The sequence below is a fragment of the Pseudoalteromonas shioyasakiensis genome, from assembly GCF_024518675.1.
GTDB classification, from domain to species: domain Bacteria; phylum Pseudomonadota; class Gammaproteobacteria; order Enterobacterales; family Alteromonadaceae; genus Pseudoalteromonas; species Pseudoalteromonas shioyasakiensis_B.
Window position 1 is genome coordinate 461,371 of record NZ_JANIGL010000001.1, and the last position, 461,373, is coordinate 922,743.

384 protein-coding genes, 3 tRNA genes, 1 other RNA gene and 1 pseudogene (2 of these 389 cut by a window edge) are annotated in these 461,373 nt (G+C 40.1%); 162 read left to right on the forward strand and 227 right to left on the reverse strand.

Going from position 1 to position 461,373, the window contains the following annotated elements:
* The 5 genes from rpsA to gyrA all read right to left on the reverse strand — a co-directional run.
* Positions 1-911, reverse strand: partial view of a 30S ribosomal protein S1 gene (gene rpsA / locus NQT69_RS02045; protein WP_256826045.1) — the 5' portion only. It extends 757 nt beyond the left edge of the window; only the first 911 of its 1,668 coding nucleotides appear in the window; the start codon lies at positions 909-911; its stop codon lies beyond the left edge, outside the window.
* 98 nt (positions 912-1,009) lie between these two features.
* Complete coding sequence (cmk, locus tag NQT69_RS02050; RefSeq protein WP_256826046.1) at positions 1,010-1,720, reverse strand: (d)CMP kinase; 711 nt, start codon at positions 1,718-1,720, stop codon at positions 1,010-1,012.
* A 106-nt stretch (positions 1,721-1,826) separates the two neighbouring features.
* Positions 1,827-3,104: a 3-phosphoshikimate 1-carboxyvinyltransferase gene (gene aroA, locus NQT69_RS02055; RefSeq protein ID WP_256826047.1), complete on the reverse strand. Its 1,278-nt coding sequence runs from the start codon at positions 3,102-3,104 to the stop codon at positions 1,827-1,829.
* Positions 3,104-4,186, reverse strand: coding sequence for a 3-phosphoserine/phosphohydroxythreonine transaminase (gene serC, locus NQT69_RS02060; protein ID WP_256826048.1), 1,083 nt, complete (start codon positions 4,184-4,186; stop codon positions 3,104-3,106). The genes aroA and serC overlap by 1 nt, the downstream gene beginning before the upstream one ends.
* A gap of 115 nt (positions 4,187-4,301) precedes the next feature.
* Positions 4,302-6,998, reverse strand: coding sequence for a DNA gyrase subunit A (gyrA, locus tag NQT69_RS02065; protein ID WP_256826049.1), 2,697 nt, complete (start codon positions 6,996-6,998; stop codon positions 4,302-4,304).
* Between the two features lie 188 nt (positions 6,999-7,186).
* On the opposite strand from gyrA, the gene ubiG reads away from it, so the two are divergent.
* The 5 genes from ubiG to yfaE all read left to right on the forward strand — a co-directional run bounded on the left by ubiG (position 7,187) and on the right by yfaE (position 12,713).
* The gene (gene ubiG / locus NQT69_RS02070) at positions 7,187-7,897 is read left to right on the forward strand and encodes a bifunctional 2-polyprenyl-6-hydroxyphenol methylase/3-demethylubiquinol 3-O-methyltransferase UbiG (protein ID WP_256826050.1); all 711 of its coding nucleotides are present in this window, start codon (positions 7,187-7,189) and stop codon (positions 7,895-7,897) included.
* Positions 7,897-8,577 (forward strand): HAD-IA family hydrolase, encoded by a 681-nt coding sequence (locus NQT69_RS02075; RefSeq protein WP_256826051.1) that lies wholly within the window; start codon positions 7,897-7,899, stop codon positions 8,575-8,577. The genes ubiG and NQT69_RS02075 overlap by 1 nt, the downstream gene beginning before the upstream one ends.
* Before the next feature lie 378 nt (positions 8,578-8,955).
* A complete protein-coding gene (gene nrdA, locus NQT69_RS02080; protein WP_256826052.1) occupies positions 8,956-11,241 on the forward strand; it encodes a class 1a ribonucleoside-diphosphate reductase subunit alpha in 2,286 nt (761 codons plus the stop codon).
* A gap of 69 nt (positions 11,242-11,310) precedes the next feature.
* Positions 11,311-12,441 carry a class Ia ribonucleoside-diphosphate reductase subunit beta gene (gene nrdB, locus NQT69_RS02085; RefSeq protein WP_256826053.1) on the forward strand — a complete coding sequence of 377 codons (1,131 nt, stop codon included), beginning with the start codon at positions 11,311-11,313 and terminating at the stop codon, positions 12,439-12,441.
* Positions 12,441-12,713: a class I ribonucleotide reductase maintenance protein YfaE gene (gene yfaE, locus NQT69_RS02090; RefSeq protein WP_256826054.1), complete on the forward strand. Its 273-nt coding sequence runs from the start codon at positions 12,441-12,443 to the stop codon at positions 12,711-12,713. The genes nrdB and yfaE overlap by 1 nt, the downstream gene beginning before the upstream one ends.
* A 30-nt stretch (positions 12,714-12,743) precedes the next feature.
* On the opposite strand, the gene NQT69_RS02095 is transcribed toward yfaE, so the two are convergent.
* Positions 12,744-13,766, reverse strand: a complete 1,023-nt coding sequence (locus NQT69_RS02095; RefSeq protein ID WP_256826055.1) for a GGDEF domain-containing protein — start codon at positions 13,764-13,766, stop codon at positions 12,744-12,746.
* A gap of 93 nt (positions 13,767-13,859) precedes the next feature.
* Complete coding sequence (locus tag NQT69_RS02100) at positions 13,860-14,381, reverse strand: YaeQ family protein (RefSeq protein ID WP_256826056.1); 522 nt, start codon at positions 14,379-14,381, stop codon at positions 13,860-13,862.
* A gap of 148 nt (positions 14,382-14,529) precedes the next feature.
* Here NQT69_RS02100 and NQT69_RS02105 point away from each other — a divergent pair, with 148 nt between their 5' ends.
* The gene (locus tag NQT69_RS02105) at positions 14,530-16,923 is read left to right on the forward strand and encodes a TonB-dependent receptor (protein WP_256826057.1); all 2,394 of its coding nucleotides are present in this window, start codon (positions 14,530-14,532) and stop codon (positions 16,921-16,923) included.
* 113 nt (positions 16,924-17,036) lie between these two features.
* On the opposite strand, the gene NQT69_RS02110 is transcribed toward NQT69_RS02105, so the two are convergent.
* From NQT69_RS02110 to NQT69_RS02135, 6 genes are all read right to left on the reverse strand, one after another.
* Positions 17,037-17,654 (reverse strand): FKBP-type peptidyl-prolyl cis-trans isomerase, encoded by a 618-nt coding sequence (locus NQT69_RS02110; RefSeq protein WP_256826058.1) that lies wholly within the window; start codon positions 17,652-17,654, stop codon positions 17,037-17,039.
* Positions 17,655-17,746: 92 nt separating this feature from the next.
* Entirely contained in the window at positions 17,747-18,133 is a 387-nt protein-coding gene (locus NQT69_RS02115; protein ID WP_256826059.1) for a hypothetical protein, read from the reverse strand.
* Positions 18,134-18,181: 48 nt separating this feature from the next.
* Positions 18,182-18,272: transfer RNA gene (locus NQT69_RS02120), tRNA-Ser, on the reverse strand.
* A 64-nt stretch (positions 18,273-18,336) separates the two neighbouring features.
* Positions 18,337-18,714, reverse strand: coding sequence for a hypothetical protein (locus NQT69_RS02125; RefSeq protein ID WP_256826060.1), 378 nt, complete (start codon positions 18,712-18,714; stop codon positions 18,337-18,339).
* A gap of 195 nt (positions 18,715-18,909) precedes the next feature.
* Positions 18,910-19,458 carry an NAD(P)H nitroreductase gene (locus NQT69_RS02130; protein WP_256826061.1) on the reverse strand — a complete coding sequence of 183 codons (549 nt, stop codon included), beginning with the start codon at positions 19,456-19,458 and terminating at the stop codon, positions 18,910-18,912.
* A 234-nt stretch (positions 19,459-19,692) separates the two neighbouring features.
* On the reverse strand, positions 19,693-21,654 hold the full coding sequence (locus NQT69_RS02135; protein ID WP_256826062.1) for an oxidoreductase: 1,962 nt from the start codon (positions 21,652-21,654) through the stop codon (positions 19,693-19,695).
* A gap of 218 nt (positions 21,655-21,872) precedes the next feature.
* Between NQT69_RS02135 and sppA the strand changes: the two genes are divergently transcribed.
* Entirely contained in the window at positions 21,873-23,738 is a 1,866-nt protein-coding gene (sppA, locus tag NQT69_RS02140) for a signal peptide peptidase SppA (RefSeq protein ID WP_256826063.1), read from the forward strand.
* A 73-nt stretch (positions 23,739-23,811) separates the two neighbouring features.
* Positions 23,812-24,822, forward strand: a complete 1,011-nt coding sequence (gene ansA, locus NQT69_RS02145; RefSeq protein WP_256826064.1) for an asparaginase — start codon at positions 23,812-23,814, stop codon at positions 24,820-24,822.
* A gap of 71 nt (positions 24,823-24,893) precedes the next feature.
* On the opposite strand, the gene NQT69_RS02150 is transcribed toward ansA, so the two are convergent.
* The 21 genes from NQT69_RS02150 to NQT69_RS02250 all read right to left on the reverse strand — a co-directional run bounded on the left by NQT69_RS02150 (position 24,894) and on the right by NQT69_RS02250 (position 53,851).
* Positions 24,894-26,633 (reverse strand): DUF3466 family protein, encoded by a 1,740-nt coding sequence (locus NQT69_RS02150; protein ID WP_256826065.1) that lies wholly within the window; start codon positions 26,631-26,633, stop codon positions 24,894-24,896.
* Between the two features lie 11 nt (positions 26,634-26,644).
* Positions 26,645-28,561, reverse strand: a complete 1,917-nt coding sequence (gene uup, locus NQT69_RS02155; RefSeq protein ID WP_256826066.1) for an ATP-binding cassette ATPase Uup — start codon at positions 28,559-28,561, stop codon at positions 26,645-26,647.
* A gap of 17 nt (positions 28,562-28,578) precedes the next feature.
* Positions 28,579-28,818 (reverse strand): glutaredoxin family protein, encoded by a 240-nt coding sequence (locus tag NQT69_RS02160; RefSeq protein WP_256826067.1) that lies wholly within the window; start codon positions 28,816-28,818, stop codon positions 28,579-28,581.
* Positions 28,811-30,928, reverse strand: coding sequence for a bifunctional 23S rRNA (guanine(2069)-N(7))-methyltransferase RlmK/23S rRNA (guanine(2445)-N(2))-methyltransferase RlmL (gene rlmKL / locus NQT69_RS02165; RefSeq protein ID WP_256826068.1), 2,118 nt, complete (start codon positions 30,926-30,928; stop codon positions 28,811-28,813). Before rlmKL ends, NQT69_RS02160 begins: the two co-directional genes overlap by 8 nt.
* A gap of 90 nt (positions 30,929-31,018) precedes the next feature.
* The gene (locus NQT69_RS02170; protein ID WP_256826069.1) at positions 31,019-31,549 is read right to left on the reverse strand and encodes a cell division protein ZapC domain-containing protein; all 531 of its coding nucleotides are present in this window, start codon (positions 31,547-31,549) and stop codon (positions 31,019-31,021) included.
* A gap of 119 nt (positions 31,550-31,668) precedes the next feature.
* Positions 31,669-32,679 (reverse strand): quinone-dependent dihydroorotate dehydrogenase, encoded by a 1,011-nt coding sequence (pyrD, locus tag NQT69_RS02175; RefSeq protein ID WP_256826070.1) that lies wholly within the window; start codon positions 32,677-32,679, stop codon positions 31,669-31,671.
* Positions 32,680-32,770: 91 nt separating this feature from the next.
* Entirely contained in the window at positions 32,771-37,612 is a 4,842-nt protein-coding gene (locus NQT69_RS02180) for an NAD-glutamate dehydrogenase (RefSeq protein WP_256826071.1), read from the reverse strand.
* A 214-nt stretch (positions 37,613-37,826) separates the two neighbouring features.
* A complete protein-coding gene (locus NQT69_RS02185) occupies positions 37,827-40,148 on the reverse strand; it encodes an efflux RND transporter permease subunit (protein ID WP_256826072.1) in 2,322 nt (773 codons plus the stop codon).
* Entirely contained in the window at positions 40,148-41,146 is a 999-nt protein-coding gene (locus tag NQT69_RS02190; RefSeq protein WP_256826073.1) for a WD40/YVTN/BNR-like repeat-containing protein, read from the reverse strand. Before NQT69_RS02190 ends, NQT69_RS02185 begins: the two co-directional genes overlap by 1 nt.
* Positions 41,147-41,274: 128 nt before the next feature.
* Positions 41,275-42,639, reverse strand: coding sequence for a DUF1329 domain-containing protein (locus NQT69_RS02195; RefSeq protein WP_256826074.1), 1,365 nt, complete (start codon positions 42,637-42,639; stop codon positions 41,275-41,277).
* A 10-nt stretch (positions 42,640-42,649) separates the two neighbouring features.
* Positions 42,650-44,746 carry a DUF1302 domain-containing protein gene (locus NQT69_RS02200; protein ID WP_256826075.1) on the reverse strand — a complete coding sequence of 699 codons (2,097 nt, stop codon included), beginning with the start codon at positions 44,744-44,746 and terminating at the stop codon, positions 42,650-42,652.
* A gap of 244 nt (positions 44,747-44,990) precedes the next feature.
* Positions 44,991-45,212, reverse strand: a complete 222-nt coding sequence (locus tag NQT69_RS02205) for a DUF2835 family protein (RefSeq protein ID WP_256826076.1) — start codon at positions 45,210-45,212, stop codon at positions 44,991-44,993.
* A gap of 2 nt (positions 45,213-45,214) precedes the next feature.
* Entirely contained in the window at positions 45,215-47,809 is a 2,595-nt protein-coding gene (gene pepN / locus NQT69_RS02210; protein WP_256826077.1) for an aminopeptidase N, read from the reverse strand.
* Positions 47,810-47,854: 45 nt separating this feature from the next.
* The gene (gene nhaC / locus NQT69_RS02215) at positions 47,855-49,315 is read right to left on the reverse strand and encodes a Na+/H+ antiporter NhaC (RefSeq protein ID WP_372822929.1); all 1,461 of its coding nucleotides are present in this window, start codon (positions 49,313-49,315) and stop codon (positions 47,855-47,857) included.
* A 176-nt stretch (positions 49,316-49,491) separates the two neighbouring features.
* Positions 49,492-51,525, reverse strand: a complete 2,034-nt coding sequence (gene prc / locus NQT69_RS02220; protein WP_256826079.1) for a carboxy terminal-processing peptidase — start codon at positions 51,523-51,525, stop codon at positions 49,492-49,494.
* Positions 51,526-51,552: 27 nt separating this feature from the next.
* Positions 51,553-52,203 carry an RNA chaperone ProQ gene (gene proQ, locus NQT69_RS02225; protein WP_256826080.1) on the reverse strand — a complete coding sequence of 217 codons (651 nt, stop codon included), beginning with the start codon at positions 52,201-52,203 and terminating at the stop codon, positions 51,553-51,555.
* Between the two features lie 14 nt (positions 52,204-52,217).
* Entirely contained in the window at positions 52,218-52,496 is a 279-nt protein-coding gene (locus tag NQT69_RS02230) for a hypothetical protein (protein ID WP_256826081.1), read from the reverse strand.
* Positions 52,493-52,954, reverse strand: coding sequence for a GAF domain-containing protein (locus NQT69_RS02235; protein ID WP_256826082.1), 462 nt, complete (start codon positions 52,952-52,954; stop codon positions 52,493-52,495). Before NQT69_RS02235 ends, NQT69_RS02230 begins: the two co-directional genes overlap by 4 nt.
* 134 nt (positions 52,955-53,088) lie before the next feature.
* Positions 53,089-53,475, reverse strand: a complete 387-nt coding sequence (locus NQT69_RS02240) for a hypothetical protein (RefSeq protein ID WP_256826083.1) — start codon at positions 53,473-53,475, stop codon at positions 53,089-53,091.
* Positions 53,476-53,616: 141 nt separating this feature from the next.
* Positions 53,617-53,707, reverse strand: a tRNA-Ser gene (locus tag NQT69_RS02245).
* 53 nt (positions 53,708-53,760) lie between these two features.
* Positions 53,761-53,851: transfer RNA gene (locus NQT69_RS02250), tRNA-Ser, on the reverse strand.
* A 252-nt stretch (positions 53,852-54,103) separates the two neighbouring features.
* On the opposite strand from NQT69_RS02250, the gene NQT69_RS02255 reads away from it, so the two are divergent.
* From NQT69_RS02255 to NQT69_RS02280, 6 genes are read left to right on the forward strand one after another with little or no spacing between them, the layout of a single operon-like run.
* On the forward strand, positions 54,104-54,769 hold the full coding sequence (locus NQT69_RS02255; RefSeq protein WP_256826084.1) for a Bax inhibitor-1/YccA family protein: 666 nt from the start codon (positions 54,104-54,106) through the stop codon (positions 54,767-54,769).
* A gap of 54 nt (positions 54,770-54,823) precedes the next feature.
* Positions 54,824-55,177, forward strand: a complete 354-nt coding sequence (tusD, locus tag NQT69_RS02260) for a sulfurtransferase complex subunit TusD (RefSeq protein WP_256826085.1) — start codon at positions 54,824-54,826, stop codon at positions 55,175-55,177.
* Positions 55,174-55,530: a sulfurtransferase complex subunit TusC gene (gene tusC, locus NQT69_RS02265; RefSeq protein ID WP_256826086.1), complete on the forward strand. Its 357-nt coding sequence runs from the start codon at positions 55,174-55,176 to the stop codon at positions 55,528-55,530. Before tusD ends, tusC begins: the two co-directional genes overlap by 4 nt.
* A complete protein-coding gene (locus NQT69_RS02270) occupies positions 55,527-55,793 on the forward strand; it encodes a DsrH/TusB family sulfur metabolism protein (RefSeq protein WP_256826087.1) in 267 nt (88 codons plus the stop codon). Before tusC ends, NQT69_RS02270 begins: the two co-directional genes overlap by 4 nt.
* A gap of 3 nt (positions 55,794-55,796) precedes the next feature.
* Complete coding sequence (locus NQT69_RS02275; protein WP_256826088.1) at positions 55,797-56,126, forward strand: TusE/DsrC/DsvC family sulfur relay protein; 330 nt, start codon at positions 55,797-55,799, stop codon at positions 56,124-56,126.
* Between the two features lie 2 nt (positions 56,127-56,128).
* Positions 56,129-56,800: a pseudouridine synthase gene (locus NQT69_RS02280; RefSeq protein WP_256826089.1), complete on the forward strand. Its 672-nt coding sequence runs from the start codon at positions 56,129-56,131 to the stop codon at positions 56,798-56,800.
* 13 nt (positions 56,801-56,813) lie between these two features.
* On the opposite strand, the gene NQT69_RS02285 is transcribed toward NQT69_RS02280, so the two are convergent.
* Positions 56,814-58,091 carry a diguanylate cyclase gene (locus NQT69_RS02285; protein WP_256826090.1) on the reverse strand — a complete coding sequence of 426 codons (1,278 nt, stop codon included), beginning with the start codon at positions 58,089-58,091 and terminating at the stop codon, positions 56,814-56,816.
* A gap of 621 nt (positions 58,092-58,712) precedes the next feature.
* On the opposite strand from NQT69_RS02285, the gene mnmA reads away from it, so the two are divergent.
* From mnmA to NQT69_RS02310, 5 genes are all read left to right on the forward strand, one after another.
* A complete protein-coding gene (mnmA, locus tag NQT69_RS02290) occupies positions 58,713-59,813 on the forward strand; it encodes a tRNA 2-thiouridine(34) synthase MnmA (RefSeq protein ID WP_256826091.1) in 1,101 nt (366 codons plus the stop codon).
* Positions 59,813-60,415: a high frequency lysogenization protein HflD gene (hflD, locus tag NQT69_RS02295; RefSeq protein ID WP_256826092.1), complete on the forward strand. Its 603-nt coding sequence runs from the start codon at positions 59,813-59,815 to the stop codon at positions 60,413-60,415. The genes mnmA and hflD overlap by 1 nt, the downstream gene beginning before the upstream one ends.
* 32 nt (positions 60,416-60,447) lie before the next feature.
* On the forward strand, positions 60,448-61,818 hold the full coding sequence (gene purB, locus NQT69_RS02300; RefSeq protein WP_256826093.1) for an adenylosuccinate lyase: 1,371 nt from the start codon (positions 60,448-60,450) through the stop codon (positions 61,816-61,818).
* A 75-nt stretch (positions 61,819-61,893) separates the two neighbouring features.
* On the forward strand, positions 61,894-63,039 hold the full coding sequence (locus tag NQT69_RS02305; RefSeq protein ID WP_256826094.1) for a cupin domain-containing protein: 1,146 nt from the start codon (positions 61,894-61,896) through the stop codon (positions 63,037-63,039).
* 12 nt (positions 63,040-63,051) lie between these two features.
* Positions 63,052-63,510 (forward strand): GNAT family N-acetyltransferase, encoded by a 459-nt coding sequence (locus tag NQT69_RS02310; RefSeq protein WP_256826095.1) that lies wholly within the window; start codon positions 63,052-63,054, stop codon positions 63,508-63,510.
* A 45-nt stretch (positions 63,511-63,555) separates the two neighbouring features.
* On the opposite strand, the gene NQT69_RS02315 is transcribed toward NQT69_RS02310, so the two are convergent.
* Positions 63,556-64,011, reverse strand: a complete 456-nt coding sequence (locus NQT69_RS02315; protein WP_256826096.1) for a DUF4826 family protein — start codon at positions 64,009-64,011, stop codon at positions 63,556-63,558.
* Between the two features lie 427 nt (positions 64,012-64,438).
* Here NQT69_RS02315 and NQT69_RS02320 point away from each other — a divergent pair, with 427 nt between their 5' ends.
* Positions 64,439-67,291, forward strand: a complete 2,853-nt coding sequence (locus NQT69_RS02320) for a TonB-dependent receptor (protein WP_372822930.1) — start codon at positions 64,439-64,441, stop codon at positions 67,289-67,291.
* A 112-nt stretch (positions 67,292-67,403) separates the two neighbouring features.
* Complete coding sequence (locus NQT69_RS02325; protein ID WP_256826097.1) at positions 67,404-68,225, forward strand: hypothetical protein; 822 nt, start codon at positions 67,404-67,406, stop codon at positions 68,223-68,225.
* Positions 68,226-68,251: 26 nt separating this feature from the next.
* Here NQT69_RS02325 and NQT69_RS02330 read toward each other — a convergent pair.
* The 4 genes and pseudogenes from NQT69_RS02330 to NQT69_RS02345 form a co-directional block, all read right to left on the reverse strand.
* Positions 68,252-69,040 (reverse strand): annotated as a pseudogene (locus NQT69_RS02330) (SDR family oxidoreductase); the annotation flags it as partial.
* 12 nt (positions 69,041-69,052) lie between these two features.
* A complete protein-coding gene (locus tag NQT69_RS02335; protein ID WP_256826098.1) occupies positions 69,053-69,556 on the reverse strand; it encodes an Mpo1 family 2-hydroxy fatty acid dioxygenase in 504 nt (167 codons plus the stop codon).
* 76 nt (positions 69,557-69,632) lie between these two features.
* On the reverse strand, positions 69,633-70,052 hold the full coding sequence (locus tag NQT69_RS02340) for a hypothetical protein (protein WP_256826099.1): 420 nt from the start codon (positions 70,050-70,052) through the stop codon (positions 69,633-69,635).
* A gap of 66 nt (positions 70,053-70,118) precedes the next feature.
* Positions 70,119-70,799, reverse strand: coding sequence for a Crp/Fnr family transcriptional regulator (locus tag NQT69_RS02345; RefSeq protein ID WP_256826100.1), 681 nt, complete (start codon positions 70,797-70,799; stop codon positions 70,119-70,121).
* Between the two features lie 48 nt (positions 70,800-70,847).
* Between NQT69_RS02345 and NQT69_RS02350 the strand changes: the two genes are divergently transcribed.
* The 3 genes from NQT69_RS02350 to NQT69_RS02360 all read left to right on the forward strand — a co-directional run bounded on the left by NQT69_RS02350 (position 70,848) and on the right by NQT69_RS02360 (position 75,072).
* Complete coding sequence (locus tag NQT69_RS02350) at positions 70,848-72,137, forward strand: amidohydrolase (protein ID WP_256826101.1); 1,290 nt, start codon at positions 70,848-70,850, stop codon at positions 72,135-72,137.
* A gap of 104 nt (positions 72,138-72,241) precedes the next feature.
* Entirely contained in the window at positions 72,242-72,868 is a 627-nt protein-coding gene (locus NQT69_RS02355; RefSeq protein WP_256826102.1) for a trimeric intracellular cation channel family protein, read from the forward strand.
* A 155-nt stretch (positions 72,869-73,023) separates the two neighbouring features.
* On the forward strand, positions 73,024-75,072 hold the full coding sequence (locus NQT69_RS02360) for a bifunctional 2',3'-cyclic-nucleotide 2'-phosphodiesterase/3'-nucleotidase (RefSeq protein WP_256826103.1): 2,049 nt from the start codon (positions 73,024-73,026) through the stop codon (positions 75,070-75,072).
* A 266-nt stretch (positions 75,073-75,338) separates the two neighbouring features.
* On the opposite strand, the gene recD is transcribed toward NQT69_RS02360, so the two are convergent.
* From recD to NQT69_RS02380, 4 genes are all read right to left on the reverse strand, one after another.
* Positions 75,339-77,324 carry an exodeoxyribonuclease V subunit alpha gene (gene recD / locus NQT69_RS02365; RefSeq protein WP_256826104.1) on the reverse strand — a complete coding sequence of 662 codons (1,986 nt, stop codon included), beginning with the start codon at positions 77,322-77,324 and terminating at the stop codon, positions 75,339-75,341.
* Positions 77,321-80,911 (reverse strand): exodeoxyribonuclease V subunit beta, encoded by a 3,591-nt coding sequence (gene recB / locus NQT69_RS02370; protein ID WP_256826105.1) that lies wholly within the window; start codon positions 80,909-80,911, stop codon positions 77,321-77,323. The genes recD and recB overlap by 4 nt, the downstream gene beginning before the upstream one ends.
* The gene (gene recC, locus NQT69_RS02375; protein ID WP_256826106.1) at positions 80,898-84,230 is read right to left on the reverse strand and encodes an exodeoxyribonuclease V subunit gamma; all 3,333 of its coding nucleotides are present in this window, start codon (positions 84,228-84,230) and stop codon (positions 80,898-80,900) included. The genes recB and recC overlap by 14 nt, the downstream gene beginning before the upstream one ends.
* A 172-nt stretch (positions 84,231-84,402) precedes the next feature.
* Positions 84,403-85,446: an alkene reductase gene (locus tag NQT69_RS02380; protein WP_256826107.1), complete on the reverse strand. Its 1,044-nt coding sequence runs from the start codon at positions 85,444-85,446 to the stop codon at positions 84,403-84,405.
* Between the two features lie 133 nt (positions 85,447-85,579).
* Between NQT69_RS02380 and NQT69_RS02385 the strand changes: the two genes are divergently transcribed.
* Entirely contained in the window at positions 85,580-86,161 is a 582-nt protein-coding gene (locus NQT69_RS02385; protein WP_256826108.1) for a TetR/AcrR family transcriptional regulator, read from the forward strand.
* Positions 86,162-86,240: 79 nt separating this feature from the next.
* On the forward strand, positions 86,241-86,636 hold the full coding sequence (locus NQT69_RS02390; RefSeq protein WP_256826109.1) for a DUF2750 domain-containing protein: 396 nt from the start codon (positions 86,241-86,243) through the stop codon (positions 86,634-86,636).
* Between the two features lie 192 nt (positions 86,637-86,828).
* On the opposite strand, the gene NQT69_RS02395 is transcribed toward NQT69_RS02390, so the two are convergent.
* The 15 genes from NQT69_RS02395 to NQT69_RS02465 form a co-directional block, all read right to left on the reverse strand.
* Positions 86,829-87,083 (reverse strand): MetJ regulator of methionine regulon, encoded by a 255-nt coding sequence (locus tag NQT69_RS02395; RefSeq protein ID WP_256826110.1) that lies wholly within the window; start codon positions 87,081-87,083, stop codon positions 86,829-86,831.
* Between the two features lie 4 nt (positions 87,084-87,087).
* Positions 87,088-87,498 carry a zinc-ribbon domain containing protein gene (locus NQT69_RS02400; RefSeq protein WP_256826111.1) on the reverse strand — a complete coding sequence of 137 codons (411 nt, stop codon included), beginning with the start codon at positions 87,496-87,498 and terminating at the stop codon, positions 87,088-87,090.
* 60 nt (positions 87,499-87,558) lie between these two features.
* Positions 87,559-87,834 (reverse strand): hypothetical protein, encoded by a 276-nt coding sequence (locus NQT69_RS02405; RefSeq protein ID WP_256826112.1) that lies wholly within the window; start codon positions 87,832-87,834, stop codon positions 87,559-87,561.
* 317 nt (positions 87,835-88,151) lie between these two features.
* Positions 88,152-88,313 carry a hypothetical protein gene (locus NQT69_RS02410; protein ID WP_256826113.1) on the reverse strand — a complete coding sequence of 54 codons (162 nt, stop codon included), beginning with the start codon at positions 88,311-88,313 and terminating at the stop codon, positions 88,152-88,154.
* Between the two features lie 179 nt (positions 88,314-88,492).
* The gene (locus tag NQT69_RS02415; protein ID WP_256826114.1) at positions 88,493-89,197 is read right to left on the reverse strand and encodes a polysaccharide deacetylase family protein; all 705 of its coding nucleotides are present in this window, start codon (positions 89,195-89,197) and stop codon (positions 88,493-88,495) included.
* A 96-nt stretch (positions 89,198-89,293) separates the two neighbouring features.
* A complete protein-coding gene (locus NQT69_RS02420) occupies positions 89,294-90,067 on the reverse strand; it encodes a hypothetical protein (RefSeq protein ID WP_256826115.1) in 774 nt (257 codons plus the stop codon).
* Positions 90,068-90,186: 119 nt separating this feature from the next.
* On the reverse strand, positions 90,187-90,708 hold the full coding sequence (locus NQT69_RS02425) for a uracil-DNA glycosylase family protein (protein ID WP_256826116.1): 522 nt from the start codon (positions 90,706-90,708) through the stop codon (positions 90,187-90,189).
* A 318-nt stretch (positions 90,709-91,026) separates the two neighbouring features.
* The gene (locus tag NQT69_RS02430; RefSeq protein WP_256826117.1) at positions 91,027-92,031 is read right to left on the reverse strand and encodes an alpha-amylase family glycosyl hydrolase; all 1,005 of its coding nucleotides are present in this window, start codon (positions 92,029-92,031) and stop codon (positions 91,027-91,029) included.
* 101 nt (positions 92,032-92,132) lie between these two features.
* Positions 92,133-93,143, reverse strand: a complete 1,011-nt coding sequence (locus NQT69_RS02435; protein WP_256826118.1) for an acyltransferase — start codon at positions 93,141-93,143, stop codon at positions 92,133-92,135.
* 321 nt (positions 93,144-93,464) lie between these two features.
* Positions 93,465-94,862, reverse strand: a complete 1,398-nt coding sequence (locus NQT69_RS02440; RefSeq protein ID WP_256826119.1) for a M28 family peptidase — start codon at positions 94,860-94,862, stop codon at positions 93,465-93,467.
* A gap of 171 nt (positions 94,863-95,033) precedes the next feature.
* A complete protein-coding gene (gene gdhA / locus NQT69_RS02445; RefSeq protein WP_256826120.1) occupies positions 95,034-96,386 on the reverse strand; it encodes an NADP-specific glutamate dehydrogenase in 1,353 nt (450 codons plus the stop codon).
* 683 nt (positions 96,387-97,069) lie between these two features.
* Positions 97,070-98,314 carry a lipoprotein-releasing ABC transporter permease subunit gene (locus NQT69_RS02450; protein ID WP_256826121.1) on the reverse strand — a complete coding sequence of 415 codons (1,245 nt, stop codon included), beginning with the start codon at positions 98,312-98,314 and terminating at the stop codon, positions 97,070-97,072.
* A complete protein-coding gene (lolD, locus tag NQT69_RS02455; RefSeq protein WP_256826122.1) occupies positions 98,304-99,002 on the reverse strand; it encodes a lipoprotein-releasing ABC transporter ATP-binding protein LolD in 699 nt (232 codons plus the stop codon). The genes NQT69_RS02450 and lolD overlap by 11 nt, the downstream gene beginning before the upstream one ends.
* The gene (locus tag NQT69_RS02460) at positions 98,995-100,209 is read right to left on the reverse strand and encodes a lipoprotein-releasing ABC transporter permease subunit (protein WP_256826123.1); all 1,215 of its coding nucleotides are present in this window, start codon (positions 100,207-100,209) and stop codon (positions 98,995-98,997) included. The genes lolD and NQT69_RS02460 overlap by 8 nt, the downstream gene beginning before the upstream one ends.
* 141 nt (positions 100,210-100,350) lie before the next feature.
* Positions 100,351-101,220, reverse strand: a complete 870-nt coding sequence (locus tag NQT69_RS02465) for a LysR family transcriptional regulator (protein ID WP_256826124.1) — start codon at positions 101,218-101,220, stop codon at positions 100,351-100,353.
* Positions 101,221-101,338: 118 nt separating this feature from the next.
* On the opposite strand from NQT69_RS02465, the gene NQT69_RS02470 reads away from it, so the two are divergent.
* Together NQT69_RS02470 and fghA are read left to right on the forward strand one after the other, a co-directional pair.
* Positions 101,339-102,460: an S-(hydroxymethyl)glutathione dehydrogenase/class III alcohol dehydrogenase gene (locus tag NQT69_RS02470; RefSeq protein WP_256826125.1), complete on the forward strand. Its 1,122-nt coding sequence runs from the start codon at positions 101,339-101,341 to the stop codon at positions 102,458-102,460.
* A gap of 56 nt (positions 102,461-102,516) precedes the next feature.
* Positions 102,517-103,359 (forward strand): S-formylglutathione hydrolase, encoded by an 843-nt coding sequence (gene fghA / locus NQT69_RS02475; RefSeq protein WP_256826126.1) that lies wholly within the window; start codon positions 102,517-102,519, stop codon positions 103,357-103,359.
* Here fghA and NQT69_RS02480 read toward each other — a convergent pair.
* Positions 103,356-103,691, reverse strand: coding sequence for a hypothetical protein (locus tag NQT69_RS02480; RefSeq protein WP_256826127.1), 336 nt, complete (start codon positions 103,689-103,691; stop codon positions 103,356-103,358). The genes fghA and NQT69_RS02480 overlap by 4 nt on opposite strands.
* 248 nt (positions 103,692-103,939) lie before the next feature.
* Here NQT69_RS02480 and NQT69_RS02485 point away from each other — a divergent pair, with 248 nt between their 5' ends.
* A complete protein-coding gene (locus tag NQT69_RS02485) occupies positions 103,940-104,368 on the forward strand; it encodes an MgtC/SapB family protein (protein ID WP_087533865.1) in 429 nt (142 codons plus the stop codon).
* A gap of 38 nt (positions 104,369-104,406) precedes the next feature.
* On the opposite strand, the gene NQT69_RS02490 is transcribed toward NQT69_RS02485, so the two are convergent.
* The 7 genes from NQT69_RS02490 to NQT69_RS02520 all read right to left on the reverse strand — a co-directional run bounded on the left by NQT69_RS02490 (position 104,407) and on the right by NQT69_RS02520 (position 113,603).
* On the reverse strand, positions 104,407-106,005 hold the full coding sequence (locus NQT69_RS02490; RefSeq protein ID WP_256826128.1) for an ABC-F family ATPase: 1,599 nt from the start codon (positions 106,003-106,005) through the stop codon (positions 104,407-104,409).
* 142 nt (positions 106,006-106,147) lie between these two features.
* A complete protein-coding gene (locus NQT69_RS02495) occupies positions 106,148-106,711 on the reverse strand; it encodes a DUF922 domain-containing protein (RefSeq protein WP_256826129.1) in 564 nt (187 codons plus the stop codon).
* Between the two features lie 121 nt (positions 106,712-106,832).
* Positions 106,833-108,389, reverse strand: a complete 1,557-nt coding sequence (locus NQT69_RS02500; RefSeq protein WP_256826130.1) for a SulP family inorganic anion transporter — start codon at positions 108,387-108,389, stop codon at positions 106,833-106,835.
* A gap of 154 nt (positions 108,390-108,543) precedes the next feature.
* Positions 108,544-109,002, reverse strand: coding sequence for an Lrp/AsnC family transcriptional regulator (locus tag NQT69_RS02505; RefSeq protein WP_058558840.1), 459 nt, complete (start codon positions 109,000-109,002; stop codon positions 108,544-108,546).
* An 89-nt stretch (positions 109,003-109,091) separates the two neighbouring features.
* Complete coding sequence (locus NQT69_RS02510) at positions 109,092-109,733, reverse strand: MBL fold metallo-hydrolase (RefSeq protein WP_256826131.1); 642 nt, start codon at positions 109,731-109,733, stop codon at positions 109,092-109,094.
* Between the two features lies 1 nt (position 109,734).
* Positions 109,735-111,537, reverse strand: coding sequence for a M14 family metallopeptidase (locus tag NQT69_RS02515; protein ID WP_256826132.1), 1,803 nt, complete (start codon positions 111,535-111,537; stop codon positions 109,735-109,737).
* A 167-nt stretch (positions 111,538-111,704) separates the two neighbouring features.
* On the reverse strand, positions 111,705-113,603 hold the full coding sequence (locus NQT69_RS02520) for a beta-ketoacyl synthase (RefSeq protein ID WP_256826133.1): 1,899 nt from the start codon (positions 113,601-113,603) through the stop codon (positions 111,705-111,707).
* A gap of 125 nt (positions 113,604-113,728) precedes the next feature.
* On the opposite strand from NQT69_RS02520, the gene NQT69_RS02525 reads away from it, so the two are divergent.
* Together NQT69_RS02525 and NQT69_RS02530 are read left to right on the forward strand one after the other, a co-directional pair.
* Positions 113,729-114,739, forward strand: a complete 1,011-nt coding sequence (locus NQT69_RS02525) for a GlxA family transcriptional regulator (protein WP_256826134.1) — start codon at positions 113,729-113,731, stop codon at positions 114,737-114,739.
* Positions 114,740-114,759: 20 nt separating this feature from the next.
* Positions 114,760-115,524: an alpha/beta fold hydrolase gene (locus NQT69_RS02530; RefSeq protein ID WP_256826135.1), complete on the forward strand. Its 765-nt coding sequence runs from the start codon at positions 114,760-114,762 to the stop codon at positions 115,522-115,524.
* Between the two features lie 3 nt (positions 115,525-115,527).
* Here NQT69_RS02530 and NQT69_RS02535 read toward each other — a convergent pair whose 3' ends face one another.
* From NQT69_RS02535 to NQT69_RS02560, 6 genes are all read right to left on the reverse strand, one after another.
* A complete protein-coding gene (locus NQT69_RS02535; RefSeq protein ID WP_256826136.1) occupies positions 115,528-116,043 on the reverse strand; it encodes an MgtC/SapB family protein in 516 nt (171 codons plus the stop codon).
* An 11-nt stretch (positions 116,044-116,054) separates the two neighbouring features.
* Positions 116,055-117,152, reverse strand: coding sequence for a GNAT family N-acetyltransferase/peptidase C39 family protein (locus NQT69_RS02540; RefSeq protein ID WP_256826137.1), 1,098 nt, complete (start codon positions 117,150-117,152; stop codon positions 116,055-116,057).
* Positions 117,152-118,546, reverse strand: coding sequence for a RimK family protein (locus NQT69_RS02545; protein ID WP_256826138.1), 1,395 nt, complete (start codon positions 118,544-118,546; stop codon positions 117,152-117,154). Before NQT69_RS02545 ends, NQT69_RS02540 begins: the two co-directional genes overlap by 1 nt.
* Before the next feature lie 188 nt (positions 118,547-118,734).
* Entirely contained in the window at positions 118,735-119,211 is a 477-nt protein-coding gene (locus NQT69_RS02550; protein WP_256826139.1) for a transcription elongation factor GreAB, read from the reverse strand.
* A gap of 145 nt (positions 119,212-119,356) precedes the next feature.
* Entirely contained in the window at positions 119,357-120,025 is a 669-nt protein-coding gene (locus NQT69_RS02555; RefSeq protein WP_256826140.1) for a DUF2987 domain-containing protein, read from the reverse strand.
* Entirely contained in the window at positions 120,018-120,818 is an 801-nt protein-coding gene (locus tag NQT69_RS02560; protein ID WP_256826141.1) for a glucosaminidase domain-containing protein, read from the reverse strand. Before NQT69_RS02560 ends, NQT69_RS02555 begins: the two co-directional genes overlap by 8 nt.
* Positions 120,819-121,017: 199 nt before the next feature.
* Here NQT69_RS02560 and NQT69_RS02565 point away from each other — a divergent pair, with 199 nt between their 5' ends.
* From NQT69_RS02565 to NQT69_RS02600, 8 genes are all read left to right on the forward strand, one after another.
* Positions 121,018-122,307: an anti-phage deoxyguanosine triphosphatase gene (locus NQT69_RS02565; protein ID WP_256826142.1), complete on the forward strand. Its 1,290-nt coding sequence runs from the start codon at positions 121,018-121,020 to the stop codon at positions 122,305-122,307.
* A gap of 56 nt (positions 122,308-122,363) precedes the next feature.
* Complete coding sequence (locus tag NQT69_RS02570; protein ID WP_256826143.1) at positions 122,364-123,458, forward strand: DUF481 domain-containing protein; 1,095 nt, start codon at positions 122,364-122,366, stop codon at positions 123,456-123,458.
* Positions 123,459-123,468: 10 nt separating this feature from the next.
* A complete protein-coding gene (locus NQT69_RS02575; RefSeq protein WP_256826144.1) occupies positions 123,469-124,866 on the forward strand; it encodes a DcaP family trimeric outer membrane transporter in 1,398 nt (465 codons plus the stop codon).
* 267 nt (positions 124,867-125,133) lie between these two features.
* The gene (locus NQT69_RS02580; protein ID WP_256826145.1) at positions 125,134-125,709 is read left to right on the forward strand and encodes a hypothetical protein; all 576 of its coding nucleotides are present in this window, start codon (positions 125,134-125,136) and stop codon (positions 125,707-125,709) included.
* Between the two features lie 59 nt (positions 125,710-125,768).
* On the forward strand, positions 125,769-126,683 hold the full coding sequence (locus NQT69_RS02585) for a M14 family metallopeptidase (RefSeq protein ID WP_256826719.1): 915 nt from the start codon (positions 125,769-125,771) through the stop codon (positions 126,681-126,683).
* A 209-nt stretch (positions 126,684-126,892) separates the two neighbouring features.
* Positions 126,893-127,303, forward strand: a complete 411-nt coding sequence (locus tag NQT69_RS02590) for a hypothetical protein (RefSeq protein WP_256826146.1) — start codon at positions 126,893-126,895, stop codon at positions 127,301-127,303.
* Positions 127,304-127,973: 670 nt separating this feature from the next.
* A complete protein-coding gene (locus tag NQT69_RS02595; RefSeq protein ID WP_256826147.1) occupies positions 127,974-128,909 on the forward strand; it encodes an ABC transporter ATP-binding protein in 936 nt (311 codons plus the stop codon).
* A complete protein-coding gene (locus tag NQT69_RS02600) occupies positions 128,906-130,105 on the forward strand; it encodes an ABC transporter permease (protein WP_256826148.1) in 1,200 nt (399 codons plus the stop codon). Before NQT69_RS02595 ends, NQT69_RS02600 begins: the two co-directional genes overlap by 4 nt.
* A 41-nt stretch (positions 130,106-130,146) precedes the next feature.
* Here the strand turns inward: NQT69_RS02600 and NQT69_RS02605 are convergent, their stop codons facing one another.
* Entirely contained in the window at positions 130,147-130,692 is a 546-nt protein-coding gene (locus NQT69_RS02605; RefSeq protein ID WP_256826149.1) for a TIGR00645 family protein, read from the reverse strand.
* Between the two features lie 281 nt (positions 130,693-130,973).
* On the opposite strand from NQT69_RS02605, the gene NQT69_RS02610 reads away from it, so the two are divergent.
* Entirely contained in the window at positions 130,974-131,216 is a 243-nt protein-coding gene (locus tag NQT69_RS02610; RefSeq protein WP_256826150.1) for a hypothetical protein, read from the forward strand.
* A gap of 105 nt (positions 131,217-131,321) precedes the next feature.
* On the opposite strand, the gene topA is transcribed toward NQT69_RS02610, so the two are convergent.
* Both topA and NQT69_RS02620 read right to left on the reverse strand, forming a co-directional pair.
* On the reverse strand, positions 131,322-134,015 hold the full coding sequence (topA, locus tag NQT69_RS02615) for a type I DNA topoisomerase (protein WP_256826151.1): 2,694 nt from the start codon (positions 134,013-134,015) through the stop codon (positions 131,322-131,324).
* A 259-nt stretch (positions 134,016-134,274) separates the two neighbouring features.
* A complete protein-coding gene (locus tag NQT69_RS02620; RefSeq protein WP_256826152.1) occupies positions 134,275-137,697 on the reverse strand; it encodes a hypothetical protein in 3,423 nt (1,140 codons plus the stop codon).
* A 204-nt stretch (positions 137,698-137,901) separates the two neighbouring features.
* On the opposite strand from NQT69_RS02620, the gene NQT69_RS02625 reads away from it, so the two are divergent.
* A complete protein-coding gene (locus NQT69_RS02625; RefSeq protein ID WP_256826153.1) occupies positions 137,902-139,233 on the forward strand; it encodes a dicarboxylate/amino acid:cation symporter in 1,332 nt (443 codons plus the stop codon).
* Between the two features lie 50 nt (positions 139,234-139,283).
* Here NQT69_RS02625 and NQT69_RS02630 read toward each other — a convergent pair whose 3' ends face one another.
* The 6 genes from NQT69_RS02630 to NQT69_RS02655 form a co-directional block, all read right to left on the reverse strand.
* On the reverse strand, positions 139,284-140,279 hold the full coding sequence (locus NQT69_RS02630; RefSeq protein WP_256826154.1) for a sterol desaturase family protein: 996 nt from the start codon (positions 140,277-140,279) through the stop codon (positions 139,284-139,286).
* Positions 140,280-140,291: 12 nt separating this feature from the next.
* Complete coding sequence (locus NQT69_RS02635; protein ID WP_256826155.1) at positions 140,292-142,496, reverse strand: TonB-dependent receptor family protein; 2,205 nt, start codon at positions 142,494-142,496, stop codon at positions 140,292-140,294.
* Positions 142,497-142,505: 9 nt separating this feature from the next.
* Positions 142,506-143,783, reverse strand: a complete 1,278-nt coding sequence (locus tag NQT69_RS02640) for an imelysin family protein (RefSeq protein WP_256826156.1) — start codon at positions 143,781-143,783, stop codon at positions 142,506-142,508.
* Between the two features lie 91 nt (positions 143,784-143,874).
* Complete coding sequence (locus NQT69_RS02645; RefSeq protein WP_256826157.1) at positions 143,875-145,635, reverse strand: DUF4856 domain-containing protein; 1,761 nt, start codon at positions 145,633-145,635, stop codon at positions 143,875-143,877.
* Between the two features lie 257 nt (positions 145,636-145,892).
* Complete coding sequence (gene sohB / locus NQT69_RS02650; protein ID WP_256826158.1) at positions 145,893-146,906, reverse strand: protease SohB; 1,014 nt, start codon at positions 146,904-146,906, stop codon at positions 145,893-145,895.
* 112 nt (positions 146,907-147,018) lie between these two features.
* Entirely contained in the window at positions 147,019-149,451 is a 2,433-nt protein-coding gene (locus NQT69_RS02655; protein ID WP_256826159.1) for a VolA/Pla-1 family phospholipase, read from the reverse strand.
* Between the two features lie 253 nt (positions 149,452-149,704).
* Between NQT69_RS02655 and NQT69_RS02660 the strand changes: the two genes are divergently transcribed.
* A complete protein-coding gene (locus NQT69_RS02660) occupies positions 149,705-150,457 on the forward strand; it encodes a YciK family oxidoreductase (RefSeq protein WP_256826160.1) in 753 nt (250 codons plus the stop codon).
* A 59-nt stretch (positions 150,458-150,516) separates the two neighbouring features.
* On the opposite strand, the gene rluB is transcribed toward NQT69_RS02660, so the two are convergent.
* The 4 genes from rluB to NQT69_RS02680 form a co-directional block, all read right to left on the reverse strand.
* Positions 150,517-151,386, reverse strand: a complete 870-nt coding sequence (gene rluB, locus NQT69_RS02665; protein ID WP_256826161.1) for a 23S rRNA pseudouridine(2605) synthase RluB — start codon at positions 151,384-151,386, stop codon at positions 150,517-150,519.
* A complete protein-coding gene (scpB, locus tag NQT69_RS02670) occupies positions 151,383-151,973 on the reverse strand; it encodes an SMC-Scp complex subunit ScpB (RefSeq protein ID WP_256826162.1) in 591 nt (196 codons plus the stop codon). Before scpB ends, rluB begins: the two co-directional genes overlap by 4 nt.
* Positions 151,974-152,123: 150 nt before the next feature.
* Positions 152,124-152,645 (reverse strand): EF-hand domain-containing protein, encoded by a 522-nt coding sequence (locus NQT69_RS02675; RefSeq protein WP_256826163.1) that lies wholly within the window; start codon positions 152,643-152,645, stop codon positions 152,124-152,126.
* A 203-nt stretch (positions 152,646-152,848) separates the two neighbouring features.
* The gene (locus NQT69_RS02680; protein WP_256826164.1) at positions 152,849-153,280 is read right to left on the reverse strand and encodes an exonuclease III; all 432 of its coding nucleotides are present in this window, start codon (positions 153,278-153,280) and stop codon (positions 152,849-152,851) included.
* A gap of 236 nt (positions 153,281-153,516) precedes the next feature.
* Here NQT69_RS02680 and xthA point away from each other — a divergent pair, with 236 nt between their 5' ends.
* The 3 genes from xthA to rlmA are packed head-to-tail and all read left to right on the forward strand — an operon-like array spanning position 153,517 to position 155,801.
* Positions 153,517-154,323 carry an exodeoxyribonuclease III gene (gene xthA, locus NQT69_RS02685; protein WP_256826165.1) on the forward strand — a complete coding sequence of 269 codons (807 nt, stop codon included), beginning with the start codon at positions 153,517-153,519 and terminating at the stop codon, positions 154,321-154,323.
* A gap of 6 nt (positions 154,324-154,329) precedes the next feature.
* Entirely contained in the window at positions 154,330-155,004 is a 675-nt protein-coding gene (locus tag NQT69_RS02690) for an energy-coupling factor ABC transporter permease (RefSeq protein ID WP_256826166.1), read from the forward strand.
* Positions 155,001-155,801: a 23S rRNA (guanine(745)-N(1))-methyltransferase gene (gene rlmA, locus NQT69_RS02695; RefSeq protein WP_256826167.1), complete on the forward strand. Its 801-nt coding sequence runs from the start codon at positions 155,001-155,003 to the stop codon at positions 155,799-155,801. Before NQT69_RS02690 ends, rlmA begins: the two co-directional genes overlap by 4 nt.
* Here the strand turns inward: rlmA and yfbV are convergent.
* Positions 155,798-156,244, reverse strand: a complete 447-nt coding sequence (gene yfbV / locus NQT69_RS02700; RefSeq protein WP_256826720.1) for a terminus macrodomain insulation protein YfbV — start codon at positions 156,242-156,244, stop codon at positions 155,798-155,800. The genes rlmA and yfbV overlap by 4 nt on opposite strands.
* A 300-nt stretch (positions 156,245-156,544) precedes the next feature.
* On the opposite strand from yfbV, the gene NQT69_RS02705 reads away from it, so the two are divergent.
* The 7 genes from NQT69_RS02705 to NQT69_RS02735 all read left to right on the forward strand — a co-directional run bounded on the left by NQT69_RS02705 (position 156,545) and on the right by NQT69_RS02735 (position 163,217).
* Positions 156,545-157,759, forward strand: coding sequence for an acetate kinase (locus NQT69_RS02705; RefSeq protein ID WP_256826168.1), 1,215 nt, complete (start codon positions 156,545-156,547; stop codon positions 157,757-157,759).
* Between the two features lies 1 nt (position 157,760).
* Positions 157,761-159,908 carry a phosphate acetyltransferase gene (pta, locus tag NQT69_RS02710; RefSeq protein WP_256826169.1) on the forward strand — a complete coding sequence of 716 codons (2,148 nt, stop codon included), beginning with the start codon at positions 157,761-157,763 and terminating at the stop codon, positions 159,906-159,908.
* 222 nt (positions 159,909-160,130) lie between these two features.
* Entirely contained in the window at positions 160,131-160,523 is a 393-nt protein-coding gene (locus NQT69_RS02715) for an ACT domain-containing protein (RefSeq protein WP_256826170.1), read from the forward strand.
* Positions 160,524-160,526: 3 nt separating this feature from the next.
* A complete protein-coding gene (locus tag NQT69_RS02720) occupies positions 160,527-161,021 on the forward strand; it encodes a PTS glucose transporter subunit IIA (protein WP_256826171.1) in 495 nt (164 codons plus the stop codon).
* A gap of 5 nt (positions 161,022-161,026) precedes the next feature.
* On the forward strand, positions 161,027-161,374 hold the full coding sequence (locus NQT69_RS02725; RefSeq protein ID WP_256826172.1) for an ArsC family reductase: 348 nt from the start codon (positions 161,027-161,029) through the stop codon (positions 161,372-161,374).
* The gene (dapE, locus tag NQT69_RS02730) at positions 161,371-162,501 is read left to right on the forward strand and encodes a succinyl-diaminopimelate desuccinylase (protein ID WP_256826173.1); all 1,131 of its coding nucleotides are present in this window, start codon (positions 161,371-161,373) and stop codon (positions 162,499-162,501) included. Before NQT69_RS02725 ends, dapE begins: the two co-directional genes overlap by 4 nt.
* On the forward strand, positions 162,498-163,217 hold the full coding sequence (locus NQT69_RS02735) for a M15 family metallopeptidase (protein ID WP_256826174.1): 720 nt from the start codon (positions 162,498-162,500) through the stop codon (positions 163,215-163,217). The genes dapE and NQT69_RS02735 overlap by 4 nt, the downstream gene beginning before the upstream one ends.
* A gap of 13 nt (positions 163,218-163,230) precedes the next feature.
* On the opposite strand, the gene NQT69_RS02740 is transcribed toward NQT69_RS02735, so the two are convergent.
* Positions 163,231-164,097, reverse strand: coding sequence for a DMT family transporter (locus NQT69_RS02740; RefSeq protein ID WP_256826175.1), 867 nt, complete (start codon positions 164,095-164,097; stop codon positions 163,231-163,233).
* 216 nt (positions 164,098-164,313) lie between these two features.
* On the opposite strand from NQT69_RS02740, the gene NQT69_RS02745 reads away from it, so the two are divergent.
* Genes NQT69_RS02745 through NQT69_RS02760 form a run of 4 tightly spaced genes read left to right on the forward strand, consistent with a single transcriptional unit; the run spans position 164,314 to position 167,245 of the window.
* Positions 164,314-165,687 (forward strand): COG3014 family protein, encoded by a 1,374-nt coding sequence (locus tag NQT69_RS02745; RefSeq protein ID WP_256826176.1) that lies wholly within the window; start codon positions 164,314-164,316, stop codon positions 165,685-165,687.
* An 8-nt stretch (positions 165,688-165,695) separates the two neighbouring features.
* Positions 165,696-166,121, forward strand: a complete 426-nt coding sequence (locus tag NQT69_RS02750) for a YcfL family protein (protein WP_256826177.1) — start codon at positions 165,696-165,698, stop codon at positions 166,119-166,121.
* Between the two features lie 19 nt (positions 166,122-166,140).
* Positions 166,141-166,761, forward strand: a complete 621-nt coding sequence (gene lpoB / locus NQT69_RS02755) for a penicillin-binding protein activator LpoB (protein WP_372822931.1) — start codon at positions 166,141-166,143, stop codon at positions 166,759-166,761.
* Positions 166,762-166,777: 16 nt separating this feature from the next.
* A complete protein-coding gene (locus NQT69_RS02760) occupies positions 166,778-167,245 on the forward strand; it encodes a glycine zipper 2TM domain-containing protein (RefSeq protein WP_256826179.1) in 468 nt (155 codons plus the stop codon).
* Between the two features lie 104 nt (positions 167,246-167,349).
* Here the strand turns inward: NQT69_RS02760 and NQT69_RS02765 are convergent, their stop codons facing one another.
* A complete protein-coding gene (locus tag NQT69_RS02765) occupies positions 167,350-168,567 on the reverse strand; it encodes a pyridoxal phosphate-dependent aminotransferase (protein WP_256826180.1) in 1,218 nt (405 codons plus the stop codon).
* A 111-nt stretch (positions 168,568-168,678) separates the two neighbouring features.
* A complete protein-coding gene (locus NQT69_RS02770; protein ID WP_256826181.1) occupies positions 168,679-169,023 on the reverse strand; it encodes an Hpt domain-containing protein in 345 nt (114 codons plus the stop codon).
* A 139-nt stretch (positions 169,024-169,162) separates the two neighbouring features.
* On the opposite strand from NQT69_RS02770, the gene NQT69_RS02775 reads away from it, so the two are divergent.
* Positions 169,163-169,765 carry a tRNA-uridine aminocarboxypropyltransferase gene (locus tag NQT69_RS02775; RefSeq protein WP_256826182.1) on the forward strand — a complete coding sequence of 201 codons (603 nt, stop codon included), beginning with the start codon at positions 169,163-169,165 and terminating at the stop codon, positions 169,763-169,765.
* On the forward strand, positions 169,762-170,538 hold the full coding sequence (locus NQT69_RS02780; RefSeq protein ID WP_256826721.1) for a CLCA_X family protein: 777 nt from the start codon (positions 169,762-169,764) through the stop codon (positions 170,536-170,538). The genes NQT69_RS02775 and NQT69_RS02780 overlap by 4 nt, the downstream gene beginning before the upstream one ends.
* A gap of 1 nt (position 170,539) precedes the next feature.
* Here the strand turns inward: NQT69_RS02780 and NQT69_RS02785 are convergent, their stop codons facing one another.
* The 3 genes from NQT69_RS02785 to apbC all read right to left on the reverse strand — a co-directional run bounded on the left by NQT69_RS02785 (position 170,540) and on the right by apbC (position 174,824).
* A complete protein-coding gene (locus tag NQT69_RS02785; RefSeq protein ID WP_256826183.1) occupies positions 170,540-173,014 on the reverse strand; it encodes a putative bifunctional diguanylate cyclase/phosphodiesterase in 2,475 nt (824 codons plus the stop codon).
* Between the two features lie 137 nt (positions 173,015-173,151).
* Positions 173,152-173,742 carry a dCTP deaminase gene (gene dcd / locus NQT69_RS02790; protein ID WP_256826184.1) on the reverse strand — a complete coding sequence of 197 codons (591 nt, stop codon included), beginning with the start codon at positions 173,740-173,742 and terminating at the stop codon, positions 173,152-173,154.
* Positions 173,743-173,744: 2 nt separating this feature from the next.
* Positions 173,745-174,824 (reverse strand): iron-sulfur cluster carrier protein ApbC, encoded by a 1,080-nt coding sequence (gene apbC, locus NQT69_RS02795; protein WP_256826185.1) that lies wholly within the window; start codon positions 174,822-174,824, stop codon positions 173,745-173,747.
* Between the two features lie 176 nt (positions 174,825-175,000).
* On the opposite strand from apbC, the gene metG reads away from it, so the two are divergent.
* Complete coding sequence (gene metG, locus NQT69_RS02800; RefSeq protein WP_256826186.1) at positions 175,001-177,025, forward strand: methionine--tRNA ligase; 2,025 nt, start codon at positions 175,001-175,003, stop codon at positions 177,023-177,025.
* Positions 177,026-177,124: 99 nt separating this feature from the next.
* On the opposite strand, the gene NQT69_RS02805 is transcribed toward metG, so the two are convergent.
* Positions 177,125-177,790 (reverse strand): hypothetical protein, encoded by a 666-nt coding sequence (locus NQT69_RS02805; RefSeq protein WP_256826187.1) that lies wholly within the window; start codon positions 177,788-177,790, stop codon positions 177,125-177,127.
* 561 nt (positions 177,791-178,351) lie between these two features.
* On the opposite strand from NQT69_RS02805, the gene NQT69_RS02810 reads away from it, so the two are divergent.
* Positions 178,352-179,107: an SDR family NAD(P)-dependent oxidoreductase gene (locus NQT69_RS02810; protein WP_256826188.1), complete on the forward strand. Its 756-nt coding sequence runs from the start codon at positions 178,352-178,354 to the stop codon at positions 179,105-179,107.
* Positions 179,108-179,240: 133 nt separating this feature from the next.
* Here NQT69_RS02810 and lepB read toward each other — a convergent pair whose 3' ends face one another.
* Positions 179,241-179,897 carry a signal peptidase I gene (gene lepB / locus NQT69_RS02815; RefSeq protein WP_256826189.1) on the reverse strand — a complete coding sequence of 219 codons (657 nt, stop codon included), beginning with the start codon at positions 179,895-179,897 and terminating at the stop codon, positions 179,241-179,243.
* Between the two features lie 187 nt (positions 179,898-180,084).
* Between lepB and NQT69_RS02820 the strand changes: the two genes are divergently transcribed.
* Positions 180,085-180,780 (forward strand): flagellar brake domain-containing protein, encoded by a 696-nt coding sequence (locus NQT69_RS02820; RefSeq protein WP_256826190.1) that lies wholly within the window; start codon positions 180,085-180,087, stop codon positions 180,778-180,780.
* A 110-nt stretch (positions 180,781-180,890) separates the two neighbouring features.
* Here the strand turns inward: NQT69_RS02820 and NQT69_RS02825 are convergent, their stop codons facing one another.
* The 4 genes from NQT69_RS02825 to aceK all read right to left on the reverse strand — a co-directional run bounded on the left by NQT69_RS02825 (position 180,891) and on the right by aceK (position 184,474).
* The gene (locus tag NQT69_RS02825; protein WP_256826191.1) at positions 180,891-181,145 is read right to left on the reverse strand and encodes a DUF2999 family protein; all 255 of its coding nucleotides are present in this window, start codon (positions 181,143-181,145) and stop codon (positions 180,891-180,893) included.
* Between the two features lie 82 nt (positions 181,146-181,227).
* A complete protein-coding gene (locus NQT69_RS02830; RefSeq protein WP_256826192.1) occupies positions 181,228-182,190 on the reverse strand; it encodes a zinc-binding dehydrogenase in 963 nt (320 codons plus the stop codon).
* A gap of 15 nt (positions 182,191-182,205) precedes the next feature.
* Positions 182,206-182,598, reverse strand: coding sequence for a hypothetical protein (locus tag NQT69_RS02835; protein ID WP_256826193.1), 393 nt, complete (start codon positions 182,596-182,598; stop codon positions 182,206-182,208).
* 67 nt (positions 182,599-182,665) lie between these two features.
* On the reverse strand, positions 182,666-184,474 hold the full coding sequence (gene aceK / locus NQT69_RS02840) for a bifunctional isocitrate dehydrogenase kinase/phosphatase (protein WP_256826194.1): 1,809 nt from the start codon (positions 184,472-184,474) through the stop codon (positions 182,666-182,668).
* A gap of 104 nt (positions 184,475-184,578) precedes the next feature.
* Between aceK and NQT69_RS02845 the strand changes: the two genes are divergently transcribed.
* Positions 184,579-185,526, forward strand: coding sequence for a LysR family transcriptional regulator (locus NQT69_RS02845; RefSeq protein WP_256826195.1), 948 nt, complete (start codon positions 184,579-184,581; stop codon positions 185,524-185,526).
* A 22-nt stretch (positions 185,527-185,548) separates the two neighbouring features.
* Here NQT69_RS02845 and NQT69_RS02850 read toward each other — a convergent pair whose 3' ends face one another.
* From NQT69_RS02850 to NQT69_RS02870, 5 genes are all read right to left on the reverse strand, one after another.
* Positions 185,549-186,688 (reverse strand): DUF819 family protein, encoded by a 1,140-nt coding sequence (locus NQT69_RS02850; RefSeq protein WP_256826196.1) that lies wholly within the window; start codon positions 186,686-186,688, stop codon positions 185,549-185,551.
* Between the two features lie 42 nt (positions 186,689-186,730).
* Positions 186,731-187,840, reverse strand: coding sequence for a mandelate racemase/muconate lactonizing enzyme family protein (locus NQT69_RS02855; RefSeq protein WP_256826197.1), 1,110 nt, complete (start codon positions 187,838-187,840; stop codon positions 186,731-186,733).
* A 77-nt stretch (positions 187,841-187,917) separates the two neighbouring features.
* Positions 187,918-190,161, reverse strand: a complete 2,244-nt coding sequence (locus NQT69_RS02860) for a TonB-dependent receptor (RefSeq protein WP_256826198.1) — start codon at positions 190,159-190,161, stop codon at positions 187,918-187,920.
* 282 nt (positions 190,162-190,443) lie between these two features.
* On the reverse strand, positions 190,444-191,118 hold the full coding sequence (locus NQT69_RS02865) for a GntR family transcriptional regulator (RefSeq protein ID WP_256826199.1): 675 nt from the start codon (positions 191,116-191,118) through the stop codon (positions 190,444-190,446).
* Positions 191,119-191,362: 244 nt separating this feature from the next.
* Entirely contained in the window at positions 191,363-193,273 is a 1,911-nt protein-coding gene (locus tag NQT69_RS02870) for a serine hydrolase domain-containing protein (RefSeq protein WP_256826200.1), read from the reverse strand.
* A gap of 464 nt (positions 193,274-193,737) precedes the next feature.
* On the opposite strand from NQT69_RS02870, the gene nirB reads away from it, so the two are divergent.
* The 3 genes from nirB to cobA are packed head-to-tail and all read left to right on the forward strand — an operon-like array spanning position 193,738 to position 197,535.
* Entirely contained in the window at positions 193,738-196,314 is a 2,577-nt protein-coding gene (gene nirB, locus NQT69_RS02875) for a nitrite reductase large subunit NirB (RefSeq protein WP_256826201.1), read from the forward strand.
* Positions 196,301-196,657 carry a nitrite reductase small subunit NirD gene (gene nirD, locus NQT69_RS02880; RefSeq protein ID WP_256826202.1) on the forward strand — a complete coding sequence of 119 codons (357 nt, stop codon included), beginning with the start codon at positions 196,301-196,303 and terminating at the stop codon, positions 196,655-196,657. Before nirB ends, nirD begins: the two co-directional genes overlap by 14 nt.
* A 14-nt stretch (positions 196,658-196,671) precedes the next feature.
* On the forward strand, positions 196,672-197,535 hold the full coding sequence (cobA, locus tag NQT69_RS02885; RefSeq protein ID WP_256826203.1) for a uroporphyrinogen-III C-methyltransferase: 864 nt from the start codon (positions 196,672-196,674) through the stop codon (positions 197,533-197,535).
* A 150-nt stretch (positions 197,536-197,685) separates the two neighbouring features.
* Here the strand turns inward: cobA and NQT69_RS02890 are convergent, their stop codons facing one another.
* Both NQT69_RS02890 and NQT69_RS02895 read right to left on the reverse strand, forming a co-directional pair.
* The gene (locus tag NQT69_RS02890; RefSeq protein ID WP_256826204.1) at positions 197,686-199,386 is read right to left on the reverse strand and encodes a bifunctional protein-serine/threonine kinase/phosphatase; all 1,701 of its coding nucleotides are present in this window, start codon (positions 199,384-199,386) and stop codon (positions 197,686-197,688) included.
* A 6-nt stretch (positions 199,387-199,392) separates the two neighbouring features.
* On the reverse strand, positions 199,393-200,241 hold the full coding sequence (locus NQT69_RS02895; protein WP_256826205.1) for a formate/nitrite transporter family protein: 849 nt from the start codon (positions 200,239-200,241) through the stop codon (positions 199,393-199,395).
* A gap of 489 nt (positions 200,242-200,730) precedes the next feature.
* On the opposite strand from NQT69_RS02895, the gene NQT69_RS02900 reads away from it, so the two are divergent.
* Entirely contained in the window at positions 200,731-201,180 is a 450-nt protein-coding gene (locus NQT69_RS02900) for a hypothetical protein (RefSeq protein ID WP_256826722.1), read from the forward strand.
* Between the two features lies 1 nt (position 201,181).
* Here NQT69_RS02900 and icd read toward each other — a convergent pair whose 3' ends face one another.
* From icd to NQT69_RS02920, 4 genes are all read right to left on the reverse strand, one after another.
* Positions 201,182-202,441, reverse strand: a complete 1,260-nt coding sequence (gene icd, locus NQT69_RS02905) for an NADP-dependent isocitrate dehydrogenase (protein ID WP_256826206.1) — start codon at positions 202,439-202,441, stop codon at positions 201,182-201,184.
* Positions 202,442-202,553: 112 nt separating this feature from the next.
* On the reverse strand, positions 202,554-205,244 hold the full coding sequence (locus NQT69_RS02910; RefSeq protein ID WP_256826207.1) for a 7TM diverse intracellular signaling domain-containing protein: 2,691 nt from the start codon (positions 205,242-205,244) through the stop codon (positions 202,554-202,556).
* A 29-nt stretch (positions 205,245-205,273) separates the two neighbouring features.
* On the reverse strand, positions 205,274-207,541 hold the full coding sequence (locus NQT69_RS02915; RefSeq protein ID WP_256826208.1) for a TonB-dependent receptor: 2,268 nt from the start codon (positions 207,539-207,541) through the stop codon (positions 205,274-205,276).
* 235 nt (positions 207,542-207,776) lie between these two features.
* Positions 207,777-208,319, reverse strand: a complete 543-nt coding sequence (locus NQT69_RS02920) for a dienelactone hydrolase family protein (protein WP_256826209.1) — start codon at positions 208,317-208,319, stop codon at positions 207,777-207,779.
* Positions 208,320-208,711: 392 nt separating this feature from the next.
* On the opposite strand from NQT69_RS02920, the gene NQT69_RS02925 reads away from it, so the two are divergent.
* Both NQT69_RS02925 and NQT69_RS02930 read left to right on the forward strand, forming a co-directional pair.
* Positions 208,712-208,879 (forward strand): hypothetical protein, encoded by a 168-nt coding sequence (locus NQT69_RS02925; protein WP_167850818.1) that lies wholly within the window; start codon positions 208,712-208,714, stop codon positions 208,877-208,879.
* 121 nt (positions 208,880-209,000) lie between these two features.
* Positions 209,001-209,852, forward strand: a complete 852-nt coding sequence (locus NQT69_RS02930) for a TIGR02285 family protein (RefSeq protein ID WP_256826210.1) — start codon at positions 209,001-209,003, stop codon at positions 209,850-209,852.
* Positions 209,853-209,884: 32 nt separating this feature from the next.
* On the opposite strand, the gene NQT69_RS02935 is transcribed toward NQT69_RS02930, so the two are convergent.
* The 6 genes from NQT69_RS02935 to rnm all read right to left on the reverse strand — a co-directional run bounded on the left by NQT69_RS02935 (position 209,885) and on the right by rnm (position 214,797).
* The gene (locus tag NQT69_RS02935; protein ID WP_256826211.1) at positions 209,885-210,463 is read right to left on the reverse strand and encodes a YceI family protein; all 579 of its coding nucleotides are present in this window, start codon (positions 210,461-210,463) and stop codon (positions 209,885-209,887) included.
* Between the two features lies 1 nt (position 210,464).
* Positions 210,465-211,019, reverse strand: coding sequence for a cytochrome b (locus NQT69_RS02940; protein WP_256826212.1), 555 nt, complete (start codon positions 211,017-211,019; stop codon positions 210,465-210,467).
* Between the two features lie 541 nt (positions 211,020-211,560).
* Entirely contained in the window at positions 211,561-212,133 is a 573-nt protein-coding gene (locus NQT69_RS02945) for a hypothetical protein (RefSeq protein ID WP_256826213.1), read from the reverse strand.
* Between the two features lie 347 nt (positions 212,134-212,480).
* The gene (locus NQT69_RS02950) at positions 212,481-213,305 is read right to left on the reverse strand and encodes a segregation and condensation protein A (RefSeq protein WP_256826723.1); all 825 of its coding nucleotides are present in this window, start codon (positions 213,303-213,305) and stop codon (positions 212,481-212,483) included.
* A gap of 21 nt (positions 213,306-213,326) precedes the next feature.
* Entirely contained in the window at positions 213,327-213,947 is a 621-nt protein-coding gene (locus tag NQT69_RS02955) for an L-threonylcarbamoyladenylate synthase (RefSeq protein WP_256826214.1), read from the reverse strand.
* Entirely contained in the window at positions 213,940-214,797 is an 858-nt protein-coding gene (gene rnm, locus NQT69_RS02960; RefSeq protein WP_256826215.1) for an RNase RNM, read from the reverse strand. The genes NQT69_RS02955 and rnm overlap by 8 nt, the downstream gene beginning before the upstream one ends.
* A 418-nt stretch (positions 214,798-215,215) precedes the next feature.
* On the opposite strand from rnm, the gene NQT69_RS02965 reads away from it, so the two are divergent.
* Genes NQT69_RS02965 through trpA form a run of 6 tightly spaced genes read left to right on the forward strand, consistent with a single transcriptional unit; the run spans position 215,216 to position 221,852 of the window.
* On the forward strand, positions 215,216-216,784 hold the full coding sequence (locus NQT69_RS02965; protein ID WP_256826216.1) for an anthranilate synthase component 1: 1,569 nt from the start codon (positions 215,216-215,218) through the stop codon (positions 216,782-216,784).
* A 1-nt stretch (position 216,785) separates the two neighbouring features.
* Positions 216,786-217,403, forward strand: coding sequence for an aminodeoxychorismate/anthranilate synthase component II (locus NQT69_RS02970; protein ID WP_256826217.1), 618 nt, complete (start codon positions 216,786-216,788; stop codon positions 217,401-217,403).
* Between the two features lie 8 nt (positions 217,404-217,411).
* Positions 217,412-218,479 (forward strand): anthranilate phosphoribosyltransferase, encoded by a 1,068-nt coding sequence (trpD, locus tag NQT69_RS02975; protein WP_256826218.1) that lies wholly within the window; start codon positions 217,412-217,414, stop codon positions 218,477-218,479.
* Complete coding sequence (gene trpCF, locus NQT69_RS02980) at positions 218,472-219,836, forward strand: bifunctional indole-3-glycerol-phosphate synthase TrpC/phosphoribosylanthranilate isomerase TrpF (RefSeq protein WP_256826219.1); 1,365 nt, start codon at positions 218,472-218,474, stop codon at positions 219,834-219,836. The genes trpD and trpCF overlap by 8 nt, the downstream gene beginning before the upstream one ends.
* Positions 219,837-219,843: 7 nt before the next feature.
* Positions 219,844-221,028: a tryptophan synthase subunit beta gene (trpB, locus tag NQT69_RS02985; RefSeq protein ID WP_256826220.1), complete on the forward strand. Its 1,185-nt coding sequence runs from the start codon at positions 219,844-219,846 to the stop codon at positions 221,026-221,028.
* A complete protein-coding gene (trpA, locus tag NQT69_RS02990; protein WP_256826221.1) occupies positions 221,025-221,852 on the forward strand; it encodes a tryptophan synthase subunit alpha in 828 nt (275 codons plus the stop codon). The genes trpB and trpA overlap by 4 nt, the downstream gene beginning before the upstream one ends.
* A 60-nt stretch (positions 221,853-221,912) precedes the next feature.
* On the opposite strand, the gene NQT69_RS02995 is transcribed toward trpA, so the two are convergent.
* A complete protein-coding gene (locus tag NQT69_RS02995) occupies positions 221,913-222,491 on the reverse strand; it encodes a type 1 glutamine amidotransferase domain-containing protein (protein ID WP_256826222.1) in 579 nt (192 codons plus the stop codon).
* 138 nt (positions 222,492-222,629) lie between these two features.
* Complete coding sequence (locus NQT69_RS03000) at positions 222,630-222,899, reverse strand: HU family DNA-binding protein (protein ID WP_256826223.1); 270 nt, start codon at positions 222,897-222,899, stop codon at positions 222,630-222,632.
* Between the two features lie 156 nt (positions 222,900-223,055).
* On the opposite strand from NQT69_RS03000, the gene NQT69_RS03005 reads away from it, so the two are divergent.
* Together NQT69_RS03005 and NQT69_RS03010 are read left to right on the forward strand one after the other, a co-directional pair.
* Positions 223,056-223,634 carry an inner membrane-spanning protein YciB gene (locus NQT69_RS03005; protein ID WP_256826224.1) on the forward strand — a complete coding sequence of 193 codons (579 nt, stop codon included), beginning with the start codon at positions 223,056-223,058 and terminating at the stop codon, positions 223,632-223,634.
* 78 nt (positions 223,635-223,712) lie between these two features.
* Entirely contained in the window at positions 223,713-224,351 is a 639-nt protein-coding gene (locus NQT69_RS03010) for a CPBP family intramembrane glutamic endopeptidase (protein ID WP_256826225.1), read from the forward strand.
* Positions 224,352-224,416: 65 nt separating this feature from the next.
* On the opposite strand, the gene NQT69_RS03015 is transcribed toward NQT69_RS03010, so the two are convergent.
* A complete protein-coding gene (locus NQT69_RS03015) occupies positions 224,417-225,841 on the reverse strand; it encodes a sodium-dependent transporter (protein WP_256826226.1) in 1,425 nt (474 codons plus the stop codon).
* 178 nt (positions 225,842-226,019) lie between these two features.
* Here NQT69_RS03015 and NQT69_RS03020 point away from each other — a divergent pair, with 178 nt between their 5' ends.
* The 5 genes from NQT69_RS03020 (at position 226,020) to NQT69_RS03040 (ending at position 229,147) form a co-directional block, all read left to right on the forward strand.
* Positions 226,020-226,322: a YciI family protein gene (locus NQT69_RS03020; protein WP_256826227.1), complete on the forward strand. Its 303-nt coding sequence runs from the start codon at positions 226,020-226,022 to the stop codon at positions 226,320-226,322.
* Positions 226,323-226,477: 155 nt separating this feature from the next.
* The gene (locus tag NQT69_RS03025) at positions 226,478-226,741 is read left to right on the forward strand and encodes a PepSY domain-containing protein (RefSeq protein WP_256826228.1); all 264 of its coding nucleotides are present in this window, start codon (positions 226,478-226,480) and stop codon (positions 226,739-226,741) included.
* 3 nt (positions 226,742-226,744) lie between these two features.
* Positions 226,745-227,419 (forward strand): response regulator transcription factor, encoded by a 675-nt coding sequence (locus NQT69_RS03030; protein WP_256826229.1) that lies wholly within the window; start codon positions 226,745-226,747, stop codon positions 227,417-227,419.
* Positions 227,413-228,750 carry an ATP-binding protein gene (locus tag NQT69_RS03035; protein ID WP_256826230.1) on the forward strand — a complete coding sequence of 446 codons (1,338 nt, stop codon included), beginning with the start codon at positions 227,413-227,415 and terminating at the stop codon, positions 228,748-228,750. Before NQT69_RS03030 ends, NQT69_RS03035 begins: the two co-directional genes overlap by 7 nt.
* Complete coding sequence (locus NQT69_RS03040; protein WP_256826231.1) at positions 228,737-229,147, forward strand: hypothetical protein; 411 nt, start codon at positions 228,737-228,739, stop codon at positions 229,145-229,147. Before NQT69_RS03035 ends, NQT69_RS03040 begins: the two co-directional genes overlap by 14 nt.
* A 59-nt stretch (positions 229,148-229,206) precedes the next feature.
* Here NQT69_RS03040 and NQT69_RS03045 read toward each other — a convergent pair whose 3' ends face one another.
* On the reverse strand, positions 229,207-230,247 hold the full coding sequence (locus NQT69_RS03045; protein WP_256826232.1) for an AI-2E family transporter: 1,041 nt from the start codon (positions 230,245-230,247) through the stop codon (positions 229,207-229,209).
* A 166-nt stretch (positions 230,248-230,413) separates the two neighbouring features.
* Here NQT69_RS03045 and NQT69_RS03050 point away from each other — a divergent pair, with 166 nt between their 5' ends.
* Entirely contained in the window at positions 230,414-231,310 is an 897-nt protein-coding gene (locus NQT69_RS03050) for a TIGR01777 family oxidoreductase (RefSeq protein WP_256826233.1), read from the forward strand.
* Positions 231,311-231,365: 55 nt separating this feature from the next.
* Here the strand turns inward: NQT69_RS03050 and NQT69_RS03055 are convergent, their stop codons facing one another.
* Entirely contained in the window at positions 231,366-232,175 is an 810-nt protein-coding gene (locus NQT69_RS03055) for a sulfite exporter TauE/SafE family protein (RefSeq protein WP_256826234.1), read from the reverse strand.
* 356 nt (positions 232,176-232,531) lie between these two features.
* Here NQT69_RS03055 and NQT69_RS03060 point away from each other — a divergent pair, with 356 nt between their 5' ends.
* Both NQT69_RS03060 and NQT69_RS03065 read left to right on the forward strand, forming a co-directional pair.
* Complete coding sequence (locus NQT69_RS03060) at positions 232,532-233,512, forward strand: DUF1852 domain-containing protein (RefSeq protein WP_256826235.1); 981 nt, start codon at positions 232,532-232,534, stop codon at positions 233,510-233,512.
* A gap of 45 nt (positions 233,513-233,557) precedes the next feature.
* The gene (locus NQT69_RS03065) at positions 233,558-234,628 is read left to right on the forward strand and encodes a methionine synthase (protein ID WP_256826236.1); all 1,071 of its coding nucleotides are present in this window, start codon (positions 233,558-233,560) and stop codon (positions 234,626-234,628) included.
* Positions 234,629-234,701: 73 nt separating this feature from the next.
* Here the strand turns inward: NQT69_RS03065 and NQT69_RS03070 are convergent, their stop codons facing one another.
* The 6 genes from NQT69_RS03070 to NQT69_RS03095 all read right to left on the reverse strand — a co-directional run bounded on the left by NQT69_RS03070 (position 234,702) and on the right by NQT69_RS03095 (position 243,604).
* Positions 234,702-235,712 carry an alpha/beta fold hydrolase gene (locus NQT69_RS03070; protein WP_256826237.1) on the reverse strand — a complete coding sequence of 337 codons (1,011 nt, stop codon included), beginning with the start codon at positions 235,710-235,712 and terminating at the stop codon, positions 234,702-234,704.
* A 287-nt stretch (positions 235,713-235,999) separates the two neighbouring features.
* Positions 236,000-237,181 (reverse strand): polysaccharide lyase family 7 protein, encoded by a 1,182-nt coding sequence (locus NQT69_RS03075; protein WP_256826238.1) that lies wholly within the window; start codon positions 237,179-237,181, stop codon positions 236,000-236,002.
* 749 nt (positions 237,182-237,930) lie between these two features.
* On the reverse strand, positions 237,931-240,930 hold the full coding sequence (locus tag NQT69_RS03080; protein WP_372822917.1) for a TonB-dependent receptor plug domain-containing protein: 3,000 nt from the start codon (positions 240,928-240,930) through the stop codon (positions 237,931-237,933).
* A 41-nt stretch (positions 240,931-240,971) separates the two neighbouring features.
* Positions 240,972-242,048, reverse strand: coding sequence for a FecR family protein (locus tag NQT69_RS03085; protein WP_256826240.1), 1,077 nt, complete (start codon positions 242,046-242,048; stop codon positions 240,972-240,974).
* A complete protein-coding gene (locus NQT69_RS03090; protein WP_256826241.1) occupies positions 242,045-242,599 on the reverse strand; it encodes an RNA polymerase sigma factor in 555 nt (184 codons plus the stop codon). Before NQT69_RS03090 ends, NQT69_RS03085 begins: the two co-directional genes overlap by 4 nt.
* Positions 242,600-242,698: 99 nt before the next feature.
* Positions 242,699-243,604, reverse strand: coding sequence for a LysR family transcriptional regulator (locus NQT69_RS03095; RefSeq protein WP_256826242.1), 906 nt, complete (start codon positions 243,602-243,604; stop codon positions 242,699-242,701).
* A gap of 172 nt (positions 243,605-243,776) precedes the next feature.
* Between NQT69_RS03095 and NQT69_RS03100 the strand changes: the two genes are divergently transcribed.
* On the forward strand, positions 243,777-244,541 hold the full coding sequence (locus NQT69_RS03100) for a haloacid dehalogenase type II (RefSeq protein ID WP_256826243.1): 765 nt from the start codon (positions 243,777-243,779) through the stop codon (positions 244,539-244,541).
* Between the two features lie 63 nt (positions 244,542-244,604).
* Here NQT69_RS03100 and NQT69_RS03105 read toward each other — a convergent pair whose 3' ends face one another.
* Complete coding sequence (locus NQT69_RS03105; protein WP_256826244.1) at positions 244,605-245,207, reverse strand: TetR/AcrR family transcriptional regulator; 603 nt, start codon at positions 245,205-245,207, stop codon at positions 244,605-244,607.
* 219 nt (positions 245,208-245,426) lie between these two features.
* Between NQT69_RS03105 and NQT69_RS03110 the strand changes: the two genes are divergently transcribed.
* The 8 genes from NQT69_RS03110 to NQT69_RS03145 all read left to right on the forward strand — a co-directional run bounded on the left by NQT69_RS03110 (position 245,427) and on the right by NQT69_RS03145 (position 257,165).
* The gene (locus NQT69_RS03110) at positions 245,427-246,623 is read left to right on the forward strand and encodes an efflux RND transporter periplasmic adaptor subunit (RefSeq protein WP_256826245.1); all 1,197 of its coding nucleotides are present in this window, start codon (positions 245,427-245,429) and stop codon (positions 246,621-246,623) included.
* Positions 246,624-246,637: 14 nt separating this feature from the next.
* Positions 246,638-249,811, forward strand: coding sequence for an efflux RND transporter permease subunit (locus NQT69_RS03115; protein ID WP_256826246.1), 3,174 nt, complete (start codon positions 246,638-246,640; stop codon positions 249,809-249,811).
* A 121-nt stretch (positions 249,812-249,932) separates the two neighbouring features.
* Entirely contained in the window at positions 249,933-250,541 is a 609-nt protein-coding gene (locus NQT69_RS03120; RefSeq protein ID WP_256826247.1) for a PilZ domain-containing protein, read from the forward strand.
* A 68-nt stretch (positions 250,542-250,609) separates the two neighbouring features.
* The gene (locus NQT69_RS03125) at positions 250,610-251,662 is read left to right on the forward strand and encodes an agmatine deiminase family protein (RefSeq protein ID WP_256826248.1); all 1,053 of its coding nucleotides are present in this window, start codon (positions 250,610-250,612) and stop codon (positions 251,660-251,662) included.
* The gene (locus NQT69_RS03130; protein ID WP_256826249.1) at positions 251,662-252,555 is read left to right on the forward strand and encodes a carbon-nitrogen hydrolase; all 894 of its coding nucleotides are present in this window, start codon (positions 251,662-251,664) and stop codon (positions 252,553-252,555) included. The genes NQT69_RS03125 and NQT69_RS03130 overlap by 1 nt, the downstream gene beginning before the upstream one ends.
* A 33-nt stretch (positions 252,556-252,588) precedes the next feature.
* Positions 252,589-256,062, forward strand: coding sequence for a transcription-repair coupling factor (gene mfd / locus NQT69_RS03135; protein ID WP_256826250.1), 3,474 nt, complete (start codon positions 252,589-252,591; stop codon positions 256,060-256,062).
* Positions 256,062-256,898: a peptidoglycan binding protein CsiV gene (locus tag NQT69_RS03140; RefSeq protein WP_256826251.1), complete on the forward strand. Its 837-nt coding sequence runs from the start codon at positions 256,062-256,064 to the stop codon at positions 256,896-256,898. The genes mfd and NQT69_RS03140 overlap by 1 nt, the downstream gene beginning before the upstream one ends.
* Positions 256,899-256,913: 15 nt before the next feature.
* On the forward strand, positions 256,914-257,165 hold the full coding sequence (locus NQT69_RS03145) for an outer membrane protein assembly factor BamE (RefSeq protein ID WP_256826252.1): 252 nt from the start codon (positions 256,914-256,916) through the stop codon (positions 257,163-257,165).
* A 51-nt stretch (positions 257,166-257,216) separates the two neighbouring features.
* On the opposite strand, the gene NQT69_RS03150 is transcribed toward NQT69_RS03145, so the two are convergent.
* The 4 genes from NQT69_RS03150 to NQT69_RS03165 form a co-directional block, all read right to left on the reverse strand.
* Positions 257,217-257,765, reverse strand: a complete 549-nt coding sequence (locus NQT69_RS03150; protein WP_256826253.1) for an HPP family protein — start codon at positions 257,763-257,765, stop codon at positions 257,217-257,219.
* Positions 257,766-257,832: 67 nt separating this feature from the next.
* Complete coding sequence (locus NQT69_RS03155; RefSeq protein WP_256826254.1) at positions 257,833-259,188, reverse strand: hypothetical protein; 1,356 nt, start codon at positions 259,186-259,188, stop codon at positions 257,833-257,835.
* Between the two features lie 112 nt (positions 259,189-259,300).
* A complete protein-coding gene (locus NQT69_RS03160; RefSeq protein ID WP_256826255.1) occupies positions 259,301-262,018 on the reverse strand; it encodes a TonB-dependent receptor in 2,718 nt (905 codons plus the stop codon).
* A 620-nt stretch (positions 262,019-262,638) separates the two neighbouring features.
* A complete protein-coding gene (locus tag NQT69_RS03165; RefSeq protein ID WP_256826256.1) occupies positions 262,639-263,061 on the reverse strand; it encodes a hypothetical protein in 423 nt (140 codons plus the stop codon).
* A gap of 343 nt (positions 263,062-263,404) precedes the next feature.
* On the opposite strand from NQT69_RS03165, the gene ccoN reads away from it, so the two are divergent.
* The 11 genes from ccoN to ttcA all read left to right on the forward strand — a co-directional run bounded on the left by ccoN (position 263,405) and on the right by ttcA (position 273,306).
* Positions 263,405-264,838 (forward strand): cytochrome-c oxidase, cbb3-type subunit I, encoded by a 1,434-nt coding sequence (gene ccoN / locus NQT69_RS03170; RefSeq protein ID WP_256826257.1) that lies wholly within the window; start codon positions 263,405-263,407, stop codon positions 264,836-264,838.
* 12 nt (positions 264,839-264,850) lie between these two features.
* Positions 264,851-265,525 carry a cytochrome-c oxidase, cbb3-type subunit II gene (ccoO, locus tag NQT69_RS03175; protein WP_256826724.1) on the forward strand — a complete coding sequence of 225 codons (675 nt, stop codon included), beginning with the start codon at positions 264,851-264,853 and terminating at the stop codon, positions 265,523-265,525.
* A 6-nt stretch (positions 265,526-265,531) separates the two neighbouring features.
* The gene (locus tag NQT69_RS03180) at positions 265,532-265,717 is read left to right on the forward strand and encodes a cbb3-type cytochrome oxidase subunit 3 (protein ID WP_087534511.1); all 186 of its coding nucleotides are present in this window, start codon (positions 265,532-265,534) and stop codon (positions 265,715-265,717) included.
* On the forward strand, positions 265,714-266,679 hold the full coding sequence (gene ccoP, locus NQT69_RS03185) for a cytochrome-c oxidase, cbb3-type subunit III (RefSeq protein ID WP_256826258.1): 966 nt from the start codon (positions 265,714-265,716) through the stop codon (positions 266,677-266,679). The genes NQT69_RS03180 and ccoP overlap by 4 nt, the downstream gene beginning before the upstream one ends.
* A gap of 148 nt (positions 266,680-266,827) precedes the next feature.
* Positions 266,828-267,319: a FixH family protein gene (locus NQT69_RS03190; RefSeq protein WP_256826259.1), complete on the forward strand. Its 492-nt coding sequence runs from the start codon at positions 266,828-266,830 to the stop codon at positions 267,317-267,319.
* A 10-nt stretch (positions 267,320-267,329) separates the two neighbouring features.
* The gene (locus NQT69_RS03195; protein ID WP_256826260.1) at positions 267,330-269,705 is read left to right on the forward strand and encodes a heavy metal translocating P-type ATPase; all 2,376 of its coding nucleotides are present in this window, start codon (positions 267,330-267,332) and stop codon (positions 269,703-269,705) included.
* Positions 269,702-269,869, forward strand: a complete 168-nt coding sequence (gene ccoS, locus NQT69_RS03200) for a cbb3-type cytochrome oxidase assembly protein CcoS (protein ID WP_058559001.1) — start codon at positions 269,702-269,704, stop codon at positions 269,867-269,869. Before NQT69_RS03195 ends, ccoS begins: the two co-directional genes overlap by 4 nt.
* Positions 269,862-270,533 carry a sulfite exporter TauE/SafE family protein gene (locus NQT69_RS03205; protein ID WP_256826261.1) on the forward strand — a complete coding sequence of 224 codons (672 nt, stop codon included), beginning with the start codon at positions 269,862-269,864 and terminating at the stop codon, positions 270,531-270,533. Before ccoS ends, NQT69_RS03205 begins: the two co-directional genes overlap by 8 nt.
* Before the next feature lie 36 nt (positions 270,534-270,569).
* On the forward strand, positions 270,570-271,304 hold the full coding sequence (locus NQT69_RS03210) for an FNR family transcription factor (RefSeq protein WP_256826262.1): 735 nt from the start codon (positions 270,570-270,572) through the stop codon (positions 271,302-271,304).
* Between the two features lie 91 nt (positions 271,305-271,395).
* Positions 271,396-272,322 (forward strand): universal stress protein UspE, encoded by a 927-nt coding sequence (uspE, locus tag NQT69_RS03215; RefSeq protein WP_256826263.1) that lies wholly within the window; start codon positions 271,396-271,398, stop codon positions 272,320-272,322.
* Between the two features lie 75 nt (positions 272,323-272,397).
* Positions 272,398-273,306 carry a tRNA 2-thiocytidine(32) synthetase TtcA gene (gene ttcA / locus NQT69_RS03220; protein ID WP_256826264.1) on the forward strand — a complete coding sequence of 303 codons (909 nt, stop codon included), beginning with the start codon at positions 272,398-272,400 and terminating at the stop codon, positions 273,304-273,306.
* Between the two features lie 51 nt (positions 273,307-273,357).
* Here the strand turns inward: ttcA and secF are convergent, their stop codons facing one another.
* The 3 genes from secF to NQT69_RS03235 all read right to left on the reverse strand — a co-directional run bounded on the left by secF (position 273,358) and on the right by NQT69_RS03235 (position 276,671).
* On the reverse strand, positions 273,358-274,275 hold the full coding sequence (secF, locus tag NQT69_RS03225) for a protein translocase subunit SecF (RefSeq protein ID WP_256826265.1): 918 nt from the start codon (positions 274,273-274,275) through the stop codon (positions 273,358-273,360).
* Positions 274,272-276,113 carry a protein translocase subunit SecD gene (gene secD / locus NQT69_RS03230; protein WP_256826266.1) on the reverse strand — a complete coding sequence of 614 codons (1,842 nt, stop codon included), beginning with the start codon at positions 276,111-276,113 and terminating at the stop codon, positions 274,272-274,274. Before secD ends, secF begins: the two co-directional genes overlap by 4 nt.
* Positions 276,114-276,203: 90 nt before the next feature.
* A complete protein-coding gene (locus tag NQT69_RS03235) occupies positions 276,204-276,671 on the reverse strand; it encodes a hypothetical protein (RefSeq protein ID WP_256826267.1) in 468 nt (155 codons plus the stop codon).
* Positions 276,672-277,001: 330 nt separating this feature from the next.
* On the opposite strand from NQT69_RS03235, the gene NQT69_RS03240 reads away from it, so the two are divergent.
* The 3 genes from NQT69_RS03240 (at position 277,002) to NQT69_RS03250 (ending at position 281,344) form a co-directional block, all read left to right on the forward strand.
* Entirely contained in the window at positions 277,002-279,086 is a 2,085-nt protein-coding gene (locus tag NQT69_RS03240; RefSeq protein WP_256826268.1) for a M13 family metallopeptidase, read from the forward strand.
* A gap of 194 nt (positions 279,087-279,280) precedes the next feature.
* Positions 279,281-279,994 carry a YebC/PmpR family DNA-binding transcriptional regulator gene (locus tag NQT69_RS03245; protein WP_256826269.1) on the forward strand — a complete coding sequence of 238 codons (714 nt, stop codon included), beginning with the start codon at positions 279,281-279,283 and terminating at the stop codon, positions 279,992-279,994.
* 75 nt (positions 279,995-280,069) lie between these two features.
* Positions 280,070-281,344 carry a leucine-rich repeat domain-containing protein gene (locus NQT69_RS03250; RefSeq protein WP_256826270.1) on the forward strand — a complete coding sequence of 425 codons (1,275 nt, stop codon included), beginning with the start codon at positions 280,070-280,072 and terminating at the stop codon, positions 281,342-281,344.
* 96 nt (positions 281,345-281,440) lie between these two features.
* On the opposite strand, the gene gap is transcribed toward NQT69_RS03250, so the two are convergent.
* From gap to glk, 5 genes are all read right to left on the reverse strand, one after another.
* Positions 281,441-282,445, reverse strand: a complete 1,005-nt coding sequence (gene gap, locus NQT69_RS03255; protein WP_256826271.1) for a type I glyceraldehyde-3-phosphate dehydrogenase — start codon at positions 282,443-282,445, stop codon at positions 281,441-281,443.
* A 19-nt stretch (positions 282,446-282,464) separates the two neighbouring features.
* On the reverse strand, positions 282,465-283,085 hold the full coding sequence (locus NQT69_RS03260; RefSeq protein WP_256826272.1) for a bifunctional 4-hydroxy-2-oxoglutarate aldolase/2-dehydro-3-deoxy-phosphogluconate aldolase: 621 nt from the start codon (positions 283,083-283,085) through the stop codon (positions 282,465-282,467).
* Between the two features lie 34 nt (positions 283,086-283,119).
* Positions 283,120-284,970, reverse strand: a complete 1,851-nt coding sequence (gene edd, locus NQT69_RS03265; protein ID WP_256826725.1) for a phosphogluconate dehydratase — start codon at positions 284,968-284,970, stop codon at positions 283,120-283,122.
* Positions 284,971-285,395: 425 nt separating this feature from the next.
* Positions 285,396-286,409, reverse strand: a complete 1,014-nt coding sequence (locus tag NQT69_RS03270) for a LacI family DNA-binding transcriptional regulator (RefSeq protein ID WP_256826273.1) — start codon at positions 286,407-286,409, stop codon at positions 285,396-285,398.
* Positions 286,410-286,445: 36 nt separating this feature from the next.
* Positions 286,446-287,447: a glucokinase gene (glk, locus tag NQT69_RS03275; protein WP_256826274.1), complete on the reverse strand. Its 1,002-nt coding sequence runs from the start codon at positions 287,445-287,447 to the stop codon at positions 286,446-286,448.
* A 324-nt stretch (positions 287,448-287,771) separates the two neighbouring features.
* On the opposite strand from glk, the gene NQT69_RS03280 reads away from it, so the two are divergent.
* A complete protein-coding gene (locus tag NQT69_RS03280; RefSeq protein WP_256826275.1) occupies positions 287,772-288,791 on the forward strand; it encodes a LacI family DNA-binding transcriptional regulator in 1,020 nt (339 codons plus the stop codon).
* On the opposite strand, the gene NQT69_RS03285 is transcribed toward NQT69_RS03280, so the two are convergent.
* Entirely contained in the window at positions 288,788-289,552 is a 765-nt protein-coding gene (locus tag NQT69_RS03285; RefSeq protein WP_256826276.1) for a hypothetical protein, read from the reverse strand. The genes NQT69_RS03280 and NQT69_RS03285 overlap by 4 nt on opposite strands.
* 259 nt (positions 289,553-289,811) lie before the next feature.
* Between NQT69_RS03285 and NQT69_RS03290 the strand changes: the two genes are divergently transcribed.
* Positions 289,812-291,401, forward strand: a complete 1,590-nt coding sequence (locus NQT69_RS03290; protein ID WP_256826277.1) for a BCCT family transporter — start codon at positions 289,812-289,814, stop codon at positions 291,399-291,401.
* A 39-nt stretch (positions 291,402-291,440) separates the two neighbouring features.
* Here NQT69_RS03290 and NQT69_RS03295 read toward each other — a convergent pair whose 3' ends face one another.
* The gene (locus NQT69_RS03295) at positions 291,441-291,884 is read right to left on the reverse strand and encodes a hypothetical protein (protein WP_256826278.1); all 444 of its coding nucleotides are present in this window, start codon (positions 291,882-291,884) and stop codon (positions 291,441-291,443) included.
* A 166-nt stretch (positions 291,885-292,050) separates the two neighbouring features.
* Here NQT69_RS03295 and NQT69_RS03300 point away from each other — a divergent pair, with 166 nt between their 5' ends.
* The 4 genes from NQT69_RS03300 (at position 292,051) to NQT69_RS03315 (ending at position 299,623) form a co-directional block, all read left to right on the forward strand.
* On the forward strand, positions 292,051-293,232 hold the full coding sequence (locus tag NQT69_RS03300; protein ID WP_256826279.1) for a GGDEF domain-containing protein: 1,182 nt from the start codon (positions 292,051-292,053) through the stop codon (positions 293,230-293,232).
* A 296-nt stretch (positions 293,233-293,528) separates the two neighbouring features.
* Positions 293,529-296,501, forward strand: a complete 2,973-nt coding sequence (locus NQT69_RS03305; RefSeq protein WP_256826280.1) for a TonB-dependent receptor — start codon at positions 293,529-293,531, stop codon at positions 296,499-296,501.
* 93 nt (positions 296,502-296,594) lie between these two features.
* On the forward strand, positions 296,595-298,136 hold the full coding sequence (locus tag NQT69_RS03310) for a tryptophan halogenase family protein (RefSeq protein ID WP_256826281.1): 1,542 nt from the start codon (positions 296,595-296,597) through the stop codon (positions 298,134-298,136).
* Positions 298,133-299,623, forward strand: coding sequence for a tryptophan halogenase family protein (locus NQT69_RS03315; protein ID WP_256826282.1), 1,491 nt, complete (start codon positions 298,133-298,135; stop codon positions 299,621-299,623). Before NQT69_RS03310 ends, NQT69_RS03315 begins: the two co-directional genes overlap by 4 nt.
* 96 nt (positions 299,624-299,719) lie before the next feature.
* On the opposite strand, the gene NQT69_RS03320 is transcribed toward NQT69_RS03315, so the two are convergent.
* Positions 299,720-302,299 carry a glycoside hydrolase family 3 protein gene (locus NQT69_RS03320; RefSeq protein WP_256826283.1) on the reverse strand — a complete coding sequence of 860 codons (2,580 nt, stop codon included), beginning with the start codon at positions 302,297-302,299 and terminating at the stop codon, positions 299,720-299,722.
* A 295-nt stretch (positions 302,300-302,594) separates the two neighbouring features.
* Between NQT69_RS03320 and NQT69_RS03325 the strand changes: the two genes are divergently transcribed.
* The 3 genes from NQT69_RS03325 to NQT69_RS03335 all read left to right on the forward strand — a co-directional run bounded on the left by NQT69_RS03325 (position 302,595) and on the right by NQT69_RS03335 (position 306,593).
* On the forward strand, positions 302,595-303,923 hold the full coding sequence (locus NQT69_RS03325) for a GH1 family beta-glucosidase (protein ID WP_256826284.1): 1,329 nt from the start codon (positions 302,595-302,597) through the stop codon (positions 303,921-303,923).
* A 72-nt stretch (positions 303,924-303,995) separates the two neighbouring features.
* Complete coding sequence (locus NQT69_RS03330; RefSeq protein ID WP_256826285.1) at positions 303,996-305,522, forward strand: MFS transporter; 1,527 nt, start codon at positions 303,996-303,998, stop codon at positions 305,520-305,522.
* A gap of 69 nt (positions 305,523-305,591) precedes the next feature.
* Positions 305,592-306,593 carry a LacI family DNA-binding transcriptional regulator gene (locus NQT69_RS03335; RefSeq protein ID WP_256826286.1) on the forward strand — a complete coding sequence of 334 codons (1,002 nt, stop codon included), beginning with the start codon at positions 305,592-305,594 and terminating at the stop codon, positions 306,591-306,593.
* Positions 306,594-306,721: 128 nt separating this feature from the next.
* Here NQT69_RS03335 and NQT69_RS03340 read toward each other — a convergent pair whose 3' ends face one another.
* The 3 genes from NQT69_RS03340 to NQT69_RS03350 all read right to left on the reverse strand — a co-directional run bounded on the left by NQT69_RS03340 (position 306,722) and on the right by NQT69_RS03350 (position 308,789).
* Positions 306,722-307,129 carry a hypothetical protein gene (locus NQT69_RS03340; protein WP_256826287.1) on the reverse strand — a complete coding sequence of 136 codons (408 nt, stop codon included), beginning with the start codon at positions 307,127-307,129 and terminating at the stop codon, positions 306,722-306,724.
* 312 nt (positions 307,130-307,441) lie between these two features.
* The gene (locus NQT69_RS03345; RefSeq protein WP_256826288.1) at positions 307,442-307,849 is read right to left on the reverse strand and encodes a hypothetical protein; all 408 of its coding nucleotides are present in this window, start codon (positions 307,847-307,849) and stop codon (positions 307,442-307,444) included.
* Between the two features lie 532 nt (positions 307,850-308,381).
* Positions 308,382-308,789, reverse strand: coding sequence for a hypothetical protein (locus tag NQT69_RS03350; RefSeq protein WP_256826289.1), 408 nt, complete (start codon positions 308,787-308,789; stop codon positions 308,382-308,384).
* 286 nt (positions 308,790-309,075) lie between these two features.
* Between NQT69_RS03350 and sbcB the strand changes: the two genes are divergently transcribed.
* The gene (gene sbcB, locus NQT69_RS03355; RefSeq protein ID WP_256826290.1) at positions 309,076-310,521 is read left to right on the forward strand and encodes an exodeoxyribonuclease I; all 1,446 of its coding nucleotides are present in this window, start codon (positions 309,076-309,078) and stop codon (positions 310,519-310,521) included.
* A gap of 126 nt (positions 310,522-310,647) precedes the next feature.
* Here sbcB and NQT69_RS03360 read toward each other — a convergent pair whose 3' ends face one another.
* Complete coding sequence (locus NQT69_RS03360; RefSeq protein ID WP_256826291.1) at positions 310,648-311,529, reverse strand: NAD(P)-dependent oxidoreductase; 882 nt, start codon at positions 311,527-311,529, stop codon at positions 310,648-310,650.
* Between the two features lie 122 nt (positions 311,530-311,651).
* Here NQT69_RS03360 and NQT69_RS03365 point away from each other — a divergent pair, with 122 nt between their 5' ends.
* Both NQT69_RS03365 and NQT69_RS03370 read left to right on the forward strand, forming a co-directional pair.
* A complete protein-coding gene (locus NQT69_RS03365; protein ID WP_256826292.1) occupies positions 311,652-312,173 on the forward strand; it encodes a glutathione peroxidase in 522 nt (173 codons plus the stop codon).
* Positions 312,139-313,122, forward strand: a complete 984-nt coding sequence (locus tag NQT69_RS03370; RefSeq protein WP_256826726.1) for a 2-hydroxyacid dehydrogenase — start codon at positions 312,139-312,141, stop codon at positions 313,120-313,122. The genes NQT69_RS03365 and NQT69_RS03370 overlap by 35 nt, the downstream gene beginning before the upstream one ends.
* Positions 313,123-313,134: 12 nt before the next feature.
* Here NQT69_RS03370 and NQT69_RS03375 read toward each other — a convergent pair whose 3' ends face one another.
* Entirely contained in the window at positions 313,135-313,566 is a 432-nt protein-coding gene (locus NQT69_RS03375; protein ID WP_256826293.1) for a DUF3592 domain-containing protein, read from the reverse strand.
* 421 nt (positions 313,567-313,987) lie between these two features.
* Between NQT69_RS03375 and NQT69_RS03380 the strand changes: the two genes are divergently transcribed.
* Complete coding sequence (locus tag NQT69_RS03380; RefSeq protein WP_256826294.1) at positions 313,988-314,923, forward strand: alpha/beta hydrolase; 936 nt, start codon at positions 313,988-313,990, stop codon at positions 314,921-314,923.
* 212 nt (positions 314,924-315,135) lie between these two features.
* Here the strand turns inward: NQT69_RS03380 and NQT69_RS03385 are convergent, their stop codons facing one another.
* The 5 genes from NQT69_RS03385 to NQT69_RS03405 form a co-directional block, all read right to left on the reverse strand.
* Positions 315,136-315,501, reverse strand: a complete 366-nt coding sequence (locus NQT69_RS03385) for a DUF4870 family protein (protein WP_256826295.1) — start codon at positions 315,499-315,501, stop codon at positions 315,136-315,138.
* Positions 315,502-315,609: 108 nt separating this feature from the next.
* Entirely contained in the window at positions 315,610-315,888 is a 279-nt protein-coding gene (locus tag NQT69_RS03390; RefSeq protein ID WP_256826296.1) for a hypothetical protein, read from the reverse strand.
* Between the two features lie 685 nt (positions 315,889-316,573).
* Positions 316,574-317,020, reverse strand: a complete 447-nt coding sequence (locus NQT69_RS03395) for a hypothetical protein (protein ID WP_256826297.1) — start codon at positions 317,018-317,020, stop codon at positions 316,574-316,576.
* A 78-nt stretch (positions 317,021-317,098) separates the two neighbouring features.
* Entirely contained in the window at positions 317,099-317,506 is a 408-nt protein-coding gene (locus NQT69_RS03400; RefSeq protein WP_256826298.1) for a hypothetical protein, read from the reverse strand.
* Positions 317,507-317,686: 180 nt separating this feature from the next.
* The gene (locus tag NQT69_RS03405; protein ID WP_256826299.1) at positions 317,687-317,950 is read right to left on the reverse strand and encodes a hypothetical protein; all 264 of its coding nucleotides are present in this window, start codon (positions 317,948-317,950) and stop codon (positions 317,687-317,689) included.
* A gap of 122 nt (positions 317,951-318,072) precedes the next feature.
* On the opposite strand from NQT69_RS03405, the gene NQT69_RS03410 reads away from it, so the two are divergent.
* The gene (locus NQT69_RS03410) at positions 318,073-318,624 is read left to right on the forward strand and encodes an NUDIX hydrolase (RefSeq protein ID WP_256826300.1); all 552 of its coding nucleotides are present in this window, start codon (positions 318,073-318,075) and stop codon (positions 318,622-318,624) included.
* Here the strand turns inward: NQT69_RS03410 and NQT69_RS03415 are convergent.
* From NQT69_RS03415 to NQT69_RS03470, 12 genes are all read right to left on the reverse strand, one after another.
* Positions 318,600-319,895 (reverse strand): hypothetical protein, encoded by a 1,296-nt coding sequence (locus NQT69_RS03415; RefSeq protein ID WP_256826301.1) that lies wholly within the window; start codon positions 319,893-319,895, stop codon positions 318,600-318,602. The two genes, NQT69_RS03410 and NQT69_RS03415, sit on opposite strands and share 25 nt — an antisense overlap.
* A gap of 133 nt (positions 319,896-320,028) precedes the next feature.
* Entirely contained in the window at positions 320,029-320,343 is a 315-nt protein-coding gene (locus NQT69_RS03420; protein ID WP_256826302.1) for a hypothetical protein, read from the reverse strand.
* Positions 320,344-320,420: 77 nt separating this feature from the next.
* Positions 320,421-321,527, reverse strand: coding sequence for a serine hydrolase domain-containing protein (locus NQT69_RS03425; protein ID WP_256826303.1), 1,107 nt, complete (start codon positions 321,525-321,527; stop codon positions 320,421-320,423).
* A 472-nt stretch (positions 321,528-321,999) separates the two neighbouring features.
* Positions 322,000-322,215, reverse strand: a complete 216-nt coding sequence (locus NQT69_RS03430) for a hypothetical protein (RefSeq protein ID WP_256826304.1) — start codon at positions 322,213-322,215, stop codon at positions 322,000-322,002.
* Positions 322,216-322,332: 117 nt separating this feature from the next.
* Positions 322,333-323,793: a hypothetical protein gene (locus NQT69_RS03435; protein WP_256826305.1), complete on the reverse strand. Its 1,461-nt coding sequence runs from the start codon at positions 323,791-323,793 to the stop codon at positions 322,333-322,335.
* Positions 323,794-324,627: 834 nt separating this feature from the next.
* Positions 324,628-325,077, reverse strand: a complete 450-nt coding sequence (locus tag NQT69_RS03440; protein ID WP_256826306.1) for a GNAT family N-acetyltransferase — start codon at positions 325,075-325,077, stop codon at positions 324,628-324,630.
* A 258-nt stretch (positions 325,078-325,335) separates the two neighbouring features.
* Positions 325,336-327,741: a glycoside hydrolase family 15 protein gene (locus tag NQT69_RS03445; RefSeq protein ID WP_256826307.1), complete on the reverse strand. Its 2,406-nt coding sequence runs from the start codon at positions 327,739-327,741 to the stop codon at positions 325,336-325,338.
* A 51-nt stretch (positions 327,742-327,792) separates the two neighbouring features.
* A complete protein-coding gene (locus tag NQT69_RS03450) occupies positions 327,793-329,280 on the reverse strand; it encodes an MFS transporter (protein WP_256826308.1) in 1,488 nt (495 codons plus the stop codon).
* Complete coding sequence (locus NQT69_RS03455; protein ID WP_256826309.1) at positions 329,270-331,162, reverse strand: alpha-amylase family protein; 1,893 nt, start codon at positions 331,160-331,162, stop codon at positions 329,270-329,272. Before NQT69_RS03455 ends, NQT69_RS03450 begins: the two co-directional genes overlap by 11 nt.
* A 115-nt stretch (positions 331,163-331,277) precedes the next feature.
* A complete protein-coding gene (locus NQT69_RS03460; RefSeq protein ID WP_256826310.1) occupies positions 331,278-333,134 on the reverse strand; it encodes a glycoside hydrolase family 13 protein in 1,857 nt (618 codons plus the stop codon).
* A 1-nt stretch (position 333,135) separates the two neighbouring features.
* Positions 333,136-334,632 (reverse strand): tryptophan halogenase family protein, encoded by a 1,497-nt coding sequence (locus NQT69_RS03465; protein ID WP_256826311.1) that lies wholly within the window; start codon positions 334,630-334,632, stop codon positions 333,136-333,138.
* Between the two features lie 92 nt (positions 334,633-334,724).
* Positions 334,725-337,511, reverse strand: coding sequence for a TonB-dependent receptor (locus NQT69_RS03470; RefSeq protein ID WP_256826312.1), 2,787 nt, complete (start codon positions 337,509-337,511; stop codon positions 334,725-334,727).
* A 702-nt stretch (positions 337,512-338,213) separates the two neighbouring features.
* Between NQT69_RS03470 and NQT69_RS03475 the strand changes: the two genes are divergently transcribed.
* Complete coding sequence (locus tag NQT69_RS03475; protein ID WP_256826313.1) at positions 338,214-339,839, forward strand: alpha-glucosidase family protein; 1,626 nt, start codon at positions 338,214-338,216, stop codon at positions 339,837-339,839.
* 68 nt (positions 339,840-339,907) lie between these two features.
* On the opposite strand, the gene NQT69_RS03480 is transcribed toward NQT69_RS03475, so the two are convergent.
* The 7 genes from NQT69_RS03480 to NQT69_RS03510 all read right to left on the reverse strand — a co-directional run bounded on the left by NQT69_RS03480 (position 339,908) and on the right by NQT69_RS03510 (position 348,575).
* On the reverse strand, positions 339,908-340,462 hold the full coding sequence (locus NQT69_RS03480) for a DUF1439 domain-containing protein (RefSeq protein ID WP_256826314.1): 555 nt from the start codon (positions 340,460-340,462) through the stop codon (positions 339,908-339,910).
* A 66-nt stretch (positions 340,463-340,528) separates the two neighbouring features.
* Positions 340,529-343,210 carry a DUF349 domain-containing protein gene (locus NQT69_RS03485; RefSeq protein ID WP_256826315.1) on the reverse strand — a complete coding sequence of 894 codons (2,682 nt, stop codon included), beginning with the start codon at positions 343,208-343,210 and terminating at the stop codon, positions 340,529-340,531.
* Positions 343,200-343,481, reverse strand: coding sequence for a YeaC family protein (locus NQT69_RS03490; RefSeq protein ID WP_256826316.1), 282 nt, complete (start codon positions 343,479-343,481; stop codon positions 343,200-343,202). The genes NQT69_RS03485 and NQT69_RS03490 overlap by 11 nt, the downstream gene beginning before the upstream one ends.
* A gap of 1 nt (position 343,482) precedes the next feature.
* Entirely contained in the window at positions 343,483-343,809 is a 327-nt protein-coding gene (locus NQT69_RS03495; protein ID WP_256826317.1) for a hypothetical protein, read from the reverse strand.
* Positions 343,810-343,958: 149 nt separating this feature from the next.
* Positions 343,959-345,473 carry an alanine/glycine:cation symporter family protein gene (locus tag NQT69_RS03500; RefSeq protein ID WP_256826318.1) on the reverse strand — a complete coding sequence of 505 codons (1,515 nt, stop codon included), beginning with the start codon at positions 345,471-345,473 and terminating at the stop codon, positions 343,959-343,961.
* 320 nt (positions 345,474-345,793) lie between these two features.
* A complete protein-coding gene (locus NQT69_RS03505; RefSeq protein WP_256826319.1) occupies positions 345,794-346,924 on the reverse strand; it encodes a M14 family metallopeptidase in 1,131 nt (376 codons plus the stop codon).
* 208 nt (positions 346,925-347,132) lie between these two features.
* Entirely contained in the window at positions 347,133-348,575 is a 1,443-nt protein-coding gene (locus tag NQT69_RS03510) for a glyceraldehyde-3-phosphate dehydrogenase (protein ID WP_256826320.1), read from the reverse strand.
* Positions 348,576-348,752: 177 nt separating this feature from the next.
* Between NQT69_RS03510 and NQT69_RS03515 the strand changes: the two genes are divergently transcribed.
* The gene (locus tag NQT69_RS03515; protein ID WP_256826321.1) at positions 348,753-349,553 is read left to right on the forward strand and encodes a DUF2989 domain-containing protein; all 801 of its coding nucleotides are present in this window, start codon (positions 348,753-348,755) and stop codon (positions 349,551-349,553) included.
* Between the two features lie 67 nt (positions 349,554-349,620).
* Here NQT69_RS03515 and ihfA read toward each other — a convergent pair whose 3' ends face one another.
* The 5 genes from ihfA to NQT69_RS03540 form a co-directional block, all read right to left on the reverse strand.
* A complete protein-coding gene (gene ihfA / locus NQT69_RS03520; RefSeq protein WP_256826322.1) occupies positions 349,621-349,920 on the reverse strand; it encodes an integration host factor subunit alpha in 300 nt (99 codons plus the stop codon).
* 2 nt (positions 349,921-349,922) lie between these two features.
* Complete coding sequence (gene pheT / locus NQT69_RS03525; RefSeq protein ID WP_256826323.1) at positions 349,923-352,310, reverse strand: phenylalanine--tRNA ligase subunit beta; 2,388 nt, start codon at positions 352,308-352,310, stop codon at positions 349,923-349,925.
* Positions 352,311-352,325: 15 nt separating this feature from the next.
* Positions 352,326-353,306: a phenylalanine--tRNA ligase subunit alpha gene (gene pheS, locus NQT69_RS03530; protein ID WP_256826324.1), complete on the reverse strand. Its 981-nt coding sequence runs from the start codon at positions 353,304-353,306 to the stop codon at positions 352,326-352,328.
* Positions 353,307-353,449: 143 nt separating this feature from the next.
* Positions 353,450-354,160 carry a DnaA inactivator Hda gene (hda, locus tag NQT69_RS03535; protein ID WP_256826325.1) on the reverse strand — a complete coding sequence of 237 codons (711 nt, stop codon included), beginning with the start codon at positions 354,158-354,160 and terminating at the stop codon, positions 353,450-353,452.
* Entirely contained in the window at positions 354,160-355,215 is a 1,056-nt protein-coding gene (locus tag NQT69_RS03540; protein ID WP_256826326.1) for a DUF2066 domain-containing protein, read from the reverse strand. Before NQT69_RS03540 ends, hda begins: the two co-directional genes overlap by 1 nt.
* A 214-nt stretch (positions 355,216-355,429) precedes the next feature.
* Here NQT69_RS03540 and NQT69_RS03545 point away from each other — a divergent pair, with 214 nt between their 5' ends.
* A complete protein-coding gene (locus NQT69_RS03545; protein WP_256826327.1) occupies positions 355,430-356,047 on the forward strand; it encodes a LysE family translocator in 618 nt (205 codons plus the stop codon).
* Positions 356,048-356,205: 158 nt separating this feature from the next.
* Here the strand turns inward: NQT69_RS03545 and NQT69_RS03550 are convergent, their stop codons facing one another.
* The 6 genes from NQT69_RS03550 to NQT69_RS03575 all read right to left on the reverse strand — a co-directional run bounded on the left by NQT69_RS03550 (position 356,206) and on the right by NQT69_RS03575 (position 369,134).
* Positions 356,206-358,164, reverse strand: a complete 1,959-nt coding sequence (locus NQT69_RS03550) for a S9 family peptidase (protein WP_256826328.1) — start codon at positions 358,162-358,164, stop codon at positions 356,206-356,208.
* A 60-nt stretch (positions 358,165-358,224) separates the two neighbouring features.
* A complete protein-coding gene (locus tag NQT69_RS03555) occupies positions 358,225-361,161 on the reverse strand; it encodes a TonB-dependent receptor domain-containing protein (protein ID WP_256826329.1) in 2,937 nt (978 codons plus the stop codon).
* 823 nt (positions 361,162-361,984) lie between these two features.
* A complete protein-coding gene (locus tag NQT69_RS03560; protein ID WP_256826330.1) occupies positions 361,985-362,872 on the reverse strand; it encodes a tetratricopeptide repeat protein in 888 nt (295 codons plus the stop codon).
* 56 nt (positions 362,873-362,928) lie between these two features.
* Positions 362,929-363,816, reverse strand: a complete 888-nt coding sequence (locus NQT69_RS03565; protein ID WP_256826331.1) for a class I SAM-dependent methyltransferase — start codon at positions 363,814-363,816, stop codon at positions 362,929-362,931.
* A 60-nt stretch (positions 363,817-363,876) separates the two neighbouring features.
* Complete coding sequence (locus NQT69_RS03570) at positions 363,877-366,492, reverse strand: TonB-dependent receptor (RefSeq protein ID WP_256826332.1); 2,616 nt, start codon at positions 366,490-366,492, stop codon at positions 363,877-363,879.
* A 284-nt stretch (positions 366,493-366,776) separates the two neighbouring features.
* Complete coding sequence (locus NQT69_RS03575) at positions 366,777-369,134, reverse strand: DNA polymerase II (protein WP_256826333.1); 2,358 nt, start codon at positions 369,132-369,134, stop codon at positions 366,777-366,779.
* 60 nt (positions 369,135-369,194) lie between these two features.
* Here NQT69_RS03575 and dinG point away from each other — a divergent pair, with 60 nt between their 5' ends.
* The 5 genes from dinG to NQT69_RS03600 all read left to right on the forward strand — a co-directional run bounded on the left by dinG (position 369,195) and on the right by NQT69_RS03600 (position 373,156).
* Positions 369,195-371,270, forward strand: coding sequence for an ATP-dependent DNA helicase DinG (gene dinG, locus NQT69_RS03580; RefSeq protein WP_256826334.1), 2,076 nt, complete (start codon positions 369,195-369,197; stop codon positions 371,268-371,270).
* Positions 371,270-372,046, forward strand: coding sequence for a TSUP family transporter (locus tag NQT69_RS03585; protein ID WP_256826335.1), 777 nt, complete (start codon positions 371,270-371,272; stop codon positions 372,044-372,046). Before dinG ends, NQT69_RS03585 begins: the two co-directional genes overlap by 1 nt.
* A gap of 1 nt (position 372,047) precedes the next feature.
* Entirely contained in the window at positions 372,048-372,656 is a 609-nt protein-coding gene (locus NQT69_RS03590) for a primosomal replication protein (RefSeq protein WP_256826336.1), read from the forward strand.
* 76 nt (positions 372,657-372,732) lie between these two features.
* Positions 372,733-373,005 (forward strand): late competence development ComFB family protein, encoded by a 273-nt coding sequence (locus NQT69_RS03595; RefSeq protein ID WP_256826337.1) that lies wholly within the window; start codon positions 372,733-372,735, stop codon positions 373,003-373,005.
* Positions 372,998-373,156, forward strand: a complete 159-nt coding sequence (locus NQT69_RS03600; protein WP_256826338.1) for a DUF2496 domain-containing protein — start codon at positions 372,998-373,000, stop codon at positions 373,154-373,156. Before NQT69_RS03595 ends, NQT69_RS03600 begins: the two co-directional genes overlap by 8 nt.
* A 20-nt stretch (positions 373,157-373,176) precedes the next feature.
* Here the strand turns inward: NQT69_RS03600 and NQT69_RS03605 are convergent, their stop codons facing one another.
* Entirely contained in the window at positions 373,177-374,211 is a 1,035-nt protein-coding gene (locus NQT69_RS03605) for an isoaspartyl peptidase/L-asparaginase family protein (RefSeq protein WP_256826339.1), read from the reverse strand.
* Positions 374,212-374,336: 125 nt separating this feature from the next.
* The gene (locus tag NQT69_RS03610; protein ID WP_256826340.1) at positions 374,337-375,041 is read right to left on the reverse strand and encodes a SapC family protein; all 705 of its coding nucleotides are present in this window, start codon (positions 375,039-375,041) and stop codon (positions 374,337-374,339) included.
* A gap of 186 nt (positions 375,042-375,227) precedes the next feature.
* Here NQT69_RS03610 and NQT69_RS03615 point away from each other — a divergent pair, with 186 nt between their 5' ends.
* Positions 375,228-375,935: a DUF6445 family protein gene (locus NQT69_RS03615; protein ID WP_256826341.1), complete on the forward strand. Its 708-nt coding sequence runs from the start codon at positions 375,228-375,230 to the stop codon at positions 375,933-375,935.
* A gap of 1 nt (position 375,936) precedes the next feature.
* Here NQT69_RS03615 and NQT69_RS03620 read toward each other — a convergent pair whose 3' ends face one another.
* The 5 genes from NQT69_RS03620 to pgi form a co-directional block, all read right to left on the reverse strand.
* The gene (locus NQT69_RS03620) at positions 375,937-377,448 is read right to left on the reverse strand and encodes a tryptophan halogenase family protein (RefSeq protein WP_256826727.1); all 1,512 of its coding nucleotides are present in this window, start codon (positions 377,446-377,448) and stop codon (positions 375,937-375,939) included.
* A gap of 64 nt (positions 377,449-377,512) precedes the next feature.
* The gene (locus NQT69_RS03625; protein WP_256826342.1) at positions 377,513-380,107 is read right to left on the reverse strand and encodes a TonB-dependent receptor; all 2,595 of its coding nucleotides are present in this window, start codon (positions 380,105-380,107) and stop codon (positions 377,513-377,515) included.
* An 860-nt stretch (positions 380,108-380,967) separates the two neighbouring features.
* The gene (gene pgl / locus NQT69_RS03630) at positions 380,968-381,678 is read right to left on the reverse strand and encodes a 6-phosphogluconolactonase (RefSeq protein ID WP_256826343.1); all 711 of its coding nucleotides are present in this window, start codon (positions 381,676-381,678) and stop codon (positions 380,968-380,970) included.
* 2 nt (positions 381,679-381,680) lie between these two features.
* Positions 381,681-383,153: a glucose-6-phosphate dehydrogenase gene (zwf, locus tag NQT69_RS03635; protein ID WP_256826344.1), complete on the reverse strand. Its 1,473-nt coding sequence runs from the start codon at positions 383,151-383,153 to the stop codon at positions 381,681-381,683.
* A gap of 258 nt (positions 383,154-383,411) precedes the next feature.
* The gene (pgi, locus tag NQT69_RS03640) at positions 383,412-385,055 is read right to left on the reverse strand and encodes a glucose-6-phosphate isomerase (RefSeq protein WP_256826345.1); all 1,644 of its coding nucleotides are present in this window, start codon (positions 385,053-385,055) and stop codon (positions 383,412-383,414) included.
* 350 nt (positions 385,056-385,405) lie between these two features.
* Between pgi and NQT69_RS03645 the strand changes: the two genes are divergently transcribed.
* On the forward strand, positions 385,406-386,434 hold the full coding sequence (locus tag NQT69_RS03645) for a LacI family DNA-binding transcriptional regulator (RefSeq protein ID WP_256826346.1): 1,029 nt from the start codon (positions 385,406-385,408) through the stop codon (positions 386,432-386,434).
* Positions 386,435-386,494: 60 nt separating this feature from the next.
* On the opposite strand, the gene NQT69_RS03650 is transcribed toward NQT69_RS03645, so the two are convergent.
* From NQT69_RS03650 to NQT69_RS03660, 3 genes are all read right to left on the reverse strand, one after another.
* Positions 386,495-388,750 carry an aminotransferase class V-fold PLP-dependent enzyme gene (locus NQT69_RS03650; RefSeq protein ID WP_256826347.1) on the reverse strand — a complete coding sequence of 752 codons (2,256 nt, stop codon included), beginning with the start codon at positions 388,748-388,750 and terminating at the stop codon, positions 386,495-386,497.
* Between the two features lie 117 nt (positions 388,751-388,867).
* Positions 388,868-389,941, reverse strand: coding sequence for an AI-2E family transporter (locus NQT69_RS03655; RefSeq protein WP_256826348.1), 1,074 nt, complete (start codon positions 389,939-389,941; stop codon positions 388,868-388,870).
* On the reverse strand, positions 389,934-390,152 hold the full coding sequence (locus tag NQT69_RS03660) for a sulfurtransferase TusA family protein (RefSeq protein WP_256826349.1): 219 nt from the start codon (positions 390,150-390,152) through the stop codon (positions 389,934-389,936). Before NQT69_RS03660 ends, NQT69_RS03655 begins: the two co-directional genes overlap by 8 nt.
* A gap of 135 nt (positions 390,153-390,287) precedes the next feature.
* Here NQT69_RS03660 and NQT69_RS03665 point away from each other — a divergent pair, with 135 nt between their 5' ends.
* From NQT69_RS03665 to NQT69_RS03685, 5 genes are read left to right on the forward strand one after another with little or no spacing between them, the layout of a single operon-like run.
* Positions 390,288-390,953 carry a hypothetical protein gene (locus NQT69_RS03665; protein WP_256826350.1) on the forward strand — a complete coding sequence of 222 codons (666 nt, stop codon included), beginning with the start codon at positions 390,288-390,290 and terminating at the stop codon, positions 390,951-390,953.
* A gap of 1 nt (position 390,954) precedes the next feature.
* Positions 390,955-392,415, forward strand: a complete 1,461-nt coding sequence (locus NQT69_RS03670) for a M48 family metalloprotease (RefSeq protein WP_256826351.1) — start codon at positions 390,955-390,957, stop codon at positions 392,413-392,415.
* A 52-nt stretch (positions 392,416-392,467) separates the two neighbouring features.
* A complete protein-coding gene (arsC, locus tag NQT69_RS03675) occupies positions 392,468-392,815 on the forward strand; it encodes an arsenate reductase (glutaredoxin) (RefSeq protein WP_256826352.1) in 348 nt (115 codons plus the stop codon).
* Positions 392,815-393,369 (forward strand): NAD(P)H:quinone oxidoreductase, encoded by a 555-nt coding sequence (gene wrbA, locus NQT69_RS03680; protein WP_256826353.1) that lies wholly within the window; start codon positions 392,815-392,817, stop codon positions 393,367-393,369. The genes arsC and wrbA overlap by 1 nt, the downstream gene beginning before the upstream one ends.
* The gene (locus tag NQT69_RS03685) at positions 393,366-393,818 is read left to right on the forward strand and encodes a DUF2069 domain-containing protein (RefSeq protein ID WP_256826354.1); all 453 of its coding nucleotides are present in this window, start codon (positions 393,366-393,368) and stop codon (positions 393,816-393,818) included. The genes wrbA and NQT69_RS03685 overlap by 4 nt, the downstream gene beginning before the upstream one ends.
* A gap of 57 nt (positions 393,819-393,875) precedes the next feature.
* Here the strand turns inward: NQT69_RS03685 and NQT69_RS03690 are convergent, their stop codons facing one another.
* Together NQT69_RS03690 and NQT69_RS03695 are read right to left on the reverse strand one after the other, a co-directional pair.
* Entirely contained in the window at positions 393,876-395,213 is a 1,338-nt protein-coding gene (locus tag NQT69_RS03690; RefSeq protein ID WP_256826355.1) for an ankyrin repeat domain-containing protein, read from the reverse strand.
* A gap of 251 nt (positions 395,214-395,464) precedes the next feature.
* Positions 395,465-396,061: an MlaC/ttg2D family ABC transporter substrate-binding protein gene (locus tag NQT69_RS03695; RefSeq protein ID WP_256826356.1), complete on the reverse strand. Its 597-nt coding sequence runs from the start codon at positions 396,059-396,061 to the stop codon at positions 395,465-395,467.
* Between the two features lie 234 nt (positions 396,062-396,295).
* On the opposite strand from NQT69_RS03695, the gene NQT69_RS03700 reads away from it, so the two are divergent.
* The 4 genes from NQT69_RS03700 to NQT69_RS03715 all read left to right on the forward strand — a co-directional run bounded on the left by NQT69_RS03700 (position 396,296) and on the right by NQT69_RS03715 (position 399,166).
* Entirely contained in the window at positions 396,296-396,829 is a 534-nt protein-coding gene (locus NQT69_RS03700) for an acyloxyacyl hydrolase (protein ID WP_256826357.1), read from the forward strand.
* 49 nt (positions 396,830-396,878) lie between these two features.
* Positions 396,879-397,016 (forward strand): DUF2897 family protein, encoded by a 138-nt coding sequence (locus tag NQT69_RS03705; protein ID WP_256826358.1) that lies wholly within the window; start codon positions 396,879-396,881, stop codon positions 397,014-397,016.
* Between the two features lie 444 nt (positions 397,017-397,460).
* Positions 397,461-398,348, forward strand: coding sequence for a LysR family transcriptional regulator (locus NQT69_RS03710; RefSeq protein WP_256826359.1), 888 nt, complete (start codon positions 397,461-397,463; stop codon positions 398,346-398,348).
* 53 nt (positions 398,349-398,401) lie between these two features.
* A complete protein-coding gene (locus tag NQT69_RS03715; protein WP_256826360.1) occupies positions 398,402-399,166 on the forward strand; it encodes a YdcF family protein in 765 nt (254 codons plus the stop codon).
* A gap of 13 nt (positions 399,167-399,179) precedes the next feature.
* Here NQT69_RS03715 and NQT69_RS03720 read toward each other — a convergent pair whose 3' ends face one another.
* Entirely contained in the window at positions 399,180-399,932 is a 753-nt protein-coding gene (locus tag NQT69_RS03720) for a Nif3-like dinuclear metal center hexameric protein (RefSeq protein ID WP_256826361.1), read from the reverse strand.
* A 150-nt stretch (positions 399,933-400,082) separates the two neighbouring features.
* Here NQT69_RS03720 and NQT69_RS03725 point away from each other — a divergent pair, with 150 nt between their 5' ends.
* Positions 400,083-400,454, forward strand: a complete 372-nt coding sequence (locus NQT69_RS03725; protein ID WP_256826362.1) for a hypothetical protein — start codon at positions 400,083-400,085, stop codon at positions 400,452-400,454.
* 134 nt (positions 400,455-400,588) lie between these two features.
* Here NQT69_RS03725 and NQT69_RS03730 read toward each other — a convergent pair whose 3' ends face one another.
* The 6 genes from NQT69_RS03730 to NQT69_RS03755 form a co-directional block, all read right to left on the reverse strand.
* Positions 400,589-403,774, reverse strand: a complete 3,186-nt coding sequence (locus NQT69_RS03730; RefSeq protein ID WP_256826363.1) for an amidohydrolase family protein — start codon at positions 403,772-403,774, stop codon at positions 400,589-400,591.
* A 96-nt stretch (positions 403,775-403,870) separates the two neighbouring features.
* The gene (locus NQT69_RS03735) at positions 403,871-404,695 is read right to left on the reverse strand and encodes a M90 family metallopeptidase (protein WP_256826364.1); all 825 of its coding nucleotides are present in this window, start codon (positions 404,693-404,695) and stop codon (positions 403,871-403,873) included.
* Positions 404,696-404,769: 74 nt separating this feature from the next.
* Positions 404,770-407,676 carry a ligand-binding sensor domain-containing diguanylate cyclase gene (locus tag NQT69_RS03740; RefSeq protein ID WP_256826365.1) on the reverse strand — a complete coding sequence of 969 codons (2,907 nt, stop codon included), beginning with the start codon at positions 407,674-407,676 and terminating at the stop codon, positions 404,770-404,772.
* A 162-nt stretch (positions 407,677-407,838) separates the two neighbouring features.
* Positions 407,839-408,477 carry a CatA-like O-acetyltransferase gene (locus tag NQT69_RS03745; RefSeq protein ID WP_256826728.1) on the reverse strand — a complete coding sequence of 213 codons (639 nt, stop codon included), beginning with the start codon at positions 408,475-408,477 and terminating at the stop codon, positions 407,839-407,841.
* Between the two features lie 118 nt (positions 408,478-408,595).
* Positions 408,596-409,636, reverse strand: coding sequence for a Leu/Phe/Val dehydrogenase (locus tag NQT69_RS03750; RefSeq protein ID WP_256826366.1), 1,041 nt, complete (start codon positions 409,634-409,636; stop codon positions 408,596-408,598).
* Positions 409,637-410,034: 398 nt separating this feature from the next.
* The gene (locus NQT69_RS03755) at positions 410,035-411,561 is read right to left on the reverse strand and encodes a fumarate hydratase (protein ID WP_256826367.1); all 1,527 of its coding nucleotides are present in this window, start codon (positions 411,559-411,561) and stop codon (positions 410,035-410,037) included.
* Positions 411,562-411,721: 160 nt separating this feature from the next.
* On the opposite strand from NQT69_RS03755, the gene pabB reads away from it, so the two are divergent.
* From pabB to NQT69_RS03770, 3 genes are all read left to right on the forward strand, one after another.
* Entirely contained in the window at positions 411,722-413,068 is a 1,347-nt protein-coding gene (gene pabB, locus NQT69_RS03760; RefSeq protein WP_256826368.1) for an aminodeoxychorismate synthase component I, read from the forward strand.
* A gap of 6 nt (positions 413,069-413,074) precedes the next feature.
* The gene (locus NQT69_RS03765; protein ID WP_256826369.1) at positions 413,075-413,656 is read left to right on the forward strand and encodes an NUDIX hydrolase; all 582 of its coding nucleotides are present in this window, start codon (positions 413,075-413,077) and stop codon (positions 413,654-413,656) included.
* Positions 413,657-413,754: 98 nt separating this feature from the next.
* On the forward strand, positions 413,755-415,131 hold the full coding sequence (locus NQT69_RS03770) for an L-serine ammonia-lyase (RefSeq protein WP_256826370.1): 1,377 nt from the start codon (positions 413,755-413,757) through the stop codon (positions 415,129-415,131).
* 55 nt (positions 415,132-415,186) lie between these two features.
* Here the strand turns inward: NQT69_RS03770 and cysB are convergent, their stop codons facing one another.
* The gene (gene cysB / locus NQT69_RS03775) at positions 415,187-416,164 is read right to left on the reverse strand and encodes an HTH-type transcriptional regulator CysB (protein ID WP_256826371.1); all 978 of its coding nucleotides are present in this window, start codon (positions 416,162-416,164) and stop codon (positions 415,187-415,189) included.
* A gap of 322 nt (positions 416,165-416,486) precedes the next feature.
* Between cysB and NQT69_RS03780 the strand changes: the two genes are divergently transcribed.
* Positions 416,487-417,245 (forward strand): hypothetical protein, encoded by a 759-nt coding sequence (locus NQT69_RS03780; RefSeq protein ID WP_256826372.1) that lies wholly within the window; start codon positions 416,487-416,489, stop codon positions 417,243-417,245.
* 32 nt (positions 417,246-417,277) lie between these two features.
* Here NQT69_RS03780 and NQT69_RS03785 read toward each other — a convergent pair whose 3' ends face one another.
* A complete protein-coding gene (locus NQT69_RS03785) occupies positions 417,278-418,570 on the reverse strand; it encodes an NCS2 family permease (RefSeq protein WP_256826373.1) in 1,293 nt (430 codons plus the stop codon).
* A 127-nt stretch (positions 418,571-418,697) separates the two neighbouring features.
* Between NQT69_RS03785 and NQT69_RS03790 the strand changes: the two genes are divergently transcribed.
* The 3 genes from NQT69_RS03790 to NQT69_RS03800 all read left to right on the forward strand — a co-directional run bounded on the left by NQT69_RS03790 (position 418,698) and on the right by NQT69_RS03800 (position 420,298).
* On the forward strand, positions 418,698-419,153 hold the full coding sequence (locus NQT69_RS03790; protein ID WP_256826374.1) for a tetratricopeptide repeat protein: 456 nt from the start codon (positions 418,698-418,700) through the stop codon (positions 419,151-419,153).
* 193 nt (positions 419,154-419,346) lie between these two features.
* On the forward strand, positions 419,347-419,781 hold the full coding sequence (locus NQT69_RS03795; RefSeq protein WP_256826375.1) for a SulA-like leucine-rich domain-containing protein: 435 nt from the start codon (positions 419,347-419,349) through the stop codon (positions 419,779-419,781).
* 37 nt (positions 419,782-419,818) lie between these two features.
* Positions 419,819-420,298, forward strand: coding sequence for a YchJ family protein (locus tag NQT69_RS03800; RefSeq protein ID WP_256826729.1), 480 nt, complete (start codon positions 419,819-419,821; stop codon positions 420,296-420,298).
* 222 nt (positions 420,299-420,520) lie between these two features.
* Here NQT69_RS03800 and NQT69_RS03805 read toward each other — a convergent pair whose 3' ends face one another.
* Entirely contained in the window at positions 420,521-421,555 is a 1,035-nt protein-coding gene (locus NQT69_RS03805; protein WP_256826376.1) for a GGDEF domain-containing protein, read from the reverse strand.
* Between the two features lie 365 nt (positions 421,556-421,920).
* On the opposite strand from NQT69_RS03805, the gene NQT69_RS03810 reads away from it, so the two are divergent.
* The 6 genes from NQT69_RS03810 to NQT69_RS03835 all read left to right on the forward strand — a co-directional run bounded on the left by NQT69_RS03810 (position 421,921) and on the right by NQT69_RS03835 (position 427,737).
* On the forward strand, positions 421,921-422,343 hold the full coding sequence (locus NQT69_RS03810; protein WP_256826377.1) for a hypothetical protein: 423 nt from the start codon (positions 421,921-421,923) through the stop codon (positions 422,341-422,343).
* A 58-nt stretch (positions 422,344-422,401) separates the two neighbouring features.
* A complete protein-coding gene (locus NQT69_RS03815) occupies positions 422,402-422,794 on the forward strand; it encodes a YkgJ family cysteine cluster protein (RefSeq protein ID WP_256826378.1) in 393 nt (130 codons plus the stop codon).
* Between the two features lie 487 nt (positions 422,795-423,281).
* A complete protein-coding gene (locus tag NQT69_RS03820; protein ID WP_372822932.1) occupies positions 423,282-424,613 on the forward strand; it encodes a CmpA/NrtA family ABC transporter substrate-binding protein in 1,332 nt (443 codons plus the stop codon).
* Between the two features lie 102 nt (positions 424,614-424,715).
* Complete coding sequence (locus NQT69_RS03825) at positions 424,716-425,672, forward strand: ABC transporter permease (RefSeq protein ID WP_256826380.1); 957 nt, start codon at positions 424,716-424,718, stop codon at positions 425,670-425,672.
* A 23-nt stretch (positions 425,673-425,695) separates the two neighbouring features.
* Positions 425,696-426,529 carry an ABC transporter ATP-binding protein gene (locus tag NQT69_RS03830; RefSeq protein ID WP_256826381.1) on the forward strand — a complete coding sequence of 278 codons (834 nt, stop codon included), beginning with the start codon at positions 425,696-425,698 and terminating at the stop codon, positions 426,527-426,529.
* A 29-nt stretch (positions 426,530-426,558) separates the two neighbouring features.
* Positions 426,559-427,737, forward strand: a complete 1,179-nt coding sequence (locus tag NQT69_RS03835) for an alginate export family protein (protein ID WP_256826382.1) — start codon at positions 426,559-426,561, stop codon at positions 427,735-427,737.
* Positions 427,738-427,842: 105 nt separating this feature from the next.
* Here NQT69_RS03835 and NQT69_RS03840 read toward each other — a convergent pair whose 3' ends face one another.
* The 3 genes from NQT69_RS03840 to NQT69_RS03850 form a co-directional block, all read right to left on the reverse strand.
* Positions 427,843-428,574, reverse strand: a complete 732-nt coding sequence (locus NQT69_RS03840) for a glutaredoxin (RefSeq protein ID WP_256826383.1) — start codon at positions 428,572-428,574, stop codon at positions 427,843-427,845.
* 659 nt (positions 428,575-429,233) lie between these two features.
* Positions 429,234-429,872 carry a hypothetical protein gene (locus NQT69_RS03845; RefSeq protein WP_256826384.1) on the reverse strand — a complete coding sequence of 213 codons (639 nt, stop codon included), beginning with the start codon at positions 429,870-429,872 and terminating at the stop codon, positions 429,234-429,236.
* 250 nt (positions 429,873-430,122) lie between these two features.
* A complete protein-coding gene (locus NQT69_RS03850; RefSeq protein ID WP_256826385.1) occupies positions 430,123-430,704 on the reverse strand; it encodes a TetR/AcrR family transcriptional regulator in 582 nt (193 codons plus the stop codon).
* A gap of 199 nt (positions 430,705-430,903) precedes the next feature.
* Between NQT69_RS03850 and NQT69_RS03855 the strand changes: the two genes are divergently transcribed.
* Entirely contained in the window at positions 430,904-431,314 is a 411-nt protein-coding gene (locus NQT69_RS03855; RefSeq protein ID WP_256826386.1) for a RidA family protein, read from the forward strand.
* Between the two features lie 78 nt (positions 431,315-431,392).
* Here NQT69_RS03855 and ffs read toward each other — a convergent pair.
* An RNA gene (gene ffs / locus NQT69_RS03860) (signal recognition particle sRNA small type) lies at positions 431,393-431,489 on the reverse strand.
* Positions 431,490-431,631: 142 nt separating this feature from the next.
* Positions 431,632-432,504, reverse strand: coding sequence for a DUF3014 domain-containing protein (locus NQT69_RS03865; protein WP_256826387.1), 873 nt, complete (start codon positions 432,502-432,504; stop codon positions 431,632-431,634).
* Between the two features lie 175 nt (positions 432,505-432,679).
* On the opposite strand from NQT69_RS03865, the gene NQT69_RS03870 reads away from it, so the two are divergent.
* Positions 432,680-433,825, forward strand: a complete 1,146-nt coding sequence (locus tag NQT69_RS03870) for a patatin-like phospholipase family protein (protein WP_256826388.1) — start codon at positions 432,680-432,682, stop codon at positions 433,823-433,825.
* 1 nt (position 433,826) lies between these two features.
* Here NQT69_RS03870 and NQT69_RS03875 read toward each other — a convergent pair whose 3' ends face one another.
* Complete coding sequence (locus tag NQT69_RS03875; RefSeq protein ID WP_256826389.1) at positions 433,827-435,803, reverse strand: cation:proton antiporter domain-containing protein; 1,977 nt, start codon at positions 435,801-435,803, stop codon at positions 433,827-433,829.
* A gap of 150 nt (positions 435,804-435,953) precedes the next feature.
* Between NQT69_RS03875 and NQT69_RS03880 the strand changes: the two genes are divergently transcribed.
* Positions 435,954-436,850 (forward strand): GGDEF domain-containing protein, encoded by an 897-nt coding sequence (locus NQT69_RS03880; RefSeq protein ID WP_256826390.1) that lies wholly within the window; start codon positions 435,954-435,956, stop codon positions 436,848-436,850.
* 31 nt (positions 436,851-436,881) lie between these two features.
* On the opposite strand, the gene NQT69_RS03885 is transcribed toward NQT69_RS03880, so the two are convergent.
* From NQT69_RS03885 to lpxB, 6 genes are all read right to left on the reverse strand, one after another.
* Positions 436,882-437,220, reverse strand: coding sequence for a hypothetical protein (locus NQT69_RS03885; protein ID WP_256826391.1), 339 nt, complete (start codon positions 437,218-437,220; stop codon positions 436,882-436,884).
* The gene (gene tilS / locus NQT69_RS03890; RefSeq protein WP_256826392.1) at positions 437,217-438,524 is read right to left on the reverse strand and encodes a tRNA lysidine(34) synthetase TilS; all 1,308 of its coding nucleotides are present in this window, start codon (positions 438,522-438,524) and stop codon (positions 437,217-437,219) included. The genes NQT69_RS03885 and tilS overlap by 4 nt, the downstream gene beginning before the upstream one ends.
* 158 nt (positions 438,525-438,682) lie before the next feature.
* Complete coding sequence (gene accA, locus NQT69_RS03895) at positions 438,683-439,639, reverse strand: acetyl-CoA carboxylase carboxyl transferase subunit alpha (RefSeq protein WP_256826393.1); 957 nt, start codon at positions 439,637-439,639, stop codon at positions 438,683-438,685.
* A gap of 16 nt (positions 439,640-439,655) precedes the next feature.
* On the reverse strand, positions 439,656-443,147 hold the full coding sequence (dnaE, locus tag NQT69_RS03900) for a DNA polymerase III subunit alpha (RefSeq protein WP_256826394.1): 3,492 nt from the start codon (positions 443,145-443,147) through the stop codon (positions 439,656-439,658).
* Positions 443,147-443,743 carry a ribonuclease HII gene (gene rnhB / locus NQT69_RS03905; protein ID WP_256826395.1) on the reverse strand — a complete coding sequence of 199 codons (597 nt, stop codon included), beginning with the start codon at positions 443,741-443,743 and terminating at the stop codon, positions 443,147-443,149. The genes dnaE and rnhB overlap by 1 nt, the downstream gene beginning before the upstream one ends.
* Positions 443,733-444,890 (reverse strand): lipid-A-disaccharide synthase, encoded by a 1,158-nt coding sequence (gene lpxB / locus NQT69_RS03910; protein ID WP_256826396.1) that lies wholly within the window; start codon positions 444,888-444,890, stop codon positions 443,733-443,735. Before lpxB ends, rnhB begins: the two co-directional genes overlap by 11 nt.
* Before the next feature lie 370 nt (positions 444,891-445,260).
* Between lpxB and NQT69_RS03915 the strand changes: the two genes are divergently transcribed.
* Genes NQT69_RS03915 through cydC form a run of 5 tightly spaced genes read left to right on the forward strand, consistent with a single transcriptional unit; the run spans position 445,261 to position 451,623 of the window.
* Complete coding sequence (locus NQT69_RS03915; protein ID WP_256826397.1) at positions 445,261-446,847, forward strand: cytochrome ubiquinol oxidase subunit I; 1,587 nt, start codon at positions 445,261-445,263, stop codon at positions 446,845-446,847.
* Complete coding sequence (cydB, locus tag NQT69_RS03920; RefSeq protein ID WP_306173948.1) at positions 446,844-447,983, forward strand: cytochrome d ubiquinol oxidase subunit II; 1,140 nt, start codon at positions 446,844-446,846, stop codon at positions 447,981-447,983. Before NQT69_RS03915 ends, cydB begins: the two co-directional genes overlap by 4 nt.
* 11 nt (positions 447,984-447,994) lie before the next feature.
* A complete protein-coding gene (gene cydX / locus NQT69_RS03925) occupies positions 447,995-448,147 on the forward strand; it encodes a cytochrome bd-I oxidase subunit CydX (protein WP_256826398.1) in 153 nt (50 codons plus the stop codon).
* Positions 448,137-449,897: a thiol reductant ABC exporter subunit CydD gene (gene cydD / locus NQT69_RS03930; RefSeq protein WP_256826399.1), complete on the forward strand. Its 1,761-nt coding sequence runs from the start codon at positions 448,137-448,139 to the stop codon at positions 449,895-449,897. The genes cydX and cydD overlap by 11 nt, the downstream gene beginning before the upstream one ends.
* Positions 449,890-451,623, forward strand: coding sequence for a thiol reductant ABC exporter subunit CydC (gene cydC / locus NQT69_RS03935; protein WP_256826400.1), 1,734 nt, complete (start codon positions 449,890-449,892; stop codon positions 451,621-451,623). The genes cydD and cydC overlap by 8 nt, the downstream gene beginning before the upstream one ends.
* Here cydC and NQT69_RS03940 read toward each other — a convergent pair.
* The 10 genes from NQT69_RS03940 to NQT69_RS03985 all read right to left on the reverse strand — a co-directional run.
* Positions 451,620-451,988 (reverse strand): septal ring lytic transglycosylase RlpA family protein, encoded by a 369-nt coding sequence (locus NQT69_RS03940; RefSeq protein WP_306173949.1) that lies wholly within the window; start codon positions 451,986-451,988, stop codon positions 451,620-451,622. The genes cydC and NQT69_RS03940 overlap by 4 nt on opposite strands.
* 132 nt (positions 451,989-452,120) lie before the next feature.
* Positions 452,121-452,891: an acyl-ACP--UDP-N-acetylglucosamine O-acyltransferase gene (lpxA, locus tag NQT69_RS03945; RefSeq protein WP_256826401.1), complete on the reverse strand. Its 771-nt coding sequence runs from the start codon at positions 452,889-452,891 to the stop codon at positions 452,121-452,123.
* A gap of 2 nt (positions 452,892-452,893) precedes the next feature.
* Positions 452,894-453,346 carry a 3-hydroxyacyl-ACP dehydratase FabZ gene (fabZ, locus tag NQT69_RS03950; protein ID WP_256826402.1) on the reverse strand — a complete coding sequence of 151 codons (453 nt, stop codon included), beginning with the start codon at positions 453,344-453,346 and terminating at the stop codon, positions 452,894-452,896.
* A gap of 13 nt (positions 453,347-453,359) precedes the next feature.
* Positions 453,360-454,397: a UDP-3-O-(3-hydroxymyristoyl)glucosamine N-acyltransferase gene (gene lpxD, locus NQT69_RS03955; protein WP_256826403.1), complete on the reverse strand. Its 1,038-nt coding sequence runs from the start codon at positions 454,395-454,397 to the stop codon at positions 453,360-453,362.
* Between the two features lie 10 nt (positions 454,398-454,407).
* Positions 454,408-454,926 (reverse strand): OmpH family outer membrane protein, encoded by a 519-nt coding sequence (locus NQT69_RS03960; RefSeq protein WP_256826404.1) that lies wholly within the window; start codon positions 454,924-454,926, stop codon positions 454,408-454,410.
* A 12-nt stretch (positions 454,927-454,938) separates the two neighbouring features.
* Positions 454,939-457,410 carry an outer membrane protein assembly factor BamA gene (gene bamA, locus NQT69_RS03965; protein WP_256826405.1) on the reverse strand — a complete coding sequence of 824 codons (2,472 nt, stop codon included), beginning with the start codon at positions 457,408-457,410 and terminating at the stop codon, positions 454,939-454,941.
* Between the two features lie 101 nt (positions 457,411-457,511).
* Positions 457,512-458,864 (reverse strand): sigma E protease regulator RseP, encoded by a 1,353-nt coding sequence (gene rseP, locus NQT69_RS03970; RefSeq protein ID WP_256826406.1) that lies wholly within the window; start codon positions 458,862-458,864, stop codon positions 457,512-457,514.
* A gap of 1 nt (position 458,865) precedes the next feature.
* Entirely contained in the window at positions 458,866-460,071 is a 1,206-nt protein-coding gene (gene ispC, locus NQT69_RS03975; RefSeq protein WP_256826407.1) for a 1-deoxy-D-xylulose-5-phosphate reductoisomerase, read from the reverse strand.
* Positions 460,068-460,934, reverse strand: a complete 867-nt coding sequence (locus NQT69_RS03980) for a phosphatidate cytidylyltransferase (RefSeq protein WP_256826408.1) — start codon at positions 460,932-460,934, stop codon at positions 460,068-460,070. Before NQT69_RS03980 ends, ispC begins: the two co-directional genes overlap by 4 nt.
* A gap of 16 nt (positions 460,935-460,950) precedes the next feature.
* Positions 460,951-461,373: the 3' portion of an isoprenyl transferase gene (locus tag NQT69_RS03985; RefSeq protein ID WP_256826409.1), read on the reverse strand. Its footprint extends 357 nt past the window's final position; the window shows 423 of its 780 coding nt (coding positions 358-780); its start codon lies off the right edge, out of view; its stop codon occupies positions 460,951-460,953.

Below are 461,373 nucleotides of genomic sequence, written 5' to 3' on the forward strand. Positions count from 1 at the left end.
ACTAGACCTTCAACGCCTTCTTCGATTTCTACGAAGCAACCGTAATCAGTAAGGTTAGTTACACGACCTGAAAGTTTAGAACCTTCTGGGTAACGACCAGCGATAGCTGCCCATGGATCTTCACCAAGCTGTTTAAGGCCTAGAGATACACGAGTTTTATCTTTGTCGAATTTAAGAACTTTAACTGCGATTTCGTCGCCAACATTAACGATTTCTGAAGGGTGCTTAACACGCTTCCACGCCATATCAGTGATGTGTAGTAGACCATCAACACCACCAAGGTCAACGAATGCACCGTAGTCAGTAAGGTTCTTAACGATACCTTTAACTTCTTGACCTTCAACAAGGTTAGCAAGAAGCTCTTCACGTTCTTGTGAGTTTTCAGATTCGATAACTGCACGACGTGAAACAACAACGTTGTTACGTTTTTGGTCAAGCTTGATTACTTTAAATTCAAGCTCTTTGCCTTCAAGGTGAGTTGTGTCACGTACTGGACGAACATCAACAAGTGAACCAGGTAGGAAAGCACGGATTGAATCAACTTCAACTGTGAAACCGCCTTTAACTTTACCGTTGATAACACCAGTAACAGTCTCTTGCTCTTCACATGCTTTCTCAAGACGGATCCACGCTTCGTGACGCTTCGCTTTCTCACGAGAAAGGATAGTTTCACCGAAACCGTCTTCGATTGCATCTAGTGCAACATCTACTTCGTCGCCAACTGCAACTTCTAGTTCACCAGCAGCATTTTTGAATTGCTCTGCAGGGATAGCACTTTCTGATTTAAGACCAGCATCTACAAGTACAATGTTGTTCTCGATTGAGATAACTGTACCTTTAACAATAGAGCCTTGCTCTGCTTCAAAACCCTTTAGGCTTTCTTCAAATAACTGCGCAAAATTTTCTGACATACGAATATACGTCTCATATATTAATTACCAATAAGCAACCATGCTGCATGGGGTTGTTAAAATAGCACTGGCATCCTGCTGGTGCATGTAAAATGTGTTTACTTTCTGTTAGGAAGCTTACCTTCAGAAATTGCTGCATCCAATAAAGTCATAACTTTATCAAATACTTGCTGTGCATTGAGCTCACTAGTATCAAGCTCAATGGCATCTTCTGCTGGTACAAGCGGCGCAACTTTACGATTCATATCGCGCTCGTCACGAGCTTGAATGTCTTCTAATAGACCACCTAGTGTAACATCAAGACCACGTTCGTTCAACTCAACAAAGCGTCTACGGGCACGTTCTTGCGCACTAGCGGTTAAATAAATCTTTAATGGCGCATCAGGGAACACCACAGTTCCCATATCTCTGCCATCCGCAATTAAGCCATTCTCAGTGCGAAATGCACGTTGACGACGAAGTAATGCTTCTCTAACTCGCGGCAGTGCAGCAACTTTAGATGCTGCAGCACCCACTTCTTCGTTACGAATGGTGGTTGATACATCTTCGCCTTCAAGAATGACTTTTCCGGCATTAGTTTGACTATCAACTAAAAACTGTACATCCAGATTGGCAGCTAAAGGCACCAAAGCCTCTTCGTTGTCCAATGCAATTTGATGATGAAGTGCAGCCAGTGATAACACACGATATATCGCGCCACTATCTAGTACATCCCATCCTAATTTATCGGCTAACAAGCGACAAACAGTTCCTTTACCTGAACCACTTGGGCCATCAACGGTGATTACGGGCATTAATAACGCCTGCATTTAAAACCTCCTGCAATGCACACCAAAATAAAACCGCGATATTATACGTCAGTTCTACAAATAGATCCGCTTTTTGTATGTAAGTTTTTATTTTTTCACTGTGTAACTATTTACTTACAGATGCCAATACATCGAAAAATGTTGGAAATGTTTTGTATGTACACTTAGGATCGTTGATCGTAATTGGCTTTCCACCCACTGCAACCATGGCAAAACACATCGCAATTCGGTGATCATCATAGGTATCAATGGCAACATCATTAAACTCAGTAGGCGGATTTATTTCTATAAAATCCTCCCCTTCAACCACCTCAGCGCCGACTTTTCGAAGCTCTGTAGCCATCGCGTACAGTCTGTCGGTTTCTTTCACTCGCCAATTATAAATGTTACGAATCGCAGTCGGGCCATCGGCAAATAATGCCACGGTTGCAAGGGTCATAGCCGCATCTGGTATGGCGTTGGCGTCAATATCAACCCCTTTTAACTGCCCTTTACGTACCACTAAGCGCTCGTCATACCAATCAATTTGAGCACCAACCTGCTCCATGACTTTAGCAAAACCAATATCCCCTTGAACGGATTTTGCACCAACACCCTTAATTTCAATTTCACCACCAGCTATTGCAGCGGCTGCTACAAAATATGAGGCAGAAGACGCATCTCCTTCCACCATTATACGCTCAACCGCTTGATACTGCTGCGAACCTTTCACTTTAAAGATTTGATAATTATCATGACTAACATCAATACCAAAGCGTGCCATGACATCTAATGTGATATCAATATAAGGTTTTGACACCAGTGTGCCTTTAATGCTGATTGTAGTGTCACCGTTAAACAAGGGTGCAGCCATCAATAATGCCGTAAGGAATTGGCTGGAAATGCTGCCATCAATTTCTACATTACCGCCATTAATTTGACCGCCGGTGATTTTAAGAGGCGGGTAATCTAAATGCTTTAAATAAGTAACTTCGCCGCCTAAGGCTTTTAATGCATCAACAAGGTGGCCGATTGGTCGCTCTTCCATGCGCGGTTCACCAATTAGCTCATATTCGCCAGTAACTGCCGCTAAAACAGCCGTTAATGGACGGTATGCGGTGCCCGCATTACCTAAAAATAATGGTTCGCTAGGAGTTAAGAACTTGCCCCCTACACCATGCACGGTTGCAACTGTTTTATCGTCATTAAGCTCAACATCAACACCTAATAATTTAAGTGCGCCGAGCATGTGACGAATATCATCACTATCGAGTAAGTTTTCAACAACGGTGGTACCTTGTGCAAGTGCGGCAAGTAACAACACACGGTTTGATAAACTTTTAGAACCTGGCAATGTCACACTGCCATTTACACAAGAGATGGGCTCGAGGCGTAACTGCTCCATTAGCTATTCTCCTGTGCAAATTTTGCCATAAAATCAACCAATACTTTAACACCAGCAAGGGGCATTGCGTTGTAGATACTGGCGCGCATACCACCGACAATTCTATGCCCTTCTAATGCAAGTAAACCCGCGGCTTTAGCTTGAGCTAAAAATTGCTCATTTAAGCTTTCGTCATTTAGCCAAAATGGCACATTCATGCGGGAGCGACAGTGCTTTGCTACTTTGTTGTTATAAAAACTTGATTCATCAATAAAATTATACAGAAGCTCAGCTTTAGCTATATTTTGCTGTTCCATGGCTTTTACCCCACCATTTTGCTCTAGCCACTCAAATACTTCAGCAGCTAAATACCAAGCAAACGTTGGCGGCGTGTTATACATGCTGCCTTGTTTAACTTCCAGGGCATAATCAAAAATCCCCGGTTTTGCTAGGCCTTGACGTTCAAGCAAACTTTTACGCACGATGACAATTGCCAGACCAGATGGGCCAATATTTTTTTGCGCACCGGCATAAATTAAATCAAACTGCTCGACATCAAATTCGCGAGACAAAATCGTCGATGACATATCAGCAACAATCGGGGCTGTTGGGTGGCTTGGTACATCGAAGACTTCAATACCATCAATGGTTTCATTTGGGCAATAATGAATATATGAAGGGTCTTTTGGAAATTCCCATTCACTTACTGGCTTAATTGAAAATTGCTCGTTTGTATCATTACGAACATCAAGTTCTTCAACTTGTGTAAACTTAACGGCCTCAGCAACTGCACCTTTTGACCACACACCATTTTCACAATAAACAGCGGTTTTATCATCTAAGTGTAAGTTTAAAGGCACAGCTGCAAATTGACCACGGCCACCACCGTGCATAAACAGTACTTCAAACTCATCGCTGATATTCATTAAACGACGTAGGCTAGCTTCACACTTTTCAGTTAATGCTAAAAATTCTTTACTACGGTGACTAATTTCCATCACCGATACACCTAAATTTTGCCAATCAACAAATTCTTTTTGTGCCTTTTCCATCACAGCTGGCGGCAGCATTGCGGGGCCTGCACAAAAATTATATATACTCATTACCTTTCCTCATTCCAGTAATTTAATTATCTGATACTAAGTTATTTTTACAAATTAGTCGTATTTGTTTATAACAAAAAAAAAGCGGCCAAAGCCGCTTTTTTATTTAGTAATGTTATTCCACCGGTGGATTATCACCTGCTTCTTCATTAACCGTTTCGGCTATTTCTTCGCTCTCGCCTTCGATAGCGTCAAGCTCATCGATTTCGATCTCTTCGATACGTTGTAAACCAACTACTTGCTCTTCGTCAATAGTTCTTATCAAAATAACACCTTGAGTATTACGCCCAACGGTAGAAACTTCGTTTACACGTGTACGAACAAGCGTACCACGATTAGAAATAATCATGATTTCGTCATTGTCGTCCACTTGCACAGCACCGACAACAGCTCCATTACGCTCACTCACTTTAATCGAGACAACCCCCTGTGTTGCACGACTCTTAGATGGGTAATCTTCAAGTGCAGTACGTTTACCATAACCGTTTTCAGTCACAGTTAAAATAGCACCATCCGTTTTAGGAACAATCAAGGATACAACACGCTGGTCATCGGCCATCTTGATACCACGGACACCCGTTGCGGTTCTACCCATTGGGCGCACACCTTTAAAGCGGATCTCAGGGTTACCATCTTCATCAAGCACTGGGTTATTGTTTTCATCAACAACCGCTGTCTCTTCGGCTTCTTTAAAGCGTACAACTTTACCAGCATCGGTGAAGAGCATGATCTCGTTGCTGCCATCGGTGATATCAACACCAATTAAGCTATCACCTTCATTAAGGTTTACCGCAATGATACCGCTAGCACGCTGGCGGCTGTATGCAGTTAGTGGTGTTTTCTTCACTGTACCAAATGCAGTTGCCATGAAGATGTATTTATCTTCTTCGTATTCACGTACCGGCAAGATAGCGGTAATACGTTCATCAGCTTCAAGTGGTAGCAAGTTAACGATTGGTTTACCACGTGCCGCACGACTTGCAAGCGGTAATTGATACACTTTAAGCCAGTACAAGCGCCCTGCTGTTGAGAAGCACAAAATAGTATCGTGGGTATTGGCAACCAATAAACGCTCAATGAAGTCTTCATCCTTCATCTTGGTTGCTGATTTACCTTTACCACCGCGACGCTGCGCTTCGTAATCAGATAATGGCTGATACTTCACGTAGCCTTCGTGAGACAAGGTAACAACAACATCTTCTTCATTGATCAAGTCTTCAAGACTAATATCGTGTGCAGCCGCATTGATTTCTGTACGGCGTTCATCACCATATTGGTCTTTAATTTCAACCAGCTCATCACGAATAACTTCCATTAGACGCTCAGGTGATGCCAAGATGTGTAACAACTCAGCAATTAAATCTAACAACGTTTGGTATTCGTTTAAGATTTTTTCATGTTCAAGACCTGTCAGCTTGTGTAAGCGTAGGTCAAGAATAGCCTGAGCTTGCTGCTCAGAAATATAATACTGGCCGTCACGAATACCTAAGTCATCCGCTAACCAATCAGGGCGTGCAACGTTTGCTTCACCCGCTTTTTCAAGCATCGACTTAACGTTACCTAACTCCCAAGGGCGTGCAGTTAATGCCGCTTTAGCTTCCGCTGGGGTAGGTGACTTACGGATTAATTCAATAATCGGATCGATATTCGCAAGTGCAATTGCTAAACCTTCAAGGGTATGAGCACGGTCACGGGCTTTACGTAAATCAAACACTGTACGACGTGTTACCACTTCGCGACGGTGAATAATAAACGCTTCAAGCATTTCTTTTAGGTTAAAGCATTTAGGCTGGTTATTGATCAAAGCAACCATGTTCATACCAAACACTGTTTGAAGCTGTGTTTGTGCATACAGGTTATTAAGAATAACTTCGCCTACATCGCCACGTTTGATCTCGATAACGATACGCATACCGTCTTTATCTGATTCATCACGTAGTGCGCTAATACCTTCGATTTTCTTATCTTTTACAAGCTCGGCGATTTTTTCAATCAAACGTGCTTTATTTACTTGATAAGGAATTTCGTGAACGATGATGGTCTCACGACCTGATTTTTCGTCCACTTCAATTTCAGCGCGGGCACGAATATATACTTTACCACGGCCAGTTAAATAGGCTTGTTCGATGCCTTTTTTACCGTTAATGATTGCCGCAGTTGGGAAATCTGGACCAGGAATGTATTCAATTAGCTCATGAATAGTTAGGTCTGGGTTTTGAATTAACGCCAAACAGCCATTAATAACTTCAGATAAATTATGTGGCGGTATATTTGTTGCCATGCCCACAGCTATACCTGACGAACCATTAACTAAAAGATTAGGCACTTTAGTTGGTAACACATCAGGGATTTGTTCAGTACCATCATAGTTAGGTACAAAATCAACGGTCTCTTTTTCAAGATCGGCTAATAGTTCATGGGACATTTTTGCCATACGTACTTCGGTATAACGCATTGCAGCGGCTGAGTCACCATCGACAGAACCAAAGTTACCTTGGCCGTCTACTAACATGTAACGTAAAGAGAATGGCTGGGCCATACGGACTATGGTGTCATAAACCGCACTATCGCCATGGGGGTGGTATTTACCAATTACGTCACCGACAACACGTGCCGATTTTTTATATGGTTTATTCCAATCATTACTAAGCTCGTTCATTGCAAACAAAACGCGACGGTGAACTGGCTTTAAACCATCACGCACGTCTGGTAATGCACGTCCAACAATTACGCTCATCGCATAATCTAAGTAGGACGTTTTTAACTCGTCTTCAATATTGACTGGCAGAATTTCATTGGCGAGATCAGTCATTTGATATCACATTCCTTCAGTATTAACTCAAAAGTACCGTTTTAAAGGCGTTATAGAGTATTTGTTGTTATTAAACGTATTCTAATAGACCATGCTACCACAATTAATTTAGATTTACAGGCGCTAAATCTTTGCGATTTATTAATTTAGCCCTATATAATGGCCTCAGATTGACGAGGAAGTATTTTATGACCGAACATCAAAATGTAGATAGTGCAGAAATTGCAAAGTTTGAAGCCATTGCCGAAAGGTGGTGGGACCGTGAAGGTGAATTTAAACCCCTTCATGAAATTAATCCATTACGATTAGATTTTATCTGTGATAAAACACAAGGGCTATTTGATAAGGAAGTACTTGATGTTGGCTGTGGTGGCGGAATTTTAACAGAAAGTATGGCCCGTATGGGCGCTAAAGCCACCGGTATTGACATGGGACAAGAGCCATTAACTGTAGCAAAACTACATAGCTTAGAAGTGGGTGTTGATGTTGATTACATCAAAGTCCCCGCTGAGCACTATGCGCAACAACACCCTGCCCGATTTGATGTTGTTACTTGTATGGAAATGCTCGAACATGTTCCTGATCCAGCTTCTATTATCCATGCTGTAGCTACATTAGCGAAACCTGGCGCAGATGTATTTTTTTCAACCCTAAATAAAACCCCGAAAGCGTATTTATTTGCCATTATTGGTGCTGAGAAGCTATTAAAAATGGTGCCTGAAGGTACTCACGATCACAAAAAGTTTATCAAGCCTGCTCAATTGATCGCTTGGGCTGAACAAGCAGGCTTAAAAGTACGTGCTAGTACGGGTTTAAATTACAACCCATTATCAAAGCAATACACATTAAATAACGATGTGAGCGTTAATTATATTCTACATTTTGAGAAACTTGCCTAATGGTAAGTTTTAATAAATCACACGACATTGATTATGAAGCCTTCATCTTTGATTTAGACGGCACCCTACTTGATACTGCAGATGATTTAGGGGCGGCGCTGAATGTTGTTCTTAATGCGCATAACATGCCTTTGATAAGTGAAGAAATCTATCGTCCTGTGGCATCAAATGGAGCTGTTGCATTGCTAGAAGCGGGTTTTGGTCGGTTGTGGCAAGCACGTCACGATCAAAGTGCGCTGCGTCAACAATTGCTTGATGCCTATAGTGCAAATATTGCTACCCATAGCCAATGCTTTAATGGCATAGCACAATTGTTACTGGCGCTAGAGCAGCAGCAAATAAAATGGGGGATCATGACAAATAAGCCAAGCTTTCTTACTCAACCTCTAGTTGCACAAATAGCAGAGCTTAAAGATGCGCAAGCAATCGTCAGTGGCGACACGCTCAATGTCGCGAAACCATCTCCTTTACCGTTACTGCACACTGCTGAACTTTTAAATGTGCCGCCTGAGCGGTGTCTGTATATAGGTGATGCACAACGAGACATAGAAGCAGCAAAAGCCGCTAATATGGACAGTGCCACGGCATTATGGGGTTACATACCAAGCGAAGCAGATGCATTGAGCTGGAATGCTGATTTTAATTGGCAAACCCCAATTGATGCTTTTAACCACATATAGTGTTATGGGCCACCAAAACCACTACATATTGTGATTAGTTTAAAATTAGTCCAATCTGTGTTGATAAAAAAAGCAGCCCAAAATTATTTTTAAAATGGCTAAATTTAATCGATCTTGAGTTGCTTTTTATAAATTTCATTTTAATCAAATGGTCAAAGGTTAATGGCTACTAACACAAGCGTGTTATCCCAACCTTATCCACAAAAGGTCACATTTATGCCCCTTGCAAATGATCGCATACCACACTATCTTGTGATCTAGAATTTGATGAGCACCAGATATTGTGGCTAAATGTTATTCAATTAAATTCGCTTTTTTACTTTATAACTAGAATAATAATTTCTAAGACTATATTTCCCAAGGAATACAGGCAAAACTATGAACCAACAGCTATCTGTAAGCAAACGTGACGGCCGTAAAGAGTCACTTGATCTAGATAAAATTCATCGCGTTATTGAGTGGGCCGCGGAAGGTTTAAATAATGTTTCTGTCTCGCAAGTTGAATTAAAATCTCATATTCAATTTTATGATGGTATTCGCACAGAAGATATCCATGAGACAATAATCAAAGCGGCTGCAGATCAAATTTCTAAAGACAGCCCAGATTACCAATACTTAGCGGCTCGTCTAGCTGTATTCCACTTACGTAAAAAAGCCTATGGCCAATTTGAGCCACCGCGCCTATATGATCACATTAGTAAATTAGTAGAAGACAAACGTTATGATGCTCACCTACTGGTTGATTACACTGAGCAAGAAATTGACGAGCTTGATCAATATCTTGATCATAGCCGCGATTTAAACTTCAGCTATGCCGCAGTAAAACAGCTTGAAGGTAAATATTTAGTACAAAACCGTGTTACCGGTGAAATATACGAAAGTGCACAGTTTTTATATATTCTTGTTGCCGCAAGCTTGTTTTCAGATTACCCAAAAGAAACTCGTTTAGATTACATAAAACGTTTTTATGATGCGGTCTCAATGTTTAAAATTTCACTACCAACGCCGATTATGGCGGGGGTACGTACACCAACACGCCAATTTAGCTCATGTGTGTTAATTGAATGTGGTGACAGTTTAGACTCTATCAACGCAACCTCGTCTGCCATTGTTAAATACGTATCGCAACGTGCAGGTATTGGTATTAATGCAGGTCGTATTCGTGCCCTAGGTAGCCCAATTCGCAACGGTGAAGCTTACCATACAGGCTGTATTCCATTTTATAAGCATTTTCAAACAGCTGTTAAAAGTTGTTCACAAGGTGGCGTGCGCGGTGGTGCAGCAACCTTGTTCTACCCGCTTTGGCATTTAGAAGTAGAAAACCTACTGGTACTAAAAAATAACCGCGGAGTTGATGATAACCGTGTTCGCCACCTAGATTACGGTGTGCAATTTAATAAGTTAATGTATGCGCGTCTAATTAAAGACGAGTACATCACGTTATTCAGCCCATCGGATGTACCAGGCTTATATGATGCTTTCTTTGAAGATCAAGATGAATTTGATCGTCTTTACGTACAATATGAGCAAGATGAGTCAATTCGTAAAAAGCGTATCAAAGCCATTGAACTGTTTTCAATGTTTGCCCAAGAACGTGCCAGCACAGGTCGTATTTATTTACAAAACGTGGATCACTGTAATACACATAGTCCATTTATTGCGAAAGTTGCGCCAATACGCCAATCTAACTTATGTTTAGAAATTGCGTTACCAACTAAACCGCTGAACAACGTAAACGATGAAGAAGGTGAAATTGCATTATGTACACTTTCAGCGTTTAACTTAGGTGCTATTGAATCACTTGATGAGCTAGAAGAGCTTGCTGAACTTGCCGTACGTGCACTTGATAACTTACTGGATTTCCAAGACTACCCTGTGCCTGCCGCAAAAAATGCAACGATGGGCCGTCGAACACTGGGTATAGGTGTTATTAACTATGCTTATTACCTTGCTAAAAATGGCAAGCGTTACTCAGATGGCAGTGCCAATGCACTTACCCACAAAACATTTGAAGCAATTCAATATTACCTAATGAAAGCGTCAAATGAGCTTGCAAAAGAACGCGGTGCATGTCCTAAGTTTAATGAAACAACGTACTCACAAGGTATAATGCCAACAGATACGTATAAATCAGACTTGGATAAGATCTGTGATGAACCACTGCATTTAGATTGGGATACGCTACGTGCTAGCATTAAAGAGCACGGCATGCGTAACTCTACGCTTTCAGCACTAATGCCGTCAGAGACTTCATCACAAATTTCAAATGCCACAAATGGCATTGAGCCACCTCGTGGCCATATTAGTGTAAAAGCCAGTAAAGATGGAATTTTAAAACAAGTTGTTCCTGAGTATGAACGTTTGAAAGATAACTATGAATTACTATGGGATATCCCTTCAAACCAAGGCTACTTACAACTTGTTGGTATTATGCAAAAATTTGTTGACCAAACTATTTCTGCTAACACCAATTATGATCCAAACAAGTTTGAAGGTGGTAAAGTACCTATGAAGGTATTACTGCAAGACTTACTCGCGGCTTATAAGCTTGGCGTGAAAACCTTGTATTACCACAACACCCGTGACGGTGCCTCTGATTCACAAGACGAACTTGCCCCGCAAGTGGAAGATGATGATTGCGCAGGCGGTGCGTGTAAAATATAACTATTAAGTTAAATAAAATAATAGCGGGCACTTTGCCCGCTTTGCCCTGTTAGTTTTTTGAGTGAACCTATGTCTTATACTACTTTTAGCCGAAACCATAATAACCAATTACAAGAACCGATGTTTTTCGGCCAAACAGTTAACGTATCTCGTTATGATCAACAAAAGTACCCTATTTTTGAAAAGTTAATCGAAAAACAATTATCTTTCTTTTGGCGTCCTGAAGAAGTAGATGTAAGTAAAGACCGGTTAGACTTTCAAGCTTTGCCTGAACATGAAAAACACATTTTTTTAAGTAACTTAAAATATCAAACGCTACTAGACAGTGTGCAAGGGCGTTCACCTAATGTTGCTTTATTACCCATTGTATCTATTCCAGAACTTGAAACGTGGATTGAAACATGGGCGTTTAGTGAAACCATTCATAGCCGCTCTTACACTCACATTATTCGTAACGTGACACAATCACCTGAACTCATTTTCGATGATATTGTTAGTAACGATAAAATTAGTGAACGCGCTGATGCGGTGACTAAATATTATGACGAATTGATCAACAAAGTAGCTATCTACAATTTGTACGGTGAAGGCAAACATGAGTTAAATGGTGAAACAGTCCACATCAGCTTATTTGAACTGAAGAAACTGTTATACCTTGCCATGATGTCGGTTAATATTTTGGAAGCTATCCGCTTTTACGTTAGCTTTGCCTGCTCTTTCGCATTTGCAGAGCGAGAGCTGATGGAAGGGAATGCCAAAATAATTAAGCTAATTGCCCGTGATGAAGCATTACATTTATCTGGTACTCAACATATTTTAAACATTATGCAAGATGGCAAAGACGATCCTGAAATGGCTATTGTTGCAGCCCAGTGTAAAGATGAAGCAATCAAAATGTTTGTTGATGCCGCAGAGCAAGAAAAAGAATGGGCAGAGTATTTATTCAAAGATGGCTCAATGATTGGCCTAAATAAAGATATTCTTTGTCAATACGTTGAATATATCACTAACGCCCGTATGAGTGCGGTAGGCTTACCAACCCAGTTTGCTAATAACAGTAACCCAATCCCATGGATAAACTCATGGCTTGTGTCAGACAACGTGCAAGTGGCACCGCAAGAAGCTGAGATCAGTTCATACCTTGTTGGCCAAATCGACTCACAAGTTGATGCCTCTGACTTTGGTGATTTTGATCTGTAATGCCTGATAGTAAAACTGTGAGGGTTACCCTTACAGATAGTGGCCAAGATCTAACCTTTGATTCTGGCTGCCCTTCTCTTTTAGCTTGCCTTGAACACAACAAACTAACGGTTTCATATCAATGCCGTGAAGGCTATTGTGGCGCATGTAGAGTCAAGTTAACCAAAGGCAGCATCATATATAATCAAGAGCCCCTTGCATTTGTACGAGAAGGTGAAGTACTGCTGTGTTGTTGTAAACCTGATGGTGATGTAACTATAACCTTAGACTAGTCACTTCATGGCAACAAAGTAACCTGCACGTTACACACTACATACTTTATTCTTGCCGCTGGTCTTTGCTAAATAGAGGCTTTCATCAGCCTGTTTTATTGCTGAATCAATGCTGTCACCCTGACTTATTTCAGTCACACCAACGCTAACAAATAAAGTAAAGCTTTGCTCATTAATACTGACAGGATGTGTTAATAAGTCTTGCTGAATTTGCTTTGCCAACACAATTGCATCATCAGCTTTTGTTTGCGGTAAGACACACAAAAACTCCTCTCCTCCCCAACGACAAAAAATGTCGTTCTCTGTAGCAAAGCGCCTGAATGTATCTGCTAAATGAATGAGCGCACAATCACCTACTTGGTGGCCAAATTGATCATTAATTTTTTTAAAATCGTCCACATCAAAAATCATAATAGACAGTGATGTATTTGATTTATCACTCAACGATTTTTCATCATATAACCGTTCAACTGTGTATCGTCTATTTGGTAAATTAGTTAATGGATCTGTTGTTGCCAATACTTCATTGTTCTTGGCTAGTTGAATTAATTTTTGGCTATAACTTTCACGAAAATATTCATAGAGACCACTTAACAATGCAACAATAATAAACGATAAAACAATGCGTAATAGTAATTGTTCAGAGTCATAGACATAGCCATCAAAACACCCCGCGAAAACAAAGGTAAAGATCACAGCTAGAATAAAAAGCGAAATATCGACAACGCCTTTGCGTAAACCACGAATAAAAAATGTAACAGGTGAAACAATATAAATCCAAATAGGCCCCGTGCCATGACTGCCTCCTGTAAACACCAAAAACAGCATTAATGAATAAAGTGTATATAAAACAATCCAAGCCCCAACATAATCGTGGCGCTTAATAAACCAAGGCGAAATAAACAACAATGAAGACATCAATAAGGCAAGAAATAACAGCGTGTCATTATCAGCAAAAGCAAAACAAGCCATAATAAGTGTGGTAATTGAGCCAATAAATGCGAAGGAGCGAACTATCAGCTTTCGTTCCTTTTTATCTGAATAATTTATCATTGATTAGTTTTGCTATCCTAAAAATCACGCATTGAAATTTTTAATAATACTTTTTATTTAAACTATAGACAATTAATTATCATCAATAACGATTTAATGCCAGTTAAATTGCTTGGTATGGTAATAGTTAGCCTGATCACTAATGCTAACACTATGGTGGTCAATAGTGATATCCCAGTCTAAGTTACGTGTTAAATGCTGTTTGATTTGCTCAATAAACTGGCCATCAATTTCAATCAAGTGATTATTTGGCAAGCGTGATAACTGGGGCCTTGCCTGATCTAACCACTGACTTTGTGCCTTAGTTAAAATAATAAACTCATCAACAAGTTTAGCCACCTTAAGCAGGCGTTTTAAATCAGGCTCATCCACGCTTAACCATTTAGTGTAGTGTTCGTCGAAGGCTTTAATAGATACATCAGGCAAATTTTTATCCGTGTTTAGTTGCGCTGAACTATCATATGACAAAAAACTGTAACCCAATAGCTTTAGAATAAAATGATCAAGCGTCTCGTTTTTTGTCAGTGATGTTGTAAACACTTCTCTGTGATTACGTTGCTGACGTAAATCAGCAATGGTAAAACGTGCTTTAAAAATTCGGCTTTTGTCAGTCATTTTCATGACTCCAGCAATAAACGAATCATAAGTATAGTTGAGAATAACAAAACTGGCATATCAAAGTTATGGTATAACATTATTGATAACCCCATACATTAATGTTACATTATATCACAACATATAAATCAACTGATGTAGTCACATTATGAACCGTTATTCTCTGCTTTCTGGCGCAATCATTACTGCACTAAGCTCTTATTCTGCACACGCTGCTATTGTAAATGGTCACGTTGTTGACCCTAATAATCAACCAATTGCAAACGCTGATGTTCATATTCATGGTAAAACTCAATCAATAAAAACCAATGAAAATGGCCAGTTCAGCATTAATATTGATGCTAATAGCCAATTACATATTAGTAAAACAAATTACATCGATGCGCGGTTAAATGTGAATGAAAGCAACCAAGCTGTCAATGTAACACTCACCCCGACTTCTGTTGAAACCGTTGTTGTTTATGCATCAGCATTACATAAAAATAGTTTAGAAATGATTTCACCAGTGAGCGTATTATCCGGTGATGAGCTTAAAAACAAATCAAAACCAACGCTTGGTGAGACTTTAAAAGGCATGCCTGGAGTTAATTCAAGCTACTTTGGTCCAGTGTCATCAAGCCCTATCATTCGAGGTTTAGACGGCCCTCGAGTCAAGATAACGCAAAATGGGCTAGATAGCAGTGATGCTTCACGTATTGGTCCTGATCATGCTACATCTAATGACACGCTTTCTGCGGAGCAAATTGAAGTGCTCCGAGGCCCTGCTACCCTATTGTACGGCTCTGGTGCAATTGGTGGTGTAGTCAATGTAGTTGATAACCGCATTCCTACCGACAACATCGAACAATTTACAGGTGCCGCTGAATACAGTCATGATACAGTATCAAATGCCAATACTTATGCAGCCAAGCTGGAAGCTGGTCATGACAACTTTAACTTTCACTTTGATGGTACTAAACGTACAGGCGATGATTACCAAACGCCAGAGTTCGAATTACCCGAAGATGAACACGACGAGCATGATGATCATGATGAGTCACATGAAACTGCAACATCCGTTGAAAATACCTTTATCGATAGTCAAACCGTTAATTTTGGTACCAGCTATGTAGGTGAACATTTTACATTAGGTGTGGCTTATGGACATATAGAAACCGACTATGGGATCCCTGCACACGAACATATTGGCCATGACCATGATGAAGAAGATCATCAAGATGAAGACGAGTATGAGGAACATGAAGAAGAGTCTGTTTATGCTAGTGTCGAGCAAGATCGCTGGCAAGGCTTAATGAGCTATGCGCTACATAACAATTGGATAGAAACGATTAACCTTCGTTTAGGCTACACAGATTATCAGCATAGTGAAATTGAAGACGGTGAAATTGGCACTACATTCAAAAATAAAACAACCGAAGCTCGCTTAAATATAGAGCATAAATTTGCCAACTGGCACGGTATGGCAGGTTATCATTATAGCGACTCTGATTACGATGCCGATGGAGAAGAAGCCTTCACCCCTCCAAGTAAAACCACCAGTCATGCTGTTTTTATCCTAGAGGAACGCCAATTTGGTGATGTCACTGTTGAGCTGGGTGCACGTTTAGAAGATTACAATATCGATAGTAATATCACAGCACACGATGATCATGAAGAAGAACATAATGAAGGTGAAGAAGAGCATGACGAAGTAACCGCCTACAGTAAGAGCTTTACTAACTTAAGTGCATCGGCTGGGGCCATTTGGCACTATACACCAGGCCAAAGTGTGGCAATAAGCGTATCGCACTCCGAACGTGCGCCTTTATCAGCTGAGCTGCTTTCTAATGGCTTACACATTGCTACAGGTACTTATGAACTGGGCCTGGGCTATGTTATAGAAGATGGTGAGGCACATTTTGAACCGGAAGATATCAAGCAAGAAACGTCGAACAATTTTGATTTAAGTTTTAGACGCTTCAGTGGTGACTTCGGTTACACAGTCAATTTCTTCTATAACGATATTGAAAACTTTTACTACCAGCAAAATACAGGGCTCATCTATGATGAAGAGCATGGCTTTGAGCAAAACAGTGAAGAACACGAAGAAAGCCTAGCTGTCTATCAATTTGTCAGTAAAGACGCTGAACTTTACGGAATCGAGTTTGACGCTCATTATCAAGTAAACAGTAATGCAATGGTTAAGGTGTTTGGTGATTCAACCACAGCAAAACTTAAAGATGATGAAAACCTTCCAAGGATCCCAGCTAATAAGCTTGGCTCTGAGCTGCAATATACACTCAGTGATTGGCAGTTTACGCTCACAGGCACTCATTATTTTGAGCAAAATGATATTACTGATTATGAAACGGCAACACAAAGCTATACCTTATTTGATGCACAAGCTAATTACCAATTGAGTGTAGGGCCTGTTGATTCAGAGTTTTATATTAATATTGATAACATTACTGATGAATTAGGCTTTGTACATAGTTCATTTATAAAAGAAAAGGCACCTCTACCGGGTCGTAATTTTAGAATTGGCGTACGCGGTTATTTCTGATCTAAGGTACTGGGCTATAACCATGTAGCTGAGTTTACGCCTTTTAACGATAAAAAAACCACGCTTAAAGCGTGGTTTTTTCATTAAGCTAATGTTTAGCTTTTTGTAAGCTATTACAGAATAGCGTGTAACTCAACATCAAAAACAAGTGTTGAGAAAGGTGCGATTGCAGCACCGGCACCACGTTCACCATAAGCAAGCTCATGAGGAACATAAATACGCCACTTAGTGCCAACAGGCATCATTTGTAATGCTTCAGTCCAACCTTTAATAACGCCACCAACTGGGAATTCAGCAGGTTGACCGCGCTCATAAGAGCTATCAAAAACAGTACCATTAATAAGTGTACCGTGGTAATCAACACGTACTGTAGATTCAGCTGTTGGCTTTTCGCCTTCACCTGTTGCAAGTACTTCGTATTGAAGACCTGACTCAGTTACTGTGATTTCTGGACGTTTAGCATTCTCTTCTAAAAATGCGATACCTTCAGCAGAAAGTACTTTAGCTTCTTCTTCGCGACGAGCTTGAATTTCAGTGTTGATTTTTTCAAATGCAGCTTGGATTTCAGGAATTTCAACTTGGAATTCACCGCCGGCATAAGCATCTTTCATGCCTTCAAATACTGAATTTAAGTTTAGACCTTCAAAAGGGTTCGCTTTAAGTTGCTCGCCCATTTGTAAACCAATACCGTAACTTGCTTTTTCAGCATCTGTAGTAAAATTATCTGACATAATGTGTTTCACGTTTGTTTGTACCAGCCAACCTGCACTGATACCAGTTAAAAGACGCGCCTATGCTATCATAAAAAAAAGCCCTTTTGGGCTTAGTTTTTATGGAGTTTTTGCTTAACCATAGCCATTATTAGGGTAAGTATTGGTAAGCTGATTAAAATACCCGCAAGTAACTCTCGACTTAATAATGCATGAGCTCCCACAAATATAATTGGCACTAAAATTAAACCCACGACGCCAATAACACATGCGCCAATCACTGGCCAAAATTTATCGTATTTAGTGATCAAGTGTGCACTCAACACATTAAAACCAAGACAATATAGTAATGAAGTGACAAGTACCGCATCTGGTTGCGCATCAATAGCCATTTTAACCAATAGATTTATAGCGCTATGGTAACAATAAGCAAAAACAACCCACAGTAAGCTGTGCATTAAGATACGTTGAAATATATTTATTTGACGAGGCTCAGACATATAAACTCCAGATAGCAAAAAGCCGCCCTGAAGGCGGCTTTTCAAATATGGTGGAGAGATAGGGATTTGAACCCTAGAGGGGCTACAAACCCCTGCCGGTTTTCAAGACCGGTGCATTCGACCACTCTGCCATCTCTCCGTACGGCGCGAATAATAGGTGTTACTAAGTTGATTGTAAAGCCCTATTGATGAAAAAGCGTAAATTAATAGTATTGCTTTGGACGTTTAGCAATCCATGAACAAAGCAAACAGACTAATAAACTTAGTGTGGCAAAACTCAAACATTGAAATATCAAATCAAACTTATTCAAATCATCACTGGGCATGATCACTAAGACAAAGGCAGGTAAGATACTCAACATGAGTACGTAAAAGCACACTTTAAATGCTCGGCCAAAATCAAAACGACGCGTTCGTTGCATCCACCAAGTTAATACCACTAAAACAGAAATCGAAGAGATTGCAACTAAATGAGGGGTTTGCGTACTAAAAGCCGTATAAAGTGTTACCACCGCTCCAACTAATCCCCAGAGCGACCACGTTAACCACTTTTCTTTTTCACGTAAAAATAAATTTCCCATTGTACTCGTCTTCTTTATTGTTATTGTTAAGACTTTCCATACAGTAACAAAAAATAACAGATTAAAAAACACACTGAGGAAGATTAACTAAAATTGCATCCAAGCACTTCTCACTGCCTATAACTCGTTCCAAGGTACCAGTTATTACCTTAATGGAATCTGACTATGAGAAATGCAAAAAGTTCAGTATGTCTATTAGAGATTTGTAAAAAACTGTTCTGGCTTGTGTTTAGCAGATTTTTTACAATCAATTTCTGGGGTACCTAAATATAAATAACCAACTATTTCATCTAATTGATCAAGGTTAAGCTCGGCTTTAACTTGTTCACTTTGAGCAAAATAACCTGTCCGCCATACTCCACCAAGTCCCTGTGCGAATGCAGCTTGCTGCATGGCTAATACTGCACAGCCAGCGCTTTGTACTTGCTCTATCCTTGGTACTTTAGGATGCGCCTGATATTTAGCTATTGCAATGATAATCATAGGTGCTCGTAGTGGAAGCTGTTTAGCACGGCTAATAACTTTATCATCTTGTTGCTCAGCGACGGCACTACGATAATATATATCGCCTAAACGGTCTCGAGCCTCACCTGTTACTACAATGAACTGCCAAGGGGCAATACAGCCATGATCAGGCACTCGCAGTGCAGCTTGTTTTATAATGGCTAGCTGTTCATCGTTCGGAGCAGGTTCAATTAGACGAGGATCTGATTGTCGGGTCAATAAAAGCTCAATTGCATCCATAAATATTCTCAAAAGCAAAAAACGTAGCTTATCATTTATGATTTAAAGATGTATAGACGTTAGCGAGTTAGTTCACAGTAACAGTAATACTTGGAACTGTCTAAAAGTAGAGCTGATGGCCTTGTATTGGGAGTAGACAAATTGTGCTGGGCGCATAATTTTAAACTCATCATAACAGTCACACTCTTTTTATTTATATAGAGCTAGAGCGCTATGATGAGCAGATGATTTTAGCTAAATTTTACGAGCAACTTGTAATGCTTCATAAATAGCACGCTTTGCATCTATGGCTGCAGCCAATTTTGCACCACCAATGACATGAACTTTCGGGTTTTCACTTAATGATGCCAATTCTTCATTGTTGGACACTTGACCAATGCAAGCAATCACCGTATCAACTGGGAGAACTTGCTGTTCTCCTGCAACCTCAATGGTTAATCCTTGTTTGTTAAACGATAAATATTGGCAATCAGCAATTTGCTTTACCTCGTGCTGTTTAGCAACGTGACGATGTATCCAACCTGTGGTTTTCCCTAAGTCACCGCCAAAACGCCCTGCACTTCGCTTGAGCATATATAATTGGCGACTGTCCTTATGAGGAGAAGGTGTACATTCTATACCCCATTGTGATTTAAATTCGTCAATAGATTGCTCACGTTTTTCAGTTAAAAAAGCCACCATATCAAAACCAATGCCACCAGCGCCTAAAATAGCAATGGATTCACCAAGTTCAACTTCACCTCTGATCACCTCATCATAGGCATAAACTCGTTTACCATCGTCACAGCTAAAAGACGCTTCTCTTGGTCTAACGCCCGTGGCAAAAACAACATCATCGTACGCTTGCAGCATATCTTGTGAAAATGCTTTACCAAGTTCTGTATTCACTTTTAGTCGCTCAAGCTCATTGATGAAATATGTAAGCGTATGATTGAAATCCTCTTTACCTGGGATCCGCATCGCTAAATTAAACTGCCCCCCCATATCCGTTTTTTTATCAATCAGGGTAACTTTATGGCCTTTTTGCGCTAAATAACAACTTGCGGAAAGCCCCGCAGGCCCAGCACCAACCACCAACACGTTTTTAGCTTTTTGCGTTTGTTCAAGCGGGTAATCCAATTCAAAACCCGCTTGCGGATTAACTAAACAGGTTGCTCTTTTGCCCTTAAAGACATGATCCAAACAGCCTTGGTTACAGCCTATACAAATGTTTATTTGCTTACTTTGTTGCTCTTTATACTTATTAAAGAACGCAGGATCTGCAAGTAAAGGCCGTGCCATTGATATCAAATCAGCTTCACCTGCATTTAGAATATCGTTAGCTATTTCAGGTGTATTAATTCGATTCACTGCTATAACGGGTAACTTCACAGCGTCTTTTAAACGTTTAGAGGCATCTTTAAATGCACCTGCAGGCACCATGCTTGCAATCGTAGGCACTCTTGCTTCGTGCCAACCAATACCTGTGTTTAATATATCAACACCAGCTTGTTCTAAGGCTTGTGCTTGAATAACCACTTCTTCAGGTGTTGAGCCATCGGGAATCAAATCCACCACTGACAGTCTAAATATAATTAAAAACCGATCACTGACTTGTTTACGTACAGCCCTAACTATTTCAAGGGCTAGGCGCATTCGATTTTCTAAACTACCGCCGTATTCATCAGTTCGTTTATTGGTATGCGGCGCCATGAACTCATTAATTAAATAGCCTTCAGAACCCATGATTTCAACACCATCATACCCAGCCTTCTCAGCAAGTTTTGCTGATTGGGCAAAATCTTTAATCGTTTTTTTAATACTGCCTAACGACATTGCTTTAGGTTTATAAGGATTGATAGGTGCCTTTATGGCACTTGGCGCTTGATTGAACGGGTGATAAGCATAGCGCCCAGCATGAAGCAGTTGTAAGCAAATTTTGCCGCCGTATTGGTGAACAACATCAGTGTAAGCTTTATGTTTAATGACATCATAAAGGCTATTAAATGAAGATGAAATTGGGGTTAGTTTACCTCTTAGGTTTGGGCTGTAACCACCGGTTATAATCATACCGGTTCCCCCTTTAGCCCGAGCTTCGTAAAATGCTTTCAAGCGCTTACGGTTATGCCAGCCTTCTTCTAAGCCGGTGTGCATTGAGCCCATAACTAAACGGTTACGTAATTGTGTGTGCTTTAATTGTAATTGTTGTTCTAACATCCTCTGCCCCAATCAACTGGTCTAACCTCTATACATTAGCGAATTCTGCTTGATTGGCAAGTAATAAGCAACAAATCGTGTAATAAATGTAAAATTTTTAATGAAAATAGCGGTGCTTTATTTTCGTAAATACTTAGTTACGATTTAACAGTTAAATTTATTTATATTCTAGGCTACTATAGTGAGAAGTATAAGCTGTACCATATTAAGGACTTATTTTGATAGCAAAGGTATTTAAAGGGCTTTGGGCGGGGTTAAACTTTTCTCGTCGCTTAGTACTCAATTTATTATTCGTATTACTCGTTATTTTATTTATTGTTGCCATTGCAGGTGACGAGGATGAAATTAAAGTGGCAGACACATCAGTCCTTCGTTTGAACCTGAATGGGCCGATCGTTGAAGAAAAAACGTATGTTGATCCTGTCGAAGCGGCCATAAACGATGCAACCATGGGCAGTGAAGCACCTGCTGAAATACTACTTGATGATATCATCGAAGTAATCGATCAGGCAGCAAAAGATGACCGTATTAGTGTAATGTTGCTTGATTTGCAAAAGATGCCGAATGCTCATCTCAATAAGCTAAAACAGATAACACAAGCAATTGAACGCTTTAAAGCAGAAAATAAACAGGTAATCGCAACAGGGTATTATTATACTCAAGCGCAATATTATATTGCAGCTCACGCTGACGAGATATCTATGCATCCTTATGGTGGTGTTGCCATTGAAGGCTATGGCATGTATCCGCTGTATTTTAAAGATGCATTGGAAAAACTTGCTGTAACCCAGCATATCTTCCGTGTTGGTACTTTTAAGTCAGCTGTTGAACCTTTCATGCGCAACGATATGTCAGAGGCAGCTAAAGAAGCTAACCGTGTGTGGTTAGGTGCTTTATGGCAGGAATATAAACGTGATGTTGCAGCCGTGCGCCCTTTTGATGAGTCAAACTTTGACGAAACAATGGATGATCTACTTACTAAAATGCAAGCCGTAAACGGTGATTCAGGTAAGTATTCTTTAGAAAATCAATGGGTTGATTCTTTAAAAACTAATCAGCAAATTCGTCAGCAGCTTATCGATATGGTTGGTACAGAAGAAACCGGTAAAACCTTTAATCAAGTATCATTCTATGAATATTTATCACTGGTTAAGCCTCCTGTTGAGTTTGACAACCCAATCACTGAAAAAGTAGCGGTTGTTGTTGCTAGAGGCACCATTTCAGATGGCGAGCGCAAAGCCGGAGAAATTGGTGGTGACTCTACAGCAGCTTTACTTCGCAAGGCACGCCTTAATGACAAAGTGAAAGCTGTGGTTCTACGTATCGACTCAGGCGGTGGTAGTATGTTTGCTTCTGAAGTGATACGTGCCGAAGTACTTGCACTTAAAGCTGCCGGTAAACCTGTTATTGCATCTATGAGCTCTGTAGCAGCATCTGGGGGCTACTGGATTGCATCAGCGGCTAATGAAATTTGGGCTGCACCAAGTACGATTACTGGCTCTATTGGTGTGTTTGGTAGTTTCATGACATTTGAAAATACCATGGCCAAACTTGGCGTATATTCAGACGGTGTCGCCACAACAGAGATGGCTGGTTTATCTATTACCCGCCCATTAAATGAAAAAATGGCTCAGGTCATTCAACTAAGTGTTGAAGATGCTTATAGACGCTTCTTAGATGTCGTTGCAGATGCGAGAAATATGACTCCAGAGCAAGTAGATAAAATAGCACAGGGGCGTGTCTGGATTGCATCACAAGCGCAGGAACTAGGTTTAATTGATAAGTTAGGAAATAAACAAGACGCAATTGAAGCGGCTGCTGCTTTAGCAAAATTAGACTTTTATGAAGTTAAAACAATTAAACAAAGCCTAACGCCGCAGGAACAGATGATGCAGGACATTTTTGGTAATGCATCGGTTAAAGCGCTTATTGGCAGCTCAACTACAACACAAAGTGTGTTAGCAAGCCAAGCTAATTTAAATTCAGTTGTGCAAAAGCTAAGTGCTGAAATTGACGATTTAAAAGACTACAACGATCCGCAGCATATTTATTCTCGTTGTTTAGTGTGTAACGTTATTCAGTAAATCAGTCGTTCTCGACTGTACTCTATACCTGCACAGGTTATACTAAGCCCAGTTTTTCTACTGGGCTTTTTTTATGAAACGTAAACGTATTTATATCGCATACACAGGCGGTACTATCGGGATGAAAAAATCAAGCCGTGGCTACATCCCGGCAGAGGGTTTTTTAACTGAAACCGTGGTCAATAACGCAGAGTTTAACCGCGATGAAATGCCGCTATTTGATATTCACGAGTATTCACCTCTAATTGACTCATCTGATATGTCACCTGAGCATTGGCAACTCATTGCCGATGATATCAAAAGTAAATACCACGATTATGATGGTTTTGTTGTTCTTCATGGTACTGATACCATGGCCTATACTGCATCAGCGCTATCTTTTATGTTTGAGAACCTAACGAAGCCAATTATAGTTACTGGCTCACAAATCCCTTTGTCTCAACTGCGCTCTGATGGACAAGTGAACTTACTTAATGCGATGTACTTAGCAGCTAATTACCCTATTGCAGAGGTGAGTTTATTTTTTAATAACCAGCTATTTCGTGGTAACCGTGCCACTAAAGCACATGCTGATGGATTTGATGCTTTCGCTTCACCAAATTTAGAGCCTTTGGCACTCTCAGGCATTAACATTCAACTGTTAAAAGGTCAGCTTAGCCCTTATGTTGAAAATGAGCTTCAAGTTACAAACATTACCCCACAACCTATTGGCGTTTTATACCTTTATCCAGGTATTAGTCACGCTGTGGTTAAAAGCTTAGTTAACGACAATATAAAAGCGTTGGTATTATTAAGTTTTGGTGTGGGGAATGCGCCACAAGATCCAGATTTTTTGGAAATTCTTTCGACTGCAAGTAAACGTGGCATGGTCATTATCAACTTAACTCAGTGCTTAAAGGGTCATGTTAATATGGGAGGCTATGCAACAGGAAACGCCCTATTAAATAGTGGCGTAATTAGCGGCTATGATATGACATTAGAAGCATGCTTAACAAAGCTCCATTATTTATTTAGCCAACAGCTAGAAATCGAAACGATTCGCCATTTAATGCAAGACAACTTGCGTGGTGAGCTTAGCCGGTAAGTCTGCTTAATTTCGCAACGAAAAAGGCACGCTTAATAGCGTGCCTTTATTATATAGAATTAACTTAACAACTAACGGAATACGCGACGTAAGCCAACTAGCGGCAATAGTAATAACGTATACCAAGGGAAGCTGGCAGATTGACGCTCATAGGTTTCTGTTTCAGGATCTGAACAACTCTCTACTTCACCATCAATCGGGGTTAATTTAACCGCTACAGCGACACTTTCGTATTCAATATCGCCGTTAATATCTGTAACTACACCACCTAAGGTATCTGTTTTTTCAACCGTTTTCGTTGCGACACCAAAGATCTCGTTGTTGTTATTAATAGACTTCGCCTCTGAAACAACGTATTTGTAACGTGTTTCACCGTCTTCTTCATAACAAGGTAATAAATCATTTAAGTTGGTGATAGTGTCTTCACCTATCTTATACAGGAAGCCTTCGCGACGGCGTGAACCAACATTGAAAACATCAGTTTCACCTTCACCAACAATATAACCATTATCATTTATGTCATTTGCAATTGAGGCAGAACTAGTAAAATAATCAGTAGGAAACACTGTACTACCAGAGGCTATATCATGATAGAAAAATTTAAAGCGTGAGGCGCCTTCAATGTATTTAGTCGCGTAGCCAACTATTACATCACTCTCATTGATGCTAACAGCTTTACCACCAAACCAATCATCTTCTTGATCGACTATTTCAGTCACATTACCATCTTTAAAATAAACGGGTAACGATAAAATGGTATCAGAGTTTTCTACATATCGAACTGAAGAATAGCCTACTGCTATACCATTTTTATTAATCCCTAATGCATTACTTATAAATGCAGAACCCTCATCTTCCTCCGGAGTCAAGCCAAGACCTAGCGTTTCGGTATCAATTATATTTAAACTAGAGTCTAATTTCCACTTGACAGCTCGCAAGTCAAACAATTGTGATGATGAACCTCTATGTATATTTTCTATACAAACACTGATTAATTCATCTTCTCCATCACAGTTATCATCAATATTTTCTTGTCTATCCTCAGGGATCCCAGTTGAAACCTGGCCTACCACTGTGTAACCACTATTTGTTTGTACAATATCACTAGCAGAGCTAATACCACCATATTCATCAAATTCTGGAACCAGTGGAAATGCTACACCTGAGTCAGAAACAACAACACCGCGAGAAATAAACTCTCGTTCAAAATGGGTTTCTTCATCATCTTCACCATCAGGCGTGAAAAGCACTTTGTCATAAGGTGCACTACCCCAACCAACAGACACACCATCATCGGCAATTGCATTATAGAAATTACTAACAGAACGAGTTAAACCATCAAAGTCTACCGAGCCTATATCAAATAATACTTGCTCTTGTGCTGGTGAACCATCTTCTGAAAATCTGATTGCAGCAAGGTTTGCGAGCTTTTGATATTCAGAGTTATTTGCTTGACCGGTAAGAAACGAAAGCATAAAGCTATGAGCATCAGGGTTCGTAGCCGCAGCGTTATTATTTTGAATATCGTCAAGTGTGAAACTGATCTCTTTATCAATTAACTCATAATAGGCTTCTTCTTGATCATACGCACTTTCAATTAAACTATCTGTGAAGTCAATGTAACTAATATCAATAGGTAAATTATATAACCCATTCACTAAGCCAATCATATGACCATTTTCACTTACATCAGTAACATATCTATGTTTTGCTTCATCAAATGAACCAATCTCGGTCAATTCGTAGGTCGCACTTAAAGCAGATGTGCTCATCGTCGCTAAAATACTGGCAGCGAGTAATTTGTATTTCATTTTAGTCCTTACTACTGATTCTTTAAATCTTCAAGTTCTTCCCAGCGCTCTAACGCGGTTTCAAGGTCAGACTCAAGTTGTGCTAAATGGTTCAATGCTTGAGACGTAATGCTCGCGTCTTGTTTAAAAAAGTCTGCATCATTAACAATTGCTTGCTGATCATCTATTGCTTGTTCAAGTTGCTCAAGCTTACTGGGTAATTGTTCTAATTCAAGTTTTAATTTGTAAGAGAGTTTATTACCCTTACTTTCGACGTTATTAACAGTTTTAGCCGCGGGCTTTTCTGTTTTTTTAACCGGTGCCGCCTCTTGCTTTTTTTGCTCTTGTGCAAGGTAGTTTACATAAGCTTCATAGTCACTGTAACCACCAACTATATCAGTGATTGTGCCTTTACCTTCAAACGCCCACACACTGGTACATGTGTTATCGATAAACTCACGGTCATGGCTGACAATAAGTACTGTACCTTGATACTGGTTAATAATATCTTCTAACAATTCAAGGGTTTCAATATCTAGATCATTGGTTGGCTCATCCAACACCAAAATATTTGATGGTTTTAAGAATAACTTAGCAAGCAACAAACGGTTTTTCTCACCACCTGACAATGCTTTAACGGGAGTACGCGCACGCGCAGGAGGGAATAAAAAGTCTTGTAAGTAACCTAAAACATGACGTGAGCGCCCGCCCATCATAACTTCTTGCTTACCTTCAGCAACATTATCTTGCACTGTGGCTTCTTCATCAAGCTTTTGACGGTATTGATCAAAATAGGCAAACTCTAGGTTTACGCCTTGTTTTATATCACCACTGTCTGCTGCTAAATCGCCAAACAATAATTTTAATAGCGTGGTTTTACCAATACCATTTGGACCAACTAGTCCAATTCTATCACCACGCATCACGAGGGTAGAAAAGTCATTTGCAATCACTTTATCTTTAAAGGCATGGTGAATATGTTTTGCTTCAAATACCAATTTGCCTGAACGGTCAGCCGTTTCAATATTAAAGTCTGTTTTGCCAACTTGCTCAACACGCTGTTTACGTTCAACACGTAATTGTTTTAGCTCACGTACGCGTCCTTCATTACGTGTTCGACGTGCTTTAACACCTTGTCGTATCCACGCTTCTTCCTCAGCTAAGCGCTTATCAAACAATGCGTTTTGAGTCTCCTCGACTTTAAGGTCATGGGCTTTTTGCTCAAGGTAAGTTGCATAATCACCAGGGTAAGAGATTAGTTTACCACGGTCTAAATCTAAAATACGTGTTGCAATAGCACGGATGAACGCACGATCATGCGAAATAAAGACAATACCGCCTTTAAACTCTTTTAAAAATTGCTCTAACCACATAACACTGTCCATGTCCAAGTGGTTCGTCGGTTCATCAAGTAATAATAAATCGGGTTCACTGACCAATGCACGGGCTAATGCGACTTTACGCAGCCAACCACCTGAGAGTGACTCTAGTTTAGCCTCAGGCGAAAGCTCTAAACGCGTAAGCACGAGTTGAATACGACTATCAAATCGCCAGCCATCAGCAGCTTCTAATTTATTAGATAGGCGCTCTAACTGATTGAGTAACTTGTCAGTGCAATCGGTTTGCAGTTGTGTACTAACATGATGATAATCTATCAGTAAGTTAGCAATATCTGGCATACCTTGAGCAACATAGTCAAATACTGTGCCACTGGCGCCTTTTGGTGGATCTTGCTCTAAACGCGAAATTTTAATACCGCCAAGCTGATTGATTTCACCATCATCGAGAATCACCTGACCATCGAGTACTTTAAGTAAAGTCGATTTACCTGCACCATTTCGACCGACAATACAGACTCGCTCACCGGTTTCGATCACCGCATCAGCATTATCTAATAATGGGTGTGTACCATAAGCTAACTGTGCTTTTGAAATTCTTATTAAATCCATGTTATCTCTGTACTCTTTTATGCTGTTTGCGAGAATAACTGACGCACTTGCTGCGCAGTAAACGGCCAAAACAAGGCTTGGCCATTATCGCTTTTTAATACGGGAATACTGGTTTGATAAGCACAAATGAGCTCATCATTACTCATTATATCAACTAATTGCATAGAGTCGCCTGCGTGTAAGATTGGCACGATTAACTCATGAGCTTGCTCACATAGGTGGCAGCCCTCAGTATGATATAGCGTCCAATTAGCCATGAGTAATTAACCAGCTGTTATGAATTTGCTTATTGCGCTTAAAATCTGGTGATAATGTTTTCTCTGAAATGTTTACCGCTTTAAGCCCCAAACCAATTAGGCCGACTTCATCCATCGCAAAACCACGTTTGTTATTTGAGAAAATCAACGTCCCAGAAGGACTTAAGATTTTTTTCACCCAGGTTAGTAACTTAATATGATCACGCTGCACATCAAACGCGCCTTTCATTCGCTTTGAGTTAGAAAACGTCGGTGGGTCTAAAAAGATCAAATCATACTGGCTGGTCGCATACTCTAACCATTTTAAACAGTCTGCTTGCTCAAAACGATAACGGGTATTACTGATGTTGTTAAGTTCGAAGTTATCTTGCCCCCACTTTAGGTAGGTTTTTGATAAATCAACGGTCGTGATCGCTTTTGCTCCACCGAGTGCAGCATGTACAGAAGCGCTACCAGTATAGGCAAATAAATTTAAGAAGCGCTTATCTTTCGCATTTTGCTGAATATAACGACGAGCTAAACGGTGATCCAAAAACAAGCCAGTATCTAAGTAATCAAATAGATTTACTTTAAACTTAGCGCCAAACTCTTCGATAACTTGGGTTCGATTTTGTTTCGCCATCGGGGTATATTGCTCTTCCCCTTTTTGCTTTTTACGGACCTTAACAGCAATATTTTCCGATGCGATATTAAGTTGTTGTGCCGTTAAAGTGATGACATCTTGCAAACGTTTATGCGCAGTTGCATCATCTATTTCTTTTGGTGCTGCATACTCGAAGATAACTGCTGAGTCACCATAAACATCAACTGCCACGTTATACTCTGGAATATCTGCGTCATACACTCGATACGCTTGCACATCATTTTGCTTAAGCCAGTTTTTCAACCCTTGTTTGTTTTTCTTAACACGATTGGCAAAAGACATTGAGCCTTCAAAATTAAGCGCAGGCTTATCCTCTGTGGTTTGGCTTACTTGCTTATCATCCAATTGATATAAATTTAATACCACATCAAGCGGGCCATTTTTAAATTTATAACGTTTTAGCTTAACCAGTTTTAACAACTTAAACAGGCTTTCATCCATGCCCAGAAGTGCCAACTTCCAATTATTAAAGTGCTTTTTAAATCCCGTGCCTAAACTACGGTGTAAATCGACTAACTCTGCCATAGAGCCAATTCGTTCACCATAAGGTAAGTTTGAAATCACAACACCCGGCAACTTAGCCACTGAAGTCAGCTTAGTCGCATCGCTTTGTTTAAATTTGATAATCTCGGCTAAACCGGCACGCTTGGCATTTTCCACGGCTTTACTTAACACTTGTCCGTCGTAATCATGACCAATTAACCATAATTTAGGATCTGTAATTTGAGCTATAAGCTCTTCTCTTAATGCGTTAAATTTAGCAACACGAAAGCTTGGCAGTCGTTCAAAGGCAAATCCTTCTCTAAATAAGCCTGGCGCTTCATTGCGAGCCATACCAGCGGCTTCAATTAAAATGGTGCCAGCACCACAACAGGGATCAAATAATGGCTGTTGCACGTTTTCAAGCCAGCCACTACGTTTAATTAGTGCTGCAGCCAAATGCTCTTTGATAGGTGCTTTACCTTGCCCTTCACGGTAGCCACGCTCTGACAAGCGCGGGCCAGAATAGTCAATATACATAGCAACACCTTGGCGAGATAAGCGAGCGACTACACGCACGTTAGCATCTTGCTTATCAACGTTAGGACGCTGTTCATATAAATCATTAAAATAATCAACAATCGCATCTTTGATCACCAAGCCAGAGAACTGGGTGTTTTTTAGCGCATCATTGGTGCCATTAAAATCAACAGCGAAAGTTTGAGTAGGACCAAACCATTCCTGCCACGGCTGCAAGCGGGCAAATTTATACAGACTTTCTTTGTCATTCACGCCTTCTTTTTCTTCAATCAACATCATAACGCGCGTTGCGAAACGGCTCATTAAACAGACTTTTTGAGCTAATGTTGTATCCGCGTCAAAACGCACAGAGCCTACTGTTTGTTTGGTGACTGTTGCCCCAATCTCAGTAAGTTCATCAACCAATAAATTTTCGATTCCGATAGAAGTAAGCGCGATAAATTGCAAAGTAAAAACCCTTAGTAGCTAATTACGCGGGATTATAACATAGGTTGGCTGACAAACACGTGCAAAAGGGATGAACAATAAAAATTTTGCTTAGGCAGTTTTACTGTTCTGGGCGTGGGTATAAATAGGATGAACGCGATTATTAAGCACGCGTATCACTTCAAATTGATTAAGACTGAGATTCTCATCTAATTGATAGTGCTCGGATAGGCAGATACATAAAGAAGCATCTTCACTATGGTCGATAATTAAAAATTCACCGCATTGAATTCGAGATTGCAACTTAATCACAGCTTCTACGCTAGGTTCAACACCGGTGTAAGGTTGAAAAAACCAACTTTTAGCAAGCACGGGTTTTAAATGAAATTTTGCCGCAGTAGCATTGAGGGCAATTTGACATAACTGAGCTGGTTGCCAGAGGTTAAAACCATCAAGATATTGATAAACTTGTTGATAAAAAGCAGCATCTTCAAGGCTAAAGCAAGGTTCAGCTAATACGTAATCTGTTAACTGTCGAAGTTTATAAGGCGTGCACAGTTGCATGTCTTGGTCTAAATCAACCAAAAGACGGTTTTGTGTAGGACAAGCTATCCATTTCCATTGTTTTGATGCTTGTAACATGTGCTTCCTCATCGCTCCTAGATATTCTGCATTAATGAGGATTATAGCGGCTTTTGACCATTTAATAAATATTTTGTTAGAACATTTATTGAACGATCAAAAGCTTAGATAACTGATCCTTATAAGCCTGAGAGGATCGTTTTTACCAATCGCGGACCTTTGTATATAAATCCTGTGTATACCTGTACCAAATCAGCACCGCTGGCAAACTTCTCTTTTGCACTGTCTGCATCATCAATTCCACCGACACCAATAATAGGTAGTTTACCTTGTGTAAGTCGCTTTAGCTCTTTAACCACGTGGGTTGAGCGCTCGCGTACAGGTTGCCCAGACAAGCCCCCTGCTTCATTTGCATATTGCTGGCCTTGTACTGCCGTACGCTCAAGAGTGGTGTTTGTTGCAATCACACCATCGATCTTATTATTGATCAACGACTCACTCACCTGAGCTATTTGCACTTCATCCAGATCCGGTGCAATTTTAACGAGCATTGGCACCTGTTTATTATGTTTTGCTATTAAATCAACTTGTTCGTTTTTCAGACTCTGTAATAAATCGTCAAGTGCCTCTCCATATTGTAAATCACGTAAGCCAGGCGTATTAGGAGAAGAAATATTTACCGTAATATAAGACGCATGCTCAAATACTTTACGCATACAGTGAATATAATCATCTTTACCTTGTTCATTTGGGGTATCTTTATTTTTGCCGATATTAATACCTAAAATGCCATCATATTTAGCTGCCTTAACGTTATTTACTAAATTATCAACGCCTTTATTATTAAAGCCCATACGATTAATTATTGCGTTTGACTCAGGTAAACGGAAAATACGTGGTTTGTCATTCCCCGCTTGTGGCCGTGGTGTAACTGTACCAACTTCAATAAAACCAAAGCCCATTTGCGCAAATGCATCAATACATGCAGCGTTTTTATCAAGTCCTGCGGCTAAGCCAACGGGATTTTTAAACTTTAAACCCAAGAAATCCACGGGATGATCAGCCACTGATTGCGACCAAGCTGCACTAAAGGGTGTATTAGTAAAGCGGCGTAAATTATGTAATGCAAACTCGTGGGCCCACTCCGCATCACGAGTGAACATAAAACGGCGAGCAAGATCATAAAACATTAAAAAATCCTCTAAATAAAAAAATACCCCAGACTAGGCTGGGGTATTGTAAGCTATTAGCTGATTATTTTCACGTTACAAAACAGGTAACTTACTTAGCCGGGGTATCGCAGTTATGGCTTAGTAGCATAAGTTCACGTAATGCCACTGAGAATTTTGCAAAATCATGACTTTGCGATGTTTTAAATTCAGCTAACATTTGTTGCCAACGTTTAAGCAATAAATCTTGGCTATCCATCCAATGATCGATTTGGCTATCAACATCTTTATCATCACCTTCAAAGCCATTAAGTACCACTTCTGCTAGTGTTCGTTGTTGCCAATCTAACTCTTCACGGTACGATGCACGGGCAAGCGCTTGCCAATGGTTAGCCACTGGTTGATTGGTAATTTGATCTAAGAACCAATGTAAGCCCATACGCGCACCTAACTTGAAGTAAGTGTTAGACACCATATCAATGCTACGACCAGAATTATTTGCCACTTCTGCTAAGTCCATCACAGAGAATAAGCTAGACAAGGCAACAATACGAGAAGCCAGATCTGTTGGTACGCTGCTATCAGTCAGTTTTTCAGCAGATTTAACTAAACGCTCGCTTTCTTTTTCTACCATGTAGCTATTCAAGTTCACGCTTAAGTCGCTAAATGTAGGTGTAAAGAATGCGATTGTTTGTTCAATATTTTGTGCTTTATTACGATGACGTAAGAACCAACGTGTAGCACGACGAACAGTACGACGCAGCTGGTATAACATTTCTGTTTGTACAGCCGCAGGTATCTTGTTATCAAGCGCGACAATGGCATCCCAAGTGTCACTCATCTGGAAAATTTCATTCGCCACTGAATAACACAATGCAATTTCAGCTTCGTTAGCCCCTGTTTCCTCTTGCATACGAACCATGAAATTCAAGCCCATATCATTAACGATATTATTGGCGAGTTTGGTTGCAATGATTTCTTTACGTAATGGGTGATTATCCATCGCATCATTAAACTTATCACGCAGTGGTACCGGGAATGAGTTTACTAATAATTGACGGTAATACGGGTTATCTGTGATTTCTTCTGTTACCAAAGACTCTTTTAGCACCATTTTAGAATATGACACTAACACCGACAGTTCAGGACGAGTTAAATCTTTACCCGCCGCAGCACGTTCAGCTAACTCTTCATCAGTTGGAATAAACTCAATTGCGCGATTAAGTTTACCTTCTTTTTCTAACGCATGAATAAAGCGTACTTTTTCTTTCAGCGTAGAAGAGCCTTTAGATTGGGTAATTGAAAGCGTATGTGTTTGACGGTAACAATCGTCTAATACTAATTCAGAGACCTCATCTGTCATTGAGTAAAGTAGTTCGTCACGTTGTTTTCTGGTTAAGTCACCCGCAGTCACTAAACCATTAAGTAAAATTTTGATATTTACTTCGTTATCAGAACATGCGACACCACCAACGTTATCGATGAAGTCTGTATTAACTCGACCACCTTTGGCTGCAAACTCAATACGACCTAATTGAGTCGCACCTAAGTTACCGCCCTCACCCAATACTTTTGCACCAAGTTCAGCACCATTAATACGTAGTGCATCATTAGCGCGATCGCCCACATCAGCATCGCTTTCTTTGCTGCTCTTAATATAAGTACCGATGCCGCCATTCCAAAGTAAATCAAATTCCATCATTAATGATGCTTTGATCAACTCATTAGGTGTCATGCTCGCCTTTTTAGTGCCAAGCATTTTTTTCATTTCTGGGCTTAAGCTAATTGACTTAGCCGCGCGCGAGAACACGCCACCACCGGCAGAGATTAAGTCTTTATTATAATCTTCCCATGATGAGCGTGGCAGCTTAAATAAACGTTCACGCTCTGGGTATGACGTTGCAGAATCTGGTGTCGGGTCAACAAAAATATGCATGTGGTTAAATGCAACTTGTAAACGAATATGCTTAGATAACAGCATACCATTACCAAATACATCCCCTGCCATATCCCCTACCGCAACAACGGTAAAATCTGTTGTTTGGCAATCAACGTCCATTTCGCGAAAATGACGCTTAACAGACTCCCATGCTCCTTTCGCTGTGATACCCATTTTCTTATGGTCATAACCTACAGAGCCACCAGAGGCAAAAGCATCACCAAGCCAGAAGTTATACTCATTAGCAATACCATTAGCGATATCAGAGAAAGTAGCGGTGCCTTTATCAGCCGCCACTACAAGATATGCATCATCTTCGTCATGACGAGTCACATCTTTCGGTGCAACAATTTCACCTTGCACAATATTATCAGTGATATCTAATAAGCCACGGATAAAGATTTTGTAACACTCTTGGCCTTCTTTGAAGAACGCATCACGGTCGCTTGGTAGCTGTTTACAGACAAAACCGCCTTTAGAGCCAACAGGCACAATCACCGTATTTTTAACTTGTTGCGCCTTAACCAAACCAAGTACTTCGGTACGGAAATCTTCACGACGGTCTGACCAACGTAAGCCACCACGCGCCACTTTACCACCACGTAAATGAACACCTTCCACACGTGGTGAGTATACAAAGATTTCAAATGCCGGTAATGGTAATGGCATATCTGGGATCAAGCTTGGTTGCACCTTAAACGAAACATACGATTTGAACTGACCAGTTTCGTCTTTTTGGAAATAGTTGGTGCGCAATGTCGCAATGATCATATCAACATATAAACGAATAATACGGTCGTCATCTAAATTCGCGACATTTTCAAGCTCAAGATAGATTTGAGCAACCAGCTTATCAAGAGTCTTTTCGCTCGCAGGGCTTTTAACTGAGAATTTTTTAGCAAATAAATTAACAATTTGTGCTGCAATATGCGGGTAATTAGCAAATGTACTTTCAATATAAGTTTGTGAAAAAGTAACACCAATTTGACGCATATATTTAGCGTAAGCGCGTAGAATAGACGCTTCGCGACCGGTTAAACCACCCATTAATACTAAACGGTTAAAGCCGTCATTCTCTAAACGATTACTCCACACATTAGTTAGCGCAGCACGAAAACGCGCCGACACCTTATCAAAATCAGCAACGCCTTGATTATCAAGCAGCATTGAGAAATCCATAATCCAGTTGATACGACCATCGCTGGTTTTAACTGAATAAGGTGTTTCACCAATTACCCGCAGGCCAAAGTTTTCAAGCATTGGCATGACATCAGATAAATGGATTGGCTCATCTTTATGAAACAAGCTTAAACGAACAATGTTGCTGTTTGCTTCTTCTTGAGGACGATAAAACAACATTTCTAATTTGTTTTCATCGTTTAATAATTCAAGCTTTTCAATATCAACAACCGCAGCACTGGGTAATACTTCATCTTTATAAGAACGGGCAAAGGCATTGCAATACTTACGATTTAGGTCGTTACCGCGGGCTTCACCTGCAGACTCTAGTAAGGCTGCTTGAAGTTTATCTTCCCAAGTGCGAGCCGCTTCAATTAAATTATTTTCGATGTCTTTCACTTTATATTCGATATTGTTATTAGTCACACGCACAATGTAATGAGTTCGCGCCAATGTAGACTCAGAGAAGAAAGTAGTAAATTCGACCTTATCGTCAGAATTAAATGCATTAGCTAAAATAGCTTGGGTTTCGCGGCGTAGCGCTGTGTTATAGCGCTCACGTGGTACATAGACCATACACGAGAAAAAGCGTCCGTAAGCATCTTTACGCACAAACAAACGACACATATCACGTTCTTGTACTTGTAATACGCCCATTGCTACTTCTAATAACTCATGCTCACGAGCTTGTACTAGTTCGTCACGAGGGTAAGTTTCTAAAATATTTAGCACGGCTTTATAAGCATGGGTACCTTTAGCAAAGTCACACATTTCCATAATGCGATTAATTTTACTTTTTAAAACGGGTACATCAACGGCGCTATTATTATAAAAACTAGAAGAAAATAAGCCGATAAAACGATCTTCACCAACGACATTATTTTTATTATCAAAGCGCTTCACACCCACATAATCAATATACGCCGGACGATGAACACGAGACAATGAGTTGGTCTTAGTTAAAATCAGCTGATTGCTACTTCTCGCTTCAAGGCGGGCTGCTTCTGGTAGTTCGGATAATAAACGGGCATGCTCATCCGTGGTGTTTTTCATTAAGCCCAGGCTAGTATCCATTTTGCCTTGCAGCTTGTAGTCACCTTGCACTGGTTCTAAGTCATATTGGCGATAACCCATCAGAGTAAAGTTATCTTTAACTAACCAATCTAAAAACTCGACGGTTTCTTCAACTTCAACTTTATTTTTAGCATTTTTACGTTTTGGTAGCTCTTTACTAACCGCAATGAGTTTATCGCGGATAGGCTGCCAATCTTCAACGGCAGTCGATACGTCAACTAAAACAGATTCAAGCTCTTGTTTAAATGAATCAATTACCGCTGAGTCTGTTTGGCGGTCAATTTCAATAAAGAAAACTGTTTTTGTAGAGGTCGATTCTTGATCTGCTTTTAAACTGGAAATCGCAGATATTTTGCCGTCTTTATCACGTTTTACTTTTAATGGAGAGTGTAAAAGTAGATGCGACGCGATATTAGCGCGATTCATGGCCATACGAACAGAATCAACTAAAAATGGCATATCTTTAGCGATGATTTCAACAATCGTATGCGATGACTGCCAGCCATCTTTTGCAACTTCTGGGTTGAAAACACGGATAACCGCATTATCAGAGGTATTTTTTTCTAGCGAGTTCCATAGGCTAAGTGCAGCGCCATATAAGTCACTATCGTTGCGATGAGCCAAATCTTCTCTAGACATATTGCTGTACAAGGACTTGGCAAATTTCTCAACGAGTAACACATTATCAGCGTGAACTTTTTTCTGGATTAGCTTGCAGACATTATCTAAGATAACCGAGGCTTGCCCTTCATTTTGTGTCATTACATGTTCCTTAAATCTATACCCTTCTAAAACAGAGGGGAAATTTGTACAGCAATTTATATTGTGTGGAGTCAGCTAAATTCTAACCCTTTTACAACGAATAAACAGCCCTTTCGATGAAAACATTTTAAGCATTTCAGCTATTTGGTCATCTATTCACAAATTATAGATATAAATGGCCATTACTGGCCATTTAGGAGCAAAACTATTCACATTATTTTTTCTGGTCAGTCCAGAGTAAGCTGCCAATTGCTGGCAATAACAACACTGCACCCAACATATTGACCAAAAACATAAAGGTCAGCAAGATGCCCATATCGACTTGGAACTTCAAATCAGAAAAAATCCAGGTACTCACACCAATAGCAAGCGTAATACCCGTGAACAATACGGCACTGCCTCGCTCAGCTAATGCATTACGATATGCAATTGGTAACGCCACACCTTGCTTTAACTGCCCCATCATTGATGACAAAATATAAATACCATAATCAACACCAATCCCCACACCGAGTGCAATAACAGGTAATGTAGACACGGTTAAGCCTATTTGCAGCTGCACCATTAAGGCTTGCGCGAGAGTTGATACAATATACAGAGGTAAAACAACAGCAATGGTTGCTTTGACGCTCTTAAAGCTGATCAAACATAAAACGATAACTGCACCATAAACATAGATCATCATAGGCAATTGCGCAGCAGAGACAGACTCATTCGTTGCCGCCATTACGCCAACAGGGCCAGACGCTAATCTAAACTTTAATGTATCGGTTTGCTCTTCTTTAGCGAACTGTTTAACACGCTCTATCACGTTATCAATGGTTTCTGCTTTGTGGTCATCTAAAAAGATAATCACCGGCATTACTGAGCAATCACCATTTAGTAATCCAGTACTGGTTTCAACCCGTGCACTGGCTTGCACTAAACTTGCTGTATTGCGCGGTAAGGTTTGCCACTTTAAATTACCTTCGTTATAGCCTGCATTAACCGATTGTGCTACCGAACTTAAACTCACTGCAGATTGAACACCACCTAAGTTTTCAACTTTATATTGAAAACGACTAATCCGCTGCATCACATCGTGATCTGTACACGCTGCTGGGTAAGCTTCCACCAATACTTTTAAAATATCTGATGAAATAGTGTATTTGTCCGATATTAAAAAGGTATCTTGATTATAGCGTGCGTCTTGGTGCAACGACGGCGCCCCTGCATGTAAATCACCTATGCGCATTTTATCCGCTTGCCAATAACCAACAGCAAACAGCACTAAGGTTAAAGCGATGATTATTTTTGCAACTTTAGGATCCGTCGCTTTGACTAACAACTCACGTAGCGTGTCAAACATATTTGGCTTTTCAGTATTGCCGGCTTTGATTTTAACTGTATTTTCAAAGCGCATATATGACGCCCATACAGGTAATAAAATCAAATTAGTAAATATAATAACAGCCACACCAAGACTCGCTGTAATCGCAAGTTCACGGATAATGCCAATATCTATAGTAAGTAGAGTTAAAAACCCTACCGTATCTGAAAGCAAAGCAATACCACCAGGTACCAATAACGCCCTAAAACTTGATTGGCAACAAATTCGTGTACTACGACCCTCAGCCACTTTCTTACCTATGGCATTTATCATCTGCACGCCATGGCTTACACCAATAGCAAAAACTAAAAATGGCACTAGGATTGACATAGGATCAAGGCCAAACCCTAAGCTAGAGAGCAAGCCTAATTGCCATACAACCGCTATAATAGAGCAAGCAATAGGTAACACGGTTAACTTTAAACTGCCACAGAATAACCAAACCATAATAAAGGTAAATGCAATGGCAATGGCAAAGAACAACACAACCCCTTTTGCGCCCTCTGCTATATCCCCCGCCATTTTTGCAAAGCCAATAATGTGGATGCTGACCTTGTCAGTACTTAATGGTTCACGTATTTGTGTTTCGAGCTTTTGTGCAAAGGCTAATGTATCGAGTTTTTCTTGGGTTTGTGGGTCTGTTTCTAGCAGTTGTGCACTTACCATGGCACATGAATAGTCAGAGGCAATCATGCGACCAACAACTTTAGCTTTCTCAATGTTTTCTTTTACAACAGCTAACCCCTGGTTATCTGCTTTGAAGTTAGCGGGAATAATTGGGCCACCGGCAAAACCATCTTCAACCACCTCAACAAACCGCGCACTTGGAGAAAATATCGAATTCACTAAAGGACGATTTACCCCAGGAATAAAATAAAGTTGATCATGTACAGCTTTTAGCTGAGTAAAAAACTCAGGGTTAAAAATATTGCCGCTATCATCACACACCGATATTAAAATACTATTAGCACCACCAAACTGCTTTTCATGTTTTAAATACACCTTCATGTAATCATGATTTAATGGAATATTTTTATTAAACGATGCATCAAGTTGGATTTGAGTAGCCTTAAATGCAAGCACACAGGTGATCAACACAAAAGCAATAATCATCACTAAACGATGACGGAACACGGCCTTTTCTAAAAAATCTAATAAACCTTGCATTATGGCGTCATCCCCTTCACTTTAATGCCATTTTCTGATGCCATAACGAGTTGTTTTTTAAAAACAACAGCATCTAAAATTGCTTTACCATCAGGTAACTGCTCTTGCGTCAGCGTGCCATTTTCATAATGAAAAATAACCCCACTGTTTGCTAATAATAACCAGCCATTATTGTTTGTTTCTAAAATACTATTTACAGTCGCTGTTTTATCATTGCTAAGGTGTTGCCAATCAGTTTGCTCGTTGCGAGTAAAAATATTACCCCTGAGACCTGCAACAAGTTCATCCCCTTGGCTATTATGTGCATAAGCAAAAAAAGAACCCGGGTAGATTTCTTCATCACGATGCCAAGTAACACCGTTATCGACACTGTGTGCCAATAATCCCATTTCACCCACAAGCATTAATTTATCACCCGCTTCGACGATGCGGTTAAAGTGCGGTAAAATTGAGGCTGTTTCTGCTTCATACCCTTGTGGATCGGTTTCTTTTAGATCATTTAAATAATCACGGTCTTCTGCAAATAGTAAGCTATCTAAAAAGCGCTTGCGCCAATTCGCGCCGCCATCGTTGGTCACATAAAACATACCATATGCACCAACGGCAAAACCGTGTTGTTGATCAGTAAATAGAATATCGAGGCAAGGCTTATCAAGAGACTCTTTGACATGCTGTAGCTGCCATTGTGAGCCACCATCTTGGGTGTTGATAATAGTTGCATCATGTCCACATGCCCAACCTTGCTGTGGATTAATAAAATTAACCGCGGTCAATAACACTTGTGTTGGCACCGCTGCTTGTTGCCACACTTTAGCATCGTCGCTGGTAATAACAGTACCGAACTTTCCAACCGCAACCAGTTTGTCGCCGTTATATTCAATATCTGTGAGCAGTGTTTTGTCAGCTTTTGGCGCACTAATGGCAGGCTGTGGCGCTGCTGATAATGCAAAAGTAAGACTTGCTAAGGCACTAAACCCCGCATAAAGCAAATACTTCATAAATTAAAATCGCCTTGAGGAGAATGTGTTTGTCGAAAAATCATGCAAATGGAATAACCAGAGCGTGTCAGAAAGACAAACGCGGCTTGATAAAAAAGGCACCTAACCATATTAGGTGCCAGTTAACTTTAACGGCCTGCGCGACGTAGCGCATTCGATGTGAATTCATTGTCGTTGAATGATTTTGAGAAATCATACATTTTTTCTTGGTTATCTAAACCAATTGCTAAATAACGGCGAGAATTCAAATCATGATATACGTCAAGCGTGCTCCAGTTTGTTAATGCATCATAATAATTTAAACCATGTGCCATTGCGACACGATACATTTGGTCACGATTATCATAAATATCAGTTACATGTATTTGCCAGCTGTCTTCATCAATATAGAAAACACGTTTTTTATAAATATGACGCGTATCTTCTTTTAAGTTAGCTTCCACAACCCAAACACGGTGCTTTTCATAACGCACATGCTCAGGATTGATATGCCCCGGCATTAAGATGTCATCGTATTCAAGTTTGTCACTGTGTAATTTATAGCTGTTATAAGGAATATAAAGCTCTTTTTTACCTTTCAATGTCCATGTATAGCGGTTTGGAGAACCGTTAAACATATCAAAGTCATCAGTCGTACGAAGGCTATCAGCCGCTGTACCTGGTGCATCATATGCTACATTGGGTGCACGACGTACACGGCGTTGGCCTGTATTGTAAGTCCAAGCTTGGCGAGGTGTTAATATTTGGTCCATAGTTTCATGAACTAACAGAGCAGTACCGGCAAGTCTTGCAGGCTGAGTCACCTTTTGTTTGAACTTAAATAAAATATTAGACTCTTGTAATTCAGCAGGTGTCGCTGCGGGGTCTGAATATTTAACAAGCAACTGCTCATCGAAGCCAACCATATTATAAGAACCTGATGCGGTTGGTGCAGCTTGACCACCAAAGCGCTCAATTGATAAGCCTCGATAGCGGAGTAAATGGTTCCAAATAGCTTCTAGGCCATCCTTTGGAATAGGAAAAGGAATACCTATGGCTGTATTTTTAATACCATTACCGCCTTCAATCAACTCAGCTGTTGGTGCATATTGCTTAGTTGCGTCGTACACAAATTGTGGGTTAGAGGCACTGCGATGCGTTTTATAGATATTCATCTTAAACGTATCTGGGTAAGCTTCAAATAATGCAACTTGGCCTGGGCTTAAGTTGTCTTTGTATTTAGCAACATTTGACTTATCAATGGTAAAAAGAACTTTGTCATCAGCAAATGGATCTGGGTGATGCATTCCCGGCGTATAGCCCGCAGGCGCTTTAGTGATCCCTCCTGTCCACTCGGGAATTGAGCCATCGGCATTGCCAGCCTTTTGTGCCCCTACTGGCGTTAAATCTTTGCCTAAACGGGCAACTTCTTCGGCAGACATTTTAGCAACCGCCGCATTTGTCGAAAGAAAACCGCAAACAGCTAATGCGATGAGGGTAGGTTTTTTAATCATAATGATACCCTTAAATTGAATATTTAATATTGAAAGAAACGTAATCACGGTCAGAGAAAGTATTTGTTTCGCCACCACCCCAGAAAGAGTTATAGCTGAAATCAAACGACCATGCATTTTGATAGTTGAAGTTAGCAGTAACACCTAAAGACTTACGATCTTCAATAAATAGAAACATAGGATCAGGTGTAATACCATTTACGTCATGTGAAAATACAAAGCGAGGTGAGAAGTTAACCCCTTTAAAGAAGTTATAATAATCACCTTTGGCGATTAAACGATAACCCCAAGCAGACGCAGTCGGGAATGGGTTAGTTTCTGGACCATTCGATAAGCCTAAATGCAAAGTAGAGTAATCATCAGTGCCCGGCCCCGTAATTACACCACTACGACCTGTGCCTGAAACGTTCAAACGCAATTCATCATACTCTGGCATGTCATTAATTCTAACACCGCCTACTTCACCCACCACAGCCCAGCTGTCAGCACCCAGTGATGGGCCAAACAAGTGTGTTGCGGTAAATTGAATTTGTGCTGTATTACGCTCAATATAGCCTTGTGCCGTTTCACCTGGCCCAACAACACTAATACTATCTCCTGGGCTCATTTGTGAAATACCGGCAAAATCAGGTCGTATACCTGCAACAGCAAGTTGCTCTGGCATACCTGCATACAGTAATTCTACGTCATCAATTTGTAATGGCTCATCTTCACGAAAGGCAAATTCACCGGCAAATGCGGTTTCACCTAATGACGTGTTAAAACTTAAACCATATAATTTAATGTCTTCTGGGTATTCAAGTTTACCTTGAGTAAATGCATTTAAATCAGTGACATTATCGTCTGTAATTTCTGTCGACATGATCATTGCTAAATCTTCAGCGATAGCAGCTGAGGTAAAGTTTGATACTTGTCCAGATATCAACGGACGGCGGCTATGGTAGTTAATATGATACAGTGCAACCTCAGTGTCGTTTAATTCAGGTAAAAACATACCTAAGCGTAAACCATACTGACCACCATTTTTAGGCTCAGTTTTACCGGCATCCCCTTTACCCTTCAAGGCAACTTTAGTTGGGTAAGCCATATACATATTAGCGAGTAACTCTTGTCCAGCTTGGCTTTGTGGATTTACACCGGTTGCTGCAGCTGTAGCTAACCATTGATCCTGCAAACCATTTAGCTGATTAGTTAAAAACTCTAAATCAATATCTGGGTTTGAGGTAAAACCTAATTGAATATTTTGCTGATAACCGTTTTCTGAAGCAAAGTCATTAGTTGAAAAATAACTTCCTGCCGCAGGTAAACGTGTTTCATGCCATTCATATTGGTAAAAAGCTTCAAGGTTTAAGTTTTCAGTAATACCTAGTGAGGCCCATAACATGCCGACAGGAATAAATGCTTCCTTGAGCTCTGCACCCGGAGCTTTCAAACGGTCAATATCAACTGGGTTAACATTAATACCATGAGAAATCAGGGTACTCTCCCCCCAGTTAACTACTTGTTGACCTAAACGAATTGATAACGGGTTATTACCATCATTTAAATCAAAGTTGGCCCATACATAAGCATCAAGTAAACGTAAATCGGCACATACCTGCTCTTTAGTATCGTCATCATCACATGGGTCAACTCCACCACCTGACACTGGATTAACATAGGCGCGATCACCGTCCATTAACTCAAAGTCATAAAAGTACATAAAGCGAGTAAATAAACCAAAATTGTCTTTGCTGATTGACAGGTCGTGCGTGCCTTTCAATAGTTTTGAAAATGACTCACCACTATCAAAATTCAAATCTCCTGCATCACCGTTATTCGAATAAGCACCAGGTTGTGCCCATACATCTTGCGATGAGTAAATAGGGTTAAGGGCTGGATCATAACCAGTCCAATCAAGTGCAGGGCTATTACTTTTACCGATAAGCGCAAAGTCACGATCTTCTACACGAATACTTTGTCCATACGAAAAGTTTGAATCGAACGTAACATCAAAGCCACCTACTTCGAAATTAGCGGCTTGAGTAGCGCCTGCAGTTAAGCCTAACGTAGCAGCAGCTAGACCTAAAACTATTTTATTTTTAACAAAAAGCGATCTTCTTATCATTGTGTGTTTCCCCCTGTCGCGGGTAATTTTGTGATCAAGTTGTTGTTTTTAGTGTAGTAGTAACGATAGAACCGAAACATAAAAATTACAAATAGAACGCGTTGAAACGACCATTAATTTACAATTTAATTGACGTTTACGTGATGGTAAGACGTCCTACCAGATAATTTATACACGGAAATTAACAATAGGACAAACTGAATTAACAAAAAGATAATATAAATATGTAATTATTTTAAATTTGTTAGCTGACTCTCTCAAGCCGAATAAATTGATTTTCTGATGTTAGTAATAGCCGAAACCGCCCTCTTACCCCCAAAGAAGAGATAAAAGGACGTAGGTGATGGGCGGCAAAACGAACTGTTTTTCCGCCATCTTCAGTAACTTGCACTGAAGTATATTTACCGTCGTAGTAATCCATACATTGTTTATAAGTGAGATTAAGTAAAAAGTAATACTCTTTCATGTTTATGCTAATGCTTTTTCGACTTTCTCAAATAAATCATCACTTAAATTATCAAGTTGCGATAAACGCACTAATTGAGCTTTCATTGCCACAGAACGAGTTTCGTCATAACGACGCCACGACATAAACGGGGTAAGCATACGTGAGGCATTTTGCGGATTAATTGCATTAAGCTTAATTAGCAAATCCCCTAATAAAGCATATCCAGCTCCATCAACTCGATGAAATTGAGCAATATTGAAATGACTAAAGCTTCCGATCAGTGCTCTAACGCGGTTAGGATTTGAAAAATCAAAACAAGGGTGTTCATATAAAGACTTAATATGCTCGATAGCACCTTGTTTAGTTTGCATAGCCTGTAAAGCAAACCATTTATCCATCACCAATACATCATGGCGCCATTGACCATCAAATTTATTTAACAGTTCATCTGTTAGTGGGTGTTGTGCTTTAACCACAGCACTGAGCGCGGCTAAAACATTGGTCATATTAGTCGATTGCGCCGCACCAGATAACAACTCGACGACTTGGTTGTCATCAGTTTTAGCTAAATAGTGCAGGCACTGGCCTTTTAGCGCTCTTACAGCAACCGCTTTAGCACTTAATGAACCGTCATCAGTTAACTGTTTATAACAGCTAATAAGTGCAGGTTTTAATGCCTGTGCAAGCTGTAACTCAAACTGCTCTGTCACATTTAAAATACTGTCGACCGGTATAACATCAAATTCTGCTGCTAAAGTATCAAAGCTCGGTAATTTCAATAGTTCTGCAGTCAGTGCTAAATCACCGTCTAAGTTAGCAAGTAAGGCGATAAACACTTCAATTACATGGTTACTTAATTTAACCTCTGTTGATGAATCTATTGCCTGTTTAACAGCCATAACAAACAGTTTTTGTTGGGCATCCCAACGAGAGAAATCACTGCGAGCAAAACGCATTATATGTAATAAACTGGCTTCATCGGTGGTTTGTTCAAGAATACAAGGCGCTGAGAAGTCTTCAAGCAATACGGCAACGGGCTGCTCTGTTATGCCATCGAAATTGAATTCTTGCGTGTGCTCAGTCACATTGAGTACTGAATCAATCTGTTCACCATTAAACGATAGCGGGATACTCTGACCCTGCACGTCTAATAACTCAATCGCAAACGGGATATGTAAAGGTGCATTATCTGGGTGATTAACAGGTGCGGTTTGCGTAATTGATAGCGTGAAGGTTGCAGTGTCTTTATCAAAGTACTGCTGAACACTTAACCTTGGCGTACCGGCTTGGTTATACCACCGCTTAAACTGTGTTAAATCAATACCTGATGCATCACTCATTGCTGAAACAAAATCATCACAGGTAACAGCCTGCCCATCGTGGCGTTTAAAATAAAGCGCCATACCCTGTTGAAACTTTTCTTCACCTAATAAGGTATGCATCATGCGAATGACTTCTGCGCCTTTATCATACACTGTAACCGTATAAAAGTTATTCATTTCAATAACTTTTTCTGGTCTAATAGGGTGAGACATCGGGCCTGCGTCTTCACTAAATTGATGGGTACGCATAACTTTAACCGCATCAATTCTATTGAGTGCTCGTGACCCCAGATCACTACTAAATTCTTGGTCACGAAAAACCGTTAGCCCTTCTTTTAACGATAACTGGAACCAATCTCGGCAAGTAACACGATTACCTGTCCAGTTATGAAAATACTCATGGCCTACTATGGATTCAATCGTGTGATAATCTTTATCTGTAGCGGTTTCTTGATTGGCTAAAACGCATTTAGAGTTAAAAATATTTAGCCCTTTATTTTCCATAGCGCCCATATTGAAAAAATCAACGGCAACAATCATATAAATATCAAGATCATATTCAAGGTTAAAACGCTCTTCATCCCATTGCATCGATTTTTTTAATGACGCCATAGCATGGGGCGTTTTAGCTAAATTACCCTTATCTACAAATAAAGCGAGCTCTACATTTCGGCCATTTTTAGTTACGTATTTATCGCTTAAAACATCAAAGCTACCCGCCACTAACGCAAATAAATAACTTGGCTTTTTAAAGGGGTCTTGCCATTTTGCAAAATGGCGTCCATCTGCAAGCAGACCCTCATCAATTTTATTTCCGTTTGATAATAGGTGCTCAAACTTCTGCTCTGCGATTATTGTCACATCAAAGCTGGCAAGTACATCCGGACGGTCTAAATAATAGGTTATTTTTCTAAACCCTTGTGCTTCACACTGCGTACAGTATGCCCCACCCGATAAATACAGCCCTTCTAATGAGGTATTTGTTTCCGGAGACGTACAAGTAACAATACGCAATTGGCAATGAGCAGGCAGACTCTTTATCACTAACTGTTCAGATTGTTCACTATAGTCACTGTAATCTTGGCCATCAACTTGCACTGAAATAAGTTGCAAGTCGATACCATCAAGTATTAAATCAGCATCGTTATCTGTTGTTCTTTGCAGCGTCAATACGGATATAACTTCAGTTTTCAATGGACTTAAATGAAATGTGAGATCAACATGTTCAATATTAAAGTCAGGGGCTTGATAATCTTTAAGGTATTGCGCTTGAGGTTTATTACTTACAGCCATGAGTAAACTCCAATGGGCTCCCCATACTGAGGAGCACGTATTAATTTAAGCCTGTTGTTTAGGTTTTATTCGTAAAATTTTAATACCTAAATATGCGTAGACAACGGCTAAGAAAGGATTTATTAAGTTAAAGAAGGCATAGAATAGATAATCAAATGGATTTACATGTAAAACACTTTGCATGTATGCACCACACGTATTCCAAGGAATTAACGGACTGGTAATAGTACCGCCATCTTCTAATGTCCGTGATAGGTTTACCGGTTTCAAACCACGCTTTTCATATTCATCTTTATACATACGCCCAGGCACAACAATCGCGATATACTGATCGGCGGCAATTACATTGGTACCGATACACGTAGCGATTGTAGCAGTGATAAGTGAGCCCGTACTTTTCGCAATTTTAAGAATACTTTTAACAAAAATGTCCAGTAAGCCGGTCTTTTCCATAATGGCACCAAACATTAAGGCCGTCATAATTAACCACGTGGTTGTTAACATACCAGCCATACCACCACCGCTGAGCAATGAATCCATTTTATCGTCACCAGTGACAACGGTGAAACCGTCAAAAAATGTAGCCCAAATCAGTTTGAAATAACCAATGAGTTGCCCTTGAGATACATCAATCTGAGTGGCAATTAAGTCTGACTGAAATAACATAGCCCAAATAGCACCAATTACTGCGCCAATAGAAATAGCAGGAAACGCTGGCATTTTTCTAATTGCCAGTACCAATAAAACAATTAAAGGCACGAGCATTTCAATCCCAATATTAAAATTTTGCTGTAAAATAGCGGTAATTTCGTCAATCCGCCCAGCTTCATTTGCAGCATTGGCATTAAAACCCATTACAATGAATATGATCAATGCAATTATAAAACTGGGTACTGTTGTCCAAAGCATGTGCTGAATATGGTCAAATAAATCTGCACCGACAACAGCGGGTGCTAAATTAGTTGTTTCTGATAAAGGACTGAGTTTATCACCAAAGTAAGCTCCTGATATGACCGCACCAGCAGTAACCACCTGATCTAAACCTAAACCAGTAGCAACACCAAGTAATGCAGTACCTATGGTTGCAGCCGTAGTCCATGAGCTACCAATACTCATTGCAACAATGCCACAAATTAGACAGCTTGCGGCATAAAACCAACTTGGATTAATAACTTGTAGGCCATAATAAATTAAAGTGGGCACAGTACCAGAAAGCAACCACGTACCAATTAAGGCACCTACCATAAGGAGAATGAGAATAGCCCCCAAGGACAAAGTAATCCCTTCTATCATGGCATCTTCAAGCTTTTTCCAAGTGTAACCGTTTTTAAGACCGATCAAAGCTGCTGTAAATGTAGCAAACAAAAGTGCAATTTGGTTAGGACCTGATGAAGAGCTATCACCAAATAAATACACAGCCGCACCTAATAAACAAATTAACACTGAGATAGGTATCAGCGCGTCCCAAAAGCTTGCTTGCTTAACGGGTTTTTCTTCTATTGGCATCAAAATTGAGACTCCTACACGTAACTATGTACGCGTTTAATTATTATTCTTTAGCGCTTTAACCATTTATAATATGGTTTTTTATCAGCGTTTAATCGTCGATTATAGCAATTCATCTTGCTTTAGGCAGCAAAAAAGGCGCTAATGCGCCTTTTTAAAGTTATTATATTTTGCCATTACTTTTTCGCAATACGGCCAAACTTAATATAGTCCTGCGTTATCAATGCAGCTTCTTCTAAGAACGGATCTAAATCGTCAAGTACTTCAGGTAAATCATCTAAATTTTCAACGGGTTTTTCACCTAATCGTACAAGTCGCTCATTGGTTCGTGCTAAAGCACGTGCCTCGTTTTCTTCTTTCTCTTTAATGCGTGTTGCTTCGACTAAAGAGATGGTTTTACGATCTTTCTCTTCTTTGTAGCGAGTGATATCTTCAAACACATAATTAAACTCAGGCTCAGTTTTTATCCGCTCATTGTGTTGCTTGTTAATATAACTAATTGCAGGCTTTAAATTATCTACCGAATTATATTTAGCGCGGATAATACTATCCCATGGCAAGGCGTTATCTTCTTGGCTTTCACCCCACTCAGCAGGGTCTATCGCTGATGGAAATGAAATATCCGGTATTACACCTTTATGCTGAGTACTGCCACCGTTAATACGATAAAATTTAGCAATGGTATACTGTACGCTTCCTAATGGATTGTCATACAAATCATACGCTCTGCCCAACCCTTTATGCTGTTGTACGGTACCTTTGCCAAATGTCTGTTCACCAATCACTATGGCACGGCCATAATCTTGCATCGCAGCGGCAAATATTTCTGATGCTGATGCGCTGTAGCGGTCAACTAAAACGGTCAATGGGCCATCATAGAATGTAACGCCGTCTCTGTCTTTTTGCTCTTCAATACGGTTATTTAAAGTATGGATCTGCACCACAGGGCCTTGATCAAAAAACAAACCAGACAACTGAGTCGCTTCATATAAAGAGCCACCACCATTTTGACGCAAATCGATAATAATCCCATCTACTTTGGCTTCTTTAAGCTTAGCGAGTTCAACTTTCACATCCTTCGACAGGTTGTTGTAAAAGCCTGGTATTTCTATGACACCAATTTTACTGGTTAAATCTGAATACTGCGCTTCGAAAACCTCTGATTTTGCAGCTCTGTCTTCTAAACGAATTTTATCGCGGGTGATCTCAACCACTTTCGGGGTACCATGGGCATCTGCGCCCTTTAGGTATTGTAGACGCACCTTAGTGCCTTTCGGACCTTTAATTAAGTCAACTACATCATCTAAACGCCAACCTATGATATCAACAAATTCCTCACCATCTTGTGCAACACCGATAATACGGTCATCGGCTTTGATTTGTTCAGATTTATCAGCGGGACCACCTGGAACAAGACTTCGAATAACCGTGTAATCTTCATCGTAGCTTAGCACCGCACCAATGCCTTCTAATTCAAGATCCATATCCATCTTGAATTGCTCAGCTCGGCGCGGAGAAAGGTAAGATGTATGCGCTTCAATGCTTCTTGCAAATGAATTCATCACAATTTGGAATGCATCTTCACTATTAGTTTGCACTAAACGCTTTTGCGCATTGTGGTAGCGTTTGGTAAGCACTTCTTTGATGCCTTCCCAATCTTTACCCGTCATTTTTAAACGTAGCGCGTCATACTTAACGCGTTCACGCCAAAGCTCATCAAGTTCTGCTTGGGTTTTCGCCCAATCAGCCTCTTCACGATCAAAAAAGTACTCGTCGTCTTTGTCAAATGTCATTTCGTTTTCAAGCAAGCTAAGTGAGTAATCATAGCGCTCAAAACGACGTTTCATACTTAAATTAAAAATATCAAACGTAAAATCTAATTTGCCTGTGGTTAAGGCATTATCAAATTGGTTGCGGTATTGTTCAAAAGAAGCAATATCCGCAGCCAAAAAGACACTTTTATTAAAATCAAGGGATTCGATATAACGATCAAACACTTTACTAGAAAGCGCATCATTAAAACGAATTGGTTTATAGTGTGCACGAGTAAATAAGTTTGTCACCCGTTTGCTAGCCGTACTGTGTTGACTTTCTTGCTTGAGAACAGGCAAGTCTTTTTCTGTCAAATTATCAGCAACTTCATTTGACGCAAATAATGAACCCGTAAACAGGGCCGCGACTAACGGAATGAGCGTAAACTTCTGACTCATACACAACTCCTTAATTTTATATACAGCTTAAATGATATACAGGCTGTCTGCTTTTGTTTTAACTTGCATACCCGTTACTAATTCTACATGAACATCATCTTTGTTCACTTCAGTAATTGTGGCATTAACAAGGGCTTGGCCAAGTTTAACTTTAACTTTGTTATTAACCTTGACCTCACTCGCTGGTAAAGGTTCAATTTTACCTGAGCGTTTTGCCGGTGCAGCTTTTGCAGGGGCATTATTAACCTTAGCGTTTTTATCACCATTTTTGGCAAAGTGGCCTGGTTTCTTTTTGTAAGATTTTGTGTCTGAATCATTACGAGGGCGTTGTGGCTTTTTGCGTTTAGCCATCTTCGCACGGCTTTCTTCAAGCGCTTTTTGAGCATGGTCAATATGCTCTTGCTCTACTTTTTCGCCTTGATTACCGTCAAGATCAATACGGAATTCAGATTTTGTTACTGCTTCAAGGTAACGCCAGTTAGAAGTATACTTTCTAAGCGCTTGACGAACTTGAGTTTTACTTACTTTTTCTGACCCTTCAATACGCTCAGCGATATCTTTAAAGATACCCACTTTCAGCGGCTTGATACCGTCTTTTTGTTTAAAACATTGTGGAAATTCTTGATATAAGAATTCCAATACTTCATTAATATCTTTTAGCTTGTTTGTGGTTTCCATCTTAGAACCTTTTATTACATCTTCTCATCGATTGATGAATCGACATAGTGTGTTACCCAGTCGGTCAACTCTTCGAACTCAGCCTCTACAAGCGCCATATCGCCACGAAGGTGTTCCCAAATACCATTAATAATTTCGTCGATCAATTCACATTCAAGGTCATCTGGTAGACGCTCCCAAGCAATGTGAATTAAATCGTTTAGCGTTTCAGCTACGTGTTCTTCATCCCCTTCCCAATCACCAACATCGGTGATGGCAAACAGATAATCCTGTACATTTAGCAAGTCTTTCATGCTAAAGCTGCCTCAAAACAGGCGACTAAAGCTTCTAAACCTTGCTTATCTTCAGCATCAAACCGAGCGATACTCGGACTGTCGATATCTAAAACAGCGTAAACTTCACCATTTTTATGGATCGGTATTACTATTTCAGAATTGGACGCAGCATCACAGGCTATATGGCCTGAAAATGCGTGTACATCTTCAACGAGTTGAGTTTTTGCAGTTGCAGCGGCAGTTCCACATACCCCTTTCCCTACTGGGATGCGAATACACGCAGGGTTACCTTGGAACGGACCTAATACTAATTCTGATGGGGAATCCATTAAATAAAAGCCCGCCCAATTTACATCGTCTAATGATGTAAACAACAGTGCGCTTATATTTGCCATATTGGCAATAATGTTAGTCTCACCAGCAATTAGCGACTCAGTTTGTTTAACTAATGACTGGTAAAATTCTTGCTTTTGCATACCAAACTACTTCTTATCAAACATACAGTAGCTAAAGGTACTCTTTGTGGCCAATAATTGAAACCTTTTCAGGGCAAAAAAAAACAATTTACCCTAAATTTCAGTATGCTTGGTTAATAATTCCTCGATTGCAGTCACTGTTGTTTTAAAGCGCCTTTTCTTAAACCATATAAAAACAAACCAGCTGCAACAGCCGACATAGATGTATTAACTAAAAACACCATCCCTTCAGTGGCACTGAGTAAGTAACTAAAAATTGCCCCACCGAGTAATCCGAGCGTTAATACGCCTGAATAATTGACTTTGGCATATTTAAACATCAACAAATACCCAGGAACGACAAAGGCTGCCATTGTTAACCCCACTATATGGGCATTGGCAATAGCACTCATTAGTAAGTTAAAAAAGATAGTAAACGCATCGCCATTTAAAGTGGCGGCATAATAGGCACCTAATAAACTACCTATAATAATTGGAGAAAGTAGCGATAATGCAACGCTCTTTGCAAGTTTGTGTTTCATTAAGCGTCCTAGAACAAGAAAGTATATGTATTAATCATGCATCATGTTTTATCAGTTCGAAACACAGACTATGGTCGTAATAATATTACGGGACAGAAAATCGAGGCATAAAAAAACCCGCACATAGCGGGTTTTAATATATGGTGGAGAGATAGGGATTTGAACCCTAGAGGGGCTACAAACCCCTGCCGGTTTTCAAGACCGGTGCATTCGGCCACTCTGCCATCTCTCCGAAACTGCTATAAGTCACGAGTAAGAGTGTACTCATAACTATTTTAAATTAGGTGGTGGAGAGATAGGGATTTGAACCCTAGAGGGGCTACAAACCCCTGCCGGTTTTCAAGACCGGTGCATTCGACCACTCTGCCATCTCTCCGACGGCGTGCATAATAGATAAAGCCGTGCCCTTTGTGAAGCTTTTTTTGTAAAAAACTTTTTAAGTGCTTAAAAAACAATTGATTTGCATATTCTTCGTGCAGTAGTGCTGGATAATCATACAAAAAGGAACTTTTATATTTATTTCATGGTCTATTGAACTACAAACATTTGCCCAAATATATAAGTCTTGATAATCTAACTCTAGTTAATTATCGGAACTACAACAAGTTTCACTTAAAGGAGCTCTACAATGGCATTTAATCATTCGTACAATACCGCTAAACCGGTTATGTCGACCATTGAAACAAACAAGGTACTTAAAAACACCTATTTCTTACTGGCCATGACATTAGCATTTAGTGCAGTGACGGCTGGTATATCAATGGCATTACAACTACCTTACTTTATGGGGTTAGTTTTTACTCTTATTTCATTTGGCTTATTATTCGTTGTTAATAAAAAAGCGGATAGTGCGTCTGGTGTGGCATGGGTGTTTGCATTTACTGGCTTAATGGGCGCAGGCTTAGGGCCGATGCTAAACTATTACGCAGCGATGCCTAATGGCCCAATGTTGATTATGCAAGCGTTAGGTTCAACGGCATTAATTTTCTTTGGTTTATCAGCTTATGCACTGAACACTAAGAAAGACTTCTCTTTTATGGGTGGCTTTTTAACAGTTGGCCTATTAGTCGTCATTGTTGCCAGCATCGTTAATATCTTCTTGGGTAGTTCATTGATGTTTATGGTGTTAAACGCGGCGGTGGTTTTAATTATGTCAGGCCTCATCTTATTTGATACCAGCCGTATCATTAATGGTGGTGAAACAAATTATATCCGCGCAACAGTATCTTTATACTTAAGTGTATATAACTTATTTACCTCATTGCTTGCTCTACTTGGCGCAAATAATGACTAATTAGAAAGTTCTGTTAAAATAGCCCCTCTTTAGGGGCTTTTTTTTGGATCAGTTTTGGCAAGATTTGTACTTTCACTGCATAGCGCACCATCAGATCACGACACCACACAACGTTTATATAAATTCGCTACGGCATGTTTACAGCAAGGCCACAGTATAGATGCGATATTTTTATACCAGCAAGGCGTTTATCACGCCAGCGAGTCGATTAATTTAGCTACCGACGAGCTCGCTATTAATTCTTTGTGGCAAGAATTACATCAACACGGTATTAATTTAATTCTCTGTGTCACTGCTGCAGAAAAGCGCGGACTTAACATCGCCACGCCCAATGTATTTACTGTTGCAGGGCTTGCTGAATTTGCCATGCTTGCCAGTGAAGCCGATAAATGGGTGCAATTTAAATGATTAACGTTTTAGTACTAAGCCAACATAGCCCTTTTGATGATTTACATATACGTGACGCCCTTGATATGACCTTAATTTTTGCTGCAATTGAGCAGAACATTAGCTGGTTATTTACAGGCCCAGCAGTACTTGCGTTAAAAAAACAGCAAAAACCTGAATCGCTGGGTTTAAAGAACTATTTTAAGAGCATTAAAACCCTCGAAATTTACGATGTTGAGAATATCTATGTGTGTGAGAAGTCCCTTATTGACTACAACCTAGATATAAATGATTTGCTCATTGATGCAAAGGCATTAGATTTTAAAGCACAAAGTAAATTAATTGCTCAGCAGCAACAGGTAATCAATTTATGAGTACTTTACATATTTTTTCCAAGCCCATTAGCTATTACGACAATGCGCGAATTGCTAATTTAATTCAATCGGATGACAAAGTCTTGTTAGTCAGTGACGCCTGCTTTTCAATTGCACTATATCGCCAGCTAGCAGCTAAATTATTAGTGTTAACTGAAGACGCATCAGCCCGAAATGTCATAATTTCACAACCCGATGAGGGTCTGGATTACACCGATTTTGTCGCATTAACGCTCTCAACCACTCAATCTATCACTTGGTAACTTATGTTAGAATTTAACCAGCAACATATTGAAACTGATAAACAAGGCTATTTGCTAGACCATCAGCATTGGACTCCAGAGCTCGCCCCTATTTTAGCCGAGCAAGAAAACATTACACTGACGGAGCAACACTGGGAAGTTATAAACTTTGTTCGTGACTTCTACCTTGAATACAACACCAGTCCTGCTATTAGAATGTTAGTCAAAGCCATGGCTAAAGCCCTTGGTGAAGATAAAGGCAACAGTATTTATTTGTACAAACTATTTCCCAAAGGCCCGGCTAAGCAAGCAACAAAAATTGCTGGCTTACCAAAACCGGCCCGGTGCATATAACAATGACAGGCAATAAACCCAACCAACGTCGTAGTAGTGGCAGAAACTTTAATAGAGACTTAACTCGCCGTAACACTAAACCTGCTCAGTCGACCTCTAAGCGTGAAATAAAACCACAAATTCCATTGGCAGAACGTAAAATAGTTTTATTTAACAAACCTTTTGATGTGTTATGTCAATTCACAGATGAAGATAACCGCAAAACCTTGGCTGATTATATCGATATAAAAGGAGTCTATGCTGCGGGGCGATTAGATAGAGATAGCGAAGGCCTGTTACTGCTAACCAATTGTGGAAAACTACAAAACACACTCACGGCACCGAATAAGAAAACCAGCAAAACATACTGGGTGCAAGTAGAAGGAGAACCTACCGATGAAGCAATTGAAGCCCTCTCTAGCGGTGTAAAACTTAAAGATGGCATGACTTTGCCAGCCAAAGTAGAACGTTTACAACCACCCCATTTATGGCCACGCACGCCCCCAGTTCGTGAGCGCAAAAACATTCCTACTAGCTGGTTAAGCATTACACTCACCGAAGGTAGAAACCGTCAGGTTCGGCGCATGACAGCGCACATTGGTTACCCAACACTACGGTTAATTCGTTATAAGATTGGTCAATATACGTTGGATAACATTAAAAACGGGAATTACCAGTTAATCCAAGGTGAGTAAATAAGCGCATCGCTTAGTCAATATAAGCGATGCTGTTTCGTCCTTGTTGCTTAGCTTTGTACAAAGCCTTATCAGCGCCTTCCAAAAACTGAATATAATTCGCTCTTAGTGAGCCAGAGTGAATCGTATTTATTCCTATACTGACAGTAACTTCGTTGGTTTCACCAAATTTATGCGGCAAACTCAACGTTTTAAGCTCTTGCTGTATTTTTTCAGCTACGCGATACGCCCTTTCTCGTTGACTGCTTGGTAATATAACCACAAATTCTTCGCCACCGTAACGCGCCACAAAATCGTCATTTTCGCTTGCTGCGCTACATATAGATTGCGCAACTTGAAATAAACATTCATCCCCTGCTAAATGACCATAGCTATCATTATAATTTTTGAAGAAATCTATATCGATTAACAAAATTGAAAGCGGTTCGTTATTCTGTATAGCCTTATTAAACTCTTGTACTATTTTTTCGTCGAATCGTCGACGATTCGCTATTTGGGTGAGTGAATCTAAAAATGCCATGTCACGCAAAATATCTTCAGCGGCAATCTGTTGAGTGGCATCTTTGAAAATCGCTAAAAATTCATTTTCAATCGCGATACCTGAAATTTCCATGGTAATGGTTTGGCCATTTTTACAGGTTACTTGGTAATGTTTTGGTTGAATATCTGTGGCGTGGTTTTTCGCAAACTCTACGGCTGATTGCCACGTTTCAAGTACCCACTTTCGATAAGTAGGATCTGGGTATGCTTTAAGCCACCAAATTTCAAGTGTCGGCACATCCTCAATGGTATAACCAAACACATCAACGAACCGTTGATTGATCCTGATTATATCCCCCGTTACCGTACTAACATTACATAATGGGATCGGTACTTGAGTGAACAAATTGGCATAATGACTGAGCTCATGTTGCCTAAGCGGCTGGGTATTTCCATGAGTAAGATGCGTTACATTTTGGATTTCAACAGGTAAGTTCGTAACAACTTTACTTTGCATCAAATAGACATAAGCCCACTCATGCCACCAGTTATGCAGTATTTCAACAAGTAACCCGTGCTGAGGCGATTTACTCATCACTTGCTGTTTCAACCCATTGAATAACGAATTAATATCATTAATTAATTCTTTATTGTATAAACTACTTGTTATGCGATTTTCAAATAGTGAATATGCTTTTTTTCTCAAATCACTGTTTACATTCGCGGCATTGAGCTTAATTTTTTCACACTCATCCCTACAAAAATACTCAATAAGTGCACACAGTGATTGTTTAATAAAAATAGAATCCATTTAATACCCTGACTTTAGTCAAAATCCCCTTTGAGGGTGTAAATCCAACTTGAACACGTTACAAACAAATTTTACCAAGCAAAACCTGACGCTATAAATTATCAATATTCGCAAAAATAAAGTTTATCAAACACCACCTTTACAAATCTTTGCATAAAAACACTACTTCATAGCGAAAGCCTAGTAATTTAATACACACAAAGACAACTACCAGCATAATTAATCATTAAATTACTAAGAAGTCATACGAGTTATTCATCAAGCTATAAATTTGAAAACGCTATAAGCGCAAATCATAAAAGGCTTAATGTGCACATATACATAACCACAACGCTCTCTTTATAATCATTTTAGATGATTATTGCTTTTAATCTAATTCTTTTATCTAAACAGCAGAATTAATTCTCAATCAAACCCACGCTTTGTTATTTGCAAAAATGCTGCTAAATAGCCATGCAATGGTATTTACAAAACTTATATTTTGGGTGGCTAGATTTCTTGTTTGCATGCTATAATCGCGGCCTTTCTTAATCCATAAGTTATGTGTAGCTATACTGCACCTACATATTAACGTGTGGTTAGTAGTGTTAATGACAGTAACCTGTATAAGCGAAATAATTCATGAGCGAAAATAGTCACGTTAAAGTCATCGTTGGTATGTCCGGCGGTGTTGATTCTTCAGTATCTGCTTATCTCTTAAAGCAACAAGGCTATCAAGTTGAAGGCCTGTTTATGAAAAACTGGGAAGAAGACGATAATGATGAGTATTGTGCGGCCGCTGAAGATTTAAAAGACGCACAAGCAGTGTGTGACAAGCTTGGCATTGAACTACATACGGTTAACTTTGCAGCTGAATACTGGGATAACGTATTTGAATATTTCTTAGCTGAATACAAAGCAGGTCGTACTCCTAACCCTGACATCATGTGTAATAAAGAAATCAAATTCAAAGCATTTTTAGAATTTGCCGCAGGTGCATTAGGTGCTGATTATATCGCAACAGGTCACTACGTTCGTCGCGAACTACGTGATGATAAATATGTTATGTGCCGTGGTCTTGATGATAATAAAGACCAAAGCTACTTTTTATATACACTTAGCCATGAACATATTGCTCAAACATTGTTTCCGGTTGGCGACATTGCCAAACCTGAGGTGCGTCACATCGCAGAAGAACAAGATCTGATCACACATGATAAAAAAGACAGCACCGGTATTTGCTTTATCGGCGAACGAAAGTTTAAAGACTTTTTACAAAAGTTCTTACCCGCTCAACCTGGTGTTATCGAAGACACCGAAGGCAATAATGTCGGTGAACATGAAGGCCTAATGTACCACACTCTTGGCCAGCGTAAAGGCTTGTTAATAGGTGGAATGAAAGAAGGTTCAGGTGAGCCTTGGTACGTAGTTGATAAAGATATTGAACGTAACGTACTTATTGTAGGACAAGGTAAAGATCACCCTCGCCTATACAGTAACGGCTTAAATGCTAACCAATTGCATTGGGTTGATAGAGTTGGCCCGAAAGGCACCACACGTTGTACTGTAAAAACTCGTTATCGCCAAGAAGATATAAACTGTACGCTGCTAGTTGGTGATGATGGCCTTGCTCGGGTTCTTTTTGATGAGCCGCAAAAAGCAGTTACTCCGGGGCAATCAGCTGTTTTTTACGCCAACGAAGTATGTCTTGGTGGTGGGATCATAGATTCGGTGATCAAATAATGAATGAACACCAAGTTATGGCACTGGCTGCAATGTGCCAAGTTGCCAGACAAGTACAAAAAATAGCGCAATACGGCAGTAGTAATGATTATGAACTTGAAAAGTTACTTTCAAGTATTGTAGAAACGACACCTGATTCACCTGCAGATGTATATCAAGGTACAGCAAATTTACGTGCGGGTTATCAATGTTTATTAGAGCAACTCAGCGCTGGTGAAAAAAAAGATGTTGAAATCGTCAAGTATGTTGGCGGTTTAATGCAGCTTGAGCGTGCACTCAGCGCAAAATCAACAAGCTTGGCAGAGCTTGGCAAGAGTATTGATGATATTAAACGTCGTCTTGATCACTTTGCCATTACAGATGACACCGTTATAGCGGCGCTTGCAGATATTTATTCAAAGGTGCTTAGCCCCCTTGGGCACCGAATTCAGGTTTATGGCAAACCTGATTTACTAAAACAGCAATTAGTACAACACAAAATACGTGCGCTATTATTGGCAGGTATTCGCAGTGCAGTACTATGGCGACAAATGGGCGGTAAACGCCGTCACTTTTTCTTAGCAAAACGAAAAATTATCGCCATTGCAAAAAACCATATTTAATTATCGTTCAAAACTAAAATTTAGGAGTTATTATGGAGCTTTCAGCTTTAACAGCTATCTCTCCGGTGGATGGTCGCTACGGCAGCAAAACCACTGAACTACGCAGTATTTTCAGCGAATTTGGCTTAATCAAATACCGTGTAACAGTGGAAGTTCGTTGGTTACAAGCGCTAGCAGCTGCTGATGCCATTAAAGAAGTACCGGCATTTAGCGATGAAGCGAACGCTTTACTTAACGCAATAGTTGATAACTTCAGTGAAGCAGACGCACAGCGCGTAAAAGACATTGAACGTACTACCAATCATGACGTTAAAGCTGTTGAATACTTACTAAAAGAAAAAGTAGCAGATAACGCTGAGCTCCATGCCATCAATGAGTTTATTCATTTTGCATGTACGTCTGAAGACATTAATAACTTGTCTCATGGATTAATGCTAACCGAAGCACGTGATAGTGTACTATTACCTTACTGCGACCAATTACTTGATGCGTTGAAAGAAAAAGCAATTGAGTATAAAGCTGTGCCAATGATGACCCGTACCCATGGTCAACCAGCAACCCCATCTACTATGGGTAAAGAATTTGCTAACGTGTATATGCGTTTAAAGCGTCAACGCGACCAAATTGCTCAAGTTCAAATGCTAGGTAAAATTAACGGTGCTGTAGGTAACTACAATGCGCACCTTAGCGCCTACCCTGATTATGATTGGCATAACCATGCAGAACAATTTGTTACTAGCCTAGGTTTAACCTTCAACCCGTTTACCACACAAATTGAACCCCATGATTACATTGCAGAGTTATTTGATGCGATTGCACGTTTTAACACTGTATTATTAGATTTTGACCGTGATGCATGGGGATACATTGCGCTTAATCACTTTAAGCAAAAAACTATTGCCGGTGAGATTGGCTCTTCAACAATGCCACATAAAGTTAACCCGATTGATTTTGAAAACTCAGAAGGTAACTTAGGTCTTGCTAATGCAATTTTTGGTCACCTTGCGCAAAAGCTACCAGTTTCTCGTTGGCAACGTGATCTTACTGATTCAACAGTATTACGTAACTTAGGTGTAGGTATGGGTTATGCTCTTATTGCATACCAATCAACGCTTAAAGGTGTAAGCAAACTTGAAGTAAATGAACAACGTTTACTAGAAGAGCTAGATCAAAACTGGGAACTTCTTGCAGAGCCAATTCAAACGGTTATGCGTAAATATGGCATCGAAAAGCCATATGAAAAGCTAAAAGACTTAACCCGTGGTAAGCGTGTTAATCAAGAAATTATGGCTGAGTTTATCGATGGTTTAGATTTACCAGAAGAAGCGAAAGTCGAAATGAAAAAACTAACACCGGCTAACTATATTGGTCGTGCTGTTGAGTTTATTGATAACTTAGCATAAAGCTTATAGCTAAAATGTTTATAAAGCGAAAGGTCACCCTTTCGCTTTTTTTATTCCTATCGAGTGGTGGTCATCATGTATCAATTAACGATAAACAACCTAACTGAACAAGAATTTTTATCTCAATATTGGCAAAAAAAGCCACTGTTGATCAAACAAGGTTTTACTGATTTTGAAGACCCACTTGATGCTAATGAACTTGCAGGCCTAGCCGTTGAAGAAAGTATTGAATCGCGTATTGTCACTAACCATAACAACGAATGGTTAGCACACCATGGCCCTTTTGAAGATTTTGAATTACTGACCGAACAAAACTCAACCCTGTTAGTACAAGCGGTTGACCATTGGCATCCTGATGCAGCGCAATTATTAGAGCCCTTTAGGTTTATTCCTAACTGGCGTATCGATGATTTAATGATCAGCTTTTCCACACCCGGTGGTGGTGTAGGTCCTCATTTAGATCAATACGACGTATTTATTATCCAAGGAGAAGGAAAAAGGCATTGGCGTGTTGGCATGCCTGACAGCAATTTAAAACAGTTTGCGCAAAATAACTCCTTGCTACAGGTTGAGCAATTCCCTGGCGTTATTGATTGCATTTTAGAACCTGGTGATATTTTATATATTCCGCCTGGCTGCCCTCACGAAGGCTATGCAGTTGAAAATGCCCTTAATTACTCTGTGGGTTTTAGAGCGCCAAACCAACAAGATTTACTGTCAAGTTTTGCTGATCATATTATCGATACCGAAGCAGGTAATGCCCGTTATAGCGATCAACAATTAGCATTAAGAGCATCAAAAGGTGAGCTTATTCAAGCTGAAGCAGACCAAGTAAAACAATTAATTCAATCTCTACTTGATAATGACACCCTCTTCAAAACCTGGTTAGGTACAACCGTTAGTCAGCCAAAACATGAAATGGATTTAATGCCCCCTGAGCAGGCTTATAGCCCAGCTGATGTCGAACAATTAATGCACGATACAGATACCCTTTTTGAACGCTTAGGCGGCACCCGCGCTGTTTATCAAGTATTTGAAAACGAAATAATTTTAAGTGTTAATGGACAAAATTATAATTTACCACTTGATGACTTATCAGCTGTAAAATGCCTCACAGATCAAATTCACGTGACAGGCGATGAATTAAATAGTTCAAAAAATAGTTTATTTTTTATACAAACCTTTACTACACTGTTAAATGAGGGCATTTGGTTTTGCTAAAGGTAGGTTTCTATGAGCTATCATATCGACAAGGTAGAGTGGAATACAGGTAAGGATTTACTACAACAAATCAGAGAGCGGGTATTTGTTTGTGAACTACATATACCCAAACACATAGAGTTTGATAACCTAGATTGCAACGCATTGCATGTGCTTGTTACTGATGATTGTCAAACACCTGTTGCAACTGGGCGCTTATGTAGTGATGGCTTAATTGGTCGAATTGCTGTTTTACCCGAGCATCGTAACCGCTCAGTGTATAAATCCCTATTAACTTACATTGTCAATTTAGCACAACAACAAGGTTATGATAGCGTAAGCATAAACTGCATATTAAACGAGGTAGAGCGCTTTAAACAAAATGGTTTCGAACAACAAGGTATCGTTTTTATGGAAGCCGGTATCCCCCGCCAACGAATGCAATGCCCTATTAATCAGTTTGACACTAAACCATTTACTTTAGTGCATTAAAAAGCGAGCTATTAAGCTCGCTTTATCATATACAATTGTGCTAAATCAGCTTGGTTCATTCGTCCACAGATGATCTTTTTCATACATTTCGTAAATACCATGGGCGCGATTAATTAAAAGATTAGCAAAATCGACTTTAGTTTTATCTACTGCGCCTGATTGCATTATTTGATCAGCTTTTAATTGCCACTGTAACGAGAAATAACGCAACGCATCCCTAGGGTTTTCTGCTGCACTTTCATGGGCGTGATCGGTAGGTAACCGCCCAGTAATTACCCAATATTTCTTGCCGTCTTGTGCTTTAAATTTCCACAACGCACACAAGGGTGCAATAAATCGGCTTTCTTTTTCAACTAGGCTTTGCGGCATAACACCTTTTTCCGCCAAATGCTTTTGTGCATTTTGAAAACATTCTCTTTGCCACATAACACTTTGTTGCTGGGCTTGTGCTTGCTCTTCAGCCGTTAATTCTTTTGCTTGTGTAGTTTGTTCTTGACTCATTTTAACTTATTACTTTTTTTACAACATTCTGACACTTTAAGTGCTAACCACATTAGGTGCAAGTCTAAAACGACTAATGCCAGTATAAACCGCAGCCTAACAGTAATTTGCCTAGAGAGCCAAAACACCATACTGCAGCTAGGTGATTATTAACATATTACCAATAAGTCTAATGTAAGAACAAAATAATCACAATTGGTTAACCTTTTGGTTGACAAGACCCTGTACCATTGGCTACATTTAAACCAATCACAATTAAGACACCAAGAATTAAATTGGTAATAACGTGATTTCAACATGTTTTAACACACACAACCTATAAGAGATCGGCATGAATATTAAATTAAATAAAATAAGTTCCGTACTTTACAATAAAAGCTTAATGTCTAACCGTAGCACGACAATGTTAGGTGCAGCCCTTGTTGCTATGCTATCTACATCAGCATTTGCTGCAGAAGAAAACCAAGAACAACAAGCAAGTGCCGACAACGAATTTGAAGTTATTGAGGTAAGAGGTATTTTAGGTAGCCTTAAAGCAGCCTCACTTATAAAGCGTACAGATGGCCGTATTGTTGACGCCATTGTTGCTGAAGATATTGGTAAGTTACCTGACAATAACATTGCAGAAGCGCTACAACGTATTACTGGTGTTTCAATCAACAGTGATTTTGGTGTTGGTGACAGCGTTTCTATTCGTGGTTTACCACAAAACCGTGTTGAGTTAAATGGCCGCTCTACAGTGGGTGACTCACGTGACGGTATCAGCTTACAGGATTACCCTTCGAGCTTTCTAAAAACTGTTGAGGTTGTTAAGTCTCCAACTGCAGACATGATTGAAGGGGCATTAGGTGGTACCGTTAGTCTTAAAACTGTGCGCCCACTTGAGTTAGATAAACTAACTGCTGCTATGTCACTTGACGCAGAATATGCTGATAAAACAGAAAATGTAGCGCCTATTTTTAGTGGCTCAATTGGTGATAACTGGGACTTAGGCGATGCAGGCTCATTTGGTGCTATCGCCATGATCTCTTATCAAGATCGTGAGATCCGTCAAGACGAACACTCTAGCCGTGTTAAACCACAAGATATTGAAATTAACGGTGAGCCGGGTAACACACCAAGTGGTAACGCAATTGTCCGTGACGAACACAGCATAGAGCAATACGTAGAAAACCGTGAAAGAACTGCACTAGCCTTATCGTTACAATGGGCGCCTGAATCTGGCAATGGTATGGTTTATCTTGACCTAAGTGGAACCAAGCGCTCAGGTGAGCAATCTGGTAATTCAATATTAGGTGTTGTAGGTTCACTTTCTACTGACGCCAACACAACACAAGATGCTAACGGTGTAAACAACTACACCCTAACGAATGAATTTGCTATTCCAAAAGCATACAGTGATTTCCGTGATACTGAATCTTTTTCTAATGCATTAGGTGCAGAATGGAACTTAACTGACTCAATTAAAATTTCTGGTGAGATTGCTATTGCGTCTTCTGAAAGTGTACGACCTGATTCAGAATTCACTTTACGCCCTATTGAAAAATCAACCTACGAAGCAAGTGGCGGTGTTGATTTAGTGAACCACCTTTATGATGGTGCTTTTTCACAAATAGGTAACCAATTGCCAAGCATTATTCATTCAGATCCTACCGCATTTACTGATCCGCAAAACTTAGCATTGCGTACCTTTAAAACAGAAGACAGACTCACTGATAATGAAGAAACAGCAGTTCGTTTTGATATTGAAATGTTTGAACCGCTAAACGTAAGCTGGCTCTCTAAAGTGAAGGCGGGTGTGCGTGCTACTAACCGTGATTTTGAATATGAGCAATACAAGGTAGAAATCAAAGATATCTACAAAAATGCATTTAATAACTCAGATGGTTCACAAGCAACAATTTGGACTGATGATTATAACGAAGTATTTCCTGATAGTTTCACCGTAATGAGTCATGACAATTCATTTGACCAATTAGGTCAATCTGGTCAAAACGACTTATTAACGTTTTTAACCTACAATGGGTTATCAGACGCTTCAAATACATTTGATCAGTTACAAACGCTTCTTGCAGGTACAAACTTAGCAACAACAGGTTCTCTTGCTGATAATAAAGAATTCCAAGAAAGCGCATACCGAAATGTTGTTGAAGATACTGCCGCGATTTATGTGTCGGCGTACCTAGATTTTGACTACATTACAGCCATTGTTGGTGGTCGTTATGTAACAACTGATTTAGAGTCTAGCGTGTACTTAAATGGTGAAAAGATCACCGGTGAAAATGACTACAGCGACTTTTTACCAAGCATCAACGCGACTTACAACTATTCTGAAGATACATTGTTCCGCTTTGCAGCGGCAAAAGTAATGCGCCGTGCTGACTTTAACCAGTTAAGCCCTGCTTTTGATGTAAACAATGATATGACAGGTGCAACTCAAGGCTCTATCGACTTAGAACCATACCGCGCAACACAATATGACTTATCTGTAGAGCACTACTTTGGTGAAGGTAACGTACTTTCGTTTGCTGTTTTCTACAAAGATGTTGAATCATTCTTAAGTAATGAAAGCAGCTGTGTTGCAGACTCTGGCACTGTGACGGGTCAAAACGTTACTCAGTGGAACCAAGTATGCCAACTTGATACTGCCGGCGTTTCGCAATCAAACATGGTTTACTCTGATGCAACCGACTACCCTGTTGATGCAGATGGTTTTGCCCATGTTGAAAACTTACGTGACCAAGGTCTAACAGGTATTGATACCGTAAAAAACATTAATGGTGAAAATGGCACAGTAAATGGCTTTGAAGTAGGTTATCAACAATTCTTCACCAGCTTACCTGGCGCATTTTCGGGTTTAGGTATCAATGCAAACTATACCTATGCGGATAGTGAACAACCAAATGGTAACCCGTTATTAGATATTTCTAAAAATACCTACAACATACAACTATTTTGGGAATACGAAGGTGTTTCAACGCGCCTTGCTTACAACTATCGTGACAGCTTCTTAGATACAGAAAATGAAAAACGTGTTGAGAATATCAATTCAACCGGCAGTATCGCAGAAGAAGGTACAGTCTACGGTAACAACTACCGTGATGACCGTGGCCAATTAGATTTTTCAGCAAGCTGGGATATCAATGAAAACTTCACTTTAGTAGGTAGTGCCACAAACTTAACAGGTGAGCCATCTATCTACCTATCTGAACTAGGTGGTGCATGGAAATATACAGAAGCTGACCGTCGTTACAGCTTAGGTATTCGTGCTAAGTTCTAATACACAATTAATGCGTAGTTCTTCTCCCTCTGCGTATTAACAATATTGAGTGTGAGTGCAAAGGCGAAGTCTTAATTTTTAGGCTTCGCCTTTCTTTATTGAGAGAATAATTATGAAACTATATATATCTATCGCGTTTAGTACGCTTGTTACTTTAACACCCTATGCACAAGCGCAATCGCAATGGTTGTTAATCGATAATTTCGAAAGCAACACGCTTAATTGGACAAAAGCGGATACCCAAAATGACACTAAGCCAAGGATTAGCAACCCACAAATAACCGAAATTAGAACCGAACAAACGTTGCCAAAAACCAATCATTATTTAATAAAGAAACCAGCCGCAGATGGGGTTGTCGGTAACCGTAAAGCACTTAGCTTTTACCCTTTACCAAAACAAGTCGAAGTAGGCGAAACTGTGACTTTTTATACCCGCATCAATGTTGAAAGCTTTCCTAACAATCACGCGTTTGGACTAAGCAACTTAACACCTGAACACATCAAAAAACACGGATATGATGCTTTTGAAGCCACCTTACGTGTCACCGACAAAGCAGAGTCTAACGGGTTTAAAAATGATGGTGCGTTAATGGTCAAAACGGACTCAGGCTATAGCAATATACAAAATTACGCCCTATCGCAATCAGCAAAGCCACTAGCACCCAACCACTGGTATGAAATTTGGTATGTGGTAAATAATGCCCCTGTAAGTGAAGGTGGACAACAATATAATGTGTATGTCAAAGGTGGTGAATTTGCTGAGCAAACATTAGTATATAAAAATGCGACGTTTAGGATGAAGCGAGAAAAGCCGTTAATTTACTTTTTAGCTAACTGCAACACTGGCCCGAAGAAAAAGCCATACGGTAACGGCGGACTTAGGTATGATGACCTTTATATGAGTGAAGGTAAGAACTTGTCACTGCCATTTTAGGTGAAGGAGTAACTTTAGTTACTCCTTTATTTATAATTTTTTTTTGCCGTTAAGCGATTAAAAAGCCCAGGGAAAAAACGTTTTATTGTCGGTGCCCAACCACTTAGCCCCTGACCAACAACCACCTCATCTTTTTGTTTCGCAATGGCTGCTATCATCTTACTTACAGCTATAGAAACATCCATGCCATTTTCGATTGAATATTCAGGCTTATTTTGCGCAACCCCATGTTCATTAAGTGAATTATGTGCGATGGCGGTTTTAATAGAGCCAGGGCAAATAGTTAAACAATGAATGTTTTTATCTGCAACCTCAGCTCGTAAGCAATCCATAAAGCCTACAACAGCATATTTACTACCTGAATAGCCTGTACGGAACTTAGACCCCACTTTACCCGCCACACTGCTAATAGCCACAATAGAGCCGCAGCCTTGCTCAACCATAGTAGGTAATACCGCCTTCGTTAGTGCAATTAAACCAAAATAATTCACTTCCATTAATTGTCGATAAACAGAAAAATCATTCTCTAAGAACAAACTGCGTTGAGATACTCCACCATTATTAATTAAAATATCGACCTTACCTATTTCATTAATAGCGCTTTTTGCATACTCGTACACGTGTTCTGGTTGCGACAAATTAAGGGCAATAACTTTATGTTCACCCGCTGGCAATTGTGCTTTTAGTTGTTCTAATTTATCTACACTTCGTGCACTGAGAATAATATTCGCACCTTTTGCAGCCAGCTGCATTGCAAGCTCTTTGCCTATTCCCGATGAGGCTCCGGTGATCCACACTGTTTTTGGTTGAAATTCATGCTGATCCTTTTAAGGTTTGCTGGGGCCAGCTATAGCACTGATCTGTTTTTCTAACTCGCTATAAAACCCAATTAAAAATAATGCTTCTGCAAGCACAAATAGCGGGCCAATAATTAAGCCAACTATATCGTCGACAAATGCAGGCTTTTTTCCTTCAAAGTAATGACCTATAAATTGCAACAGCCACCCAATTACAAATAAACCAATACTAATAACCAACCAATCTCTAAAGCTTAACTGTGCAATCGAAACAGCGGCTAAACTCAGTAAAACCAGTAGTAAAGCCATAATTAGGCCTAATGAAATACTGAGCATTAAATAATAAACCACACTAGCAAAAACAATTAACTGCGCTGCATTTAGCACAATTCCCGCGATAGGTATTTCAATACGTGCAAATAAACACAGTACTGCATAAACAATCAAGGGAATACCAAAAAAGTGAGTCAGTACGTTTCGCTTTGAACGGTGATACAAAGCGTAAGTGCCTAATTGCTGTTGTAATGTTTTCATAACGTTCTCATTCAATATTATACTCGGACAAACTGTAGCAAATAGATCAAGGCAACAATGTCGGGAATTTTACATTTCAAACAAACGCACTGATAACTTTACCTTTTTCATGCTCTGGTGCTTGCTCTAAGCGCTCTCTTCCTTTTTGATACTCTTGCTCAAGCATACTTTGTAACGCTTGCATTTTTGCCTGTAGCGTCTCAGTATCCGCGTCTTGTTGCTGCATTTGCTCTGCTAACTCTTCGATTTGGGCTTTTATTTCATCTATTTTTTGTTTATCTACACCTAAACGTTGATAAACAAGCGCTTCCTTTGCTTCTTCGAGAAAACTTTTATCATAACTTGGCTGCTTTAATTGACTGGCAAGGTCGGGTTGGCTAGTCATTGCCGCCTTTTCTATTTGTTCTGTTGGTTTTGGTGGCACGCTAATTGAAGGTTGAGGCGGTGCTGTATAAGGCTCTGAACGATATTGGTTGGAAAATGTAATTGCAGTCATGACTTAAGTGCTCTCATCTATTCAGCTAGTTAGCTAGATAAAGCAATTATGAAGCCAAAGTTTCATTTATAGGGTCGAATTTAGGATAGCTTCTAACGCTGGCTTATCAATAATATCGATACATTGATAATGCAAAGTAATTGCCGTGTGTTTACTCAAATCTTGTAAAATCTGATTGATAGTTTGTCTCGTTAAATAAGTCATATCAGCAAGCTGTTGTTGGGTAAGGTAGATTTTTGATGAGCCAGTATCAAAGGTCGCTAACATTAACAGGCATTTACACACCTTTTGCTTGGCAGAAAGTAAAGCATGGTCTTCTAAAGACGAAAACAACAAACGCATCTTCTGTGACAATAACACCCCAAAGTCACGCCAATATTCGGGGTGATTATTAAGTAAAACATTTAACGTACGCTCGGTTATATGAACCAGCCTAAGTGTTGTTTGAGCATAAACATCGTGCGTACGAGTGCCACCATCAAATAGCGCTACTTCACCAAACCATACAGCTTGTGGAATAAAGCTCAGAACAGCTTCTTTCCCTTCACTATTCGCCCCGCTTACTCTCACTGCACCACTGATCACACAATACAGTCCGCAATTTTTATCACCACGTAAAAATAAAGATTCACCCGAATTTAACTCAACCACTTTGGCGTGTAATAACAATTCATTTTGTAGCTGTTCGCTGCACTGGGTAAACCAGTTTCCTTGGTAAATTATCTTACGGTCCTGTTCATTAATCATGGTTTGCACTACATTGATATTAATACATTAATAATAAAAGGGATCTGCATGTTTCACAAAGTTATTTATAGTAGTTTATTATTCACAACACTTGCCTGCCCCACCTTCGCTAGCGAGCTCAATACGGCGCTAAAAAGCGCTAATGCGAGCGTTAGTGAAAAAGTAATTACGTGGCGCCGGCACTTACATCAATATCCAGAGCTGAGTAACCGCGAGTTTGAAACCGCGAAATATGTTACTCAACATTTAAAATCCCTTGGCCTTGAAGTTCAAACCGGTATTGCCCATACCGGCGTGGTAGCCAAATTAAAAGGTGGAAAAAAAGGCCCGCTTGTTGCACTACGCGCTGACATGGATGCCCTGCCCGTTACTGAACAAGTTGATTTATCTTTTGCCTCAACGCAAACCTCAACCTATCGCGGCAACAAAGTCGGAGTAATGCACGCCTGTGGCCATGACAACCACGTAGCAATATTGATGGCAGTCGCAGAGTCATTAGTGAAAATTAAAGACGAATTAGCTGGTGACGTATTATTTGTATTTCAACCAGCTGAAGAAGGTGCTCCTGAAGGTGAAGAAGGCGGTGCCGAGTTAATGCTAAAACAAGGCCTTTTTAAACAAAAACCTGATGCAGTATTTGGCCTTCATGTAACTAGCTCGCTAAATACCGGCCAAATTGGCTTTCGTGAAGGGCCTCTTATGGCCAGTGAGGACTCGTTCACCATCAATGTAAAAGGTCGACAAACTCATGGCTCTCGCCCTTGGAATGGGGTTGACCCAATTGTTACAGCATCACAAATTATAATGGCAACGCAAACTATTTCTTCACGCCAAGTCGATGTCACTAAAGCGCCTTCGGTTATTTCATTTGGAGCAATCAATGGTGGCGTCCGCTCAAATATTATCCCAGATAATGTTGAGCTTATTGGCACCATTCGCACCTTTGATCAAATAATGCGAGCCGATATTAAAACACGGTTAGCGAAAACCGCCGAATTAGTTGCGGAATCAGCTGGCGCTACAGCCGATGTACACATTGATCATGGCTATCCTGTGACCGTTAACGATGTTCAACTCACCCAAAAAATGACACCCACGTTAGCGAAAGTGGCTGGCGCTGAGAATCTCATTACCACTGATTTGATCACCGGCGCAGAAGATTTTAGCTATTACGCCCTTGAGGTACCCGGTTTGTTTTACTTTTTAGGCGTAACACCAAAAGGTCAGGATGCTAAAACAGCGCCAAGTAACCATTCACCTCAGTTTTATGCTGACGAAAAGGCGTTACAATTAGGAGTAGAGTCTATGACTCAGTTAGTTGTTGATTACCTGAAGTAGTTATCCCATTTGTCAGGTTAAGCTGCACTACTTTTATTCAGCAACTATAAAGATGATAGTAGCTAAGCTCAATCGGTATAAATTAACCTGCGAAGGATAGCCTCGTGACTGCTGAGTACTTTAATTTTTTAAGTTTAATTGGTGTGGCCTTTTTTGCTATATCGGGCGCATTACTTGGGCATGATAAAGATATAGGGGGCTTTGGCGTTGTTGTGGTTGGTACCGTTACTGCGTTGGGCGGCGGTACATTACGCGATATATTACTTAATCAACCCGTGTTTTGGATCTCAGATCCTACCTATTTATATGCCACCTATGGCTCAATTTTTGCGGCTGTAATGTTTATTCGCTACCTGCCAGATGTATCTAACTATTACATGCTGCTTGTAGATGCTATTGGTATGGCTATTTTCAATATAGTTGGCATTGAAAAAGCCCTGATAGAAGGCACAACTATGATTGTTGCTCTCACCATGGGCATGACCACGGGGATTTTTGGTGGCCTAATGCGTGATGTGATATGTCGTGAAATGCCCCTTGTAATGCGCGACGAACTGTATTCCACCACCTGTTTTGGTGGTGGCCTCACCTATGCAGCATTGTTTTTATTAGAAGTAAATTACATGTGGTGTATTATTGGCTCGCTCTTTGTCACCGTTTTTTTAAGGCTCAGCGCTCTGCATTGGGGCTGGCAACCTAATATATTTAGAAAAAGAACAGTGAGAAAATAGCGGCATCAAGAACATGCTCATCAGCAATATGCTTTATCCAGTACCTATTTTATTCTAAGTCATTTAAATTATTAATATTTTTCCTATTTTAACGTCATTAGACTTTAACAATTATAGCCTAAGCTGATTGCTCCTTAAAAACACACGGAACAATCATGAAAGCAATAAACCTAGCAAAGAAACACCTTAAAACAGCACTGGCGTTAAGTGTCGCACTGTCATTAACTGCCTGTGTAAACGATGATAATGATGACCAGCAATCACCTACAACTGTTAAATTAAGAGTCATGGAAACCACTGATATACATATGTATTTATCTAACTATGACTACTTTGCACAAGCGCCATCTGAAACGCTTGGTTTTGTAAACACAGCCACATTAATTAAAGAAGCACGCAATGAGGTGCAAAATAGCGTGCTGATTGATAACGGTGATTTAATTCAAAATAGTCCACTAGGTGATTATGAGGCAATCATTCGCAAAGACGACATTTTAAATGGTGCGACTCATGTTGTGTATAAAGCAATGAATTTGCTTGATTACGACGTGGCAAATTTAGGTAACCATGAGTTTAACTTTGGTTTAGAGTTTTTAGATGCAACATTACAAGGCGCTGATTTCCCTTACGTGAACGCAAATGTCTATATTGATGATGGCGATGATAATGAAGCTAACGACGAAAACCGTTACACGCCTTATTATATCCAAGAGAAAATTGTTTTAGATGAAAATAATAATGAACAAACAATAAAGATTGGTTATTTAGGCTTAACCCCTCCACAAATCATGCAATGGGATAATGCCCACCTTCAAGGAAAGGTTATTGCAAAAGACATAGTACAAACCGCTGAAAAATTCATTCCACAAATGAAAGCTGAAGGGGCTGATATTATTATTGCTATCCCTCACTCAGGTCTAACTGCCAGTGCAAAAGAGGATTTAGCAGAAAATACAGCTCTGTACTTATCACTTGTGCCTGATATTGATGCTATTTTATTTGGCCATAACCACAGAGTATTTCCGGGCGATACAGCATATGACGGGTTTGAATATGCAGGAATTGATAACGTCAACGGAAAACTAAACGGTGTTCCTGCTATCATGCCGGGCTTTTTTGGTAATCATTTAGGGGTCATCGACTTAGTCATTGATCCTATCAAAGACGGTGGTTGGCAAGTTGTGAGTTCAAGTGTTGAAAACCGGGCTATTAGCGGTACTGATGAAAATGGTAACTTTGTAGACTTAGCTGCAGCCGATACAGACGTCGCAGCAGCCATAGAACTTGAACATACAGCAACCATTGAGTGGGTTAGCGAACCTTTTGCAAAAATTTCTGCACCGATTTATAGCTTTTTTGCCCTCGTACAAGACGATCCTTCCATTCAAATTGTCTCTGATGCTCAAATAGCCTGGGGCCAAGCATTTATTCAAGGTACAGAACTTGATGGGTTGCCGGTACTATCTGCAGCCGCTCCTTTTAGAGCCGGCCGCAATGGTATTGAAGACTACACAAACGTTAAAGCCGGTGATATTGCACTATTAGACACAGTGAGTCTCTATGTTTACCCAAATACGATTCGTATGGTACGTGTTACAGGTAGTGATGTAAAAGAGTGGTTAGAGCGCTCTGCTGGTCAATTTAATCAAATTGATATTACTAGCAGTGAACAGCAAAATTTACTCGATACAACATTCCCATCATTTAACTTTGATATTATTGATGGTGTCACCTTTGAAATTGATGTAACTCAGCCTAAGCGTTATGACAATGATGGTAACTTAGTGAATGCAGACAACTCACGCATTACCAACTTACAATACAATGGTGAAGCAATTGATTTAGATGCAGAGTTTTTAATCGTCACAAATAACTACCGCGCTTCAGGCGGCGGTAATTTCCCCGCGATAGATGGCACTAGCCGTGAAACATTCGAAGGGCCAGACGAAAACCGTGGAGTGCTTAGAAGCTACATCATTAATGAAGCAGCCAACAGCTCTGAAGGAAGTATTGACCCTTCAGCAGATAACAATTGGCGTTTTGCCACAGTCACAACTCAGACACAGTTAAATGTGGTGTTTAGAACATCACCACTTGATGAAGTAGCTGACATTGCACAAGCACTACCAGCCGTTAGCCCAACCTCACCGTTGATGCTCGATGAAAATGGTTTTGCCCTTTATAACATAGATTTAAAGCAGTAATCATTTTACTACAATAAAACAAGCCAGTTGTTAGTATAAACAACTGGCTTTTTACTTTCTCATTTTCGAAATTTAACTTTGCCAACTTGCTAACTCAAATAATCACAGCTAAAGCAAGTTCCTACAAGATAAATTAAGCACTACGCTAATCTCTGCCTCGCAAACTTTACTCTTGCTAACTCGCAAACTGAAACAATCACAGCTAAAGCAAGTTCCCAGATAATAAATTTAACACCGAGCTAAACTTAAAACTTACCGCTTAAAGCTTACAACTCAATCAATCTCTCATACAACCCTGATGCTCGGCTGACTGATTTATTCATAGCCATGAGTAATACTTTTTTATCAGCCACCAGCTCGAAGGTGTGTTTTGCGCGGGTGATGCCGGTGTAGACCAATTGGCGATTTATACCCGCGGTTGCTTGGTTTGCAGGGGGTAGAACCATGGCGGTGTAGTTAAACTCTGAGCCTTGTGATTTATGTATGGTCATTACATACACTTTATCGTGGGCTGGGAGCCGTGCTGGTGAAAATGCCCGTTCATTGCCCTGCTCGTCAATAAATACCGCTTTTAGCTGGGCGTTTTCATCATGCAGTAGAATACCAATATCGCCGTTGAACAGTTTTAATTGGTAGTCGTTTTGCGCAATCATAATAGGTAAACCTAAATAATGGCGGTTATTTGCATGGATATTGATCAAGCCAAGGTTATGTAATTGCTTTTCAATACGAAGGTTTAAGCTGTTTACGCCGTAATCCCCTTCACGCACCGCGGCGAGTAATTGGTATTGTGTAAACGCATGATGAATGTCTGCACTCGGCGCGCCTTGCTTAATGAGGTTTAAATACTGGCTGTAATGACTGGCAGCGCTTTGTACCAGTTTTTCAATTGGCTTAGTAACAATATCGTAATCTAAAACAACGTCGTTAAATTTGCCTGAATAGATTTCCTGCTCAACATAATTGAGCTTACCTGAGTTGTTGGTGTTCACCGCAAAAGCCAGCTCGCCAATACCACTTTTAGCATCAAAGCGATAACTGTGTTGTAAGAACGCGATGCAATCGGCTAATGCAAATGGGCTTTGCTGCGATTGTAATTTTTGCTCGCCATTAAAACACAACTGATTAAGCTCGGTGCAGCGGGCATCAGAATAACTCGGCGTTTGCCCAAGAGCCAAGCCTTGGCATAAGTCGCTCATGACACTGCCAGTATCTACCGACGCTAATTGGTCTTTATCGCCGAGTAATATTAACCTTGCGCGAGTGGGCAATGCCTCGATTAATTTAGCCATCAGTGATAAATCAACCATCGACGCTTCATCGATGATCAATACATCTACATGTAATGGGTTACTGCTGTTATGTTTAAACTTATTGGTAAAAGGATTAACCCCAAGTAAACGGTGAATAGTTTGCGCCGTTTGCGGAATGTGTGGCTCAACATTATCTGGAATATCCGCTTTTAATTGCTGCTTAGCCCCTAAAATAGATTCACTTAACCGCGCGGCGGCTTTACCAGTTGGGGCCACCAGCTTAATGCTTAGCGGCGCACTTTGGTACAGTGATTGTAAAATGGCTAATAACTTTGTCACTGTCGTGGTTTTACCGGTGCCTGGGCCGCCGGTGATAACACTAAACCCCTTTGTGGCCGCCATAGCACAGGCTACTTTTTGCCAGTCGAGCCCTTCTTTTGGTGCTTTATCTTCAGGAAAATAATCATTAAGTAACTTAGCAAGCGCAGCATTGTCTATTTTTATTTCACGCCTACTCATAGCTAATAACCTTGAGGCTAGCGTTTGTTCGTACCCTGCAAGGCGTGCAAAGTAAAGCCGATTACCAAATAAACACAGTGGTTGTTGCTCACCTACACTTGGGTGCGACTCTAAACTGCGAACCGCTTGATTAATATCAAACTCATCACTGAATGGGCTAACTGTATCGGGTGATGAGCCTTGTGCTTTATTAAAGTCAGATTTTCGTAAGTTAAATGGATTTTGCCAATTTACATCATCTAAATTTAAACAGCTATGCTGGCTTTGCCCTGCTAAGCACAGCAACAAAATTAAGTTAAATACATCGTTATTGTCAGCACTGCTCGCTGCATGTTCGGTTAAAAGCTCAGCAAGTTTCACATCAACCACTCGCAGGCGCCCTTCACTCACTAAATAGTCAATTAGCGGCACGGTATCTATCGAATTATCAGCCTCAGCGGCCATTAATGGTAATTCATTTACTACATCAACTTCGCTCATGATGCATCTCCTTTTTTAACCGCGGGTTGAGTAAATAAGCCATCTAAAATAGCCACTTGCTCAGTGGTGAGTTTATTAAAGAAGATGCCTTTCCCTTCACCCATCCCCCGTAAAAAGGTGTAGTACACGCCGCCTAAGTGTTGCTCTGGGCTATAATTTGCAATGCGCTGCTTTAACAAACGATGCAGCGCCACAGTGTAAATTAAGTACTGTAAATGATATTGATGGCTACTCATGGCTTGCTCAAGGGAGTCTTGTTCGTAGTCGCTTGGCTTGTTCCCTAAGTAATTCGATTTATAGTCCAAAATATAATATTGGCCTTCAAAGCAAAATATTAAATCAACAAAGCCTTTTAATAAGCCTTTAACATTCAAAAACTCAAGGTTACTTTGATTAAAACCAAAGTGTTTTATAAGCACGGCATTAAGCTGTTTAGCGTTTAAACTCTCAAGGGGTAAATTAAACTCCATCTCGACCAAGCAATCACTCGGTGGCAGTACACTTAAACTAAGCCCCTCGTCATTGAGTGGGCATTGCAGGGCGCTCTGTATCCACTGCTCTGCAGTTTCTTGCCAGCTACTATCTATGTGGTATTTTTTTAAGCTTTTTTCGACTACACAAGCTAAGTCTTGCTCACTGTTAGTTGGATGCGATATCGGGCTGGTAAAATCAATCTGTTCAAAAATTTCATGTAAGCAGCTACCGGGTTTTGCCCCTTTAGGGAAACTATATGGCGATTTAACGTCTTCTTGCTCTGCAGCAAATTCATCTTTTTCGTGATCTTCATCACTGCGCCCAGGTTGTATATGATCAGTGTGTTTTTTAAAACTCAAAGCACTAAAGCTGGTGGCACGCCAATCTTTTTCAATATCTACTGTCACATTATTAATGCTGAGATTGTGACTTGAGCTTTGCGTTGAAGTCAATTGCAACGTGCCCTGCTGTTGCAACTCATCACTGGTAAATTCAGTGTATTGCATAGCTTTGTTTTCGTCGCAAAACTCTTTTAAGTGGCTACGCCATACTTCGCTGCTGGTAATATCGAGCCCTGCGAAGAGTACATGGCCCAACGAGCTACTTTGTATTGCCAATCGCTTACTCTGCCCTTGTCCTAAGTTATACATGCCAATGGCACAAAAATGAATGGCCCGCGTGAGTGCCACGTACAATAAGCGTAAATCTTCTGCTAGGCGCTCTTGCTCAGCTTTTTGCAGGGCATCATCCGCTTTACTTAAATCGTAAATAAGTTGCCCATTTTTATGATACAAAGCCTCTTTGGTTTCACGGTAACCACTTGCAAATGGCATAAACACCAGCGGGAACTCAAGCCCTTTTGAAGCGTGCATGGTTACAATGCGCACTAGGTTTGCGTCACTTTCAAGGCGAACTTGCACCGCCTCACCATCTTGTTGGCTAACCTTTTGCGCAAACCAACGTAATAGCCTTAATGTGCCCTCAAGCTCAATTTGCTTTTGTTGCAGTATTTCACTCAAATGGCGGTAATCGGTGAGCCAGCGCTCTACGTTATAACCCAAACCCTGCCACTTCGCGCTTAATTGATTGTGGCTTAACAGGTGCTCTAGCATCGCCATAGCACCTTGTTTGTGCCACAGCGTCGTTAAGTAAGCAAAAAAGTGAAGGTACGATTGCCACTGCTCTTCATCGTCAGCCAGCGCGTAAATCTCGTTATAACTTAAACAAAATAGCGGCCCCGCCAATACACCGCGCAGTAATGATTCATTGTATTGACCATGCAATGCGGTTAAAAAGTTAAGTAAATGATGGCTAAGCTCTTGGCTAAATACGCTATCGCGAGATAAATACACACTGGCAATTTTAGCGTCGCTCAGCGCTTTTTTAATAATTTGCGCCTCTAATCGGTCGCGTACCAAAACACAAATATCGGCAGCGGTTACAGGCTCATTACCAATGCAGGCACGGCCTTGTTGCGCTTGGCTTAGCAAAGTGACGACTTTATTGGCAAAGTGGCTAGCTAAATGTTGCTGCCCAACCCCTTTGTTGGTGGGTTTTTTACTGTCATCGGCGGCTGTGTCGGCAAATACACAAAACTCAAACGCCTTGGCGGGTTTGCCGTCTATTAAAAAGGATTCTTTCTCTTTTTTACCTTTGGCTGCAACCGGATTAAATGGAATGGCCTCATTATAAATAAAGCTGTTGTCGTGCTTGGCAAATAGCTTATTTACACTGCTTACTACATCACTACTTGAGCGAAAATTAGTGCCTAAGGTAAATTGTTGCTCCTTCGCAACCGCATGCTTTGCGCCAATATAGGTAAAAATATCCGCGCCCCTAAAGCCGTAAATTGCTTGTTTAGGGTCGCCAATCATCGCAAGTGTGGTATTTTCTTGGCCATAAATTTTACTAAAAATACCGTATTGAATTGGGTCGGTATCTTGGAATTCATCAATCATCGCCACGGGGAATAACTGGGCTATTTTTTGCGAAAGTGTATCGCCTTGCTCACTGTTAAGCGCACTGTGTAAATTACTTAATAGATCATCAGGGGTGATCACACTTTGCTCTGTTTTACGTTTAACAATGGCTGTTTTAACCCAGCTTGCAGCATGTTGAGCAATGGCTATACCAAGCCCTTCGTTAATAGTACCGCTTAGCTTGGCAAGTTCATCAAATTGGGGCAGTAATTCATGGCTAAATAAAGGCTGATTCTTTTTATAGTTAGCCGGGTCACTTAAGTTATCAGTGCTCCACACTTCAAACGAATACTTACTTGTGCCAAATTTAAAAAATAGCTCATCACCATGGCAAAAATCCTCAAGCGCTTGCAGGCTGCCTTTACGTCCCGGAGTTTTAGAACCACTGAGACCTGACGCTTTAATTGCAGCAATAAACTCCCTGTCTAAACACGCTTTTTTAAAGGTGGGGATTTTAGCTAAGTACTCTTCACGTGCTTGCCATACATCATCAAGTTTGATCGTCGGTGTAATGAGCGCATTACCTTTATTTAGTAAACTCGCTACCTGACTAAATAGTGATTCAGGTGCTGGGAATACATCCAAAATGGCATCAGTTTTTTCTTTATTTAACGGGTAGACAAAAGTACGCCAAAAATCTTTAATGGTCTCAAGTAGAATTTCGCGCTCGTCGAGTATAAATTCTAAATTAAACGCCACGCCAGACTCAAACGCATGTTGTTTGAGCATGCGCTGACAAAAACCATGAATAGTAAAAATGGCCGCTTCATCCATCGATTTTGCCGCTGCATCGAGTAAATCAAAGGCGCGGTGTTTATCTTCGATACTTGCAATGATTTCGCTTACCAAATCATCTTTGGTTTTAAGCCCCAGTAATGCATCACGCGCTGCGATTATACGAGCGCGTACCCTGTCTTTAATTTCTTGTGTTGCAGCCTCGGTAAAAGTTACAACCAAAATTTGTTCCACGCTTAGTGGCTTATTGACCTCACAATACGGATCATCCGCTATTTGCATGCCAAGTAAGTAACGTAAATACAAGCCAGTAATCGTATAGGTTTTACCTGTGCCAGCACTAGCCTCAATTAAACTTTGCCCCGTAAGTGGCATTGTGAGCGGGTTAAGCGCTTGCATAATCACTCTCCTTAGCGTTATCAATTAATGGCGTAAGGAGTGTATTGCTCCAATTAGTAAATTCTTCTTGGCAATCTAATAGCGATTGCGTAGTTAAACGAATGTACGGGTTTTCTCCCTCGCCTCGGCCAATGTATTGTGGGCTAAATTTATTAATCGCTTTATTAATATCGCCCTCAGTTTTTACGAACTCATAACTACTGGCCGGAAAAAATGCCACTGGCGATTGCCTAAGCGCCGCGTATAAACTAAGCCATTGGTTTAATTGTTGCTGTGCATACTCTGCATCCATCGGCGCAAAAGCGATTTGCTTATCTAAACCTAAAATTAAAGTTTCCACAGGGTGACCCATCACTTGAGCCGTTAAATGATAAATAAAGCCTTTAATTAGATCTTTGGCTTTAATACTGGCACTTCTGTAAAACACTTGTTTTTGCAAGTAAATATGATTGAGCCAGCCTTCAAGTTGGCTGCTTTGCGTTTTACCATCAGCATCCTCACAGTTAAGTGTTAAAGACACTTCAACGGGCTCATTTTTGCCAGTCGCAATATGGGTTTTCACTTGCCCTGCAAGCGCGTCAACCCGGTGCTCCATACTTTCAAAAATCAAGTCACCGACATGAGCTTGGGGCAGTTCCCCTCGTTGCAATATTTGTTCGCGACTCAGGGGCCTATCAAAAATGGCCGCTTCAAGTATTTCATCTAAATAAAAATAACGTTTAAGGGCATCAACACTAAACGGCTCTTCATCTTTCGCCACATCGTTAAACTCAGGTAAGCGTAGGCCCAAGGTTTGCTGATAAAAGCTTTCATGGGGGTTACATACACTGCGAATAAACACATCAAGATCTAAACTCTCAGGCATAACAACATTAAGTTTGCTAAGTGGCTCAGGCGTTATAGCTTCTGCCGGTAACCATACTGGGTTATAGCTGTGCTCACTAAACGCTAATTGCGTTGATGTTTGCTCGCTTGGCATATAATAATGGCGATTAAATGGCTGTAGGCGCTGCGCTTTAACTAAACAGTCTGGCAGGGTTCGCTCGCTTTGCTCAGTTAAGGTAAAGCTTCGGCCAATGTATTCTAATAACTCACTTACTAGTGTTGATGGCATACGTGGTTGGTTGTCAAAACACGAACGACCAATATAGCTCATATATAAATTATCGCGGGCGCTCAGGAGCGCTTCTAAAAATAGATAACGGTCATCGAGTTTTCGTGATCGGTCACCTTTTTGCTTTTTAGAATACGGCACCAAATCAAAACCTATGGGTTGCACAGTACGCGGGTAGTCGGCATCGTTTAGCCCTAGCATGCACACTACTTTGAATGGTACGGCGCGCATCGGCATCAGCGTACAAAAGTTAACTTGGCCGACTAAAAATCGCTGGCCAACGCCCTTTTCTTGAATGCCTTGTTTGATTAAGTAGCTGACAATGCGCTGCGACACCGCTTGAGTATAATCACCGTTTTCATAGTGTTTTTTCAGCTCATCGAGTACTTTTTTAAGTACTAAAAGATCCCAGCTGTCATCGCTTTCACTTTCATAAATGGCTTCAATCAGCTCATCTAAAATATCGGCTTTATTGGTAAGGGTGTCATCTGGGCTTAAGCGTTCTTCAAATGTTTGCAGCACATCAATAAAATGCACCAGTTTATTGAGCGTATCGAGCGCCATGCCTTCTACTTCATCGGCGCTGTAAATGCCCGCAAATGGGATTTGCTCATCGCGCTGTGCGATACCAAGCAATAAACGGTTTAAGCCATGTTGCCAGGTGTTTAAATCTATCGCAGGTAAATCAAAGCCACTTTTATGCTCAGCGTTAATGCCCCACTTTACCCCTACTCGCTCCAGCCAGTATTGAATTTGCTCGTACTCATGAGGCTCTAAACTAAACTTTTCGGCAATTTGTGTTACTTGCAGTAAATCTAAAATATCAGACACGCCAAAACGCGAAAACGGTAAATTGGCTAAACTGGCAAACGAACTCAGTACTGGTTTTTCTTGCTCGATGGCTAAATCAGCTAACGCATACGGAATATGGCGCTTGCCATGAGCACCGCCAAATACCGCCTCGATATACGGGCTGTAGGTGCCCACATCAGGCATCATTACTATGATGTCTTTTGGCGTGAGTGTTGGGTTTTGATGAAACAAGTTAAGCAAATAATCATGCAGGCGTTCAACTTCGCGCAGCGGCGTATAACAATCACTTACAATAATGCTGGTGTCATCCTCGCGTACTGACAGTTTGCCTTTATCATTGATAAACAACTCTTTATCTAGCGTTAGTGATTCACCTTTAAATGCTAGTTGGTATATTTCGCTTTGAATTTTACCCAGTAGTGAGTCATCAAAACTGTCGGTGAAGCCGTCAATCCAGTTAGCATCAAGTTGTACAAGCTGCTCAAAATAATCGCGGCCTAATTTACCCCACGATGACAGCAGCGGATTACCAATAAAGTAATATTCTTCATCGGGTTTATTAAGCGTATGCTGAGCGGCATCAATTAACGGGGTTTTGGCGTATTTAGCGGTGATTTTTGCTGCGGTTTTTTCATCAACCACATCACCCCAATAATGTTCACTTGGGTTAAAAAAGAATAAAAACACCTGCGTTTTTTTACTTAGTGCATCAAAAATTTCCAGTTGAGAGCTGGCTATGGCCGATATACCAAATAGGCTAATGCGTTTTGGCAATAGGCTCTCGTCCATGGTTTCAAGTGCTGCCAGTAATTTACCTTGCATATTGGCACGATGAAACTGGCTTTGCCCAAGATCACTACTTAAAGCAACAATGCGTCGCCATAAATCGGGCTGCCAAGGAGAAATACTAATGTCTACGTCATCTAGGGCATCTTTGCCGCTATCCCATGTTGCAATCCAATGTGGGCGATACATTAAATATTGGTCGTACACGTCGGCTATTTTTTCACATAAAGCAAAGGTTTTTTGCCCGTCTAAATCCCCTTCTAAATAGGTTTTAAGGGGTAAGTATAATGGCTCATCAATGCAATCCGGTAAAATAGTAAATATTTTCCAAGCAAGGTTTGGTTTATTAAATGCGGACTCTTTGGGTACGTTTGGCAATAACTGCTGATAAAGCTGCCAAATAAAACTCGAAGGCAATGGAAAGTCCACCTGCGCTGCAATACCGAGCTGTTCACTCAAACCTATTTTAAGCCATTGCGACATACCCGGCGATTGCACCAGTACCACTTCTTTTTCAAATGGGCTGGTTAGCGGATCAACAGTTAACAGTTCATGAAACTGAGCTTGCAGGGTTTCCATTCGGTTAGATTGAATAATATTGAGCATTGCGACACTGTCCTTGCATGAGATAAAAACAGTGTAAGATATTTTCAATTACAGGGGTAGCCATTAACGATTAATGGCATTAATAAATCAGGAAGTTAGGCTAACAATTGTGCATATCAAGTAGTACCTACTCAAACGCCCGTAGCTGTGAACGTTTGAGTAGAGCAGTTAACTATATTAACTCAGCAAGCATTGCATCATCATATTGAACGAGTGCTTCGTTATCAGTTATTTTTTTAATGTAATCTGGGTTTGCAATAAACGGACGCCCTATTGCTATTAAATCAAATTGGTTATTGTTTATTGCCGCACTGGCAGATTCAAAACTATAACTGCCTACCCCAACTAAAGTACCTGTATAGTTAGCACGTAAATATTCTGATGTGGTTTTGTCTTCTAAGCTTGTAAAGCGCATGCTGTCATCAAAAATACCACCATGTAAGTAAGCAAGCTCTCGCGTATTCAATTTTGTTAATAAGTAATCAAAAACAGCTTTGTCACGGTTATCTTCTTGCATATTAAAATAAGCACCTGGTGATAAGCGCAGTGCTGTTTTATCTGCGCCAATTGCAGCGATTACAGCATCAACCACTTCCAATGCGAAGCGCGACATATTCTCTGGCGTTTGGCCATATTCATCATCACGTTGGTTGGCTGCGTAATGTAAGAATTGGTCGATTAAATAGCCATTTGCGCCATGTATTTCTACACCATCAAAGCCGGCTTCAATCGCATTTTCAGCGGCTTTCGCATAATCGGCAACAAGTGTATTGATATCTTCAACGGTAGCAGCTTTAGGTGTTTGGTAAGTTAGCTCACGCATGCGTGGGACTGAGCCTTCGATACCAATTGCTGAAGGTGCGAGCACTTCACCGTCAAAAAAGTGAGGATGTGCAACTCGGCCAACATGCCACAGCTGGGCAAACATTTTGCCGCCATTTGCATGTACTGCATCAGTGACTTTTTTCCAGCCTTGAATTTGTTCCGACGTGAATAGTCCTGGAGTGTTTGGGTAACCTTGTGCATCAGGACGAATGATTGTCGCTTCACTGATAATTAAGCCAGCATCAGCGCGTCGTGCATAATAATCAACCATTGCTTGCGTAGGGACGAGGTTATCATCACTCATGCAACGCGTTAATGGTGCCATTAGTACACGGTTTTGCAACTCAATGCTGTTATTAAGTTTAAACGGTTTAAGTAAATCTGTGGTCATGGTATTAAATCCTTATCTTGAGTGTACATTCAAGATAAGGGTGGCAGTGGATTTATTCAAGGGTATTTTGAATATTTGTTCAAGATTAAGTAAACTAGCTTACTCCCACTTCCACATTTGTCTGAGAGAGTCCATGAGAGTTGCTGAGTTTGACCGCGAATATGTATTACGTCAGGCCATGATCGCATTTACGCAATATGGTTATGCAAAAACCAGTATGCAAAAGCTAACTCAAGTGACAGCTTTACACCCCGGTTCCTTATATGCTGCATTTAAAAATAAAAAGGGTATATTTTTGGCTGCGATTGAACAATATCAAGCCGATAGGAATCAGCAGTTTACAAACTTATTTTGTGCAGATAAAGCAGTCTTGCCCAATTTAAAAGCCTACATAGATTCTGTCGTAGCTGAATGTGTAAGTGGCGATAGCATGAAAGTTTGCTTACTGACTAAAAGTATTAGCGAAGTAGAAGGTCAAGACGAACAGATAAGCCAAGTGCTCAGTGACAATTTAAATGCATATGAAAATACCCTTGCCGAGCAATTTAACCGTGCCATACTAAAAAACGAAATAACCACTGAGTATACGGCCAAGCAACGTGCTCGTTTTTTAGCCATGGGATTATATGGTTTAAGAACGTATGCATTAACCAACAATAAACGCGATGATTTAAAGCAACTAGCAGACGATTTATACATAGCAATTACTAAATAATTTTTAAAGCAATCGACAATTTGTAATATTAGTCAATATACTAAAGTAAGACGATAGCCAATCAAAAGTGAGCCTTTATATGAATAATGCAACAGCCACTGCAACTGAAAAGTTCGAAACAATCCTTGGTTTAGGAGCAAAGAAAAGACTGGCATTTATGTTTGAAACCGTACAAGAGTTCAAGCAAGTTTGGATATTAAATGACGACGATGGGTGCGTTATGCTGGTTAATGAAGATGATGACTGCGTACCAGTTTGGCCAGAGCGCATTTACGCAGAAGCTTGGGCTACCGGCGAGTGGGAAAACTGTACAGCTAAAGCTATTCCTATTAAAGACTGGCAAAGCCGCTGGACCCCAGGCCTTGAACAAGATGACTTACTTATCGCCGTATTCCCTACAGAAGAAGACGACGGCACTATTTTGTTTCCTGATGAATTTGACTCACAATTAAGAGCGAAAAAGAAACATTTTTAATTTTAATAACTACAAACAGCAAAAAAGCGACCTAAGGTCGCTTTTTTTGCATCTAAATAGCGGAGTCATCGTACTCTCGTAAGGCCTCCTTGGCTGACTGACGAAAAACAGGTATAAATTACAAGTCTAACGATTTCAAAGTACTACGAATATGCGCTTTATAGATAAGTAAATCACACCGATAACATATAATTACAGGCTAAAACCAAGTATAAATAAAATGATACCCGCGTAGATTGCACAGGCAGAAACCGACTCAGAAGATACCTCTGCTGCTAATAAATCACGTAAACCCTCAAACACGCCGTACAACACTTTGCCAAGGCCACCGGTAAAACGGTAATTATTTAAATCGACATGGCCTTGCTCATCGCTTAGCAAACGAAAATAACCAAATAAAATACATCCACATGCAATAATAAAGATGATTAATCTTGTGGTTTCCATCGCATCACCTTGCCTGACTCATGAGGTGCTTTTTGACAAACTCTACTCTTGCAGGATTCGCTTTTTTACCAAATTGAGGATAAAGCACCAATAAATCTAGCCATTGAGTGAGAAAAGCCTCATTTAATAGTCGTTCAGCTTTGTTTGCACAGTATTCAAGTTCAACGCTAACTAACTTAGCTTTTATCGCCCGCATTTGTTTCCAGCAGCTGTTGCAGAGTTTACGCTCAGCCCACATATATTCTTTTCTTACTTCATAAGCCTGTTTCTGATCTTGAGCAAGAAATACAGCCTCGCTATTACATTTGATGCAAACGTACTTGATATCTTCATAATACGCTGCGAGAAATTCATGGCCGACAGAGCGCTTTGATTGTTGCGAGTATGCATTTTTATTTAGCGGAACTTTATTCATTGGCGTATTAACCATTTTCGTGATGTTAAGTAATGAAACACTGCAATAACACAGTCGCTATTATCCTTTGCGTAGATTTATAACTAAAAATCGATAGATAGCAAATGGCACAAAAAACAACATATAGCCCAAAAGTAATAAAAACCGACCTTTGTAGCCATACACATCAAAATATTGCGCATAACCTGCGGTAAATAAACTGAACAACACACTCCCCCAAAATATACAAATCTGAGCAGCTTCCCCTTCAAGTACAAATAGGCTTAAATATGCAGGAAACAACATCGCAGCTGACACTATACTTAAAGCTGGAATATGAGGGTTAAATTTATTCAAAGAAAACTCCTTTCTAATCAACTAAATCATGTTAAACCATAGCCGAGTTGCTATTTTGATTCAATTAGTTACTTCGATTTGCGTAAAAAATAAAAAGGGATTTGCTGTTGCTTTAATTGGCGTTTTGCCAGTGTTTGAGTCGCTTATTTAAGGAGATAAGGGTTAGTTTGATTAAAGTAGTGTGTATTACGCATGCAAATATAAGCCTTTAAGTTAATCCTCATTCCCTTCTCTTTGTGCAAAAAAATTAGTGAATTATTCACAAAAAGGTTAATAAACGCTGCGCTTTAGCGTATCAACCGTAGGCTAAAAATGTACTACTGGCGGCAATGACGCTCTTTATAAGGAATAGCACGCACTAAACTAAAGTACGCAGTTTGATGAAATTGGGTGTTAGCGAACGACTCGCCATAGCCTGTGGTATCACCAGTACCAAAAGTAGGCGCTTGGAAGCGAAGAAGACCCTTGTCGAAGCTCATAAACAAAAGGAATTAACATTGCGATAGGCAATGACTATCTAGCGTCACAAGGTTTAGTGTCATTGAGAGATATTTGGATCAATATTCATTACGGCAGATGAACCGCCCATTGCACTTCCTATTAATATAAAGCGCATGATGGGTGGTGTGCGGGCTGGAGGAGACCTCCGGCTACCCAATTATGTGCTACTGCCTATTAATTCTGAGACTGTAACAAAGCGATAGCCTTTATCTTTTAACTGCTGAATAATTAAAGGTACCGCAGCCATTGAATTACCTCTAGATTTAAACATTACATGTAAAAGAATAATTGACCCTGGTTTAGTATTTTGGACAACGTAATCGGATATATCACTTGCACTAGCATTTTTATCTAAATAAGTTTCAGGCTCCACATCCCACGTAACGGTAGTTATATTATTATTATTTAGATAATAAGGTAGCGAAAACAATTTTTTACCATAAGGTGGTCTAAAATGTATTTCACCTTTATAACCTGCCTCTGTAATTAATTCATTAGTTTTTTCTAGCTCATCTGCAACAAAGTTATAACTTTTCAAAACCATACGTTGGTGAGTATATGAATGGTTTCCAACTTCATGACCTTTATCAATGATATTTTTTGTTTCTTGAATGTTTTCTTCGATAGATTTGCCGACTAGGTAAAATGTAGCTTTAATATCTGATTCATCTAAGACTTTAAGAATTTCTTTTGTTTTAAGTTTAGTCGGACCATCATCAAAAGTTAATGCGACTACTTTTTCAGTTGTTTCTACTCGATCTATAAGGTTACCAAAAAATTGAAATTTTTCATTTTTACTCACCTGCCATAAAGCAATAAATATGATCAACACTAATGCTGATAGTTTGATTATTTTACTCATGCAGGCTCCATTTGCACATAACGCCGCCAGTAGGAGTGACAAAACCAGAGCGAAGCGGCGGTTTTGGCATCCCTCTGGCTGGCCTTGTTAGGCATTTTACAGTTTATAAGGAAAAACACCGTTACATTTGTGGCACTGAGCCCGTTTGTAATTTGCTAGTTCTCTCTTATCAAGGCGAAGAAGTTCATTACAATTAGGGCAATTTCCAGATACCTGGTTTGGATTGCCACCGAAGCTAATAGAGCCTCCTGCACCAAAACCAATTCCACTTTCTTGGACAGAAACAGCGCCTTGTGTAGTGATGCCCTGCATAGAAACCGCACCTCCGCCCCCCTGAAAAGTAGTTCCATCTACGTAGTTTTTACTATTGTCAGTTGCATGAAGGTGAGTTTTTTCGGAATTAACTGTGGAGTTTTGTATTACATTGGTGCTGCCTCCAGTAGCAACAAATGCCGATATATCCGCATGAATGATGGAACTTCTAAGTTCTTGGTAGCTTTGATTTTCGGTAAGGACTGAGAACTCTTTTTGAGCATTACCTAGTGAAGAAATAAATTGAGTGGTCTTTACCTCGAGCTCTGGCGAGGACTCAATAGTTTTAGCAATTTCTTGGATAGCTTTTTCCAGAGAGTCAACTTTACTCACCATTTCATTTGCCGCTGAAATTTCAGCCCAGAGCGCTTCCAATTGAGCCTCGAAGGCTTTGTCACTCAGATGCCTATCTAATGCGGAACCAGCTTGCTGTATACCGGGAATGGGCAGCAAGCTTAAGCAAAAACCTAAGAACCTCATAGGCTTCTTAATGCCATGTGTTTCCCACATTTTCCGCACAGCATTTGATGCTGTTTCTATAGAGTTGTTATTGTTCAATTCTCTGATTCCTTTGTGTGCCAACGCCGCATTAAGCGGACTAAAATTGTTGGTACTAATGTGGAACGAAGCGAAACCTAACCAACTGTTTTAGTTCCGTTTAATGCCTTGTTAGCAATTTACCATAAGATATCAAGTTCACCTTTTGATGTTCCGCCATTTGGGTGCTTTGCTTGAATGATAACTGGTAATTCATTGCCTATTTCTAATAATGAATTAACCATTTGATTCGCAACATCGCCAAAGGTAATTATTTTCCTATATTCCTTTGTATTTAAAATTGCTTTTAATCTATAGGAGCACGAGTTAATAGCTACACCATTAGGCGCTAAATCACGAGTTCCTTCATTTCCAGGAAAACATTGAACCGAGTTTACAATATCGAAGTTAGCTCTATTTTTACCAACTCTCTCCCAAGACAGTTCAATTCGTCTACCAGCAGTACCACCGACTTTGACTGTAGGCTGGATAGCCCTTCCAACTCTCCATTCAACATCACCGGGAGCTTGGAAAACCAATAGAGTATCGCTATTGTTATTTTCAAACTCTACTGGAGGCGAGTTTCTAGTAGTTCTCTGATTTACAATCAAATGTTCTTGGCTGTGATATGGGCACTTCTTACAATTTGAATCATATGCCACGAAACTACTCCTGATTGCTAACGAGCCTGTAGAATAACTCATTTTTAATTTATTTTTTTGATACATTAACCTTAGCCGAGTTACTTTTTTAATTCAATCGGTTACTTAGACTTTTCGAAAAAATAAAAAGGGACAGGCACATATTTCCTTGAGAAAGATTACGCTATTTTCCCGTTGTAGGTAACCTTACCATTATTTTTTCACTCAGCTTGCTATAGAGTGTAGAGTTGAGTCGCTTGGGAGGGATTTTAGGTTATAAAGATAAGCTAAAAATTGAATTCTTTACTTTGTATCAATAATTTAATGGGCTGAATTTGTTTAGCCTGTGCCTTTGTACCATTTTACATCGTTGCTGGCGGCTTGTTGCTTTAACCGTTGTTTGCTACCAGCAAAATTTGAGTACTGCTGCCTAAATCGCATTATTGATTCAAGCCATTGTGCTTCTTCTATATTTAAAGTAAGCAGCACTTTTGGCATAGTTTTATTGATATGCCCTTTTTTCTTTGGATCTAGGTGGCGGCCACTCCAGTCGACTAATTCAAAATAATCCAATAAGGCAAAGGGGATCGTGTGTGTAATGTGATTACCACCAAATGGTTTTAGCTGTGCTGGTTGACTTTCATGCTGAATATTGTCTTTTTGTTTAAGAAGCTTGTTCGCTTTAACCGTGTCTGTAGTAAAAGCTTTGAAATGCGCTATACGTTCTTGAATTGAGGTGAAATCACTACCTTCAAGCGTATCAGCTATGTTTGCTCTAATAGGGTTCAAATCAACATAAGCCATGCAACTGAGTACTGCGGTTTCATCTAATAATGCTTGTGATTTATAGCGTCCTTCCCAGTATTTACCTGTGCAGTTATCTTCTTTATTGGCCTCACGGGCAATGTACTCATTGAGGTTTTTCATATACCACCTGATGTCATACAATCTTTCTCGCCACTTTGCGATGAGTTCATTGAAAAATAGCTCACTTACCTTATCTAACTTCTCTCCATTTAAGTAGCGATCAACCAGAACATGGCCATTGTAAAGCTGATACCAGCGGTTAAATACTTCATCATCAGACCAATCAAGTGCTTGACGCCTATTGACGTTAACAACAAGGTGGTAGTGATTGCTCATAACTGCATAAGCGGCAATTTCGATGGCAAATACACTACTTAATAACTTTATCCGATCGACTAGCCACTCCCGTCGATGATCAAAGTTTTTACCTGTATATTTATCATTTCCACACAAAAATGCTCGCCTAACACATCGTGAAATTAAGTGATAATAAGATGTCGATGCTAAATCAATTAGATTTTTTCTTGCGCGAGTCATAAAATATCAACTTCACTTTAACTGTATATAACAACAGTCGTTGATACTGTGGTTTTTGCAAAAATTTTTGTGCCTGTCCTATTTAACCCGCTTTAGCAGTTCTATATAACCCTTCTAATGAATGGAATTCTATACATGACATATACAACGCCTGCTGACATTCCGAATACAATAAAGGTAACTACTGGAACAGAAACTATTGGATGAAAGCTTCCTGCTCCATATTGTATGTAGTTAATTATTTCCAATATTACAGGGTGGACAAGGTATATACCTAAAGTAAGAATTGATAATTTCTTTGTGAAGGAAGTATTAATAACCGGCTTGCCCCATGCCTTAAGAATATACATGAGGCTAATTGACATAGGAACCACACTCACGCTCAAATAGCCATAAAAATATAAACCGTGTTCCAAACTGGACTTTTCTGCCAGAATGTAGCAGCCGTAGAACGTCACTAAGATTGATACTATAAAGACACTCCACAAAATGCTCTTTTTTGGATTACGATTATCTTGACGTATAAGGTGCCCTAAAAAAAAGTACGGAACATATAGAAGGAACCAATTAATGAATAGTTTTGAGCCACCAGTGATGAACTTACCATAGGCATAGTTGAGCATTGTCATTACGAACGCGATCGCAATAAAGACTAAGAGTTCCTTTTTGCTCGAATGCGCCACAACTTTCCGAAAGAATGGGGTAAACAAATATAAACTGATAATCATGTATAAAAACCACATGTGATAATGAGGTTTTCCGGACAGTAGCTGTTTTAACAAATCTACTATAGTTAGCTCATTCCCTTTCACTGTACTTTTTAAAAAAGACCACGCCAGAAAAAAAGCCGACCAAAATATAATTGGAACTAGTATCCTTGAGAGCCGTTTAGTATAAAAAGTTGCTAAATCTTCTTGTTTATTCGGATCTAGCAATAGTGCACCGCTTATCATTACAAAAACAGGAACACACCACCTGACAGCAGAGTCGAACACATTTCCGACCCACCAGTACTCAGTTCCCACATCATTTCCAGTCACGACCCCTGCTGATACGTGTAAAAATACGACAGCAAAGATGGCTATTATTCTGGAATTATTCAGCCAGATCATTTGAACTCCTTTGTACTGCTAACAGTGTTTTACCAAGAATAGGATAAACACTCGCGAGTGTTTATCCTATTCTACGTAAATACACTTTAAAATTTATAATAATATTATTAACTTACTAACTTATAAGAAAGATGGCAACAAAAACTCGTCACTCCCATGGCGAGAATTTACTTAATCGAGAATCCACATTTTTTTATACGAGAACAAGCGAAATAAACACTTTTAAAGTCAATAAGTTAATTTATTATCACCGCCCTACTGCTATTATGGCTGAAACAATATAGCGGTAGCGCAAGAGAACTTTCGCTACGCATAGCTAAACTACTTTATAACATGCTCAAATGCGCCCACATCACCAGGGAAAACCACAGGTGATTCAATGCCGTCTTTATTAACAGCAGCGACACCAAAGTAATAATTATCGATAACTACATTTTTAAGGGTTGCTTCACTTACATCACCTACATAGCGGCTAAACTGCCATTGTGGTTCGCTGGTATAACGCCAGTAAATTCTGTAGCCAACGGTGGTTTTATCAGTGTTTCTTTGCCATTTTAATGTTGTACTTGGTTTTACCGCACCAGATATTTCCACGCCTTTTGGTGGTGCGGGTGCCCAGGCCATGGCGGCTAAACTCACTGCATTAAGTGAAGTGAGTTTTGCGGTGTAATCAAAATCCACGCCGTCGATGGTATCGCCATAAACAATGCCGTCTTCTGTACGTAGGTCTTGATGTTGATGGTTATAGTTTTCGTTAGTTTCCATCACCCTGACGGCAGCATACCCCATGTCGTTGAAAGGTCTATGGTGGCCACCACGGGCAAAACGGTCGAGTCTGTAAACCAACATGGTATCTAAATTTGGGATGTACCTGTCGGCGATGGTATCAATATAACGCGCTAAGTTACGGCTTGCTGAGTCAACCTCTCCACCGGTAAAGCGTCGTTTATGGGCTTGCTCTTTGGTTTCTATCACCCGTGTGCCTTCAGAGAAAATACGGGCTGTTGTGTTATCGGTTACACCATTAATGCCAGTGATATTGCCAATCATGTCGTTATTCAAAACGCCATGAACTTGCCAACCTTGTTGCTGTGCATGTTTAGCGAGTATTTTACCACCAAAAAGTCCTTGCTCTTCACCTGAAAGCGCAGCGTAAACAATGGAACCATTAAATTTATAGTTTGATAAAACACGAGCGGCTTCAATAACACCTGCAACCCCAGTTGCATTATCGTTTGCTCCGGGAGAGTCACTGGTAAAATCCATTACATCACTGACCCGTGAGTCTATATCCCCCGACATCATCACCATGCGATTTGGCTCATCCATTCCGCGCTGAATAGCAATAATGTTAACCACTTCAACAGGGTTTGGTATACGTTTTTCACCAGAGATTGTATCTTTCACTTCAATCACTTCTAAGCAGCCACCACATTGTTTAGATATCGCCTCAAACTCAGCTTTTATCCAGCGTCTCGCTGCGCCAATACCGCGGGTATTCGATTTCGTCTCAGACAAGGTATGACGAGTGCCAAAGTCAACCAAGGTTTGCACATCGCTCTCAAGGCGCTTTGCTGAAACAGCACTGGCAATATTATGTAGCTTTTGTTGATCTTGATAATCAAGTGGCTCAGCCAATGCGGCATGAGATACAAATAACGTGCTTAATAAAAGCGTGGTATTGATTACTGTCATTTTAGTTTTAATTCGGTCAGACATAGTTGAAACTCTTTGCTATTAGTTATACTCACAGTACGTGAGCTTAAACTGATAACAAAGTAGTTTGAGATAAATATCGAAATTATCCGATAAATAACAATACTGTAATGGCAACATAAATGAGTACCCAACTAAAACCAATTGGGTACTCAACTGAGGAGCATTTAATACCTAAACAACGCCTTGTTCAATCATGGCATCGGCAACACGCCTAAATGCGGCAATATTAGCGCCTAACACTAAGTTGTTTGGTTGGCCAAACTCTTTTGCGGTACTGCTGGCAGTATCGAAAATATTTTTCATTATTTGCTGAAGCTTTGTATCCACCTCTTCAAACGTCCATGTTTGCATACTTGCATTTTGAGCCATTTCTAACTGGCTTGTTGCAACCCCACCCGCATTAGCGGCTTTGCCGGGGCCATAAGCTATTTTTGCATCTAAGAATACATTAATTGCGTCTTGGGTAGCGGGCATGTTTGCGCCTTCGCTGACTAAAATACAGCCGTTTGCAATTAGTGCCTGGGCATCGGCTTGAGTCAGTTCATTTTGCGTGGCACAGGGGAAAGCCGCATCGGCATTAAAACGCCACACAGCGTGACCATCTTCAGGGTAGTCAGCTCGAGGAATAAAACGCGCATCAGGGTGAGAGTCAATGTAACTCGCTAAACTGGCTCTATCACCTTCTTTAATTTGTTTGATCAGCGCTAAATCTATACCTGACTCGTGATATAGGGTGCCACCTGAATCACTACAACTAATTGGCGTTGCACCAAGCTGATAAAGCTTTTCCATAGCATAAATAGCAACATTGCCCGCGCCCGACACTAAACAACGTTTACCTTCGAGTGTGTCGTTAGCTTCTTGTAGCATGTAGTTGGCAAAATACACTGCGCCGTAGCCTGTAGCTTCTTTACGGGCGAGTGAGCCGCCCCACAATAAACTTTTACCGGTAAACGCGCCCTCATAACGACCTGTTAATCGTTTATATTGGCCAAACATATAACCAATTTCGCGCGCACCGACACCAATGTCACCTGCGGGCACATCGGTAGTTGGGCCAATATGGCGATATAATTCGTTCATAAATGATTGGCAGAAACGCATAATTTCGCCATCAGAACGACCTTTAGGATCAAAATTAGAGCCGCCTTTTCCGCCACCAATTGGTAAACCGGTCAATGCATTTTTAAATATTTGCTCAAAACCTAAAAATTTAATTATGCTGGCATTAACACTCGGGTGAAAGCGTAGACCGCCTTTGTAAGGGCCTAACGCTGAGTTAAACTCTATTCGATACCCTTTATTGACGTGTATGTTGCCTTTGTCATCAACCCACGGAACTCTAAACATGATCTGACGTTCAGGCTCGACTAAGCGTTCAATTATGGCATTGGTTTGATAGTCTGGTGTATTCTCAAGAATTGGCTCAAGTGACTCAAGCACTTCTTCAACTGCTTGATAAAATTCGCATTGCGCTGGGCTGGTTTTTTTAAGTTGTGCAATTGTACTATGGATATAATTCATATTTATTCTTCCTTGGTAAGTTATCAAATATTAAAATAGACGTGGTCAAGTTTATGGTTCATGGTGAGGTGCCCCTATAAGTGGTTTTCTTTCATTACCATATCACGATTTTTTATAAGCCAAGTTATTACCAAGGTGAATTTTTTTGAACTTGCAGGCGAAGCAGAAGTAATAAACTTTGAATAGGTAACTAGCTACCTATTTAATGAGAAATCATGACCTGTGTTGTCACTGATTTTGCTAAGGAATGTATTTAACCTGAGTTCAGGTTATTTAGCTATAAGTATGGGTAGAGAAAAAAACAAAAGAGCAGTAACACACATCCAGCTCATTGTTACCATAAAATAAACTTTTTTCGAAAAGCGAGAAAAGGCCTTTCTCACAGAATGGCTGTACTGTTGACGCTCTCCTAGGGCGCAGGTAAGCAAGGCAATAAATAAAATATATATAACAATGCCAGCAATACAAAACGTTAATTTACTCTGGTTGAATATCCACGCAATGATTTGTGGGTTAATTATGCCTATAATAAGCAATAGATTTAGTAAAACTATCAGACTGATGACCAATATGCCATCAAGCCATGATGCTTTTTTATTTCGCTTTTTAAGCCAAGAAACATACACAAAGTGTATTGCACACAGATGTGAGCGCATATTAAATCCTTTTAATATGTTAAAAAATTAGTTGCCGAGTACTTTTGCGGGATCAACGCGAGTTGCTTGCCATGCGGGGTATATAGTAGCCAGCACTGCTAATATAAAAGTCACGATAACGGTAATAACTATATCTTGCCAAACTAATTTGCTGGGTAAAAACTCAATAAAATAAACGCCTTCTAGTGGGTTAGCACCTGCCAATTGGCTCAACCAAGTAAATAAACTACTTATATTCAACGCTAAAAACACTCCAACAAAACACCCTAAAACCACACCAACAAAGGCTTGAGTTAGCCCTTGCATAACAAAGGTTGCTAATATAGTGCTGTCTTTTGCACCCATGGTTTTTAAAATTGCGATGTTTGCTTGTTTTTCACGCACTTCCATTACTAGCGAAGACACAATATTAAAACTGGCTACTGCGATAATTAAAAACACCACGATATACACTATGGTACGCACCATTTGAATATCTTGATACAAACTGCCTTGGGTTCTAAACCAGCTGGAGATATATACATAATCAGGAATGGTTTGCCCCACTCTGAGCGCTATTTGATGTGCATAAAAAACATCATTAACTTGTAAACGTAAACCAGTTACTTGCTGCTGGCTATAGCCAAGTAGCGATTGCGCTTTAGCCAAATGAATAAACGCTGCTGTGCTATCTATTGGCCCTCCCATTTTTACAATGCCTGCTAGGGTCAGGGTGACCCGTTTTGGTGCTAAAATATCGCTGCCGGTTTGATTCACTTGAGGAATTAATAAGGTAACTAAATCACCTTGCTGTAACTGCAATTGCTTAACAATTTGCGCCCCTAAAATAACTTCATCAAGATCTAATTGGCTGATCAGTTTACCTTGAGTATATTGATTAATTGATGAAACATTCTTTTCAAGTTCAGGGCTAACGCCACGTACTTCAACCGCTTTTAGGTCACTTTTATATTGCGCCATGCCATTTACACTAATAAAAGGGGCTGCACCTGTCACTCCCGGTTGTTTGGCTAGATTTTCAACCTTACTTGGCCATTGCTCAATCGGCCTGTTTGGCGCAACATATTCTACTTGCGGTACCACACTTAACAAACGGTGGACGAGCTGCTGCTCAAATCCATTGATCACCGACAAAGCAACAATTAGCACAGCAACGCCAAGCAAAATACCAATGGTCGATGCTTTTGCTATAAAGCTAACAAAACCATTTTGGCTTTCGTTTGAGCCAGAGTGTGCTCTAAACCGCTTACTTAAAAACGCACTAAGCAACATAGCCACTCTCTTTAATAGCGATTTTTCCTTCGTCTAAATAGGCTATTTTACCGAGCTTATCAGCTAACTCTAAGTCATGGGTTACCACCACAAAGCTGGTATTTAAACTGGCATTAAGCTCTTTAATTAAGTCGTATATCTTTACTGCATTTTGTTTATCAAGATTACCTGTGGGTTCATCGGCAAGTACTAAGGCAGGTTGTGTGACCAACGCTCGTGCAATAGCAACCCGTTGTCTTTCACCACCAGATAAGGCAGACGGTTTATGTAAACTACGGTGAGAGAGCCCTACTTTGTCGAGCATTGCTAAGGCCTGAGTGTTTGCTTCTTTGGCATTCAACCCTTTGATAAGCAGCGGCATCGCGACATTTTCTACGGCATTAAATTCCATTAATAGATGGTGAAACTGATAAATAAAACCCAAATTTTCATTTCTAAATTTGGCTTGCTCTGTTCGAGACAAATCAGCAACACGTTGTCCTTTTATCTTAGCAACCCCATCACTTTGACTATCAAGCGTACCTAAGATATGCAGCAATGTGCTTTTACCCGAGCCTGAACTTCCAACAATAGCGAGCATTTCACCTTGTTGCAGTGTTAGGTCAACCCCTTTTAAAACATCAACTTGGTTCTCACCATCTTGATAGGATTTACTTAATTTTTCACATTGAATAACCAAATCATTCATAACGCAATACCTCTGCGGGGCTAACTTTAGCGGCCTTTTTGGCCGGATATAAGGTCGCTAAAAAACTCATTGCGATGCTTCCCAGCGCAATCAAAACTAAACTTGTCACATCAAATTTGACCGGTAAACGAATGCCCGTCAAAACATTTAAACCAATGGCAGACAACACTTCATTAATATTGGCACTGAGTAATAACCCCAATGCTGCACCAATACTGGTGCCTATCACACCGTTATATAAACCTTGAATCATAAATACATGTTGTACTTGGTTAGGAGTCAGGCCGAGTGTTTGTAAAATAGCCACTTCGCTTTGTTTTTCGCTGACCATCATGGTCAAAGCTGAGACGATATTGAACACCGCAACTAACACAATTAAAGCGAGTAAAATCGACATAATTCGTTTTTCCATCGCAACAGCTGCAAATAATGTTCCTTGTGATTGGCGCCAATCCGTCACATCAAAATCAGTAAATAAGTTTGTACTTGCTGTAAAATCGTCCACTAAAAAGGGGTCGTGTAATGAAATGCTTAAATTAGGTGCAACGCGACTTGATTGCTTTAGCACTCGTTGTAATGACTCGCCACTGGTGAAAGCCAAGCCCATATCAATTTCTGAGCCCGTTTCGTAGATTGCAGCAATGGTAAATAACCGCTGGCTAGGTACGCGGCCTAGGGGCGTATAAGTTGACGCTCCAGGCATAATCAAACGTACTTTATCGCCTAAGCCAATCCCCAGTTTGCGAGTTAAATAACGGCTGACAGCAATGTTATAGCGTGAGGCAAGTACTTTGCTCCAATCACCTTGTACTATTTTATCGCTAATTTTATAAAGTGAGGCGTTATCATCATATAAACCTTGTAATAACACCCCATGTAAATCTTTGTTTGTTTGCAATATTGCCTCGCCATGGCGGTAAAGGCTGGCATGTTTTACATAAGCTGACGAAACAACATTATGTTGTAACGTTTTCATTTGTTGTTGAGTTTTATTCGTTGATGCAATTTCAACATGGGGGATCAAACCGAGCATATTCGATTTTAAATTATCCTCAAACCCATTCATTATTGAGCTGACGGTATAAAGCGCCATCAAGCCAATGGCAATTCCTGCGATGGAAAAAAAAGAGATAAACGAAATAAACGCATTCCCTTTCGAGGAGCGACTATATCTGAGTCCAATGAAAAGACTAACTGGTTGAAACATAATTAATTATGGTCACATTTGAGGCCAAATAAACTGCAATACTAGCATGGTTTTGTATTAAATTGGTATTAGGCTAACTGTAAAAAATAATTATAAATCTGATACTTGAACCTATCATTAATACTGACATCTCAATATAGGCTAATTTAGAGTTGCAACTAAATGATCCAACAAGGCTTTTACATTGGTGGCAACAAACTGACGAGGTGGATACACCCCCCAAACCCCTTCCGGCTTGGGTTGATTATTGGTTAAAATTGGCACTAGATTACCCGCGGTTAAATCATCTTCAATATAGTAATTGGGTAACTGAACAATCCCCAATCCCTTTTTAGCAGCATCGGCTAACGCCCAACCACTATTGCACTGTAAGCGCCCTGCTATTTTAATATGTTTATCTCGCCCTTGCTCGCACACCCGCCAATAACTACTGTTACCAATTAAACATTGATGTTGGTGCAATTCAGCCAGCGTGTGAGGCTCACCAAACCGTGTTAAATAATCAGGTGAACAGCAAATCACAAAATGCCGTGCACTTAAGCGTCGCGCTTTCAGGCTTGAGTCTTTTAAATGCCCTAATCGTATGGCTAAATCAAAGCCGCCTTCTAACAAATTTTCTTGCTGATTACTCAGCGCCATTACCACTTCTACATCGGGATGTTGTTGCATAAAGCTATGCACCGCAGGCATTACAAATGTTTCACCGTACATTACAGGGGCTGTGAGTTTAATTTTACCTTTTGGGGTATTTTGCTGTTGTGCAAGTAACGCCGTTGCATCGTCCATCGCATGTTGTAAGTGCTTTATTTGGTGTAAAAAGGTTTCACCTTCTTTAGTCAGTACAACTTTACGGGTTGTGCGTGTTAATAACTGCGTGTTTAATCTTTGCTCAAGTGCAGTTACTTGGCGGCTTATATGGGCAACCGATACATTTAAACTCGAAGCTGCGTGAGTAAAGCTGCCCTCTTCACCCACTGCAATAAACTCATCAATTCCTAACCAACGGCTCATTATTACCATACTGTAAAAGTGTTTTATTAAAATGAAGATTAACATTGTTTGAGAAACAAATAAAATAACGCTATTGTTTTTATGTTTATAACGTCAATAACCAAATAAGCGAGTCATTATGTCAGAATTTATTAAATCAAAAGCCGCTATTGCCTGGGGTCCAAAACAACCACTGTCTATTGAAAAAGTGGATGTAATGATGCCTAAAAAAGGCGAAGTCATGGTTAAAATCACGGCTACCGGTGTATGTCATACCGATGCTTTTACCCTGTCAGGTGAAGATCCTGAAGGGATCTTTCCTGCTATCTTAGGTCATGAAGGTGCTGGTGTTGTGTATGCCGTAGGTGAAGGCGTAACAAGTGTTGCAGTTGGGGATCATGTTATTCCACTTTACACCGCTGAATGTGGCGTTTGTAAAATGTGTACTTCTGGCAAAACCAACTTATGTTCAGCAGTACGTGAAACCCAAGGCAAAGGTTTAATGCCTGATGGTACAACACGTTTTTATAAAGATGGCCAACCAATTTATCATTACATGGGCACCTCTACATTCTCTGAATACACCGTATTGCCTGAGATCTCACTAGCTAAAGTAAACAAAGAAGCGCCACTTGAAGAAGTATGTTTATTAGGTTGTGGTGTTACTACGGGTATGGGCGCCGTAACTAAAACAGCTAAAGTTCAAGTTGGCGATACTGTGGCTATTTTTGGTTTAGGTGGTATTGGTTTGTCTGCCATCATCGGCGCAAAAATGGCCGGTGCTGGTCGTATTATTGGTGTTGACATTAATACATCTAAGTTTGATTTAGCGACCAAACTTGGCGCGACTGATTTAATTAACCCAAAAGATTTCGATAAGCCGATTCAAGAAGTCATCGTTGAAATGACTGACGGTGGTGTTGATTTCTCATTTGAATGTATCGGTAACGTTGACGTGATGCGCTCTGCTCTTGAGTGTTGCCATAAAGGTTGGGGCGAATCTGTGATCATTGGTGTTGCTGGCGCAGGCCAAGAGATTTCGACTCGTCCATTCCAATTAGTAACCGGCCGTGTATGGCGTGGAAGTGCATTTGGTGGTGTTAAAGGTCGTTCTGAGTTACCAGAAATTGTAGAACGTTATATGGCTGGTGAGTTTGCTTTAAATGACTTCATCACTCATACCATGGAACTTGAAGGTATTAATGAAGCATTCGACCTAATGCACGAAGGTAAAAGTATTCGAACTGTCATTCATTACTAATATCTCTTAATGATGCAAGCCATGAATCTGTTTCATGGCTTTTTAGCGAGGACAACATGCTAGATAATTTAACCTCAGTGAAAGTAAGCGGTGGCTGGCATAAACAATACAGCCATAGCGCCAGTAGCACCCACTGTAAAATGCGCTTTGCCGTATTTTTACCACCCGGTGCAAGCCAAACAAATAAGGTTCCGGTGCTTTATTGGTTGTCAGGTTTAACCTGTACTGATGAAAACTTCATGCAAAAAGCAGGTGCATTTAAAAAAGCAGCAGAGCTTGGTATTGCTATTGTAGCCCCAGATACCAGCCCTCGTGGTGAAAATGTACCTGACGAAGACAGCTATGACTTTGGCCAAGGTGCAGGTTTTTACGTTAATGCAACCCAAGCACCTTACAACACTCATTACAATATGTACGATTATGTTGTTAACGAACTACCGGCTTTAATTGAACAACATTTTCCTGTGTCTGATAAAAAAGCGATTAGTGGTCATTCAATGGGTGGACATGGCGCGCTGATGATAGCACTTCGTAATCCTAACAGTTACACCAGTGCATCGGCATTTAGCCCTATAACTAACCCGATGGCCTGTCCATGGGGCGAAAAAGCGTTTAGTCATTATTTGGGTAATGATAAAGCAACGTGGGCGCAATATGATACATGCCAGCTTATGCAACAAGCGCAAGCAAGTGATTTTGTACCAATGCGTGTTGATCAAGGTGAAGCGGATAACTTTTTGGTTGAACAGCTAAAAACCGAAAACTTATTTCAACAAGTAAATGAAAAAGACTACCCTGCACAAATTAATATGCATGCAGGTTATGACCACAGTTATTTTTTCATCAGTAGCTTTATAGACGAACACCTATTATTTCATCAACAGTATTTGCTTGATTAGATTCTGTACCTGTGAGGTTGTGTATTCACTTCCTCACAGATTTTCACTGATTTTGATACTCTTGTACACACAACGTCAGGTTCAACACCTTGCTGTACCAACTCCACTAAATAGCGATCTACGGCTAAACCTAAATCAGTAAACGATAAAGTAGCAACATCAGATGCTAAGTGTTTACTTTTGGCTGTTTCACTTGGGTGTGACAGAGCTAAGTCTGCATCATAGTTTTCATCAGCTTTGGTGTAAACTGTACTATCAACAACAAAGCCCGCTACCGTACAACCACTTAAGGTTAAAATAAGGCATACTTTGCAAATAATGAGTTTGAGCATTTTTATTCCCTGTGATCAAAGCCAAGTTAACCTGAATAAGTACTTCGTTAGTAGCTAGCAATTATAGGCGTAGACATTAATAAAGTATTAGTTAAAGTTTGTAATTAACTGTATGAAAACTACGCTGGGTCTGTAAAATTTTCCCATTAAACTCGTCAATATAAACTAAGTAATTGTTTTATAATAATTTATAATTGGATTGCTATTTGCTTAATAAGTCTAATGGTTAATTGTTGGAACTAGCAAAAATGGAATTAGACTTACAGTGGAACGAAATTGTTAAGAATTTAGTGCAATTAGGTATTGCTTACTTGCTTTCATTGCCTATGGCATTTGACCGAGAGCGATCAAATCATGGGGCTGGTTTACGCACCTTCCCTTTAGTTGCTGTTGCTTCTTGTGGCTATGCATTGGTTGGAATGTCGGTACTGACATCATCAGAAGCTGAATCTAAGGTACTGGAGGGTATAATTACCGGTATTGGTTTTATTGGTGGCGGCGCTATTTTAAAAAATAAAAACTCGACCTATGGTACGGCCACCGCAGCAAGTATCTGGAATATGGGTTTAATTGGCATTGCAGTCGCATTTAGCCGATACGAAATTGCATTATTGATGGCTATTATTAACTTTGTGACACTTAGATATGTGAAGCGAATTAAACCATCAGTAAAATAACAAGAACAGCTAAACTGCCGTTCTTGTTTTATAATGTATTACTGCGCCGCCTCTGCTTGGCTGGCCATAAACTCGTTAAATGTACCGTGGAAATTAACCACTTTTTTATCTCGGATATCAATAATGCGCGTAGCCAATGATGAAACAAATTCGCGGTCATGACTTACGAAAATCAATGTGCCTTCAAAATCTTTTAATGCATTATTAAGTGCTTCAATGGCTTCCATATCCATGTGGTTAGTTGGCTCGTCCATCACCAGTACGTTGACATCCTGCATCATCAGTTTACCAAACAATAATCGGTTTTTTTCACCACCTGAGCAGTTTTTAGCTTTCTTATTGGCGTCATCTGCTGTGAATAACAAACGACCCAACATACCACGCACCATTAAGTCGTTATGTTTAGCTGTACGCCATTGTGACATCCAATCAAACAGTGTTAAGTCGTTGTCAAAGTCTTTACTGCTATCTTGCGGGCAATAGCCAATAGATGCATTTTCTGACCATTTAATAACGCCGTGGTTTGGCTCAAGCTCATTCACTAAACAGCGAATGAAAGTTGACTTACCTACACCGTTCTCACCAATAATAGCTAATTTTGAGCCTGCTTCTAAAATAAGCTCGCCACCTTCAAACAATACTTCGCCATCAAAACCATGACCAAACTGTTCCAGGATCAATGCTTGGCGATGCATTTTTTTGCCCTCATCAAAATACAATGATGGTGCCATACGGCTTGACGATTTAACTTCATCGAGGCTGATTTTATCCATTTTCTTAGCTCGAGAGCTTGCCTGTTTTGCCTTTGACGCATTTGCACCAAAACGATTTACGAAATCTTGTAGTTCATCGATTTCAGATTGTTTCTTGGCGTTTCCTGCCAGTAGCTGCTCGCGAATTAGCGTTGATGCTTCAATGTATTTCTCGTAATTCCCCGGATAAATACGTAATTCACCATAGTCTATATCGGCCATGTGGGTACACACAGCATTTAAGAAGTAACGGTCATGGGAAATGATGATCATGGTGCATTTACGCTGATTAAGCTCATGCTCTAACCAGTTGATTGTATGTATGTCCAAGTTATTGGTCGGCTCATCCAGTAATAAAATGTCTGGATTAGCAAACAATGCTTGCGCAAGTAATACACGTAATTTCCAACCTGGAGCGACTTGTGACATTAAGCCAAAATGAAACTCTTCTTCGATACCTGCTTTTAATAAAATATCGCCAGCACGGCTTTCAGCACTGTAGCCATCCATTTCGGCAAAAATGCTTTCAAGCTCAGCCACTTTCATGCCTTCTTCTTCACTCATTTCAGGTAAAGAATAAATACGATCGCGCTCTTGCTTTACTTTCCATAGTTCAACATCACCCATGATAACAGTATCTACCACTGAGTATTGCTCAAAAGCAAATTGGTCTTGACTAAGGTTACCTACTTTCAAACCTGGTGTAATTGACACATTTCCAGAAGACGGGGTAAGTGCGCCACTTAAAATTTTCATAAATGTTGATTTACCGCAACCGTTAGCCCCTATTAGGCCATAACGATTTCCGTTACCAAATTTAGCGGATATATTTTCAAATAACGGTTCGGCACCAAACTGCATGGTGATATTAGCGGTTGAGATCAAGATGAATTCCTAAGCAAAATGAGCAAGTAAACTCATCGTCCAACAATGAAGAGTTAATACAGGCAATAACACAATATAAAGAGGCCGCGAATTATACAGCCCACACACCATACAGTCGAGCTTTGTCGTATTTTACATATTATTAAAGGTGGCTATACAACCAAGCGTCTTGTGTTTCCCCATGATTAGTATCCAGATCATACTTTTTAGTAGCTTGCTCTAATTTTGCCATAATTTTATAAGCGAGTTCATTTGCTTCTTTATTTATCTTTTGACAACCGGATCGAGAAGAGAAGGCTCGCAATGAAGAGTCGATTTCCTTTGCAGCTTCAATAGCTAAAGCGCCATGTCCATTTTCATGTTTTTCTAAGTTTGGATACCATGAATTCCATACTTTGTGTACGTCTTCGTTTTCTGAGCGTAGTTTTGGCATAGTATATTTTAAGGTTAATACCGTCTTAACTTTGTTTAGTATACAGCGATGTCTGCCACGACTCTTATTATTAAATCTCCATTGGATATTATACTCAGTGTAGCCATGAAATTTATTACCATTATGTTTTATCGGTGATGCCTGATTAACATTTTTTAATAAATTACGTGTATGACTTACAGACACATTATAAAATTCATGTGACTGTTCAACTTTCGGCTCAGCGACTAAAAATGAAGAATAAACTGACAACAAAATATATAGACGTTTCAAATTACAATTCCCTTTAATTATTAACTTAAACCCTATCTGCCTACTTTATCTGACCTTTGAATCACATATACATTAACAAAAAAGCGAAGGCACTGCCTTCGCTTTTTATAAAACTGACCGTTTAAGCGAGTTTATCAGAGGCTACTTTATAGGTAGGATCCTCAATAACATTCACTTCAACAAGATCACGTGCTTTATGCAATAACTGTGTGCAATCTTGACTTAAATGGCGTAAATGTAATTGTTTACCCGCTTTGGTGTATTTATCAGCAAGGGTATCAATTGCCTCAATGGCACTGTGATCGGCCACACGGCTGTATTTAAATTCGATAATGACATCTTTAGGGTCGTTTTTAACATCAAATAATTCAGAAAATCTTTTTACTGAGCCAAAAAATAATGGGCCATGTAATTCGTATACTTTAGCACCGTCTTGGTCGATATAGTTAGTCGTATAGATATGCTTAGCATGTTGCCATGCAAAAACTAATGCAGATACGATAACACCCACACATACTGCAATTGCTAAGTCAGTCACTACAGTCACGCCTGATACTAATACAATAACAAAGGCATCAGATTTAGGAACGCGCTTCATCATTTTAAAGCTAGCCCACTCAAACGTGCCAAGTACCACCATAAACATAACACCGACAAGCGCTGCTAGTGGGATCATTTCAATTAAGCCTGCGGCGAAAATGATAAAGCCCAGTAACATTAATGCAGCAGTGATACCCGATAGACGAGAGCGGCCACCTGAATTAATATTGATCATAGATTGTCCAATCATGGCACAACCCCCCATTGCACCAAAGAAACCACAGGTTACGTTTGCAGCACCTTGGCCAATACATTCTTTATTACTTTGACCACGAGTCTCGGTTATTTCATCAATTAAACTTAACGTTAGTAGTGATTCAATCAAGCCGATTGCCGCTAAAATTAGCGCATAAGGGAAGATAATTTTAAAAGTTTCAAAAGTGAAAGGCACCATAGGAACATGAAACTCAGGTAAGCCACCAGCAATGGTTGCTGCGCTATCACCTGTCATATCTTTTAAGAAGTCGAGCACGGTACGCGCTTCAAGGTCTAAACCAATAACAATGAGGGTTACGGTTACAATCGCTACCAAGGTTGATGGTACCGCTGTAGTCAACTTTGGTAAAAAGTGAATGATAGCCATGGTGAGTACTACAAGCCCCAGCATGATCATCATTGGCTCTCCTGTCATCCATTGCATAGTGCCATCAGCACCTGGGGACTTAAACTGACCAAGTTGAGCTAAGAATATGACAATTGCTAGACCGTTTACAAAGCCAAGCATAACTGGGTGCGGTACCATGCGAATGAATTTACCTAGCTTAAAAACACCCGCGAGTATCTGCAATATGCCCATTAACAGCACAGTTGCAAATAGGTATTCAACTCCATGGTCTAAAACTAAACTTACCATTACTACGGCGAGTGCACCTGTCGCACCAGAAATCATACCTGGGCGACCACCAAAAATAGCGGTGATCAAACCAACAATAAATGCTGCGTATAAGCCAACTAACGGCTCAACATTTGCAACAAAAGCAAAGGCAACAGCCTCAGGCACGAGGGCAAGAGCCACCGTTAAACCTGATAAGATATCATTTTTAGCAGAGCTTGGCGCTTTGCTGAGTAAGTTAAACATTGAGTTCCTCGTGGGTGTAGGGATCAAAAAAAGCGCTGAATTCTATCAAATTAAGCAAAAGTTAACAATTGGTTATTGTAAATGCACTATTGAGTATAGTGCATTTAGTGTGAGGTGATTTTTACCATTGCATTAAATCAATGGCCAATCGTTTTTATAAAGGGAGCGAAGTACTACGCTTTACACACGTCATGGTAACGTTTGAATGAACTTCTTGAACAAACTCTAGATTTAATAGGTTATCACGTACAAATTGCTCATACCCTTCTATGCCCTTAGAGATAATACGTAACATAAAGTCCATGGTACCTGCCATGCTATAACATTCAGTGACTTCGTCGTAACTCAAAATAAGGCGTTCAAATTCAGCTAAATTAGTACGGCCATGGTTAGATAAACGCACATGGGCGTAAACTAACATATCAAAGCCAAGCTTTTTCTCATCGAGTAAAGCAACTTTGCCTTTGATATAGCCATCTTGTTCTAGCTTTGCAATTCGGCGCCAACAGGGTGACTGAGACAGCCCAACTTTATCAGCAATGTCAGCGGTTGAAAGGCTTGCGTCTTGCTGTAACAGTGCCAAAATTTGGCGATCAACTTGATTTAGAGACATTTTATTTCTTTATTATTTTACTAAATTGATTAAATTATACATAGCTTTACCGGCTGCGTCTTGTGTTTTTATGCATTTTTTATGCGTAATTAACCAAATTTACCGCTGATAAATGGATTCGATATGCGTTCTACACCCACAGTAGTGTCAGGTCCATGACCCGATAAAATACGTGTTTCATCAGGTAGAGTTAGCACTTGGGTTTTAATTGAGTGCAATAACTGCTGAGCGTCACCTTTAGGAAAATCAGTACGCCCTACTGAGCCATTAAATATCACATCACCTACTAGCACAACTTGATGGCGAGCTTCATAAAAAATAACATGCCCTGGGGTGTGGCCTGGGCAATGGCGCACCGCAAAACTTAAATCACCAACCTCGTAGGTATCACCCGCCTCTAACCAAACATCTGGGTAAAACGGTTGTATCGGCACAAAACCGAACATTTGCGCTTGCATTGGCAGTGCATCAAACCAAAACTGCTCATCTTTTTGTGGGCCGACTATTTGGACGTTAAAATGATCGGCTAATTGTTTTGCTGCACCGACATGATCAAGGTGACCGTGTGTCAGTACTATGCTTTTAATGACAACAGTGTGTCTAGCAAGCTCTGCTATAATTTTGTCGGCATCACCACCAGGGTCAACAATGAATGCTTGGCGTGTTTGCTGACAAATAACAATACGGCAATTTTGCGAGAAAGGAGTTACCGCAAGTGTAATAATGTCCATGTTAATTTTGTTCACTCGAGTTAGTTTCAAATGCCATCAGAATTGGATACTTTAAATAAGCTTGGTCATAAAATGGCGTACGTTGATACAGCCAATTTAAACGTGCTTGAGCATCATTTGCAAATGTGGCGTCTTCACGTATTTTTTTGTCAAATTCCAGTGCTAATGCAGGCTTGTCTTTTAACATCTGTCTTGCATATGGCGCGAGTGCATAGTTTTCCATGTACTCTGTACGCTGAAAAATAGTATTAAACTCACCCCAAGCAAAAAATGAATCAGGTGCTGCTGGGTGCAATAAATGAGTCACTAATTCACCATAAGGTTGAGCCGTAATGATTTTAGACCAACCAGTCAATACTTTTTCACCTAGTGGTTGATAGTCAAATTCAGCGATGACTCTAAAACGCCCTTCAAACGGCGTTTTATCAAACTCATGCTCAGCGACGGATGCCATACTTAATCCCGCTACTGGTGTAGTATCAGTAACTTTTTGTACCTCAACACCATGCAATTTAAGTTTCTCGACAATATGAGGGTACGCCGGAGGAATGTAAAATGCCTGAGGCACTGTCACAGTTTTTTGTACTTCTTTTTGCCAATAAATAGGTAACGCTGAATAGTGCTGTTTTTCACCTAAATACTTTACTTCAACTTGGCCACTGAGGGCACTTTCGCTTCGGCTATATTTTATACCTTTAAATTCAAGCGTATTGGGCTCTTTTGCATACCCTCGTTTAACAATTAGTTGTGTAGGGATAAAGGCTAACTCTTTACTTACAGCAGCATCGAGTTGCTGATGATGCTGTGCTAAAGCCTTAATTGCACCATCTAAAAATACATAGGTGCCAAGAACCCGCTGCTTATAAGGTTTTAATGAGTGGTTCTCTACTAATATGCTAGGTAGAGCGCGTAAATCTCCCCAACCATTTGAGTAACGCGGTGTTGCTACCCAACCTGCAAGGCCTGATTTAAATTCACGTTTGTCCATCACAAACACCAATGGCCCGGGGATATGACCTTGCTGAGCTAATTTAGTATCAATCACAGGTTTAAAGTACTGATCTAACGCTTGTGACACACTCGGCGATTCACTAGCAAACACAGGGTTATAGCCGTATGTCACGTCATATTGATAATCAGCGCCATCAGTAACATGTACATCAACATATAAATCTGGTTTATATTGATTTATCACCTTCATCACACCGCGTACACCTGGGGTATCTAGTTTAGTGTAATCACGATTTAGGTTGAGGTTGTTGGCATTTGTTCTAAACCCCATTTCTACAGGGCCACGTTGATTTATACGATTATATTGACTGCGGCGTTCATGACCATCAACATTTAAAATAGGAATAAATAAGATATTTACTTTACTTAAAATATCACGGCGTTTACCAGTTGCGATATCACGCAGTAACATAAAAGTTGCATCTTTACCGTCGATTTCACCAGCATGAATACCTGCTTGTATTAATATGGTGGGCTTTGCATGATTGCTAATTTGAGTTGCTGAAAAATCACCGTCTTCGCTGGCTACCAGCATTTTAATGTCACGCCCAGCATTGCTTGTAGCAATCGTTTGTACTTGAAATTGAGTTGGGTTTGCGGCAACTAATCTATCAACAAAGGCCATTGTTTGTGCATAATCGGGGGAGTTTAAGCCATTACTCAGTTCAAAGTCGGTTGTTAAAGGACCTTTGTCTTGCATTAATTCTAAACTTTGCCCTTGCCATGGTAGAAGTGGTGGCAGATGACTGTCTAGTGTAACGGTGGCACTTAACAATAATAAACTGGCGATCATAGGATTCTCTAACATTAGCCTTTGTAATTACATGAAATTATAACAAGGAAATTTCAGGGGTCGCGTAAACTGCGGTGATTCAACAAAAAAATGCAGCCAACGACATAGCGCTAGATTTAGCTATTAAAAAAGGCGCTGTAAAAGCGCCTTGCCACTCAAGAATGTGCTTAAAACATATCTTGATAAGGATTAGATTGACTCAATGTAATGGTTTTATCAAAACCAGGTATATGCATATCTTGCGCTGAAATGACAATATCGTTTTCATCTATCATGCCATCACCAAAACGGTAAATGAGCTCATATTGACCTAAATCAGCTTGCGCTTGGTAATTAGCTTGTGCAACTTTGACACTGCTATGGGTATTACTATATTGCTTTAACACCGCTTCACCATGACGCTTTTGCAACATTTTCATCGTAACCGCTGGTGAAAGCACTGTGGCAGTCGCGTTATTACCACCAAAACCCTTTGAGTTAATAAATGCAATATCCATTTCATCACACTGATAATGTTCTGTACGGATATCTAAATATTGATCATAAACATCATCCGCCACTTTATCGATGGTGGTCACTCCTGGCATAATATTATGAGTAAATACACCGAGTGCCATCGCTAACTGATCGCCACTTGCCGGTGCAATTGTATGACCTACATACGCTTTGGGCGCTGCGACTTTCCAATTATCAATGGCAAAGGTTTCAGCAAGGCGGTGATAAATCAACGACTCAGTGACTCTATTTTGAGGTGTACTAGAGCCATGAGCTAAAATAAAGCTACGCTTTTGCACAGACTCTTGGCCTAAAATGCTAGATGCTAATGCAACAGATTTAGCCATCGTTATGTAATTACCAGGCCCTGGCGCGGTAATTGATTTTTTAACACCATCGGCATTAACATAAACATCTGGCACAGAACCCATAATCTCAGCCCCTAACTCAAGGGCTAGTGCGTCGTCCATTAAAATAGCAACCTGCGCCCCTTCACCTATAGTAAAGCCACAGTTTTCACCAAATGGACGGCTAGTACGGCGATGATCAACCTCTTGGCTATCATCTAAACGCTTTAACCCTTCTTCATTGGCTAACGCCCCCATGTTACCGAAACCTTCGATAATTTCAGGAGTGATCGCACATTCAGATGAGGCTACAACAGCCACACGCGTTCGCCCTGCTTGAATATCATTTACCGCCGCACGTAAGTTATATAAAAATGTGGCACAGGCACCTGATGTAGTAAAAGTCGTTCCGACATTACCTGTAACATATGCGTTGATAAAATCTGTCGACATGGTGTTTAAACCCAATGCCAATTGCTTGGTACTTACTCGGTCGCCCTGCTGACGAGAGCGCAGTAACCCGCCAAACCCTTCTTCATTAACTTGCCCAGCAACAGATGCTGAGTAAGTGCCTATTTGGTCTGGTTGCACACTATTCATAATATGCTGCCAATCAAGCCCGGTAGAGCGAATTGCATCTGTAGCAGCGAAAATAGTGGCTTGTAAACCACGTGGTTGATAACGACTATTGTACATCACAGACGGATCAAACCCTGTTGGCAACTGGCCAGCCGCTTTAATTGGGTTATCTCGGGTGCTGGCATGTTTAATATCTAACTCTGCTGCAATGGTGACTTTGACTTTTTTGTTTTCAAGCTCTTCTACTTGCCAATTCGCAGGTGTTGGTTGTGGTAAATCCCGCGCACGGGTTTCAAACACAATCTTTTCATCATTTGACACACTTAAGGTCATTTTTTGCTGCCAAGGCGTGGCATCAACATCAAAATGATTTTTTTCGATTTTACGGATCAAGGTGCCTGCAATAATTTGCTCACCATACAGTGCTTCGATATTAGCTTGCTCGACGGCAGCGCCATTTTGATCAACTAATTGGCCTTGCTCTAACTTAACAAGGTTCATAAGTGAGGCTAAGCCTAAAAATGTTTCTTGGCGCGCTTTTGCATCTAAACTGTCTAACACGATACGACGATAACCTTGATGAAATGAAGTTCGGCCTGCGGCGTTTATTCCGCCCATACCGACAATAACGGGTAATGCTGTCATAATTTACCTTGGGAAACGTGTTAATGAATATATCTGCAGTTTAGATGGATTCAAAAAGCTATATTGTGCTTTAATAGCCAAATATCAGGCCTAAAAGGCCAAAACCAACTGGTCGGAGCAATTAAGTGGACAAAGAAATAGCAAATAATCCACTAAAAGTGAGTTTATTGGTTTATCAGCATTTATTAATCACCAGTTTGACTCTACCCATTGAAATGCTCAGAGCAGCCGAGGCTTTTGCAAAAAGCCATTTAGCTAAATCTCAGTTTCGGCCTTTAGAAATCTACTTAATTGCGCAGCATCAGCAGCCGATAAAAAATCGTACTGGTTTAGCAATCATACCTGACTGCACCACGCAGAGCGCCCCAAAGAGTGACTTAATAATAGTGCCAGGTATATGGCGTAACCCGCGCCCTGTGGTACGTGCTAATGATGAGTTAGTAAACTGGTTGGCAACAAGCTGGCAAGACAATAGCCAGATCATTGGCGTCGGCACGGGTAATTGTTTACTAGCCGAAGCTAAGTTATTAGATGGGCACCCTGCTACCACCCATTGGCATTACGCTGAGCAGTTCAAACGCGACTATCCTGAGGTATTACTCAAACCTGATTTTTTTATTACTCAATCAGAACGTTTATACAGTGTGGCAAGTTTGAATGCGCTTGCCGATGTTATTGTCCATATAATTAGTCAGTATTATGGTTTGCAGGCAGCTCAACATGTTGAGCGCAACTTTTCTCACGAGATCAGAAAACCTTATGAGGATCAGCGTTATCTTGAAGGTGCTGTAGATAAACACCCTGATGAACTGATAGCGCAAATACAGTTTTGGTTAAAAAACAATTTAGCTTCTGAGCATACTTTATCTGAAGTGGCGAGCTTATTTGGCCTAAGCTACCGCACCTTTTCACGGCGCTTTCGCCATGCAACAAACCAAAGTCCCGTAGAATATTGGCAACAACTCAGGGTGCAAACAGCCAAAGAGTTATTGGCATCGTCAAACCTTTCAATTCAAGAAGTCGCTTTAGAGGTCGGGTACGGCGATCAAGGGCACTTAACCCGCGTGTTTAAAAAGTACTTATCGCAAACCCCTACAGATTACCGCAGCATAGTTCGACGCAAACTATTTGGTTAACAACAAATGAGAGGTGAAATATGATAACTCAAGGAACTGGCAGACCAGTCGTATTACTTCATGGCGTCACTTCGTCATGTCATGCATGGCAAGATGTGATCCCCTTTTTAAGTAAAGATTACAAAGTCTATGCCTTTACAGCATTAGGACATAATGGTGCAAAAGCACCGCAAGGAAGAATCGAGTTATCTGATGTCATTGATGATATGACGCGAACATTTGATAAACATCATTTAAGCCAACCCTATATCGTCGGTAATTCGATGGGAGCTTGGGTAGCCATTGAGCTGGCCAAACGTGGGCGAGCCTCTGGTGTTTGTGCCATATCCCCCGCGGGTATTTGGCACGTGGCAAAAAGTGAACAAACACTGGCACTTAAACAAATAAAGTACTTATCTAGACTCGCCACTGTGAGTCTGCCATTTATTTCGTTTTTATCACAATTTAAAACTGTACGTAAATTTGCCCTGAAAAAAATAGCCGAACATGGCGATAACCTGACTCCAGCTCAATTTAAACAAGCGGTGGTCGATATGTGCCGCTGTAGTGTGAAAAAAGATATTCTCAACACCCAGCAATCGTTATCTGCTGGCAAATTGGATTGCCCAATTACGCTTGTTTGGCCTGATAAAGATAAACTATTCCCTATAGACTCAACAGCCATTTTAGCGCAGCAGATGTTCCCTAATGCAGCGTTTATTAAACTTGCTAATTTAGGCCATGTCCCCATGATTGATGATCCTAAGCAAATTGCTGACGTGATCAAAGCAAGCATGACGACATAAAGACTAATCTTGCTCTGGCTCTGTTGATTTAGTGTGCCTATAATAACGCTTAGAATAATTTTTCACCTGCCGGTGTACCCCTTTACTCAAGCTTTTAAACTGCGCTTCGAGCACATCTACGCCATATAATATGCCAACAACAAGCACTGATAATTTGATTGCCGCCGCTAAGTGCTCTGTCGCTATCATTACTCCGATCGCAGCGAGCACCCAAATGGTTGCAGCGGATGTCACCCCAACAACGGCGCCATCTTTGGCAAGCATTACACCTGCACCTAAAAAGCCAATCCCTGTAATTATTTGACCAACTACCCGTGAATGGTCAATAACATCACCGTGCAACATAAACGCTGACGCCAAAAATAAATAAGTACCCAGTATAATCAATACAGAAGTACGTATACCCACAGGCTTTCCACGTAATTGGCGTTCAGCCCCAATAAGTGCCCCACAAAAAGCAGCAGTGCCAATCGCACTCCATGAATAAGGGCTAACATCTACAAACTCAAATAAAGTCACTTCTGTGTCCTTTACGATATTGCTACGGCTGTTTGTAATCGGTTTGCACCAAACGCAGCCATTTTGCTAAAATCTGCACGCGCTATTGGCACATGTTGGCAGTCGATAGCTAATTGTTTTTCCGTGTCACAAAAGGGATCGTGTACATATAAACAATGCTCATCTAAGTGTGTCACGCACACCCAATGCGGGGATTTTTTACCATCAAATCGATACGTACTGATCAAAAGTAACACCGCCATTTTCTGGCTTAGCCAGTATTCAATGTGCTCAAGTGTTAAATCTTGGTATTTCACATCAAGCTTTTGCTTAATAGCTTCAATTACAAATTGATCATGCACTGTGTGTAATATCGCTTTTTTCTTCTCGCTTCTGACGCCATCGATAAACAAGGTATCTCGGCTATTGAGTAACACATGAGTGTTAAACCCACGTTTTAATGCAGCCAAAGCTAAGCCCAGCGGATGACAACCACCATGACCTGAGGTCATAAATATGGTTGTTGCCTCACGCCATATAGCAAGTTCACTGCTTTGGCATAGTTGACTGGCATTAATTGATGACATTGCCATTAATAAAGCCGCCGGCCCACAGGTGAATTCTGTTGTTTGCTGATACCAAGGCGTTGCACGTCTAAATTCAAGTTCATCAGTATTACGAATATTCTTTTGCATTCGTAGGGCATCACTGTGATCGTCATAATAATCACTGTATTGACCAAACACCCGATAGCCAAGCTTTTCATAAAGCGCGATGGCTGCTTTATTATTCACGGCTACCTCAAGACGCATAAACAGTCTTGCACAATCTGCAGCTGCGCGCTCAAGTTCACTTAGCAGCTTTTTTGCAAGCCCTCTACCTTGTGCTTGAAGTTTGATTGCTAAAGAGTATAAGCGAGCCAAACGAGTGCCTTTATGACACCACACTAACCCATAGCCAAGTATGTGGTTATGCTCTTCTATAACCAATAAAATACCATGCTTTGCGTTTAGCCAGCGTTTAAAACTGCGGGCTGTTAACCTGTCTTGTGTAAAGCTTTGCTGCTCTATCTCTAGTAATGCTGCTAGATCACTCCCTTTAGCCACACGCACCGATGTATCCGTGAACATTAACCTCGCCCCCTTGCTTCAAGGCGTTGCTTAAATTCATCCATGATAATCATGTAAAGTTCATCACCTAGATATGCATCTTCAACTTTATGATCAATACTGGGGTTATCATTCACTTCAAGTACAAATGCTCGACCTTGCTGCTCTTTAACATCCACCCCATACAGCCCTTTACCGACCGTTTTACACGCTTTTAATGCCGCATCTAAAACCACCTTCGGTAACTCAAATGTTGGTAATGTTTCAAAGCCTCCAGAAAAAAATCTTTTAGCATCATGATTATAAATTTGCCAATGATTTCGTGCCATTAAATATCGACACGCATAAATAGCCCGACCATTTAGTACCCCTACTCGCCAATCGTACTCTGTATACATGTACTCTTGCGCTAGCACCAATGCACTAAATTCGAATAACTCAGTCAGCTTAGTGTTCAGTTCATCCCTGTTGCTGACTTTAAATACCCCTTTAGAAAATGACCCTTCTGGCATTTTTAACACCAGTGGATAACTAAACGTGTGTTCTAACTGCTCAATAGTTGCTGTAGTTTGATCAGCTACAACCACTGTTTTTAGGCTCGGAACCTTTTGATAATTAAAAGCATCATGCAAATAGACTTTATTGCAGCAACGTAAAATAGAATCAGCATCATCCATCACAACTAACCCTAAACTTTGCGCTTTAGTCGCTAGGCGGTAAGTTAGGTGATCAATTGCCGTAGTTTGACGAATAAACAAGGCATCAAATTGTGCAATATTTGTAATTTCATCAAAACTGAGTGCTTGTGCGAATATACCTAATTTTGCCGCTGCTTTTATAAAACGAGCTATGGCATCTTTATCACTGGGCGGTACTTTTTCATTGTGATCTACCAGTATCGCCATGTCCCAACGATAACGACGCTGTGAACTAGAAATTCGCCATTGAGTTTGTGTAAATTCAATAAGCTTTTCAACAAATCGGCTGTGTTGCTCGCAATTTAATAATGAAATTGAGCCTTGCTGTAATCGACCTTGTTCATCAATACATAAAATAGGTGCAGGAAATTGTTTAAAAATCGCTTTCGCCGCTTTCTCTTGGGCCTTTGGTGGCACTGTGCCAAAGTAAATAAGGCTGTTTAAGTCAGTCTCATTTACAGCAAGATGTTGTCCGCTACGTAATGCATTAATCGTTTTAACGCTGGGTAACACCTGATGCGTTCGTGCTTCGGCAAGTAAAGAGCAATAATACCCTTTGCTCAAATACTGACTGGTATCACACAAATTTATAATACGGGTTTTTGGTTCATTATGTTTTGGGTAATCACGTAGGTAGGTATTAAACGTTATTACGTTTTCAGATGCGTGAGCGAGAGATTGCTCATTGTTATCAACCACAATCAAGGTTTTAAACACGACTTTTCCTAAAGTAAGTCAAAATTGATAAATATAGAAATAGAAACACCCATACTGATAAGTGATGGTCTCAAACGCGCTCACTTAACAGGATGGGTGCTTTAGCCTAAGCTACAGGTGATTTATAAAGGCTTTTTACTTTTTTGACTAACGAATAATTTTTAGCGTTAAGATAAATAAAATTTATCTTATAGGATTTGTTCGATATATAACTGATGGGACTTATTTGCAATAGTGAAGCTAAATTCGTCTTCTTGTTGTTTATTCATCAACTGCATACCTAGAGGAGAATGCGGAGTTAATACATATACCAGCTGCTGCTTAATTGTCACGGTCAACCCACCTGATAGCGGGCCGATAAAATACCATTTAAGATTTTCATCATCATCACTAACACAAACTAATGAGCCTATGGCTATTTTATTGCTAGCGGGCTCTTTAAATACCTTTTCAAACTCAACAATGCTTAAATGGCAGCTATTGACTCGCTCAGCTTGCCCTTGTGCTAAATAGGCGGCTTCAAGGCCTAGCGTATCGTATTTATTTTCGGCAATATTTTCTTCGTGCGTTGCTGCGTCGTGGGCCGTTTTAGCTGCTGCTTGCGCTGTTGCTAACTGTGCTTCAAGGGCAAATCGTAAATGTTCAATAACGTGAGCTTTAATCATAGGTTGTTATTATAAATATCAGTAATAAGGTGTATTTTAATCTGCTTTTTAAGGGTATAAAACGCAGTCAAAATTTATCACTTTAAGATAAAAAAGCAGCTAAAAGCACCCATAAAGTACTTTTAGCGATTAAGCCACGGGTGAGTTATTTAGTAATCCACGGGGTGACTTTTGTAAGGGAGGCTGAAACATCAAACGTTGTTTTATCGTCTTGCCAGTCATCAGTAACGCTCACGTGACAAATATTTTGTACACAATTAAAAGCAGCATCGTCAATACTAACCGGCTCTGCAAATGTGAGTACCACGCCCTTTTGCTCAGGGAGTAAAAAGCTCATCAGTTTACTAACAAAAAACCCTGATAAGTCAGAAAGTAGCTCATCAAATTCATCATTTAGTTTATAAAGTTGCTGCTTATTTAAATCACTATTAGTAAATTCACGCGCTTCAATTTGCAATTTAAGTTGGCAATCATGGTTGTCATTTTGCGGTTCAATCACAATCACAATCACAGCTTTATCTGTATCGAGCTGTTTATCAAAGGGTAAAAGTAATTGAGCTTGATCGGTATAGTTAAGTGGGTACTCTTGACGTTCAGTAATAATTCGACCTGTTTTAATTAAACACGCGTCATTAGAGGCAATATCTGCAATATAAAAATTGACTTGGGCAAATTGAAAGTCACCTTTGTTAACCACTTTTAAGCGATCATAAAAGCCATCATACGAGACCACAAACTCTTTTGCATAAGCTGTGCAACTTGTAACCCCCGCCATTAGCAAAAGTGCGACTAATTTAAAATTAAACTTATTCATCAAAGTAAGCCTTATTATGGTTAATCATTTGATTCAATTCTTCAATATATGCTTCGCCACGCTCAGAATACGACATTAACCCATAACTGAGTTTAGTCGCTGTGACTGGCTTTTGTTGACGGCGTAAATCGGCGCGAATATCTCTAAGCTCTTTATATGCATTATGGGTATTAATATTTTTAAAATAAGAAGCGACACCGTCTCGAACCGACTTAAATGCAGCAACTTCATGAACCGCGCCACTAGTGCGTCGCTTTGGCACCATGCCGCACCCTTTGCTATAACACCATTGACCAAAAAAGTTTAAACCTATGCGGGCAAAACGTGATGTTCCCCACGCAGATTCATTTGCAGCCTGCATTAGTGCAAGCTCTTTTGGAATAATATCAACACGGCGTAATGCTTGAGTTATTGATAAGGTATTAATGGTGTTCGGTAATTTATAACTATTTAAAATGGTTTTAACTTGCTTCGTTTGTTTGGCATTCAACGGCTCATTATATTGCAGCATCATCAAAGCAATTTCGAGTGTTGCACGCTGTTGTCGTATCTGTTTATTCTCCGCTTCTACATGAGGGCGGATAAAATCAAAAAACGCGCGTTTTTTTTCTTTTACATCTGTAAAGCTATTAAAATCAGGTAGCTTTACACTATGAAGTGGCTTTTCTTTTTCCTTAACGATTATTTGTTCAGTGCTTTCTTGCTCTGTGGGCAAACTTGTTTTAATAAATGGATAAACCAACGCCCAGATAAAAAATAGACTAACGAGTAATCGAACTAAGTACTTTAGCATGTATTCTCTCTAAAAAACTGATATTGATGCATGGCTATACTCACATGCATGTGGCCGCGCATTATACTTAATAACAGCTAATTTAGAAACATCAGCCAAATAATATAGAAACTTTCATTAACTGAATGATTTATAATCTACTAAAATCCGCTACAATGTATTTATATCAACTCGTTAGAAGTCAGTGGAAAACCAATTCATGGAATTAGATTGGCAAAGTAGGATCATAGAACAACAAAAGTCTCGACCTAATGATAATCGCTCTGCTTGGCAAGTCGACCGTTCACGAATAATACACGCAGCAGCGTTTAGGCGACTTCAGGCAAAAACCCAAATCATGGGTATTGGGCTTAATGACTTTCACCGTACCCGCTTAACCCATTCACTGGAAGTATCACAAATTGGTAGCGGGCTACTACGCCATTTAGAAAAACAACACCCTGATTTTAACCATTTTCCAGATCAAAGTTTATTAGAAACCCTGTGCTTAGCCCATGATATAGGCCACCCTGCGTTTGGTCATGGTGGTGAAATAGCATTAAATTACATGATGCGGGATCATGGTGGCTTTGAAGGTAATGCGCAAACCCTGCGTATAGTGTCACGATTAGAGCCCTACAGTGATGGCCATGGTATGAATTTAACACGCCGCACGTTATTAGGCTTTATAAAGTACCCGGCATTTATAAATGACTTGTGGCACACAATTCCCAAACACAACCCAAGTAGAGCTTTTATTAAGGCAGACGACTGGCGCCCTGCAAAAGGCCTATATAATGATGACAGAACAACCTTTGATTGGATTGTAGCCCCCCTATCTGCTGCTGATAAAACAAATCTAAGCAAGGCTCAAGAGGTTGATCAATATCGTGCGAAAACCCTTTATAAATCGCTAGATGCAGCCATTATGGAATTAGCCGATGACATTGCGTATGCGGTTCATGATTTAGAAGATGCAATTGCAACAGAGCAAATTACTTTAAAAGAGTGGCAAAATCACGCCATGCCTGCGTTACAAGCTGTTGATTGCGAATGGCTTATAACAAGTAACATTACAGCGCGTTTATTTTTAGAATCAGAAGCACAGCGAAAAGACGTTATTGGAGAATTGGTTAATCTTTTTATTACTCAGTCATCGATAATTAAAAATGACATTAAATTTGAAAACCCAATTTTAAATTACACGGTCGTTTTACCAAAAAGTTATCAAGCTTTATTAGACGCGTTAAAGTCATTTATCTATCAGCGCTTAATTCGTGCTTCGCATATGCAACAAATAGAATTCAAAGGACAAAAACTGATCATTGAATTATTTGAAGCATTTGCCTGTGATCCGTTGCGTTTACTACCTGAAACAACGGCTAATCTGTATCGGCAAACGCTGCAACAAGGTGGCAATACTCACCGTGTAATTTGTGACTATTTAAGTGGAATGACAGACGAATATGCCTTTAAAACGCATCAACGGCTGTTTTCAAGTAATAACTAGCTATACTTACATAGCTTTAAACCAGAATATACATAGCAATAATCAAGGAATGTACAATGAAACTATTGCCAATTGCACTGGCTATCGCATCTATAAGCACATTTAGCTGTTTCGCTAAAGCTGAAACACCTGATGCTCTAATAGATGAGCAACATGCTGTAGTAAAAGACACAGAAAAATATGACTGGGTAAGATTAACATCCGGCGAGTGGCTCAAAGGCGATATCAAAGCCTATTATGACAAACAATTAGAGTTCGATAGTGATGTACTCGATACATTAATGATAGACCGTGATGATATTTATATAGTCATATCAGGTCGTAATCACGCAGTGCGATTTAATGATGGGACTGTGCTTGAAGGACCGCTTAATATTTCTGGCGGTTATGTTATGGTTGGTATGGGTCGTCCCGATCAATATAAATACAGCGATTTAGTCTCAGTTGCGCCCACATTTGACTCAGCATTAAGTGCCTGGAGTATAAAGGTAGGTGTCGGCGCAAATATTAGTAAAGGTAACACTGAGCAAACCGAATACTCTGCATCATTAGATATTAAACGTAGAACAGCATCAAACAGGTTACTGATCAGTGGTCTCGCTGATAGAACATCAAATGATGACGAAGTTACTGAAAATAACATTCGTGCTAGTGGTACATTTGACTGGTTTTACACCAAATCGCTGTACTTTAGACCGATCTCATTTGAATACTTTCGTGACCCGTTCCAAAATATCGCGCACAAATACACCGTCGGTGCCGGTATCGGTTACTACATTATTGATACCGATAAAACCGAGTGGGATATTGGTATGGGCCCATCTTATCAACACACCGAGTTTGACGCAGTACAAGAAGGCGCTGAGACAGAAAACTCCTCTAGTTCATTTTACATCGAATCACATACTGAGTATGAGCTTACCTCAGACATTGATTTAACCTTCGATTATAAATTTACTTTTGCTGAGTCTGCAGCTGGTGGTAATGCCCAAGCCGCAAAAGCCGGTGCTTCTTTTGATATTACAGATGATATTGACTTTGATGTGTCTTTTGTCTGGGATCACTTAAAATCACCTATCGCAAATGCTGATGGCACTATCCCTGAAAACGACGATTATAAAATGGTTGTTCAATTAGGCATTGAGCTTTAAGGCCTGCATTATGAAGTTAATACAATATTCACTCATTGCAACAGCCGTACTTACAAGTATCAATGTTCAATCTGTAAATGCCGCGCAAACCCAAGCGCAGTTAGATGAATTAGAACAACGTCTGAGTGCACTTGAAAAACAAGTTGCCCAAAAAGATAAACAAATTGAACAGCTAGAACAACAAAGCGCTATCAATGCAAGAATGGCAGATAAAGCCGCTGAGGTGGCCATAGCCTCTGCTTTACACAATTCATTTATCAAGCGCCCTAGCCACCAATTTGCAACACCTGACAAAAGTATCGAATTAACAAACTCAGATACTAGCCTACAAATCAGTGGGCAAATTTGGCTTGATGCCATTTATGATGACGGTGAGATGACCAATAGAGCAGGTTTTCAGCCTTCCTCAATCTCATATGATAAGGGAGCAACCAGTGATAATACAACGCTTAGTGCTGGCCAATCCAACCTCACCGTAAATAGCTATACTCCTACTAAATATGGCGCCATGATCACGCGTATTGGTGTTGATTTATTTGATACCCAAGGTAATGCCAAATTCAATTTAACACATTTATGGGGCGAACTTGGTAGTTGGGGCGCAGGGCAAACGTTCTCTGGTTTTATGGATATAGACGCATTCCCAAATATATTGGATTATTGGGGGCCTAATGCGGTGGTTTTTGCTCGTCAGCCACAAATAAGATACAACCATAGCCTTAATCCAGATGATAAGCTGATGTTTACAATAGAAAAGTCTGATGCAGATCTTGCACTACCAAACTTTGTTTCAGGTAATGAGTTATTGTTTAAAGAGCAGAACGACCTCCCTGATATAACAGCGACCTATATTAATAACTTTGCAAAAGGCTACTTTAAATCGTCGTTAATTTTACGCCAGATTGGTTATGAAACGACGACTGATAGTGACAAAGTGGTTGGCTGGGGTATCAATTTAACCGGCAAATATGCGCTCGATAGTAAAAATACATTTAAGTATCAACTAGCCACAGGTGAAGGCATTGGTCGCTATATTAACGACACTTGTTGTAGTTACTATGCAGATGGTCAAGCTGACGGCGTAGCCACAGGAGGCAGTGATGCAGGAATATCAAGCAGTGGTAATCTTAAAGCCATTCCAATCACCGCAGGTTATGCTTATTTAGATCACCAATGGAACGAACAATACACCAGCTCAGTTGGTTTTGGTTACGTCGATATTGATAATATAGACACACAGCGTAGCCGTGCCTTGCACAGCTCTTTATACTCTAATATTAATATCATTTGGAACCCAACCCCGATGTCGCGTGTAGGTGTTGAACTTCAATACGGTAAAGTAGAAAGCTTTGCAAATGAACAGGCTGATAATTTTAGATTACAGACCTCTATTGGCTTTAAATATTAACATCTGACAACATAAAGCCTCTGAAGTATATCTTCACGATGCTATTTTTAGGGCGGTATGATGAAAACTCTACACCGCCCTAACCTCTTCTAATTTCATCATCCCCTAAACATCATTTAGTCCGCGGGTCAGGCCTGTTCCGTGTAGATTTCACATTTTGAATTTTACGGCCGTTCTTTAGTAATTAAACAACGTCAGCTCCGATTAAAGTATTGAACCAAAATCGAAATTTAGTTAATTTACACTTAAATTGTACAGGAGGTACTTATGGGCTTTTCAAACGAAGAATTACTTTTTTTATCTGATCTATTTAAAACACCGAGTGAACCTCAGATACCAAAAAATCAAAAACTTACTGTGCAAAGTGTTATTCCAAATCAAATTGCTCACCTTTTTAATAATGCAAAATTAACTTTATTAGCTGAAGTTGGACAGTACCAGTTATGGTTTCCACTTGAATTCAAATCGAATAGAGACGGTATTTTTACGCCGGTTTTAAGTGCGCCTGAAGTCATTGATACTCATGGCGTTAAACGAAGTTGGCGCTGGGATAAGTTAAATATTAAAAGTGATGATTTTAATATTGAATCCATATCAAGCACCGGTATAGTTTTAAAGTCAACTAATAAACGGGTCATGTTGCATTGCAATCAACAAGTTCAATTTGACCTGCCTAATAAACAACATATTACCTTGACTGTAGAGCCAGTTAGACAGAGTAGGCAAGGAATTGCCGCTAAAATAACCCACATTCATGAAGGAAAAGAACACCTTCGTGCCTATTTATTTAATGTGCATAAGCGACAATATGCCAATTTATACAGCGGTATTAGTGCCAGTTAGTTGCGCTGACGTATCTGCATAGATAAGCTATGGCCTTTATTGTTAAAGATGAAGGTTTTATGAGCGAAAAAACATACCCAATTGGCACCGTCGGGACACCTTGGTCAAACCAAGAAAAACAGCAATGGTTTAATAACCAAATTATCAAGCGAAGCTACCAGCAGCAAGTTGTCTCTGCTATTGACGAATTAAGCCAACAGTTTGATGTTGAGCAGTACGGTGCACTAGAGTACGAGATAAAAAACTACCCGCTTTATGTCATCAAATCTAGAAACTGGCAAGCCGATAAACCGTGCATATTAGTAACCGGTGGTGTTCATGGCTATGAAACCAGTGGTGTACATGGAGCATTGCGGTTTGTAAAAACAAAAGCTGCGCACTACAGTGAACATTTTAATTTGCTTATTGCACCTTGCATCAGCCCTTGGGGATACGAAACGATTAATCGTTGGAACCCTGCGGCCATAGACCCTAACCGCTCTTTTTATACTGACAGCCCAGCCCCTGAGTCAGCAGCCATTATGGCCTATATGAAAAACAACAATATTGCGCCGATTGCACATATTGATTTACATGAAACCACTGACACTGATAACAGCGAGTTTAGACTAGCCCTTGCCGCTCGTGAAGGTACGGTAAATACCAATTGGAATATACCTGATGGGTTTTACCTCGTTGCAGATTCAGTAAAACCAGAGCCTGCATTTCAAACAGCAATAATTAAAACAGTTGCCCAAGTCACCCACATTGCGCCAAGTGATGAGAACAATCAATTAATTGGTGTGCCTCAAGAGCAACTGGGTGTAATTAATTACAGCGCTCGAAAGTTAGGTTTATGTATGGGCTTTACAGATGCGAAATATGTCACCACCACAGAGGTTTATCCTGATAGCCCCACAGCTACAGATGAAGAATGTATACTTGCTCAAGTTGCCGCTATTACTGGCGGATTAGATTACATTTTAGCAAATTAATTAACACTTAGGACCAAAATGTGTATACCGCTATGACTGAATATTATCGGCTAAAATATTCATATTGGTCCATTTCAATGTATAAAAATCACGCATAAAAATTAAGTGAAGATAATATATGCAAACTCTATAAAGCAGTAATAAAGAACTAGACATAAACTTAAATTTGTATAAAATTCGCGCTCTTTTGAATTAGGCAAGGATTGAAATTGGAATTTAAAAACAAGTATGGTCAGGTCAGTTTGCAACATGAAAGTAACATTATCATAGCTCATTTTACCGGCTATATTAACGAGCGCTTAGTTAACGATTTCAGTCAGGCACTAATAAATCGCGTTAAAATTTTTGCAGGAACTCCTTGGGGCTATATTAGTAACTCTTTATCTGTACAAGCTGCAACACCTGAAGCAGAAAAAGGCTTTATCAACCTTACCAGCCACATGATCAAAGAAGGCTGCATAGCCAGTGCTTATGTTTTAGGCTCAACTCTTGTGACAAATCAGATGCAACGAGTATTACACAGCGCAGATGTGAATTTAGACATTCAAGATTACCTCTTTAATAGTTTAGATGAGGCCAAATCTTATATTGAAAAGATAATGACAGAGCCTGCATATTAAACTTTAAAAATTTATTCAAATTATTAGTTCGACAAAACAAACTAGGCTATGTTTGTGTAATACTTGCATCTTCACTTGCTGTAACAACAAACTCTAGTTTTGTCATTTTATAACCTAAGTCATAGCCGTCAGCTACAACAGTCACGGGTATTTGCTTCATAACACCTGACTTCACTTGCGTATTCTGCGGACTCTTAAATGTTGCAATATCAAACTCCTTGAATGAAATTCGCTAGCAAAATGGCTGCTGCGTTATTATTAATAATGGTTAAAGTATATGGAATTTTCTATAAGGTATGCATAGTTCACTATGCCGTAAGATAGCTATTCTCACCTCCAAGTTATTAAATTAAGTCAATAGCTTGCGTTAATCCTTAACGTAAAGTCAATTAAGTTTAGTGTTGCTTTGAGACATCACAAGATACCGCGACTGCAGCGATGAATTGACCGCTTTTATATACCAGGGCCGATGTATATTCCCTCCCCTACGGCATTTAAAAGTAAACTAGGGACAATTAGAAATTGCTTAACCATTAGAACTTTCCACTCGCGAAATATCACGATTAGTATGACACTGTTCCTTGATTGTTTACACTTTTTCTTACAAATTTTTAGTTACATTAAATTTACTAAACAATTACACTTATTAAAACAACACCGTAAGGCGCCTATGTCGTTAATCATCTCAAATCTCGAAAAACACTACGATAAAGTAACCGCAGTAAATAACCTGTCTTTTGACGTGCAACCTGGTGAAATTTTTGCGTTACTAGGCCCGAATGGAGCTGGGAAATCGTCTCTTGTGAAAATGCTGGTTGGGTTTACTTACCCCGATGCGGGCTCCATTAAACTAACCGATGACTGTACAGCCTATTGTACAATTCCAACTCACTTATTAGGCTATTTGCCTGAGGATAGAGGGCTTTACCCCGAAAAAACAGTTAAGCAAAATTTACAATTTTTTGCTCAACTGCATGGCGTTACAGCCACTGATTTTAATAGCCGCTGCCAACATTGGCTAGATAAATTCAACTTAGTTGAGCGCATAAATGACCCTCTTAAATCTCTCTCCAAAGGTAATCAACAAAAAGTACAACTGATCACAGCCATCTTACATAAACCTAAATGGGTTATTCTTGATGAACCATTTTCCGGGCTTGATCCAATCAACCAAGAGTTAGTCGTAGAGTTTTTAGCTGAATTAAAACAACAAGGCATGACCGTTTTGCTCAGTGCACACCAAATGGCCATGGTTGAAAAGCTAGCGGATAGAGTACTACTGTTAAATAAGGGCCAAAGCGTACTATATGGTCAGCTTAAAGATATTTTTAAACAATTTAATAACAACGTGATTGATGTCATTTTTGAGCAGTCTATCGAGCCAGAGCAATACGCTCTTTTAGATTCTTACCAAAGTAAACAACTCAGCGCTAATCACTTGTCTATAACGTTAGATAAAGAACAACCAATCAGTCAATTACTGCCAATCTTAATCAGAGTTGGAAATATTAGTGAGCTTAGAAACCAATCACAATCCTTACATTCAATTTATTTACAAGCAGTCGCTGAACATAATAATGAAGTTCATCAAGGAGCAGCATCATGAACAAGCAAAGCTCACTGACACACAAACAAATTTGGACTGTCGCAAAATGGGAGTTCTTGCATTTTTTTAAATTAAAACAAGAAATTATTTCTAAACTTATCATGCTGGTCATTGCGGGAATTATTTATTTTTTTGCTACTAACAATATGCATCTTGCCAAACAATATAATATCGCTGTCAATACATCATTTGAGTTAGCAACCCACATTGACTCTACATTTAAATTCATTAAGGTCGATGATCTCAATGAGCTCGAACATAAGTTAAATCAGACTAATGACTATGATGGCTTACTCAAATATGATTTCATAACTACAAAGTACACACTCATAACTGCTGAAAAAGACACCTGGCAAACTCCATTAAAAAGCCAGCTCAATTCAGCGCTCAAACAAGCACAACTCGATGCAATTAACCTAACTCAAGCGCAACGTGATGGTTTAGCTAAAAATACAGACGTTGAACATTATATTCTAAATGAAGAGCTTAAAAATCAAGCTGATAAAAGCCAAACATACACTGCTTTTGGTGTGTTGATTTTACTATTTATTGCAATGTTTGGGGTATTTGGTCAGTTGTTTGTAAGTATTACTGGTGAGAAACAAAATCGAGTAACCGAGCAGTTAATGGCCACTATGACACCGCAAACATGGATTGATGGTAAACTTACCGGGCAGATTTTATTAGCAGTTAAAACCATGTTCGGCACATTACTCTCTATTATACTTTCTATGCTATTTTTCACCGTGGTTATAAAGCAACAAACATTGAGTTTAGATTTTATAAACTGGGCTATGCTACCTTGGTTTGCTGTATTTGCGATTTCTGGATTGGGTATATGCGCTGCATTTATGGCAGCGATTGCCGCTGGTATTGATGACCCAAACCACAGTAGCAAAAGCGCATTAATGATGCTTCCCATAGCCCCAATTGCCATTGCTTTTTTTATAATGGATACACCAAATAGTGTTTTAAGCATAGTATTGAGTTACTTGCCCATTACAGCATTTGCAGTAATGCCTGTGCGTATGTCATTAGTTGAATTACCTTTTTGGCAACCATTGCTTGCACTCTTACTGAGTTTTGTCTGTTTTTATTATTTACGAATTTGTGCCGCACGGATTTTTAAAATGGGCATGAATATGTATGGAAAAGAGCCCAGTTTAAAGGCGATGTGGTTGGTAATATTTAAATAACAGCTCTCAGGTAGGCTGTTTAAGCCTACCTACCGCTGAGCTTAATGGCTTTGAGTTTTACTGTTTATGAAATCAGTTAGTGCAAACAATACGCCAGAGAATACAAATGTGACGTGTATCACTACTTTTAAAATAAGCTCTTCACTTGTGTAGGCTGACGAGCTAATAAATACTTTTAATAGCTCGACCGCTGAAATAGCAACGATCGCGCTAATAAGCTTCATTTTCAAACCTGAAAACCCCACCTTTCCCATCCATGCAGGACGATCTTCATGATTGTCAATATTGAGCTTGGAGACAAAGTTTTCATAACCACTAAAAATGATGATTAGTAATAATCCTGCTAACAATGCGGTGTCTACTAACGTTAAAATACCAACTAACAGCTCTTGATTTGTTGCGGTAAAGGTCGCCACACCCATAAGGTATAGCTGTTTAAAAAACTTGATAAGTAATAAAACAACCGCAAACAATAAGCCAACAAAAAATGGAGCCAGTAGCCATCGTCCACGAAATATAAATGATTCAAGGGCAAATTCGGCTTTGCCTGCTTTGCGCGGGGTTTTATTGGTTACTTGGTGGTCCATAACGCTCTTAATTTACTAAAAAACAGACTTTAAACGAGTTTGTATTGTGATACAAATACTTACAGCGTTTTCATGGTATATTTATTTTATCTTAACGATAAAAATTTTTCGTTTTCTTTTATTCTCATTTCGATTAAGAATTCCACTACCAACTGAGCATTTCTCTATTGGCTAACTGTTACTTATAAAAAGTAATCGTCATACCCTATGCATATGAAACGGCATTAATTAATAACCAATACTTATAGCATTGGGCATATACACTATTTAGGAATGAACAAATGAACAAAGCATTGCTCGCACTTATCGTTGCACCACTTTTTAGTCTAACTATTACCTCTGCTGTAGCACAGGATGAAGTTGAAGCCTCTGCTGAGACTATTCAAGAATACACCGAGATGTGTTTAGATTGGGCTAAAGATGACGATATCAGCAATGAAGCGCTTAAACCCTACGTTTTAAAATGCGTAAATGATGAACTTGAGAGTGAAGGCTACAAAAAAATAACTGACGTAAATATTTAAATAGCTTATTTATCAAAATAAAAAACCGGGATGGTACAAGGTTGTACATCCCGGTTTTTCTTTTTTAGCAAACAGCTTAATGCGCGACTTTATTTATTCAGCCGCTTACTTCGCTTTAGTGACGGTCTTTTTCACTGCAGCTTTTTTAGCTGGGGCTTTCTTTTTAGGTGCGGCTTTTTTCTTCGCCTCTTCAACCCACTTTCCAGCATTGTAATGCGCAGTCCAACCAGTTGCTTTACCTTCAACTTCTGTCATTACGTATTGCTCTTTATTCTTACGACTATAACGTACTACAGCTAGGTTGCCATCAGGGTCTTTAGCTGGTGCATCTGCTAAGTAATAAAATTTCGGCGAAATACGGTCTCTAAAACGTTGTAGCTCTTCCACTTTTGGTGCACGTGTTTCACGAGACTTAGGGAATGTATTAGCTGCTAAGAAAATACCCGCAGCACCGTCACGCAATACAAAGTAGGCGTCTGATTTTTCACATTCTAGCTCTGGTAATTGGACCGGATCTTCTTTTGGTGGCGCAGCTTCGCCATTACGCAATAACTTACGGGTATTTTTACACTCGTCGTTACTACAACCAAAATACTTCCCAAAGCGACCGGATTTGAGCTGCATGTCCGAACCACATTTATCACATTCGATAATAGGTCCATCATAACCTTTAATCTTAAAGGTGCCTTGTTCAACCACGTAACCTTTACAGCCTGGATTATTACCACAGACATGTAATTTACGCGTTTCATCAATTAAGTATGAATCCATCGCCGTTTCACAAATTGGGCAACGCTTCATTTGCATTAAGGTTTCGGTTTCTACATCTTCAACATCGGCTGCTACTGCCTCATCACCTGAAACTAGGTTCATAGTAGTCGTGCAACGCTCTTTTGGTGGCAGGTTATACCCTGTACAACCTAAGAATACACCTGTAGAGGCGGTTCGAATGCCCATCTTACGAGAACACGTTGGACAATCGATGTCGGTTTCGACCATTTCATTTTTACGCATTCCACCTTCAACTTCTTCACCACTTGCAATGGTAAGCTGGGTAGAAAAGTCAGCGTAAAATTTATCTAAAACCTGAGTCCAAACACGTTCGCCTTCCGCAATATCATCTAAACGACCTTCCATTTTTGCAGTAAAGTCGAAATTCATTAAATCGGTAAAATTTTCAACTAAGCGATCTGTTACTATCTCGCCCATTTTCTCAGCAAAGAAACGGCGGTTTTCAACACGGACATAACCCCGATCTTGTATAGTTGAGATAATAGATGCATAAGTAGATGGACGACCTATCCCCCGCTTTTCAAGCTCTTTAACCAAACTTGCTTCACTGAAACGCGCTGGCGGCTTAGTAAAGTGTTGCTTAGGATCAAGCTCTATCAAGGTCAGGACTTCACCTTCTTTTACTGCAGGTAAAGATTGATCTTCTTCATTCTTTTTACGTACTGCCGGCTGTACACGTGTCCAACCATCAAAGCGTAATACACGTCCTTTAGCTTTTAAATGAAAATCATTTGCCGCCACAGTGAGCGTTGTTAAATCATACTCAGCTGGTACCATTTGGCACGCCACAAACTGACGCCAAATTAGCTCGTACAGTTTTTTCGCATCTGGGTCTACACCATCAAGGTGGCCTGATAACACAGTGACGCTAGATGGACGAATCGCCTCATGTGCTTCTTGTGCATTGCCTTTTGAACTGTAATTAATTGGGTTTTCTGGTAAGTACTTTTGCCCAAACTGTTCTACGACATAGTCACGACACATACCTACAGCGTCTTTTGACAAGTTAGTTGAGTCAGTACGCATATAGGTGATGTAACCGGCCTCATACAAGCGCTGAGCTAACATCATGGTCTTTTTAACACCATAACCTAAGCGAGTACTTGCCGCTTGTTGCATTGTCGAGGTAATAAAAGGCGCACTTGGTCTACTTTTACTTGGTTTTTCCTCAACACTGACAACTTTGTATTGTGCGTTTTCAAGTGATGCCACCGCGGCCATTGCTTGTGATTCGTTGACCGGTTTAAACGGTTTATCAACTTGCTTAGTCACTTCCAGACGTAAGTTCGACTCAGTATTTTTTACATCAGCATGAATATCCCAAAATTCTTCAGGAATAAACGCTTTAATCTCACGTTCACGCTCAACTAACAAACGAACTGCAACTGATTGTACACGCCCTGCGGATAAGCCTCGTGCTACTTTTGCCCACAATAATGGCGACACCATAAAACCAACAACTCGGTCTAAGAAACGACGAGCTTGCTGAGCGTAAACCATATCGGTATTTAGCTCACCAGGGGTTTCAAACGCTTGTTGAATCGCATTTTTAGTGATCTCATTAAAAACCACGCGTTTATATTTTTCGGGCTCGCCACCTATAATTTGTTCGAGGTGCCATGCAATAGCTTCCCCTTCTCTATCCAAATCCGTTGCGAGATAGATTTGGTCAGCATTTTCAGCAAGCTTTTTTAATTCTTGAACGACTTTCTCTTTACCGGGAAGAACTTCATAATGAGGCTCCCAGCCTTTTTCCGGATCAATCCCCATCCGAGCAACTAGGTTAGTATAATCACGCTGCTTTTTATAAGCCGCTTTATCTTCAGGAGACATTTTGCGCACTTCAGCTGGTGTTTTAGTCGGCGCAGTTTTGGTTTTGCCAGAACCTGAGGTAGGAAGATCTCGCACATGCCCAATAGAGGACTTGACGATAAAATCGTTTCCTAGATATTTATTAATTGTTTTAGCCTTAGCAGGAGACTCTACAATTACTAGCGATTTGCCCATAGTTGCCTATTTCTAACCAAATATTTTAAATGTGTTTAGCCCACTTCGGGCACGAATATTTATAGGTATATCTACAAACACCAATTGTTACAAGCTTTTAATCGAAACTTTTCTATTTTTAATGATTAATTAAACAATTATTGCCTTTAATTTAGACAAAACGGTGTTTTTACATATTTGCAGTGGAATATATAAGAATAGATACAAAAATGCCAACCTAATGGTTGGCATTTTTGCTAAACAATAAATTTAAGCTAACTTACCCCGCATCTCTAATTGCTAGTTGCGCTGTAGTTTCAACCCCTTTTGGTGTAGTAAACACAATAGATAAGAAACCACTTGCACTGTCATTTGGCTCACTTTCTCGGCTTATCGAAAGAGGGATTGAATGTGCAGAAGTAGCAGCACTTTCTAACATGACAAAACCATCCGTACCGCTATACTTTCCATTATCTGTACTAATTGATATATTTGTACCTGAAGGGATAGGGTTATTATAGCGGTCTGAATAGTATAAACTAAAAGATAAAGCCTCTACACTATTTACCTCATTTGGGCTTAAATTAATTGCACCTAAATCACAATACGCAGTTTCATTAGTAGGTTCTAAGTCTACGACTACCTCAGTTGATATATCTCCAGCCGTGACATAAATAGAGTTGCAACTTTCAATATCGAGTGCAAGCTGTACCGCGTTAGCAGTCAAAATTGAATTGCCATTTTCATCTAAAATAGGCTCTTCTTCCTCATCACGTTCTATTTCATTGAGATTAGCAGCAAACACGCTTTGTAGCTCCGTTTTTAATACTACGAAGCGGCTATATACAGTACTACCTGACATAATAATTTCAAACGAATCACGCACATCTATTAAATCTTTTGTGCACAAGCTTTCAAAAGTTGCATCATCGGTAGGCATGGTTGCACCTTCTGTGCATAATAACCCATTATATTTCCCATCAGCTAAGGTATGCATCCCATTTAAATCAATATCAAAGTTTGCTTCTTCAAAATGACCGCCGTTTGTATTTTCTGGACTACATGGGTCATTTTCATCACCATCTTGACAAAATTCGGCACCATTTACCACGCTGGCCGTGACAGGGTCATAAGTAGCTGCTAGACCATCATAAACACCATTTTCATTATGATCGACAAAGGCCTCAGCTAAATCATAGCCACTATAATATTCGTTTGTATCAAATAGACCATTGCCATTTATATCAATAAAAGACTCTTGTCCTTTCGCTGTCACTAATACAGTTGCTCTACCACCTAATGGAACTCCATTGTCATTAAATGCTGCATTTAAAATACCTGCCATACAAGGCGCGGCACTATTAAAATATAAATCGCAGTTAATAGTATTTGTTTTGGGGTTGATTGAAGAGATCTGATTGCCCCATTTAGCTTCAGTAAATGGTTTAGGGTTTTGACTCCTCCACTGTGCATTACATCCACCATCTACAGTACGGCACTCTAGTTGAGGATTAAAAACCTCACCATCAATAGTTCCCACTGCACCACCTTCAGTGGTTAAATATACCGCAGTGCCATCTGGTACAGGGTTATTAAAATGATCAGCTAAATAAACTGAAATTTCATTTAAATCGCCAATATAGTCCAAGGCCTCAATATTTATAATCGCTGCACCTGCAGTAAAACTATTACCATCAGGTAAACCTGAACTGATAGAAACAAGATCTGATACAGTGGTGATTTGCTCGTCTAGGGAAACTAAAGATAATTCCCCTGTAGGACATGTCACATTTTCGCCTCTATCAGCAGGGTCTTTTTGGCACTCTAAGTAAACATCTTGCCAACAAGTAATGTTATCAGTTTGATTTTCTGGAATTTGCTCATCAGGTATATAACATGCTTGAACACGCACAGACATAGGCACAAAACCAGCATTAACTTGTACTCTCGCTAAACCCTCTGCATCAGTAAATACACTGCTATCCGATAAACTAATTCCGCCATTGGTCGAGCTTAAACGGAAATCTATACGATTGCTTTGTACTTCTTTGCCTATTTTATCCTTTAACTTAAAAGTGATTTCTGAGGTTTCTGAACGACCTTGACCACCAGTTCCTTTGAGTGCAATGACAGACTCTGTTGCATCAATAAATTCTATAGATTCGATGGGGGCAGTAGATACAGGCACATTAACTTCAGCAATAAGCGTTCCTCCTGTCAGTACCGTTGCTCTAACAGTATCTCCTTGTGCAGCATTACAGCCATTTGTACGATAAGTAGCTGTAGCAACACCGCTAATACTTGTAGTACTGGTATCTATAACTGATAAATCATTCTGCACACAACCAGATGTGAATTCAACATCTAATGGCGACACGACTAAATTACCATCTGTGTCAAATATCTTAACTGTTATGACCGTGGTAGCGCCCGCGGCAAGTGGTAAGAATTCACCTTCAATGATGTTACCGCCTTCATCGAGTTTATTATAAAGCCCGTTATCAATCGTTACTGTTAAATCAGCTGTTGCAATTTCAAATGCCTTTTGACTTGAGGCAGATTTAGATGTAGCAGTTATTTCACCTGCTCCACTGTTAGCTCCAGGTTGTAATTTTAATAACGCAAAACCAAAATTATCAGTAAGCGCTTTACCCGAATCAGGTAGCAAACTACCAAGGTCAGTGCTTGTTTCGCTGATAATTCCAGCGAAGCCATCACCCGAACTTGTATCTGTTACTTTTACTAACACATCAATCAATTCTTCTGATGAAAATTGATTCACCTCAGTACAGCCAGACGTTAAATACGTTGATTCAAGCGAGGCTGTATTTCTATTTTGATCCCAGTCGTCATCACAGCCTTTTAAAAGCTTAATATCAACATTGGCAACTGCCGTTTCGACTGACGCATCATCACCACTTGAAATAAACCCGACAGTTTTAGAAATAGCATCATTATTTTCAGGTTGATACGTAGCAACAATTTGCCCTGCCCCCTTTAATAAGCCACTGCTTAGAGTTACTTTAGCCTCACCACTTTCATTGGTGAGAGCGGTGCCCAACTCGGGTGTGATTTTCCCCGTAAAGTTCGAAACAAAGCTTATTAGTTGGCCAGCTAGAGGTGCCCCATCTTCAGTTAACGTTGCAGTAACAACTCCTTTATTATCTTTACTAACAGGGTTTTCATCAGAAAATGTAGCGCCAGATTGATCGCGTATTTGTAGAGAAAGAGCATAGGTGCCAACAACACTTGAATCACCACCATCGCCCGTAGAATTGAACGTAAATGTAGCATTTTCAGTTACTTCACCTATAGTAACCGTTGCCGTTATTTCACCTGCACCTTCAACAGTGCCTGCTGTAAGCGTTATAGATGCTTCACCATCGCTGTTTGTTAATGCAGAGCCAGACACAGGATCTAATGAACCTATGTCATCTGCTAGAGTAAATGTTACGCGCTGAGCGGATACCGCGACGCCATCATTTTTGACAGTGGCGACAATTTCCAGAGGTATCTCAGCGGTCACTGAGTTCGATTCGTCAGTTGTATTTTGTGTATAACCTTGCACTGTAATTGTATAAGCTGAAGTGTCAGTATCATCGCCATCAATACTTCCCCCATCTTTTTCAATTGAACCGCCACCACCACAGGCTGCGAGTAAAAAACTGAACATCACAACACTGAGCCATCGAATTAAAGGCATTGACCTCTCCCTAGCGTTTGTTATTAATTATTGAAAAATATATTTACTCAATATTAACCTAAAACTGGCACTGAAATCACAACTTTTTAGATCTTTATTGGCTGTTTTATCAAATTAATTTTTTTAAGATATTTATCGATTTTTTCTGTATAAAAATTTGCATACTGTTAGTCTATGACAAATTTATAAAAATAGATTGTAACTATGTCGAAAATCCGTTCAATGAGTTTAACTACCCGTATTATGATTGGCATGGCCCTAGGTGTGGCTGTAGGCTTTATTTTCCAAGCTATTTTAGCTGGCGAAGACGATTACCTAATCCCGCTTGGGTTATTCTCTTTGCCAATTAAAAGCTTCTTTGTCGATGGTTTATTTCATATTGGTGGGCAGATATTCATCGCCAGCTTAAAAATGCTGGTTGTACCATTAGTATTTGTATCATTAGTCTGTGGTACCTGCAGTTTAAGTGATCCAAAAAAATTAGGCCGTTTAGGTGGCAAATCTATTGGTTTATATTTAATTACCACAGCAATTGCTATCACTGTCGCTATGACCCTTGCGCTTTTAGTTAACCCTGGTGAAGGAATTAACTTACCATCAGAAGCCGCTTACAGTGCTAAAGAAGCCCCCACTCTAGCTCAAGTTATCATCGATATGTTTCCTACCAACCCAATCGATGCAATGGCAAATGGCAATATGCTACAAGTCATCGTTTTTTCATTATTGTTTGGTATAGCTATGGCGCTTAGCGGTAAACCCGGTAAGCGTGTTGCGCTCGTCTTTGAAGATTTAAACACCGTCATTTTAAAATTGGTAACCTTACTGATGAATGTTGCTCCATACGGTGTGTTTTGCTTAATGGCAAAACTATTTACCACTATAGAGCTTGATTTAATTGTCAGCTTAGCTAAATATTTTGCTGTAGTAATGGCTGCCTTAGCAATTCATGCGTTTGTAAACTACTCAATTTTATTAAAACTGCTCACTGGTTTAAATCCAATTACTTTTCTAAAGAAAATGAAGCATGCCTGCTTGTTTGGCTTTAGTACTTCAAGCTCTAGCGCCACTATGCCTATCACATTAGAAACAGCGACTAAAAAACTTGGCGCTAATAACTCGGTCGCCTCATTTACCGTTCCTTTAGGTGCCACGATTAATATGGATGGTACTGCCATCATGCAAGGTGTTGCTACGGTATTTATAGCACAAGTATTCAGTGTTGATTTAACCCTGTCAGATTATTTAATGGTTATTTTAACTGCAACCTTAGCCTCTGTTGGTACGGCAGGCGTACCGGGTGTAGGTTTAATTATGCTGGCTATGGTGCTTAACCAAGTAGGTTTACCGGTTGAAGGGATTGCGATTATTATTGGTGTAGACCGTTTGCTTGATATGACTCGTACAGCCGTCAACGTCACCGGAGACTGTATGGTGACCTGTGTGGTTGCAAAGTCTGAAGGCCAATTAGATGAAACTGTTTTTAATGACCCTAATGCCGCAAAAGAGTTAGAAGACTACCACCAAAAAACGAGCTAAGTTTTCGTAATAGATAAAAAGCCAGCAGTAGCTGGCTTTTTATCTTTAGTTCATACCGTTTTATTCGATATTTCAGTGGATTTTTTTGCCAGCCTGATCCGCTTAGGAATAACACTTTTAAACGAGTCTATTATCGGCTTAGTATAAATAGCCCAAATAGAATGGTGTCCCGCATCATAGTTACCAACACCAATGGTAATTTTTCCAACTTGATCAGCACGGATCAAAGTACCAAAAAGCTTATCCCAAATAGCTAATGCTGAGCCTAAATTTGTATCAAAGTGCTTTGGGTTATCACTGTGGTGAATTTGATGTTGCGCAGGACTAATAAACCAATTCTCAGTACGTCTCCCCCAACTGAGCCAGACATGTGAGTGACGCAGGTTTGAACCCATAGCGTTAAAAGCAAATACGAACACGTTAGCTCCTAGTACATCAAACATAGAGAGCTGCGTGCCAAATAAATAAAAACAAAGACCCACTACAATCCCTTGTGCTAATGCCATACGACATGCGTATAAATAACTTTCAAAGGGATGTGAACGGTAAATTGTAAACGGGGTTAAAACTTTCGCTGAATGGTGCACTTTATGGTAGTGCCATAAAAAAGGCACCTTATGTAACGCATAGTGTAATAAAAACCGAGAAAAATCATCTGCAATAAATAGTAATAAAGTGAATATAACGACCACTGACCAGTTTGATAACTGCCATGGAGAAGGCGCGCCAAAAACACTCTCGATAAGCTCTGTTGTCGCCAAGGCAATAGGTACCATAGTTAAAACAATGGGGCCAAACAAAAGTGCTTTTAAAATGCGGTTATAAAGCCATAACTGGTAATCCTGACGAGCACTAGGCGCCCACCATATTTTTTTAGCAAACAGAAAACGAAAAAAACCGTGAGCCGATTTCTTACTTTTACGCATGCCATAAACACATAAAGCCAGAAAAAAAGCCATGACAATATAACCAATAAAAATGCGTTTATTGGGGTCAAACAAATAGCCTGGCGTTTGCGCCAATGTTTGCCAAATTGTATCTATCATGGCTTATCTCATTTAAAAGCTAAATTTATAACCTAATGTGAATGTTCTTGGTTTACTGGGCCTTGCACCATAAGGGCGGCGACTAACCAATTTATCATTTTCAAAAACATTATCTAATTTTACATAAACTTGGCCATAATTCGCTAAATCATACCCTGCAGCTAAATCAACCACGGTACGTGCGGGTACGTATTTTCCTGCAAGCGCCAGATCAAATCCTTCATATGAAACACCTGCTGTTTCTGGCATTTCGCTGGTATATTTAACTAGCATATCTACATACCAATCTTGGTGACGCACAGCTAAATTTAAGCTCGCTTGATGGTCGGCTAAATATGGCAAGCTATCCCCAGCGTTTACATGGCCCCACTGTATAAATTCAGAAAAGAAAGCTTCTTTAAACTCACTATCAGTGTAGGTATACGTAAAGTTAATGGGTAGATCGAGCGTTTCTGTTAATGTGTAAGTGTGCATAAATTGAGTTTCAAGCCCCCAAACATCCACTTCACCGCCACTAAAAGAGCGATCTAGCTGAGCTTGACTACCACAGTTTGATTGCCCACAGCTCTCGGTCAAATTACTGTAGTCATTAAAAAAAGCAACCACTTCAAGGGCTGTGTTACCATTATTAAAACGGCCACCCAATTCATAATTCACGCTTTTTTCAAACTCATCTTCACCGTCTTTTACCGCCGTTGCAGGACTAGAAGGAACAAAGCCTTGATGCACACCAAATAACAAACCTGCATTTTCACTTAACTGATAAAAGCCACTTACGCCTGGTAACCAGATTTGACTATTTTTTTGCTGCCAATCATTGGCTTGCTCAGGGCTATCATTTTGGTAATGCATAGCCATAAATTCCCCTCTTAGACCTAATCCGAGAGTAAGGTTATCTATGGTCATTTGATCTTCAATATACACTGACCAAGCATCTGTTGATTCAGTATTTTGCGTAGTATTTAATCGAGAATCTGGCACGATTGTATTGATACCATCCGTCATGGCAAAGGTATCAACATAATGATTACGTTCAATTTCATCTTGATGAAAACGCAAGCCAAACGACACATTATGCTTTAAGCCAAATAGCGGTAGCTGCCAATTACCATCTAATTGAACACCCTGTGAGTAATAACTTCTATCGTTAGTCCCCATATTTAAAAAGTAATTAGTCTCCCCTGCAACCACTGAATCCCGCTGCCCACTAATTACGTCGTACTGCTGGGAAAATTGTTCAGGAAAAGCGATAATATCAGATAAACTCGCGGTACTATTTGATAAGCTATTAAGTTTTAACCAAGCACGCTCATAATCGTTTCGATAAATCCGAGTTGTTAAGTTTAGCTCTTCGCCACTCAGTTGATGGGTAAACATCACCTGAGTATGTTTAGTATCCATATTCGCAGGTTGGCTCGCGGCATAACGTCTGTATGGGCTCACAGCGTAATCTGCATCAGTCAAACCTAAGTAGGTTTCATCAGATAATTCATCTGCATACGAGAGCTTAAGCTCAACACGTTGGTCAAATTGTTGCCCTGTAATCTTATAATCAAGTTTAACTAGCAGATCATTTTTATCAAACCCCGTATCACCACCACCATCTAACTCTTTAAAGCCATCTGCTTGTAATGTGACACCTTCAACTAAAAAGCCAAAATCACCAACTCGATCACCATAATAGCCATGCGCTTTTTGATAGCCATCAGAGCCGATAGCTAAATCTATTGCACCAAGGGAGTAATCAGGCACTTGTCGAGTGACTAAGTTAAGGGTTCCCGCCACTGTTTGTGGGCCATATTTAATCGCCGCTGGTCCTTTAAAAACCTCAACAGCGGTCATACGGGTAGTAAGTGGAAAATAATAAGCGGCTGGTGCTGAATAAGGGGACGGACCAATTAAAACACCATCTTCTAAAATAGTGATCTTTTTACTTCGTTCAGGTGTAACCCCTCGAAAGCCGATATTTGGGCGCAAACCATAGCCATCTTCCTGGCGAATATTTACACCTGGTACTTGTGCTAAAATACGGTGTATATCATCGTATTCAAACTGTTCTAATGTTGCCTCATCAATTAATGTTGCTGAGCCTGCTTCTGTTCGTAAACTCGTCTGATGGCTAATTATCTGTATGTGCTCAAGTTCATTGTCTTTTGCTAAACTGTTAAAACCTGTAGCGGCAATACTTACTGCTAAGGCTAATTGTGTGTACTTCATTATCATTCCTTAGTCATTATCGCCAGCAGAGGTTTTTGGTAATTCTAAAGCCAGTTCATTAATAAAATCGTTTTTCAATTCATCAGTAATTGTTTTGACTTGCGTATGGATATCTCGGACTTGCTCTTCATTATTAATTAAAGCCGTGCCAAGGTCAGTTTCAATGGCTGCAATCGCAGCTTTACTAGCCGCAATGCCGGTTAACATACGCTCTAGTGTATCTGTTGCTTGTTCATCAGTGAGATAATCATCAAAACCGATCAACGCCTCTTGATCTTCTAATTGCCCTAATAAAACGGCTTCAAAAGCAATGATATTCGCTTTAATATTGGCTAATGAGCTCTTTGCATCAAGGCTTTCAACGTCTTCAGGGCATGCGGATGTACCACAAGAGTTTGGAAATATACCAATTGGCTCGGCAATTTTTTTGTCTTTAACTACTTCTGTGAGATAAAATAACGCATCAGAAATATGATTTAACGCCACATGGGGGCTATCAAACTGTGAACCTGCTTGGCCAGCGGTTTTAAGCTGCATTGCAAAACCATTATCGCCTTGCCATTTATCTAGCAGTTCAGCACTTGAGTTAATAACATCTGTCGCGGCTGTTACAGCAAATTCACAGCGCGCAATTTTCCTCTCATGTATGGTGCGGCTATTCCAATTGGCTAATGCATCATTGGTAACACTACAGTGATGATCGAATTGCTGATTAAATAGCACATGTTGCAGTGCAAACATGCCTCGTCGTGTTGCTGTACGAGCTGTAATATCATATGGACGCGACGCATCTTGATTAATCATATTATCTTGATGATAAACCACATCCTGATCGATACCACAGCGGCTAATTGATGGCCAAGAGTAAATACGACTTTTTAATTCGCCATTATTAGTAACTAATGGCCCAACTTGCATCATTTCTGCCTGCTGCCAGCTAGCCATCGTATCTAACCAAGCTGATTGTGCTTGACCCAAGGCTGCAATTGCTTGCTCAGAACTTGATTGAACGCTCTGTTGTTCTAGATGACAATACTCGCTAATAGCCTGCTGCTGCGACTGTGCTTTGTTTTGAAATAATTCGAATGTTTTGCTGATAACATTATCAACTAAATTAGCTACTAACTGTGCCTCATCAAAGTCTGAGCCGGTACTCGGCTGTGTCACTTCATTTGATGTATCATTAAACCCTGCGCCTTGGCTACTTGAAGTGCTTTCACCACATGCTGTAATTGCAATTGCAACGGCAATACTTAATGCTATTTTGCTAAAATTTGCTTTATACATTTCTACTTCCTATACAACGACAAAAAGGCTAGTTTCAAACCTAAGTCATCCACTAACCTTTATATTGGCTTATTTGCCTATGTCACTTGGCTTACCAGTTGCTAACATTCTCAGCATTAAAACCATAAACTTGCTGCATCAACTCGCGTGCTTGTTCTAAGTCCGCTTTATATTCAGCAATAGCATCAGCACTCGTAATCACCGGCGCATCAGCAAATAGAGTATGTAATTGCGCAAATTGACCTTCATTTTCTTCGGCATTAAAAGGAGTGAATGGGCTAAATTGAAAGTTCAATGCAAAACCTTTCATCTCGGCGAAATGTTTTGCTAAATTAGTAAAATCATCTGCCGTGTACTCACCTGAAGCAATTGTGTCTAAATCGGCAATAGTATCATTGATATAATGAACAACCGTTGCGGCAATGGCATATTCCCAATTGGCAACTGCATCATCACGATATCCTTCAAGCTCAGCCATTTGCTCATCAGTTAAATCGTTGCCAACCGCTTCATTAATAAGCTTACGACCGGCAATAAATGCGTTCATCGCTGCTGCGGTAAAATCAGTACGAACTTCTGCACCTCGGTCACGTTTTGCAGCATTCGTTGAGTTTCCCCAGTTATATTCTGACGCTAAATCAATTTGACCATCACTTGAGTAATCATTGTAACCCGCTTTAAATTCATCGCGGCCATCTTTGCCAGCAATTTCATCATCGCTGTATTCTAAGTAATTACGTGCTGCACCAAAATAACCAAAGCCTTCATCAAATTGATGTTCTAAAGCAGTGTATAAAGTGCCATCTTTTTGGCTTGTTGTATTATCAGTCTCTAAGCCTTGCTCAAGGTAGTCATCTGTTCCCTGAGAAAACATAACAGCACCTAGAGTGTGTTTTTGGATTAATTGATTTAAATCTAAACCTTGCTCAGTGATATATAAATTGGTGATTGGGTTACCCGCAGGGTCTGTTAACACTTCACCACTATTATGTTTATCTATATTGGCAGCTAACAAATCAAAGTAATAATAAATGAGGCCTTCAGGCGTTTTTGCTTGTGTACCAAAATCAGTCCAGCCTACAAATGTGCCTTCTGTTAGCCATTCTTTATACATTTTGGCACCATCATTACCTGCCACTTTACCCGTAAGCTCTTTACCTGATTCAGAAATATCAAAAAAAGATTTTTGTTTGCTATCTGTTGGTACAAAGCTCATGCTGTTATCTCTAACAGCTTCATAGTCACCCCAAAGTGCCATTAATTGTGCTTTAACGCTTTCACCTGTAAGACTGTTATTAGTTACATATTCAGCAGTTAACTGGCCAACGTAACTTTTAATTTCAGCAGATAAGGCATGACGTGCAATTTGACCGGTATAACTGACTGACGAACCATTACCAAGCTTAGAGGCAAATTCATATACATTTTCACCATCAACAGCTTCGATATCATCAACACTGATGGCTAATTCTTTGCTAAATGTTAACCCTTCTGCATCAGTCACTGTGATAGCAACAGTCACTTCAGATTCTTGCTCATAGTTTAAAGCAATGCCATCTTTAAGTTTAAGCGTCGTGTCATTAACAATTTCAAATCTATCTTCGCCATCAGCAAGCGTAAAGCTTAGACCTGATTCACTGTCGTCACTGGCTGACAAACTACCGACTTGGGCTGCTAACACATCATCACTCACTGCTGAGTTAGATAAGGAAATATCGGTAGGGGCTGTATTCGTTGGTACGCTTGTATCAGTGTCATTATTGTTATCGTTTGAGTCTGAACCACCACATGCAGTTAAACCAAGTGTCGCTGCCAAAATAGCAGTACTAAGAAGTGTTTTTTTCAATATCATTATTTTACCGTTTTAGTGTGTGACTATTAACGGTAATTCTACACACCAAACCAAATGCAAATCAATAGCATTTGCAATTATTTTTTAGTAAAGCTTAACTTTATATTAAGTTTTACTAAATATAAGTTCGAAAGAAAACAGCATAGTTAATCCTTAAGCATTAATTCATTGAAGGTTTGTTTATTAATATGTTAGCACAAAGCTAACAAATAGGAGTTAGAGCAGCCAATGGCTGCCCTATGTAATTTAGGGGGGTATTAAGGTTTTAATTTAGAGAAGTGTGAATATAAAGCTACACCCGCTCGGTTCAGCGATGAAGACAAGCCTATTGCAAACTTGTCACTTAGGTTCTTTTTAATTTTATAACTTACTTTAAAAATTTGCTTATTTTCGTATTGCGCCATAAGTACATCATCACTGGTATTAATTTCGTCTACTAAGCCCTTCTCTAGCGCTTGTGTGGCAAACCAATGTTCACCAGTAGCGACAGCGTCAATATCTAAGCTTGGTCTTTGCTGCGTGACAAACGACTTAAATAAGCCATGGGTTTGTTCAATTTCTTCTTTAAACTTTTCACGGCCTTTATCTGTATTTTCACCAAATAATGTTAACGTTCGCTTATAATCACCAGCGGTGATCTGCTCAAACTCTATGTCGTTCTTTTTTAATATTTTATTAAAATTAGGAATTTGCGCTATCACACCAATCGAGCCAACAATAGCAAATGGTGCAGCAACAATTTTGTTCGCAACACATGCCATCATATACCCGCCACTTGCTGCGACCTTATCAATAGCCACTGTTAAGTTAATATCTGCTTTCGTTAATCGTTGTAGTTGAGACGCAGCTAAGCCATAGCCATGCACTACACCACCACCACTTTCTAATCTTACAAGTACACTGTCTTTTTCTTTATCAGCAAAAGTTAAAATAGCACTAATTTCTTCACGTAAGCTATCAACTTCATGAGCGTCAACACTGCCATTAAAGTCAATTACATATAGTCTAGGTAAGGGTGCTGGTTGCGATTTTTTTGCCTCAGCTTTTTGTTTTTTCTGATACGTTTTTAATTCTTTTTTCGATAAAGTGCTCGAAATAAAGTTATCTTTCAGTTCTGTTAATTGCTCAGATAAGTCATCTACAACAATCTCACCTTTTTTGCTTTTAGGTTTAACTGATGAAGCAACAACAATAGTCACAACTGCTATAGTAGCAATCACAAAAGTAACGGTTTTTGCGAAAAACAAACCATATTCATATAAAAATTCCAAAAATATCTCCAAGTACTTTTTATTTAATTAGCAACAATTTACCATGCTTTACAATAAAAAAAAGCCACACAAGGTGGCTTTTTACTTATTGGTTGAATTGAGTACTATAAATCTATTCAGTTACGACATCTGAGTTAGTAACTTGTAAAAACAAGCCACGACTTTTCAAGAAGCTAGCGATTTGCATCTGCATCTCAGACGTCACCGCAGGACTAGCCGCAGGCGACAACACTGAGCCATGGTCGCCATCAGTAAACTTGACCACATAACTGCTTGGTTCAGCATTAGGGCCTTGTGTCGTTGCGACCGACGATAAACCTAATAAATTAGCAAGTGGTAATGAACCCGCAAGAGGATTACTTACCGTTGTGGGTGGTATTACTTGGTCCGGTAAATTATCAGCGCCATCACCAACTACAACATTCATATAAACGGGTGTTCCAAGTGCCGCAAGAGAAGTTGCATAATTAGTTGGGTCACCGCTATCTAGTACTGTTTGAGCTGCAAACGCAAACTGCGTCATGACATCTTGAATATTTGCAATTTTAGTTGTTTCGCCAGCACTTACCAATGAACCATAGTATTCTGAATATGCACATGTCACATAGGCTTGTTGATTCTCGCCATAAATACCACAGTTAGAGACTGCTTCATTAGACATATAAGCTGCGAATTCAGCCGATTCTGCTGTTCCTGCAGATAGTAAAACAGACCCTTGTACAAATGGACCAAAACTCGCCGACTCTAGCAAGAAGCTTGCGATGCCACCACCACCACTTGCTAGGGCAACGGTATTGACATTAAATAATCCATCTATTTGACTATCTAACGGCGTATTCGCTTGAGCCACAAATGCAGGGGCGACAATTGAACCTAATGAGTGCCCAATAAATGAGACATCAGATGAGTTTAATGTTGTGTCATTTGTAAAATTAAGACCAAAACGTAAACCAAGTAAATCAGCTGCCGATTGTCTTAAGTTATCACGTGCAACTAATAGTGATTGTAGATTCATATAACCAAGCACAGACTTAGTTGTTGCATTGAAATCATCTTCTCCATCACCATCTACATCAATACCCCGTTCACCATGAACAGGATGATCAATGGCAACTGTGGCAAAGCCTTGCATGGTTAGAATTGCCGTTAATGCAAGCATATCTTCTTTTTTAGAGGTTATACCATGTTGCATAATGACAACTGGCCAACCATTTTCAGGCATTGTTAAGGCATCCATGTCTAATTGAGCACGAATTGCATTTAGAACTGGTAGAATGGGCTTTGTGATTTGCACAGGTACATTAGCCATACTCTGAGTCTTAGGAACTGAATTATATTTAGTTAAATGTTTTGTTGAGTCTAAGCCTAAGTCACGAAGGCGCCCATCACTTAGTGCAGCACACGTAGCGTCGTTGATAGAAATTGGATCTGTTTGGAACGCATCCCCGGCAGTAGCTTGAGCTCCCAGAACAGCGACCGCGTTATCGCACATGCCTTGCCAATATGTATCTGCTAAATCAGCAACTTCAGTACCTTTGGGTGTTGATAGGTACATTGGTAGCATAATACTACCCTTTTGATACTCTGTTGCTTTGAAAAGTGCATACTCTGGTGTATCAGGCAAGCCTAATACTGTTTGTACATTGATCATAGTCTCTGGTGTAGAGGTTGATACTTGCAAAGCTGGCATGGGTAACGCTGAATTTTGTAAACTACCAGCAAGCATTGATTTAATAGTGTTAAGTACGGGTCCTACTGATTGGATTGTCATGGCAGCAGAGTAAATAATTTCGTCTTTACTGATAGCTCCACCAGAGGTCACAACATTTTCGTAACTATTAACTACCCCTTGCAGTGCAAGTTGTGATTCAGTAATCAAAGGCGCTTCTTGCTTAACCAAACCATAGGTAGATGAAGGCTCAATTGAGCGACCAAGGGAGTCTTTTAATTCGGTTGTTAAAACATTTATGTACGAACTGCCCGCTTTAAATGGCTTAAGAGGGATAACTACCACGGCATCGCCACTGGCTTGAGTTACGAAATCAACACCAAATGTAAGTTCACCCACTAACTTACAAGCAGCGCCTGCAGGTGCCTGTGAGCACTCTGCATCTGTTAAACTAGCCCCCATAATGACTTCAAAAATGCGTACGGCACCAGGCGCGCCTGCAGAGGCTGCATCTAAACTAACGCCATTAGGTACATCATCACTGACGAAGTTAGGCATTATCAAATCAATTTTATACGGAACTTGACTAGACCAGCCATCCAGTGCGCCTAAAGCCATAGAAGGATCTGCATAATCAGTTCGTGGTACTGAAACACCATCCTCGTCTAGTTCATTAGGTATATTAATTGTGCCATCTTTTGTTCCGCTCATTAATAAATCATTAGGTACGGAAATATCCCCGTTGGCAGGGTCAAAATAAACGGTTGCTGTAGGAATAACCGGTGGAGTGTCATTTTTGACATCTTCTAACGTTTCACCGCCGCCGCAACCAGCAAGTGCTGCTGTAATTGCAAGTGAGAGTAGCATTTTTTTCATATGATTTGCTCCGCACATAATCTTATTTTTATTGTGTGTTCAGTTAAATAAGTATAGTTAATAGTTCTATTTTACTGTCATAGATATTGTCAATAATAGTTAAAATAATGTAATTAGTTTATTAATGAGACATTAGACCAGTTAAAGTTAACGTAAAGTTTCAGATTTCGCCACCTTATTTTGCAATAAATTCGATAACTTGGGGATTTGCTATGTTAAAATCACAAAAATTGATACTTTTGGACCTTTACTTATGCAGACTTATAAAGCAGCAAGTGATGCCTTACAAGGCAAAGTTATTCTAATCACAGGTGCTGGTGATGGCATTGGTCGCGTTGCGGCCTTAACATATGCCAAGCATGGCGCTACAGTTATTTTATTGGGTAAAACGACCCAGAAGCTAGAATGCGTGTATGACGAAATTATTGCTTTAGGTGGCCCCAAGCCAGCGATTGTGCCTATGGATCTAAAAGGTGCAACAAAACAAAATTATCGTGATCTCGCTGCAACAATTGAACAACAATTTGGTAAATTAGATGGTCTATTAAATAATGCCGGTATCATCGGCTCTCTTGGGCCATTAGAGCACTTTTGTACATCAACCTTTGACAACATAATGAAAGTGAACGTCACTGCACAAGCGATGATCACGAAATACATGTTCCCGGTGTTACGTAAATCACCGAGTGCCTCTGTTATCTTTACCTCATCGGGAGTTGGCCGCCAAGGTAGAGAGTTTTGGGGAGCTTATGCTATTTCAAAATTTGCCGTTGAAGGCATGATGCAAACATGGGCAGCTGAGGTAGGAAAAACACCGATTCGTATTAATTGCATCAACCCAGGAGCTACCCGTACATCTATGCGCGCAACAGCTTACCCTGGGGAAGACCGTGATAAACTAGCTACTCCAGAAGATTTAATGCCTACCTATTTATACCTAATGAGCGATGACTCAAAAGATATTAACGGCCAATCTTTGGATGCACAAACAAAGAAACCTACATAATATTTTACTAAAAAAGCCGCTTTTAGCGGCTTTTTTAATGGTTAATAACGTAATTTAATTTAACGACGTTTAGTTTGCTTTACACGATTGTTGTGTTTTTTCACTGCTTTACGAATTTGATTGATTTTAGCACGCTTATCTTTACGCTTTTCAGGCATAACAGATAGTTTAGTTTGTGTCTCACGGCCTAACTTTACAGTTTTGCGTAAGTAATTAACTGTTTCTAAATCAAGCTCACTCCAACCCCCTTGAGGAAGGCGTTTATCAAGCTCTAACTTACCATAACGAATACGAATTAAACGAGAAACTTCAACCTCTTGCGATTGCCATAAACGACGCACTTCACGATTACGACCTTCTGTTAATGTCACATTAAACCAACGGTTAATGCCTTCCCCACCTAGTGGTTTGATATTTAGAAATTTAGCAAAGCCATCTTCAAGCTCGACGCCCTTGGTTAAGTTTTTAATTGTTTCATTAGTCACTTCACCAAATACACGTGCCGAATACTCACGTTCAACTTCATAGCTTGGATGCATTAAACGATTAGCTAATTCACCATCATTAGTAAATAACATTAAACCTGCGGTGTTAATGTCCAAACGGCCAACCGCAATCCAACGGTCTCCATCTATGCGAGGTAAGCGATCGAACACGGTACGTCGGCCTTCAGGATCTTTTCGAGTACACAACTCACCTTCTGGTTTGTTATACATAATGACACGACAAATGCGCTCGGCTTTCTCTTCTATTTTAACAGTATGGCCGTCTACGCGAATTTGATCTGTCTCTTCGACGCGATCGCCTAATTTTGCAACCTTACCATTAACACTAACTCGATTGGCATCAATGTACTTTTCCATCTCGCGTCGTGAGCCTACCCCTGCACGGGCTAGGACTTTTTGTAACTTTTCACCTTGTATACTCATTCGGATAGTTCTCTCACAGAAGGATCACTTAATAACTGGTCTATTTTACTTTGTTGCTGCTTTGGCAAATCGGGTAAGTTATCAAGACCGGTTAACGAAAAATAATCTAAAAATTGTTTTGTAGTAGCATATAGAGCAGGCCTTCCAGGCACTTCTTTATGACCAACTACGTGTACCCACTCTCTTTCAAGCAGGGATTTTATAATACCAGAGCCTACAGCAACCCCGCGCACTTGCTCAATTTCACCCCGTGTTATAGGTTGGCGATAAGCAATAAGCGAAAGAGTCTCTAACAGTGCACGCGAATACTTAGGTGCCCGCTCCTGAAATAACTGACTTAGCCAAGGGCTAAGGCTTTCACAAGCTTGAAAACGATAACCACTGCCCACTTCAACTAAACGAATGCCCCGAGTTTGATAATGAAGTTGAATTTGTTCAATTGCATTATTCACTCTTGTCATAGAAACACTTAATTCACTTAATACCGTTTCTTTAAGGTGACGCTTAGTTAATGGCTTACCTGCAACAAAAATTGCCGCTTCAATGATTTCAATTAATTGCTCATCACTAATTCGTTTTGTTGCCATTTATAAACCATTTATAAATTAGAAGTGTAAAAAGGTTGGATCAGACTCGTGCTCTATTATGACAGATCATTTGATAGGTTGGAAAAGTTATTAATGAAAACAGCAAAAATGCCAGCATAAAGCTGGCATTTATAATCGCGGGCATCGCAATTAGCTATTTTTTACCATTTCTAATGCTTCATCTTCAGCGACATCACTGCCGTGCGTCTTAATATATGACACAAACTCATTTTTGCTCACGCGCTTATCTTGGTTGCTATCCATATATCCAAAATGGTTTGCGATATCATCGTCATTTGCTTCAACCACAGAAATATAGCCATTTCTGTCATTATCGAGTGACTTAAAATCGCTCTCGATCGGGTCAAACTTCGCAATTTCTGCTTTAAACGCTGACTCGGTTACTTCACTATCAGTTGCAACTTTACCCGTATTTAAATGAGTATAGTTTGCGAATTCCTGGCGGCTAATTTGTTCGTCCATATTAGTATCAATGTTTGAAAAGTGATCCCAAATGTCATCATCATCGGCTTCGGTTTTTGAAATATAGCCATCATCATCGTTATCTAAGCTACCGAAATCACTGTCTATTTTTGCCAGAGAAGAGTTTGCTGAACATGCGCTCAGGGTAAGTGCTGCTAGAATTGTTGATGCAAGTGTTAACTTTTTCATAAGACGTTTCCTTGTATTAAAAATTAAATTCAATTGAACTAATACAAAGACGATGCCAACAAAATAAAAATCAACATTTTCAGATGGTTAAATAACAACTTAATTCTATTTAAACATTCAGGCATGGCATCATTGCAGGGTTTTTGTAAAAATTTCAGGCATAAAAAAAGCGCATAATTGCGCTTTTTTTAAATGATTATCTTTTAAATTGCAGCATTGTGATAACGCTTAACAAAATCAGTGACTAACTCACCGTTACAACGTAAAGAGTTTAAATTACCAATTTTTTCACGCACTGGCGCAAGGCCTTGTTTAACAGCTGTAACACATAACTGAGTTTCTGTTTGATCATTGGTAGCAAACACTTCGATGACTTTTTCACTCTGCTTTTTAACATTTGCCACTTTAGCGATATCGCGAATGTCTTGACCATTACACAGAATACTCTTTGAATGGCGAGATATAAAAATACCGTGTTGTTGAGCTACTTTGCGTGCAGCAGAAAAACCTTCATTGGCACTAATCGAACACAATTGCGACTCAATTTTTTTATCAGCACTGTAAAATTGAGCAGCTTCAGCACCGTGAGAGAATGATACTGTTGCAATGAATAACGTTAAGAGTTGTTTTTTCATGACTTACCTATATGAACATATAATGAACGGGGTTTTCGCGCATTATATATACACAAAGAAGCAAATCAACTGAATAATCGATTTAATTTTTTAATTAAATCATGCTTAACAATGTTTAATATTTAATCTTCATTAGCTCAACATTGAACCATTTATATTTCCAAATAATCACATGTGTCATAGATAATTTAATGATAGAATTTAACAAAAATAAACATGCACTTTAGGCCAAAAACATGAAAGTTATTTCGTTTAACATCAATGGGCTTCGCGCTCGCCTCCACCAACTGCAAGCAATCATAGATAAACATCAGCCAGATGTAATTGGACTGCAAGAGATCAAAGTACATGATGAAGCCTTTCCGCTGGAAGATGTTCAGAAAATGGGGTATCACGTCTATTTTCATGGCCAAAAAGCACATTATGGTGTTGCTATGTTATGTAAGAAAGAGCCTAAATCTGTATTTAAGGGCTTTGCCACCGACACTGAAGAGTCACAAAAACGTATGATCAGCGTCACTTTAACGCAAGACAATGGTAGAGACCTAACCGTGATGAACGGTTATTTTCCACAAGGCGATAACATTAATCATGAAACAAAATTTCCTTATAAACGCCAATTTTATAAAGACTTAATGACTCACCTCGAGTCAAGCCACACTGCGGATGAAGATGTCATCGTTATGGGTGATATTAATATCTCGCCTACCGAGTTAGACATTGGTATTGGTGAGCCAAACCGTAAGCGTTGGTTAAAAACAGGTAAATGCTCTTTTCAGCCCGTTGAGCGTGAGTGGTTAGCTACACTATTAGATTGGGGCTTTAAAGATACATTCCGTGAACTGCACCCTGAAACAGGCGAGCAATATTCTTGGTTTGATTATCGCTCTAAAGGGTTTGATGACAACCGGGGTCTGCGTATCGATGTGGTACTTGCAACTGCAGCACTTGCACAGCGTTGTACTGATGCAGGTATCGACTACGAATTAAGAGGCATAGAAAAACCCTCAGATCATGCACCTATATGGTCAACATTTAGTTAACGCTTAATGTTCGACTCCCCCGATTCAATCACGTTACTCAGCACTAATACACAATTAGTGCTGTGGTTATTAGTGGGAGTTATTGCCTGGAGCAGTGTTGATAAAGCACTTTATAAAAGCCTTATTAACACCCCTGCACGACAAACTGGTGTATTTTCCTGCGTCATTGTGTTTTGTATTTTATGGCAAATTAAAGCTGGTATTTTACCCGGCCTTGAACTACATATTTTAGGTGTTACAGCCGTCACTTTAGTACTTGGCTGGCGCTTTGCTTTATTAAGCGCCACACTAGCTAGTGCGCTATTAATTGCATTTGAGCAACTTTCTGTGGCCCAATTGCCTTTGCATTTATTGTTAACAGCCTACCTCCCAATTCTGTTCTCTTACAGCGTGTTTGTGATTTGCTACAATCTATTACCTCGACACTTCTTTATTTATATTTTTATTTGTAGCTTTTTATGCGCAGCTTTCGCAAGTTGCGTTAAAATAATCTCAATTAGTGCCTTCTACTACTTTACTGGATACTACAACTGGTATGAATTAAGCGAGAATTACTTGTATCTTTGTGCCATTATTTGGTTCCCTGAAGCGATGCTAAACGGCATGGCTATTTCAATACTTATTACCTACCGCCCACACTGGGTTAAAACATTTTATGACAAGGATTATTTAGACTCATGAGTCTCGCGTACCAATGCCCTTTGTGCCAACAAACTTTGCAACTCAGCAATAAATCATTACGCTGTGACAATAATCATACCTTTGATTATGCAAAAGAAGGTTATGTAAACCTATTACCTGTGCAACATAAGAACTCTAAACAACCCGGTGATAATCTCGACATGGTGCAAGCTAGGCGGGAGTTTTTAAATACCGGGCACTATCATTTTTTGCAGCAAGCGATTGCCAAATTAGTCAGTGAACAATCCCCAAATAATGTAATTGATTTAGGCTGTGGCGAAGGGTTTTATACCCAAGCTATTGCAAATTTTTGCAAAGGTGAGGTTTATGGTGTTGATATCTCTAAATCAGCAGTAAAATATGCAGCTAAACGCTACCAAAACTGCCAATTTAGTGTTGCATCGATCAGCCAAGCACCTTTTGCAGATAATCAAGCGGATGTTCTGGTTAGCATTTTTGCCCCCCTGTTTGAACAGGAACTAGGGCGCTTAGCTTCACCTGATGCAGCATTAATAGTTGCCAGCCCTGGGCCATGGCACTTAAAAGAATTAAAGCAGAAGATATACCGAGAAGTGAATGCCCATACGCCAATTCCAGTTCCTATTGGCTTTGAGTTAATAACACAAACATTAATAGAACAATCGGTGCGGCTTAGTTTTGCTGAAGTGAAAAACCTCATCACTATGACACCATTTGCATGGAAGTTTAGGCCCGAACACTGGCAAGCATTAGAGCAACAAGGTGAGCAAAACGTCACCCTGTCATTTTATCTCAGTCACTTTAAGAAAAAATGTTAAAGATTTTCTTGGGTAAAAGCTCGGTCCATTTTATCAAACATATCGTTAAGTAAATGGGCCAAGTCGGCATAACGAGGTTTATTTTTACCCAGCTCACCTTGGTAACCATTAGCAACCATTTTTGTATATAACTCTTTAAACCAATGCTCCATCGCAGGCTCTAAAGGTGTCTCTGCTCGCTTGCCCAACCACAATAAGCCTTGTAATGGTAAAGACAAAAAAAACAATGCGACAGCAATTGCTTGTGGCAAAAAGTCACTGCCGAGATAATTAATTTGCATAAACAATGTAAGCATCGCCAAAATAGGCATGACAGTAATTGCATGCTCTGTGGCTTTAATGACCTTAAACTCAGCAAATAAAGGCGCAAGCTCTTTACGCATTGGCCACTTTTTGGCGTATTCTCGACCAGTTTGGACTTGTGACATCACACTTTTTTGCATCATGACTCCTAGGTGTCGCTGGTTTAACTACTGAACTCTTTGAGTGTACCATACTCAAAACGACATTCCTTTGTAAAATCTAATTGCTCATTACTTGAGTTTGATCAGGGTTATAGCTAACGTTAATGCAATAAATGAGTTAAAATATTTAAGCGTTAAGTCAACTAGACTTTGGTTTAATCATAGTTGTTAATCGGCAAATTACTATTTATCTTTAGTCTATATCTGCCAATTTCAATAGATATACATCAGCTTAACTTAATGCGCACTTACTGACATAGCCAATAATGAGACTTTTATATGCCACTGCAACCTAATTCCCCTCAACATGTACTTGTACTTAATTGCGGAAGTTCAAGTTTAAAATTTGCGATCTTGGATGCTGAAACTTCAGATGAGATTATCTCAGGCCTCGCTGAACGCTTAGGATCTGACACCCCTTCACTAAAGTATAAGTTCCAAGGCAAGAAAACGCAGCTAGAGCTGGCCGAAGGGCAAGCCCATGCTCATGCAATAGATACGCTGGTAAAGCTTATAAAAGATCATAATTTGGCTGAAAACTTAATTGCCATCGGCCATCGTGTCGTCCATGGTGGAGAGCATTTTACTCAATCGGTGCTGATAGACGAATCCGTCATTGCCGGTATCACCAAAGCGGCTACGCTTGCTCCTTTGCATGGCCACGCTAATTTATTAGGTATCGCAGCGGCCCAAGCCTCATTTGAAGGGCTACCACAAATAGCAGTATTCGATACGGCTTTTCACCAAACAATGGAACAGGTCGCTTATTTATACGCCCTACCTTACAAGCTTTACACCGAGTATGGCGTTAGACGTTACGGCTTTCATGGCACCAGCCATTATTATGTTGCTAGTGAAACCGCTAAGTTATTAGGTAAACCGCTGGACCACAGTAATTTTATTAGCGCGCATTTAGGTAATGGGTGTTCAGTATGTGCGATTAAAGAAGGTAAAAGCGTTGATACAAGCATGGGATTAACGCCGCTAGAGGGCTTAATGATGGGCACCCGCAGTGGGGATATTGACCCAGGTTTATTTAACTTTCTGACAACCCAACTTAACTACAGCGCAGCACAAATAGATGACCTACTAAACAAAGAAAGTGGCTTGTTAGGGGTTAGTGAACTGTCAAATGACTGTCGCACTATTGAAGATGCAGCCGTAGCAGGAAACCAAAGAGCAATGCTGGCGCTTGACATGTTTTGCTACCGCCTAGCAAAACAAATTGCAGCATTTATGGTACCCGTTCAACGCCTAGACGCGCTTATCTTTACCGGTGGTATTGGCGAAAACTCAGATATTATTCGCCAAAAAGTGATTAAACAATTGGGCTTTTTAGGGCTCGACTGTGATGAACAAGCGAATTTGAATGCGCGTTTCGGTAGTCAAGGCATAATCAGTTCAGCGCATGCTAATACTATGGCTGTTGTAATGCCAACAAACGAAGAATGGGTGATTGCCCGTGACGCCGCAAACATCGCCCAGGAGCAATAATATGGCTCGTAGAATTATGTTAGTACCGATCTCTACCGGCGTTGGTCTTACCTCTGTCTCTGTCGGTTTAGTACGTGCGCTAGAACAAAAAGCAGTAAAAGTTAATTTTTTCAAACCCATTGCACAGCCTCGCGCAGGTGAAACTGGGCCAGAGAAATCAACGCTTATTATAACTCAAGGCTCCCCCATCACTCCCCCGACTCCCTTTGCGTTAGACTACGCTGAACAAATGATTGGTGATGGCAAGGGTGATGATTTACTGGAAGAAATTGTCGAACGATTTGAAAGCACTATCAGTAATGATGAAGTAGCAATTATTGAAGGTATGGTACCCACTCGTCGCCAGCCATATGCTGGCCGTGTTAATCGTGAAATAGCCCAAACATTAGGGGCTGATATCATTTTTGTACTAACCCCTGGTAATGACAGCAACGACCAAATAGAAGATAAATTAGAAATTGCTGCAGGTTATTATGGGGGTGTTGGCCATGCCCGTGTACTTGGTTGTATTTTTAACAAAGTCAACGCACCACTTGACCAAGAAGGTCGAGCTAGAGCCGATCTTGTCGACTCACATAAGCCTGATGAATTAGAAAACGAATTAAACCGTTTAGCTTCTTTGCCTATTTTTAGAAAACACCCGTTTATGCTACTTGGTTCAATTCCATGGGATTTTGAATTAGTTGCACCGCGTGTTAAAGACTTAAGTGCTTATTTAAACGCTGAAGTTTTAAATGAAGGTGATATGGCTCATCGACGTCTACGTCGGGTCACTTTTTGCGCTCGTACTGTGTCCAACATTCTCAATCACTTCACGCCAGGAGCTTTACTTGTAACTCCTGGCGATCGCTCTGATGTGCTGGTAGCAGCATGCTTGTCAGCAATGAATGGCACTAAGATCGGCGCCATATTATTAACAGGCGGTTTTAAACCTGAACCTCGGATTATGACCTTGTGCGAACAAGCAATGGCAACAGGATTACCTATTTTATTTACCGAAGCAGACACTTGGCGAACTTCGTTACTACTTCATAACTTTAATATGGAAGTTCCCTGTGATGATGTGCAACGAATTGATAAAGTTAAGCATCATAACGCAAGCCATATCGATTCAGATTGGCTGGACACGCTAGCTAAAAGTGTGGGTAAAACGCGGAAAATGTCTCCTCCTGCATTTCGCTATTTACTAACAGATAAAGCCCGTCATGCAAATAAAACCGTTGTTTTGCCTGAAGGTAACGAGCCTCGTACTATTAAAGCAGCTGCTATTTGTGGCGAGCGTGGCATAGCGAAGACCATTTTATTAGGCGATAAAGAAGAAATACACCGAATTGCCAGTCAACAAGGTGTAGAGCTGAATGAGAATGTGACCATTATTGAACCTCAATCAGTTCTTAATGATTATGTCGCACCTATGGTAGACATACGAAAAAGTAAAGGTTTAACCGAAGTGGTAGCACAAGAGCAGCTGCAAGATAACGTGGTACTTGGTACCATGATGTTAGAGCGTGGCATTGTTGATGGTTTAGTCTCTGGTGCAGTTAATACTACTGCAAACACAATCAGACCACCGCTACAATTAATTAAAACCGCGCCTGGCTCCTCTCTAGTTTCATCTGTATTCTTTATGCTATTACCCGATCAAGTATTGGTCTATGGTGACTGTGCTATCAACCCGGATCCTACTGCTGATCAGCTGGCTGATATTGCCATTCAATCCGCTGATTCAGCTGCAGCATTTGGAATTGAACCTAGAGTTGCCATGATCAGTTACAGTACTGGCACATCAGGCACCGGCGCGGATGTTGAAAAAGTACGTGAAGCAACTAAGTTAGCTCAGCAAAAGCGCCCTGACTTAATCATTGATGGTCCATTACAATACGATGCCGCAATCATGGAAAATGTAGCCCTGAAAAAAGCGCCTGATAGCCCTGTAGCAGGTAAAGCAACTGTGTTTATATTCCCAGACTTAAACACCGGTAACACCACCTATAAGGCGGTGCAAAGAAGCGCAGACTTAATAAGCATAGGTCCCATGCTGCAAGGAATGCGTAAGCCAGTGAATGACTTAAGCCGTGGTGCATTAGTTGATGATATCGTCTATACGATAGCGTTAACGGCTATCCAAGCCGCACAAGTGGCTAAATAGTCACCACTATTGAACGGTAAAGTAATGCGTTGCATTGCTTTACCTATTCATTGTCGTTTATCTACCCATATTAAAAATGAACGCTAAATTAATATGTTACATGGGTTATACCTTTTTAATCCCATTGTTATCCACAGAAATTGTGGACAAGATATCCCTTTTATTCAACGCTTTTTAGCTATACTATTAAATCTGCAAGGTGGTTAAATCAAAAGGTTTTTAATGTCAAAACAAACGCTACAGCTTCACAACACCGAATTTACCATTCATAGTCTTGATGTTAATAGCACCATTCCTGCTGATTTATTTAAGCAAACCCTTTTTTTTATTGCTAAAACCTACGATGAACTTTCAATAGTTTGCCCAAGTGACTTAGCCATAGACAGCCTTGATGCTGAACATAATTGGCTAGCACTGGAAGTCGTTGGGCCTCTCGGTTTCTCGTTAACGGGGATTATGGCCAATATTTCTGGGGTATTAGCCCGTGCAAAGATATCTATTTTCGCCATTTCCACTTACGACACAGACTATGTGCTAGTTAAAAAACAATCTATAAATGATGCAATAGCAGCATTAAAGAAAGACGGTTACACTGTTATCAAAGACCCGCAATAAACAATGAACAGTACTGATATAATTTACCTGCCACAGCAGCAACTAGACACCAATACAATCGCTATTTGTAGTCCGTTTAGCGGTAAAGTACGACCTTTAAATGAGCACCCTGAAGCATTTTTTCGCTACGGTACACTTGGCCCAGGTATTATGGTTGAACTCAGTAGTCATAAGATTTTATCCCCATTTGATGGCGTGTTACTGCAAGCACGAAATGCTGGAACTGAATTTATCCTACAAGCAAGCAACGGTTTAAAAATATTAATAAACTTACATTTTGACCAACAGTTCGATATTCATCATACCCACATTGCCCAACTTAATAATAGTAAAATAAGCAAAGGCCAGCGGCTGGCATATTTTGATCTACGGGATTTAAAAGTGCCTTTAATTGCCAGTTTGATTTTATTAAACGGCCACCAGCTAAAGCCGATGTATTATTCGTTGTCTCACGTAAGCGCGGGGACAGATAACCTTTTAACATTAACTAAGAAGTAAATGATATGACCACTCTTTACGGTATCAGCAATTGCGACACCATTAAAAAAGCTAAAAAATATTTAACTGATAAAAACATCGCCTTCACATTTCATGATTACCGTAAAGACGGTGTCGACCTAGCTATGCTCACAGAATTTGCCGCGCATTTAGATTGGCAAGATTTAGTGAATAAACGTGGTACAACTTACCGCCAATTATCGGACGAGCAAAAACAAAGCCTTAACAAAGACACGGCACTTGCCCTATTAGTTGAACAACCAGCAATGATCAAGCGTCCAGTAATGACTCATGATTCACAGTATTACCTCGGGTTTAAAGCCGCGCAATATGATGAGATATTTTCAGTATGAGCAACCCCGTAATTGAACTAGCACAAGCGCTGATCCAACGTCGCTCAGTGACACCTGAAGATGCAGATTGCCAAGCAATGATGAATGAACGCTTAGCAGCGCTTGGTTTTAATATCGAATCAATGTTTTTTACCGATACCTTAAACACATGGGCTAGAAAAGGTCAGCAGTCGCCACACTTTTGTTTTGCCGGTCACACTGATGTTGTACCAACAGGACCTGAGAAGAATTGGCAACACCCTCCATTTTCAGGGTTAATACACGATGGTATGTTACACGGTCGTGGAGCCGCAGATATGAAAGGCTCACTGGCTGCTATGATTGTAGCTACTGAACGATTTGTCGATAAACACCCTGATCACAAAGGCTCTATTTCATTCTTGATCACCTCAGATGAAGAAGGCCCTTTTATCAATGGCACTACTAAAGTAATTGATACGCTTGAACAGCGTGGCGAAAAAATAGATATGTGTTTAGTGGGTGAACCCTCATCTCGTAATGAACTTGGGGATGTGGTGAAAAATGGCCGCCGAGGCTCTTTAACAGGTTTTTTGACCGTTAAAGGCGTTCAAGGACATGTTGCATATCCTCATTTGGCTAAAAATCCGATTCATATCGCTGCACCAGCACTTACTGAGTTAAGCCAAACTCAATGGGATAATGGCAATGAGTTTTTCCCTGCGACTAGCTTTCAGATTTCAAATATTAATGGTGGTACTGGAGCTGGCAATGTGATCCCAGGCGAGCTTGAAATCCAATTTAATTTTAGATTCAGTACTGAGGTCACCCATGAACAATTGCAGCAACGTGTTAATGCTATTCTTAAGCACTATGACTTTGAGTATGAGTTGAGCTGGATAGTTAATGGCCAGCCTTTCATTACTGAAGGGGGTCCATTGATTGACGCCACCGTGGCCGCTATCAAATCAGTAACTGGCCGAGATACCGCTCTTGAAACCTCCGGCGGGACCTCTGATGGTCGTTTTATCGCACAAACAGGCGCTAAAGTGATTGAGTTGGGCCCTCGAAACGATACTATCCATAAAGTAAACGAGTGTGTTAGCACTGATGATCTAGTTGCCCTGTGCGAAGTGTATGAGCAAATCTTGGAGCAATTATTAACATGAGTTGTTTATCACTCAGCCCGTCACTATTAGCCGCATGTGCAACGGGCTGTAGTGATGCACACTTAGTTGATTGTGGCCAACATCGTATTCATGCCAATATAGTTGATGATTTTATAGCACTCAAAAATGCGGCAGCCCAAGCAGGTTTTGAGTTAACAATCGCGTCAAGTTTTCGAGATTTTGAACGACAAAGTGTAATTTGGAATGCGAAGTTCTCAGGCGCTAGGCCTATTCTTGACCAACATCAGCAAGCAGTTGATATATCGGATTTATCTGAGCTTGAAATTTGTCATGCTATTTTACTTTATAGTGCACTACCTGGTGCAAGCCGCCACCATTTTGGTACTGATGTTGATATATATGACCAAGCAGCAATCCCTCCAGACTATAAGCTACAACTAGAGCCACATGAATATACTATTGGCGGGCCTTTTGCGGCGATGACAAATTGGCTAGATAACAACTTAGCTAAATTTGGCTTTTACCGCCCTTATCAAAGCTATTTAGGTGGTGTAGCGCCAGAGCCTTGGCATATAAGTCATATAAATCAATCCCAACTCATGTGTGATGTTCTTAATTTAGATGTACTCACTAAACAAGTTCAGCACAGTGATCTATTGGGTAAGCAAACCATTTTGGCCCACCTACCCGAGCTATATGAACGCTATGTCACAAATATAGCCAGACCACCGCAAGACACCGTACTCGCACCTTAAGCTGGCTTGAGTATTATATCTGCTCCGCCGGTTTAGCCGTTAAAAAAACCAGTACAGCGCCAAGTATAATGGCGCTTGCGATAACAAACTGTAAAGTAAGAGCCTCCGCTAACAAGACCATACCAGCAATCGCAGCAATCACGGGCACACACAATTGTACAACAGCCGCTTGACTGCTTTTTAATAATGGCAAAGCAAGATACCAGATGCTATAGCCAATTCCAGATGCCACTGCACCTGATAAGCACGCTAAAATAATACCCTGTAAGCTAATTTGCGCAGCAACCGAGAGCCCGATGATAATTAATACCGGTAACGCAATAAGGCTTTTGGCAAAGTTATACGTCGTTGCTTTTAAAGGTGCTGCACAGCTTTTACCACGAATACTGTATACGCCCCAAGCGATGCCGCTTATTGCCATTAAAATAGCAGGAAAAAGTGAAGGTACTGCAGCTGATGGCAGCATTAGATAAATAAAACCAGCTAAAGCTGCAACAAAAGCAAACCATTGTACTATCGATAATCGCTCTTTTTTAAAGATGCCCCAGCCTATCATGGTCAATTGCACCGCAGAGAATAAAATTAACGCGCCTGTGCCTGTATCAAGCTCTACATATGCAATAGAAAAACACAGTGCATACAGCAGTAAGCTCATGCTACTTCGCCAACTTCCCTGCTCTTTGTTAATAGCCGCATTAGTAGTAACGAGTTTCTTTTGTTGCAACAATAAAATAATCCCTAAACACACTGCACCGCTGAATAACCGTATGGCTGTAAAATTCCATGGATCAATATCACCACCCGCTAATGCCATACGGGCAAGTATAGAATTACCGGCAAAAGCTGCAAGGGCCAGCACAGTATAAATAATTGCTTTCAAATTTATTCCTTAATTAAGCGTTTTGATGAGGGTAATATCCACTCAGCGATCAGGTTATCAGTTTTTATAAGACCCTTATAGCGCAATATAAATTTCACCAATACCCTAGGTAGATCTGCACCCTTAGGTGGTTAATACTACGAATTTTTACATTGTTTATCATAGAAGGTTAATAAGTCTATGCTAATCTATATTAAAAGTTTAAAGGAGTGATCTGTGAAGCGTCGTTTTATAGTTGGATTAAGTCTTATATTAGCTGGGGTAAGTGGCTGTAGTACAGTAGGCTTTGGCGATCTATTCACTGATTATGCAACACAAATTAATCCGGTACGCCAAGCTATACGTGTTAATGACATCAGCCAAGCTCAACAACTTTTACCGAATAATAACCCATCTCATAGTAATTATTTACTCAATCAGCTAGAGCATGCCCGCGTTAACGATTTAAATAATCTAAATGCCGGCGCCCAAACGAATTACGAAGCTATATATCAGCAAATGGAAAACATTCGTCAAGCCGCTAAAGTGCAAGTATCCAGTGGCCTTGAACAAAGCAATGCATTATTAACTAATGACTCTGTCATTGCCTATGAGCCGGCACCTTACGAAATGAGTATGTTACATAGCTATAAAGCCCTTAACTATGTATTTGACAATGATATTGAGGGTGCGCTTGTTGAAGTACGCCGAGCGAACAAAGTACAAGTTGATGCTTTAACGCAAAACCAAGGGGAAATTGATGCCACAGTTAAAGAAGCGCAGCAGCATTACCCGAGTATGGATGAGATAATTAAAAATGTGAAAAATGGCTACCAAAATGCCTTTACGTTTTATTTATCTGCACTACTTTATCAAAGTAATAAACAATACGATGATGCCTATATTGACTATAAAAAAGCGCTAGAAATAAACCCTGATAACCTTTATCTACAGCAAGACGTCATGCGTTTAGCAAAGCAGCAAGGTTTTGAACAAGACTTAGCACAATTTACACAACGCTTTGGTCAGCCCACACCAGTCAATAATAATGGTGAAGTGATTGTACTCATTGAGCAAGGCTTAGTCCCACAAAAGGACGAATTTGTATTACGTTTACCCATTTATACTTCTCGCGGTGATGCACGATTTTATAGTTTAGCGATGCCAATATACAAAGACAGCGCCTTTGTGCCTGCAATCAATCAAGTTAAGATTGCCAATCAACAAGTACCGCTAAACCCGTTAGTACGTATTGAGGCGCTAGCCGCGAAAACACTGGAAGAACAAACCCCCGCTAGAGTGACTCGCCAAGTTTTACGCTTAGTTGCCAAAGAAAAAGTACGTGCTGAACTGGCAAGAAGTGGTGGTGATGTCGGTAATATCTTAGCAAATATCTATAATTTGGCATCCGAGCAGGCTGATACACGGAGCTGGCTAACGTTACCAAATCAAATCAGCGTTGCACGCACAGATATTACAGCCGGAACGCACACTTTAACGGTTGGTAACAACCACCCAGATATAAACTTTGAAGTTAGTAAGCAAAGGTTAACTTTGATCTATCTAACCTCTATTAATAACTACTTTAACTCTCACGTAGTGCAACTTTAGGAGCTACTATGAAAATTTTAATACCGATACTCGCGCTATGTATACTTGCAGGGTGTTCCAGCAGGCCCACAACATCTGGCGTTACCGTGGAGCAATCAAGTGCGCAATACCAGCAACAGTTAAAAGTAAAAAACCCAGATCTTGGTAAAAGACTAGCCATTACAGATGTCAAAACGCGACAAACAAATCAGCTTACAGATGTCGTTGTCACGCTTACTAGTAGCTATAAGAAATCTCAGTATTTACAGTATCAGTTCACATGGTATGACAGCGATGGCTTTGTTATTAAGGGTAATCACTCGCCATGGCAAGCATTAACCTTGTTTGGTTTTGCAAATATTCAATTACCGGGCCTTGCGCCAACCACTGATGCAGTTACTTTTTCGCTTGCGGTACGTGAAGTATCAACCGAAGCACAAGAATTTGAAGATTAAGGAAATTAACATGAACACTATGAATAAAAAAGCCACACTAAAAACGCTTTCAGGGTATGCTTTAATCGGGTTAAGTGCATTTGCTTTATCAGGCTGTGCCAATAAAGCAGTTGTCAGTTACGGTGATGCTCAAGCAGTTGAAACCACAGACATTAACTTTGGCTCTACTGACTTGCAAAAAGTCGCCACCCAAATGACGGACTCACTACTTTCTTCGGCAGTAGTGGGCACAATGACAGCAAACAGCCGTCCTATTGTATTTGTTGAGCGTATTAAAAATAAAACCAGTGAACATATTGATACTGAATCAATCACTGACTCTATTTCAACACAACTTTTACGCAGTGGTAAGTTCCGCTTTGTCGATATGGGACGAGTTGAGGCTGTACGTGAACAACTTAACTTTCAAAATGTTGATGCCCTCGTTGATCCCTCAACCGCCGTTGCATTTGGCCAACAAGTGGGCGCGCAATATATGCTTTATGGCAACCTATCGAGCATAGTTAAATCCAATGAAGATAAAGCTGATGTGTATTATAAATTTACCATGCGATTAATGGATTTAAAAAGTGGTCTAGTTGAATGGGCTGATGAAACGGAAATTCGTAAAACGCGTGAAAAATCAACCTTTGGCTGGTAACAGCTAAGGAGTAAACATGAAATATTCAATTTTAACGCTATGTGCTGCACTGCTCATGTCTGCACCCACGTTTGCAGCCTATGAGCGAAACAAAGCCGTGCCAGTACAGCAAGTACTGTTTGGTGAAGTAAGATCCGTTCGCAACATTACCGAAAAAGAGCTGGTGCAAGATAAAGCTAACGGCTGGAAAACCTTTGGTGGAGCATTATTGGGTGGAGTTATAGGTAATCAGTTTGGTGGCGGTAGTGGTCGAACTGCAGCCACGATATTAGGTTCAGTGATTGGTGGCAGCGTAGCCCATAACAAACAGCAAACCAGTCATTATAATGAATATCATTTAGTCGAATTAATGATCAAGGTTGAAAACGGTGAGCAGTTTATGGTTGTTCAAGATCAAGACAGCCAAATGAGATTTAGCACTGGTGATGATGTTCGGCTTGTTTATTTATCAGACAACACTGTGAGAGTCGATAAAGCATACTAGGGCCTGTTGACCTTCCAAGGTTAGATCCGAAAAGGTCAACAGACCCTAAGTTTATTAACAAAAAAGCGAGCTAATTAGCTCGCTTTTTATTCAAAATCAAACCGCTAACTTTGTTGATAATTATTAAAGAAACGCTGCATTTTGCTCATAGCTGCGCTTAAATCGTCTTTATTTGGTAAAAACACCAGTCTAAAATGATCAGGGTTAGGCCAATTAAATGCCCGACCATGTACTAATAATATCTTCTCTGCTTTAAGTAAATCTAAAATCATTTTTTCATCATTTTTGATATTAAAACGTTCTGTATCTACTTTTGCAAAGGCATACAGCGCCCCGTTGGGTTTTGTGCATGAGATCCCATCAATGGCATTTAACCCGTGCCAAGCTATATCACGCTGCTCATATAAACGACCACCGGGATTTATTAAGTTATCTATCGATTGAACGCCGCCTAAAGCTTGTTGTATCGCATACTGGGCAGGGACATTGGCACATAAACGCATAGAAGCAAGAATATCTAAACCTCTGCTTAAATCATCCATTAAATCTGTGCGGCCACTGAGTACCATCCAGCCCATACGGATCCCTGCTGCACGATATGTTTTCGCTAAGCCGTTAAATGTGATCACCGGCACATCATCACATAAAGACCCTATCGAGCTGTGACTTATGCCATCGTACAAAATCTTTTCGTAGATTTCGTCACTCAACAATAATAGTTTATGCTCTCTGGCAACATCAATGAGCTGCTGTAACAGATCATTGCTATAAACAGCTCCTGTTGGGTTATTAGGATTTATCAACACCAACGCTTTGGTTTTTGATGTAATTTTACTGCGAATATCAGCAATATCAGGGAACCAGTCTTGCTCTTCATCACATAAATAATGAACAGGATTACCACCGGCTAATTTTACTGATGCAGTCCAAAGCGGATAATCGGGAGCAGGGATCAGCACTTCATCATCGTTATTCAACAATGCTTGAGTGGTCATTTGTATAAGTTCGCTAACGCCATTACCGATATATATATTATCAACGTCTAAATTATATAAGCCGCGCTGTTGGTAGTGCTGATAAATAGCCACACGGGCTGAGTAGAGGCCTTTAGAGTCACAATAGCCTTGGGCTGAATATAAGTTACGAATAATATCTCGGTGCATATCCTCAGGCATGTCAAAACCAAATGCTGCTGGATTACCAATATTTAATTTAAGAACTTTTTGGCCTTCGTCTTCCATTTTACGTGCTTGTGCTAAAACAGGCCCGCGAATGTCATAACAAACACCTTCTAATTTGTGACTCTTTTTAATTTGTGACATTTCTACCTCTACTAGTGAACTCTTAGATTAACCTAGTAGGGTGGCAAAATGCTAGGGTATTTCATCACCTTAAAACTGAAATATATTCACGTACACAAGGGGGTATTCTAATTAACGCGATGCAAGCCAATTGGTTAATGCTTCTTTAGAACCTGAAACTTGTTGCTCAAGTTGTTTTGAGGCTTCGATAGCCTTTGCTTGTTCACCGTTATTTAAACTGTGCTCTATTTCTCTCGCCACATCAGATAAACTAGTGGCACCAAATTGCGATGCATTTGATTTTAAACTATGTGCATGACGTATAGATGCTTCGAGATCTTGGCCAAGCGTGTTTAACGTTTCAGCAGCTAAACGTTCAAATTCAGCACAACAAAAGACTAAAGTATCGCTAAACTGCTCTCCTAGTAATGATTCCATGCTTTCTAAAGCACTTTCATCAATAACAACTGTATTCATTTTTTATCCTTTTTATTATTCTGCTTTCTCACGCTATTACCTTACTTTAACTTTCTTAAGAAAAAAATCCACCTAATAGTTAGATAAAGCGTATAATTACAGCGTTTTCTAACTAATTGTTACAAGAATAGTTCATTTTATGTCTCGTGCCGTCTGTGAAAAATGCCAATTTAGCGCAACTACCTGTTTATGTGATGACCTAGTAAAGGTTGAAAATAGTCTTAGTATTATAATCTTGCAACACCCTAGCGAGTTAAAAGTCACAAAAAACACCGCAAAACTCTTGCCACTATGCACAGAACATTGCACGCTTGTGCAAGGACAAAGCAGTAGCGACTTTACAATTTTAAATACCTTACCTCAAGCAACGACTGCATTACTTTATCCTGACCCAGATGCCATTTTAATCGATAAGGTCAGTGAGCAAAGTCAAATATTTTCTCAGCAACTGACGCATTTAATAGTAATCGATGGTACATGGAAAAAAGCCTTTAAAATATTGCAATTAACACCTCTCCTGACGACCTTTAAAAAGATTAGTTTTGCAACAATTCCGCCAAATAGATACCGTATTCGTAAAGCCCCTAGGCCAGATAGCCTATCCACGCTTGAAGCGGTCGCACATAGCTTAATGTTAATTGAGCAGCTTGATCCGACCCCACTGTACCAAGTACTCGATGCTCTCAATGATAAACAAACTCAATTTATGCCTGAGCATGTCAAAACACGTTATTTAAAATAATGAATTTCCAGAGCCGTTTAAAGCGTGGCTTTTATCGTCAAGGCCCTGATTATCGTTTTGACGATCAAGTTGACTTCACCGATATAAAAGAAACATTCGGCTTTCGAACCATGACCGTGGGCAAGTGGGTTAGCAAAGAAGAGCTCTTTATTGCGGCTAATTTAATTTATGACGCGTTAGCAGATTTAGCGCAAATATTACAGCTTCCTCCTACTGCAATTGGACTCAGGGGAAAATTAAACTTCGCTTTTGGCCATGGCGGTCAACAACATGTGCAAGCCCATTATAATAGTGCAACACACACACTTGCTTTAGCTAAAAATGCTGGTGGCGGAGCCCTTGCCCATGAATGGTTTCATGCGTTTGACCATCATATTGCAACACATTTATACCCCAACTTTAGCGCCCGTTTTTTTGCCTCAAAGTTATGGTTAGAACACCCTATTAAGAACCCTCACCCACTTAACAAGGCTTTAGGCAAGTTCTACCAATCTATATTCTTAGATAGTAGCGGGCATCAAGCAAATGAATACGTTAAAAAATCAATGCTCATCGATAAACAACAAGAGTTGTTTTACATGAGTATGCCAGAAGAGCTTGCAGCACGTTGCTTTGAAGCCTGTATTGCTAACCATAATGAGATAACAAATTTATTTTTGGTCGACAACTTAACTGATTCTGAGTTAGTTTATCCAGATACTGAACACACCCTACAGAGTAAACAAGCACTCGACGATTATTTTCATAGTTTAGGCGCGTTATTAATTCGCTAAATCAATTCAACTGGTATACATCGGCCTTAGTGTGCGTTTGTAAGTTATTTTCAAGCCATGTAAGGTAATCAGTAAATGCTAATGGTCGGGAAAAATAATAACCTTGGCCAATTTCGCAGCCAAAGCTTTTGAGTCGTTTTAAACTTTGTATATCCTCAATGCCTTCTGCCACGACATATGAGCCTAAGCTCGCAGCAATATCACAGGTGGCACGACAAATCGTTTGATCATTTTTTGAATACTCAATATTCATAACAAACTGTTTATCTATTTTTATTTCATCAAACCCCATCTTGCTTAGATAAGCCAACGAAGAGTAGCCTGTACCAAAATCATCAATCGCAATTTTTAAACCTATCAATCGGTAATCATTTAACGCCGTTTTAATGTTGACGCCATCACTGAGTGTTGCCGATTCAGTCAATTCCAACATAACATTCGCTGCGTTTATCTGATACTCATTTAAAAGCGTTAAAAACAATACCGGCAACTCTTTACGCAATAAGTCTTTCGCCGAGATGTTTATTGAAATTATATGGTCAGGGTTAATCACTTGCAGCTGTTGCTGATATGCCAAGGCCTGCTCCACAACCCACTCAGTAAGCTCAAAAATCATTCCTGATGATTCTGCTATTGGAATAAACTCATCTGGCGGAACATGCCCCAGTCTAGGGTGCTGCCACCGTAATAATGCTTCAGCTCCATGTACTTTTCCTGTCGCTAAACATATTTGCGGCTGAAAAAATAAGCTCAGTTGATTCTCTTCTATCGCCTCTTTTAAAGACGACGCAACCTCTAAACGATATTGCGTCATACTCGAGTGCTGCGCATCATACATATGCCAACGCTCTCCATGTAATGGCTTAACACTCAGTGCTTGTAGCCCACATTGAATAAGCTGTTCTGCACTAGCTGCATGCAGCGGATAATTTGCCACTCCTATATCAACCTTATTTACAAAATGATTGCTGTTATGGCTAATTCCTTCGGCAAATACAGCCGTTGTTACACAGACAAACTGCTCGATCTGACTTAATTCTAGAACCCCATTGGCAACAAATGCATAGGTACTATCATCTAGCCGCGCTATATAGTGACGATGGAGTTTAGTTGCTTCTACTTTTGCTGCATTCATTACACTCAACTGATGAGCTAATTTAGCCATGGTAATTTTTATTTGCTCATTTGCGTGTTCATAACCAAAGTTAGCTCTAACATCTAATAATATCGCGGGCCTAAATAATATAATTGAATGTGATTCTGATAGCTTAATTTTGCTTTGCAGGCATTTGAATAATAGCTTTTTATTTGGCAATTTAGTTTCATCATCATGAAGCAAGCTATAATTATATTGCACGATTCGCGATCTATCTTGGATCAGCACCGCGCCAACAAACACGCAAGCGTTAAATACAATCAGCGTATCGTTAACTAGCGCCAAAGAATTTGGGAATAGTAAAGTGAGCTGCCATAAAACAGCTTGACCAATTATTAAATACCAAGCCAGTACATAAATTCCACTATACGAAGGATGAGTCTCTTTCCATTGCATATATAAAAAGATAAGTATGGCCGTTTCAATTGTGAACCCAGCAACTAATAAATATGTAGCTAATTCGTAGGGTAAAATACTGGCTATAATGCTACATGTAAAAATAGCCAACAATAAAACGGGTAGTCTTATGTGTGCAATAATGATCCCTCTACTGCCATAGCTTGACCGCATTACAAACATGCAAGCAAAAGCTAATGCTGCAATAAAACATGTAGCACTGCTTTTCAAGGCAACACTTAGTGGCATCGAGGGCGTAACAAAAGCAAGTAAACCTTTACTGATTAACATACCTACCAGTACAGACAATAAATAAGAAAACAGATAAATGAATTTGATATGCCGTGATAGAAAATAAAAAGCTCCGCTGATCGCCATTGCAACAACGAGCAACACAGCGAGTGTTGCAATCGTAAATAGCTGTTGTTTCACAAGCTGATAAAAAGCTTGCTCAGGTATGATATTTATCTCGATTTGGGTATTTTTATTATGTTTTAAATAAACCGCAGCCCAACGCCATTGGCTATTAGCGTCTAACACACTATAAGGGGTTATCTTATTTACAAATGCACTGTGCAGATGGGAGCTACTCAACAACTCAAAGCGGCTATCTAATAAGCGATAATCAATGATGTCAACCTTAGTCCCGTCAAGGTATAACACCTGATCTTCACTCTTATCAATTGAATTAAGATCAACAAGAAGCCAATATCCTGTGTTCGCCTGTAAGCTTAAAGAATTCACCTGCTGGGGCTTTGTCGTTTTTATTAGTGAATTAAAATCAGGTAGGCTTTCAGGCTGTTTATCGGTACTGGTAAGGATCGCATTTTCAATTACGCTTGCATATACAAGCGAACTGAGAGTGCTGCATAACAGCAGTACAGTCATCAGTAAAAATTTACCCAGCATGCGATTATCCCCCACTCTCACTCCATGTGCCGATTGAGCTATGTAAAGTATGGAAGGTATATTTATAAATGCCAGTAAATGGTGTAAATCAATGCAGTAAAAATAAAAAAAGCCTGGGTTCAGGCTTTTCTATCGCTAATTAATTTTACATGTTATTCATTTTTATCGTCACTGATTCTGCTTGCAACAGCGCTATTTTGGTCTTTATATTTAGCATCTTTGCGTGTGTTATAAGGGTTAGCAGCAGGACCAGACATTGTTTCAAAGCTCATTGCACCAATTTTCATCATAGGTCTAAGCGCCAAAGGCAGTTTACCCGAGTTATAAAACTCCAACACAATATTACCAGACCAGCCAGGATCAATACGATGCGCTGTAACATGCACCATTAGCCCTAAACGCGCTAATGATGAGCGCCCATCTAACCAACCAACAACATCAGCTGGAAGCGTAACTTTTTCATGGGTTATGGCAAGAGCAAGCTCACCTGGGTGTAAAAAAAATGCCTGCTCTTGAGCTAACACAATCTCATCACTCATGATGGATTCCATTGCTTTATTAAGCTGATCTTTAGGTCCACTAAGATCGACATAAGCGGCGGTATGATCTTGAAAAACGCGAAACTTATTACCCAAGCGTAAATCAACAGTCACACCTGAAATCATTTCATCACTTGGAGCTGGCTCGATAATAATACGTTGTTGCTCAATATATTCTTTAATATGGCTATCTGATAGTCTCATTTTTAATCGTCCGTAACCACAATCTCTAAAGGATTATGATGGGGTTGTTGATAATAAAGCTGGCTTGCAATTAAACGCGCGGCGCTGGCATATGTACTGCTAATAGCCGCTGTGTTGTCACTAGCAATTAACTTACCCTGCTCTGAGTATTCGCGAATATCTATTGCTAGTGGGATGTGTGAAAGTACCGGCACGCCATGACGTTGGGCTAACTTCAGTGCGCCATCTTTACCAAACACATGGTTTGGCTCGCCACAATGCGTACATAAAAAGTGGCTCATATTTTCAATCAAACCTAGCACGGGTACATTTACTTTATTAAACATTGCAATGCCCTTTTGCGCATCAGCAAGGGCTAAGTCTTGCGGCGTGGTTACAATAATAGTACCACTGGAAGGCACTTTTTGGCTCATGGTCAATTGAATATCACCAGTGCCTGGTGGCATATCAACAATCAAGTAATCAAGTTCACCCCAGATGGTTTCGTTTAACAATTGTGTTAAAGCACCTGATGCCATAGGACCGCGCCATACTGTGGCATCATCACTGGGTACCAAAAAACCAATTGATTGGGCTTTTATACCATTAGCATCAAATGGGTATAATTGTTTGTCATCTTTTGCTGTTGGCGTAGCACCAACTAATCCGAGCAACATAGGGATTGATGGACCATAAATATCCGCATCTAAAATACCTACTTTGGCGCCCTCTTGCTGTAATGCACCGGCTAAGTTAACCGCTGTGGTGGATTTTCCAACTCCCCCTTTACCTGATGCAACCAAAACAATATGTTTAATTTTTTTAAATTTACACACTGCAGGTAATTGCACAGATGAACTGATACGAACAGGTTGCTTAAGTTGCTCACTGACAAACTCACTCACAGCCTGCATCTCTGAACTAGCAGCAAACGGTAGAATCAGTTCAATAGATAAAGCTTTGTCATTATCAAATTCAATGTTTTTAATAAAAGACTCATCAATACCCACTGCAAATGCAGCACTACGATAAGCAGCTAAAGCGGCAATTATCGGTTGTTTTTGCACCGATTTAGAGGAGAATAATTTCGACAGTCCAAACATAGCAATAAAATAGCGTTTCTTTGATGAAAATTGCCTCGGAATTATGTAACATTCAGGGCATTAACACCAGTCAATTAATAAAAATCAGCTAGCCATGCTCGCTCAAACGAATGGTTTGCTGATAAAATTATGATTTTCATCCGTTCCTTTACCGGAACCGTCAATTCGGAATGATTATGGCACAGCGAAAGATCCTTATTACCAGCGCATTACCTTATGCCAATGGCCCAACTCACTTAGGTCATTTATTGGAATACATTCAAACTGATATTTGGTCACGTTTTCAAAAACTGCAAGGCCACGAAACATATTACGTTTGCGCCGATGATGCTCACGGCACACCAATTATGCTCAATGCGCAAAAACAAGGGATCACGCCTGAAGAAATGGTAAAAAACGTGAGCGTCGAACGTCAACGTGACTTTGCTGATTTTAATATCAAGTTTGATAATTACCACAGTACTCACAGCCAAGAAAACAAAGAGTTTAGTGAATTAATCTATAATCGATTAAATACTGCAGGCCACATTAAAAAACACACTATTTCGCAACTATTTGATCCTGAAAAAGGCATCTTCTTACCCGATCGCTTTGTCACCGGAACTTGCCCAACATGTAAGTCTGAAGATCAAAATGGCGACAGCTGTGATGCGTGTGGTGCAACATACAGCCCAACAGAGCTCATCAACCCACGCTCAGTTATGTCAGGTGCCGAGCCTGTATTAAAAGATTCTGAACATTACTTTTTTGACCTGCCTGCATTTGAAGGCATGTTAAAAGAGTGGTTGCACTCAGGCACTATCCAACAAGAAATGGCAAACAAGCTTGATGAATGGTTTGCTGATGGCTTACAGCAATGGGATATCAGTCGCGATGCCCCTTACTTCGGCTTTGAAATTCCAAACGCACCGGGCAAATACTTTTATGTATGGCTAGATGCACCAATCGGGTATATGGCCAGCTTTAAAAACTTATGCGATACCAAAGGCATTGACTTTGATACGTTTTGGGCTGAAGGCTCAGAGGCAGAGCTTTATCATTTCATTGGTAAAGATATTATCTACTTCCACAGCTTATTTTGGCCTGCCATGCTTGAAGGCGCAAACTTTAGAAAACCAACCAATGTGTTCGCACACGGCTTTGTCACTGTTAATGGCGCAAAAATGTCTAAATCAAAAGGCACCTTTATCAAGGCACGCACTTATCTAGACAACTTAGATCCTGAGTTTTTACGTTATTATTATGCAGCTAAGCTTAACAGCGGTATTACTGACCTTGATTTAAATCTAGAAGATTTTGCTCAACGTGTTAACTCTGACTTAGTTGGTAAAGTGGTTAATATTGCAAGTCGCTGCGCGGGTTTCATTACTAAGAAGTTTGACGGCAAGCTAAGCGATACCATTATGCAGCCGGAACTACTTAAAGAGTTCCAAGCCGCCGCTGACGGTATTGCACAACATTATGAAAACCGTGAATACAGCCGCGCAATTCGTGAAATTATGGCACTTGCTGACAAAGCTAACCAGTTCATCGATACTGCTGCACCATGGGTATTAATTAAAGATGAAGCAAAGCAGGAAGAAGCACATCAAGTTTGTTCACTAGGCCTTAACTTATTCCGCGTGTTAATGACTTACTTAAAACCTGTGCTTCCGGGAATGGCTGCAAATGTAGAAGCGTTCTTAAATGATGAGCTTACTTGGCAAGGTACACAAACTGCGTTGATTAATCACGCGATCAATAAATTTAAACCGTTAATGCAACGTGTAGAAATGGATAAAGTAAACAAAATGGTTGAAGAGTCAAAAGAAAACTTACTCGCTGAAAAAGACAAAATTGATCCAAATAGCCCATTGGCAAAAGAGCCAATTGCCGATGAAATCGAATTCGATGACTTTGCCAAAGTAGACTTACGTGTAGCTAAAATTGCCAAAGCAGAACACGTTGAAGGTGCTGATAAGCTATTAAAACTTACTCTCGACTTAGGCGGTGAAACACGCCAAGTCTTTGCTGGTATCAAGTCAGCCTATGCACCTGAAGACATCGAAGGTAAGTTAACAGTGATGGTGGCAAACCTTAAACCTCGCAAGATGCGTTTTGGTATGTCTGAAGGCATGGTGTTAGCAGCAGGTCCAGGTGGTAAAGAAATTTATATCTTAAACCCTGATGATGGCTCAGAGCCGGGTATGCGCGTGATGTAATACAACGAGGTTGTATATTGAAAGCCGCTTTGTGAAGCGGCTTTTTTGTACTTTATTGTTTAGTGAAAGAATTAATTTAATCTAAAGCGGTTTAAATGATCAGTTCATTTTTGGATCTGAGCGCTTCACCGCTTTACCATCAGCAAAATTAGCTACCTCAGTAATGATTGCACCTTCACTTCCCGCCATCTGCCAATGTCTCGATAAAACCTGTTGTAGATTGGTAAATGTACCCGGTAAGCCTTCAACAATATGCTTTGCTTGCACTTTTCCACCCCAATGGATAGGAGGAACTTTAACTTCAGGAAAATCAGCCATATTATCTTCACCGATACCTGCAATATAGCTTTTCCCCCACCTGACTAACCAACCTTCGCGTTTTGCGGCAGTCTCTTCTCCATCTACATGCCAATGCTCGGCAAGCATTTGATTAGGTAATAAAAATATATCTAGCAGCATATACAAGTTTTTCTGGTTATTCTCATAAGTGATCCCGGAAAGCCCAACTTCTGCGAAGCGCCCCGAGTTATAATCCATTACCCATAAATCATCACGGATCCCATCATAAATTGGGTATTGATGGTATTTCATTAAAGCAATGATTGCATCTTTCGCTTTTTCTTTATCAAATTCACCTTTGCTATTGTAAAAATAAGCATTTTCAAACTTTATTGAGTTTAATTGTTTATCTGGTGTTGCTTCATTAGCCACCACTTGAGATACAAACAATAATGCAGAGACTAAACATGCAGTCAAAGTTTTCATTTATCTTCCTCTTAACATTGTCAGAATAATCGATAGGCCTAAATTTCAGCCAATAGTTTAAGGTAATAGCTCACTCTGATTGTAAGACAAAAAATAAGTAAAAAGAAGGCAATATATTGCAAGGCAAATCAAAACCAGCCCGAATTGGTTAACAAAACTTATTACTAAGATTATATATTAACTGCATTATATAAAAGGTTGAGTCTTTAAATAGAGCAAATAGTCCAGCCACCCTTTTGTAATGTGAATTGGTAGTGTAAAAACACTGCTGTTTTTTATCAATAAAAACAATACATAATTAACCAGTTAGATTTTCCAACTATTGGTTAATAGGGAACAAACAAAAATTAAACCAACCTATATTACCAATACCCACAAACAACCTTTCAAATTCCCAACATCTGTATTACAATAAAATGGAATTTATAGCTTGGTTGCAAATCGAGTTACTGGAAGGCTCAACATAAGCGCCTTCTTTAAGAGCCTTTACTTAAGTAAATAGCATTAAGCTCATACCCTTAGGTATCACTAATTAGTTGACTAAATACTGAGAACTTAAATATGTCTAAAAAAATTGCACTAATCACTGGCGCTACCGGTGGTATTGGTTTCCAAGTAGCTAAACGCCTTGGTGAAGATGGTTATACAGTGGTACTTAACGGTATCGAAGATGAAGTTGGCGCTAAGCGTGTGGAAGAACTAACAGCGGCTGGCATTGAAGCTGAATATTATGGTTTTGATGTAACCAATGATGAAGCTGTCACAGAAAACGTCACTGCAATTGGTAACAAATACGGCCAAATTGACGTTGTAATCAACAACGCTGGCGGCCTAGGTGGTCGTAGCCCTATCGAAGGTATGACAACTGAGTTTTTCCGCTTTGTAATGGCGCTTAATCTTGACAGCGCGTTTTTTGTTTCTCGTGCAGCCATACCATTTATGAAAAAAACAGAAGGTGGTTCAATCATTAACTACACTTCAAATGCAGCATGGAATGCCGGTGGCCCTGGTGCTGGTATTTATGGTACTTCAAAGGCTGCAGTGCACACATTAACACGTGCACTAGCGAAAGAGCTTGCACCTGCAGGTATCCGTGTTAATGCAGTATCTCCAGGTACTATCGACACACCTTTCCATGCCCAAATTAAAGAAACTAAACCTGAAGTATTCGCTTCATGGAAAGACAGCATTATGCTAGGCCGTCTTGGTCAACCAGAAGACGTGGCTGGCGTCATCTCGTTCTTAGTAAGTAAAGATGCTGCTTTCATCACTGCTGAAACCATCCAAATCGGTGGTGGTCAAGCTTTAGGTATTTAATTCATATCGTGACAAGGTATACACAACACTGATTTAGCCCGTCAATTAGTTGTTTTTATATATTGTCATGGCTTGAAAATTAAAAGCCGTTTGTAGCTTACTTAGCTTACAACGGCTTTTTCTTATGCCACCTTTACAATGAGTTTAATTCTTTTAGAAAGCGATTTTTACGAGGTAAATAGTAATTATCATAATCTAACGATGCAATAACGCGCTTTGCTTTACCAAGCAGTTCGGCTCTGGGCACAAGGCCAATCACACGAGAGTCTGCACTGTGATCTCTGTTATCACCCATCGCTAGATAAAACCCATCTGGTATCACGATTGTATCGAATGACTGCATTTTAGAGGTATATTTCGAGACGCGAATTTTATGTTTTATTCCTAGCAAATTTTCTTGCTTTGTTTCGCTCAAACCAAGTTCAGCAAGTGTTACGTAACCGAGCTTTTCACCATTAATTGTTAACTTATTATCTTTAAAATTAATGCTATCACCTGGTACACCAATGACCCGTTTAATGAGACGATTATTTGCAGCTACTGAGTCAAATACGATGATATCCCCTCTACTTGGCTGCCCTAGTGTTAGCAAAGATATTTTAGTAAATGGCACACGCAGATCATAAGCCATTTTATCTGTAAGAATTCTATCGCCTTCAATGATTGTAGGTTGCATTGATCCCGTTGGTACTTCATACCAATCAGCAACCGCACTTCTAAAAACACTCATCAAGCAAATAAAAACAATTAAGGAGCGATTATTCTTCCAGATTTTATTTAAATATTTCATATTTTTCGTCCGTTTATTAAGTATCTTATCAATTGACTCGAGCCACTTCATATCAGTTCACTGGAATTTGTAACAAAGAATGAATGGTAAAGTTTGAAACAAACAACAATACCATCCATTCGTACTAGTGATTTTTGCTTGTATTTAAATAATACTTATTGGAAACAAAATAATAAAACATAAGTATATGGAAATTACTCAGGCACCCACTAATCAACTAACTAACGCTAAATCTTTCTTAGACTTACTCCCTGGTAAAATTATTGATATTCAATTTACTAATCCTTTATCATTTCGTTTTAAGCTAACATTAGTTGGTTATGAGGCAGGAAAGTACCTTATTCTCAAGTACCCGAAACAAGCTAAGCTAAATGAGTATTCAGATATACTCAAAGAAGGTAACGGCGCAATCGTACGCTACATTGTCGAAGGAGAACGAGGTGAATGTGTTGCTTTTTCAACCACCATACTGGCAATATCAGTGCGCCCTGAAAAATTAATTTTCCTAGCCTACCCAAAACAAATTGAAAGCAGGCAACTAAGGGAAGTCAACCGATTACAAACACATATTCCAGCCAAAATAAGCATAAATAAAGATCAAAGCTTTAACAGCGAAAACTTACTCCAAGGAATAATAATTGATATTTCAGCCACAGGTTGCCGTTTTACAGTACATGTTAATTCTGGATTTCTAGCCTTGAAAAAGCGCCAAGTATTTGTACATTTACTGTCACCCATTGACAGCTCTGCGGTCATCATTAGTGCCCATGTGCGTAATAATCAAATGCAGGATAACCGGCTGAACGTAGGAATTGAATTCGCTGAACAAGAACGCGAAAAAGTACAAAAGCTGTTAGAGGTCTATGCCATTGATATTAATTAAGAAATTAAAAACCCTCTCATACTTTTTAGCACTCTTATTAGGCTTAAAATAAGAAACTAGCGCCACTATTGTTAAAAATGAGTAGTGGCGCGCACATAACTAAACAATATTTACTGGTTTTTATATTGCTCTTTGGCTTTGTCTAGCTCGCCATCAGAAATACCTAATGATGCGGCTGCTTCTTTAATTAGCTGTGGCTGAGTCATAACAAGCGCCATTAACGCTTGAAGCTTCTCTGGTGGAATACCTAATTGTTGCACTAACGCCATTGCCATCATCGGGTTTTGTGTAAACGCCTGAAAAAGCTCATGGACTTTTTCATCACTCACATTATGCTCTTTTAATGTTGCTATAATTGGGTTCATATTTTTACCTTACATCACTTTTAGTTGCACTAATTATATGGGCAAATAATTAGTTTTAAACAGGTATTACTTTTAAAGGTAATTATTCAACCTGTAACACGACTTTACCAGCATTTTCATTGCGCTCTAAAATTGCGTGGGCTTCATTTGCTTGTTGCCAAGGCATGGTTTTATAAATATTAAAATCAAAACGTTGGTTAGCAATATCATCGTAAAATTGGTTCACGAATTCATCGCGTAATTGGCGTTTAAATGCTTTGCTACGATTACGTAAAGTAGAGGCATGAAACGAAATACGTTTTTGTAAAAGCCGCGCAAAATCAACTTCAGCAAATCGGCCATCTAAAAACGCCAGCATAATAATTTGACAATCCATTGCCGCGATTGCGGCATTCTTATTTAAGTATCGGCCAGAAACAGGATCAACAATGACATTGGCTGTTAATGTGTGGGTTTGCATGTATTCAACAAAGTCATCTGTTTTATAATTAATTGCATGATCAGCCCCCAGCTCTTTGGCGTGTTGGCACTTTTCATCACTGCCTGCAGTTATGACGACGATAGCACCAACACGTTTTGCCATTTGGATTGCTGCGCCCCCAACACCACTGGCCCCAGCATGAATAAGCGCAGTTTGCCCCTGTTGTAAGTTACCTAACTGAAACAGCGCGCCATATGCGGTTAAATAAACCTCGCTGATAGCCGCCCCTTGCGCCATTGATAAACTCTCAGGTAATGCCATTATTTGCTCGGCATCCACCGCAACATATTCGCTATAAGCACCACCAGCACACAGAGTAAATACATCTTGATTTAGCCATTTACTATCTACCTCAGCACCAAGCTCGGTAACAGTACCAGCACATTCCAGACCTAAAATTGGGCTATCATCCTTTGGCGCAGGGTATTTCCCTTGGCGCTGCATACAATCAGCACGGTTAACGCCAATCGCAGCGACTTTGATAAGCACTTCAGTTGCATTTAATTCAGGCTTGCTGGTCTCGCTCAGTGACAAGTTTTGATTTTCATGTGCGATGTATTTCATTTTCGCTCCTGTGGTTTAATCTAATTTCCGCCATATTTCAGCTTCAACTAACTTACCATTTTCAGTGAGCGAATGATGCCATAAATCACCCTCAATTTTGTAATCAAAAGCCATTGTTTTACCCAGTAGCGAAGGTATGTTGCCATACGAGAAGGTTTCTATAAATTGCTGGTCTTTAATAACATAACTACCACCCCCAGCATAATGGAATTCGCCCCCTTTTTGCGTAATATAATTAAAATGGGTTTTAGTGATTAATTTAATAGATGATAGTTGCGGCGCTTTTGCTGTTACATAGCCGTCATTTACGGCGTATTTCCCCTCTACAAACTCCCAACTACCTAATAAAGGATTGGCTAAAGTGTGACTTGAAGCAAACAATAACCCAGCTAATACCAGTGCTCTCATATTATCTCCAATGCTTTTTTATTGATAAACACTCGCCGATTGTACCTTTAATTGATATTGTGCCGTATCATACTTCAGTCTTGATATTGGTAAAGCGCCAACTTTGTTTATACGGGTATACATCGTAGATGTGACCTGCTCGGATTTGCTGTTGACAGTTTTGCCAAAATGACGCCGTGAATATGTCGCTGTGATGATATTTAAATATTGAGAACGCGCGCTCATTTGCACTAAAAAATACCTTAAATTGGCTTGGAAACACGTCGTTATCAGCAATATCAAAATAACTCTGAGCACTTAGCTCATCTAATTGACTATCACTTTTTGGAATATCTCTAAAATTACACTCAGTTAGCGGACAAATTTCGTCATAATCATAAAACACCACACGGCCCCAGCGGGTGACTCCAAAGTTTTTCATTAACATATCGCCTGGAAATATATTTGCCCCAGCTAAGTCCTTTATAGCCTTACCATAATCAAGCATGACTTTGTTTAGCTGTTTATCATCGCATTGATTTAGATATAAATTAAGCGGCGTCATTTTCCTCTCAACATAGACGTGCTTTAAGATAAGCGCTTTTTCAGCCATCACCATACTACCGCCTATCATTTGTTGCATATGGCTTAGGAGTTCATCACTAAAGCGTGATAAGTCAAACGCTAAGTATCTAAATTCATGGGTATCAACCAACCGACCCACTCTATCGGCTTGTTTAACAAAATCATACTTTGCCATAACCTGAGCTTTGGTAGCTGTTTTTGGGGCATTAAACTTATCTTTTATCACCTTGTAAACGTACTCTGAGTTCGGTGTGGTAAATACCAACATGACCATTCCTGGCGTACCGGGAGCAGTAATGTACTTATCTGATTTCGGACTATTTTTTGTGGTATCTACCTTATAACGATAGAATTCTGTTTTAGCGTGTTTAATAAATCCAATTGCATTAAATAACTCAAAACGTTGCTTATGTGGCATAAGCACTGACAAATAATCAACATAACGAGCGGGTTGATCGGTATCTACCATAAAATAAGTACGCGCAAATCCAAACAATAAACTAAGTTGATCGGCCCCCATCATCACCGCATCGAGGAGTAAGCCTTTTTCAGTATTTAGTATGGCAATTGCAAAAGGCATATTATCGCCATTTTTGGCTATGCAACGACCTATCAAATAACAAGCTTTATTTCTGAAAAACAACGAATTGGCGTATTCAATATAACCATCATTTAAATTGATTAGCTCATAAACTTGGCGGCACTGCTGCTTTGCACCTAATTTTAAGGTGCGCTGTAAGATTGCCACATCACGGTCAAAGTCTATAAAATTCACTCTAAAAGCTTGCGCTAAAATCAGCTGCTTAACGGCATTTGAAAAACCACATTGCAAAGATATTCGCTTTACTAAACCATCAAATGGCCGAGGAGCTGTTCGATACTTTGCCTTTAAAACAAACAAATGAACGGTTCTTATTTTTTTATCGTGCCATATCGCACCAAATGTTGAATTAAAAAACGTATGGGCGATAGGTTCATTTTCATGATTGGCAACCATGGCAGCATAAATATTTTTTGCTTGCTGCCAAATACTCGCATCATTGAGCTCCGCATAGGCTATCAGCCTAACCACATGGCTGACATTTTCCACTTGGCGTTCATACACTTGCAATCGCGCCCGCATAGCTCCTTGCACATCAAGCCACAGCCTTTGTTCAAACCGACTTTGTGCACCTAACGTAATATTTAAAAACTCAGCAAACATGGCGTCAAAACCGGCAAAAACAGCTCGTGCCAATTTGGTGGCAATGACGTGCTCTAAAGCAGGATTATTAGTCAATGTAGGCACAATAGAGGATGGAAGGTTAGGCATATTTTTATCACTTATGGTGACTATTTTACTTTAGCTGTTTACACACCATAGCAAGCAGGCTTTAATTTAGATAATTAATATAGCAAATGAATAAGATTGATCAGATGAATATAAGAAATGTCGATCTCAACTTATTAGTGTACCTAAATGTACTCATTGATGAGCAAAATGTCTCTAAAGCCGCTAATAAGCTTGCCTTAACCCAGCCTGCGATGAGTAATGCGCTAAAGCGCTTACGTGACTTATTTGATGATCCCTTGCTTGTTCGTGCCGCAGGCAATATGACACCAACAGCTAAAGCTCTCAGTCTCAAGCCTGAAATAGAAGCATTATTAAAAATGGCTGAGGCTATTACCCAACCAAGTGAATTATTTGACCCAACCACTGCAGAAATCACATTTAGAATAATGGCCAACGACTATTTAGAGTCGACTTTAATTGCTCCCTTTATCACTGCGCAACTGCTAAAACATCCCGGCCTTAACTTTGATGTACTCAGCCCAAGTGACGTAAACCTACAAGATATGGAAAAAGGCACCATAGATTTGGCTATCAATCGCTTTAATGGTATGCCCCGCTCTTTTCATCAAGCCAGTGTGTGGCGGGATAATTATTGCTGTTTAATGCATCCTAACAATGACTATTTAAACAATGCTAACTTAGAGCACTACTTAGCAGCAGAACATATTTGGGTAAACCGAGCTGGCTGGGGAGCCGAGGCCGCAGTTACCAATAAATCTGGGAGCCAAAAACTCGGTTGGGTTGATGAAGCATTGTGGCAATTAGAGCAAACTCGCCATATTCGTGTATTCACCCGTCATTACATGGTTGCAAGTTTACTTTGCCAATCACCTAAGCTGATTGCTACATTACCGCGACGCCAAGCGATGCTACTTGCTAAACACACCGATTTGGTTATAAGTCCTGTGCCTTTTCAAATAGTACCTATCGAAGTTAAAATGCTTTGGAGCCCGCTACTTCACCATGCAAGCCCACATCAATGGCTGCGTCGTGAATTACAAGCTTTTGCAAATACCATAGCAGACCGATAGCTTAGAATAATTAATATAACACCTAGGTTAAAAGATAATTTATCCCTACTCCTATAAAAGTCGCAATGGCATAGCCTAATACACCGACCAACATACCTGGGGATATAAGGTCTTTCCAACCTTGTCCGGCCGCAATCGCAGCTGCGGCAGTTGGCCCTAAGATACATGCGCATGAGGCAATCATAAGTTCTGCTAAATCAATTTTAAGCCAGTGCCCTATAACTAATAATACAGCAAGATGAAAAACCATCAAAATCAGTAAAAATCCCACAATAAACAACGCTGGACCGAACATTTCATTTAAGTCTGCACTGACTCCAATAGTCGCAAAAAAAATATACATAAACAAAGTGCCTAGTTCAAATTCGAAACTCATTCTTGCTACTAGTTTCTTTGCAAAATTTGCCACAACCAACGATAGTAAAGTGACTGCAATAATAAACATCCCAGAAATAGGAATAATTTCCGCAACGATTCCTGCCAGAGTGCATATAACTAAACTACTCGCTATAGGCAAAATCACCGAAGGCAAGGTTACACTAGATACAGCATCCTTGATCTCTGTATCTAGTGTCTTCCTTTGCTCTTTGCTAACAATGTATTTTGATGGCACAAACCGTGTAACCAATGACATAACAGGTAATGCCATGAGTAAAATCAAAAATATCACCGCACCTATTGCATCTGCTGTTAGGGTAGATAAATAAATAGATGAATCAGTAAAACCTACGGCTTGAGATGTTGCAACAAAATTAGCACTGCCACCTATATTACTGGCTGTTAGCACTGAGACTATTTGCGCTTCCATCTCGCCTAAATCCAATAAACTTGAGGCTAATAAAGCGCCTATAACCGTTATCAGTGCTGCAAGCAAAAATACAAATAACAAACTGCCACTTTGTTGTACAACTTTTTTTAAGTCAACTCTAAACAATAATAAAGGGATCGCAATTGGCACTAATAATGACTGGATCCCATCATAAATATCACTTTTCATTGGTAGAATACCAATGTTACCGACAATTAAACTCATTAATAAAATAATAAGTGGTGCCGATATTTTTTTGCCAATTGATGTTTTCTCTGCGTACACACCAAAGATCACTACTAAAAAAATGACCGTCAGTATTTGTATCGTATTATCAGCACTAATTATTGACACTGTATTCTCCATTACGAACTACTGTTCATCTATTAAAAGCAACTACAGAGATAAACTCCAAACCTGTTCTATTGCTTTCTCATCAACAGATGCACCATGGCCATAGTCTGCGTTTAAATGGATAAGGCCACCAATACTTTTATCATATTGTAATCCACCTGACACAGGATCTGACTTGAAATGAAATGCAGAATCTAAATCTAAATAATGTATATTAGGTCTAGCGGTAGCTAAATGCGCAGCAGCGGATAAACCGAGTCGGCTTTCCCCAAAACACCCTATCATACATTTAACACCTGCTGATTCAGCAATACTGTTAATTTTAAGTGCAGAATGAATTCCCCCAGACTTGCCTAATTTAATATTCAAAATATCAACCGCTTCAGCTTTAAGTAACTTAAAAGCATCTTTGTGATTAAATAAACTTTCATCGGCACAAATTGGTTGGTTTGTCGCATTACGTAGGCGCTTCAATCCATCATAATCCCATGCTGCTATCGGTTGCTCATAGTAATCAATATTAAACTCACACAAAGCCACAATGTTTTTAACCGCTGTTGGATAGTCCCAGCCCTGATTGCTGTCTACTTTTATTGAAATATCTGGCCCTGCTAACTCACGCACAGCTTTAACATGCGGGATATCTTGTAAGCCTGAACGCCCAACTTTAAGTTTAATAGCATTAAAACCGGAATCAAAAATACTCTTTGCTAGTGCAAGGGTTTCTTCAACCGTATCTTGTATACCAACCGTTAAGTTAGTGCGTAGCTCTCTGGGTTCACCACCTAAATATTGATACAAAGGCATTTTTGCAACTTTTGCAGCTAGATCATATAAAGCCATATCAAAAGCGCAGCGAATAGAGGGATCACCAACGGTTAAATAATTAATTTCAGCAATACGGGTATCTAATGCCAATGGATTTTTACCCAATAAATGTTTTGCAAATAACTTAGCCATTTCATAATTACTTTGCTGTGAGTCACCGGTTATTTGTGCCATGGGACTTGCTTCACCCCATCCATACTCACCATCACTACTGACAATTTTCACTACAACGTTGTTTGCAGCGCTTAAAATACCTACAGGAGTTTTTAAAGCGCCAGTAAATGGAACATTTAATGTGCCTATTTCTATTTTTGAGATCACCATGTTTTGCTGCCTATCTGATACTGATCAATTTTTAATAGTCAATACAGCTATCATGATAGCTGTATTGACTCAGTAAATTAAAATGAATATGTGGCTGAAATGCCAATTGTTCTTGGTTTCACAGGTAGTGCTGTGATATTGCTAATATCAGTACCTGCAACAGCAGAACCTGAATATGCGGCATATGATGAGTTATCAAACAAGTTATTGACGTATAAATTGACTGATACATTATCAAGTTCAAACCCAGCGTTTACATCAAACAATGCATATGCATCACTTTCAATATTTAAGGCTGGTGCACTCGCGTCACCATTAGTAAATGCTGATGGCGAACTACCGATATAGCGAAAACCACCACTTAACCAACTATAAACAGAGTTAACTTGAAAATCATAGCGTGCTATTGATGAGAGCGTCCATTCAGGAACCCGTGGTAAGTGAGCACCTTTAACACCAAATAATGATGGCTCATCTTCATTTAATGTACTATTGCTATACGCTAATGCGCTTTTAATAGTTAGATTGCGTGTTGGCGCATATGTAAATGCGCCATCAAAACCATATGCTGTAATACCACCGCGAGCGTTACCCAAAGTATCTAAATCAAAAAAGGTAACATTGGCTTGGAAATCTGCCCAATCTAGATACCAAACAGACGTATCATATTGAAATTTACCACCAACTAAATCGCCTTTAGCCCCTAATTCGTAACTCCATACACTGTCTTGATCAACAGTCGTTTGAGATAATAACTCACCAGTTTGCGGGTGAAAAATTGATAAATTTGAAGATGCTGGTCGATAACCACTGGCAATCCGCGCATACAGTGAAGTTTCATCACTTGGTCTATAACGCGCTGAAAATAAATAAGTCTGGACATCATCCTTAGCCGTTTCTAATTGCTCTTCAGAGTACTGTCCACCTAACAATAGACCGTCTTGAACAAAGGTAAGTCCTAGTTCATTTTTTGAAAAACGAATACCTGCGGTCATATCAAACTGAGGCGTAAAATAGTAAGTGTAATTACCAAATGCAGCTATTTCTTTATACTCACTCGGGAAGCTAGCATATAAACCTAAGATATCAGCAGGTAAGCCAACTAAAGACTGTTCATTATTGGTACTTTCATCTGCATAAAATAAACCAGCAATCCATTCTGATTTACCGTCTGAATTAGATGTAAAGCGCAATTCGTGGGACGTTTTTTCTGAAACAGTAGCAACTGATAAAGGAGCAGCTGTAATATCACCAGGATTTAAGCCTCCTAACGTCTCTAATATTGCACCAAAGCGTGACGTTGCATCATTTGCAGAACTTGACTCACTACTTACATAACTACTGGTAAAATTTATTGATGCAAATGAAGCTTCATAATTTGCAGTTGCCGAGTAGATTTCTTGCTCTGTAACATAGTCACCGATAGCACCGTCTGATTGATATTCACCATATGTTTCTTCTTTAGCTAAGTTGCTTAAGTTTACATTTGCACCAAAGCCATATTCTGATTTTTGTTTAATACCTTTAACTCTAAAATCCAAGTCATCAGTCGCTTGGAAAAAAAAGTCCGCAGAAAAACCATAGTTATCTGAATCGTTTGCATCTTCGACTAAGACACTCCCAGTTGTACTATCAACTTGATCAACATAACCGGCATCATTAGCAGAGAAACCCGACACTGTGACACCTAATTTACCTTCAACCAGTGCACTACTTAGATAGCCTCGGTATAATTGAGATATACCACCACCATTAATTGATGAAATATCAGCAGTCACACTGCCTCTGGTTTCATCTAATGAAGGCGTACGAGAAATATAGCGCACAGCACCACCAATCGCAGTCGCGCCAAAGAGTGTTCCTTGAGGGCCTTTAATTAACTCTACACGTTCAACATCACCTAGCAAGCCATCAAAAAAAACACTTTTAGCACTGCCGAAGCCACTATTACTTGTGATAGGAACATCATCAATATACAACGCTGTTACTGCTGTTTCACCTTGTTGACTCACTCCCCTAGCAGATATAGAGCCGCTACCACGTTGACCGTTAGTACTTTCAAAATTAAAGCCAGGCGTATAACTTATAACATCACTCATTTTAGTGAGGCCACTTTTTACAAAGCTCTCAGGATCAACGGCAATAACAGAAGCCGGTACATCTTGTATTGGTTGAACGCGCCTCGACGATGTTACTGAGATTCTTTCTATTTCATTTATTTCTTCTTGTTCGTCTTGAGCCTGAGCAATTATTGGTGTACTTAGGCTGCATGTAGCTAAGATACATAACGCAATTTTATTTTTATTGAATCCAATTAACATCGATAGTTCCCCTCAACCATTGTAAAAATCATTATAATTATTTAACAAACCGCTAACTAACGCTCATTGTTTGCACAACTAAGTTACAACCTAAATACTGCATTTGTACAGCACTTTTTGTGATTAAGGCTGTTTTAATTTATTTTAGGGTAGCAATGAATAGATTTAGAGCTGATTTAAAATCTTTAAAACGAGGGAGAACAAATATGATTGGAAAAATAAATAAAGAGAAATACTTTGGTGCCACCAATGATAGATGGCACTGGGCAATACTAAACAGTATTAAACGAGAAGATCTTGGTTATGAAATTGCTTGTTATTTAATATAGCATTAAGCACACGCTCTTCAGTCTGGTTGATCATATTGTGCACTACCGACTGAATTTTTTGGGGCTCATCCGCTTTAATTACATCTAGTAGAATACCTTGTTGCTCTTTCGAAAACGGAAAGTCTTGCTTAGTTTTTATAAACAACCAATAGATTCGCATCGCGGTATCTTCTAGTTGCCTGACCCAATTTGCCATTAGTGGATAACCTGCTGGTGTGCAAAAAGCAAGATTCATCTCGCGATTGGTTTTTAAGAGCTTAAGTGCTGATTGATCATCTTGAATAGGTAGCAAAGATTGAATAATAGCATCAAGCTCATCAATTTTTTGATGGTCAATCTTTGAACCTGCTAGCGAAATTACCTCTGGCAGTAAAATTTTTCTTAGTTTAAAGTTTTGTCGAATATCTAATAGCGTTAACGGTGCTACTTGCGTGATTCGTGGCGATACACTAACTAAAAATTGATGGGCTGACAGGCGCTCTATCAAGTTGCGGGCGGCTGTACGGCTTATACCAAATTTTTCATTTAATATATTCTCTGAAATCTTATGGCTCGGTGGTAAAACTTGCGTTACCACCGCATCCATCACAATGTCATATGCTGCATCAACCCCAGTTACTTTAGTCATTTAATGTCCTACAAAGTCAAATTAACATCTTTAAATCAGCGTGTTCAATAACCATACAAGGCTAAAATCCCATACATTTTTATCCGCACTCTATTATTTATGTATTAGTTTGCGAGGAATAAAAATAGCTGACCATTATTTATTCTTTTTCATATTAAGCGGCTAATGTCCCCTAAAAATGACTTGATGTAAAGTGCTTGATGGCAAGCATTCATGCTGACCATCAAGCCTATTATCTGGACAATTACTCAAAATAATTAAAGCCCAATAGATTCCAATAGTAAAAGAACCACACCATATATAAACCACTTAGCGTTACTAAACTATAACGAACGCGAGCCAAGGTATTTTTAAATGCCTTTTGCTGCCACACAACAAGCAAATAGCGTAACTGAACAATAACGGCCGCTGTTGCAAGTAGTGCAAAGCACAACGCTATTTTCATACCTAGAGGAATTTTAAAAACCATATCATCCACACCGCTGGAAAGTGTGATGAATAAAAATACAAAAAACAAAATGTTCATCATTGCTGTGGCTATCGATGCTAAGCTCGCTTTTCTTTCAATTCCGACCATGTTTTTAAAACTTGAAAATTGATAACAAATACGCAGTATTACTGCAGTGAAAATAATTAAAATTAAAGAAATAATTAACACTGTGGTATCTGCAGATGCCGCCATTGGGGTACGGAAGAATTGTTGAACCCCAAAACCATCTACAACAAAACTGGTAATTTCGCCCTCAGCTGATTGTTGAAAAGCAATACGGCCATAACCATTTACTTCTTCAAATAAATTAGTATCTACTGCCTTATAACGTTTACCCATAATTAGTAACGTCTCACAATCCGCTAATGCTATAACCTTTAACTCACTTGTTAATCTCAACAATGATTCAAGCTGGGTAAAGTTACTACGCCATGAGGTGTAACTGCCCGCATATTTTGTTGCATCAACACCTTTGATAAAACTTTTTTCAGTTGTATGTGGGAAAAACTCATCATAAAAACCTTTTACAACAGCCTTGTGTACCGCTCCAGGTAATGGGTTACCACTAAAAGATGTAAACAGCATCAAATTCTGTGATTTTGATAAAATAAAATTTGATAAGAAGGCGGTAGTAGCACCATTATGGCCAAAAAGTTCTAAATCATCTGCACCATAACGATATTTAATAAAACCAAGCCCCATTCCTCTAACTCGTTCATCATGAACAAAGCCTTCGTTAAGCATCTGCGACATAGTACTGGCTTTTAAAATACGCTCCGATTGATAACTACCGCCATTTAAAATTGCTCTGGCAAATTTAGCCATATCAAGGGCAGTGGTTGCTGACGCCCCTGCCGGACCAAAATTAGATACAAGCTCATAGCCGGTCTCAACATAAGTACCTTGAGAAAAAGTGTAAGCTTTAGCGCGTAAATCAATCAAATGCTCCGGCAGTGGCTCAACAAATGTTGTATGAGTCATACCTAAAACATCAAAGATATGTGTTTGTACATAATCATTAAAATTCTGACCAGAAACATCAGCAACAATTAAACCAGCCAATGCCGTTGCCCAGTTAGAATATGCAACATGTTCACCAGGTGGGTTAATACGTTTAGGCTGATACGCTGCCAATGCTTGTGCAAGAGGGACAATACGCGATTGCTCTTTAATTATAAGGTGACCAATTGCTGCATCTTCAAACCCAGCTGTATGAGTTAATATATGGCGTAAAGTTACCGGCTTACCCGGCCAAGAATCTTCAACTTTTACCTCTTTTAAATAACTATTCACGTCTGTGTCTAAGTCAAGTTTCCCCTGTTCAACTAACTGCATTACTGAAACCCAAGTAAATAATTTAGATATAGAGCCAGGTCTAAATAATGTTGTGTTTGGGTCTACTGGTATTTTTTTATCAAAGTCACTGTAACCATAGCCTTTAGTAAATATGACTTGGTTATCTTTCATGACTGTGACAACCCCAGATGGGCTATGCCCTTTTTCCATATTATTTTTAACCACACCATCAAAGTATGCCTCTAGCACTTCAGGGTTTGATACATCTAATGGTGTTGCGCGTAGCTGAGGTGCCACACCCAAAAATGCAATTACTAAAATGCATTTAATCAGTACTTTGGAGGGGTTGATGAATATATTATTTATCATGTTTTAATCTCTCTTACCCATTATTTAGATACGGTTTTACTGGGGTGCTTTTTATTAATACAAAATTTACTGTAAACATAAAAAATTAACATGTACAGCTAAAAACATAGAAATAACTGCCAAATATAGAAATAAGACAGCCTTACTCATTTTTTAAATTTAATATTAAACTAAATTGCTTATTTACTTGTCGCTAACCAAGATGGTGCTTAGACGCACTAAAATAGCTCAAAACGTGACTATAAAATTCACCAAAACTGACCAATAAGCCAATTTTTCAATAACTTACTAAATTGGCACTGTATCTGCTTTATCTAAGTATGGGTGTAATAAGTGCCCTTACTAAAACAATAAAAATCAAAACAACTTAAATTTTAGGCAAAGAGGCCCGCTCATTAATGTTTTATAGCATTAAAGTGCGGGCTTTTTTGTGTTTGTAAACCGTCAAAACTAAGGAATACCACATGCAAACACCCCAACATATTCTCGTCATAGGTAATGGCATGGTGGGTCATCACTTTGTTGAACAAATGCGAGCAAGTGACGAAAACGCTATCATAACCGTGTTATGCGGTGAAGCTAACTTAGCCTACGATCGGGTTTACCTGTCGAGCGTTTTTGATGGTAAGCGGCCTGCTGATCTTGCCTTAACAACGAGTGAAAATTATCAGCAACTCAATATTGATGTGCATACCAATACCTGGGTTGACCAAATAGATAAACAAAACAAAGTTGTGCACACTAAAAGCGGTTTGCAATTTAATTATGACAAACTCGTCATTGCAACTGGCTCTTACCCATTTGTGCCACCTATTCCTGGTAATGATCAGCCACACTGTTTGGTTTACCGTACACTCGAAGACTTAGAGTCAATACAACAAAGTGCCAAAGTTAGTAAAGTAGGCGTCGTGGTTGGGGGAGGTTTACTTGGATTAGAAGCAAGTAATGCATTGAAGCAGCTAGGCTTAGATACCCATGTAGTTGAGTTTGCGCCACAGTTAATGGCAGTACAGCTCGACGAGGTGGGTGGTGAATTACTGAAAAATAAAATAGAGCAGCTCGGTGTTACGGTACACACAGGCAAGGCAACGCAAGAAATAGTTAAAGGTGAGCAGTGTCGCTATCGTATGAATTTTAGTGACGGTAGCTACCTTGAGACTGACATTATCTTGTTTTCTGCAGGTATTCGTCCTTATGATCAGCTTGGACGCTCAACAGAATTAGAAATTGGCCCACGTGGCGGTATTGTGATCAATGATCAATGCCAAACATCAGATCCTGATATTTATGCCATTGGCGAGTGCGCACTTTGGAATAGCTTTATTTTTGGTTTAGTGGCCCCCGGTTACAACATGGCTCGGGTTGTCGCGAGCCAGTTTAGTCAGGGTGATTTAGTGTTCTCTGGTGCTGATATGAGTACCAAATTAAAGTTACTCGGCGTCGAAGTGGGCTCAATTGGCGATGCCCATGGTAAAACCGAAAACTGTAAAGAAATGGTTTACCAAGATCCCATTCGAGGAAGCTACAAAAAAATCGTTTTTAATGAACAAGCTGACAAACTCATTGGTGCTGTGCTTGTAGGCGATACCAGTGATTACGATACATTACTACAGTACATGTTGAACGACATGACGTTACCTGAAAACCCTGAATGCTTAATTTTACCAATCACAGGTGATGCTCCTGCACTTTCAAGCTCAGCATTACCAGACGCTGCAACGATTTGTTCATGCCACAATGTTAGTAAAGGCGATATTATTAGTGCCATCGATGGCGGAGCTTGTGAGCTGGGTGAAGTCAAAAGTTGTACCAAGGCGGCCAGCGGTTGTGGTGGCTGTGCAGCACTACTAAAGACAGTGGTGGATCAAGAGCTCGAATCACGTGGCGTCGAAGTTAACAATCATATTTGTGAACACTTTGATTACTCGCGCCAAGAGTTAATGCACTTGGTAAAAGTAGAAGGTATTAAAACTTTCGAGTTATTATTAGAAAAGTTTGGCCAAGGCAAAGGCTGCGATATTTGTAAACCAGCAGCGGCAAATATTTTAGCTGCGACATGGAATGACTTCATCTTAGAAAAGCCCCATGTTGGCTTACAAGATACCAACGATACTTTTTTAGCTAACATGCAAAAAGATGGTTCTTATTCTGTAGTACCTCGTATTGCCGCGGGTGAGATCACACCTGATAAACTCATTGTGTTAGGCGAAGTAGCACAAGAGTTCAACTTATATTGCAAAATCACAGGTGGTCAACGTATCGATTTATTTGGTGCGCGTTTAGAGCAATTGCCTATTATTTGGCAAAAGCTCATTGAAGTTGGCTTTGAAACGGGTCACGCCTATGGTAAGTCATTACGTACCGTTAAATCATGCGTCGGCAGCACTTGGTGTCGATATGGTGTTCAGGACAGTGTTGGCCAAGCAATCGATATAGAGAATCGCTATAAAGGTTTACGCTCCCCACATAAAATTAAAATGGCTGTTTCAGGCTGTACTCGCGAATGTGCTGAAGCACAAAGTAAAGATATTGGCGTAATTGCCACTGAGAATGGTTGGAATCTTTATGTGTGTGGTAATGGTGGCATGCGCCCACGTCATGCCGACTTATTCGCTACTGACTTAGATACACAAACTTTAATCACCTATATCGACCGAATATTAATGTTCTATATAAAAACTGCCGACAAGCTTCAGCGCACTTCAGTGTGGATGGAAAACCTTGAAGGTGGTTTAGATTACCTTCGTCAAGTCGTGATTGAAGACAGTTTAGGATTATGTGCTGAACTAGAAGCGCAAATGGAGCATGTTGTGCAAACCTATCAATGTGAATGGAAAACCACTATTGAAAGTGACAGCGCAGTTAAACGGTTCCGCCAATTCGTCAACAGCCCAGCACAAGATGACAATATTTTATTTGTCCAAGAGCGTAATCAAATTCGCCCTGCAACTAAATCTGAAAAACTAAACCATTCTCGTAGTAGCGAGCAGTTAATTCCTGTTGTTGAGATCGAAAAGGAGCAAGACAATGTTATGGCATGATATCGCATCAATTGATGACTTAGTAGCAAACAGCGGCGTATGTGCGCTGGTAGAGAATAAACAAGTGGCTTTGTTTTATTTACCTGATGAATCTACGCCGGTATTTGCTATAGATAACTATGATCCAATAGGCGAAGCAAATGTGCTTTCTCGCGGTATTATCGGCACAGTACAAGGCCAGCTTGTTGTTGCTTCACCACTATATAAGCAGCATTTTTGTCTGCATACTGGCCACTGTTTAGAGCAAACCGATAAAAGTGTCTCAACTTATACAGTTAAAATTGACAATGACCGTGTGTTTATAGCAGGCCAAGCGTGTGCTGAACAAACTAGCGCAGCTTAGTTAAGGGGAACAAGATGAGCGTACTTTCTTATTTTATGGGCACTGAATCGAACAAGGTTACCCATTGGTTTGCTAAATCTTTTAGTTTCAATAAAGCAAAAGCCAATAAAGGGCGCGTGTATCTTATAGGTGCAGGCCCTGGCGACCCAGAGCTTATCACCGTTAAAGCTCAGCGGTTAATAGAAAGTGCCGACGTCATTCTCTACGATTGGTTAGTCTCGGTTGAGCTGCTACGTACTTTACCAGAAAACGCACAACGGGTGTTTGTTGGCAAACGCGCCAACAAACATTCAATGCAGCAAGCTGAAATAAGTAAGTTATTGGTTAAATACGCGCAACAAGGCCATACAGTTGTCAGACTCAAAGGCGGTGATCCGAGTATCTTTGCCCGTGTAAATGAAGAAGCTGATGCCCTAGCAGAGCATAATATTCCCTTTGCTATAGTTCCGGGTGTAACGACTGCTTGCGCTGCATCGGCTTATACAGGCATACCACTGACCGCACGAGGGGTTGCCCGCAGTGTTACCTTTATGACTGCGCAATTTGCCGATCCAAAACAGCAGCCTAAATGGCAAAACTATCAATATCTATCAAATCAGGATAATCCAACCCTAGTGGTATATATGGGTTTGGGGCGTTTGCAACAACTATCACAAGGTCTGCAATCAGTAGGTTGGCCAGCGACAACACCAATAGCCTTACTTGAACAGGTAACTACGACAAGCCAGCAGGTTATTCGGGGCACGTTAGAGAATATCACACAAAAATCCACAGCCGCTAAGTTAACGGGGCCAACATTAATAATGATTGGTGAAGTCATTAATCATCAAATGGCAGTCGAACAACAATTACTCAATATAACCGCTACACAGGTTTAGCCCACCTTTACTCTGCTTTCGCATGGTAACAAACTCTCCCCATACTCCTTTAATAAAACACATATATTTAGGGCCTGCGGCCCTTTTCCTTATAACTTTAACGTAGACTCTACATTTAACTAATCGCAATAAAATTAAATATATCAAGCGCTATGCAAGTAATGATAAAACTAGCAAACAGGCTAGCAATGCTGACAGCCCCTGGTAAAAGCGTAAGGGATTTTTTTCTAGCCAAGGTTGGCTAATTTGACCCATCAATGCTGGGTTGGGGTGGTGTAAATCATAAATGAATTCAGACAAAACGTGATAACGTTTAGCGGGGTTTGGCTGCAATGCTTTTTTTAATGTCGCATCAAGCCAAAGCGGAATATCGCGCTGCGGATCAACGACAGGTTGGTATGTTAGTTTATATTGCGCTGATAGTGTTCTGGCTTTCGCAACATTAACACCATACGGGAAACGACCACTAAGCATATAATAAGTGAGTACAGCGAGTGAAAACAAATCTGAACACGCGCTACCACCCGCACCGACAAAATACTCCGGCGCTGTATACATCGCGGTGCCTAGTAACTGACTTTCTTCGAGTTCAGCGAGACCCGCAATCCGTACCGAGCCTAAGTCAATTATTTTTACTGTCCCATGACTATCAATCATAATATTTTCAGGACGTAAATCTTGATGCAAAATATCACTTTTGTGCAGCACCATTAAGCCTTTGGCTATTTGTGAAATTATATCGCGAATAGCCGATAGACTAGGTTGAGGATGATCTCGCAACCACTGTGCTAATGTATCTCCTTGAATATATTCACTGAGGGTATAGCAGTAATTACGTGGTCGTATTGAGCGCGGAATGGCCACAATATGAGGGCTATTAACTTTTTTCGCCGCCCACTCTTCTAGCATTAATCGCTCTAAATATTCTTTATTTTCTGATAAATCAGTAGACGGTGTTTTAATTATTAATTGCAAAGCCGTGGATAAATCTTCAGCTAAATAAACATGGCTTCGGCTAGAACTATGAATTGGGCGAATAATTTTATAACCATCAAATTCATCATTGCTAGATAAAATGGGGGGTAACGGTAAAGGTTTATCAAATAAGGTGTGTTGATCACTAACATCTATATTATCCACTACCACAACTTGTACCGTAAGATTATCTGTACTCCCGCCATTAAACGCAGTGGTAACAAAAGCCTGCGCACAAGCATCTAAATCATGCTGATATTGATTGTAAATTTGCTGCATCATGCTGGGGGTTAAATAATCGCTTACACCATCTGTCATTAAGAAAAACACATCATTGTTTTCAAGTGCAATAGTTTGATGGTCCAACTGTAACTGTCCAGCAGCGCCTAAGGCTCGGCTTAAATAGCTATTATCACTACCATGGTGCAATCGATGATCACGCGTAAGTTGCGAAGTGTGTGTGTCACGTAAGTGATAGATCCGACTATCACCAATATGTAAAACATGTGCGTGTTGTTTTTTTAAGATAAGAGCTGAAAAAGTACACACATAGCCCCTTTCGACTTCAAAACGAAAAGGCCCTTGTTGATTCTGGGCAAAAAGCCAAGCATTGGTACTGTTTAGTACTTGGCTTGCAGCATGGCTCACAGACCAAGCATCACTAGTGCAATAGTAATCGGATAAAAAACTCTTGATTGCCGTTTCACTTGCAACTTGGCTGACTTGTGAACTACTAACACCATCACTTAACGCAACCACGGCTCCTTTTAATTCTAATTCAGGGCTATGTGGCACGAAAGCGCCGTAGCAATCTTGATTAATATCTTTGCTTCCGGCGCTTGAATACTGCCCTATACGAACAGATAAGTGGCTCATTCTAAGTTAACTTGTCACAGGCTTGCTTAATGACTCTTTTGCTGTATTAAGTGCACGTTTAGGCGCCGTTTTATAATGGGTTGTGTATAAGGTTAATCCCGTAAACGCCAGCCCACCAACTAAATTACCGAGTGCTGTTGGGATCTCATTCCATATTAAGTAGTCCATTACTGAGAAATCCCCTCCCATCATTAAAGCAAATGGAAACAAAAACATATTCACAACAGAGTGCTCGAAGCCCATAAAAAAGAACAACATCACTGGCATCCACATCGCAATCACTTTGCCACTAACATGTGTTGAAATCATCGCACCCACAACACCAAGAGAGACCATCCAATTGCATAACATGCCGCGAATAAAAATGGTTAGCCAGCCAGCAGTGCCATATTCAGCATAACCTAAAGTACGCGCTTCACCAATGTGCCCTACTTTTGCAGCGATGGCACCACCATCGGTATTAAACCCATAGGTGAAAACAAAGGCCATCATAAAAGCAACAGTTAACGCCCCTAAAAAGTTACCGACAAAAACTTTACCCCAATGCGGTAAAATTTGCGACCATGTCACACCTGGGCGTTTGGCCAGCCACGCTAGTGGTGTCAGTACAAATACCCCTGTTAGTAAATCAAAGCCCATTAAATACAGCATAATAAAGCCAACAGGAAAAAGCACAGAACCTAATAAGTGCGAGCCACTTGCTACGGCTACGCTCACCGCAAACACTGCAGCGAGGGCTAAAATAGCACCCGCCATAAATGCTCGAATAAGAGTATCTCGGGTTGACATATAAATTTTAGACTCTCCTGAGTCCACCATTTTAGTTACAAACTCTGTGGGAATTAAATAAGCCATAAATCTTCACCTTAATTAGCCACAACTATCCATTGTCGCTTTTCGTTATTAATCGGTTTTATTGTATCAATCTGTGTTACTTGCTGGTTAACAGGCACAAAAAAACGCCTACTACTGACTCAATTCTGAGTAAGTATGTAGACGTCTTCGTCTTATAAATAGTTTGTGTGGATAATATCCAATTGACACAACTTTAGTAGCAACAAAAATGCCAACTAAATAAATATTGTTTTTATTTATATAAAACAGTTTATTACGTCAAACAATAAATTATTAGCTCACACTGTCCATAACCATTTTCGTGCAACTTCACCTACTGTTGCACCAAACGTGTTCAGTGCTTTTCAGGCTGCACCATACAAACGCTTACTTTTTATTGATTAAATCAATATCAGTTATTGAAAACAACAATTTCATTAATAGTACTCTTAGCGCTAGAGTAAAGTCATACCAAATAACTCACTCACACAACAAAGAGACACGATTATGATGCAAACAACAGCAAGCTTTACCCAGCAAGATGGTTTATTCATTGATGGCAATCTACATGCATTTATTGAGCAACAACTTTGTCAACAAGCAACCTTAACCTGTGAAGATGTGTATCAAGCACTGGCGACTTTAGTTGATGAATTTGGTTGTCAATGTCGTAAAAACAAGCATGAAGATGATGCGGCTTTAGACGCACAAACCTTATTACATGCATACCAAGTTGAACACGCGCATCCGCATTGCCATGTTGACGCGCAAACAACAACCGCAGTATTAGATGAGTTTTGTTGCCAGGTGCCCGCCATTATTGTTGTAGCATTAATGGATACTTTAAGTGGCACAGCAAGTAATGAGCGTGGCGCAAAAGATATTTATCAACGTGCAGCGCAATTAACAAATCGCCCATGCATGTACCAAGTTAATGTTTTAAATACTAATGCAGCTTAAGTTATGGTTGTTCTATACGCTCGATGATCTTCTTTGCAAAATCACTGCAACTGAGGATTGTCGAGCTTTGCATATGACTTTCAAGATCAAAGGTCACTTCATTTGCCGCCAAAGTGGCTGATAAAGCTGATTCTATTGCGTGAGCGGCTTCATGCCAGTTCATAAATCGCAGCATCATCACCGCACTTAAAATACTACTACTTGGATTTGCCGAGTTTTTTCCTGCAATCCGCTCGAATGGGCCATGCGTGGGTTCAAAAAATGCTACATCATTGTTTAAATTTGCCGCAGGCATAATACCGATGCCGCCCACCTGTGCGGTCAACATATCTGCTAGGTAATCTCCGTTTTGATTCGTTGTGACAACCACATCAAACTGTTCTGGGGTCATGAGTGCTTGTTGCAGCATGTTGTCAGCTATCACTTCTTTAATAATGAGTGGGGGTTGCTGATCGCGCTCTATCACAAGCCAACGACCATTATCATGCTCTTTCGCACCGAATTCTCGTTTAGCTAAATCAAATCCCCAGCGCTTGAATGCACCTTCTGTAAACTTTAAAACATTCCCTTTATGAACAACAGTCAGAGATTCACTTTTGTGCTCAAGTGCATACTCTACGGCATAACGCATTAATCGCTCTGCCCCTTCTTTTGATATATTTTTGATGCCAATTGCACATTGCTGATCGAATCGAAGTCGGGTTACGCCCATTTCTTGACACAGAAAATCGAGTACTTTTTCCGCTTCGACACTGCCCGCTTGCCATTCAATACCCGAATATACATCTTCAGAGCTATCTCTGATCACCACAATGTTCGTTTTTTCTGGTTGTTTTAACGGTGAGGGTAATGCACTGTAGCCCTTTATTGGACGCATATTCACAAACAGATCCATTTCATGGCGTAAAGCAACATTGAGTGAACGAAAGCCACCGCCCAGTGGCGTGGTAAGCGGTCCTTTAATTGCTATTTTAAACTGTCTAACAGCATGAATTGTCTCTTGAGGAAACCAATCACCATCATACAATCGGGCAGCTTTTTCACCATTGTATACTTCCATCCAGTGGATTTTTCTACTAGTACCATAGCAGTGCGCAACAGCACTATTAACAATCTGGCGCATAATGGGGGTAATGTCTTGGCCGACACCATCGCCTTCGATAAAGACAATAATCGGGTTATCTGGTATGTGCCAACGCCCTTGTCCATCGATATTAATTTGCTCGCCTTCAGACGGTATTGATATATGTTGATATTGCATAAGCCTCTTACACGATTCATACCAGAGAAGATAATATATTAAATCATTTGCTTACTGACTTGTCTGCATACTAAAAGTAATACTGGTTATTCAACAGTAAAATGCTTGGCCACTAAGATGGCTCAGCCAGAACATCATCAATGGCTGCAAATAAAGCATTTACTAACTGAGTATCAAACGTGACTGAATCAGCTTTTATAATTTTATCTAATTCAACTGACTTCTTATAAAGACTTGAGCAATCAAACATTCCTGCGGTTCCTTTTATCATGTGCACACTTTGGGCAAAGCCTGTCATATCACCAGATTTAAACTGTTGCAGTAACGTTTCTTTTTGAATGCGTAGCCCTTGAATATAATCATGTTTGAGTAATTCAAATTCATGATCAGGGAGCTTTACATCATCAGCTATCTCAATATCTAGGTAGCTGGCAATTTTATGGCTAAACTGAGTTCTATCGATTGGTTTTGCGATATGATCAATAAATCCCTGCTTTAAGTAACGGTCAATTTCATGTTTCATGGTATTCGCCGTTAAAGCCACGATAGGTGTTGTCAGTCCCGTAGCTTGCATGATATGGATTGCTTGTTCTCCATCCATAATTGGCATTTGGATATCAAGTAAAATTAAGTCAAATTGCTCATCAAGTGTTGCTTGAACTGCATCTTGCCCATTTTCAACCGCTGTCACTGTTAAGCCCATTCGCTCTAAGATTCGTTTGATCAGTTGGCGGTTTTCAGGATGGTCTTCGGCTATTAGCACCTCACCAACGAGGTTTCGTTGACAGGTATCTGCTAAGGCTTCTTTTGAATCGCGTCTATTTACCTCATCAAATGAATTAATCCACTTGGTTTGATCTGTCGTTTTCAAACTAAGTGCCAAACAAAACTCACTACCACTGCCAACTTCTGAACGGACGCTTATGTCGCCCTCTAACTTCTGCGCCAAACTCTTTGAAATATTCAAACCAAGACCGGTTCCACCATATTTACGCGAAATTGAAGAATCTGCTTGATAAAACGGCGAAAACAATTCTTTTTGCTCGCTTTCAGTCATGCCGATTCCAGTGTCTTTAACTGTAATTTGAAGTTGCTCTGGTGAGCAAGCAACCACTAATCGAATATGCCCAACACTGGTAAACTTGAGTGCATTGGTCGCTAAATTCAATAAAATTTGTCTAAGGCGCGTGGGATCTGAAATAATCCAATCAGGTAAAGGAAACGCATAATCAACACCAAATTTTAATCCTTTATCGCGAATTTGCTTGCCAAGTAATGATTCAATTTCCGCAATTGTGGCAAATAGTTCTGTTTCAACTAAATCAATTTCTAAGCGGTTTGCCTCAATTTTCGACATATCTAATATGTCATTAATTAAGCCCAACACATGACGACTATTTTGCAAAATAACCCGTATGCCGTGGTTACGCTCATGCGGCTTAATATCTCCCAAAATAATGCCATCTGCGTAGCCAATTATAGAGGTCATCGGGGTGCGAATTTCGTGGCTCATATTCGCTAAAAAGCGACTTTTCGCTTCACTGGCGTCTCGTAATTCTTCCGCTAATTGTTGTAATTCGTGAGTACGTGACTGCACTTTTTGCTCTAAATTTTTTGTTAGCTCTACATTTTCATCGTGTAAAATTCTGAATTTGTTAGCAACAGCAAATGCTAATAGCATGGCATCAAGCGCAGTACCAATTAACCCAAGTAAATATAAATCAAAGGCCATCGGCGCAATCAAGCCAAGGTTGGTTAAATTACCAATCATATTAGGGATAGCCATAGCTAAATAAGCCAGCACAAAGTATCGTGCCGGTTTAAAACCACTCATCCAGCTTCTGATACCTACAAGCATCCCTAAGCACAAGGTAGCTCCGGTCACGAGTGTTGCCCAAATAAAGCCAAAGCCAGGCCAAATGATTGCTAACGGAACCCCCGCAGTGGCAATATAGCCCAAAGATAAAGACACCAAGGATAATTGAGGTGATGTCTCTCTCAACCTTAGTAAATTGTTATAAAACAGTATATTAGCCATCGGAATAAGGCTAAAGCCCAACCAATGAAAATGAGCGTTATAAAAACCGAAGATCTGATCAGGAATATGAAAAAACTGGCTCCAAGCCAGCACCCAGCACGCGGTAAATAACGCATAATAAAGATGGGTTACATCACGAGCAGCAAAATATATTAGTAAGTTATATAACCCAAGCGCAATACCCACGCCAAAGCATAGCAACATAATCATATTTTGAGATGTGGTTTTGGCAAAAAACGCATCGTATGGAGTAAGCACAAGCTTAGGGGGGGTGTAAAAGTAATCGCTTTGAAACTTAGCGATTAAAAAGTAGGATTTGCCGGGCGTAAGCTTTATTTTATTACCATAATGAAAGGCAAATTCATTCTCGATTATGCCACCGGTTTCGTAACGTTCGACAGCACGGCTAGGATCTGACATATCATAAATACGTGTCTCAATTTTAGACAGTAATGTATTGTAAGGAAATAGCACTAATTCCTGCAACTGGCTTTGATTCTCAAGTTGAATTACAAACCAAAAACTGCCGCCAAAAAAAGTGGTTCTCTGTTGCGGTTTTTTCGTCTCAAGCCACGTTGACACCTGGGCGCTATTTACTGGGAAGGCCCCATTTCTAACTTCAAATACATGACCTTGATTTAACAAGTTAGCACTTTGCTCGGGTGCTTTATAAATATATACATCTGAACTATTTGCTGCTTCCACATACGAGCAACATATAATAAAAATGCATAGCAATCGTTTTAGTATTGCCCGAGCTGGCATACATCGCACCTTAAATAAATATGTCACGGCTAGAATTGATAGCTAATATCCAGCCCATAACGTCGCCCTTCGCCTTTAAAATCTTCGAGCATGCCTAGAAAAGAACTTAAATCAAATTTTAAATTACTGTACTGGGTATCAAACAAGTTTTTACCCCAAATAACAAGCCCCCACTGATCTAATTGATAACGAATGTTACCATTTACGATACTATAGCCCTCTTGCATAGCATATGGGTTCTGATTTTGGTCAAAGTAAAAATCAGACTGATAGTCAACAAGTAATTGCGTAGTTAAAGGGTTCTTTGCAAGCTCAAATGTGTACTCAAGTCCAGCACTTGCATTCCATTTTGAGGTAAATGGGAGCCGCTTATCTGTTAGCTCATTGCCAAGTGGGTCTATATACTCTTCAAATTCAGCATGAGGGATATAGCCTAAGGCAAATTGAAGATTAAGCCCCTTTGAGATAGCGTAATCAAGTTCTGCCTCCAAACCATAAATTATTGAGTCTCCCACATTTTCCAACAGCTGTACGGGTGGGCTTTGAGGAGATACTGAAGGCTGATTCATAAATACTTGTTGGTCGTTATAGTCATAATAAAATGCTGCCCAATTGAAACGCACTCCTTGTTCTGGCCACCAAGATTTAGTGCCGACTTCGTTTGCATTCAAGCGTTCACTTTGATAATCAGCAAGCTGAGCTTGCTCAGGTGATGATAAAAACCCACCATTATAGCCACCGCTTTTTGCACCATTTGCAAAGCGATAATAGCCATGGGTGTAATCATCAAATTGATAATTTAATCCTAGTTGTCCTGAAAAGCCATTATCTGATTGATCGCCTTGTACTTGGTAAAAAGGCACTCTCACGCCTTTTAAATCTGTAGGTGTGGCCACAATATTTAGCTCTGATAGAGAATCATAATCCAAGGACTCATATGAGTAACGCAAGCCAGCACTCAGTAACCAATTTGTGGATAATTGATAATCTAACTGTGTAAATGCCGCAATACTTTGTGTTGTGATATGGTTATCGTAAAAGAAAGTAGCAGTGAGATCTGCGGGCAGAACACCGCGAAAATCACGTAAAATATCATTCACGTTATCTTGTTTTATTGATTCATCAGCAAAGTACAAGCCTGCAGTTAAAAAATGCTCACTTAATTGCGACTGCAGCCTAAGCTCTTGCGTAAATTGATGTGTATCTAGACCTAGATTCCCTTCACACAAGCGAGCAGGTGAACCATCACAATTAAACGCATGCTGACGTTCCAGTTCATTGAAACTGGTCAAAGAGATCACTTCATTAATATCACTCACTTGCCAATTTAAATGCGCACTTACGCCTTTGCCATCACTTTTATGAGGAGAGTCATTATTAACACTCACGGTATAAAAGTCATCACTTGCATCATTGAAACCAAAGTTATCAAAGCAGTTTGTTGAACCAGCTTGAGCAGGACTACATCGCTCTTTTGTTAACGGGTTGGCAATCATCCCGATACTACCAACAGGTTGAACTATTCCTTCCCAATCTTGAATATGACCTTTAACTAATAATTGCACTGAATCAAAATCAGCTAGAAAAGAAATACGTGCATTTAGTTGTTCCATTCCAGCTGTTGGAGCCGTAGGAAAAACATTTTTAGTCGAATAATCATAATTTTGATAATTAAATGCTACCCGCAAGGCCGTATTGTCACTCAATGGCGTATTGAACATAGCATCAACATTACTGGCATTATTATTAGCAACACCCGCCGTGAAATAGCCGCTTTGCTCGTACTCAGGGCGTTTTGAACGAATTAAAATCGCTCCACCGGTTGAGTTACGACCAAATAATGTGCCTTGAGGACCGCGTAGAATATCAACTTGCTCTATATCAAACAGGTTTACTATTTGATTACTAGCAGAGCCAACTGCAATATCATCAACATAAATAGCAACCGGTGATGTGTTCGCCGTGTTGTAATCTATTAAACCGACGCCACGGATATTTATCGCTGGCGGGGTGCCTTCGGCAGCATTTTGGCTAATTTTTAAATTAGGCGCAAAGATAGATAACTCTGTAGAATCCTTGAAGTGCTGCGCTTTGAGAACATCGCCTTTAACTTGGCTAAGGGCAATACCCACTTCTTCGATTTTTTGCGCTCTTTTTTGTGCATAAACTTCAATCACGTCCATGTTAGTTTCATGCAAAACCTGCTCATCAGTCGCATGCACCTGTAAAGGCAGCAATAAACCAAATGAGCTCATAAACCCTATGCTTTTTGACATAAAGTTACTGTGGGTTTTCATTATGTAACCAACCTTATTATAGAGAACATGTAAATATGCTGTTATATCATTGATTATAGACTAACTCATTGGCTAAAACTGCACCAAAGAGAAAGTTTATTTAATACTCAGCAAAGCTCGAAATGAGTATGGCACTATACATCCCAAGTCATTCATAGGCGGTATTTTTTCATTAAGTAAAAGTAATTAGAAACTGTTCACCGAAAGCTGCAAACATAACAAGGTAAGAATTTGTTTAAGCTAATAAATATTGGCTAAAATGTTGATAACCCGTGCTATTAAACCCTGCTGATAAGGGGTTCATAAAACCATGTTGGTAGTCGCTGACTTGGCATCTAATTTGATGCTGATCACTGACCTTTTGCATCACGGTATAAACATCAAAATGCGGCTCATTTTTTGGAAAAATGATTTCGCATGGAATAGGCGCATTCACATTAAGGTGGTGTCGAATTTGACTCGGGTAAAAAGCAATGAGTTTTTTTATATGTGGATTTTTAATTTCTGCAACACTTCGCCAGGCGGCCGCTCCTCCGGCACTAAACCCAATTACAGTGGTGGCTGAATCTACTTTTGCTAACGCGTTATTGAGCTTTTTAAAGTATCCATCGTGATCACACTCTTCCATGAAACGCGTGTATTGGAGCGATTCATCCACCACAGTTTGTAACTGCCCATTATAGGGGTCTATAATCTGGTACTGTGCATTAAATTGCCTAGCAAAATGACTTAGGTGAGCCGTCATTCCAAAAATATCGGTGACAAATATGTATTTCATGGCTTAGTTACTTTTTATAGTTATTGTTCTCATTTAGGTGTTACCCATTTACACTACATTTAAATAAGACTAAATACCAGAAAAAATAAATAAAACTTGCTTTAACTTTATTAGCGATATAATATTGTCTCTTGGTCCTAAAAAAGCCTCGCGGTTAACCCCTTTACCCTGATCCAGTAAGCCCGCAAATACGTATATTATTAAGCTAAGTTATTGTACGGCGAGAACCCAAATTCAGATAACGACATATTTTTTAATATGGTCGCATAAATGTCATAAAGATCGTCAACACTGTAATGAAGCTAAACACAACAGAGTCTATCTAATTGTGCTTTTGAGGCTAATAATGAAATTAGCAGCACATAGATAACAAGAAAAAAGTGAGTTTTATTATGTCTTATAGTTATAACGGATCTATGATCCAAATTGCCCATCCGGTGCAATCAATTTCAGTGAACAAACAGCGTGTAATTTTTTCAGATACGCAAGGTTTAAAAAATGCCTTATTCACTAAAGCGAGTGACGCTCGTCAATTTGTTAAATGGCTTAAAGCTAATTAATCAATTTTGATGAACACAATCGATACGATATTCGCCAGCATTTGCTGGCGTTTTACTTTCTATTTCAATAATTCCCCTGCTACACTAAATAAATGAATCAATTAAATCAGTAGTGTATTAAATGTTACGTATCTTGATTTTTGTTACTACCTGCGGTTTTATGGCTTTACATGTACAAAGCAAAACAATTGATTGGGTAGTGGTCGATTTTGCCCCGTACTATATTTTGAATGGCCAATATGAAGGTACTGGGCGTGATGAAAGTGTTATAACATTATTAGAAGCACAATTACCTAACTACACGTTTAATAGAGTCATATTGCCTTCTAGCCGAGCGTTACAAGAAGTCTCAAATCCAAATAAAACCCTATGCATGCTCTCACTCTATCAAAGTGAGCATCGTCGCCAACACATTGCTTTTAGCGAAGAAAGTTCAACTACGGGGTTATCGCCATCATTAGCCATTCATAAAGAGTTACTGACAAAATTAAACATTAATGCCAACAAACCGCTCTCTTTTAGTCATTTACTCAATGATAAAAAGCTCACTTTAGGTATCTCTATGAGCCGCTCCTATGGCGTAGAAATAGATAAAATTATAAATAGCAGTGCTGATGCGTCGATTATTATTAGACCAGGACGAGATACCTTGGCAAGCCTTACTTATATGTTAAAAAAGAAGCGCATCGATATTTTACTTGGCTATCCGAGCGAACATTTTTATATGGCAAAATCGATGGCCTATGAGGACGAGTTAACTCAAATCCAACTTACCGAGGCTGCAAAGTTAAGTGATGGTTACATTGGCTGTACTGATACTACACTAGGGAATGAACATATAAATGTACTGAATGAAGCTCTTATCGCGGTAAAACAACAACAAGCATACAATGACATTTTATTACGTTGGTTACCTGATAATTTACGGCCAGTTTTGGCTCAGCGCTTACAAAAAAACGCCTCACGTAAATGAGGCGCTGCTGTTTAACTTATACAAGATTGAACTTACTTACGAATACCTTCTATGTATAAACCAATATCAACATGCGTTGATGCCGGACCTAAATTATAATCAATACCATAATCTGCAAGTTTTAGGCTAGTTTCACCTTCAAAACCAACACGGTAACCCCCCCACGGATCTTTACCTTCACCAATTTTATCAATCTCAAATGTAATGGTTTTGGTTACGCCGTGAAGAGTAAATTCACCGGTCACATCTGCTTCATCACCATCGACATCAAATTTAATTGATGTGCTCTTAAAGCTCGCTTTTGGGAATTTATCAACATTTAAAAAGTCACCACCGCGTAAATGCTTATCGCGCTCGGCGTGATTAGAATCGATGCTTTTTGTATCAATATTGACCATGATCGTTGATGCATTTGGGTTTTTAGCATCGTAGCTAAATTCACCATCAAAAGTGTTAAAACGACCATGTAACCAGCTATAACCTAAATGCTTAATTTTAAAGTTTACAAATGCGTGAGCACCTTTTGTATCAATAACATAGTCAGCAGCTTGAGCCGCCGTTGCGCCAAAAAGTGTTGCAGCTACAGCTGCAGAAATAAATAGTTTTTTCATTCTAATCATCCTTTAGTGGTTTGATCATTCTAATTAAGGTTTTATCTTTATCGATAAAGTGATGTTTTAAAGCCCCAAGTGCATGCAAAATTACAAGGCCTATTAAACTACATGCAGCCCAGTAGTGAACTTTACCTGCAATATCAGCCTGATTTTCAACTGATAACTCAATTGCAGGGATATTAAACAATGTAAATACCTCTATTGAGCGACCATCTGCGGTTGAAATCAAATATCCGGAAATAACAATTCCAAGTAATAACACATAAATTACTAGGTGTGCGCTATGCGCAATTGCATTAATTAATTTGTCTGAGCCTGCCACGGGTTTAGGTTGCGTACCCAACGCTCGCCAAGCAAACCTAAAAATCAATAAAGCAGCAAGTGTAATACCCACGCTTTTATGTAAATCCATCGACCCTCTGTACCAACTATCATAGTAGGTCAGTTCAACCATATATAGTCCTAAGCCAAACAAGCCTAAAACCATCACTGCCATTAGCCAGTGTAAGGCAATGGCAACTAGGCCATAGCTAGACTGCGTATTTTTAAACATATGTAACGGCTCCTTCATTGAATAAAACCAGAATAGCCCGTCCCGAAAGAAAAGAAAATAGCGAATAACAAACAAGTTATGTGCGTAGATGCACAGTGAAAATGACAAGTTTGTATTTGTGTGAGAAGTGTAACTTGGCCTACCTCATATAAAAGGTGCGAGTTGGCGAGTCAGGGTAATTGTACAAGAATTAAAAAGGACAGGCTTATATCTAGTGCCTGCCCTGTTCAATTTTGAATATTGCTGAATGGTAGCATTTCAATGCTAAATGGTTATTTGCTTTAGTAGCACAATTTCATCCAAGTAAGCGCTAAAAAAGAGATTAACTCAACTTAAATTGTAAACATTTGAGGCTACTTTTCTCATCAATGTCTTTAAGTTCAGATGGATTGTGTAAACGGCGACCATAGGGCTGACCGGGCGTTGTAGCTTTAAAAGCATTAGGTAATGTATTTTAGAACCCATACTACAGGCTTTCCTTCTTGCAAAAGAGTAATTCTATGTAGTGTAAAAAATGTGCCTGCTTTGCTTTACTTGTTAATTAATTATAAATAGACAGCAATTTCCCAAGTCCTGAAGGGATAGTTACCATAGCGTTTTTTGGGTATGCCCAGAACATTCTAAACTCTTGTTGCCACTCATCTTCAACAGATTTTAGGAAGTGATTTCTATTGTGACCTTGTGTGTATTTACAATCCCCCATCTTACCTTTTACACCCAATTGTTTATTAATACTTAAATATAGTTCTTTTATGTTAGAAATCCTAACGCAACAACTTTTACCTAATCGAGTTGCAATTTCATCGTCATGTGAATTACAAAAAGATAAAATAAGACCATCTTCTTTATATAAAGAAGCATTATTTATTTTTGGAATAGCTTTGCCATTGATAGAGCAACCGCTCATATTAAGGTTCTTAATATTTTCGAAATGAATAGCTGGCGATAAAGACCTTATATCCACTTCTGAACGATGAATTAAATTCTCATCAGGCGTTAATATCCCATCCCTTTCTTCGTTAAGATAGGTACTTGCTAGGCTAATGGGAATTTCCCCACCATTAATCCAAGCTACTGACCATTCTACTTCTGTTAAGTAAAGATATTTATACATAATGTTTCCGTTATATAACGAGCCTGTAGAATAACTCGTTTTTAATTTATTTTTATTGATAGTTCAACCATAGCTAAGTTCCTATTTTGATTCAATCGGTTACTTCGATTTTATGATAAATATAAAAAGAGGGTTTGGTGTTGTTTTAATTGGCGTTTTGGATGGTATTACAGATGTTTGAGTCGCTTATTTGAGGTAATCAGGGTTTACATTTATTAAGAGAATTAAAAATGGACAGGCATAATTTTTTAATGGACCAGCCCTGCTTTGTTGGTTTGACTGCTACAAACTTAAAATTAAGCAGTTGATTTGATATTGAAAAAACTAAAGTATGAGCGACTAAAACACTAATTATTTTCGATTAAACCTATATATATTTGCGTGGAAGGTTCTACTTGTAGGCACGTGATTAAACCTTCTTTAATGAGCTCTAACATGGCGATAAAACTCACGACTACGCCGCTGCGCCCTTCATCTAAGGTGAATAACTCAGTAAATGGCAGTTGTGTGCCCGCATTAGACAGTTTCGCCAAAATCAGGCTCATTCGCTCTCGGGTTGAAAGTGCCTCAGCGGTGATCTGGTGATGCTCAAAGGTTTTGGCCCTGGCCATCACATCACTGAGCGCTAGTAGCAAGTCTTTTAGCTCTACATCCGGTAATAATTGACTCGGTGTTTCTTGCTCGGCCATTAAAGCGTGAGCGGTAAATATATCTCGACCAACACGCGGAATGTCATCTAAGTTTTCAGCCGCTTTTTTAAATTGTTCATACTCTTGTAATCGGCGTATCAATTCGGCGCGAGGATCTTCTTCTTCTTCCAGCTCTTCATGCTTTGGTAACAATAATCGTGACTTTATTTGCGCTAAAAGCGCAGCCATTACCAAGTATTCTCCAGCTAGCTCCAACTGAAACTCACTCATCATTTCAACATAACGAACATATTGTTCAGTAATACTAAAAATGGATAACTCAAGAATGTCCAGCTTATGTTTTTTAATTAAGTAAAGTAATAGATCCAGTGGTCCTTCGAAGGTTTCTAAAATCACTTCAAGGGCATCAGGAGGGATATATAAATCTTCAGGGGTTTCTATAACCGCTTTACCATGCAAAAAAGCCAGCGGCAGCTTTTGCTGCACTGGCTCTTGTGATTCAACAGGCTCTGGACTCTTTATATCTGTCACAACGCTATTGCGCTATTCAAATGGCGCAGTATCACCGCAACCTACACGAAGCACTTCAACCTCATCTTCTGATAAGTCGATCACCGTTGTTGCCTGCTCAGCTAAATAGCCACCGTGAATAATTAAATCAACCAATGGTCCAATGCGGTCGCGAATTTCATCAGGATCAGATTCGGTAAATTGCTCACCCGGTAGTATCAGTGAGCATGACATTAATGGCTCGCCTAATTCAGCTAGTAACGCGCAGGTAATTGGGTGCTCTATGACCCGAATACCAATGGTTTTCTTCTTGTCATTTAGTAACCGCTTTGGCACCTCTTTAGTGCCTTTAAAAATAAACGTATAAGGGCCTGGCGTGTTATTTTTTATTAATCTAAAAAGTTGATTATCTACTCTGGCATAAGTTGACAATTCAGATAAATCACGGCAAACCAAGGTAAAGTTATGGTGTTTTTCAATACCCCGAATACGCTCTATGCGCTCTTTTGCTTGTTTATTACCTAGGTTACAGCCAATTGCATAACCAGAATCAGTAGGGTAAACAACGACTCCACCTTTTTTAATAATTTCAACCGCTTGCTTAACTAACCGTGGTTGTGGATTATCTGGATGAATATGAAAAAATTCACTCATGTGCGTCTCCTTCTTGGCTTTCCCACGTTTGCCAAACGCCTTGGCAATCTTTTGGCAAATATAAATTTTTTCCTAGTTCTAACCAGCTGGTAGGAAAATGAAAATCAGACCCTTGCGAGCAAAGCAGGTCGTACTCACGGCTTAAATCACCTAAAAACTGTCGCTCACTGGGCGCTTGTTGCGGCTGCGCAACTTCCATTGCGTCGCCACCAGCATCTTTAAATTGTTGTAATAATTTTCGTAACCACTTATTCGACATTTGATAACGCCCGGGATGTGCGACAACAGCCACTCCACCAGCAGCATGAATAGCGCTAATTGCGGTTTGCATATCACACCACGTGCTGGGCACATACCCCGTTTTACCACGCCCTAAATATTTTTTGAACACACCAGCAATGGTGTTAGCAACCCCTCGCTCGATTAATGCTCTAGCATAATGAGCGCGGGTTATTTGCGCATCTTCAGCCAGTGCTTTAGCTTGTTCATAAATACCATCAAAACCATTTTTTTCAAGGCGTCTGCCAATTTCTTTGGCACGCTCAGAACGTTTTTGCTGTTGTTGCTTTAATAAATCACATAGTTCGCTTTGTTGTACATCTACGTTAAGCGCAACAATGTGGATCTCAAAGCTTTCCCACTTAGTTGATATTTCAACACCGGGGATCAATGACAATGGTAACTGTTGGCTTTTTATAAAGGCTTGGGCAGGCTCTACAGCCGCCACTGTGTCATGATCGGTGATTGCAAACACATCTATGTTTTTTTCTACCGCGCGCAGCAATAATTGTTCAACGCTTAGTTGTCCATCTGAATGTGTGGTGTGACTGTGTAAATCGTATTTTATCAAAAGAGATGACTACTAAAGTTATAATCGTTTAATTGTTATGAAGTATAACAAATTTTTTAAATAAATTGTTTTAAATAAATACTTGACACTTACGCCTTAGGTACGGTTTACTGTAGCCACTTAAAGACACATTAAGAATAAAAACAATGAACAATTCAATCCAAAACACAATCTGGTGGTGGCACTCGTAAATTATCGGGTGACGAATTGTCGTGTCTAACACATTCTAAACCCGCTCAATGCGGGTTTTTTTATATTTAAATTTTAGGGTAACAAACATGAATAACGTAACAACTCTTACACATCGTTGGTGGCGCCTGGTATAGCGGGACGGTAATGGTCTATCTAAATATAGATATCGTTATTCAAACCCCGCACAGCATAGCTTGCGGGGTTTATTTTTTTGAGGGAATGAGGTTTGATTTTTAGTCACATAACAACAACGCCGGGTGAAGTAACCAGCATCACCGAAGTACGCGAGTACATACACAGTCCTTTGGCTTTGTATGCATTACTCGATACCGATAACTCATTATTGTTAGAGTCAGCTGAAATTGATTCAAAAGACAGTGTAAAAAGTTTAATTTTAGTCGATTGCGCTTTGAAAATTACCTGTACAGGTAAAGCCGTCACGGTGAGCGCTCAATCAAATAATGGTATGCAGCTTCTACCCTATTTAAAAGACAAACTTGAAAACTGCACCACTGAATTAAATCAACAAACGCTCACTATAGAGTATCAAAGCACAGCAGCTGATATTGACGAAGCCAGTAAGTTAGTCGCTGATAATGCGTTTAGCGCCCTGCGCTGCTGTATTAACAATATAACCAGTACCACGCAAAATCCGTTTTCTTTATTTTTAGGCGGCGTATTTGCCTACGACATGGTAGCCAACTTTGAGCAACTCAGTAACGTGCCAGATGGCGAAAATAGCTGCCCTGATTATGTCTTTTACCTTGCTGAAACTCTCGTTGTAATTGATCATCAAGCAAAAACTACTGAGCTAATCGGCAATGTATTTAATGGCCCTGAGGTTCACGCGAACTGTTTTGAAGTAGGCAAAAAGCTCGAACGTTTAAACAAAGTATGCGATCAAGCCTCAGGCTTCAGCGCAGAACAAACAAGTGGTACTAGTACTGTTAATGTCGATATTAGTGATGAGGTCTATTGTGCTCAAGTACAAAGCTTAAAAAAGCACATTGTAGATGGTGATATTTTTCAAGTTGTTCCCTCTCGGACATTCTCATTGCCATGTGCAAACCCACTTCATGCTTACAGCAAACTTAAACAGCAAAACCCTAGCCCCTATATGTTTTATATGCGCGACAGTGAGTTTGCCTTATTTGGTGCTTCTCCTGAATCAGCATTAAAGTTTTGCCCAACTAGTCAACAAGTTGAAGTCTACCCTATTGCTGGCACCCGAGCGCGTGGCAAATTTGCCAATGGCCAAATCAACCCTGATTTAGACAGCCGGATTGAACTTGAACTGCGTAACGACCAAAAAGAACGCGCAGAACATTTAATGTTGGTCGATTTAGCACGTAACGACGTAGCACGTATTAGTGTACCGGGTACTCGTCATGCAAAAGAACTATTAAAAGTTGACCGCTATTCGCAGGTAATGCATTTAGTATCGCGAGTGGTTGGTACATTAAAACCAGAACTCGATGCCTTACACGCTTATCAAGCATGTATGAATATGGGCACTTTGGTTGGTGCGCCAAAAGTCAGCGCCGCTGAGCTTGTTCGCCAAACAGAAGGCAAACGCCGTGGCAGTTACGGCGGTGCTGTGGGGTACTTAACTGGAGACGGAGCCATGGACAGTTGTATTGTTATTCGCTCAGCGTTTGTAAAAAATAACACCGCATACGTTCAAGCTGGGGCGGGTGTTGTGCATGATTCAGATCCGCAATCGGAAGCAAATGAGACGCGCGCCAAAGCACAGGCGGTTATTACAGCCATTCAATCGACGTATCAAGGACAGTAAAATGAGCTTAAATAACAACAGCCTTACAGACATAAAAATCTATTTTTTAGATAACTTTGATTCATTTAGTTATAACTTAGTCGATGAACTTTCTATGTTAGGCAGCGATTTAGTGGTATATCGTAACAACATAGACGCACAGCTTATTTTTAACAAAATGTGCGATGAAACAAAACCCGTCATTCTAGTGTTATCGCCAGGCCCTGGTACGCCTTCTGATGCAGGTTGTTTAATGGCACTGATTGAATTATGCAAAGGGAAATTTCCAATGCTAGGAATATGCTTAGGGCAACAAGCATTAACGCAAAGTTACGGTGGTATTATTGGTCATGCAGGTGAAACCGTGCATGGTAAATCATCAATCATTGAACTGGGTGAACACCCTGTTTTCAATGGGATGGGGCAATCTATGCCGGTAGCACGTTATCATTCATTAATGGCAACGAAGGTCCCCGACAGTGTGAACGTGATTGCACGCTTTGGGGCGATCCCTATGGCAATTTATCAACAACAAGATAACGCGCTTGGTTACCAGTTTCATCCAGAATCAATTTTAACGCCAAATGGCGCAGCGCTACTGCAACAAAGTATGCAGTTTTTAGCTAACGCAAAGCAGTAGAGGATTTTATGTCAGTCAATCAACAATCAACAACGCACAACAGCCGTGCTCTTATTGATCTGTTACTCGCGCAAGCATCATTAAGCTTTAGCCAAAGCCAACAGCTATTCGATGCTATCATGCAAGGTGAAGTGAGTGAGATTGAATTATCAGCACTGTTAGTAGCATTAAAAATTAAAGGCGAAGTCAGCGACGAAATTGCCGGTGCTGCCGCATCTATGCGCGCTAATGCGGTGCAATTTAAAACCCCACTCACACCGCTTGCGGATAGCTGTGGCACAGGTGGCGATGGCTCAAATACCATCAATATTAGTACTACCGCAGCCATTGTGGCCGCAGCGTGTGGCATCAACATGGTTAAACATGGCAACCGTAGTGTCTCAAGTAACTCAGGCTCTGCTGATTTACTAAAAGCGCTGGGTATTAATATTGATATGACCCCAGCACAAGCCGTTGCATGCCTTGAGCAAACAGGTTTTACATTTTTATTTGCGCCGCATTACCACAGTGGTGTTCGCCATGCTATGGGTGTTCGTACCACATTAAAAACACGCACAATATTTAATATATTAGGGCCTTTGGCAAACCCAGCAGCGCCGCAAGTGCAATTATTAGGGGTGTACGATGAAAACCTTTGCCTACCCATGGCACAAACCCTAAAAACACTCGGTACGCAACGGGCAATGGTTGTTCATGGTGCTGGCACAGATGAAATTGCGTTACATGGCAGTACCACAGTTGTTGAGCTTAATAATGGTGAACTTAAAGAGTACACGCTTACTCCTGCAGATTTTGGTCTTGCAAACTATTCACTTGAACTACTGGCCGGTGAAGGCCCAGAATATAACGCAAATGCCAGCCGCGCTATTTTAGCTGGTACAGGCACGCCAGCTCACAATGCAGCCATTATTGTAAATGTAGCCGCTTTGCTGTATTTGACCGGAAAAGTAGATAATTTTAAAACTGGCGCTGAGCAAGTTGCCAACATTTTAAAATCAGGCCAAGCCTTAAACACATTAAATGCCATAGTTGAGCAAAGTAATAAAGCCGTAAACGCAGAGGTAACCAATGGCTAATGTATTAGACAAAATAGTCGCCGATAAACAACAAGAACTAATAGAGCGCAAAGCCAAGCGCCCGCTTGAGAGCTTTAAAGCACAAGCGGTACCAACAAACCGTGATTTTTATAAAGCCTTAGCAGCCCCTGGTACACAGTTTATTTTAGAGTGTAAAAAAGCATCGCCCTCAAAAGGACTCATTCGTGAACCCTTTGATCTGGCTGAAATTACTGGTGTCTATAAAAATCATGCAAGCTGCATTAGTGTTTTAACTGATGAAAAATACTTTCAAGGCAGTTTTGATTATTTAGAATTTGTGCGTAGCCAAGTTGACCAGCCACTGATCTGTAAAGACTTCTTTATCGACGAGTACCAAATATACATGGCGCGAATTTATGGTGGCGATGCTATTTTACTGATGCTTTCAGTATTAGATGATAGCCAATATCAAGCCTTAGCGAGCGTTGCTAAAAGCCTAAATATGGCAGTATTAACTGAAGTGAGCAATGAAGCTGAGGTAGAACGAGCTCTTGCTTTGGATGCACAAATTATTGGTATTAATAACCGTGATTTGCGTGATTTAAGCACAGATTTAGCAACCACTGAAAAGTTACGTAAACTTATCCCTAATGATAAAGTGGTTATTTCTGAGTCAGGCATTTATACCCATCAGGATGTTAAACGCCTTGCACCATTGTGTAATGGGTTTTTAATTGGTAGCTCATTAATGGCTGAACGAGATTTAGAGCGTGCCTGCCGTAGTGTTATTTTAGGCGAAAACAAAGTCTGTGGTTTAACACGTAGCCAAGATGCAGTTGCTGCCTATAACAGTGGGGCGGTGTTTGGCGGACTTATTTTTGCACCTAAATCCCCCCGCTTTATAGACCTTGATTGTGCATTACAAATTACTCAAAGCGCGCCACTTTCTTTTGTCGGCGTGTTTGTAAATGCCAGTATTGGTGAGGTTGCTGAACATGCTCAAACCTTAAAACTAGCAGCCGTACAGTTACATGGGCAAGAGAATCAAGCCTACATTGACGAGCTGCGCCCGCTACTACCAAACACGTGTGAGATATGGAAAGCGCAAGCGGTCAAAGATAATTTGCCTGAGCAACTTAATGGTGTTGATCGCCACCTTTACGACACCTACAGCGATACTCAAGAAGGCGGCACAGGTAAAACATTTGATTGGACAATTCTAAACAATGCGAAACAGCCATTTATGTTAGCCGGTGGGCTAAACGCAAATAACATCCAAGGCGCTTTATACCAAGGAGCTCATGGCCTAGATCTAAACTCTGGGGTTGAGCTAAGCGCAGGCAAAAAATGCCAACACAAATTAAATGATGCATTTAACAGCATCCGTAAATATTGAGGTTAAAATGAACAATCCAGCATATTTTGGTGAGTTTGGTGGCATGTTTGTGCCAGAACTCCTAGTTCCTGCGCTTAAGCAGTTAGAAGATGAATTTAATAAATCACAAACTGATGCGGCTTTTCAGGCTGAGTTTGAAAAATTATTAAATGAATACGCAGGTCGCCCTACCCCACTAACATTAACTCGTAATTTAATTAAAAACCCGAAAGTAAAACTGTACTTAAAGCGGGAAGATTTATTACACGGTGGCGCACACAAAACCAATCAAGTTTTAGGTCAAGCGTTGTTAACCAAGCGCATGGGCAAAAAAGAAGTGATTGCAGAAACCGGCGCAGGCCAACATGGCGTTGCCACCGCTTTAGCCTGTGCATTACTTGGCTTAAAATGCCGTATTTACATGGGTGCAAAAGATGTTGATCGCCAGCAACCTAATGTATTTCGTATGAAATTAATGGGCGCTGAAGTTATCCCTGTTACCGCCGGCTCTGGCACATTGAAAGATGCTGTTAACGAAGCGCTTCGTGATTGGTCTGCTAATTACAAAGAAGCTCATTATCTTCTTGGTACAGCAGCTGGCCCACACCCATTCCCCACTATGGTACGTGAGTTCCAAAAAATGATTGGTGAAGAAGCCAAACAACAAGTTTTAAAAGCCGAAGGTCGTTTGCCTGATGCCGTGCTTGCCTGTGTTGGCGGCGGGTCTAATGCAATTGGGATGTTTACAGATTTTATTGACGAACCCAGTGTAAAGCTTATTGGCGTAGAGCCTGCTGGTAAAGGGCTAGACACCCATGAGCATGGCGCAACGCTGTGTAAAGGCACAAAAGGCATTTTACACGGGACTTATACCTACATTATGCAAAATGATGATGGCCAAATTGAAGAGTCATATTCTGTATCTGCAGGGCTTGATTACCCAGCAGTAGGCCCTCAGCACGCATTTTTACACGAAACAGGCCGTGCACAATATGTTGGTATTACAGATACCGAAGCACTTGAAGCATTCCAGCTACTGGCTAAAAATGAAGGGATTATCCCAGCACTTGAGTCAAGCCACGCCCTTGCGTACGCATTAAAATACGCTGAGCAGCAAACAGAAGAAACAGTTTTAGTGGTTAACTTGAGCGGCCGTGGTGACAAAGACTTATCACACGTCATGGATGTATTATCAAAAGGGAGCGAAGCATGAGCCAAACACATCAAAACACAGACCGTTATGGGCAAAAATTTGCAGCCTTAAAAGAGCAAAATCAAGGGGCTTTCGTTCCTTTTGTTACCATTGGCGATCCAAATAAAGAGCTCAGTGTTGAGATCATTAAAAGCTTAATTGACGGTGGCGCCGATGCGTTAGAGCTAGGTATTCCATTTTCAGACCCAATCGCAGATGGCCCGGTCATTCAAGCTGCAAATATTCGCGCACTTGATGTGAATGTTAACACCCAAGACTGCTTCGATATCATTAAACAAGTTCGCCAATACAATGCTGATATTCCAATCGGGCTATTATTGTACTCTAACTTGGTTTTTAAGCGTGGCCTTGAAACGTTTTACACTGATGCAAAAGCCGCAGGCGTTGACTCGATTTTAGTTGCTGATGTGCCTTTACATGAATCAAAAATGTTTCGCCAAGCTGCGATGAGTAACGGGATTGATCCTATCTTTATCGCTACACCGAATGCCTCTGATGACACACTACGTCAGTGTGCCTCTTATGGCCGTGGTTATACTTATTTGTTATCTCGCGCTGGTGTGACTGGCACTGAAACAAAAGCACAAATGCCGGCATCATCAATTGTCACTAAATTAAAAGAGTACCACAGCGCTCCTGCACTATTAGGCTTTGGTATTTCAACACCTGATGATGTAAAAGCAGCGTTAGCAGCGGGCGCTGCGGGTGCTATTTCAGGCTCTGCAGTGGTTAAGATTATCGAAACAAACCTTGATAACCCACCCGCTATGCTGACAGAACTAAAAGAGTTTGTCGCATCGATGAAAGCAGCGACACAGCTTTAAGATTTTTATATAAAAAGGGGGCATAAAGCGCCCCCTTTTATATTACAACATTAAGCACATTTAATGAGCCTGATGTTTGCCTTCAATAATTTCTTCAATAAATTTACGATTAAAAGCTGCTAAATCAGCAGGACTACGGCTTGTTACTAAGCCTTTATCCACACTCACTTCTTCGTCAACCCAGTTAGCGCCTGCATTCATTAAATCTGTTTTAATACTTGGGAATGACGTTACAGTACGGTCTCTTAGTTTATTGATCTCAGCTAATAACCAAGGACCATGACAAATTGCAGCGACAGGTTTATTCATTTGGGCACCAAAAAAACCATCGACAAACGCTTTCGCGTCTTTATCTTGGCGTAGGCTATCGGGGTTAAATAAACCACCAGGTAAAAGTAGAGCATCGTAATCATCACTGCTTGCTTCGCTTGCGAGTTTATCCACAGTGACTTTATCGCCCCATACATCTTCATCCCAGCCTGTAATTTCACCTTCTTTAATTGAGATGATTTCAACTTTTGCGCCCGCATCTAATAATGCGCTACGTGGTGAAAATAGCTCGCTTTGCTCAAAGCCATCGGTTGCTAATATAGCGATGGTTTTACCGCTAAGTTGTGTACCTGTTTGTAATGTAGACATGTTATCTCCTTATTTATGTGGGTTTAACACATTAAAAGCAGACACCATGCCAAACTGTAACCTATTGAAAATTAATTAAAGTATATAAAAACCAAGGCGGCACTCTGTAATTGAGTCACACAATGTGCAGATCCTACATTAAAGTAAATCTTTAAGTGCTTTGGCGGCTTTAAAAACCGGTTTGTTAGCACCTTCAATTTCAATTGTTTCACCCGTTTGTGGATTACGACCTGAGCGCGCTGGATGATAACTTAACGCAAAAGTGCCAAAACCACCGACTTGTACTTGATCCCCTTCTGAAAGAGAGGTTGTAATGACTTTTAATAGGCTTGAAAGTGCTGCTTTTGAGTCTTTCTTACTTAGCTCACTACAAGCCGACATCGCAGTGATTAGTTCTGCTTTATTCATAAATACTCCTAAATCCGCGTCAATACAATTGACAGTTCATGCTGGTCTGAGAATCAAAAGCACGCAGGCTAAGGCTTAGACACTCGTAAGTCAACCTTGTATCTGCGTAAATAACTTGGTAAAACGTCAATCCTAATTTTACTTACTAAGCCCTGTATGCACGCAATGATCGAATTTATTCCCTTACTGTTATTTTTTGCGATTTTTAAGTTTGCTGATATCTACTGGGCAACCGCCCTATTAATGGCTACAACATTTATCCAAGTTGCCTACAGCTATTTAAAAGTGAAGAAAGTCCCGACGCGACAATGGTTATTTTTTGCTTTAGCGGTAATACTGGGCACCCTCACATTGGTATTTCACGATGAACAATTTGTAAAACTAAAGGCGACGATTATTTATGCTGGATTAGCAATTACATTAATAATTAGCCGGTACTTTTTCGCTAAAAACTTAGTCCAAAAAGCATTTGAAGCGCTGTTAAGCAATGCCTTTGATACTCAGCAACCCATTGCTATACCAAAGGCTACTTGGGATAAACTTAATCTAGTTTGGATAATCATAACCACAAGTGTCGCTACGCTTAATTTATATATTGCTTATAACTTTTCCCTTGATTTTTGGGTCAACTTTAAAGTGTTTGGTTTAATGGCAATCACCTTTGTTAGTATCTTTGCCAGTATTTTAGCGCTTTACAAATACTTCCCCGATGATGACATTAAGCCTAGTAAATAAGCAAAAAGCGTCATCAATGTCATAAATCTGTCGTCTTATCTTGTTAGCCTAATTTGCAAACTCAAAGCCGAGACGACCTTGAACGCCTCTCAATACCGCTGGTTTGAATTTACCTTAATATTTATAGCTTTACCTATACTTGGGTTTAGCCTACGAGCACATTTAGCAAATTGGCTCATTCCAGCACTTATTATTTTGATGAGTGTATGTGGCATGTTACTGCTAGGCGACCCTCACTTTAAGCGCTTTCGATTAACCAGCTTAGGGGAATTTTCGGCGGTGAAGCGCAGGCTGTTTAGTTTCTTTTTTATCGGGGCGCTGTTTTCAGGGGTGTTTTATTCAATAATGAATCAGGGTAATTGGTTTATAATGCCGCGTACCTCGTTTAATGATTGGTTATTATTACTGGTACTTTACCCGCTACTTTCTGTATTACCGCAAGAACTAATATTTCGTACTTACTTTTTCCATCGCTATAAACGCATCATGCCAAACAAAACCGTACGCATCGTGATCAGCGCAGCTGTATTCGCGTTAGCGCATATTGTGTATGCCAATTGGGTTGCCGTATTGCTTGCATTTTTGGGTGGGCTATTGTTTTCGTATACCTATGCTCAAAGCCGCTCTACATTTGTCTGTGTGATTGAGCATAGTTTATGGGGGCTGTGGATGTTTACCCTGGGTATTGGTCAGTATTTAGATGCAGGAGCACTGTAAAATAGTAAAAAGCCGCACTTCAAAGCGCGGCTTTAATATAGAAAGTTTATAACTCGTGGTTTATATTAAAAACCAAAAATACTGACCGCAAAGAACTTAGTCGCCACGGTATTAATAAATATAAGTACCAAAATAACCGGGATGAAAGTAGACAGCGAAAAGTTCACGTACTTTTCAGTAAAACTACCAGCATAACCAGGGCAGCCTTGGCTTAACTCTTCTGTTAAACGTACTTTTTTCCAGCGATACATCACAAACAAGCACACCATTAAGCCATTGAGCGGTAAAATTGTGTCGTAAAACACATCATATACAATATCAAACATGCTTTTTGAACCACCGCCGTAATTAACAAACGAGGTCAGCCCTTCAACCATCCCAAATGACATAGTACAAAGTACGGTTAGTAAACCGATGGTGGCAGATAAAATCAGTAATGCCATTTTACGACTAATGCCTTTGCGCTCACTCAATGTTGCTGTCGGTACTTCAACAATTGACACCAAAGAGGTAATGGCTGCAAAAAACACCAGTAAGAAGAAAATAAAGGCCACAATTGATGCACCTACATAACCAATATCTGATTGTAATGCTAATAAGATTTTAGGTAAAAATTCAAAAATCATAGATACCGATGAGTCAGACAACTTAGCAGGATCTGTATTTGGGTTAAAACTAAAGATAGCCGGTAACACCATCAAACCCGCAATAAATGCCACCAATGAATCGGTAACAGCGACCATTTTTGCACTGCCGACAATATCATCTTTTTTCGAGATATAAGACGCATATGTCATCAAGATACCCATACCCAACGACAATGAAAAGAACGCTTGGGCTAATGCGCCATTAAGCACGCTGGCATTCATTTTTGAAATATCAGGAATAATATAATATTTAACCCCTGCCATTGCATTATCTAAGGTTAATACATAAACCACTAAGGCTATCAGTAAGACAAATAATGCGGGCATTAAAAATTTAGCAGCTTTTTCAATACCTTGCTTAACACCACCAACAAGTATTAAGTTTACAATTAAAGCAACAACGGCCATGTAACAAAACACACTGCTACTATTAATAAATGCACCAAAGCTTTTTGGATCGGCTAGTTGATCTAAATTACCAACCGCGACTTGGCTTAAATAACCAAAAATCCAAACCGTGATCACCATATAAAACACCGCAATCATAAATGGCGTCAATACGGCTAAAAAACCGGCAAACGTCCATTTTTTATCATTCCCTGAAAGCAGCTTATAGGCATTGAGTGGGTCTTTTTGTGCCTGACGACCCATTGCCATTTCAGCCATCATTACGGGTAAACAGATAAAGATGACAAACAGTGCATAAACAAGCAAAAATGCTCCACCACCATTCTTAGTTGCAGAAACAGGAAAGCCGACTAGGTTACCAATACCTACCGCAGAACCTGCAGCTGCCAATATAAATCCGAGGCGGGAGCTAAAATGCTCTCGATTATCGCTCATTTAAAAACCTTATTATTATTTTGTACTATCTCAGCGACTCTACCAGTGTTGTACTGGGCTTTTCAAGCAGATTCAGTTTAAAAATACCCGTAGACTGTAAAGCTAAAATCTTCGCCGAGTAAAAACTGTGTGCTAATATGGGACTTATTCATACTGCAAACTGACAACAGAGCACACTATGTTATACATGATTTACTCAACTGACATCGAGAATAGTCTAGAATTTAGAAAAGCAGCACGCCCCGCTCATCTTGCGCGATTAGAGGAGCTAGATAGCCAAGGCCGCCTATTAACCGCAGGACCTCTGCCTGCAATTGATAGTGACACCCCTGCTGAGGCTGGCTTTACAGGCTCGTTAGTAGTGGCTGAATTTGATTCATTAGAAGATGCTCGAGAATGGGCTGCCGCCGATCCTTATGTTAGCGGCGGGGTTTATGAAAACTCGCTCGTGAAGCCGTTTAAAAAAGTCTACGGCAAATAAAAACCAAAAAGCTAAATAATGAGTTCAGGGTTTGTTCACTGGTTGTTAACTAGACTTGTTTAAATGAATCACACTATTTTACGGTTTTTACTTGAGTTTTAGTTGCTTGGTTCATTAAACTAATAGGTAGGGTCTGGTTTAGGAGTTCCCCCATCATGCGTACAATATTTGCCATCAATTGCGTGGCTTTTGCGTTATTATGTAGCGTTTATTCGAATAATAGCTTTGCCGAGCCTCAGGTAAAAAAAGCAGAAATAAGCAAAAAGCAAGCTGTTGAACTTGCTAAAAAAAACGAAGATGGTAAAACTCTAAAAATTACTGACCAAAACGATATTTATACCGTAAGAATTTTAAAAAATGACGGCCATGTAGTCGACGTTCACGTTAATAAAAAAACCGGCAAAGTGAAAAAGGATTAAGAAATGCGAATTTTAGTAATTGAAGACGATTTACACTTAGCAGACAACCTGCGAAATGCTTTAGAAAAAGAACGCTACAGTGTTGATCTTTGCCACGACGGAGAAGCTGGCTTATTCCACATTACCGAGTACCCACTTGATATGGCTGTGGTTGATTTAGGTTTACCTAAAATCGATGGTATCGAGTTGATCAACAAAGCCCGTGCACAAGGCGTAACGATTCCAATTTTAATTCTTACAGCGCGTGACCGCTGGCAAGACAAGGTGGAAGGACTTGATGCAGGTGCTGATGACTACCTTACCAAGCCATTTCATGTAGAAGAGTTAATTGCTCGCTGTAATGCGCTAATTCGACGCAGTGCAGGTAAAGCCAATCCAGAAATGACCGCAGGCCCAATTAAAATACATACCCGTTCGCAACAAGTTTGGGTAGACGGCAAAGAGTTAAGCCTTACAGCTTACGAGTACAAAGTGCTTGAGTACCTAATGGTTAATCCACAAAAAGTGATTTCTAAATCTGAGTTAACTGAGCACATTTACGATCAAGACTTTGATTTAGACTCAAACGTCATCGAAGTATTTGTATTACGTTTACGCAAAAAGCTTGACCCAGATGGCACTTTAAATCCAGTTGAAACATTACGCGGACGCGGGTATAGGCTCAAAAGTCAGTGGTAGCATCGCAAATCCCGTTAAAAGTAAGGCAAGGATTTATCCTTGTCTTTGTTTTATTAGTTGCTTTACCTATTTTATTTTTCTCCATTGGCAAAGCCTATTACGCGTCACTTGTTGAAGCGACAGAAAAAACACTCGAAGCACACCTATACTCACTGATCTCTGAAGTCGACTTTACTGAGCGCGGTATTATTATGCCCAGTACTATTTTAGCGCCAGAGCTAAATAGATTGAATTCAGACACCTACGCAATGATTTACCGTGATGATCAGCCCGTGTGGCACTCAGAATCCGCGGTTAACGTGAATTTTGTTCCTGAATATGTTGAAACAAAAGCTGGAGCCGCAGACTTTAGACGAGTGCAATACAAAGACACTATCTACTGGCAACTGAGCCTTACTGTTATTCTCAATAACATTGACCAATCTGAACAAGCCCGATTTATTCTGCTAAAACGTAACGATGCGCTACTACGATTAATGGATGGCTTTAAGCAAACCTTGGTCAATTGGATGTATGTAATGGGTGTTGCCATTGCCGCTTTAATGGCTGTTGGTTTTGTCTGGAGTGCACGCCCTCTGCAACGCTTAGATAAAGAAATCAAAGCCATTGAGTCAGGTGACATTCAACAAATAAAAGGCCTATACCCAGTTGAATTGCAAACGATAAAGGCTGACTTAAACCTACTACTAGAGTCGCAACAACGACAAAAAGAGCGCTATCGCGCTTCATTAAGTGATTTAGCACATGCGTTAAAAACCCCCTTGGCAGTGCTAAAGTCGAGCCCACTGGCAGACGATGCAGATGCCCAAGAGCAGCTAGATCGCATAAATGTGATGATCGAACATCAGTTAAAACGTGCAGCAACTGGCGCATCCGATACATGGAAAAAACAAACAGCTATCAAACCTGTTCTTGATTCTATTTTAAATGCGATGGGCAAAGTTTACCGTGACAAAGATATTATATTTCATTGTGCGGTCTCTGATAAAGATTACTTTTTAGGCGACAAAACAGATTTACTTGAATTACTTGGTAATTTAATCGATAACGCCTGTAAAGCTTGTCGTTCTCAGGTCGATATACAAGTTATACAAAGCAAGTCTCTTCGCATTGTGATCAGTGATGATGGACCCGGTGTCCCCGAAGATAAACGTGAATCACTGCTGACCCGTGGTACTCGCTTAGATACTTACGAAAGTGGGCACGGAGTCGGTATGGCCATAGTTTCAGACCTTGTAACCTCATACCACGGTACGTTAACTATTGCTGATTCTAAACCACTCAGCGGCGCACAATTTACTTTAGAGTTTAATTATAATGGCAAAAAATAACCGCTTAACTATGTACTTAAGCGCACTATGTATTATGTTTAGTGGCGCTTCAGTCGCTGATGAATGCACTTTAGCAGAACAATCAACAACCGATGACACTAAAAAATACATTCAATGTTTAGACAAAGACATTGCCGCCTTAGAGCGCAGTCAACAAACGTGGATCAATAAACTCACTCTGGATTTAGCAAAGATCCAAGAAGACACAGGCAACACCCAGTTATTGCCCATATTCAAACGTAGTATTAAAAGTCAAACCCGCTTCTTGGAAGACAGTTGCCGCTGGCGCTATTTACAAAAAATGCCTAATGCAACGCAAGCTGCAATTGTTTACAAACGGTGCGAAATACGTGTATTGCAGCAGCACCTAGAGGTTTTAAAGCAACCACTTAAATAGTTTTCTCTAATAAAAAACCACGCAGTATGGCGTGGTTTTTTACATCAGTGAATTAACAATTAGCTCTGTTGTTTTTCGAGCTCTTCACCATTACCTAATAACGTCGCAAGCCAACGTCCTTCATCACTTGTCTCAAGTGCAATTTTGACTATCATGGTTAACGGAACTGATAATAGCATACCAACAGTTCCCAATAACCAGCCCCAAAATATCAATGATAAAAATACCACTAATGTTGAAAGCCCGAGACCTTTCCCCATAAAACGAGGCTCAACAATATTGCCCATTACCGTATTTATAGTGAGGTAACCTGCGCCAACGATGCCCGCAATTAAAGGCCCTTGAGTAATTAACGCCAATAATACAGCAGGAACGGCCGCGATAATCGAGCCAATGTTAGGAATATAGTTAAACATAAAGGCCACGACACCCCAGAGCACAAAGTAATCGACGTTTAAAATCCACAATAGCAATGCAGCTAATAACCCAGTGCCTAAACTAACCAGAGTTTTAATCGCTAAATATGAGTTAATCGAATGCAAAAACCTATCAATTTGCTTCATTTTCATATCAGGATCATCAAGTGCCATGTGTATTTTATGGCTAAACATGGGGCCTTCAAATAACATAAATACCACGGTCAAAATGATTAAGAACAAGTTGGCCATCACACCACCTAGCCCTGTAAGCATATTTGTTGCTACATCAATCATTTTACCCGGATCAAACATCGAGACTAACTGCTCTTTGTTGATTAAAATATTATAACGCCCTGCCACATCCACCAGCCAAATAAACTCTTCTTGCAACTTAGCCTTGTACTCAGGCAAGTGCTGTGAAAAGTCAGTCAATGATTGGCCTACAAGTCCGCCTAAACTCACACCAACACCCACGACCATCAGCATTACTAACATAATGGCAATGCCTTTAGGAATATTATAACGAGCAAAAAAACCTAATAGCGGATTGCAAATAATTGCTATAAATGCCGCTAAAACAAAAGGAATGACAATCACACTTGCTGCTTTAATACCGGCTAGTCCAACAACTAATGCCGCAAAAATAACTAAACTTTTGTTTACTCCAGTTAATCCCGCCAAACTACGATCCTTGAAAATTAAAACTAGGGTTAGTGTATACCCAAACTACCTTATGATGCGAGTGTCGTTGAAATTAAATACGATTTAGCCAACACATTGATTGCAAAGTGATCAAAAGCAGCTTTAATTCGTATAACTTGATATAAAAAATTGCTCGGGCAAAAAAATGAACATATTGATCACCGGTGCCACAGGCTTAATTGGCAGCGCTTTATGCAAACAATTAAGTAAAAACCATACCCTACACGTTTTAACTAGAAACCCACAAAAAGCCAAGCGCCAACTTGGCAATAGCCTAAGCTACTTTAACTCCTTACACGAAATTAACTTTAATACTATTGATTGTGTTATAAACCTCGCTGGTGAAGCCATCGTAAATAAGCGCTGGAGTAAAAAACAAAAGCAGCGGATCAGAGATAGCCGCATTATCTTAACGCAACAAATTACAGCAGCAATAATTGCGTGCGAAACTCCACCTCATACCTTTATATCTGGCAGTGCGATTGGTTATTATGGCCGTCAAGGCAGTCAGTCCATTGATGAGACATATCAAAAAATTCACCCTGAATTTAGCCACACTTTATGCGATGACTGGGAGCAAGGCGCGCTTAAAGCGCACTCACCACGCACCAGAGTATGCGTTTTGCGTACAGGTATTGTGCTTGCCAATCACGGTGGAGCACTAGCTAAAATGCTTCCTCCTTTTAAACTCGGCTTAGGTGGTCCGATTGCCAGCGGCGCGCAAGGCATGTCATGGATCCATATTGATGATATGGTGGCGCTTATTGAATTTAGTATGTTAAATCAGCAACTAACAGGGGCTATAAATGCCACAGCCCCGATACCACAAAGCAACCGAGATTTTAGTAAAACCCTCGCAAAAGCCCTACATCGGCCAGCTATATTACCAATGCCAGCATGGGTACTTAATATTTTGATGGGTGAAATGGCTGAATTAGTTGTGTTTGGCCAATACGTTTTACCACAAAAAATAATAGATGCGGGTTTTGTATTTGCTTATCCTACTTTACCAAAAGCGTTAGATAACCTGCTCAGTCACTAGCATTTGTGTAGCGTTTAAAGTGGCAAGTACAGTTATACTCGCCCCTTTTAATATCCTAACCGGCAATCATTTTTATAGCGGTTAGCACTAATAAACCGGCAAATATTTTTTTTATCGTTGCAACGGGTAAATAGTGAGTTGCTTTAGCACCAATTGGCGCCATAAACCAAGATGTACACACAATTCCAAACAAAGCGGGTAAATATACAAACCCAGCAAAGCCCTCAGTGATAGAAAAATACTCACTTCCTGAGCTGATGTACCCTACCGAGCCAAATAATGCGATTACAATACCGCACGCCGATGCACAACCAATGGCTTTTTTCATATCCACTGAGAAAAATGTCAACAAGGGCACCAATAATGCACCGCCACCTATACCTATCATGGCAGACACTCCCCCCGTTAAAGTGGTCAAAATAGTAAGCACTCCTTTATTAGGAACGCTGCGTTCATTGTTTGAGCTGTTTTTATTACTAAAAAACATCTTGATTGCAATCAGTACTACACTCACAGCAAAAACTATCCGTACTATATGCTCTGGTAAAAGTGCAGCCATAAAACCACTAATAAGTGCCCCCAGAGCCACACCGGTCATTACCCAAGGAGCTAAATGCCAAGGAACATTACCATTTTTATGATGTGCCAGTGCAGATGAGGTTGAAGTAAATAAAATTGACGCAAGCGATGTAGCAATTGCTCCAATCACCACTTGATCGGCGGGTAAAACTTCAAAATGAAGTAATAAGCTACTCAATATTGGCACAATCACTAGGCCGCCACCAATACCAAGCAATCCTGCTAAAAACCCCACCCCACATCCGAGGATCGCACAGTAAATTATCAATATTATTAGTTCACTCATTCAGCTTATCTCTTATTTTAATAGTGAAAACGATTCTTTAAAAAGGGGCCATTTGCTACACCCAGCAGGAGTATATCAAGATATGACAGCGCTACTGGCAGTTTAAATAGGCATAACTGCTGAAGAATCCTCATGTTTTACATGAAAAAAATACACATTACAAAAAGAGAGGTCTAGACACCCAGAGATTCAAGAAGAAATAAACTTAAAACCCTAGTCTTCATTAAGCAAACAGCGACACCTTAAAAATTGGATGAATATGATTCATGTTTTATGTGAAATTTAACCGTTTTTCTTCATGTACCGATCCACGTATAAATTAGTTAAGTTTTTAAACTAGATTGGATAGCGCAGCAATGAATACAGACTTCACATTTACAGTAAAAAGTGTACCTCTTGATGAAAACTATCAACCATCAAGCAGTACACGTATCACCACTAACTTTGCTAATTTAGCCAGAGGAAGTTACCGCCAACAGAATCTTCGAAATGCCTTAAAGATGATAGACAATAGCTTTAACGCACTCGCCCATTGGGATAACCCTCAAGGAGATCGTTATAGCATAGAGCTTGAAATTGTTTCTGTTGATATGGATGTGCAAGGAAGTAATGAAAGTTTTCCGTCTATTGAAGTATTAAAAACCAATATAGTGGATCATAAAACCAATAAACGTATAGAAGGTATTGTAGGAAATAACTTTTCTTCATATGTGCGTGATTATGACTTTAGTATTTTACTGCCCGCTCATAATAAAGGGAAAGCCACGTTCAGTATTCCTGATAATTTTGGTGAGTTGCACGGTAAACTATTTCAATACTTTGTGAATTCAAAAGAGTACAAACAACACTTTAAAAAGCCACCTGTAATTTGCCTTAGCGTATCAGACAACAAAACCTATTATCGTAGTGAAAATCAACACCCTGTTTTAGGTGTTGAATATCAACCGAATGAATCCTCGTTAACTGAGCAATACTTCAAAAAAATGGGCTTACAGGTTCGCTACTTTATGCCGCCTAACAGCGTAGCACCTTTAGCGTTTTACTTTGTTGGCGATTTACTCAACGACTACACACACCTTGAGTTAATAGGCACGATCAGTACGATGGAAACTTTTCAAAAAATCTATCGTCCAGAGATTTATAACGCTAATGCCGTTGCAGGTAAATGCTACAAGCCAAATTTAAAAAATGTGGATCATTCACTTACGCAAATTGTTTATGACCGTGAAGAGCGCAGCAAACTGGCGAGTGAACAAGGTAAGTTTGCCGAACAGCATTTTATTAAACCTTACCAAACAGTACTTGAGCAATGGTCTCAAAGTTACGCACAGGCGTAGCATTAAAAACAGCACCCTAAACTCATTAGATGGTTCAAATTTATTATGAAAACGATTAAAAGCAACACCCTACTTCCTACATCAACCGCAGGTAGCTTGCCCAAGCCGGTATGGCTGGCTGAACCTGAAAAACTTTGGTCTCCTTGGAAACTGCAAGACGAACAACTTATTGAGGGCAAACAGGATGCACTACGAGTATCATTGCAAGAGCAAAATCAAGCTGGCATTGATATTGTGAGTGACGGCGAACAAACTCGTCAACACTTCGTTACAACGTTTATTGAGCACCTCAATGGCGTTGATTTTACTACGCGAAAAACAGTTAAGATTCGCGATAGATACGATGCCAGTGTCCCCACGGTAATTGGCCCAGTAACAAGATCAAAATCAGTGTTTGTTGAAGACGCCAAATTTTTACGCCAGCAGACCGATAAACCAATAAAGTGGGCCTTGCCTGGGCCAATGACCATGATAGATACATTATATGATGACCATTATAAAAGCCGAGAAAAGCTTGCTTGGGAGTTTGCTAAAATCCTTAATCATGAAGCAAAAGAGCTAGAAGCCGCAGGCGTTGATATTATTCAATTTGATGAGCCCGCTTTTAATGTGTTTTTTGATGAAGTTAATGATTGGGGCATTGCCACTTTAGAAAGAGCCATTGAAGGCCTCAAATGTGAAACTGCGGTACATATTTGTTACGGCTATGGCATCAAAGCTAACACCGATTGGAAGAAAACCCTAGGCACCGAGTGGCGACAATACGAACAAGCATTTCCTAAACTGCAAAAGTCGAATATTGATATTATCTCTTTAGAATGCCACAACTCTCATGTGCCTATGGACTTACTTGAACTGATACGCGGAAAAAAGGTCATGGTAGGCGCCATTGATGTTGCAAGCCATACGATTGAAACTGCAGACGAAGTTGCTAACACCCTAAGAAAAGCATTGCAGTTCGTAGACGCTGATAAACTTTACCCCTGTACAAACTGTGGCATGGCCCCCCTACCTCGCGCAGTAGCCAGAGGCAAACTAAACGCTCTCAGTGAAGGGACAAACATTATACGCAAAGAGCTATCAGCACAAAATAATACTGTCACGCTTAGCGCATAACCGCAGTCAATCAGAACGTTATATTAAACGAGACACCTTTCCTCGTTTAATATAACACTACAAATGATAACGGTTATTTAGATAAAAACCTGACCACTTCATTATTGACTAATTCAGCCTGATCAACGGTTAAAAAGTGACCTGCATTTTTTACTTGTAAAGTGTGTGCTTGCGGTAATAGCTTTTTCGCCTGCTCAAGGCTATCTTGATCATTCATCATATCTTCGTCACCAATCATTACTAATGTGGGTACGGTAATTTGCTGTAGTTGCTGCTCTGAAAATGGACGCATCGCCATGATTAAATCAGGTACAGGATCGTGCTCAAGTGCAGCAACATATTGATCTAAGTAGACAGGGTGTATCAACTCTGGTCGGCTAGAAACACTTTGCAAACTATCTTGTACTTTTGCACGCTCAGGGTTTAGAGTAAAAAAGATACTTGCTAGTAAATCTGTACTAAATTCAACCCAGGCAAAGGTTTGCGCAGGACTTAGCAAGACTAAACGTTGAATACGCGAACTTTCAATTTTTGATTCAGCTAATGCAATTGCAACCGCTTGCCAACCACCACGGGAAGCCCCCACCAAATGGATAGAGTCCAATTGGAGTTGTTCAAACAATTCTTGATACCATCTCACTAACTGCGACATATCAGAGATATCGGCACTCGCTTGTGAACCGCCTGAGCCAAGCAAATCATCAACAGCATAAACCCGGAAGTGCTCAGCTAACGTAGCTACATTTGGATACCACATCGCTGAATTTGCATGCATACCATGTAATAACACAACGGGTTGAGCATCAACCGGACCTGCAACAATAATCCGAGCTTGTCCAAGTGACGTGGGTACATTTAGCTCACGGTAAGCAACCGGCCATAAACTTAACGCCCGTTGATATAACTGTTCATTAGAAAGTGTATTCGCTAACTGCTGCTGCAATTTCACATTCTGAGGGTGACGATCCGTTAATAAAAATGCCTCATGTTCAGGTGCCACCTCCGCTTTATCATCAAACCAATCACAGCCGGTCAACATGACCATACATATTATTATTGCAAACTGAGCTATTGTATTTTGCATCAACTCTCCTCTAATTGAACTATATCAGCATTTAACTTTTTCAATGCTATAGAGTTTAGGCCGTAACATTGGCGGCAGGTTATTATTTTTTATTTTACCTTTAACGACTCAACCTTCGCTGAACAGTTGTTATAGCTGAACTTATTAGATATGGGCTCTATTGCCAGTTAATTTATAAAAGAATACTGAGAGGAAAAGTGAATGGCTATTAAAAGGCCTGTTACGTTTACAATATAAAAGCTTTAAACCACGCGATTTCACAACCGCGTGGTGACACTCGTTTAAAGCTAGTTTGTTACTCGGGTATAGCTAACATTTGTCATTGTTACCTTAGAGGTCGTGATACCTAAGTCTTCAAAGCACTCTTTAAATGAATTTGAATTACCTGACTCACCACAATCATCTAAGGTTGCAGTATCTTGTGATTGTAAATAATTACCAAATTTGAAGTAAGATGCTGAGTCATCTTCAACAGGGATGCCAAAGCTAGACCCTAACGCTGAGACATCCACATCGCCATAGTTATTTACCACGCGTAAATCAAACGACCCACCACTAGTGATTGTTCCCAATGCATACTTCTCTTCATTACCACTGGTGTTACGAAGGCGAACATACACATCAAAAATACCATTACCCGCAACACTGTCATCAAAGCCCGACTCTGCAGAATCCGATACATACACTTTCATGATTGTACCTGTATCACTAGCATGGTGCTGCGCAATAATTGTTTTGCCACCATCTGACATGTCTACTTTTACACTCGCCTCAAACTCTTCATAGGTATCAGTCATGGCAACACGCAAGCTTGATTTAACTTTATACTCATGGCGCCAGCCATTACCATTAGGTGTAATATGTTGAGCCTCAAGAGGTACAAAAACAAGCGTACTGTCGTTCACTAATGGGTTTGGATCATCACCTTCCAGATCAAAAATACTGCCACTGGTTATGCTGCTAGGAATGCTGGTGCCGTCGCCGCCAGTATCGCCATCACCACCGCCACCTGTAGAACCACCACTTCCATCAGCTTTTACAAGTGAAAAGTTATCAAAACGTACATCGTCCGAGCTTTTATCGTGTTTAGCAAACACCTGCAAAGAGTCTGTATTCGCTGACGTAAACGTTCTAGACACTTTAGTCCACGTCGAAACATCAAATTTTTTGTTTTTAAATAACCCATTAAGATCATTAATACCTATTTGTCCCTTGCCTAAAACATAAGCACTTAAGGTATATTCAGTATTTCTTTCAATGTCGACAACCTGATGCACACGACCTGGACTACCTTGGATCTTTAAAGAACTCGATCCCTGATAGGCATCGCCTGAAATAGCAGCTGGATCAACTTCATTCCAATCACTCCAACCATCCTCAAAACCAGCATTATAAATAGTGGCAGCTTGAGCAGCACTCGAACACGCAGCCATTATAGATAGAATAAGTAGGTTTTTTTTCATAAACATTATCTTTATTACTCCTAACTAATACATGACGAAAACCTGACTGCCTGGTTACGTTATTAACCCTAAGAAATCATCTGTAAAAATTTAATTGTGAATTGTGTGTAAAAATTGGTAACCAAATAACCTGGCGGAACAACTTAAAATCGCCCAATAAAAAGTTACCAATTAAATACCAGCGGTCAATCAACTGGTGAGAAAAATGTATAACTATTGTTAATTTTATGCAACCAATGAAATCTTAATAAATAAGTATGGTTCTCGTTATGGTTATAATTGTCAACCATGTAAAAACCCTTTAATATCAATATCAAGGTTTTTGGGTGGGTTTATATCAATACTTCTACACATACATTTTATTAAGAATAAAGAACTAAAACCAATAATTTATAACTAGCACAAATTGGTAAACCAATTATAAAAATAAATTGTAATCAAGTGGATATTTATTAGGAATAGTAGCAGAAGCTCAGCATCACTAATTTTTTGGTCATGTAGATTAAGGTTAGAATCAAAAACTTGGTAAGTAAAGACAGATGAGAAGCAGCGATTTTTTATAAAACTATTCTTGAGTAAATAACGCTTCAAACAGGTTTTCTTAATTTAGGACACCCAGTAAAATAAAATCGTAATCTAAGTTATGGCTAGTATCTACAGTACGTAGAGTAAGTTACGTAACCAATTTAGAGACTCTAATATCAAAAAAAGGGCCTTGCGGCCCTTCAAAAGATAAATAACGTAGGAGAAGTTATTTAAAAACGGTATTCGGCGCCTAAATAATAATAAGCGCCGTTAAAACCAAATGGTGCAGAACGACGTGAATATTCAAATACACCTGTTGAACTGACGATTGTATTGCCTGACGCGTCTACAATTGTGCCTGAGCGTGAGTTACCTATTTCATTCTTATCAGGATAAACATCAAACAAATTATTGGCGCCAATATTTATCGATAGGTTATCGGTAACAAAGTAATTTATTTTTACATCTGTCAGAATTTCAGCACCGTACGTTTGACGGCCGCCATCTTCGACAGTGTATTCACCATAGCGGTTAAGTGATAGGTTCACAGTCCAATCTTCTAAACGGTAAAGCGCGCTTAAATTGACCCTATCTTGTGGTTGCCATTCTTCGATAATGGATGTTTCTTGTGAAGAAAAAACATCTTCTACCGGGATGGTTTCAAGACCACTGCCTGCAGGGGTAAATAAGTCAACCACATCTGTTTCAGTGAAGTTAGCTGCTAAGGTGAAATCTAGCGTGCCACCAAGGCCTTCTGTGTTCCACGTTGCAACAAAATCCACACCCTGTGTTTCAGTGTCTGCACCGTTTAAGAAAAACTGGCCGGCGCCAGCACCAGAACTCACAAGAGCTGCATCAAGTGTTGATGATAAACCTTTACCTAAACGGTTACTGATCACGATGCGATCATCAATATCAATTGAGTAATAATCGATAGTGACATTAATGTTATCTGTGACGTTATAAACAATACCTAAGCTGAGGTTTTCTGACTTTTCTTCTTTAAGCTTTGGAATACCAATGCTTTGTGCAAGGGCACTGTCGTTTCTGAATGTACCTACTTCTTCAGCAACCAGAGCACCATCAGGGCCAACAACAAATTGTGTGCTGATATTATTAAAATACAGCTGCTGCATAGAAGGTGCTCTAAAGCCCGTGCTAACCGCGCCACGTAATGAAACATCATCAGTAACAGACCAATTACCGGCCAGTTTAAAGTTTACTGTGTCGCCAAATCCTTTATAGTTGTCGTAACGCAACGCCCCTGAAATGATCACATCATCAATCACATAAGTTTCAGCATCAACATAAAATGAGATCACATCTCGCGATTCATCAACGGATGATGCCGGTGAAGAACCACCAAAACCTTGCGTGCCGCCAGATGCATTTTCACTACCAATACCGCCACTTAGGCCGTCATATATATTAACGCCATTGTTGGTATCGTAATCTCTATAAGCGTATTCACTACCTTCTAAAATGCGATATTCATCAGTTCGCAGCTCTGCCCCCATAGCCAACGAGTAGTCATCATAATCTTTGGTGTAATCCAAGTTTAACGTTTGTAGCGACAGCTCCATACCATAAGCGTAGGCTTCACGTGGAATAGTTGCTCGAATATCATCGGCACTTAAACCTTGCTCATAACGCAATAAATTGGCATATGAGCCATTAATCGTATCACTTGTGGTGTAGTCGATACTGTTTTCACCATAGGTGTATGAAAGATCGAGGCTTGAGTCGTTATCAAACTCTTTTTTGAAACCAAAGTTATATGAAATATCGTCAATAGTGGTGTTTATTTTCGGTAAGAAGCCCATTGGAATAACAGCATCGCCATCTTGTAAAACGGGGTTACCACCGGCATTAGCATTGTGACGGAAAAACGCGGCTGATTCATTATCACGCGTTGAATAAGTAATAAAACCATATAGCTCGCCACCAGCTAATTCGTAGCCTGTATTTACTGTTAAAGCAAATTGTTGTGAGTCAGCGTCACCAATTCTAAAAGTATCACGCGGTGCTGTGAGTTCACGAGGATCTCCAGCGAGTAAAGTACCATCATCAAGCTCTGTACAGCCATAGAACTGGCAAGAGCCATGAAGACCGGCTCGGTTAGTTGGCGCACGATCGCGGTAATTAAGCGTGGTGTTTAAATAACCTTCATCACCTAACGCAAAGCCTTTATTGAAGTCGATATTAACTGTTTCACCATCGCCTTCTGAGTATTGACCATAATTAATTGCCGCTTTCCCGCCTTCATCAGCATCTTTGAGTACAATATTAATAACACCGGCAATGGCATCTGAGCCATACTGTGCCGCAGCGCCGTCACGTAATACTTCAATACGTTTAATCGATGCCGCAGGAATAGCATTCATGTCGGTGCCCGCTGTTCCGCGCCCTACAGATGTATTGATATGGATGATGCTGGCTTGGTGGCGACGCTTACCGTTGATAAGTACCAGCGTTTGATCAGGGCCTAGGCCACGTAACGTTGCGGGGCGAAGTGCATCTGTACCGTCACTGATTGATGAGCTAGAAAAGTTAAATGAAGGAGCTATTGATTGTAACATTCGGCCAACTTCTGTCTGCCCCGTATTTTCCAGCGCTTCTGCACTTAAAATATCAACAGGAACAGGTAAATCTTCGACCGAACGCCCGGCTACACGGCTACCAACGATAGCTATTTTTTCTATGTTTTCTTGTGCCGCTTGCTCTTGCGCATTAACGGCTTGGCTGTTTGTTGCCATTAAAAGTGGTAAAACGGCTGCACTGACCCCAGAAAGCTTTGTCATGTTGTTATCATTCCTATTGATTTGTTTGAGTTTTACGCTCAGTAAACCATTTTGATCAACAACCGCATCGAGTTCAGTATTTTGCAACATCGTATTGAGTGCATCCAACTGAGTGTAATAACCAAACACTGATTGAGCTTGATATTGCTTTGCTAACTCAAATGAAAAAACCACGGTTTGTTCAGTTTGTTTTGCAAATTCAATCAGTGCGAGGTCTGCTCGTTGCGCTTTAATATCAAATTGCACCATCTGTGATTTAACGGCATTAGCTTGTACATTCAGGCTACAAACTAAAGGCGCCAATGCAATCAACTCACATAATGGATACGTTTGGTTACTACGCAACTTATACAAACAGTTGAGAACGAATAATCCTCTACATGCCTTTGACTTTTTATTTATTATTTTTTTACTTTTTGTTTTCAGCATTGCTACTTTTCATGTTTTTAGTCAGAGTTTAACTCACCAACTTAACTATGATCGCCTTGTGTTAGGCTAACAATATGTTCACCTAACCGCTCATGCTCTATCGCTAAATTTGCTTGCAGGCTATCAAGTAAGCCGATGATATCACCCGCTTTGAATACTCCAGCTACTTTAAGCGATGCTAATGAAGGGTCTTTTAACTCAAACCGTGTCGCAGTGTAACGGCTAACCTCTTGCAATGCTTCACTTAGTGGCTCACCATTAAAAATTAGCATGCCATGTTGCCATGCTAAATCTCGCTGTACATCATCCATTGATAACTGTTTTATCGGTTTGGTAATACTTTCTTTTATTAGCGCTTTTTCTCCAGAAATAACAATACTCGCGTTAATTTTTTTCACTTGCTCAGTCTCATTATTAGCCTGTTGCAACCTAACAAAATCATCCGCATTTACCGCCACACTTGGATCAGTGATCATCACTTTCCCTTCAGTCACCACGAGCTCTAAATCTGATGAGGCGTTACGCTGAACATTAAACACAGTACCCAACGCAGTGAACGATTTATCACCCGCCATGACACTAAATGGCCGCGATGGATCTTTAGCGACATTAAAGCGCCCTTCGCCGCGGCTTAAAATAAGCTGTCTACGCCCTTGGGTATAAGCAACTTCTAATAAGCTATTGGTGTTTAATTGCACTATGGTGCTGTCTGGGAGAACATAAGTAGCCTGCTGGCCTACTTTGGTACGATAAATTTTGCTGTACTTGGCTTGATCTTGCACTGAACTGGGATAAAAATTGAAGCCTGCAAACATAAACGTCGCCATCAGGATAACAGCAAAAATACTTGCAGCTATGGTAAAGCGTGTATTTGAAATTGAATTTTTAGAAGGCACCTGTTTATTTGGAAACAAACTGCTTAACTCATTGAGAACACTTAACTCATCCCATAACTGTGCAAGTTCAAAAACCGCATCTTGATGTGCCTTGCTTTGCTGCACCCACAGTTGAAACTGCTCTCTTTCTTGCTCCGATAAGCCGCGATCCATGGCGCTGATCCAGCGACTGGCTTGCGATTGAATAACATCTTTAGACGAAAATTGATGAATATTGCTCATTTACCCACCCTCCTGGTAGTGACTGAACGGTGCTCATGATCAGCGGATGTTTGCTCTTGTTGCTGCATATATTGCATCGACTTAAGTAAACCTTTTGCGATGTGTTTTTCCACGGTGCTTTCACTTAAGTTCATTTGCTTTGCGATTTCTTTTTGGCTCAAACCATATACTTTTTTTAATATAAAGCATTTTCGTACTGGTTGACTAAGCTGCTCCGTCGCACGGCAAAAAAGTAAAAAACGCTCTTTTGATGTTACTTCATCTTCAAGCTGCATTGATTTCAAATGCTGTTGATAATCATCACCAGTATCAAGTGAGTTATTATGTTTATTATCCCACTTAGCAACATGATTTAAAGCTAAATTTTTCGCCGTTTTTAACATATAGCTATGAGTGTATTTAATATCTTGTTTCAAGTCAGCTTCATAGCTTTTAACAAATGTCTCTTGAACGATATCTTCTACATCATCAGGTAATACAATACGTGATACAAAACGTCTTATTTGAGCAGACAGTTCAACGAATGTTGTCGTTACTTTACTTTGTGCCACATTATAACTCACTATTATAATTATTAAGCTTAGGTTACGAGTTTTAGCGCTAATTACAAGGCAAATTGTTAAATTGTCGTTATTTTAGGGTTACTATTTTTATCCCTTGCCATTATTTGAATCAGTATTAAAAAATAATGACTTCATAAACTCATAAAAAACCTCTGTTTTACGGGTTGTTAAACTATTTTGTGGCTTTAAAAACCACACTGGTGCATCACCATCAGCTAAAATACCGGGCAAAACCTCAAGTAGTACGCCGGTGTCTAATTCATCTTCAATAGCTAACTTAGATTTTATTGCAATGCCATGCCCTGCTATCGCGGCTTGAGTCATGTTATCTGAATTAGAAATAGTGAAACGCGTTTTAGCATTAAAGTTGACAACTTTGCCAGCGCCATTATTTAGTTTTAGTTGTCGTTGCCACGGCAAACACACCCAAAAGTGTTGCTGCAGTTGCTCAAAAGATGTTGGCATACCGTATTTTTCTACATAGCTAGGTGCCACACATAAAACACGGTGATTGTTGACTATTTTTCGTGATAACAAGGCCGAGTCATTCAGCTTTCCCACCCTGATCGCAATATCTTGTGCATCATCGACAACATTGACGAAGTTATCTGAAATCGAAAAGTCTAATTGTAATTCAGGGTACTGCTGCTCAAACGCAATCAGTTTTGGCATCACAAACTTTGAAAACACCCAAGGAGGCATAGTTACTCGTAGTAACCCACTCACTGATGAACCACGTGCACCAATGCTGTATTCGGCATCATGTAATGCTTCAAGGATCGTACCAACGCGCTGATAAAACACCTCTCCAGCAGGTGATAGCCGTATGCGCCGACTATCTCTAAAGACTAAAACGGTTGCTAACTCTCGCTCTAATTTAGCTAATCGATGGCTAACAGTGGCTGGAGATAACCCTTGTGCGCTTGCCGCTGCAAGCACGCCTTTATTCTCTATAATCGCAATAAATGTTTCTAGATCGCTCACACTGTACATAGCTGCCCCTCTATTTCATTTAATATTTTCGAATGTAGCTTTCAGTTTTGCAATGTTTATTTAGAAAAACCAAACACTATACTGGTTCGTAGATAATAAATGGGGAGTTAGTTAGAACCGAGAGTGCTCAGTTTTAGCCCCTTAAACTGTAAATACAAGGGCATTAAAATATATGGCTATTTTTAAAACTCTAACAAAGCTAAGTTTATCGTTAGTACTGTTAGGTCAATTGTTCGGAGGAGATGTAATGGCAGCTGATCCTGTACAGCACAAACCAAAAGTTATTATTTTTGACGTTAATGAAACATTGCTCGATCTGGATTCAATGCGCGAATCAATTGGTGCGGCATTAGGTGGACGAGAAGATTTACTTCCGCTTTGGTTTTCAACCATGTTACATCACTCTCTAGTGAGCACAGCCATCGGCGACTATCAGGATTTTGGCAAAATTGGGGTTGCATCATTATTAATGGTGGCACAAAACAATGATATTAAAATTAGTGCCGAACAAGCTAAAACCGCTATTGTCACACCATTATTAAGCCTACCAGCACACCCAGATGTTAAAGCAGGCTTACAAGCATTAAAAGACAGTGGCTACAAATTAGTGAGCTTAACCAATTCATCTAATAATGGCGTAAAAGCGCAGTTTGAAAGTGCGGGTTTAACTGATTACTTTGAAGCCAGATATAGTATTGAAGATATTAAAATATACAAACCTGATTTACGTGCCTATGAGTGGGCATTAAAACAGCTAAATGTAAAAGCAGAAGATGCGTTAATGGTAGCAGCCCATGGCTGGGATGTTGCTGGTGCAAAAGCGGCAGGCCTACAAACGGCATTTATTGCGCGCCCAGGTAAAGCCTTATACCCACTCGCACAAAAACCTGATTACAATGTGAAAGATTTAACCGAGTTAGTCGAACTACTTAAATAACTAGATTGTACTAAAATAGATCAATACCCTGAGGTTGAACTAATGGATAAGTTCCACCTCTTTTTATTTTTGCAATTTTATTCCGCTAACAAAAAACCGTGAAGTCAAATCTATTAATTGCTCTAAGCTCGCTTCATCTAATGCGGGTTTCCACATTATAACTTGCTCCCAATACCCCATATTTTTTAAACCACCGTAGAAAAATGAAGCCGCAATATCTGCTGGCACATCATTTAATACGCCCGCTTGATGGGCTTGCTCAAACCACGTAAGTAGCCCCTTCTCACACTCTAAAAACTGTTCTTCTAATCGTGCGGCTTGCTCTTTATCACGCATTGACTCAATGATCACAATACGCGACAAGGTTAAGTAGTTTTCATCATTGCCAAGTGACAAGCAGACCTTAGCTAACTCTTTTAATTGCTCATAGATATCAACATCAGCTTGGTATTGATATTTATGTAATTGTGAAAAACGTTGTAATAACAATGCAACCACATCATCAAACAAGGCATTTTTATTGGCATAATGCTTATATAAGGTGCGCTTAGAAACATTGGCTTGCTTAGCAATGGTTTCCATTGTTGTGCCAAGTAGCCCATTTTGCGCAAACTCTTGAATTGCAGCACATAGCACGTCATTTTGTTTACTATTACTTGATTCCACATCGCCCCCTGTTTTAATCAATTTTTTTTTCACACTAACATTGAAAAAAGTAAACGCAAGTGTATACCCATTTAGAAAATAGGTATACACTTGCGTTTACTTAAGCTGAATATCTATCATTAATTAAACGGTGTGGTTATTAATTGCACAATAAACCATACTCAATCAGCTTAATTTGCTTAAACCTAATACTTATACAATTGGAACTGTGGAGTAACCATGCGTCAGCCTTTCGTACTATCGAAATTGTCATTATTTTTATTTACCTCTGCCTCGCTCTTTCTTCAAGGATGTAGTGAAGCACCTAAAGCACAACAAGCCGCTATGCATCCTGCTTCTGTCTCTACTGTGTTAGCTAAAACAGAAGATGCCCCGTTTACTATTGAGTTACCTGCGACACTATCAGGCTCTAAAGAGGTTGAAATAAGAGCGCGGGTAACTGGTATATTAGAATCACGTAACTTTGATGAAGGCCAAACCGTAAAAAAAGATCAGTCTTTATTTACAATCAACCTAGAACCTTATCAATTGGCTGTTGAGCGTGCGCAAGCGGCGCTTGACGGTGCAAATGCATCGCTTATCCAAGCACAGCGCGATGTTAAAAGGTTGGCAAAGCTGCGTGCAGATAAATCGGTTTCACAACGTGATTACGATAATGCCAGCTCAACACAAGATATTGCACAAACCAATTTAGCTGCTGCTAAAGTAGCGCTAAACGAAGCAAAGTTAAATCTAGAATATGCCCAAGTCAAAGCGCCCGTTGCTGGGGTTATGGGCCGTGAATTTGTCTCAGAGGGCACTTATGTCTCTGGCCCTGATTTATTGTTAACGCAAATTACCCAGCTAGATCCAATACGTTTACGTTTTGGTATTTCTGAGCGCGAACAATTACAAATGCGCCAAGATATGGCTAACGGCTCACTCACTCTACCTAAAAATGGTCAATGGAAAACCTCTCTCAAACTGCAAGATGGTTCACTCTATGGCCACACTGGTGAAGTAAACTTTTCTGATGTACGCATCAACCCAAATACGGGAACAAGTGAACTACAAGCGATTATCCCAAATCCTGATTTTAAACTGCGTCCAGGCCAATTTGTCCGTGTTAGCTTAAACGGCGCAGTGCGCAAAAATGCCTTTGTTATTCCACAGCGAGCTGTACTTGATAATGGCACTGGTAAATTTGTTTATCTGGTCGGCAAAAATGAACAAGGTGGCACTATTGCTCGCCCAGCTCCCGTTGAAGTAGGTGAATGGATCCAAAAGCCTGAAAACGAAGGGGATAAAAACTTTTGGCTTATTAAGTCAGGACTTAATGAAGGTGATGAAGTGATCATCGATGGCATGGCGAAGATTTTCTTCCCAGGCATGCCTGTCGCGGTAAATAATGCATCAAACAGTGCGAACGCTGAATAAGCACAGGGAGTCTTATGTTTTCTCGTTATTTTATCGACAGACCTATATTTGCGTTTGTTATATCAATTGTTATTGTGCTGGCGGGCCTTGCCGCAATGCGCAGCTTGCCGGTTGCACAATACCCTGAAATTGCCCCACCTGTAGTACAGGTAACAGCAGCCTACCCCGGCGCTTCAGCACAAGTACTTGAACAAACCGTAGCTGCACCGATTGAAAATGCAATTACCGGGGTTGAAGGCATGATGTATATGGCATCAACCTCAACCAGCTCTGGCGCGACCACTATTGAAGTAACCTTTGAAATTGGCACTGATATTGACCAAGCTGCTGTAAACGTTAATAACCGTGTTAAACAAGTTGAAGCCCGTTTGCCAGAAGAAACACGCCGCCAAGGTGTGGTTGTGCAAAAAGGGTCATCAAGCTTTTTACAAGTTCACGCGTTTTACTCACCCGATGGCAGCCGAGATAGTTTATGGACATCGAATTACGTTACTTTAAACATCTTAGATCGCATTAAACGTATTCCCGGTACCACCAGCGTGCAAATTTTTGGCGCAAAAGACTACGCCATGCGTATTTGGTTGCGCCCAGATGTCATGAGTCAACTTGGTGTAACCGTTGAAGAAGTTGCTGGCGCAATTCGCAGTCAAAACTCGCAATATGCCGCGGGCTCTATTGGCGCAACGCCAACCTCACAATCAGCGCAAGAGCTTGTTTACAGTGTTACCGCACAAGGGCGCTTATCTGAACCCGAACAATTTGAAGAAATCATTATTCGTTCAAATATTGACGGCAGTAGTTTACGTTTAAAAGATATTGCTCGCGTGGAGCTTGGCTCTAAAGATTATAACTTTAGCGGCACAATTAATGGCAAAGAAGCTGTTTTATTAGGGATATTTTTACAACCTGGTGCTAATGCGTTGGATGTTGCCGCCGAAGTAAATGGCGTATTAGATGAAATAAAACAGCAATTTCCTACCGGACTTGCTCATTTAAATTCATACGACACCACACGATTTGTTGAAGTATCCATTCGTGAGGTAGTGATCACCCTCATCGAAGCCATGATTTTAGTATTTTTGGTGGTGTATCTATTTTTACAAAACTGGCGTGCAACGCTGATTCCTACATTGGCTGTACCTGTGTCATTACTGGGTACCTTTGCTGGCATGTATATGCTGGGTTATTCAATTAACTCGCTGACCTTATTTGGCATGGTGTTATCAATTGGTATTGTTGTTGATGATGCTATTGTTGTGCTCGAAAATGTTGAGCGAATTATGCACGAAGAACACGTAAGTGCTCATGAGGCTGCCATCAAAGCCATGCAAGAAGTATCTGGGCCCGTTGTCGCCATTGTACTGGTGCTTTGCTCAGTATTCGTACCTATTGCGTTTTTAGGTGGCCTTACAGGTGAGCTCTTCCGCCAATTTGCAATCACCATTTCAATTGCGGTGAGTTTATCTGGTGTCGTTGCACTGACGATGACCCCTGCACTGTGTGTACTTATTTTAAAACAAGAGCACAAACAAACCGCTCGCTTCTTTTTATGGTTCAACCGTGTTTTTACGCAAATAACCAGTAAATACGTTGGCACTGTTGGTTTTATGGTGCGTCGCGGTGCATTGGGTTTGTTATTAATGATAGGTATGGTCTCTATCACTATTGGGCTTTGGAAAAACACCCCTAGCTCCCTCGTGCCTGATGAAGATCAAGGCTATTATATTTCAGCAATTTTCTTACCCGATGGCTCATCTTTGGAACGCACTGAAGAAGTCGTGAAACAAGTTGTTGCCGCAGTGCAATCAAACCCTGCAAATGAAAATGTCGTCGCATTTACCGGCTTTGACTTTATTGGCGGCGGTTACAAAAATAGCGCAGCAACCTTGTTTGTTACGCAAAAACACTGGGATGAGCGCGAAATAGATACTAAAAGCTTGGTTAATGAGCTCTTTATGAAGACCGCTCATATTAACGAAGCTCTGGTACTGGCTTTTAACCCTCCTGCTATTTTTGGCTTAGGAAACACCGGTGGTTTTGAATTTTATATTCAAAACAAAGGCGCTGGCGGCCCAGAAAAACTCCAACAAGCAATGGGACTAATGATGGCAGAGGCACAAAAAAGTCCTGTGCTAAGTGGCTTACAAACATTATGGCGCCCTAATGCACCACAGTTAAAAGTGGATGTTGATCGTGAACAAGCCCGTGCCATGGGCATTGAAATCGACGATGCTTTCACCGCCCTTGCCGGTACGTTAGGCACCTACTACGTTAATGATTTTAATAAATTCGGCCGTGCATGGCAGGTACTTATGTCTGCTGAGGCTGAGTTTAGAATGAAACCCGACGACATCGGCCGTATTTATGTTAAAAATAGCCAAGGCACTATGGTACCCATGTCTGCGTTTACTAATATAGAATTTAGTCGCGGTCCTGAAAGTCTAAACCGTTATAACAACCTTTCAGCGGTTAAGTTATTGGGTAACGCAGCACCAGGCTACAGCTCTGGACAAGCCATTGCCGAAGTAGAGCGTATTGCAAAAGCCGTGCTACCACCAGACATGACGTATGATTGGACGGGCTCTGCCTATCAAGAAAAACGCAGCTCAGGCACAACCGGTATTGCACTTGGCCTTGCTGTCATCATGGTATTCTTAATTCTTGCGGCGCTTTATGAGCGTTGGTCACTGCCATTATCGGTCATGCTGGCTCTGCCTTTTGGTACCTTTGGCGCGCTTGTGTCCATTTGGCTAGTAGGTATGACCAACGATGTTTACTTCCAAATCGGCCTCGTTACTCTACTTGGCCTTGCCAGTAAAAATGCCATTTTGATTGTTGAATACGCCTTGATGAAGCACCAGCAAGGTTGGAGCGCAAGTGCGGCAGCCCTTGAAGCAGCACGTTTACGGTTTAGGCCTATTATAATGACATCGCTGGCGTTTATATTAGGCGTTGTGCCATTAGTGCTGAGCTCAGGTGCGGGTGCAGGTGCGCGTCACAGCGTTGGCACCGGTGTTATGGGTGGCATGATGGCTGCAACCTTCTTAGCGGTATTCTTTGTGCCCTTGTTTTTCTACTGGCTTACTGATCGTAAACTCAGTGAAAAACGCTCCCGTGACGAGCTCGCCGATGAAATAGCCGCCCATCATAAACGTGAAAACGTGGATACTCCTGAAGGTAATTTATAACCATTTACCTTTAAAAAATGAAGGGCAAACATAGGTTTGCCCTTTTTTATAATGGTTACATCACTAGCAATTAACACGTGTCAGCGCTACTATTAGTAAACGCGCGTTGTGGAGAAAACTAATGAGTAGTGAAAAAATAGCCGAGTTTGAGCAGTACTTTCAAATAGCTGAAAGTAACCGAGTCAATTTATTTGCCGTTGACAAGCAAAGCGTGCCGCAAAGCCCTGCTCAATTAGAAGCCGATATTCCTCCCCTGTTTAAACTTGCTAACGAAGTCAGCGAACTTGAACAAAGCTCATTAAGACCACTGCGTAATTTAGGTGATATAGCACAAGAGCTCGCCGTTTTTTTACAAGCCCAATCACGTAAAATCGATCTGATAATGAGCCATATTCTAGCCTCTGAACAGCCTGAAGATAATGCCATGTATTGCGATAGCTACGGCGGTGGTGGGGTTAAATTTAGCTGCAGTGAAGCCTATGAGATAGGTCAGGCATTTCGCACTAAACTATTTTTGCAACATGAAGCGTCAGCGGTTTATTGTTACACAGAGGTAGTGGCAATTGACGAACTTGCTAATGGGCAAAAGCAATACACGCTTTTATTTGTCGCTATTCGTGATTCAGACCAAGAGTTAGTGGTACGAGCCAGTTTGCATGCACAAACAAGGCAATTAAAAAAGCGTCAACAGCAGCAATTAGACAAACCTGAAAATGAGCAATCAACTTAGGCTATAAAAAGCTGACATCTGTGCTTGAAATGCTAAACTAGGCACACCTTTGTTTGTTTATTAAATTCATGAACTTTAGACTTTTACCTGAATGGGCCGAACAAGATGCAGTGATGCTTACTTGGCCACACCAAGCCACTGATTGGCGGGATAACCTCAGTGCTGTTGAACCCGTTTATGTCGCGCTTTGCCAACAAATTTGCCAGCGTCAAACGGTTGTTATTATTGCTCATAATGATGTTTTAAAAGCACATATAAGCCAATTATTATCCAATCATCATGTTGATCTTGAACGTGTACTTTTTGTTGTTGCGCCATGTAATGACACTTGGGCGCGCGATCATGGCCCGCTTACCTGTGCAAACACACATGATGCAAGCCAATTAGCTATTCTTGATTACACCTTCAACGGCTGGGGTAACAAGTTTGAAAGCGCTCTTGATAATAAAATAAACGAAGTACTTGTTACTCAGCTTGCAGCACCTGCAAATCAATATCAAAAAATTGATTTAGTATTAGAAGGCGGCGGCGTTGAAATAAATGAGCACGGTGTATTACTCACCACCCGCGAGTGTTTACTCAACCAAAACCGCAACCCGACCCTGACAAAACCAGAGCTTGAAGCACAATTGCAGCAGCAATTAGGGGCAAGTTCGTTTTTGTGGGTTGACCATGGTTATTTAGCCGGTGATGACACAGACAGCCATATTGATACCCTTGTACGCTTTGCACCAAATAATACGCTTGTCTATGTTAAATGTGATGACAGCACAGATGAACATTTTGACGCGCTTGATAAAATGCAAACACAATTGCAAGATTTTCAAACCCCATCAGGTCAACCTTATACGTTAATTGATTTACCGTGGCCAAAAGCAGTGTATAACAGCGATGGTGATAGACTACCTGCAACCTATGCAAATTATTTAATTATCAATGGTGCTGTACTGGTGCCTACCTATAATGATGAAAACGATGAACGAGCACTTGCGCAAGTTCAATGTGCTTACCCTGAGCACACCATTATTGCTATAAACTGTTTGCCTATTATTCATCAGTTTGGCAGCTTACATTGCATTACTATGCAATTACCTCGCGGATTTTTAGTTGGAGCACCATAATGACTTCGTCAAATAAACTAACGGTTGCCTTAGTGCAGCAGAGCAATAGTGATAACGCCGAGCAAAACATGGCAAAATCAATTGCAGGCATACGTGACGCTGCAAACCAAGGCGCTCAACTTGTAGTGCTACAAGAGCTGCACCGCAGCCTCTACTTTTGCCAAACAGAAGACGTTGATGTTTTTGATTTAGCAGAAACTATCCCAGGGCCAAGTAGTGACACATTGGGCGAATTAGCAAAAGAGCTAAACATCGTCATAGTGGCCTCATTATTTGAAAAACGCGCCACCGGCCTTTATCACAATACTGCGGTTGTGCTAGAAAAAGACGGCACAATTGCAGGTAAATATCGCAAAATGCACATCCCTGATGACCCGGGGTTTTATGAAAAGTTTTACTTTACCCCTGGCGATTTAGGCTTTGAACCTATTCAAACCTCAGTAGGTAAGTTAGGCGTATTAGTGTGCTGGGATCAATGGTTTCCAGAAGCTGCCCGCTTGATGGCTATGGCGGGAGCTGAGTTATTAATTTACCCTACTGCAATTGGTTGGGATCCTCGTGACGATAGCGACGAAAAAACACGACAAAAAGATGCATGGGTTATTTCGCAACGTGCCCATGCTGTTGCTAATGGTGTATCCGTTATCAGTGCCAACCGTGTAGGCCATGAGAGTGATCCAAGCGAGCAAAGTGACGGTATTCAATTTTGGGGCAATTCATTTATTGCAGGCCCTCAAGGTGAAATGCTCAGCGAAGCAAATAATACTGACGAGCAAGTGCTGGTAGTAGAACTTGATCAAAAACGCTCCGAAAACGTAAGACGTATATGGCCTTATTTACGTGATCGCCGCATCGATCACTATCAAGACCTAACAAAAATTTACCGTGACTAATAATTAGCTCAACACTGAATAAAGGAGTAATAAATGGCGTTTGCGCAATGGGCAGCCTTGCCTTGGGTTAAATCTCAAAAAGATAAAATTCAATGGGGGCAACTCGCCGGCAGCGGTCTCAGTATCGCTATCGCACAAGGGGTTCAACAGCAAGATGGTTTAGTGCTTATTGTTACCCCAGATACACCCAGTGCGCTGCGCTTAGAGACAGAACTCGATTATTTATTACCCGATCACCCGGTAATGGTATTTCCTGACTGGGAAACCCTGCCGTATGATCACTTCTCGCCGCACCAAGATATTATTTCGTCACGTTTAGCGACCCTTAATACATTAAAAAAAGAACAACAAAGTGTATTAATTGTGCCTGTATCAACTCTCATGCTGCGCACGGCCCCGGCCTCGTTTATTTATGGCTCTACACTTAATTTTAAAGTGGGCGATAATCTAGACACTCACAGCTTACGGAGTAATCTTGAGCAAGCCGGTTATTTGCATGTTCAACAAGTAATGGAGCATGGTGAATACGCTATTCGTGGCTCAATTGTTGATTTATACCCTATGGGTAGCCCGCACCCATTTAGGTTAGATTTTTTTGACGACGAGCTAGACTCTATTCGCCTATTTGATGTTGAAACCCAGCGTTCTGACGAAAAAGTAGATAAAATAGAGCTACTCCCTGCTCATGAGTTTCCAACCAATGAAAATGACATTGAGCGCTTTAGAATAAACTACCGAGAAAAATTTGGCGCAAGCGCTGAGCAAGATTCCGTGTACATGCAAGTCACTAAAGGAAACTGGCCTGCGGGTATTGAGTATTATATGCCGCTGTTTTTTCAGCAGCTTGCCACCATTTTTGACTACCTACCAGAGACCACAACAGTGATGCAGTATGGCGATTTAGAGCATGCTGCCGATAAATTCTGGCATGATGTCAATGTTCGCTATGAAAACCGCCGAGTCGATCCGTTAAGACCTTTGCTTGAGCCGTCTGAGCTTTATCAGCCACTCAATGAGTTATTTTCAAACTTAGGTAACTTTGCCCGCATACGTTTAAGCCAAGCTAAATTACCCACTAAAGCTGGCAATAAAAACTTAGCCACGGGCGATCTTCCCGCTGTTCGAATTGATCACAAGCAACATGAACCCTATCAAGCATTTATTGAGTATGTAGCAGCGCAAAAGAAACAAAAAGGCCGCGTACTGATCTCGGTAGAATCTGACGGGCGTCGTGAGTCATTACTTGCGTTACTAAAACCCAGTGGCTTAAAACTCAAAGAGTTTTCGTCTTTCGATGACTTTACCGCTAGCAATAGCGATGTTGGGTTAATTGTCAGCCCGCTTGAGCAAAGTGTATTATTAAGTACAAAGCCTGCATTGAGCATCATTACCGAACAAGAATTACTGGGTATCAAAGTCTCCCAGCGCCGTCGCCGTAAACATAAATACGAAGCCAGCCAAGATGCGTTGATCCGCAACTTAGCTGAGCTTAAAGTCGGTCAGCCCATTGTGCATTTAGACCACGGTGTTGGCCGTTATCAGGGGTTACAAACTATTGATGCAGCAGGACTGGTCACTGAGTTTGTAACCATCACCTATGCCGGTGAAGCTAAACTTTATGTACCCGTATCTGCCCTACACATGTTAAGCCGTTATTCGGGTGGTGAAGAAGCCACAGCGCCACTGCATAAACTAGGCTCTGATGCTTGGGAGAAAGCCAAAAAACGTGCTGCTGAAAAAGTTCGTGATGTCGCCGCAGAGCTGCTTGATATTTACGCCCAACGTCAAGCAAAACCAGGTAATGCTTTCGCCCTTGATGGCAGCGCCTATCGCGCCTTTAGTGATGGTTTCCCATTTGAAGAAACTGACGACCAACGTAACGCCATTGAAGCTGTTGTCGGTGATATGCAAAGCAAACACGCCATGGATAGACTGGTGTGTGGTGATGTCGGCTTTGGTAAAACTGAGGTCGCTATGCGCGCCGCATTCATTGCAGTGAACGACAATAAACAAGTGGCTGTATTGGTGCCAACTACCCTACTTGCCCAACAACATTTTGAAAACTTTAAAGACCGTTTTGCCGATTTCCCCATTGAAGTCGGTGTGCTTTCACGCTTTAACTCGCCTAAAGAGCAAAAAGATACCCTAGAAAAAATGGCCGAAGGGAAGCTTGATATTGTCATCGGTACCCACAAATTAATTCAACAAGATATTAATTTTCGGGATTTAGGCCTATTGATTGTGGATGAAGAGCATCGCTTTGGTGTACGACAAAAAGAAAAAATCAAATCATTACGTGCCGATGTCGATATTTTAACGCTCACCGCAACACCTATCCCACGTACATTAAATATGGCAATGAGCGGCATGCGTGATTTATCTATCATTGCCACCCCACCGGCTAAGCGCTTGGCTGTAAAAACCTTTGTTCGCCAGCGCGATGCTGAGCTTATTCGTGAAGCAATATTGCGTGAAATCAAGCGTGGTGGCCAAGTGTACTTTTTGCACAACAATGTAGAAACCATTGACCGTGTAACTCAAGAGATCAGTGAATGGGTACCTGAAGCGAGTGTCGCGTCAGCGCATGGACAAATGCGCGAGCGTGAACTCGAACAGTTAATGAGTGAGTTTTACCATCAAAAATACAATGTATTAGTTTGTACCACCATCATCGAGACCGGTATTGATATACCCACAGCCAATACCATCATCATGGATAGAGCCGATAAGTTAGGCCTTGCGCAACTGCATCAGCTGCGTGGTCGTGTGGGTCGTAGCCATCACCAAGCGTACGCTTATTTATTAACCGGCCATCCGAAGTCGCTTTCAAAAGATGCCGTAAAACGCTTAGAGGCTATAGAGTCTTTAGAAGACTTAGGCGCAGGCTTTGCGTTAGCCACACACGATTTAGAAATTCGTGGTGCGGGGGAATTACTCGGTGATGACCAATCGGGTCAAATGCAAACTATAGGCTTTAATTTATATATGGAAATGCTTGAGCAAGCAGTTAAATCACTGCGCGAAGGCAAAGAGCCAACACTTGATAACTTATTGCAACAGCAAAGTGAAGTCGATTTAAAACTCGCGGCTTTATTACCCGATGACTATATTCATGACGTCAACGCCCGTTTAGGTATTTACAAACGTATTGCAAGCTGTGCTACTGTAGATGACATGGATGAACTGCAAGTCGAGTTAATTGACCGCTTTGGTTTACTGCCTGATGCAACTAAAAACCTATTTAGTTTGCAGCAACTTAAACTAAAAGCCAGTGAATTAGGCATTAAAAAGATTGAAGCAAATCCAAAAGGTGGTTACTTTGAGTTTACCCAAGATACAAAGGTTAACCCGAGCTTCATCATTGGTTTGATACAAAGTGCACCCCATGTGTACAAAATGGATGGCGCAAATAAACTGCGCTTTGCGATCAGTGAGGCAAATGCCCGTGAACGCTTAAAAATGGTCACTGCAATGATTGCAGATTTCTCTAAAAAGGTTAGCCATTAATGTTGTTTAAAAAATCATTATTAATTTTATGTTGTGCATTTAGCAGCACAGCATTCGCAGAGCGATGGTTTGAAGTAGAGGTGCTGATATTCAAACAGCGCCCTGCTCCTTATTTACAAGAAGATTTTAGCCTTAAAAAAGAGCCCATTAAGGCAAGCAACAAAGTTGACTTACTGACTCCTTTATATACTCAACAAGCTAAACAAGACTGTATTGCTGGAGACAGCCGATTTAATTCAACCTCGCTAACTGATACTGTGATTGGCGCCAGCCGTTCAAGCTTATGTGATGATACTATCGATTACATTGCCAGTTACGACTCTTTGCCACTTAGCCCTGAGGCAGAGGCCAGAGATGACATGGTCAGCACCTATTTGTTAAACCCTGAGCAGCTACAGTTTAAAAGCCAACAGCGCGAGTTGGTACGAAAAGGCTTAAAGCCTTTGTTGCACACAGGCTGGCGATTCGAAGGCGCAAGTAAATCGCGCTCGCAAAGCATTAAGTTATTTGGCGGCCAACACCTCAGTACCCCACCTATCGCCAATAGTAATTTAAATAATAATGCTAGCTTTATTAGCTTAGTCAACCCGGTGCAAACACTTGAGCCTGTAACGCAACAAACTCAAGATAAATGGGAATTAGATGGCTTTTTTAATATTTACTTACGCCACTACCTATTTATTAATACCAACCTCGATATCAGTGAAAAGCTCGATAACGGGGAAATTCAAAGCGCCCGTTTTTCTCAGTTTAAACGCGTGATCAGTGGTGAGGTTCATTATTTTGACCACCCGAAAATGGGCATGATTGTACAAATAAGAAAATTTAAACACTAATAAAGGACACTATTTATGAAAAAGCTTTTAATAATTGCAGCTACTTTATCACTCGCAGCCTGCTCAAAAGTAAACTTAGAAAACTATGAGAAAATTTCTATAGGCATGGATAAGACAGAAGTCGAAGCAATTCTTGGCAGCGCAGACAACTGTGTTGAAAAAACCCTTCACACTAATTGTACTTGGGGTGATGAAGCAAAAAATATCGAAATCACCTTAGTTTCAGATAAAGTGTCTTTGTACAGTAAAACGGGCTTAGATAAATAATTGATTGATAAAGATGGTAGTTCGCTACCATCTTTGCAAGCTAGACTGATTTTACCACCAATATACTGGGTAATGACGCTTAGGATTACGTGATAGGTTATTCACAAGCAAACCAACCAATAACATAATCAACGAACCAAATAATACTGGACTAATAACATAATAATAACCGAGCTGATGAATACTCTCACCACCAATAACGGCTATTAATGCAGTTGCCCCACCCGGAGGATGCAAAGTGCGCGTTAAATGCATCACAGCAATAGATAGTGATACAGCAAGAGCACTAGCTAACATCAGATCAGCCGTTAAAAATTTAGCAACCGTAACCCCCACCATTGCACTAAATAAGTGACCACCGACAAGATTTCGCGGTTGAGAAAACTCAGCCAATGGCGCACCGTAAATAAGCACAGCCGTTGCCCCTAATGAACCGATTAAAAATAGATTAGTTAAGGCATCAAACTGCAGCGTTTTGCCTATCAGTGCCACTAAATAAATACCTAAGAACGAGCCTAATAACGACCACATAATTTTACTCATAGGTTTACGCGGCGGGCACTGGCTTGTTGCACTCATACGGGACAAAAACAATCGCATTTAAAAACTCTAGCGTAGTACAAAAAACAGATGATACCTGATGCAGTGCAATAATCTCGCGTTAAATCTATTCCATTTCGCTATAAATAAGCTCAATATTTACTATTTTGCTTCTGTTCAAAGTGATTTTATAACGCTGATGTTTACGTTCGCCTTTATCTTGATATACAACAACCACATTTAACTGATATCTACGTTCAACGCTTTGCTTTGATATTCTACTATTCTCAAGGTGGTACAATTTACCTTCTCCCTTTTTAAGGTAGCGTGTGAAGGGAGCGAGGTTAAACCTAAGGGTTTGTTGTAGGGTATCGTATCCTGGTAAAAACTCTTTCGCGCCTACTCGGGTTTCACTTGCAAAATGAAACCACTGTGCTGCAAGTTTATTTTGCTGTCGGCGTTTTGAGAATATATTACGAACAGATTCTGGTATCTTTTTAAAACGTGTGTATTCAAGCCAAATAAACTGGGTGGCAATTTTATCTTTAGTCACACTATTACGAAACTGAAAACGCCACTTTGGTCGCCCTTTGACAATAGCGCGCCAAATAACTCGTGTAATATCTTCTTTAAAAATCTCACGCATACCATAGATAGCACCTAATATAACAATCAAAGTTGCAGTCACTTCGGTAAAACTACTACGTGCATTCAATACCACTACCATGACAAAAGCCATAATGACGGCTGTAACAGAACCTTTCACCATCCGTTTCAAGTAACTATTTAGATGCCGCGTATGTCGGTTAAGCACCACACCATGCTCAATAAGACGCTGTAATAAACGCATTTTATTGGTAATACGGTTTGCATCTTTTAGTGTGGAATCAGAGTTATATTGCTGCTCTTGCCGATAAGCTTGTTCACTTTTACAAAAACTTAATAAATCACTGCGTTCTTTTGCATGGTCGCTACTTCGAGGGCCTTCGTCTAGCAACTTTAGAAATGACTGTTCAATTTGCCAACTTAAATAATTATCAGCATTGGTATAAAAAGAAATGAGCTTTTCATTATCCGGGGTGTATCTGCGTAACTTTTTCAACAAGCCTTTACTGAGTTCCGACAGCTCTATGGCGCGTTGATAAAACTCATCGATGTCGTCAATCTTTAATGCATCTTTAACATCCGTATCAATAGCTAGCCGTACCTGATAACAATATAAGTTTAAGTTCTGGCGATAATCTTGTTGTTCCCCTTTGTTTTTACTTACAAAACGGCTCCGAACCAAGGGTAGATGAATATTATTCGCGTTGTAGGCTAAATGAGATTTGAAGTGGTTATTAAAATACGCCTCTTCACTAAGTGTTTGCGGGTTAATGCCCATTTCATTCGGGATAGAGAAATACAAGTCGATGCGTTGTTCTGAGCGCGGGCTTAGTTCTGGTTCAATAATAAAGGATAAGTTCTCATCCTGTTTTAGCAATCAATTCTCCTAATAAGTTATTTGATAAATAGTTTACTGCCACATTTTAAATTGTTCAATAAAAAAGGCCCAGTAAAAACTGGGCCTTTTAATCATTAAATGTTCTTACTGATTAGAATTTAACATTTAGACCAGCGAAGAAACGACGACCTAATACATCATATGTGTACGGGTCAGTGTTTGAATCATTGTTACCTGTGTAGTAAGGAGGTTGCTTGTCAAACAAGTTATTAACACCTGCTGATAATGAAACCGTCTCATTTACTAAATAAGTACCACTGATGTCATGGTAAACAACTGATGGTGTAGAAGGTGCGTAACAGCTTGCCGGATCATCAATACATGCAAAGCTATCCATACCTGAAATATATCGCGCCTGATACTGTGCATCCCAGTTATCGCCAGCAACATTTAGCGTTAAGTTTGACTTAACTTCAGCATAACCACCCGTACCTGATGTAATAACACCCGTATAGTCAGTTGGTTCACCTGTAACTTGTGTTACATATTCATCAAGATACGTTGTATCAAGCCCAGCTTTCCAGTTTAAACCTGCTGCTTCAAAGCTATACGCAAGGTTTAAATCATAACCAGATGTTTTCTCTGAACCAATGTTTTGTAATTGGTTATTGAAAATAATACGTCCAGTGCTATCAATTGTTGCAGATGCAGATTGACATAAAGCCGTGCCAGCATTTGCGTCATTATTTACACACTGGTCTACAATGTATTGGCTATCAACAGTCACAATTGCATTTTCAATTTCAATGTCATAGTAATCTAATGTCATTGAAAAACCTTCAAACCACTCTGGCTCATATACGATACCAGCAGTTAGCGTATCTGCTTCTTCAGGTGTTAATTGATCATTACCACCTACAGTTACTTCTGCTTGGCTTTGGGCACCTGGGTATGTAACATTCTCAAACGAAGGTGAGTTACCAGAATAAAGTTCAGAAACAGTTGGGGCACGGAATGCAGTCGAAACAACGCTACGGAACATTAGTTCGTCATTAGCTTTCCAAGTTAAACCAAGTTTCCACGTTTCATCAGAACCAAATGTGCTGTAATCAAACGCACGAATTGCAGCGCTTAATTCGACGTTTTGGGCAAATGGAGCATCAGCTAGTAATGGAATTGCAAATTCTACATATGCTTCATTTACATCAAAGCCACCTGATGTAGGCTCTACTGGAGGATCGTTCGCTAAACCTTGTGCAGTTAATGAATCAGGAGTATACCATGCTTTTTCTTGACGACGCTCAACACCGGCTGCAAAAGCTGCATAACCCGCAGGAAGTTCGAACATTTCACCTGATACAGAGGCAGCTAAAATAAATAATTGGCTACCACCATTATTTACTTCAGTATAAACATTTTTACGGAAGTCTTCTGAAGTCCACGCAGCTTGATCTAACGGGTTGAATGTACCTTCAGTGATTTGATCTTGAATAGCCCCCATATTATGAAGGTTGCTTAGCTTATCCACTGAATCGTTACGACCGAAGTTAGCAGACACATCCCAAGAATAATCGCCAACAAAACCTTCAGCGCCAATTACAGCACGAACCGTATCAACAGATTGTTCAAAATAACGAGCACCTGTATCAGACATACGGCGGCCATAGAAAATATCATCGCCATATGCATAGTTAGCGCTTTCAGTAATGTAGTCGCCATTCGCATCACGATCTGCGATACCATCACCGTCACGGTCAACTTTACTGTTATATGTTTGCCCTAATAAAGAGTCACCCATCGCTTCATTGTATTCAAAACCAAACCATACTGGTTGTGCAGCCATTTGCTGCTCTGACCAACGTTTAGTGTAAGTAAATTCAGTAAAAAGACTAGTATCATCATTTAATTCATATGTAGCGATACCAGTTAGGTTTAAACGCTCCATTGGCGTGTAAAGGTAGCTAGCTGGAGCAAAGTTATAACGATCGGCATCAGTAAATGGGTGAAGACCACCTTGACCACTTAAACCATTATCACCAATAGCAATACCTGAAGTAATTGGATTACCATCAGCATCAACTGTTTGACCGTCGGCATTCATATCACCAATAAGGCTGTCTTGCCAAATGTGACCGCCTTCAGAGTAAACAGAGCCGCCATTACAGTTTAGGCCATTAGCATCTTCAGCAATTGGACAGCTAGAGAAGTCACGGTCTGACTGTTTAGCTTCACCACGATCAGTGTATTGCATACCAATTACGATATTACCTTTATCGAAAGATGTACCTACTGTGAAGTCGATAGAATTTTCTGATGCATCGCCTTCACCGGTGATAGCAGCATTTACATTCATATCAAGGCCTTCAAAATCATCCTTTAAGATGATATTTACAACGCCTGCAACCGCATCAGTACCATATACAGCAGATGCGCCATCTTTTAATACCTCAACAGATTTGATCATTGAAACTGGGATTGTATTAAGGTCAACAGTTGACGCAGCACCTGTACCTGATGCAATCATACGGCGGCCATTAACAAGTACAAGCGTACGGTTAGCACCTAAACCACGTAAATCGATACGAGCATTACCGCCAGAGCCATTGTTGATACCTGGGTTAGTCATCGCACCGCCAGTGGCAGTCATTTTTTGTAATACGCTATCGATGCTTGTTGCACCCATTGCTTTAATGTCATCAGCACCGATTAAAGTAACTGGGCTTGCGTTTTCCATGTCTGAACGCTTAATGCGAGAACCCGTTACTTGGATTTTTTCAATAGACTGTGCTGCTTCGTCTGCAGCAACTACACTTGTTGAGAACATAGGAATTGCTGAAATAACAGCTAAACCAAGAATTGATTTTTTCATGTGAAACCCTACTTGTTGGAAAAAGTACCTTATTCAGGTAGTGCTCGTTTTTGTTAGAATTACGAGTCAACGGCGGGCAACTTAGGCTGAATTAACTGAACGAAAACTGAATAAAAGAACACATAATGAACTTGCAGTTTTTTGCGAACCCAAAATAGAAACACACGTTAATTGATGTTTCAGTGTTAACTCAATAAAACAGATAATAAACAGATAGATAAATACAGTCTAATACACAAAAAGCACGAATGATATCAAATACACAGAGTTTGTAATCAAACGTAATCACAGTATAAATTTACCCAAAAAGGGAAACTTTACAAGTTAATCACATGGTTTTATAAAAACAGTAAAACTCAATGTTAAAAACTAACCATAATTATTCAAAAAGAATGCTTAAAAAAGCATATCAAGCAGATGAATTTTAGTTTATATGCCGATAATTACACTGTTCATTACAGAACAAGGCGAAATAGAGGAAGAAATATGCTCAGCGTAGAGTCATCGCGATAAATCAATACGAGGTGGTATTAGTCTATGAGTACTACATAGTGATGGGGGTAACTAAATTAGATTCTAAAGTGACATTGAGTTGGGATTTACCTGCGCTTACTATTTTATTAATACGTGACTATAAAGTAGTAAGATAACGTTTGCGGATTACCGTGCTTGTCTTCTAAATTTAATTGTAATTTCCATTTCATATTCTTTTCAGAGCAAATACCCACCATGGTTTGGGCTTGGTATATATTTCCTAGGGATGAAAATGCTACTGGGATATACCCCATATACATAGTGACGCCCTCGAGGCGCGCACTAATAATTTTTTCATTATTAGCAACTGAGAGGTTTATATTGAACGGTGTTTCTGGCGTTAGATCGGTATCAGGTAACCAAACTTTTATACCCTTGTTGAATGTGCAAGGCATATTGGGCTCGCAACTTGCGACTCCCTCCTGCTGCTCTATACTTTCTTTATGGGGAGAGCATGCTATTAAACCTATAACGGTTATCAAGCTAAACACACTATATTTAACCAACATTGTCATTTTCCCTATAAAAACTGATCGCAATATTAGTTATCATGGTATTAAAACACAACGGGTTGTCACTAAATAATCAATGAATCTCAAAAAGTGTAACAAAAAATAGTCAACTACATGATAAAAATTGATTGATGTCATAATTTTATGCAATTGACCTATCTTTTTTAGGCCAAAAATTTTATCATTTCCCCCGCAAAAATAGGGTTTCTCGAGTTTGTTTTCTGAAGCAGTCAAGTATTGGTGGTTTTAGATAGCACGCTTGTGGAGTAATAGTAGGCCCCGCTTTTCATTAAGTGGGTAATTCATTTCTAAACGCATATATTGCAGCGGAAGCCAGAAAATGAGCCAAACAGTAGCATCACAAACTGAGTACAACTATAAAGTTGTACGCCAATTCGCTATTATGACAGTGATTTGGGGCATCGTTGGCATGAGTATTGGGGTTCTGATTGCTGCCCAATTAGCTTGGCCAGCACTTAACTTTGATACACCATGGTTAACATACTCTCGACTTCGTCCGTTACATACGAACGCAGTTATTTTCGCATTTGGTACAAGTGCACTTTTCGCAACATCGTATTATGTTGTTCAACGTACTTGTCAAACGCGCCTTCTTTCGGACAAATTAGCAGCCTTTACATTTTGGGGTTGGCAATTAGTTATCGTATTGGCAGTAATTACACTTCCACTAGGTATCACAAGCTCTAAAGAATATGCAGAGCTAGAGTGGCCTATCGATATTTTAATCGCGATTGTATGGGTAACGTATGCAGTTGTATTTATGGGTACCATTGCTAAGCGCAAAGTGTCGCATATCTATGTTGCTAACTGGTTTTATGCTGGTTTTATTATTACTGTTGCAGTATTACACATTGTAAACAGCATGGCGGTACCAGTATCACTGACTAAATCCTATTCAATCTACGCGGGTGCTGTAGATGCAATGGTACAGTGGTGGTATGGTCATAATGCTGTAGGTTTCTTATTAACTGCTGGTTTCTTAGGTATGATGTATTACTTTGTACCAAAGCAAGCTGGTCGCCCGGTATATTCATACCGTTTATCTGTTGTTCACTTTTGGGCACTTGTTTCGCTTTACATTTGGGCCGGCCCTCACCACCTACATTACACTGCACTACCAGATTGGACACAAAGCTTAGGTATGGTGATGTCTATCATCTTATTCGTTCCTTCTTGGGGCGGTATGATCAATGGTATTATGACCCTGTCAGGTGCATGGCATAAACTACGTACTGATCCAGTACTTCGTTTCTTAGTTGTTTCATTATCTTTCTATGGTATGTCTACCTTCGAAGGGCCTATGATGGCAATTAAATCTGTAAATGCACTTTCTCACTACACTGATTGGACCGTAGGTCACGTTCACTCTGGTGCGTTAGGTTGGGTTGCAATGATTTCTATCGGCGCTATCTATCATCTAATTCCGGCACTATTCTCACAAGGTCGTATGTACAGTGTGAAACTTGTTAACACCCATTTCTGGTTACATACCGTTGGTGTGGTACTGTATATTGTTGCTATGTGGATTTCAGGTGTAATGCAAGGCTTAATGTGGCGTGCAGTGAATGCTGACGGTACATTAATGTATAGCTTTGTTCAGTCACTAGAAGCATCTCACCCATTCTATGTTATGCGCTTCTTAGGCGGTGTATTTATCGTCGCAGGCATGCTAGTTATGGCTTATAACGTTTACCGTACAATTACAGCGAAAAACGATTCGTTGAAATTAGACGCGCAAGCCCAGTTAGCATAACGGAGTGAAATGATGAGCAATAAAAATTCACAAAACAAACATGAAATAGTCGAAAAGAATATCGGCCTAATGGCGATATTGACTGTTTTTGCTATCAGCTTTGGTGCATTGGTTGAGATCACTCCACTGATGTTCCAAGACGATACTACAAAGCCTGTGGATGGTTTACGTCCACTCAATGCGTTAGAGATGGAAGGCCGTGATATCTACGTGCGTGAAGGTTGTTATAACTGTCACTCACAAATGATTCGCCCTTTTCGTGATGAAGTAGAACGTTATGGTCACTACTCTGTTGCTGGTGAGTCTGTTTGGGATCACCCTTTCCAATGGGGTTCAAAACGAACGGGTCCTGATCTTGCTCGTGTTGGTAAGCGTTATTCAGATGACTGGCATTATGCCCACTTAATGGACCCACGCGCAGTGGTGCCTGAGTCTAATATGCCAGCGTTCCCTTGGTTAGATGAGAATCGCGTAGATACAAGCCTGACCCTGAAAAAACTGAAAATTTTCCGTGATACGTTTGCTATCAACCCACAAAATCCAGCTCACCCTGGTTTAGGTTATGGTAGTGACGAAGAACTAATCGCTGATATTGCTAAAGTTGATGCAATGAATGACGGTAAAGGTGCAACAGAAATGCAAGCCCTTATCGCCTACTTGCAACAACTTGGCACGCACTTGAAGTAATTAATTATGGATTACGGAACATACAGAGGCATTTTGACTCTGGTAATTTTAGTATTGTTTATTGTGATTGTTGTGTGGGCATATAGCAAACGTAGCAAAACGCGTTTTAAAGACGCCGCTAATGCCATCTTTGAAGATGAGAGCAAACACAACAAAACACTCTCTAATGAGGAAAAGGGGTCTGAGAAATGACTAGCTTTTGGAGTATTTGGGTTATTGTATTAACCCTTGCATGCTTATTTATCATTTTTGGCTTACTAGTGTGGAACTTAACAAACTACGCTGGTGTTAAAGAAGGTGAAAGCTGCGGCCATGAATTTGATGGCATAGAAGAACTAAATAACCCACTACCAAAGTGGTGGACCTATATGTTCTTCGCAACATTCGTATGGTCAGTTTACTATTTAGCAGCTTACCCTGGTTTAGGTAACTGGGAAGGTTTAGCTAAATGGACCAGCTCTAACCAAGGCGTAACCTCTTTAGCTGAATCTAAAAAAGCAGTTGAAGAAGCCAAAGCCAATGGTGAGTTTGTTAAGCTTGATAAAGAGTATGAAGCTGCAGATGAACGTTTTGGCCCTATCTTTGAAGGCTTTGCTAAACAAGATATCGAAACGCTTATTAAAGATGAAAAAGCGCTCGAAATTGGTCAACGTTTATTCGCACAAAACTGTTCACAGTGTCACGGCTCAGATGCACGTGGTGGTCAAGGCTTCCCTAACCTAACTGATAAAGACTGGTTATATGGTGGTACGCCTGACAAAATTAAAGAAACACTACTACATGGGCGTATTGCAGCAATGCCACCATGGGGTGATGCTTTAGGTGAGCAAGGCGTAAAAGAAATGACTGCACATGTACTTAGCCTTTCTGGTCGTACTGTGAATCAAAAAGACGCTAAAGCCGGTGCAGCTAAGTTTGCAATGTGTGCAGCGTGTCACGGGGCTGACGGTAAAGGTTCAGTTGCACATAACCTACCATTTGGTGCACCTGACTTAACTGACAATATCTGGTTATATGGTGGTTCACAACGTGCTGTTGAAGAAACCATTGTGAATGGTCGTGCTGGTGTAATGCCGGCATGGAAAGATATTTTAGGTGAAGATAAAGTTCATCTTTTAACCGCTTATGTATATAGCTTATCGCAAGATAAATAACCATAACGTTAATAAAATGTTTATAAATTAATCTTTTAATTCAATAGATTAATTAAGATCAAAAAAGCCTCCATCTGGAGGCTTTTTTTTAGTCTTTTTATGACAATTCCTATAAAATGTCCCCATCACAAACTAATTAAGTGTATTTATGAAGCCTACTCCTTGGTATAAAAATTTCTGGCCTTGGTTTTTAATCTTTTTCCCATTAGTCGCAATTATTGGTTGTATTTCATTATTAATCACAGCGATTGGTAATGGCCCGGATATGGTCGTAGATGATTATTATAAAAAAGGCAAAGCTATCAATTTAGAATTAAGTAAATTCGATAAAGCTAAAGCGCTCTATTTACATGGCGATTTAAAAGTTGAACATGACAAAGTTAGCTTTAAATTTAATAAAGGTGATACCAGTAATATTCATTCATTAAAAATGTCTTTTTATCATCGCACTATCGGTGAGTTTGACTTTGACACACATTTAACACCGAATGCGAATGGAGAATTCACCGCAATTATTGAGCCATACAATGACGGGACTTACACTGTTTTTATTGAACCAACGGACGGAAGCTGGAAATTAAAAGAAAATATTACTTTGCCAAATGAGCAAAGTATTGCGATTAACCCTGAATATAAGTAGTTAAGATACCATGTCTAATAATTGCTTTCATTGCCTTGAAAGTGTGCCTGTAGGCTTTACTGCGACCGTAAAAATAGACGGTCGCCCTGAGCCAATGTGTTGTATTGGTTGTCAAACAGTTGCCGAAACTATTGTCGCTCAAGGCATGACTGACTATTATAAATTTAGAACCGTGCGTGCAGGTAAAGTAGAACAACTTGTGCCTGAGCAGTTAAAGCTTGTTGAAAGCTACGATAACCCCGATATTCAAGAAGAGTTTATTTCACAGACCAATGATGTCAGTGAAGTATTACTCACTGTCGAAGGGATCACTTGCGCCGCATGTGCTTGGTTAATTGAAAAACAACTACTGAACATGCCCGCTGTTAAGCGGGTTGATGTGAATACATCAACTAACCGTGCGATGATCCAATGGCACAAAGATGCCCTGCCCCTGAGTGAAATAATTAAATCATTGCTAGAAATAGGTTATAATGCGTATCCCTTCCAAGCAGATCTAGAAGCCAGTCAAAAGCAACAAACCGCTAAAGCATACATCCGTCGTCTCGGTGTTGCAGGCCTGATGACCATGCAGGTAATGATGTTTGCATTTGCCATGTATTTTGGCATGTTCTCTGGCATGGAAGAAAACTTTGAACAGTATTTTCGCTGGATCAGTTTAGTACTCGCGTCGCCGGTTATTTTATATAGTGCTTTACCATTTTTAACCAACGCGATAAATGGCCTCAAAGCCAAACAATTGAATATGGATTTACCAGTATCTCTGGCCATTTTTGGTGCATATGGTGCAAGTTGCTATGCCACTATAATGGCCGTGGGTGAAGTATATTTTGAGTCAATTTGTATGTTTACCTTTTTATTATTACTCGGTAAATACCTAGAATTCAGAGCGCGCCTAAAAGCCAGTGAATTTACCGCAAACTTACAAAAATTATTACCTTTAACTGCACGTACATTAAATGTTCAAGGTAATGAGCACATTATCGCAGCTAAAAAACTTAAATTAGATGACCGAGTATTAATAAAGCCGGGAGAAACGATACCCGCTGACGGCATAGTGTGCGCGGGGGCTACTACCGTTGACGAATCAATGATGACTGGCGAACACCAGCCTGTTGATAAATACGTTGAACATCAAGTGTTTGCAGGGACCGTCAATCATGATGGTGTAATTGAAATTCGTATTAATAAAGTAGGCCAAAATACACTACTAAACCAAATTATAAAATTACAACATAGTGCACTTGCAACGCGACCAAAACTAGTAGAAATAACAGATAAAGTGGCGCAATGGTTTGTCGCATGTTTATTAATTTTTGCTTCGATCACTGCAATTGGCTGGTACCAAATAGATCCAGAGCATGCTTTTTGGATCACTATTTCAGTATTGGTTGCAACCTGCCCTTGTGCACTGAGTTTAGCTATACCGACAGCTTTAACATGTGCAGTAGCCACGCTTACCCGTAAAGGTATATTGATAAAGCAAGCACATGTGCTGGAAACACTACCACAATTAACACGTGTCGCATTTGATAAAACGGGCACGTTGACTCAAGGACGGTTTACTCTCGATGCAGTGGATATACTGGACAACGCTTACAGCAAGGCAGATATTTTATCTTTAGCCGCGCAACTAGAAAGCTACTCAGAGCACCCTATCGCCACTGCATTTTCAGAGTTTACACCACAGCAACGAAGCCTTAGCAATATCAAAGTTCAACCCGGCTTAGGTATCACTGGCGAAGATCAAAAATACCATTATGCCATAGGTAAAAGCGGTTGGTTTGATACGAAAAAAACCAACGCCCAAGCCACATTTTATGTTGATAAACAGCCCATCGCGCACTTTTACTTTGTCGATGAAGTAAAACAAAATGCCACTGAGTTAGTTGCCTCACTAAAAAGTCAGGGCTTAAGCTGCCATATGCTTACAGGTGATGCGTCAAATGCAGGACAGAAGATAGCCAAGAAGCTTAATTTAGATAGCTTTATAACAGGTTGTTTACCCCAAGATAAACAACAGCACGTCGATAATTGGTCTAAACAGGGTGAAATAGTGGCTATGGTGGGCGATGGCGTCAATGACAGTCCCGTATTTAACAGCGCCCATTTATCTATCGCGATGGAAACCGGTGCTGATATTTCCAAAAACACCGCCGATGTGGTATTACTCAATAGTGACTTAGCAGCAATATCACACTTATTAACCGTTTCTAAAAATACACGTCGAATTATAAAACAAAATTTAACTATTTCGTTAATCTATAATGGCTCAATTTTACCTCTTGCAGCAATGGGCTTAGTTGCACCTTGGATGGCGGTGATTGGCATGTCAGCCAGTTCTATTATTGTTATTAGTAACTCCCTGAGGTTATTAAAGTTATGAGTATCATTTACATATTAATCCCCATCGCCATTTTATTTGTGATCATCGCTATTGGGGTATTTTTTTGGGCCGTGCGCGGTGAACAATTTTCAGATTTAAATAAACAAGGTCACAGTATTTTGTTTGAAGACGACAAAGAGCAACACAATAAAAGTAATGATTGATCCTCTTTTTATCAGTGCTTTTATAATGGGTTTGATTGGCAGTGGACATTGCATTGCAATGTGTGGAGGAATTGCCAGCTCGTTACAATTAGCAACTGATAAACGCCGCCCTTTGGCGTATTCACTAGCTTATAATTTAGGGCGAGCAACCAGCTACATGCTTGCAGGTGCACTTGTAGCTGGCATTAGTAGTCATTTTGCCAGCCAAAGTATGTGGTTTTCATTGCTATTAGCATTTTTAAGTGGTTTATTTATGCTGCTTGTTGGCATGTATGTTATGCGTCTAGGTGTCAGCCTACAATGGCTAGAATCAGTTGGCAAAACACTTATTTGGCAACACTTAGTTAAACTGAATCGTTTCATAATGCCAATAAACTCATTACCCAAGGCCGCAGCGTATGGCGCACTATGGGGTTGGTTACCCTGTGGTTTAGTATACTCAGCGCTAACTTGGGCGATGACTAGTACAACGGCTATTGATGGCGCTATAGTAATGCTCTTTTTTGCCCTTGGCACTTTCCCTGCCATGTTGAGTATTGGTATGGGTGCACAATTTGTACATAAAATTTTAAATCATCCATGGGCACGTATCGCCATGGGCAGCATTCTTATTTGGTACGGTATATACTTACTGATTATTGCAACTGATAAACTAGTGCATTAATCTAACTAAAAATACGCACATTAATGGACTTAACTGATGGATTTATCTCACAATAAAGCAAAAAGCAACTGCACTATTAGCTGTAATGACTGCAGCATCAGCCAACTGTGCTTACCTTTTACACTTAATGGTCAAGAAATGGATAGACTTGACGAGATCATTGAGCGTAAAAAGCCATTGCATAAAGGTGATTATTTATTTGAATCTGGTGCCCCTTTAAATGCGATATTTGCTGTGCGCTCAGGTTCATTTAAATCTTATACCCTATCAGAGCAAGGTGATGAGCAAATTACCGGCTTTCATCTTGCTGGAGATTTAGTTGGCTTTGATGCAATCAATAAAATGCAGCATCAGAGTTTTTCTCAAGCACTTGAAACATCAATGGTCTGCGAAATTCCTTTTGACACCTTAGACGAGTTATCAGGCAAACTACCCAAGCTTCGCCAGCAGATAATGCGTCTAATGAGTAACGAAATAAACTACGACCAAGAAATGCTATTATTACTGAATAAAAAGTCTGCTGAAGAACGTTTAGCCAGTTTTATTTATAATTTATCAAACCGCTTTGGTGAACGAGGTTTTTCTCGCAAAGAATTCAGATTTACCATGACCCGAGGTGAAATTGGTAATTACTTAGGCCTCACAGTCGAAACCATTAGTCGTTTACTTAGCCGTTTTCAAAAAGCAGATTTAATTAAGGTAGAAGGGAAATTCATCACTATTTTAAATAATGATGGTTTGCGTGATGCCGCGGCGATTCACCCCAAGTAAACCTTGATCTAGAACAAATCTTACTCAAGTGCACCTTTAACTAAACAAATTATACGTTACACTGTATATAAAGTAGTTAAAGGAGCAGCTCATGAATACTATTAAACAGATCCTTGCCATTATCGATCCAACTGCTGACTCTCAGCATGGTTTATCTCGCTCTATTGATTTAGCTAAAAAGTCCGGTGCCAATATCACGGCTTTTATGAGCATCTACGACTTTTCATATGAAATGACCACGATGCTTTCAAGTGATGAGCGCGAAGCAATGCGTAATGCAGTTGTTAAAGATCGACAAGCATGGCTTGATGAAATTCTTGCACAATACCCTGATTTTAATATCAAAAGCCAAGTTGTCTGGCACAATCGCACTTACGAAGCGATTATCGATACCGTCATTACACAGGGTTTTGACATCGTCGTTAAAGGCACACATCAACATGACACCCTCAAATCGGTTATTTTCACCCCCACAGATTGGCACTTAATTCGTAAATGCCCTGCCCCTGTTTTATTAGTAAAAGAACATGCGTGGCCTGCTCAAGGTAATATTCTTGCAGCAGTCAATGCTGTCAGTGAAAATGAGCAACACTTAGCGCTTAATGACCGAATCATTAAAGACGCGCAATTTTTATGTGAACTTGCCAATGCAAAATTAAACCTTGTCAATGCCTACCCTGCAACACCTGTTAATATTGCCATCGAAATTCCTGAGTTTAACCCAAGTGTTTATAATGAATCTGTTAAACAGCATCACCTTGAGTCAACCCATGCACTTGCCGACAAACATCAAATACCTCATCAGGCCTGTGCGATAGAAGAAGGTTTACCTGAAGATGTAATACCTGATGTTGCATCTCGTTTAAACAGTGAGCTGGTAGTGATTGGTACTGTTGGCCGCACAGGTTTAAGTGCCGCGTTAGTCGGTAACACTGCTGAGCATGTCATTGATAGTTTGGATTGTGATGTTTTAGCACTTAAACCAGATGGTTATAAAAGCCCACTTGCAAAAGATTAAATAAATTTTGCAGTCGCCAGCATTACGCATATAATACGCCCCTTAATTTTACGCATGGTATTTCAAGGGGGCGTTATGTCGCATTCTGTGCAAGCGAAAGCTCAATATAACTTTAATAAGTTACAAAAACGTTTACGTCGCCAAACTGGGCAAGCTGTCATGGACTTCAATATGATTGAAGAAGGTGATCGCATCATGGTGTGCTTGTCGGGAGGAAAAGACAGCTACACTTTATTGGACATGCTAAAACACTTACAACGTGTTGCACCAATCAAGTTTGACCTTTTTGTAGTTAACCTTGATCAGAAGCAGCCAGGATTTCCTGAGCATGTTTTACCCCAGTACCTCGATAACCAAAATATAGAATACAAGATTGTTGAAGAAGATACCTACAGTATTGTTACCGATATCATTCCTGAAGGTAAGACAACCTGCTCTCTTTGTTCACGTCTGCGTCGTGGCATTTTATACCGTACAGCCAAAGAAATGGGAGCAACTAAAATTGCACTCGGTCACCATCGCGACGATATGATTGAAACCCTGTTTTTGAATATGTTTTATGGCGGCAAATTAAAGAGCATGCCAGCTAAGCTAATGAGCGATAACGGTGAACACATGGTTATCCGCCCACTTGCATACTGCAAAGAAGCTGATATTGAAACATATGCAATTAACCAAGCTTTCCCCATTATTCCGTGTAACCTGTGCGGCTCTCAAGAAAACTTGCAGCGTAAACACACCAAAACAATGCTTGCCCAGTGGAACAAAGACCATCCAGGGCGTATTGAAAGTATTTTCACTGCAATGCAAAATGTGGTGCCGTCCCATTTAGCCGACAATCAGCTCTTTGATTTTACCAATCTACAAACTGGTGAAGTTGTTGATGGCGGTGATATAGCACTTGATAAACCGGATATCCCAAAACAACCAATGGATGATGATGAGCCAGAATCTCCAACTGTGGTCACTATCAATTTAAGTTGATTTCAATAAAAATGCCGCGTTAATCGCGGCATTTTTATGTTGATGGTTAGCTTAAGGCATATCCATTAATGCTTGGCTGGTTTCATCGAGTTTCAGCTTATAGTTTTCAGCACTTAACCCGAGTAATTGTGGCAAGGTGGCGGCAATACAAATTGACGACAGCGTACCAACGACTATCCCTGCAAACAAGGCAATAGAAAACCCTTCTAATGGCGCACCAGCTAAAAGCCACACACTTGCAACCGTAGCTAGGGTTGTCCCTGAAGTAATAAGAGTACGAGTTAAGGTACTTGCAATAGCATTATTAATGACGCTATCAACAGATAACTGCTGATTACTGTCAATTCTTAATAGCTCTCGCACTCTATCTCCAACAATAATAGAGTCATTCAAAGAATAGCCTATTATGGCTAATAAACTGGCTAGCACTGTTAAGTTAAATTCAAGTCCTAGCCAAGCAAATAGTCCAACCACAATAATAATATCGTGCAATAGCGCGACCACAGCGCCAATCGCTAAACGCCATTCAAAACGAACGGCCAAATACATCATTACCGCCACCATAGCAGCAAATAAAGCTAAACACCCTTGCTCAAATAACTCATCCCCAACTTGAGAGCCTAAATACGATGATGATATAACCTTTACTTCAAGCTCATCATTGTCTTCAAGTGAATCAAGCCATTGCCCTTGCAGCTCACTTTGCTTTAGTTGAAAGTGCTGCTCAGATTGCGCGGTTAAAATATAATTAGTGATGCCTGAATCACTAATTTTATCATTCAATTGGCTTTGCGTTAGTACTTTACTTGTCGTGAACTCAGTTAAATACCCACCTGTAAAATCAAAGCCCATGTTCAGCCCTTTATAAGCAATCCCCAATAGAGCGCTGATCACTAGTAAAACAGAAAAAGCCAAGCCTACAAAGCGTAAGTGGGAGCCATTTTTTAACCATGAAAAATTAATCATCATGCTTTCACTCCTTGTTTATTGGCAAGCTTTAAATACAGAGTTTGGCTGAGCGCCTTTGATACATAAACACCGGTAAACACGCTCGTGATCAACCCAAGTGCTAACGTTATGGCAAAGCCTTTAATTGGGCCATAGCCAATACTATATAAAATAACAGCCGTGATCATAGTCGTGATATTAGCATCAAAAATCGTGCTAAACGCTTGGTTATAACCTTGCTCTATTGCTTGATAGGGTGCTCTGCCCTTGCGCCGCTCCTCTTTGATACGCTCAAAAATAATCACGTTAGTATCAACCGCCATGCCAATTGTCAGTACCAAACCAGCAATGCCAGGAAGCGTTAACACAACACCAGGTAGTAATGACATTAAACCAACCAGAGCGGTTAAATTCAGTACTAACGCAATGTTTGCAATCAAGCCTAAACGACGATACCACAGCGCCATAAATGCAAGTGTGACCCCCATTCCCAACATTAGCGCAGCCAAACCATTGTTAATATTATCAGCCCCTAAACTCGGCCCAATTGTTTGCTCTTGTACAATAGTAACTGGCGCAGTCAATGACCCTGCACGTAGCAATAGGGCTAAATCTTGTGCCGCTTGTGTACTTTGCATATTGGTAATACTAAACCGGCTACTCAAATGCTGAATGATATTTGCAACGTTAATAACTTCACTCTTTTTAACCGTGTCGCCCTGTGCATTTTGGTAATACTCTGAGTACACTGTTGCCATCGGTTTACCAATATTACGTTTTGAAAACGCAGACATCGCCTCGCCACCTTGGCTATCTAAGCTCAGTTGAACTAGTGGTTTCCCCCACTCATCACGGCCAGATTGTGCATTGTTAATATGCTTACCTGAAAAAATAGCCACAGGGTCTAAATTGATGGTTCCACCCTCTTTGAGCTGAAACGTTTTACCACCGCTCTCTTTTAACTGATAAAAATCTAAAGAAGCCGTTGCACCGATAATCCGCTTAGCAGCGCTTGGGTCTTGTACCCCAGGCAACTCAATACGGATACGTTGCTTGCCTTGGCGCTGTGTCACCGCTTCGGTAATGCCCAGCTCTTCAATTCGCCCCCTTAGGGTAGTCAGGGTCTGGTTCATCACTTCTTTTATGAATACACTTTGACCTTGTTCACTAAAACTAAAGGCAACGCTTGTCATACTGCCTTGGGTATGAGAAATAACCTGTAACCGCTCAAATCGCGTTAACACAGCTTGCTCTACATTTTTTAAACTGCTGAGTGAATTTTCTAATGCATGCAACTCAAATCCAGTGCTGTTTTTTTGCACTCGCACACCACGCGCTTTTTGTTCACGAATAATACTTTTAGTTTGCTCATACGCACTGTCTAGTTGTTCTTGTTGCGCTTTAGCAAGATCAACATCAAGCACAAACAATACTCCGCCATTGAGATCTAGACCTAGCTTAATCGGCGCTAAACCAAGCCCTTGAAGCCACTGGGGACTGGTTTGATGGCTCACTATTTTACTCTCAAGTTGCGAAAACTGCCCTTGCAATGCCGCTTGCGCTGCAGCACTCTTACTAGGCGTCTCAAGTAAAATAGTTAACGAGCTATGATTGTTTTCAAGTTGCTCGGTTGATTGAGCAACGATAAACCCATGTTGGTTTAAAAATGCGATGAGTTGCTTTTGTGGGGAGATTTGGCTTACAGCCTCACTAGATGGCATAGTAATATGAAGCCAAGAATGAGCAGGATACAAATTAGGCAACGCACTAATAGCCAATAAGATCAGCGCCATACACATTGCCATATAACTAATTTTAAACCGTTGCCATAACGGTTTTTTTACTTTTTTATTTAACATACGTCTTCCTTTGAGCCAATGCATAGCATCAGCACATGCCTAACAGGCACATTAATTTTTTCGTTTTTTAGCTATAAATTAACGTAGGAATTAACTGTGGTAGGTATTAACAGCTCGATAAAGTAAATTAGCATCTTTCCAGCCACTTAGACGGGATTTTGTTCCTTCGTAAGCCGTATACCAAGGTGGTAGAACCGCTGGCTCTAAAGGTTGTAAAAATAGTTCTCGGGCGAGACTTGGGGGAGAAAATTCAAAAATTTCGGTGTAATTAGGCTCAACTTGGAGTTGATGTAAAAACACTGATGAATTACTGATAACAACACGAAACTGTACTGGTTCAAAACCAGGGTCGCTTGGTTGTTCATCAACTTGTTTCGACGTACCATAATCACCCACAGACTCATCCAGCTGAGGATGACTAAGTTGACTGATGGTCAACTCACTGTTTATAAGCGATTGTTCAAAACTAACTTTATCTACGCCCGCAGCACTAACATGCGCACTAAAAAGTGCAACAACAAATAAAAATGCAGAAAAAATCAGGCGTAAACGAATCATTTTATAATCAACTTATATTAGTAACTAGCTATATTGGGACGAAAATCACTAACTCAAGCCCATACTGTTAAATTAACTATTTCCCCGTAAATGCAATAGCGAGAACTCTAACGCGGATAAATAAAAGGTTTAATACACAATTAATAACGTATTATTTAACCTAGAGAAAATGCAGCTTTACAGCGACTCTAGGTGAAACTTTAATACTCATTCCATCGAGCTGTGAGGTAATTCACCTCAAAACATTTGTTTCATTGCGCATTATCAATAACAATCAATAATTAAATAAATTTATAAACAAACGATAAAAATAAAACCAAAGGGTATTCCATGAATAAAACACTCCTCGCAGCCACCTTAGCTGCTCTATTCTTAACAGGCTGTTCAAAGCCAGAACCTACACAAACAAATAACACTGACACTAAAACAACAGTTGAAACAGCTTCAGTCGCGCAAAAAGCTGAGCTTGGAAGCTTTGGTGTTGATCTAAGCGCTCGTAACGAAGCTGTAAAACCTGGCGATGATTTTTTCATGTATGCCAGTGGCACCTGGTATGACAATTATGAAATGCCAGCAGACAAAACCCGCTATGGTGCATTTTCTGCTTTAGCTGAGCGTAGTGAAGAGCGTGTTAAAACCATTATTGAAGAAATTGCCGCGCGTGATGATTTAAACCCAGAAGAGCAATTAATTGCTGATTTTTACAATGCCTACATGGATACCGAAACGCTTAATAAATTAGGCTTAGCCCCTATTAAGCCTTTACTTAAAGATATTAGCGCAGTTTCGTCAACTGACGACTTAACTAAGCTGTTTGGTCAATCATGGTTATCTGGTGTAAATTCGCCGATTGGCGGTGGCATGTGGTTTAACCGACTTGATCCTAATAAGTATGAAATGTCTTTAGGCGCTGGCGGCCTAGGTTTACCAGATCGTTCTTATTACCTAGAAGATTCTGAACGCTTTGAAAAAACGCGCGCTGCTTATGTTGCACATATTAGTGAAATGCTAACATTGGCAGGCGTTGATAACAGCACTGAGCGAGCAAAATCAATCTTAGCGCTTGAAACAAAAATTGCACAAGGTCATTGGCCTCGTGAAAAACGCCGCAATCGCGATCTTACATTAAATCAAATAAAACGGGACGAACTTAGTACAACTTACCCCAATTTTAATTGGGATCTTTACTTTGCTCAAACGGGTTATCAAGTACCGCAACTTAATGTGTCACAGCCTGAGCCTGTTAAAGCCATGATTGAGCTAATCAATCAAGAAGATTTAGCAGTATGGAAAGACTACTTAACGTATCACGCACTTAGCGGTAACGCATCATTATTATCAGAAGAAGTCTTTAATACTAACTTTGCTTTTTATGGTAAAGAGTTAAGCGGTCAACAACAGCCTCGTCCTCGCTGGAAACGTGCTATTAGCCAAATGTCAGGAACAACATCGTTAGGTTTTGCAATTGGTAAAGTATACGTTGACCGTTACTTCCCTGAGTCATCCAAACAACAAATGTCTGAGCTAGTTGAAAACCTTCGCACCGCCCTTGGTGAACGTATTGATAACCTCGATTGGATGGGCGAAGAAACCAAAGTCAATGCGCATGCTAAATTAGCCGCGTTTGTACCAAAAATTGGTTACCCAGATGTATGGCAGTCCTATGATGGTTTAACAATTAGTAAAACTGATTTAATGGGGAATGTTAAAAACACTCGTGAATTCTTTAGAGCTGATAGCGTTGCCAAAGAGCTTGAAAAAACCGATCGTAATCGCTGGGGTATGACACCACAACGCGTTAACGCTTACTACAATAGCTCGTTTAACGAAATTGTATTTCCTGCGGCTATTTTACAACCACCATTTTTTGATCCAAATGCCGATCCAGCCGTTAACTATGGTGGCATAGGTGCTGTTATTGGTCATGAAATGGGGCATGGTTTTGATGATCAAGGTTCTAAATCAGATGCCAATGGTGTACAACGTAACTGGTGGACAGACGCCGACCGTGCAGCATTTGATGCTAAAGCCGATCAGCTTGCAGCCCAGTACAGCCAGTACGAGCCAATCCCAGGTAATTTCGTAAATGGTCGTAACAGCTTAGGTGAAAACATTGGTGATGTGGGCGGCTTAGCAATGGCTTACCATGCTTATAAATTAAGCTTAAATGGGAAAGAAGCGCCAGTTATCGACGGCTTAACGGGCGATCAACGCTTCTTCCTTGCTTGGGCGCAAGTATGGAAAGAAAAACGTACAGAGCAAAGTATGCTAAACCAACTTCGTGGTGGCACGCACGCGCCAGGTCGCTTTAGAGCACAAGCACCACGTAATCATGATGCATGGTACAAAGCGTTTGATGTAAAACCTGGCGATAAGCTTTATTTACCTGAAGAAGAGCGTGTACGTATTTGGTAAGTTATACGCGTGAGTAAAAAATCATAAACCTTATAATAACCCGCATTCGCGGGTTATTTTATTCTTACAGCTCTAAAACGGGCTCATTATCAATGCTCAATCTTAGAATACTTACTAGCCCTACCCGAAATTTACCTTTAGAATACGGCATTATAAAATTTATACTTTTAAAAAACATTTAAGGCGAAACGCAGATGGGAAGAGCTTACCAAAACAAAAAAGATTCAATGGCTAAAACTGCGGGTGCTAAAACAAAAGTTTACTCAAAGTACGGAAAAGAAATTTATATTTGCGCTAAAAATGGCGGTGTTGATACCGATGGTAACTTAGCACTTCGCCGTTTGATTGAGCGCGCAAAGAAAGACCAAGTCCCTGCGCATGTTATTGAGCGTGCTATCGACAAAGCCAAAGGCGGCGGCGGTGAAGATTATGCTGCAACGCGCTATGAAGGCTATGGTCCGGGTAATTGCATGATCATTGTAGATTGCTTAACCGATAACAATAAACGTACATTTGCTGATGTTCGCGTGTGTTTTACCAAAGCAAATGCAAAAATTGGTGCACAAAACTCAGTCTCTCACTTATTTGATCACCTCGCTATTTTTGTATTTGACGGTGATGACGATGAAGCCGTATTAGAAGCGCTGATGATGGCCGATGTTGATGTAACAGATGTAGAAGTCGAATCAGGTAAAGTCACTGTTTTCGCTCCTCACACCGAATACAACAACACCCGCACGGCCCTTGAAGAAATGGGTATCACAGAGTTCGACGAAGATTTAATTGCATTTGTGCCACAAGTAGAAGCCCCAATAGAAGGGGAAGACGTGGAAGTCATGGAACGCTTTTTGGCCATGCTTGAAGATTGTGACGATGTACAAAACGTGTACCACAACGCACAGTTTTAATTAATACTGTTATCACTTTAAAAGAGGCCAACTTAGTTTGGCCTTTTTGATTTTTAAAATAAACGGAATTGTATTTTGAACACCTTAACACAACTTCAAAGTGATGAGTTAGTAGGCGCGAAACGCTTACAATTAGTCGAACAGTTGGACTCTTTTCCCGCAGAAATTTTTACTCTACGCGACACCCTAGAGGTACTCGATTTATCTAATAACCAACTATCAGATTTACCCGATGAGTTTGCTTGCCTGAGCAAATTAAAGCGGGTGTTTTTATCGTTTAATCAGTTTAAGCACATTCCCCCCGTGTTAGCAAAGTGCCCAGCCCTCGTCATGATTGCGTTTAAAGGCAACCAAATTAGTGAATTTACTGAACATAGCTTACCGCTTACAATCCAATGGCTAATTTTAACCGATAACTGTATCGAGCAATTGCCTGAGTCTTTTGGTGAGCTAACCCAGCTACGCAAATTGGCACTTGCGGGCAATAAAATACCGCGTTTGCCGCAAAGTATGCAACACTGCCAAGCACTTGAGCTTGTACGTTTATCAGCAAATAAACTAACCCATATAGATAATTGGTTGTTTGAGCTGCCCAAACTTACTTGGCTTGCCTTTGCCGGTAACAACTTTAATAAATCACAATCGTTACAAAACGCCGCTCTGGAGCAAGCTAAACTCAACGAGTTTGAACTGCTAGCGGAGATTGGTGAAGGCGCATCAGGCATAATTCATTTAGCTGATTGGCATAAGCAAAGCGTGGCATTAAAGCTATTTAAAGGGGCGATCACCAGTGATGGCTACCCACTTGATGAAGTTAACTGTTGCTTACAGGCAGGCGTTCACACAAACCTTATCAAGGTGCTTGCGTATATTGATAACCCTGAGCAGTTAGGCCTTGTCATGGAGCTGATAAGCCAGGATTATCAAAATCTTGGGTTACCACCATCCCTTGAAACCTGTACTCGCGATACCTTTTCTGAGCATACCCAATTTAGCGCCCAAGCGATTGAGCACATTGTAAAACAAATGGTCAGTACCCTTGCCCACTTACATGCTAAAAAAGTAAGCCACGGCGATGTTTACGCCCATAACATGATGATAAACGATGAATACAAGGTATTGTTTGGTGATTTTGGTGCAGCGACAAATCTAGATTCACTTACTGACTACCAACGTCAGCAAATGCAGATGATAGAAGTAAGAGCGATTGGCTGCTTAATTGATGATTTACTCAATGTCTGTGATGAGGCTAACGCAACAGTAGTTAAACTGCAGCACATTGCGGCGCAATGTATGAATAGTGAAATCAGCCTACGCCCGAATTTATCCACTCTAAGCGCGCTTCTTTAACACTGTTAAATAGCACGGTAAAGTCAGGGATTTAAACATAAAAAAGCCGCGATTTACGCGGCTTTGTTGGATAAAGCTAAACTTTTATAGGGTCAATTATAAGTACTGACCGAGTGCTTTAACTTGGTCTAACATGCGATTTGAGAAACCCCACTCGTTATCATACCAAGCCATCACTTTAACTAATTTGCCTTCGGCTTTAGTTTGCGTTGAATCAAAGATTGAAGACGCTGGATTGTGATTAAAATCAATAGAAACAAGCGGAAGTTCGTTGTACTCTAGGATTTCTTTCATTGAACCTTCAGCAGCGGCTTTCATCACTTCATTGATTTCAGCAGCCGTAGTTTCACGTTTAGTGATAAAGGTAAAATCAACTAATGATACATTAATCGTTGGAACACGTACTGACATGCCATCCAGCTTACCTGCAAGTTCAGGTAGTACTAAACCAACAGCTTTAGCAGCACCGGTTTTAGTTGGGATCATAGATTGTGTTGCACTACGTGCACGGTATAAATCAGGGTGATACACATCTGATAAGTTTTGGTCATTCGTGTAAGCATGAATAGTCGTCATGCTGCCTTGCTCGATACCTACTGTGTCGTTGATTGCTTTTGCAATCGGCGCTAAACAGTTAGTCGTACATGATGCATTTGAAATAATGTTGCTATCAGCATTAATCACATCGCTGTTTACGCCATGAACTACTGTTGCATCTAAATCAGTACCAGGAGCTGAAACAATCACTTTTTTCGCACCTGCTGTAATATGTTTCGCAGCATCATCACGCTTAGTGAAAAAGCCAGTACATTCTAAAACGATGTCAACATTCAGCTCTTTCCACGGTAAGTTTGCTGGATCACGCTCTTGCGTTAAAGTAATTACATCGTCGCCAATAAGCATAGTGTTATCAGCAAGGGTCACTTTTTGTGAAAATTGACCATGTACTGAATCAAATTGAGTTAGGTGTGCATTTACGTTAGCCGGTGCTAAGTCATTAATTGCAACGATTTTAATATCGTTATTTTGTGCTGATTCATAAAGTGCACGTAATACATTGCGACCAATACGGCCATAGCCATTAATTGCTACATTAATCATTTAAAAAACTCCCCTTTAATTATTTAACTTCACTTGCTTGGCGAGCAAGCGCTTCAATGGCTTGCCAGTCTTTGTTTTCAATAAGTTGTTTATCTAGCATCCAGGTTCCACCTACACAAATTACATTGTTCAATGCTAAGTAATTAGGTGCAGTTGCTAAACTAATGCCACCTGTTGGGCAAAAGGTAACTTGCGGTAATGGCGCACCAATTGATTTAAGCATTGCAGTACCACCGGCAGCTTCGGCTGGAAAGAACTTTAAAAACTTAAAACCATGGCTTGCTAGTTTCATCACTTCGCTTGGCGTTGCTGCGCCCGGCAAAAATGGAATATCGCTATCTTTAGCTAATGCTAAAAGCTCGTCGTTGACACCTGGGCTCACCATAAAGTCAGCACCTGCAGCCACAGACGCATCAAAGCTTGCTTTATCAATGACTGTGCCTGTGCCGACATAGGCTTCTGGTACTTCTGCTTTCATCAACTTGACAGCTTCTGCTGCAATTGGCGTACGCAATGTAATTTCCAATGCTTTTAGGCCGCCGTTATAAAGTGCTCTGGCGAGCGGTGCAGCATCTTCAAGCTTGTCTATCACCACAACTGGCACAACGGGTGCCGATGATAAGATTTTTTCTATGCTCATTGTATGTCCTCATTACCCTGTGAATGGCTAATTATTATTCTATTCCAAACGCACTAGCGCCTAGGTCTGCGCTACTTACAATGTTTCTGAATCCTTCAAACAACTCACGGCCAGTACCAAACGTTAACGCAGCTGGACTAAGTTGTAATTCGCGTTCAGCAAGTTCTTCATCACTTACATGCAGTTTCAAAATACCTGCAGGCGCATCAAGAGTGACTAAATCGCCCTCATGAATTTTTGCAATAATGCCACCTTCAACCGCTTCAGGCGCTAAGTGAATTGCAGCGGGCACTTTACCAGATGCACCTGACATACGACCATCAGTAACAATCGCCACTTTGAAGCCCTGATCCTGCAATGTAGCCATAACTGGTGTTAGCTTATGTAATTCAGGCATGCCCTTGGCTTTCGGGCCTTGCTCTTTTAATACCGCAATGAAATCTTGGTTCAGTTCACCGCGAGAATAAGCTTCTTGTAATGCACCTTGCGAACTAAACACTTTAGCTGGCGCGGAGACAACTTGATGCTCTGTAGCCACTGCTGACACTTTGATAACAGCTTTACCTAAATTGCCAGTTAATAGCTGTAGGCCACCTTGTTTGCTAAACGGATTATCAACTGGGCGAAGTACTTCTTCATCGAGTGAATTTTCAGGACAAGGCACCCACTTTACTTTGCTCGGGCCTGAGCTGTCAGTCATGATCAAGTTGTTGTCGGTGTCTAAACGTGGCTCTTGTGTATAAGCTTCAAGGCCTTCACCCACAATCGTCTTAACGTCATTATGTAAGAAACCCGCTCCTACTAATTGCTTCATTAAGAAACCCATACCGCCAGCAGCTTGGAAATGGTTAACATCAGCAGAGCCATTTGGGTAAATACGGGTTAATAGTGGTACCACTTCAGATAAATCTGACATGTCTTTCCACGTTAATTGCACACCTGCCGCTTTAGCTATAGCCACTAAGTGAATTGCATGGTTAGTAGAGCCACCCGTTGACAGCAAACCAACTAAGCCATTAATAATGGTTTTTTCAGTAACTACATCAGCAAGTGTATTAGCATCTTTAGTTTGAATTAGCTGCTTCAGCATAGTTTCAACTGCGTTGCCAGTTAAGCCGTCACGTAATTCGGTGTATGGGTTAATGAAAGAGCTGCCTGGTAGGTGTAGCCCCATGATTTCCATTAACATTTGATTCGAGTTGGCTGTACCATAGAAAGTACATGTACCAGCACTGTGATAGGATGCGCTTTCAGCTTCTAAAAGCTCATCACGGCTCACTAAACCTTGAGCAAATTTTTGACGTACACGCGCTTTTTCTTTATTTGGGATACCTGATTGCATCGGGCCAGCTGGTAAAAAATACACAGGTAAGTGACCAAATGATAAGGCACCAATCAATAGACCAGGGACAATTTTGTCACATACACCTAAACAGAATACGCCGTCAAATACATCGTGCGACAGTGATACCGCTGTGGACATTGCAATAACATCCCGAGAAAAAAGCGATAACTCCATGCCATCACGCCCTTGAGTTACCCCATCACACATAGCAGGTACACCACCGGCTACTTGTGCAGTTGCATCATATTTGGTCGCAATGTCTTTAATTAAATCAGGGAAATCTTTATATGGAACATGCGCAGAAAGCATGTCGTTATATGAATTGATAATAGCCAAGTTTGGCTGCTCGTCTGCTTTTAAGCGAGCTTTGTCATCGCTGCTACATGCAGCCATAACGTGGGCAATATTTCCGCAACCTAGACCTGCACGTACTCTTGTTTGTTTTTTTGCGTGATTAATACGATCTAAATAGGCTTGGCGGGTTGTTTTACTGCGTTCGATAACGCGTTCGGTGACTTCTTGAATACGAGGATGCAACATAAAATTCGACTCATCTCTATGGTTAGAGGATAAAGGCTCAGTGGCAACCACATACTCCACGAATGTAATTGCACTGAGCATCTTTGATTTACCCGTTCAAAGGTATACGTTGTCAGGTTGTCTCTCACAATCAACCTGACACCGGTGTCACTGTATTAACGCATGACTGTGACACCGGTGTCAACCTTATCACTTAAATTTAGTATAATTATTTTAAATGACCAAATAATGAACACTTTTAATTTAAGAAAACACCGTATCTCATCATGTAAATACAAATAACTCCTATTATCACTGTGGTGTTTAATTACAAATATTCAATAACGAGGCAGGCACCACAATTAGAGATAGGCATTGTCTGAGAAGCATGACTCAGACAAAGTAAATTAGATAATAGCAGTTCAGTGACTACACGAGCCTGATTGCTATTTGATTTGTGCAGTTGACTCGCGGGTGATTAAACGCGCCTCAAGCGTCACTTGATAAGGCGCCTCTTGTGGCTCAGCAATATGCTCAATCAGTTTGGTAACCGCTTGCTTTGTCATATCTTCCACTGGCTGAGCAATGGTTGTTAACCCAGGCCAAATATGGCGTGCAATCGGGGCATTATCAAAGCCGGCAATCGATATATCATCAGGCACCTTCAATTGGCGCTGAGTTGCTAATTTAAGTACCGCAGCAGCCATGTAGTCATTTGATGCAAAGACTGCCGTAGGACGTGGGGTTAAATCTAAAATACTGCGTGCACTATCAACACCGGAGTGATAACTAAAGTTACCCTCTTCAACCAAACGCTCATTAAATTCAACACCATGGGTGTTTAATGCTCTGAGGTAACCTTTAAAGCGTTGCTCAGTGGCACTGTGATCTGGGTGACCTTTGATAAATGCAATTGATTTATGACCCAAACGGATTAAATGCTCTGTAATTTCAAACGCGCCCTGTTCATCGTTACTACGAACAGAAATTGACTCATCCTCTAAAACAGCTGACGCTACACGTGCATAAGGAATATTTTTAGTTTTGAGGAAATCGACTAACAATTTAAAGTCAGAAAAAGGCGGTGTGAGTACTAAACCGTCTAAACGTGACGTTTGAATTAATTGTTCAATATTACTAATTAACTCTTCGCCACGTAAATCACATGGGTGAATCAATAAATTATAGTTGTTCTCTTGGCAAGCAGCTAAAGCACCTGTTTGCACGCGAGTGATATAACTTTTACTTGGATTATCGTAAATACAGCCAATAATAAAGCTACGGTTTTGCGCTAACCCACGGGCAATTGGATTGGGGGTGTAATCAAGCTCTTTAAATACCTTAAGAACTTTTTCACGGGTCGCATCGCTCACATTAGGTTCATTATTTAAAACCCGAGAAACGGTCTTTTTAGACACGCCAGCATAACTTGCGACACTATTTATAGTTACTTTTTTCATCCAAACTTCCCAATGTCACCCTTATAAAGCGATGCGTTATGCCTGCTCATTTACATGCAAGCAGGCTGCTGCACCAATAAGTGGAATATTACCCTGTATAACTAAAGTTACCGGTATTTGGCTTACGTATTGCGACATAATGCCTTTTGCAGTAAAACGTTCAACAAATCGACTTGCGAGAAGGCGCTCTTGCATACGAGGTAAAATCCCCCCGCCGATAAACACACCACCTAGCGCACCAAATGTCAGGGCTAAATCCCCTGCTACACTGCCAATCCAATCACAAAATTGATTAAGAGTTGCATCACAAACAGGACATTCACCGCTATTAGCCAATTCACTAATTTGTGCAGCGGTTAAATTTTTTGCTTCAACACCCTTAACAGCGGCCATCGCTTGGTAGAGGTGACTAATACCCGGGCCTGAAAAGACCGTTTCAACCGATACATGTGGCAACTGCTTGCGCAGTTCATTGATAAGTTGTGAGTCAAGCTCATTAACTGATGCTAGGCTAATATGACCAGCTTCACAGCTAAGTACTGCGCTACCTTGGTTACTTCTGACTAAACTTGCCGCCCCAAAACCTGTGCCAGGTCCCATAACAGCAATCGTTGCATCAGCATCGGCTTGACCGGTTTTAACAGTAATATTTTGCTGTAAATCTAAATAAGGTGCAGCATAAGCAAACGCAGCAAAGTCATTAATTACTTCAAGCTGCGCTAAATTAAATTCCGACTTAACTTGCTCAACGCTAAAATGCCATCCTAAGTTGGTAAGGTGGACCTGCCCAGCTTTAATAGGGCCTGCAACGGCAAGGCATGCGCGAGTTGGCTGGATATGGCTCACTTGCGATAAATAATGAGTAAGTGCAGCTTCTAAAGAAGCAAAATCAGCGCTAGGAAATGTGATATTATGCTCAATAACAAATTGGTTAAGCTCAGGCTTGAACGCCGTAATTAAAGCAAAACGAGCATTAGTGCCGCCGATATCGGCAACTAAAATGGGGGCGAATTCTGTATTTGGCTTGCAACTGTTCATGTTTTCTCTTTTGTCTAAGCGGTTTATTTAATAGCTATAACCAAGCTTATTATTATAGTTTCAACGGCTTTGCCATCGCTATGAGATAAACTTTGAGCTATCACCTCAAAGTAGCTATCCTAGTAAAAAATGCTGCCCTAAAATGGGCAGCCAATACGTTTTGACAACAAAATGATAAAACGCCGACATTATGACACCGGTGTCAGGTTCGGATCAATATAAATATTCAAATCCTGATAAATTGCTTGAAAAAATTAACAAATAAACGAAAATGGTACGAATTGTTAGCAGTTTGCTTACGTCGTCTCTTACTAGGTTGTATATATGAAAGGTAAAGCTACATCATTTGATATTGCCCATTATGCTGGGGTTTCGCAATCTACAGTATCGCGAGCATTACGTAACAGCCCATTAGTTAACGAAGAAACACGTAAACGGGTTTTTGAAGTCGCAAAAGAGCTTAATTATAAAGTAGACAAAAACGCCAGTAATTTACGCACCCAACAAAGCAGTACCCTCGCCCTATTGTTATTTGAAGATCCAACCGCAGACGACTCTCAAATCAACCCTTTTTTTCTCGCTATGCTTGGCAGTATCACTCGCGCATGCGCCAGTGAAGGCTATGATTTACTGGTTTCTTTTCAGTCCACCAGTGCAGACTGGCAAGCCGATTATGAAGACAGTCATCGCGCTGATGGTATCATCTTATTAGGTTATGGTGATTATGTAGATTACCAAGCTAAGTTTAGAAGCCTAATAGATCAAAACACTAAATTTGTCTGTTGGGGAGCCAGTGTTGATAACCGCCCTGACTTGACTGTAAGCTGTGACAACTATGGCGGTGGTAAACTGGCTGCCGAGCATTTATTAAAAATCAATCGTAAAGATTGCGCCTTTATCGGTGATGCCTCTGAGCACAGCCCTGAATTTTTTGCCCGCTACCAAGGCTTCAAAGACGAATTTACTCGTCATGGTGTCACTTTAAGTGAACGAAAAATGGCCAATGCAATCTCCACTGAAGAGTCTGGTTATCACGCTACTCGTTCATTAATCGCTAATAATATCGCGTTTAATTCGTTGTTTGCTGCCAGTGATTTAATAGCCATCGGCGCTATTAGGGCATTAAAAGAAGCTGGTATCAAAGTACCTGATGATGTACATGTTGTTGGCTTTGATAATATTGCCGTTGCCAGCTTTACCAACCCCCCACTAACTACAGTACAACAAGACACAACCCTTGCAGGTCAAATGCTGGTAAATAATTTACTCAAGCTGATACGCGGTGATGAAGTTGAAAACACTTTACTACCACCACGATTGATCATTCGCGGTTCAAGTGTTTAATCATCAGATGTGATTGCTTCTACTAAGGTGTTAAATTTGCTTTGTAATGCCACTGCATTTACATTTTTTTCAAGTTGAATATTGTACGATGCCTGTGGTGTTAACCATGAAAGCTGCGTAGATGCGTTACCTGCTTTATCTTGCAATACATAAAGTACAGCAGGACTACCTTTAACTCGGTAATTTATTGTATCAGCGTCCATTACCGCCCCTGAGCTTTCATCAAATGCTTGAACTTCAATAACCACAACTTCATAGTCTGGGTGGGTAACTATGTATGTGAGTTGATCCCAGCCTTTGCCTGCAATAAAGTTTCCCCCCAAGTGTTTACTTTTCACTGTAAACTCTTTGTCTATTACAGACTCCAGGTTATCTATATCAGCAGCAAAGTTATTGACTAAATGGCTTTGATCATAATCTGATTGCTCAGCCAATATTAAAGGTTTTAATTTTTTTGAAAAAGTTTCGGTGTACTGCGTAAACCCTTCTATCCAAGTAGCTAAATCAATAACTTTGTCAGGCTCTACTAAAGCAAATCCATTAACTTGAGTTTGTTTTGCCAATTCCACATAGTTAGAACCGTGAAAAATATCAGGGACTCTTTCTGGCTGCTTTGAAAAAGAAAACACCTGTGGTCCTTGCACGTGTTTGTTTTCCTCTAGAAATGGATTTGAACTAAAATCCACTTCTGCGCTAAATGTATTAATTGATAGCAAAGATATTAACGTTAAACCTGTCATTAAAAAATTGGGGATTTCCATATCACTTTTCACCGTATAAATAACACACCCTAAAGTACCTTTATTGATACATAAAAGCCAGATAAATAGTGCTGCTTTTTTAATATTTTAGGCTAGAGTTATAAATCAAATCACACTAAGCAACACATTCAAAATATCTCTCAATCGATTATTTAACAAATCATAATTATTTACTATATGATGGAATTAGATAAAACATTCACTAATAAGGGAGTTAGTTTTACTATTCGATTTTTCGAATACTAAAACGTTCAATACTATGGCTTTTAAATCAAAAAAATACAGTATCGATTCTACTGACTACGAAATTGGGCAAGACAATGTAAGTAGATGGGGCATGGATATTCATAATACCGTATTTCTCACATCATTCGGTTTGTCTTTAGTATTCATCATTACCTTATTACTTTTAGAGCCTAGCGACGCAAAAGCTGCTATTGATGCCATCAAAGGCACGGTTCTTTCGAGTTTTGACTATTTGTTCGTTTGGGGCGCTAACTTTTTATTGCTATTCGCTATTGTAGTTACCTTTTCACCATTAGGTAAAATTCGCTTAGGGGGCGATAAAGCCACCACCGACTTTTCAACGGTGTCTTGGATTTCAATGTTATTTGCCGCAGGGATGGGAATTGGCTTGATTTTCTGGGGTGTTGCGGAGCCAACAGCGTTTTATACTAATTGGTTTGGCACACCTTTAAATGCAGAGCCGTTTACTGAGCAAGGGCGAGAGCTGGCACTCGGGGCTACGATTTTTCACTGGGGGTTACACGCGTGGGCCATTTATGGTGTGGTCGCCCTCTGTTTAGCTTATTTTGCTTACAATAAGGGCTTACCACTTTCTATGCGCTCGGTGTTTTATCCTATTTTTGGTGAGCGCGTTTGGGGTAAACTCGGTGATGTAATTGATGTACTCACTGTATTAGTGACATTATTTGGCCTATCAACCTCCCTTGGCCTTGGTGGTTCACAAGCCGCCAGTGGCATTAGTCATGTATTTGGCTTTACCAATAGTATTTACTTACAGCTGGGCATTATCGTTTTAATAATGGGCTTAGCAATTATTTCTGTTCTACGTGGTTTAGATGGCGGTGTAAAATTACTCAGTAATATCAACATGGTTATCGCAATAGCCTTTCTTATAATTATTACCCTGTTAAATTTCTCAACCGTGCTTGACTCTGCAATAACGGCAATGAGCTCATATGTGAAAAACATTATTCCATTGAGCCTTGTCAGTGGTCGTGAAGATACTACTTGGTTACATGGCTGGACTGCATTTTATTGGGCTTGGTGGGTCACGTATGCTCCGTTTTTTGGTATGTTTGTAGCGCGTATTTCAAAAGGACGAACTGTACGAGAGTTTTTACTCTGTGTGCTGGTTATTCCAACATTAGTCACTTCAGCATGGATGTCGGTGTTTGGTGGCGTCGCTATACAACAAGTCATTGATAAAGTGGGTCAACTTGGCTTGAATCAAGGTATTACGGATGTATCGTTAAGCTTGTTTTATATGCTTGATGCTTACCCGATGGGCGATGTACTTTCAATCATCGCAATTGCACTGATTATAGTGTTTTTTGTCACCACCTTAGACTCAGGCTCAATTGTCATAGATAGCATGACAGCAGGCGGTAAATTAGAAGTTCCTATAAAACAAAAGGTCGTTTGGGCTGTTATAACAGGTGCTATAGCCATGGTAATGTTATGGATTGGTGGCACTGAATCGGTACAAGCATTGCAATCAATCACCATCATTGCCGCACTGCCCTTTACTATTATTTTAGTACTCGGTTGTCTTAGTTTATTAAAAGGCATGTTGACTGAGGTTAATAAAGTCAAACATTACTAGCTTTTAGAACCACAATTGATAAGCGCTTATCAATTGTGGTTACTTAGCACTTAATCTGGCCCAACTTTGATACGTTCCTAGCGCATATAACATGCCTATACTGAAGCAAATTGCAGAGCTTACCAGCCAAAATGTCAGACTGTTTTGTGGAAACATTGGCATAATAAACACAAAAGCCAGACCACGTAAAATATAGATGCTTGAAATAAGTATAAGTGCCACTCTGATTAAGGGTAATTTAGTTATAACATTTGCCCCCGACAAACCGTATATAGCCCAAACACTGAGAATAAATATTAATACTGAGGTAACTTGAGTAGGGTAACTGTGACCTGCTTCAGCCATTATAGCCATTTGCTCCCCTGCACCAAAAAACCGATACCAACTTGCGCCAAATAGAATACAGCCTAAATGTGCTAAGGCAGCCACGGCACTAAAAATCGCGCCTAGTAATAGTGGTTTATTTACTAAAGCTCTAATCATAAACTTAACTCCATTTTAAATATGGTGGGTACGCATTCTACAGTGATTCAGTTGCTATAAAGCAAAACTATATTATTATTTTTAAACTAATCACTAAGAATTAGCTTGCTATTAAATAACTAATACCTAATCCTTAAAATATACTTACTAAACGAGCAACACATACATGCTGCATTTACCCACTGTAATTGGCATATCATTACTTCTAAATTTGTTGATATGTTGTTTCTTTTTATCGGTGTATTGCTATAAAAACCAGCGTTGTTATTTATACTTTTCTGTTGCATGTGGCACATTTGCCAGCGCAGAGGTTTTAGCCTGTTTACGACTTTTTATTGACCAACCTTTTATCACCCACTATTTTGCCGATTTATTCATCATTGCCAGTCCAGTATCTGCAATTATTGGTTTACAGAAAGTATCATCAACAAGTAAATCGTCCACCCCGTACTTTACTACACTCGCAATAAGCGCAATTTTATTGTTACCACTGTACGACATTACCGGCGGCCAGTTATTAACCAGTATTATTATCGCTAGTTTATTCTTACATGCAGCCAGCATTGTTCACAAAATGAATACCAACGCCCGATTACAACAAAAGATTTTACTATATTGTTTCAGTATTCACAGTGTAATAATGTTTGCTCAAGCCGTGTTAATTGCACTGCCTTTTTTATCTGCTTCATTTAATAATTTTTCTCAATCATTGCACGTTATTTTAATAAACCATTTGATCCTTGCTACCGCCACAGCAATTATTTTACCCTTTGTGCTATTTGCCGATTTAGAAGCCAAATTACAGCGATTGGTTAATCGTGACTCACTGACTAGCTTATTGAACCGCCGTGGTTTTTTTATAAATGGTGAAAAAATTAGTCGGCAAGTTACAAGCGCCCATCAAGACCTTTCTGTGGTCATGATTGACATAGATTTTTTTAAAAAGGTTAATGACCAATATGGTCATAGTACCGGTGATATGGCAATAAAATGGATTGCTCAACATATATTACATAACCTAACCAGTAACGATATAGCAGCGCGGATCGGCGGCGAAGAATTTGCAATCCTGCTACCGGAACAGTCTCTTTCCCAAGCGCAATATACTGCGCAAAAAATATGTAGCGCTATTCGAGAAAACACACTCAAATATAAAGGTCACAGTCTTAAGCTCTCAGTGAGTGCTGGCGTCAGTTGCCGCGATAACCAATCTCACTCTATCAGAGCATTATTAGAGCTTGCAGATAAACGATTATATGTTGCTAAATCACAAGGTCGGGACCAAGTAGTCAGTGCTGGTCCTAGTATCACCAACAGTAAAAGCCATTTCGCTGCATCTGCAAGATAAGCGTTATTGCAACCTTGCATATAAGCTCATTGCCTGTAATGCTGCCTTAAAGTTTGTAAAATCCCTAATTAACCCTTGATTTTATTGCCATTAACTTTGAATGTTAGTTTGTGCATACATTTAAAATACATTTTATTAATCACAACAGTTGACGAAAATCAAAAATTCCACTAGCCTTTCTGGAAGCGCTTCCAACAAATGGAACTGCAATTTTCTGGAAGCGCTTCCACACACAGTAATATCGCTTAATTTTATTTTGCGGTTAATAATAATGATAAAAGTACGAGGGAAACCTAATGTCGAATCAAATTTTAAAGAAAACAAAGTTAGCTACTAGCTTATCTTTGATTTTAGGTGCAACAACCGCGCTGCCAGTATTGGCTGAAGAAGTTGAGAAACAAGATGATGTAGAAGTCATCCAAGTAACTGGTTTCAAAGGTAGTATTAAAGAATCAACGCAATTAAAGCGTTATTCATCGGGTGTAGTTGATGCCATTTCTTCTGAAGACATTGGTAAATTTCCTGATACCAACTTAGCCGAATCACTGCAACGTATTACCGGCGTTTCAATTGACCGTAGTAACGGTGAAGGCTCAAAAGTGACCGTGCGTGGTTTTGGTCCCGACTACAATATGGTGACACTAAATGGTCGTACTATGCCAGCGGCATCTTTACCTGCAGGTGGTGGCGCCCCTAACTCTCGTGCTTATGACTTTGCAAACCTTGCCTCTGAAAGTGTTAAATCTGTTGAAGTTTATAAAACGGGTAAAGCAAGAATTGCATCTGGCGGTATTGGCGCCACTATCAATATAAACACCGCCCGCCCGCTTGATAACCCAGGCCTTGTTGCCAATATTGGTGTAAAAGCCCAACACGATACAACAAACCGCGTAGGCGATGATATTACGCCTGAAATCTCAGGTATTTTTAGTTGGACGGATGAAGACGCTAAATTTGGTGCCTCACTCACAGCCAGTATGCAACAACGTGATAGCTCAGGTACTGGCGCATTTGTAAACGAATGGCGCACTACTGAGTATGATGGCACTATCCCTCAAGCTGCTGATGACATTATTGTAGAAAACGCACCCGCAATGGGCCAGTACTACTCTATGCCATCCGATTTACGCTACACAATTGCCGATCGTGAACGTACCCGTACGAATGCACAGCTAACATTACAATATAGCCCGATTGACTCATTTACAGCCACCCTTGATTACACCTACTCGCAACAAGAGTTGTTTGAAGCCCGCGCTGAGCAATCAATTTGGATGGATAATTATAAAACTCATTTGATTTTTGATGACAATGACGTAAAAACACCGATTTATTACCGCGAAGAACGCCGTGACTTGTCAACCCGTGACCTTGGTTTAGCACTACAAGAACAAAACCAAGTAAACGAAAACAATTCGATCGGTTTAAACCTTGAATATTTTGTTAATGATCAGCTTAGCTTTATGTTTGATGCCCACAGTTCAAAAGCCACCAGCAAGCCTGATGCCGAATACGGAAGCTGGGTAAATGCAGGGTTAGGAGCCAATGTAGTCGCTGCTCAGGAAGTTGATTTTAGCCGTGATTTACCATCAATGGTCATTGATTTTGATGATTGTAGCCGCACCAATTTAAACTGTACAAATACACTGGAACAATCTGATGTAGGAACCTCTATTTTAGATTCAAACTTTGCTAGCCAAGAGTCTACTGTTGATGAATTTCGTTTACACGGTAGCTATGAAATGGATAACGGCAGTATCGATTTCGGTGTAGAAGCTCGTTCAATGGAGAGCCACTCACTGCAATCACTTACTCGTAATACCATGGGTAACTGGGGCATTGAAAACCCAGGTGAACTACCTGAAGGCTATTTAGACCCAACCAATTTCCTAGCTGAGTTTGATGACTACAATACCAATGGCTCATTTAATCAAGGCTTCACAGGTAGTGCATCTGAAGTCGGTTATTGGGCGGCTGAACAATACGGTTTTAATTTTGCAGCCGATGGCGCGTTTGCAACCAATCGCACCATAGAAGAAGACATTAAAGCCGCGTTTGTACAATATAACTACACCAATGAAATTGGCGATATGCCATTTAATTTAGTTATTGGTGCACGCTATGAGACAACCGATATAACCTCAACAGCGAACATAGATTTACCCGATGCCGTAGCATGGGAAGGTAATAATGACTTTAATGTACGCTATGGAACAAACAAAGAAGATTACTCATTAAGCTCAAGTTACAATCACTTTTTACCTAGTTTAGATTTTGATATCAATGTACTTGATGATGTCACATTACGTGCATCTTATAGCACCACAATCGCCCGCCCTACCTATGATAATTTAAGTTCAGCGGCTACCGTTGGCGTACCTACCGGACCCACAATTATTCCAGGAACCACTAATGCTCCTGCATCAACAGGTAACCCAGGGCTTGTACCACTTGAATCGGATAACTTTGATGTTTCAGCTGAATGGTATTTTACTGATGTTAGTTATGTCTCGTTAGGTTACTTTAACAAAAAAGTAGATAACTTTATTGGTCTAACACCAATGACACAAAACTACTATGGTCTTCGCGATGTATCGGCAGGGCCTCGTGCTGAAGCAGCTAGATCTGAACTAGAAGCACAAGGTTTAGCGTTAACAGATTCAAATTTATTCCAAATGGTCGCTGCGATGGAAAATGGCGTTGCTTTTGACTCGATGAGCTACGAAGAATTTGAAGCCGCTTATGATGTATTGCCAAACAGTGACGACCCACTGATGGACTTTACTGCGCAAGTACCCACCAATAATAAAGACGCCAAAATTGATGGATATGAATTTGCTGTTCAACACTTCTTTGGTGATACTGGCTTTGGTTTACAAGCAAACTACACAATCGTAAACGGTGATATCGACTTTGACGTTGCCGCCGATCCGACCACCACTCAATTTGCATTAGTAGGTTTAAGTGATACAGCTAACTTTATCGCCATGTATGAAAATGATAAGTTTCAAGCGCGTATTGCCTATAACTGGCGTGATAAATTCTTAAACAGTGCTGCAAGATACGTTAATGAGCCAAGTTTTACTGAAGCGTATTATCAAATTGATTTTAATGTGGCCTATAATTACAGTGAACAGATGTCGTTCTTTATTGAAGGTATTAATATAACTGAGCAAAATATGCGTCAACATGGCCGCTATGAAGCTCAATTATGGAACCTTGAACAAAACGGCGCGCGCTATAATATCGGTATGCGCTACAACTTTTAATTAATAGTGATAAACGCTATATATTAATAAAGCATTATTAAGCCGCTACTGTGTTAGCGGCTTTTTACATTTAAGAATAAAAGCGCTCAATCTATGAATAAAACAATACAACATATTGTGGTGTTAGGCGGCGGCTCAGCAGGCTGGCTAAGTGCAGGACTACTTGCTGCTGAGCACCCAGATAAAAAAATCACATTAATTGAATCAGCTAACATTGCTATTTCAGGTGTGGGTGAAGGTACTTGGCCATCTATGCGCAATACCTTAAAGCGGATTGGCATTAAAGAAGTCGACTTTTTACGTCACTGTGATGCATCGTTTAAACAAGGCTCTAAATTTATTAACTGGCGAAATTTAACAGCGGGTGAAAACTACTACCACCCCTTTATGACGCCCTCAGGCTATTTAGAAACTGACTTACACGCCTATTGGCAGCAACATGCTGCAAGCCAAAAGTATGCAGATGCTGTTAATATGCAAAGCTTTGTTTGCCAAGCCGCTTTAGCCCCAAAACAGCTCAATACCCCCGAGTACGCAGCAGTAACTAACTACGGCTACCATCTAGATGCAGGAAAGTTTGCCACATTTCTAAACCAGCATTGTGTCAGTAACCTTGGTGTTGAGCATATTATTGATGATGTAACCTCTGTGCACAATGACCTTGATGGCTATATTGAATACTTACAAACATCTCATCATGGCAACCTATCCGCTGACTTATTTATTGATTGCTCTGGGAGTCATGCTCGTTTGATTAGCGAGCACTACAACACACCATTAATTACTCAAGATCATATATTATTTAATAACCGTGCTATTGCAGCGCATCTTCCTTATACAGAGCAACAACAAGATATCGCTTCAGCGACCTTATCAACAGCGCAGCAATTTGGTTGGATATGGGATATAGGCTTACCTAGTCGCCGTGGCATTGGCTATACCTATAGCAGCCAGTATTGTGATGAACAAACCGCAATCGACTCTTTAAAGCAGTATGCAGCGCAATCAATAGGTCATGACGCAGCAGCTCAATTGCAAACCCGCACTTTGCACTTTACCCCAGGCTATCGAGCACAGTTTTGGGTTAAAAACTGCCTTGCGATTGGTATGTCACAAGGGTTTATTGAACCCCTTGAAGCATCGGCACTTGCTATGGTGGAGCTGTCACTGAACATGTTAAGTGAACAAATGCCACAGAGCCGCGAACATATGGCATTATTAGCAACACGCTTTAATAACCGCTTTAACTATCGATGGCAGCGTGTAATCGACTTTTTAAAATTACACTATGTATTAAGCGAACGAAATGACAGCCCATACTGGCAAGATATTAAAACACCTCGTAGTACACCTGCGCGTTTAAAAGAGCTGCTGAATTTGTGGCAATATCAAGCGCCAAGTCGGTTTGATTTAATTGAAAACGAAGAAGTTTTTCCTTCGGCCAGTTACCAATACGTGCTTTATGGCATGGGGTTTCAAACACAAACAGCTAACAGCAACAACGCATTTAATAATCCTGCAGTTGGGCAGTATTTTTATCAGCACAACCGTGAAAAAATCGCTAAATATTTGCATGGTTTGCCCTCAAACCGCGCTCTATTAAATCAATTATTAAGTAACAAGGCTGACACATGACACACAATAAACAAATAAAAAATGTGGTGATCGCAGGCGGCGGAACCGCCGGTTGGATGGCAGGCGCAGCATTGTGCAAACTATTGGGTAAAAATATTACAGTAACGCTCATTGAATCAGATGAGATTGCCACTGTGGGTGTTGGCGAAGCCACAATACCGCCTATACGCACATTTCATAAGTTATTAGGGATCAATGAGCAGGCCTTCATGAAAGCCACCCAAGCGAGTTTTAAACTGGGGATCAGTTTTGAAAACTGGGGCCAAAAAGAAACCGATTATATCCACTCATTTGGTATGACAGGTAAAGAATGTTGGGCTGGTGAATTCCATCATTTTTGGCTCCATAGTTTATCACTTGGCTTAGAATCTGAGTTTGGCCAATACTGCTATGAACTCCAAGCGGCTAAACAAGGTAAATTTGCCTTTAACCCGCAAAACCCAATTAATTATGCCTTTCACATGGATGCCAGCCGCTATGCATTATTTTTGCGTGAATTCTCTGAAAATTTAGGTGTAAAGCGCCGAGAAGGTAAAATAACTCAGGTTAATAAATCTGCCGATACAGGTTATATAAACAGTTTAACCCTTGAGGATGGCAGCACTGTTGCCGGAGATTTTTTTATTGATTGTACCGGCTTTAGAGGGCTACTGATCGAGCAAGCGCTACATACCGGTTACGAAGACTGGTCTCACTTATTACCTTGTGACAGTGCAATTGCCGTGCAAACCAAAGCCATCAGTGACGATATCCCCCCTTACACCCGGGCTATTGCCCATGATGCAGGTTGGCAATGGCAAATCCCTTTACAACACCGTGTCGGCAATGGTCTAGTGTATTGCAGCCGCTATCTCGCCGATGCTGATGCCAAACAATTATTGCTTAATAATATCCAAGGTGAAACCTTAACTGAGCCCAAGGTTATAAAATTCAAAACTGGCCGTCGACGTAAAGGTTGGAATAAAAACTGCCTTGCGCTTGGTTTGGCGAGTGGTTTTGTTGAACCTCTTGAATCCACCAGTATTCATTTAATTATGTCTGGCATAATTCGCTTTATGCGGTTATTTCCATTTAATGGCATTACAGAGCAAGCCATAAATGAATACAACAAGCAGCTTAAAAGTGAGATCGAAAATATTCGCGATTTCATCGTGCTGCACTATAAAGTCACTGATCGAACTGACAGTGAGTTTTGGCAACACTGCCAGAGTATGGAAGTGCCAGACACTCTTGCCCATAAAATTAGCTTATTTAAACAAACTGGTCGGGTATTTTTAGATGATGGTGATATTTTCAGAGTCGATTCGTGGGTGCAAGTGATGTTGGGACAAGGAATAATGCCAAAGCAGCACCATTTGATTGCAAGCTTAATGAGTGACGATGAATTAACCCGTTTTTTAAATAGCATTAAACAACAAATTAACCAACGAGTATCACAACTTCCCTCACACCAAGCCTTTTTACAACAATATTGCCCTGCTGAATAACCGCTAAAAAAAGCCCTTTAATTGCTTAAAGGGCTTTGGACAACACAACAAAATATCAACCAACTAACGTATTAACTGAGTTGGTATACTTAGCATTTAATTCCCTGGGCAGGTCATCATGGCATCTGCAGCGCTGTGGGGCACATAATTAACATTCGCGATGGAAATAGCCGCATCAGCGTCTGTTTGTAAAGAGAAAGGGCTCGTTACTCTGGCAAAATCAAGCCCTTTTTCGGCAAAACAATTTAGGTCAATAGTGAGAGTTTGCCAGCTGTTTGGCTCTGCGCTTTGCAGTTGATCACTAATATCAACACGCGCGCCGCAGCCGTGTTCACAAGTCATGGCAATATAAAACGCAGAACTTGGTAACTGGCTGATTTTGTATTCAAAACTTAGCGCTGAGTTGGCCTCAATATAAGCGACCTTATCTTCTGTAAAATTACTGTTGATTTCAGCTGTCGCTAAACCTGAACCTGTAAATACAAATGACATCGCATCTTCTTGAATATCTTTATCTTCTGTTCGATATTCAACACCAGCAAACTTCACACTATTACTTGTCACTTGCTGTTGTTGGTCAGCTGATTTTATAAATAATCGCCATGGATTAATCAATGCACCATTAAAAATGGCTAGCGGTGCTAAATTATCAATACTCACACCTGAGTCTTCATTTAAATCATCAGCCAACGCATTCCCATCCCCATAACTTAAACCAAAGCCATACGGCAGTAATGGTGAATAGTCATCATCGCCTCTATTTACTGCCGTTTGCAGCGGTGTATTTGGCCATGAAAACGATAACTTACCTTTAAAATCATGCTGTATACCACCATCAGCGTCTGTAAGCAGCACATCAGCAATACCTTCCCCTTGCGTACCAGGCAGCCAAGCAGCAACAAAGGCATCTGATGCATTTAATTCAGCATTAACCCACATTGGGCGGCCAGATATAAATACTGACACAACAGGGATACCTTGTGATTTAAGTTGTTTTAATAACGCCAATGACTTTTTATTATTGCGTTCAAACTCAAGGTTGTCTCTATCGCCATGCCCTTCTGCATAAGGCTCTTCGCCAAAGACAACAATTGCCACGTCTGGTTTTTTATCGTATTCACCAACCGCGCTGAGTGTTGCCGTACCACCAGCAGCGTTTATTTGCGCTTCTAAGCCAGCGTAAATTGATGTCGCACCGGGAAAATCCGCATTTTCATTATTAGTACCTTGCCACGTAATACTCCAACCACCTGACTGTTTACCAATGTTGTCTGCGCCATCACCCGCCACTAAAACATGTGAATTGGCAGAAAGCGGTAAAATATTGTTTTTATTTTTCAGTAATACCAATGATTCTCGTACTGCTTGGCGAGCAATATCACGGTGCGCTTGCGCACCAATCAACTGCGTTTTACCCGAAAATTGACGTTTCGCGGGACTTGGTTTTTCAAATAAACCCGCTCTGAGTTTCACTCTTAAAATACGAGAAACAGCATCATCAATACGACTCATGGCTATCTCACCGGATTTAACCTGTGCGATTGTATTTTCGTACAAAAGTTTCCAAGCATCTGTTGGCACCATAAAGATATCAAGCCCAGCATTCACCGCTTGCGGGCAGCTTTCATTGCTACAGCCAGCCACTTGTCCATGACCGTTCCAATCCCCTACAACAAAGCCATCAAAGCCCATTTTTGTTTTCAGTACATCCGTGAGTAGATATTTATTACCGTGATTTTTCTTGCCGTGCCAACTATTAAACGATGCCATCACCGATTGACTACCGGCACTCAAACCACCCACATAGCCTTGCGCATGGATATCAAATAACACCTTTTCAGAGTCAATATTATTACCCTGATCATCGCCAGCCACAGTGCCGCCATCACCTAAAAAGTGTTTTACTGTACTCACAACGCGACTATCACTTAAAAAGTCGCCATCAGCATGGCCTTGTAAACCATTTACAATAGCCGCAGCATACTCACGAACAATTTCAGGATCTTCAGAATACCCTTCATAGGTGCGGCCCCACCGGTCATCACGAACCACGGCTACGGTTGGAGCAAACACCCAATCAATGCCTGTCACCATCACTTCAATGGCGGTTGCTGCGGCAATTTTTTCAATTAAATCAGGATTATTTGCAGCGCCTAACCCTATATTGTGAGGAAACAGCGTGGCACCAATAACATTATTATGCCCGTGTACGGCATCAGTGCCCCACATCGTTGGGATCGCGCTACCATCTAACGAATCATCCACCGATGCTTGATACATTGCCTCAGCAAGGGCTATCCAATCTTGTGGCGTTGCGTGTTTATTCGCATTAGGAAACGATCCCCCACCATTCAAATATGAACCAAAGCCATATTTACGCATATCTTCCACGCTAATATCACGAATTTCAGGCTGAATCATTTGTGCTACTTTTTGTTCAAGTGTCATCGATTCAAGGTAATGTTTGATTTTCGCTTCAAGTTTAGGGTCTTGCTTGACTGAATACTCAAGCTTAGGCCATATATCTAGGTTATTCGTGGGCGCTTCAACCTGCTGTGAAGATTGAGCCGTCTCGGTTTGTTGTGAGTTATCATCTTTTGCGCAGCCAGTAAGAATCGCCAAGCTTGTTAATAAGCTAAGCGCAGGCAACTTAGTTGTGTGTAAGTGTTTTATCATTTTTGTCTCTACCCTGTGTCACTTGTTGTTTATAAAACGCGGGCTTACCCATTTATTTATGTCAGTGTGGTTTTACTCTTAGCATTTCAGCAAGTATTTATTGTTATCTAAATTTAACTATTGACCTGCTAAGAAATAGTCACTAACCTGAATATGGAAGCGCTTCCCTAAATCACATTAAATACCATAGCAGAGCATTAATCAAATTAATTATGGAAGCGCTTTCACAAAATAACAAATTTGAATTAAAGAAATACGTTTATCTACCGTATCAGCAAGCAGAGGTTTTCTATTAATGAAACAACTATCATTACCCGCTAACTCACCGCTTCTTAGCAAAGAGTTTACTTTTGGTGTTGCCACAGCATCATTTCAAATTGAGGGCGGTGCAGACGACCGACTTCCATGCATTTGGGATACCTTTTGCGCAACACCAGGTAAAATTGCCGATAATTCCGACGGGCTAGTTGCTTGCGATCACTATAATAATTGGCCCAATGACATCGCATTAATCGACTCATTAGGCGTAGATGCCTATCGTTTATCAATATCTTGGCCTAGGGTAATGACAGCGGATGGTCATTTAAATCCGGTAGGTGTTAAATTTTATACCGATATTTTAGATGAGCTTAAACGTAGAAATATTAAAGCATTTGTTACGCTTTACCATTGGGATTTACCACAATATCTAGAAGATGATGGTGGGTGGTTAAATCGCAACACAGCTTATGAATATGCAAAATACACCGATTTAATCAGTACAGCCTTTGGCGACCGAGTTCACTCATACGCAACATTAAACGAACCTTTTTGTAGCTCATACTTAGGTTACGAAATAGGTGTACATGCACCCGGTATTGTGGGCCGTGAATATGGCCGCAAGGCGGCGCATCACCTATTATTAGGCCATGGTTTAGCGATGCAAGTACTGGGCAAAAATTGTCCTAACGCCTTAAATGGCATCGTGCTTAATTTTACCCCTTGCTACTCTGTGAGTCAGTCTGATGCGGATTTACAAGCCACAGCCTTTGCTGATGATTACATAAACCAATGGTATATGCGCCCTGTGATGGAAGGCAAATACCCTGACATAATCAATCAACTCCCTCCTCAGCAGCGCCCTGACATTCAGCCCGGAGATATGGAAATTATCGCTCAGCCTTTAGATTATTTAGGGGTTAATTTTTATACCCGTTTGCATTACCAAGCAAGCGACACTGATTTTTATCATGAGCTACCCCATCAAGGCCCATTAACTGATATCGGTTGGGAAATTTACCCGCAAGCATTAACGGATTTACTAGTCTCATTAAATGAAAAATACACCTTGCCGCCTATTTATATTACCGAGAATGGTGCAGCCATGGCTGATACAATACAAAACGGTGAAGTAAACGATGTAGATCGGATAAATTACTATCAAGACCATCTCAATGCACTGCATAATGCAACCGAGCAAGGTGTGGTTGTCGACGGTTATTTTGCCTGGAGCTTAATGGATAATTTTGAGTGGGCTGAAGGCTACTTAAAACGTTTTGGTATTGTTTACGTTGATTATCAAACTCAACAACGTACAGTAAAAGCCAGTGGTCTTGCGTATAGTAAATTAATTACTAGCAGATAACCCCTTTTATAAGCGGCCTGAATTTTTAACAAACTAGGCCGCCAATTTAAACAACAATAAGAAACACACACCGTGAATAAAATCCCTTTATATGAAAAAATAGGCTATGCCATGGGCGATGCCGGCGCTAACTTAGTCTGGCGTGGTGCACTTGCCTACCTTGCCGTATTTTATACCGACACTTTTGGTATTTCTGCCGCCGCCGCTGCCATGTTATTTTTGGTAGTAAGACTCTCTGATGGTGTTACCGACATCATTATGGGTATGATTGCAGATCGCACCCACACCCGCTTTGGTAAATTTAGACCATGGATTTTATGGTCAGCTCCATTTTTAGGCTTGTTTATGGTGCTGTGCTTTACCACACCAGACTTTAGTGAAACAAATAAGCTTATTTATGCTTACGTCACGTATATTGGTCTAACGCTAGCATATACTGTAAGCAATGTGCCCTACTCAGCCTTAATGGGAGTCATGACTCCTGATGATACAGAACGCACTAAGCTCTCGAGCTTCCGCTTTGCTGGCGCTTTTGCCGGGGGCTTGTTAGTAATGGGCTTCTTGCCTGAGTTAGTTGCTTATTTTGGTGCTGGCGATAATGCCAAAGGCTACCAATTCACCATGTATTTATTCGCCGCATTGCTCATTGCTCTCATGGTAACCACCTTTGTTTCAACCAAAGAGCGAGTGATCCCCCACTCATCAAACGAAGGCAGTTTGAAAACAGAGTTAAAAGATCTGACTAAAAACCTTCCCTTTATTATTTTACCCCTGCTTGCAACCACACTGTTTTTTTACTACCGCGATGTATACAGTGGCCTATTTTTCGTTATTGTTATGGCAGCAATGACTTATGTTATCAAAAAATTACTTAACAAATCGCAATCAAGCTTAACTAGCACACAGCAAGACATGGTTGACTTACTCACCAATAAACCTTGGTTAATATTACTCGGTATCGGCTTTCTAACCATGATGTTCAACGGCATCAAATACGGTGTGATTGCCTATTACTTTAAGTACCAAGTGGCGGATGAACTAATGGCGGGACAATATTTTGTCGCCTTATTAGTGGTGTCTATTTTTGGTGCACTTGCTACAGGAAAGCTTGCTGAACTGCTTGGAAAGCGTAATTTGTTTATTATTTCGCTGGTATTAAGTGGGTTGTTAACAACCGCATTTTATTGGGTTCCCAGTGATAATATTGTTGCAATATTTGCCTTTGGTTGTGCCGCGGAGTTTTTTGCAGCCATGATGCCCACACTGTTTTTTAGTATGCTAGGTGACTCAGCCGATTACTCTGAATGGAAAAACCACCGCCGTGCTACTGGTCTAATTTATTCAGCAGGCACATTTGTACAAAAAACCGGTGGCGGTTTTGCCGGCGCATTAGTGCTTGTTGTGTTAGCAGGTTATGGCTATAACGGAATGGATGAGTCAACTATCAGCCAATCATTACCAGGTATGCAATTATTAATGAGTTGGATCCCCGCTGCATTTGCTTTTTTAGGTGCCACCTTGATGTTAATTTATCCGCTTACCTCAGTAATGACACAAAAAATTACAGAAGACTTGGCAATTAGGCGTAGTAATGTGTAAATTACGGAACATACACAATACTGTTATATAAAACATTATACAAAACAGCGCATTAAAGTTAGGAATACAATGGCGACAATTTATCAGGTTTCGGAGCTTGCAGGCGTGTCCCTGTCTACTGTGTCCAGAGTTCTGAACAATAATGATTATGTAAGTAAAAAGACGAAAAAGAAAGTGATGGAAGCAATGAAGGAGCTGGGTTATCAGCCGAGCTCTATTGCCCGCTCACTTGCTTCAAGTCGAACTAACAGTGTCGGCATTTTAGTCTCAGAGCTTGACGGGCCTTTCTTCGGCCAAATGATGTCAGCAATTGAAGAACAACTTCGCGCCGCTGGTAAACACGTCATTATTACGCCAGGACACAGTGACGAAACAAAAGAGAAAAACGCTTTTGAATTTTTGATCAGCCGTAATTGTGATGCCATCATTGCTCATGTTGAAGCAGTATCAAACGATTATTTAATTGAGTTAAGTAAGGGAAAAACTCCTCTTTACTTAATGAGCCGCTATGTTGAAGAAATCAAAGATAACTGCATCAGTTTAGACAATGAAATGGGTGGTTACCTTGCGACTAAAACAATGATCACTAAAGGTCATACAAACATTGCCTATATTGCTGGACCACAATTTAAGCCCGATGCTTCTGACCGCCTCAAAGGACATAAAAAAGCCCTTGCTGAGTTTGATTTGACCTTTAACGAAAACTTATTTTACATCGGTGATTTTAAAGAAACGGGTGGTAATGATGGTTTGAAACACTTTATTGATAATAAAGCCGCATTTACCGCTTTAGTCTGCGCTAATGATGAAATGGCTTCTGGTGCGATGAAGTACGCCCGTGAGCATGGTTTTGATTTACCTAAAGATTTAGCCATTATGGGATACGATAACGTGATATTTACTAATTACTTGTATCCCACTTTAACCACAATCAATAACCCTGTGCCAGAGATGGGAAAGATGGCCGCTAATTTAGTGTTAAAAGATATCTATAAACACACTGGGATAACAATAAACCATGTGTTCCAGCCAAATTTAATACTCAGAGATTCAACGCCGAGTATCAACTAATTAAGCTAAAGCTCGTTGAGTGTACTTACACCCAACGAGCTTTAAAAAATTGCTCTAAATGACTTTGCACATACTGTAACTGCTGCGTGCCACATGAGGTTTACATGGCACTCGTTAAGCTTAAATGCTTATAGTGATAGGTCTTCTTTAGCAAGCGTAAGGTTATGCGTCACCAATGTATTGCTAGAGATTTGTGTCGCTTCATATAAGTCTGCAAGACCTGCTGTATCATTATTTGATTTGATACGTGAAACACCACGATTACTTAAAGCAAATGATGTCAATTCACGGACTTTCAATTTACGCCCTTTCGTCACTTTTAACAGCTCAATTGCTTTCGTGCAAATTGCTTCTGCTTGCTCATAGTTTTTTGATTTAACGTTTAATGCGCAACCATTGAATGACTCTTCAAGTTGCTGTGGAGCCGTTGCCTGCTCGATAACCATTAACTTATAGTCACTGCCGTCAGCCATAGCCGCTGCTGAGCAAGTTAATAATGAGCCAAGTGCGATGGTTTTGATTAGTGTAAGTTTCATGATTATATTCCTATTAAGTTACGTCGTCTTTGTTGCCGACAACTGAACTTTAAGCTGTTTGCACAATTTCGACAAACGATAAAAAAAAACCTAATAGATGAGGAAAATTAACCTATCGACTTTAGTCTATACTCTGAGTTTTTATTCTTTAATTTCAATTGTGTATATTTGCTTTATAGCGTATAAGCAGCCAATAATCATACATGCCGTATGCCCTAGTAATTTAAAATTTTAGCCATCTAAAACGCAAAAACCACGTTAGAATTAACTAACGTGGTTTTTTAAAGCGTATTTATAAGCTAGGGTAAAACCTTATAAAGAAAGGTCTTCTTTAGCACGAGTTAGGTTATGAGAAACCATCGTGTTATTAGAGATTTGAACCGCTTCATATAAGTCAGCCAAACCTGCTGTATCGTTTTTAGCCATGATACGAGATACGCCACGATTGCTTAATGCAAATGATGTTAACTGACGTATTTTGAATTTTGGTCCTTCGCTTTCTTGTAGAAGCGCGATTGCTTTAGTGCAAATAGATTCTGCTTGCTCGTAATTTTTTGCTTTAACATTTGATACACAGCTATTAAATGACTCTTCAAGTTGCTGTGGAGCAGTTTCCTGCTGAATAACCATTAACTTATAGTCACTGCCACCAGCCATAGCAGCTGCTGAGCAAGTTAGTAATGAGCCAAGTGCGATGGTTTTGATTAGTGTAAGTTTCATGATTATATTCCTATTACCTATTAAGTTACGCCGTCATTGTTGCCGACAACTGAACTTTAGAGCTTTTACTCCAGCGGTACAAACGAGAAATACAAACCCGATAGATGAAGAAATTTAACCTATAGACTTTAGTCTAATACCAACAGATGAGTTCTTAGAATCACTTGCTAAATAGCTGATCTTTTCTTGTTAAATTACATGATAAAAACCCTAAAACAGAAACAATCTTACTACAAAAAATAAAGCCTATATTTTCATTTCTTTTTTATTATTACCCAATCAGAGTGTAAATTTCGCAGTAGCTATTGTGATAGTGAAAGGTTTAAGGGGCTTTGTTCATATTAATAATGGTGCTAGTTTAGCCAGCATTATTCAGCTATGAAGTGAATAATCGCTATATCTTGTAGTAAAGAGTGCAATAAACGGATCTAGTATGCCCAAAAGAAAATAGCCAATTAAAAAGCAAAAAACCACGTAGTAGTAACTAACGTGGTTTTTAAGAATGCTTTAGATTGTATTAATCAATAAATACTTATAAAGATAAGTCTTCTTTAGCAAGCGTTAGGTTATGAGACACTAACGTGTTGTTTGAAATCTGTGTTGCTTCATATAAATCAGCCAAACCCGCTGTATCATTTTTTGACTTGATACGTGATATACCACGGTTGCTTAAAGCAAATGATGTCAGTTCACGGACTTTTAATTTACGCCCTTTCGTCACTTTTAACAGCTCAATTGCTTTCGTACATATTGCTTCTGCTTGCTCATAGTTTTTTGATTTAACGTTTAATGCGCAACCATTGAATGACTCTTCAAGTTGCTGTGGAGCCGTTGCCTGCTCGATAACCATTAACTTATAGTCACTGCCGCCAGCCATAGCAGCTGCTGAGCAAGTTAATAATGAGCCAAGTGCGATGGTTTTGATTAGTGTAAGTTTCATGATTATATTCCTATTAAGTTACGTCGTCTTTGTTGCCGACAACTGAACTTTAAGCTGTTCGTACAATTTCGACAAACGATAAAAACAAACCTAATAGATGAGGAAAATTAACCTATCGACTTTAGTCTTATGCTTTCATATCAAATTTTAACTTGGCTTTAAAGCTCGCAACTTTAAACTTTATTTCTACAAACTCCTTCGCCCATATGCCATAATCTAAATAATTCATAAATTTAGTAACTTGGCGGTATTTCAACCGTTGCAAGCTAACTTAAAGGGTTTTTTAATGGCTTATCAAGAGCAAAATCAAGCAACTATTTATTGGCACGATTATGAAACTTGGGGGGCGAGCCCACAAAAGGACAAACCCAGCCAGTTTGCGGGTATTCGTACCGACCTTGATTTAAATATTATTGGTGAGCCACTCATTGAATATTGCAAACCTGTGGCAGATTACCTACCTCACCCTGAAGCATGTTTAATCACAGGAATTACTCCGCAAGTAGCAATGCAAAAAGGCTTGGTTGAAGCTGACTTTATAGCCAAAATACACGCTGAATTTAGTGTACCTAATACCTGTGTTGCCGGTTATAACAGTATTCGCTTTGATGATGAAGTAAGCCGTTATAGTTTTTATCGTAACTTTTACGACCCTTATGAGCGTGAATACAAAAATAATAATAGCCGCTGGGATATTATTGATTTAGTACGCGCCTGCTATGCGCTGCGCCCTGAAGGAATTGAGTGGCCATTAAAAGAAGATGGCAGCCCAAGCTTTAAGCTAGAACATTTAACTGTTGCCAATGGCATTGAGCACGCCGCTGCGCACGATGCGCTATCTGATGTCACAGCAACCATTGCCCTTGCAAAACTAATAAAAGAAAAACAGCCTAAGCTGTATAACTTCTTTTTTAGCCTACGGGGTAAAAAAGCACTCGCTGAATTGGTTGATGTATTTAATATGACCCCACTGGTGCACACTTCATCACGTATACCTGCAACACAAGGCTGCACCAGTTGGATTGCGCCGATGAGCTTTCATCCAGTAAATAAAAATGCTGTAGTCTGCTTTAATTTAACTGAAGATCCACAAGTATTAATTGATTTATCAGTAGAAGAACTTCGCACCCGCCTTTACACAAAGCGCAGTGAACTTGGTGAAGATGAACTGCCCGTTGGTTTAAAACTAGTGCATTTAAATAAGTGCCCGATTTTAGCCCCTGCAAAAACATTATTACCTGAAAACGCCGCGCGCTTGGGGATTGATCGTGAGCAATGTTTAAAAAATCTTGCCGTATTAAAAGCCAACCCAAGCCTTCGCGATAAAGTAACCGAGGTATTTAACGACAACCCCGATTACGGTCAAACCACTAATACTGATTACATGTTATACGACGGCTTTACCAGCAACGCGGACAAAGCCAAATTTGCCATCATTCGTGATGCCAGCCCTGAGCAATTAGCAGGTATGCAACTAGATTTTGAAGATAAGAAGTTTGATAACTTATTATTTAAATACCGTGCCCGCAACTGGCCACAATCGCTGAGCCAAGACGAGCTCGATCAATGGCGACAGTATTGCCAAAACAAGTTAATGCACGGTGAAGATCAGCCCTCGATCAGCGCACAAGATTTTATGATCACCCTTGAAAATCTTGCCCATGAACATGACGACAACGAGAAGAACTTAACTATTCTAAAAGCATTGTATAACTACGCGCAGAGTATGTAAGCGGTAAGCGGTAAGCGGTAAGCGGTAAGCGGTAAGCGGTAAGCGGTAAGCGGTAAGCGGTATGATGTTAATAAATAAAGCGCCTTCGTCAATATGATTTAAGGCGCTAAGCTACAATTAAAGCTATTAATTTTTATGCAGTGCTTCAATACGAGCTAATAAGCTTGACGTATCATAGCGGCCGCCACCGAGAGCTTGCACATCAGCGTAGTATTGATCCACAGTTGCGGTCATGGGTAAGGTAGCGCCGTTGTTTTTCGCTTCATCAAGCGCAATGCCTAAATCTTTACGCATCCAATCGACTGCAAAACCAAATTCGTACTCACCCTGCCACATGGTTTTATAGCGGTTTTCCATTTGCCAAGAGCCTGCTGCACCTTTTGAAATGGTTTCAATCACTTTTTCACCATCTAGGCCTGCTTGTTTTGCAAAATGTAACCCCTCAGCTAAACCTTGTACTACACCCGCAATACAAATTTGATTAACCATTTTACATAATTGGCCAGAGCCGACTTCACCCAGTAATTGACTAAAGCGACTAAAAGCCGCCATAACGGGCTGTACTTTTGCAAATACGGCTTCATCTCCACCAGCCATGACCGTTAACACACCATTCTCAGCCCCAGCCTGACCACCAGAAACAGGTGCATCAATAAATGCAATATTCTTAAGTGCGGCTTTTGCCGACACTTCACGCGCCACCTCAGCTGAGGTGGTTGTGTGATCAACCAAAATAGTGCCAACTGCCATACCTGCAAGTACACCATCATCACCATAAACCACTGAACGTAAATCGTCGTCATTACCTACACACATAAACACAATATCCGCGCCTTTGGCTGCAAGTGCTGGAGTCAGAGCAACATCACCTTTGTACTCTTGTGTCCATTGCTGTGCTTTAGCTGTTGTACGGTTATACACAGTAACATTGTGCCCTGCATTGGCTAAATGACCAGCCATTGGGTAACCCATTACGCCTAAACCGATAAACGAAACATTCATTGACATAAAACTGTCCTAATTCAGTGGTAACTTAAAAAGATATATTGATTATCTCAGCCGAACAGACAAAAAGCGAATGAAAAAGTCTTCATTAATTTTCTTCATGGACGACACACAGCAGGTATACTATGGATAGCATTTATCAATTCAGCGCCCCACTTTATAATGGCGAAGAGTTTTCTTTAAGCCAATTAAAAGGCAAAACGATCTTAATCGCCAACACCGCTAGTAAGTGTAACTTTTCAGTGCAATTAAGTGCGCTTGAAAAACTATATCAGCAATATAAAGCACAAGGATTTATCGTACTGGCTTTTCCATGTAATCAATTTGATTATAATGAACCCGTTGACAACGCCGATATGAAAGACGTCTATCAACAACAATTTGGTGTGAGTTTTCCTGTGTTTAGTAAAGTGATGGTCAATGGCCCAGAGGCGCATCCTTTATTCAACTACTTAAAAGCACACACCCGAGGCATTGCACAAAATCGAGCTATAAAATGGAATTTTACTAAATTTCTTATAAACTCTGAGGGGCAGTTGTCAGTACGTTACGCGCCACGTACCAAACCCGAAACCTTAAAAATGGTAATAGAGAGCACCCTCAATGAATCCGATGACAGTAGCGCTTTTCAGTTCGCAAAAATATGAGCAAGCCTCTTTTGATACATACTTAGAAGATCAAGCAACGATTTCAATTACTCATTTCGAGCAAGCGTTAACGGCCCAAAATACCATTTTGTGCAAAGGGTTTGATGCGGTTTGTGTATTTGTGAATGATACTGTCGATGAAACCGTAATAAAGCAACTAGATGAACTGGGCGTTAAATGTATTTTACTTCGTTGTGCAGGCTTTAATAATGTCGATTTAGCGGCCGCTAAAGCACACAATATAAAGGTGTGCCGCGTACCGGCTTACAGTCCTGAAGCAGTTGCAGAGCATTGTATAGCACTGATGCTTACTTTAAACCGAAAAACCCATAAAGCGTATAACCGTATACGTGAAGACAATTTCGATTTAAACGGACTGCTTGGCTTTAATCTGTTTCAAAAAACCATTGGTATTATAGGCTGCGGCAAGATAGGTCTGGCACTGGTAAACATTCTTAACGGCTTTGGCGCCAACGTTTTAGTATGCGATCCCTACGCGGAGCAAGGCGCGTATACCCTTTGTGAGCTTGATACACTTTTAAGTCAAAGCGATATTATTTCTTTGCATTGCCCATTAAACGAGCAAACTCATCACCTTATCAACGAACAAGCATTCGCAAAAATGAAGCCCGGTGTAATGCTTATTAACACTTCTCGCGGCGCTTTAATCGATAGTAAAGATTGTATTAAAGCACTAAAAAGTAAACAGTTAGGTTATTTAGGTCTCGATGTTTATGAGCAAGAATCTGAGCTGTTTTTTAAAGACCGACGGGATGAAATAATGCAAGACGATGTATTTTCACGCCTTGTGAGTTTTCCTAATGTCCTCGTCACCGGCCATCAAGGCTTTTTTACTCAAGAAGCATTAAATGAAATAGCCCAAACTACATTACAAAATGCATATGAAATCGCTAATCAATCTCCACTTAGCAATGAGGTAAAGTTATAGGTGCTAAGGATACTAACCTTTTTCACGTTTGATAAAACGATAATAAAAGGTGATTACTGCGATGCCCCAAGCGAAAAAGCCCAACAGTATGTTAGACAATATTGACCCGGTATTTTGTAAGACAGCTTGTTCAATATTATCAGGATTATAATATGCCTTTACTTGCTTACCAGCGGAGTATTCTTGCAATAAGGCCGAGACGTTATAATCCCATTGCCCAAAATCAATTTTATCACTGACATAAGATTGTTCAGCGACCAAATAACGAAATTCAATCCATGGTGAGTCTGGCCCACCCCGGTGACCTCGATTTACTTTTGATACGATTATCACGGCATCAGTTTCAACCCAATTGCTCGACGATACCATTATCAACAAATCTTTCACTGCAAACCAACCCAAAAACAACATTGTAATTATGATGATAACGCTATTCACACGCATTTTATTTGACCACGACTCTGCTACTTTCTTGTTATTGTTATAAATAAACATATTCCCCTCGATAGCATAAGCATCAATGTAATAAAAAGCTGTAAGTTCATTTTATCCGATCTCGCGTTTTCACAAAATCATTTAAGTTTTACAGCGAAATTTTCTTATTTTGAAACATAAGTTAGTTTTGTAAAATGAAAAGCGCGAAGGTTCAGCATTTAATTTTGTAGCACCTTTTAAATAGATAAATTAGAGTGGGTGTCACGATATACTCTTACTTCTAACAAGCAACCGCTGAGTAATAAAGTAAGCTTGTAGACTTATAACCCCATACCATGTGCTTTTAAATGATAAAACAGTGCATACGTATTCACATTGAATTAATAAAGCAAGCTTGTGATAGTCAATTTTTATTTTTTAAGGTGCCATCATGAAATTCGTTGCTTTATTGTTTAGCTTACTCATTTTTGTCGTTCATACCAGCTATGCTACCCCCACTGAACTACAAGTAAGTAAAGGCACCATTGAAATCGTCAAAAATATAGAATCGAAGTACGTAAAAAGCCGCTTTTTAAATGTATGGTTACCACCGGGTTATAACAAAAGCAGCCATTACGATGTGCTCTATATGCATGATGGCCGTATGCTTTTTGATGCTAATAGTACATGGAATAAACAAGAGTGGCGGGTTGATGAAGTCGCTGGCACACTCATAGAGCAAGGGAAAGTACGGCCATTTATTGTTGTTGGGATACCAAATGCAGTAGCAAACCGCCACAGCGAGTACTACCCACAACAACCATTTGAAAGCCTAAGTAAGCAAAAGCAACAAAGCCTCTATCAACTCGAAAAATATCCTGGTCACAAGCTATTTGCTTCTAAAGTGTATTCTGATAACTATTCACGCTTTTTAGTTGAAGACGTTATTCCTTACATTGAATCTCACTACAATGTAAATAAAGGTGCAAAGCATCGTTTCATTGCAGGTTCTAGCATGGGTGGTCTTATCTCATGGTATACATTGCTTAATTACCCGAACGAATTTGCTGGCGCTATTTGTATGTCGACCCACTGGCCAGGAATTTTTAGCCAAGATGACGCAATATTTGCAGAGTTTAAACAATATATTGCCAATAATTTATCAAAACTTAGTGGTCAAAAAGTTTATTTTGATTACGGCGACAGTACTTTAGATGCCATGTACCCACAACTACAAAAGCAAATTGATGTGCTCTTTATGGAGGAAAGATACCCAGCAAAACTTTGGCAAAGTCAGTACTTCCCAGGTGAAGAGCATACGGAAGACGCATGGGCAAAACGCTTACATATACCGCTAGAATTTATGTTTAGAAAAGCCAGCCAATAGCAAGCTATTTAAATGGAATAGTCCACTATTGTTTATATTGCTTTATTTTGTACAGTAAAGAGGTGGGTAGCTATAAACACAAATAACTTTATAAAAAGAAGAACAAGTACTTAATCAACTACTCGCAACAGATACACAAGGTAGATAAAAATTACGGCTGGCTCAAAGTAATAAACTAAGGGCCAACTATAATTTTCAGATTAAGCAATATATTATGAATTAAACGGTTTGTTCGAGGTGATTTTAGCTAAACCTTTGATAATTCGATAAATAGACCAAATCCACACACCGATTAAAAGAAAATAACCAACCACAACAAAAGCTAAAATAAGGCCAATAATTGAAAGACCTAGTCCCCACCAAAACGTGCTAATAATATTTGAGTAATGATCTTCAAATATAGTACCTTCGGCCTCTGATCTTTTCACCATTGCCCACACAGCACCAATAATCCAAACTATACCTGTAAATAGCCCTAATACCATTAACCCATAACCGATTAAAGCACTCGTTTTTGCAGCTTCTTCCTTTGTTGATAAAGGTTGAGGTGCTACAGGTGGTTGTTGTATTTCTGACATTATTATCTCCTTTGTTGTCAGTTTAGTAAAATTATAACCCTAATCCATCAGCCTATATGCTAAGCCCAAATTATAGGCGCTATAGCATCTAAGTTTTTTATATGTCGGTTATGCCAATGGCTCAAAGGCACTGATCTCGCTCTTTGATTTTAAAGGACGAAGAATAAATTCAGATAGCACAATTGCATACATAGATGGTAAAAGTAGAACAGATATCGCAGACTGTAATACAGACCAACCTATTGCCTGCCCTGCATCATAAGTCAACAGTATAGAAATACCAGGCATCACCGTGTAAAAAGCAGCCGTGCCATAGGTAAAGCTAATCACTTTTTTTGCAATTAACACCTCTTGGGCTTCAAGGTTTCTGATATTTAAAAGGCACAATGATAGTGATCTCCAAAAGCGCAGACCCTTCATACCAAAAGCAAATGTACAAAGTAAAATAGGAGTGACGATTAAAGCTACAAGTGACGGAAGGTTATATAGTAATGTCAAATCTACATTAGACGATGTTAGTACTATTGTTATTGTAAGAAACAGTAAAAAACTAATTAAATTGATCATATTCCCTCTAGTATTCTAACGAGCACACTGAGTTACTCACTTTTATTATTTTTATAATTGCATTAACGATAACTGAATTTCACCTTTTATTCAATCGGTTACTACGACTATAAATGAATATACTAAAGAATAATTACTCGACTGTTAGCTAGCTTTTAGCCGTTAGGTGAAACAGATAAAAGAAAGAGATTAAATCACTTTCTCGCCTCATAATCTGTAAAAAATAAACAGTATCAACTTCTATTTAGTAGAATGTGTGGTAAAAATGACTCACAATTTCGTGTAACTTGGATTAAAATTAGCTTTACAATAACACTCAAATACGTTGTACATTCAAAATGCCCTTTACCTCAACAAATGCTTTGTGATTAATTCTGGCTCTAAATAGCTTGCGCTAAATGTTTTACGCGCTTTCCTCTCATACTCACTCAACATACCTAACTACATGAAGAAACAGCGAACGATAAATAAAACTAGTCACCTCATGACAGCTGTTATGTGCCCGCTATTTAATTTCGCTGCTATGTTTTTCGGCAAACTCTTGTAAAAACATTGAATGTCCAGATTGCTTTTCAATAGATTTATCATTTTCAATAACTTGGTAAGTGTCATATAATCCACCATGTTGATTAAGGTAATCAATGACTTCAAAATAAAAAGATTCTATTAGTTCTTTATCTCTATTATTAGTAAGTAATTCTAGTTGAACACCAACAATTGCCACTTTTGCAAATAAGCCATTTCGTAATGTACTGATTGCCCCATCGACGTCTTTTTTATCTTCAAGCTTTTTTAACGCATAAAGAAAGAAACGACCATTATCTACATGTTCCTTCGTATATGAAGCACCATTCATTTGAAACGTCATTAAAGCACCACTAAATAGCCCCGCTACAAAAACAAAAATAACAAATAGACCGATCCCGACCCAACTTAAAACTTTAAATTTCACAAGTCCTCCTAAAAAGTAATTTATACTAGTTAGCAGCTTAAAACGTACGCTTTGTTGCAATTAAAGATAGCAACATTTTTATGACTTATTTATCCCACTTGCTATACGTTTAAATGCTAATAACCAAAATATAGGCCACAACACGATTTCTACAAATACACCAATAGAGCCGATATCGCCATAAACAAATGTAGATTTAAAAAACCGAACAAAGCGATTGGGATCTAGCGGAATATAATTAATATTACCTTGATAAAGTATTGAAGCTAAAATGACAATAGAAATACTTAACCACTTTTTATTTGGCTCATAACTATGGATTAAAAACGCAGGAATTAAAGCGGCAAAACCAATCCCAATAAAATTTTGAGCTATATGATAAAAGCTAAAATCTTCCTGCCATTGAAACCACCAAAATATTTTACCAGCCGCCGCAATACCTATCGCAGATATTGTCAGCGAATAATAACAAATAGCTATACTCATACTTAATAAAATTAGCTTAAGATAATGCATACTGATCCTTGAAAAGCATATCCCACTGTATAACGGGCAAGTATACGTAAATTACAATACCAAGCAGAGCAGCGCAAGGAACTTACGTATCTCTGTTTTTGTGAACCCAATGAGTGAGTTTATGCTGTTGTTATATCGCATATATACAGCCTAGCTTTTGTTTTTTTTCATTTTGATGAGACCAATCAAAGAAGATATTACACAGATAGCTAAAAATGAAACGAATACAGTAACTAGGAAAAAAGGATCAAGGTGTCCAGCGTACAAGTATGCTGAGAGCTGAAAAAGTAAGGTTCCAATTAACCCAGAAATAACAATAGCGACGAAATACTGCTTTATTAACAAATGTGAAGCGATAGAAGAAATTGTCGCGATAGTGACCAACACAAAAATTCCAATTATTCCTTCATTCATTTAAATATCCTTTGTAGTACACTTTGCTCACTGGAAATTCAAACATAGCGAATAATTTACCGTGTGAAGTAATTTATAATATGCCATCATACAATCACCTATCAACTAAAGAAAGCTGCGTAATGAATAAGGGAAATCACAAAAAAGGCGAGATAGAGATAACAAAAGAAATTATAGAGTTCAAGAATGAATACGCAACACTATACAATGATGATGTTATCTTTCCTTCTGGGGATCATGGCAAGTATCTTCGTTTTGTTTGGAATGCTCCATATGGAGTTATGATATTCGCTAAAGATTTAGCTGGAAAACTGCTACTTGTAAAAAATTTTAGGCATGAAAATAGGTGTTGGTCTTGGGAAATACCAAAAGGGTTTGGTGAAAAAGAATTATCCCCATTAGACTGCAGTAAAAAAGAACTTTTCGAAGAAACAGGTTGTATAGGTAATAACTGGGAGCTATATAAAACGATTACAGAAAAGCAATCCAATACTTACCTATTCAACGTAGAAGTTGATTCTCTACCATCAGTCATGAACCAAGAGAATAAAGAAGCTATCTCTGAAGTACGCTTCTTTGAAACCCATGAGTTAAAAGAACTATTATTAAGTAAAGAAATCATCGATCCTATGACTATGTTTTTTATTGCTCAGAATTTATCTAATGATGTATAAATGGTTTCATTTACATCATCCTTAGAAAAGTGCTGTGCTTTGATTTTATCATTGTCTGCAGAGTTCTCTATGGTTGTTTGTAATTTGTATTTCTCTCGGATCATTTTTTGTTCTGTCATTGTCGATTGACGATCGATAATCTCGCTGACAAAAAAATTAGCTATAGAAAGCGCTCCCCCAGCAACAGCATCAGTTAGCGCAAGGCCAAGAGCAAAAACGCCGCTTTCTTGTGAAATCTTTCGCATCGGCTGTAAATATCTTTTACCTTTAAACTGCTTAGATGTCTTCAAACCCAGATGGCGTTTTATTATGTATTGATCTATGAGGTTTTGATATGCAATGAGTGCATCTAATGTATTTTCAAGTGAATTTTCGCTTGATACTCCGTAATTAATTTTTTTCTGATATTCTTTAAATTCCAAGCTATCTCTAAGAAATAAAATATCCTCTGGCATTAACTTTGATAATGCTTGCTCATAACTGCTTAAATTTAAATTCGTTGCTATTTCAATTGATGATTTTTTCTCAATTACTTGTGGCTTTTTAGGGTAAGCTAACTCGAAACTGCTTTGATGAAGAGGAGAATATATAGGGTTAGTATTAAGTACTTTAGAGATACCCGTCACATATGGTGCATCAGAAAATTTAATTATATCATCCCTATGTTTGGTCCATATATCATGCTTACCAATTTTACGTAAATCAGACTCAAAATTTTTATGCAAAAAAATTCTACCTAGACCTTGATCACGCTCAGACTCGATTAACAACCGATCTATCAGCATTCGTTGAATATCACTCCCAAACACTTGCTTGGCATTTTCACCGTTAAATATATTGAATATATTTTCTGTATAATTTTCTCTTAAAGATGAATATGTATAAGGTATAATTTCACAACTCTCATTAACGAAGTCTAAATCAGCATCTAAAAGAAATTGTTGTTGTTCCATATTACATTTCTTTTCTGTTTGAAAAGCATCTCTAACTTGAGTTAGCCTGTCGCAATTATATGTACCTAGTGGATCCCGAACAGCAATGGATAAGAGATCTTTTGAGATAAGTTGTTTAAACTCTGTACTTTCATTAATTAGAGTTCGAAAGTTTACACAATTAACCGCTTGAGCGTCAGAAATCATTAATTTTTCATTAAACAGTAAACCATGTTTAAAGTGAGCTTCAAAAGAACTTTTATAAGACAAATTTTTCGCAATGGGGAGCTCAGTATCAGCTAGCATCCAATACGCACGGTTTAATCTTTTTTCTTTCATATTCCATCCTTAGCTTGAAAAGTACGGGCATAAAACGCCCTTGTTTATGGGCAAAACATAGTTGGCTAAAATGTTTAGGAAACCAAGCACAGTCAATAGTGCTTGTCCTTATTTAACAGTTTATTATATACATTTAATCAACAACTGTTGTAAATTTATGTTCACAAGATACGACCGCTGCGCATAAACCACTAAAAGCTAAAATGCAAAAAGAGGAAACTATTCCCCATACCGAAATCATAATTGCCGGTCCGCTACTTCTCGAAATTGTCATAGTAGCACCGTTGGCAAGTTCTGTAGTTCCACCTGGGCCAGCAAATGTAAGAAAAAGACCTATCAAAACACTGCTTATTGCTAAAACGTAACTTATAACACCAAGAGCGCGCGAGACGAAGAGTAAACTACTAAGGTTTTTAGTTTTTATTTTTGAATATGGATAAAATTTCATATTATTCCTTTAATTTAAAATTGATTATAACGATTGCATTCATTGGGTTATCTGCTGAATGCTTTGTAATATGCACTTTAATTGTGCTTTTGTTTAACAGTAGAAAGGATAAGGCTATCAATTTCGTTATTCACAGCGCCAATGCTACTATTATTTAATATTACATAACCAAAGTTTAGGTCAGTAATAGAACGTGATAGCGAGACCCAACCTCTATTGAAACCAGCAAACCCGAGACTATTATTTTCTGCGTCGACAACATAGCTCATACTCCAGCGCCCGTTAGTATTCAAAGCTGGCTTTATCATCAATTCAATTAGTTTTTCTGGCAATATATTTACACCATTATAATGCCCCTCGTTGTCGCGCAATACTGCCATATTGAAGCGGGCTAAATCTATAGGCGTTGTGTGTAAACCTGCTGCTGCTTTTTCATTAAAGTACACCATACCTGTAACTTTGCCAGTTTCGTCGTAAGGTGTTGCCGATTTATTCATTACTTTTTTAGTAATGTTGAAAGTAGAATCTCTCATATTTAGCGGTTCGAACACGTTTTGCTGGATATAGTCTTCAAATGCCATGCCTGATACATCTTCAATTAAAAGTTGTACCACTGAATACCCACCACCAGAATAAGACCACTTTGTATCGGGCTCATGGATAAGTTCAACGAGTCCAGCACCATTGTTATCACCATTTAGTGAATCAACAATAGATGATAACTTTTCGCGAGAGTCCCATCCAACATATGGACCCAGTGACAAACCTGAAGTGTGAGATAGGATATTTCTTAACGTTACTTTTTTTACGTTAAACTTAGAATTAGGAACTTGCCATCGTTTGAGATATTGATTAATTGGCGCATCTAAATCAACTTTACCTTGGGCTACAAGTTGCATTGCTCCCCACGCAGTAATTAGCTTAGAGATAGAACCTACGTTAAACATTGTGCTTGGGGTAATTTCTGCTTCAGTTGCTATGTCGGCAAAACCATAGGAGCGAAATTCAATGATTCTATTTCCATTGACAAAAGCAAGTGCGACACCAGGGGCATTGTATTTATCTAAAATCTTAGGAACACCATCTTGCAAGCGCCTTGTGAGCTCTGACACATCAGTAACTTCATCGGCAGCAACAAAACTGGCTAAAACGATTGCAGGTATTATCAATATAGATTTAATCATGACTTTCCTTATGCGTATCGCCCGCCGTAAGCGGACGAAAAAATTGGCTATAATCGTGCAACGAAGCGAAACTCAGCCAACTATTTGAGTTCCGGATTTACAGCCTTTTTGAGTGTTCGACTCAGCAATTTTTTGCTTCAAAAACTCTATTAACAAGCCACCCTAGACATTGAAAAGATCAAAGCCAACAGACTCAAAACCATCCCCAGCTTTTCAACAACCTTACCGAGGTTATTGTTCAAAAAGCTAAACTCATTTTACAGGTTATAAATTAGCTGACTGAACCGAAGATCTGCATCGTCTTCTCACAAGGAGTAAATCAAACCAAGTAATTCATCTAATCTTTCGGGATCACGCAACTTCTTTCTCCTGAAATACTGACCCCAGATAAGAGGCTGATAATAGTTTGCTAAAATGTGAAGCGAAGCGGAACCGAGCAAACTGTTATTAGTCCCGTTACTTAATGCGCTTGTTAGTAAGTTTGAACACGATAACTATTTGTCATCTTTTTTAGAGTCTTCTTTTTTTGCATACTAACCCCTATAGCAATACCTAACGCTATTCCAACGGCCAACCCCACACCTATATTACCCATTGAAGTTCCAATAGCTAAGCCGACACCAACACCAAGAGCTATGCCAGCACCAACTTTATTTGATTTAGTTTTGTCTTTTTTATCTGATGACATTTTATAACTCCAGAGTGTGAATTAAGCTCAGTACTTTTAAAACTGACTAACGCCGCGCTCTGCGGAAATTTATGAGCGTCAGCGAGTAAATTTTCCGTAGCAGCGCCTTGTTATATTTCACTTTCCTTTTGCTCGCGAGATGACACCCATCATGGAGTGAGAAAACTGGCCAGCTTCAGCTTTTTCGCCGAGCTTATCTGATATATATTTACTTGCAGCTGCGGCTCCACCAAGGGGAAGTAACGCACCTAAGAAAGGAGCTAAAACTGGGAACATTGTTACACCTAATGTACCACCAGCAATTAAAGCTGTGTATTTATGCTTTGCTTGATATTTATCATTAAATAATGAAACTTGCTTCTCATGTTTCGATATTGCCCTTTCAATATGGGAGCACACTTCGGCAGCAACATACCCTAAATCTTCGAGCTTAGCATTAGGTAAGCTGTTAACTAAATCTCTTAACTCTCGCCTAAACTCAACATTTTCATCTGTCTTTCTCAATGCCACGAGTTGCGAATCTTCAATATTAGCTAAATAATCAAGTCTTTTAGATGTAAGAGACTGTAAAATTGCTGATGTAGATGGGTCAAATGACGCAACTTCACTAGTAGATACATTCTTCATGTTTGCAATAAGCTGGTAATAATGCGCCTGCGCATTAACACACAGAAACGGATGACTCCTAAGTTCATCTGAATTTTCTAGTAAATGATAATTTGGCATAATACGTTCAAAGATCGCATTAGTTACAACACTTGCATCACCATTCGAAAACAACTCATTACACCAATCTTCTGACCTCCACTGCCTCATTTCAGCTTTGTAATTTTCTAATTCTACTTTCACAGACTCCCCCGGTTCTGAACCCGGAGAGACAAAAAGTCTTGCCTCTTCTATTTTTTGAAAGTATTTATCAGGATGATTTGTAGCGAACTCCATTATATCTTGAGGATGTGCTATGCCTGAATCGACATAATGTGAAAACACATCGGTGATAAGTTGAACACTATTTTCTTGCGTTTGTGGATCGTGTTCTTCAAGTGATTTCTCAAAGCTTGGAAATACAATAAATGGCGGTAGATCAAACTCATCACCCTTAATGTCAGATAAATGCAATATGAAAAAAGCCATTTGAAGGGGTATAACATGATTGAACTGTTCTTCATCACGTTTTTTCTCTAACCACGGCATAATAGGGTCTGGAATTAAAACTGTATCGGAATAGAGGAGTGATTTACGTGTAGCATTTAACTGTGTCTGTAAGAAGCGGCTGCTCCCACCCAAGTTAAGTTTGCATGCATCTAATTCCTTGGCTGCACTAAAAGCTTTTCCACCTTCTTCCGAATAAAGTTTCTTTAATTCTTTTTCGAGAGTTGAAAATGCCACCATAGACTTTTCAGCTCTGCTAGGGTTTGCTTTTAAAGTAGCAGCCATTCCTTGGATTGATTCAGAGAAACTATCCAATGGTGAAAAGTCACGTGGCAGGCAGCCTGTGACGCTGAGGAAAAACTCGGTTAAAATCTCAAAATATCTATCTTGATAAATAATTAAATCGTGCAATTCCTGCTGACTCACTTAAAGACTCCGTTAAATATAACGAGCCTGTAGATTAACTCGTTTTTTAATTTATTTTTATTGATTCATTAACCATAGCCGAGTTCCTATTTTGATTCAATCGGTTACTTCGATTTTATATAAAATATAAAAGAGAATTTGCTGTTTGCTTTAGTTAGTGTTTTGGAAGGTATGACAGGTGTTTAAGTGGCTTATTTCGAGAGGTAGTAGCTTACCTTTTTTAATGCATCGTGTTTTCACGTATCAATATTAGCCTTCAAGTTCACCCTCATTTACTTCTCATTCATTTCTCTTTGTGCAAAAGATCTTTAATTGAATTATTCACAAAGAGGTTCAGAGACGCTGCGCTTAAGAGTAATACAGATTCTAGGCCCAGATATATTCACTCGGTTAAAATACTATTACCTAACAGCCACGCTTATCAACTAACGGTAGATTTAGATCACTGGATCTGTAGGCAGTGACTATTTAGCCTCACAAAGTTTAGCGTCATTGAGAGATAGTTGGGCATTCACTTTCGTTTGTCCGCGTAAGGTTAATTTGTTCAGTGAAATAGATAGGAATGAATTTATTTTGGTAGGATAAGTCGGGCTTGACTCCTTACCTAATGAAAGAGCCATAACAATTTACCGTGGGTGAATAATACCTATTAGATCACAGTAACCCAGTTGATTAAAGGTTAAAAAGCGAACAGTAATAAATAGTAGGGCAAGTTCCTAAAAAGAGTAACTCTACAGCCTCAACGCCCCAACAAGGGGCTGATAATGCTTGGCTAAACTTGTGTAAGGAAGCGGAATTGAGCCAAGCTTTAGTAGTCCCGCCTTAATTGGCTTGTTATATCTCGACTTTCCTAGTGTAGTGATCAAAGGCTGTTACCTTGTTATAACCACTGCTCTCATAAAGGGATTTAGCCGCAAAATTATCAATAGCTGTTGCAAGCTTCAAGTTACCAAACCCATTATTTAACGCAAAATCATACGCAGCATCAAGTAAGCCTTTTCCTATACCTGATTTTCGTGCGGTAGAAAGAACAAATAAATCATTTAAGTAAAGCATTGGTTTCATTGCTACTGATGAAAAGGCTGGGTAGAGTTGAGTAAAGCCAGTAGGTAAATTTTCGGATGATAAAGCGAATAAAATTATAGAGTCTTTTGACTTTAGTCTACTCTCAATAAACTCTTTAGCTGCGCTGATATCTGATTCTTGTCCGTAAAATTGACGATAAAGATCAAATAGTTCGGAAACTGAATCAAGATTTTTTATACTAGCTTGGATAATTTTCACGAATCTTCCTTGAGAGATATAACAGCGTATTACCAAGAATACCGATAAACACTTTCTAGTGATTACCCTATTCTACGTAAATACACTTTAAAATTTATAATAGTATTATTAACTTACTAACTTATTAGGAAGATAGCAACAAAAATTAGTTCCTCTCATAGCGAGAATTTTAGTTACAATGAGCCCAATTGATAAAGCCTTAACGTAAAAAACCACGGCTGCTAACCGTGGCTTTTTGATTTTACGCGTTAAACAAACTTACTTTAGTGCTTTTTCAACCACTGGGTAGTGATCCCATACGTGTTTGTCGCTTAAAGAACGAACCAGTTTAACGTACTCTGCGTGTGTCCATGCAAGTGGTGTGGCAGAGTTAGTGCCCTCGCCAAGTTGATAGCCTGCTTTGTTATTGCCTACGCCATCCCATACTTGCTCTGGGAGCATCATGCCTTCGTTAGCAAACTGCTCTAGGCCTTTTACATAGGTGTTTTTAATCGCTTGCTGCTTGTCTGCGTTTAATGATTGCGTGGCATTTGCGGCGGCAATTTCATAGTGGCCGCGCTCTCCGGTGAAAAACGGCCAAACACGTCCACGTTGTCCTGGGGTATTTTGCCCGCCTTCGCCGTAGTTAGTCCCCGTGACTTCATCTTCACCGTAACCGTCGTTACCATAACGGCGGTAGCCTGGGAATGAACCACTGCCATCACTAAACTGATAGCTGTATTTAACTTGTAAGTTATCGACTAACGTTTCGTCATCATACTCTGGTAAAGTTTTTACAATGCTTGGGGCGAGTGCATCGCGCACGCCGTATCGTACTAGCTCTAAAAAGCCGCCATCTAAAATTTGCTTTTTATTAAAACCTTCACGACCATTATTAGCATTAATTTTAGTGTTTGAATTAGCATCTTTGTCTTGGCCTATACGAATAAAATACTCACCATCTGAATTGCTGGATTCTAAATTACCTGTTGTGGTGAACATGATGCTTTCAATATCGCTGTTATATTTTTTTGCTGTTGCTAGGTAGCGTTTGGCGTTTTTATCGTCGCCTGCTAATGTGGCTATGTCTGCTGCAGTGATAAGGCCTGCAACAACAGCTGCCGTTGTTGAAGGCGAGTAACCTTCTTGCTCTTCCCAGCGCTCTTGCTGTGTGGCAGGCGGCGTAATTTGCATGTCGTTCCACAAAATTTTAGCACGGCCACCATCAACTAAAAAATCAGCAGCCGGTTTTAACATCCGGCCATACCAATCAGTTAGCTCTGCATCTGTTAATACATTCGCTTGATGTAGTTTCCACGCTAGCATAATTGGCATCGCAGTTTGGTCAAGCTGTACGCCTACCCATTCAAGTTCACCGTCTACATGTGTTTTTTGTAAAAACCAGCCTGTGTCACCATTATTACCTGGTGTATTAGCGTTTACTTGTACTTTTTCAAGGTATTCGAATGCCGTTTTTGCCGTGGCAGTATCGCCCATTGCCATAAACGCCATCGCCACTTGGTAAAAGTCGCGTACCCATACGGCTTTGTAACCAGTTGAACCTGTTTTAGCTGAAACCGTTTCTCCCCACGGGTTTGATAACGATGCAATCAAGGCACCTGCATGAGTTTTGTCTTCTTGTGCTTTTAATACCATGGCGCTGGTGTAAAGCAATTTGCCGTTATCAGCTGTTTGCGCTGTCATGCTGTTAAGCGGCGCAAGGCTTTGTAGATAATCTTGCCAGCCTAATGCTGCACCTTTACCGTTATAGTTATCAAGTACTTGTTGATAGCCACGGTTTAAACTTGCTTGGCCTTCTTTAAAGCTTGCCTGTTCACTGTTGCCAAAGCTAAGGGTTAAGTCAAATTGACTGTTTTTGCTAATTACCCCCAACTCTGCCAGTAGGCTCACATTACCTGATTGCTCACCGGTGTTGGTATAAACATTGTTTAGTTGCTGTGAGGTTTTAAGCTCATTTAGGCCATCGCTCTTGCCCGTAAAACCAACGCTAGTTTGTTTAAACGGTTTTGCGCCTTGCAGTGATAAGTAATTATCGCCTTGCCATGCGACTAACCCTTGCTCAGTGGTTTTAGCAAAGTCATCAAGCCCGTTGTTATCAATATACGGGTTCACTGTGACGTAGGCTTTGACATCTTTAAGGTCAGTATTAAAGATACTACGAACAAATAAGCTTTGCCCGTCTGGATCGGTAAAAATGTGTTTTTCTAAACTAAAGCGACCTTGTTTATCACGGCTTGTTACTTTGTAAGCTAATGATAATGGCCGACCTTGAGAGTCTTTGTATAAATAATCAATTGTTACATCAAGGTCGTCGGCTTCGGTTACGGTAAAGTCTTTGCCGACCACCACAAACTGCATGTCTTTAATTTGCGCTTGGTGAATAAGGCCAAACATGGTTTCGGTGATCATGCCTTTGGCAATCGAAAACCATACTTTTGATACAGGGCCTGTTGCGGCATTGTCGCTATAAGCCCCCTGTTGGTATTGCTCAAATGACGTACCAATTCCTGTTTTACCTGAGTATGCCCAAAATGGCTCTGCGCCTGGTGCCCCCGGTGCGCTTAGTTGCTCGGTAACTTGCGTATTATTAATCGCTTGCTCTGAGCTACATGCCGTTAGCCCAAGCATAAATAAACTTGCGGTAATGATGTTGTATTTTTTCATGTTTAACCCTTAATTCTTTTTTATTAGTCATTAACTGTGCAAAGCAAGTCGCTATTGCGTATGTTTAACGCGCAATACTGCAACTGCTGCAAGTATCCACGACACTGCGCCCAGTACTAATGCGTAAATAGGTTGGTTTTCAAAAAAGTGACGTAAAATGAGGCCCAGTACACTGGCTGCGAGTAATTGCGGGATCACGATAAAAAAGTTAAATATTCCCATATACACGCCCATTTTTTTACTCGGTACTGATGAGCTCAACATGGCATAAGGCAGCGATAAAATAGACGCCCACGCAAAGCCCACGCCGATCATCGGCCAGATCAATAAACTTGGATCTTTTATAAAAATAAAACTCGCTAGGCCTAAGGCACCTAATACTAGGTTGATGGCATGTGCTAACTTTAAGCCTAAACGCTTTACGATGAGCGGAATACATAACGCAGCCAATGCTGCAAAGCCGTTATAGGCTGCAAATAAAATACCCACCCAATCAGCGCCATCATTATAAGCAAGGGAGCTGGTATCACTGCTGCCATAATGAAAGCTGGTTACCGCTGAAGTGGTATAAATCCACATTGCAAATAAGGTAAACCAACTAAAGAACTGCACCCAAGCAAGCTGTTTCATGGCCTCTGGCATGATAAATACATCATTTAATACTTGGTAAAAGCCATTTTGTGTTTTGTTTTGTCGTTGTAATTGCCCAGCAATAAATTGGATTACACCAAAACAGGTGAGGCCAGCGGACAGTAAATAAAGTTCTTTCTCAAGTGAAAGACTTAGCACCAACACTAAAATAGCTAAGCCCAGTAACGTAAAGACTATGGCACCTTTATTGAAATTAACGGGTTTGTTGGCAGTGCTTGTTGTTGCTTGTTCAACATGATCATTAAACGCTTCAAGCTGCTCTGGTGAGTATTCTTTTGTGGTAAACACGGTCCAAAATACCGCAACAATTAACACTACAGCACCAAAGTAAAATGAGAACTTCACTGAATCAGGAATTTGCCCAACTGGCGCAGTGTTAGAAATATCAAACCAGTTTGTCATCATCCAAGGTAACGCAGAGGCCACCACTGAGCTTACACCTATAAAAAAGCTTTGCATGGCGTAACCTGTGGCGCGTTGCTTTGTTGGCAGGTTGTCGCTCACTAATGCTCTAAATGGTTCCATTGTGACATTGATAGAAGCATCCATAATCCACAACATGCCCGCTGCAATCCATAAAGTAGGTGAATTAGGCATAATAAACAGCGCGAGCGTGGTTAAAATTGCGCCATAAAAAAAGAACGGGCGACGACGGCCTAGTTTGCACCATGTTTTGTCGCTCCAGTAACCAATAATAGGTTGTACAATTAAACCTGTTAGTGGTGCTGCAATCCATAAAATTGGAATGTCATCAATATTTGCACCTAAGGTTTGAAAAATACGGCTAACGTTACCGTTTTGCAGCGCAAAACCAAATTGAATGCCTAAGAAGCCAAAGCACATGTTCCATATTTGCCAAAAGCTTAAGGTTGGTTTGTTATCTCTCATTGTCTGCTCCAGTAGTCAGTACAGCACTGCTAAGCGCATTTAAAGTTAAGCTTATTTGGGCTTGCTCTGGGGTGATGGTAAGCACCGCGGTTTGATTCGCTTCAAGTAAGTCGTGTAGATTTATTTCTTGCTGAGTTTTATCAACAAGTGTGCTTGTAGGGATCTCAATATTGACCGTTGTTTGTGCTTGCGCAAAATTACTAACCACCCATAAGTGCTGTTGACCTATGCTACGGCTAAAAGCGGCAACCTGTTCGCTGCCTGTCACAGTCAGTGGCTGCATGTCACCGGCGACAATCGCAGGGTATTTACTCAATGCCATCACTGATTTGTAGTATTGACGTAATTGGCTTTGCTCTTTAGTTAATGCACCGCCATCAAACTTGCCGTTATTCATCCACGCTTGGTGCGCGGGTACGCCTATGTAATCAAAAATACTGGTACGAGTCGGTTGACCAAAGCCCGCATCTTCTGAGCCATCTTCACCAACATCTTGAGCAAAATATAGCAGTGTTGGCGAGCGGCTGATCAGGTTTGATACCACCAACGCTGGCTTACCTTTAGCTGCGTCACCGGCAAAATCAGGGCTGGCGATACGTTGTTCGTCATGGTTTTCTAAAAAATGCAGCATGTGCTGTTCAATATCAGCAACCTCGTTCTGCGGTGCAAAAATGCTATCAGCGGTTTGCTTACCCTGCATAACCCCTTTTAACGTGTCGTAAAAGCCGACTTTGTCGTACAGGTAATCCATCTTGCCTTGAAAAATATAAGGGCGATATAAATTAGGGTTGTACACCTCGGCTAACAAGAATGCGTCTGGCTTTTGCATTTTTATTGAAGAATTTAAAAAGCTCCAAAATTCTACTGGTACCATTTCTGCCATATCATAGCGAAAACCATCTACGCCTTTATCAAGCCAGTAAAGCGCGATATCACGAAATTTATACCAGCTGTTAGGTAAGTCTTTATCTTGCCAAAACTCAAAGTGTGCACGTAAGTCTTTGTTGGCATAATCGCTTGGTAACGTTGGGAAGTCGTAACTGCCATCCGGTTTTACCCCATAATTTACCTTTACTGTTTCGTACCAATCGTTTATGTCAGGCTTTGCAGCACGTGCGCCGTTGCCGGTCCATTTAGCAGGTGTTTCGTCAAAGAGGTTATCGGCTAATGGATGGCCACTGCCACCGAGTACTTGATAGCCTTCGCTGGTTGGCACTTGAAACGACTGCCCTGTTACATAATAAAAGTTATTGTCGCGAGCATACTCAACACTGGTGTCATCTTGTTCACCAAAATCCTGTACCCCAGCAGGTTTTGCTGTCGATTCATAATGCCGTGCTACATGGTTCGGCACAATATCAATAATGACTTTCATACCATGTTGATGTGTACGCTCTATCAGTGCTGAAAACTCTTCTAATCGGCGCTCTGGGTTAATCGCTAAGTCTGGATTTACGTCGTAATAATCTTTTATCGCATAAGGAGAACCTGCACGCCCTTTAACAACATCAGGGTCATCTTGGCTAATACCATATTGGCTGTAATCGCCAACCAGTGCATGGTGCAACACGCCGGTATACCAAATGTGGGTGGTGCCAAGCTCTTTAATACCCGCAAGTGCTGCGTCGTTGAAGTCACTAAATGTGCCCACCCCATTTTGCTGTTTCGTACCCCATGGCACATTGGCCGTTTGCGTATTACCAAATAGACGAGTAAACACTTGGTATACCACTGGCTTTGAATATTCATCTTGCTGTTTAGTTGCTTGCTGCTCATCTACCTTTGTGTCACTGGGCTGTGAACATGCTGCTAAAAGCAAACTGGTAGCAATAAACAACGAGCTGTATTTGATTGAGCGAATTGTGGTTTTGTTTGTTGTCATAATCTTCTTACTTGATAAACGGTTTAATTAACTGTAATTGAACCGTCATTTTTATTATAGCTATGATACTAATGTGAACAGCGGCTGACTGACAGTCGCTGCATACGTATTCACATTATTCAATTACCAATACAGTCGCACTCATGGCCGGTAAACTAAGCGGTTTAGTTAACGTGACTGGCTGTTTAGTAAATAGCTTGGTCGCATTTTTATGGCTGCCTACCACCTCGTTCATGTAATCCAGCGACCAGTTTTTTACTGTGGTATTTTTATTTAAAAACACCAATATACTTTGCTGTTCGCTAATGCGAGCATAGCTGTAAATCCCCTCTTTTGGGCTAAAGTGGGTAAGTTTACCTTGCGCGATGGCTGGGCTGTTTTGTCTAAAGTTAAGCAGTGTCTTAATCGTTTGCTGCATCTGAACTTGATCATCCGTTAACCCTTGGCCTGTGAATGCGTTACTTTTTTGCCCAGCGAAACCACCAGGAAAATCAATGCGTATATCTCCATGATCGTTACTGCCGGTGTTATCAAGTAGCACTTCGGTGCCGTAGTACATTTGCGCTATACCACGGGTTGTGAGTAGCATTGTCATGGCCATTTTTGTTTTGGCTAAGTCTTGATTTAGCTCAGTGTATACACGGCTCATATCGTGATTATCAGCAAACACTAATAAGTTGTCTGGGTTTGGGTATAAAAAGTCATTCGCCAGTGACTCATACACTTTGACCCAACCCGTATTCCAGCTTTCCTCTTCATTTAACGCTTGGATCAATGCCTCTTGCAATGAAAAGTCCATCACACTGGGCAGGCTTGATGTGTAGCCATCGCTGTTAACTTTTCCTGCTTGCCAATATGAGGCAATCGCAGGGTTTGAGGTCCATTCTTCGCCGACGATATTGAAGTTCGGGTACTCCGTCATGATGGCTTTAGTCCAATCAGCTAAAAAGTTTTTATCTGAATAAGAGTATGTGTCAACACGAATACCGCTTAAATCGGCGTATTCAATCCACCAAATCGCATTTTGAATTAAGTAAGTGGCTAACAAAGGTTGACGCTGGTTTAAGTCAGGCATAGTCGAGACAAACCAGCCATCACTAAATTGTCGCTTATCAAACTCACTGGCGTGCGGGTCTTGAATTGTTTGTCTTGCATGGCTGGTCGCATTTTTACCGGCAGCAAACTCACCGTTAAAGTTCACCCAATCAGCAGTCGGCTTATCCTTCATCCATACATGCTCTGAACCAAAATGGTTCAGTACTAAATCCATCACCAACCCTATGCCATGCTGTTTAGCCACTGACGATAGCTCACGGTACAACTCATTTGAACCCATGCGTGGGTCTATGTTGTAAAAGTCTGTAATGGCATAACCATGATATGAATAGCTCGGCATGTTGTTTTCAAGTGGCGGGGTTAACCAAAGCTGTGTGACGCCTAATTCATCTAGGTAAGGTACTGCATTGATAATACCCTGAATATCGCCACCATGACGCCCGCCTCGCTCACTTGGATTAACGCCTTCTTTCATCTCTGCAACCGTGTCGTTGCTGCTATCGCCATTAGCAAATCTATCTGGGTTAATTAAATAAATGGTATCGCTACTATCAAAGCCTTGACGGTTCGCACTGTGTTTAGTTCGTGCCAACAGTGAGTATTCAAACTGCTCACCTGCTTGATTTTTAAAAAGTAACTTGCCCGGTTTAGCACTTGGGCTAATCTCAAGATTTATAAATGCGTAATTGGTATTATCGGTCTTGGTAATACTTTTAAGCGTAACGCCTTGGTATGGCACGAGTTGCCACTGTTGTTTTGCTACTTCAGTTTCATGCAACATGATTTGAAATGAGCTGTTTTGCATACCTACCCACCAATTTTGTGGTGATACAGACATCGCATTAACTGTTAACGTTGAAGCTAAGCAAGCCGTCAATAACGTGCCAACTAAAAGTGTGTGAATGAGCTTTTTCATTTTATTGTTTCATCCTGTGTAAAAATTCACTGTGGGTCGGCAATTGATTTACTGTGCCATCAATTAACGTTTTTAAATTTGTGAATAGCTCTGCTAGTTGTTCGTCGTTAAGGGCATTGGCCAAAGGATGAAAATCGTCTGCTTCGAGCCCTTGCCCTATCATAACTTGTTGCCAAGCAACCTCAGCAAACAGCTCGTCATCTTCACGTATAATTTTGCCTGTAACTGTAAATAAATCGATTTTCTTTTGTAGTGTGTCAGGAATACTCATTTGCTTACATTGGCGCCAGAATGCACTATCAGTGCGTTCGGTTAATTTGTAGTGCAAAATAATAAAGTCACGTATACGTTCCAGCTCTGTTTGGCTTTGTTGATTGAAGGTATCGACTAAGTTTGCATCAATTCCGTTATGCGGAAAAAGCTTAATTAAACGAATAGCTGCGGTTTGGATTAAATGAATACTGGTCGACTCTAATGGCTCCAAAAAACCACTTGATAAACCTATGGCTACTACATTTTTATGCCATTGCTTGCGACGGCGTCCGGTTTTAAAACGAATAACCCGTGGCTCTGTGATAGGCTCACCCGGTAGATTATCTAATAACTGTTGTTTTGCTTGTTCATCCGTCATATGGCGGCTTGAAAACACTAAGCCATTACCAATACGGTGCTGAAGTGGTATCTGCCACTGCCAACCTGCATCATGCGCAATAGAGCGAGTATAAGGCACGGGATCATTTGCACTTTTAGTTTGAACTGCAAGTGCGCTGTCACACAGTAGCCAATGTGACCAATCTTCAAAACCTGTATTCAGGGTTTGCTCAATCAACAAGGCATTCAACCCTGTACAATCAATAAATAGGTCACCTGATATTGACTGCCCATCATCAAGCTCTAAGGCGCGAACAAAACCGCTCTCTTCACATTGATGAACGTGCGCTATTTTACCCTCAATACGTTTAACGCCGCGTGAGGTTGAGAGCGATTTTAAAAATTCGCCATATAAGGTTGCATCAAAGTGGTAGGCATAATTTAAGCCCGTTAGTTGAGTATTAGGTATTTGTTTTAAATGCGTAAATTTATGCTGTTTCGCTGCTTGGTAATTGAGAGAGAAATCCCAAAAATCAGTTTTTGAGCCTTGCTGCTTTGCTCTTAACCAAAAATGGTAAAACTCACAAAACGGAAAGTCTTTACCTATATCGCCAAAAGCATGCATGTAGCTGTGATTTGGTGCTCGCCAGTTTTCAAACTCAATACCCAATTTAATGGTCGCTTGAGTGGCTTTAATAAACTCGCTTTCTGGTATACCCAATGCCGCATTAAGGTGAAGAATCGGCGGAATACTCGCCTCGCCTACGCCCACAGTACCTATTTGATCTGATTCAACAAGGGTAATATTAACGACTTTGCCGAGCACTTTATTAAGTAGCGCTGCGGTGATCCACCCAGCAGTACCGCCACCTGCTATTACCACGTCTTTTATTTGTTGTTTTTGCATCGCCCCTGCTCCACTTGCTTTTACTTAAGTGTAGTCGATATAAAAAAGCCCTTGTAAAACAAATCACAAGGGCCTTTCAACGCTAAAGAATGTTATAGCTTGTAACTAAAACCAAGTAAGAAAGTACGACCATAATCTTGGTAATCACGTACTTGTAAGTCACTATCACCTTGTAAAGATACAAATGGTTCTTCAGTGATATTCTGTACTTGGAAAGTGATACTTAAACCGTCAAGGCTTTCTACACCACCTTCACTAAAGTCATAACCAATTTGTGCATCCCAAATAGTCTCGCCTTTAATATCAACCTGAGTGGTTTCAAAACCTAAACCATATACATCACCTTTAAAGTCACTACGTTTACGCATACTGGTACGTGCCTGGAAGCCACTACGCTCATAATAAACTGTTAAGCTATCAATTTGATCTGATAGGCCTGGTAATTCATATTCATTACCATTTTGGTCTGTAATGTCTTGCTCCACACCTGTGTGGCTGGCAATCATACCAAAGCCTTCAAGTGACGGATGGAAAATATTAAATGGCAATGCCAGTGATAATTCATAACCCCATAGGTCGCCCTCACCACCATTCACTTTACCCGAGCCTGAACCTGTAGAATTTTCAGGGATCTCACCTGTAGATGGGTCAGCAATACCTGACATATCTACTTCGTAGCTACCATCAAAAATCCACTGGGTAATATCTTTGTAAAAGAATGCCGCCGCGAAATAACCTTCAGCGTTGAAGTAATTTTCGTAGCTCAGATCTAACCCTGTTGCTTCTTTTGGTTCTAAGTTTGGATTACCACCCGATACATTCCAATAGTTACCGTTTTCATCTGGCTGCTGATTGTATGTCGCATTAACTGATGAATTCATCTCATCTAAGCGAGCGCGTGAAATAGTTTTAGCTGCACCAAAACGAATAGTTTGGTCTTCATCAATCGCAAACGATAGGTTAATACTTGGCAAGAAGTGATTATAATCGTGACTTACATCCGTTGGCGTAACAACCACAAGCCCATCCACTGTATTTGCTGCAGAGCCTTGTGATGACTGTTTCGTTTGCACATAACGCGCACCAATATTACCAGTAACCGGAATAGAACCTAGTTCGGCATTAATATCAAGCTGAGCGAATACGGCTGTTACTTCTTCTTGTACTGTCCAAGATTGTGTTTTGTGTTTTTGATCAGTTAAGCTCTCTTGGAGTAAATCATAGTACCCATCGTTTACTAAACCATTGACATCATAAGCAATCATGTCGCCCATACCAATAAAGTCTAAACTGGCTGAACCTTCACGATATTGCTCAGGAACTGATAACATCCCTGGATTTGAAAGTGAAAAGTCCTTTAATGTCATGTAATAACCTTCTGACAGTTTAGACTTTTCACGGTCACGGTATGACATACCGAAACTTACTTTACTAAAATACTCACCTTCTAACATTTTACTTGCAGCAAGTTTTAATGTTGATAATTCATCACTAATTTCAGGCGCGTTGATAAAGCCATCTTGCGCTGTGTTTTCATATGGAGTGTCTGTGAGGCTATACTTGTCATTTAACGCAGCACTTGCGCCCCATGATAGAGGGCCGCCTAATTGAATTAAGTCATAATCGCTATAATCTAATTCATGAGTAAATTGCGCGCCAGTATTACCGCCATCAAATACATAGCCAATATTATCAGCCACGCCGTTAGCATCACCTCTACCAGTACCTGAATAGCTCTCAATACTCCAAATCTGACGCTCTACCTCTGAGCGGCTGACATCAAATTCAACAGACCAATCGTCACTGATATCATATTTAGTATTAAAGCCAAATTGAGTTAATTCAGCATTACGCTCTTCGTAGTCATTACGTACTACTACGCGCTGGCCTTCGGTCATTGCACTGGTAATAAAGCCTGTATCTGGGTCAACAGTGGCTGTGGCAGGATCAATTGTGCCTTGACCCCAAGCAAAAGGCACTTCAATTCCGCGTAGAATTTTTTCATCGCTAAAGTCAACATAAAGCGCATCAAATGTCATATTTAAGCGATCTGTTGGTGCGGCTTCAATCACAAGCATTGCAGAGTCACGTTCAAGGGTTGATGAACGCACAAATGGTTTAGCACCACCTAAAATTGAATATGTTTGATCATCATCACCAGTAAACTCAGGGTAGCCCCATGAGTTCCAACGCTTTTCTTGATTAGGAGAACTCATGGTATTGTAAGCAAATGCAACACCAATTGTATCATCTGCAAACTGGTCAATGTATGAAACAGTGCCGCGGAAACCTTGATCATCGCCATCAGGATTAAGTTTATCAAAACCTGTTTGCTCTAATTGACCATTAAACATGATCACACGCTCACCTTTACTTAACGGCTTAACAGTTTGCATGTCAATAACGCCGGCAATACCTTCGGCATCTAAGCTAGCACTTGGTGTTTTATATACGGTTACACCGCTCATAATTTCAGATGGGTATAGGTCAAACTCAACACCACGATTATCACCAATCGATACTTGCTCACGGCCATTAAAGGTTGTCGCACTTTCGTTTTCACTGAAACCACGTACACTCACGCGGCTGGCACGGCCATCTAAACGTTGTGCCGTTAAACCTGGTAGACGTGCGATTGATTCTGCAATTGAAGAATCTGGTAACTTACCGATATCTTCTGCAGAAATGGATTCAACCACTTCTGATGAAAAACGCTTCGTATTGATTGACTCTACGACGCTACCACGAAAGCCTTTAACTTCGATGACTTCAACGTCATTCTTCGCTGTTGCTTGCTCTTCTTGTGCGTGTGAAGCGAAACTGCTAATTCCTGCTGTTGCAAGTGCAATTGTTAATATACTTGGTTTGAACATAGACATGATGTTTTCCCGTTACCCATATTTTGTATTACCACCGTAATAATACCCTTGTGACAGAAGCGGTATTATTCGATAGCTGATTTTGTTGTCAGGATGAATATTAACGCTCGTTTTATTTTATTAACAACTTTATGCATACGTATTCAGGTTAGTGCAAAAACAGTTTTATTAACAAATTTATCACAAAATAATCAGCAACACTTTGTTTTTATAAGAATAAAAAATATAAATTGTAGTGCAACAGGGTTATCAATTTATTTTAGTCTAGTTAGCATGAATATTTTACCTAATTTGCCTGTAAGCACTTAATTTTCAACATGCCCACTAATCAAATAATGCCAATAAATTGCTCCTAAAAATCAAAGCCAATTGGTAAGACCATTGTGTTTTCGCACCAATAACTAGCAAAGCCTTTAAAAATCGCACCATAGTGGGCCATAAACAATGTTAATTTTTCTATATTGGCAATTGGTAAGTTTCACAAGCGAGTCATAAAACCATGTTAAATGGCTGAATTTCAGCTAGGTTGCCGTACTATTCTCAATCTATTTACCATGCATACGTATGCAGCCTTTTTACAGTGTTAGAGCCTTCACGTATGCTTTTTAAAAAATAACGTGGCGAAGTAACAGCCACAAATAAGATTGACGTAATCACTACGACTCAAAGTGGTGAAGCAGCACTGTCACGATGGAGAAAAACATGGCTCAGCAGCAATGGTATAAAGGTGCGGTTATATACCAAGTTTACCCGCGCAGTTTTCAAGATACCAATGGCGATGGAATTGGTGATTTAAAAGGGATCATCTCTCGAATTGACTATATTAAAAGTCTGGGTGTTGATGCAATTTGGATCTCACCATTTTTTAAGTCCCCAATGAAAGATTTTGGCTATGACATTAGTGATTATCGTGATATTGACCCACTCTTTGGTGATTTAGATGACTTTGATGAGTTAATTGGGCAAGCCCACCAGCGTGATATAAAAATTATCATTGATCAGGTGTTAAGTCATACCTCTGATCAACATCAGTGGTTCTTAGATAGTCGCGAAGATAAAAACAACGATAAAGCAGATTGGTATGTATGGGCAGATTCAAAGCCAGACGGTACGCAACCAAACAATTGGTTAAGTATTTTTGGTGGCCCAGCTTGGCAGTGGGAACCTCGCCGTGGCCAGTATTATTTACATAACTTTTTGACTGAGCAGCCCGATTTAAATTTCCATAACCCAAACGTGCGTAAAGCGGTGCTAGACAACGTTGAGTTTTGGCTGAAAAAAGGCGTGGACGGCTTCAGGCTCGATGCAATTAACTTTTGCTATCACGATGCACAGCTTCGTGACAACCCTGCAAAGCCACCTGAAAAACGCCAAGGCCGTGGTTTTAGTGAAGATAACCCTTATGCCTTCCAATATCATCACTTTAATAATACGCAGCCTGAAAACATAAGCTTTATGCAAGATATTCGTGCTTTGCTAAATAAATACCCTGGCACTGTGTCATTAGGTGAAATTTCCTCGGAAGACTCTCTGGCGACCATGGCTGAATACACATCAGGTGGTGATAAGCTACATATGGGGTATAGCTTTGAGCTACTGACCAATGACTACAGCAGCGAATATATTCGTACAACGGTTGAAACGTTAGAGCAGCGTATGACTGAAGGCTGGCCGTGTTGGGCTTTTAGTAACCATGACGTTGAACGCGTTGCGAGCCGCTGGAGCAGCGATAACAGTGTTAACCCGGCGCAGTGTAAAATGCTTAGCGCCCTATTAGCTTCACTACGCGGCAGTGTGTGCATGTACCAAGGTGAAGAGCTTGGACTGGGTGAGGCAAACGTTGCATTTGAAGACTTACAAGACCCATACGGAATTACTTTTTGGCCTAACTTTAAAGGCCGTGATGGTTGCCGTACCCCCATGCCTTGGCATAACGATAACTGCGAGCAAGCTGGGTTTTCACAAGCAAAACCTTGGTTGCCTGTTGATGCAAACCATAAACAACAGGCCGTTAATGAGCAAGACAGCAATACTGACTCTATTTTAAATGCATTTCGTGAGTTTATGGCTTGGCGTAAAACACAGCGCGTATTAATTGAAGGCGATATTGAATTTATCCAAACCGATGAGCCAATACTTGCGTTTTTTCGTCAGTTTGAAGGTAAAAAAATGCTTTGTGTATTTAACTTAGCCGCAAACACTGAAACCCTATTACTTGAGCAATCGATTGTTAAATCACACCAAGAATTAATGCATCACACCGGCTCTGTAACAGGCAACAACTTAACCCTGCCCGGTTTTGGTTGCTTTTACGCTGATGTGAATTAGTTTAGCGCTTAGCTGAATGTCCCTTAAATCAAAAGCCCTGATCAAATCAGGGCTTTTTTGTAAGTTTGCTACATACTCGGTACGAGCTTAATAGCACCCTGCTCAACCTTCATATCTAGCGGTAATTTACTCAATAAAGCGACTTTAGGATCGTTCATATTGAGCTTATATACAGGGTTAACGGCTAAAAACCCATTGATGACCTTCATCGCTTCATCATCAAGCACACCTAGATTGCCTTTAAAGCCCCCTGCATCAATCGATGAGTCGAGCAACTTTACATTTCGTAAAAATACCGCCTTTTGCTCACTATCATAAAAAGGAGCGCCTTCAATTTGTAACTTCAACCGCACAGGGTATTTAAGTGCAAACGCATTAATGATTGCGCTTGAGTCAGCACCAAGAACCACGACATCGCGGTTGTCTGGGCCAACATTTACACTTAAATCATTAACATCAAACTGAACCGGTAACCCCATCAACTTCACCTGCTCACTTAACTTAGGGAGCTGCTGATTTAATACAGACTCTATCTCACTATTAGTAAATGAATAAACTGAAACGCCATTTGTGGTATTACACGCCGATAAAAATAAGCAGCCAAGCAATAAAATATACTTCATGTTTTTTCCTTTCAAAAATAAAGCCGCATAAGTTGCGGCTTTATTTAACTTTATTTCGCCAAACTTTTATTGAGCAAAAACCGTTTTTAATCGCGTTAGTGTGTCAGCATCAACTGAACCTGCACTGAGCGCGAGTAATTGTTTTAAATAAAACTGTAAATCAGCTTGTTCGCCACGGTGTTTGTCATCAAGCATCGCCACTTGCTCAGCCATACGTTCACTGCCTGCGGGGCTATCTACGTTTGCCAATATCTCCATACGGATCAATAGCTGCTCAGTCATGAGCTTAGTGCTCGGATTTGCTTGCCATTGAGTCGGAATCGATTGGTGCTGTTCAAGTGCACTAAACAAAGCAGCAAAATCGGCTTTTTCTGCTTGCTCTGTTAACTCAGCAAGTTTTGCATCAATATTGCTTTGTAATGTATGCACTCTCGATGCAAGCTCTTTTGCGTGCGGTAAAGCAATAACTTTTGTTTTTAAATCAAGTAACTGTGCCTTTTGATTAACAGCAGGTAATGCCTCTTCTAACTCAACAAGTTGTTCGGCAATAATTGCATTATCGGCAGCTTGCTGCTCTTTGTGTTGTGCAAACTCCTCACTACGCTTAGCAAATGTTAAATCGTTAAATTGACGAAACTTCTGCCATAATGCGTTTTCAGCTTTCACACCGGCAAAGCCAACTTTTTGCCACTGCTGTTGCAGCTCTTTTAACTGCTGACACGCCGCGGCTAAATCATCTGCTTGGCTTAGTTGCTCAGCTTGCTCAACAAGCGCATTCTTTGCTGCACTATTGGCTTTATGAAACGCATTGAGTGCATTAAATACAGCTTGTTGATGCGGTTTGTATTGTGCTTGTAAAGCTCGGTAAACTTTTGGTTCAACGTTTCCGGCATTACGCCATGCTTTGTTAAGTCGATTATATTGGCTTTCAAACTCTTTCCAGTCAAAAGCGTCTATCTCTGTGTTTGTTTGTGCCAGTGTATTCATTTGCGCGATAACAGCTTCACGTTGCTGTTTGATTTGCTCTCGTTGTTGCTCTAGCTGCGCAAAATGCTCACGACATGGTGCAAACAAAAGCTCAATCTTTTCATCAAACTCTTTACCTTGCTGTTGCTCTTGCTCTGTGTCTAAACGACCCAGTTCATTCCAACGCCGGCGTAAAGTTTTAACTTCGCTAGCGCGTGCTTTTGCATCAGTACATGGCAATGCTAATTGGGCTGTAATCTCAGCCAGTAGCTCTTCTCGCTTAGGCGCAGAGGCATACTTTTGCCAGTCACGGGCATCGGCTAATTGCTGTTCAAGCTCTGCCTTAAGTTTATCAAGTTGCTGAGCATATGCAGGGGTGAGTGTATCGTAAAGCTCAATAAACCCTTTAAACACACCAAAAGCCACGTTAAAGCGACCCTGCTCAATTAAACGTTTAACATCACGTCCTTTACGGCTCGCTTGTTGTTTGCTTTTGCTTAACTGCGAACTCAACGGCTCTACTGCTTGTTGCCAAGCGCGTTTTTTCGCTTCTAGCTGGGCTTTAAATGGCCCCTGCAATGATGTTGGTAATTGTTTTAAAGGCGCATTCGCTGTTTTATATGCCAAGTCAAAATCGCGGCTGACTTGGTCGAAAGTGGTTTTATCGACTTCAGTTGGGATTTCGCTTAATTTTTCTAAAGCCTGCTTAAAATCACTTATAGCTTGTGTCAATTGTGGTAATTGTGCGACTTGCTTAAATAATTGAGTCAGCTTATTTACTACCGTGTTTTTTTGCTCACTCTCGCCAAGCTCACTTTGTGTGATTGCGGTTTTTGCTTGTTCTACTTTTGCATCAAGCCAATCTTGTTGAATTTGCTCAGGCGTTTCTAAGCCAAGTTGAAGTGCATTTTCAATTTCTTCGCTTAAAGCCTCAAGGTTCGCAATGGCTAAAACCTCTCGTTGCTTTTGCATTAATAGTGCATGCTGTTGCTCATGCTGCTCTTGAAGTTGAGCTAAGTGTGCCGCTAATTTAGCCGTAATAGATTGATACTTCTCATCTAAGCTTGCAACTTGCTCGGCACTTAACCATTTTAATTCCAAAGCTTGCCACTGAGCAGTCAATAGTGTGTTTTGCTCATTTACTTGTTCATAATCTTGCTTATCACGTAATGCGTTAAGCTTTGCTAAAATCACACGCGTGTCATTTTGTACTTGTACTGGCATTTCAGCTGCTAAACGCTCATTTTCTAGGTGCGCTTGCAATGCGGTTTTTGCTTCACCTTGGGCATGCTTAACTAAATTCTTTGCTAATTGTTGATTAATAACCAACTCAACAAGGTACTGCTGTAGTTCAGCGGTGCCTTCTTTAAAGGCTTTTTCAGTTAGCTTAGGGTTTGCTAAACGCTTTAATAGCTTAACTCTTACTTGTAGCTCTTTTTCTGCGAAAGCTAATTTTTCAAGCGTTTTAATCGGTGCAAAGCGTTCAATGTATTCGTTTTTTATATCGCTAGAAAGTGCTTGTTCATTGGCTAGTACCGCGTTATAAATATGCTGTTCAGCTAAATCTTTTAAGCTTTGATCTTGCTTATAGGCTTTCCACCAAAGTACTAAATCGTTTACTTTATTAAGTGCTTTTTTACGTATTTCGGCCGAATTATCATCCAGTGCCAGTGAACTTAAAATAGTTGCGTCACGCTCAACATCTAATTTTTCAATCGCCTCTAAACGAACTTGTTGTTTTGGGTGCTTCCACTTTGGGGTAAAAAGATGTTTAAAGATCATGTTCACTAAACCTTGCTATTTCGTTATCTGCGGTGAATTCTTTTTGTAGTTGTGCTTTGGTTTTTTGTACCATCTCGCCATTAGCGCCAATAGTGAATTGCTCATTCGACTGGGCTACTTTGGCTTGATAAAGCATAACTAATTGTACGGTTTGCTCTTTTTGCTCGTCACTTAATACTGTGCCATCCGGCCATTTGCCTGTTGCTGCACCGTACTGCAAACGTTCATACAATTCGGGGGTAATGCTATTTACAAGATTGTCGATGTTCATGTCATTTTTTCTTCTTGAGTGTTACTAAAATAACGCGGTTAATTAAATACCAAATACAACCAATGCCTATCGCAGCGGTACATGCATACCAATTAGTGCTTTTTGGCTCTGGCTGTAAGAAGTATAAGCAGAAGAAACCACCTAAGAATATAAATAATGCTAAAAAGGAGTGGTTCATAAACATTTGTTGTTTTTGAATGCGTTTTTCACGCGCTAATTGCTGACGTTGCTCGTCGTTAAGCTCTGCCACATTATTTTCACAGTGAGGGCACTGCTTATGTTTATCTGATATCGACTTATTACAATTAGGACAACTAACAATCGCCATACTTCTCTCCATACTTCGCATAAAAAAAGCGCCTTGCGGCGCTCTTTATTGTACGTGTTTTATTGGTCGATGTCTTTTTTCAATTTCACTCAATTGTGAAGATTCAAAAATAGTGCAAAGTGCACTGCGATATCAAAACAATAAAAGCGTTAGTCAGCTAAATTGCTTTTTTCTTTTCTCTTTTGTTCTAACCGCTTTTCCCAGAAAGTCGCATTTTTTATGCCTAATTTAACCGGGTCAAATGTAATTTCACCACCGGCTTTCTTTTGTTCTTCGTAATCGCGTAAACAATTCAGAGCAGGCTTTGCAACAAAGAAAATAGCCAATATACCTACAATGTTGATCCATGCCATCAGCCCTACACCAATATCACCAATACTCCAGATGTAGCCAGAATTATTAACCATGCCGTATGCCACCATAAACATAATAACCAACTTAACGATTAAAAGTGGGATGCTGCCTTTAAAGTAACGGTTTAGATAAGCCACATTGGTTTCTGCAATGTAGTAATACGCAAGAATTGTGGTAAACGCGAAGAAGAATAAAGCGACACCAACAAAGGCTTCGCCAAATCCACCAAATACACTAAATAAAGCCATTTGAGTAAATGCAGCTGAGCCAACTTCGGTTGCAGCATCAACATTTTGTACAATAAATTGCCCAGCGGGTAGTTCACCAACAACATTGTATTGTTGAGTGATTAATATCATTAATGCGGTCGCTGTACAGACAAAAATGGTATCAACATACACTGAAAAAGCTTGTACTAAGCCTTGTTGTGCTGGGTGATCAACTTCTGCAGCAGCCGCTGCATGTGGGCCTGTACCTTGCCCTGCTTCGTTAGAGTAAATACCACGTTTTACACCCCAGCCAATCGCTGCACCAAAACCAGCTTGTGCTGTAAATGCATCTGAGAAAATCAATGAGAAGATTCCCGGTACTTTATCAACATTTAAAAATACCACGATCAACGCTAATACAATGTAACCTAGCGCCATAAATGGCACGACTACTTGGGTAAAATTAGCAATACGCTTAATGCCACCAAAAATAATAAAGGCTAACACAATTAAAATAATCGCTAATGCCACTAATTTAAATGTACCAACCTCACCAAAACTCGTTGATACCATTTCACCATTACCAAATACTTGGGTAAACGCGTTACCGACGGCATTGGCTTGAACACCGGGTAAAAATACACCACACGCTATAATTGCAGAAACGGCAAATAAAATACCCAACCACTTTTGCTCTAAGCAACGATCAAAATAGTAAGCTGGGCCACCCCGATATTGGCCGTCTTCTTCTGTTTTATAAATTTGCCCTAATGTAGACTCTGCATATGCAGTACTCGCACCTAAGAATGCAACAACCCACATCCAAAAAATTGCCCCTGGGCCACCAAAACCGATTGCAGCAGCTACACCTGCGATGTTACCTACCCCAACACGTCCAGATAATGAAACGGCAAGAGCTTGGAAAGACGAAATACCCGTAGTTGAACGGTTAGAAGTGAGTAACAGTTTACACATTTCTTTAAAGTGTCTAACCTGGGCAAAGCGAGTTAGAATTGAATAAAATAGACCTGCGCCTAGACATAAGTAAATGAGTGCGCTACTCCAAACTACGTCATTAACGGCACTTACAAAAGCTTCCATGGATATCCTCTATAATTATATTTTTTATTTTTAGTTACGAGACTCTGTTTTAGTTACTCAGAATGCGCGACATACGTAATAAATAAGAAAGCTTAATTAACTTTCAGCTTTTTTCATATTAACTTAAACCAATCACTTTAGTTAACACTTAATTTTCATTATCACTAATTTATTCAACTGCCCGCACAAACTTTATGAAATATTATTCAAATTTTTGTTTTATATTTAAACAACTAAAGAGTTTCCTGCTGAATTTACAATAAAGTTATCGCTCATATTGTAATGGGCATCAGCCTTAGTTAATGCCCATTACTTAGTGATTATCTAAGCTTATCAACTACATTAACAATTGCCGCTAACGTGTCTTGACCAAACTGATAAGAACGACGATCAGACCAGCCATAATCTGGATCTGGTAGGTCGTTATTATCTTTAAATGGCATTTCAACGGTGTAAGCAAGTGCATTAAACTCTTGTGCAACCGCAGATGAGCCAACCGTTAAGTTAGCTTGGCCTGGTTCATCTTTGTCATAGCCATGAACATCCTGAAATTCAGGTGTTACAATATGCATTGCTGCTTTAAAGCTATCTTCTAAACCTTTTAAACGCTCGTCATAACATGGGATACCTTCACTACCAGCAAAGAAGTTATAAGGAATAGCTTCATCACCGTGGATATCCAAATGCATGTCTAAGCCTGTTTCACGCATTTTATTAAGTACCAAATAAACTTCTGGGCTATTTTCCATACTCGGTGTTTGCCATTCACGGTTTAAATTAACCCCTTTTGCATTTGTACGCAGGTGCCCACGTACACTGCCATCTGGGTTCATGTTCGGCACTATATAGAAAATAGCTTTTGATAATAATGCAGCTGCGTGAGGGTCTTCATCATCAAGCAGCTTGTGTAATACACCTTCGACAAACCATTCTGCCATGGTTTCGCCTGGGTGTTGACGAGCGGTGATCCAAATCGTTTTTTTATTTTCGTCACTTTCCCCACCAACACGTAATACACTCATATCACGGCCATCAAGTGTTTCACCTAATGTCTCAAGCTGACACGCTTCTTGGCTTTGCGCCCAAGTAATTAAGTCAAGGTGGCGTTCATAGCTATACGGTGCAAAATAGGCAAAATACACGGTGCCGCATTCAGGTTCTATTTCAAAGCTTAATGTACCGTCTTGATAGTTTGATGGTACTCGAAACCATGTTTGACGATCATATGAAGCAACCGCATGATAATCCGCCCAGCCATCTGGGTATGCTGAATTTTCTAGGTTATTAATGTGTAGCTTATGGTTCTGAAAAGGCGTGGTTTCGAGACGGAAATGAAACCATTGGAAAAAATCAGACTCGTGATCTTTGTTGATTTCAAGCTGTATATTTAATGGATCAGTGGCTTCAATAACATTGATATTACCACTGTCAAAATTACTGGTGATTTTCATCTAAAATAAACCTTTAGGTTAAAAATAACTCCTAACCAGTCGCTTGTTAGTTAGAAATTAAACAACATCCCCTGATAAGGGAACGCTTTGTTAGTAAAATGTAGCAGAGTATAAACATACCCTACCACACGCTTAGAGCTTTGGAAAAAGTTCACGATTAAAAAAGCCAGCATCCGCTGGCTTTTTGTAAACATTTAGCTATTAGTGATTAACGTGGCAAGCTTGGGAATGAAACCTCAGCCATATCACGCATACAACGCACAACTTGGCAGCTATAGCCAAATTCATTATCGTACCAAACATAAAGTACAACGCGGTTGCCATCAACAATCGTCGCTTGTGAATCAACAACACCAGCATAACGGCTGCCAACTAAGTCAGTTGATACAATTTCAGTAGAAGCTGTGTAATCAATTTGGTCGCGTAAATCAGAGTGCAGCGCTGCATCTCGTAAGAAAGCGTTTAACTCTTCTACCGTCGTCTCTTTTGCTAAGTTTAAGTTCAAAATAGCAAGCGATACATTTGGAGTAGGAACACGGATTGCATTACCTGTTAGCTTGCCTTCAAGCTCTGGTAGCGCTTTAGATACCGCTTTTGCTGCGCCAGTCTCGGTGATTACCATGTTAAGTGCTGCCGCACGGCCACGGCGTTCCGCTTTATGATAGTTATCAATCAGGTTTTGGTCATTGGTATATGAGTGAACCGTTTCAACATGGCCGTTATTGATACCAAACTTATCGTTTAATGCTTTAAGTGTTGGTGTAATTGCATTTGTGGTACAGCTTGCTGCACAAACAATTTTATCTTCAGGTAGGATATCTTGGTTATTTACACCATAAACGATGTTCTTGATGTTACCTTTTGCAGGGGCAGTTAATAATACTTTTGCAGCACCTTTAGATTCTAAATGTTGACCAAGGCCAGCTTCATCTTTCCAGATACCTGTGTTATCGACAACCAGTGCGTTTTCGATGCCATAGGCTGTGTAGTCTACTTCGCTTGGCGAATTTGCATAGATAATTTGAATATAACTACCATTTGCTTTAATTGCATTGCGCTCTTTATCAATAGTAATAGATCCATTGAATGGACCATGAATTGAATCACGGCGTAAAAGGCTTGCACGTTTTTCAAGGTCGCCCTCTTTACCACCACGTACAACAATTGCACGTAAGCGTAAATCTGCATAAGGGCCTGATTTTTCAATTAATAAGCGGGCTAGTAAACGGCCAATACGACCAAAGCCATATAACACTACATCACGGGGCTCTTTTGCTGTTGAGTTAATGATTTCAGCAAGTTCATCATTTAAGTATTCTTCGACAGAGCGGCCCTTAGCAGCGTCGTTAAATAAGTAACCATAGGCAAGTTTACCAATATCAATACGTGCGGAGTTTAAGTCCATTTTGCTGATAGCTTCAAGAAATGGAAAGCTTTCGCGTAGACGTAGTTTAGTGCCTTCAAACTGCGCCACTGTTTTATGAGACTTGATGATATCAATAGTGCTTGCATTAACCAGAGGACGACCGTAAACCGCAATTTCAACACCACGATTACGGTAAAGTTTACCTATAATCGGTTGCATGCTTTCTGCGTAATCTTGGCGCTCTTGCCAGCTATTTGTATATTCTAACTCGTGAGATGAGGTCATGTTTTTTACCTAATTAAACAGTTTTTGAACGGATAACCACAGTACAAATTTAGCATGTGAGAGCAATCTGTTACCGTGGACAGCGCTATTCTAATTTAAACTCACTTTATTCTCCACTGTTACAGATCAATTCATTGCGCTAGAATAAGTAAGAAATTATTACTGTAGGGTTAAAGGATGTTGCTCAGAGCAAGTGTATTATTAAGTTTATTAGTACTAACCGGGTGTGAAGAGCCGCTTACTCAAGCGAAGGTTTGTAAAGAAACCCCAGGATTATGTAACGATTTAAATAAAGACAGTCACTGTAAAAAACAGCGAGCTGAGGTGATCATGGCTCGATACCATGAATACAAACAACCAACTGAAGAAAATAAATACTCTTTGTTACAAGGCTTTGAGTCTTATAGCCAGTGTGTGTCCCTTGCAGCAAAAATTGAACACATTAAGCTCAAAGAAAAAACTACTTCTCGAGTTGAGGGTCATCTAACAAGTATCAAAGAAATGACCCGTATTTATCAAGACACAGAAGACACTAATCACCCTGGCCTGCTTTATTATCACTGGTCTCGCAATAATGATCAGTCTGCGCTGACTAAACTTTTAGCGCTAGAAGATGATCCAAGTGTAACGAATGATGCACAAATGCAGTTTTTCTTAGCAACCTATTACATTAAGTTTGATGAAGAAAAAACCATTGATTTACTCTATAAAACATTAGAGCTAAATAAAGCAGATGAAACACCTAACCCTGAAGTTTACATGACTTTAGTTAGTTTATTTAATAAACATGAGAAATATAAACATGCTTATACGTTTGCTCGAATCGCCCAGTTATCTGGCGTAACAAATATAGAGATAATCCCGATTGAAAACCAACTCACAGCTTCAGGTAAAAGCTTAGATAGCCTAGAAACGCTTGCCCAACAAACCTTTGATAGTATTCAAAATGGTCAGTTTGTGTCACCAAGAGATTTTTAATTATCGATGCCTGTATTAACTCGGGCCATAAAACTTAAAAGAAAAAGGCAGCTTACGCTGCCTTTTTTTATTTTGTTTTGCTGGTGCCTACTTCAACACGAGTCTTTAACTTCTGGCCCGGTCTAAAAGTGACCACTCGACGCGCCGAAATAGGAATATCTTCTCCTGTTTTCGGATTACGCCCTGGCCTTTCTTTTTTATCACGAAGATCAAAGTTACCAAATCCAGAGAGCTTAACCTGCTCGCCTTTTTCAAGCGCTGAGCGGATTTCTTCAAAAAACGCTTCAACTAAATCTTTGGCATCTTTTTTATTGATCCCGAGTTTTTCAAATAGGTGTTCAGCTATGTCGGCTTTAGTAAGCGCCATATCTAGTCCCTCAACGATGCATTAAACTGTTCGGCCAGTGCGGCCACCACGTTATCAACTACCTGATTGATATCTTTCTCTTCGAGTGTTCTATCAACCGCCTGCAGTGTTAGAGCAATCGCCAAACTCTTATAATTTGGCTCAATACCTTTGCCCTTATACACATCGAATAAGTTTAGGTCAACCAATTGATTTCCGCCAACTTTTTCTATCACTGATAAAATGTCGCCAGATTTCACCTGATCTTCCACTAAAATAGCGATGTCGCGGCGGTTTGAAGGGAACTTAGATACCCCTACTGCTTCAGGTAAATTTCTTTTTTCAATTGCTGACATTTCAATTTCAAACACATAAGCCGCATTATTAATATCTAACGATTTTTGTACTTGAGGATGAATTGCACCAAAGAAACCTACTTTTTTGCCATCAACGTAGATAGCTGCAGATTGGCCCGGATGTAAACCATCAGACTGCTCTGCTTTGATCTCAAAACGATTTATATCATTTGTTAATGAAAGTAATGCTTCAACATCACCTTTTAAATCATAAAAGTCAACATTACGCTTTTCTTCAACCCAATGTTCGCCATGGGCAAGGCCGGTTATTACACCACCAATAACAGCTACTTGATTAACGCCATTTTCTGCGTTTTCATCACGTAAAAACTTAAGGCCATGTTCGAATAAACGAATACGTGGCTGCTGACGATTTTGGTTATAGACCAGTGATGCTAATAATCCAGGCATTAAGCTTACACGCATTGCCGACATATCACTTGAAATCGGATGCGGTAAGATCAGTGCATCGCTGTCAGGGTGCAGAATTGTTTGTACTTTTGGATCAACAAAACTGTAAGTGATAGCTTCTTGATAACCACGGGTAACAAGTGCATTGCGGAATTTACTCACGGCAATAGTTGCTTCGTTATGGGTGGTCATTTTTAATTTAGCAGTGGGTGCTACATTAGGAATACTGTTGTAACCAAATACACGTGCCACTTCTTCAATCAAATCTTCTTCGATACGGATATCAAAACGATAGCTTGGTACATCAGCACTCCAAACACCATCTACAATTTTTACATCTAAACCTAAGCGAGTAAGAATATCTGTTACTTTTTCATCGGCTATATGATGGCCAATCACTCTGTCTAAGCGCTCGCGACGCAAGCGCACTTCAGTTACTTTAGGTAACTTGTCTGTAGCGATCGCTTCAACAACGGGACCTGCTTCACCGCCGACAATCTCAAGCAGTAATGCTGTAGCGCGCTCCATTGCATCGTGTTGTAATGCAAAGTCAACACCACGCTCGTAGCGGTGTGATGCATCTGTGTGCAAACCATAGCTACGTGCTTGGCCTGCAATGGCAACAGGGTTAAAAAACGCGCTTTCTAATAAAATATCTGACGTTTTCTCAGTAACACCTGATTGCTCACCACCAAAAATACCAGCAATTGCCAGCGCTTTATTATGATCAGCAATAACCAAGGTTGATCCATTTAATTTTGCCGTATTACCGTCAAGTAAAACAAGCTCTTCATCAACATTGGCACTGCGTACTTTAATACCGCCTTCAATGGCATTTAAGTCAAATGCATGCATTGGGTGACCAAGCTCTAAAAGTACATAATTAGTAACGTCAACCACAGGGTCAATGGAGCGGATGCCACTACGACGTAGCTTTTCTACCATCCAAAGCGGTGTTTCTGCATTAAGGTTGATGCCTTTAATAACACGCCCTAAATAACGCGGGCACGCATCTTCATTAACCAATTCGATAGACACTTTGTCATCGATTGTCGCAGCCACAGCTGGGATCTCTAATGCTTTAACATCAATGCTGTTAAGTACACCTACTTCACGAGCAATGCCTTTAATACCTAAGCAATCACCGCGGTTAGGCGTTAAATCAACATCGATAATATTATCATCAAGGCTCAAGTATTCACGTAAATCGGTGCCTACAGGCGCATCTAATGGCAATTCCATGATGCCATCGCCTTCTTCGCTAATACCTAGCTCTACGAACGCACACAGCATGCCGTGAGAGGGTTGACCACGCAGCTTAGCTTTCTTAATTTTAAAATCACCAGGTAACACAGCGCCAACAGTTGCTACTGCAACCTTAATACCTTGGCGACAGTTAGGTGCACCACATACGATATCAAGTAGCTCATCGCCACCGACATTGATTTTGGTTACACGTAGTTTATCTGCGTCAGGGTGTTGTCCGCATTCAACTACTTCACCAACCACAACGCCATTAAATTCTGCTGCCGCTGGCTCAACACCATCCACTTCAAGGCCGGCCATTGATAACTGTTCCGAAAGAGCCTGCGTATCAATTGCAGGGTTAACCCACTCTCTTAACCACTTTTCACTAAATTTCATTTTATTTCTTCACTCTTAACGGAACTGGTTTAGGAATTTTAAATCATTTTCGAAAAATGCACGTAAGTCATTTACGCCATAGCGCAACATAGTTAAGCGCTCTACACCCATACCAAAAGCAAAACCGGTGTATTTTTCAGGGTCAATGCCCACTGATTTAAGTACATTAGGGTGAACCATGCCGCAGCCTAATACTTCTAACCATTTACCATTTTTACCCATAACATCAACTTCAGCCGAAGGCTCAGTAAATGGGAAGTAAGAAGGGCGGAATCGAATTTCCATATCTTCTTCAAAGAAGTTACGTAAAAAGTCGTGCAAAATACCTTTAAGTTCTGTGAAACTTACATCAGTGTCAACCATCAAGCCTTCAACCTGATGAAACATTGGCGTATGGGTTTGGTCATAATCGTTACGATATACACGGCCTGGAGAAATGATACGCAGTGGTGGCTGCTCAGCTTCCATGGTACGGATTTGTACACCACTTGTTTGCGTACGCAAAACAAGTTTCGGGTTGAAATAAAAGGTATCGTGATCAGCTCGGGCTGGATGGTGCTCAGGAATGTTTAATGCATCAAAGTTATGAAAATCATCTTCAACTTCTGGGCCTGATTTAACTGCAAAGCCTAACTCACCAAAAAAGTTTTCAATACGCTCAATGGTGCGTGTTACTGGGTGTAAACCACCACTTGGCATAACACGTCCTGGCAAAGTAACATCAATTGTTTCAGCTGCTAATTTTTCTTCAAGTGCTTTGCTGGCAAGTAATTCGCGCTTTTCGTTAATCGCAATTTGTACGTCTTGCTTAGCTTGATTGATAACTTGACCGGCTTCTTTACGTTCTTCAGGGGCAATTTTACCAAGTGTTTTTAATAAGCTGGTGATTTCGCCTTTTTTACCAAGGTAGTTAACCCTGATCTCTTCAAGCTGCGCGATCTCATTGGCACTGGCCACCGCCTCAAGTGCTTGCGCTAATATATTTTCTAAGTTCATTCGATACCTGATCTTTCACAGAAGGTGATTACAATTTTGTTGACTAATGATAACTGAAACCAAGGACTAGATTCTAGGCTTTATACGAATCTTATTGAATTCTTTCTTATTAACAGACCTTGTAAAGCAAGTTAAGGGGGTATTTACAGCTTTAACGCGGATTTTATAAAAGGAATTGTGAGTTTTCGCTGCGCCGCCATCGATGCATGGTCAAGTTTATCTAACACTTCTAATAGCGCTCTCATGTCACGGCTCAATCGGGTTAATAAAAAACGAGCACACTCATCACTGAGTTCAAGCCCTCGCATATTTGCACGCTTGACTAACGCTTCCGCTTTATCATCGTCACTCATTGAACGAATTTGAAATGTTGTTCCCCATTTCAATCGCGACTCTAAATCAGGGAGTGAAATATTAAGCATGTCTGGCAATAAGTCTGCGGTAACCACTAAACACTTACCAGGCTCATTAAACCGGTTAAAGAAATTAAATAATGCTTTTTCCCACGCATCATTGCCAGCCACTAAATGAACATCATCGATACAGAGCACATCGAGCGCGTCCAGCCCATCGAGTACCATTGGCCCAAAATCAATGACCTCACGCATGGATAGCAACATAGTGGAGAGTCCACGTTCTTGCGCATGAATGCAGGTTGCATAGAGTAAGTGAGATTTACCTGAATCACCTAAACCACACAGGTATGTGTATTGAAACGTATTGGCCAGGCTTTTAAATGCATTCTTTAAGTGACTAACTTCTAAAGAGTTCTCACCACCAAAATACGATGCAAAAGTTTCATCATCAGGCAATGTAACCGGTAACGCCATTTGCACGGGCTCTAACGCCTGCATTATAGCCCAACCCATTGGTAATCAAGGTCGTCTTCAGAGGCAACTTGATAGAAGGCTTTAGGGTCAATAAAGGCTTCAAATGCACGATCTAGTTCAAGTGCTTTTTTAAAGTCACTTAACGAGCCTGTATGATTGACTTCGAAGTAGATAGTTTGTGTATCACGAGAGCGAATAACGACGTTTGTTACCACACTCAAACTTTCTAAGCGTCTCTTTGCTAGCTCTATATCAACAAAACTTTGCGTGCCTTTGAGTTTAAAGACCGCTTTTGCAAGCTGGCCTGTCGCATTTGGATCAACCGCATATTCAGCAGCCAGCCCTGCCGCTAAACTATCTATCATTAGAGCAATAGTTTGCTGTTTATCACCTGTTAAACGGTTGGCTTCGAATAAGTCATCATTTGTAAAACGCCAATCCAGTACCCAGTTTTCGCTGTCTTTTTGAGTATATAACCGCGCTGTAATGCTGCGCTCGGCTCTATATCTACTTGATGCTTGCTCTACTGGTTCAGAAAAGTTACCCCACACTTCAGGTATCCCCACTAATGCTCGATCTTGTAAATCGAGTAATGGCACAACCACAGGTAAACCTCGGCGGGCTGCAGTATCATATATAAGCTGTTCTAATTGTGGGTAACTTTCTTGAGTAACCAGCTCTCGACGCCAGTTATCTTCAATTGCTAACCAAATAGCCACTAACGGTCGGCGAGTCCCCCAAAGTGGCAAGTTGAGTTCTTTAACTAAGGCATTAATTTTATTGGCTTCAAATTTTACAACAAGTTTCAGTGTGCCATCTGCTTTCTCATCATATTCAAATTTAAGCATATAATCAGAAATATCTTTACTACGTTGTTTCGCAAGCGGGTTTTGATCTGCATACGGATCACCACTTACTTTGACCAATACATTCAATAATGCTGCACGGCTTGCTGTTAAACGCGCATCTCGAGATTTATCTTCAACTTTTAAAATATCTTGGTACAGATCAGTGACTTCAACAGCTTTAACATAGAAGCACAGGAAAAATGCGGTAAGGAAAATTAATAATCTAGACACAGGCCATTAGTTCTTGGTTTTAAACTAAATTGATCCTAATTCAAAGCAACGCACAAAGCAAAAATATATTTCAAATAGTCGACGATTTCACGCTTTATATCTAAAAGCGAATTAATGACTGTTAAACCTTATACAAACAACGATTATTTTGGTGTAATTGGCTCGTTCTTGGTATTGTCTGAAGATAATAATGAACAGTTAGTGATTTGATGTAATGGTTGATTTAGCAGTACTTGCGGTTTTTATACCAACATTCTTTTTTGTCTCAATAACTCCAGGCATGTGTATGACATTAGCCATGACATTGGGTATGAGTATAGGCGTAAGACGCACCCTTTGGATGATGCTCGGTGAGTTATTAGGTGTAGCCCTTGTCGCTATCGCGGCTGTATTAGGTGTAGCAAGTGTCATGCTAAATTACCCGCAGGCATTTTCAATCTTAAAGTGGGTCGGTGGTGCGTATTTAGTGTTTATTGGCATAAGCATGTGGGGTGATAAGACAAAAATAAATTTAGATAATCAACAAACCAGTAAAGTAAGTCGCAAAACACTATTTAGCCAAGGCTTAATTACTGCCATTGCTAATCCCAAAGGCTGGGCTTTTATGATTTCGTTGCTGCCCCCTTTTATTAATATTGATTATGCGATTGCCCCCCAACTCAGTATTTTGGTTGCGGTGATACTTGTTAGTGAATTTGTTTGTATGATGGCCTATGCAACGGGTGGTAAAAGTTTACGCTTATTTTTAAGCCGCGGTGATAATATAAAGTGGATGAACACAATTGCCGGTAGTTTAATGGTAGCGGTCGGTATTTGGTTGGCTATTGGGTAAACCTCTCTTAATCGCTGAAGAGACTTTAAGAAAAGCTGGCAACTACCGAAAAGTGAGTAGCTGACAGCTTAAATCTGAGGGATACCGCTAAGCTCCCTCTCAAGAAAAGTCTTATTAGGTAATAAGCTAATATCTATAAGTGTACTTTATGACCTTTTTTACTTACCAATATGTTTATCTAGAAACACAAGCATTTTCTGCCATAACTCTACTTGATTCTCCGGGTTATAAAAGCCATGCCCTTCACCACTTTTCATTAACCACTCATATGGCATACTACGCTTATCAAATTCAGCCTTTAAACGAAGTGCATGTTCTTTTGGAACACGTACATCATCTTCACCTTGAACAATAAATACAGGAACTTTGATTTTATCAACATTCTTAACGGGTGATTGTGCAATACGATCTTGGCCTGTAGGTAAAACTGTATTTAAGTAGTTAATACCCGAGTCATTCTCTGGGATATCGCCTTCAGTAAACATTAAGTCCAGATCGTACACCCCAACAAAGCCAATAGAACATTTGTATAAGTCAGGTTCATTTATAACACTTTGCAATGCAGCATAGCCGCCATAGGACGCACCATAGACACAAAGTCTATCTTTATCTGCAACACCTGTTTCAATTAAATGATGTACACCATCAGTCATATCGTTAATCATATCAGTGCCCCACTTTCTAAAGCCTTTAGTTAAGAATGACTTCCCGAAACCACCAGACCCTCTATAGTTAGGTTGAAAAACTGCATATCCATGATTAGCCAATACTTTTGTATCACTGTTAATTGCTACCGTAGAATCCTTAATGCCATGAGGGCCACCATGAGGTAATAATATCAACGGTAAATTTTTTGCACTCCCATTTGGTAATGTAAGTAAGCCTGTTATTTCTAAACCATCACGGCTTTTATAAGTGATAATTTTTGTTTGCGGAATAATATTTTCAGTCAGCCATGGTTTACTCTGCGTAAGAACAGATAACTTACGCTCGGCGTTATCAAATAGATAAAATTTAGAAGGAGAATTTGCTGAAGATGTTCTTATAATCATTGATTTATTATCTTTTGTAGCTGAGATAACTGACAACGATTGGCCTTCAAACGATTTCATCAAACTTTTAAAAATTGCTTGGTTATTTGTATCTTTAACCGACTCCAAGAACACCGCATCGATTTTATCATACTCAAACGCAGCACCTAATAATTCACCTCGTTGCCCATTAACAATACTATTAATTGGCATCAAATCAGCTTTATTATTCGTTAAAATAACACTGTGTTTTTTTGTTTTAATATTAAACGTAGCAATTGATTTAGTATCAGTCTCTAAATCACTGAGGCCTAATAGTGTTTCACCGTCGTCTAAAAAATAAAGTGGACTAAAGCTACCCTCATATTCAGATGACTCTAAAATAGTTTTCCATTCAGCATCAACATTTTCACGCGCTAATAAAATTATTTTATTATTTTGATTAGGATCTATACCTTGTGCAGCAAGCGCATCACCGTCCTGATTTGTAAATACACTTACGCCACTCCCCTTATATGCACGCATCGGAATACGTCCTAATGGTCTTTTGCGCCCAGTAGTTACTTTCATACGATATAGGTCGACAAATGGTTCAGATGAAGTAAAAGACACGCTATAGATGAGAACTTGATCTGGTTCATTTGGAAGAATGTCGATGATTGAAGAAAAACGAAACTCTTTATTTTCAGCTCTAGGTCCTGTAAGAATAACCATTTTCTTACCATCAGCATCCATCGAAATTAATTCACCTGTTGGCTTTGGTTGTTCTAATGAACCATACTCTCGAGCCATAGTAAGTAGTAGCCGTTCATTATTAAGCCAACTAAAGCTACTTACAGACTCTTTGCCTCGCCCACGAGTTACTGAAATAATTTCGCCTTTGGTTAAGTCCAAAACCGTCAAACTTATTATTCCTTCATTATTTCTCGACGTAGAGGCAAGATACTTTCCATCAGGGGAAAGTTTAATATCTATATATTGTGAATGTTTTGCATATGCTTGCAGCACATCACTCTTAATTGTCACAGCAAAACAATTAAAGTTAAAAAACAAGCTTAACAGTAATAGCGCGAGAAGATTTTTCATAATTTATCCTTAAAAAAAAAGCTCTCACTTGGAGAGCTTTACGAGTTAATTAACTACTTATTAGAAGTTATAAGTAATATTAGCAAATACTCGGCGGCCAACATTATCATATTGAGAATATAATGCTGCATTACCCACGTTATAAGTACCACTTGCAGAAACGGTTGGTGGCTCTTCATCAAATATATTAGCCATGCCTACCATTAAATCTAAACCATTATCAAGTTCAACAGAGCCTGAAAGTGAGTGGTAAGTCACCCAAGGTGTTTCACGAATAGTTGTAACATCTTCGCCATAATAAGTAGTTAGATTTGTTCCACTTGATAAATATTCGTAATCATTTGTAGAATCAACGTAACGAGTAGTCCATGTAATGTCGTAATTCTCATAAGAATATTGTAATGAGACATTACCCACATGCTTAGGCTCACCCATCTCACCAACTAAGTTATTTTCTTCACTATCGTCAAATACTTTGTATTTACGCTCAATTTGCATTGTGTGTTCTACACGGAAACGCAATGAACCAAAATCAAAGTCATCTTGATAAGTAAAGTTATAGTCGATACCACGAGCAGTCTGGCTTGCAACGTTTACATAACCACTATTAATTACATCAATACCATAGTCACCGTCTTGACCTGTACGACGAGTGAATAAATCACAAAGTGGTTCATTTGCAAAATCTTTAGATGAGTAACATTCACTTGTAATTTGTGAGCCTGATAAGCTCGTTACTTCGTCAGAGATTACAATATCGTAGTAATCCATTGAGAAAGCAAATGTATCTTCTGGACTTGTCCAAACAAAACCGGCTGTTTCATTCACTGCAGTTTCAGCAGTCAGGTTACCAGCACCACCACCAGTATAAATAGTTGCAGAGCTTCCTGGCATGTCATAATCAGCTGGAACACCTGCTGCCTGACAATTAGTAGCAACTGTTTCTGTGATATTACCCGCAGCAAACTCATTGCTCCAATCGATACAAGGATCAATAGCTGTTTGCGAACCAAAACTACTTTGGTCAGCTAAGTATAGTTCATATAATGCTGGAGAACGGAAAGAAGTACCGCGGTTTGCACGGATACTAAACCCATCCACTATAACCCAATTTAGACCTAACTTATAAGTCGTGTCGTTACCGTAAGTATCAACATCAGTCCAGCGAGCAGAGGCTGTTAAATCAAGGTTTTCAGCTAGGAACATTCCTTCTAATAAAGGAACACGTACTTCACCATAAACTGAACGTGAAATTTGAGAACCGGCTGTACGGCCTGCACTTGTTAATCCCCAAGAATTACCATTGATAGTGTGTTCGCCTGGAGTATCATCAATTTCATCTTTTTGAATCGACATACCAAATGCAGCACCAACCGCACCTGCTGGTAATTCAAATAAGTCACCCGTGATATAAGCATCTAAAGTTTGCTGCTTATAAATCGTGTTTCCTAGATCTTCACCAAAAATAAAGTTTCTAACATCATCAGGTACATCACCAGCTAAGAATGTTGGATCAGACCATGGAACATCAACACATGTTTTACCTGAAGCTGTAACTTCACCATTACATGAAGTTCCTGCTGCTAACTGGTTTTGTGACATTACTAACGAGTCACGTAAGAATATTTCGTTATAGTATTCGCCATCATTATAACTATTTTGGTACGAAACATCCCAATCCCAAAAACCAAATGAGCCTTCAAAGCCAATAACCGCACGCGTATAATCAACAGTAGTTTCTGAAGAGTAATGATCAGAGATAGCAACTGGCATTAAATAAGCATCGCCGTCAAAGCCATCAAAGCTAGAAGCAGGCTGCGCACCTACATCACCAGTCCAAAATTGACGATAGTTATCAATATTTGTAGTACGTGAACTGTGAATAAATTCACCATACATTGAAATATCATCAGTTAAGTTATAATCACCCTGAGCGTAAACAGACCAAACTGTATTTTCAGGAAGCATTGTCTCATTGTCACGGAATGGATGATCTAAATGCCACCAACCATCACTTTCTTTATCATAAGAAACTGGATACCAACCGTCTGGCGTCGTTAAATCACCTGGCTGAGTCGCTGTTTGGTTATAGTTTGAAAAGCCGTTACCAGCAAAAAAGCCATCGTAATCATAAGCTAGGTTTGGTCCACCAGATTGAACATTGCTTGCCCCAGCTCCATAAACCCACAATCCATATGGTGATTCACTACATTGCGCCTTACCTGTTCTAGGGTCGATAGGATCGGCTGAAGTACCATCTGTATAAGTCAATAGTCTCTCAGTACAATTGAAGTAATCTCTTTGACCACGCTTTAATTCTTTAGATTGGTTGTAATCAGCAGTAACACGGAATGAGCCTTCACTAAACTCTTCACCAAAAGAGAAGTTTATGCGTCGCTCTTCACCGCCACTTGACATTGGTTCGCTAATATCTACAGTTACAGATTTATCATCGCCCTTTTTAGTAATGATATTAATTACACCTGCCACAGCATCTGAACCATATAGTGAAGATGCACCATCTTTAAGAACTTCTACACGTTCAATTGTTGATAATGGAATAGTATTAAGATCAAATGCCTGTACTTGACCACGAGTACCAGCAGGACCTGCACGGCGACCATTTAATAATACAAGTGTACGAGACGCACCTAAACCACGTAGAGAGGCTGTTTCTGTACCTTTACCACCGGCTGTAACATACCCAACACTAAGTGCCGCTGTTACTTGGTTTGAACCTGCAGCTGCTGTACTGGTTCTTAATAAATCACCTAAAGATTTAATCCCTTCTTTAGTCGCATCTTCAACGGAAATGATATCGATTGGAACGTCACTAGCAAAACTATCAGTACGGATACGCGAACCAGTAACTTGAATACGCTCAACTTTCTCTGCCCCTTCTTCTGCAGCATTTGAGCTTGCAGAAAATGCAGCTGTTGATGCTGCACCAAAAGCAATCGCTAAGCGAACAGCTTTTGAAATTTTATTATTTAACATTTGAATTTCCCTGGGTATATTTATGATATGTTTTTATTTTAGATTCCAAAAAGAGACATTTAATTCACAAAGAATCAAATAAGCACCCTTTTCATTAAAGAATATTAAGCTTAGGTACACCCTTGAGTCAACAGGTTTTTAACATTGAAGGGGGTGTATTTACACAAGTAACAGTTTCTACAAAAGAACATCAACATATTGTTATTAATTAAATAATACTAATCTACAAAGCTATTTAGACTTCCCCACTTTGTGTTCGTTAATGTTATGATGATCAACATGTGCAATTACCTATTTCACAATCAGTTCCAAGTCACACATTGAGGGCAAGCTTGAGCCTGTTATGTAGGTTATTGCTCTTGGTATTTTTTCTAACAAAAAAGTAACCTCAAATGCTTTTAATGACGAAACAAAAACTTAAATTCAATCTTCGACAATTAAAGTGGTTGCCACCCATCAGCAGAAGGGGTTACTTGAACTATAAAGACTTTTTGTGCTCGCTGACTCAGGTCCGTAGCTGGTGAATTACTTCGGGGTTGCAAGCTTTATTCTTGCAGAATAAACACATAGTTAAATCATGAAAAAGCAATCTATGACTAACCGACCCTTGCAAAACAAATAGGCGATTAAAGATAGAAATCCACCCTGCCAAGGCAGTTAACAATGGAATTAAAAATTTGACAAACTTGTGATTGCCAGAGAAGAAAAAATCAATATTGATACAAGCTGTGTGGAGACAAATATCCAACTACCATGGATAGTTGGATATTTGCATTAGTATACCTAGCCTTAAAAGTCCCTTTTATAATCAAGTAAATAAAAATTACAAATCCAACGGTCTCATATGTCTAGTTAAAATCGGATCTACAAATTGAACTTGCATATCTCTCATGAAGCGCTCTATCTCTGCTGGATCAACAATAAATCCACAGTTCGAATCTTGAGAACGACAGCCCATTCCAACAAGATTAGAACCTGTTGGCTTTCCTGGAGCAGGCATATACCTTAATGCGCTTAAAAGGGTATCAAAGTAATCATCTAAACTTTCAGACTCAACTTCTATTCTTTCAATATTGCCGTCTTTATTAGTTTGAGGTAGTTTAATACCTAACTCTAGCAACCGATCGTTAGATGGTTCATAAAAATACGCTGACATCTTATAATATTCAACAGCTATGTCTTTATTCGGTTTTCCAAATACATCCGACTCATAAAGCTTGCCAAGTATGTATTGCGCTTTTCGGTATTCTTTTGTTGCTGCATATTTAAGAAACTGTTTCCCTAACTCAACATCTTTATCTACGTACTCACCTTCAAGGTAATATAACCCTAAAAAGTAATGAGCCGCTAAAATATCATTTCTTGCAGCCCATTCCATCCAGTTAATGCCTTGGCTAATCTCTTTGTCTCCCCCCTTACCCTCTAACATCATAAGAGCGAGCTTAAACTGTGCATTAGGGTTACCGTATTTTGCACTATTTAAGTAATATTTACGGGCTTTTTTAAAGCTTTGTTCTACACCATAGCCTTTGTAATAAAAAGTACCTAAAACCTCTGTAGCTTGCGGTATGTCTTTTCTCGCATACTTTTTAAAGTCTTTAAATCTATCAACACAATCTTCAGTGCTACATTGAGTTATTTGGTATGCGTGAGTAGATAATGATGTAAAAAAAAGAAAAGCCAAAGTTAGAAATATTTTTATTATTTTCATGTTATCTCCATTTTATAATTGTCCATTAACGTATTGTTCTAAAAAATATACGCCATTTAAGTACATCCATCAACTCCATAATTTCCTTTTACATAAACAGCAATAAGTTCATTATTTTCGTATATTTCACCAACATTGACGACCTGGCTATTAGATTTAAACTCCTCTATTAACAAGGCTGTATTATTTGCCGCGTTAACTAACTCGTTCAACCTCAAAATTAAAAGCTTGAGTTCTTTATCAAATAGTTGCACTGCTTTCAGGAAATCAATATCTTTATTTTTATTTGCTAATAAAAAGTCTATGAAGAGTTGTAAGTTCGTACCTGTTAACGCTTTTTTTTGCTCAGCAACTCGACTATCTAAATAGGAATTAACTTTTGTTAAAGTTGTTTGAGTTAAGCTTTCATCTTTATTTTGTATTGCTAAAGCAAGGCTATAAATATCTTCAAGTATATTTGAATTTATAGATTCAGCTTCTAATAATATTTTACTATTTGGCTCAATAATTATAGAGTCTGGGCTATGGCAAACAAATAAGTAGCTTCCTCCAGGTTTAAGTACCCTAAAAATCTCAGCAACACTAGTATTTAAGCCAGTATACTCCATAGAAAATTGACCGATTACAATATCAAACATCCCGTCTTTAAATGGCATGTCTTTAGCATCAATATTTGAATAAAACTCTCCATTTAATTGACTGGTTATTTTTTTATTTACTTCTGCTTTATCAACTCCAACAAAACTTAAGTTGGTACGATCTTGTAATAAAGCTATTAATGCTCCATTACCTGTCCCTACATCCAAAATCAAAGCTTTCGTTTGTATTTCTTGAGCGTAGTCTTTCCAAAAACTTTTTAATGCACCTTGATAGTTACCTTTAAAAGCACCACCAAAAGATGTTAAAAAGCCTTGTTCCCAATAATTTGTCCAATGCTTACTCATAATGCAACCCAAAAAAAAGGCTGAATAAGATTCAGCCTTTATATATTCAACTTATAAACTTTAGAAGCTAATTGTATAAGTTACACGATAGTCTCTACCGTAGTTATTATATAAATCAGGATTAGTGTATTCACCTGCAGAATCAAGTACAGGATCTTCATTTGTTAAGTTATTAACAGATAAACGAACAGTACCGTAATCACCTGCATCATAAGAATATGTGATGTTGTGAATTAACCAATCATCTAACTCACCTTCTTGTACAAGAATACCTGTGTCAGCATCTGGAACTTCATCTTCAGATGTCGATGCAGTGTAGTTTAAGTTCCAAGCAAAGCTGTGTTCATCAAGTGACCAGCTTAGAGTAGTGTTAGATTTGTAATCAGGTTGACCACTCCATCCTGCTGTATTATAAACTCTTCCACCAACTTCTTGATCATATGACAATGTAAAAGTATTTACTGAGTTGTAACGGAAAGTACCAACACTTGTGTCTACACTACCATAAAGAGTTAAATCTAAACCTTCGATTTCGAAACCATTACCGTTAAAGTAACCAGTACCTGCTTCTAATAGGCGGCCAGTTTCAGCACGAACTAGATAGAAGGTTTCACCTGAAGTGTCTTCACCTGGAGCTAGCGCTGTAATTAAACCTGCAGATTCATCCGATAGTAAACGTTGAACTGTTTTAGTTTGAATTACATCATCAATAGCTAGATTGAAGTAATCAACTTTGAAACCGATATTATCTGTCGCATCCCAAGCTACACCTAAGTTAGTGTATTCAGAAGTCTCAGGACCTAACTCAGAGTTAGATTTGTAGTAAGTATCTACTTGCTTTGGTGAAGTATCACCTTGTGCGTAGTCGGTTGCGCTTTCTGCACTAAATGTTGTCGCAGCATTAAGCTCATCTAGGCCCGGAGCACGGAAGGCTTCAGAGTAAGATGCACGAACTACAACTGAATCAGTAGCTTGCCAACGAACAGATGCTTTAGGAGCAACATTATCACCGAAGTCAGAATAATCATCGTAACGAACAGCTAGGTTCAACTCAACTGAATCAATGATAGGTAAAGCTGCTTCATAGAAGAAAGCCATAATATCACGTTCACCCTGAGCAGAGTTACCTGCAGAACCACCAATTAAACCAGCTTCTGATTGGCCATCGTAGATATCAGCATACGTTTGCTCTAAGAATTCAGCACCAAAGTAATGAGCAACTTCACCACCTGGTAATTCAAACATATCAAAACCGATACCACCATTATACTGGTTAAAGGTTGAAGATGAACTTTGTAAAGTAGTTGCTTTCATATTTGCAACACCTTCATCAGAACCTAAATCGATTCCATTTGCAGTGTTGTGCGCTAAACCACCATAACTTAGGTAATATTCACCAACTGACTTATTGTCAGCTTTATTAGTGTGGTAATAAACATCCCAGAATGCGTTATTCCACTCAAGATCACCACGTAGACCCATTAAGTAATCTTGACTGTAATCATCAACATTACCATCACGAGTACCAATGCCTACCCAACGCCAGTAGCCTGTAGTAGCCTCGTCATATGGGTTTGCTGGATTATCGGCTTCCATATTTGACCATGCAGCTGCTGGTGGAGCATAACGACCAAATGAGCTATTTTGAACGAACATAGCTCGACCATACCATTCAACTGCATCGCTAAGTTCATAGTTCGCATCAAGGTAAACAGTATTACGATCAATAGATGCTTTGTTGTAAGAAACATTAGCAAATGCATACATACAATAAGTTGAACCAGGGCCCCAATCGTTATCGGCTGCTACTTTTTGGAAAGTATCTTCACCATACTCTGCAATTAGGTCATCACAAATAGGAGAAGCTTGTGCTTCTGAGAAGTCAGGAGATGCTACTGTAGCACCATAAATTGACCAACCAATTGTTTCACCGCTATATGCTTGAATTACACCATCACCATCAGCATCAATCATTTTTGCTTTAGTGTAATCACGTGCGCCATCAGAAATACCTTCACGCTTTTGGTGATCAAAAGCAAATGTTACATTACCTTTGTCAGTAGAATAACCAGCAGTTACAGAGAAACCTGAGTTAGTAGTACCTTCATCTTGTTCACGGTGACCAGCCTCAGCTTGGAACTGTAAGCCTTCAAAATTCTTTTTCATGATGATGTTTACAACACCAGCCATTGCATCAGAACCATACGTTGAAGAAGCACCATCGGTTAGGATTTCGATTCTTTCAACAGCAGCCATTGGGATAGAGTTCAAGTTCGCTGCTTGACCACCTAAAGTTGGTGAGCCAGGCATACGCTTCCCATCAAGCAATACAAGAGTACGGCTAGAACCAGCACCACGTAAATTGATTGTTGCTTGTGATTGAGCTGAACTACCTGAACGCTCTGAGAATGAACCGAAAGAGTTGAAGCTACTACCACGTAGAGCATCGGCTACTGTAAAGTTACCTTCTACTTGCATGTCTTCTGCAGTAATGATGTTTACCGGAGATGCGCCTTCAAGGTCGGTACGTTTGATGCGAGAGCCCGTAACTTCGATACGTTCAACTTCTTCTACACCTTCTTCAGCAGCGATTGTGCTCGCTGAGAATGCAGCTGTTGATGCTGCACCAAAAGCAATCGCTAAGCGAACCGCTTTTGAAACTTTATTATTTAACATTTGATTCTCCCTGGACCACTATACTGTGGTTATTTTTATTTAGCATTTGTAAATATTCACAACATAAGATTGTAAACATACAGAGATACTAAACAAAAAAATCACGACTGCCAACATTTGTTCACGAATATTTAAACTAATTTGCGAGATACAGCCAAATATACCGATAAAACATACAAAAAAAGAAAGAGATGGGGTTTTTTTGAACACAAAAAATAATTTCCCCTCACACAAAAACACAAAAAAGGAACAAAAAAGGAACAAAAAACTCTAATATTGAATTGTTAAAACAGGTCTAACTGATGTTTTTTTGTCCGTTTAAAGTCTAAATTTAGTGGCTGGAGTATCATTTGTGCGATAGGTTTAATTTGCTTTTCGACGTAGAGTGCATAATCATACTTATTGCCATTTTGGTGCAACCTCGCACCATCATGGGTATACACGTACTCTACGACCTGACCTTTTACAATTTCAAAGTCTGGGTTTTGCGCTTGGTATTTTTTTACTGCTTGAACATGGGGTGGGATATTTTTTTCATATTCACCGATATGCTGACCAAGCCGTTTGCGGTAAATTAGTTTGTTATCAAATTCACCCGCATGTAAACGCTCTATATAACCTTCGATAATCGGTGTTAACATTTCGGTTTTAAAGTTTTCATCAAATAACGTTTCAAATAGCTCTATTTGAAATTGCTGCGCAAGTTCGGTCCAATCACTGCGTACAGTTTCCATTCCTTTAAAGATCAGCGCTTTTTTGCCCTTGTTGTCAACTTGCCCAACATAACGCTTTTTAGAGCCTGTGCTTTTACCACGTATGGTTGGCATAAAAAAGGGACTGTAATGAGTTTCAAACTCGATTTCTAAATAGCTTTTTAGTTTAAAGCGTTCTGCTATATTCGCTTCCCATAACGAGTTAATAGTTAAAGCAAGTTGCTGCCCTAGCGCTTTACAGTCATTGGCTGACATAGATTCGTCAAGGCTAACAAATGTAGAGTCTGTATCGCCATAAATAACGGTATAACCCAGCTCTTCAATCCATTTACGTGTCGTTTGCATAATTTCATGACCACGTAGCGTGATAGAGCTAGATAAGCGTGGATCATAAAAACGACACCCTTTTGAGCCCAATACGCCATATAAGCTATTCATAATTATTTTTATAGCTTGAGACAACATCGGCTGATTCGTTTCTTTTGCTGTTTGCCTTGATGTTGATAATGCTTTAATTAATTGTGGTAAATGATGCTCATTGCGAGAAAAGTAAGCTTCATGAAAACCAGGAATAGCATCATGTATATTGTCGAGTCCTTTAATAAGGCCAAGAGGGTCAATACAAAAAGTGCGCATAATGGATGGGTAGAGGCTTTTAAAATCCAGTACTAATACATTTTTATAAAGACCAGGAGTAGACTCCATTACATAACCTCCTGGGCTTTCAAACGTTAAGCCATGTTCACCTAAATTAGGTGCAACATAACCACTGCGATGCAATAAAGGTAAGTACAAGTTTGTAAATGCAGCGACTGAGCCCCCCATCCGCTCCAATTCAAGCCCGGTTAACTCTGTGCGAACAACGGCAAATTCTAGCAAGTTTAATTTTTCAAAAATGCGATTAACCAGCACGCAATCCTGTCGGTTGTATGCCGCTAGTGCTAGCTTATCTTCATTATATTGACGGATAATTTCAGCTAAACGATTATCGCTTTGAATTAGCTTTGCTTCGCCCAATACTTTATGGCTGACATTAGCCAAGGAGAAGCTATCAAAATGGTAGGTAGCATTTTTTAAGGTGTCTATTCCATCGACTACGCAACGTCCAGGTATGGTTAACCGAGTGAAGTTGCCTTGTTTTACATAGAGTGGGCTATTTCCTCGGCCAATATAAAGTTTAATATTTAACTCTTCTGCCCTTCTAAAAAGTACCGTAAAATCAAATTCAATAACATTCCACCCTATGATGATATCTGGATCAACGTGTTGAATTAGGATTTGAAATTGCTTTAGTAAGTCGAGTTCATCATTACACCAATGTATTTTTTGCTCGCAATCTATGGTTTCCCCGACCATGAGTACACAGTCTATTCCATCACCTACAAGGCCAATTGAGAACAACACCCCTTCGCCATTGCACTCAATATCTAAAGAGAGCGTTTTAAATGAAGGCGTATAACACTTTGCCGCTTTCATTTGCGCATTATCAATTTGTAGATAGCCATCTTGCTGAGTTACTTCACCTGTCACATACACGCTGCCACGAATAAAGCGTTCCATCAAAAAGCGATCTGTATGGCGAATATCTGCTTCATAGATATCAACATCGTGTTCAAGCAAGGAGCGGGCTTGGTATAATGCTTGGGTAGATGAAAAATAACAGGCCGTACATTGAGAAGAATCAAAATGGCGGATAGCAACAGTGTTAAAACGCACCGGAATATGTGCTTTTTGTAGCAGCTGCTGGGCTTTTGCAACATCGTCAGAGCGAATAAAAAAGACAGCTTGTTGGTTTGGGATAAGTACTTTGAGAGGACCAACATCACTGTTTAACCAATAACACAAGGTGATACCGTGTTGAGAGTTATACTTATTTGGTCCATATTGTTGCCTAGAAAGTATAAAGCCTTGATAGATAGCTTGTGTCAATGTTCGATCCCAATTAATATACAGCACTGTAATTATATACATACTTTAGGTTATTCACCCATGCTTTCTGATCCATTAAAAGCCACAATCCGAAAAATTCATAAGCATGTGGCTGATAACCTCAGTGATTATCGCCCGCGTAGTAGCCAAAACTATCTTGTCGCTGAAATAGCTAAAACTCTTGCCGGCGAATATCATAAACAACAGCGTATTTGCGTAATTGAAGCAGGTACTGGCACAGGTAAGTCCCTCGCTTATTGTTTAGGCGCATTACCTTTAGCGCTGGCGCAGAAAAAGAAACTTGTTATTTCCACAGCAACCGTCGCACTGCAAGAACAACTGATCAGTAAAGAGCTGCCGTTTTTTAAAACTCATTCTGGGCTTGATTTTAAATTTGACTTAGTGAAAGGTCGCCAACGCTATATATGTGCACATAAGCTACATAATGCTGTAAACGGCGATAGCCAAACTCAAATGGAGTTTATGCCAACGCTGACATCTCCATTAAGTACCATGGAAGCAAAATGTTTAAAGCAGTTATATGACGCATACACAAATAAAAAATGGCAGGGTGACAGAGATAGTTGGGCTGATACAATCCCTGACCGAGTGTGGGGATTAATTGCCTGTGATAAGCATGCATGTCAAAGGCAAATGAAAGCACACCAAACATGCCCATTTCAACTTGCTCGCCAACGCTTGATGCAAATGGATGTTTTAGTCATTAATCACTCATTATTGTTAGCGGATTTAGATTTAGGTGGAGGTAAAATTTTACCAGAGCCTGATAATACAATTTACGTAATAGATGAAGCTCACCATCTGGCACATATAACTCGTGACTTTTCATCGGCTGCAGCAACGATCAAAGGCACTATTGACTGGCTGGATAAATTAACTAAATTCAGTGGAAAAATGGCCAAAGTGCTTGTTGGTCAAAAAGCGATTGGGCAAAATTTTAAACTGTGTGACAGTATTAATGACGCCAATAAAGACTTAAAAGTTGTTCGCGATATCTTAGACAACGCCGATTTTAACTATTCAAGCGATGACACCTACCGCTTTGAGCACGGAGAAATTCCTGATTCATTATATAACAAAGCAAAAGATATCAGCGAAGCCACTCTCGATGCATTGCGCTGTTTAAATAAAATGCACGATACACTTGTGCAAGACGTCAGTGATGGCGATATCAAACCCTATGTCGCAGATCCCATTTTAGGAGAAAGTGGACATTACATTAATCGTTTAGAACAATTGAATAAATTATGGTTCAGTTACGCAACAAAAGGAGAAGGTATTCCCCACGCCCGATGGATAAAGCGTTTAGAATATAAAAACCATCATGATCACTTACTCAGTGACTGCCCTATTGAAGTGGGTTATTACTTAAAAGATAAGCTCTGGCGTCAATGTGCAGGTGCTGTTCTGTGCTCTGCGACATTAACAGCACTGGGATCATTTGATCACTTTGCCTACGAAAGCGGTCTTGCTAAAGAAGAAGGAGTAAAATACTTAAAAGTTCCTTCCCCTTTTGACTACCCTAATCAAGCAACGTTGCATATTCCAAAAACGGCTATCGAACCAACACATAAAGATTTTAGTGATCATTTAGCTAAAATCCTTCCTGAACATTTAAATAAGCAGCAAGCGAATTTGGTTTTGTTTGCATCCTATTGGCAAATGGATCATGTTGTAAAAGCGTTGCGTACTAAAAACATCGACATCCTAGTACAGGGTGAAATGTCACGTGAAGCGCTGTTAAAACAACACACCAAAAATATCGACTCAGGCAAAGGGAGCATTTTATTTGGCACGCAAAGTTTATCAGAAGGGCTGGATTTGCCTGGTAAATACCTTGAAAACCTAGTGATAACTAAAATCCCTTTTGCTGTGCCTACTTCCCCAATTGAAGAAGCCCAAGCTGAGTTTGTACAAAGTAAAGGCGGCAACCCATTTTTATCTATTACCGTCCCTGATGCGGCAAAGAAATTAGTACAAAGCTGTGGTAGACTGCTGCGCAAAGAGAACGATCAAGGCCGTATCACTGTGCTTGATCGTCGTTTAGTGACCAAGCGCTATGGCAAAGCCATGCTTGATACGCTACCACCCTTTAAAAGACAAATAGATTATTAATGTTTGAACTTGCACTTGATCCAACAACCTGGGCACTCCTTTGTGCTGTAGCACTTGCTGCTGGCTTTATTGACGCGATAGCCGGCGGTGGTGGCATGTTAACCGTACCGGCGCTTTTAACTGCGGGTTTACCGCCTCATTTAACATTGGGTACCAATAAACTTGCTGCCAGTTTTGGTTCTCTCACCGCCAGCATAACTTATTTTCGTAAGCAACTATTTAATCCCCGCTTTTGGGCGGCCTCTATCATTGCAACGGCATTAGGGGCACTTATAGGCACTTTAATAGTTGATTACTTAAGCATAGAGTTTTTAAATAAACTGTTGCCCATTGTGATTATTATTGTCGCTTGCTATAGCCTTTTTGGTAACCTAAGTACGGTTGAACATGACAAATTACCCCCTTTAAATAGAGCAACAAAAATTAAGCAATGGCTGCAAGGCTTAAGTTTAGGTTTTTTTGATGGTTTAGCAGGGCCTGGAACCGGCACGTTTTGGACGGCTTCAAACAGTTTACTTTATAAAATGAGCTTGCTGCTTAATTGCGGTTTAGCCCGTTCAATGAATTTTGTTTCTAACTTTGTTTCTCTTATCACATTTGTAGCACTAGGCCATGTTAATTTTTTACTGGGTATTACCATGGGTTTCTTTTTAATGTTTGGTGCATGGTTAGGCGCGCACTCAGCTATTCGCTTTGGCAGTAAATTTATACGCCCGGTGTTTAATACTGTGGTTATCATCTTGGCCTTAAAGCTTATTTATGAGGCGTATTTATAATATGCAATCAGCAGCGTTTGATAAACTGTGCCAACAAGTGGCTACTTTAAAGCAGCAAGCAATACAATTTGATAACGCCAAGCTACTTACCAAAAACAGGTATATGCAAGCACAGCCTAGTTTATTTGACCGACGGGTGTTTTCCACTAAAAGTATGAGTTTAGTAGACTACGTAACTGAAATTGAAGAAGAGATAAGCACTTTACCGCCAGCAGAGCATCGCCATGCTTATAACTATGCGCTCGAACGGATCGGTAACCAAGTGCAAGCTGTGTTTAATGTTATAAAATCCACCCCTATTTGGGCAAAAGAAAATAAGAATACTTTTAAACCACGCAATAAACCTAAAGTGTATCAGCAAGCAGTAAAAAAAATAATGCAACCAGTACACGAACTCTATGATGAATTAAAACAAAATCATGAATTTGAACGTCGTTTAGTTTTAATGATTGAAGAGCGAAAATTGCAGATGCAAAATGCAGGGCCAACAAAAGCAAAAGAACTTAATTTAGAAATATTAACCATTCATGGCCGTTTGGGTCGTTGTCGTAAAGCTATCTCTGCCACTGAAGAAAAGATACAAACGGTAGAAAAACAACAATTGCGTTAGCACACCCTAATCTCGATTTATTTTAATTCCTAGTATAGACTGAGGTTATGCTAACATTTTAACGGTAGGCAAGTTTGTGCGACTACATGACGATATACACAATTACTATGAGAAAATAGTAGTTGATGAAATAATAAAGCGCCAACTAGGCAAACAATACAATGATGATGTAATGGCCGATTTTTGCTGTACAGTACTAAATCAATTGCCACCGCGTTATATACGTTACGATGTTGATATGGCATTTTATTTACCACACCAAGAACGTGTTCATATGGAAGAACAAGTTAACATCGCTATTGATGTAGCAATTAGCCAAATAGCAAAAAAACAGGTCATTAATGAATAACGATTTAAACCAAGCCCCAACTTATGTAAAACTCGCTGTCGATCTAATCATGGTATTAGAACAAAGTGATGTAAGCCCTGAAGAAGTGCTGCAAGCATTAGAAATCGTAAAAACTGATTACACCAATAAGCTTGCAGCCGAGCAGCCGTAAAGCTCCTACAAAATCATCAATCACTCATCTTTAAATATTGCCACTTTAGTGGCTTGTGAATTAGATTTGCTCGCTCTATACATACCACTCGTATTAAATGGTAAGCTCATATTACCTTTGCTATCAATAATAATCACTCCGCCGGTTCCGCCAATCGGTTTGAGTACATCATTAATAACTTCGTTACCAGCTTGCACTATCGTTTTATCTTGGTATTGAACTCGTGCACAAATATCAGCGGCCACATTATAACGAATAAAATACTCCCCATGACCTGTCGCTGACACAGCACATGATGCATTATCTGCAAAGGTACCAGCGCCAATAACAGGTGCATCACCAATGCGACCAAAGCGTTTTGCTGTCATCCCTCCTGTCGAAGTACCTGCTGCTAAATTGCCGTTTTTATCAAGTGCTACAGCACCAACCGTTCCCATTTTGTAATTATCGGGTAAAGCATTATGTGCTGCTTGATAATCTTTACTCGTTGCTTTTGCCTTATCTAGTTTTTCTTTAGCTTTTAACAGTGATTTATAGCGTTTTTCTGTATCAAATAGATTATTTTCAACCAACGAAAGTCCTTGCTGCTTGGCAAATTCCTCTGCCCCTTGGCCACTAAGCATCACATGGACAGATTCTTCCATAACCAAACGCGCTAAGTTGATTGGATTTTCAATATGCTTAACCCCAGCAATTGCCCCTGCTTGACGATCTCGCCCATCCATTATTGAGGCATCAAGCTCATGGGAACCATCATAAGTATAGACAGCACCGCGACCCGCGTTAAAATATGGAGAGTTTTCTAAAACATTAATTGCTGCAGTAACTGCATCAAGGCTTTCCCCCCCACCCTCTAAGACTCTATAACCCGTTTCAACTGCTTCTTTTAGTTTAGCGCGGTAAGCTTTTTCTTGCTCTGGTGTAAACCGGCTTTTTTCAATCGTACCAGCACCTCCATGAATCGCGATTGCAAATGGCACTTCTGCACTCAGTGCGTATGGGCTTAAAATGGCGGCCGTTGTACTAAACAATGCCGTTAAAAGTAACTTTTTCATAATGCTGGTTCACCTTGAATTTTGATTACTCTAATGTGGATAAACTCACAAGTAATTTCAAGTTTAAGCAGATAAAAGACACAAAAAAAGCGCCTAATGGCGCTTTTTATACTTTCGCTTGTTGATTACGCTTGTTGCGCTTTTAAACGAGCTAAACGTGCTACTTGGTGAGTAGACGTTAAAAATGAGTAAATTGGCGCTAAATAACCACGTTTACGAAGATCTAAAAACTCTTCATCACTCAGTTCATTTAGTTTTTTCTCATCGATAAGGTAGATACCGTTAATATCTTTTTTCTCACCTTTGATATCAACTGTAAGCGTTTGTGCTACCAGTAGCTCTTTGTCAGCTAAGAACTTAGTGAACGCTTCTGTTACTTGTGAAAACTCGATAAAAGATACTAGCGCTTCTTTACGACGTTTTAAGTAATCAGTCTCTTCACCGTTTTCAAATAAAGCGCGGCCTTCAGTTTCACTCACAAGAGGGCTTGCTTCGTCAATCACAATGCCATATTGGTCTTCTTGAGGGTGCTTAACAAGGCCTAGTGGGTAGCGTGTTGTAGCCATAGGTGCAAATGCAGCTGTCCACTCACCATCCTTGATGAAAAGGTTTTCGCCTGGCTCTAGACCAAACATTGCAACAGCTTGGAATTGACCTGTTTCGTTATTTTTTACGAAAGACATAGGGAACTCATTTGCTACACGGGCAAACTCATGTGCGACTACAGGCACTAAGTGCTGAGTTTTTAAAAATTCTACATTGATGCCATTTTGAATTTTAGTGTTGGCATGTTTTTCGTTGTGTAAAGGCTGTACTTGTTGCTCCGCCATGTTACTGCTCCATTATATATTTAATTTTATGTTTTTGCTGTTAGTGCCCTAAGGCTATAGGTTTTGACGGCAAAATGGAAGTGAAAATTTTGTGGCAGTTTGTAGCAAAGCTGGCATTAAGATAAGATGTCATTAGCATATTTTGAGCAGTAAAGCATAATTATTGCCAAAGCAAAGGATAAATACATGACAGGGTACAAATTAAACCCAAACCTAAAGATAAAAGCCCACAAAATTGAGGAAATAAATGAATCAGTTATAGTGGTCGATGACTTTTTGGAGTCTCTTTCACAAGTTCACATGTTCTCGAGTAAGTACGCCTACCTTAAACCGGTTGGCAGTGATGGTACACTGTACCCTGGTAAAAGAGATATAATGCCTGAAGCATACAATATAGTTTTGAAAGAATTAATAGAGCTACTAATCAATAAAGGCTATATTACTCTCTTAAATAATGATATTTACATACATAGCTGTAAACTCTCACTAGTAACTCAAAAAGCTAATGAATTAATCTCACAACAAAAAATTCCGCATATAGACTCATCTGATAATAAAACATTTGCTTCAGTCCATTATCTAAGTGACCAAAGCCTTGGTGGAACAGCAATATATAAGTACAAACCGGCAAACCTGATCAAAATAGATAAAGGTAATGAAAAAGTAGCTTATGAGATGATAAAAAACATAAAAAATATTGCGAAAAGCACAGATGGATATTTAAATAATAATGAATACTTCGAGCAAGTTTTAAAAATAGAGGCTCAAATAAACCGTATTGTTATATATCGAAGCAATTTACTGCATAGCGCTGATTTGAGGAATGATGCTACTTATAACGACGATATAGCTACAGGGCGGCTATCCATAGCCTCTTTTTTCAGAATAGATTAATTCAAACACTTTGTAAGCCATATTGCTTGATTTTATCGAGTAATTCGCGATGTTGAGGTAACTCATTAACGATTTGCTGAGTCTTTATTTTTTTCATTTCAAATAACTTATCATCAGGATACTCAGAACCAATTCTATTCTTAGGTAGGTATTTCATACCATACAAAACATACAAATAGTTTTCATAATCAAACAAATCAAACTTACTTTGGAAATCTTCTTTCATTGGACCATAGCGCCCCCACTTTGTTAAGTTTTTCTTGAGCTCGGTCAGGGTGCTTGAAGAAATATCTTTATTAGCAAGCCAAAAAGGTGAATCGGTACGATCTGAAATGCAATAGTGCATTTTAATGAAGTCAAATGTCTTATCCCAAACAAGCTTAATAATTTTATTAAAATCATCTGCTATGAAGCAAATATCATCTCGACATACTGGAAAACGTTTTGACAGTAAGTCTGCTGAAAAGTCTGCGATTAAAATTGCAGTAGCCTCTAATGGCTCAACGAAGCCTTGTGAAAGCCCAATTGCAACACAGTTTTTATGCCAAAATTGCTCACGTTGCCCAACTTTCATCGGTATTTTCCTTGGTGAGATATCATCAAGCCCAAGATATTTTGCTAATTTACCTCTAGCTTCTCCTTCTGACATATGTTTAGATGAATATACGAAACCAACTCCTCTCCTCTGTGTTAGTGTAATATCCCAAATCCAACCAGCTTTGTGTGCCGTCGCTAATGTATAAGGTGGGATCTCAACTTTATCACTTGTAGGAACCTGAATAGTTAATGCAGTATCAGTTAATAAATCAACTGATCGATCATGAAAAGAAATACCTAACTTATCACCTAAAATTGTTGATTTAAACCCAGAACAATCAACAATCAAGTCACAATTTACTTTGTCACCTTTAGAAGTTACTAAATGTGTTATAAAGCCATCGCAATCCAGTTCTGCATCAGTTATCTCCATTAGCTCATGCTTGATAGAAAAATGATTAACTGCATGTTTACCTAAAAAAGCAGCAAATTTTTTGGCATCAAAATGATAAGCATACCCATTAATACCTGCATATTCTGGCGTAGTTATAAGTTTTGGAGCTAAATTTTTTTCACAGCTTTGCTCTTGCTTTGAAACATAGTTTGCAAAGCTATCTGACTGCTTAGTTGACAACCAGTTGTCGATCAAACCTTCTCCAAAAATTTCTGGATGATCAAACAAATGGTGGTAATGATTCTCTCCATGTGCATTTTTATCTAGCCAATTCACAAACTTAATTGATTGTTTAAATGTAACATCGCATTCTTTTATAAATTCAGATTCACTGACACCAAATGAGCGTAACGACTTCCGAATCGCTGGGACAGTACCCTCCCCCACACCAATTGTTGGTATGTTAGGAGACTCTATCAATGTAATTTCAAAGCCTCGACTTTTTAAAGCGCTCCCCAAATGATTTGCTGTTAGCCACCCTGCTGTGCCACCACCTAATATAACAATTTTTTTGATCATGATATTTCCAACTCATAGCAAAAAGCCCAGTATAAAACTGGGCTTTAACTTTAAATTCTAAATTCAATTAGAAACGAAGTGATACACCTAGCTTATAACGTGCTTCACCTTCAAAGCTCCAGGCTGGGTAGCCATTTTTAAGCTCAGGAACAACCTCTGCCTCTGTTGGAGCTACACCAATTTGAACGCTATCTTCTTCAGTCAGATTAACTGCTTCGAAAGTTAAATCCATATAGTCTGTAACGCTATATGTAGCGCTGAAATCAAGAGTTCCATAAGATTGGTGCTCACGGTTACCGTAGAAGCCAGGAAGCTCACGAATCATATACTCTGAACGCCAGTTATAAGCTAAACGTGCTGAGTAGTAATCTGTTTCATAGTAACCAACTAAGTTAACAGTATGCTCTGAAGAATCAGAGAATACACCTGTTAAATCAGGGTAGTTACTCGCATCTGAAGGCGCATCTACAAATGTATAGTTTGCAGAATAACCAAAGCCGCTGTCGAAGCCGTCTTGAATTTGCAGCTCAATACCTTCGATTTCACCACCTGTCGCATTCAGCTTAGTAGACAATGTCCAATTATCAACGCCAGAGTTAGGATCCACAACACCGATTTGTTGGTTTAGCAACTGGTCTGAAGTTACGAAAGATGTAATATCTTTAAAGAAGTATGTAGCGCTAACCATACCATCACCATCAAAATACCACTCAACACCTAAATCAGCTTGAGTAGCTTTAAATGGATTTAATCCAACATTACCTTTAGTAAGTACTTCATTACCAGGAGTACCATCATCATAACCTGCAAATGAAGAAGCAGAGAACATGTCAGTATAGTTAGGACGAGCAATTACTTGAGATGCTGAAGTACGTAAAATAACGTCTTCTGCTAAATCAAACACGATATTAACGCTTGGAAGAATATCGTTATAGCTTGCTTTATCAGTACTAAGAGTGCTGTCATAACTACCACCTGAGAAGCCATAGTAGTCAGAAGATGCATCTGTAGAGATATAACGTAGACCAAAGTTACCGCGAATACCGTCACCAGAGAACTCAGCCATTGCATAGATAGCTAAGTTTTCTTCTTCAATTGTGCCATAACCTGAGCGATATACATCAGAAGTATTATCATAACTAGCGATTGCGGCTTGTGCATCAGCAATCATCTTATCTAAATCAGGTTCAGGTAAAGTAAAGCCTGCGCCTGAAGACATTGTTCCACTATAATATGTTTCACCATCACCAGAAGGTATTACGTCAGCCAAAGTAGTTGAATACGTTTCTTGAGTTACTTCGTGATCTGCCCAACGGAAACCAGTTTTAATAGCAGTAATTGCACCTAAATCAACAGGGAATGTGAAGTCTAACTGCGCATAAGTTTCTTCATCTGTATTAGGTTGTTTTTTCAAAGACCAACCAGCAGGTGATAATGGACCTGTAAAATCTGATGGCTCAAAATATTTATTAGCAATATCAATTTTAATGACTTCGCCGGTTGCATCATAAGTACCAGCGTAATCTGCTGGAACACCGATAAAGTTACCATAGTTAGCAGTAAGATCTGTACCACCTTCAGATTCAGTAGTTCCTAAGCGACCTTCAACTGAGAAGTTTTCACCATCATATTTGAAACTAGCATCAACGGTATCTGATGACATGCTTGCAATACGCGCCCAAGTTTGTGTCCAACCGGGGTTAGCGCCAGTGCCTGGACGATTATAAAAAGTACAAGTACCAGAAGCATTTGTTTGCTCACAAGCCGCTTCTTTATCATCAGGGAACATTACAAAGTTTGAAGTATTAGCATTATTTGCCTCAAGCTCTAAGCTAAGTACATTTAACCCAAACTCTAAATTTTCTGTTGGACGGTACTGGAAATTAACATTTAAGGCAGTACGTTCACGCTCTTGCTGGAAAGTAGTCGGTACAATGTCACCCCAACCAATTAATGATTCGATGCCATTTCGCTGATAATCTGTTTCAGCATATGATACAGAGCCTAATACACCAAACGTTTCGTCATCATTTTTCCAGCTATATAAGCCTGAAACTTCTGGATCAACAGTTTCTGAAATAGTACCGTAATCACCTTTAATACTTAAGAAAGTAGTGCCAGCATCCATATCTAGAGGTTTACGAGTATTAACAATTACCGTACCACCGACACCACCTTCAACAATATTTGCTTGAGATGATTTGTAAACTTGGATTTCACCAACTAGTTCTGGCGGTAAAAGTGTATAGTTGAAGCTACGGTCAATTGACTGCTGATCGTACCAACCTGTAGATGCAACAGTTTGGCCGTTTAGTAGTGTACGGGTTAATTGACTTGAAGCACCACGAATTGAAACTTGCTGACCTTGACCAAATTGGCGATTTACAGCAACACCAGAAATACGACCAAGCGCTTCACCTACATCGCCATCTGGAAACTTACCAACATCTTCAGCAGATACAGCATCTACTACACCATCTGCAAAACGTTTTGTGTTCAACGCTGCTTCTAGTGAGCGGCGAATACCACGTACTTCAATTACTTCAACGTCTTCTTGAACTTGAGTTTCTTCTGCTGCGAATGCAGCTCCAGTGAATCCGGCACTCATTACAAGACCGATATTTACTGCTAATAAGCTTTTTTTAAAATTTTTAGCTAACACAGGATTCCCCTTGAATCATTTTGTTGGTTTTATTTATCACTTCTGCCCAGTGATGATGACAGCGTTGTCATCTAGTAACAAACCATACACCCTAAATTACATTTACGCTACATCTTTTTAGCTATTTCGCACAATAAAACAGCAAATAAAATATTAAGCTTTTGATTTAGAAGTGAAATAAAAAAGTTTATTTATTATTTGTTACATTTTAACGAAGGAAATATACCATGATATACGAAGAAATGAGAAAGGAATGATACCTATTTAAGGTAAAAATGTTTCTTTAAATTTTTTCACCTGTAAAAATTTCGTTCCACTTAAACAGAGATAAAATTAAAAGCCGCTTATTTTAAGCTTTAAATGCCAACGCTCGTTAAGCAGCACAATAGGTTATTTTAGGGGCAGATAAAACAACTCAAGGGGATGGTAATAATTATCACTACCAATGACAGCGTTGTCATTTTGTATTGTATAGACCTATACGACTTATGTCTATAATTATTTTCTAGAGTAATTTATTCTATGTGGCTTTTTCTGTCAGCAAATAAAATAATTCTTAGAGAACAAGATAAATGAAATTTATCAATAAGTTACAACCAATATTGACTCGCTTTTATTGGAGTTTATAGTTGTATCTGTAACGGGTTTGTTAAAACTGGAGGGAGGTTTTGAGCTATTTATAAAAATAGTAAGATTATTACTTACAAGTTTCTATGGCTCAATGAGCCTAACGCGCAAATAACCAAGTAGAACTCTTTCACTTATATTGATTGTTAAGTTTAATAAATACACTATGAGTTGAAAAAATAATGCAGGCTTATAGCCTGCATTATAGGAAAGTGGTCACGCTCGATAGTAAGTTACGGCGCCCAATAAACTTCAATATTGATAGTTGGATGATTTAATACAGCCCTCAGAGGCATATCGTTAACATCGCCACCCGCTTTTGCATTTTTATACACAGCAAGTTTTTCTTCGCCACTGATCAACAGCTTAACCACTTTTGATTGCGCTATTGCAGCAAGTGTTAATGTCATTCGCTCAGTGATACTTCCCGTCACGTTACTTTCAATTGCATTAATCGCGCACACTAATTGTGATGTCGATAAGCCATGCTCAAGCCCTTCGGCATGGGGAAACAACGAAGCTGTGTGGCCATCAGGACCCATACCTAGAATTGTGACGTCAAAGCTTTGCTTGAGTTGTTGGTATGCTTTTTCGCATTCTTCACTACCCTGCTTTGCTGTTTTAGCGGTATTTTTCATGGTAATAAAATTTGCAGCAGCACCATGGTTTTGCAATAAGGTACTTTTTATAAACGCTTCATTGCTCTTATCATGACTAGCATCGACCCAACGCTCGTCAACCATCGCAACATCAATATTCTTCCAATCAAGTTCTAAGTTTGAAAGGTGCTTGTAAGCAGGTGCTGGTGACGAACCACCCGAGACCATTAAAACAGCGCGGCCATCATTATTAATGCCTGATACAAGGCTTTGCTCAAGACTGGCTGATAGTTCTGCAGTTAATTCTTCTTTAGAATCAAAAAACTTCTCAATAATAGTTGCCATGGTTACGCCTTATCGCCAGTGTTAAACCAAACATGGTTGTTTTCAGCCAGTAACTCATCTGCATCATCAGGTCCCCAGCTACCAGCACGATATAATGCTGGTTTACCTTTTTCTTGCCAACGCTCAACAATTGGATCAATCCACTTCCACGCTTGGCGTACTTCATCACGGTGAATAAACAGCGATGGGTTGTTTGCAGCAGCATCAAGCATTAATCGCTTATAAGCATCTGAATGAAAACCGTTACTATATGCTTGTGATAACTCAATATTCATAGTGACAGGCTCTAACTGCATTTCTAAGTTATCAAGGCGTTTTGACATCAAGGTCAATTGAATGGTTTCTTCTGGTTGTAAGCGGATCACAAGACGATTAGGCTCAATTTTACCCACATCATCACCATACACATTGTGTGATACTTTTTTATATTCAACCACAATTTCAGCACAGCGCTTAGTCATACGTTTACCTGTACGAAGGTAAAAAGGTACACCTGCCCAACGCCAGTTATCAATGTGCGCGCGAATAGCAACAAAGGTCTCTGTTTTACTTGCACCTTCATTTAATTCTTCAAGGTAACCCGGGACAATTTTGCCGTCTAGATCGCCAGGTACATATTGGCCGCGAATAATATTGTCATCTACATCAGTATCTACTAGAGGGCGTAGCGACTCTAATACTTTTAGTTTTTCTGTACGGATGCTGTTTGCATTTAGTTTATTAGGTGACTCCATCGCTACTAAACATAGCAGCTGTAATAAGTGGTTTTGCACCATATCGCGCAAAGCACCCGCTTTATCGTAGAAACCGGCGCGGCTTTCAAGACCTACCGTTTCAGATAAACTAATTTGAATATTATCAATTGATTTAGCATCCCACATATTTTCAAATAATGAATTTGAAAAACGCAATGCCATTAAGTTTTGAACTGTTTCTTTACCTAAGTAATGGTCAATACGGAAGATTTGTTCTTCTGAAAAATACTCAGCAATTTTAGCATTGATCTCTTCAGCTGATTGACCACAGTAACCAATTGGTTTTTCAACAACAACCCGCGAGGTTGGCGTGATTAAACCTTTGGTTGACAGAATTTCACAACAGCTACCGTAAACTGCTGGCGGAAGTGATAAATAAAATACACGAGATTTATCTTGTGCGTCTTCATCGAGGATATTTTTTAGTTTATCCCAATCATCATCCGCTTCTGTGACATTTGTGACCACAGGTACTAAGTGGGTGGCAAACGCTTTCCAATCTTTAGTATTAAACTCGCCTTTGGCTAAAAACTGCTTAAGCGCCTCATGCGCGGTTTCAATATATTCTGCACGTTTACTTTCTTCTCGAACGGTCGGTAAAATGCGCGAACCTTGTGGTAGGTTGCCTTCTTGATATGCGCGATACATTGCAGGAAGTAACTTGCGTAGTGCAAGGTCACCGCCGCCCCCAAAAATTACAATATCAAAAGGATTTAGCATAATTTACTCTCTACATTTACTATGCCCTGTTGTCGACTACTTATTTTGTAGTACAGGCATACATTCTTGTTGTTTAGGTGATGTCAGCTTTAGCATCAATTGAAAAAGCCTGTTGAATTCGCTTGTTGGCTGATATAAATGAGTCTTAGGGGCTCTGCATATCCTCTCACAAATATACAGGCCCTAAGAACTCCAGCGCTACCCGTTCAAAGGTATTTGGTATGTAATGCCCGCACAAAACGCACATTACTAATATTGTTAAGCGCGATGCGCTTTGTAGTAAGCCATCAATCCTTGTGTAGAGCTATCATGTGGATGATTTACAGAATCATCAAGTAACTCGGCTTCAATTTTAGACGCTAAGCCTTTGCCTAACTCTACGCCCCATTGGTCAAATGAGCATATTTCTAAAATAATTCCTTGGCAAAAGATTTTATGTTCATAAAGGGCAATTAATCGGCCGACTGCTTTAGCATCTACCACATCTAATAAGATTGACGTAGTTGGGCGATTACCTTGATGAATTTTATGGTTAACTAATTGCTCAATTTCTGCGTCAGATTTACCTTTAGCGGCTAAATCTGCACGAATCTGCTGTGTATCAACCCCTGCCATCATCGCTTCTGTTTGTGCAAAAAAGTTAGATAATAAAATATCATGATGCTTGCCGACATTTATTTGAGGCTTAACTGATGCAATAAAATCAGCTGGAACGATTACATTACCTTGGTGCAAACATTGATAAAATGCATGCTGACCATTAATTCCTGTCATACCCCAAATAATAGGTACTGTGGTGTAGTTAACAGTATCACCGGCAAAGTTTACATGTTTACCGTTACTTTCCATTTCACCTTGTTGTAAATATGCAGGTAGCATATGCAATGCTTGATCATAAGGTAATATCGCTTGAGCATCATGGCCTAGGAAGCTGGTATTCCAAACACTTAATAAAGCCATTAGTAATGGTATATTCTGCTCATTTTCTGCGGACTTAAAGTGCTCATCAACCTCAAACGCGCCTTCAAGTATAGCTTCAAATGCCTCAAAGCCTAAATAAAGTGCAATTGGTAATCCTATCGCACTCCATAATGAAAAGCGACCGCCAACCCAATCCCACATAGTGAATACGTTTTCATCAGCTATACCAAAGGCTGCCGTTTTTTCTAAATTTGTACTAACAGCAACAAAATGCTTGGCAATCGCTTGGCTATCATTGGCTGACTCTAAAAACCAATCAACTGCAGTTTTTGCATTTGTCATGGTCTCTGAGGTGGTAAATGTTTTTGAGGAAATAACAAACAAAGTCGTTTCTGGGTCAATTTCTTTTAATACTGACGCAATTTGGACACCATCAGCATTAGATACATAATGAACGTTTAATGTATCGTCAGCGTAGCTTTTGAGCGCTTCAGTTGCCATCTGAGGGCCTAAATTTGAGCCACCCACACCAATACTCACAACCGATTTAACCGCTTTGCCTGTGTAACCAAGCCATTGCCCTGAGCGCACTTTCTCAACAAACACTTTAATTTTATCAAGTTCTGCGTTAACCACAGAACTCACGTTTTCACCATCCACAACCAAAGCAGATGCCTGGCGGTTACGTAATGCAGTGTGTAGAACCGCTCTGTCCTCGGTGATATTAATTTTTTCACCGCTAAACATTTTATTTCGCCAGCCAGCTATATCACACGCTTGGGCTAAGGCCAGTAACTCTTGCATCACTGAGCTGTCAATCAATTGCTTTGAATAATCAAATAAAACACCAGGGATCTGAGTAGAGAATTGTTCAAATCGAGTGCTATCGTTGGCAAATAAATCTTTAAGATGAGTTTTCTTCATCTTATGTGCACTTTCTTGTAATGCTTGCCAACTAGCTAATTGTGAACGACAACTCATTTTAAACACCCCTTTTGGACTTGCAACAAACTGATTTTTAACTATCTTTTAAACTAGTAAAAAGAAAAGACAGCGTAACAACCTACAAATTAGGTTAACGATAAGTTAAAATGACAACGCTGTCAATCTTCTACTTTTATATTTTACAATCGAGATAATACCGCATATTTACTCATTTGACACCGGTATCATAAAAATTATCTCAATTATTTTACTGCTATTTTAATGTAACATTAGATACACTAACTGATCTTGATGAAGAATTAATGACTGGCCTACTTGTTTAGGCTTAAACACAGCGCTTCATATATCCATGGCAACGCAAAAACAACAACCTAAAAAGTAACTGTATGAAAGTAACTATAAATGATGTAGCGAAACTCGCTGGAGTTTCGATGAAAACGGTTTCGCGAGTAATCAATAAAGAACCTTCTGTGCGTAAAAAAACCTATGATGTGGTTATGGAGGCTGTTAATGAACTTAACTATCAACCTAACCTAGCTGCACGTAATTTAGCAGGTACATCATCGTTTACTGTGGGCCTTGTTTATGACAACCCAAATGCGTACTACGTCATTGATATGCAAAATGGCGTATTATCACGTTGCAAAGATGAAGGCTATGAACTGGTTATTCACCCGTGTAGTTACGCCGATGACAACATGGAGCAGGATATCAAAACCATGATCAAACGCTCCCGCTTAGCAGGGTTAGTACTTACACCACCACTTTCTGAGCAAAGCAGTATTACAAATATGTTGGATGAATTAAATATTCATTATGTGCGTGTATTATCTGGCAGACCAACCGATGAAGATCAAGATACGTGTATTTATGTGAACGATTATAAAGCAGCGTATGAGATCACTAGCCATTTGCTTTCCTTAGGCCATAAAAACATCGGTTTTATTTGTGGTGATAAAGAGCATAAATCAACAAGCGAACGCTTAGAAGGCTATAAAGCAGCACTTGCTGATCATGATACCCCTGCAAATAGTGACTTTATTTACGATGGTAAATATTCATTTGAATCGGGGGTAGAAGGCGCTAAAACATTACTAGCAAACGATAACAAATTAGCGATCAGTGCAATATTAGGGGGCAACGATGAAATGGCCGCCGGCGCACTATTTGCCTCACGTTTAATGGGCATACAAATTCCTGAGCAACTCTCCATTACGGGATTCGAAAACTCGCCGTTTTCGCGTCAAACTTGGCCAAAGCTAACAACAGCCCACCAAGAAAATGATGTTATTTCTCAACATGCAGCGCGTTTGTTATTTACTAAAACACGGGGTGCTCGTAACCAAGATAAAGACATCATTACCTCATTTACGCCCTCTATTGTAGTAAGAGACAGCTCAGGCCCTAAATTATAAATACCCTGCCCGACTTGGCGCTCTATAGATAGAGCGCCACAGTTCTTAACCGTGTCGATTTTAAACCAACGCCATACCACCATTTAAGTTATAAACCTGTTCAAAGCCTAGCTGAGCAAGGTTCACTGCCGCTTGTTTCGAACGATTACCACTACGACATAATAAAACATAACACTGTGATTTACTCAATTGGCCATCATTTAATGCATTTGCCATTCTGCTCAGTGGTATATTAATAACGCGCTGTTTGCTTATATCAAACAACGCAGGTAAGTCATTTGCCCCATGTTCATAAGGCTCGCGGGTATCAATCAAATAAGCGTTTGCATTACTGAGTAAATTTTTTGCGTGCGCAACATCTACTTGCAAAGGCGATGCAGTGTCTATTTGTGTAGCATAACCACATAGATTTTCGAATTTCCCTTTGTCTTCAATGTCACTGATTTGCTTTTTGTGTGCAAATTCAGTCATTGTTATATGGTTTTTAACAAGATCAGCTAGCAGCGGCGTTTGCTGTATTTGTGCCTGCCAAGTGATTGCAAAGCACTGCTGATAATCATGGCCTGAACAAATTATGCTATCAGGTGATAACCTTTGCTGCAGTTTATTGAGCGAGTCTGCCATTTGCATAGCATCTCCGCCTTGCAAACAGGTATTACCCAGCCCAGCAGGTAAAAGTAAATCACCACAAAAGCAATAAAGCACTTTCTCTGTTTTATTGCAGCGCAACAAATAACTTAAACTATCAACACTGTGACCTAGCGTCGCCAGCCGCTCTAACCTTGTCTCCCCCAACTCGATAACCGACACATTCGCCGGCCAACCTAACGGATCTGATTCACAAAAATTTAAATGTGCCGAAAAGGCGGCATTAAATAACTCAACAGATGACATACGATCTTGATGTGCATGAGTGTCTAAAATAGCAACGACCTGAAGCTCTTGTGTAGTGACTATTTTTTCTAATCGCGGTAATAACTCTGCAATTGGATCTATTATCAATGCTTGGCGTTGGCTCGTTACATATAACCAGCAACATGCCCCTTGGTGACGGTACTGCGTTAAGCCAAGCGCACAAGCCTCTTGCTGCGGTGATTCAGAATCTGACACGATTAGACAGTTTGCTTGCAAAATAGATTTAAGAGAGCGAATGCGCTCGCAAGCAAAATCAATATCCGTTTGCGTGGTGGCTGGTCCAAATGATAATCGTAAAGCATTTTCACTTTGCCAGTTAGACTTCCCCATTGCATCTAAAACAAAGCTTCTACTGGCTCCTGAGCTACACGCTGAGCCACCGCTAATGCGTATGCCTGCTGCATCAAATAAGTCCATTACTTCTTTACTACTCAACTCGTTAACAGAGAAGTTAAGCGTAGTAGGAACACTGTTTTCAAATTTATGATTAAACGTCAATTTACCAAATGTGTACTGTAATGCATTGTGTAATTTTTCTCGGTAATTATGCAACACGTTGACAGGCTTAAACGTGTCATCTGTCTCATCTAATAACAAATTAAAAAGTTTATTAAGACCTGCAATACCAGGTAAATTTTCGGTGCCAGAGCGCATGCCACTTTCTTGCCCTCCCCCAGCAATAAATGGAGTATAAGCACTTCCTTGACGAATATAGAGCACACCTATTCCTTTCGGAGCGTATAATTTGTGCCCGGAAAACGGCGCATAGTCTATGGTTGTTGTACTGAGCTCTAAGGCTGTCTTACCTAATGCTTGAACGCAATCAACCATCCAAGCAACGTCCGTGTTTTTTGCACGAATTACTGTCTCTATTGCTGCTAAGTCTTGATAGACACCCGTTTCATTATTCACCGCCATAGTACATATCATCAATGCTTTGTCAGCATGCGATGCGATAAAATCTAAATCTAAAATACCCTCACTGGAAACGGGTATGGCAAGAACCTGCGCATTGATCCCTAAGACTTCATTCCAATGAATTAATGTATTTGGCACGGCTTTATGCTCAGTTGCGCCATAAAGTAAAACCGGTTTATCAATCGAGTGATTTTTTGCGGCTATTAGCGTAGAAACAACTGCAGTTTGAATACCTTCCGTAGCACCAGAGGTAAATAAAATATCACCATCATGCGCACCAATCACTGCTCGCGCTCGATTACGAGTTTGTTCTAATAAATGTTTGGCTTGAATACCAGTAATGTGCGAAGACGATGGATTACCAAAGCAAATTTGCATCGTATGGGAAACAACCTCTGCAATGCAAGGCAACACGGGCGTTGTTGCGTTTGCATCAAGGTAAATTTGTGATGTTGAATCAGTTGAAAGTAAAAGATCAGACATTAAAAAACGCACCATATTACTAAAAGATATATCTTATAACACATTCTACATAAATTTTATGCGCTGCGTAATAATCAATTAATCTCTAAGATGCGTTATTTATACGATTTATGACTATTAGTTATGTTCTATTAATTGCGCTTCATGTTTCGTTGACCATGCATTGAGCAGCGCTTTCACTAATGAAGCTAATGGGATTGCAAAAAATACCCCCCAAAATCCCCATAACCCACCAAAAAAGAGCACTGCAACAATAATGAAGACCGGATTTAAATCAACAGCTTCAGAAAATAATAACGGTACCAATACATTACCATCTAAGGCTTGAATAATGCCGTAAACAATTAAAATGGTCCAAAATTGTGTCTCTAAACCAAATTGAAATAGAGCAACTGCTGCAACAGGTATAGTAACCAAGGCGGCACCCACAAATGGGATCAATACCGAGAACCCCACCAGCACGCCAAGCAATGCTGCATAACGTAGGTCTAACACTGTAAACGCAATAAATGAGGCCGAGCCAACAATGAGGATCTCAAATACTTTGCCGCGAATATAATTCATAATTTGCTGATTCATTTCGTGCCAAACCTGTAAAATCAAGCGTCGCTGCTTAGGTATCAATTTTTCCGCACTGGTTGTTAGTTCCAGCTTGTCTTTAAGCATAAAAAACACCAACAGTGGCACTAAGATTAAATAGATAAGCCAAGCCGCTAAGTCTTTCAACGAAGTCAATGAGGCTGATAATGCAATCTGACCAAACTCAATAACTTTGTCCTCAACATTACTGACCACTGTCTGCACCTGCTCAGCGGTAATCAAACTAGGGTAATCTTCAGGTAAATGCAGTAAAAAAGCTTTGCCCTGTTCAATCATATGAGGGGACTCTTGTACTAAGTTACTCGCCTGCTGCCAAAGTACAGGTCCCATGCCGATAATTAGAGTCAACATAACGCTGGTAAATACCAACATCACCAAAATTGTAGCACTAAATCGGCGAAAACCTAAACGCTCTAAATGCGCAACAGGCCAATCAAGTAAGTAAGCGATAACCAATGCCACTAACACTGGCACAATAAACGAACCAAAGAAATAAAATAGCGCCATAAGCGCAATTAACAAAAATAGTAAGGTGACCGAATGAGGATCTGAAAATTTTCGCTCGTACCAAGTTTTTACATATTCAAACACGTAATGGCTCCACAAATAACAGCCCTTGCTGTTGCTCTAATTTGTATTGATAGTGATGCTTTTGCAAAAAACGTTCTATATCTGACGTAGATTGCTCTAATGATAAAATAAATTTAATCGACTGCTTGTTACAGTTTGCCTGTTTTAAGCCTAACTTAAATTGAATAAATTGCTGCGGGCAAATAAATGTTCGTAGATCATGCTCTAACATACCCCATCATCCCCCACTATAAAATGCACAAAAAGTCTCATACTAAAGGTCTTATAGTTTAATCTACAATTTTTTCTTAAAACCCACTGCGCAATAGTTTATCCTTACTAGATAAATTGTTGTAAGGATATGTTCATGCCCGGGACGCATAATAAAGCGCTACTGCCAAGTAATCCAACTTTAAAAGAGATTAACTGGTATAAAAAGCAAATAAACTGGGGAGAGTTGCCTCCTTTTTATCATTTGGTTGCATCTTCAGTGAGCGAGTCTGAAGGCATTTTAGAGCATGGCTTTGATAACGCAGTTAAGCGTTTGCTTGACAAACGTAATTGGAACTTAGATATCCTTGATGGATATGAAGATTCAAATGGTGAAATTCATTGTAAAAATAAGCCACGCATTGCGCTTCATCAAATATTTACTGACCGTGGTTTCGAGCTTTGGGCTCTCCCCTACGCTAAAGAAGTCACCATAGACCAATATGTAAAAGACAACCGCTTTATGGAGTTTAAAGTATGGGATCCGGTCACAATGAAAAATTTGATCAGAATAAATCAATTACATAAGTTTATTGGCTTTTATTTTGAACGGGGTGATAAAGCTGATAAAGCCTTAATTTTACACGCCCATAAAACAGTCCATAAGATTATTACTTTTTTACAAAGAGAATTGAACATAGTAAAGCTAGATGGGGTCACAATAAAGGATTTCTATCAATTATGCGAAAAAGACAGCCGTGCGTGCAGCGACGAAATTGATATAGCAAAAATAATGCTGGGCGATACAATCAACAAGGAATAAAATGCGATTAAAATCAGCCTTTATCACCGCAATAAGTACCCTACTTACCATTAGCGTACTCAGCAGTGAGCCTTTAAAGGCGCAAACTAATTTTAAACTGCCAGATTTAGGCACATCTGCACTACAAGCTTTACCACTTGAAAAAGAACAAGCAATTGGTGAAGTAATGATGATGCAAATTCGCGGTTCATCACCGGTTATTAGCGATCCAGTGCTTGATGAATACCTAACCACACTGGGAAGAAGATTAGTTGCAAACGCCAATGATGTGCGATTTCCTTTTTCATTTTTTTGGATCAACAACCCTGAAATCAATGCATTTGCTTTTTATGGTGGGCATGTTGGGGTACATACTGGCTTGATGGCACAGTCAGACAATGAAAGCCAGTTTGCTTCCGTGTTAGGGCATGAGATTGCTCACGTAACTCAGCGTCATCTCGCGCGCAGGATCCAGCAACAACAAGATAATAGTGCGCTGACAATTGCAGGAATGATTGCGGGTATTTTGGCCACCGTTGTTTCACCTGACGCTGGTATTGCGATTATTTCAGCAAACCAAACTCAGGCTGCTTTTAGCCAACTTACTCATAGTCGTTCGGCGGAGCAAGAAGCTGACCGCATCGGCATGCAAACACTCAATAATGCAGGCTTTGACCCCTATGCCTCTAGTGAGTTTTTGACTAAACTTGCCGCTCAAATTCGCTACAAATATAAACCGCCTGCATTTTTGCTCACTCACCCTTTACCTGAATCTAGGGTATCTGATGTACGTTTACGTGCGCAACAATACGAGAAACGTCAGTACCCAACAAGTTTAGAATTTAGCTTAGCTAAGAGCCGAGTAGTTGCCCGCTACCACCATGAGCCAGAGGATGCTGAAAGCTTATTCCGAAAATTGATTAAAGAGAACAGTTTTTATAATACTACCGCACTTAAATATGGTTTAGGTATCAGCTTACTTGATCAAAAAAAGGTCGATGATGCAGCGGAAATTTTAGAGCCTCTTCTTGCCTCTGATCCTAAAAATCTATTTTATATAGATACCCACACAGACTTACTTATAGCGCAAAAAAAGGCTGATGAAGCAGTTACATTTTTAGCTGATCTTCATGATACCCGCCCCAATAATCAAGTCATCACATTAAACTACGCCAATGCGGCTTTAGAAGCAGAGCAATATACTGTCGCAGAGCAGTTATTAAAGTCGTTTTTGCTTGAAAAACCTGACCATAACTTAGCCAAGCAGCTACTCGCTGATACTTACAAAAAACAAGATAACCTCGCGGCCTACCATGAAGCCAATGCCGACGTGCTTGCACAATATGGCGCTTATTTAAAAGCAGCCGATGAAGTGCAAAAAGCATTAAATTTTGTCGAACCACAAGAGCTAGTTAAACAACAAAGACTAAAAGCCTTACTTACACAATACAGACAAATGCAAAAAGAACTCGCGAGACTTTAAGTCTCGCGCTACTTCCCCTAAAATAGCCCTACTTTAGTTAATGGATTTTATTATGTCAGTTTTTATTTATCATAACCCTCGTTGTTCTAAATCTCGTGAAACTCTCGCACTGCTTGCAGCAAATTCTGTTGAACCTGAAGTTATCGAATACTTAAAGACTCCGCCTAGCGTTGAACAATTAAACCAACTTATTAAACAATTAGGTATTAGTTCAGCACGCGATATGATGCGCACTAAAGAAGATATTTATAAAGAGCTAAACTTAAAAGAACAAACCGATGAAAGCGCACTAATAAAAGCCATGGCTGAAAACCCTAAATTAATTGAGCGACCAATTGTCGTGAGCAACAATAAAGCCGCAATCGGTCGTCCTCCTGAAAACGTCTTAAGTGTACTTTAATGCAACCAACCATTGTTGTTCTTTATCATTCTAGCCATGGCTCTGTTGCAGCTATGGCACATGAAATTGCAGAAGCCATAGAGTTAAAAGGTGGTATCGCCTTACTACGTACTTTTGTCGTTAAAAACCCTGAAGATATTGTTATTAGTAAAGACGATCTCATAAACTGTGATGGCCTGGCCTTTGGTACTCCAACCCGTTTTGGCATGATGGCCTCACAAGCGAAAGCATTTTGGGAAACGACTAGCGATGTATGGCTTAAAGGCCAGCTAATTGATAAACCCGCGTGTGTTTTTTCGTCATCAAGCAGTATGCATGGTGGTAACGAAGCAACCTTACTTAACTTAGCATTACCACTGTTACATCATGGCATGATGTTAATGGGCGTACCATACGAAGTACCGGAACTACTTGCAACCCAAACCGGCGGGACTCCTTATGGCGCAAGCCACGTTGCTGGTGCCAATAACAGTAGTCAATTAAGCAAAGATGAAATAAAAATTTGCCAAAGTGTTGGCCACCGATTAGTAAACATTACGAGTAAACTTAAATGACGACAGACACCGCGACCAACACTGCAAAAAAAGCACTAACGTTACGTTTTCAGCGTATTGCCCTGTTTGGCTACTTTGGTCTATTAATACTTATGCCTGTGTGGCTTTTTTTAATTGCTCCCCGTGAGGGTCACAGTAACGGCTTTATCTTTGCAGTTTATATCTTACCCTTACTTTTACCTTTAAAGGGTATTTTGCAAGATAAACCTTACACATATGCATGGGCAAACTTTATTGTCATGTTTTACTTTATTCATGGCTTCACATTACTTTGGGTAGCGCAAGAACAACTTATTTGGGTGTTACTCGAGTTGTTATTTGCCAGTGCCATGTTTATCGGCTGTACGTATTATGCCCGTCATCGTGGTCAAGAGTTAGGCCTCAAAATACGTAAGCTCAAAGAAGAACTTGCAGAAGAAAAAGCCGCCCATGAGCACAACAAAGATTAATCCTAATTCCAAACAAAAAACGCGCTAAATAGCGCGTTTTTTATCACCTCTGCGAAGTTAAACTAATTCGCTTAAAGTTGCTAATGCAACAATACTGGCAAGCCCTAACTGAGCTATCAAGCTTAAGAAAGAGAAACAGCGCAACACAAATAGACCCCATGGGTGTTTGATATGAGGATACAGTGCACAGCGCTTTAAACTCATGGCAAAAAAGAAGCAAATGACCGACAACATAGTTAGGCTCAGTGTTAATTCGCTTTTTATTGCCAGTGTTTCGTCAAAGAAGAAGAATAATTGTAGCGGCAATAATAAAGTTACAAACGCATGTAACGCATGCACTTTCTTGATTCGGGCGAATTGCCCATCGGGCGACAGCTCTTTAATACCAAAATCACGCTCTAAGCATTTAACCAGTTGGGTTGCTTTTAAACTAACAGCGAGTCGGTAACAACTGAGACCTTCATTGTTACGTACCCTAAAGTCGTAGCCTGATTTAAGTAACAACACCATTAGCGGCTCATTTTTAGCAATAACAGCATAATGTAATGCCGTATTACCTAATTTATCCGTTAATTTTTTATCTTGTTTATCTAGTAATGTCTGAGCTAAATTTACATAACCTTTTTCAACCGCCCACATAAATGCGGTTTTGTTATTTTCGTCACTTAATGTGCCTGTTGCACCTTGCTCAATAAAGCGCATCGCCATGGTTTGTTTAGCGGTATCAAAGCTTAAGTGTGCAAGCAAAGCTTGCTCAAGTAACACTGCAGAATCTACATCAGGAGAAACTTGCGTTAGTAAGGTAAAGTAATCTTTGCCCCCCGCTACTTTCTCGGCTGCTAATTCACTTAACCGTTTCACATCACCCACAGACTCTGGGACAAACTGGCTAAAGCGTTCTCTAAAATCAACTTCTTGCCAAATTGCTAATGCATCTTCAGCACTGATTTTGCTGCCTGCATTTAATGCGTGCTCAATAACTGTAAAATAGCGTTTGGTAAATAAATGACCAATCAATGAAAGTGGAGTATTGATCGCAGCCTGAGCAGCAATACTGGCGTACTTTTCTAATCGTTGACACAATAATAAAACGAGGCTTTCTGGGGTATAGTCATTTTCATAGTAATAGTCTTTTACAGCCGTTATATACTGCTGAGCGTCTTCGTCGTACTCACTAATATGTTGAAAAAAACATTCTTCAAACGGCTCTAATGGCATCAACCATGTAAGGTAATAAATGGGGGGTAATACAGTGGTACAAACACCATCATCTTCTTCAGTGGAGCGACAAGCTGGCCAAGCTTCTAAAGCGTCTAAAATGAATGCCCCGTTTTGCTCGATGAGTCCTTTGACTAACAGCGGGTATTCTTTCGGCCAAATGAGTACATTTTCCATTAAATCAACACAACTCCAGTGTTTAAAATGCGTGGGAAATAAGTGAGTGCATAGTTATAACAACCCTAAACTGACACTGCGCTTAATACTATTTGCTACTTGAGCATAACCTAATATCTAGCTCAAATACGTGGCTCATTCTAGCATACCCAGATCAACGCGCTAGCCTAAACAATGTGATTTTAAAAGAATAATAGAAAACGACAACCAACTTACGTTACTTGTCGTTTTAGGTTGGAGACTTAATGTAGTTACTTATTACTTAGCTCTGTGGTGACTGTATCTAAACCGACCTCTGAAATGCGTTGAATGACTTCTTTTTGCTTCGCACTGAGTAACGAGATCCCTTCCGCAACAATATCATACACTTTCCAACTCCCATCTTTGCTTTGACGTAATTTAAAATGTAAATCAATCGTTGGGGCGCTGCTATCTATGATCTGTGTTTTTACTGTAGCAAAATCACCTTTAGTTAAATTTGAGTCATCTTCAAACTTTATCTCTTGTCCGGTGTACTTCATTAGCGCACCTGCATAAGTAGTACTTAAATAATGTTCAACTGCGGTAATAAACGCTTTAGCTTGGGCGCGGTCAATCCCCTTTATATGTTTACCAAGTAATTTATAAGACACGAACTTTACATCCATATGCGGCATTAAATACTTATCTACAATAGCTGTCATCTCAGCTTTGCTTGCAGTGCCTTGGTTATTTACTTTGCTTATTTCACTAAAAAGCTGATCCCCTACCTGTGATAACAGTTGCACCGGCGACTGCTGCGTTTTAGCAAGTAGTGAACTACTAAATAGAACAAGAAAAATAAGTAAGTAGCGATTGATTAAAGTCATTGTGTGTCTCCTGCAAATATTTAGGTGTAATTTACCTGTTTTCACTGCCAACAAAAAGAAACAAAACAGCAATTTATTAGTGACATTTAAGCACCAATATAAATACCTCTTCATAATCAATCTGTTACTGCCCTACTTTGGTAAACCCACAATGAAGCTGATTTTTTGCCGCTTGAATTCACCTTGTATGCGCCCCTATTGTTTAAATATCAATTTGCGTAACGGACATATCTAATGCTTTACAAACAAACGCTTAAAACTATTTTAATACTTGCCTCTGTTGCTTTTAGCTCCATCAGCTGGGCACTTTCAAATCACGGCTACGCACTTGACTATGTACAAGGGGAAGGTGATGTAAAAGGGTTAAAACTCGCTTATCAATATCATGCTCCGCAGCTGCAATCGATTTTAAGCAATACACATATTTATTTGGAATCAAGTGTTAATATTTGGCAATATGGTGCCGAAAAAAACCATCAGACCAACTTAGTATTAGCGGTCTCTCCCGTGTTTCAATACCCTATTGGGCATATCAACAATATTCCAATAGCAGTCGAAGCTGGGATTGGCTTTTCGCTTATTAACGACACTTACTTTGCAGGTAAAAATGTAAGTACACACTATCAATTTGAGGATAGATTTGGCTTTGTGGCTGACTTCGGCGAGGTTAAAGCGGCACTAAGGTACTTACACTACTCTAATGCAGGTTTCAAACGACCCAACCCAGGGCTTGATTTTATTTCCTTGTCGATTGCTAAACGTTTCTAACTTACATGTCATTTGTTAGACTCACAAAAGATGACACTGGGAGAACATAATGCAGCTTTGGCATATTTTAATTATTGTATTTGTATTAGCCATTATCATTGGCAATATTATGTTATTAAAGCATTCAGCTAATATGGTCTTTAAAGTACCCAAACAACAGCATAAAAAAGAAAACACAAAGCTTTAAATTAGCTTATTGCAGGAGAATCTAGCAAGCAACCCTCCCAATTGTTTGCTAGGTATTCTCCCTTGCTTCTTTATCTACTTAGTCTGAACTCTTGAAATACATTTATTATTTAATATCAATATATCAGTTCATATTTCAACCGGAATTCAGGTTACTTAGATTCTCTCTCACTAACAGCTCCCTCCGTATCCTACTCATTTTAACAAACATACTATTAACGCTAAAAGCATAGTTTCAACTTGAGGTAAATTCATAGGTGAATACAGGTTAAAATACTAAAAACAAATTGACAGCGCTGTCAAATATAGTGCTATAGTTTGCTTGTGAAATTTAAGTAAAATAAACCACTTATTTTAGCCATCTAGACGTTGAAGCATCTCAAATAAAAGCGTAGTATGTTTAAAATCTGAGTGAACCTCACTTTTTCCATGAGAATTATTAAAGATGATTGATGTAAAACACTTAAAGACCATAGCCACATTAAAAGAGACCGGTTCTTTGGTGAATACCGCCCGTGAACTATTTTTAACTCAGTCTGCTTTATCTCACCAGATCAAAGATTTAGAGAATAAATTAGATTGCCAATTATTTGAACGCAAAACTCAACCGGTTCGCTTTACACCACAAGGTATGTTGCTATTAGAATTAGCGAACGAAGTTTTACCAAGAGTTGAAGCAACTAAATGCCGGTTAAAAGAAAGCCTTAATCAACCAATTTCGCAACTGCGCCTGAGTGTAGAGTGCCATGCATGTTTTCATTGGTTATTACCGACAATTAAAGAATTTAATAACTTTTGGCCGGATATAAAAGTTGATTATGAGCGTGGCTTTAGTTATGACGCGATCCCAGATTTACTTAATGAAGAATTAGATTTAGTACTAACGTCTGATATCCGCGAACCTGATAAACTTGAATATGCACACTTGTTTGATTTTAAACTTAAGCTAATTGTCGCTCCAGATCACGAACTTGCTAAAAAAGCCTATGTGACAGCACTTGACTTAAAAAATGAAACTATTATTTCATACCCTATCCCTCGAGAGCGCCAAGATATATTTAAGCATTTTATTCAAAATGCGCGCTTCGATGGCACCTTAAAAACAGTTGACCAAGGACTCTTGATTTTCCAATTAGTCAGTGCAGGAATGGGGGTTGCCGCCCTACCTGATTGGCTTGTGACACCCTATGAGAGTCAAGGGTTGATTAAATCGATCCCGCTTGGGGCATTAGGGCTTACTCGCCCAATGTATTTGGCGATGAAAAAGAATATGAAAGATAACCCTGTTTACCGCCACTTTTTAAATACCTGCAAACTAAATAACGGTCGATAAATTGAAACATTCACAGTAGCATAGACATAAATCTTGTTATCAATGCTACTGTGATGTTTGAACTTAAAAAAATAATTGGCGCAATGCTGATGCCCCTGCCCCTATTTTGTATGATTTGCATAATATGCTTTGTACTAACACTTCGCACTCATAAATTGACTTCACTACTCGGGTTATTATGCATCAGTACACTACTTCTGATCAGCACCCCTTTTGTTGCCCAAAAAATAATTTCTCCAACTGCACAGTTAAACTATACTTTTAATGTCAGTAAACATAAGACCCTAGATAAAATTGTAGTCCTTGGCTGTGACGTAATACCTAATCCACAGTTAACGGCTAACAGTCAACTTGGCAACTGTGCAAAAAGCCGATTAGTCGAAGGCCTGCGTTTGGCATATCAATACCCAAAAGCGCAGCTTATAGTGTCTGGCGGTGGAATTGGTAATACGACGAACAGTCGCTTAATGCAGCAAACAGCTATAAGCTTGGGAATTAGCGCACACCGTATTAAGCAAAACCCATCAGCGATGGATACTGCAGATGAAGCTAAATTTTTAGCCCCAGCATTAGTTGATTTTAAAGTCGCTTTAGTTACTTCTGCCAGCCATATGGCACGTGCCAAAGATCTATTCAACGCACAAGGTGTAGATGTACTCCCTGCGGCCACCGATTACTATGATTTTAGCGCTTGGCCACCACATAAGCAGTACATACCGAGTGTTTATGCATTAAAGGCGGTGACTGGCCACTGGCACGAAGTTATTGGCTCAACATGGATAGCACTGCGCCGCTGGATAAACCCAGAGGCGCTGTAATATTTATTAAAACTTAAACCGGGTTGTCTATATCAATAAAGGTCACATCAAAGCCGTGCTCTTGGGATAACAGCTCACCAAGCGCTTTGACTCCATAACGCTCTGTTGCGTGATGGCCTGCTGCAAAAAAATCAATGCCTTGCTCGCGAGAGCTATGAATAGTCTGCTCTGATGCTTCACCGGTTAAATAGGCATCGATGCCTTGGCTTGCAGCTAAGTCAATATAGCCTTGGCCACCACCCGTACACCAAGCAATGGTTTCAATTGGCTCATCACGTACCAAGCTCGTTAATGGTTCACGGTTAAGCACTTGAGCAATCTTTTGTGCAAATTGCTCACCCATCATTGGCTTTTTTAAACGCCCTTTAACAGCCACACTGTTGTTAACTGGCTCTAGGCCTGTTTCCCACTGGATATCGAGAAGCTCAGCAAGTTGCGCGTTATTGCCAATCACTGGGTGTACGTCAAGGGGTAAATGATAAGCGAACAAATTGATATTATTCGCTAATAACGCACCAACACGCCGTTTTTTCATGCCCGTTATAGGTTGAGACTCGCCTTTCCAAAAATAGCCATGGTGTACCAAAATAGTATCTGCGCCATGGGTAATCGCCGCATCGATAAGCGCTTGGCTGGCGGTCACACCAGTGACTATCTTATTGATCTGCTCACTTCCTTCGACTTGTAGCCCATTCGGGCAAAAATCTTTGATAGAATCAGGTTTTAAGATCTCATTTAATAATTGGTTAAATTCTCGACGTTGCATAATTATCTGCCACCTCTACATTAGATTTTGTGCAAATTCTGGCGTTTATGCAGACAAAATGGAAGGAAAATCGCAAAAAATTGAAAAGTTCGCTAAAACTAGGTATAAATGTGTATTCTTTATCTGTGTATACAACGTATAGGGCCTCTGATGAGCAAACTAGACAAAACAGAAGTGTTAAATGCCTTTGAAGCAGCATATGAAGCTGCCAATGGTAAGAAACCTGAAATCACGACTAAACCGGGTTGGTACAGCATCGACGGCGGCAAAAATTTACGCCTTGCAGATGTAGCTGAATTAACTGAGCAGCTTACATCTGGTAAAACTGCTGAGCAACCTGCTGCAAAAGCGCCAGCTAAAAAAACTAAAACGAAAACTGCCGCACCAGTAAAGTCAGCTGAGAAAAAAGCACCATTTACTGTAGTAACAGCAAGCGAAGATGGCTACACAGCCGAAGAGCTTTGGATTGTTTACTTAGCAGAAAAAGATCACGACTGCCGCCTACCGCGTGGTGTAGTGTGATTTAAAGTAAACTACTTTAAATGAAAAAACCGCTTAACAAGCGGTTTTTTTATGTCTGGCATAATGGCAATCATACGGTTAAGTAAAAGCGACTCTCGTCGCTTATTACCAATAATGGCCACTAAGTAGCGTGACTACTTTTGTTCAAAGTACAGTTTATCACGTTGCTTTTGGCCTACTTCATTCATGGTCGCAGCGTTGAATAAACGGCCATTGATCATGGTGTAGTCAACTTTGTCAGTATCACGAATGTTTTCAAGTGGATTGCCGTCAATAACCACTAAGTCAGCAAGCTTTCCTACCTCAAGTGAACCAATGTTTTTATCAAGGCCAATGTATTTAGCAGGATCAAGTGTCGCTGCACGTAGCGCTTCAAGTGGGGACATGCCGCCTTGCACAAACATCCAAATTTCCCAATGAGCCGCCAAACCTTCACGTTGTCCATGGGCACCTAAATTCACCAATACGCCTAAATCTTGTAACTCTTTAGCTACGCGCGCATTGTTAAAGTGGTTATAGTGATGATCGGGCGCTTTAACTCGGCGCATAGAGCGCGGTAGCAATTGATTTTTAGGCACAAATTTACTTAAACGCGGGTGATTCCACACGTCGGTTTTATCATACCAATAGTTTTCACCCCAAATACCACCATAGGCAACGCCTAAAGTAGGAGTGTAGCCTACGTCACTTTGTGACCAAAGCTGTTTAATATCATCATAAATATTTGCCACTGGGATCGAGTGCTCAATCCCTGTGTGACCATCCACCACCATGGTTAAGTTATGCTGTAATAATGAGCCACCTTCTGGCACCACCATCATTTCAAGCTCACGCCCAGCTTCAATAACTTGTTGACGTTGCTCACGTCGTGGTTGGTTATATGATTTAACACTAAACGCGCCCACTTTCTTTAAGCGCTCTAAATGAAACTTAGCATCATCTAACGAATCAATATGCGAGGTGTACCCTGGCATATTTGCACCATATAAAATGGTACCCGTTGAGAAAATACGCGGCCCTACAATAGTGCCTGCTTTTTGCATTTCGCTGGCGGCAAAAATCTCTGTGGTGTCATTCGATGGATCGTGAATCGTTGTCACACCTAACGATAATCCAGCTAAGTTTTTCCAATTTTGCTCCGGTATGATTTCGTTACTACCTTGCGAACCATGAGCATGAGCATCGACAATACCTGGCATGATGGTTTTACCTGCCACGTTAATAACTTCAGCACCTTTAGGAATCGTTACGCTATCTGCACTACCAAGTGCTTTGATGTGTTTGCCATCAGTGATCAGTACGCCGTTTTCGATGACTTTATCACCTTGCATAGTAATAATACGCGCACCGGTTAGCGCAAACATACCTTTAGGCTCTGCCATCTTCTTGCTAAAGCTAATATTATCACCGCTTTTCACTTTAAAGTCGGCATCTTCAGCTTGGTTAATATCAAAAATACCTGCTAGGCTGGCATGATAAAGTTCCGGGCCTAAAGTCCAATAAAGTTTATCGCTGTTTGCACTCCAGCTAATATTTTCACCTGCCCGCACTGATAGCTGCTCGATAGGGAACTGACTGTCTTTCGGGCCGATATTTATGCTCTTACCATTTTCAACAAGCGGTGTAACAAACACTTTAAAACGCTCTGCAAACGCTAAGTACTTACCATTAGGTGATACTCTAAACTCTGTCGCATGCTTTGATTCATATAACTTTTGTACTTTTTTAGTATCAAGCTCAACTGCACTTAAACTCGGTTTTGGCCACGGACTCATAACAAAAATGCGGTCACTGGTCGCACCAAACTGCGGCTGATAGCCACTTTTCGTAATTAACTCAGGCTCTCCACCTTTGCTACTCACTGCATAGATCCCCGGATGTAATGACCAATCAGGGTTTAATATGCCGCCGCCTGACGCTTTACGATAAACCACAGTTTTGCCATCAGGGCTAAATGTAGGTTCAACGTATTTACCCGGCTCTTGTGTAATGGTATCGCCACGACCACTGCGCGTAGATACAACTCGAACACTGCCTTGCTCGTTATCATCCCAGGTGACATAAACAATTTTTTTACCATCACGAGAAAACTGTGGAAACAGTTCAAAATGATCATCTTGGCGTGTTAAACGCTTAATTTTCCCTGACTCTAAATCACGTTTATAAATATGCCCAAGCGCCTCAAAAATAGCGGTTTCACCATCAGGCGAGACTTGCACATTACGCAGCATTTTTACGTCAAATTCATCACTATCAATATTTTGTGTAAAACGCACTGCGGTTTGAATTTTTTTATTGGTTTCGACATTAAAAGCAATGTTTTCGACTGATTTATCTTCAACATCAAGCTTGTTAATTTTACCACCAGCCCAGAATATTAATTCGTCGTTATCTGGTGTCCATGCAATCGTTGGGTAAACGCCGTGAATCGCCCACGTTTCTTGCATATCACGTTCAAGCTTGTCGTACAGTTTAGTGTGTTTACCTGAGGTTAGGTCATAAACGTATAAACTGGTTTGAAAGTCATCACGCTTAATGTACGCAAGCTTTTTACCATCCGGTGACGGTGTTGGCCTAATTGCCCCACCCATACCTTGAATAATAGTTTCAATCTCACCTGTTTGGCGGTCAAAACGTTTTATTTTGTAGATGCCGGCAACAGAATCTTTTGAGTAATGGAAGGTTTTACCTGGTGTTGCATCGTGAGAAAAATAAACATAACGACCATCAGGTGAAAACATTGGCTCACCTAAGTCTTTTTGATCATCAGCTCGCTTTGTTAACTGAACCCCTTTACCACCAGCTTTATGGTAAAGCCATACTTCACCTGCACCTAAAGAGCGTGTTGCAGTAAAGTGCTTACGTGCCACGATATAATCGCCATCTGGGCTCCAAGCAGGGCTATTGAGTAATCTAAAGGTTTCGTCGGTAACAGCGGTTTGATTTTCACCATCCACATCCATAACCCAAATATTGTCACCGCCACCTTGATCTGAGGTAAACGCAATGCGTTTACCGTCAGGGCTAAAGCGAGGTTGCATTTGCCATGCAATGTCTGATGTCAGTTGTGTGGCTTTGCCACCGTTGATGGGCATAGTATAAATATCACCAAGTAAATCAAACACAATGGTTTCACCATCAGGACTCACATCAACGTTCATCCATGTGCCTTGGCTCACGTTAATCGCCGCATCAACAAACTGACCTTGTGGCGAATCTACTTGCCATTTTTTATCATCTGCATTATCTGCAGCATGCACATTTGAATAAAGTGCTAACGATACTGATACAGCCAATGCTGTTTGCAGTAGTTTTTTCATCGAATTCTCGCTTGTTTTTGTTGTTTATTAATATGATTGCAACAAAAAGCACAGCAAGTTACCAGCAATATCTGATAAAGCGTCTTAAATTGGCGGTTAATGCCATTTAATTGGATCAAACTGGTAATAGTTCACCAGCATAGTGTAAATCTCAGGGTCATAATGGCGCAGCTCACTAGGCTTTTCTAAAAACGTTTCGGTGATCACCGCAAAAAATTCAGCCTCGTTGGTTGCGCCATAGCTGTGAATAACATGGGGCATGCTATAGGCCACATGAGTTTTAAGTTGATTAAAAGCACGGCTAAACACTCTCGCCCACTCTTTATAATCAGCCGCTTTTTTTAGTAACGGAGTACCCGTTGTTTTACCCGTTTCTTGATCAAGTTGATGTGCAAATTCATGAAACACCAAGTTATGGCCATCACTTGGTAAGCGATTTCCTTCAAGTACATCATGCCAACTGAGAACCAGTGTACCACCAGGCCAAGACTCACCTTGACGAACTGTATTATGGTAGCTGACTAAACCAGCATTATCACGTGAGGTTTGCGGAGCGTAATAGGCGCTTGGGTATAATAAAATTTCTCTAACATTTTTATATAAAGGCCAAGGTTTATTTAGTACTAAAACGCAGGCATCCGCTGCAACAATCAGCTTCATAGCATCGTTAAGCTTTAGACCATCGCAGCCAATAAAGCGCTTTTCATTTAAAAACCAAACGATGTGGCGCTCAAGTTTAGCGCGATCAGCATCTGTCATTTTTTGATAAATTGGCATATAACGCAGCAATAAAGATTTTTGCTGCTCATTAAGACGGTACTCTCGGTACTTTTTTTGCCAAAGCTGATTTTGAATATCAGGCCAGCGCCAATAAACAACCACAAACGCTATTAACGCAAGAATCAATAAACCATTTACCATTAGCAGGCTCGCTGAGAAAAGACTAAGTTATTAATATGACCGCCAAAGTCATATTTCAATCTTTTACTATAAATTTAACAGGGAGCTGATTGAGGCTGAATTACTTCAACTCGATTCCGGCCATTGTTTTTTGCTTTATAAAGCGCTTGATCGGCACTGGCCAATAAACGGTCGTATTCATCAACTAAGCTCGAATCGGCAATACCAAAACTCACCGTGACCTTAATACCTTCGGCTATCGACGAAAAATCATGATTTTCAATATCAACTCTTAATTGCTCACAAATCTCGACCGCTTGATGTGCCGTTTTATTAGGTAAAAGCAAAGTAAACTCTTCCCCTCCCCAACGAGACACTTGATTAGAATTCCTATCGCAGCATTGTTGTAATATGCTTGCTATTACGCATATCACTTTATCGCCTACCATGTGAGACCAAGTATCGTTAATGCGCTTAAAGTGGTCAATATCAATGATTGCAATACTAAGTGGTTGCTTTGATTCTTTTATCTCATCAAAATTTTCGGCAAGCCAAGTATCAAATGCCCGTCGATTGGGGATCCCTGTTAACTGATCATGGCTGGCCTGATAAGCAAATGCATCATTTTGTAATTGTAGATCATGGGTCTGTTGTTCAACACGAAGCTTTAACTCTTTTTCAATCTTTTTATAGTGGTACAAACGGTATTTATAAACTGCAAATATCATGACAATTAGCGATAAAAATACCATCAATTTAAAGCTCAATTTTTGCCAAAAATAAGATTGGATAACAAAGTCTAACGCCTGATGGTTTTCTTGCCACTGACCATTAGGGTAACCTGCACGCACCATGAAGGTGTATTTCCCTGGCGCTAAATTAGTATATTCAGTAATGTTTAGTTGCTGGCGATCTACCCACTTATCATTATAACCTAACAACTTAGTCTGAAACTTTAACCGTTGTGGCATAATAAAACTGAGCCCGGCATAATGAAATGAAACCCGAGCAGAACCTGGTGGTAATTTAAATTCATTCTCAGTTAAATTAAATGGGGTGTGCTTGCCATCAACCAAAACACTTTCTATAACGGTGGGTAACTCAAGTTGTGAAGCGCGCTTTAAGCGCTCCGGCATTGCAGTTGCAGCACCTAAAGCGGTGGCAAACCAAATACTGCCATCTTTATGTACCACAGCCGCAGGGTTTGAGCCGCCGTTAGCTTGAGCACTAAGCATACCATCGCCTTCATCAAACAACTGGTATTGCAAACTAGCGGCTTTGTTATGCGGGTTATTTAATAGCTCATTCACTTGCTGTTGCTTAACCTGAATGATGCCTCGGTTACTTGAAAGCCAAAATGAATCACCTTGTTCAATGATTTGAAATAGCTTATCAACAGGTAAGCCTTGCTCGCGACCGAGCATCGCAATATCACCAGTTTCAATGTTAAAACGAATAAGTCCTCTATCTGTGGTCATCCACATAAAGTCATTTTGCGCATAAAAGCCAAATGCATATTCAGCATTAAATTTTCGTGGAAACAGCTGCCCTTTAAACTCACCTAAAGTGTCATTGAACATAGCAACGCCCACGCCGGTGCCAACCCAAACATGGCCTTGTGAATCAAGTGCCAACGCCATAATAAAATCACCAGGCAAACCTTGATCAGTCGTGAATTGCGTTAATGAGCCATCAATTTCTATTCGCGTTAATCCTGTCGCCGTGCCAATCCATAACCTTTGTTGATTATCGAATAACAGAGCCCTCACCTCATTACTAGCCAGCCCCGAGTCTCGATTAATAACAGTATGTATTTCATTATTTACCACTCGCATTACACCGGCGGTGTAAGTGCCGAGCCAAACTCCGCCCGTATTATCTTCGGCTAAACTCAACACAGAGATAGGTTTATCGTTATCAACTGAAGCGAACGATTCTATTTGCTCATTATGTAGTTTGTTTAGACCAGTACTACCGCCGACCCAAATGCTACCATCAGAATGAGATAAAACGGTGCGTATATAATCGGAGCTCAGCCCCCGCTTTCTAGTCCATGAGGAAAATGGGGCTTCTCTGAGACGATATAATCCGCCATTGGTGCCAACCCAAATACTATTTTCTCTGTCTTGTAACAAAGACAGTATTCTATTACCGGGTAACCCAGCCTTAGCATCAAGCTGTTCGAGACCAAGCGTACTCAGCCTAAATACACCTTTATTGATTGTACCAAACCAGAGATCATGATGATCATCCTCTAAAATGCTCGAAACAGACTCACCATTCAATTGCTGATGAACAGTTATAAATTGATCATCAACTAACTTCCACGCTCCTTTCTCCCCCCCAACAATAAGCTGTCCTTCTCGTGTGAGTAATAATGTATAAATAGGTGCATTAGGCAATCCTTGTTCAGGGGTGACCAAGTGGGCTTGATGATTTTCAATTTTGTATAAACCATCACTAGTAGCAGCCCAAATAACTCCGCTTGCATCTTGTATCAAACGATATGCACTTAGGTTTATTAGCACGCTAGTTTCTTGCTCAGAGTCAGCGCTACGGTGCACCAAACCTTTCCCCTCCAACGCCAACCAAAGTTCGCCAGATTCAGCCGTTAAGATATGATTAACCATAGCTTCGGCACTTGGCTGGGTGTCCCATTGCCCATGCAGTAAGTGGCTTACACCACCCCGAGCACCGACAATGTAAAGACCGCCATCAGGCTGAGCCGACAAACTACGTAACCCTGAGTCCGGTAAGCCAGGAATTTCTGAGCGGGTGAATAATTTAAATTCGCGTCCATTAAAACGCGCAAGCCCCTCCCATGTCGCTATCCAAATATAGCCGTCGTTGGTTTGCGCTAAACTATTAATACTATTGTGGGGTAAACCTGTGCGGGTGCTCCAAGTTTCAGAAAAGTAGTCATTTAAAGGAAGGCGTGTTTGCTCACTAGCAATACACGCTGATTGTATTATCAAAAAAAGAAATAGACTTATTCGTCGCATTATATTGAACGCCTTCCCAATTACTAACTAATGATTTAGTTATAAAACAACCAGTTATATAATGATTTTGCCTTAATTTATTATCATTATTCTTGTTTTCATAGTATTTATACTAGCATAGTACTAATTTCAGTTTCATTAACAAGCTATTCATAAATGAAATTACTCTTGGCAGTAACTATTTATACATTGCATGAAACACTCAACAAACCGAGCTACGTGAAGGCCATCCATCAATGCATGATGCACATCAATCGATAAAGGCATTTTACCCGTTTCAGTATCATATTTACCAAAGACTAATTTAGGTATGCCCAAGCTTGTTCCCTGACTATGTGCATGAGAAAAGCTAGAAAATGCTAACCAAGGTAAAACGGAAATATGAATCAGATCAGCCTCTCCTTCTGTTTGCTCAAATGCACTGGAAAATAAGGGTTGTTGTTTTGCTGACTCACTTACCTGATGCGCACGTTTAGCAAACTCAGCAAAGTCATTGCACAAGTTAAAATAACTGAAGCGAAAGGTATCATCTGGTGCAAGTTCTACCACACTCGCCCGCGTACTTTGCAATTGCACAGGGTTATCATCAACAATACGCAGTTGCATGGGGTGGTATTGGTGGCAAGCTCGTAGCGCTAAGAATATGTAACTTTGAAAAAAAGAGCGTTTATGCGATTGACAGTATTGGTACAGCGGCTGCATATCTAGCTGTACGCAAACATTAAAATAAGGTTGGGTAAAGTCTTTGAAAAGCGCAAAGTGCTGGGCACGAGGCCAGCTAGTTAAAGGGATCGGAGTCATTATAATTTTTGTAAACGGTAAAACTAAAGTGTAGCTTGGTTTTTTCAAGCCACAAAGAAAAAGGCGCACATTAGTACGCCTTTATAAGCAAAGATACGTTTAAAATTAGCTAACGTACTTAAAGGCCGTTAGCAATAATTTCTTGCGCGAGTTCATCAGCAATTAAATGAGTCGACTTTTGCTCTTTTTCACTGCGGGCAAAAATTTCAGTTAAGGTCGTAAAAATACCCTCAACGTGCTTATTAGATGCCTCAACAGAATAACCCTGTGGCGCGGTTTCATAATAAACATTAATAATACCACCGGCATTAATGACATAATCTGGTGCGTATAAAATGCCTTTTTCGCGAATGATCTCACCGTGGCGAGACTCAGCTAGTTGGTTATTAGCACAGCCAGCAATGATTGTTGCTTTAAGACGTGGGATCGTCACATCATTAACTGTGGCACCTAATGCACACGGCGCATACACGTCTACATCAAGGTCATATATATCATCAATACCTACCGCCGTAGCAGCAAAATCATTAACTACTTTATCTACCGCAGCTTGATTTATATCAGTAACAAATAATTGTGCGCCCGCTTCATGTAAATGTTTACACAAAGCATAAGCAACAGCGCCTAAACCTTGTACGGCGACTTTGATACCGCTTAAATCTTGATGGCCGCGTTGATGTTGCAGCGCCGCTTTAATACCTAAAAACGTACCATAAGCAGTAAAAGGTGAAGGGTTACCACTTTTACCTTCAAGGCCTAATACATAGTCAGTTTCTTTATTCATTATAGCGACATCAGCACAGGTGATGTTTACATCTTCGGCTGAATAGTAGCTACCATTTAAACGCTCTAACTGACGACCAAAGGCACGAAATAGCTGTTCCGATTTAATTTCCTTTGCATTCCCAATAATTACAGATTTACCACCACCAAATGGCAGACGAGCAACCGCATTTTTATAGGTCATCCCTTTTGATAAGCGCAGTGCATCAACTACTGCATCGTCATCACTGGCATAATCCCACATTCTACAACCACCAACAGCTGGGCCTAAGTTAGTATTGTGAACGGCGATGATTGCACGTAAGCCTGATTCTTTATCTGAACAAAAAACCACTTGCTCGTGGTTATCAAAGTCAACTTGATTAAACACAGCCACTTTATTTTACTCCGAAATTTATAACCCGTGAGAGGGTATGAGCGCTGAAATTGCCGAGACTTTATCACTTCAAATTGCACCTTACCACTATATGAGATGATAAAACCTATCAAAATCAGTAAGAATAATAAATTAGCCTTAACAACTTTATTTTTGACATTATCAATACAAAAATAGCTTATTAACAAATTAATTATTCAAACTTAAAAGTTAAAAACGAAGATACGCTTACGTAAACGTAAGACAGCCGTTCACTGTAAACTAAATACTACAACCGAAAAAGTTCGCGCAATACTTTAAATATAGAGGCTTAAGGGAAATGGTGGGGATTTGTTAAAACTGGTCTGATCTGACAACGGTATTCAGCAATGCTGAATACCGAGAACAGAGGAAGCTAATTATTGCAATTTGCCATCAAGCTCTTCAATTTTAGCTTTCCAAATTGCAGGACCTTGAGTATGAGCATTCGCTCCTTCACTATCGACCGCAACAGTCACTGGCATATCTTCTACTTCAAATTCATAGATGGCTTCCATCCCTAAATCTTCAAATGCCACAACTCGTGCTTTCTTAATAGCTTTAGAAACTAAATAAGCTGCGCCACCTACGGCCATTAAATACACTGATTTGTTTTGCTTAATCGACTCTACTGTCGCTGGACCACGTTCAGCTTTACCTATCATGCCAACAATACCTGTTTTTTCTAGCATCATGTCGGTAAATTTATCCATACGTGTTGCCGTTGTTGGGCCTGCTGGGCCTACAGCTTCATCACCAACAGCATCTACAGGGCCAACGTAGTAAATAAACTTATTATCAAAGTCCACACCTTCAGGTAAACCTTCTCCTGAGTTGATCATATCTTGTAGGCGTTTATGGGCAGCATCACGACCAGTTAAGATAGTGCCAGAAAGCAATACCGTTTCACCCATTTTCCATTCTTGTGTATCTTCTTTGGTAAGCGTGTTTAAATCAACACGGCGTGTACCCTCGCCTACTTCAAACGTCACTTCTGGCCAATCTTCAAGTTTAGGCGCTTTTAAGTCTGCAGGGCCTGAGCCATCAAGAGTAAAGTGTACGTGGCGAGTTGCTGCGCAGTTAGGGATCATAACCACAGGTTTAGACGCGGCATGAGTAGGTGCGGTTTTAATTTTTACATCCACAACCGTGGTTAAACCACCTAAGCCTTGTGCACCAATACCTAATTTATTCGCACGCTCAAAAATATCTAAACGCATTTTTTCTTCGGTTGTTTCTGCACCGCGTTCAATTAGCTCATGAATATCAACCGGATCCATTAATGATTCTTTCGCAAGTACCGCAGCTTTTTCTGCAGTACCGCCAATACCTATACCTAGCATGCCAGGCGGACACCAGCCAGCCCCCATTGTTGGTAAGGTTTTTTCAACCCATGCAGCCACATCATCAGATGGGTTAAGCATTACCATTTTAGTTTTATTTTCAGAGCCGCCGCCTTTTGCAGCAACCATAACTTCAATTTCGCCACCCGGCACTAAATCAATATGCACAACTGAAGGCGTATTATCTTTAGTGTTTTTACGCGTGCCCGCAGGATCAGCAACAATCGATGCACGTAGCGGGTTATCTGGGTTTAAATAAGCTCGGCGAGTACCTTCGTCAACCATTTGCTGTACCGTTAAGTCTGTTTTATCCCACTTAACATCCATACCTACTTTTACAAAACACGTGATGATACCTGTGTCTTGGCAAAGTGGGCGCTTACCTTCAGCCGACATACGCGAGTTAATAAGAATTTGGGCAATGGCATCTTTAGCAGCTTTACTTTGCTCTTTGTTATACGCTTTTTCGAGTGCTTGAACAAAATCAAGTGGGTGATAAAACGAAATATATTGTAAAGCATCTTCAATGCTATCAATAAAGTCTTGCTGACGGATAGTACTCATAGGGGTTCCTTAAGTTACTTTTACGTATTAATACACGTAACATAAATCAAACCGGTGACGGTGGTTTGTAACGCAATAGGCAACTAAACGCTGCCAAAAAAATTTAACTTATGATACCCTCCCAGCCCGTTTCGAGCCAGTTTTTCAGGGTAAAAAATAGATGATAAAACAACATAAAACCTGTATTCAATTAGACATTTCGCTCAACTGTGTCGAGGTTTTTAGCTATTTCTGTGATTTACCTTATGCTGTACTACTTGATTCTGCTAATAGTGACCATGAAAATAGCCGCTTTGATATCATCGCTATCTCGCCTTTAATGCGTTTAGAAGTGAAAAACAATCAGGTGTTTGTGGATGATCAATTAACTGAGCAAAGTTGTTTTACCGTATTGCAAGCACAGTTAAATAAACTGAATGACACTAAAGCGCACCCTGAACTGCCGTTTAATGGAGGCTGGCTTGGCTATTTTGGCTATGATTTTGGCCGTGTAATTGAAACTCTGCCAGAAGCAGCCATCTATGATATTGATATGCCGCAGCTTGCAGTCGGTCTCTACCCAGATGCGCTCATCTACGATAAACAACAAAGCGGTTGGTTTTATATCGCCCAACCAAATACCGATAGACTAGCGCTATATTTATCGTTTCTAGACAATACGACCAAACAACGCACTCCTTTTGCAATAACTCAAGATTGGTCATCTAATATGACCAAAGCACAGTACACCGACAAATTTGCAAAAATCCAAGCATATTTAAAAACTGGTGATTGTTACCAAATAAACTTAGCGCAACGCTTTAAGGCTCAGTACCAAGGCAGTGCTTGGCACGCATATTGTACCCTTCGCGAGGCTAACAAAGCACCGTTTTCAAGTTTCATTAACCACCCTGACGGTGCCATTTTATCTATTTCACCTGAGCGTTTTATTGCCATTAAAGATGGAAGAATTCAAACCAAGCCTATCAAAGGTACTTTACCACGCTGCGTTGATGAAATAGCAGATCAACAACAAGCTGTTCGGTTACAACAATCGAGCAAAGATCGCGCCGAAAATGTGATGATCGTCGACCTGCTACGTAATGATTTAGGTAAAGTTGCAAAGCCAGGCAGTGTAAAAGTACCTTCACTATTTGCTATAGAAAGCTTTCCTGCTGTACATCATCTAGTGAGTACGGTAACTGGCGAACTAAGTGACGATAAAACCGCGGTTGATCAACTTAAAGCGGCTTTTCCTGGTGGCTCAATTACCGGTGCCCCTAAAATTCGTGCGATGGAAATTATTGAAGAGTTAGAGCCCCACCGCCGCAGCGTTTATTGCGGTTCTATTGGCTATTTAAGTGCCTGCGGTAATATGGATACCAGTATTACAATCCGCACCTTGGTTTGCCATCAACACCACATTTACTGTTGGGCAGGTGGCGGCATTGTGGCCGATTCTCAAGCTGACTTGGAATACCAAGAAACATACGATAAAGTAAATAAAATTCTTCCACTACTTAAGTAAAATACTGTGAACAGCCAACAGCTACTGGCCCGTTTCCAACTGAGTGTCGCAGCAAATACGCAGTCATTAAGCGCGCACCCACATAAAACACGACGTGCAAGTGCGGTTATGCTGGCGTTAATTGATGTGCAAAACAGCGCACATGTTTTACTTTGTAAACGTCCTCATTATTTAAAACATCACCCTGGCGAAATTTGTTTACCTGGTGGGAAACGAGAAGTCAATGACCCAAGTTTACGTCATACTGCACTGCGTGAGTTAAATGAAGAGCTTAATATTCAAGCCGCACACGTTAACGTGATTGGGCAACTACCTGAATACTCAACATTAACAGGGTTTACTATCACGCCATTTATTGGCGTATTGCAACCTAACACCGAATGGTTTGAGGATCGTAATGAAGTGGCAGCGAGTTTTTTAATTCCAATTAGCGCATTAATTGACACTAACAACTGGCAACCTTTGCCTTTTCAACGTTTTGGCAAAACCATTACCCTAGAAGGGTTTCCAACAAAGCATGGCTTGCTCTGGGGCGCGACCGCAAGCATTATAAAAAACTTTACAAACCAGCTAGCCATACCAGTTTAAATCTGTGCTGCAAAAGGTTACAAGCAAACAATTACACGTTATTATGTGCGACCGTTCAAAGACAGCAGTCGTGCTGAGTAAAAAGTAGAGTAAAATATATGATCAGTGCATTCGATATGTTTAGTATTGGCATTGGCCCGTCGTCATCTCACACCGTCGGACCTATGCGCGCCTCACGTTTATTTGTTAATGAATTACAACAACAAAACCTGTTAGCAGATGTCACGAGTGTCAAAGTAGAGTTATACGGTTCGCTTGGTCAAACTGGCATTGGCCATGGCTCAGGTAAAGCCGTTATTTTAGGGCTTGCCGGTTACGATCCAGAAACCATCGACGCCGATTTAGTCGACGACATTCTCGCTAAAATTGAAGATGAACAGGTTATTTACCTTAATAAAACGCATAAAGCTAAATTTCCTAAGCAAGGGGCTATTGTTTTTCATCGCCGTAAAACATTACCTAAGCACTCAAATGCCATGGAAATTATTGCCTACAAAGAATCTGAACGTGTATACAGCAAAGTATATTACTCGATTGGAGGCGGCTTTATCGTCACAGACGAAGAGTTTGATAACGAAAAACAAGCCGCACTTGATATTCGCGAGCAAAACCCAGCACCTTATCCGTTTGAAACCGCCAAAGATCTACTCGAAATGTGCAAAGAGTCAGGCTATAGCGTTTCAACACTGATGATGAAAAATGAAAAAACGCTGCGCAGTGAAGAAGACATAAAAGATGAATTATTCAATATTTGGCAAGTTATGAAAGCCTGTATTGAACGTGGTATGCGCACAGAAGGTATTTTACCAGGTGGCTTAAAAGTAAAACGCCGTGCGCCTAGTTTGCATTTAAAGCTCAATATTGAAGTGAATAACGACCCATTACGAGCAATGGATTGGGTCGATTTATTTGCCCTTGCAGTCAATGAAGAAAATGCAGCCGGTGGTCGGGTTGTTACCGCCCCAACAAATGGCGCGGCAGGTATTTTGCCCGCCGTACTAATGTATTACCACACATTTATTAAAGAAGTAGACCGCGATATTGCTACTCGCTATTTATTAACCGCCGCCGCCATTGGTATTTTATATAAAAAGAATGCCTCTATTTCAGGAGCTGAAGTTGGCTGCCAAGGTGAAGTGGGCGTAGCCTGCTCTATGGCCGCTGGTGCATTAACTGAAATTGTTGGTGGTAACGTAGTTCACGTTGAAAACGCAGCTGAAATCGGCATGGAACATAACCTAGGCCTAACCTGTGATCCGGTTGGCGGACTCGTGCAAGTACCGTGTATTGAACGAAATGCCATGGGGGCGATTAAAGCGATTAACGCATCTCGTCTTGCTATTCGTGGCAGTGGAGAACAAAAAGTATCTTTGGATAAAGTGATCAAAACCATGCTTGATACCGGTAATGACATGAAAACCAAATACAAAGAAACCGCTCGCGGTGGTTTAGCCGTTAATATCATTGAGTGCTAAATTTTAGCCATTAAAAAAGCCGCTAGTTGCGGCTTTTTTAATAATTATAAAGGCGTTACTTAACAGGTAACTCGATATCTTCAAATAACTTATCAACATCTTCTTGATTACGTAATAAGCTTGCTCGCTCTACCCGCTCTTTTGTTAAGTGCGGTGCAAAACGTTCAATAAAGTCATACATATAACTACGTAAAAAGCTGCCTTTTCTAAAACCTATTTTTGTTGTGCTGGCTTCAAATAAATGACTCGCATCAATACACACTAAATCAGTATCTGAGAGTTGGTCAATTGCCATAGAAGCAACCACACCTACGCCTAAACCTAAACGTACATACGTTTTAATTACATCAGCATCGGTTGCAGTAAACACAATATGCGGCTCTAAGCCTTGCGCGTTAAATGCTTTATCAAGTTCAGAACGGCCCGTAAAACCAAATACATAAGTAATTAGCGGATATTGAGAAATATCAGCAACGGTTAGCGAGTTGGCTTTTTTAGCAAGGGGATGATCTTTTGCCACAACAATACTACGATTCCAGTGATAGCATGGCAGCATCACTAAATCTGAATATAAATGCAGAGCTTCAGTGGCAATAGCAAAATCAGCATCTCCTCGAGCGGCCGCATCAGATATTTGCTGCGGCGTACCTTGATGCATATGTAAAGACACTGCAGGGTACTTTTTCATAAAGCCCTGAATAACACTCGGCAATGCATAACGTGCTTGCGTATGTGTAGTCGCAATATTTAGCTTACCTTGATCTGGTAATGTATGCTCATTGGCAACCGCTTTTATCCCTTCAACTTTTGATAGGATTTCACGCGAAATATTAATAATTTCATTTCCCGCGCTAGTTACGTGGGTTAAATGTTTACCACTTCGACCAAAAATTTGTACGCCCAACTCATCTTCTAACATGCGTACTTGCTTAGAAATACCGGGTTGAGAGGTAAATAAGCTCTCAGCGGTAGCTGACACATTAAGTTTATGGTTTTGGACTTCGACGATGTATCTGAGTTGTTGTAATTTCATGGCTGCATTTTTAGTGTTGTTATACTGCTTATTTATAAATGTTGAAGTACGTCAAGCCAAGCTTTATTTCTACAAATTAGAATAAAATGACTAAACCCATCACAATTTATAAGATTATTGTTCTTAGGCTAGCACAAACACACGTTTTGAGGTAGCCATCTTTTAAAGCTAAAGACCTGTGAAAAGCCTACATCCCAACTTTTATAGTTAAAAAGAATGAGAAAGATATTTTTATTTACGATAACCTGCGCAAAACTACCCTGTTGGCATATATTTAATGTAAGATAAAAAATATTAACTTATAAAACCAGAGACCTAAACCATGATCGTTTCTATTATTATTATGTTGATAGTCGCACTTATTGTTATTGCCCTATGGGTAAGTGCTGTACAACAACATAAAGAGAAACAAGAAGCTGAACGCCGTAAAGAGCTCACAAAACAAAAAAAGATCATTGAAGAATCTGAAGACGTACTGCTCAATAGCGCTAATATTCCTATGTCAGAGAGTGCTTACCGTGTCATTCAACGCCGTATATATGATGCACTAACTTCCATGGTGCAATTATCACCAACTTCAAAAGAATTAAAAAATCGATTGAATGAAGCAAAAACCCGTATGTCATCTGCGGTCGATACCAGTAAGTCCGAGAGCCTTGCATTACCGGATAACGACAAACAGCTCATCGCACTGATTCAAGGCATTAAAAAATTGCGAGCCGTGCTACGTTCAGAGCACGGCAAAGGCAAAGTCGACAGCCAAATATTTGTAGCTGAAGATAAACGATTAGAAAAACTACAGCTGAAAATAAATATTGAAAGCCAAATTAAACGAGGTTTATCAGCACGCTCAGCAAATATGGTGGGCTCAGCACGCCAATACTTTGAAAAAGCCTATGCGACCGTCTCTTCGGTAGCTCATAGTGACGATTATATAAACTCAAAAAGGCAAGAACTTGAAGGCTATTTAGAAGAAATTAGTACCGAACTAAAAGTATCTAACGCAACGGCCTTAAAAAAGAAAAACGAACAAGAGCAAGACGACTTAGACGTTTTATTTGCACCAAAGAAAAAGTGGTAAACCACTTTTTCTTTGCTCCGCAGCCAAGCTAATTACGATAACACTGCAAACTTAATCACAAACATCACCGTTAATACCCACACGCTAATGCTTATTTCATCACGCTTAGAGCATAATAACTTTACTGCCGTATAAGAAATAAAACCAAGCGCAATACCGTGCGCAATAGAAAAAGTTAATGGCGTCATAAGCAATACCACACTGACTGGAATGGCATCAGTCATATCATCCCAATTCACAAATTTTAGGTTTTGCAACATAAGCACCGCAACATATAAAATTGCTCCAGCGGTCGCATACGCTGGCACCATTCGCGCAAGCGGTGCAAAGAACATCATTAATAAAAAACAAATACCCACTACTACTGCCGTTAGCCCTGTTCGTCCACCGACAGATACACCCGCGACTGATTCAATATACGATGTAGTGGTTGACGTTCCAAGCATTGAACCGGCAATTGTTGCCGAACTGTCTGCACTTAACGCGCGACCTAAACGCGGCATATTACCTTTTTCGTCTGCAAGCCCTGCCTTTTGCGTTACCGCCACGAGCGTCCCAGAGGTATCAAACAAATCAACAAACAAAAAAGCAAAAATAACACTGAGCATAGATAACTCAAACGCAGCAGCAAAATCTAACTGCATAAAAGTAGGCGCAATTGAAGGCGGCATTGATACCACACCTTGATAGTCAACTAAGCCTAAGCCCAGCGCAATTAAGGTAACCGCTAAAATACTAATTAACACACCACTTTTAAAATCACGATAAAGTAATGCTGCAATCACAAAAAAACTAAAAATAGCTAACAGAGGGCCGGCAGCTGTAATATCACCTAGTTGCACTAATGTTGCGGGGCTGGCAACAATGATCCCTGCATTTTTGAGTGCAATAAGCGCTAAAAATGCCCCTATTCCCGTGGCAATTGCTTGTTTGAGCACTAAAGGGATTGCATTGATTATCCATTCCCTCACTTTAAACAAACTTAAAAATAAGAAAATACAGCCAGACATAAACACAGCACCCAATGCGGCTTGCCATGTGTAGCCCATGCCCAGCACAACACCATAAGTAAAGAAGGCATTTAGTCCCATTCCGGGTGCAAGTGCCAATGGATAATTAGCCCAAAAGCCCATGATAAAACAGCCAATAGCAGCTGCAATACAAGTCGCAACAAAAGCCGCTCCTTGATCCATTCCGGCTTCAGCTAACATAGCTGGGTTTACAAACACAATATAAACCATGGTTATAAATGTAGTTAATCCAGCAATACACTCTCGACGAACAGTCGAATCGTGAGCTTTGATTTTGAATAACGCGTCAAGCATAATAATATTTCAATCAACAAATAAATAATTATGTAATTTTACCATAGATTTTAGTAATAACAGGACAAATTACCTTGTATTAGACTAAACTTATGCTGTGAATGAAAACAATAACATGCGTGGTATTATGACAGATACATCTCCAAGCGGGCTGGACCTCGAACAACAACTAGATAATGTATTATCGTTTATTACTCAACCAAGTAATACTGTACAAAATGAAGGTAAAGCTGACACGCCTGATAACGTCGTCACTAAAGCGCTATATTATTTAAAAAACGAACAACCTCCCCTTGCGGCAAAATGGATGCGCCTTGCAGCAATGGCAGGTAATCATCGTGCACAATTTTACTTGGGGTTATTTTTTATAAAAGGACAAGGCGTACCACAAAGTGTATTTCATGGTGCTGTATGGCTTAGTCTAGCCAGTAGCCAAGGCTATGAACCAGCCACAACCGCTTTAACGGATTTACGCAAACACCTAACAACTAAACGTTTTCAAGATGCAAAATGCTATGCAGCAACACTGTATGAACAAATTCATCAACAGCAGTTTCAACATTTAATTCCTTCGGCTCCATAAAGTGAGCCAACACTTCTTCTATACAAAGTAAGCCATAACAAACTGTAATATATAACAATATTAAATTTCCGCGTTTTCTTAAAACCTATTAACGGTTAAAAATCGTTTAAAAAATAACAAAAAACACTTGCACAGAACAACTGTATAAACTACTGTATACACATACTGTATAAACAACCAGTGAGTGAAAGTTATGTTACAGCCAATTACCGTAAGAACTGTTAAAAGCTACCAACAAGATAACCAAAGTGCAGCGGTTAACTTGATTCAAATTGAAGATGAGATCTCAGCGACATTTGAATTATTAAAAGTGCTTCACCATTACAATAGCCAAAATGCCTGGACGCTATTGATTGCACCAGACCATGTGCCGAGTAAAGCACTGCTTGACTCATGCTCAATTGACACTTCAAAACTACTTGTGATCAGACAAAAACACTTAGTAAACTTAGAGTATGTATTAAATTCAGCACTTCATAATGGCAACTTTGCTGCTGTGATCACCTGGACTGATATTGTAAAAGACAATCAGCTTGCTGATTTATCAATCAATCTAGAACAAGCCAGTGCAAAATTATATTGTTTTACCAAAACCAAACAACCAACTGAGTTAGCATTAGCACAGTAAGCTGTTAAAATATCATTTTATCTCTTTGGTAAACATGATGACTTCACTCACGCAAAGCTTATGCTTGTGTAATAGCCAATTGAGTTACGCAGACTGCTGTGAAAAACTACACTTAGGCTCAACGCAAGCAACAAGCCCAGAGCAACTAATGCGTTCACGTTATGTTGCATATGCACTAAACAATGCAAGCTATGTCTATCAAACATATGCGCAAGAAAAACAAGCAGAAAATCCAATAACAGAAATCGCTGACTTTGCTGGTAGCTGCCGCTTTAGCAACTTAAATGTTATTTCATCTGAGCACGATTCAAACACAGGAATCGTTGAGTTTTGCGCTAGCTATTTTTACCAAAACTTGTATTGCCAACTGCATGAAAAATCAAGGTTTATAAAAGAAGATGGGCTATGGCGCTATTTAGACGGCGAGATATTCCCAACAACCGATATTAAAGTTGCTCGTAACGACGAGTGCCCTTGTGGCAGTGGTAAAAAGTATAAAAAATGCCATAGCAATTAACAAATTAAACTAAAGCAGTATCAGTTAAAAGCAAACATAAACATTTCTTAATGCTTAACTCAATATTAGAGCTACTCTAAAAAACGCCACCTAAAGTCTATTACGATAGCTTTTTACCAGCCCGATTTCGCTTATTAGGCTTGAAGAGTACTTCACAAAAAATGGACTAAGCTATAAAAGTAAGGAGCAAATAAGCTCCTAGCAATGGTTTAGTCATGGCGTTTATGCGATTTCTACGCGATTTTTACCATGGCTTTTAGCCATGTATAATGCTCTATTAGCACGCTCTATTAGCCCTTGTGGTAATTGATCCTCATCAAATAATGCGACACCACAACTGACTGAAATATAACGCACGGCAGTACCGGTTTTTTTACCTTTCACAGAAAGTTCACCGATTGATTGTCTCAGGTTTTCAGTAAAACTCAGCACTTGAGGTACATCTTTAAAAACACCTAATATACAAAACAACTTACCATCGTAACGGTAGGCATTTATCGAGTGGTTACAAACACTTTTTAACTTATTAGCCACCACTTTGAGTACGTCATCAGCTTTTTGATGACCAAAATCAGCATTAAACTTCTTAAAGTAATCAATATCAATGAACACTAAAGATAATAAGCCTTGTTTAGAAACATGCTCTGTAAGCAATCGTTTTATATCAAAGTTAAAACGTGTTCGATTACTCAGCTCAGTTAATGAATCTAAGTTAGCCACTTCTTGAGCACTCATCAGCGTTTGCTTTAACGTTGATATCTCTTTATAAGCAACTTCTAAACGGCGTTGAAATGTATGCGCTTTATGCTGCATAGAGGCAGACTCTTCACTCAGGCGACTCACTATACTGAGCACTTCATCGTATGATGCTAGGCTATTATGTTGAATGTCATGTAATCCAGCATTACAGCTGTTTAAAAAAGCGGTAAATTCTTGTGAGCTTGCTAAGGTGTTATCAATATCACCTTTGACCTGTGAAATTGAATCTTGAAAATCACTCGAAATCTCATAAAAAACAGAAAGATCTTTTTCTGTTAAAAACTCGTCAAATAACACTTTAGCTTCAGCAGGTGGGCATGTTTGGTGTTGTTCTAATATGCTGTCTAAACGCAGATTAAGCTTTAAGTTTTGACCAAGGGCATAACAATACCAAATCGCATAATTAATAGGCGTATAAGGTACTTTATAACTAGACATCATCGGGATCACTTTTTTCAAGTGCGCTGCCGATTGTGATAGTGATGTGTTTGTATCCATATGTTTTACTACTCATTTATTAAACAACCAAATTAATAATTTGGGCGTATGGAAGATAAATCATATTGATAATTGCATTTAATTGGCTAACTTAAAACAAAAAACCATCCAAAAACATTAGTTTTAAGGAAAAAACAGTAAATATCATGTAAACAAACAAAAACAGTAATACAAAAAACCTAAACAAGGGAACGGATATTAAGTGCTGTCAAATTACAGAACGCCCACTTAATAAGCTAGCAAACTTGATTTATACTGAAGCTATCGCTACTATTTCTAATGCTTTAGAGCTCAAAAAAAGGTAAAGCTCAACCCTTAAGAACTAGTAAAATAGAGATTTAGCGTAAGCACAACAGAGGAAGTATATGTTAGCAAGACATGGAGATATATCATTTACTTGGAACCACGATACTTTTGAAGTTAATGTTCAAGGCGGCTTCAATCAAGAGTCTCTTGCATATCATATTCCGCGGCTTCAAGCTGAAGTATGCAATAGACAAGTAAATACTTGGAAGCGCTTAGAAGTGTGGGATCAAGAAGTACTTGGCACCCCCGAAGCTGTAGCAGCCGGTAAACTTATTTATGATTGGTATACTGATCATGGCTGTATCGCTACAGCAGTTGTAATATGTAACTCACTGCAAAGACAACTTATTAAAGATATTTTTAAAAGTTCAGCAGCCGTTTTTACCGATATAGAGCAAGCCAGACAATGGCTAAAGCAAACTGACCTCCATAGTGCCAATACGCAAACTGATGAACTACAAAAAATGGTCTCGTTTATTTAACTGACTTAAGTTACCGTTACTGTATAGTAGGCTGATAATTTCATCATAAATTTAATTAATGAAAGACTGCAATCAGTGTGGAAAGTGCTGTATTAAATATGGCGGCGGCGACCTTAATGTCAGCCAAGAAGAAGTTGATTTATGGGAACTCTTTAACCCTGATATTTTTGCATTCGTTAAGAATTATCAAATATGGCATGATCCAAAAACAGGCGAGAAGTTAACTCAATGCCCATTCCTTACTATTACACCGCAAAATAACCCACACGCAGTAAATAAATACACTTGCAGCATATATTTAGACAGGCCCGAAGATTGCCGACATTACCCCAGCCTCATCAGTGAAATGGTCACCGATGAATGTGAAATGATTGAAATCAGTGATTTAGAGAACTACAAAAAAGCACAAAAAAAGCTCGATAATCTAATGCAAGATAGCCGCAAAGTTTAGTCTCTATTGAACTAGCTCAACCTACCTAGAACCCTAATTACCCAGTATTAAAATGGCTCAAAAGGTGCATTGAGCCGCTCACTACTCGCTTTTACTCACTTTTGCACCAGCATAAAGCATTAGACTTTCAACGATGATCCATTATAGCTAGATTTTAGCAGTTTGTTTTATTAACAAAAAAGTAACACTTTGTATTTTATAGATATTAATTTATTGGCACTAACTATGCTTCATCTGTGCAAATTAGTCTTTTAATTAGTCGCTTTATTCAAGCTTTTAATTAATTTCAAACTAATTTAACAATTTATTTCGTTAAAGCTAATCGCAATGCTAAGAAGCATTTGTTTTTAGTTTGGCATCGTAGCCCACAGCAATTCAGATTTGTTCTGCATTGCTGTGGGCTTTTTTTTTGGAGAAAAAAATGTTGAAAGTACCATTAGAGAGTCATTGCAAAAGAATATGTCAGGCAGTCATCGTTGCTACTTGTATGAGTGCATCAATGCTCACGACGCCGTTACATGCAACTGAGTTAGGATACCCAGAAAAAGAAGAACTAACGTTTGGCTTTATTAAGCTAACAGATATGGCACCAATAGCTATTGCCTATGAAAAAGGCTTTTTTGAAGAGGAAGGCCTGTACGTCACTATAGAAGCACAAGCTAACTGGAAGGTTTTACTCGACGGCGTAATTGATGGCCGCCTCGATGGCGCTCATATGCTTGCAGGGCAACCAATCGCTGCAACTATTGGCTATGGAACAAAAGCTGAAATTATTACCCCTTTTTCGATGGACTTAAATGGTAATGCTATTACCGTATCGAATGAAATTTGGGCCCAAATGAAAGGTAATATCCCCAAACAAGCAGATGGTAAACCTGTACATCCAATAAAAGCAGACGCATTAAAACCAGTGGTAGAAAAATACCTTGATGCAGGTAAGCCCTTTAACATGGGAATGGTTTTCCCAGTGTCAACCCATAACTATGAACTGCGTTACTGGTTAGCTGCAGGTAACATTCACCCTGGTTTTTACGCCCCTCATAAAGGAGATACATCAGGCAAAATTGATGCTCAAGCATTGCTTTCTGTGACCCCTCCACCACAAATGCCTGCCACTATGGAGGCTGGTACTATCTATGGCTACTGCGTTGGTGAGCCATGGAACCAGCAAGCCGTATTTAAAGGTATTGGTGTACCCGTTGTTACCGATTATGAAATATGGAAGAACAACCCTGAAAAAGTATTTGGTATCACTAAAGCATTCGCAGACAAATACCCAAATACCACTATTCGTTTAACACGTGCATTGATCCGCGCAGCAAAATGGCTAGACGACAATAACAATGCCAATCGCCCTGAAGCTGTAAAAATATTGTCACAATCAAACTATGTTGGCGCTGATTACGACGTAATTGCAAATAGTATGACGGGCACATTTGAATACGAAAAAGGCGACAAACGTTCAGTGCCTGATTTCAATGTGTTTTTTCGCTATAACGCGACCTATCCATACTACTCAGATGCAGTTTGGTATCTAACTCAAATGCGTCGCTGGGGACAAATTAGCGAAGACAAACCAGACAGCTGGTACAAAGACATCGCTGCAAAAGTCTACCGCCCAGATATTTACATGAAAGCAGCTCAATCATTAGTTGACGAAAAAATATTATCAAAAAGTGATTTTGCCGATCTTGCAAATGAAGACGGTTACCGAGAGCCCCAAAAACACTTTATCGACAACATAGTTTATGACGGAACAACGCCAAACGCCTATATCAACAAATTTAAAATTGGCTTAAAAGCTGGCGACAAGCTTTAACCTTTACATCTACTTAAATAAACAATAATGCATTGCTTAGCAGTGCATTAAGGAATAATGATGACAGCGACATTAAGCAAAAAAACGGTAGGAGCTCAGCCTATGTCTATAAAGGCTCTGTTCACTGCATTTTTTACTACAAAAGCAAAAGCCATAATCTTACCTTCTGTAGGGATTGTGTGTTTCTTATTATTTTGGTCGTTAGCAGCAAGCAGTATCGACACCTCTCTTGGGAAATTTCCTGGACCCAGTGCAGTAGCAACACAAATAAGTAATTTAATAGATGAACACAATACTGAACGCGAAAAAGAAACCGCGTTCTATATCCGCCAAGAGCAAAGGAATCAAGCTCGAATGGCAAAAGATCCAAGCTATGAGCCAAAAACGCGTGCATATACAGGTAAAGAAACCTTTTTAGATCAGATAATCACAAGTTTACTTACTGTGTTAAGTGGCTTTTTACTCGCCGCCATAATCGCCATACCTTTAGGTATAGCAATTGGCTTGAGCAAAAACCTAAATATGGCTATCAACCCTATTATTCAAATTTTTAAGCCCGTTTCTCCCTTGGCTTGGCTTCCTCTGGTGACCATGGTCGTAAGTGCCGTGTATGTGTCACCAGAGCCTTTATTTGCAAAATCATTTATTAATTCACTGATCACCGTAACGCTTTGCAGCATATGGCCAATGGTGATCAACACCTCTTTTGGTGTGGCTTCAATGAATCAAGATTGGGTTAATGTAAGCAAAGTACTAAGCCTACCAAAACTTGTACACATTCAAAAAATAGTCATACCCGCTTCAATCCCAGCCATTTTTACCGGCATGCGCATGTCATTAGGTGTCGCTTGGATGGTATTGATCGCAGCAGAAATGTTGGCGCAAAACCCAGGCCTTGGGAAATTTGTTTGGGATGAATTTCAAAACGGCAGTTCACAGTCACTCAGCCGTATTATGACAGCCGTCATTGTGATTGGTCTGATTGGTTTTATGTTAGACCGCACCATGTTGCAGCTACAAAAAAAGCTCTCTTGGGACAAATCAAGCGCACAACGTTAGTCACAACATACTGAGGAAATAAAATGAGTATAATTTTAGATATCAGCAAAGTAGACATGGTTTTTCCCACACCAAAGGGAGACTTCACCGCATTAAAAGGGGTTGATTTACAGATCAAAAAAGGCGAGTTCATCTCTTTAATCGGTCACTCTGGGTGTGGTAAATCAACGGTACTAAATATTGTTGCCTGCTTACATAAAGCCACCAAAGGCGGCGTGTTATTAAACAACAAAGAAGTGACAGAGCCCGGCCCTGAGCGAGCTGTTGTATTTCAAAACCATTCATTATTACCTTGGCTCAGCTGTTATGAAAATATCGAATTAGCAGTAAAACGTGTATTTAAAAATGAAATGACGCCAGCGCAAATGACTCAATGGATAGAACACAACTTAAACCTAGTGCATATGGATCATGCCAAAGACAAGCGTCCAGACGAAATATCAGGCGGTATGAAACAGCGAATAGGTATTGCCAGAGCCCTTGCTATGAAACCTAAAGTACTGCTAATGGATGAGCCCTTTGGTGCCTTAGATGCGTTAACCCGCGCTCATATGCAGGACTCTTTGATGGAAATTCAGCAAAAGCTCAATAACACCGTGATTATGATCACACATGATGTTGATGAAGCCGTTCTATTATCAGACCGCATAGTAATGATGACTAACGGCCCTGCCGCTACGATTGGTGAAATACTCGATGTTAACCTCCCCCACCCGAGGGACCGTTTAGCTCTGGCAGAAGACCCTGAATACAACCGCTTACGCTCTGAAGTACTTACTTTCTTGTACGAAAAACAGCGCAAAGTCGAAGCCATAGCAACACCAACGAAAAAACAAAAACAATCTGACGTCGCATAAAACTATAAATCGAACTTTACGGAAACAACATGAACAATCAATTTAAATTATCAAAAATAACCACGCTGATATTACTAACTGCTGTGTCTGCCCCCCTGTATGCTGACAACGAAGCAAAAACTACGCTAGACTTTAACCTCCGCTATGAAGGGGTACAACAAGATAACCTATTAAAAGACGCATCCGCATTAACACTGCGTTCGCGTTTAAATTTTACCAGCGCCAGCTATAAGGGCTTTTCTGGAGTTATTGAATTTGAAGACTCACGCCAAGTTGCAGACGTTGATAGCTACAACGATACCTTAGGTAATAACCCTCTTTATTCTGTTATTGCCGACCCGCAAACAACCGAGCTTGACCAAGCATTTATAAAATATCAGTCTGCTAAATTCAGTGCTATGTTAGGCCGCCAAGTGATTGCACTTGATAATCAGCGTTTTGTTGGCCATGTTGGCTGGCGACAAGATAGACAAACGTTTGATGCTTTAACTTTTAATGCCAATCCAATGACCAATTTAAATGCAAGCTATAGCTATATCAATAAACGTAACCGTATTTTTGCACAGGAAAAAGACCTTCATTCTAACGATCACCTTTTAAACCTTAGCTATAAAACTGCTTTTGGCACGTTGAGCGGCTATAGTTATTTACTCGAAGTAGATGAAGGTGCAGATAACAGCCTAGACACCTACGGCATAAACTTCAAAGGAAAAAAGGATAAGTTTACCTATTATGCAGAGTTCGCAACACAACAATCACAAACCAGCACAACAGACTATTCAGCGAACTATTTTTCTATAGAAGGTGCATATAGTTTTAATGCTATTACAGCCAAAATTGGGGGTGAGCTATTAGGCAGTGATGATGCGATGTATGGCTTTTCAACACCACTTGCAACATTGCACAAATTCAACGGCTGGGCTGACCAATTTTTAACAACCCCAAATCAAGGCCTCGTCGATTTATACGCCTCGGTATCAGGTAAAGCTTTTGGCGGAAAATGGACCTTTACTTATCACGACTACTCTAGTGATGAAGCAACCGAGAATGTAGACGATCTTGGCAGTGAAATAAACGCGGTATACAGCAAAAAGTTTGCAAAAAACTATACCGCGGGTGTCAAATACGCCATGTATTCTGCCGGTGACGCTGCGGCGGGCAAAGTTGATACAGATAAAGTATGGCTTTGGATAGCCGCCAAATTCTAAAGCACCAACTCGCGTAAAGCAAAACTCTATGCGAGCTCACTTTCGCCAGCACTAAAGAACTTACCAGCACAATACATCACTTGCACGCCCCTTGTATTGTGCTATTTATCTAACAAGCATCCATATACCTGCCGCAATCATAAATAAGTTTTCTGTTAATGAAATAAAACCTAATGGCACATTACTATCGCCACCTACGCAAGCGCATTTTAGCTCGCGTTTATCTATATACACCGCTTTGAAAACAGAGATCGCCCCCACAGTACCAATTAGTAAAGAAATAGGTGCAACAAAATAAGCCGATAAACCAGCCACCATACCAATTCCCACAAATGCTTCTAAAAATGGGTAAATATAGGCATAAGGCACCACTTTCATCGCCAGCAAATCATAGGTTATAAACGAGTTGCTAAAGCTATATAAATCTTGCAGCTTTTGAATCGCAAGTACAGCCATCGTCAAGGCCACAAAAAGCTCTGCAGTAACCATTGACACTAAGCCTCCAGTAATCGAATAGCTAAATGCCAAACTCAATAAAAAAGTAACTGCAAATATTGCCAGCACAGGTGTATAACTAATGCCATGCTGACCCGCTTCTGATTTATTAAAAAATGCCCTCAGTTCGTCGTAACCACCAATACGATCACCTGCAATAAATGTTTGTGGCGTGGTTTTTACATCATATTGCTTTTTAAATTCATCAGTCTGCTCACGGGTAGTCAATAAACAGTCATCAACCTTGTAGCCTTCTCGCGTTAGTAAATCTTTTGACTTCAGGCCAAATGGACAAATATGTTCATCTGTCGCCATTCTAAAAAGCTGTGCTGACTTACTCATTTTATTTGCTCCTTTTAATATTTTAACATTGAAAATAAAGCTGGCACTGTGTGCTATAAGCCTAAATAGCGAACTGATAGGTATATTATTCAAACAAGACTGTAGCTATTACATCGCAGAGCTTAAAAATCAGCTTTATCTATGCATTTCACGCTGATATTTAAACTTATTCAAAAACTATACCGTAGCATTGCAGAGCAGCGAGTAAAGACAGCAAACTCGAAACCTATTTGATGTAATCATCTATTACAGACACTGTTTTAAAGGGTATAAACAAAAGGGACTAACATAGCACTAGGCAATGACTATTTAGCGTCACTGAGTGATATTTGGATCAATTTTCATTACGGTAGATGAACCGACATTTGCTCAGCGAAATTGATAGGAATGAATTTATTTTGGCAGGTTAAATCAGGCTTGACTCCTTACCTAATGAAAGAGCCATAACAATTTACTGTGGGTGTATAATACATATTAGATCACAGTAACCCAGTGGATTAAAGGTTAAAAAACAATCAAGTCAAATGTGTAGAGTCAGTTCCTAAAAAGAGTAACCCCACAACCTCAACGCCTAAATAACAGGCTAAAATAAGCGACGAAGGAGCAAAAGCCAGCTGTGTCCTTGTTGATTTTCTTGTTAGGAGTATTGTGCGTACCTTTTAGCGTTGCATAAAACTCTTTATTAACTCAATAGCTTGAGGATGAAGTTCATCAAATATAGTATTCATTAACTTTTCGATTTCATAGCTTCTAAACTGTTCATCCAGATCTTCTTTACATAAACGAGCTTTAGAGCGCTCTGAAAGTAAACCACTATCAACCCGAACAATTCTACGATGTTTCGACACATTTGAGATATGCTCAAGTTCTCTATATGAATCAGATCCCCTTAATGATTTTATTTTCTTTACACTATCCTTATGACTTTTAGATTTTTCGCAGAATTCAAGGATAGTATTCCAGTTTAAATAACGGGATTCAGAATCTTTGTTTACTTCAATAAGTAAATTTAACAAGTACGGGATAGATTCAATTAATGCATGGAATGCTCTAAAAAAGGCAAAACAGTGAGCTTCAAAAGCAATTCGGTAATATTGAGGGTTTAATATTTTCTCATTATTAAGCTCACCTTGAGTTGCAGAGAAAAACAAATTGTGTTCTTTTATGTATTGTTCGTAATGATAGCGACAATAATCGTCTTGATAACCAAGACTCCTAAATGCCACCTCAAATCTTGTCTTACGCTTATCATCTAGATCAGGGCTTAAACACTCACGCAAATCTTGAAGTTTAACCACTGAAATGCTCCTAACAATTTTATAGTGCGCGAAGAGCGGATCTTTCTGCCGATGCCACGCTCATGTATTTATAAATCTATTTTTAACAAATAACATAATGTATTGCTAACTATAATTTTTTTATTGTTGCTAAAGATATTCGTAATAAAAAATGAGCTGTCGTTAAACTTAAATTTTGCTCGCAGTAAAAAAAATTTTTGCCTGTCCTATTTACTATTACCGAATTCTTCACATATTTATTTAAAATAAACTACTTTCGAAACCCCGTCATTAGCAATCTGAAAGCTTTTATTGCCTTAGGAAGATCTTCTCTTGGTTTTGTACTTGCTGCCACCCACAATGCCGCATTCAAAGCAGCTCCGTTTATTAGGCTCGCGGCTGCTTCAGGATCAACCTCCTTCAATACCTCTGAACTTATGAGCTTTTCTAGCTTATGGCAGGTTGAATGGAAACAGCCACTTTGACTTGGCCACTTAGAAGGATCGCCTAAAAAGGCAGGCCCATCAAGAAGAACTATTCGCTGAATCTCAGGTACAAGTGCCATTTCAATATAAGCAATTCCTTCAGTCACTAAGCCATCCCACTCATTTGCACATTGCTCACCCTGAGCTTTGGCATGTGATGCCATTTCCGAATCAATTTGCTCTACGACAGCTTCAAGAAGCCCCAGCTTACTACCAAAACTATGGTAAAGAGCACCTCTTGTTAATCCAACGCTTGATGTTAAATCGTCCATAGAAGCATTAGCAAACCCTTTCTTTGCAAAAGCTTTTCTAGCCGCTGAAATTAACTTACTTTTATTTTCAGCCATTTTTTCTAGGCGTTTGTTCATTTTACCTCCTAAGTAAGTATTGAATTATATAGTAATTTAAGATTTATAGTGCATCAAATTTAATATACGCATCGTATATTATATTGACATACAATGCGTATATGAGACTATCATATACGCTCCGTATGTAGATATGTGCAAGTGACGCTGCAACTTTACGTATAGAGTGTTTTTATAATCTTAATCAATGAGGTAGTTAATGAAAAAACATGAAGCAATTTTTCCAGTTTCAGCGCAAAGACATGCTCTTTATGAAGCTCACGGCTATTCCCCGGCAATAAAGTCTGGCGACTTATTATTCGTTTCAGGACAGGTTGGTAGCCGCTTAGATGGTACACCTGAGCCCGACTTTAAAGCTCAAGTAGCACTTTCTTTTGAAAATTTAAAAAATATACTAAATGCCGCAGGCTGTACATTTGACGATATAATTGATGTAACAACATTTCACACCAACCCTGAAGAACAGTTGGCTGATATAATGGAAGTTAAAAGCAACGTATTCAATACAAACGTTCAACCTAATTGGACTGCTCTAGGAGTCACTTGGTTAGCAGGGTTTGATTTTGAAATAAAAGTAATAGCTCGAATACCGGCCAACCTGGATGATTAATATTCATTTATAGTTCGTAATTTTTGAATAATTTGAAAGGGAGTTTTATGTCACCCAAATGAGGAATTTGGGTGGCAGTCTTACCAGCCACATCTCGGCACACACGTCACAAACTGTGGCTGCTCCCTTCCGGGCCTGACCAGGTTCGCCTGCTAGTGTTGCGAGAGGACCAATAAGACTACCATTGAGGGCCTTGTTTGGCGCGGGAGGGATTATCTCTACTTTTGCACTCTTATTCAAGGGGAAATCAAAAAAGAAAGTGCGATTGCATGTTAAACACACAATCGCACTGTTTTTTATACGATTTTAATTATTACTTACTGTTGTTTATCGAGTTCTGCTTGTACGTTACGCAGTACGGCTTTTACTTTTTTCATGTTCTCTGGGCCCATGCGTAATAGTTGTTTTTGCGCGGCTGGTAAACGCTCCCATTCTGAGTAAGCATATTGGTACGTTACTGAGTCGCGTAATAATGGCATATCACCTTTTGGCTCAGGTGTATCAAGTAGTAACTCTATAGCCTCTTCAAGAGTTTGATTAAACGCATCACCTTGGTAACCAATCTCGGTGTAAGCATCGTTAATAAGCGGTTTATACTCTTCGTATAAACGCACTATTTGCGCTGCGCTCATGCTAGTAAATATTTTAACGTACGGGGTGTAACGTTCGTAGCTATTAGGGTCAATCGTGAGTATTTCACCTTCAATAACGCTAAAGCTTTCTTCAGGGCGTTCAACTGGGGCGTGCTTAGCAGCCACTTTACCTTTTGCTAGGTTGTCAATAAATACAACACCACGGCGAATAACATCATCTGTTACCAATAATCCCATAACTTGGTCACTTAGGTATTCGTCAATATTAGCAACTACAACCTCATCACTTTCATTTAAGCTAGGGAGCGGTTCAACCTCAAGTGCAGGCTCGGCATCACGACTAGGCGGTCGCTGAACCACTTCTGGCTCTGGGAGTGCTTCTGGCTCCGGCTCTGTAACTTCGGGCTCTGGTGCTTTATATTCTTGGATTGGTTGTTCTACTGGTGCTTGCTCAACCACAGGCTGCGGTTGCTCATCTGAACTTAATAAAACAAATGCGGCGGCACATGCAATAACAATGAGTATAACAAGTGCAAACAATAGATTGTTATTTGGTGGACGCTTTTCGACATCTGGTTGTGGTGATTGATCTGACATACGAACTCCATAAAAATTAAAATGCTTAATTCAAACACTTAGAGTCTACTAAGTGAGTAAAATTCCCAACCAAGCGATAAAAAAGTGCTCTCGCTCAGGTATCCTTTGATTCTTCTAGCTTAAAGACTTACAGTTAATAAATAAAGTAAAGACGGTCAACAGTTTAATTGCAACCATGAGAATAAAACAAGTCGATAAAAATAAGCCTAAAGTAGCGCTACTTTTAACTGGGGGTGGCGCACGTGCGGCTTATCAGGTTGGTGTGTTAAAAGCGCTGGCGCAAAGTATGCCTCGTACTGCCCCTTTGCCCTTTACCATTATTAATGGTACATCAGCAGGGGCAATCAATTCTGCGGCGTTAGCCTGCTATGCATCATGTGCTCATTTAGCCACTAGAAAGCTCGAACATGTGTGGAAAAACTTTTCCACATCAATGGTGTATAAAAGTGATTTTTTAGGTGTGTTTGGTCACATAACACGTAATATGCTAACCAGTTTTCAGTCTGAGCATATTAACCACTCCCCTGCTAGCTTGTTAAACAATCAGCCTTTACGAAGATTGCTAACTGAGATTTTAGATTTAAGCAGTATTGAGAGAAACTTACATCGAAATTACTTAGATGCGTTATCCATTACAGCATCAAGCTACACGACCGGTGATTCTGTGGCGTTTTTTCAATCTAATACGCAATCACCTTGGCAACGTGCTAAACGAGAAGGCCAGCCTGCTCGGATCAATGTTGAACATTTAATGGCATCAAGCGCAATTCCCATGGTGTTCCCAAGTGTTAATGTACAAAATCATTATTTTGGTGATGGCTCTATCCATCAACTTTCACCACTAAGCCCTAGTGTGCATTTAGGCGCTGAGAAAATATTTATTATTGGGGTCGATCAACCAAAAGAGTTGCACCCGCCAGGTTACTTGCCGCACTTTCCGGGGCTATCTTCTATTGCGGGTCATTTACTGGATAGTGTTTTTAGCGATACTTTGCAATCTGATCTAGAGCGTTTACAACGCATAAACCGTACTTTAGGGCTCATGCCAGGGCGCGAAAAACACCAAGAGTTAAAACAAATTGATACCTGTGTGGTCAACCCATCCGAAAACTTTAATGCCATTGCAGCTCAATATTATGATGATATGCCACTGCCTATTAAAATGCTACTACGCATGATTGGTGTAAAAAAGCGCTCTCAATCAAGTTTAACCAGTTACTTATTATTTGAAAAACGCTATACCCAACATTTAATTGAGATAGGTTACAAAGACGGTCTTGAAAAATTACCGCAGATCCGAGCCTTTTTGGAGTTAGATTAACTTATTCGCTGCCATCAATAAGGTAGCGCTCGACTCGCTCAACTCGCCTTGGTTTACCTTGTAACACTAAAATATCGCCCGCTAGTAAGCGGGTATGGTGTGAGGGCGAGTCTATTTCACGGTCTTGGCGGCGCAGCGCCTTTACCGTTACCCGGCGTTTTTCTAAATGCAGTTCACTGATACTTTTATCAACGGCAAAGGCGGTGTTGGGTAAAGCAATCACATGTAAGTATTCTAATCGGTCGGCGTAATTATCGTCTTTACTAAATTTATCGCCAGCAAAAAAGCCATGCAGAAATTTATAACGATTACGTCGCTCTTTGCTGACTCGTCTAACTATTCGAGTCATCGGCACTCCTGACATATACAACACGTGAGATACCAGCATTAAACTGGCTTCTAACGTTTCAGGTACGACTTCGGTCACGCCAAGGTCTTGTAATAACTCAAGTTCATTATCGTCTTTCATGCGCACAAGAATTTTTACTTCTGGCGCTATTTGCTTTATGGCATCAATTACAATTTGTGTTTGTTCAAAGTCGGTAAAAGTGATGATCACTAAGCGAGCTCGCTCAACCCCTGCTGAGCGTAAAATGTCTTTTTGTTTTACATGACCAAAAATTACCGGCTCACCAGCGGCTTGGGTTTCTTGAACTAATACCGGATTACTTTCAATGGCGACATATTCTATCGCCTCGGGTTTTAAAAACCGCGCAATGGTTTGCCCTACACGTGAGAAACCACATATCACCACATGGTTACTATATAAAGTACTGCTGGTGGGCTGTTGCGAAAAAAACTGGTGGGTATTTTTAAGATAACCTAGTTTGGCTAATAACCATGGCGTGCGTTCAATTAAGTAAGGTGTTAGTGCCATTGACATAACCGCGAGGGCAATTAAAAAAGAAGCCTGCTCAAACATTAATAATTGGTGCTTTGTTGCCAAAGCGATTAACACAAAACCAAACTCCCCCATTTGCCATAGCATAACCCCAGTGGCGATTGAATCTTGTTTTCGTTCACCCATCAATTGCGCTAATGCTGCTATTACACCAATTTTTAATACGAACATCAGTCCAAGTGCCGCTAAAATCCAATACCAAACATCAATCACAAAAAGCACATCAAGCTGCATGCCTACAGTGACAAAAAATAACCCCATAAGAATATCGCGAAACGGCCGAATATCAGCTTCTAACTGGTGTCGATACTGGCTCTCTCCTAGCATCATGCCAGCTAAAAATGCACCTAACGCCATCGATAAGCCAAATAAATAAGTAAGCCCAGCGGCAAATAACGCAACCAATAAAGTGGTTAATACAAATAGCTCCTCGGTACGCATTAATGCAACTTCACTAAACACCCGCGGTAATACCCATTTGCCTATCGCCCATAACAATACACACACAAATGCGCCTTTTGTTAAAGCCACTGCCAATGCCCATGCAATGCCTTCTGAGCCACTGCTTTGCGCCAACAAGGGTAAGATAATCAGTAAGGGAACAACGGCAATATCTTGAAACAACAAAATCCCAATAGCTAACTGGCCGCGACGTTGCTTTAAATCACCCGATTCTTTAAGTAATTTTACCACCACCGCCGTTGATGACAGTGCCATTAAAGTGGCCACTGTAAAGCTTGTTAAAAGTGAAAGACCAAGCAGTAATAAAATAAGCATGATCACCACACTGGTCACCACCACCTGCAAAGTTCCTAGGCCAAACACAATACTTCGCATGGCCATTAACCTACCAACAGAAAACTCTAAACCTAAACTAAAGAGTAAAAATACAATGCCAAGCTCTGCAACAAAATGGATTTCATGACTTTGCGCCATCCAGCCAATACCATGGCTACCAGCAAGTAAGCCAGTGGCAAGGTAAGCTAAAATGGGCGGTAAACCGACACGCTTAAACAGCCATACTAAAACGACTGCCCCAAGCAACAAACCAAATATTTGAGCTAAAACACTTTGCAAGCACGCCTCCGCAGGTTCTAGTAATAGGCCGTCAAAAAATTATTCATGTTCAGATTAACTATAGCAACTATCTGTTTTTCAGCCAGTTTGAAATAGTGGCACAAAAATCGCTTTGTTAAGTCAATATCACACTCCTGGGGGGAGATTTAAGTGGAAAATGTCCATATTTTGACGCAGCGCATTTCAGCTCGTGGCGAGTTTCTGCCGTTTTCGGCAGAACAGTACCGCAATGATGAACCTGCGGCTATACATAGCCTAATAGCTAAATTACAAACAACATTAGATATTAAGGAACTGCTCAATATCTATGCTGAATACGCGAAACAAATTATCAACTTTTCAGGTATGCAGTTTCAATCGTCGCAAGGGGTGACACAAATTGAGCACAGCGATAATAGTAGTCCGCCTTACTCCTTTGATTTAGACATAAACAATGAGCATTTGGGACAGCTGATATACTTTAGCCAATACCCGCTTACCGGAAATATCGAAGCTAAACTGAGTAATTTGCACAGTGCACTGGTGTATCCTTTACGTAATGCAATTATGTATAACCGTGTGTTACGTTTAGCGACTAAAGACACCCTAACAGGGTTAAACAACCGCAGTCAGTTTAACGACATTTTGTTGGAAAAACTGGAGCGTTGTCGTCGTCAACATCGTCCTTTTAGTTTGATGCTACTTGATTTAGATAATTTTAAGCAAGTTAATGACAGCTTTGGTCATAAAATTGGCGATGATGTATTAAAAGAGTTTTCAACGGTATTACAAACCAGTATCCGTGGCACAGATTCAGTGTTTCGTTTTGGTGGCGATGAGTTTGCTATTTTAATCGACGATCCTGAGTTTATTACTAATAAAGTGATTGCTCAGCGCATAATGCGTTTGGTGGGTGAATCTAGCGTGATGGTGCAATATCAAGTAACTACCAGTATTGGTTATACCTTGGTAAACAGCCATGATTGCGAAGATGAGATATTTTCGCGTGCAGATAAAGGCTTATACAAAGCAAAAGCTGCGGGAAGAAACTGCGCCAGAGCGTATTAATAAAACGATAGCGCCGAGCCCCCCAAGGCGCTTAGCTTTTATTAATTAATTTATAACCCAATAACGCTAAACTAAAGCCAAAAAAGAAGCCGCTGATCAAATACAACAAGGCGGCCATCGTCGCCAGTGGCATCATGATGACCAATAATAACGGCACGCTAACCCCTACTATAAAATATATTCCACCCTTACCTAGCCAGTATGCAATTAAAATAACCGCACATGCCAAACCACCTATAAAAGCGTAGAGTAAAGTAAGTAGGTCGATTTCAAATAAAAAACCAGCCGTTAATGCCGTTATTGTAGTCACTAACAAGCCAAGTGGTGCTTTATTTACGAGTGATAACCCAACATGGGGTTGTTGATTCATTTATGGTACTCCCAATAAACACCTTCATCACTGCTATGATTTGCACTGATGAAGTAACCGACGACTTGGACTAACTCGTCGTTATAAAAAACAAGTGGTACGGTGCCACGCACCCAAGGCGCAACTTTGGCATCTTTAAACCAATGCTTTAAGGTATTACGCCCAGGTTTATTTAGGGGTTTAATAATCGCTTGCGGGCAGTCAAATTGTACGGTGACGATTTCATCTGCTTTTGGCGCTCTTAACCCCTTACCTTTTTGTAACCCTAATATAGAGCCATCACTTAAAGAGATCGTACTTTCAGCTTGTGCAATTACACTCACGGACTCGACGGCGCTAACAAAATACAAAACCCCTTGATGACGGCGCACCTGCCCATGCTTTAACTGTATTTTAAGTTGCGCATCAGCTTGTGCATGAACACCCTGATTGAGAATTTGCTCTGTTTGTTTATGTGATGGCATGACAGCAGTAAATTGTTCAAGCCAACAACGCAATACATTTGCTTGGCGTGCAGCACTATACATAGCAAGCTCACCACAGATTAAGCCTTGCATTTTATTTTGGCATTGAGCTAAATCTTGCAAGGTATATTCGTGAAGTAAATCCTGCTGCTGTTGCAGTAACCTAATACTGCGTGAAGCGCTTTTTTCAAAACCGGTAAATTTACCTGATAAAACCGGCACCACTTTTTGCCGGATAAAGTTACGATCAAATCGCTCATCGCTATTTGAATCATCAGTAATATGAGCCAACGAAAAGCGTTGAGCAAACGATTCGATTTCTGCGCGAGTGGTATTCAGTAAAGGTCTAAAACACACACGAGCGCTATTAAGCGTTCGTGTTTGCCGCATTGATGCTAACCCCTTTAAGCCTGAACCACGCTTAAGGCGAAGTAAAAACGTTTCAAGCTGATCATTTAAATGTTGGCCCAGTAAAATAACACTGCCCTTAGCGCTATATTTATCTAATGCTAAATACCGTGCATCACGGGCTTGCTCTTCTAAACTGGTGCGTGAGCGTTGATCGATAGTTACTTGCGCAGCGGTAAATGCGACGTTTAATTGTCGGCATAAATCAGCACAAAACTGTTGCCAGTCATCAGCATAGTCACTCAAGCCATGATTAACGTAAACTGCACTAAGTTGCAGCACAGGTATTTCAGCTTTAAGGGCATTCATCACATGCAATAATACCACTGAGTCAACACCACCAGAGAGCGCGATTGTAAATGACGTTTGATTATCATCGACAAACGGGACAATAGTGCTTTTTACTTGTTGGTACAAAGATGTTGAATGCATGAATTTAACCGAAAATAATAAATGATTAGCTCCTAGCTCCTAGCTCCTAGCTCCTAGCTCCTAGCTCCTAGCTCCTAGCTCCTAGCTCCTAGCTCCTAGCTGACAAACATTTTAAAACAAAAAAGCCGCAAAAGCGGCTTTTTTTCATCAATTAGCTATTAGCAATAGCCAAACGACATTAAACGTTTATAACGTTGATCAAGCATTTCATCAAGAGATAACCCTTGTAACTCTGCAAGGTCACGTTTGAGCTGATTTTTTAGGTTACGGGCCATTGCATCATAGTTACGATGTGCGCCCCCTAATGGCTCTTCAACTAGGCTGTTGATCAAATCAAGCTCTTTCACTCGCTCAGCAGTTACACCCATTGCCTCGGCGGCTAATGGTGCTTTGTCGGCGCTTTTCCAAAGGATTGATGCACACCCTTCTGGCGAAATTACAGAATAAGTACTGTATTGCAACATGTTAACGCGATCGCCAACACCAATTGCTAATGCACCACCTGATCCGCCTTCACCAATCACAGTACAAATGGTTGGCACTTTAAGTGCAGCCATTACTTTTAAATTACGTGCGATAGCTTCAGATTGACCACGCTCTTCAGCGCCAACACCTGGGTATGCACCCGGTGTATCAATGAAGGTCATAATTGGCATTTTAAAGCGTTCAGCCATTTCCATTAAGCGTAATGCTTTACGGTAACCTTCTGGCTTTGGCATACCAAAGTTGCGTTTAATTTTTTCAGCAGTATCACGTCCTTTTTGTTGGCCGATAACCATCACTGGTTGACCTTCAAAGCGTGCTACACCACCTAAAATAGCTGGATCATTTGCGAATGTACGATCACCCGCTAACTCGTCAAACTCCGTAAAAATGCGCTCGATATAATCTCGAGTATAAGGACGCAACGGATGACGGGCTAACTGAGAAACCTGCCAAGCGCCTAATTTTGAGAATATCTCCTCTTTTTGTTGGGCACTTTTTTCTTTTAATCGGCTGACTTCCTCTTCTAACTCAAGGTCTAATTCGCCAGCGCGGCTTATATTTTGTAACTCTTCAATTTTTGCTTCTAATTCTGCGATTGGAAGCTCAAAATCAAGATAATTGAGGCTCATGCTCTAAACTACCTAATTAGTTAAATTCTAGTTCTACATCTTGCGCCGCCACCAGTGAAAGCTTATGAATTAAGTCATCACTAGGCGTAACACACCATTCTGTACCTAAGGTTAACTCAGCCAACGCATCTGGACGTTGATAGAAAACCCTAATAGGACATGTACCGAACTTATAAGGTTCGAGTACTTTTTGTAAATTATCGAAGAAGTTCGCCTCGATTTGCACCATATTCAGCGTCATTTTAATCGCTTTTATGCGTTTTTCTCGCGCTTGCGCTATGGTGCATATGTCTCTGGCGGTCATTGTAATGCCACCGGAGAAGTTATCAAAGCTGACCTGTCCAGATATTACCAAGATATTGTTGATTTGCAGCATATCTTGGTACATTTCAAACTGTTCTGGGAATAAGCGTACATCAATACGGGCACTCTTGTCATCTAAAGTTATAAGCCCCCAACGATTTCCCTTCTTATTTATTAGTGTACGTGCTGCAATGACAAGCCCTGCAGCGGTAGATTGCACATCACGATTAGTTGGCTGTAAGTCCACCAAACGCCCGGTGGTGTAATGTTTAAGCTCTCTACGGTATTGATTTATCGGGTGACCGGTTAAATAAAGACCCAGTGTTTCTTTTTCGCCGTCTAACCACTGATTATCAGTCAAAGGGGTGGCTTTGATAAAGGCTTGCTCAACCTCGTCTGGCTCTGTGGCAAGTAAACCAAATAAATCAGTTTGTCCTAATGACTCGGCTTTATTGTGTTGATCAGCGGCGCGCATCGCATCTTTTAGGCTCGCTAATAACGTGGCACGCCCTGGTTGGGTTTTATCTGGCCCAAGCTGGTCAAGTGCGCCAGCGTAAATGAGTTTTTCTGTAACTCGCTTATTCAAGCGTTTTAAATCAACACGGGCACAAAAATCAAATAAATCCTTAAACGGGCCGCCTTCGCTGCGCGCTTCTAATATAGCGTCAACCGGTGCTTCACCCACCCCTTTGATAGCGCCGATGCCGTAAACAATTTCGCCTTGCTGATTTACAGCAAATTTAAACTCACCCGCGTTTACATCAGGCGGTAATAAGGTGAGTTTCATGTTTTCACATTCATCCACCAAAATTACAATTTTATCGGTATTATCCATATCCGCCGACATAACCGCAGCCATAAACTCAGCCGGATAGTGCGTTTTCATCCATAAGGTTTGGTACGACACTAATGCATAAGCTGCTGAGTGAGATTTGTTAAAACCGTAACCTGCGAATTTCTCTACCAAGTCGAAGATCTTAATTGCAAGTTCGCCGTCAATGCCGTTGTTTCTGGCACCATCTTCAAATGTTGAACGCTGCTTTGCCATTTCTTCTGGCTTTTTCTTACCCATTGCACGACGCAGCATATCTGCGCCACCTAGCGTGTAGCCCGCTAAAACCTGCGCGATTTGCATTACCTGCTCTTGATACAAGATGATGCCGTAAGTCGGCTCAAGAATCGGTTTTAAGCTTTCGTGCTGATATTGAGCGTCGGGGTAAGAGATGTCTTCTCGGCCCAATTTACGGTCGATAAAGTTATCAACCATGCCCGATTGCAATGGACCGGGCCTAAACAAGGCCACCAAGGCTATCATATCTTCAAAGCAGTCAGGTTTAAGACGCCTGATCAGATCTTTCATACCCCGTGACTCGAGCTGGAATACCGCGGTTGTTTCGGCGCGTAATAATAGCTCTATACTCTTTTTATCATCCAGTGGAATTGCGTTGATATCAACGGGCTTTTTGCCTTCACGCTCTAGGCGCTCGTTGGTCATATCAATTGCCCACTGCAAGATTGTCAGCGTTCTTAGGCCTAAGAAGTCAAATTTAACCAGACCTGCTGTTTCAACATCGTTTTTATCAAACTGAGTAACCGGGAATTTACCTTCATCATCACAATAAAGAGCGGCAAAGTCGGTGATGGTGGTGGGTGATATAACAACACCACCCGCATGCTTACCGGCATTACGTGTACACCCTTCAAGGATGCGGCACATATCAATTAAGTCTTTAACCTCAGAGTCGCCATCGTAAGCTTCTTGCAAGCGCGGCTCAACATCAAAGGCTTTCGCTAGGGTCATACCCGGATCGCCCGGTATTAGTTTTGAAATACGGTCAACAAAACCATAAGGGTGACCAAGTACACGGCCAACGTCACGAATAACCGCTTTTGCCGCCATGGTACCAAAGGTGATTATTTGCGATACCGCGTCGCGCCCATACAGCGCTGATACATGGTCGATTACCTCATCCCGTCTATCCATACAGAAATCGACGTCGAAGTCCGGCATTGAGATACGTTCTGGGTTCAAGAAACGTTCGAAAAGTAAGTCAAACTCAAGCGGATCAAGATCGGTAATTTTAAGTGCATAAGCGACCAGTGAACCCGCACCAGAACCACGCCCAGGCCCAACCGGAATATTGTTATCTTTACTCCATTGGATGAATTCCATTACGATCAAGAAATAACCCGGAAAACCCATTTGGTTGATTACGTCGAGTTCTATTTTCAGTCGCTCGTCATATTCACCGCGTTTTTCTTTACGGTCATTTTCATCTGGGAATAAAAACTGTAAGCGTTCTTCAAGGCCGTCTTCTGAAACTTTAACTAAGAAGTCCTCAATTTTTAGCGAGCCCGTTGGGTAATCTGGTAAAAAATAGGTCCCCAGCTGTACCGTTACATTACAGCGCTTGGCTATTTCGACGCTGTTTTGTAGCGCTTCAGGAATATCGCTAAACAGCTCAGCCATTTGCTCTGGTGTTTTTAAGTACTGCTCCTCAGAAAAACGTTTTGGCCGGCGTTTATCATCAAGCGTATAGCCGTCAAAAATGGCAACGCGAATTTCATGCGCTTCAAAGTTCTCGGGTTTTAAAAACACTACTTCATTGGTGGCAACAACTGGCAATTGCTCGACACTGGCAAGCTCAACCGCTAAATGTAAGTATTCTTCTTCTTGGGCGCGTGCACTGCGAATAAGCTCGATATAGTAATGATCGCTAAAATGTTGTTTATAAAAGCTAACAACCGATTCAACAATATTTAGGTTGCCTTTTAATAATGCTTTACCTAAATCACCATCTTTCGCGCCCGAGAGTAAAATTAAGCCTTCTTTATGCTCCACCAGCCACTGTCGGTCAATCACCGGACGATGAAATAAATGCCCGCGTTGATATGCTTTTGAAATCAATAAGGTGAGGTTTTTATAGCCAATATTGTCTTTGGCTAAAATTACCAGCCGACACGGCCCTTCAGGAAACTCTGGACTGTGTAGCCAAAAGTCTGCGCCAACAATAGGCTTAATACCAGCATTATGGGCTGTATCGTAAAAGCGTACTAAACCACACAAGTTCATTTGATCGGTAATTGCTAAGGCAGGTAATTGTAGCTCTTGTGCTTTGGCAACTATCGGTTTGGTTTTAGCCAAACCATCAACCATCGAAAAGTCAGAGTGAACCCGTAAATGTACAAAATCAGGAGCTGCCATTATTGCTCCTGCATCGCCAGTACACGTTGTACTGGTTTAAAACTTTTACGGTGTTCAGCAATTGCGCCGTATTGCTCAAGGGCTGCAAAATGCGCTTTTGTTGGGTAGCCTTTGTGCCCGGCAAAACCATATTGCGGGTAGCGTTTATCCAGTTCAATCATTTCATCGTCACGAGCAACTTTCGCTAAAATAGAGGCGGCTGAAATCTCTGCTACTAAGCTATCACCTTTGACCACCGCTTGTGCTGGCATTGTTAAAGTGGGCAGTCGATTACCGTCAACAAACACAAACTCTGGTGTAGTCGTTAATCCCTCTACCGCACGAGTCATCGCCAGCATAGTGGCATGTAAAATATTCAGCTCATCTATTTCTGTTGGGCTACAGCGGCCAATTGACCAACACAGTGCTTTTTCTTTAATTTCTATTGCCAATGCTTGGCGTTTTTTATCAGTCAATTTTTTTGAATCAGTCAACCCATCAATTGGGTTTGTAGGGTCGAGTATCACCGCAGCTGTTACCACATCACCCACTAACGGACCACGGCCAACTTCATCAACACCGGCAATCAAGTTTAGGTTTGGTCGTTCAATTTGCATTTAATAACTCCGCTACTGCTGCCGCTGCTTGCTCACTGGCATTTAAACGTATTTGCTGATGAATTGCTAAAAATCGGGCTTTTAATTCGCGGTTATCGCTATTAAGCATAGGCTCAAGTGCATTCGTAAGGTTGTCCACGTTACAATCTTTTTGCATAAACTCAGGCACTAACTCTTCATCAGCTAATAAGTTAGGCAATGAGAAATACTTAATATTAAAGGTAAATAAGCTTTTAAAAATCCAATAACTTAAAGCTTTTATTTTATAACCAACCACCATGGGCTTTTTATACAACATGCCTTCTAAGGTGGCTGTGCCTGAGGCGATTAAAATGGCATCTGCTGCTTGCATGGCAATGTCAGATTGCCCATCAAGCAGCTGCACTTTTAATGACGGTGCCGTGGCGGCTAAGATTTCACTAAATTGTGCTTTACGTTTGTCGTTAACTAATGGCACCACTATTTTTAAATTCGGGTTTTTCGCCTGTAAGCCAGCAGCTGTTTTTATATAAGTCTCGCTTAATAGCCCAACTTCTGAGCCACGGCTGCCCGGTAACAGTGCCAATACTTTATCATCTTGGCTTAAACCAAGCTGTGAACGTGCCGCACTGTCATCATGTTCAAGGGCAATGTCATCCGCCAATGTATGGCCAACAAATGTACAAGGGACATTATGTTTATCGTAAAAGGCTTTTTCAAAGGGTAGTAAAGCAAGTACTAAGTTAGTCGCGGCACTTATTTTATGAATACGTTTTTCTCGCCACGCCCAAACCGAGGGACTCACATATTGAATTGTTTTGATACCTGCGTCTTTTAATGGCTTTTCAATACGTAAATTGAAATCGGGCGCATCTATACCAATGTAAACATCTGGCGGGTTATCAATAAAATGCTGCACTAGCTGCTTACGAATTTTTAATAATCGAGGCAGACGCCCTAACACTTCAACCAGCCCCATCACAGCCAGCTCTTCCATATCAAATAAGCTTTTGCATCCTTGTGCCTGCATCTTAGGCCCTGCAATCCCTTCAATTATGGCATCTGGGTAACGCTTTTTTAGCGCTTTGATTAAGCCTTCGCCTAATATGTCCCCTGACAACTCACCTACCACTATGGCGATACGTAACGGTTTTGTTTGATTATTCATTGATTATTTTGTTCGCAATTAGCGTTGCATTTATTTCTATCAGTTTAACGTGTTTTGCCAATAGGATAAATGTCACAGAGTTAATAAATACTTTAATTATAAAAATACTGCTAACAGATAACTGCCTAATTGTATGAGTATGGCACTGTAACAATACGAAGCCTAATAAAGACTTATTAAACAATTGAATACTTTTACTTTTATTACTAGTATTGTATTAAATTCATCCAATCTAAAAACAAAGGAAATGTTGCTTTGCGTTATTTTACATTTATTAGTTGACTAAACTTAATATAAGATTAACATTAACGAACTTTCAGTAATTTCTGAAACATGATGTAACCAACCGTCAAACCTAAGGAGCTCAATAATGATAGATGAAACCTTTGTGGATCTATCGCGATTGCAATTTGCAATTACCGCCCTGTTTCACTTTCTCTTCGTCCCGTTGACTCTCGGCATGACTTGGATTTTGGTGATCATGGAATCTGTGTACGTGATGACAGGACGCGAAATATACCGCGACATGACCAAGTTCTGGGGTAAATTGTTTGGCATCAATTTTGCTGTTGGTGTAGCCACAGGCCTCACAATGGAATTTGAGTTTGGTACCAACTGGTCTTATTATTCTCATTATGTGGGTGATGTGTTTGGCGCCCCATTGGCCATTGAAGGCTTAATGGCATTCTTTTTAGAATCCACTTTTGTTGGCATGTTCTTTTTAGGTTGGCAGCGCTTAAGCAAACGCCAGCATCTCGGCGCAACATTCCTCATGGCCATTGGTACTAACTTATCTGCACTGTGGATACTGATTGCAAATGGCTGGATGCAAAACCCCGTTGGCGCTGAATTTAACTATCAAACTATGCGAATGGAAATGACGAGCTTTGCTGAGCTTGTTTTCAACCCTGTGGCTCAAGTTAAGTTTATTCATACCGTCTCTGCTGGGTATGTTGCAGCCTCGATGTTTGTATTGGGTATTAGTAGCTGGTACATCTTAAAAGGCCGTGACTTGGCCTTTGCTAAGCGTTCATTCTCCGTTGCCTCAGGCTTTGGTTTAGCCTCTATTTTGTGCGTTATTTTACTCGGTGATGAATCAGGTTACGAAGTAGGCGAAGTACAAAAAGTGAAGCTTGCAACGATTGAAGCTGAGTGGCATACCGAAGAAGCCCCGGCTGCATTTACCGCGGTAGGTATCCCTGATTCAGATGAACAAGTCACCCATGCTGCGGTAAAAATTCCTTATGCGCTTGGCATAATCGCCACCCGCTCACTTGACGAAGAAGTTACAGGGATTAGTGATTTAGAGAAAAAGCATGAAGTACGAATTCGTAACGGTATGATTGCTTATGAATACCTCGAAAAACTCAGAAATGGTGATGACACTGCTGAGAATATAGCTAAATTTGATACCCTGAAAGATGATTTAGGTTATGGCTTACTATTAAAGCGTTATACGCCTAATGTGGTTGATGCAACCGAAGAACAAATTCAAAAAGCGGTTAAAGATTCTTTCCCACGGGTTGGCCCTATGTTTTGGTCATTTAGAATCATGGTTGGTTGCGGCGTGATAATGCTATTTGTATTTGCCCTGTCATTTTACTACAACGCTCATCGTGTGATTGAACAAAAGCGCTGGCTACTCAAAGCCGCTCTATGGAGTATTCCACTACCCTGGATAGCCATTGAATTTGGCTGGATTGTAGCTGAATATGGCCGCCAACCTTGGGCAATATCTGAAGTATTGCCAACATTCCTTGCAACGTCATCATTAACGGTCAATGACTTACTGCTGAGCATCACGGGCTTTGTGATTTTCTATATTATTCTTGCCGTGATAGAAGGTTGGCTCATGCTTAAGTTCGTAAAATTGGGGCCAAGCTCTTTGCATACAGGTAAGTATCACTTCGAGCTAGAAAAAGCAGATCAACAGCTAAACCAAGGAGCACAATCATGATTTTTGATTACGAAACCTTAAAATTCATTTGGTGGCTGTTAATTGGGGTATTACTCATCGGTTTTGCCATCACCGATGGAATGGACATGGGGGTAGCAATATTACTGCGCCTCGTTGGTAAAACTGATTTAGAGCGCCGCACAGTGATCAATACTATAGGTGCACACTGGGATGGTAACCAAGTATGGTTTATTACCGCAGGTGGTGCATTGTTTGCGGCTTGGCCAATGGTTTATGCCGCTGCGTTCTCCGGCTTTTATTTTGCAATGCTACTTGTGTTGTTTGCATTGTTTTTGCGCCCTTTAGCTTTTGATTACCGCTCAAAACTTGAATCAGCACAATGGCGAAACAATTGGGACTGGGCCCTACTGGTTGGTAGCATAGTGCCAGCGTTAGTCTTTGGCGTTGCTTTTGGTAATGTTTTACAGGGTGTGCCTTTTGACATGGATAATTTGATGCGTGTCACTTATCAAGGGTCATTTTTTGGCTTATTAAACCCATTTGCCTTAGTGGCGGGTTTAGTGAGTGTGTTAATGCTGGTGGGTCATGCGGGAATGTGGTTACAGCTTCGCACTGATGCAGAGGTGGCAAGTCGTGCTGCACAATATGGACGGTATGCTTTGAGTGTATTTGTAATTCTATTTGCTGGTGCTGGATTATGGGTGGCAAACCTAGATGGCTATCAAATAATATCAATGCCTGATACGCAAAGTTACGCCAATCCACTCGCTAAAGTTGTCACAACCAGCTCTGGAGCTTGGCTTGATAATTATAGCAAAATGCCGTTAACGATTATTTTCCCAGTGCTGGCTTTTGCAGGCGCAATCATCGCGGTGGTCTTGTCAAAACTTAATAAACCAGCGCTAGGCTTAGTGTCAACCAGTCTAATGTTAATAGGCGTTATTATGACTGCGGGCGCGGCGATGTTCCCGTTCGTTATGCCATCGAGCAATAACCCAAATATCAGTTTAACTATGTGGGATGCAGTTTCTAGTCATATGACACTGAATGTAATGTTTATTGCAGCATTGATTTTTGTGCCTATCATCTTAACCTACACAACATGGTGTTATGTAAAAATGTGGCGTAAGGTCACCCAAGATGAAATTCAAAATAACACGCATGGTAGCTACTAAGGAGACAAATTATGTGGTATTTCGCATGGATACTAGGTGTTTTACTCGCATGTACATTGGGCGTTATTAATGTGATGTGGTATGAGTTTCAACAACATAAAGACAGCATCGCTGACGATGAACTTGAGTTGCATGAGAGACTAAAACGCCATAATGACAACTAAACCCCGTCCTGATCGCGCGCAGCAAATAAAGCTGCGCGCATTTCTAAAGCAGTATAGTCACAGTGGCTCACGCCTTTTAAAAATCAGTATTTTACTTGGAACATTAAACGCGCTGCTGATGATAGCCTCGTGCTACTTAATCGCCAATGCTGTCCATTTAGTAATGTTTGCAGATAAACAACTAGATGATATCACGTACCTACTATGGCCTTTAGCCGGATTAATTTTACTGCGTGCACTCTTTTTAGCACTTAGCGAGCGAATTAGTCATTATGCGGCACAGAAAATAAAAACCGCTATGCGTAAAACCTTACTGGCAAAGTTAAATCGCCTTGGGCCTATCTACAGCGAGCAAAAAGGCCATGGCGCTACGCTAAACACGTTACATAATGGAGTGGAAGCCTTACATCAATATTACGCAAATTATTTACCCAGTGTCGCTTACAGTGCGCTCATTCCTTTAGCTATTTTGGTGATCATATTTCCCACAGATTATAAAGCCGGACTGATTTTTTTATTTACCGCCCCACTGATCCCATTTTTTATGATTTTAGTCGGCCACAAAGCTGAAGAGATCAACCAGCAACGCTGGCAACAACTCTCTGTACTCGGTAATTACTTTTTTGATAGATTAAACGGCTTAAGTCAATTAAAGCTTTTTAATGCTACCCGTCGTGAACTTAATAATATCGCGAAAATCTCTGACGATTTTCGCACCTCAACGATGAGCGTGTTAAAGGTGGCGTTTTTATCGGCATTTGCTTTAGAGTTTTTTGCTACTATTAGCGTCGCGTTGGTGGCGGTCATTATTGGCTTTCGACTCTTTTTTGGTACATTGGATTTTGCCACTGGCTTTGTTGTTTTATTATTAGCGCCTGAGTTTTACTTACCGCTTCGTCAAATGGGCACCCATTACCATGCACGGTTAGAAGGTATCAGCGCGGCAGCTGATATGATTGATATAATTAACGCAGAGGAAGAGTTACCGGCTGCGCAGCAAAAGCAACTGACATTGCCAATTAAAAGCGTATGCACTAACCAGCTCAATTTTTGCTACCCACATAGTAATGAAGGAATAAGTAATATTAACCTGCATTTTCCTGCCCAAGGTTTAATTGCCTTTGTTGGCGATAGCGGTGCAGGTAAAAGTACTTTATTTGACTGTTTACTGGGCTTTCACCTACAAGCTAATAGCCAAGTGCTCATTAATAATACTCCCCTTTCAGCATTGGACTGTCAAAGCTGGCAGCAACATATCGCGTGGATCCCGCAACAGCCTACCCTGTTTTATATGAGTGTGGCCGATAATTTACGTATTGCGAAAGTCGATGCGACCCAAGCCCAATTAGAGCAAGCAGCAGCAAAAGCCGGCGCCCTTGAATTTATACAAGCACTACCGCGAGGTTTTAATACCTTATTAGGCGAACAAGGTGAAGGTTTATCTGGTGGACAAAAACAACGCATTGCACTAGCGCGTGCGTTTTTAAAAAGCGCCCCCATACTTATGCTCGATGAACCCAGTGCTCACCTCGATAGCCAAACAGAAAAACTAATCAACAACGCAATCGTAGAATATGCAAAAGATCACTTGGTAATGGTGATAGCACATCGCTTAAATACCATTACCCAAGCAGATACAATTTATGTTTTAGAGCAAGGGAAAATAATCGAACAAGGTACTTATCAGCAGTTGTGTCAACAGCAAGGTAAACTTTGGCAGTTATCTATTGCAGGAGCGACTCATGAGTAACTTTATCCGCTTATTAAAGCTATGTAAGCCTCATGCGGGAATGCTATTGCTCGGCGCGTTTTTATCCACGCTGACAGTACTTGCTAATGTTGGCCTGCTTGCTATATCAGGCTGGTTTTTAGCCGCCATGGCCGCCGCGGGGATTGCATCCGTACACATGAATTACTTTACACCAGCTGGGGTGATCCGATTTTTAGCTATTGTCAGAACCGCCTCCCGTTATGGTGAGCGCTTAATAACCCATAATGCGACATTTTTACTGTTAAGTGAAATTAGAGTAAGTGTGTTTTCCACGTTAAGTAAGCTCAGCAATGTGGATTTAGCCATGAGCCGCAGTGCTGATTTAGTCAGCCGCATGCAAGATGATGTAGATGCATTGGATACCTTTTACTTAAATGTGTTATTACCTATTATTGTTGCTTTGATCAGCATACCGGTTGTAATGCTGTTTATGAGCGCATATAACCCAAGTGTGGCATTATTGTGTTTTACAGCGCTAATGATTGTGGGCGTACTGCTCCCAGCGTTTTTAGGCCATAAATTTAGTAAAACAGCAGCGCAAGAACGTGAACAATCTGCACTTCTACGTGCGCATTTGTCTGACTCATTAAAAGGGGCCCGTGAGCTGGCTCTCTATCAGGCATCAGATAAGCAACTTATCGAATGCGATAATGCCAACCGCGACTACAATCAATATATTCAAAAACGCCACAGCGCCGTGGCTAATAGTGACGGTTTGACGTTATTAATTACCCAGCTAACCATGCTAGGCAGCATTATTATTTTAGTCCCTTTAGTACGCAGCGCTGAAATAGCGAATGTAGAATTAGCGATGATGAGCTTATTTGTCTTGGCCAGCTTTGAAACCGTTTTAACGCTGCCAAATGCATTTATCCAATTACCTAATGCGCTTAGCGCAGCAGCACGTATTTTTGAGCTGGAAGATAAACTTGGCAAAGATACACCAGCGGCGACCATTAGAGTAAAAAACCAACCTCTTGGTATTAGATTTACTGACATTGATTATTACTATCACTCACAGAGCAAAGCACTAAAAGAAATAAATCTAACCATCAATGCAAAACAAAAAGTTGCCCTAGTGGGCCCTAGTGGCAGTGGTAAAACAACCTTAATAAACTTACTCAGCGGGCTATGGCCAACGCAAGCAGGTAAGATTGAACTTATTTGCGACAATCAGCAAATCAATTTAAATACTCTATCCACAGATAACCGCTTTGAGTTATTAACCATAGTAGCGCAACAACACCATATATTTGATGGCACACTTGCACAAAATCTAAGGTACGCGCTGCCAGCAGCTACTGATGAGGCATTATTAAAAGCCTGTGAACAAGCACAGTTAGGCCCTTGGTTATCACAGCTACCTGAGGGCTTAAAAACGCGTTTAGGCACTGCTGGTCGTACTGTTTCACAAGGCCAAGCTCGGCGTATCGCCATTGCCCAAGCGTTGCTACGCGATAGCGCTATTATTGTACTTGATGAACCAACAGAAAGTTTAGATAACCATACCAAACACGCTGTCATCGATACCGTGATGGACGTAATGGCAGTGAAAACTGTTATTACGATTACCCATGATCCGGCGCTGTTAAACAAAATGGATCAGGTTATTTGGCTCGAACAGGGTGAAATTCGTGCCATAGACTCGCACCAGTCATTGCTACAGAATGAACACGATTATGTCTCTTTAGTCACGCGATTCTAGGGCGATGTGATAGTTGTAATACGGACATCAATTAATCCATCATTTAGATCAGCGATTTCAATGAACGCCTGTTTAGATAAATCAATAACTCGGCCGCGAACAAATGGCCCGCGGTCATTGATTGTAACAATCACCGTTTTATTATTTGCTAAATTTGTCACCCTGACCTTAGTACCAAACGACCAGGTTTTATGAGCTGCACTAAAAGCCTTCTGGCTAAATGATTCACCACTGGCGGTTAGTCGACCTTGGTATTTATCTGCATAGAAGCTAGCCTGCCCCTGCTCACTTAACCCCGCTGATGGTACGCTACTACAACCAAACAACACACTAATGATAATACTGGTTGTGATCACTTTGTACAAAATAAGCTTCCTCAACGATAAGTTGCTCCAAGTATACTTACACTAAATGATCTAGGGCTGAATTAGCGCTAAAAAACAAATACAAAAAAGCCACCGGTTATTGCTAAGCGGTGGCTTTTAAAAACGCAAAGATTATCGAATAATCCCGCGCTCTGAATTCTTTACAAAATCAACCATAAGCTGTACTGCAGGATATTTAGCAGCATCTTCGCTCAGTGCAGCAATTGCTTCATCAACACCTAAACTCTTACGGTAAAGTGTTTTATAAGCACGGCGTGTCGCCATTACTTCATCACTTTCAAAACCACGGCGCTTCATACCTTCGGTATTAATGGCAACAGGGCCTGCAGGTGTACCAATCGTTGTAACAAATGGTGGTACATCTTTGTTCACGCCTGAGTACATACCAACAAAAGCATGCGCTCCCACTTTACAAAATTGGTGTATGCCAGAGTTACCAGCAAGGATAACCCAATCACCGATGTGTACATGGCCAGCAACTGACGCATTATTAGCAAAAATAACGTTATCACCAATCACTGCATCATGGGCAACATGAGTGTACGCCATGAACAAGTTGTTACTACCAATTTTAGTAACACCTTGATCTTGAATGGTACCGCGGTGAATGGTTGCACATTCACGGATGACATTATTATCGCCAATAATCAGTGTGGTAGGTTCATTGTTGTATTTTTTGTCTTGGCAGGCTTCACCAACCGACGCAAATTGAAAAATATGATTGCCAGAGCCAATAGTAGATGGCCCTTTAACAACAACATGAGACTCAATAATACAGTTATCACCAATAACTACATCGTTTCCAATATAGCTGTATGGCCCAACAGAAACATTATCACCTAATTTGGCACCTGATTCGATTATCGCTGTAGGATGGATCACAATTAAAGCTCTCTTCTCGCACACATGATTTCAGCAGTACATACTACTTTACCATCAACTTTTGCTTCTGCTGCAAACTTCCATATATTGCGGCGCTCTTTTAAAAACTCTACATGCAAATGCATAGTATCGCCAGGGACAACTGGTTGCTTAAAACGTGCGTTATCAATAGCTGCAAATAAGTATAGCTCATTTTCACTACGGTTCTCGACAGTTTTAAAACCAAGTAAACCAGTCGCTTGTGCCATCGCTTCTAAAATAAGTACACCAGGGAAAATTGGTTGATTTGGAAAATGACCTGTGAAAATAGGCTCATTAGCCGTCACATTTTTAATAGCATGCAGTGACTCACCCGGCGTGTAATCCAGTACACGATCAACCAATAACATCGGGTAGCGATGCGGAAGTAAGCTCAAAATATCTTGTATATCTAGGCTATTTAATTCGTTTGCCAAAATAGCATCCTTATTAATTATCAACGTTTAATGACTTAGTCAGAGCCTCTAGCGCTTTAAGGCGATCTTTCATCTCTGGCAAATTACGTAAATGAGCAATATTACGACGCCACTCTTTGTTACTTGAGTGAGGTATGCCTGATGAATAAATTCCAGGTTCTGTAATAGCTTTAGTGACCATGCTCATACCGGTAAGTATAACACCATCGCATATCTCAATGTGACCATTTATACCAACTAGTCCCGCAAATTGACAATTTTTACCGATTGTAGTACTCCCTGCGATAACTGTGCAACCAGCAATGGCGGTACCTGAACCGATTTCTACGTTGTGGGCAATGTGAACTTGATCATCAATAATGACATTACTGTTGATAATGGTATCGTCTATTGCGCCTCGGTCGATTGTGACACCCGCACCGATTTCCACTTTATCGCCAATAATTACAGCGCCTAATTGCGGTATTTTAATCCATTGGCCTTTATCATTTGCGTAGCCAAAGCCATCACTACCAATGATTGCACTTGCTTGAAATAAACAGTTTTCACCAATTTCAACATTATGATACACAGATACATTTGACCAAAACTTCGTATTGCGCCCTACTTTCGCATTTTGACCAATAAAGCAATTGGCCCCTACTTGCACCTCATCTGCAATAACTGCTCCCGCTTCAATCACGGCATTAGCCCCGATAGAGGCAGTTTTAGCGATGACTGCATCTGGGTGAACAACTGCACTAGGGTGGACTCCGGAAGCTGCAGAAGCTGGGGTCGTATCCATTATTTGGGCAAGCTGTGCATAGCTATTGTAAGGATTCGCTGCAATCAGCTTATTACCTTGATAATACTTTGCGTCTGCTGCAGATAAAATGACAGCACTAGCTTGTGTGTCATCCAGCTGGCTGCGATATTTCTTATTCGCTAAAAATGCAATATGCCCAGAACGGGCATTTGCAAGAGTCGCTATTTTTGATATTTCTAGAGCGCCATCACCATCAAGCTCGGCGCCCAGAAGTTCCGCAATCTGCGAAAGCGTGTAATTTTGCATATCTATATTTCTATTGCTTACTTACTTTTTCAACAACTTTATCTGATAAATCAGAAACCGTTTTCGGGTTAAAGTAAATCGTAGTGTCTTTTACTTTAACTTCATCGTATTTACCGTCTTTAGCAACTTCTTGAATTGCATCAATAATTAGCTTTTGTACTTTCGCTAATTCTTGATTTTGACGTGCTTTGATTTCTTGCTCTAAAGGACGACCTTTCTCAGCAAGGCTTTTTTGCATGCCTTCAACTTTTTCACGAAGCGCATCTTTTTGTGCCTGACTCATAGTGGTAGCTTCACGCTTGAATTTTTCTGCTTCAAAACGAATGTCGCCTTGTAGCTTTTCTAGCTCTTGACGGCGCTCAGCAAATTCAGTCTGAAGCGTTTGTTCTACTTTCGCCATTTGCGGGATTTGCTTGTAGATTTCTTGCATGTCTACAATACCGACTTTATGAGCAAATGCGCTCGCAGATGTACCCATCATAAGTGTTGCTAAAATAGCGATAGCTGATGATTTAAATGATTTTTTCACAAAAAAACTCCTTTAGAAAGTGTTACTAATATTAAAGCTAATGGTCTTCGTATCGTCATCTTCTTCTTGTTGCAATGGATACGCAAAACTAATCAGCATTGGACCCATAGGTGAGATCCACTGTAATGATAAACCGGTTGAAACCCTAAAGCGCATAGGATCTGAATAATCCTCTAGTTTTGCGCGCTCATCCGGTCCTAAACTTTGATAACGGTCAACGTTAAATTCTGTATCCCATACGTTAGCAGCATCAACAAAGAAGCTGGTACGCACAGAGCTTGTATTCTCTTCATCTAAGAATGGAGTAGGAACAATCAGCTCCATACCCGCAACGGCTTTGGCATTACCACCTATTCGCCCTTGAGGAGTAAGTACATCAAACTCTGACGCGCCGCCTATACTGCCAGTCAAGGTACCATCTGGCAATGGTGTGCCAGGAATAAGTTGCGGCGTACGTGAAATAGCACGTGGTAAAATAGTATTTCGGTCAAAACCACGTAATTCCATTTCTGTTATACGGAAGTATTCTTGGAATGGTAATGTTTGATCGTAGCCATTGGTGTTGCCATAACCATTGCCGTAACCCAATGCGGCACGGGTTGAGAATACCCAACGATGGTTATCACTGATTGGCCAATAAAAACGCGAATCATAGTTTAACTTAAAGTAGGTTAAGTCTGAGTTTGGTGTCGTTCCAGTCAAATTAAGCGTTTGACGTGAACCAGCAGTTGGGAATAAACCACGGTTTACTGTGACACGTGACCAACCGACACTAAGCTCATACTTAGTAAAGTCAAATCCGGCATCTGGGTTTTCAGGGTCTAAGAAGGTTTCACGCATAACACGTGTTTGTTCGTATTCAGCAATCTCTGAAAGCTCTTCTTGGATCCAACGAACACCAAAGTTAACACGGTTTACCGCATCAATAGGGAAACCAATATTGGTGCCGATACCATAACTTTTCGATTTATAATCAACTAAGCTAAACTTACTCGCATCGTAGTTACTATAAAATATGCTACTACCTTGCGATACACCATCTGGAGTGAAGTACGGGTCTGTATAAGATAAACTTACACGCTCTGAACCACGCGAAGTATTGATATTAAAACCAATTTGATTACCTGTGCCTAAGAAGTTTGACTCAGTAACACCAATGTTAAATTGCAGACCAAGGTAAGAACCATAAGCAAGGCCCGCATTAAAGCTACCCGCTGATTGCTCTTTTACTGTAAAGTCGACATCTACTTGGTCATCAACACCGGGTACTGGCACCACATTAAAATCAACACTTTCCATGTAAGGCAAACGTTGAATCTGCAGTTTAGAGCGCTCTAAGTTTTGATTAGAAAGCCATGCGCCTTCTAGCTGTGTCATTTCACGGCGTAAGACTTCATCAGCCGTATTTTGGTTACCACCAACAATAATTCGACGCACATACACACGCTTACCTGGATTAACAGATAACGTTAATTGCACTTCTTTATTTTCATCATCGATTTCAGGAATGGTACGTACTTCGGCATTGGCATAACCAAACCGCGCAAGGTAACTTTTAATAAACTCTTCAGATGAAGTAACCACTGAGCCGTTATAAAGTTCACCGGCACGCAGTGGGATAACACTTTTAATTAGCTCTTCTCGGCCTAATAAATCGCCAATGAAGTCAAAGCCTTTAACTTTATATTTAACACCTTCGCTGATATTAGCCGTAACATACACTGATTCACGCTCTGGACTGACTGATACTTGCGTTGAGTCGATATTAAAACGTAAATAACCGCGGTCTAAATAATAACTGCGAATGTTTTCCAGATCCCCTTCGATGGTTTGCTTTTGGTAGCGATCGCTACCCATAAACTGCCACCAAGGTAAATCTTGTTGTGATTCAGCCAGTGCTAATAACTCTTCGTCAGAAAACAACTCATTACCGACTAAGTTAATTTGACGAATTGAAGCTGCATCCCCCTCGTCAAACTCAAGTTTAAGTTTTACGCGGTTACGCGGAAGCTTGGTAATGCTGATATCGATTTTAGCGTTATACTTACCAATACTATGGAAAAACTCAATTAAGCCTTTTTCAATGTTATCAACCACGGTTTTATCAAGTGGTTCACCTTGGCGAATATCTTGCTGCTCTAACGATTGAGTTAACTGTTCGTCTTTAATATCTTTATTGCCATCAAACTCAATAGCACTGATTGTTGGGCGTTCAGTTACTCTAAAAATAACATTATTGCCATCACGTAATGCTTTTATATTGTCAAAGTGACCTGAGCTATACAATGACTTAATTGTTTTTGAAATTGTATAGTCATCTACACTGTCACCGACATTGATTGGAATATGCGTTAATGCAGCACCAAGTGCTACACGCTGTAAACCTTCAACTTTTAAATCGTCAACAATAAAGGAGTTTTGGCCAAGGGCCGCAAAGCTCGCCCCTAATAAACTTGTTACTGCCAAATGTTTTTTTATAGCCATTTTATTATCTTTATCCTTTACAACTGTATTACCGCTCAACACCTACACTAAAACGACTGGTGTTTTACAATCGTGTTTTAATTCGAAACTGCCGCTATTATTTATAAACGAGATACATCATTGAACAAAGCGAAGCATGTTAGAAAAATGAGTAGCAAGGCTCCCACTTTAAAACCAAATTCTTGCGTCTTCTCAGAGACCGGCTTTTTACGGAAAAGTTCAATTATATAATACATTAAGTGACCACCATCAAGCACTGGCAGGGGTAATAAATTAAATACACCCAAGTTAACACTTATTAATGCTAAAAAGCTTAAAAAGGCAACAAAACCATAGCTTACGCTAGTTCCTGCCCCAACAGCAATACCGACAGGTCCACTTAAATTTTTTACCGACACCTGACCTGTAATTAAATTACCGATCATGTCAAAACTTAAACTAATTAAGCGCCATGTTTCTTGTATGCCCAGCACAATACTATCGAGTGGACCATAATGTCTAGTCTCTATATACCCCTGAGGCCACTGTTCTACGACTGGCGCGACACCTAAAAAGCCTTGTTGCTGCCCATCAGCGGTATTTCTTGCTTTAGGCGTTACAATTAGCTGCTCTATACTATCTTGTCTTTTTACACTAAATTGTAATGATTTGTTAGCTGATTGCTGAATAAGATTAACTAATTGCTGCCAACTGCTTATTGTTTCATCACCTACCTTAATAATTGTATCGCCAACTCTTAAGTCTGCCTCAGCAGCGGCTGAATTTGCAGTAATTGCCGCGACTTCTAATGTCGCATTAGGTCTAAACGGTACAATACCCAATGACGCTAAAGGTGGCACGTCTTGTTGGTCTAACTTCCAGCCATCGATATTTATTGTTTTTACTTGTTCTTGATATTGCTCATCGCGCACGGTTACAGCAACACGACTATCCCCTAAACTTGCCATTAGTGAGAAAGTAGCATCTTGCCATGTGGTAATTTCATCATCGCCAATTTTGACTATTTGCTGCTTGGCAGTAATACCCGCCTGTGCTGCTCGGCTGCCTTCATTAACGCTACCAACCACCGGCTTGATCGATTGCACACCCACCATATACATTGCTGCTAAGGCAAAAATAGCAAATATAAAATTAGCCATTGGGCCTGCTGCAACGATGGCAATCCGTGCCTGCACTGATTTAGCATTAAAAGAAAGGTGGCGCTCAGATTCAGGGACTTCATCAACACGTTCGTCCAGCATTTTCACATAACCACCAAGTGGAATTGCTGCTATCACATATTCAGTGCCCTGTTTGTCGTGCCACTTTAATAGCGGTTTACCAAAACCTATCGAAAAACGCAGTACTTTTACCCCTGCTTTTCGCGCTACCCAAAAGTGACCATATTCATGCACTGTCACTAAAATACCGAGTGCCAGAATGAACGAACCTAGATTCCAGAAAAAATCGAACATATTAGCGTTGTACCTTACGTATTTGTTGTACTGCTTGCTCACGGGCTAATTGATCACACGCTAAGATTTCATCTAGGGTATGAACATTCACATTCGCAGTGGCATCTAAGGTGTGTGCATTTACACGGTAAATATCTGTAAAAGCAATTTCACCCTTTAAAAAAGCGGCAACAGCCACTTCGTTTGCAGCATTAACCGTTGTGGTCGCCCCCTGCCCGGCTTCACAGGCGGTCATTGCCAATTGTAAATTTGGATAACGCATAAAGTCAGGTTTAGTAAACGTAAAGTCAGCTATTTGCGAGAAGTTTAACGGCTTAACACCTGCACTTATACGTTCAGGGTATGCTAGCGCATGGGCTATCGGCGTACGCATATCAGGATTCCCCATTTGCGCAAGCACAGAGCCATCTTGATACTGCACCATGGAGTGGATAATACTTTGCGGGTGGATCACGACTTCGATGTCACTGGCTTGACAATTAAATAGCCACTTGGCCTCAATGAACTCTAACCCTTTGTTCATCATCGTGGCTGAATCAACCGAAATTTTTTGCCCCATTGACCAATTAGGATGAGCCACAGCTTCAGCCACAGTCACCGCTGCAAGGGTATCAATATCACGATTTAAAAACGGGCCACCAGAACCTGTAAGTAAAATTTTGCTCACCCCATGCTGTGCCAGCTTGGTATTATTTTGCGAGCCCTGCAAAGCGCTAGGTAGGCATTGAAATATCGCGTTATGCTCACTGTCTATTGGCAATAGTGTCGCTTTGTGCTCTTTTACCTTGTCAATAAACAACTGACCTGACATCACTAATGATTCTTTGTTTGCAAGGAGTACTTTTTTACCGGCTTCAACAGCACTCAGCGTTGGCATCAGCCCAGCCGCGCCGACAATAGCTGACATAACAGCATCAACACGCGGGTGAGCAGCAAGCTCGGCCATCACCTCAGCGCCACTGCGAATAATTGTTTTACAATCACTTCCTGCTAAATATTGGTTTAACTGTTTGGCTGCGTCAGTAGTCGCCATAACCGCAAATTCAGGTTGATGGGTTATACATAGCTGGGCCATACTTTTTGCATTACTGCCTGCGGTTAAAGCAAATACTTCAAACTTATCTTGATTACGCTCAACAACATCTAATGTGCTTATACCAATAGAGCCTGTTGCACCAAGTATAACTAGTTGCTGCTTACAACTCATAAACTAAGCGTCCAGGCATAACACAAAACAAAAATAGGTGCGGCGGCGGTTAAGCTGTCGAGTCTATCCAAAATACCACCATGACCTGGCAAGCATGAGCCACTGTCTTTGAGACCGGCCTCGCGCTTGAACATACTTTCTAATAAGTCGCCTATCGCAGAGAATAAAGCGATAAAAATTGTCATTACGGCATAAATAGGCCAAACGTTCATATCAACATCACTAAAGTGACAAAACGCTAAAACAAAAATTACGGCTGCCACAACACCACCTGCGAGGCCTTCAATTGTTTTATTTGGGCTTACTTTAGGCATTAGTTTATGTTTACCAAAGTTTTTACCAGTAAAGTAAGCACCAATATCGGCACTCCATACAATACCGAGAACGACCAGGATTAACATTGAGCCAAAATGGGTTGATTCAAGGTAATTAGCGCTGCGAAGAGTGTTAAGTGCAAGCCATAATGGTACTAAGGTTAAAATACCTGCAATTGCTCGCATCACTAAACCTTCATTCCATGCTTTAGCCATTGCAGGGTAACGCCATACTAAATAGGTTGCGACAATCCACCAAGAAAATGACAAGGTAAATATGTAATTTGCATCGCCGACGAGTTGACCGTCAATCCATAACGATTCTATCGGCCAATGCCAATTCAACAAAGCTAAAAATACACCGATAAATGCGACAAAAGCGATCCGCTTAAGTTTATCGCATAAGCCCATAAATGCAGACCATTCCCAGGCCCCCAAAAGAACAATAGCGCCAGCAATGTAGCTAAATAAAGTCAGTGGCGTATAAAAAACTAATAACAGCGCCAAAGGCGCTAGCACTAAAGAAGTTAAAATTCGTTGTTTTAGCAAAGTGTTACCCTTTTAATTAGGTTTCGGCGAGTAATTGTTTTATTTGTTCGCCGGTACAACCAAATCGTCGCTCTCTGGCAACGTAGCAGGCGATAGCGTCAGCAAAAGCAGCTTCATTGAAGTCTGGCCAAAGCGTATCTGTAAAATAAAGCTCAGCATAAGCTGCTTGCCATAATAAAAAGTTACTTATGCGCAAATCGCCACCAGTGCGGATCAGCAAATCAGGTTCAGCCTGATCATGCATACTCATTTGCGAAGCCATAAGCTGCTCAGTAATATCGTCAGGATCTAATTGTCCAGCAGCTACTTGCTTGCCTAATTGTTTTGCTGCATTCGCAACATCCCAACGGCCGCCATAGTTGGCAGCCACGTTTAACTTAAGCCCAGTATTATTCGCGGTAAGCTCATGCGCGGCATCAACTTTACTGCGTAAGGGGTC

What these genes read in the sequence shown, in the direction of transcription:
- cmk (WP_256826046.1), bottom strand. Translation starts at nt 1,720, where the DNA reads ATGCAGGCGTTATTAATGCCCGTAATCACCGTTGATGGCCCAAGTGGT.
- aroA (WP_256826047.1), bottom strand. Translation starts at nt 3,104, where the DNA reads ATGGAGCAGTTACGCCTCGAGCCCATCTCTTGTGTAAATGGCAGTGTG.
- serC (WP_256826048.1), bottom strand. Translation starts at nt 4,186, where the DNA reads ATGAGTATATATAATTTTTGTGCAGGCCCCGCAATGCTGCCGCCAGCT.
- gyrA (WP_256826049.1), bottom strand. Translation starts at nt 6,998, where the DNA reads ATGACTGATCTCGCCAATGAAATTCTGCCAGTCAATATTGAAGACGAG.
- ubiG (WP_256826050.1), top strand. Translation starts at nt 7,187, where the DNA reads ATGACCGAACATCAAAATGTAGATAGTGCAGAAATTGCAAAGTTTGAA.
- NQT69_RS02075 (WP_256826051.1), top strand. Translation starts at nt 7,897, where the DNA reads ATGGTAAGTTTTAATAAATCACACGACATTGATTATGAAGCCTTCATC.
- nrdA (WP_256826052.1), top strand. Translation starts at nt 8,956, where the DNA reads ATGAACCAACAGCTATCTGTAAGCAAACGTGACGGCCGTAAAGAGTCA.
- nrdB (WP_256826053.1), top strand. Translation starts at nt 11,311, where the DNA reads ATGTCTTATACTACTTTTAGCCGAAACCATAATAACCAATTACAAGAA.
- yfaE (WP_256826054.1), top strand. Translation starts at nt 12,441, where the DNA reads ATGCCTGATAGTAAAACTGTGAGGGTTACCCTTACAGATAGTGGCCAA.
- NQT69_RS02095 (WP_256826055.1), bottom strand. Translation starts at nt 13,766, where the DNA reads ATGATAAATTATTCAGATAAAAAGGAACGAAAGCTGATAGTTCGCTCC.
- NQT69_RS02100 (WP_256826056.1), bottom strand. Translation starts at nt 14,381, where the DNA reads ATGACTGACAAAAGCCGAATTTTTAAAGCACGTTTTACCATTGCTGAT.
- NQT69_RS02105 (WP_256826057.1), top strand. Translation starts at nt 14,530, where the DNA reads ATGAACCGTTATTCTCTGCTTTCTGGCGCAATCATTACTGCACTAAGC.
- NQT69_RS02110 (WP_256826058.1), bottom strand. Translation starts at nt 17,654, where the DNA reads ATGTCAGATAATTTTACTACAGATGCTGAAAAAGCAAGTTACGGTATT.
- NQT69_RS02115 (WP_256826059.1), bottom strand. Translation starts at nt 18,133, where the DNA reads ATGTCTGAGCCTCGTCAAATAAATATATTTCAACGTATCTTAATGCAC.
- NQT69_RS02125 (WP_256826060.1), bottom strand. Translation starts at nt 18,714, where the DNA reads ATGGGAAATTTATTTTTACGTGAAAAAGAAAAGTGGTTAACGTGGTCG.
- NQT69_RS02130 (WP_256826061.1), bottom strand. Translation starts at nt 19,458, where the DNA reads ATGGATGCAATTGAGCTTTTATTGACCCGACAATCAGATCCTCGTCTA.
- NQT69_RS02135 (WP_256826062.1), bottom strand. Translation starts at nt 21,654, where the DNA reads ATGTTAGAACAACAATTACAATTAAAGCACACACAATTACGTAACCGT.
- ansA (WP_256826064.1), top strand. Translation starts at nt 23,812, where the DNA reads ATGAAACGTAAACGTATTTATATCGCATACACAGGCGGTACTATCGGG.
- NQT69_RS02150 (WP_256826065.1), bottom strand. Translation starts at nt 26,633, where the DNA reads ATGAAATACAAATTACTCGCTGCCAGTATTTTAGCGACGATGAGCACA.
- uup (WP_256826066.1), bottom strand. Translation starts at nt 28,561, where the DNA reads ATGGATTTAATAAGAATTTCAAAAGCACAGTTAGCTTATGGTACACAC.
- NQT69_RS02160 (WP_256826067.1), bottom strand. Translation starts at nt 28,818, where the DNA reads ATGGCTAATTGGACGCTATATCATACTGAGGGCTGCCACCTATGTGAG.
- NQT69_RS02170 (WP_256826069.1), bottom strand. Translation starts at nt 31,549, where the DNA reads ATGTTACAAGCATCAAAACAATGGAAATGGATAGCTTGTCCTACACAA.
- pyrD (WP_256826070.1), bottom strand. Translation starts at nt 32,679, where the DNA reads ATGTTTTATGATCTTGCTCGCCGTTTTATGTTCACTCGTGATGCGGAG.
- NQT69_RS02180 (WP_256826071.1), bottom strand. Translation starts at nt 37,612, where the DNA reads ATGACACAAAATGAAGGGCAAGCCTCGGTTATCTTAGATAATGTCTGC.
- NQT69_RS02185 (WP_256826072.1), bottom strand. Translation starts at nt 40,148, where the DNA reads ATGCAAGGTTTATTAGATTTTTTAGAAAAGGCCGTGTTCCGTCATCGT.
- NQT69_RS02190 (WP_256826073.1), bottom strand. Translation starts at nt 41,146, where the DNA reads ATGAAGTATTTGCTTTATGCGGGGTTTAGTGCCTTAGCAAGTCTTACT.
- NQT69_RS02195 (WP_256826074.1), bottom strand. Translation starts at nt 42,639, where the DNA reads ATGATTAAAAAACCTACCCTCATCGCATTAGCTGTTTGCGGTTTTCTT.
- NQT69_RS02200 (WP_256826075.1), bottom strand. Translation starts at nt 44,746, where the DNA reads ATGATAAGAAGATCGCTTTTTGTTAAAAATAAAATAGTTTTAGGTCTA.
- NQT69_RS02205 (WP_256826076.1), bottom strand. Translation starts at nt 45,212, where the DNA reads ATGAAAGAGTATTACTTTTTACTTAATCTCACTTATAAACAATGTATG.
- pepN (WP_256826077.1), bottom strand. Translation starts at nt 47,809, where the DNA reads ATGGCTGTAAGTAATAAACCTCAAGCGCAATACCTTAAAGATTATCAA.
- nhaC (WP_372822929.1), bottom strand. Translation starts at nt 49,315, where the DNA reads ATGCCAATAGAAGAAAAACCCGTTAAGCAAGCAAGCTTTTGGGACGCG.
- prc (WP_256826079.1), bottom strand. Translation starts at nt 51,525, where the DNA reads ATGAGTCAGAAGTTTACGCTCATTCCGTTAGTCGCGGCCCTGTTTACG.
- proQ (WP_256826080.1), bottom strand. Translation starts at nt 52,203, where the DNA reads ATGGAAACCACAAACAAGCTAAAAGATATTAATGAAGTATTGGAATTC.
- NQT69_RS02230 (WP_256826081.1), bottom strand. Translation starts at nt 52,496, where the DNA reads ATGAAAGACTTGCTAAATGTACAGGATTATCTGTTTGCCATCACCGAT.
- NQT69_RS02235 (WP_256826082.1), bottom strand. Translation starts at nt 52,954, where the DNA reads ATGCAAAAGCAAGAATTTTACCAGTCATTAGTTAAACAAACTGAGTCG.
- NQT69_RS02240 (WP_256826083.1), bottom strand. Translation starts at nt 53,475, where the DNA reads ATGAAACACAAACTTGCAAAGAGCGTTGCATTATCGCTACTTTCTCCA.
- NQT69_RS02255 (WP_256826084.1), top strand. Translation starts at nt 54,104, where the DNA reads ATGGCATTTAATCATTCGTACAATACCGCTAAACCGGTTATGTCGACC.
- tusC (WP_256826086.1), top strand. Translation starts at nt 55,174, where the DNA reads ATGATTAACGTTTTAGTACTAAGCCAACATAGCCCTTTTGATGATTTA.
- NQT69_RS02270 (WP_256826087.1), top strand. Translation starts at nt 55,527, where the DNA reads ATGAGTACTTTACATATTTTTTCCAAGCCCATTAGCTATTACGACAAT.
- NQT69_RS02275 (WP_256826088.1), top strand. Translation starts at nt 55,797, where the DNA reads ATGTTAGAATTTAACCAGCAACATATTGAAACTGATAAACAAGGCTAT.
- NQT69_RS02280 (WP_256826089.1), top strand. Translation starts at nt 56,129, where the DNA reads ATGACAGGCAATAAACCCAACCAACGTCGTAGTAGTGGCAGAAACTTT.
- NQT69_RS02285 (WP_256826090.1), bottom strand. Translation starts at nt 58,091, where the DNA reads ATGGATTCTATTTTTATTAAACAATCACTGTGTGCACTTATTGAGTAT.
- mnmA (WP_256826091.1), top strand. Translation starts at nt 58,713, where the DNA reads ATGAGCGAAAATAGTCACGTTAAAGTCATCGTTGGTATGTCCGGCGGT.
- hflD (WP_256826092.1), top strand. Translation starts at nt 59,813, where the DNA reads ATGAATGAACACCAAGTTATGGCACTGGCTGCAATGTGCCAAGTTGCC.
- purB (WP_256826093.1), top strand. Translation starts at nt 60,448, where the DNA reads ATGGAGCTTTCAGCTTTAACAGCTATCTCTCCGGTGGATGGTCGCTAC.
- NQT69_RS02305 (WP_256826094.1), top strand. Translation starts at nt 61,894, where the DNA reads ATGTATCAATTAACGATAAACAACCTAACTGAACAAGAATTTTTATCT.
- NQT69_RS02310 (WP_256826095.1), top strand. Translation starts at nt 63,052, where the DNA reads ATGAGCTATCATATCGACAAGGTAGAGTGGAATACAGGTAAGGATTTA.
- NQT69_RS02315 (WP_256826096.1), bottom strand. Translation starts at nt 64,011, where the DNA reads ATGAGTCAAGAACAAACTACACAAGCAAAAGAATTAACGGCTGAAGAG.
- NQT69_RS02320 (WP_372822930.1), top strand. Translation starts at nt 64,439, where the DNA reads ATGCTATCTACATCAGCATTTGCTGCAGAAGAAAACCAAGAACAACAA.
- NQT69_RS02325 (WP_256826097.1), top strand. Translation starts at nt 67,404, where the DNA reads ATGAAACTATATATATCTATCGCGTTTAGTACGCTTGTTACTTTAACA.
- NQT69_RS02335 (WP_256826098.1), bottom strand. Translation starts at nt 69,556, where the DNA reads ATGAAAACATTACAACAGCAATTAGGCACTTACGCTTTGTATCACCGT.
- NQT69_RS02340 (WP_256826099.1), bottom strand. Translation starts at nt 70,052, where the DNA reads ATGACTGCAATTACATTTTCCAACCAATATCGTTCAGAGCCTTATACA.
- NQT69_RS02345 (WP_256826100.1), bottom strand. Translation starts at nt 70,799, where the DNA reads ATGATTAATGAACAGGACCGTAAGATAATTTACCAAGGAAACTGGTTT.
- NQT69_RS02350 (WP_256826101.1), top strand. Translation starts at nt 70,848, where the DNA reads ATGTTTCACAAAGTTATTTATAGTAGTTTATTATTCACAACACTTGCC.
- NQT69_RS02360 (WP_256826103.1), top strand. Translation starts at nt 73,024, where the DNA reads ATGAAAGCAATAAACCTAGCAAAGAAACACCTTAAAACAGCACTGGCG.
- recD (WP_256826104.1), bottom strand. Translation starts at nt 77,324, where the DNA reads ATGAGCGAAGTTGATGTAGTAAATGAATTACCATTAATGGCCGCTGAG.
- recB (WP_256826105.1), bottom strand. Translation starts at nt 80,911, where the DNA reads ATGCAAGCGCTTAACCCGCTCACAATGCCACTTACGGGGCAAAGTTTA.
- recC (WP_256826106.1), bottom strand. Translation starts at nt 84,230, where the DNA reads ATGCTCAATATTATTCAATCTAACCGAATGGAAACCCTGCAAGCTCAG.
- NQT69_RS02380 (WP_256826107.1), bottom strand. Translation starts at nt 85,446, where the DNA reads ATGACCACAGATTTACTTAAACCGTTTAAACTTAATAACAGCATTGAG.
- NQT69_RS02385 (WP_256826108.1), top strand. Translation starts at nt 85,580, where the DNA reads ATGAGAGTTGCTGAGTTTGACCGCGAATATGTATTACGTCAGGCCATG.
- NQT69_RS02390 (WP_256826109.1), top strand. Translation starts at nt 86,241, where the DNA reads ATGAATAATGCAACAGCCACTGCAACTGAAAAGTTCGAAACAATCCTT.
- NQT69_RS02395 (WP_256826110.1), bottom strand. Translation starts at nt 87,083, where the DNA reads ATGGAAACCACAAGATTAATCATCTTTATTATTGCATGTGGATGTATT.
- NQT69_RS02400 (WP_256826111.1), bottom strand. Translation starts at nt 87,498, where the DNA reads ATGAATAAAGTTCCGCTAAATAAAAATGCATACTCGCAACAATCAAAG.
- NQT69_RS02410 (WP_256826113.1), bottom strand. Translation starts at nt 88,313, where the DNA reads ATGAGCTTCGACAAGGGTCTTCTTCGCTTCCAAGCGCCTACTTTTGGT.
- NQT69_RS02415 (WP_256826114.1), bottom strand. Translation starts at nt 89,197, where the DNA reads ATGAGTAAAATAATCAAACTATCAGCATTAGTGTTGATCATATTTATT.
- NQT69_RS02430 (WP_256826117.1), bottom strand. Translation starts at nt 92,031, where the DNA reads ATGACTCGCGCAAGAAAAAATCTAATTGATTTAGCATCGACATCTTAT.
- NQT69_RS02435 (WP_256826118.1), bottom strand. Translation starts at nt 93,143, where the DNA reads ATGATCTGGCTGAATAATTCCAGAATAATAGCCATCTTTGCTGTCGTA.
- NQT69_RS02440 (WP_256826119.1), bottom strand. Translation starts at nt 94,862, where the DNA reads ATGTCTGACCGAATTAAAACTAAAATGACAGTAATCAATACCACGCTT.
- gdhA (WP_256826120.1), bottom strand. Translation starts at nt 96,386, where the DNA reads ATGAATTATATCCATAGTACAATTGCACAACTTAAAAAAACCAGCCCA.
- NQT69_RS02450 (WP_256826121.1), bottom strand. Translation starts at nt 98,314, where the DNA reads ATGTTGCTTAGTGCGTTTTTAAGTAAGCGGTTTAGAGCACACTCTGGC.
- lolD (WP_256826122.1), bottom strand. Translation starts at nt 99,002, where the DNA reads ATGAATGATTTGGTTATTCAATGTGAAAAATTAAGTAAATCCTATCAA.
- NQT69_RS02460 (WP_256826123.1), bottom strand. Translation starts at nt 100,209, where the DNA reads ATGTTTCAACCAGTTAGTCTTTTCATTGGACTCAGATATAGTCGCTCC.
- NQT69_RS02465 (WP_256826124.1), bottom strand. Translation starts at nt 101,220, where the DNA reads ATGAGCCGTTGGTTAGGAATTGATGAGTTTATTGCAGTGGGTGAAGAG.
- NQT69_RS02470 (WP_256826125.1), top strand. Translation starts at nt 101,339, where the DNA reads ATGTCAGAATTTATTAAATCAAAAGCCGCTATTGCCTGGGGTCCAAAA.
- fghA (WP_256826126.1), top strand. Translation starts at nt 102,517, where the DNA reads ATGCTAGATAATTTAACCTCAGTGAAAGTAAGCGGTGGCTGGCATAAA.
- NQT69_RS02480 (WP_256826127.1), bottom strand. Translation starts at nt 103,691, where the DNA reads ATGCTCAAACTCATTATTTGCAAAGTATGCCTTATTTTAACCTTAAGT.
- NQT69_RS02485 (WP_087533865.1), top strand. Translation starts at nt 103,940, where the DNA reads ATGGAATTAGACTTACAGTGGAACGAAATTGTTAAGAATTTAGTGCAA.
- NQT69_RS02500 (WP_256826130.1), bottom strand. Translation starts at nt 108,389, where the DNA reads ATGTTTAACTTACTCAGCAAAGCGCCAAGCTCTGCTAAAAATGATATC.
- NQT69_RS02505 (WP_058558840.1), bottom strand. Translation starts at nt 109,002, where the DNA reads ATGTCTCTAAATCAAGTTGATCGCCAAATTTTGGCACTGTTACAGCAA.
- NQT69_RS02510 (WP_256826131.1), bottom strand. Translation starts at nt 109,733, where the DNA reads ATGGACATTATTACACTTGCGGTAACTCCTTTCTCGCAAAATTGCCGT.
- NQT69_RS02515 (WP_256826132.1), bottom strand. Translation starts at nt 111,537, where the DNA reads ATGATCGCCAGTTTATTATTGTTAAGTGCCACCGTTACACTAGACAGT.
- NQT69_RS02520 (WP_256826133.1), bottom strand. Translation starts at nt 113,603, where the DNA reads ATGACAGCATTACCCGTTATTGTCGGTATGGGCGGAATAAACGCCGCA.
- NQT69_RS02530 (WP_256826135.1), top strand. Translation starts at nt 114,760, where the DNA reads ATGATAACTCAAGGAACTGGCAGACCAGTCGTATTACTTCATGGCGTC.
- NQT69_RS02540 (WP_256826137.1), bottom strand. Translation starts at nt 117,152, where the DNA reads ATGTTCACGGATACATCGGTGCGTGTGGCTAAAGGGAGTGATCTAGCA.
- NQT69_RS02550 (WP_256826139.1), bottom strand. Translation starts at nt 119,211, where the DNA reads ATGATTAAAGCTCACGTTATTGAACATTTACGATTTGCCCTTGAAGCA.
- NQT69_RS02555 (WP_256826140.1), bottom strand. Translation starts at nt 120,025, where the DNA reads ATGAATAAGTTTAATTTTAAATTAGTCGCACTTTTGCTAATGGCGGGG.
- NQT69_RS02560 (WP_256826141.1), bottom strand. Translation starts at nt 120,818, where the DNA reads ATGCTAAAGTACTTAGTTCGATTACTCGTTAGTCTATTTTTTATCTGG.
- NQT69_RS02565 (WP_256826142.1), top strand. Translation starts at nt 121,018, where the DNA reads ATGGAATTAGATTGGCAAAGTAGGATCATAGAACAACAAAAGTCTCGA.
- NQT69_RS02570 (WP_256826143.1), top strand. Translation starts at nt 122,364, where the DNA reads ATGAAACTATTGCCAATTGCACTGGCTATCGCATCTATAAGCACATTT.
- NQT69_RS02575 (WP_256826144.1), top strand. Translation starts at nt 123,469, where the DNA reads ATGAAGTTAATACAATATTCACTCATTGCAACAGCCGTACTTACAAGT.
- NQT69_RS02580 (WP_256826145.1), top strand. Translation starts at nt 125,134, where the DNA reads ATGGGCTTTTCAAACGAAGAATTACTTTTTTTATCTGATCTATTTAAA.
- NQT69_RS02585 (WP_256826719.1), top strand. Translation starts at nt 125,769, where the DNA reads ATGAGCGAAAAAACATACCCAATTGGCACCGTCGGGACACCTTGGTCA.
- NQT69_RS02595 (WP_256826147.1), top strand. Translation starts at nt 127,974, where the DNA reads ATGTCGTTAATCATCTCAAATCTCGAAAAACACTACGATAAAGTAACC.
- NQT69_RS02600 (WP_256826148.1), top strand. Translation starts at nt 128,906, where the DNA reads ATGAACAAGCAAAGCTCACTGACACACAAACAAATTTGGACTGTCGCA.
- NQT69_RS02605 (WP_256826149.1), bottom strand. Translation starts at nt 130,692, where the DNA reads ATGGACCACCAAGTAACCAATAAAACCCCGCGCAAAGCAGGCAAAGCC.
- NQT69_RS02610 (WP_256826150.1), top strand. Translation starts at nt 130,974, where the DNA reads ATGAACAAAGCATTGCTCGCACTTATCGTTGCACCACTTTTTAGTCTA.
- topA (WP_256826151.1), bottom strand. Translation starts at nt 134,015, where the DNA reads ATGGGCAAATCGCTAGTAATTGTAGAGTCTCCTGCTAAGGCTAAAACA.
- NQT69_RS02620 (WP_256826152.1), bottom strand. Translation starts at nt 137,697, where the DNA reads ATGCCTTTAATTCGATGGCTCAGTGTTGTGATGTTCAGTTTTTTACTC.
- NQT69_RS02625 (WP_256826153.1), top strand. Translation starts at nt 137,902, where the DNA reads ATGTCGAAAATCCGTTCAATGAGTTTAACTACCCGTATTATGATTGGC.
- NQT69_RS02630 (WP_256826154.1), bottom strand. Translation starts at nt 140,279, where the DNA reads ATGATAGATACAATTTGGCAAACATTGGCGCAAACGCCAGGCTATTTG.
- NQT69_RS02635 (WP_256826155.1), bottom strand. Translation starts at nt 142,496, where the DNA reads ATGAAGTACACACAATTAGCCTTAGCAGTAAGTATTGCCGCTACAGGT.
- NQT69_RS02640 (WP_256826156.1), bottom strand. Translation starts at nt 143,783, where the DNA reads ATGTATAAAGCAAATTTTAGCAAAATAGCATTAAGTATTGCCGTTGCA.
- NQT69_RS02645 (WP_256826157.1), bottom strand. Translation starts at nt 145,635, where the DNA reads ATGATATTGAAAAAAACACTTCTTAGTACTGCTATTTTGGCAGCGACA.
- NQT69_RS02655 (WP_256826159.1), bottom strand. Translation starts at nt 149,451, where the DNA reads ATGAAAAAAATGCTACTCTCACTTGCAATTACAGCAGCACTTGCTGGT.
- NQT69_RS02660 (WP_256826160.1), top strand. Translation starts at nt 149,705, where the DNA reads ATGCAGACTTATAAAGCAGCAAGTGATGCCTTACAAGGCAAAGTTATT.
- rluB (WP_256826161.1), bottom strand. Translation starts at nt 151,386, where the DNA reads ATGAGTATACAAGGTGAAAAGTTACAAAAAGTCCTAGCCCGTGCAGGG.
- scpB (WP_256826162.1), bottom strand. Translation starts at nt 151,973, where the DNA reads ATGGCAACAAAACGAATTAGTGATGAGCAATTAATTGAAATCATTGAA.
- NQT69_RS02675 (WP_256826163.1), bottom strand. Translation starts at nt 152,645, where the DNA reads ATGAAAAAGTTAACACTTGCATCAACAATTCTAGCAGCACTTACCCTG.
- NQT69_RS02680 (WP_256826164.1), bottom strand. Translation starts at nt 153,280, where the DNA reads ATGAAAAAACAACTCTTAACGTTATTCATTGCAACAGTATCATTCTCT.
- xthA (WP_256826165.1), top strand. Translation starts at nt 153,517, where the DNA reads ATGAAAGTTATTTCGTTTAACATCAATGGGCTTCGCGCTCGCCTCCAC.
- NQT69_RS02690 (WP_256826166.1), top strand. Translation starts at nt 154,330, where the DNA reads ATGTTCGACTCCCCCGATTCAATCACGTTACTCAGCACTAATACACAA.
- rlmA (WP_256826167.1), top strand. Translation starts at nt 155,001, where the DNA reads ATGAGTCTCGCGTACCAATGCCCTTTGTGCCAACAAACTTTGCAACTC.
- yfbV (WP_256826720.1), bottom strand. Translation starts at nt 156,244, where the DNA reads ATGCAAAAAAGTGTGATGTCACAAGTCCAAACTGGTCGAGAATACGCC.
- NQT69_RS02705 (WP_256826168.1), top strand. Translation starts at nt 156,545, where the DNA reads ATGCCACTGCAACCTAATTCCCCTCAACATGTACTTGTACTTAATTGC.
- pta (WP_256826169.1), top strand. Translation starts at nt 157,761, where the DNA reads ATGGCTCGTAGAATTATGTTAGTACCGATCTCTACCGGCGTTGGTCTT.
- NQT69_RS02715 (WP_256826170.1), top strand. Translation starts at nt 160,131, where the DNA reads ATGTCAAAACAAACGCTACAGCTTCACAACACCGAATTTACCATTCAT.
- NQT69_RS02720 (WP_256826171.1), top strand. Translation starts at nt 160,527, where the DNA reads ATGAACAGTACTGATATAATTTACCTGCCACAGCAGCAACTAGACACC.
- NQT69_RS02725 (WP_256826172.1), top strand. Translation starts at nt 161,027, where the DNA reads ATGACCACTCTTTACGGTATCAGCAATTGCGACACCATTAAAAAAGCT.
- dapE (WP_256826173.1), top strand. Translation starts at nt 161,371, where the DNA reads ATGAGCAACCCCGTAATTGAACTAGCACAAGCGCTGATCCAACGTCGC.
- NQT69_RS02735 (WP_256826174.1), top strand. Translation starts at nt 162,498, where the DNA reads ATGAGTTGTTTATCACTCAGCCCGTCACTATTAGCCGCATGTGCAACG.
- NQT69_RS02750 (WP_256826177.1), top strand. Translation starts at nt 165,696, where the DNA reads ATGAAAATTTTAATACCGATACTCGCGCTATGTATACTTGCAGGGTGT.
- lpoB (WP_372822931.1), top strand. Translation starts at nt 166,141, where the DNA reads ATGAATAAAAAAGCCACACTAAAAACGCTTTCAGGGTATGCTTTAATC.
- NQT69_RS02760 (WP_256826179.1), top strand. Translation starts at nt 166,778, where the DNA reads ATGAAATATTCAATTTTAACGCTATGTGCTGCACTGCTCATGTCTGCA.
- NQT69_RS02765 (WP_256826180.1), bottom strand. Translation starts at nt 168,567, where the DNA reads ATGTCACAAATTAAAAAGAGTCACAAATTAGAAGGTGTTTGTTATGAC.
- NQT69_RS02770 (WP_256826181.1), bottom strand. Translation starts at nt 169,023, where the DNA reads ATGAATACAGTTGTTATTGATGAAAGTGCTTTAGAAAGCATGGAATCA.
- NQT69_RS02775 (WP_256826182.1), top strand. Translation starts at nt 169,163, where the DNA reads ATGTCTCGTGCCGTCTGTGAAAAATGCCAATTTAGCGCAACTACCTGT.
- dcd (WP_256826184.1), bottom strand. Translation starts at nt 173,742, where the DNA reads ATGAGACTATCAGATAGCCATATTAAAGAATATATTGAGCAACAACGT.
- apbC (WP_256826185.1), bottom strand. Translation starts at nt 174,824, where the DNA reads ATGTTTGGACTGTCGAAATTATTCTCCTCTAAATCGGTGCAAAAACAA.
- metG (WP_256826186.1), top strand. Translation starts at nt 175,001, where the DNA reads ATGGCACAGCGAAAGATCCTTATTACCAGCGCATTACCTTATGCCAAT.
- NQT69_RS02805 (WP_256826187.1), bottom strand. Translation starts at nt 177,790, where the DNA reads ATGAAAACTTTGACTGCATGTTTAGTCTCTGCATTATTGTTTGTATCT.
- NQT69_RS02810 (WP_256826188.1), top strand. Translation starts at nt 178,352, where the DNA reads ATGTCTAAAAAAATTGCACTAATCACTGGCGCTACCGGTGGTATTGGT.
- lepB (WP_256826189.1), bottom strand. Translation starts at nt 179,897, where the DNA reads ATGAAATATTTAAATAAAATCTGGAAGAATAATCGCTCCTTAATTGTT.
- NQT69_RS02820 (WP_256826190.1), top strand. Translation starts at nt 180,085, where the DNA reads ATGGAAATTACTCAGGCACCCACTAATCAACTAACTAACGCTAAATCT.
- NQT69_RS02825 (WP_256826191.1), bottom strand. Translation starts at nt 181,145, where the DNA reads ATGAACCCAATTATAGCAACATTAAAAGAGCATAATGTGAGTGATGAA.
- NQT69_RS02830 (WP_256826192.1), bottom strand. Translation starts at nt 182,190, where the DNA reads ATGAAATACATCGCACATGAAAATCAAAACTTGTCACTGAGCGAGACC.
- NQT69_RS02835 (WP_256826193.1), bottom strand. Translation starts at nt 182,598, where the DNA reads ATGAGAGCACTGGTATTAGCTGGGTTATTGTTTGCTTCAAGTCACACT.
- aceK (WP_256826194.1), bottom strand. Translation starts at nt 184,474, where the DNA reads ATGCCTAACCTTCCATCCTCTATTGTGCCTACATTGACTAATAATCCT.
- NQT69_RS02845 (WP_256826195.1), top strand. Translation starts at nt 184,579, where the DNA reads ATGAATATAAGAAATGTCGATCTCAACTTATTAGTGTACCTAAATGTA.
- NQT69_RS02855 (WP_256826197.1), bottom strand. Translation starts at nt 187,840, where the DNA reads ATGGTGATCTCAAAAATAGAAATAGGCACATTAAATGTTCCATTTACT.
- NQT69_RS02860 (WP_256826198.1), bottom strand. Translation starts at nt 190,161, where the DNA reads ATGTTAATTGGATTCAATAAAAATAAAATTGCGTTATGTATCTTAGCT.
- NQT69_RS02865 (WP_256826199.1), bottom strand. Translation starts at nt 191,118, where the DNA reads ATGACTAAAGTAACTGGGGTTGATGCAGCATATGACATTGTGATGGAT.
- NQT69_RS02870 (WP_256826200.1), bottom strand. Translation starts at nt 193,273, where the DNA reads ATGATAAATAATATATTCATCAACCCCTCCAAAGTACTGATTAAATGC.
- nirB (WP_256826201.1), top strand. Translation starts at nt 193,738, where the DNA reads ATGCAAACACCCCAACATATTCTCGTCATAGGTAATGGCATGGTGGGT.
- nirD (WP_256826202.1), top strand. Translation starts at nt 196,301, where the DNA reads ATGTTATGGCATGATATCGCATCAATTGATGACTTAGTAGCAAACAGC.
- cobA (WP_256826203.1), top strand. Translation starts at nt 196,672, where the DNA reads ATGAGCGTACTTTCTTATTTTATGGGCACTGAATCGAACAAGGTTACC.
- NQT69_RS02890 (WP_256826204.1), bottom strand. Translation starts at nt 199,386, where the DNA reads ATGAGCCACTTATCTGTTCGTATAGGGCAGTATTCAAGCGCCGGAAGC.
- NQT69_RS02895 (WP_256826205.1), bottom strand. Translation starts at nt 200,241, where the DNA reads ATGGCTTATTTAATTCCCACAGAGTTTGTAACTAAAATGGTGGACTCA.
- NQT69_RS02900 (WP_256826722.1), top strand. Translation starts at nt 200,731, where the DNA reads ATGCAAACAACAGCAAGCTTTACCCAGCAAGATGGTTTATTCATTGAT.
- icd (WP_256826206.1), bottom strand. Translation starts at nt 202,441, where the DNA reads ATGCAATATCAACATATATCAATACCGTCTGAAGGCGAGCAAATTAAT.
- NQT69_RS02910 (WP_256826207.1), bottom strand. Translation starts at nt 205,244, where the DNA reads ATGCCAGCTCGGGCAATACTAAAACGATTGCTATGCATTTTTATTATA.
- NQT69_RS02915 (WP_256826208.1), bottom strand. Translation starts at nt 207,541, where the DNA reads ATGAAAACCCACAGTAACTTTATGTCAAAAAGCATAGGGTTTATGAGC.
- NQT69_RS02920 (WP_256826209.1), bottom strand. Translation starts at nt 208,319, where the DNA reads ATGAAATACATATTTGTCACCGATATTTTTGGAATGACGGCTCACCTA.
- NQT69_RS02925 (WP_167850818.1), top strand. Translation starts at nt 208,712, where the DNA reads ATGTCTTATAGTTATAACGGATCTATGATCCAAATTGCCCATCCGGTG.
- NQT69_RS02930 (WP_256826210.1), top strand. Translation starts at nt 209,001, where the DNA reads ATGTTACGTATCTTGATTTTTGTTACTACCTGCGGTTTTATGGCTTTA.
- NQT69_RS02935 (WP_256826211.1), bottom strand. Translation starts at nt 210,463, where the DNA reads ATGAAAAAACTATTTATTTCTGCAGCTGTAGCTGCAACACTTTTTGGC.
- NQT69_RS02940 (WP_256826212.1), bottom strand. Translation starts at nt 211,019, where the DNA reads ATGTTTAAAAATACGCAGTCTAGCTATGGCCTAGTTGCCATTGCCTTA.
- NQT69_RS02945 (WP_256826213.1), bottom strand. Translation starts at nt 212,133, where the DNA reads ATGTATAAATATCTTTACTTAACAGAAGTAGAATGGTCAGTAGCTTGG.
- NQT69_RS02955 (WP_256826214.1), bottom strand. Translation starts at nt 213,947, where the DNA reads ATGAGTGAATTTTTTCATATTCATCCAGATAATCCACAACCACGGTTA.
- NQT69_RS02970 (WP_256826217.1), top strand. Translation starts at nt 216,786, where the DNA reads ATGAGCTTAAATAACAACAGCCTTACAGACATAAAAATCTATTTTTTA.
- trpD (WP_256826218.1), top strand. Translation starts at nt 217,412, where the DNA reads ATGTCAGTCAATCAACAATCAACAACGCACAACAGCCGTGCTCTTATT.
- trpCF (WP_256826219.1), top strand. Translation starts at nt 218,472, where the DNA reads ATGGCTAATGTATTAGACAAAATAGTCGCCGATAAACAACAAGAACTA.
- trpB (WP_256826220.1), top strand. Translation starts at nt 219,844, where the DNA reads ATGAACAATCCAGCATATTTTGGTGAGTTTGGTGGCATGTTTGTGCCA.
- trpA (WP_256826221.1), top strand. Translation starts at nt 221,025, where the DNA reads ATGAGCCAAACACATCAAAACACAGACCGTTATGGGCAAAAATTTGCA.
- NQT69_RS02995 (WP_256826222.1), bottom strand. Translation starts at nt 222,491, where the DNA reads ATGTCTACATTACAAACAGGTACACAACTTAGCGGTAAAACCATCGCT.
- NQT69_RS03000 (WP_256826223.1), bottom strand. Translation starts at nt 222,899, where the DNA reads ATGAATAAAGCAGAACTAATCACTGCGATGTCGGCTTGTAGTGAGCTA.
- NQT69_RS03005 (WP_256826224.1), top strand. Translation starts at nt 223,056, where the DNA reads ATGCACGCAATGATCGAATTTATTCCCTTACTGTTATTTTTTGCGATT.
- NQT69_RS03015 (WP_256826226.1), bottom strand. Translation starts at nt 225,841, where the DNA reads ATGAGCGATAATCGAGAGCATTTTAGCTCCCGCCTCGGATTTATATTG.
- NQT69_RS03020 (WP_256826227.1), top strand. Translation starts at nt 226,020, where the DNA reads ATGTTATACATGATTTACTCAACTGACATCGAGAATAGTCTAGAATTT.
- NQT69_RS03025 (WP_256826228.1), top strand. Translation starts at nt 226,478, where the DNA reads ATGCGTACAATATTTGCCATCAATTGCGTGGCTTTTGCGTTATTATGT.
- NQT69_RS03030 (WP_256826229.1), top strand. Translation starts at nt 226,745, where the DNA reads ATGCGAATTTTAGTAATTGAAGACGATTTACACTTAGCAGACAACCTG.
- NQT69_RS03040 (WP_256826231.1), top strand. Translation starts at nt 228,737, where the DNA reads ATGGCAAAAAATAACCGCTTAACTATGTACTTAAGCGCACTATGTATT.
- NQT69_RS03050 (WP_256826233.1), top strand. Translation starts at nt 230,414, where the DNA reads ATGAACATATTGATCACCGGTGCCACAGGCTTAATTGGCAGCGCTTTA.
- NQT69_RS03055 (WP_256826234.1), bottom strand. Translation starts at nt 232,175, where the DNA reads ATGAGTGAACTAATAATATTGATAATTTACTGTGCGATCCTCGGATGT.
- NQT69_RS03060 (WP_256826235.1), top strand. Translation starts at nt 232,532, where the DNA reads ATGAATACAGACTTCACATTTACAGTAAAAAGTGTACCTCTTGATGAA.
- NQT69_RS03065 (WP_256826236.1), top strand. Translation starts at nt 233,558, where the DNA reads ATGAAAACGATTAAAAGCAACACCCTACTTCCTACATCAACCGCAGGT.
- NQT69_RS03070 (WP_256826237.1), bottom strand. Translation starts at nt 235,712, where the DNA reads ATGCAAAATACAATAGCTCAGTTTGCAATAATAATATGTATGGTCATG.
- NQT69_RS03075 (WP_256826238.1), bottom strand. Translation starts at nt 237,181, where the DNA reads ATGTTTATGAAAAAAAACCTACTTATTCTATCTATAATGGCTGCGTGT.
- NQT69_RS03080 (WP_372822917.1), bottom strand. Translation starts at nt 240,930, where the DNA reads ATGCTGAAAACAAAAAGTAAAAAAATAATAAATAAAAAGTCAAAGGCA.
- NQT69_RS03085 (WP_256826240.1), bottom strand. Translation starts at nt 242,048, where the DNA reads ATGAGCAATATTCATCAATTTTCGTCTAAAGATGTTATTCAATCGCAA.
- NQT69_RS03095 (WP_256826242.1), bottom strand. Translation starts at nt 243,604, where the DNA reads ATGTACAGTGTGAGCGATCTAGAAACATTTATTGCGATTATAGAGAAT.
- NQT69_RS03100 (WP_256826243.1), top strand. Translation starts at nt 243,777, where the DNA reads ATGGCTATTTTTAAAACTCTAACAAAGCTAAGTTTATCGTTAGTACTG.
- NQT69_RS03110 (WP_256826245.1), top strand. Translation starts at nt 245,427, where the DNA reads ATGCGTCAGCCTTTCGTACTATCGAAATTGTCATTATTTTTATTTACC.
- NQT69_RS03115 (WP_256826246.1), top strand. Translation starts at nt 246,638, where the DNA reads ATGTTTTCTCGTTATTTTATCGACAGACCTATATTTGCGTTTGTTATA.
- NQT69_RS03120 (WP_256826247.1), top strand. Translation starts at nt 249,933, where the DNA reads ATGAGTAGTGAAAAAATAGCCGAGTTTGAGCAGTACTTTCAAATAGCT.
- NQT69_RS03125 (WP_256826248.1), top strand. Translation starts at nt 250,610, where the DNA reads ATGAACTTTAGACTTTTACCTGAATGGGCCGAACAAGATGCAGTGATG.
- NQT69_RS03130 (WP_256826249.1), top strand. Translation starts at nt 251,662, where the DNA reads ATGACTTCGTCAAATAAACTAACGGTTGCCTTAGTGCAGCAGAGCAAT.
- mfd (WP_256826250.1), top strand. Translation starts at nt 252,589, where the DNA reads ATGGCGTTTGCGCAATGGGCAGCCTTGCCTTGGGTTAAATCTCAAAAA.
- NQT69_RS03140 (WP_256826251.1), top strand. Translation starts at nt 256,062, where the DNA reads ATGTTGTTTAAAAAATCATTATTAATTTTATGTTGTGCATTTAGCAGC.
- NQT69_RS03145 (WP_256826252.1), top strand. Translation starts at nt 256,914, where the DNA reads ATGAAAAAGCTTTTAATAATTGCAGCTACTTTATCACTCGCAGCCTGC.
- NQT69_RS03150 (WP_256826253.1), bottom strand. Translation starts at nt 257,765, where the DNA reads ATGCGATTGTTTTTGTCCCGTATGAGTGCAACAAGCCAGTGCCCGCCG.
- NQT69_RS03160 (WP_256826255.1), bottom strand. Translation starts at nt 262,018, where the DNA reads ATGAAAAAATCAATTCTTGGTTTAGCTGTTATTTCAGCAATTCCTATG.
- NQT69_RS03165 (WP_256826256.1), bottom strand. Translation starts at nt 263,061, where the DNA reads ATGTTGGTTAAATATAGTGTGTTTAGCTTGATAACCGTTATAGGTTTA.
- ccoN (WP_256826257.1), top strand. Translation starts at nt 263,405, where the DNA reads ATGAGCCAAACAGTAGCATCACAAACTGAGTACAACTATAAAGTTGTA.
- ccoO (WP_256826724.1), top strand. Translation starts at nt 264,851, where the DNA reads ATGAGCAATAAAAATTCACAAAACAAACATGAAATAGTCGAAAAGAAT.
- NQT69_RS03180 (WP_087534511.1), top strand. Translation starts at nt 265,532, where the DNA reads ATGGATTACGGAACATACAGAGGCATTTTGACTCTGGTAATTTTAGTA.
- ccoP (WP_256826258.1), top strand. Translation starts at nt 265,714, where the DNA reads ATGACTAGCTTTTGGAGTATTTGGGTTATTGTATTAACCCTTGCATGC.
- NQT69_RS03190 (WP_256826259.1), top strand. Translation starts at nt 266,828, where the DNA reads ATGAAGCCTACTCCTTGGTATAAAAATTTCTGGCCTTGGTTTTTAATC.
- NQT69_RS03195 (WP_256826260.1), top strand. Translation starts at nt 267,330, where the DNA reads ATGTCTAATAATTGCTTTCATTGCCTTGAAAGTGTGCCTGTAGGCTTT.
- ccoS (WP_058559001.1), top strand. Translation starts at nt 269,702, where the DNA reads ATGAGTATCATTTACATATTAATCCCCATCGCCATTTTATTTGTGATC.
- NQT69_RS03205 (WP_256826261.1), top strand. Translation starts at nt 269,862, where the DNA reads ATGATTGATCCTCTTTTTATCAGTGCTTTTATAATGGGTTTGATTGGC.
- NQT69_RS03210 (WP_256826262.1), top strand. Translation starts at nt 270,570, where the DNA reads ATGGATTTATCTCACAATAAAGCAAAAAGCAACTGCACTATTAGCTGT.
- uspE (WP_256826263.1), top strand. Translation starts at nt 271,396, where the DNA reads ATGAATACTATTAAACAGATCCTTGCCATTATCGATCCAACTGCTGAC.
- ttcA (WP_256826264.1), top strand. Translation starts at nt 272,398, where the DNA reads ATGTCGCATTCTGTGCAAGCGAAAGCTCAATATAACTTTAATAAGTTA.
- secF (WP_256826265.1), bottom strand. Translation starts at nt 274,275, where the DNA reads ATGATGATTAATTTTTCATGGTTAAAAAATGGCTCCCACTTACGCTTT.
- secD (WP_256826266.1), bottom strand. Translation starts at nt 276,113, where the DNA reads ATGTTAAATAAAAAAGTAAAAAAACCGTTATGGCAACGGTTTAAAATT.
- NQT69_RS03235 (WP_256826267.1), bottom strand. Translation starts at nt 276,671, where the DNA reads ATGATTCGTTTACGCCTGATTTTTTCTGCATTTTTATTTGTTGTTGCA.
- NQT69_RS03240 (WP_256826268.1), top strand. Translation starts at nt 277,002, where the DNA reads ATGAATAAAACACTCCTCGCAGCCACCTTAGCTGCTCTATTCTTAACA.
- NQT69_RS03245 (WP_256826269.1), top strand. Translation starts at nt 279,281, where the DNA reads ATGGGAAGAGCTTACCAAAACAAAAAAGATTCAATGGCTAAAACTGCG.
- gap (WP_256826271.1), bottom strand. Translation starts at nt 282,445, where the DNA reads ATGATTAATGTAGCAATTAATGGCTATGGCCGTATTGGTCGCAATGTA.
- NQT69_RS03260 (WP_256826272.1), bottom strand. Translation starts at nt 283,085, where the DNA reads ATGAGCATAGAAAAAATCTTATCATCGGCACCCGTTGTGCCAGTTGTG.
- edd (WP_256826725.1), bottom strand. Translation starts at nt 284,970, where the DNA reads ATGTTGCATCCTCGTATTCAAGAAGTCACCGAACGCGTTATCGAACGC.
- NQT69_RS03270 (WP_256826273.1), bottom strand. Translation starts at nt 286,409, where the DNA reads ATGAAAAAAGTAACTATAAATAGTGTCGCAAGTTATGCTGGCGTGTCT.
- glk (WP_256826274.1), bottom strand. Translation starts at nt 287,447, where the DNA reads ATGAACAGTTGCAAGCCAAATACAGAATTCGCCCCCATTTTAGTTGCC.
- NQT69_RS03280 (WP_256826275.1), top strand. Translation starts at nt 287,772, where the DNA reads ATGAAAGGTAAAGCTACATCATTTGATATTGCCCATTATGCTGGGGTT.
- NQT69_RS03285 (WP_256826276.1), bottom strand. Translation starts at nt 289,552, where the DNA reads ATGGAAATCCCCAATTTTTTAATGACAGGTTTAACGTTAATATCTTTG.
- NQT69_RS03290 (WP_256826277.1), top strand. Translation starts at nt 289,812, where the DNA reads ATGGCTTTTAAATCAAAAAAATACAGTATCGATTCTACTGACTACGAA.
- NQT69_RS03295 (WP_256826278.1), bottom strand. Translation starts at nt 291,884, where the DNA reads ATGATTAGAGCTTTAGTAAATAAACCACTATTACTAGGCGCGATTTTT.
- NQT69_RS03300 (WP_256826279.1), top strand. Translation starts at nt 292,051, where the DNA reads ATGCTGCATTTACCCACTGTAATTGGCATATCATTACTTCTAAATTTG.
- NQT69_RS03305 (WP_256826280.1), top strand. Translation starts at nt 293,529, where the DNA reads ATGTCGAATCAAATTTTAAAGAAAACAAAGTTAGCTACTAGCTTATCT.
- NQT69_RS03310 (WP_256826281.1), top strand. Translation starts at nt 296,595, where the DNA reads ATGAATAAAACAATACAACATATTGTGGTGTTAGGCGGCGGCTCAGCA.
- NQT69_RS03315 (WP_256826282.1), top strand. Translation starts at nt 298,133, where the DNA reads ATGACACACAATAAACAAATAAAAAATGTGGTGATCGCAGGCGGCGGA.
- NQT69_RS03320 (WP_256826283.1), bottom strand. Translation starts at nt 302,299, where the DNA reads ATGATAAAACACTTACACACAACTAAGTTGCCTGCGCTTAGCTTATTA.
- NQT69_RS03325 (WP_256826284.1), top strand. Translation starts at nt 302,595, where the DNA reads ATGAAACAACTATCATTACCCGCTAACTCACCGCTTCTTAGCAAAGAG.
- NQT69_RS03335 (WP_256826286.1), top strand. Translation starts at nt 305,592, where the DNA reads ATGGCGACAATTTATCAGGTTTCGGAGCTTGCAGGCGTGTCCCTGTCT.
- NQT69_RS03340 (WP_256826287.1), bottom strand. Translation starts at nt 307,129, where the DNA reads ATGAAACTTACACTAATCAAAACCATCGCACTTGGCTCATTATTAACT.
- NQT69_RS03345 (WP_256826288.1), bottom strand. Translation starts at nt 307,849, where the DNA reads ATGAAACTTACACTAATCAAAACCATCGCACTTGGCTCATTACTAACT.
- NQT69_RS03350 (WP_256826289.1), bottom strand. Translation starts at nt 308,789, where the DNA reads ATGAAACTTACACTAATCAAAACCATCGCACTTGGCTCATTATTAACT.
- sbcB (WP_256826290.1), top strand. Translation starts at nt 309,076, where the DNA reads ATGGCTTATCAAGAGCAAAATCAAGCAACTATTTATTGGCACGATTAT.
- NQT69_RS03360 (WP_256826291.1), bottom strand. Translation starts at nt 311,529, where the DNA reads ATGTCAATGAATGTTTCGTTTATCGGTTTAGGCGTAATGGGTTACCCA.
- NQT69_RS03365 (WP_256826292.1), top strand. Translation starts at nt 311,652, where the DNA reads ATGGATAGCATTTATCAATTCAGCGCCCCACTTTATAATGGCGAAGAG.
- NQT69_RS03370 (WP_256826726.1), top strand. Translation starts at nt 312,139, where the DNA reads ATGACAGTAGCGCTTTTCAGTTCGCAAAAATATGAGCAAGCCTCTTTT.
- NQT69_RS03375 (WP_256826293.1), bottom strand. Translation starts at nt 313,566, where the DNA reads ATGCGTGTGAATAGCGTTATCATCATAATTACAATGTTGTTTTTGGGT.
- NQT69_RS03380 (WP_256826294.1), top strand. Translation starts at nt 313,988, where the DNA reads ATGAAATTCGTTGCTTTATTGTTTAGCTTACTCATTTTTGTCGTTCAT.
- NQT69_RS03385 (WP_256826295.1), bottom strand. Translation starts at nt 315,501, where the DNA reads ATGTCAGAAATACAACAACCACCTGTAGCACCTCAACCTTTATCAACA.
- NQT69_RS03400 (WP_256826298.1), bottom strand. Translation starts at nt 317,506, where the DNA reads ATGAGTATAGCTATTTGTTATTATTCGCTGACAATATCTGCGATAGGT.
- NQT69_RS03405 (WP_256826299.1), bottom strand. Translation starts at nt 317,950, where the DNA reads ATGAATGAAGGAATAATTGGAATTTTTGTGTTGGTCACTATCGCGACA.
- NQT69_RS03410 (WP_256826300.1), top strand. Translation starts at nt 318,073, where the DNA reads ATGAATAAGGGAAATCACAAAAAAGGCGAGATAGAGATAACAAAAGAA.
- NQT69_RS03415 (WP_256826301.1), bottom strand. Translation starts at nt 319,895, where the DNA reads ATGAAAGAAAAAAGATTAAACCGTGCGTATTGGATGCTAGCTGATACT.
- NQT69_RS03420 (WP_256826302.1), bottom strand. Translation starts at nt 320,343, where the DNA reads ATGAAATTTTATCCATATTCAAAAATAAAAACTAAAAACCTTAGTAGT.
- NQT69_RS03425 (WP_256826303.1), bottom strand. Translation starts at nt 321,527, where the DNA reads ATGATTAAATCTATATTGATAATACCTGCAATCGTTTTAGCCAGTTTT.
- NQT69_RS03430 (WP_256826304.1), bottom strand. Translation starts at nt 322,215, where the DNA reads ATGTCATCAGATAAAAAAGACAAAACTAAATCAAATAAAGTTGGTGCT.
- NQT69_RS03445 (WP_256826307.1), bottom strand. Translation starts at nt 327,741, where the DNA reads ATGAAAAAATACAACATCATTACCGCAAGTTTATTTATGCTTGGGCTA.
- NQT69_RS03450 (WP_256826308.1), bottom strand. Translation starts at nt 329,280, where the DNA reads ATGAGAGATAACAAACCAACCTTAAGCTTTTGGCAAATATGGAACATG.
- NQT69_RS03455 (WP_256826309.1), bottom strand. Translation starts at nt 331,162, where the DNA reads ATGACAACAAACAAAACCACAATTCGCTCAATCAAATACAGCTCGTTG.
- NQT69_RS03460 (WP_256826310.1), bottom strand. Translation starts at nt 333,134, where the DNA reads ATGAAAAAGCTCATTCACACACTTTTAGTTGGCACGTTATTGACGGCT.
- NQT69_RS03465 (WP_256826311.1), bottom strand. Translation starts at nt 334,632, where the DNA reads ATGCAAAAACAACAAATAAAAGACGTGGTAATAGCAGGTGGCGGTACT.
- NQT69_RS03470 (WP_256826312.1), bottom strand. Translation starts at nt 337,511, where the DNA reads ATGTCTATGTTCAAACCAAGTATATTAACAATTGCACTTGCAACAGCA.
- NQT69_RS03475 (WP_256826313.1), top strand. Translation starts at nt 338,214, where the DNA reads ATGGCTCAGCAGCAATGGTATAAAGGTGCGGTTATATACCAAGTTTAC.
- NQT69_RS03480 (WP_256826314.1), bottom strand. Translation starts at nt 340,462, where the DNA reads ATGAAGTATATTTTATTGCTTGGCTGCTTATTTTTATCGGCGTGTAAT.
- NQT69_RS03485 (WP_256826315.1), bottom strand. Translation starts at nt 343,210, where the DNA reads ATGATCTTTAAACATCTTTTTACCCCAAAGTGGAAGCACCCAAAACAA.
- NQT69_RS03490 (WP_256826316.1), bottom strand. Translation starts at nt 343,481, where the DNA reads ATGAACATCGACAATCTTGTAAATAGCATTACCCCCGAATTGTATGAA.
- NQT69_RS03495 (WP_256826317.1), bottom strand. Translation starts at nt 343,809, where the DNA reads ATGGCGATTGTTAGTTGTCCTAATTGTAATAAGTCGATATCAGATAAA.
- NQT69_RS03500 (WP_256826318.1), bottom strand. Translation starts at nt 345,473, where the DNA reads ATGGAAGCTTTTGTAAGTGCCGTTAATGACGTAGTTTGGAGTAGCGCA.
- NQT69_RS03505 (WP_256826319.1), bottom strand. Translation starts at nt 346,924, where the DNA reads ATGAAAATCACCAGTAATTTTGACAGTGGTAATATCAATGTTATTGAA.
- NQT69_RS03510 (WP_256826320.1), bottom strand. Translation starts at nt 348,575, where the DNA reads ATGACCTCATCTCACGAGTTAGAATATACAAATAGCTGGCAAGAGCGC.
- NQT69_RS03515 (WP_256826321.1), top strand. Translation starts at nt 348,753, where the DNA reads ATGTTGCTCAGAGCAAGTGTATTATTAAGTTTATTAGTACTAACCGGG.
- ihfA (WP_256826322.1), bottom strand. Translation starts at nt 349,920, where the DNA reads ATGGCGCTTACTAAAGCCGACATAGCTGAACACCTATTTGAAAAACTC.
- pheT (WP_256826323.1), bottom strand. Translation starts at nt 352,310, where the DNA reads ATGAAATTTAGTGAAAAGTGGTTAAGAGAGTGGGTTAACCCTGCAATT.
- pheS (WP_256826324.1), bottom strand. Translation starts at nt 353,306, where the DNA reads ATGAACTTAGAAAATATATTAGCGCAAGCACTTGAGGCGGTGGCCAGT.
- hda (WP_256826325.1), bottom strand. Translation starts at nt 354,160, where the DNA reads ATGCAGGCGTTAGAGCCCGTGCAAATGGCGTTACCGGTTACATTGCCT.
- NQT69_RS03545 (WP_256826327.1), top strand. Translation starts at nt 355,430, where the DNA reads ATGGTTGATTTAGCAGTACTTGCGGTTTTTATACCAACATTCTTTTTT.
- NQT69_RS03550 (WP_256826328.1), bottom strand. Translation starts at nt 358,164, where the DNA reads ATGAAAAATCTTCTCGCGCTATTACTGTTAAGCTTGTTTTTTAACTTT.
- NQT69_RS03555 (WP_256826329.1), bottom strand. Translation starts at nt 361,161, where the DNA reads ATGTTAAATAATAAAATTTCAAAAGCTGTTCGCTTAGCGATTGCTTTT.
- NQT69_RS03560 (WP_256826330.1), bottom strand. Translation starts at nt 362,872, where the DNA reads ATGAAAATAATAAAAATATTTCTAACTTTGGCTTTTCTTTTTTTTACA.
- NQT69_RS03565 (WP_256826331.1), bottom strand. Translation starts at nt 363,816, where the DNA reads ATGAGTAAGCATTGGACAAATTATTGGGAACAAGGCTTTTTAACATCT.
- NQT69_RS03570 (WP_256826332.1), bottom strand. Translation starts at nt 366,492, where the DNA reads ATGTTAAATAATAAAGTTTCAAAAGCGGTTCGCTTAGCGATTGCTTTT.
- dinG (WP_256826334.1), top strand. Translation starts at nt 369,195, where the DNA reads ATGCTTTCTGATCCATTAAAAGCCACAATCCGAAAAATTCATAAGCAT.
- NQT69_RS03585 (WP_256826335.1), top strand. Translation starts at nt 371,270, where the DNA reads ATGTTTGAACTTGCACTTGATCCAACAACCTGGGCACTCCTTTGTGCT.
- NQT69_RS03590 (WP_256826336.1), top strand. Translation starts at nt 372,048, where the DNA reads ATGCAATCAGCAGCGTTTGATAAACTGTGCCAACAAGTGGCTACTTTA.
- NQT69_RS03600 (WP_256826338.1), top strand. Translation starts at nt 372,998, where the DNA reads ATGAATAACGATTTAAACCAAGCCCCAACTTATGTAAAACTCGCTGTC.
- NQT69_RS03605 (WP_256826339.1), bottom strand. Translation starts at nt 374,211, where the DNA reads ATGAAAAAGTTACTTTTAACGGCATTGTTTAGTACAACGGCCGCCATT.
- NQT69_RS03610 (WP_256826340.1), bottom strand. Translation starts at nt 375,041, where the DNA reads ATGGCGGAGCAACAAGTACAGCCTTTACACAACGAAAAACATGCCAAC.
- NQT69_RS03615 (WP_256826341.1), top strand. Translation starts at nt 375,228, where the DNA reads ATGACAGGGTACAAATTAAACCCAAACCTAAAGATAAAAGCCCACAAA.
- pgl (WP_256826343.1), bottom strand. Translation starts at nt 381,678, where the DNA reads ATGGCAACTATTATTGAGAAGTTTTTTGATTCTAAAGAAGAATTAACT.
- zwf (WP_256826344.1), bottom strand. Translation starts at nt 383,153, where the DNA reads ATGCTAAATCCTTTTGATATTGTAATTTTTGGGGGCGGCGGTGACCTT.
- pgi (WP_256826345.1), bottom strand. Translation starts at nt 385,055, where the DNA reads ATGAGTTGTCGTTCACAATTAGCTAGTTGGCAAGCATTACAAGAAAGT.
- NQT69_RS03645 (WP_256826346.1), top strand. Translation starts at nt 385,406, where the DNA reads ATGAAAGTAACTATAAATGATGTAGCGAAACTCGCTGGAGTTTCGATG.
- NQT69_RS03650 (WP_256826347.1), bottom strand. Translation starts at nt 388,750, where the DNA reads ATGTCTGATCTTTTACTTTCAACTGATTCAACATCACAAATTTACCTT.
- NQT69_RS03660 (WP_256826349.1), bottom strand. Translation starts at nt 390,152, where the DNA reads ATGTTAGAGCATGATCTACGAACATTTATTTGCCCGCAGCAATTTATT.
- NQT69_RS03665 (WP_256826350.1), top strand. Translation starts at nt 390,288, where the DNA reads ATGCCCGGGACGCATAATAAAGCGCTACTGCCAAGTAATCCAACTTTA.
- NQT69_RS03670 (WP_256826351.1), top strand. Translation starts at nt 390,955, where the DNA reads ATGCGATTAAAATCAGCCTTTATCACCGCAATAAGTACCCTACTTACC.
- arsC (WP_256826352.1), top strand. Translation starts at nt 392,468, where the DNA reads ATGTCAGTTTTTATTTATCATAACCCTCGTTGTTCTAAATCTCGTGAA.
- wrbA (WP_256826353.1), top strand. Translation starts at nt 392,815, where the DNA reads ATGCAACCAACCATTGTTGTTCTTTATCATTCTAGCCATGGCTCTGTT.
- NQT69_RS03685 (WP_256826354.1), top strand. Translation starts at nt 393,366, where the DNA reads ATGACGACAGACACCGCGACCAACACTGCAAAAAAAGCACTAACGTTA.
- NQT69_RS03690 (WP_256826355.1), bottom strand. Translation starts at nt 395,213, where the DNA reads ATGGAAAATGTACTCATTTGGCCGAAAGAATACCCGCTGTTAGTCAAA.
- NQT69_RS03695 (WP_256826356.1), bottom strand. Translation starts at nt 396,061, where the DNA reads ATGACTTTAATCAATCGCTACTTACTTATTTTTCTTGTTCTATTTAGT.
- NQT69_RS03700 (WP_256826357.1), top strand. Translation starts at nt 396,296, where the DNA reads ATGCTTTACAAACAAACGCTTAAAACTATTTTAATACTTGCCTCTGTT.
- NQT69_RS03705 (WP_256826358.1), top strand. Translation starts at nt 396,879, where the DNA reads ATGCAGCTTTGGCATATTTTAATTATTGTATTTGTATTAGCCATTATC.
- NQT69_RS03710 (WP_256826359.1), top strand. Translation starts at nt 397,461, where the DNA reads ATGATTGATGTAAAACACTTAAAGACCATAGCCACATTAAAAGAGACC.
- NQT69_RS03715 (WP_256826360.1), top strand. Translation starts at nt 398,402, where the DNA reads ATGTTTGAACTTAAAAAAATAATTGGCGCAATGCTGATGCCCCTGCCC.
- NQT69_RS03720 (WP_256826361.1), bottom strand. Translation starts at nt 399,932, where the DNA reads ATGCAACGTCGAGAATTTAACCAATTATTAAATGAGATCTTAAAACCT.
- NQT69_RS03725 (WP_256826362.1), top strand. Translation starts at nt 400,083, where the DNA reads ATGAGCAAACTAGACAAAACAGAAGTGTTAAATGCCTTTGAAGCAGCA.
- NQT69_RS03730 (WP_256826363.1), bottom strand. Translation starts at nt 403,774, where the DNA reads ATGAAAAAACTACTGCAAACAGCATTGGCTGTATCAGTATCGTTAGCA.
- NQT69_RS03735 (WP_256826364.1), bottom strand. Translation starts at nt 404,695, where the DNA reads ATGGTAAATGGTTTATTGATTCTTGCGTTAATAGCGTTTGTGGTTGTT.
- NQT69_RS03740 (WP_256826365.1), bottom strand. Translation starts at nt 407,676, where the DNA reads ATGCGACGAATAAGTCTATTTCTTTTTTTGATAATACAATCAGCGTGT.
- NQT69_RS03745 (WP_256826728.1), bottom strand. Translation starts at nt 408,477, where the DNA reads ATGACTCCGATCCCTTTAACTAGCTGGCCTCGTGCCCAGCACTTTGCG.
- NQT69_RS03755 (WP_256826367.1), bottom strand. Translation starts at nt 411,561, where the DNA reads ATGAGTACTATCCGTCAGCAAGACTTTATTGATAGCATTGAAGATGCT.
- pabB (WP_256826368.1), top strand. Translation starts at nt 411,722, where the DNA reads ATGATAAAACAACATAAAACCTGTATTCAATTAGACATTTCGCTCAAC.
- NQT69_RS03770 (WP_256826370.1), top strand. Translation starts at nt 413,755, where the DNA reads ATGATCAGTGCATTCGATATGTTTAGTATTGGCATTGGCCCGTCGTCA.
- cysB (WP_256826371.1), bottom strand. Translation starts at nt 416,164, where the DNA reads ATGAAATTACAACAACTCAGATACATCGTCGAAGTCCAAAACCATAAA.
- NQT69_RS03780 (WP_256826372.1), top strand. Translation starts at nt 416,487, where the DNA reads ATGATCGTTTCTATTATTATTATGTTGATAGTCGCACTTATTGTTATT.
- NQT69_RS03785 (WP_256826373.1), bottom strand. Translation starts at nt 418,570, where the DNA reads ATGCTTGACGCGTTATTCAAAATCAAAGCTCACGATTCGACTGTTCGT.
- NQT69_RS03790 (WP_256826374.1), top strand. Translation starts at nt 418,698, where the DNA reads ATGACAGATACATCTCCAAGCGGGCTGGACCTCGAACAACAACTAGAT.
- NQT69_RS03795 (WP_256826375.1), top strand. Translation starts at nt 419,347, where the DNA reads ATGTTACAGCCAATTACCGTAAGAACTGTTAAAAGCTACCAACAAGAT.
- NQT69_RS03800 (WP_256826729.1), top strand. Translation starts at nt 419,819, where the DNA reads ATGACTTCACTCACGCAAAGCTTATGCTTGTGTAATAGCCAATTGAGT.
- NQT69_RS03805 (WP_256826376.1), bottom strand. Translation starts at nt 421,555, where the DNA reads ATGGATACAAACACATCACTATCACAATCGGCAGCGCACTTGAAAAAA.
- NQT69_RS03810 (WP_256826377.1), top strand. Translation starts at nt 421,921, where the DNA reads ATGTTAGCAAGACATGGAGATATATCATTTACTTGGAACCACGATACT.
- NQT69_RS03815 (WP_256826378.1), top strand. Translation starts at nt 422,402, where the DNA reads ATGAAAGACTGCAATCAGTGTGGAAAGTGCTGTATTAAATATGGCGGC.
- NQT69_RS03820 (WP_372822932.1), top strand. Translation starts at nt 423,282, where the DNA reads ATGAGTGCATCAATGCTCACGACGCCGTTACATGCAACTGAGTTAGGA.
- NQT69_RS03825 (WP_256826380.1), top strand. Translation starts at nt 424,716, where the DNA reads ATGTCTATAAAGGCTCTGTTCACTGCATTTTTTACTACAAAAGCAAAA.
- NQT69_RS03830 (WP_256826381.1), top strand. Translation starts at nt 425,696, where the DNA reads ATGAGTATAATTTTAGATATCAGCAAAGTAGACATGGTTTTTCCCACA.
- NQT69_RS03835 (WP_256826382.1), top strand. Translation starts at nt 426,559, where the DNA reads ATGAACAATCAATTTAAATTATCAAAAATAACCACGCTGATATTACTA.
- NQT69_RS03840 (WP_256826383.1), bottom strand. Translation starts at nt 428,574, where the DNA reads ATGAGTAAGTCAGCACAGCTTTTTAGAATGGCGACAGATGAACATATT.
- NQT69_RS03850 (WP_256826385.1), bottom strand. Translation starts at nt 430,704, where the DNA reads ATGAACAAACGCCTAGAAAAAATGGCTGAAAATAAAAGTAAGTTAATT.
- NQT69_RS03855 (WP_256826386.1), top strand. Translation starts at nt 430,904, where the DNA reads ATGAAAAAACATGAAGCAATTTTTCCAGTTTCAGCGCAAAGACATGCT.
- NQT69_RS03865 (WP_256826387.1), bottom strand. Translation starts at nt 432,504, where the DNA reads ATGTCAGATCAATCACCACAACCAGATGTCGAAAAGCGTCCACCAAAT.
- NQT69_RS03870 (WP_256826388.1), top strand. Translation starts at nt 432,680, where the DNA reads ATGAGAATAAAACAAGTCGATAAAAATAAGCCTAAAGTAGCGCTACTT.
- NQT69_RS03885 (WP_256826391.1), bottom strand. Translation starts at nt 437,220, where the DNA reads ATGAATCAACAACCCCATGTTGGGTTATCACTCGTAAATAAAGCACCA.
- tilS (WP_256826392.1), bottom strand. Translation starts at nt 438,524, where the DNA reads ATGCATTCAACATCTTTGTACCAACAAGTAAAAAGCACTATTGTCCCG.
- accA (WP_256826393.1), bottom strand. Translation starts at nt 439,639, where the DNA reads ATGAGCCTCAATTATCTTGATTTTGAGCTTCCAATCGCAGAATTAGAA.
- dnaE (WP_256826394.1), bottom strand. Translation starts at nt 443,147, where the DNA reads ATGGCAGCTCCTGATTTTGTACATTTACGGGTTCACTCTGACTTTTCG.
- rnhB (WP_256826395.1), bottom strand. Translation starts at nt 443,743, where the DNA reads ATGCAAATTGAACGACCAAACCTAAACTTGATTGCCGGTGTTGATGAA.
- lpxB (WP_256826396.1), bottom strand. Translation starts at nt 444,890, where the DNA reads ATGAATAATCAAACAAAACCGTTACGTATCGCCATAGTGGTAGGTGAG.
- NQT69_RS03915 (WP_256826397.1), top strand. Translation starts at nt 445,261, where the DNA reads ATGATAGATGAAACCTTTGTGGATCTATCGCGATTGCAATTTGCAATT.
- cydB (WP_306173948.1), top strand. Translation starts at nt 446,844, where the DNA reads ATGATTTTTGATTACGAAACCTTAAAATTCATTTGGTGGCTGTTAATT.
- cydX (WP_256826398.1), top strand. Translation starts at nt 447,995, where the DNA reads ATGTGGTATTTCGCATGGATACTAGGTGTTTTACTCGCATGTACATTG.
- cydD (WP_256826399.1), top strand. Translation starts at nt 448,137, where the DNA reads ATGACAACTAAACCCCGTCCTGATCGCGCGCAGCAAATAAAGCTGCGC.
- cydC (WP_256826400.1), top strand. Translation starts at nt 449,890, where the DNA reads ATGAGTAACTTTATCCGCTTATTAAAGCTATGTAAGCCTCATGCGGGA.
- lpxD (WP_256826403.1), bottom strand. Translation starts at nt 454,397, where the DNA reads ATGCAAAATTACACGCTTTCGCAGATTGCGGAACTTCTGGGCGCCGAG.
- bamA (WP_256826405.1), bottom strand. Translation starts at nt 457,410, where the DNA reads ATGGCTATAAAAAAACATTTGGCAGTAACAAGTTTATTAGGGGCGAGC.
- rseP (WP_256826406.1), bottom strand. Translation starts at nt 458,864, where the DNA reads ATGTTCGATTTTTTCTGGAATCTAGGTTCGTTCATTCTGGCACTCGGT.
- ispC (WP_256826407.1), bottom strand. Translation starts at nt 460,071, where the DNA reads ATGAGTTGTAAGCAGCAACTAGTTATACTTGGTGCAACAGGCTCTATT.